The organism is Hyphobacterium sp. CCMP332 (assembly GCF_014323565.1).
In the GTDB taxonomy this organism is placed as follows: Bacteria; Pseudomonadota; Alphaproteobacteria; order Caulobacterales; family Maricaulaceae; genus Hyphobacterium.
Map to the genome: position 1 here is coordinate 875,769 of NZ_CP058669.1, position 452,485 is coordinate 1,328,253.

The 452,485-nt window shown below is 58.9% G+C and carries 440 protein-coding genes, 11 tRNA genes and 37 pseudogenes (2 of these 488 only partly in view); 202 read left to right on the plus strand and 286 right to left on the minus strand.

Going from position 1 to position 452,485, the window contains the following annotated elements:
* The 17 genes from dnaE (HXX25_RS13970) to HXX25_RS04525 all read left to right on the plus strand — a co-directional run.
* Positions 1 to 325, plus strand: the 3' end of a protein-coding gene (gene dnaE / locus HXX25_RS13970; RefSeq protein WP_255466970.1) for a DNA polymerase III subunit alpha. The gene continues 1,079 nt to the left of window position 1, outside the view; only the last 325 of its 1,404 coding nucleotides appear in the window; the start codon falls outside the window, past its left edge; it ends in the stop codon at positions 323 to 325.
* 137 nt (positions 326 to 462) lie between these two features.
* Positions 463 to 2,382, plus strand: coding sequence for a DNA polymerase III subunit alpha (gene dnaE, locus HXX25_RS13975; protein WP_255466971.1), 1,920 nt, complete (start codon positions 463 to 465; stop codon positions 2,380 to 2,382).
* A gap of 179 nt (positions 2,383 to 2,561) precedes the next feature.
* The gene (gene rpsB, locus HXX25_RS04455; protein WP_187167306.1) at positions 2,562 to 3,446 is read left to right on the plus strand and encodes a 30S ribosomal protein S2; all 885 of its coding nucleotides are present in this window, start codon (positions 2,562 to 2,564) and stop codon (positions 3,444 to 3,446) included.
* 40 nt (positions 3,447 to 3,486) lie between these two features.
* Entirely contained in the window at positions 3,487 to 4,365 is an 879-nt protein-coding gene (gene tsf / locus HXX25_RS04460; RefSeq protein ID WP_187167307.1) for a translation elongation factor Ts, read from the plus strand.
* A 59-nt stretch (positions 4,366 to 4,424) separates the two neighbouring features.
* Complete coding sequence (gene pyrH / locus HXX25_RS04465; RefSeq protein WP_187167308.1) at positions 4,425 to 5,195, plus strand: UMP kinase; 771 nt, start codon at positions 4,425 to 4,427, stop codon at positions 5,193 to 5,195.
* 10 nt (positions 5,196 to 5,205) lie between these two features.
* Entirely contained in the window at positions 5,206 to 5,766 is a 561-nt protein-coding gene (gene frr, locus HXX25_RS04470) for a ribosome recycling factor (RefSeq protein ID WP_187167309.1), read from the plus strand.
* A 24-nt stretch (positions 5,767 to 5,790) separates the two neighbouring features.
* On the plus strand, positions 5,791 to 6,519 hold the full coding sequence (locus tag HXX25_RS04475) for an isoprenyl transferase (RefSeq protein WP_187167310.1): 729 nt from the start codon (positions 5,791 to 5,793) through the stop codon (positions 6,517 to 6,519).
* Positions 6,509 to 7,327: a CDP-archaeol synthase gene (locus tag HXX25_RS04480; RefSeq protein ID WP_187167311.1), complete on the plus strand. Its 819-nt coding sequence runs from the start codon at positions 6,509 to 6,511 to the stop codon at positions 7,325 to 7,327. Before HXX25_RS04475 ends, HXX25_RS04480 begins: the two co-directional genes overlap by 11 nt.
* Complete coding sequence (dxr, locus tag HXX25_RS04485; protein WP_187167312.1) at positions 7,324 to 8,502, plus strand: 1-deoxy-D-xylulose-5-phosphate reductoisomerase; 1,179 nt, start codon at positions 7,324 to 7,326, stop codon at positions 8,500 to 8,502. The genes HXX25_RS04480 and dxr overlap by 4 nt, the downstream gene beginning before the upstream one ends.
* Before the next feature lie 18 nt (positions 8,503 to 8,520).
* Positions 8,521 to 9,696, plus strand: a complete 1,176-nt coding sequence (locus tag HXX25_RS04490; protein ID WP_187167313.1) for an RIP metalloprotease — start codon at positions 8,521 to 8,523, stop codon at positions 9,694 to 9,696.
* A 25-nt stretch (positions 9,697 to 9,721) separates the two neighbouring features.
* Entirely contained in the window at positions 9,722 to 12,094 is a 2,373-nt protein-coding gene (gene bamA, locus HXX25_RS04495) for an outer membrane protein assembly factor BamA (RefSeq protein ID WP_187167314.1), read from the plus strand.
* Position 12,095: 1 nt separating this feature from the next.
* The gene (locus HXX25_RS04500) at positions 12,096 to 12,695 is read left to right on the plus strand and encodes an OmpH family outer membrane protein (RefSeq protein ID WP_187167315.1); all 600 of its coding nucleotides are present in this window, start codon (positions 12,096 to 12,098) and stop codon (positions 12,693 to 12,695) included.
* An 18-nt stretch (positions 12,696 to 12,713) separates the two neighbouring features.
* Positions 12,714 to 13,721: a UDP-3-O-(3-hydroxymyristoyl)glucosamine N-acyltransferase gene (locus tag HXX25_RS04505; protein WP_187167316.1), complete on the plus strand. Its 1,008-nt coding sequence runs from the start codon at positions 12,714 to 12,716 to the stop codon at positions 13,719 to 13,721.
* A 2-nt stretch (positions 13,722 to 13,723) separates the two neighbouring features.
* Positions 13,724 to 14,179, plus strand: a complete 456-nt coding sequence (gene fabZ / locus HXX25_RS04510) for a 3-hydroxyacyl-ACP dehydratase FabZ (protein ID WP_187167317.1) — start codon at positions 13,724 to 13,726, stop codon at positions 14,177 to 14,179.
* Positions 14,176 to 14,967 carry an acyl-ACP--UDP-N-acetylglucosamine O-acyltransferase gene (lpxA, locus tag HXX25_RS04515; RefSeq protein WP_187167318.1) on the plus strand — a complete coding sequence of 264 codons (792 nt, stop codon included), beginning with the start codon at positions 14,176 to 14,178 and terminating at the stop codon, positions 14,965 to 14,967. Before fabZ ends, lpxA begins: the two co-directional genes overlap by 4 nt.
* Positions 14,960 to 15,823, plus strand: a complete 864-nt coding sequence (locus HXX25_RS04520; RefSeq protein ID WP_187167319.1) for an LpxI family protein — start codon at positions 14,960 to 14,962, stop codon at positions 15,821 to 15,823. Before lpxA ends, HXX25_RS04520 begins: the two co-directional genes overlap by 8 nt.
* Positions 15,816 to 16,991 carry a lipid-A-disaccharide synthase gene (locus HXX25_RS04525; protein ID WP_187167320.1) on the plus strand — a complete coding sequence of 392 codons (1,176 nt, stop codon included), beginning with the start codon at positions 15,816 to 15,818 and terminating at the stop codon, positions 16,989 to 16,991. The genes HXX25_RS04520 and HXX25_RS04525 overlap by 8 nt, the downstream gene beginning before the upstream one ends.
* Here HXX25_RS04525 and gltA read toward each other — a convergent pair.
* A complete protein-coding gene (gene gltA, locus HXX25_RS04530; RefSeq protein WP_187167747.1) occupies positions 16,988 to 18,292 on the minus strand; it encodes a citrate synthase in 1,305 nt (434 codons plus the stop codon). The genes HXX25_RS04525 and gltA overlap by 4 nt on opposite strands.
* A gap of 29 nt (positions 18,293 to 18,321) precedes the next feature.
* A complete protein-coding gene (gltX, locus tag HXX25_RS04535; protein ID WP_187167321.1) occupies positions 18,322 to 19,755 on the minus strand; it encodes a glutamate--tRNA ligase in 1,434 nt (477 codons plus the stop codon).
* Positions 19,756 to 19,917: 162 nt separating this feature from the next.
* Between gltX and HXX25_RS13480 the strand changes: the two are divergent.
* Positions 19,918 to 21,925: pseudogene (locus HXX25_RS13480) on the plus strand (ComEC/Rec2 family competence protein).
* On the opposite strand, the gene lexA reads toward HXX25_RS13480, so the two are convergent.
* The 4 genes from lexA to HXX25_RS04565 form a co-directional block, all read right to left on the minus strand.
* Positions 21,906 to 22,583: a transcriptional repressor LexA gene (lexA, locus tag HXX25_RS04550; RefSeq protein ID WP_187167324.1), complete on the minus strand. Its 678-nt coding sequence runs from the start codon at positions 22,581 to 22,583 to the stop codon at positions 21,906 to 21,908. The pseudogene HXX25_RS13480 and the gene lexA sit on opposite strands and share 20 nt — an antisense overlap.
* A gap of 66 nt (positions 22,584 to 22,649) precedes the next feature.
* Complete coding sequence (gene trpC, locus HXX25_RS04555; protein ID WP_187167325.1) at positions 22,650 to 23,450, minus strand: indole-3-glycerol phosphate synthase TrpC; 801 nt, start codon at positions 23,448 to 23,450, stop codon at positions 22,650 to 22,652.
* Entirely contained in the window at positions 23,447 to 24,466 is a 1,020-nt protein-coding gene (gene trpD / locus HXX25_RS04560) for an anthranilate phosphoribosyltransferase (RefSeq protein WP_187167326.1), read from the minus strand. Before trpD ends, trpC begins: the two co-directional genes overlap by 4 nt.
* The gene (locus HXX25_RS04565; RefSeq protein WP_187167327.1) at positions 24,466 to 25,056 is read right to left on the minus strand and encodes an aminodeoxychorismate/anthranilate synthase component II; all 591 of its coding nucleotides are present in this window, start codon (positions 25,054 to 25,056) and stop codon (positions 24,466 to 24,468) included. Before HXX25_RS04565 ends, trpD begins: the two co-directional genes overlap by 1 nt.
* Before the next feature lie 117 nt (positions 25,057 to 25,173).
* On the opposite strand from HXX25_RS04565, the gene HXX25_RS04570 reads away from it, so the two are divergent.
* Entirely contained in the window at positions 25,174 to 26,106 is a 933-nt protein-coding gene (locus HXX25_RS04570; RefSeq protein ID WP_187167328.1) for a divergent polysaccharide deacetylase family protein, read from the plus strand.
* On the opposite strand, the gene trpE is transcribed toward HXX25_RS04570, so the two are convergent.
* Positions 26,068 to 27,510 carry an anthranilate synthase component I gene (gene trpE / locus HXX25_RS04575; protein ID WP_187167329.1) on the minus strand — a complete coding sequence of 481 codons (1,443 nt, stop codon included), beginning with the start codon at positions 27,508 to 27,510 and terminating at the stop codon, positions 26,068 to 26,070. The two genes, HXX25_RS04570 and trpE, sit on opposite strands and share 39 nt — an antisense overlap.
* Positions 27,507 to 29,420, minus strand: a complete 1,914-nt coding sequence (locus HXX25_RS04580) for a peptidylprolyl isomerase (protein ID WP_187167330.1) — start codon at positions 29,418 to 29,420, stop codon at positions 27,507 to 27,509. The genes trpE and HXX25_RS04580 overlap by 4 nt, the downstream gene beginning before the upstream one ends.
* 112 nt (positions 29,421 to 29,532) lie before the next feature.
* On the opposite strand from HXX25_RS04580, the gene tpiA reads away from it, so the two are divergent.
* The 17 genes and pseudogenes from tpiA (at position 29,533) to HXX25_RS04665 (ending at position 42,417) form a co-directional block, all read left to right on the plus strand.
* Complete coding sequence (gene tpiA / locus HXX25_RS04585; protein WP_187167331.1) at positions 29,533 to 30,249, plus strand: triose-phosphate isomerase; 717 nt, start codon at positions 29,533 to 29,535, stop codon at positions 30,247 to 30,249.
* 84 nt (positions 30,250 to 30,333) lie between these two features.
* Positions 30,334 to 31,317, plus strand: a complete 984-nt coding sequence (locus HXX25_RS04590) for a PleD family two-component system response regulator (RefSeq protein ID WP_187167332.1) — start codon at positions 30,334 to 30,336, stop codon at positions 31,315 to 31,317.
* Between the two features lie 33 nt (positions 31,318 to 31,350).
* Positions 31,351 to 31,677 (plus strand): preprotein translocase subunit SecG, encoded by a 327-nt coding sequence (gene secG / locus HXX25_RS04595; RefSeq protein ID WP_187167333.1) that lies wholly within the window; start codon positions 31,351 to 31,353, stop codon positions 31,675 to 31,677.
* Positions 31,678 to 31,754: 77 nt separating this feature from the next.
* Positions 31,755 to 33,399, plus strand: a pseudogene (locus HXX25_RS04600) (CTP synthase).
* Between the two features lie 79 nt (positions 33,400 to 33,478).
* Positions 33,479 to 34,135 (plus strand): GIN domain-containing protein, encoded by a 657-nt coding sequence (locus HXX25_RS04605; protein WP_187167334.1) that lies wholly within the window; start codon positions 33,479 to 33,481, stop codon positions 34,133 to 34,135.
* Between the two features lie 112 nt (positions 34,136 to 34,247).
* Entirely contained in the window at positions 34,248 to 34,430 is a 183-nt protein-coding gene (rpmF, locus tag HXX25_RS04610) for a 50S ribosomal protein L32 (protein WP_187167335.1), read from the plus strand.
* Positions 34,431 to 34,537: 107 nt separating this feature from the next.
* Positions 34,538 to 35,812: a phosphopyruvate hydratase gene (eno, locus tag HXX25_RS04615; RefSeq protein ID WP_187167336.1), complete on the plus strand. Its 1,275-nt coding sequence runs from the start codon at positions 34,538 to 34,540 to the stop codon at positions 35,810 to 35,812.
* A 146-nt stretch (positions 35,813 to 35,958) separates the two neighbouring features.
* A complete protein-coding gene (locus tag HXX25_RS04620; protein ID WP_187167337.1) occupies positions 35,959 to 36,057 on the plus strand; it encodes an LPXTG cell wall anchor domain-containing protein in 99 nt (32 codons plus the stop codon).
* Positions 36,058 to 36,169: 112 nt separating this feature from the next.
* The gene (locus HXX25_RS04625; protein ID WP_187167338.1) at positions 36,170 to 36,475 is read left to right on the plus strand and encodes a septum formation initiator family protein; all 306 of its coding nucleotides are present in this window, start codon (positions 36,170 to 36,172) and stop codon (positions 36,473 to 36,475) included.
* A 104-nt stretch (positions 36,476 to 36,579) separates the two neighbouring features.
* Positions 36,580 to 37,614: a pyruvate dehydrogenase (acetyl-transferring) E1 component subunit alpha gene (gene pdhA, locus HXX25_RS04630; RefSeq protein WP_187167339.1), complete on the plus strand. Its 1,035-nt coding sequence runs from the start codon at positions 36,580 to 36,582 to the stop codon at positions 37,612 to 37,614.
* On the plus strand, positions 37,611 to 38,012 hold the full coding sequence (locus HXX25_RS04635) for a nuclear transport factor 2 family protein (protein WP_187167340.1): 402 nt from the start codon (positions 37,611 to 37,613) through the stop codon (positions 38,010 to 38,012). The genes pdhA and HXX25_RS04635 overlap by 4 nt, the downstream gene beginning before the upstream one ends.
* Positions 38,012 to 38,419, plus strand: a complete 408-nt coding sequence (locus HXX25_RS04640) for an MAPEG family protein (RefSeq protein ID WP_187167341.1) — start codon at positions 38,012 to 38,014, stop codon at positions 38,417 to 38,419. The genes HXX25_RS04635 and HXX25_RS04640 overlap by 1 nt, the downstream gene beginning before the upstream one ends.
* Positions 38,419 to 39,849 carry a pyruvate dehydrogenase complex E1 component subunit beta gene (locus tag HXX25_RS04645; RefSeq protein WP_187167342.1) on the plus strand — a complete coding sequence of 477 codons (1,431 nt, stop codon included), beginning with the start codon at positions 38,419 to 38,421 and terminating at the stop codon, positions 39,847 to 39,849. The genes HXX25_RS04640 and HXX25_RS04645 overlap by 1 nt, the downstream gene beginning before the upstream one ends.
* The gene (locus HXX25_RS04650) at positions 39,849 to 40,247 is read left to right on the plus strand and encodes a GFA family protein (protein WP_187167343.1); all 399 of its coding nucleotides are present in this window, start codon (positions 39,849 to 39,851) and stop codon (positions 40,245 to 40,247) included. The genes HXX25_RS04645 and HXX25_RS04650 overlap by 1 nt, the downstream gene beginning before the upstream one ends.
* Positions 40,244 to 40,558, plus strand: a complete 315-nt coding sequence (locus tag HXX25_RS04655) for a hypothetical protein (RefSeq protein ID WP_187167344.1) — start codon at positions 40,244 to 40,246, stop codon at positions 40,556 to 40,558. The genes HXX25_RS04650 and HXX25_RS04655 overlap by 4 nt, the downstream gene beginning before the upstream one ends.
* Position 40,559: 1 nt before the next feature.
* On the plus strand, positions 40,560 to 41,927 hold the full coding sequence (locus tag HXX25_RS04660; RefSeq protein ID WP_187167345.1) for a pyruvate dehydrogenase complex dihydrolipoamide acetyltransferase: 1,368 nt from the start codon (positions 40,560 to 40,562) through the stop codon (positions 41,925 to 41,927).
* 127 nt (positions 41,928 to 42,054) lie between these two features.
* Positions 42,055 to 42,417, plus strand: coding sequence for a cupin domain-containing protein (locus HXX25_RS04665; protein ID WP_187167346.1), 363 nt, complete (start codon positions 42,055 to 42,057; stop codon positions 42,415 to 42,417).
* Between the two features lie 91 nt (positions 42,418 to 42,508).
* Here the strand turns inward: HXX25_RS04665 and HXX25_RS04670 are convergent, their stop codons facing one another.
* Positions 42,509 to 43,405 carry a haloalkane dehalogenase gene (locus tag HXX25_RS04670; protein WP_187167347.1) on the minus strand — a complete coding sequence of 299 codons (897 nt, stop codon included), beginning with the start codon at positions 43,403 to 43,405 and terminating at the stop codon, positions 42,509 to 42,511.
* A 132-nt stretch (positions 43,406 to 43,537) separates the two neighbouring features.
* On the opposite strand from HXX25_RS04670, the gene lpdA reads away from it, so the two are divergent.
* The 4 genes from lpdA (at position 43,538) to HXX25_RS04690 (ending at position 46,892) form a co-directional block, all read left to right on the plus strand.
* Positions 43,538 to 44,950: a dihydrolipoyl dehydrogenase gene (gene lpdA, locus HXX25_RS04675; protein WP_187167348.1), complete on the plus strand. Its 1,413-nt coding sequence runs from the start codon at positions 43,538 to 43,540 to the stop codon at positions 44,948 to 44,950.
* Positions 44,951 to 44,971: 21 nt separating this feature from the next.
* Positions 44,972 to 45,322 carry a hypothetical protein gene (locus HXX25_RS04680; protein ID WP_187167349.1) on the plus strand — a complete coding sequence of 117 codons (351 nt, stop codon included), beginning with the start codon at positions 44,972 to 44,974 and terminating at the stop codon, positions 45,320 to 45,322.
* Positions 45,323 to 45,396: 74 nt separating this feature from the next.
* The gene (locus HXX25_RS04685) at positions 45,397 to 46,065 is read left to right on the plus strand and encodes a hypothetical protein (RefSeq protein ID WP_187167350.1); all 669 of its coding nucleotides are present in this window, start codon (positions 45,397 to 45,399) and stop codon (positions 46,063 to 46,065) included.
* A gap of 86 nt (positions 46,066 to 46,151) precedes the next feature.
* Positions 46,152 to 46,892: a hypothetical protein gene (locus HXX25_RS04690; RefSeq protein WP_187167351.1), complete on the plus strand. Its 741-nt coding sequence runs from the start codon at positions 46,152 to 46,154 to the stop codon at positions 46,890 to 46,892.
* Here HXX25_RS04690 and HXX25_RS04695 read toward each other — a convergent pair.
* Positions 46,889 to 48,652 carry an AMP-binding protein gene (locus tag HXX25_RS04695; RefSeq protein WP_187167352.1) on the minus strand — a complete coding sequence of 588 codons (1,764 nt, stop codon included), beginning with the start codon at positions 48,650 to 48,652 and terminating at the stop codon, positions 46,889 to 46,891. The genes HXX25_RS04690 and HXX25_RS04695 overlap by 4 nt on opposite strands.
* 248 nt (positions 48,653 to 48,900) lie before the next feature.
* Here HXX25_RS04695 and HXX25_RS04700 point away from each other — a divergent pair, with 248 nt between their 5' ends.
* The 4 genes from HXX25_RS04700 to HXX25_RS04715 are packed head-to-tail and all read left to right on the plus strand — an operon-like array spanning position 48,901 to position 52,571.
* Positions 48,901 to 49,779, plus strand: coding sequence for a hypothetical protein (locus tag HXX25_RS04700; protein ID WP_187167353.1), 879 nt, complete (start codon positions 48,901 to 48,903; stop codon positions 49,777 to 49,779).
* Positions 49,780 to 49,824: 45 nt separating this feature from the next.
* The gene (locus HXX25_RS04705) at positions 49,825 to 51,087 is read left to right on the plus strand and encodes a polymer-forming cytoskeletal protein (RefSeq protein WP_187167354.1); all 1,263 of its coding nucleotides are present in this window, start codon (positions 49,825 to 49,827) and stop codon (positions 51,085 to 51,087) included.
* Between the two features lie 57 nt (positions 51,088 to 51,144).
* A complete protein-coding gene (lipA, locus tag HXX25_RS04710) occupies positions 51,145 to 52,107 on the plus strand; it encodes a lipoyl synthase (protein WP_187167355.1) in 963 nt (320 codons plus the stop codon).
* Positions 52,104 to 52,571, plus strand: coding sequence for a type II toxin-antitoxin system RatA family toxin (locus HXX25_RS04715; protein ID WP_187167356.1), 468 nt, complete (start codon positions 52,104 to 52,106; stop codon positions 52,569 to 52,571). The genes lipA and HXX25_RS04715 overlap by 4 nt, the downstream gene beginning before the upstream one ends.
* A 6-nt stretch (positions 52,572 to 52,577) precedes the next feature.
* Here HXX25_RS04715 and HXX25_RS04720 read toward each other — a convergent pair whose 3' ends face one another.
* Together HXX25_RS04720 and HXX25_RS04725 are read right to left on the minus strand one after the other, a co-directional pair.
* Entirely contained in the window at positions 52,578 to 53,078 is a 501-nt protein-coding gene (locus tag HXX25_RS04720; RefSeq protein ID WP_187167357.1) for a CinA family protein, read from the minus strand.
* Positions 53,071 to 54,222, minus strand: a complete 1,152-nt coding sequence (locus HXX25_RS04725) for a bifunctional 2-C-methyl-D-erythritol 4-phosphate cytidylyltransferase/2-C-methyl-D-erythritol 2,4-cyclodiphosphate synthase (protein ID WP_233346885.1) — start codon at positions 54,220 to 54,222, stop codon at positions 53,071 to 53,073. Before HXX25_RS04725 ends, HXX25_RS04720 begins: the two co-directional genes overlap by 8 nt.
* 86 nt (positions 54,223 to 54,308) lie before the next feature.
* Here HXX25_RS04725 and dusB point away from each other — a divergent pair, with 86 nt between their 5' ends.
* The 8 genes from dusB (at position 54,309) to hflX (ending at position 64,373) form a co-directional block, all read left to right on the plus strand.
* Complete coding sequence (dusB, locus tag HXX25_RS04730; protein ID WP_187167358.1) at positions 54,309 to 55,283, plus strand: tRNA dihydrouridine synthase DusB; 975 nt, start codon at positions 54,309 to 54,311, stop codon at positions 55,281 to 55,283.
* A gap of 162 nt (positions 55,284 to 55,445) precedes the next feature.
* The gene (locus tag HXX25_RS04735; RefSeq protein WP_233346887.1) at positions 55,446 to 57,602 is read left to right on the plus strand and encodes a PAS domain-containing sensor histidine kinase; all 2,157 of its coding nucleotides are present in this window, start codon (positions 55,446 to 55,448) and stop codon (positions 57,600 to 57,602) included.
* A 3-nt stretch (positions 57,603 to 57,605) separates the two neighbouring features.
* Positions 57,606 to 59,009: a sigma-54 dependent transcriptional regulator gene (locus tag HXX25_RS04740; RefSeq protein WP_187167360.1), complete on the plus strand. Its 1,404-nt coding sequence runs from the start codon at positions 57,606 to 57,608 to the stop codon at positions 59,007 to 59,009.
* Between the two features lie 12 nt (positions 59,010 to 59,021).
* Positions 59,022 to 60,395: a Trk system potassium transporter TrkA gene (trkA, locus tag HXX25_RS04745; RefSeq protein WP_187167361.1), complete on the plus strand. Its 1,374-nt coding sequence runs from the start codon at positions 59,022 to 59,024 to the stop codon at positions 60,393 to 60,395.
* Between the two features lie 93 nt (positions 60,396 to 60,488).
* Positions 60,489 to 61,814: a TrkH family potassium uptake protein gene (locus HXX25_RS04750; RefSeq protein ID WP_187167362.1), complete on the plus strand. Its 1,326-nt coding sequence runs from the start codon at positions 60,489 to 60,491 to the stop codon at positions 61,812 to 61,814.
* A gap of 5 nt (positions 61,815 to 61,819) precedes the next feature.
* Complete coding sequence (locus tag HXX25_RS04755) at positions 61,820 to 62,743, plus strand: D-amino-acid transaminase (protein ID WP_187167363.1); 924 nt, start codon at positions 61,820 to 61,822, stop codon at positions 62,741 to 62,743.
* A 44-nt stretch (positions 62,744 to 62,787) separates the two neighbouring features.
* Positions 62,788 to 63,048, plus strand: coding sequence for an RNA chaperone Hfq (gene hfq / locus HXX25_RS04760; protein ID WP_109260329.1), 261 nt, complete (start codon positions 62,788 to 62,790; stop codon positions 63,046 to 63,048).
* A complete protein-coding gene (hflX, locus tag HXX25_RS04765) occupies positions 63,045 to 64,373 on the plus strand; it encodes a GTPase HflX (protein ID WP_187167364.1) in 1,329 nt (442 codons plus the stop codon). Before hfq ends, hflX begins: the two co-directional genes overlap by 4 nt.
* Here the strand turns inward: hflX and mazG are convergent.
* The 7 genes from mazG to HXX25_RS04800 form a co-directional block, all read right to left on the minus strand.
* On the minus strand, positions 64,370 to 65,167 hold the full coding sequence (gene mazG, locus HXX25_RS04770) for a nucleoside triphosphate pyrophosphohydrolase (protein WP_187167365.1): 798 nt from the start codon (positions 65,165 to 65,167) through the stop codon (positions 64,370 to 64,372). The genes hflX and mazG overlap by 4 nt on opposite strands.
* An 80-nt stretch (positions 65,168 to 65,247) precedes the next feature.
* Positions 65,248 to 66,090: an MBL fold metallo-hydrolase gene (locus HXX25_RS04775; protein ID WP_187167366.1), complete on the minus strand. Its 843-nt coding sequence runs from the start codon at positions 66,088 to 66,090 to the stop codon at positions 65,248 to 65,250.
* Positions 66,087 to 66,872, minus strand: a complete 786-nt coding sequence (locus tag HXX25_RS04780) for a TatD family hydrolase (RefSeq protein ID WP_187167367.1) — start codon at positions 66,870 to 66,872, stop codon at positions 66,087 to 66,089. Before HXX25_RS04780 ends, HXX25_RS04775 begins: the two co-directional genes overlap by 4 nt.
* 2 nt (positions 66,873 to 66,874) lie before the next feature.
* A complete protein-coding gene (locus HXX25_RS04785; RefSeq protein WP_187167368.1) occupies positions 66,875 to 67,882 on the minus strand; it encodes a DNA polymerase III subunit delta' in 1,008 nt (335 codons plus the stop codon).
* On the minus strand, positions 67,875 to 68,507 hold the full coding sequence (gene tmk, locus HXX25_RS04790) for a dTMP kinase (RefSeq protein ID WP_187167369.1): 633 nt from the start codon (positions 68,505 to 68,507) through the stop codon (positions 67,875 to 67,877). The genes HXX25_RS04785 and tmk overlap by 8 nt, the downstream gene beginning before the upstream one ends.
* On the minus strand, positions 68,507 to 69,646 hold the full coding sequence (locus HXX25_RS04795; RefSeq protein ID WP_187167370.1) for a D-alanyl-D-alanine carboxypeptidase family protein: 1,140 nt from the start codon (positions 69,644 to 69,646) through the stop codon (positions 68,507 to 68,509). Before HXX25_RS04795 ends, tmk begins: the two co-directional genes overlap by 1 nt.
* Before the next feature lie 76 nt (positions 69,647 to 69,722).
* Positions 69,723 to 70,568, minus strand: a complete 846-nt coding sequence (locus HXX25_RS04800) for a septal ring lytic transglycosylase RlpA family protein (RefSeq protein WP_187167371.1) — start codon at positions 70,566 to 70,568, stop codon at positions 69,723 to 69,725.
* 119 nt (positions 70,569 to 70,687) lie between these two features.
* On the opposite strand from HXX25_RS04800, the gene HXX25_RS04805 reads away from it, so the two are divergent.
* Both HXX25_RS04805 and HXX25_RS04810 read left to right on the plus strand, forming a co-directional pair.
* Positions 70,688 to 70,775, plus strand: a tRNA-Ser gene (locus tag HXX25_RS04805).
* Positions 70,776 to 71,295: 520 nt separating this feature from the next.
* Positions 71,296 to 72,647 (plus strand): IS3 family transposase gene (locus HXX25_RS04810; RefSeq protein WP_187167372.1). Its coding sequence is split into 2 segments (ribosomal slippage): positions 71,296 to 71,632 and positions 71,632 to 72,647, totalling 1,353 coding nucleotides; the frame shifts between segments, so codons are not numbered across the junction.
* Positions 72,648 to 72,795: 148 nt separating this feature from the next.
* Here HXX25_RS04810 and HXX25_RS04815 read toward each other — a convergent pair.
* Positions 72,796 to 74,991 carry a M12 family metallo-peptidase gene (locus HXX25_RS04815; RefSeq protein WP_187167373.1) on the minus strand — a complete coding sequence of 732 codons (2,196 nt, stop codon included), beginning with the start codon at positions 74,989 to 74,991 and terminating at the stop codon, positions 72,796 to 72,798.
* Between the two features lie 219 nt (positions 74,992 to 75,210).
* Between HXX25_RS04815 and HXX25_RS04820 the strand changes: the two genes are divergently transcribed.
* From HXX25_RS04820 to HXX25_RS04860, 9 genes are all read left to right on the plus strand, one after another.
* Complete coding sequence (locus tag HXX25_RS04820; protein WP_187167374.1) at positions 75,211 to 75,600, plus strand: hypothetical protein; 390 nt, start codon at positions 75,211 to 75,213, stop codon at positions 75,598 to 75,600.
* A gap of 249 nt (positions 75,601 to 75,849) precedes the next feature.
* On the plus strand, positions 75,850 to 77,778 hold the full coding sequence (locus HXX25_RS04825) for a M2 family metallopeptidase (RefSeq protein WP_187167375.1): 1,929 nt from the start codon (positions 75,850 to 75,852) through the stop codon (positions 77,776 to 77,778).
* Positions 77,779 to 77,923: 145 nt separating this feature from the next.
* A complete protein-coding gene (locus HXX25_RS04830) occupies positions 77,924 to 78,769 on the plus strand; it encodes a tryptophan 2,3-dioxygenase (RefSeq protein ID WP_187167376.1) in 846 nt (281 codons plus the stop codon).
* Positions 78,769 to 79,398 carry an arylformamidase gene (kynB, locus tag HXX25_RS04835; RefSeq protein ID WP_187167377.1) on the plus strand — a complete coding sequence of 210 codons (630 nt, stop codon included), beginning with the start codon at positions 78,769 to 78,771 and terminating at the stop codon, positions 79,396 to 79,398. The genes HXX25_RS04830 and kynB overlap by 1 nt, the downstream gene beginning before the upstream one ends.
* Entirely contained in the window at positions 79,399 to 80,640 is a 1,242-nt protein-coding gene (gene kynU / locus HXX25_RS04840; RefSeq protein ID WP_187167378.1) for a kynureninase, read from the plus strand.
* Positions 80,637 to 82,706 (plus strand): 3-hydroxyacyl-CoA dehydrogenase NAD-binding domain-containing protein, encoded by a 2,070-nt coding sequence (locus HXX25_RS04845; protein ID WP_187167379.1) that lies wholly within the window; start codon positions 80,637 to 80,639, stop codon positions 82,704 to 82,706. The genes kynU and HXX25_RS04845 overlap by 4 nt, the downstream gene beginning before the upstream one ends.
* Before the next feature lie 4 nt (positions 82,707 to 82,710).
* Positions 82,711 to 83,472, plus strand: coding sequence for an SDR family NAD(P)-dependent oxidoreductase (locus HXX25_RS04850; RefSeq protein WP_187167380.1), 762 nt, complete (start codon positions 82,711 to 82,713; stop codon positions 83,470 to 83,472).
* 51 nt (positions 83,473 to 83,523) lie between these two features.
* Positions 83,524 to 83,790: an Lrp/AsnC ligand binding domain-containing protein gene (locus tag HXX25_RS04855; RefSeq protein ID WP_187167381.1), complete on the plus strand. Its 267-nt coding sequence runs from the start codon at positions 83,524 to 83,526 to the stop codon at positions 83,788 to 83,790.
* Between the two features lie 3 nt (positions 83,791 to 83,793).
* Entirely contained in the window at positions 83,794 to 85,176 is a 1,383-nt protein-coding gene (locus tag HXX25_RS04860) for an L-serine ammonia-lyase (RefSeq protein ID WP_187167382.1), read from the plus strand.
* Between the two features lie 33 nt (positions 85,177 to 85,209).
* Here HXX25_RS04860 and HXX25_RS04865 read toward each other — a convergent pair whose 3' ends face one another.
* Both HXX25_RS04865 and HXX25_RS04870 read right to left on the minus strand, forming a co-directional pair.
* Positions 85,210 to 85,857 (minus strand): CoA transferase subunit B, encoded by a 648-nt coding sequence (locus HXX25_RS04865; RefSeq protein WP_187167383.1) that lies wholly within the window; start codon positions 85,855 to 85,857, stop codon positions 85,210 to 85,212.
* A 2-nt stretch (positions 85,858 to 85,859) separates the two neighbouring features.
* The gene (locus HXX25_RS04870) at positions 85,860 to 86,561 is read right to left on the minus strand and encodes a CoA transferase subunit A (protein WP_187167384.1); all 702 of its coding nucleotides are present in this window, start codon (positions 86,559 to 86,561) and stop codon (positions 85,860 to 85,862) included.
* A gap of 160 nt (positions 86,562 to 86,721) precedes the next feature.
* On the opposite strand from HXX25_RS04870, the gene HXX25_RS04875 reads away from it, so the two are divergent.
* Positions 86,722 to 87,762 carry a hypothetical protein gene (locus tag HXX25_RS04875; RefSeq protein WP_187167385.1) on the plus strand — a complete coding sequence of 347 codons (1,041 nt, stop codon included), beginning with the start codon at positions 86,722 to 86,724 and terminating at the stop codon, positions 87,760 to 87,762.
* Here HXX25_RS04875 and HXX25_RS04880 read toward each other — a convergent pair.
* Entirely contained in the window at positions 87,759 to 88,673 is a 915-nt protein-coding gene (locus HXX25_RS04880; RefSeq protein WP_187167386.1) for a YihY/virulence factor BrkB family protein, read from the minus strand. The two genes, HXX25_RS04875 and HXX25_RS04880, sit on opposite strands and share 4 nt — an antisense overlap.
* A 273-nt stretch (positions 88,674 to 88,946) precedes the next feature.
* Here HXX25_RS04880 and HXX25_RS04885 point away from each other — a divergent pair, with 273 nt between their 5' ends.
* Positions 88,947 to 90,233: a hypothetical protein gene (locus tag HXX25_RS04885; RefSeq protein ID WP_187167387.1), complete on the plus strand. Its 1,287-nt coding sequence runs from the start codon at positions 88,947 to 88,949 to the stop codon at positions 90,231 to 90,233.
* Here the strand turns inward: HXX25_RS04885 and mfd are convergent.
* Positions 90,230 to 93,700, minus strand: coding sequence for a transcription-repair coupling factor (mfd, locus tag HXX25_RS04890; RefSeq protein WP_187167388.1), 3,471 nt, complete (start codon positions 93,698 to 93,700; stop codon positions 90,230 to 90,232). The two genes, HXX25_RS04885 and mfd, sit on opposite strands and share 4 nt — an antisense overlap.
* Before the next feature lie 2 nt (positions 93,701 to 93,702).
* Positions 93,703 to 93,975, minus strand: a complete 273-nt coding sequence (locus HXX25_RS04895; RefSeq protein WP_187167389.1) for a succinate dehydrogenase assembly factor 2 — start codon at positions 93,973 to 93,975, stop codon at positions 93,703 to 93,705.
* Between the two features lie 64 nt (positions 93,976 to 94,039).
* Here HXX25_RS04895 and recG point away from each other — a divergent pair, with 64 nt between their 5' ends.
* The gene (gene recG, locus HXX25_RS04900; protein ID WP_187167390.1) at positions 94,040 to 96,127 is read left to right on the plus strand and encodes an ATP-dependent DNA helicase RecG; all 2,088 of its coding nucleotides are present in this window, start codon (positions 94,040 to 94,042) and stop codon (positions 96,125 to 96,127) included.
* Here the strand turns inward: recG and HXX25_RS04905 are convergent.
* On the minus strand, positions 96,124 to 96,792 hold the full coding sequence (locus HXX25_RS04905; RefSeq protein WP_187167391.1) for a DUF502 domain-containing protein: 669 nt from the start codon (positions 96,790 to 96,792) through the stop codon (positions 96,124 to 96,126). The genes recG and HXX25_RS04905 overlap by 4 nt on opposite strands.
* Positions 96,793 to 96,907: 115 nt before the next feature.
* Here HXX25_RS04905 and HXX25_RS04910 point away from each other — a divergent pair, with 115 nt between their 5' ends.
* The gene (locus HXX25_RS04910) at positions 96,908 to 98,125 is read left to right on the plus strand and encodes a DUF3089 domain-containing protein (protein ID WP_187167392.1); all 1,218 of its coding nucleotides are present in this window, start codon (positions 96,908 to 96,910) and stop codon (positions 98,123 to 98,125) included.
* Here HXX25_RS04910 and rfaE2 read toward each other — a convergent pair.
* Together rfaE2 and kdsA are read right to left on the minus strand one after the other, a co-directional pair.
* Positions 98,122 to 99,588, minus strand: coding sequence for a D-glycero-beta-D-manno-heptose 1-phosphate adenylyltransferase (gene rfaE2 / locus HXX25_RS04915; RefSeq protein WP_233346891.1), 1,467 nt, complete (start codon positions 99,586 to 99,588; stop codon positions 98,122 to 98,124). The two genes, HXX25_RS04910 and rfaE2, sit on opposite strands and share 4 nt — an antisense overlap.
* Positions 99,589 to 99,612: 24 nt before the next feature.
* The gene (gene kdsA, locus HXX25_RS04920) at positions 99,613 to 100,467 is read right to left on the minus strand and encodes a 3-deoxy-8-phosphooctulonate synthase (protein WP_187167393.1); all 855 of its coding nucleotides are present in this window, start codon (positions 100,465 to 100,467) and stop codon (positions 99,613 to 99,615) included.
* Positions 100,468 to 100,563: 96 nt separating this feature from the next.
* Between kdsA and HXX25_RS04925 the strand changes: the two genes are divergently transcribed.
* Genes HXX25_RS04925 through HXX25_RS04940 form a run of 4 tightly spaced genes read left to right on the plus strand, consistent with a single transcriptional unit; the run spans position 100,564 to position 105,397 of the window.
* Positions 100,564 to 102,015, plus strand: coding sequence for a deoxyribodipyrimidine photo-lyase (locus HXX25_RS04925; RefSeq protein WP_187167394.1), 1,452 nt, complete (start codon positions 100,564 to 100,566; stop codon positions 102,013 to 102,015).
* Positions 102,012 to 103,373 carry an NAD(P)/FAD-dependent oxidoreductase gene (locus HXX25_RS04930; protein WP_187167395.1) on the plus strand — a complete coding sequence of 454 codons (1,362 nt, stop codon included), beginning with the start codon at positions 102,012 to 102,014 and terminating at the stop codon, positions 103,371 to 103,373. The genes HXX25_RS04925 and HXX25_RS04930 overlap by 4 nt, the downstream gene beginning before the upstream one ends.
* A complete protein-coding gene (locus HXX25_RS04935; RefSeq protein WP_187167396.1) occupies positions 103,370 to 104,152 on the plus strand; it encodes a DUF1365 domain-containing protein in 783 nt (260 codons plus the stop codon). Before HXX25_RS04930 ends, HXX25_RS04935 begins: the two co-directional genes overlap by 4 nt.
* A 9-nt stretch (positions 104,153 to 104,161) precedes the next feature.
* Positions 104,162 to 105,397: a cyclopropane-fatty-acyl-phospholipid synthase family protein gene (locus tag HXX25_RS04940; RefSeq protein WP_187167397.1), complete on the plus strand. Its 1,236-nt coding sequence runs from the start codon at positions 104,162 to 104,164 to the stop codon at positions 105,395 to 105,397.
* Here the strand turns inward: HXX25_RS04940 and HXX25_RS04945 are convergent.
* From HXX25_RS04945 to HXX25_RS04955, 3 genes are read right to left on the minus strand one after another with little or no spacing between them, the layout of a single operon-like run.
* Positions 105,394 to 106,938 (minus strand): cryptochrome/photolyase family protein, encoded by a 1,545-nt coding sequence (locus HXX25_RS04945; protein WP_187167398.1) that lies wholly within the window; start codon positions 106,936 to 106,938, stop codon positions 105,394 to 105,396. The genes HXX25_RS04940 and HXX25_RS04945 overlap by 4 nt on opposite strands.
* Positions 106,935 to 107,603 carry a DUF6134 family protein gene (locus tag HXX25_RS04950; protein WP_187167399.1) on the minus strand — a complete coding sequence of 223 codons (669 nt, stop codon included), beginning with the start codon at positions 107,601 to 107,603 and terminating at the stop codon, positions 106,935 to 106,937. Before HXX25_RS04950 ends, HXX25_RS04945 begins: the two co-directional genes overlap by 4 nt.
* A complete protein-coding gene (locus HXX25_RS04955; RefSeq protein ID WP_187167400.1) occupies positions 107,600 to 108,205 on the minus strand; it encodes a cupin domain-containing protein in 606 nt (201 codons plus the stop codon). Before HXX25_RS04955 ends, HXX25_RS04950 begins: the two co-directional genes overlap by 4 nt.
* A gap of 137 nt (positions 108,206 to 108,342) precedes the next feature.
* Here HXX25_RS04955 and HXX25_RS04960 point away from each other — a divergent pair, with 137 nt between their 5' ends.
* Complete coding sequence (locus HXX25_RS04960) at positions 108,343 to 109,347, plus strand: cysteine synthase A (protein ID WP_187167401.1); 1,005 nt, start codon at positions 108,343 to 108,345, stop codon at positions 109,345 to 109,347.
* Here the strand turns inward: HXX25_RS04960 and HXX25_RS04965 are convergent.
* Positions 109,344 to 110,351: an amino acid ABC transporter substrate-binding protein gene (locus HXX25_RS04965; RefSeq protein WP_187167402.1), complete on the minus strand. Its 1,008-nt coding sequence runs from the start codon at positions 110,349 to 110,351 to the stop codon at positions 109,344 to 109,346. The two genes, HXX25_RS04960 and HXX25_RS04965, sit on opposite strands and share 4 nt — an antisense overlap.
* Before the next feature lie 112 nt (positions 110,352 to 110,463).
* Between HXX25_RS04965 and metC the strand changes: the two genes are divergently transcribed.
* The gene (gene metC / locus HXX25_RS04970) at positions 110,464 to 111,606 is read left to right on the plus strand and encodes a cystathionine beta-lyase (RefSeq protein ID WP_187167403.1); all 1,143 of its coding nucleotides are present in this window, start codon (positions 110,464 to 110,466) and stop codon (positions 111,604 to 111,606) included.
* Positions 111,607 to 111,609: 3 nt separating this feature from the next.
* Here metC and HXX25_RS04975 read toward each other — a convergent pair.
* From HXX25_RS04975 to HXX25_RS05015, 9 genes are all read right to left on the minus strand, one after another.
* A tRNA-Arg gene (locus HXX25_RS04975) sits at positions 111,610 to 111,686 on the minus strand.
* Between the two features lie 30 nt (positions 111,687 to 111,716).
* Entirely contained in the window at positions 111,717 to 112,022 is a 306-nt protein-coding gene (locus HXX25_RS04980; protein ID WP_187167404.1) for an ETC complex I subunit, read from the minus strand.
* A gap of 27 nt (positions 112,023 to 112,049) precedes the next feature.
* Positions 112,050 to 112,126, minus strand: a tRNA-Pro gene (locus HXX25_RS04985).
* A 62-nt stretch (positions 112,127 to 112,188) separates the two neighbouring features.
* On the minus strand, positions 112,189 to 112,782 hold the full coding sequence (locus HXX25_RS04990; protein ID WP_187167405.1) for a DUF192 domain-containing protein: 594 nt from the start codon (positions 112,780 to 112,782) through the stop codon (positions 112,189 to 112,191).
* Positions 112,783 to 112,836: 54 nt separating this feature from the next.
* Positions 112,837 to 113,358 carry a cold shock domain-containing protein gene (locus HXX25_RS04995; protein WP_187167406.1) on the minus strand — a complete coding sequence of 174 codons (522 nt, stop codon included), beginning with the start codon at positions 113,356 to 113,358 and terminating at the stop codon, positions 112,837 to 112,839.
* Positions 113,359 to 113,584: 226 nt separating this feature from the next.
* Positions 113,585 to 113,659: transfer RNA gene (locus tag HXX25_RS05000), tRNA-Glu, on the minus strand.
* A 66-nt stretch (positions 113,660 to 113,725) separates the two neighbouring features.
* Positions 113,726 to 115,492: a single-stranded-DNA-specific exonuclease RecJ gene (gene recJ, locus HXX25_RS05005; protein WP_187167407.1), complete on the minus strand. Its 1,767-nt coding sequence runs from the start codon at positions 115,490 to 115,492 to the stop codon at positions 113,726 to 113,728.
* Between the two features lie 8 nt (positions 115,493 to 115,500).
* Complete coding sequence (gene glpX, locus HXX25_RS05010) at positions 115,501 to 116,454, minus strand: class II fructose-bisphosphatase (RefSeq protein WP_187167408.1); 954 nt, start codon at positions 116,452 to 116,454, stop codon at positions 115,501 to 115,503.
* Between the two features lie 23 nt (positions 116,455 to 116,477).
* Entirely contained in the window at positions 116,478 to 116,801 is a 324-nt protein-coding gene (locus HXX25_RS05015; RefSeq protein WP_187167409.1) for a hypothetical protein, read from the minus strand.
* Positions 116,802 to 116,895: 94 nt separating this feature from the next.
* Here HXX25_RS05015 and phaC point away from each other — a divergent pair, with 94 nt between their 5' ends.
* Positions 116,896 to 118,827, plus strand: coding sequence for a class I poly(R)-hydroxyalkanoic acid synthase (gene phaC / locus HXX25_RS05020; RefSeq protein ID WP_187167410.1), 1,932 nt, complete (start codon positions 116,896 to 116,898; stop codon positions 118,825 to 118,827).
* Positions 118,827 to 119,186 (plus strand): hypothetical protein, encoded by a 360-nt coding sequence (locus HXX25_RS05025; RefSeq protein WP_187167411.1) that lies wholly within the window; start codon positions 118,827 to 118,829, stop codon positions 119,184 to 119,186. The genes phaC and HXX25_RS05025 overlap by 1 nt, the downstream gene beginning before the upstream one ends.
* Positions 119,187 to 119,211: 25 nt before the next feature.
* On the opposite strand, the gene HXX25_RS05030 is transcribed toward HXX25_RS05025, so the two are convergent.
* Both HXX25_RS05030 and HXX25_RS05035 read right to left on the minus strand, forming a co-directional pair.
* Positions 119,212 to 121,080 (minus strand): ABC transporter transmembrane domain-containing protein, encoded by a 1,869-nt coding sequence (locus HXX25_RS05030; protein ID WP_233346893.1) that lies wholly within the window; start codon positions 121,078 to 121,080, stop codon positions 119,212 to 119,214.
* Between the two features lie 24 nt (positions 121,081 to 121,104).
* Positions 121,105 to 121,728 (minus strand): class I SAM-dependent methyltransferase, encoded by a 624-nt coding sequence (locus HXX25_RS05035; RefSeq protein WP_187167412.1) that lies wholly within the window; start codon positions 121,726 to 121,728, stop codon positions 121,105 to 121,107.
* A gap of 126 nt (positions 121,729 to 121,854) precedes the next feature.
* Here HXX25_RS05035 and HXX25_RS05040 point away from each other — a divergent pair, with 126 nt between their 5' ends.
* Positions 121,855 to 122,760: a LysR family transcriptional regulator gene (locus tag HXX25_RS05040; RefSeq protein WP_187167413.1), complete on the plus strand. Its 906-nt coding sequence runs from the start codon at positions 121,855 to 121,857 to the stop codon at positions 122,758 to 122,760.
* 51 nt (positions 122,761 to 122,811) lie between these two features.
* Here the strand turns inward: HXX25_RS05040 and rpsI are convergent, their stop codons facing one another.
* Together rpsI and rplM are read right to left on the minus strand one after the other, a co-directional pair.
* Positions 122,812 to 123,309: a 30S ribosomal protein S9 gene (gene rpsI, locus HXX25_RS05045; protein ID WP_187167414.1), complete on the minus strand. Its 498-nt coding sequence runs from the start codon at positions 123,307 to 123,309 to the stop codon at positions 122,812 to 122,814.
* Positions 123,310 to 123,313: 4 nt separating this feature from the next.
* Positions 123,314 to 123,778: a 50S ribosomal protein L13 gene (gene rplM / locus HXX25_RS05050; RefSeq protein WP_187167415.1), complete on the minus strand. Its 465-nt coding sequence runs from the start codon at positions 123,776 to 123,778 to the stop codon at positions 123,314 to 123,316.
* Positions 123,779 to 123,995: 217 nt separating this feature from the next.
* On the opposite strand from rplM, the gene HXX25_RS05055 reads away from it, so the two are divergent.
* Entirely contained in the window at positions 123,996 to 125,384 is a 1,389-nt protein-coding gene (locus HXX25_RS05055) for an alkaline phosphatase PhoX (RefSeq protein WP_187167416.1), read from the plus strand.
* Entirely contained in the window at positions 125,366 to 126,385 is a 1,020-nt protein-coding gene (locus tag HXX25_RS05060; RefSeq protein WP_187167417.1) for a hypothetical protein, read from the plus strand. Before HXX25_RS05055 ends, HXX25_RS05060 begins: the two co-directional genes overlap by 19 nt.
* On the opposite strand, the gene HXX25_RS05065 is transcribed toward HXX25_RS05060, so the two are convergent.
* The gene (locus tag HXX25_RS05065; RefSeq protein WP_187167418.1) at positions 126,382 to 127,404 is read right to left on the minus strand and encodes a COX15/CtaA family protein; all 1,023 of its coding nucleotides are present in this window, start codon (positions 127,402 to 127,404) and stop codon (positions 126,382 to 126,384) included. The genes HXX25_RS05060 and HXX25_RS05065 overlap by 4 nt on opposite strands.
* 143 nt (positions 127,405 to 127,547) lie before the next feature.
* Between HXX25_RS05065 and HXX25_RS05070 the strand changes: the two genes are divergently transcribed.
* The 3 genes from HXX25_RS05070 (at position 127,548) to HXX25_RS05080 (ending at position 130,468) form a co-directional block, all read left to right on the plus strand.
* Positions 127,548 to 128,729, plus strand: a complete 1,182-nt coding sequence (locus HXX25_RS05070) for an acyl-CoA dehydrogenase family protein (protein ID WP_187167419.1) — start codon at positions 127,548 to 127,550, stop codon at positions 128,727 to 128,729.
* A gap of 14 nt (positions 128,730 to 128,743) precedes the next feature.
* Positions 128,744 to 129,868, plus strand: coding sequence for an acyl-CoA dehydrogenase family protein (locus tag HXX25_RS05075; protein ID WP_187167420.1), 1,125 nt, complete (start codon positions 128,744 to 128,746; stop codon positions 129,866 to 129,868).
* Between the two features lie 111 nt (positions 129,869 to 129,979).
* Entirely contained in the window at positions 129,980 to 130,468 is a 489-nt protein-coding gene (locus HXX25_RS05080; protein ID WP_187167421.1) for a paraquat-inducible protein A, read from the plus strand.
* On the opposite strand, the gene HXX25_RS05085 is transcribed toward HXX25_RS05080, so the two are convergent.
* From HXX25_RS05085 to HXX25_RS05115, 7 genes are all read right to left on the minus strand, one after another.
* Positions 130,465 to 133,290 (minus strand): reprolysin-like metallopeptidase, encoded by a 2,826-nt coding sequence (locus HXX25_RS05085; protein WP_187167422.1) that lies wholly within the window; start codon positions 133,288 to 133,290, stop codon positions 130,465 to 130,467. The genes HXX25_RS05080 and HXX25_RS05085 overlap by 4 nt on opposite strands.
* A 72-nt stretch (positions 133,291 to 133,362) precedes the next feature.
* Positions 133,363 to 133,440, minus strand: a tRNA-Pro gene (locus HXX25_RS05090).
* A gap of 83 nt (positions 133,441 to 133,523) precedes the next feature.
* Positions 133,524 to 133,961, minus strand: a complete 438-nt coding sequence (locus HXX25_RS05095) for a MerR family transcriptional regulator (protein ID WP_187167423.1) — start codon at positions 133,959 to 133,961, stop codon at positions 133,524 to 133,526.
* A gap of 4 nt (positions 133,962 to 133,965) precedes the next feature.
* The gene (locus tag HXX25_RS05100) at positions 133,966 to 134,271 is read right to left on the minus strand and encodes an integration host factor subunit alpha (RefSeq protein ID WP_187167424.1); all 306 of its coding nucleotides are present in this window, start codon (positions 134,269 to 134,271) and stop codon (positions 133,966 to 133,968) included.
* A 75-nt stretch (positions 134,272 to 134,346) separates the two neighbouring features.
* Positions 134,347 to 135,309 (minus strand): beta-ketoacyl-ACP synthase III, encoded by a 963-nt coding sequence (locus HXX25_RS05105; protein WP_304607835.1) that lies wholly within the window; start codon positions 135,307 to 135,309, stop codon positions 134,347 to 134,349.
* Entirely contained in the window at positions 135,306 to 136,367 is a 1,062-nt protein-coding gene (gene plsX / locus HXX25_RS05110; RefSeq protein ID WP_187167425.1) for a phosphate acyltransferase PlsX, read from the minus strand. Before plsX ends, HXX25_RS05105 begins: the two co-directional genes overlap by 4 nt.
* A gap of 108 nt (positions 136,368 to 136,475) precedes the next feature.
* Complete coding sequence (locus tag HXX25_RS05115; RefSeq protein ID WP_187167426.1) at positions 136,476 to 137,003, minus strand: ubiquinol-cytochrome C chaperone family protein; 528 nt, start codon at positions 137,001 to 137,003, stop codon at positions 136,476 to 136,478.
* A gap of 98 nt (positions 137,004 to 137,101) precedes the next feature.
* Here HXX25_RS05115 and HXX25_RS05120 point away from each other — a divergent pair, with 98 nt between their 5' ends.
* The gene (locus HXX25_RS05120; protein ID WP_187167427.1) at positions 137,102 to 137,590 is read left to right on the plus strand and encodes an outer membrane protein assembly factor BamE; all 489 of its coding nucleotides are present in this window, start codon (positions 137,102 to 137,104) and stop codon (positions 137,588 to 137,590) included.
* Positions 137,591 to 137,663: 73 nt separating this feature from the next.
* Here HXX25_RS05120 and HXX25_RS05125 read toward each other — a convergent pair whose 3' ends face one another.
* The 10 genes from HXX25_RS05125 to glyA form a co-directional block, all read right to left on the minus strand.
* Complete coding sequence (locus HXX25_RS05125) at positions 137,664 to 139,826, minus strand: sodium-translocating pyrophosphatase (protein ID WP_187167752.1); 2,163 nt, start codon at positions 139,824 to 139,826, stop codon at positions 137,664 to 137,666.
* Positions 139,827 to 140,002: 176 nt separating this feature from the next.
* Positions 140,003 to 140,509, minus strand: coding sequence for a hypothetical protein (locus tag HXX25_RS05130; RefSeq protein ID WP_187167428.1), 507 nt, complete (start codon positions 140,507 to 140,509; stop codon positions 140,003 to 140,005).
* 24 nt (positions 140,510 to 140,533) lie between these two features.
* Positions 140,534 to 141,502 (minus strand): thiamine-phosphate kinase, encoded by a 969-nt coding sequence (gene thiL / locus HXX25_RS05135; protein ID WP_187167429.1) that lies wholly within the window; start codon positions 141,500 to 141,502, stop codon positions 140,534 to 140,536.
* Positions 141,499 to 141,954, minus strand: coding sequence for a transcription antitermination factor NusB (gene nusB, locus HXX25_RS05140; protein ID WP_187167430.1), 456 nt, complete (start codon positions 141,952 to 141,954; stop codon positions 141,499 to 141,501). The genes thiL and nusB overlap by 4 nt, the downstream gene beginning before the upstream one ends.
* Positions 141,954 to 142,379, minus strand: a complete 426-nt coding sequence (gene ribH, locus HXX25_RS05145) for a 6,7-dimethyl-8-ribityllumazine synthase (RefSeq protein ID WP_187167431.1) — start codon at positions 142,377 to 142,379, stop codon at positions 141,954 to 141,956. The genes nusB and ribH overlap by 1 nt, the downstream gene beginning before the upstream one ends.
* Positions 142,376 to 143,500 (minus strand): 3,4-dihydroxy-2-butanone-4-phosphate synthase, encoded by a 1,125-nt coding sequence (ribB, locus tag HXX25_RS05150; protein WP_187167432.1) that lies wholly within the window; start codon positions 143,498 to 143,500, stop codon positions 142,376 to 142,378. The genes ribH and ribB overlap by 4 nt, the downstream gene beginning before the upstream one ends.
* A gap of 3 nt (positions 143,501 to 143,503) precedes the next feature.
* The gene (locus tag HXX25_RS05155) at positions 143,504 to 144,106 is read right to left on the minus strand and encodes a riboflavin synthase (protein WP_187167433.1); all 603 of its coding nucleotides are present in this window, start codon (positions 144,104 to 144,106) and stop codon (positions 143,504 to 143,506) included.
* On the minus strand, positions 144,107 to 144,781 hold the full coding sequence (locus HXX25_RS05160; protein WP_187167434.1) for a RibD family protein: 675 nt from the start codon (positions 144,779 to 144,781) through the stop codon (positions 144,107 to 144,109).
* Positions 144,778 to 145,263 (minus strand): transcriptional regulator NrdR, encoded by a 486-nt coding sequence (gene nrdR / locus HXX25_RS05165; protein ID WP_187167435.1) that lies wholly within the window; start codon positions 145,261 to 145,263, stop codon positions 144,778 to 144,780. The genes HXX25_RS05160 and nrdR overlap by 4 nt, the downstream gene beginning before the upstream one ends.
* Positions 145,264 to 145,272: 9 nt before the next feature.
* Positions 145,273 to 146,553 (minus strand): serine hydroxymethyltransferase, encoded by a 1,281-nt coding sequence (gene glyA / locus HXX25_RS05170; RefSeq protein WP_255466975.1) that lies wholly within the window; start codon positions 146,551 to 146,553, stop codon positions 145,273 to 145,275.
* Positions 146,554 to 146,773: 220 nt separating this feature from the next.
* On the opposite strand from glyA, the gene HXX25_RS05175 reads away from it, so the two are divergent.
* Positions 146,774 to 147,199, plus strand: a complete 426-nt coding sequence (locus HXX25_RS05175; RefSeq protein WP_187167436.1) for a MucR family transcriptional regulator — start codon at positions 146,774 to 146,776, stop codon at positions 147,197 to 147,199.
* A gap of 10 nt (positions 147,200 to 147,209) precedes the next feature.
* Here the strand turns inward: HXX25_RS05175 and HXX25_RS05180 are convergent, their stop codons facing one another.
* From HXX25_RS05180 to HXX25_RS05205, 6 genes are all read right to left on the minus strand, one after another.
* A complete protein-coding gene (locus HXX25_RS05180; protein ID WP_187167437.1) occupies positions 147,210 to 147,407 on the minus strand; it encodes a hypothetical protein in 198 nt (65 codons plus the stop codon).
* Between the two features lie 56 nt (positions 147,408 to 147,463).
* Complete coding sequence (gene hemA / locus HXX25_RS05185; RefSeq protein WP_187167438.1) at positions 147,464 to 148,681, minus strand: 5-aminolevulinate synthase; 1,218 nt, start codon at positions 148,679 to 148,681, stop codon at positions 147,464 to 147,466.
* Between the two features lie 94 nt (positions 148,682 to 148,775).
* Positions 148,776 to 149,267 (minus strand): winged helix DNA-binding protein, encoded by a 492-nt coding sequence (locus HXX25_RS05190; protein WP_187167439.1) that lies wholly within the window; start codon positions 149,265 to 149,267, stop codon positions 148,776 to 148,778.
* 74 nt (positions 149,268 to 149,341) lie between these two features.
* Positions 149,342 to 150,235 (minus strand): 3-hydroxyisobutyrate dehydrogenase, encoded by an 894-nt coding sequence (gene mmsB, locus HXX25_RS05195; RefSeq protein ID WP_187167440.1) that lies wholly within the window; start codon positions 150,233 to 150,235, stop codon positions 149,342 to 149,344.
* Positions 150,236 to 150,238: 3 nt separating this feature from the next.
* Entirely contained in the window at positions 150,239 to 151,297 is a 1,059-nt protein-coding gene (locus HXX25_RS05200; RefSeq protein WP_187167441.1) for an enoyl-CoA hydratase/isomerase family protein, read from the minus strand.
* On the minus strand, positions 151,294 to 152,430 hold the full coding sequence (locus HXX25_RS05205) for an isobutyryl-CoA dehydrogenase (protein WP_187167442.1): 1,137 nt from the start codon (positions 152,428 to 152,430) through the stop codon (positions 151,294 to 151,296). The genes HXX25_RS05200 and HXX25_RS05205 overlap by 4 nt, the downstream gene beginning before the upstream one ends.
* An 84-nt stretch (positions 152,431 to 152,514) precedes the next feature.
* On the opposite strand from HXX25_RS05205, the gene hemB reads away from it, so the two are divergent.
* The gene (hemB, locus tag HXX25_RS05210) at positions 152,515 to 153,498 is read left to right on the plus strand and encodes a porphobilinogen synthase (protein WP_187167443.1); all 984 of its coding nucleotides are present in this window, start codon (positions 152,515 to 152,517) and stop codon (positions 153,496 to 153,498) included.
* On the opposite strand, the gene HXX25_RS05215 is transcribed toward hemB, so the two are convergent.
* Entirely contained in the window at positions 153,495 to 154,124 is a 630-nt protein-coding gene (locus HXX25_RS05215) for a trimeric intracellular cation channel family protein (RefSeq protein WP_187167444.1), read from the minus strand. The two genes, hemB and HXX25_RS05215, sit on opposite strands and share 4 nt — an antisense overlap.
* 145 nt (positions 154,125 to 154,269) lie before the next feature.
* Between HXX25_RS05215 and HXX25_RS05220 the strand changes: the two genes are divergently transcribed.
* On the plus strand, positions 154,270 to 154,593 hold the full coding sequence (locus tag HXX25_RS05220) for a hypothetical protein (RefSeq protein WP_187167445.1): 324 nt from the start codon (positions 154,270 to 154,272) through the stop codon (positions 154,591 to 154,593).
* 52 nt (positions 154,594 to 154,645) lie between these two features.
* On the opposite strand, the gene HXX25_RS05225 is transcribed toward HXX25_RS05220, so the two are convergent.
* Genes HXX25_RS05225 through HXX25_RS05235 form a run of 3 tightly spaced genes read right to left on the minus strand, consistent with a single transcriptional unit; the run spans position 154,646 to position 157,021 of the window.
* The gene (locus HXX25_RS05225; protein ID WP_187167446.1) at positions 154,646 to 155,668 is read right to left on the minus strand and encodes a TIGR00341 family protein; all 1,023 of its coding nucleotides are present in this window, start codon (positions 155,666 to 155,668) and stop codon (positions 154,646 to 154,648) included.
* A 6-nt stretch (positions 155,669 to 155,674) separates the two neighbouring features.
* The gene (locus HXX25_RS05230) at positions 155,675 to 156,547 is read right to left on the minus strand and encodes an NAD(P)-dependent oxidoreductase (RefSeq protein ID WP_187167447.1); all 873 of its coding nucleotides are present in this window, start codon (positions 156,545 to 156,547) and stop codon (positions 155,675 to 155,677) included.
* A gap of 9 nt (positions 156,548 to 156,556) precedes the next feature.
* Positions 156,557 to 157,021, minus strand: coding sequence for a flavin reductase family protein (locus HXX25_RS05235; protein WP_187167448.1), 465 nt, complete (start codon positions 157,019 to 157,021; stop codon positions 156,557 to 156,559).
* A 90-nt stretch (positions 157,022 to 157,111) separates the two neighbouring features.
* Here HXX25_RS05235 and HXX25_RS05240 point away from each other — a divergent pair, with 90 nt between their 5' ends.
* The 7 genes from HXX25_RS05240 (at position 157,112) to HXX25_RS05270 (ending at position 164,768) form a co-directional block, all read left to right on the plus strand.
* Complete coding sequence (locus tag HXX25_RS05240; protein ID WP_187167449.1) at positions 157,112 to 158,014, plus strand: flagellar motor protein MotB; 903 nt, start codon at positions 157,112 to 157,114, stop codon at positions 158,012 to 158,014.
* Positions 158,015 to 158,114: 100 nt separating this feature from the next.
* A complete protein-coding gene (locus HXX25_RS05245; protein ID WP_187167450.1) occupies positions 158,115 to 159,944 on the plus strand; it encodes an SLC13 family permease in 1,830 nt (609 codons plus the stop codon).
* Positions 159,945 to 159,990: 46 nt separating this feature from the next.
* Positions 159,991 to 160,755, plus strand: coding sequence for an arginyltransferase (locus HXX25_RS05250; RefSeq protein ID WP_187167451.1), 765 nt, complete (start codon positions 159,991 to 159,993; stop codon positions 160,753 to 160,755).
* 1 nt (position 160,756) lies between these two features.
* Entirely contained in the window at positions 160,757 to 161,872 is a 1,116-nt protein-coding gene (locus HXX25_RS05255) for a TRAP transporter substrate-binding protein (protein WP_187167452.1), read from the plus strand.
* A gap of 3 nt (positions 161,873 to 161,875) precedes the next feature.
* The gene (locus HXX25_RS05260; RefSeq protein WP_187167453.1) at positions 161,876 to 162,655 is read left to right on the plus strand and encodes a TRAP transporter small permease subunit; all 780 of its coding nucleotides are present in this window, start codon (positions 161,876 to 161,878) and stop codon (positions 162,653 to 162,655) included.
* The gene (locus HXX25_RS05265) at positions 162,656 to 164,245 is read left to right on the plus strand and encodes a TRAP transporter large permease subunit (protein WP_187167454.1); all 1,590 of its coding nucleotides are present in this window, start codon (positions 162,656 to 162,658) and stop codon (positions 164,243 to 164,245) included.
* Positions 164,238 to 164,768, plus strand: coding sequence for a GNAT family N-acetyltransferase (locus HXX25_RS05270; protein ID WP_187167455.1), 531 nt, complete (start codon positions 164,238 to 164,240; stop codon positions 164,766 to 164,768). Before HXX25_RS05265 ends, HXX25_RS05270 begins: the two co-directional genes overlap by 8 nt.
* Here HXX25_RS05270 and HXX25_RS05275 read toward each other — a convergent pair.
* From HXX25_RS05275 to folK, 12 genes are all read right to left on the minus strand, one after another.
* Positions 164,765 to 165,775, minus strand: coding sequence for a M48 family metallopeptidase (locus HXX25_RS05275; RefSeq protein ID WP_187167456.1), 1,011 nt, complete (start codon positions 165,773 to 165,775; stop codon positions 164,765 to 164,767). The genes HXX25_RS05270 and HXX25_RS05275 overlap by 4 nt on opposite strands.
* A gap of 10 nt (positions 165,776 to 165,785) precedes the next feature.
* Positions 165,786 to 166,346, minus strand: coding sequence for a LemA family protein (locus HXX25_RS05280; protein WP_187167457.1), 561 nt, complete (start codon positions 166,344 to 166,346; stop codon positions 165,786 to 165,788).
* Between the two features lie 37 nt (positions 166,347 to 166,383).
* A complete protein-coding gene (parC, locus tag HXX25_RS05285; RefSeq protein WP_187167458.1) occupies positions 166,384 to 168,663 on the minus strand; it encodes a DNA topoisomerase IV subunit A in 2,280 nt (759 codons plus the stop codon).
* A gap of 35 nt (positions 168,664 to 168,698) precedes the next feature.
* Positions 168,699 to 169,430 carry a DNA repair protein RecO gene (recO, locus tag HXX25_RS05290; protein WP_187167459.1) on the minus strand — a complete coding sequence of 244 codons (732 nt, stop codon included), beginning with the start codon at positions 169,428 to 169,430 and terminating at the stop codon, positions 168,699 to 168,701.
* Positions 169,430 to 170,368 carry a GTPase Era gene (gene era, locus HXX25_RS05295; protein WP_187167460.1) on the minus strand — a complete coding sequence of 313 codons (939 nt, stop codon included), beginning with the start codon at positions 170,366 to 170,368 and terminating at the stop codon, positions 169,430 to 169,432. The genes recO and era overlap by 1 nt, the downstream gene beginning before the upstream one ends.
* Positions 170,361 to 171,047, minus strand: a complete 687-nt coding sequence (gene rnc, locus HXX25_RS05300) for a ribonuclease III (RefSeq protein WP_187167461.1) — start codon at positions 171,045 to 171,047, stop codon at positions 170,361 to 170,363. The genes era and rnc overlap by 8 nt, the downstream gene beginning before the upstream one ends.
* A complete protein-coding gene (gene acpS, locus HXX25_RS05305) occupies positions 171,044 to 171,451 on the minus strand; it encodes a holo-ACP synthase (protein WP_187167462.1) in 408 nt (135 codons plus the stop codon). Before acpS ends, rnc begins: the two co-directional genes overlap by 4 nt.
* The gene (locus tag HXX25_RS05310) at positions 171,448 to 172,203 is read right to left on the minus strand and encodes a pyridoxine 5'-phosphate synthase (RefSeq protein WP_187167463.1); all 756 of its coding nucleotides are present in this window, start codon (positions 172,201 to 172,203) and stop codon (positions 171,448 to 171,450) included. The genes acpS and HXX25_RS05310 overlap by 4 nt, the downstream gene beginning before the upstream one ends.
* Positions 172,200 to 172,787: an orotate phosphoribosyltransferase gene (gene pyrE / locus HXX25_RS05315; RefSeq protein ID WP_187167464.1), complete on the minus strand. Its 588-nt coding sequence runs from the start codon at positions 172,785 to 172,787 to the stop codon at positions 172,200 to 172,202. Before pyrE ends, HXX25_RS05310 begins: the two co-directional genes overlap by 4 nt.
* Positions 172,784 to 175,012, minus strand: a complete 2,229-nt coding sequence (locus HXX25_RS05320) for a bifunctional (p)ppGpp synthetase/guanosine-3',5'-bis(diphosphate) 3'-pyrophosphohydrolase (protein WP_187167465.1) — start codon at positions 175,010 to 175,012, stop codon at positions 172,784 to 172,786. The genes pyrE and HXX25_RS05320 overlap by 4 nt, the downstream gene beginning before the upstream one ends.
* Before the next feature lie 6 nt (positions 175,013 to 175,018).
* Entirely contained in the window at positions 175,019 to 175,393 is a 375-nt protein-coding gene (gene rpoZ, locus HXX25_RS05325; protein WP_187167754.1) for a DNA-directed RNA polymerase subunit omega, read from the minus strand.
* A 97-nt stretch (positions 175,394 to 175,490) separates the two neighbouring features.
* Entirely contained in the window at positions 175,491 to 176,000 is a 510-nt protein-coding gene (folK, locus tag HXX25_RS05330) for a 2-amino-4-hydroxy-6-hydroxymethyldihydropteridine diphosphokinase (protein WP_187167466.1), read from the minus strand.
* 30 nt (positions 176,001 to 176,030) lie between these two features.
* Here folK and HXX25_RS05335 point away from each other — a divergent pair, with 30 nt between their 5' ends.
* The gene (locus tag HXX25_RS05335; protein ID WP_187167467.1) at positions 176,031 to 176,585 is read left to right on the plus strand and encodes an NYN domain-containing protein; all 555 of its coding nucleotides are present in this window, start codon (positions 176,031 to 176,033) and stop codon (positions 176,583 to 176,585) included.
* Entirely contained in the window at positions 176,575 to 177,234 is a 660-nt protein-coding gene (locus HXX25_RS05340; protein WP_187167468.1) for a uracil-DNA glycosylase, read from the plus strand. Before HXX25_RS05335 ends, HXX25_RS05340 begins: the two co-directional genes overlap by 11 nt.
* Here HXX25_RS05340 and smpB read toward each other — a convergent pair.
* Together smpB and dapA are read right to left on the minus strand one after the other, a co-directional pair.
* Positions 177,231 to 177,695, minus strand: a complete 465-nt coding sequence (gene smpB, locus HXX25_RS05345; RefSeq protein WP_187167469.1) for an SsrA-binding protein SmpB — start codon at positions 177,693 to 177,695, stop codon at positions 177,231 to 177,233. The two genes, HXX25_RS05340 and smpB, sit on opposite strands and share 4 nt — an antisense overlap.
* Entirely contained in the window at positions 177,695 to 178,567 is an 873-nt protein-coding gene (gene dapA, locus HXX25_RS05350) for a 4-hydroxy-tetrahydrodipicolinate synthase (RefSeq protein ID WP_187167470.1), read from the minus strand. Before dapA ends, smpB begins: the two co-directional genes overlap by 1 nt.
* Positions 178,568 to 178,705: 138 nt before the next feature.
* Between dapA and HXX25_RS05355 the strand changes: the two genes are divergently transcribed.
* Positions 178,706 to 180,748, plus strand: coding sequence for a lytic transglycosylase domain-containing protein (locus HXX25_RS05355; protein ID WP_187167471.1), 2,043 nt, complete (start codon positions 178,706 to 178,708; stop codon positions 180,746 to 180,748).
* Here HXX25_RS05355 and HXX25_RS05360 read toward each other — a convergent pair.
* Entirely contained in the window at positions 180,745 to 181,725 is a 981-nt protein-coding gene (locus HXX25_RS05360; RefSeq protein WP_187167472.1) for a threonine/serine dehydratase, read from the minus strand. The two genes, HXX25_RS05355 and HXX25_RS05360, sit on opposite strands and share 4 nt — an antisense overlap.
* A gap of 133 nt (positions 181,726 to 181,858) precedes the next feature.
* Here HXX25_RS05360 and HXX25_RS05365 point away from each other — a divergent pair, with 133 nt between their 5' ends.
* Positions 181,859 to 183,511: a long-chain-fatty-acid--CoA ligase gene (locus HXX25_RS05365; protein WP_187167473.1), complete on the plus strand. Its 1,653-nt coding sequence runs from the start codon at positions 181,859 to 181,861 to the stop codon at positions 183,509 to 183,511.
* 232 nt (positions 183,512 to 183,743) lie between these two features.
* Positions 183,744 to 183,926, plus strand: a complete 183-nt coding sequence (locus HXX25_RS05370; RefSeq protein WP_187167474.1) for a superinfection immunity protein — start codon at positions 183,744 to 183,746, stop codon at positions 183,924 to 183,926.
* Here the strand turns inward: HXX25_RS05370 and HXX25_RS05375 are convergent, their stop codons facing one another.
* From HXX25_RS05375 to HXX25_RS05395, 5 genes are all read right to left on the minus strand, one after another.
* Positions 183,927 to 184,547 carry a nitroreductase family protein gene (locus HXX25_RS05375; protein ID WP_187167755.1) on the minus strand — a complete coding sequence of 207 codons (621 nt, stop codon included), beginning with the start codon at positions 184,545 to 184,547 and terminating at the stop codon, positions 183,927 to 183,929.
* 47 nt (positions 184,548 to 184,594) lie between these two features.
* Positions 184,595 to 185,632, minus strand: a complete 1,038-nt coding sequence (gene tdh / locus HXX25_RS05380; protein ID WP_187167475.1) for an L-threonine 3-dehydrogenase — start codon at positions 185,630 to 185,632, stop codon at positions 184,595 to 184,597.
* On the minus strand, positions 185,604 to 186,338 hold the full coding sequence (locus tag HXX25_RS05385) for a hypothetical protein (RefSeq protein WP_187167476.1): 735 nt from the start codon (positions 186,336 to 186,338) through the stop codon (positions 185,604 to 185,606). Before HXX25_RS05385 ends, tdh begins: the two co-directional genes overlap by 29 nt.
* A 261-nt stretch (positions 186,339 to 186,599) precedes the next feature.
* The gene (locus HXX25_RS05390) at positions 186,600 to 187,799 is read right to left on the minus strand and encodes a hypothetical protein (RefSeq protein WP_187167477.1); all 1,200 of its coding nucleotides are present in this window, start codon (positions 187,797 to 187,799) and stop codon (positions 186,600 to 186,602) included.
* Between the two features lie 209 nt (positions 187,800 to 188,008).
* Positions 188,009 to 189,211: a glycine C-acetyltransferase gene (locus HXX25_RS05395; protein ID WP_187167478.1), complete on the minus strand. Its 1,203-nt coding sequence runs from the start codon at positions 189,209 to 189,211 to the stop codon at positions 188,009 to 188,011.
* 190 nt (positions 189,212 to 189,401) lie between these two features.
* Here HXX25_RS05395 and HXX25_RS05400 point away from each other — a divergent pair, with 190 nt between their 5' ends.
* From HXX25_RS05400 to HXX25_RS05410, 3 genes are read left to right on the plus strand one after another with little or no spacing between them, the layout of a single operon-like run.
* Positions 189,402 to 191,207 (plus strand): FAD-dependent oxidoreductase, encoded by a 1,806-nt coding sequence (locus HXX25_RS05400; protein ID WP_187167756.1) that lies wholly within the window; start codon positions 189,402 to 189,404, stop codon positions 191,205 to 191,207.
* Positions 191,204 to 193,039, plus strand: coding sequence for a 2-oxoacid:acceptor oxidoreductase subunit alpha (locus HXX25_RS05405; protein ID WP_187167479.1), 1,836 nt, complete (start codon positions 191,204 to 191,206; stop codon positions 193,037 to 193,039). Before HXX25_RS05400 ends, HXX25_RS05405 begins: the two co-directional genes overlap by 4 nt.
* Positions 193,040 to 193,042: 3 nt before the next feature.
* Positions 193,043 to 194,092, plus strand: a complete 1,050-nt coding sequence (locus HXX25_RS05410; protein ID WP_187167480.1) for a 2-oxoacid:ferredoxin oxidoreductase subunit beta — start codon at positions 193,043 to 193,045, stop codon at positions 194,090 to 194,092.
* 104 nt (positions 194,093 to 194,196) lie between these two features.
* Here HXX25_RS05410 and HXX25_RS14250 read toward each other — a convergent pair.
* The 6 genes and pseudogenes from HXX25_RS14250 to hutI all read right to left on the minus strand — a co-directional run bounded on the left by HXX25_RS14250 (position 194,197) and on the right by hutI (position 199,382).
* A pseudogene (locus tag HXX25_RS14250) lies at positions 194,197 to 194,876 on the minus strand (hypothetical protein).
* Positions 194,855 to 195,484, minus strand: coding sequence for a hypothetical protein (locus HXX25_RS13500; protein WP_370543757.1), 630 nt, complete (start codon positions 195,482 to 195,484; stop codon positions 194,855 to 194,857). Before HXX25_RS13500 ends, HXX25_RS14250 begins: the two are co-directional and overlap by 22 nt.
* A 24-nt stretch (positions 195,485 to 195,508) precedes the next feature.
* Positions 195,509 to 195,860: pseudogene (locus tag HXX25_RS13505) on the minus strand (urocanate hydratase); the annotation flags it as partial.
* The gene (gene hutG / locus HXX25_RS05420; protein ID WP_187167481.1) at positions 195,860 to 196,666 is read right to left on the minus strand and encodes an N-formylglutamate deformylase; all 807 of its coding nucleotides are present in this window, start codon (positions 196,664 to 196,666) and stop codon (positions 195,860 to 195,862) included. The gene hutG and the pseudogene HXX25_RS13505, both read right to left, overlap by 1 nt.
* Complete coding sequence (hutH, locus tag HXX25_RS05425) at positions 196,666 to 198,189, minus strand: histidine ammonia-lyase (protein WP_187167757.1); 1,524 nt, start codon at positions 198,187 to 198,189, stop codon at positions 196,666 to 196,668. The genes hutG and hutH overlap by 1 nt, the downstream gene beginning before the upstream one ends.
* Entirely contained in the window at positions 198,180 to 199,382 is a 1,203-nt protein-coding gene (gene hutI / locus HXX25_RS05430) for an imidazolonepropionase (protein WP_187167482.1), read from the minus strand. The genes hutH and hutI overlap by 10 nt, the downstream gene beginning before the upstream one ends.
* 63 nt (positions 199,383 to 199,445) lie before the next feature.
* Between hutI and HXX25_RS05435 the strand changes: the two genes are divergently transcribed.
* Positions 199,446 to 200,801, plus strand: coding sequence for a formimidoylglutamate deiminase (locus tag HXX25_RS05435; protein ID WP_187167483.1), 1,356 nt, complete (start codon positions 199,446 to 199,448; stop codon positions 200,799 to 200,801).
* On the opposite strand, the gene hisIE is transcribed toward HXX25_RS05435, so the two are convergent.
* The 11 genes from hisIE to HXX25_RS05490 all read right to left on the minus strand — a co-directional run bounded on the left by hisIE (position 200,798) and on the right by HXX25_RS05490 (position 208,540).
* Positions 200,798 to 201,403, minus strand: a complete 606-nt coding sequence (gene hisIE, locus HXX25_RS05440; protein WP_187167484.1) for a bifunctional phosphoribosyl-AMP cyclohydrolase/phosphoribosyl-ATP diphosphatase HisIE — start codon at positions 201,401 to 201,403, stop codon at positions 200,798 to 200,800. The two genes, HXX25_RS05435 and hisIE, sit on opposite strands and share 4 nt — an antisense overlap.
* Entirely contained in the window at positions 201,400 to 202,167 is a 768-nt protein-coding gene (gene hisF / locus HXX25_RS05445) for an imidazole glycerol phosphate synthase subunit HisF (RefSeq protein WP_187167485.1), read from the minus strand. Before hisF ends, hisIE begins: the two co-directional genes overlap by 4 nt.
* A complete protein-coding gene (gene hisA, locus HXX25_RS05450; protein WP_187167486.1) occupies positions 202,149 to 202,883 on the minus strand; it encodes a 1-(5-phosphoribosyl)-5-[(5-phosphoribosylamino)methylideneamino]imidazole-4-carboxamide isomerase in 735 nt (244 codons plus the stop codon). Before hisA ends, hisF begins: the two co-directional genes overlap by 19 nt.
* On the minus strand, positions 202,880 to 203,479 hold the full coding sequence (hisH, locus tag HXX25_RS05455; RefSeq protein ID WP_187167487.1) for an imidazole glycerol phosphate synthase subunit HisH: 600 nt from the start codon (positions 203,477 to 203,479) through the stop codon (positions 202,880 to 202,882). The genes hisA and hisH overlap by 4 nt, the downstream gene beginning before the upstream one ends.
* Complete coding sequence (gene hisB, locus HXX25_RS05460; protein ID WP_233346909.1) at positions 203,476 to 204,603, minus strand: imidazoleglycerol-phosphate dehydratase HisB; 1,128 nt, start codon at positions 204,601 to 204,603, stop codon at positions 203,476 to 203,478. Before hisB ends, hisH begins: the two co-directional genes overlap by 4 nt.
* Entirely contained in the window at positions 204,596 to 205,891 is a 1,296-nt protein-coding gene (gene hisD, locus HXX25_RS05465; RefSeq protein WP_187167488.1) for a histidinol dehydrogenase, read from the minus strand. The genes hisB and hisD overlap by 8 nt, the downstream gene beginning before the upstream one ends.
* Positions 205,891 to 206,778 carry an ATP phosphoribosyltransferase gene (gene hisG, locus HXX25_RS05470; protein WP_187167489.1) on the minus strand — a complete coding sequence of 296 codons (888 nt, stop codon included), beginning with the start codon at positions 206,776 to 206,778 and terminating at the stop codon, positions 205,891 to 205,893. The genes hisD and hisG overlap by 1 nt, the downstream gene beginning before the upstream one ends.
* Entirely contained in the window at positions 206,771 to 207,085 is a 315-nt protein-coding gene (locus HXX25_RS05475; RefSeq protein WP_187167490.1) for a YerC/YecD family TrpR-related protein, read from the minus strand. The genes hisG and HXX25_RS05475 overlap by 8 nt, the downstream gene beginning before the upstream one ends.
* 228 nt (positions 207,086 to 207,313) lie before the next feature.
* On the minus strand, positions 207,314 to 207,469 hold the full coding sequence (locus tag HXX25_RS05480; RefSeq protein ID WP_187167491.1) for a hypothetical protein: 156 nt from the start codon (positions 207,467 to 207,469) through the stop codon (positions 207,314 to 207,316).
* Positions 207,470 to 207,494: 25 nt separating this feature from the next.
* Positions 207,495 to 207,944 carry a hypothetical protein gene (locus HXX25_RS05485; protein ID WP_187167492.1) on the minus strand — a complete coding sequence of 150 codons (450 nt, stop codon included), beginning with the start codon at positions 207,942 to 207,944 and terminating at the stop codon, positions 207,495 to 207,497.
* Between the two features lie 245 nt (positions 207,945 to 208,189).
* Positions 208,190 to 208,540: a rhodanese-like domain-containing protein gene (locus tag HXX25_RS05490; RefSeq protein WP_187167493.1), complete on the minus strand. Its 351-nt coding sequence runs from the start codon at positions 208,538 to 208,540 to the stop codon at positions 208,190 to 208,192.
* 85 nt (positions 208,541 to 208,625) lie between these two features.
* On the opposite strand from HXX25_RS05490, the gene HXX25_RS05495 reads away from it, so the two are divergent.
* The 3 genes from HXX25_RS05495 to HXX25_RS05505 all read left to right on the plus strand — a co-directional run bounded on the left by HXX25_RS05495 (position 208,626) and on the right by HXX25_RS05505 (position 211,929).
* On the plus strand, positions 208,626 to 209,489 hold the full coding sequence (locus HXX25_RS05495; protein ID WP_187167494.1) for an MBL fold metallo-hydrolase: 864 nt from the start codon (positions 208,626 to 208,628) through the stop codon (positions 209,487 to 209,489).
* Between the two features lie 111 nt (positions 209,490 to 209,600).
* Entirely contained in the window at positions 209,601 to 210,146 is a 546-nt protein-coding gene (locus tag HXX25_RS05500) for a hypothetical protein (RefSeq protein ID WP_187167495.1), read from the plus strand.
* Between the two features lie 22 nt (positions 210,147 to 210,168).
* Entirely contained in the window at positions 210,169 to 211,929 is a 1,761-nt protein-coding gene (locus HXX25_RS05505) for a M28 family metallopeptidase (RefSeq protein WP_187167496.1), read from the plus strand.
* On the opposite strand, the gene HXX25_RS05510 is transcribed toward HXX25_RS05505, so the two are convergent.
* From HXX25_RS05510 to HXX25_RS05520, 3 genes are all read right to left on the minus strand, one after another.
* Entirely contained in the window at positions 211,930 to 213,117 is a 1,188-nt protein-coding gene (locus tag HXX25_RS05510) for a hypothetical protein (RefSeq protein WP_187167497.1), read from the minus strand. It lies immediately after the preceding gene.
* Positions 213,118 to 213,375: 258 nt separating this feature from the next.
* Positions 213,376 to 215,205, minus strand: a complete 1,830-nt coding sequence (typA, locus tag HXX25_RS05515) for a translational GTPase TypA (RefSeq protein WP_187167498.1) — start codon at positions 215,203 to 215,205, stop codon at positions 213,376 to 213,378.
* An 87-nt stretch (positions 215,206 to 215,292) separates the two neighbouring features.
* Positions 215,293 to 216,492, minus strand: coding sequence for a cache domain-containing protein (locus HXX25_RS05520; protein WP_187167499.1), 1,200 nt, complete (start codon positions 216,490 to 216,492; stop codon positions 215,293 to 215,295).
* A gap of 128 nt (positions 216,493 to 216,620) precedes the next feature.
* Between HXX25_RS05520 and HXX25_RS05525 the strand changes: the two genes are divergently transcribed.
* Both HXX25_RS05525 and HXX25_RS05530 read left to right on the plus strand, forming a co-directional pair.
* Positions 216,621 to 216,710, plus strand: a tRNA-Ser gene (locus HXX25_RS05525).
* Between the two features lie 90 nt (positions 216,711 to 216,800).
* Entirely contained in the window at positions 216,801 to 218,546 is a 1,746-nt protein-coding gene (locus HXX25_RS05530; protein ID WP_187167500.1) for a site-specific integrase, read from the plus strand.
* Between the two features lie 588 nt (positions 218,547 to 219,134).
* On the opposite strand, the gene HXX25_RS05535 is transcribed toward HXX25_RS05530, so the two are convergent.
* Positions 219,135 to 220,499: a hypothetical protein gene (locus HXX25_RS05535; protein WP_187167501.1), complete on the minus strand. Its 1,365-nt coding sequence runs from the start codon at positions 220,497 to 220,499 to the stop codon at positions 219,135 to 219,137.
* A gap of 753 nt (positions 220,500 to 221,252) precedes the next feature.
* Here HXX25_RS05535 and HXX25_RS05540 point away from each other — a divergent pair.
* Both HXX25_RS05540 and HXX25_RS05545 read left to right on the plus strand, forming a co-directional pair.
* On the plus strand, positions 221,253 to 221,933 hold the full coding sequence (locus tag HXX25_RS05540) for a hypothetical protein (protein ID WP_187167502.1): 681 nt from the start codon (positions 221,253 to 221,255) through the stop codon (positions 221,931 to 221,933).
* 178 nt (positions 221,934 to 222,111) lie between these two features.
* Positions 222,112 to 222,600, plus strand: a complete 489-nt coding sequence (locus HXX25_RS05545) for a hypothetical protein (RefSeq protein WP_187167503.1) — start codon at positions 222,112 to 222,114, stop codon at positions 222,598 to 222,600.
* 142 nt (positions 222,601 to 222,742) lie between these two features.
* On the opposite strand, the gene HXX25_RS05550 is transcribed toward HXX25_RS05545, so the two are convergent.
* The 4 genes from HXX25_RS05550 to HXX25_RS05565 form a co-directional block, all read right to left on the minus strand.
* Positions 222,743 to 223,507, minus strand: coding sequence for an HNH endonuclease (locus HXX25_RS05550; protein ID WP_187167504.1), 765 nt, complete (start codon positions 223,505 to 223,507; stop codon positions 222,743 to 222,745).
* Positions 223,504 to 227,406, minus strand: a complete 3,903-nt coding sequence (locus HXX25_RS05555; RefSeq protein ID WP_233346910.1) for an N-6 DNA methylase — start codon at positions 227,404 to 227,406, stop codon at positions 223,504 to 223,506. Before HXX25_RS05555 ends, HXX25_RS05550 begins: the two co-directional genes overlap by 4 nt.
* 77 nt (positions 227,407 to 227,483) lie before the next feature.
* Entirely contained in the window at positions 227,484 to 230,237 is a 2,754-nt protein-coding gene (locus HXX25_RS05560; RefSeq protein WP_187167506.1) for a DEAD/DEAH box helicase, read from the minus strand.
* Positions 230,234 to 235,432 carry a DEAD/DEAH box helicase gene (locus tag HXX25_RS05565; protein WP_187167507.1) on the minus strand — a complete coding sequence of 1,733 codons (5,199 nt, stop codon included), beginning with the start codon at positions 235,430 to 235,432 and terminating at the stop codon, positions 230,234 to 230,236. Before HXX25_RS05565 ends, HXX25_RS05560 begins: the two co-directional genes overlap by 4 nt.
* Before the next feature lie 204 nt (positions 235,433 to 235,636).
* Here HXX25_RS05565 and HXX25_RS05570 point away from each other — a divergent pair, with 204 nt between their 5' ends.
* The 5 genes and pseudogenes from HXX25_RS05570 (at position 235,637) to HXX25_RS05590 (ending at position 240,495) form a co-directional block, all read left to right on the plus strand.
* Complete coding sequence (locus tag HXX25_RS05570) at positions 235,637 to 236,452, plus strand: HipA family kinase (RefSeq protein ID WP_187167508.1); 816 nt, start codon at positions 235,637 to 235,639, stop codon at positions 236,450 to 236,452.
* A 4-nt stretch (positions 236,453 to 236,456) separates the two neighbouring features.
* Positions 236,457 to 237,254 (plus strand): DUF3037 domain-containing protein, encoded by a 798-nt coding sequence (locus tag HXX25_RS05575; RefSeq protein WP_187167509.1) that lies wholly within the window; start codon positions 236,457 to 236,459, stop codon positions 237,252 to 237,254.
* A 475-nt stretch (positions 237,255 to 237,729) separates the two neighbouring features.
* Entirely contained in the window at positions 237,730 to 238,542 is an 813-nt protein-coding gene (locus HXX25_RS05580; RefSeq protein ID WP_233346912.1) for a DUF4268 domain-containing protein, read from the plus strand.
* Positions 238,543 to 238,546: 4 nt separating this feature from the next.
* Positions 238,547 to 239,422, plus strand: a complete 876-nt coding sequence (locus tag HXX25_RS05585) for an endonuclease NucS domain-containing protein (protein WP_187167510.1) — start codon at positions 238,547 to 238,549, stop codon at positions 239,420 to 239,422.
* A gap of 375 nt (positions 239,423 to 239,797) precedes the next feature.
* Positions 239,798 to 240,495: pseudogene (locus HXX25_RS05590) on the plus strand (IS6 family transposase).
* A gap of 114 nt (positions 240,496 to 240,609) precedes the next feature.
* Here HXX25_RS05590 and HXX25_RS05595 read toward each other — a convergent pair.
* Entirely contained in the window at positions 240,610 to 249,213 is an 8,604-nt protein-coding gene (locus tag HXX25_RS05595) for an Ig-like domain-containing protein (protein ID WP_187167511.1), read from the minus strand.
* 242 nt (positions 249,214 to 249,455) lie between these two features.
* Here HXX25_RS05595 and HXX25_RS05600 point away from each other — a divergent pair, with 242 nt between their 5' ends.
* Together HXX25_RS05600 and HXX25_RS05605 are read left to right on the plus strand one after the other, a co-directional pair.
* Positions 249,456 to 250,832, plus strand: a complete 1,377-nt coding sequence (locus tag HXX25_RS05600) for an MFS transporter (RefSeq protein ID WP_187167512.1) — start codon at positions 249,456 to 249,458, stop codon at positions 250,830 to 250,832.
* A gap of 86 nt (positions 250,833 to 250,918) precedes the next feature.
* Entirely contained in the window at positions 250,919 to 252,691 is a 1,773-nt protein-coding gene (locus tag HXX25_RS05605; RefSeq protein WP_187167513.1) for a hybrid sensor histidine kinase/response regulator, read from the plus strand.
* Here HXX25_RS05605 and HXX25_RS05610 read toward each other — a convergent pair.
* On the minus strand, positions 252,688 to 253,338 hold the full coding sequence (locus HXX25_RS05610; RefSeq protein WP_187167514.1) for a response regulator transcription factor: 651 nt from the start codon (positions 253,336 to 253,338) through the stop codon (positions 252,688 to 252,690). The genes HXX25_RS05605 and HXX25_RS05610 overlap by 4 nt on opposite strands.
* Positions 253,339 to 253,905: 567 nt before the next feature.
* Here HXX25_RS05610 and HXX25_RS05615 point away from each other — a divergent pair.
* The 3 genes from HXX25_RS05615 (at position 253,906) to msrB (ending at position 258,707) form a co-directional block, all read left to right on the plus strand.
* The gene (locus HXX25_RS05615) at positions 253,906 to 255,036 is read left to right on the plus strand and encodes an efflux RND transporter periplasmic adaptor subunit (protein WP_187167515.1); all 1,131 of its coding nucleotides are present in this window, start codon (positions 253,906 to 253,908) and stop codon (positions 255,034 to 255,036) included.
* Positions 255,033 to 258,155, plus strand: coding sequence for an efflux RND transporter permease subunit (locus HXX25_RS05620; RefSeq protein WP_187167516.1), 3,123 nt, complete (start codon positions 255,033 to 255,035; stop codon positions 258,153 to 258,155). Before HXX25_RS05615 ends, HXX25_RS05620 begins: the two co-directional genes overlap by 4 nt.
* Positions 258,156 to 258,260: 105 nt before the next feature.
* Positions 258,261 to 258,707, plus strand: coding sequence for a peptide-methionine (R)-S-oxide reductase MsrB (gene msrB / locus HXX25_RS05625; protein WP_187167517.1), 447 nt, complete (start codon positions 258,261 to 258,263; stop codon positions 258,705 to 258,707).
* Positions 258,708 to 258,900: 193 nt separating this feature from the next.
* Here msrB and HXX25_RS05630 read toward each other — a convergent pair whose 3' ends face one another.
* Positions 258,901 to 259,872 (minus strand): hypothetical protein, encoded by a 972-nt coding sequence (locus HXX25_RS05630; protein WP_187167518.1) that lies wholly within the window; start codon positions 259,870 to 259,872, stop codon positions 258,901 to 258,903.
* 156 nt (positions 259,873 to 260,028) lie between these two features.
* Between HXX25_RS05630 and HXX25_RS05635 the strand changes: the two genes are divergently transcribed.
* Positions 260,029 to 261,534 (plus strand): exopolysaccharide biosynthesis polyprenyl glycosylphosphotransferase, encoded by a 1,506-nt coding sequence (locus tag HXX25_RS05635; protein ID WP_187167519.1) that lies wholly within the window; start codon positions 260,029 to 260,031, stop codon positions 261,532 to 261,534.
* Here HXX25_RS05635 and HXX25_RS05640 read toward each other — a convergent pair.
* Together HXX25_RS05640 and HXX25_RS05645 are read right to left on the minus strand one after the other, a co-directional pair.
* Positions 261,531 to 262,511, minus strand: a complete 981-nt coding sequence (locus tag HXX25_RS05640) for a glycoside hydrolase family 5 protein (protein WP_187167520.1) — start codon at positions 262,509 to 262,511, stop codon at positions 261,531 to 261,533. The genes HXX25_RS05635 and HXX25_RS05640 overlap by 4 nt on opposite strands.
* A gap of 131 nt (positions 262,512 to 262,642) precedes the next feature.
* Entirely contained in the window at positions 262,643 to 263,734 is a 1,092-nt protein-coding gene (locus HXX25_RS05645; RefSeq protein ID WP_187167521.1) for a GNAT family N-acetyltransferase, read from the minus strand.
* Positions 263,735 to 263,980: 246 nt separating this feature from the next.
* Between HXX25_RS05645 and HXX25_RS05650 the strand changes: the two genes are divergently transcribed.
* Genes HXX25_RS05650 through HXX25_RS05660 form a run of 3 tightly spaced genes read left to right on the plus strand, consistent with a single transcriptional unit; the run spans position 263,981 to position 267,134 of the window.
* Positions 263,981 to 265,438, plus strand: a complete 1,458-nt coding sequence (locus HXX25_RS05650; RefSeq protein WP_187167522.1) for an oligosaccharide flippase family protein — start codon at positions 263,981 to 263,983, stop codon at positions 265,436 to 265,438.
* Entirely contained in the window at positions 265,435 to 266,364 is a 930-nt protein-coding gene (locus HXX25_RS05655) for a glycosyltransferase family 2 protein (protein WP_187167523.1), read from the plus strand. Before HXX25_RS05650 ends, HXX25_RS05655 begins: the two co-directional genes overlap by 4 nt.
* Entirely contained in the window at positions 266,364 to 267,134 is a 771-nt protein-coding gene (locus tag HXX25_RS05660) for a polysaccharide deacetylase family protein (protein ID WP_187167524.1), read from the plus strand. The genes HXX25_RS05655 and HXX25_RS05660 overlap by 1 nt, the downstream gene beginning before the upstream one ends.
* On the opposite strand, the gene HXX25_RS05665 is transcribed toward HXX25_RS05660, so the two are convergent.
* The 3 genes from HXX25_RS05665 to HXX25_RS05675 are packed head-to-tail and all read right to left on the minus strand — an operon-like array spanning position 267,110 to position 270,584.
* Complete coding sequence (locus tag HXX25_RS05665) at positions 267,110 to 268,378, minus strand: O-antigen ligase (RefSeq protein ID WP_187167525.1); 1,269 nt, start codon at positions 268,376 to 268,378, stop codon at positions 267,110 to 267,112. The genes HXX25_RS05660 and HXX25_RS05665 overlap by 25 nt on opposite strands.
* A complete protein-coding gene (locus tag HXX25_RS05670; protein WP_187167526.1) occupies positions 268,375 to 269,010 on the minus strand; it encodes a hypothetical protein in 636 nt (211 codons plus the stop codon). Before HXX25_RS05670 ends, HXX25_RS05665 begins: the two co-directional genes overlap by 4 nt.
* Before the next feature lie 47 nt (positions 269,011 to 269,057).
* Positions 269,058 to 270,584: a Wzz/FepE/Etk N-terminal domain-containing protein gene (locus tag HXX25_RS05675; RefSeq protein ID WP_187167527.1), complete on the minus strand. Its 1,527-nt coding sequence runs from the start codon at positions 270,582 to 270,584 to the stop codon at positions 269,058 to 269,060.
* Between the two features lie 95 nt (positions 270,585 to 270,679).
* On the opposite strand from HXX25_RS05675, the gene HXX25_RS05680 reads away from it, so the two are divergent.
* Positions 270,680 to 271,471: a polysaccharide biosynthesis/export family protein gene (locus tag HXX25_RS05680; protein ID WP_187167528.1), complete on the plus strand. Its 792-nt coding sequence runs from the start codon at positions 270,680 to 270,682 to the stop codon at positions 271,469 to 271,471.
* Between the two features lie 10 nt (positions 271,472 to 271,481).
* On the opposite strand, the gene HXX25_RS05685 is transcribed toward HXX25_RS05680, so the two are convergent.
* Positions 271,482 to 271,754: an SEL1-like repeat protein gene (locus tag HXX25_RS05685; protein ID WP_187167529.1), complete on the minus strand. Its 273-nt coding sequence runs from the start codon at positions 271,752 to 271,754 to the stop codon at positions 271,482 to 271,484.
* A gap of 382 nt (positions 271,755 to 272,136) precedes the next feature.
* Between HXX25_RS05685 and HXX25_RS05690 the strand changes: the two genes are divergently transcribed.
* The gene (locus tag HXX25_RS05690) at positions 272,137 to 273,081 is read left to right on the plus strand and encodes an isopenicillin N synthase family oxygenase (protein ID WP_187167530.1); all 945 of its coding nucleotides are present in this window, start codon (positions 272,137 to 272,139) and stop codon (positions 273,079 to 273,081) included.
* Positions 273,082 to 273,320: 239 nt separating this feature from the next.
* Here the strand turns inward: HXX25_RS05690 and HXX25_RS05695 are convergent, their stop codons facing one another.
* The 9 genes and pseudogenes from HXX25_RS05695 to gatC form a co-directional block, all read right to left on the minus strand.
* Entirely contained in the window at positions 273,321 to 273,458 is a 138-nt protein-coding gene (locus HXX25_RS05695) for a hypothetical protein (protein ID WP_187167531.1), read from the minus strand.
* Positions 273,459 to 273,564: 106 nt separating this feature from the next.
* Entirely contained in the window at positions 273,565 to 273,705 is a 141-nt protein-coding gene (locus HXX25_RS05700; protein ID WP_187167532.1) for a hypothetical protein, read from the minus strand.
* A 113-nt stretch (positions 273,706 to 273,818) separates the two neighbouring features.
* Positions 273,819 to 274,352 (minus strand): DUF4199 domain-containing protein, encoded by a 534-nt coding sequence (locus HXX25_RS05705; protein ID WP_187167533.1) that lies wholly within the window; start codon positions 274,350 to 274,352, stop codon positions 273,819 to 273,821.
* A gap of 109 nt (positions 274,353 to 274,461) precedes the next feature.
* Entirely contained in the window at positions 274,462 to 274,875 is a 414-nt protein-coding gene (locus HXX25_RS05710; protein ID WP_187167534.1) for a LuxR C-terminal-related transcriptional regulator, read from the minus strand.
* A gap of 42 nt (positions 274,876 to 274,917) precedes the next feature.
* Positions 274,918 to 276,408: pseudogene (gene gatB / locus HXX25_RS14255) on the minus strand (Asp-tRNA(Asn)/Glu-tRNA(Gln) amidotransferase subunit GatB).
* A complete protein-coding gene (locus tag HXX25_RS05720) occupies positions 276,405 to 276,650 on the minus strand; it encodes a hypothetical protein (RefSeq protein WP_187167535.1) in 246 nt (81 codons plus the stop codon). The pseudogene gatB and the gene HXX25_RS05720 overlap by 4 nt, the downstream one beginning before the upstream one ends.
* Positions 276,647 to 278,122, minus strand: coding sequence for an Asp-tRNA(Asn)/Glu-tRNA(Gln) amidotransferase subunit GatA (gatA, locus tag HXX25_RS05725; protein WP_187167536.1), 1,476 nt, complete (start codon positions 278,120 to 278,122; stop codon positions 276,647 to 276,649). The genes HXX25_RS05720 and gatA overlap by 4 nt, the downstream gene beginning before the upstream one ends.
* Positions 278,119 to 278,601 carry a GNAT family N-acetyltransferase gene (locus tag HXX25_RS05730; RefSeq protein ID WP_187167537.1) on the minus strand — a complete coding sequence of 161 codons (483 nt, stop codon included), beginning with the start codon at positions 278,599 to 278,601 and terminating at the stop codon, positions 278,119 to 278,121. Before HXX25_RS05730 ends, gatA begins: the two co-directional genes overlap by 4 nt.
* Positions 278,601 to 278,888, minus strand: coding sequence for an Asp-tRNA(Asn)/Glu-tRNA(Gln) amidotransferase subunit GatC (gene gatC / locus HXX25_RS05735; RefSeq protein WP_187167538.1), 288 nt, complete (start codon positions 278,886 to 278,888; stop codon positions 278,601 to 278,603). Before gatC ends, HXX25_RS05730 begins: the two co-directional genes overlap by 1 nt.
* A 111-nt stretch (positions 278,889 to 278,999) precedes the next feature.
* Between gatC and ruvX the strand changes: the two genes are divergently transcribed.
* Together ruvX and HXX25_RS05745 are read left to right on the plus strand one after the other, a co-directional pair.
* Positions 279,000 to 279,443 (plus strand): Holliday junction resolvase RuvX, encoded by a 444-nt coding sequence (ruvX, locus tag HXX25_RS05740; RefSeq protein ID WP_187167539.1) that lies wholly within the window; start codon positions 279,000 to 279,002, stop codon positions 279,441 to 279,443.
* Positions 279,440 to 280,366, plus strand: a complete 927-nt coding sequence (locus HXX25_RS05745) for an AEC family transporter (RefSeq protein WP_187167540.1) — start codon at positions 279,440 to 279,442, stop codon at positions 280,364 to 280,366. Before ruvX ends, HXX25_RS05745 begins: the two co-directional genes overlap by 4 nt.
* Before the next feature lie 103 nt (positions 280,367 to 280,469).
* Here HXX25_RS05745 and HXX25_RS05750 read toward each other — a convergent pair whose 3' ends face one another.
* Complete coding sequence (locus HXX25_RS05750) at positions 280,470 to 281,378, minus strand: MBL fold metallo-hydrolase (protein ID WP_233346914.1); 909 nt, start codon at positions 281,376 to 281,378, stop codon at positions 280,470 to 280,472.
* A gap of 125 nt (positions 281,379 to 281,503) precedes the next feature.
* Here HXX25_RS05750 and HXX25_RS05755 point away from each other — a divergent pair, with 125 nt between their 5' ends.
* The 4 genes from HXX25_RS05755 to dprA are packed head-to-tail and all read left to right on the plus strand — an operon-like array spanning position 281,504 to position 285,476.
* A complete protein-coding gene (locus tag HXX25_RS05755) occupies positions 281,504 to 282,472 on the plus strand; it encodes an aspartate carbamoyltransferase catalytic subunit (protein ID WP_187167541.1) in 969 nt (322 codons plus the stop codon).
* Complete coding sequence (locus HXX25_RS05760; RefSeq protein WP_187167542.1) at positions 282,469 to 283,746, plus strand: dihydroorotase family protein; 1,278 nt, start codon at positions 282,469 to 282,471, stop codon at positions 283,744 to 283,746. The genes HXX25_RS05755 and HXX25_RS05760 overlap by 4 nt, the downstream gene beginning before the upstream one ends.
* 6 nt (positions 283,747 to 283,752) lie before the next feature.
* Positions 283,753 to 284,358 carry a glycerol-3-phosphate 1-O-acyltransferase PlsY gene (gene plsY / locus HXX25_RS05765; protein WP_187167543.1) on the plus strand — a complete coding sequence of 202 codons (606 nt, stop codon included), beginning with the start codon at positions 283,753 to 283,755 and terminating at the stop codon, positions 284,356 to 284,358.
* Positions 284,355 to 285,476, plus strand: coding sequence for a DNA-processing protein DprA (gene dprA / locus HXX25_RS05770; protein WP_187167544.1), 1,122 nt, complete (start codon positions 284,355 to 284,357; stop codon positions 285,474 to 285,476). The genes plsY and dprA overlap by 4 nt, the downstream gene beginning before the upstream one ends.
* On the opposite strand, the gene HXX25_RS05775 is transcribed toward dprA, so the two are convergent.
* Positions 285,458 to 285,649 carry a hypothetical protein gene (locus HXX25_RS05775; RefSeq protein WP_187167545.1) on the minus strand — a complete coding sequence of 64 codons (192 nt, stop codon included), beginning with the start codon at positions 285,647 to 285,649 and terminating at the stop codon, positions 285,458 to 285,460. The genes dprA and HXX25_RS05775 overlap by 19 nt on opposite strands.
* 154 nt (positions 285,650 to 285,803) lie before the next feature.
* On the opposite strand from HXX25_RS05775, the gene topA reads away from it, so the two are divergent.
* The 5 genes from topA (at position 285,804) to rpmG (ending at position 292,742) form a co-directional block, all read left to right on the plus strand.
* Positions 285,804 to 288,377, plus strand: coding sequence for a type I DNA topoisomerase (gene topA, locus HXX25_RS05780; protein ID WP_187167546.1), 2,574 nt, complete (start codon positions 285,804 to 285,806; stop codon positions 288,375 to 288,377).
* Positions 288,374 to 290,638, plus strand: a complete 2,265-nt coding sequence (gene rnr / locus HXX25_RS05785) for a ribonuclease R (RefSeq protein WP_187167547.1) — start codon at positions 288,374 to 288,376, stop codon at positions 290,636 to 290,638. Before topA ends, rnr begins: the two co-directional genes overlap by 4 nt.
* On the plus strand, positions 290,635 to 291,303 hold the full coding sequence (locus HXX25_RS05790; RefSeq protein WP_187167548.1) for an NUDIX domain-containing protein: 669 nt from the start codon (positions 290,635 to 290,637) through the stop codon (positions 291,301 to 291,303). Before rnr ends, HXX25_RS05790 begins: the two co-directional genes overlap by 4 nt.
* Before the next feature lie 7 nt (positions 291,304 to 291,310).
* Entirely contained in the window at positions 291,311 to 292,489 is a 1,179-nt protein-coding gene (locus tag HXX25_RS05795) for an MFS transporter (protein ID WP_187167549.1), read from the plus strand.
* An 85-nt stretch (positions 292,490 to 292,574) separates the two neighbouring features.
* Complete coding sequence (gene rpmG, locus HXX25_RS05800; RefSeq protein ID WP_109260505.1) at positions 292,575 to 292,742, plus strand: 50S ribosomal protein L33; 168 nt, start codon at positions 292,575 to 292,577, stop codon at positions 292,740 to 292,742.
* Between the two features lie 19 nt (positions 292,743 to 292,761).
* Here rpmG and HXX25_RS05805 read toward each other — a convergent pair whose 3' ends face one another.
* The gene (locus tag HXX25_RS05805; protein WP_187167550.1) at positions 292,762 to 294,138 is read right to left on the minus strand and encodes a PleD family two-component system response regulator; all 1,377 of its coding nucleotides are present in this window, start codon (positions 294,136 to 294,138) and stop codon (positions 292,762 to 292,764) included.
* Complete coding sequence (locus HXX25_RS05810; RefSeq protein ID WP_187167551.1) at positions 294,135 to 294,512, minus strand: response regulator; 378 nt, start codon at positions 294,510 to 294,512, stop codon at positions 294,135 to 294,137. Before HXX25_RS05810 ends, HXX25_RS05805 begins: the two co-directional genes overlap by 4 nt.
* Before the next feature lie 183 nt (positions 294,513 to 294,695).
* On the opposite strand from HXX25_RS05810, the gene HXX25_RS05815 reads away from it, so the two are divergent.
* From HXX25_RS05815 to HXX25_RS05825, 3 genes are read left to right on the plus strand one after another with little or no spacing between them, the layout of a single operon-like run.
* Complete coding sequence (locus HXX25_RS05815) at positions 294,696 to 295,598, plus strand: ROK family protein (protein ID WP_187167552.1); 903 nt, start codon at positions 294,696 to 294,698, stop codon at positions 295,596 to 295,598.
* Entirely contained in the window at positions 295,595 to 296,857 is a 1,263-nt protein-coding gene (locus HXX25_RS05820) for a DNA polymerase IV (protein WP_187167761.1), read from the plus strand. Before HXX25_RS05815 ends, HXX25_RS05820 begins: the two co-directional genes overlap by 4 nt.
* A gap of 60 nt (positions 296,858 to 296,917) precedes the next feature.
* The gene (locus HXX25_RS05825) at positions 296,918 to 297,379 is read left to right on the plus strand and encodes a RidA family protein (protein ID WP_187167553.1); all 462 of its coding nucleotides are present in this window, start codon (positions 296,918 to 296,920) and stop codon (positions 297,377 to 297,379) included.
* Here the strand turns inward: HXX25_RS05825 and HXX25_RS05830 are convergent.
* Together HXX25_RS05830 and HXX25_RS05835 are read right to left on the minus strand one after the other, a co-directional pair.
* Complete coding sequence (locus HXX25_RS05830; RefSeq protein ID WP_187167554.1) at positions 297,376 to 297,996, minus strand: Pr6Pr family membrane protein; 621 nt, start codon at positions 297,994 to 297,996, stop codon at positions 297,376 to 297,378. The genes HXX25_RS05825 and HXX25_RS05830 overlap by 4 nt on opposite strands.
* The gene (locus HXX25_RS05835; RefSeq protein WP_187167555.1) at positions 297,993 to 298,736 is read right to left on the minus strand and encodes an SDR family NAD(P)-dependent oxidoreductase; all 744 of its coding nucleotides are present in this window, start codon (positions 298,734 to 298,736) and stop codon (positions 297,993 to 297,995) included. The genes HXX25_RS05830 and HXX25_RS05835 overlap by 4 nt, the downstream gene beginning before the upstream one ends.
* Before the next feature lie 83 nt (positions 298,737 to 298,819).
* Here HXX25_RS05835 and HXX25_RS05840 point away from each other — a divergent pair, with 83 nt between their 5' ends.
* The 4 genes and pseudogenes from HXX25_RS05840 to HXX25_RS05855 all read left to right on the plus strand — a co-directional run bounded on the left by HXX25_RS05840 (position 298,820) and on the right by HXX25_RS05855 (position 301,968).
* Entirely contained in the window at positions 298,820 to 299,965 is a 1,146-nt protein-coding gene (locus tag HXX25_RS05840) for a GNAT family N-acetyltransferase (RefSeq protein ID WP_187167556.1), read from the plus strand.
* Between the two features lie 25 nt (positions 299,966 to 299,990).
* Positions 299,991 to 300,491: a putative signal transducing protein gene (locus HXX25_RS05845; protein WP_187167557.1), complete on the plus strand. Its 501-nt coding sequence runs from the start codon at positions 299,991 to 299,993 to the stop codon at positions 300,489 to 300,491.
* 19 nt (positions 300,492 to 300,510) lie between these two features.
* Positions 300,511 to 300,942 (plus strand): HIT family protein, encoded by a 432-nt coding sequence (locus HXX25_RS05850; protein WP_187167558.1) that lies wholly within the window; start codon positions 300,511 to 300,513, stop codon positions 300,940 to 300,942.
* 85 nt (positions 300,943 to 301,027) lie between these two features.
* Positions 301,028 to 301,968: pseudogene (locus HXX25_RS05855) on the plus strand (IS630 family transposase).
* 950 nt (positions 301,969 to 302,918) lie between these two features.
* On the opposite strand, the gene HXX25_RS05860 reads toward HXX25_RS05855, so the two are convergent.
* Positions 302,919 to 303,941, minus strand: coding sequence for an IS110 family transposase (locus tag HXX25_RS05860; RefSeq protein ID WP_187166318.1), 1,023 nt, complete (start codon positions 303,939 to 303,941; stop codon positions 302,919 to 302,921).
* Between the two features lie 126 nt (positions 303,942 to 304,067).
* Here HXX25_RS05860 and HXX25_RS05865 point away from each other — a divergent pair.
* Both HXX25_RS05865 and HXX25_RS05870 read left to right on the plus strand, forming a co-directional pair.
* Positions 304,068 to 304,199 (plus strand): annotated as a pseudogene (locus tag HXX25_RS05865) (IS6 family transposase); the annotation flags it as partial.
* A 97-nt stretch (positions 304,200 to 304,296) separates the two neighbouring features.
* Positions 304,297 to 304,572, plus strand: a pseudogene (locus tag HXX25_RS05870) (transposase); the annotation flags it as partial.
* Positions 304,573 to 304,584: 12 nt separating this feature from the next.
* On the opposite strand, the gene recQ reads toward HXX25_RS05870, so the two are convergent.
* The gene (gene recQ, locus HXX25_RS05875; RefSeq protein WP_187167559.1) at positions 304,585 to 306,387 is read right to left on the minus strand and encodes a DNA helicase RecQ; all 1,803 of its coding nucleotides are present in this window, start codon (positions 306,385 to 306,387) and stop codon (positions 304,585 to 304,587) included.
* A 119-nt stretch (positions 306,388 to 306,506) separates the two neighbouring features.
* Positions 306,507 to 307,325: a DUF2306 domain-containing protein gene (locus tag HXX25_RS05880; protein WP_187167560.1), complete on the minus strand. Its 819-nt coding sequence runs from the start codon at positions 307,323 to 307,325 to the stop codon at positions 306,507 to 306,509.
* 166 nt (positions 307,326 to 307,491) lie between these two features.
* On the opposite strand from HXX25_RS05880, the gene HXX25_RS05885 reads away from it, so the two are divergent.
* Entirely contained in the window at positions 307,492 to 308,592 is a 1,101-nt protein-coding gene (locus HXX25_RS05885) for a helix-turn-helix domain-containing protein (RefSeq protein ID WP_187167561.1), read from the plus strand.
* 5 nt (positions 308,593 to 308,597) lie between these two features.
* Here HXX25_RS05885 and clpA read toward each other — a convergent pair whose 3' ends face one another.
* From clpA to HXX25_RS13520, 3 genes are all read right to left on the minus strand, one after another.
* The gene (gene clpA / locus HXX25_RS05890; protein ID WP_187167562.1) at positions 308,598 to 310,928 is read right to left on the minus strand and encodes an ATP-dependent Clp protease ATP-binding subunit ClpA; all 2,331 of its coding nucleotides are present in this window, start codon (positions 310,926 to 310,928) and stop codon (positions 308,598 to 308,600) included.
* 3 nt (positions 310,929 to 310,931) lie between these two features.
* Complete coding sequence (gene clpS / locus HXX25_RS05895; RefSeq protein WP_187167563.1) at positions 310,932 to 311,261, minus strand: ATP-dependent Clp protease adapter ClpS; 330 nt, start codon at positions 311,259 to 311,261, stop codon at positions 310,932 to 310,934.
* Between the two features lie 245 nt (positions 311,262 to 311,506).
* On the minus strand, positions 311,507 to 312,205 hold the full coding sequence (locus HXX25_RS13520; protein ID WP_233346916.1) for a phasin family protein: 699 nt from the start codon (positions 312,203 to 312,205) through the stop codon (positions 311,507 to 311,509).
* Between the two features lie 110 nt (positions 312,206 to 312,315).
* Here HXX25_RS13520 and HXX25_RS05905 point away from each other — a divergent pair, with 110 nt between their 5' ends.
* The gene (locus HXX25_RS05905) at positions 312,316 to 313,623 is read left to right on the plus strand and encodes a D-alanyl-D-alanine carboxypeptidase family protein (protein ID WP_187167564.1); all 1,308 of its coding nucleotides are present in this window, start codon (positions 312,316 to 312,318) and stop codon (positions 313,621 to 313,623) included.
* Here the strand turns inward: HXX25_RS05905 and HXX25_RS05910 are convergent.
* The 3 genes from HXX25_RS05910 to HXX25_RS05920 all read right to left on the minus strand — a co-directional run bounded on the left by HXX25_RS05910 (position 313,620) and on the right by HXX25_RS05920 (position 315,538).
* Positions 313,620 to 314,066, minus strand: coding sequence for a DnaJ domain-containing protein (locus HXX25_RS05910; RefSeq protein WP_187167565.1), 447 nt, complete (start codon positions 314,064 to 314,066; stop codon positions 313,620 to 313,622). The genes HXX25_RS05905 and HXX25_RS05910 overlap by 4 nt on opposite strands.
* On the minus strand, positions 314,066 to 314,878 hold the full coding sequence (locus HXX25_RS05915) for a division plane positioning ATPase MipZ (protein WP_304607841.1): 813 nt from the start codon (positions 314,876 to 314,878) through the stop codon (positions 314,066 to 314,068). Before HXX25_RS05915 ends, HXX25_RS05910 begins: the two co-directional genes overlap by 1 nt.
* 156 nt (positions 314,879 to 315,034) lie before the next feature.
* Positions 315,035 to 315,538 carry an SPOR domain-containing protein gene (locus HXX25_RS05920; protein WP_187167567.1) on the minus strand — a complete coding sequence of 168 codons (504 nt, stop codon included), beginning with the start codon at positions 315,536 to 315,538 and terminating at the stop codon, positions 315,035 to 315,037.
* A 114-nt stretch (positions 315,539 to 315,652) separates the two neighbouring features.
* Between HXX25_RS05920 and panC the strand changes: the two genes are divergently transcribed.
* Positions 315,653 to 316,519, plus strand: a complete 867-nt coding sequence (gene panC, locus HXX25_RS05925; RefSeq protein ID WP_187167568.1) for a pantoate--beta-alanine ligase — start codon at positions 315,653 to 315,655, stop codon at positions 316,517 to 316,519.
* A gap of 1 nt (position 316,520) precedes the next feature.
* Here panC and HXX25_RS05930 read toward each other — a convergent pair whose 3' ends face one another.
* The 9 genes from HXX25_RS05930 to HXX25_RS05970 all read right to left on the minus strand — a co-directional run bounded on the left by HXX25_RS05930 (position 316,521) and on the right by HXX25_RS05970 (position 325,578).
* Positions 316,521 to 316,958, minus strand: coding sequence for a DUF1489 family protein (locus HXX25_RS05930; protein ID WP_187167569.1), 438 nt, complete (start codon positions 316,956 to 316,958; stop codon positions 316,521 to 316,523).
* A gap of 37 nt (positions 316,959 to 316,995) precedes the next feature.
* Complete coding sequence (locus HXX25_RS05935) at positions 316,996 to 317,721, minus strand: hypothetical protein (protein WP_187167570.1); 726 nt, start codon at positions 317,719 to 317,721, stop codon at positions 316,996 to 316,998.
* A gap of 74 nt (positions 317,722 to 317,795) precedes the next feature.
* A complete protein-coding gene (locus tag HXX25_RS05940; RefSeq protein ID WP_187167571.1) occupies positions 317,796 to 318,746 on the minus strand; it encodes a hypothetical protein in 951 nt (316 codons plus the stop codon).
* A 146-nt stretch (positions 318,747 to 318,892) separates the two neighbouring features.
* Positions 318,893 to 320,848 (minus strand): acetyl/propionyl/methylcrotonyl-CoA carboxylase subunit alpha, encoded by a 1,956-nt coding sequence (locus HXX25_RS05945; protein ID WP_187167572.1) that lies wholly within the window; start codon positions 320,846 to 320,848, stop codon positions 318,893 to 318,895.
* Between the two features lie 3 nt (positions 320,849 to 320,851).
* A complete protein-coding gene (locus tag HXX25_RS05950; RefSeq protein WP_187167573.1) occupies positions 320,852 to 321,649 on the minus strand; it encodes a DUF817 domain-containing protein in 798 nt (265 codons plus the stop codon).
* A gap of 72 nt (positions 321,650 to 321,721) precedes the next feature.
* Positions 321,722 to 322,519 carry an enoyl-CoA hydratase-related protein gene (locus HXX25_RS05955; RefSeq protein WP_187167574.1) on the minus strand — a complete coding sequence of 266 codons (798 nt, stop codon included), beginning with the start codon at positions 322,517 to 322,519 and terminating at the stop codon, positions 321,722 to 321,724.
* A 233-nt stretch (positions 322,520 to 322,752) separates the two neighbouring features.
* Entirely contained in the window at positions 322,753 to 323,145 is a 393-nt protein-coding gene (locus HXX25_RS05960) for a hypothetical protein (protein ID WP_187167575.1), read from the minus strand.
* A gap of 153 nt (positions 323,146 to 323,298) precedes the next feature.
* Positions 323,299 to 323,859, minus strand: a complete 561-nt coding sequence (locus HXX25_RS05965) for a heme-binding protein (RefSeq protein ID WP_233346918.1) — start codon at positions 323,857 to 323,859, stop codon at positions 323,299 to 323,301.
* A 111-nt stretch (positions 323,860 to 323,970) separates the two neighbouring features.
* Positions 323,971 to 325,578, minus strand: coding sequence for a carboxyl transferase domain-containing protein (locus tag HXX25_RS05970; RefSeq protein WP_187167577.1), 1,608 nt, complete (start codon positions 325,576 to 325,578; stop codon positions 323,971 to 323,973).
* 122 nt (positions 325,579 to 325,700) lie between these two features.
* On the opposite strand from HXX25_RS05970, the gene HXX25_RS05975 reads away from it, so the two are divergent.
* From HXX25_RS05975 to HXX25_RS05990, 4 genes are all read left to right on the plus strand, one after another.
* On the plus strand, positions 325,701 to 326,504 hold the full coding sequence (locus tag HXX25_RS05975) for a DUF5694 domain-containing protein (RefSeq protein ID WP_187167578.1): 804 nt from the start codon (positions 325,701 to 325,703) through the stop codon (positions 326,502 to 326,504).
* A gap of 61 nt (positions 326,505 to 326,565) precedes the next feature.
* Positions 326,566 to 327,402 (plus strand): enoyl-CoA hydratase-related protein, encoded by an 837-nt coding sequence (locus tag HXX25_RS05980; protein ID WP_187167579.1) that lies wholly within the window; start codon positions 326,566 to 326,568, stop codon positions 327,400 to 327,402.
* A 104-nt stretch (positions 327,403 to 327,506) separates the two neighbouring features.
* The gene (locus HXX25_RS05985) at positions 327,507 to 327,761 is read left to right on the plus strand and encodes a hypothetical protein (RefSeq protein WP_187167580.1); all 255 of its coding nucleotides are present in this window, start codon (positions 327,507 to 327,509) and stop codon (positions 327,759 to 327,761) included.
* Positions 327,762 to 327,820: 59 nt separating this feature from the next.
* Positions 327,821 to 329,551 (plus strand): patatin-like phospholipase family protein, encoded by a 1,731-nt coding sequence (locus HXX25_RS05990; protein WP_187167581.1) that lies wholly within the window; start codon positions 327,821 to 327,823, stop codon positions 329,549 to 329,551.
* A gap of 2 nt (positions 329,552 to 329,553) precedes the next feature.
* On the opposite strand, the gene HXX25_RS05995 is transcribed toward HXX25_RS05990, so the two are convergent.
* The 10 genes and pseudogenes from HXX25_RS05995 to purT form a co-directional block, all read right to left on the minus strand.
* Positions 329,554 to 330,273, minus strand: coding sequence for a flavodoxin family protein (locus HXX25_RS05995; protein ID WP_187167582.1), 720 nt, complete (start codon positions 330,271 to 330,273; stop codon positions 329,554 to 329,556).
* Positions 330,270 to 330,734 (minus strand): hypothetical protein, encoded by a 465-nt coding sequence (locus tag HXX25_RS06000; RefSeq protein ID WP_187167583.1) that lies wholly within the window; start codon positions 330,732 to 330,734, stop codon positions 330,270 to 330,272. The genes HXX25_RS05995 and HXX25_RS06000 overlap by 4 nt, the downstream gene beginning before the upstream one ends.
* Before the next feature lie 81 nt (positions 330,735 to 330,815).
* On the minus strand, positions 330,816 to 331,184 hold the full coding sequence (locus HXX25_RS06005; RefSeq protein ID WP_187167584.1) for a VOC family protein: 369 nt from the start codon (positions 331,182 to 331,184) through the stop codon (positions 330,816 to 330,818).
* Between the two features lie 59 nt (positions 331,185 to 331,243).
* Positions 331,244 to 331,669 (minus strand): acyl-CoA dehydrogenase family protein, encoded by a 426-nt coding sequence (locus HXX25_RS14135; protein WP_304607842.1) that lies wholly within the window; start codon positions 331,667 to 331,669, stop codon positions 331,244 to 331,246.
* Positions 331,670 to 331,753: 84 nt separating this feature from the next.
* Positions 331,754 to 331,927 (minus strand): acyl-CoA dehydrogenase family protein, encoded by a 174-nt coding sequence (locus tag HXX25_RS14140; RefSeq protein WP_304607843.1) that lies wholly within the window; start codon positions 331,925 to 331,927, stop codon positions 331,754 to 331,756.
* Positions 331,928 to 331,981: 54 nt separating this feature from the next.
* A complete protein-coding gene (locus HXX25_RS14145; protein ID WP_304607844.1) occupies positions 331,982 to 332,392 on the minus strand; it encodes an acyl-CoA dehydrogenase family protein in 411 nt (136 codons plus the stop codon).
* A gap of 74 nt (positions 332,393 to 332,466) precedes the next feature.
* The gene (locus tag HXX25_RS06015; protein WP_187167585.1) at positions 332,467 to 333,762 is read right to left on the minus strand and encodes a lysozyme; all 1,296 of its coding nucleotides are present in this window, start codon (positions 333,760 to 333,762) and stop codon (positions 332,467 to 332,469) included.
* Between the two features lie 68 nt (positions 333,763 to 333,830).
* Positions 333,831 to 334,832, minus strand: coding sequence for a kelch repeat-containing protein (locus HXX25_RS06020; protein ID WP_187167586.1), 1,002 nt, complete (start codon positions 334,830 to 334,832; stop codon positions 333,831 to 333,833).
* 42 nt (positions 334,833 to 334,874) lie between these two features.
* Positions 334,875 to 336,266, minus strand: a complete 1,392-nt coding sequence (gene mgtE / locus HXX25_RS06025) for a magnesium transporter (RefSeq protein ID WP_187167587.1) — start codon at positions 336,264 to 336,266, stop codon at positions 334,875 to 334,877.
* A gap of 60 nt (positions 336,267 to 336,326) precedes the next feature.
* A pseudogene (purT, locus tag HXX25_RS14260) lies at positions 336,327 to 337,532 on the minus strand (formate-dependent phosphoribosylglycinamide formyltransferase).
* A gap of 103 nt (positions 337,533 to 337,635) precedes the next feature.
* On the opposite strand from purT, the gene HXX25_RS06035 reads away from it, so the two are divergent.
* Positions 337,636 to 338,538: a hypothetical protein gene (locus tag HXX25_RS06035; RefSeq protein WP_233346921.1), complete on the plus strand. Its 903-nt coding sequence runs from the start codon at positions 337,636 to 337,638 to the stop codon at positions 338,536 to 338,538.
* A 15-nt stretch (positions 338,539 to 338,553) separates the two neighbouring features.
* Here the strand turns inward: HXX25_RS06035 and HXX25_RS06040 are convergent.
* Both HXX25_RS06040 and HXX25_RS06045 read right to left on the minus strand, forming a co-directional pair.
* Positions 338,554 to 338,640: transfer RNA gene (locus tag HXX25_RS06040), tRNA-Leu, on the minus strand.
* Positions 338,641 to 338,705: 65 nt separating this feature from the next.
* Positions 338,706 to 338,957: a FliM/FliN family flagellar motor switch protein gene (locus HXX25_RS06045; protein ID WP_187167589.1), complete on the minus strand. Its 252-nt coding sequence runs from the start codon at positions 338,955 to 338,957 to the stop codon at positions 338,706 to 338,708.
* 90 nt (positions 338,958 to 339,047) lie between these two features.
* On the opposite strand from HXX25_RS06045, the gene lipB reads away from it, so the two are divergent.
* Positions 339,048 to 339,728 (plus strand): lipoyl(octanoyl) transferase LipB, encoded by a 681-nt coding sequence (lipB, locus tag HXX25_RS06050; protein WP_187167590.1) that lies wholly within the window; start codon positions 339,048 to 339,050, stop codon positions 339,726 to 339,728.
* Here the strand turns inward: lipB and HXX25_RS06055 are convergent.
* The 5 genes from HXX25_RS06055 to HXX25_RS06075 form a co-directional block, all read right to left on the minus strand.
* Entirely contained in the window at positions 339,725 to 340,273 is a 549-nt protein-coding gene (locus tag HXX25_RS06055) for a DUF805 domain-containing protein (RefSeq protein WP_187167591.1), read from the minus strand. The two genes, lipB and HXX25_RS06055, sit on opposite strands and share 4 nt — an antisense overlap.
* 23 nt (positions 340,274 to 340,296) lie before the next feature.
* Entirely contained in the window at positions 340,297 to 340,779 is a 483-nt protein-coding gene (locus HXX25_RS06060) for a DUF805 domain-containing protein (RefSeq protein ID WP_187167592.1), read from the minus strand.
* A 72-nt stretch (positions 340,780 to 340,851) separates the two neighbouring features.
* Positions 340,852 to 341,400 carry a hypothetical protein gene (locus tag HXX25_RS06065; RefSeq protein ID WP_187167593.1) on the minus strand — a complete coding sequence of 183 codons (549 nt, stop codon included), beginning with the start codon at positions 341,398 to 341,400 and terminating at the stop codon, positions 340,852 to 340,854.
* A gap of 93 nt (positions 341,401 to 341,493) precedes the next feature.
* Positions 341,494 to 343,518 (minus strand): acetyl/propionyl/methylcrotonyl-CoA carboxylase subunit alpha, encoded by a 2,025-nt coding sequence (locus HXX25_RS06070; protein ID WP_187167594.1) that lies wholly within the window; start codon positions 343,516 to 343,518, stop codon positions 341,494 to 341,496.
* 79 nt (positions 343,519 to 343,597) lie between these two features.
* Positions 343,598 to 344,053, minus strand: coding sequence for an ion channel (locus HXX25_RS06075; protein WP_187167595.1), 456 nt, complete (start codon positions 344,051 to 344,053; stop codon positions 343,598 to 343,600).
* 70 nt (positions 344,054 to 344,123) lie between these two features.
* Here HXX25_RS06075 and HXX25_RS06080 point away from each other — a divergent pair, with 70 nt between their 5' ends.
* The gene (locus HXX25_RS06080) at positions 344,124 to 344,981 is read left to right on the plus strand and encodes a hypothetical protein (RefSeq protein ID WP_187167596.1); all 858 of its coding nucleotides are present in this window, start codon (positions 344,124 to 344,126) and stop codon (positions 344,979 to 344,981) included.
* On the opposite strand, the gene HXX25_RS06085 is transcribed toward HXX25_RS06080, so the two are convergent.
* Positions 344,978 to 345,937: a YncE family protein gene (locus HXX25_RS06085; protein ID WP_187167597.1), complete on the minus strand. Its 960-nt coding sequence runs from the start codon at positions 345,935 to 345,937 to the stop codon at positions 344,978 to 344,980. The genes HXX25_RS06080 and HXX25_RS06085 overlap by 4 nt on opposite strands.
* A 113-nt stretch (positions 345,938 to 346,050) precedes the next feature.
* On the opposite strand from HXX25_RS06085, the gene HXX25_RS06090 reads away from it, so the two are divergent.
* Positions 346,051 to 346,932 carry a fatty acid desaturase family protein gene (locus HXX25_RS06090; RefSeq protein WP_187167598.1) on the plus strand — a complete coding sequence of 294 codons (882 nt, stop codon included), beginning with the start codon at positions 346,051 to 346,053 and terminating at the stop codon, positions 346,930 to 346,932.
* A gap of 349 nt (positions 346,933 to 347,281) precedes the next feature.
* Entirely contained in the window at positions 347,282 to 347,575 is a 294-nt protein-coding gene (locus HXX25_RS06095) for a GIY-YIG nuclease family protein (protein WP_187167599.1), read from the plus strand.
* Between the two features lie 211 nt (positions 347,576 to 347,786).
* Here the strand turns inward: HXX25_RS06095 and HXX25_RS06100 are convergent, their stop codons facing one another.
* From HXX25_RS06100 to HXX25_RS06135, 8 genes are all read right to left on the minus strand, one after another.
* Positions 347,787 to 349,319, minus strand: a complete 1,533-nt coding sequence (locus HXX25_RS06100) for an acyl-CoA carboxylase subunit beta (protein ID WP_187167600.1) — start codon at positions 349,317 to 349,319, stop codon at positions 347,787 to 347,789.
* A 285-nt stretch (positions 349,320 to 349,604) separates the two neighbouring features.
* Positions 349,605 to 350,351, minus strand: coding sequence for an ATP12 family chaperone protein (locus tag HXX25_RS06105; RefSeq protein ID WP_233346922.1), 747 nt, complete (start codon positions 350,349 to 350,351; stop codon positions 349,605 to 349,607).
* Positions 350,348 to 351,034, minus strand: coding sequence for an HAD-IA family hydrolase (locus HXX25_RS06110; protein ID WP_187167601.1), 687 nt, complete (start codon positions 351,032 to 351,034; stop codon positions 350,348 to 350,350). Before HXX25_RS06110 ends, HXX25_RS06105 begins: the two co-directional genes overlap by 4 nt.
* Positions 351,031 to 352,020 (minus strand): RluA family pseudouridine synthase, encoded by a 990-nt coding sequence (locus tag HXX25_RS06115; protein ID WP_187167602.1) that lies wholly within the window; start codon positions 352,018 to 352,020, stop codon positions 351,031 to 351,033. Before HXX25_RS06115 ends, HXX25_RS06110 begins: the two co-directional genes overlap by 4 nt.
* Complete coding sequence (gene crcB / locus HXX25_RS06120; RefSeq protein WP_187167603.1) at positions 352,017 to 352,400, minus strand: fluoride efflux transporter CrcB; 384 nt, start codon at positions 352,398 to 352,400, stop codon at positions 352,017 to 352,019. The genes HXX25_RS06115 and crcB overlap by 4 nt, the downstream gene beginning before the upstream one ends.
* 315 nt (positions 352,401 to 352,715) lie before the next feature.
* The gene (locus tag HXX25_RS06125) at positions 352,716 to 353,096 is read right to left on the minus strand and encodes a TonB-dependent receptor (RefSeq protein WP_187167604.1); all 381 of its coding nucleotides are present in this window, start codon (positions 353,094 to 353,096) and stop codon (positions 352,716 to 352,718) included.
* 61 nt (positions 353,097 to 353,157) lie between these two features.
* Positions 353,158 to 353,982 (minus strand): PIG-L deacetylase family protein, encoded by an 825-nt coding sequence (locus tag HXX25_RS06130; RefSeq protein ID WP_187167605.1) that lies wholly within the window; start codon positions 353,980 to 353,982, stop codon positions 353,158 to 353,160.
* Entirely contained in the window at positions 353,982 to 355,295 is a 1,314-nt protein-coding gene (locus HXX25_RS06135; protein ID WP_187167606.1) for a replication-associated recombination protein A, read from the minus strand. The genes HXX25_RS06130 and HXX25_RS06135 overlap by 1 nt, the downstream gene beginning before the upstream one ends.
* 36 nt (positions 355,296 to 355,331) lie before the next feature.
* On the opposite strand from HXX25_RS06135, the gene HXX25_RS06140 reads away from it, so the two are divergent.
* Positions 355,332 to 355,739 carry a VOC family protein gene (locus HXX25_RS06140; protein ID WP_187167607.1) on the plus strand — a complete coding sequence of 136 codons (408 nt, stop codon included), beginning with the start codon at positions 355,332 to 355,334 and terminating at the stop codon, positions 355,737 to 355,739.
* Here HXX25_RS06140 and HXX25_RS06145 read toward each other — a convergent pair.
* The 45 genes and pseudogenes from HXX25_RS06145 to HXX25_RS14275 form a co-directional block, all read right to left on the minus strand.
* Entirely contained in the window at positions 355,736 to 357,175 is a 1,440-nt protein-coding gene (locus HXX25_RS06145) for a Do family serine endopeptidase (protein WP_187167608.1), read from the minus strand. The genes HXX25_RS06140 and HXX25_RS06145 overlap by 4 nt on opposite strands.
* Before the next feature lie 101 nt (positions 357,176 to 357,276).
* Entirely contained in the window at positions 357,277 to 357,699 is a 423-nt protein-coding gene (rplQ, locus tag HXX25_RS06150; protein WP_233346923.1) for a 50S ribosomal protein L17, read from the minus strand.
* A gap of 49 nt (positions 357,700 to 357,748) precedes the next feature.
* On the minus strand, positions 357,749 to 358,768 hold the full coding sequence (locus HXX25_RS06155) for a DNA-directed RNA polymerase subunit alpha (protein ID WP_187167609.1): 1,020 nt from the start codon (positions 358,766 to 358,768) through the stop codon (positions 357,749 to 357,751).
* An 82-nt stretch (positions 358,769 to 358,850) separates the two neighbouring features.
* Positions 358,851 to 359,240, minus strand: coding sequence for a 30S ribosomal protein S11 (rpsK, locus tag HXX25_RS06160; RefSeq protein WP_187167610.1), 390 nt, complete (start codon positions 359,238 to 359,240; stop codon positions 358,851 to 358,853).
* Between the two features lie 12 nt (positions 359,241 to 359,252).
* Positions 359,253 to 359,621, minus strand: a complete 369-nt coding sequence (rpsM, locus tag HXX25_RS06165) for a 30S ribosomal protein S13 (RefSeq protein WP_187167611.1) — start codon at positions 359,619 to 359,621, stop codon at positions 359,253 to 359,255.
* A gap of 150 nt (positions 359,622 to 359,771) precedes the next feature.
* Positions 359,772 to 360,335 carry an adenylate kinase gene (locus HXX25_RS06170; protein ID WP_187167612.1) on the minus strand — a complete coding sequence of 188 codons (564 nt, stop codon included), beginning with the start codon at positions 360,333 to 360,335 and terminating at the stop codon, positions 359,772 to 359,774.
* Positions 360,332 to 361,684: a preprotein translocase subunit SecY gene (gene secY, locus HXX25_RS06175; protein ID WP_187167613.1), complete on the minus strand. Its 1,353-nt coding sequence runs from the start codon at positions 361,682 to 361,684 to the stop codon at positions 360,332 to 360,334. Before secY ends, HXX25_RS06170 begins: the two co-directional genes overlap by 4 nt.
* 23 nt (positions 361,685 to 361,707) lie before the next feature.
* On the minus strand, positions 361,708 to 362,199 hold the full coding sequence (gene rplO, locus HXX25_RS06180) for a 50S ribosomal protein L15 (RefSeq protein ID WP_187167614.1): 492 nt from the start codon (positions 362,197 to 362,199) through the stop codon (positions 361,708 to 361,710).
* A 33-nt stretch (positions 362,200 to 362,232) separates the two neighbouring features.
* A complete protein-coding gene (rpmD, locus tag HXX25_RS06185; RefSeq protein ID WP_187167615.1) occupies positions 362,233 to 362,421 on the minus strand; it encodes a 50S ribosomal protein L30 in 189 nt (62 codons plus the stop codon).
* Between the two features lie 9 nt (positions 362,422 to 362,430).
* The gene (gene rpsE / locus HXX25_RS06190) at positions 362,431 to 363,015 is read right to left on the minus strand and encodes a 30S ribosomal protein S5 (protein WP_187167616.1); all 585 of its coding nucleotides are present in this window, start codon (positions 363,013 to 363,015) and stop codon (positions 362,431 to 362,433) included.
* Positions 363,016 to 363,026: 11 nt separating this feature from the next.
* A complete protein-coding gene (rplR, locus tag HXX25_RS06195; protein ID WP_187167617.1) occupies positions 363,027 to 363,383 on the minus strand; it encodes a 50S ribosomal protein L18 in 357 nt (118 codons plus the stop codon).
* An 11-nt stretch (positions 363,384 to 363,394) separates the two neighbouring features.
* Positions 363,395 to 363,928 (minus strand): 50S ribosomal protein L6, encoded by a 534-nt coding sequence (gene rplF, locus HXX25_RS06200; protein ID WP_187167618.1) that lies wholly within the window; start codon positions 363,926 to 363,928, stop codon positions 363,395 to 363,397.
* A 12-nt stretch (positions 363,929 to 363,940) separates the two neighbouring features.
* Entirely contained in the window at positions 363,941 to 364,339 is a 399-nt protein-coding gene (rpsH, locus tag HXX25_RS06205; RefSeq protein ID WP_187167619.1) for a 30S ribosomal protein S8, read from the minus strand.
* 17 nt (positions 364,340 to 364,356) lie between these two features.
* Positions 364,357 to 364,662 (minus strand): 30S ribosomal protein S14, encoded by a 306-nt coding sequence (gene rpsN, locus HXX25_RS06210; protein ID WP_187167620.1) that lies wholly within the window; start codon positions 364,660 to 364,662, stop codon positions 364,357 to 364,359.
* A gap of 49 nt (positions 364,663 to 364,711) precedes the next feature.
* Positions 364,712 to 365,272 carry a 50S ribosomal protein L5 gene (gene rplE, locus HXX25_RS06215; protein ID WP_187167621.1) on the minus strand — a complete coding sequence of 187 codons (561 nt, stop codon included), beginning with the start codon at positions 365,270 to 365,272 and terminating at the stop codon, positions 364,712 to 364,714.
* A complete protein-coding gene (rplX, locus tag HXX25_RS06220; RefSeq protein ID WP_187167622.1) occupies positions 365,265 to 365,579 on the minus strand; it encodes a 50S ribosomal protein L24 in 315 nt (104 codons plus the stop codon). The genes rplE and rplX overlap by 8 nt, the downstream gene beginning before the upstream one ends.
* A 2-nt stretch (positions 365,580 to 365,581) precedes the next feature.
* The gene (rplN, locus tag HXX25_RS06225; protein ID WP_109260620.1) at positions 365,582 to 365,950 is read right to left on the minus strand and encodes a 50S ribosomal protein L14; all 369 of its coding nucleotides are present in this window, start codon (positions 365,948 to 365,950) and stop codon (positions 365,582 to 365,584) included.
* 34 nt (positions 365,951 to 365,984) lie between these two features.
* Positions 365,985 to 366,221, minus strand: a complete 237-nt coding sequence (rpsQ, locus tag HXX25_RS06230; RefSeq protein WP_187167623.1) for a 30S ribosomal protein S17 — start codon at positions 366,219 to 366,221, stop codon at positions 365,985 to 365,987.
* A gap of 3 nt (positions 366,222 to 366,224) precedes the next feature.
* Positions 366,225 to 366,431, minus strand: a complete 207-nt coding sequence (gene rpmC / locus HXX25_RS06235; RefSeq protein ID WP_187167624.1) for a 50S ribosomal protein L29 — start codon at positions 366,429 to 366,431, stop codon at positions 366,225 to 366,227.
* An 11-nt stretch (positions 366,432 to 366,442) separates the two neighbouring features.
* Complete coding sequence (rplP, locus tag HXX25_RS06240) at positions 366,443 to 366,856, minus strand: 50S ribosomal protein L16 (RefSeq protein WP_187167625.1); 414 nt, start codon at positions 366,854 to 366,856, stop codon at positions 366,443 to 366,445.
* 28 nt (positions 366,857 to 366,884) lie between these two features.
* Positions 366,885 to 367,595 (minus strand): 30S ribosomal protein S3, encoded by a 711-nt coding sequence (gene rpsC / locus HXX25_RS06245; protein ID WP_187167626.1) that lies wholly within the window; start codon positions 367,593 to 367,595, stop codon positions 366,885 to 366,887.
* Positions 367,595 to 367,996 carry a 50S ribosomal protein L22 gene (rplV, locus tag HXX25_RS06250; RefSeq protein ID WP_187167627.1) on the minus strand — a complete coding sequence of 134 codons (402 nt, stop codon included), beginning with the start codon at positions 367,994 to 367,996 and terminating at the stop codon, positions 367,595 to 367,597. The genes rpsC and rplV overlap by 1 nt, the downstream gene beginning before the upstream one ends.
* Positions 367,997 to 367,998: 2 nt before the next feature.
* Positions 367,999 to 368,277, minus strand: a complete 279-nt coding sequence (rpsS, locus tag HXX25_RS06255; protein ID WP_187167628.1) for a 30S ribosomal protein S19 — start codon at positions 368,275 to 368,277, stop codon at positions 367,999 to 368,001.
* 15 nt (positions 368,278 to 368,292) lie between these two features.
* On the minus strand, positions 368,293 to 369,129 hold the full coding sequence (rplB, locus tag HXX25_RS06260; protein ID WP_187167629.1) for a 50S ribosomal protein L2: 837 nt from the start codon (positions 369,127 to 369,129) through the stop codon (positions 368,293 to 368,295).
* A gap of 4 nt (positions 369,130 to 369,133) precedes the next feature.
* On the minus strand, positions 369,134 to 369,439 hold the full coding sequence (locus HXX25_RS06265; protein ID WP_187167630.1) for a 50S ribosomal protein L23: 306 nt from the start codon (positions 369,437 to 369,439) through the stop codon (positions 369,134 to 369,136).
* Positions 369,439 to 370,077: a 50S ribosomal protein L4 gene (gene rplD, locus HXX25_RS06270; protein WP_187167631.1), complete on the minus strand. Its 639-nt coding sequence runs from the start codon at positions 370,075 to 370,077 to the stop codon at positions 369,439 to 369,441. The genes HXX25_RS06265 and rplD overlap by 1 nt, the downstream gene beginning before the upstream one ends.
* Complete coding sequence (gene rplC, locus HXX25_RS06275) at positions 370,074 to 370,859, minus strand: 50S ribosomal protein L3 (protein ID WP_187167632.1); 786 nt, start codon at positions 370,857 to 370,859, stop codon at positions 370,074 to 370,076. Before rplC ends, rplD begins: the two co-directional genes overlap by 4 nt.
* Before the next feature lie 72 nt (positions 370,860 to 370,931).
* Positions 370,932 to 371,174 (minus strand): annotated as a pseudogene (locus tag HXX25_RS06280) (30S ribosomal protein S10); the annotation flags it as partial.
* A gap of 310 nt (positions 371,175 to 371,484) precedes the next feature.
* Positions 371,485 to 372,673: pseudogene (gene tuf, locus HXX25_RS06285) on the minus strand (elongation factor Tu).
* Positions 372,674 to 372,716: 43 nt separating this feature from the next.
* Positions 372,717 to 373,001, minus strand: a complete 285-nt coding sequence (locus HXX25_RS14265; protein WP_370543758.1) for a hypothetical protein — start codon at positions 372,999 to 373,001, stop codon at positions 372,717 to 372,719.
* 75 nt (positions 373,002 to 373,076) lie between these two features.
* Positions 373,077 to 374,789: pseudogene (fusA, locus tag HXX25_RS06290) on the minus strand (elongation factor G); the annotation flags it as partial.
* Positions 374,790 to 374,825: 36 nt separating this feature from the next.
* Positions 374,826 to 375,296 carry a 30S ribosomal protein S7 gene (gene rpsG / locus HXX25_RS06295; RefSeq protein ID WP_187167633.1) on the minus strand — a complete coding sequence of 157 codons (471 nt, stop codon included), beginning with the start codon at positions 375,294 to 375,296 and terminating at the stop codon, positions 374,826 to 374,828.
* Positions 375,297 to 375,308: 12 nt separating this feature from the next.
* Positions 375,309 to 375,676 (minus strand): annotated as a pseudogene (gene rpsL, locus HXX25_RS06300) (30S ribosomal protein S12).
* Positions 375,677 to 376,027: 351 nt separating this feature from the next.
* Positions 376,028 to 380,182: pseudogene (gene rpoC / locus HXX25_RS06305) on the minus strand (DNA-directed RNA polymerase subunit beta'); the annotation flags it as partial.
* A 59-nt stretch (positions 380,183 to 380,241) separates the two neighbouring features.
* Positions 380,242 to 384,302 (minus strand): annotated as a pseudogene (gene rpoB, locus HXX25_RS14270) (DNA-directed RNA polymerase subunit beta).
* Positions 384,303 to 384,520: 218 nt separating this feature from the next.
* Positions 384,521 to 384,887 (minus strand): annotated as a pseudogene (gene rplL / locus HXX25_RS14150) (50S ribosomal protein L7/L12).
* Positions 384,888 to 384,996: 109 nt separating this feature from the next.
* Positions 384,997 to 385,451 (minus strand): annotated as a pseudogene (rplJ, locus tag HXX25_RS06320) (50S ribosomal protein L10); the annotation flags it as partial.
* A gap of 329 nt (positions 385,452 to 385,780) precedes the next feature.
* A pseudogene (rplA, locus tag HXX25_RS06325) lies at positions 385,781 to 386,398 on the minus strand (50S ribosomal protein L1); the annotation flags it as partial.
* 58 nt (positions 386,399 to 386,456) lie between these two features.
* Positions 386,457 to 386,886 (minus strand): annotated as a pseudogene (gene rplK / locus HXX25_RS06330) (50S ribosomal protein L11).
* An 85-nt stretch (positions 386,887 to 386,971) separates the two neighbouring features.
* Positions 386,972 to 387,494, minus strand: a pseudogene (nusG, locus tag HXX25_RS14155) (transcription termination/antitermination protein NusG); the annotation flags it as partial.
* A gap of 12 nt (positions 387,495 to 387,506) precedes the next feature.
* Entirely contained in the window at positions 387,507 to 387,740 is a 234-nt protein-coding gene (gene secE / locus HXX25_RS13585; RefSeq protein WP_187167765.1) for a preprotein translocase subunit SecE, read from the minus strand.
* Positions 387,741 to 387,809: 69 nt separating this feature from the next.
* A tRNA-Trp gene (locus HXX25_RS06345) sits at positions 387,810 to 387,885 on the minus strand.
* A 111-nt stretch (positions 387,886 to 387,996) separates the two neighbouring features.
* On the minus strand, positions 387,997 to 388,794 hold the full coding sequence (locus HXX25_RS06350) for a class I SAM-dependent methyltransferase (RefSeq protein WP_187167634.1): 798 nt from the start codon (positions 388,792 to 388,794) through the stop codon (positions 387,997 to 387,999).
* A gap of 189 nt (positions 388,795 to 388,983) precedes the next feature.
* On the minus strand, positions 388,984 to 389,805 hold the full coding sequence (locus tag HXX25_RS06355) for a TonB-dependent receptor domain-containing protein (RefSeq protein ID WP_187167635.1): 822 nt from the start codon (positions 389,803 to 389,805) through the stop codon (positions 388,984 to 388,986).
* Positions 389,718 to 390,281, minus strand: coding sequence for a TonB-dependent receptor domain-containing protein (locus HXX25_RS14275; protein WP_370543747.1), 564 nt, complete (start codon positions 390,279 to 390,281; stop codon positions 389,718 to 389,720). The genes HXX25_RS06355 and HXX25_RS14275 overlap by 88 nt, the downstream gene beginning before the upstream one ends.
* 78 nt (positions 390,282 to 390,359) lie before the next feature.
* On the opposite strand from HXX25_RS14275, the gene HXX25_RS14280 reads away from it, so the two are divergent.
* Complete coding sequence (locus HXX25_RS14280; protein WP_187167637.1) at positions 390,360 to 390,563, plus strand: hypothetical protein; 204 nt, start codon at positions 390,360 to 390,362, stop codon at positions 390,561 to 390,563.
* A gap of 495 nt (positions 390,564 to 391,058) precedes the next feature.
* Here HXX25_RS14280 and HXX25_RS06370 read toward each other — a convergent pair whose 3' ends face one another.
* The 15 genes and pseudogenes from HXX25_RS06370 to HXX25_RS06435 form a co-directional block, all read right to left on the minus strand.
* The gene (locus HXX25_RS06370) at positions 391,059 to 391,616 is read right to left on the minus strand and encodes a TonB-dependent siderophore receptor (protein WP_187167638.1); all 558 of its coding nucleotides are present in this window, start codon (positions 391,614 to 391,616) and stop codon (positions 391,059 to 391,061) included.
* A gap of 522 nt (positions 391,617 to 392,138) precedes the next feature.
* On the minus strand, positions 392,139 to 393,176 hold the full coding sequence (locus HXX25_RS06375) for a 2OG-Fe(II) oxygenase family protein (protein ID WP_187167639.1): 1,038 nt from the start codon (positions 393,174 to 393,176) through the stop codon (positions 392,139 to 392,141).
* Positions 393,177 to 393,218: 42 nt separating this feature from the next.
* Positions 393,219 to 393,551 carry a tetratricopeptide repeat protein gene (locus tag HXX25_RS06380; protein ID WP_304607845.1) on the minus strand — a complete coding sequence of 111 codons (333 nt, stop codon included), beginning with the start codon at positions 393,549 to 393,551 and terminating at the stop codon, positions 393,219 to 393,221.
* Positions 393,552 to 393,562: 11 nt separating this feature from the next.
* Positions 393,563 to 393,652: pseudogene (locus HXX25_RS14285) on the minus strand (tetratricopeptide repeat protein); the annotation flags it as partial.
* 94 nt (positions 393,653 to 393,746) lie between these two features.
* Complete coding sequence (locus HXX25_RS06390; protein ID WP_187167641.1) at positions 393,747 to 393,929, minus strand: hypothetical protein; 183 nt, start codon at positions 393,927 to 393,929, stop codon at positions 393,747 to 393,749.
* A gap of 7 nt (positions 393,930 to 393,936) precedes the next feature.
* On the minus strand, positions 393,937 to 394,371 hold the full coding sequence (locus HXX25_RS06395) for a sulfotransferase (protein ID WP_187167766.1): 435 nt from the start codon (positions 394,369 to 394,371) through the stop codon (positions 393,937 to 393,939).
* A 1-nt stretch (position 394,372) separates the two neighbouring features.
* Positions 394,373 to 394,492, minus strand: coding sequence for a hypothetical protein (locus HXX25_RS14290; RefSeq protein WP_370543748.1), 120 nt, complete (start codon positions 394,490 to 394,492; stop codon positions 394,373 to 394,375).
* Entirely contained in the window at positions 394,483 to 394,896 is a 414-nt protein-coding gene (locus HXX25_RS06400; protein WP_233346933.1) for a sulfotransferase, read from the minus strand. Before HXX25_RS06400 ends, HXX25_RS14290 begins: the two co-directional genes overlap by 10 nt.
* 343 nt (positions 394,897 to 395,239) lie before the next feature.
* Complete coding sequence (locus HXX25_RS06405; protein WP_187167642.1) at positions 395,240 to 395,599, minus strand: hypothetical protein; 360 nt, start codon at positions 395,597 to 395,599, stop codon at positions 395,240 to 395,242.
* Positions 395,554 to 396,018, minus strand: a complete 465-nt coding sequence (locus HXX25_RS06410) for a M48 family metallopeptidase (RefSeq protein ID WP_187167643.1) — start codon at positions 396,016 to 396,018, stop codon at positions 395,554 to 395,556. Before HXX25_RS06410 ends, HXX25_RS06405 begins: the two co-directional genes overlap by 46 nt.
* Positions 396,019 to 396,039: 21 nt before the next feature.
* Positions 396,040 to 396,192, minus strand: coding sequence for a hypothetical protein (locus tag HXX25_RS06415; RefSeq protein ID WP_233346934.1), 153 nt, complete (start codon positions 396,190 to 396,192; stop codon positions 396,040 to 396,042).
* Positions 396,192 to 396,626, minus strand: a complete 435-nt coding sequence (locus tag HXX25_RS06420; protein ID WP_187167644.1) for a hypothetical protein — start codon at positions 396,624 to 396,626, stop codon at positions 396,192 to 396,194. The genes HXX25_RS06415 and HXX25_RS06420 overlap by 1 nt, the downstream gene beginning before the upstream one ends.
* A gap of 336 nt (positions 396,627 to 396,962) precedes the next feature.
* Positions 396,963 to 398,138, minus strand: a complete 1,176-nt coding sequence (tuf, locus tag HXX25_RS06425; protein ID WP_187167645.1) for an elongation factor Tu — start codon at positions 398,136 to 398,138, stop codon at positions 396,963 to 396,965.
* A 602-nt stretch (positions 398,139 to 398,740) separates the two neighbouring features.
* A tRNA-Gly gene (locus HXX25_RS06430) sits at positions 398,741 to 398,813 on the minus strand.
* A 21-nt stretch (positions 398,814 to 398,834) separates the two neighbouring features.
* A tRNA-Tyr gene (locus HXX25_RS06435) sits at positions 398,835 to 398,917 on the minus strand.
* Between the two features lie 271 nt (positions 398,918 to 399,188).
* Here HXX25_RS06435 and HXX25_RS06440 point away from each other — a divergent pair.
* The 4 genes from HXX25_RS06440 (at position 399,189) to HXX25_RS06450 (ending at position 400,990) form a co-directional block, all read left to right on the plus strand.
* Positions 399,189 to 399,758 (plus strand): RNA methyltransferase, encoded by a 570-nt coding sequence (locus HXX25_RS06440; RefSeq protein WP_233346935.1) that lies wholly within the window; start codon positions 399,189 to 399,191, stop codon positions 399,756 to 399,758.
* Between the two features lie 471 nt (positions 399,759 to 400,229).
* A complete protein-coding gene (locus HXX25_RS06445; protein WP_187167646.1) occupies positions 400,230 to 400,508 on the plus strand; it encodes a hypothetical protein in 279 nt (92 codons plus the stop codon).
* Entirely contained in the window at positions 400,508 to 400,633 is a 126-nt protein-coding gene (locus HXX25_RS13995) for a hypothetical protein (protein ID WP_255466980.1), read from the plus strand. The genes HXX25_RS06445 and HXX25_RS13995 overlap by 1 nt, the downstream gene beginning before the upstream one ends.
* Positions 400,634 to 400,720: 87 nt before the next feature.
* Positions 400,721 to 400,990 carry a hypothetical protein gene (locus HXX25_RS06450; RefSeq protein WP_187167647.1) on the plus strand — a complete coding sequence of 90 codons (270 nt, stop codon included), beginning with the start codon at positions 400,721 to 400,723 and terminating at the stop codon, positions 400,988 to 400,990.
* Positions 400,991 to 401,591: 601 nt separating this feature from the next.
* Here HXX25_RS06450 and HXX25_RS06455 read toward each other — a convergent pair.
* The 7 genes and pseudogenes from HXX25_RS06455 to HXX25_RS13605 all read right to left on the minus strand — a co-directional run bounded on the left by HXX25_RS06455 (position 401,592) and on the right by HXX25_RS13605 (position 405,267).
* Positions 401,592 to 401,969 carry a hypothetical protein gene (locus tag HXX25_RS06455; protein WP_187167648.1) on the minus strand — a complete coding sequence of 126 codons (378 nt, stop codon included), beginning with the start codon at positions 401,967 to 401,969 and terminating at the stop codon, positions 401,592 to 401,594.
* A 68-nt stretch (positions 401,970 to 402,037) separates the two neighbouring features.
* Positions 402,038 to 403,147: a DUF819 family protein gene (locus HXX25_RS06460; protein ID WP_233346936.1), complete on the minus strand. Its 1,110-nt coding sequence runs from the start codon at positions 403,145 to 403,147 to the stop codon at positions 402,038 to 402,040.
* 45 nt (positions 403,148 to 403,192) lie between these two features.
* Positions 403,193 to 403,537: a hypothetical protein gene (locus HXX25_RS06465; RefSeq protein WP_187167649.1), complete on the minus strand. Its 345-nt coding sequence runs from the start codon at positions 403,535 to 403,537 to the stop codon at positions 403,193 to 403,195.
* A gap of 157 nt (positions 403,538 to 403,694) precedes the next feature.
* Positions 403,695 to 404,033 (minus strand): Rid family hydrolase, encoded by a 339-nt coding sequence (locus tag HXX25_RS06470; protein ID WP_233346937.1) that lies wholly within the window; start codon positions 404,031 to 404,033, stop codon positions 403,695 to 403,697.
* A gap of 105 nt (positions 404,034 to 404,138) precedes the next feature.
* A complete protein-coding gene (locus HXX25_RS13595; protein WP_233347013.1) occupies positions 404,139 to 404,381 on the minus strand; it encodes a hypothetical protein in 243 nt (80 codons plus the stop codon).
* A 173-nt stretch (positions 404,382 to 404,554) separates the two neighbouring features.
* Positions 404,555 to 404,689 (minus strand): annotated as a pseudogene (locus HXX25_RS13600) (peptidase dimerization domain-containing protein); the annotation flags it as partial.
* On the minus strand, positions 404,629 to 405,267 hold the full coding sequence (locus tag HXX25_RS13605; protein ID WP_233346938.1) for a M20/M25/M40 family metallo-hydrolase: 639 nt from the start codon (positions 405,265 to 405,267) through the stop codon (positions 404,629 to 404,631). The gene HXX25_RS13605 and the pseudogene HXX25_RS13600, both read right to left, overlap by 61 nt.
* A gap of 428 nt (positions 405,268 to 405,695) precedes the next feature.
* Between HXX25_RS13605 and HXX25_RS06480 the strand changes: the two genes are divergently transcribed.
* The 3 genes from HXX25_RS06480 (at position 405,696) to HXX25_RS06490 (ending at position 408,184) form a co-directional block, all read left to right on the plus strand.
* Positions 405,696 to 406,601, plus strand: a complete 906-nt coding sequence (locus tag HXX25_RS06480; protein ID WP_187167650.1) for an ABC transporter ATP-binding protein — start codon at positions 405,696 to 405,698, stop codon at positions 406,599 to 406,601.
* Between the two features lie 10 nt (positions 406,602 to 406,611).
* Positions 406,612 to 407,319, plus strand: a complete 708-nt coding sequence (locus HXX25_RS06485; protein WP_187167651.1) for a hypothetical protein — start codon at positions 406,612 to 406,614, stop codon at positions 407,317 to 407,319.
* A 601-nt stretch (positions 407,320 to 407,920) separates the two neighbouring features.
* Positions 407,921 to 408,184, plus strand: coding sequence for a GlsB/YeaQ/YmgE family stress response membrane protein (locus HXX25_RS06490; RefSeq protein WP_187167652.1), 264 nt, complete (start codon positions 407,921 to 407,923; stop codon positions 408,182 to 408,184).
* On the opposite strand, the pseudogene metG reads toward HXX25_RS06490, so the two are convergent.
* Positions 408,181 to 409,894, minus strand: a pseudogene (gene metG / locus HXX25_RS14295) (methionine--tRNA ligase). The gene HXX25_RS06490 and the pseudogene metG overlap by 4 nt on opposite strands.
* Positions 409,895 to 410,010: 116 nt before the next feature.
* On the opposite strand from metG, the gene HXX25_RS14010 reads away from it, so the two are divergent.
* The 8 genes and pseudogenes from HXX25_RS14010 to HXX25_RS06530 all read left to right on the plus strand — a co-directional run bounded on the left by HXX25_RS14010 (position 410,011) and on the right by HXX25_RS06530 (position 416,217).
* Positions 410,011 to 410,226, plus strand: coding sequence for a DUF1761 domain-containing protein (locus HXX25_RS14010; protein ID WP_187167653.1), 216 nt, complete (start codon positions 410,011 to 410,013; stop codon positions 410,224 to 410,226).
* Entirely contained in the window at positions 410,223 to 410,486 is a 264-nt protein-coding gene (locus tag HXX25_RS14015) for a DUF1761 domain-containing protein (RefSeq protein WP_255466995.1), read from the plus strand. Before HXX25_RS14010 ends, HXX25_RS14015 begins: the two co-directional genes overlap by 4 nt.
* Positions 410,477 to 410,550, plus strand: a tRNA-Thr gene (locus tag HXX25_RS06510). The genes HXX25_RS14015 and HXX25_RS06510 overlap by 10 nt, the downstream gene beginning before the upstream one ends.
* A 3,099-nt stretch (positions 410,551 to 413,649) precedes the next feature.
* Entirely contained in the window at positions 413,650 to 413,919 is a 270-nt protein-coding gene (locus tag HXX25_RS14300; protein WP_370543759.1) for a hypothetical protein, read from the plus strand.
* A gap of 40 nt (positions 413,920 to 413,959) precedes the next feature.
* Positions 413,960 to 414,247 (plus strand): annotated as a pseudogene (locus HXX25_RS14305) (hypothetical protein); the annotation flags it as partial.
* Positions 414,138 to 414,587 (plus strand): Ig-like domain-containing protein, encoded by a 450-nt coding sequence (locus HXX25_RS06520; protein ID WP_233346939.1) that lies wholly within the window; start codon positions 414,138 to 414,140, stop codon positions 414,585 to 414,587. The pseudogene HXX25_RS14305 and the gene HXX25_RS06520, both read left to right, overlap by 110 nt.
* Before the next feature lie 411 nt (positions 414,588 to 414,998).
* The gene (locus tag HXX25_RS06525; protein ID WP_187167656.1) at positions 414,999 to 415,514 is read left to right on the plus strand and encodes a hypothetical protein; all 516 of its coding nucleotides are present in this window, start codon (positions 414,999 to 415,001) and stop codon (positions 415,512 to 415,514) included.
* Between the two features lie 286 nt (positions 415,515 to 415,800).
* Entirely contained in the window at positions 415,801 to 416,217 is a 417-nt protein-coding gene (locus HXX25_RS06530; protein ID WP_187167657.1) for a hypothetical protein, read from the plus strand.
* Between the two features lie 1,187 nt (positions 416,218 to 417,404).
* Here HXX25_RS06530 and HXX25_RS06535 read toward each other — a convergent pair.
* The 3 genes from HXX25_RS06535 to HXX25_RS06545 form a co-directional block, all read right to left on the minus strand.
* Positions 417,405 to 417,785, minus strand: a complete 381-nt coding sequence (locus HXX25_RS06535; protein WP_187167658.1) for a hypothetical protein — start codon at positions 417,783 to 417,785, stop codon at positions 417,405 to 417,407.
* Positions 417,786 to 418,827: 1,042 nt separating this feature from the next.
* Positions 418,828 to 419,226: a hypothetical protein gene (locus HXX25_RS14310; RefSeq protein ID WP_187167659.1), complete on the minus strand. Its 399-nt coding sequence runs from the start codon at positions 419,224 to 419,226 to the stop codon at positions 418,828 to 418,830.
* Positions 419,120 to 420,400: a S8 family serine peptidase gene (locus HXX25_RS06545; protein ID WP_233346940.1), complete on the minus strand. Its 1,281-nt coding sequence runs from the start codon at positions 420,398 to 420,400 to the stop codon at positions 419,120 to 419,122. The genes HXX25_RS14310 and HXX25_RS06545 overlap by 107 nt, the downstream gene beginning before the upstream one ends.
* 129 nt (positions 420,401 to 420,529) lie before the next feature.
* Here HXX25_RS06545 and HXX25_RS13615 point away from each other — a divergent pair, with 129 nt between their 5' ends.
* Together HXX25_RS13615 and HXX25_RS13620 are read left to right on the plus strand one after the other, a co-directional pair.
* Positions 420,530 to 420,889 (plus strand): recombinase family protein, encoded by a 360-nt coding sequence (locus tag HXX25_RS13615; protein WP_233346941.1) that lies wholly within the window; start codon positions 420,530 to 420,532, stop codon positions 420,887 to 420,889.
* A 19-nt stretch (positions 420,890 to 420,908) separates the two neighbouring features.
* On the plus strand, positions 420,909 to 421,124 hold the full coding sequence (locus HXX25_RS13620; RefSeq protein WP_233346942.1) for a helix-turn-helix domain-containing protein: 216 nt from the start codon (positions 420,909 to 420,911) through the stop codon (positions 421,122 to 421,124).
* Positions 421,125 to 421,481: 357 nt separating this feature from the next.
* Here HXX25_RS13620 and HXX25_RS06555 read toward each other — a convergent pair.
* Positions 421,482 to 422,828: pseudogene (locus HXX25_RS06555) on the minus strand (IS3 family transposase).
* A gap of 88 nt (positions 422,829 to 422,916) precedes the next feature.
* Here HXX25_RS06555 and HXX25_RS06560 point away from each other — a divergent pair.
* Positions 422,917 to 423,111 (plus strand): MFS transporter, encoded by a 195-nt coding sequence (locus HXX25_RS06560; RefSeq protein ID WP_187167661.1) that lies wholly within the window; start codon positions 422,917 to 422,919, stop codon positions 423,109 to 423,111.
* Positions 423,112 to 423,342: 231 nt separating this feature from the next.
* Here the strand turns inward: HXX25_RS06560 and HXX25_RS06565 are convergent, their stop codons facing one another.
* The 12 genes and pseudogenes from HXX25_RS06565 to HXX25_RS06600 form a co-directional block, all read right to left on the minus strand.
* Positions 423,343 to 423,513, minus strand: a complete 171-nt coding sequence (locus tag HXX25_RS06565; RefSeq protein WP_187167662.1) for a hypothetical protein — start codon at positions 423,511 to 423,513, stop codon at positions 423,343 to 423,345.
* A complete protein-coding gene (locus tag HXX25_RS06570; protein ID WP_187167663.1) occupies positions 423,510 to 423,845 on the minus strand; it encodes an alpha/beta hydrolase in 336 nt (111 codons plus the stop codon). Before HXX25_RS06570 ends, HXX25_RS06565 begins: the two co-directional genes overlap by 4 nt.
* Positions 423,846 to 424,455: 610 nt before the next feature.
* Positions 424,456 to 424,803: a putative glycoside hydrolase gene (locus HXX25_RS13625; RefSeq protein ID WP_233346943.1), complete on the minus strand. Its 348-nt coding sequence runs from the start codon at positions 424,801 to 424,803 to the stop codon at positions 424,456 to 424,458.
* Between the two features lie 272 nt (positions 424,804 to 425,075).
* Positions 425,076 to 425,405: pseudogene (locus tag HXX25_RS13630) on the minus strand (glycoside hydrolase family 3 C-terminal domain-containing protein); the annotation flags it as partial.
* A 190-nt stretch (positions 425,406 to 425,595) separates the two neighbouring features.
* Positions 425,596 to 426,009 (minus strand): glycoside hydrolase family 3 N-terminal domain-containing protein, encoded by a 414-nt coding sequence (locus HXX25_RS14020; protein ID WP_255466983.1) that lies wholly within the window; start codon positions 426,007 to 426,009, stop codon positions 425,596 to 425,598.
* 23 nt (positions 426,010 to 426,032) lie between these two features.
* Positions 426,033 to 426,745: pseudogene (locus tag HXX25_RS14315) on the minus strand (glycoside hydrolase family 3 protein).
* A 37-nt stretch (positions 426,746 to 426,782) separates the two neighbouring features.
* Positions 426,783 to 427,025: a hypothetical protein gene (locus HXX25_RS06580; RefSeq protein ID WP_187167664.1), complete on the minus strand. Its 243-nt coding sequence runs from the start codon at positions 427,023 to 427,025 to the stop codon at positions 426,783 to 426,785.
* Between the two features lie 49 nt (positions 427,026 to 427,074).
* A complete protein-coding gene (locus tag HXX25_RS06585; RefSeq protein ID WP_187167770.1) occupies positions 427,075 to 427,800 on the minus strand; it encodes a glycoside hydrolase family 9 protein in 726 nt (241 codons plus the stop codon).
* Positions 427,769 to 428,056: a glycoside hydrolase family 9 protein gene (locus HXX25_RS14320; RefSeq protein WP_187167665.1), complete on the minus strand. Its 288-nt coding sequence runs from the start codon at positions 428,054 to 428,056 to the stop codon at positions 427,769 to 427,771. Before HXX25_RS14320 ends, HXX25_RS06585 begins: the two co-directional genes overlap by 32 nt.
* On the minus strand, positions 427,981 to 428,286 hold the full coding sequence (locus HXX25_RS13645; RefSeq protein ID WP_233346944.1) for a hypothetical protein: 306 nt from the start codon (positions 428,284 to 428,286) through the stop codon (positions 427,981 to 427,983). The genes HXX25_RS14320 and HXX25_RS13645 overlap by 76 nt, the downstream gene beginning before the upstream one ends.
* 32 nt (positions 428,287 to 428,318) lie before the next feature.
* Positions 428,319 to 428,483, minus strand: a pseudogene (locus HXX25_RS14325) (glycoside hydrolase family 9 protein); the annotation flags it as partial.
* Positions 428,474 to 428,794, minus strand: a pseudogene (locus HXX25_RS06600) (cellulase N-terminal Ig-like domain-containing protein); the annotation flags it as partial. The pseudogenes HXX25_RS06600 and HXX25_RS14325, both read right to left, overlap by 10 nt.
* Before the next feature lie 652 nt (positions 428,795 to 429,446).
* Here HXX25_RS06600 and HXX25_RS06605 point away from each other — a divergent pair.
* The 10 genes from HXX25_RS06605 (at position 429,447) to HXX25_RS14330 (ending at position 435,050) form a co-directional block, all read left to right on the plus strand.
* On the plus strand, positions 429,447 to 429,851 hold the full coding sequence (locus HXX25_RS06605) for a peptidase S1 (RefSeq protein WP_187167667.1): 405 nt from the start codon (positions 429,447 to 429,449) through the stop codon (positions 429,849 to 429,851).
* Positions 429,852 to 429,951: 100 nt separating this feature from the next.
* Positions 429,952 to 430,350: a hypothetical protein gene (locus HXX25_RS13650; protein WP_233346946.1), complete on the plus strand. Its 399-nt coding sequence runs from the start codon at positions 429,952 to 429,954 to the stop codon at positions 430,348 to 430,350.
* Between the two features lies 1 nt (position 430,351).
* Complete coding sequence (locus HXX25_RS13655; RefSeq protein WP_233346947.1) at positions 430,352 to 430,513, plus strand: hypothetical protein; 162 nt, start codon at positions 430,352 to 430,354, stop codon at positions 430,511 to 430,513.
* Positions 430,514 to 431,037: 524 nt separating this feature from the next.
* Complete coding sequence (locus HXX25_RS06615; RefSeq protein ID WP_187167668.1) at positions 431,038 to 431,418, plus strand: hypothetical protein; 381 nt, start codon at positions 431,038 to 431,040, stop codon at positions 431,416 to 431,418.
* On the plus strand, positions 431,415 to 432,302 hold the full coding sequence (locus HXX25_RS06620) for a hypothetical protein (protein WP_187167669.1): 888 nt from the start codon (positions 431,415 to 431,417) through the stop codon (positions 432,300 to 432,302). The genes HXX25_RS06615 and HXX25_RS06620 overlap by 4 nt, the downstream gene beginning before the upstream one ends.
* Positions 432,218 to 432,634 (plus strand): DUF3604 domain-containing protein, encoded by a 417-nt coding sequence (locus HXX25_RS06625; RefSeq protein WP_187167670.1) that lies wholly within the window; start codon positions 432,218 to 432,220, stop codon positions 432,632 to 432,634. Before HXX25_RS06620 ends, HXX25_RS06625 begins: the two co-directional genes overlap by 85 nt.
* Positions 432,635 to 432,786: 152 nt before the next feature.
* Entirely contained in the window at positions 432,787 to 433,092 is a 306-nt protein-coding gene (locus HXX25_RS06630) for a hypothetical protein (protein WP_187167671.1), read from the plus strand.
* A complete protein-coding gene (locus HXX25_RS06635) occupies positions 433,089 to 433,868 on the plus strand; it encodes a peptidyl-prolyl cis-trans isomerase (protein WP_187167672.1) in 780 nt (259 codons plus the stop codon). Before HXX25_RS06630 ends, HXX25_RS06635 begins: the two co-directional genes overlap by 4 nt.
* 256 nt (positions 433,869 to 434,124) lie before the next feature.
* A complete protein-coding gene (locus HXX25_RS06640) occupies positions 434,125 to 434,916 on the plus strand; it encodes a HupE/UreJ family protein (RefSeq protein WP_187167673.1) in 792 nt (263 codons plus the stop codon).
* The gene (locus HXX25_RS14330; protein WP_370543760.1) at positions 434,820 to 435,050 is read left to right on the plus strand and encodes a HupE/UreJ family protein; all 231 of its coding nucleotides are present in this window, start codon (positions 434,820 to 434,822) and stop codon (positions 435,048 to 435,050) included. Before HXX25_RS06640 ends, HXX25_RS14330 begins: the two co-directional genes overlap by 97 nt.
* 225 nt (positions 435,051 to 435,275) lie before the next feature.
* On the opposite strand, the gene HXX25_RS06650 is transcribed toward HXX25_RS14330, so the two are convergent.
* The 4 genes from HXX25_RS06650 to HXX25_RS13665 form a co-directional block, all read right to left on the minus strand.
* A complete protein-coding gene (locus HXX25_RS06650) occupies positions 435,276 to 435,830 on the minus strand; it encodes a DsbA family protein (protein ID WP_187167674.1) in 555 nt (184 codons plus the stop codon).
* Between the two features lie 291 nt (positions 435,831 to 436,121).
* Positions 436,122 to 436,526: a DUF1330 domain-containing protein gene (locus HXX25_RS06655; RefSeq protein ID WP_187167675.1), complete on the minus strand. Its 405-nt coding sequence runs from the start codon at positions 436,524 to 436,526 to the stop codon at positions 436,122 to 436,124.
* Positions 436,527 to 436,841: 315 nt separating this feature from the next.
* A complete protein-coding gene (locus tag HXX25_RS13660; RefSeq protein WP_233346948.1) occupies positions 436,842 to 437,564 on the minus strand; it encodes a hypothetical protein in 723 nt (240 codons plus the stop codon).
* Positions 437,525 to 437,833 (minus strand): hypothetical protein, encoded by a 309-nt coding sequence (locus HXX25_RS13665; protein WP_233346949.1) that lies wholly within the window; start codon positions 437,831 to 437,833, stop codon positions 437,525 to 437,527. The genes HXX25_RS13660 and HXX25_RS13665 overlap by 40 nt, the downstream gene beginning before the upstream one ends.
* A gap of 564 nt (positions 437,834 to 438,397) precedes the next feature.
* On the opposite strand from HXX25_RS13665, the gene HXX25_RS06665 reads away from it, so the two are divergent.
* Positions 438,398 to 438,703 (plus strand): hypothetical protein, encoded by a 306-nt coding sequence (locus HXX25_RS06665; protein WP_187167676.1) that lies wholly within the window; start codon positions 438,398 to 438,400, stop codon positions 438,701 to 438,703.
* 69 nt (positions 438,704 to 438,772) lie between these two features.
* Positions 438,773 to 439,072 (plus strand): cytochrome c family protein, encoded by a 300-nt coding sequence (locus HXX25_RS06670; protein WP_187167677.1) that lies wholly within the window; start codon positions 438,773 to 438,775, stop codon positions 439,070 to 439,072.
* Here HXX25_RS06670 and HXX25_RS06675 read toward each other — a convergent pair.
* Together HXX25_RS06675 and HXX25_RS14335 are read right to left on the minus strand one after the other, a co-directional pair.
* Positions 439,069 to 439,272: a hypothetical protein gene (locus tag HXX25_RS06675; protein ID WP_187167678.1), complete on the minus strand. Its 204-nt coding sequence runs from the start codon at positions 439,270 to 439,272 to the stop codon at positions 439,069 to 439,071. The two genes, HXX25_RS06670 and HXX25_RS06675, sit on opposite strands and share 4 nt — an antisense overlap.
* A 555-nt stretch (positions 439,273 to 439,827) precedes the next feature.
* Positions 439,828 to 440,590: pseudogene (locus tag HXX25_RS14335) on the minus strand (class II aldolase/adducin family protein).
* Between the two features lie 361 nt (positions 440,591 to 440,951).
* On the opposite strand from HXX25_RS14335, the gene HXX25_RS06685 reads away from it, so the two are divergent.
* From HXX25_RS06685 to HXX25_RS13700, 5 genes and pseudogenes are all read left to right on the plus strand, one after another.
* On the plus strand, positions 440,952 to 441,305 hold the full coding sequence (locus HXX25_RS06685; protein WP_187167679.1) for a DUF2336 domain-containing protein: 354 nt from the start codon (positions 440,952 to 440,954) through the stop codon (positions 441,303 to 441,305).
* Entirely contained in the window at positions 441,302 to 441,793 is a 492-nt protein-coding gene (locus HXX25_RS06690; RefSeq protein WP_187167680.1) for a hypothetical protein, read from the plus strand. Before HXX25_RS06685 ends, HXX25_RS06690 begins: the two co-directional genes overlap by 4 nt.
* 28 nt (positions 441,794 to 441,821) lie before the next feature.
* Positions 441,822 to 442,599: pseudogene (locus HXX25_RS14340) on the plus strand (NAD kinase).
* Positions 442,600 to 442,704: 105 nt separating this feature from the next.
* Positions 442,705 to 443,049: a hypothetical protein gene (locus tag HXX25_RS06700; protein WP_187167681.1), complete on the plus strand. Its 345-nt coding sequence runs from the start codon at positions 442,705 to 442,707 to the stop codon at positions 443,047 to 443,049.
* A gap of 218 nt (positions 443,050 to 443,267) precedes the next feature.
* On the plus strand, positions 443,268 to 443,735 hold the full coding sequence (locus tag HXX25_RS13700) for a hypothetical protein (RefSeq protein WP_233346953.1): 468 nt from the start codon (positions 443,268 to 443,270) through the stop codon (positions 443,733 to 443,735).
* On the opposite strand, the pseudogene HXX25_RS14345 reads toward HXX25_RS13700, so the two are convergent.
* The 7 genes and pseudogenes from HXX25_RS14345 to HXX25_RS14355 all read right to left on the minus strand — a co-directional run.
* Positions 443,663 to 444,822 (minus strand): annotated as a pseudogene (locus HXX25_RS14345) (DUF2336 domain-containing protein). The gene HXX25_RS13700 and the pseudogene HXX25_RS14345 overlap by 73 nt on opposite strands.
* Positions 444,788 to 444,916 (minus strand): hypothetical protein, encoded by a 129-nt coding sequence (locus HXX25_RS14035; protein ID WP_255466984.1) that lies wholly within the window; start codon positions 444,914 to 444,916, stop codon positions 444,788 to 444,790. Before HXX25_RS14035 ends, HXX25_RS14345 begins: the two are co-directional and overlap by 35 nt.
* A gap of 241 nt (positions 444,917 to 445,157) precedes the next feature.
* A complete protein-coding gene (locus HXX25_RS06715) occupies positions 445,158 to 445,529 on the minus strand; it encodes a hypothetical protein (RefSeq protein ID WP_187167682.1) in 372 nt (123 codons plus the stop codon).
* Between the two features lie 134 nt (positions 445,530 to 445,663).
* On the minus strand, positions 445,664 to 446,038 hold the full coding sequence (locus HXX25_RS06720) for an FAD-dependent oxidoreductase (RefSeq protein WP_187167683.1): 375 nt from the start codon (positions 446,036 to 446,038) through the stop codon (positions 445,664 to 445,666).
* Positions 445,987 to 446,244 carry an FAD-dependent oxidoreductase gene (locus HXX25_RS14350; RefSeq protein WP_370543761.1) on the minus strand — a complete coding sequence of 86 codons (258 nt, stop codon included), beginning with the start codon at positions 446,242 to 446,244 and terminating at the stop codon, positions 445,987 to 445,989. The genes HXX25_RS06720 and HXX25_RS14350 overlap by 52 nt, the downstream gene beginning before the upstream one ends.
* Positions 446,245 to 446,258: 14 nt before the next feature.
* Entirely contained in the window at positions 446,259 to 446,462 is a 204-nt protein-coding gene (locus HXX25_RS13715) for a hypothetical protein (protein ID WP_233346955.1), read from the minus strand.
* A 41-nt stretch (positions 446,463 to 446,503) separates the two neighbouring features.
* A pseudogene (locus HXX25_RS14355) lies at positions 446,504 to 446,746 on the minus strand (FAD-dependent oxidoreductase); the annotation flags it as partial.
* Between the two features lie 53 nt (positions 446,747 to 446,799).
* Here HXX25_RS14355 and HXX25_RS06730 point away from each other — a divergent pair.
* The gene (locus HXX25_RS06730; RefSeq protein WP_187167685.1) at positions 446,800 to 447,213 is read left to right on the plus strand and encodes a DUF6491 family protein; all 414 of its coding nucleotides are present in this window, start codon (positions 446,800 to 446,802) and stop codon (positions 447,211 to 447,213) included.
* Here the strand turns inward: HXX25_RS06730 and HXX25_RS14045 are convergent.
* Positions 447,204 to 447,419, minus strand: a complete 216-nt coding sequence (locus HXX25_RS14045) for a M48 family metalloprotease (protein ID WP_255466986.1) — start codon at positions 447,417 to 447,419, stop codon at positions 447,204 to 447,206. The two genes, HXX25_RS06730 and HXX25_RS14045, sit on opposite strands and share 10 nt — an antisense overlap.
* A 130-nt stretch (positions 447,420 to 447,549) precedes the next feature.
* Positions 447,550 to 447,963 (minus strand): annotated as a pseudogene (locus HXX25_RS14360) (M48 family metalloprotease); the annotation flags it as partial.
* 114 nt (positions 447,964 to 448,077) lie between these two features.
* On the opposite strand from HXX25_RS14360, the pseudogene HXX25_RS14365 reads away from it, so the two are divergent.
* The 8 genes and pseudogenes from HXX25_RS14365 to HXX25_RS06770 form a co-directional block, all read left to right on the plus strand.
* A pseudogene (locus tag HXX25_RS14365) lies at positions 448,078 to 448,344 on the plus strand (AsmA family protein); the annotation flags it as partial.
* Between the two features lie 14 nt (positions 448,345 to 448,358).
* On the plus strand, positions 448,359 to 449,045 hold the full coding sequence (locus tag HXX25_RS13720) for a hypothetical protein (RefSeq protein ID WP_233346956.1): 687 nt from the start codon (positions 448,359 to 448,361) through the stop codon (positions 449,043 to 449,045).
* Entirely contained in the window at positions 449,042 to 450,064 is a 1,023-nt protein-coding gene (locus tag HXX25_RS06745; protein WP_187167687.1) for an AsmA family protein, read from the plus strand. The genes HXX25_RS13720 and HXX25_RS06745 overlap by 4 nt, the downstream gene beginning before the upstream one ends.
* Positions 450,065 to 450,357: 293 nt before the next feature.
* Positions 450,358 to 450,678 carry a beta/gamma crystallin-related protein gene (locus HXX25_RS06750; RefSeq protein ID WP_187167772.1) on the plus strand — a complete coding sequence of 107 codons (321 nt, stop codon included), beginning with the start codon at positions 450,358 to 450,360 and terminating at the stop codon, positions 450,676 to 450,678.
* The gene (locus tag HXX25_RS14370; protein WP_187167688.1) at positions 450,591 to 450,917 is read left to right on the plus strand and encodes a beta/gamma crystallin-related protein; all 327 of its coding nucleotides are present in this window, start codon (positions 450,591 to 450,593) and stop codon (positions 450,915 to 450,917) included. The genes HXX25_RS06750 and HXX25_RS14370 overlap by 88 nt, the downstream gene beginning before the upstream one ends.
* Complete coding sequence (locus tag HXX25_RS06760; RefSeq protein WP_187167689.1) at positions 450,892 to 451,122, plus strand: hypothetical protein; 231 nt, start codon at positions 450,892 to 450,894, stop codon at positions 451,120 to 451,122. The genes HXX25_RS14370 and HXX25_RS06760 overlap by 26 nt, the downstream gene beginning before the upstream one ends.
* A gap of 62 nt (positions 451,123 to 451,184) precedes the next feature.
* Positions 451,185 to 451,616, plus strand: a complete 432-nt coding sequence (locus HXX25_RS06765) for a beta/gamma crystallin-related protein (protein ID WP_187167690.1) — start codon at positions 451,185 to 451,187, stop codon at positions 451,614 to 451,616.
* Positions 451,617 to 451,620: 4 nt separating this feature from the next.
* A complete protein-coding gene (locus HXX25_RS06770; RefSeq protein WP_187167773.1) occupies positions 451,621 to 451,863 on the plus strand; it encodes a beta/gamma crystallin-related protein in 243 nt (80 codons plus the stop codon).
* On the opposite strand, the pseudogene astB reads toward HXX25_RS06770, so the two are convergent.
* Positions 451,857 to 452,485: pseudogene (gene astB / locus HXX25_RS14375) on the minus strand (N-succinylarginine dihydrolase) (it continues 709 nt past the right edge of the window). The gene HXX25_RS06770 and the pseudogene astB overlap by 7 nt on opposite strands.

Below are 452,485 nucleotides of genomic sequence, written 5' to 3' on the forward strand. Positions count from 1 at the left end.
TGATATTCCGGTCGGGCCGGGCCGGGGGTCGGGGGCGGGTTCGCTCGTGGCCTGGGCGCTGACCATCACCGATCTCGATCCCTTGCGGTTTGGTCTGCTGTTCGAGCGGTTTCTGAACCCCGAACGCGTCTCCATGCCCGACTTCGACGTGGACTTCTGTCAGGAACGCCGCGGCGAGGTGATCCGCTATGTGCAGGAACATTATGGCGCCGATCACGTTGCCCAGATCATCACTTTCGGAACGCTTCAGGCGCGCGCTGTCGTGCGCGATGTCGGGCGGGTCCTGCAGATGCCCTATGGGCAGGTGGACGCCTGCCAAGACTGATCCCCGTCGATCCCGTCAACCCGGTCACGCATGGCCGAAAGGCCATGGCGAGATCGAACCGCGACTTCGCGCGTTTGGCGCGAAGAGCCGGGCGTGGTGGATCGGCTGCTGGAATTGCGGCATGAAGGTCGAAGGGATTGCTGCGCAACGCCTCGACCCATGCCGCCGGGGTGGTGATCGGCGACCGGCCATTGGATGAGCTGGTGCCGCTCTATCAGGACCCGCGCTCCGACATGCCTGCCACGCAGTTCAACATGAAATGGGTGGAGCCAGCCGGTCTCGTCAAATTCGACTTTCTGGGGCTTAAAACCCTGACCGTGATCGCGCGCGCCCTCGGCTATATCGAAAAGGCCGGCGGCAAGATTCCCGATCTTGAAAATGCCTCCTTCGATGATCCGAAGGTCTATGAGCTCTTGTCGACAGGTGCGGGTATCGGCGTGTTCCAGATGGAATCCTCCGGCATGCGCGACACGCTCGCCAAGATGAAGCCGGACAAGATCGAGGATCTGATCGCCCTGATCTCGCTCTATCGTCCGGGGCCGATGAAGAATATCGATGTCTATGTCGACCGGAAATTCGGGCGGGCGGAAGTCGATTATCTCCACCCGGATTTGAAAACCGTTCTGGATGAGACCTATGGCGTCATCATCTATCAGGAACAGGTGATGCAGATTGCCCAGATCCTGTCGGGCTATTCACTCGGTGAAGCCGACCTATTGCGCCGGGCCATGGGCAAGAAGCAAAAGGACGAAATGGCGCGCCAGAAGGTGCGTTTCCTGGAGGGGGCCGAAGCCAAGGGCGTTTCGCGCGGCAAGGCGGAATACATCTTTGAACTGGTCAATGAATTTGCGGGTTATGGTTTCAACAAATCCCACGCCGCCGCATATGCGGCCATCGCCTACCGGACCGGCTATCTGAAGGCCAATCATCCGGTTGAATTCCTCGCAGCGCTGATGAGTCTGGATCGCAGCAATGTCGAGAAATTGGCCGTCTTCTTCCAGGAAGCGCGCCGGATGGATACACCCATTCGCCCGCCGGACATCAATCTGTCCGAGGCCGATTTTTCGGTAAAGGATGGCGCGGTCGTCTATGCCCTCGGCGCGGTGCGCAATGTCAGCCTGTCGGCGATGGAAGCTCTGGCCGAAGAGCGCAAGGCCAATGGCCCGTTCAGGGACCTGTTTGATTTTGCCGAACGCGTGGATCCCAAGCTCCTAAACAAGCGGACGCTGGAAAATCTGGCCCGTGCCGGGGCCTTCGACAGTATCGAGCCGGATCGTGCCCGCGCCTTTGCCGCTGCAGAAACCCTGTGCGCCATGGCCAACAAGGCACAGGAAGAACGCGACACCGCTCAGGTCAGCCTGTTTGGCGGAGCCGATCCGGATGCCGGTGGTCTGGCGCGCCCGAAATTGCCAGACGTTCCGCCCTGGACGGCGACACAGCGTCTGGACGAGGAATTGACGGCGATCGGCTATTATCTGTCCGGTCACCCGCTGGATGATCAGGCCGACATGCTGGCCCGTCGCGGCGTGGTTTTTGTGGCCGATGCGCCCGATCGCGTCGCCGACGGGGCGTCCGCGATTCGCATGGCCGGCGTGGTCCGCCGGCGTCAGGAGCGGGTTTCGCAGCGCACCGGCAAACGCTTTGCTTGGCTGACGCTCTCCGACCCGTCCGGCGAATTCGAGGTTCTGGTCAATCCGGACATGTTGCAATCATCCCGTGACGCGCTGGAAGTGGGCGCATCCGTCATGATAAGCGCCAGCATAGACGACAAGGAAGAGCAACTTCGCTTTTTTGCCGATAATATCGAGGCGCTCGAAGACGCGCCTGCCGCTGCAGGCTTGAAGGTCCGCCTCAATGTGGACGCGCTGGAAAGCGTGAAAGCCCGCCTTGATCGCGCGGCGGACAGCGCCAAGGGTGAGGGGGTGATTCACCTCATTCTCTCGGTTTCCGATGGCAGCGAGGCCGAATTGCGCCTGCCGGGCCGGCTGCCAACGACGCCACCGGTTCAGGCGGCGCTGCGCGGGGTCAAGGGCGTGGAAAGCGTCGAGCTGATCTAGCGTGCTTGATCTGCCCTGCCGGGCTTGCGCCATGCGCTTTTCCCGCCTATATGCGCGCCTGATCACGCACACGGGACTTCGGCTGAACCGAGTTGGGGACGTCGCTCCGGTGTTGCGATTGGCAAGGTGCTGATCGTGACTCCGTTCCGTGGAGGCCAACCGGAAAAGGAAAATGATCAATGGCACTGCCTGAATTCTCCATGCGTCAATTGCTTGAAGCTGGCGCACACTTTGGACACCAGACCCACCGCTGGAACCCCAAGATGAAGTCTTTCATCTTCGGCGAACGCGCAAACATCCACATCATCGATCTCTCGCAGACCGTTCCGCTGCTGCACCAGGCACTGGTTCAGGTTCGCGATGTTGCCGCCAAGGGTGGCCGGATCCTGTTTGTCGGCACCAAGCGTCAGGCGTCTGAAATCATTGCCCAGAACGCTCAGCGTTGCGCGCAATACTACATGAATAACCGCTGGCTCGGCGGCACGCTGACCAATTGGGCGACGATCTCCAATTCAATCGCCCGCCTGCGTGAGCTGGAAGGCCTTTTTGATGATGAGCAGGCATCGGCCGGCTTCACCAAGAAGGAGCTTCTGAATCTGACGCGTGAGCGCGACAAGCTGGAATTGTCACTCGGCGGCATCAAGGAAATGGGCGGTACGCCGGACCTGATGTTTGTGGTCGATACCAACAAGGAAGCGATTGCCATTCTGGAAGCCAAGAAACTCGGCATTCCGGTCATCGGCATCGTCGACACCAATTGCGACCCGGACCCGATCGATTTCCCGATCCCGGCCAATGATGACGCAGCCCGTGCGATCACGCTCTATTGCGAGCTGATTGCCGATGCGGCGCTCGATGGCATGACGCAAGGGCAGTCCAATCTGGGCGTGGATCTCGGCGCAGCGGAAAATCCGATTGTCGAACCGGTTCTAACGGAAACGGCGGAAGAGGCACCGGCGGAAGCTGCGGCTCCGGAAGCTGAAGCAGCTCCGGCGGCCGAAACTGTCGCGGAAACGTCAGACGAATCCGCTACCGAAGCAAAAGAAGAAAAGACCGAAGGCTGATCCCGGCCTTCACGTCGAACGAAAATCAGGAGCATTACCGATGGCTATTACAGCAGCCCTCGTCAAGGAACTGCGCGACATGACGGGCGCAGGCATGATGGATGCCAAGAAGGCATTGACGGAAAATGACGGCGATATGGACGCCGCAGTCGACTGGCTGCGCACCAAAGGCCTGTCGAAAGCCGCCAAGAAAGCCGATCGCGTCGCCGCCGAAGGTCTGGTCAGCATTGCCGTTGATGGTGGCAAAGGCGTCGCCGTTGAAGTCAATTCGGAAACCGACTTCGTTGCCAAGAACGCTGATTTCCAGGCCATGGTGAAAGACATCACCTCTGCGGCCATGGATGCTGCCGACGTCGATGCGCTGAAGGCAGCATCGGTCAATGGCAAGCCGGTTGCGGACATGATCACCGACCGCGTCGCCAAGATCGGCGAGAACATGTCGGTACGCCGTATGGCCAGGATCGAAGGCGAAAGCGTTGCAGCTTATGTGCACAATGCTGCTGCCGATGGCATGGGCAAGATTGGTGTTCTGGTCGCTCTGAAAGGCTCGAATGACGAATTTGGCCGTCAGGTCGCCATGCACATTGCCGCCATCAATCCGGCATCGCTGTCGGAAGCCGATCTGGATCAGGCACTTGTCGAGAAGGAACGCAATGTTCTGACCGAACAGGCCCGTGAAAGCGGCAAGCCGGAAAATGTCATCGAGAAGATGATTGACGGCCGGATGAAGAAATACTTCTCCGAAGTGACGCTTCTGAACCAGTCCTTCGTCATCAATCCTGACCTGACGGTCGGGGCGGCGGCAAAAGAGGCCGGTGTCGAAATCCTCGGCTTCATCCGCATGGAAGTCGGCGAGGGCGTCGAGAAGAAGACCGAAGACTTCGCCGCAGAAGTCGCTGCTACTGCCAAGGGCGGCTAGCATGAACAAACAGCGCCGGAGCCTTACCGCTCCGGCGCTTTTCTTTTAGGCTGCGCGACATGACTGATTCTGCCGGAGATGCCGCCCCACAGGGTACCCAGACGCTCTACAAACGGGTGCTGCTCAAGATTTCCGGCGAAGCCCTGATGGGCGACCAGCAATACGGCATAGATCTCAACGTGGCTGAACGCGTCGCCCGCGAAGTTTCCGACGCGGTCAATAGCGGTGTGGAAGTCTGCCTGGTGATTGGCGGCGGAAACATCTTCCGCGGACTATCCGTTGCCGCAAAAGGCATGGACCGCGCGGCCGCAGACTATATGGGCATGCTCGCGACCGTGATGAATGCGCTGGCAATGCAGAATTCTCTGGAACGTGTCGGTGTGCCGACCCGGGTCCAGTCCGCCATTCCCATGACCTCGATTGCCGAGCCCTATATCCGGCGGCGGGCCATCCGGCATATGGAAAAGGGCCGCGTTGTGATTTTTGCCGCCGGCACGGGAAATCCGTTTTTCACAACCGACACCGCCGCAGCCTTACGCGCCGCCGAAATGGGCTGCGAGGCCCTGTTCAAGGGCACGCAGGTCGATGGTGTCTATTCCGATGATCCACGCAAGAATCCGGACGCCAAAAGGTATGACAGCCTCGATTATCTCGAAGTGCTGTCGCGCGACCTGAAAGTCATGGACGCCGCAGCGGTGACATTGATGCGCGAGAATGCCGTGCCTATCGTTGTATTCAACATTCACAAGCCGGGCGAGTTTGCACGGGTGCTGAGAGGTGAGGGCACCTGCACCACGATTGGCGAGCCGCGCACGGCCCGATCACAATAAGGGTAATTCAATGAGCTCGAGAATTGATCTGAAAGACCTGCGCCGGCGGATGGATGGGGCGATTGACGCCTTGCACAAGGAATTCGGCAGCCTTCGCACCGGGCGCGCCTCTGCCAGCCTTCTGGACGCCGTTAAGGTCGAGGCCTATGGCTCACCCACGCCGATCAATCAGGTCGCGACCGTTTCGGTGCCGGAACCGCGCATGATCTCCGTACAGGTCTGGGACAAGTCCATGGTGGCGGCTGTCGACAAGGCGATCCGCAATGCCCCGCTTGGCGTCAATCCAGTCGTTGAAGGCACTTTGCTGCGTATCCCGATCCCGCCGCTCAACGAGGAACGCCGCGCCGAACTGGCCAAGGCCGCCAGCAATTATGCCGAGCATGCCCGTGTTGCCATCCGCAATATCCGCCGGGACGGGATGGATACACTGAAGAAAATGGAAAAAGACAACGAGATCAGCGAGGACGAGCTGAAAGGCCAGTCCGACGAGGTCCAGAAACTGACCGATGATTTTGTCGGCAAGGTGGACTCAGAGCTGAAATCCAAGCAGGACGAGATCATGCAGGTTTAGGCCTGTCCGTCTTGGGAGGTGTCCATGAGCAGTAGCGAGGAGAGGTGCCGGGACGTCCGGCATGTCGCTATCATCATGGACGGCAACGGGCGTTGGGCGCAGCAGCGTAACCGTCCGCGGGCCTTTGGACACAACAAGGGTGTGGACGCGGTCCGCGAAGCGGTTCGCGCGGCCGGGAATCTTGGCATCAAATATCTGACATTGTTCGGCTTCTCGACCGAGAACTGGCGCCGTCCAAGCGACGAAGTCGACGCCCTGTTCGAATTGATGAAGCGCTTCGTCGATGCCGACCTTGAGAAACTTCACAAGGAAGGCGTGAATATCCGGATCGCCGGCCGCCGCGAAGGGCTTTCCGGCGACCTTCTGGCAATCATCGACCGGGCCGAGGCGCAAACCGCCGGAAACGACAAATGCTTCTTGACGATTGCCTTCAATTACGGAGGCCGTGATGAAATCGTCCGGGCCGCCCGGCGTCTGGCGCGCGACGTGAAGAGCGGTGCGATCGACCCTGACGCAGTGGATGAGAATGCGTTTGCGGCCTATCTCGACACGGCAGGCATGCCGGACCCGGACCTGCTGATCCGCACAAGCGGCGAACATCGCACCAGTAATTTTCTGATCTGGCAGGCGGCTTACGCTGAACTGGTATTTCTGGATGTGCTGTGGCCCGATTTTTCAGCCGAACATTTCAAGGCCGCTCTGGATGAATATGCCTCGCGTGAGAGGCGGTTCGGAGGCGTGAATGCCGCCTGACATCAAAGCGGTTCGCCAGCGCGATCCGGCGCTCGTCACACGTATTGTCTCAGCTCTGATCCTTATTCCGGTGTCACTATTCCTGTTGTGGAATGGCGGCCTGGCCTTCACGGCCTATTGTGCCGCTTTTGCTGCGGCCATGGCGTGGGAATGGATGCGGATGGCGGACCGCGATGCTCCCACGCGCAGCTATGCCATTGCCTCGGCGGCGGCATCAGGTGCGGTCCTGTTTGCGGCTGACGGTGAGTTTTTCTGGATGCTGGCCTGGCCACTGGCCGGTGCGATCGGCATAAGTTTCACGGGCGATATGCCATTGTCGCGGCGATGGCGCGGGGCATTTGGTGTGCTCTATGTCGCGTTGGCTGTTTCGGCGCTGGCATCAATCCGGTCTTTGAACGGTTTCGATGCTGCAGCCTTCATCCTGTTAGTGGTCTGGGCGGCCGATAGTGCCGCCTATTTCGCCGGCACGTGGTTTCGCGGTCCCAAGCTGTGGCCACGCGCCAGCCCGAACAAGACCTGGGCCGGCTTCATCGCAGGCATTGCGGGTGGGACGGCGGCCGCATGGGGATTTGCTGCATGGCAGAGCGAGCCTCTGACCGATACGCTGATCGCCGGTGTGCTGTTGTCGTTCGCCGCGGTCGCAGGTGATCTGGCCATGTCCCTGTTCAAGCGCCTATTCGGTGTGAAGGACACCGGGGAAATCATCCCGGGGCATGGCGGTGTTCTCGATCGGGTCGATGCCCTGATGGCGGCCTGTCTCGCCGCCCTTGCCATCGCCTCGATAAATATGCTGGAAGGCCCGTTATGAGCCGCCGGATTTCCATACTGGGCGCCACGGGCTCGGTGGGGACAGCGACGCTGGATCTCGTCTCGCGGGCTGAGACCGGCAGTTTTGAACTTGTCGCATTGACCGCACATTCCAACGTCGCGGCGCTGGCCGGCCTCGCGCGTCGCTATCGGCCGGAAATCGCGGTGATTGGGGATGGCGCATTCGCGGACGAGCTGAAAGAGGCTCTGGCGGGTACGGGTATTGAAACTGCTGCAGGGCCCGAGGCACTCATCGACGCTGCGGCCCGGCCGGTTGACTACACCATGGCCGCCATTGTCGGTTCGGCGGGTCTGCGCCCGGCCGCGGCAGCGCTCCAGAACGGATCGATCCTCGCTCTGGCGAACAAGGAATGCCTCGTCTGCGCGGGGGATTATTTCATGGACCTGGCCCAACAGCGGGGTGCCCGCATCCTGCCGGTCGACAGCGAGCATAATGCCATTTTTCAGGCGATATATCCGGGGCATGACAAACATATCCGCCGCATCATTCTGACTGCGTCCGGCGGACCGTTTCGCGATTGGCCCGTAGAGAAAATGAAAGGCGTCTCGCGCGCTGACGCTCTGGCCCATCCGGTCTGGAGCATGGGCGACAAGATATCCATCGATTCCGCGACCCTGATGAACAAGGGACTGGAAGTCATCGAGGCTTGCCGTCTGTTCGGCCTGCCATCAGAACAGGTCGACATCGTGGTTCACCGGCAATCGGTTATCCACGGGCTGGTCGAATACATAGACGGCAGTGTGCTGGCGCAATTGGGCAGTCCGGATATGCGGATTCCCATTGCCTCCACGCTGGCATGGCCCGAACGCATGGAGACACCAGCACAGCCGCTCGACCTTGCCGCGCTCTCCCGGCTTGATTTTGAAGCGCCCGACGAAACCCGTTTTCCGGCGCTCCGGATTGCGCGGGATGCACTTTTGGCAGGAGAGGGGGCGACGGCTGGTCTGAATGCCGCGAATGAAGTCGCCGTCGGCGCGTTTCTGGCCGATCAGATCGGTTTTCTTGACATCCCCGGCCTTGTTGCGGACTGTCTGGAGGCCATGGACAGGAACGCAATGCTTCCCAAACGGTTTTCTGGCATAGAAGATGCTTTGGAGGTGGACCGTCTGGCGCGGGACATCGTTGCCCGCCGCATGAGCGGCATTCCTGCCTGATTTTTCAAGAGGCTTCTTTTGTTCGATTTTCTGACGTCCGGACTGCTCACCATTTTCGCGTTTGTCACGGTGATTTCGATCGTCGTGGTGATTCACGAACTCGGTCACTATTATGCGGGTCGCTGGTGCGGCGTGCATGCTGAAGTCTTTTCGTTCGGCTTTGGGCCCACACTCTTGGCTGTCAAAGACCGGCGCGGCACTATCTGGCGGATCGCGGCACTGCCGCTGGGCGGCTATGTCCGCTTCATGGGTGATGCCGGTGCCGCCAGCGAGCCGGACAATGCTAAGCTCGCCGAGATGCGTGCCAGGATGGGGCCGGATGCCGATCGCTGCTTTCATTTCAAACCGATCTGGCAGCGCGCCTTTATCGTTGTCGCAGGCCCATTGGCGAATTTCATTCTGGCGATCGCCATTTTCAGCGTGATCGCGGCATCCTTCGGCGAACGGGGTTATCTGCCGATTGTCGGAAATATTGCGGAAGACTCGCCGGCAGAGGAAGCCGGCTTTGAGACGGGTGATCTCGTTCTCGCCATTGCCGGGCAGGACATTGAACGGTTTTCAGACATCCGCATGGCGCTGATGTGGCGTCCGGGCGAAGCCGTGAACTTCGATATTGAGCGAGGCGGCCGGCAGATGCAGCTCACTGCGGCCCCGGAATTGCGCCGGCTGCCAGATGGTTTCGGCGGGTATCGCGAAGTTGCCGTTGTCGGATTCACCTCATCCGGTGAAATTTATCAGCGCGCCTATAATCCGGTTGAGGCCGTCGGGGTCGGCATCAACCGTGTGGCGGGTGTTGTTTCGACAACCGGCCAGTATGTCTGGCGTATTATTACAGGTCGCGCATCGGCCAATATGCTCAACGGACCTTTGGGAATCGTTACCGTTTCCGGGCAGATCGCGAATGGGACCGTCGACAATGCGGAGACAGCCGGGGCCGCAGCGGGTGGACTTGCATTAAATCTTATTCAGCTTGCGGGTTTTTTCAGTATTGGACTGGGTTTAGTCAACCTGCTGCCGATTCCCATACTCGACGGCGGGCATCTTGTGTATTACGCCTACGAGGCGGTTGCCGGACGTCCGCTCAGTGAAAAGGCTCAAGCTATCGGCTTCAGGGTCGGGCTTTTCCTTGTGCTGGGAATGATGTTAGTGGCAACCTGGAATGATTTGGTTTATCTGGGCGGATTAGGTTCCTGATCCGCAAACAAGAACGGCGGCCCGTATGTCGAGTATTCAGCGCGTCCTGACCGCGGCAATCTATTGCACCATTTTCCTGGCATTGCCGCTGGGCGTTTCTGCATCCGCACGAGCGCAGGAAATTTCCCCCGAAGCCCTTCAGCCCGCTCAGCAGGCCGCGCCCTTACGTCAGGTTCTGGTGGAAGGAAATCAGCGCGTTGAGGCCGATACGGTTCTCTCGTACCTGCTCTTGCAGCCCGGCGTCCCGGCCGACCCGCAATCGATCAACCTGTCTATCCAGACCCTGTTCGCCACAGGTCTGTTCTCTGATGTCCGGATCGAAAATCGCGGCGAAGTCGTTGTCGTCTATGTGCAGGAAAATCCGATCATCAACCGCGTGCTGCTCGAAGGTAACCGCGCCACGGACGATGATACCATCACTGAAGAAATTCAGGCCCAGCCGCGCGCGATCTTTACGCGCGCCCGGGTCCAGGCCGATGTACAGCGGATTATTGAAGTCTATCGCCGCACAGGCCGCTTCGCCGCGCAGGTGACACCGCGTATTGTTGAATTGCCGCAAAACCGTGTCGATCTGATTTTTGAAATTTCCGAAGGTCCGGTCACCGGCGTGCGCCGCGTAAACTTCATCGGCAATCAAAGCTTCTCCGATCGCGAGCTTCGCGGTGAGTTGGTCACGGTGGAAACCCAGTGGTGGCGATTCTTCTCGACCAATGACAATTACGACCCGGATCGCCTCGAATATGATCGCGAACTGATCCGCCAATTCTATCAGAACCGCGGCTATGCTGATTTTCGCGTTGTATCGGCCGTTGCCGAGCTGACGCCGGATCAGGAAGATTTCTACATCACCTTCACCCTGGATGAAGGCGACGTCTATAATTTCGGCGAGATCACCGTTGATAGCGAACTGCCGGACGTCGATTCGGACGTTCTCGAGGGCTTCCTGCCGATTCAGACGGGTCAGCTTTTCCAGGGTGAACAGATTGAAAATGCAGTCGACACGCTGAACTTTGCCGTTGGCGCGTCAGGCTATGCTTTCGTCAACATCATTCCGAATATCTCCCGCAATCGCGATGAGCGCACGGTAGATGTGACGTTTGAAATCGAAGAAGGTCCGCGCGTTTATATCGAACGCATTGATGTCGTTGGTAATACGCGGACACTGGACTATGTGATCCGCCGCGAAATGGAGCTGGTGGAAGGGGACGCCTTCAACCGGTCTCTCATCGACCGCTCTCAGGCCCGCGTTCGCCGACTTGGTTTCTTCGAGGAGGTCGAGATCACGGAAACGCAGGGGTCGACGCCGGATCGGGCGCGCCTTCAGGTTGCTGTGACCGAGCAGGCGACCGGCGAATTGGCATTTGGCGCCGGTTTCTCGTCAACGGATTCCTTCCTGGTCGATCTGTCGATCTCTGAAAGAAACCTGCGGGGGCGGGGACAATTCCTGCGCTTCCGGGTTGCCGCGAGCTCGCGCCGCGAACAGATCGACGTCCGGTTTACCGAGCCGCGCTTCCTTGATCGCAATCTTGCCGCCGGTATCGATCTTTTCTCGGTGCGTTCCGACTTCATTACAGAAGCCAGTTTCGAAACCCAGTCGACCGGTTTCAGCTTGCGGGCCGGGTTCCCGACGACACGATCCACCAATCTGGGTCTGCAATACACGCTCCGGAATGATGACGTGGTGGTGTTTGCCGGTGCAAACCAGGCTCTGCGCAATCAGGCCGGGTCACGTATCACGTCGGTTCTGAATTACTCGCTGCGTTGGGATCGCGTGGACAACCCGCAGGCGCCAAGCCGTGGCTTCCGTGCCGAACTGACCCAGTCCTTTGCCGGTATCGGCGGCGATGTCCGCTTTGTATCAACCGAGATGACCGCGGCGGTCTATCGTCCGCTCTTCTGGAACGTGGTGGGCAGCTTGAGCGTCAATTCCGGCTTCATCATGGGCTGGGGCGGCGACAATATCCGCATCAATGACCGCTTCTTCCGCGGCGGAAATTCATTCCGCGGCTTTGAAATAGCCGGCGTTGGACCGCGCGTTGTTGTACGCGATGCCGCATCGGGCCGTCTGCTGGGTGGCGATGCGCTCGGTGGCCGGGTCTATGCAATCGGAACAGCCGAGATGTCGTTCCCGCTGCCATTGCCGGAACAATATGGTATCCGTGGTAGCCTCTTCACCGACTTTGGTACGGTGGGCCTTCTGGATGATAATGACATTATTGCCGAGGTTGCCGGCCAATCCTTTACCACAGATGATCTGTCGCTTCGCGTATCCGCTGGCCTCAGCATTTTCTGGGATTCACCTTTCGGTCCGGTCCGCTTTGACCTGGCCGAGGCGCTGGTCAACGAATCTTATGACCGCACCGAATTCTTCCGCTTCAGCACACGAACAGGATTCTAACATGAAACCTTCCTCCCTTAATCCCTTTGCGATTTTCGCAGCCGCTGTCACGCTTATGGCGATCAGCGCTCCGGCGATGGCGCAACAAACCATTCTCGTCATCAACGAAGACCAGATCCTGCGCGAAAGCGCGGTAGGTCAGCACATCGCGACCCGGCTTCAGGCCATCTCCACAGAGCTGGACGGAGAGCTTCGCGCGCTTCGGACCCCGATTGATGAAGAAGCCGAGCGCCTCAATGCCGAAACCGCTGCTATTACCCAGGAGGCCATTCAGCAACGACCGGACCTCCTTCAGCGTATTCAGACCGTGAGCCAGCAGGCTCAGGAATTTGAAGCCCGCCGTCAGCAATACTCGAACGAGCTGGTGGCAACCGAACGTGCGGCCATGCGCCCGGTTCTGGAGGCGCTTCAGGCGGTCCTGCAGGAAGTCGTTGAAGACCGTAATGCCGATATCGTCATTGATCGCGGCGCTCTCGTTTATGCCGGTCAAAGCGTCGATGCGAGCGTTGATGTGATCGAGCGCCTCAACGCCCGCCTGCCAACTGTTCCGGTCAACCGTGTCCGTCTGCCGGAAGGCGACGCACAACAACCGCAACAATAATCCTGAAGGGGTAGCGCCGTGGCCGATCCGCGTTTTTACGAGTCGGCACGTCCGCTATCTATCCAGGACCTTGAAACCCTGTCGGGCGCGAGCTTTGAAGAGCTTGCGCCCGCTGGCGTTTCTGCTGTGGGCGTCGCCCCGGTCGAGGCCATGCAGTCCGGGCATCTCAGCTATGCCGAGCGCAAGGTCGAGACGCCGGTGGCCGGTGCCATTGTTTTTACCAAACCCGAGCTCGCTGAAGGACTGCGGGCAGCGGGATGCATTGTCGGCGTTACGGGCAATCCACGCGCCGCGTTCGCGCGGTCCGCGGGCGTAATTTATCGGCTTCGGGAACTGGATGCTGGCGATGCTGCAATCGATCCGAGCGCACGCGTGTTTCCAGGCGCGTTTATCAGCGCCGGCGCGAAAATTGGCGCGCACGCCATTATTGAGCCCAATGCGGTTATCGGACCCGGCGTCGAGATTGGCGAAGGCGCAATCATCCGCGCCAACGCCGTCATATCCTGCGCCACCATTGGCGCCCGCACCGAGATCGGATCCTGCACCGTTATCGGCAAGTCCGGCTTTGCCGTGGTGCTGGGCGCAGAAAATCGTATCAAGGTGCCGCATTTCGGACGCGCCCTGATCGGCGCGGATGTGTCCATTGGTGCTTCCTGTTCCATCGATCGCGGCCTGTTCGGCGACACCCGCATCGACGACAATTGCCAGATCGATAATTTCTGCCAGATCGCTCACAATGTGCAGATCGGCAGCGGTACGGTCATGGCGGCCTTTGCCGGCATTTCCGGCAGCACGCGCATCGGACGAAATTGCCTGTTTGCGGGCCGGTGTGCGACGACCGATAATATAACCATTGGCAATGACGTCGTGATGCTCGCCGATGCGGCAGCCATGTATGACATTCCCGATGGTGAACGGTGGGGCGGCAGCCCGGCCATGCCGGCTCGGAATTACCTGCGGCAATTGACGCAGCTGCGGAAGATGTCGGGGATCAAGGGCGCTCAGGGAAAGAAGGCGCGGAGATAGACATGACGGACGCGAATACGACGATTGAAATCCGGGAAATTCTGGATCGGCTTCCGCATCGCTATCCGTTTCTGCTCGTGGACCGGGCTGAGGATTACCGTGAAGGCGAGTCGATCGTCGGCTACAAGAACGTCACGGCCAATGAACCCTTTTTTCCGGGCCATTTCCCCGGCAATCCCGTCATGCCGGGTGTGTTGATCGTCGAGGCCGTGGCGCAAGCCGGTGCGCTCCTGATGTCCAAAACCCTGGATGCCGATGTGTCAAAGACGGCGATCTATTTCATGGGGGTCGACAAGGTTCGCTTTCGCCGTCCGGTGAAGCCGGGCGATGTCTTGCGGATGCCCGTGCGCGTTACCCATATCCGGGGCGATCTTTTCAAATTCAGCGGCCAGGCCTTTGTCGGTGATCAGCGCGTCACCGAGTTTGACTTCTCGGCCAAAGGGGTTGGCGTCGTATGAGTGCGAATATTCACCCCACGGCCATTGTCTCGGAGACGGCAAAGCTGGGCGAAAGTGTTGAAATCGGACCGTTCTGCATCGTTGATGGCGATGTGGAGCTGGGCGATGGCGTTCGTCTCATTTCCCACGTCACGATCTCGGGCTACACAAAAATCGGGGCCGACACGGTTATTTACCCGCACGCCTCACTTGGCCACCCGCCGCAGGACTTCAAATACAAGGGCGAGGAAACCTGGCTGAAGATCGGGGCCCGCAACACGATCCGGGAGTATGTCACCATGCATCCCGGCACCGGTGTCGGCCGCAAGGAAACCGTCATCGGTGATGATGGGTTCTTCATGGTCGGAACCCATGTGGCGCATGACTGCATTGTCGGAAACAAGGTCGTCCTGTCCAATCATGCCGTTCTCGGAGGCTACACCGTCGTCGAGGATCAGGTCATTCTCGGCGGCTATACCGGCGTTGTGCAATTCTGCCGGATTGGCCGCCAGGCCTTCGTCAACGCCATGTCGCTTCTGACCAAGGATGTCATTCCCTATGGGGCGGCGGGAGGCAATCACGCCCATCTGGAGGGCCTGAATCTGGTCGGCCTGCGCCGGCGGGGCCATTCGCGTGAAGCGATCAAGGAATTGCGGACTGCCTATCGCCTGATGTTTGCCGAAGAGGGCTCCTTCAATGAGCGCCTGGTCGATGTTGCGAGCCTTTATCCGGACAATCCGGCGGTAAAGGAAATCATCCAGTTCATTCGCGCCGAGCCGAAACGCTCGATCTGCATGCCGCATGACTGAGGTTGTGACCACCGGCTGGAACAGACTCGCCATCATTGCGGGCGGCGGTGAAGTGCCCTTGCTTATAGCGCAAGGCGAAAAGGGGGCTGGTCGATCGCCCTTCATCGTCGAAGTGACGGGCTTCGCCGATCAGGATTTCAGCGTTTACGACAGGTCAGCTTTTCCGGTCACGAAGATCGGCGGCATGCAAAAAGCCATGCGCGAGGCAGGTTGTGATGCTGTCTGTTTCATCGGACGCATCACACGGCCGGACTTCAAGTCTCTGATGGGACTGGACAGGGCCGCGATGGCACTTCTTCCCAAGATCACCCAGGCCGCGCGCTACGGCGATGATGCCCTCATGCGTGTGATCATAGATTCATTTGAAAACAAGGGCTTGCGGGCGATTGGAGCGGACCAGGCGTTGGCCAGCCTGGTGCCGCAGCCGGGCACGCTGGGGGCAATTAAACCGAATGCCACTGCCATGGCGGATATCGAAAAAGCGCTGACCGTCGCGCGGGCCATTGGCGCGCATGATATCGGGCAGGGCGCTGTTGTCGCCAATGGTTTGGTGCTCGCTGTTGAAGCGCAGGAAGGCACCGACAATATGCTGGCGCGCGTGGCGGAGTTACCCGGCGACATTCGCGGGTCGGCAGAAGGCCGCGTCGGCGTGCTGGCCAAAACGCCCAAGCCGCAACAGGAGCGCCGTATAGATCTGCCGACAATCGGCCTGCACACAATAGACGGCGTCAGCCGGGCCGGGCTGGCGGGAATCGCAATTTTCGCGGGCAACGCCTTGATTCCACGTATGGACGAAACCATCGCCGCAGCCGATGCGGCGGGTGTGTTTATCTATGCTGCCAAGGCCGATGAGTAATCCGAAACGAATATTTCTTGTAGCGGTCGAGCCGTCGGGAGATGCGCTCGGCGCGGATTTGATGGACGCCCTGCAAACAGCTTACGGCGCTGATGTGGAAATTGCCGGCGTCGGCGGAAAGAAAATGTCAGCGCTCGGCTTGGAAAGCGCGATTGATATTTCCGAACTTGCCATTCTTGGCTTGCTGGACGGCCTGAAATCTTACGGCACCATTCTCAAACGGGTGAATGAAACCGTCGATGCCGCGATGGATTTTGGTGCCGACGCCGTTGTGCTCATTGATTCCTGGGGGTTCATGATCCGGGTCGCGCAGCGGCTTCAGAAAAGGGATAATCCGCCCCTTCTGGTCAAATATGTCGGCCCGCAAATCTGGGCCGCGCGGCCCAAACGCGCCAATGTGCTGGCCCACTCAGTGGACCATCTCCTGACCATCCATGCCTTTGACGCACCGATGTTCGAGGCCGCCGGGCTGGCCACAACATTCGTTGGCAATCCGGCGCTGGAACGTCCGGTAACCGGCGACGGAGCCGCGTTCATGGCACGTCACGGCATATCGGCCGATGCGCCGGCAATCGGAGTGCTGTTCGGCAGCCGCCAGAGCGAACGGAGGCGGATCGGACCGATCCTTCGGGATGCCATCGCCCTGTTGGCCGGCCGCTACCCGGAGGCGGTGTTCATTTCACCAATGGCACCGGCGATTGCCGGCGATGTCGCCGCTGATCTAAGCGCTGATTCACGTCTGCCGACAATTATTCAGGTTGATGAGGACGCTAAATGCGATGCCACATCGGCCATGACCGTAGCCCTGGCGGTGTCCGGCACCGCGACAACCGAATTGGCTCTGGCGGGCGTGCCAACCGTGGCGACCTACAAACTCGGCTGGCTCAGCTGGTTCATTTACCGGTTCATCCTGTTCAAGGCGAAATATTTCAGCCTCGTCAATATCGCCGCCGATCAGGAATTGATCATCGAGCACGCGCAAACCGGTGCCAACGGTGAAACGCTGGCCGCATCTGTTGGCACATTGTTGTCGGAAATCGGGAGCGGGAAATCACGTGGCCCGGCATTGCAGGCTGCGGCCCTGGCGATGAAGGGCGACGGGCAATCCAGCGCCCGGGCGGCTAAGGCCGTGATCGATCTGACCACGGCCCGCCAAAGTCGCGACTAACGTTTGGTGATCGGTATGTAATTGCGTTCCGTTGCACCGGCAAACAGCTGCCGCGGACGGCCGATTTTCTGAACCGGATCTTCCAGCATCTCGGTCCATTGGGCGATCCAGCCCACAGTCCGGGCCAGAGCAAACAGGACGGTAAACATCGAGGTCGGGAAGCCCATCGCGCGCAGCGTGATGCCTGAATAGAAGTCGATATTCGGATAGAGCTTCTTCTCTACGAAATAGGGATCTTCAAGCGCGATCTTCTCCAGCTCCAGCGCCACCTGCAGCAGCGGCTCGTCGCGCACGCCCATCACGTCCAGCACTTCATGGCAGGTGTCGCGCATGACCTTGGCGCGTGGATCGTAATTCTTGTAGACCCGGTGACCAAAGCCCATAAGGCGGAATGGGTCATTCTTGTCTTTGGCGCGGGCAATGAATTCCGGAATCTTGTCTACCGTGCCGATCTCTTCCAGCATGTTGAGCGCAGCTTCATTGGCCCCGCCATGCGCCGGACCCCACAGGCTGGCAATGCCGGACGCAATGCAGGCGAATGGATTGGCACCGGAAGACCCGGCAAGACGCACGGTGGAAGTGGACGCATTCTGTTCGTGATCCGCGTGCAGGATAAAGATTTTATCCATCGCCTTGGCGAGCGTCTTGTTCAGCTCGAAGTCCTCGGCGGGAACGGCAAAGCACATACGCAGGAAATTACCGGCGAAGTCGAGATCATTGCGCGGGCTGATAAACGGCTGACCGATGGAGTATTTGTACGCGCGCGCCGCAATCGTCGGCATTTTGGCAATCATGCGATGACTGGCAATAATGCGCGCTTGCGGATCATTGATGTCGGTCGAGTCATGATAGAAGGCGGACAGGGCACCTACCGTGCCGACCATGACCGCCATCGGGTGAGCATCCCGGCGGAAGCCACGGAAGAACTGGTCAAACTGATCGTGCAACATGGTGTGCCGCCGGATCGTCATGTCGAAATTTTCCAGCTCTTTCGCCTCTGGCAATTCACCGTGCAGCAAAAGATAGCAAACTTCTATAAAGTTAGAGTTTTCAGCCAGTTGATCAATCGGATAGCCACGATAGAGCAGCGTGCCTTCATCGCCATCAATATAGGTGATGTGGCTTTCACATGAGCCTGTGGACGTGAAGCCCGGATCGTAGGTGAAAACGCCGGCCTTGCTGTAGAGGCTGCGGATGTCGATGACGTCGGGGCCAATGGATCCCTTCAGGACGGGAAATTCATAGGTCTGACCATCAATCGTAAGCGTGGCCGTGCCATTACGTTTCGCTTTGGTTTCCATCATGGTCTTCCTTCTCGTCTTCCTCGGGTCTATGCGCCCGTTTTGATTTGATCCGCCATTCGGCGCAAGACTTCATCGCGACCCAGCCATTCCATGACCAGTGAGAGGTCCGGTGCCGGCGCGCCGCCTGTGAGAGCCGCCCGTAACGGTGCCCCGATTTTTCCAAATCCGATTCCCTCGCTTTCAACAAAGGCTTCGAGTTCGGCATGCAAACGCTCTGAATCCCACTCCGGCAGTGCCTCGATACGGGGCCGGAAACGGGCTAACAGATCTGGCGCATCGCCGTTGAGAGGCTTTGCGGCCTTGCCCTCCAGTACAATAGGAGTCTTTCGGAAGAGGAAATAGGCCTGATCGGCCAGTTCGGCTAGGGTCGCGGCCCGCGTCTTCAGCACATCCATCGCTGCCAGAAGGCGCGCGCGGAAAGCCTGAGAGCCCGTATCGATGCCCTCTGCCAGCTTTTCGCACCAGGGCGAGACCAGCTCCAGCAGTCTGGCATTGTCTGCCAGCTTCATGTGATGCGCGTTGACGCTGGCCATCTTGTCAAAATCGAGCCGCCCCGGCGCCTTGTTCAGACCCGACAGGCTGAATACCGCCTGGGCTTCCGCATCGGTGAAATATTCCTGATCGCCATGCGCCCAGCCGAGGCGAAGCAGATAATTGCGCAGGCCTTCGGGCAAATAGCCCATATCCCGATACGCTTCGACACCAAGGGCACCATGCCGTTTTGACAGTTTCTTGCCATCCGGGCCATGGATCAGCGGTACATGCGCGAAGACCGGCCGATCCCAGTCCAGAGCATCATAGATTTGCGCCTGACGGCCGGCATTCACGAGATGATCATCGCCGCGCACAATATGAGTGACGCCCATATCGTGATCATCAACCACGACTGCAAGATTATAGGTTGGTGTGCCATCGCTGCGCAAAAGCACCAGATCATCGAATTCCTTGCCATTCCAGCGCACATCGCCCTGAACGGCATCCTTGACGATGACGTCGTCATCTCCGGCGCGAAAACGCACCACAAACGGCACACCGTCTGGCGCATCCGATGCTGGCCGGTCGCGCCAGGTGCTCCGAAGCGCGCGGCCTTCGGAAAAGGCAATCTGGCGCGCCGCCGCGGCGTCTTCCTCGGACATGTAGCAGCGAAAAGCGCGGCCCTTCGCCAGAAGGTCGTCGACAACAGCCGCGTGGCGCGGGCCATTGGCATTTTGCGAAACCGGTTCGCCGTCCCAGTCCAGACCCAGCCAGGTCAGACCTTCTAGGATGGCGCGCGTCGCCTCTTCTGTAGAGCGCACGCGGTCGGTATCTTCGATACGCAAGAGGAATTTGCCGCCAGCGCCACGTGCCAGCAGCCAGTTGAAAAGGGCTGTGCGCGCACCACCGATATGGAGAAAGCCTGTCGGTGAAGGCGCAAAGCGTGTAACGATGGGTTGTGTCGTGTTTTGCACTCGCGAAACCATGTTGCACTGCGGAAAGATGACCGCGTGGTAGCATGGCGGGCAGGGGGATGGAACAGTCGATTGCGCCTGAATGAAGCCTCACTTCTGAAATCCGCAAGGGTTCGGCTTGCCAGCTCTCGCGAGTGGTGGCTCGGGTCGCGGGATCTGACCCGCCCGGTTCGCATGGCGATCTGGGCACCAGTGGCACTGGGGGCAGGCGCGCTCGCCTATTTCGGACTGCCAGGCGAACCGCCAATAATTCTGATTTCAGCATTGGTTATTGCCGCAATTCTGGCCGCGCTTACGGCCTGGAAATACGCGGCGGAAAAGCCTGTTTTATGGTCGGTTTTGATGCTGGCGGCGTTCGCGGCTTTCGGCTTTTCGCGGGCGCAGCATCATACTCTGGGTCAGGAAACGGTTTTCGTCATAGAGTCACGCCGCGCGCTAACGGTAGAAGGCTGGATAGAGGCCGTTCAGAACAGCAATGGCCGTGAGCGGATTATCGTCCGGGTCAGTTCGCTTGAAGGAATGGAACGCCCGCCGGCGCGGGTGCGCTTTTATGCTCGACGCGGTGAATTGGGGCCCGGAGACGGTATTTCAGCCCGCATCGTCCTGACGCCACCCCGGCGCCCTGCCGTTCCCGGCGGTTATGATCCGGCTTTTGCGGCCTGGTTTTTCGGTCTGGGCGGCACTGGATATGCGATTGCGGCACTGGAAGCTGAAAATGTCGAGGGCGGTGCGGCTTTGCGCCAACTGGCCCGCTGGCGCTGGCGGATGGCCGAACACATTCGCGAGCGCGCCGATCCGGAGACTGCGGGCATTGCCGCCGCCTTGCTGACGGGCGACCGGTCCGGCATTCCACCGGATCAGGCCGAGGCCCTTCGCGCGACGGGGCTGGGGCATATCCTGGCCATATCCGGTCTGCATATGAGCCTGTTTGCGGGCGGATTATTTTTTGTGGTGAGGGCTTTCGGGGCTGCAATCCCCGCATTCGCCCGCCGTTATGATCCGCGCATACCCGCAGCGGTCATCGCGTTGATTGGCGCGACACTTTATCTTGTCCTTTCGGGCGCATCGGTGTCGACACAGCGCGCCTTTGTCATGGTGTCCGTCGTGCTTCTGGGAATATTGCTCAAGCGCCGCGATCTCGATGCAATCCATCGCATTGGCCGCCGCCATCATCCTTGCGCTGCAGCCGCAGAGCGTTCTGTCACCGGGCTTTCAGATGTCCTTTGCCGCAGCCTCGGCGCTTGTGGCGGCGTTCGATATCTGGCGGCGGCGGGATACGCATGATCGCCAGAAAGGTGCTATCGGCGGCTTTCTGGGGTTCTGGGGGACGCTCTCCTTCTCGTCTTTGGTGGCCGGCAGTGCGACGGCCGCTTTTGCAGCCTTCCATTTCAACCGGATTGCCGTTTATGGACTTGCGGCCAATCTTGCAGCCATGCCGGTATTTTCGCTGGTGGTCATGCCCGCCGGAGCTCTGGCTCTGGCGCTAGCCCCGTTCGGCATGGACGGGCCAGCACTCGCGGTAATGAGTTGGGGTCTGATCTGGGTCGTTCGCATTGCCGAATGGGTGGCGTCCTGGCCCGGCTCCCTGGCACCCATGGCGTCGGCCCCCGGTGTTGTCCTGACAGTTTATGCCCTTGGTTTTGTCCTGCTGGTGGCGGCGTCCGGCCTTGCCCGGCGGATTGGATTGCTCGTCATGCTGACCGCGTATGCAGGATGGGGATTCAGTCGGCCTCCCGATGTCTTCATCAGCGAGGAGGGCGTCGTATTGGCCCGGTTTGAGAACGAGGACGGACCGGCCTGGGCCAGCACAGACCGCCGCCGCGCCCGCTTTGCGACATCGGTGTTTCTCGAACAGGCGGGCGAAAGTGTGCGGCCCGGCCGGGATGGTGTGGCGTGTGATCCGCGCGGATGCTCCGGGCGAACGCAAGGCATGACTATCACCGTTGCGGAAAGCGATGAAACCCTGACGGAAGACTGCGCCCTGTCCGATCTGGTCGTTCTGAAGACCTATGCCTCACCGATACAGCGGGCCGCTTGCGCGACGCGCCTCATTGATCTGGGAGAACTGGAAGCGCGCGGCGCAAGAGCACTCTACTTGCAAAGAGATGAAATTCATCGCGAAACGGATGTCGAAACCCGCCGCGGTGACCGCGTCTGGACGACTAGTGATAGCGGCGGATAAGCCCCACCAGCTTGCCCTGAACGCGTACGCGATCCGGGCCGAAAATCCGGGTTTCATAAGCAGGGTTGGCTGCTTCCAGAGCCACGGAACCGCCTTTCTTGCGCAGACGTTTCAGCGTGGCTTCTTCCTCATCGACCAGCGCCACCACGATCTCGCCATTCATGGCGGTATCGCAGCGCTCGATAATGACGATATCGCCGTCGAGAATGCCGGCATCGATCATGGAATCACCCTCGATCTCTAGCGCGTAATGTTCGCCGCGCCCGCCCGCGAGGTCCGGCGGCAACATGATGCGCGATTGTTCATGCTGAATGGCCTCGATCGGCACGCCGGCGGCAATCTTGCCCAGCACCGCGATTTCAATACCGGCACCATGGTCCGGCTCGGCACCGAAATTGGGCCGGACAACATTTTCCGCATCAGACGAAACGGCAGGTGCGCCGGTATCCGGCATTTTCAGCACTTCCAGCGCCCGGGCGCGATGCGCGAGGCGTCGGATGAAGCCGCGCTCCTCCAGAGCGGTGATGAGGCGATGAACCCCCGATTTTGACGCCAGGTCCAGCGCATCCTTCATTTCTTCAAAGGACGGCGAGACACCATCTTCGCTCAAACGTTTGTTGATGAAGAGCAAAAGCTGTTGTTGTTTGCGCGTCAGCATGGGCTCACTCCATAAGGAACAAATCAGAAACTTCTCTGGATGTTCTATGAGTGTTCCGGGTAAACGTCAAGTAAACGCCAATCCGCCCAGAAGCTCACGCGTCGCTTGCGCCACATCGGCCTGCCGCATCAGGCTTTCTCCCACCAGCAGGCCTTTTGCGCCCGCAGTCTTCAACCGCGCCACATCCGCCGCCGTCGCGATACCGCTCTCGGCTATGGCGAATCGATCCGCCGGAATATCGGCCGCGAGCTTTTCGAAGGTCGAGAGAGACGTCTCGAATGTGGTGAGGTCGCGGTTATTCACGCCAATCAGGGGCGAGGGCAGGGCGAGGGCCCGTTCCAGCTCGACCGCGTCATGGGTTTCAATCAGGGCTGCCATGCCCAGATCGTGCGCGGCAGAGACGAGATCAAGCGCCAGCGCGTCATCGACGCTCGCCATGATCACCAGGATCGCATCCGCGCCCAGCGCGCGCGACTGCTTGACCTGCCAGACATCCAGCAGGAAATCCTTGCGAAGCGCGGGCAGGGGCACGGCGCCTCGCGCCTGCGCCAGATAATCCGGATGTCCCTGAAAACTTGGCTGATCGGTCAGCACGGACAGGCAGGCCGCGCCGCCTTCGGTATAGGCCTTGGCCAGAGATGCGGGATCAAAATCATCCCGTATCAGTCCCTTGGACGGGCTGGCTTTCTTGACCTCTGCAATCAGGGCGATGCCCGTGGTATTGGCCTTTGCGATCAATGCACCTTCAAAATCGCGCGCCGGACCGCAAGCTGCGATCATCTCGTCCAGGCGTGCGTTGCTGAAAGCCGCTTTCTCGGCGGCAATTTCATCGCGCTTGTAAGCTTCGATCTTGCGAAGCGCGTTCACGCTTCGCCTCGGGAAATCTGCGCCATCGTTTCCAGTGTCGCTTTTGCAGCGCCGCCATCAATGGCGGCGACGGCCATCTGCGCACCGTCTTTCAGATTGCTGGCGAGCCCGGCGACGATGAGCGCTGCGGCCGCGTTCATGACGACGATTCCGCGATAGGCTGACGGCTGACCGTCCAGAAGGGCGCGCAAGGCGGCTGCGTTTTCTTGCGGTGTCCCGCCGATCAGGTCCTCGATCACAGCCTGGGGCAGGCCGGCATCGGACGGCTGCAGCGTGAATTCGGTGATCTGGCCGTTATCAAGCTCGACCACACGGGTTTCGCCGGTCGTGGTGATTTCATCCAGACCATCCGATCCATGGACCACCCAGGCAAATTCACAGCCCAGCGTGTGCAAGGCTTGTGCGACCGGTTCCTGCCAGCGGGCATCAAACACGCCCAGCAATTGGCGTTTGGCTCCGGCGGGGTTCGCCATCGGCCCCAACAGGTTGAAAATCGTCCGCGACCGCAGCGCCTTGCGCGCGCCGCCGACATGGCGCACGGCGGAATGGTGCGCGGGCGCAAACAGGAAACCGGCACCGGCCTCCCTGACCGAGCGCTCCACCTGATCGGGCGTGGCTTCCAGATTGATGCCCAGTGCGGCCAGAACTTCCGATGAGCCCGATTGTGAAGATGCCGCACGGTTTCCGTGCTTGGCCACTTTTGCGCCGGCGCCCGCGGCGACAATCGCGGCAGCCGTGGAGATGTTGTAGGTGCCCTTCGCATCGCCGCCTGTCCCGCAGGTATCGATGGCGCCGGCGGGGGCGGTGATCCCCTTCATGCGCTTGCGCAGCGCTCTGGCACCGATGGCGAGATCGTCCGGTGTCTCGCCGACGGCGGCCAGCCCGATCAGAAAGCCGCCAATCTCGGCTTCTCCGGCTTCCCCTTCCATCAGGAGGTCGAAAGCCCCGGCAATGTCGTCCGCAGCAGGATGCTCACCGCGAGACAGCGATTGCAGGCAATTGTGAAGCGCGCTCATCAGGCGATCTCCTTCACCGGCAATCCCGCCAGTGTCATGAAATTGGCGAGCACGGCGTGCCCGTGCTGCGACGCAATGGATTCGGGATGAAATTGTGCGCCGTGAAGCGGGCGGGTCTCATGCCGCATGGCCATGTTTTCACCATCGGCGGTCCGGGCATTGATGATCATTTCGCTATTCCCGGGCAAATCCGCAACGGCCAGTGAGTGATAACGGGCCACGCCGAACGGGCTGGGTAATCCTGCAAAAATGCCGCTTCCGTCATGCGTGATATCGCTGGTTTTGCCATGCATGATCGCCTTGGCCTGAACGGTTTGCCCGCCAAATATCTCGCCCATGCATTGATGACCGAGGCAGACGCCCAGTATCGGCAGATGCTCCGGCGCGCTGCGCAGAATATCCATGCATATTCCGGCATTTTCCGGACGTCCCGGGCCGGGCGACAGGCATATTGCAGCCGGATTGAGAGCGAGCGCGTCAGCAGCTGACATCACATCATTCCGGATGACGCGCGTCTCCGCCCCCAATTCCTCGAAATAGTGGACGAGGTTGAAGGTGAAGCTGTCATAATTGTCGATGATCAGCAGCATGAAGGTGCGTCCCGTTGGCTGAACGGTAATCTAGGCGAGCGCCTGCTTGGTGCAATGCTGCAATACGGTAACAGCAGGTAAACGAGGCGTTAACCGAAGCGGTGTGTGCATCATGGCATGCGCACGCGCTCCATTCATCCATCGACGCCATTGGTGTCGGGTCTGATCGCCGCCCTGGCCTTCATGGCGGGGGCGACGGCGTTTGAATTCGGCCGCAGCACGGCCATTGCGGATGCCGGCACTCTTGATGTGCCGATTGACGCTGTCGCAGCGAATGCACCAGCGATTGCCGAAACGATTGCGGCGGCTCCAGACATTCATCCTGACCTTCGGCCCGTCGTCGCGCTTGTGATCGACGATGCGGGGGTTGATCCCCATCTGACCCGCCGGGCCATGGCGCTGGATATACCGCTGACCTTGTCGTTTCTGCCTTATGCCGAGGCGACACCGGAACTGGCCCTGGTGGCCGCAGCGGACGGGAATGCCGTTTTCCTGCACATGCCGATGGAACCCTTTGGCCTGGAAGACCCGGGGCCGGGGGCGCTGACCCGTTATCTGCCGCCGACCGAAATGGCCCGCCGTGTAAACGCGGCCTTGGCGCGGGTGCCCGGGGCGATCGGGTTGAACAACCATATGGGCAGCGCCTTCACCGCGGATGCCGCCGCAATGCGCGCAGCCTTGTCGCCGCTTGCCGGCCGCGATCTGATCTTTCTGGATTCCCTCACCTCCGGCCGCAGCCGCGCTGGCCGTATTGCCGATGAATTCGGCCTGACCGCCTATCGCCGCGATATCTTCATTGACCACGATGCCGGCACAGTCGCCGCCGCACTGGATTCACTGGTCGCGGCCGCCCATCGGGACGGGCAGGTCATCGCCATCGGTCATCCGCGCACCGCAACCCTCGACGCGCTGGAAAGCTGGCTAGAGAGCGAGGCCGCGCAATCCGTACGCTTTGTGACGATGTCGGACTATTCCACTGGCATTCAGGAAGCGGTGGAACTGGCCGAAATCTCAGACGAAGCGGTGGGCCTGTTCGGCGGCGCGGAATAGGGCCTGAGCCTTGTTGATACATTCCTGACGTTCGGATTCCGGATCGGAGTCCAGAACGACCCCGGCCCCCGCCTGCACATGCATTTGGCCGTCCTTGACCAGAGCGGTGCGAAGGGTGATCGCCATGTCCATATTGCCATCCGCGCTGAAATATCCCGCCGCGCCCGCATAATAGCCGCGTCTGTGGGGTTCGATTTCATCTAGGATCTGCATGGCCCGAACTTTGGGCGCACCGGACACCGTACCCGCTGGAAACCCGGCAAACAGCGCCGATATCGCGTCTTCCCCGCCGGCCAACTCGCCCTCGACATTGGAAACAATGTGCATGACGTGGCTGTATCGCTCGACGATCTCACGCTGCGTGATGCGGATCGTTCCCGCTTTAGCCACTCGGCCCACATCATTCCGGCCAAGGTCGAGCAACATCATATGCTCGGCGCGCTCCTTCGGATCCGCCAGAAGATCCACTTCCAGCGCCGCATCTTCGGCAGGATTGGCACCGCGAGGCCGTGTTCCGGCAATCGGTCGAACCGTGACCAGCCCGTCGCGCGCTCGCACCAGAATCTCCGGACTCGACCCGGTCACGGCATAGCCGTCAAACTGGAAGTGAAACAGGAAAGGTGAAGGGTTGAGCCGGCGCAATGCGCGGTAGAGCGCAAATGCGGGAAGATCAAACCCCGTTGAAAACCGCTGGCTGAGAACGCCCTGGAAAATATCGCCGGCTCTGATGTGCTGCTTGATACGATCGACGCTGGCGCGATAGGCCGCCGCATCAAACGTGGAGACCGGTGAAATCGCTTGCTCTGCGCCGGGCACAGAGGCCGCTAGCGGTGTATCGAGTTGATCCAGCAAGCCTTGCAGCCGGTTGCGAACGTCATCCGTGGACTTGCCTTCAGCGACCCGTCCAAAAGCCGTGATTTCCTGTTTCAGCGCATCAAACACAATCACGACACGCGGCCGGATCAGGCGGGCTTCCGGGATCCCCGCAGGATCATCCGCTTGCGTGTCCGGCAGGGGTTCAATCGCCCGGATGAGGTCATACCCGATATAGCCATAGAGGCCGGATGCGATTGACGGAATGTCCGCGAGTTCGTGAATTTGCGCGGCAGACACCAGTTTTCGGAGCGATGCAACAGGGTCATTGCCATCCGGTTCCGGCGCTTGTCCCGACGATAAATCCTGAAGGAAGGGCTGGCCTTTTTCGACCGTCCAGATCAGGTCCGGGTCCATTCCGATGGCCGAAAACCGGCCCCGGAAAGATCCGCCCTCGACAGATTCGAGCAGGAAGGCGTTTTCGGTGTCTTTCGCCAGTCTCAGGAAAGCCGCGACAGGCGTTGTCAGGTCATCAACGCGATTGACCGAGACCAGTCTGCCGGACGCAGGCGAATAGCCCGTTTGTGTCACTGGATTGCGTTAGGGTCGACCACGCCCAAAGCCTGATCCCGAAGCTGCACGTTGACCTCGGACCCGTCATAGTCGAATTCGCGATAGAGGGCCGACACGAGGCTGGAATCGATATCCCGGCGATAGCCCTGATTCAGGAAATCCTCGACCTGAGACAGAATCTCCGGCTGCGGGATCTCGCCATCCCTCGCAGCGTTGACGCGAAGCACCATGTGCGAACGCCCGGAACCCGTGCGGGTCGCTTCCATTTCACCGACATCAAGGCCGAAAGCCAGGGACACAACCTGGCGGCTGAAATTGTCAGCGGTCTGATCCCGGCGAAGGCTGGCCTGTTCAACCCGGAAGTCCGGATTGGCTGCCGCGATGGCATCCAGCGACTGGCCACTCTCGACCAGTTCAACAACCTCTTCGGCCAGAGCTTCAAGGCGGGAATCGATTTCCTGCAAGCGCCAGACGGTTTCGGCATCATCGCGGGCTTCTTCTAGTGTCCGCACGCGTGGCGCTTCAACAATATCGACGCGCGCGGCAAAAAAGTTGCCGTCGCCATATTCGGTCAATTCGCCATCAATCAGGGCCGGGCTGGCAAACACGGCTTCCAGCACGTCCTGTTCCTGGAAGAAGCCAAAGGCAAAGCGGCCATCATCGTCGCGGCCCTGATTGTCGATGGGCTGATAGACGGCGTACGGGATATTTGCGGCCAGTGCCGATTCCTCGATGTTGAAACCACTGCCACGGGCCTCTTCATAGGCACCAAGGTCCGCATAAAGGGCGTCCTCAGCCGCGGCCCGGGCCAGCTGTTCGCGTATTTCGACGCTCCGCTCTTCCAATGTTGGAATGTCATCGTCCTGCGCAGCCTCAACAACAATCGCAAACCAGCTGCCAAATCGTGTTTCAACGGCAATCGTATCGCCGGCTGCCATTTCAAACAGCGCGTCGCGTACCTGCTCGTCAGCTATCTGATAGGATTGGCGATCTTCCTGACGCGATGGCGGATTACCGCCCAGATCAGCCGCAATCGCAGCGGGGTCCTCGTCATTGCCAAGACGCTCGGCAGCTTCGCGGGCAGCGCTTTCATTATCAAACGAGATTTGCGTGTAGGTGCGGGTGGCCGGTGTGCCGATGGCACCCACTTCCAGCTCGTATTCATACTGTTCGGCGATCTGCGTTTCATCGACGGTGACGTTGCCGAGATAATCGTCAATCCGCAGACGCATGATGGTGAAGCCGCGCCGCGCAGGCGTCGTGAAGAATTGCGGATTGTCGTCAATCGTCGTCTGAAGTTGCGCGTCGGTCGGTTCACCGATTTCTCCCGCAGCAGATGGGGAAATGATCAGGGCTTCCAGATCCCGCGTTTCCGACAGATAGCGGGTCAGAATGGTGCGGTAGACGTCCGGCTGGCGAATCCCGTCGAACAGCCCTTCGGTCAGCTGACGCAGAACGATATCGTTGCGGATTTCTTCCTCGAACTGGTTTTCGCGCTGACCGGCGCTGGCCAGGTAGTTCTGGTATCCGAGGCGGTCAAAACCGCCGGTAATGGGGTCGACAAAGGCCTCGAACCCGATGATTTCGTCGCGAACAGCTGCGTTCGAAGCAGAGATGCCAAGGGAGCGGGCCTGAGAGCGCAGCATGGCATCCAGAACGAGTTGGTTCAGAACCGTATTACCAAGACCGTCTGCACGGCCCTGTTCCTGCGTATAGCCGGGGTTTTCTTCGCGCTCGCGCTGCAGGGCGCGTTCAAAATCCCGGGACAATTCGTAAACCGTCACTCGCTCATTGCCGACCGTCGTCACGGCCGTGCCGGGAGCTTGAAAGATGTCATTCACGCCCCAGAGCGCGAAGCTCACAATCATCAAGCCAATGATGACGACGAAAATGGGGTTTTTGATGGCATTGCGAACGACAGAAAGCATTGACGAGAGCCCGATATTCTTGCGTGAGTGCCGGAAACTAGCGGCGGCGTTTACAGGCCGCAAGCGTGCCGTCATTGTCCGGCGCAACGGAATCAGACCGGAGGAGGGGTGAATGGCGCGCCGTATGCTGATCGCAGGTAATTGGAAAATGAATGGCTTGCGCCAATCACTTGTATTTTTTGAAGAAATCTGCTCCATTGCCGGGTCTCGGAGCGATGTTGATGTTCTGCTCGCCCCCCCGGCTACATTGATATTCAGTGCTGCAGAAATCGCAGGACCGGTCAAAATCGGCGGACAGGATTGTCATAATCATCCGTCGGGCGCTCATACTGGCGACATATCGGCGGAAATGCTGCGCGATGCCGGCGCATCCTGCGTCATTGTCGGCCATTCCGAACGCCGCGCCGATCATGGCGAAAGCAGTGATCTGGTCCGGTCCAAGGCAGAAGCCGCTCAGGCCGCGGGGCTGATCCCCGTCATTTGTGTTGGCGAAAGTGAATCCGAGCGACGCGCGGGGAAGGCCGAGGCGGTCGTAGGCGCGCAGCTGGATCAATCGCTCCCGGAGAATACGGCCTATGTCATTGCCTACGAGCCCGTCTGGGCGATCGGCACGGGCCTGACAGCGTCGATCGAAGACATTGCGGCGATGCATGCCTTCATCCGGTCGAATCTGCCAGACGGGCCGAATACGCAAATCCTGTACGGTGGATCGGTAAAGCCGGACAATGCGGCGGACATCCTGTCATTGACCGATGTGGATGGCGCACTTGTTGGCGGCGCCAGCCTGAAAGCCGCGGATTTCACCGCAATAATTGCGGCAGCCCCGTAAGATTCGAAACGTCCTCGTAAGCCGATATCAATCATTTTCCGGCATGAATTGACGTCTATGACCTTTGTGGTTCGGGGTGGATTAATGGCCGAAATGGATCTTCAGCGCGCGTCAGTCCTGCTATTCGATCCCGTGCATGTAAATCTGCGGACGACGCGCTATGCGTTGAATGAAATCGGATTTCGCTCGATCGAAGCCATCAGTGCCGTTGAGGAATTCCAGCGCCAGTTGCGCGACAATAGCTGGGACATGATCGTTGCCGAATGTTCGGCGCCCAAGGTCGATATCTTCAAGTTTGTGCGGATGATCCGTCGTGGAGAAATCACGCCAAATCCCTATTCTGTAATCGCGCTGACCTCATGGATGCGCGATGGCGCGCACGTTCGCCTGGCCATTGAGTCAGGCGCTGACGACGTCATTGTCCGCCCGTTTTCGACGCAATTTGCCGAAGAGCGAATCCGCACGATGATTCGCAAGCGGAAAGCTTTTGTCGTCACCAGCGATTATGTCGGCCCGGATCGTAGGTCCGGCGATCGCGCAGCGGAAGCTAACGATTCGGTGATTGTGCCGAACACACTTCAGGCAAAAGCGGATGGCGATGAGGAACAATTGCGCGAAGCCTATATGGGAATTCGCGAAACCAAGAAGCAGATCGAAGGCGAACGGATCCGCCGTCTCGCCATGCGCATTGTTGTGACGACCGAGCTGCAATTCGATTCCAAGGCGGGGCCGGCAAAGGCTTTTGACCCTGCCGATATGATGAAAGCCGCCCGCGAATTGTGCGACCAGCTGGAGAAAAGCGGGCGGTATGATGCCGTTCAGGTGGCCGAAGCACTGATTGATCACGCCCGCAACTTTCGGAACCCGGACGAACGCAACGTCAAGAATTTCCGGCTGGCGAAAGAGCTGGCGATTGGCACATATGCCGCTTATGCCAATGGCCAATCGCTCGAAAAAGCCGAAAATGAAATTGCGTCAACGGTACAGGCTCTGCGAACGCGGCTGTCATCTGCCGCTCCGGGGAGTAGCGTTCAGGACTTGCCTGCGCTAAAAGCCGCCACCATGTAGACGGGGTTTCCCGAAGAAGGCGGCGATTTTGCCATGATGACAGTACTTTTGATCATTCAGCTTCTGGTTTCGGCCGGGCTGGTCGGTGTGGTTCTGATGCAGCGCTCCGATGGTGGCGCGCTCGGCATTGGCGGCGGTGGTGGCGGCATGATGTCGAGCCGCGGCGCAGCGACGGTTCTGACCCGTTCAACGACCTTTCTCGGTGCTGCTTTCTTTGCCCTGTCGATTGTGTTGGCGATTGTTGCAGGTGTGGACGCGCAGGGGCGCAGCGTTTTTGACGAAGTTGAAGACGACGCTCAAACGCTCGATCTGACGATCGAAGAGGACACGTCCACCCCGTCTCTGCCGGACGAACGCTAGCCTTCCACTGACATTTCCAATAAACTGACGGATGGTGCGCTTTCGCTGCGTCCGAATCTGGGTTATTCAGAATTCCCATGCCGCGATATATCTTCATCACTGGCGGCGTGGTCTCCTCGCTTGGAAAAGGCCTCGCCTCCGCCGCACTCGGTGCTTTGCTTCAGGCGCGTGGATATAAAGTCCGCCTGCGCAAGCTGGATCCCTATCTGAATGTCGACCCCGGCACGATGTCGCCCTACCAGCACGGTGAGGTGTATGTGACCGATGATGGTGCCGAGACAGATCTGGATCTCGGCCACTATGAGCGCTTCACCGGCGTGTCGGCCGCGCAAAGTCCGACAACATCACCACCGGCCGCATCTATTCGACGATCCTATTGAAGGAGCGGCGCGGCGACTATCTGGGCGCGACCGTTCAGGTCATTCCGCACGTCACCGACGCAGATCAAGGAATTCGCCTGACCCCCGCCCTGACGATGCCGGCAAGGAGGTCGATTTCGTACTGTGCGAAGTGGGCGGTACAGTCGGCGATATCGAGGGGCTGCCATTCTTTGAATCGCTGCGCCAGCTCGGCCAGGAATTGGGGCGCGACAACGCCATATTTCTGCATGTCACCTTGTTGCCCTACATCAAGGTGGCCGGCGAGATGAAGACCAAGCCGACCCAGCACTCCGTCAAGGAATTGCGGTCGATCGGTATTCAGCCGGATATTCTGCTTTGCCGGTGCGAACAGCCGCTCGATCCGGGTGATCGCCGCAAGATCGCGCTCTTCTGCAATGTGCCGGAATCGGCCGTGATCGAAGGCCAGGACGCATCATCATTGTACGATGTACCGCTGGAATATCATGGTCAGGGCCTCGACAGTGAAGTCCTGAAGCGCTTCCGAATCGAGGATGCACCGGAGCCGGACCTGTCACGCTGGGAAGCGATTTCCCGCACCATTCACGAGCCGGACGGCGAGGTCACAATCGGCGTTGTCGGCAAATATACCGGCCTGCTGGATGCCTACAAATCACTCAACGAAGCCCTCACGCATGGCGGTATTGCCAACAATGTGAAGGTGAAGCTCAAATGGCTGGATTCCGCCCAGTTTCAGGACGAGGACACTTTCGCGCCGCTCGAGAATGTGCATGGCATTCTGGTGCCGGGCGGATTTGGCGAGCGCGGTGCCGAGGGCAAGATTGCCGCGGTCCGTTTTGCGCGGGAACGCAAGATTCCGTATTTCGGGATCTGCTTTGGCATGCAGATGGCCGTCATCGAGGCCGCCCGGCATCTGGCGGGTCTGGAAAAGGCGAATTCCTCGGAGTTCGGTCCGACCGAAGAGCCATTGATTGGACTGCTGACGGAATGGACCCGTGGAAACGACATCGAGCGTCGCGGCAGCGAAGACGATCTCGGTGGCACGATGCGGCTGGGGGCTTACAAGGCGGCGCTGAAAGAAGGCAGCCGGATTCGCGAGATCTACGGCTCGTCCCAGATCGAGGAACGTCACCGGCATCGCTATGAGGTGAATATCGCCTATCGCGAACAGTTGGAAGCCGCCGGTCTCAAATTCTCCGGCCTGTCACCCGATGGCGTTCTACCGGAAACCGTCGAACTGGAAGACCACCCCTGGTTCATCGGCGTGCAGTATCATCCGGAGCTGAAATCCCGCCCGTTTGAACCGCATCCGCTCTTTGCCAGCTTCATCAAGGCCGCCGTCGAACAGAGCCGTCTGGTCTGATTTCTGCCGCCCGGTGCATCCATTCCGTGAGGCAGGTGCATCTCTGAACTGACGATCTGTGTCAGGACGGGAGATTACCATGATGAAATATGCTTTCAGTGCGCTGGTCGCGATCGGGCTGGCAGGCGCGGCCGCAGCGCAATCGGATAGCGCCAACCGCACGATTGATGTTTTCCGCCATCTGGATGCAGGCGGAAATTTCAACATCCGGTTTGAACCGTCTGATGTCCCCAGTCTGCGTATGGATGGCGATGCGGATGATATTGAAGATATCGAAGTCGATTATCACGGTGACACACTTGAAATTCGGCAGGATCGCGGGGCCCTGCGCTGGTTCGGCCGTCGGAGACGTCTGGATGTAACGATCTATGTGAGTGGTCCGAACGTCGCCTCCTTTGATTTATCTCAGGGGATTGATGCGAATATTACCTCGCTTGAGAGCGATGATGTTGCTATCCGCGTCTCGACCGGTGCCGATGCAGAGTTTTCGGGGACCTGCGGGACCGCGCGAATCAATGTGTCGACAGGCGCGGATCTCGATGGGCGGGATCTGGTATGTGCCAGCATTCGTGCGAATGCCTCAACCGGCGCGAACGCCACAATTGATGCCCGGGACGCATTGGTCGCCAATGCTTCGACCGGAGCGGATATCCGATCAATCTCGCGGCCACAAAGCCTGAGCATGCGGTCGAGTACGGGTGGCAATGTCCGTGCAGGGAGCCGTCGTTCGAATTAGCCGCAGTCCATGCACCAAAGGCGGTTGCGTTCGCCGGGGAGTGAGGCTATACGCGCCGGTCTTCGCAGGCATGGGTCTGCGTTATCTGTTCACTTAACGACCGGAGAGACCTATGGCGGTCCCCAAGAGAAAAACGACCCCGTCCAAGCGCGGGATGCGCCGCAGCCACGACAAGCTGGGCAACCCGACTTACGTGGAAGACAAGGACTCCGGCGAATTGCGCCGTCCGCATCACATTGACCTGAAGACCGGCATGTATCGCGGCAAGCAAATTCTGGAGCCGAAGGAAGACTAGGGTCTTCTCAGGTTTCAATTGAAATCCGGATGAACGCGTGGGCTTGCGCCCGCGCGTTTTTCTTTTATGACGCGCCCGGACACTGTCTTTGAACCCGGAGCGCTTCCATGACTGCAATCGTCGACATTATTGGCCGTGAAATTCTCGACAGCCGGGGCAATCCCACGGTCGAGGTTGATGTCGTCCTCGAAGATGGCAGCATGGGCCGCGCAGCTGTGCCGTCCGGTGCCTCGACCGGGGCGCATGAAGCCGTCGAGATGCGCGATGGCGGCGACCGCTACAATGGCAAGGGCGTTCAAAAAGCGGTTGAAGCCGTTGAAACGGAAATCTTCGACGCGATTGGCGGCATGGATGCCGAACAGCAGCGCGATATCGATGATACGCTGATTGCCCTCGACGGAACCGCCAACAAGAGCCGGCTGGGGGCCAACGCGCTTCTGGGCGTGTCCCTGGCGACCGCAAAGGCGGCGGCGAATTCGCTCGCACTCCCGCTCTATCGCTATATTGGCGGCATCAATGCCCGCGTCCTGCCGACCCCGATGATGAATATCGTCAATGGCGGCGCTCACGCGGACAATCCGATCGATTTCCAGGAATTCATGATCATGCCGATTGGCGCGCCAAGCTTTTCGGAAGGCCTGCGCCAGGGTGTCGAGATTTTCCATGCGCTGAAATTGCGCCTGAAAGCAGAAGGGCACAATACCAATGTCGGTGATGAAGGCGGTTTTGCGCCCAATCTGAAAAGCGCCGAAGAAGCCCTCGATTTCGTCATGGCGGCCATAGAGTCGGCCGGCTTCAAGCCGGGCGATGAAATCGGTCTGGCGCTGGATGTTGCCTCGACCGAATTCTACAAGGATGGCAAATATGTGCTGGAAGGCGCTGGCATCACCCATGACGCCGAAGCCTTTGCGGCCTATCTGGCCCGGCTGGCCAATGACTACCCCATTATTTCCATCGAGGACGGCATGGCCGAAGACGATTGGGAAGGCTGGGTCGCTTTGACCGAAGTGGTCAGCGGCAAGGCCCAGCTTGTGGGCGATGATCTCTTTGTAACCAATCCGGTGCGCCTCGCCAAGGGCATCGAGATGGGCGCGGCCTCGGCCGTGCTGGTGAAGGTCAATCAGATCGGCACTCTCACCGAAACACTGGAAACCGTCGAAATGGCATTGCGGTCCGGCTATGGCGCGGTCATGAGCCACCGGTCCGGCGAGACTGAAGACGCCACGATTGCCGATCTGGCTGTGGCGACCGGATGCGGTCAGATCAAGACCGGCTCGCTGGCCCGTTCAGACCGCACCGCAAAATACAATCAGCTTTTACGGATCGAAGCGCAGCTGGGCGCACAGGCGCTTTATGCCGGTGCAGATCCGATCGCCATGTAGGCGATTGTCTCCGGATTGTTCCTTTTCGTGTTTGCGGCCGGTGTGAAGTGCAGCGGTCGCAAACAACGGCAGGGGATGACGCGTGAGGCATTCCCGCTAGGAAGCGGGATGGGATTGTGTGAGCGTTCCAGAAACGGAGCCGGTGCATGATGGAATTCATATCAAATTACTGGTGGATATTTGTGCTGCTGATTCTCCTCGGCGGGTCCGGCGGCATCGCCATCAAACGCCGAAAAGACGACTAATTCTCGCCTGCGTAACCCTTGATTCACCCTGTTGAGGTTCAATGCCTCATCAGAGAATGAGCCGGGTTGAACTTGGCCAATTTCAGACTTGGTGAATGAGGTGGGTCGCCGAATGCAATCCGTAAAGCGTCTTTTCCCTTCCATGCTGTTTGCAGCGATGATCGCCTATTTCGGCTATCACGCACTCAATGGCGAACAGGGCGTGCTGAACTGGATTGTGGTCAAGAACCAGATCAGCGAGACCGAGATCGAACTGGCCGAAGCCCGCAGCGATCGCGAAGCTCTGGAAGTGCGCGCCGCCCGCCTGCGCTCGGACAGCCTGGATCTGGACTATGTCGAGGAACGCGCGACGGCACTCCTCAATATCGCCCATCCGCGCGATTTCGTCGTCGATATCGAGACACCTCGCGAGCGTTGAACGCGCGTTGAAATCACGAAATTGCAGCTTGCCGTATGCGGCAACTTCCTGTTATGGCGAAGCCAATGATCAGGGAGTGTGGACTTTAGTTCACATACGAAAGAATGGCTGCAAAGAAACCTGCTGACCGGACAACGGATACTGCTGCAAAACGGGCCAAGGGGCCCGCTGCCAAGGTCACCAAGAACGACCTGCTGACCTATTACCGTGATATGTTGATGATCCGCCGCTTCGAGGAGAAGGCAGGACAGCTCTATGGCATGGGGCTGATCGCCGGGTTCTGCCACCTCTATATCGGGCAGGAAGCCGTTGTGGTCGGCGTGCAGGCGGCGCTGGACGAGGGCGATCAGGTGATCACCGGCTATCGCGATCATGGCCACATGCTGGCTTGTGGCATGGACCCGAACGGCGTGATGGCCGAGCTGACCGGCCGCGAGGGTGGCTATTCGCGCGGCAAGGGTGGCTCCATGCACATGTTCAGCCGCGACAAGCAATTCTTCGGTGGACATGGCATTGTCGGTGCCCAGGTCTCCATCGGCACCGGGCTCGCCTTCGCCGATCTCTACAAGAAAAATGGCAAGGTCTGCGCCACGTATTTTGGCGATGGCGCGGCCAATCAGGGCCAGGTCTATGAAAGCTTCAACATGGCGAAGCTCTGGAATCTGCCCGTGATCTACATCATCGAGAACAACCAGTATGCCATGGGAACCAGCGTCAAGCGGTCCTCCTCCGAGACCCATCTTTACAAGCGCGGTGCTTCTTTCGGCATTCCGGGTGAGGAAGTGGATGGCATGGATGTCATCTCCGTGCGCGAAGCCGCCGCGAAAGCGCGCAAGCATTGCATGGACGGCAAGGGACCCTTCATTCTGGAAATGAAGACCTATCGCTATCGTGGGCATTCCATGTCCGATCCGGCGAAATACCGCACGCGCGAGGAAGTCGACGATATCCGCTCGCACCACGATCCGATCGAGGGGGCGAAAGAGCGCATCCTGAAGGAAAAATTCGCCACCGAGGACGATCTCAAGAAGATCGACAAGGAGGTGAAGGCCATCGTCAACGCCTCGGCCGATTTCGCCAAGGAAAGCCCCGAGCCCGATCCGTCCGAGCTCTGGACCGACGTTCTGGTGGAGAGATGATGACCCCCGCGGAATTCCTCCAGCACTGGCACAAGGCCGTCCTCAGCAAGGATGCGGCGCTGTTGTCGTCCATCATCGCGGAGGGCTGCGAATTGCATTCGCCGGTGGTGTGGAAGCCGACAAACGACAAGGCCTATCTCATCCACATCCTGCAGGGCGTCATCGATACCATTGATGATTTTGCCTATCGCGAGGAATGGGTGAAGGGAAACGGGATCATTCTCGAATTCACCGGCAATATTGCCGGGAAAGGCCTCGTCGGGATCGACAAGATCACCCTGAATGAGGACGGGCTCATGTCCCGCATTGAAGTCCTGATCCGCCCGATGAACACCTATATCGAATTTGCCACGCGCATGCGCGAACACGCGCTTGCCTTCAAGAAGGAAATCGCCTGATGCTGCCTCTGGAACTCTCCTATCTCGTCTCCGCGATCGCCCTCTATTTCGTGATGATTGCGGTACAGGCCTTCCTGTCCAACATCGAAAACAAGCCGGCCGCCATGGCTGGCAGCCGCGATGGGATTGCCGACAAGGGCGTTATGCTCGGCCGGGCGCGCCGCGCCAATGCCAACATGGTTGAATCCCTGATGATGTTTGTGCCGCTCGTACTGGTCGCTTACGTCACCGATAATCTGAACGGCATGACCGAGCTTGGGGCCGGCCTGTTTCTCGCAGCGCGTATCGTCTATGCCCCGATTTACTGGTTCGGTATTCCCTGGCTGCGCACGCTCGTCTGGGCGGCCGGCCTGACGGGTATTGTCCTCATCTTCCTGCAAGTCCTGCCCTTTACCGGAGCCGCCTGATGCCGATTGAAGTTCTGATGCCTGCCCTGTCTCCGACCATGGAGGAGGGCAATCTGGCGAAATGGCTGGTGAAGGAAGGCGATACCGTCTCCTCCGGCGATGTCATTGCCGAGATCGAGACCGACAAGGCGACGATGGAAGTCGAGGCCGTCGAGGAAGGTAGGGTCGGCAAGCTGCTGGTCGCGGAAGGCACGGAAGGCGTGAAGGTCAATGCACCCATCGCGCTTCTGCTGGAAGAGGGCGAGGATGAGAGCGATCTGGAGAATTATTCTCAGGACGGCTCGAGCGGTGACGATTCCGGTTCTGACTCTGACGAGGATGAAGAATCAGATGCACCGGACGAGAAAGCAGAGTCCGGCAAGGACGCTGCAGAAGAGAAAGCGCCCGAGCCGGTGCGACATACCAAACCCGCCGCCTCCGATCCCGAAATCCCGGACGGCACCGACATGGTGCCAACCACCGTTCGCGATGCCTTGCGTGATGCCATGGCGGAGGAAATGCGCCGCGATGATACCATCTTCGTGATGGGCGAAGAAGTTGCCGAATACCAGGGCGCCTACAAGGTCACACGCAATCTGTTGCAGGAATTCGGCTCCAAACGCGTTGTCGATACGCCGATCACCGAGCATGGCTTTGCCGGTCTGGGCGTTGGCGCGGCCTTCGGCGGACTGAAGCCCATCGTTGAATTCATGACGTTCAACTTCGCCATGCAGGCGATCGACCACATCATCAACTCGGCGGCCAAGACGCTTTACATGTCCGGCGGCCAGATGGGCTGTCCGATGGTCTTCCGCGGCCCCAATGGCGCGGCCAGCCGCGTGGGCGCTCAGCACAGCCAGGACTATTCCGCCTGGTATGCGCAGGTGCCGGGCCTGAAAGTCATCGCGCCCTATGATGCCGCCGATGCCAAGGGCCTGTTGAAAGCCGCAATCCGCGATCCGAACCCGGTCGTCTTCCTCGAACACGAGCTGATGTATGGCGAGACCTTCGATGTGCCCGACATCGAGGATTGGGTCCTGCCCATCGGCAAGGCGAAAATCCGCCGTAAAGGCTCGGACGTGACCATCGTGGCGCATTCCCGCATGGTCGGTTTTGCGCTGCAGGCCGCCGAAGAGCTGGCCGAGCAGGGCATTGAAGCCGAAGTGATCGATCTGCGCACCTTGCGTCCGCTCGATACCGAGACCGTCATCGAGAGCGTGAAGAAGACCAACCGCATCGTCTGCGCCGAAGAAGGCTGGGGTCAGCACGGTGTCGGCGCGGAAATCGCCGCCCGCGTTGTGGCCGAGGCCTTCGATTTTCTGGATGCGCCGCCCGCCCGCGTCTTCCAGAAAGACGTGCCGCTGCCCTATGCCGGCAATCTCGAAAAACTGTCCCTGCCGGGCAAGGACGATGTCGTGAAAGCGGCAAAACAAGTCTGTTACGTGGACTGATGAGTGCTCCCGTCAAACCCCGCAGCGGTGGCTGCCATTGCGGCGCGGTGCGCTTCACGGCCGATCTGCCGGATTCTGTCGTCGCCCTGTCGTGCAATTGCTCGAACTGCGCCATGACGGGCTTCATCCACGTCATCGTCGAACCCGAAAATTTTCATCTTGAAAAAGGTGAGGACGCGCAGAGCGAATACACCTTCAACACCCACACGGCCAAACACCTCTTCTGCAAGACGTGCGGCGTCAAAAGCTGGTATTATCCACGTTCCCATCCGGACAAGGTCTCGGTCAATCTGCGCTGTTTCGACAGTGATCAGGGCCTCTCCGGACGCATTGCCGATTTTGACGGGGCGAACTGGGAAAAGAATGTGAACGAAATCAATCCGGAGATGGGTGCATGATCGCCGCTTTCCTTCTGTCTCAGGCGTTGTCGCCCGCTCTGCCCGTTCTCGACCCGGACGCAGTCTGCCGTGGCGACATCACATGCTTGTCGCGTGAAGCCGGCGCTCATACCCGTCTGGCTGAGAGCTGGGCCGGGCAGCCGGCCGCGGCGCGCGCCCATTGCACCGCAAAAATCATCGCCGGTGATATCGACCAGTATGCCGGCCTTGAAGCCTGTCTCATTATTTACCGGGTGATGGGCGATCAGGGCGCGGATGAAATCACGCAAGCCGCGATCGACCTGACACCCGCTTCCGCCGAGAGGAATTAGAATGCCGATTGAAATCCTCATGCCCGCCCTGTCACCCACCATGGAAGAGGGCACACTCTCGAAATGGCTGGTGAAAGAGGGCGATACGGTCAGCTCCGGCGACCTGCTGGCGGAAATCGAAACCGACAAGGCTACGATGGAAGTCGAAGCCGTCGATGAAGGCGTGGTCGGCAAGATTCTCGTGTCCGACGGCACCGAAGGCGTGAAGGTCAATGCCGTCATCGCCCTGCTTCTGGAAGACGGCGAGGACAAGAGCGCCCTCAAGGATTATTCGCCCGAAGGCGGACCGGATGTGTCGTCTGACAAGGACGAGAACAATGAGGATTCCCCCCCTCCGTCTTCGGACAAGTCCTCAGACACCTCCCCCGCAAGCGGGGGAGGAAAAGCAAGCGCCGAACAGGTTTCCTCCCCCGTTCACGGGGGAGGTGGTCGCGTAGCGAGCGGAGGGGGGGATCGCATCAAGGCCTCCCCGCTGGCCAAACGCATGGCCGAACAGGCCGGCATTAATCTAAAGGACGTTGACGGCTCCGGACCCAATGGCCGTATCGTCAAGCGCGACATTGAAAGCTTTGAAGGCAAAGCCTCGCCAGCAAAGTCCGATGCGCCGAAGGCCGCCGCCCAGGCTGCGCCAAAGGACATCAGCGAGGACGCCCCACTGGCGCGCTATGGCATTTCCGAGGATCGCTACACGGTCGAAAAAGCCGATGGCATCACAAAGATTTCGGCCAAACGCCTGACCGACAGCTTCCGCGATGTCCCGCACTTCCCGCTGACCGTCGATTGCGAACTCGATGCGCTGCTGTCTTTCCGCAAGCAGGTGAATGACAAAGCGCCGGACGGCGTGAAAATCTCGGTCAATGACATATTGATCAAGGCGTCCGGTCTCGCCCTGAAACGTGTGCCGGAAGCCAATTCTTCGTGGATCGAGGATGGCCGTATCGCCCGCCACAAGCATGCCGATGTCTCGGTGGCCGTGGCCATTGAAGGTGGACTGATTACGCCGATCATTTTTGACGCGGACGCCAAGGGGCTCGCACAAATCTCGACCGAGATGAAGGACCTCGCCGCCCGGGCGAAAGAACGAAAGCTGAAACCGGAAGAGTTCCAGGGCGGAACCTTCTCGCTCTCCAATCTCGGCATGATGGGCATCAAATCCTTCGCCTCCATCCTCAACCCGCCACAGGGCATGATTCTGTCCATCGGCGCGGGCGAGGAACGCCCGGTGGTCAAGGATGGTGCGCTGGCCAAGGCGACCGTGATGACGGTCACGCTGACCTGCGATCACCGTGTCGTGGATGGCGCAACGGGCGCCCGCTGGATCGCGGCCTTCAAGGGCTTCATCGAAGATCCGATGACGATGCTGATGTAGTCTGTTTCATCCGGGTCACTCGGGCTTGCCTGCCCTCGCGAAAGCGGAGGACACGAGGGTCCTTCTTGTCTGAATTGATGGATGCCTGGGTCGGGCACCCCGGTTTGTGACGCAGAATGGAATTCAGATGAAAACCAAAGTCTCGATCACCGAAAAACACGCCCTGTTCGACGAACGATGGTCGCCGAAAATCATCGCCGGTCTGGACAATTATGATGTGAAGATTGCCAAGGTCGAAGGCGAGTTCGTCTGGCACAAACATGATGATGAAGATGAATTCTTCCTCGTCACCAAAGGCCGGTTGAGGTTGGAACTCGAAGCCCGGGACGATGTTGTCCTGGATGAGGGCGAGATCTATGTCGTTCCCGCCGGCCTGCAACACCGGCCTGTCGCCTTGCCCTATGCCGAGATCATGATGATCGAACGCAGGGGCGTCGTGAATACCGGAGATGCCGGGCATGAACGGGCGGTGATTGCGAAACGATTATGAGTGTTCCGTCATCCCCCGATTTATTCGGGGGATCTGAAACTATCGCAGATTGCCCGGACAAGTCGGGGAATGACGGAAGAAAAGTCAGCGGCTACAATCCGAATTTCTTCACCGCCGCTTTCGCGATCGGCTCGCCCCATTCCTGTACGAAATGCCCGCCATCCTCGATTTCCATCGGCTCCGGACAGCCCTTGATCAGTTTTTGCAGTGCGCGCATGGCGGGCGGGCCCAGCACCGGGTCCTGCATGCCGATGGCCATGAAGCTGTCGCCGGACCAGTCCTGATTCCAGAATTGGGCGGCTTTCAGATTCGTGTCCACGCCTTCCATGTCCGGCGAGATCTGCACCAGCATCGGGAAACGCCGTACGCCACCCATATAGGACGGATCGGGGAAGGGGGCCTGATAGGCCGCAACCTCGTCCTCATCAAGGATCGGCGTGGCCCGCATCATCAGATCACCGACATTGAACTCCGGATTGGTCGCAACATAGTCGCGCCAGGCCATGAAGCCCGGACCCGGATCCTTGCCGACGCCCAGTCCGGTATTCATGACCAGAAGGCGCGTAAAGCGGTCTGGATAATCCATCGGCACCGACAGGCCGAGCAGCCCGCCCCAGTCCTGACAGACCAGGCAGACATCTTTCAGGTCCATGTATTCGATGAAGGCTTTCAGGGAATTGCGGTGAAAGTGGAAGGTGTAGTCCTCATCCTTCGCCGGCTTGTCGGATCGGCCGAAGCCGAAGAAATCCGGCGCGACGACGCGGCAGCCGGCTTCGAGGAAAACCGGAATCATCTTGCGGTAGAGATAGGCCCAGCTCGGTTCGCCATGCAGGCACAGGAAGACGGGCGCATCCTTTGGCCCCTCATCGACATAATGCATGCGCAGGCCCTCATAGCCCGGCAGATCATCGATATAATTCGGTGCGTATTTCCAGTCTTTCAGATTGGCAAACCGCTCTTCCGGTGTGCGCAAGGCCTTGATCGTCATGTTGGTCTCCCTCTGTCTTGCGGCACCATGGCCTGACATTGCGGATCTGCAAACCCGGTTTGCGTTTGAAGCATTGATTTTTTCCAGGCCAGCCGTCAAACCAAAGCGTGTTGGTACAAGGAGTTATCCCGCATGGCCGAGCAATTTGACCTCATCGTGATTGGCAGTGGTCCGGGCGGCTATGTGACCGCCATTCGTGCGGCCCAGCTGGGCCTGAAAGCCGCTATTGTCGAACGTGATCAGCTGGGCGGTATCTGCCTCAACTGGGGCTGCATCCCGACCAAGGCGCTGCTGCGCACCTCCGAGATATATCACCTGATGCACCGCGCCGACGAGTTCGGCCTGTCGGCCAAGGATATCTCCTTTGACATCAAGAAGGTGGTCGAGCGCTCGCGGAAGGTTGCGGGACGCCTCTCCGGCGGTGTCGGTATGCTGATGAAAAAGAACAAGATCACCGTGATCGAAGGCACGGCGCGCCTGGAAAAGGGCAGCGCGGCACCGAAAGTCATCGTCACCGGCAAGGACAAGAAAGATACGTCCTACGAAGCCAAAAACGTCATCCTCGCCACCGGTGCTCGCGCCCGCACGGTGCCGCAGGCCGGCCTCGAGCGGGACGGCAAGCAGATCTGGACCTATCGCGAGGCCATGGTGCCGGAGGAGATGCCGAAATCTCTCCTCGTCATCGGATCGGGCGCGATCGGCATCGAGTTCGCCAGCTTCTACAAGACCATGGGCGCGGATGTAACGGTCGTCGAGATGATGGACCGCGTCCTGCCAGTCGAGGATGATGAAATCTCCGCCTTTGCCGCCAAGCAGTTCAAGAAGCAGGGGATGAAGCTCATTCCCGGCGCGCAGGTCGAAAAGCTCGACAAGGGCGCAAAGTCGGTCAAGGCGTCGATCAAGACCAGCGACGGCAAGAGCCAGACCATCGAAGTCGAGAAAGTCATCCTCGCCATCGGCATCACCGGTAATGTCGAAAATCTCGGCCTCGAGGATCTCGGTGTAAAAGTCGAGCGCGGCCATATCGTCATCGACGGTTATGGTGCGACCAATGTCAAAGGCCTCTACGCCATCGGTGATGTCGCCGGCCCGCCCTGGCTGGCTCACAAGGCCAGCCATGAAGGCATTATCTGCGTCGAAAAAATCGCGGGCAAAAATCCGCACGCCATGGACACCTCCAACATACCCGGCTGCACCTATTGCCATCCGCAAATCGCCTCCGTCGGCCTGACCGAGGCCAAGGCGAAAGAGGCGGGGCATGATGTCAAAGTCGGCCGCTTCCCCTTTGTCGGCAATGGCAAGGCGATTGCGCTGGGCGAGGATCAGGGCCTTATCAAGACCGTGTTCGACGCCAAAACCGGTGAATTGCTGGGCGCGCACATGGTCGGGGCCGAAGTCACCGAACTCATACAGGGCTTCATGGTCGGCAAGGTGCTCGAGACCACCGAGCAGGAATTGATGCACGCCATCTTCCCGCACCCGACGCTCTCCGAGATGATGCATGAGAGCGTGCTCGATGCCTATGACCGGGTCCTGCATATCTGACGGCTGACAGGGGGGACAAGAATGGCCTACGAAACAAATATCTCCGCGGGCGATCTCACATTCGGTTCGTTATTCAGGATTTTCTTCTGGACGTCTCTGGCGTTCTGGCTGCTCTTCGGTGCCGTGCTCGCGGTGCTCGCGCTATTGGGCATGGATACGGTAAACTGGAACGGACAACCGGTTCACGGCGTACAGGGTTTGATCACGGGATCGCTGATCAGCGCAGTTATCGGGGCGATTGTATCGTCGATTGGCGGGCTGATATCGGCCCTGGTGGTCAAGCTTTTTGGTCGTTTTCTGCCGCTCTCGAATCTTCGTTCCACCCGGCAAAGCTTCGCAAATGTCTCGACCGTATTCAGCGATTCTGACTGACCTGCATCCAATCGCGTTCTGACCTGCATCTCTTCAGCAAAGGCCCATGGCGGGCCGGTACAGGGAGACAGGTGATGAAGGCAATTCTGATGATGACGGCAGCGGCCACCGCGTTGGCGGGTTGCAGTTATTCCAGCCATGGTCCTGCTGAAAACCGGTCCTTTGACCGGGCCGGTCTGGTGGCCGCCGGCGATATCGATGCCACAGGCAGCGCCGAATATGCGGGCATGTTTGTCGATGCGGGCGGCGACATTGGGAACAATCTGTCGCTCGCCGGGGCCAATGTCGTCTCCGATGCGCGCGTGGGCGGCAATCTGAACATTGAAGGTGCCCAGATACGCTTTACCGGGAGCGTGGCGGGAGACACCGAGATAGCCGGTGCAACCATGTATCTGAATGGCCGTTTCGGCGGCCGGATGGAGGTGATGGGTGCACGGGCCACGATTGATGGCGAAGTGCTGGGCGAACTGGAAGCCCTGGGCGCGCGCTTCAATCTCGAGGGCCGGTTTACATCGCCCATATATGTCGTCGGCGGTGGCCGCGAAGGCCGCAATGGCCGTGTCGTTATTTCAGGTGTGCTGGAGCAGGGCGGTTATATCTGTGCCAGCCAGGTCGATATTCACCGAAATGCACGGATTACCGGGCCGCTCACCATCATCGCGCACGACCGCCCGGACTGGACGGGCAGCTATGACTTCGAGCCGCTGAACGGGCGTGATTGCGAACGCATTTCCCGCGGCTGAGGTAAATGCTGGTTGCACCCATCACCAAAAACAACAAGATTGCCCATTGGAAGGGGCTCTCTTTTTAATCCCAGAGGGAGCTTGAAATGCATAAATCAATCTATCTGTTGGCCGCATCTGCGGCCGTTCTCGCTGCATCTCCGGCGCTGGCGCAGAGCCAGAACGTCTCCATGTCCGGTATCACGGTGGACTATTCCGGCGATGTTTCCGGCGATGGCGACTTTTCCGGCGCGACCGTGGACGTCACGGGCTCATTCGGCGGCGATCTGGAAGTTTCGGGTGCGGCTGTCGAGGTCAATGCAGAAATCGGCGATGATCTGGAAATCAGCGGCGGCGCGGTCGATATTCGTGGCTCTGTGGGCGGCAATGCAGAAATCAGCGGCGGTGCGGTTGATATCAATCTCACCGTGACGGGCCGCAGCGATATTTCCGGCGGGGCCATTGATGTCTATTCCGCATCGGTCTTTACCGGTGATGTGGAGATAGCGGTCGGGGCCATGGATTTTGCCGGTCACGCCATGTCCGGCCTGTCTGTCCGTTTCGGCGACATGGAATTTTCCGGACGCGCCGACGAGGCGGTCGATTTTGAAGGCAATAACCGGGAAGGCATTTTCCGCCGCCGCGATCGCAGCGAAATCGAGATTTCCGGCATTCTGAATGCCGGCGGTACGATCTGCGCCCACGAAGTCCGCTTCCGAGACGGTGCCGAGGTTAATGGACCGCTGACCATCCATGCCGATGAAGAGCCCGACTACGCAGCCGGGTTCGACGCGTCCAACATCAGCTTTGTCATGCGCGAGCGCGAGCGTTGCCGCGACGACGACTAGTCGCCGCCTTTGGCAAGTTTCTCGACGGCAACATAGTTGATCTTGCCAGTGCCCAGGACGGGGATCTCGGAGACCGGGATCACCCGTTTTGGAATCGATAGCTCTGCAATGCCGTGACTGCGGGCAAAGGCGACCATATCGCTACGCTCAGCGTTGGCGTATTCGGTCACGATTACGACCTGTTCGCCTTTTCGGGGGTCGGGCAGGGTGACCGCAGCATGCAGACAATCCGGCCAGAGTGACGTGGCGATATTTTCAACGACCGCCAGTGACACCATTTCTCCGCCGATCTTGGCAAAGCGCTTCTGGCGTCCACGGATCTGGACACAATCCTCTTCATCAAAGCTGACAATGTCGCCGGTATCATGCCAGCCATCCTTTGGCGGATGAATCACGCCAGGCTGGTCCGCAAAAATATAGCCTTGCATCACATTCGGGCCCTTCACATGAAGGCGTCCACCTTCCTCGATTCCCTCAACCGGCTCCAGCCGGGCCGACATGCCGGGAATCATCCGTCCCACCGAGCCGGGCTTGTTTCTCTCGGGCTGATTGACGGCAATAACGGGCGAGGCCTCGGTGGCCCCATATCCTTCGAGGATCATCAGATCGAATTCGCGCCGGACCATTGTGCGCGTTTCGTCCTTTACGCGCTCGGCCCCGCAAAGAACAAAGCGAAGGCTGTCAAAATCACCTTTTTCCGCCACACGGGCATACTGGTTCAGGAAGGTGTCGGTCGCAAAAAGCACCGTCGCTCTGGTTTTACGAACCCGCTCCATAATGGTCTTGCCCTGCAAGGGGCTGGGATGCAGGACGGCCGGAATACCCACAAGCAGGGGCAATAGCAGTCCGCCGGTCAGGCCGAAACTGTGAAATGTCGGCAACGAGTTGAAGACGATGTCGGTGGGGTAAATATCGACATGCGCACGCGCCTGTTCGACATTGGCCACCAGGTTCTGATGGCTCAACGCCACGCCTTTCGGATCGCCCTCCGTGCCGGAAGTAAAGAGGATAACGGCCGTATCATCCGGACTGACACGGGTGGCGACCAGATCAGGGAAAACGGGTCCCAGAAGCGCACGCACCTTGTCACCCAGCCCGATCGTCTCGCGAACGTCCTCCAGGTAGATCATCTCGTGATCTTCGGCGAGATGGCGTTCCAGTTCTTCCAGTGCGCCCAGTTCAATGAATTTGTGCGCCGTTACAATTTTCGTCGCCTGAGCCGCGCGGCAGGCCGCTTTGATCGCCTTTGGCCCCGCCGTGAAGTTCAGCATGGCCGGAATGCGGCCATAGGCGTTCAGGGCAAAGAAGGCGATGCCGGCACCGGCGCCGGTCGGCAGGAGAACGGCGACTTTTTCGCCTTTTTCTGTTAGCCGCGAAAGGGCCGAACCCAACCCGAACGATGCCCGCAGAATTTCGTTGTAATCAAATTTGCGCCCGTCAGCGTCGATGATCGCAACCGACTTTCCGCCGACTTTCGCCTTGGCTCTCATCATCGCCTGCAGCACAGAGCGGCGGGCGCGCGAAAGCTTGAAGGGGGCACCCTCAAGCACCGGCCAGGACGATGTGTCGACCTCCGCGTCCTCATCACTGTCGGGGTTTGTCGGCGCTGTACTATCCGGAGCTATGCCGGTGGAAGTGAGATCGGCAGCATCGGCCCCGGTTTCCGTGACGGCATCAAGCGCGTCTGCAGCCGGAATATCAGACTCACGATTGTTATGATCAATCGCTGTATTTCCGTCCGCGGGTTTCCCGTCGGTCATTATATTCTCCCCGTGTCACGCGTTGGCGCGCTTGTCATATCGTTGACGCGGACGTTAGGGGCACAATGCGTTTCTGAAAAGCCCGAAATTCCGTTCACTTGCCGCATTGTCAGCTGTTGAAGTGTCAAAGATTTATCGATTAACGAAAAATCGCTTTCATATCGAATTTCGATATGCTAAGAGAATTCCATCGCTGGGGAGCGTGACGGGTCAAACAGTTCGGCCCTTCGAGTCTGGAGTTTTCGGGCATGAGAATTTTTCTTGCCGTGAGCGTGTCTTCTGGCGCTCTGATCATGGCAGGCTGCAGCAATAGCGCGGCCGCATCGATTCACGTGGATAGTGATCATCACGATCGTTCCAATGGCGTGCACCAGTTCGATCAGGATGGTGATGTCAGCCTGTTGGGGAGTGACATGACCATTCGCGGCCGCATTGGCGGCGGGCTCTCGGTTGTCGGCTCCGATCTGGATGTCTCGGCGGATATCGGCGAGGGCATGTCGCTCGTCGGGTCAGACATCTCATTTGACGGTAGTGTCGGACGGGATGCCAGTATCGCGGGCAGCGATGTCGAGTGGTTCGGTTCGGCCGGTGGAGATGTCGATATTGCCGGCAGCGACGTGGAATGGAGCGGCTCGGCGGTTGGCAATCTGTCGATTGCCGGAAGTGATGTCGAGGTGGATGGCCGTATTGGCGGTGACCTGGATGTTGCAGGCAGCGATATTGATATCGCGACAGACAGCCGCATTGCCGGCGATCTTTCGATTGCGGGCAGCGACCTGAATGTCTACGGCGAAATGGATGGCGACGCCGATCTTGTTGGCATCTCGATTGATATAGAGGGCCGGATCGAGGGCCGTCTAATTGCAATTGCTTATTCCCGCAGGGGGTGGAGCTGGTCGTCCGATAATAGTCATCAGCGTGTTCGCATTAATGGCGCGATTGGTGCCGGCAGTGCTGTTTGCGCCCGTCGGGTGGCAATTGGCCGGGACGCGGTCTTGGCCAATGGCCTGACTGTCTTCGCAGACGAAGCCCCGGTTTTCGAGAATGGTGCGCCGCAAACGGGCGTCACTTATGCAGAAATCAATGGTCGTGACTGCGACGATCTGTTGGAACCCTATAACCGCTAATCCCTATTCGCACCCAAACGTAACGCCGGGGGGCGAACGGAGGTAATGATGTTCATTCGATCACTTTTTCTTGCAGCAGGGCTGGCTGCATCACTTACGTCCGGCGCGATGGCGCAGACATTTGGCGGCCATGTCGAATTCCAGAACATAGATCGCGACGGCGACCTCAAGGTCATCGCCGGCTCGGCTGAAATTTCCGGCCGGATCGGTGAGGATTTTGCAGTCTACGGTGGCAGCATCGAGGTTGATGTTGAAGTCGGTGGCGATATCCGGATTGCTGGCGGCAGTGTGACGGCAGCGGGACGTGCGGCCGGAGACGGCGAGTTCGCAGGTGGATCCGTTGAGGTCGATATGGATATCGGCGGCGACGCAGAGTTTGCGGCTGGCTATGTGCGTTATGAAGGCGTGATCGAAGGCAATCTGGATACGGCTGTCGGTGCCCTTGAATTGCTGGAATCGTCCACCGTTAATGGATCGGCGGACCTGACGGGCCAGAACATCACGCTCAGAGGCCGAATTCTCGGCAATCTGGATGCGCTCGCCGAAGAGGTCATTATATCCGGACGCATTGACGGAAATATTGATATCGAAGCCGAGCATCTGGTCATTGAACCGGGTGCCATCATCAACGGTCGGATTGAATATTCCGGTCCAAATCCGGCAGAGATTTCGCCAGATGCCGTCATGGCAAACGACATTGAATACACTTTCCGCGAGCTCGATTTCGATTGGGACGGTGACCAGTTTGATGGCGTCAATATCGATTTTGATATTCTTCCGGGCGGCGAGTTTTTCGCCGTCGCCGGCGTCGGGTTTGCGCTTCTGCTCGGGCTGATTGCGCTTTTGTTGATGCCGCGTGGCGTTGCGCGCCTGAGCCGTAAATTCCGCCGCCAGCCACTGCTTGCACCATTGCTGGGCTTGCTGCTTCTCCCGATGGGATGGCTCATGCTGATGATGGCCGTCACGGTTCTGCTCACTGTCACGGTCGTGGGCATCGTGCTGATCCCGTTCTGGTGGGTCTTTGGTCTGTTCGTGATCATTCTGGCCTACCCGCTGGGTGCGATCGCTGTGGGCGATCTGATCCTTGCGCGCACCGGACGGAATGATCCTGGCCTTGGCCTCAGATTGCTGGGTATGTTCGTCATACTCATTCTGGCGTCGGCGCTCTGGATTGTACCGCCACTGGCCGTCATTTCCGGGGTGATCCTGTCCTGGATCGGTCTGGGTTCCTGGGTTCTGGCCGCGTTTGGCAGCAAGGATGAGCCAGTCGCGCCGGTCCGGCCTTCTCCTGAAGCTGATGCTGTGTGAAAACAAATTGCGGGCGGCGCTTGAAGCCGCCCGCAACTAGCGCCATGTTGCGCCGCAATGGCGAACCTTATTGATACTCTCGCGGGCGAACAGAAGCCCCGCCACCCCGAAAAGCAGCATCGCCCGGATAATCCGGTCCTGCGCAAGCCGGACTGGATTCGCGTGAAAGCGCCCGTGGGCGGCGACTACGCCGAAACCCGGAAAATCGTCAAAGACAACAACCTGATCACCGTCTGCGAGGAAGCCGGCTGTCCGAATATCGGGGAATGCTGGACGCAAAAACACGCCACGTTCATGATCCTCGGCGATACCTGCACCCGGGCTTGCGCGTTCTGCAATGTGAAGACCGGATTGCCGCAAGCCGTCGACCACGATGAAGCCAACCGTATCGGCGAAGCCGTCGTGAAGATGGGGCTCAAGCACGTCGTCATCACCTCGGTGGACCGCGATGACCTCGAGGATGGCGGTGCGCAGCACTTTGTTGATGTCATCAACGCCATTCGCAAGGCTTCGCCCGGGACGACAATCGAGATCCTGACACCGGACTTCCTCCGCAAGGATGGCGCTATCGACACGGTGATTGATGCGCAGCCGGACGTTTTTAATCATAATCTGGAAACCGTGCCGCGGCTCTATCTCTCGATACGCCCGGGCGCGCGCTATTATCACTCCTTGCGGCTGCTGGAGCGCGTCAAGGAACGTGATCCGGCACAATTCACCAAGTCCGGCCTGATGGTGGGCCTGGGTGAAAGCAAGGAAGAGGTGATGCAGGTGATGGACGATATGCGGTCCGCCGGCATCGATTTCCTCACCATCGGCCAGTATCTGCAACCAACGCGAAAACACGCGTCGGTTCAGCGCTTTGTGGAGCCGGCCGAATTCAAAGCCTATGAAACGATTGCCCGCGCCAAAGGCTTCCTGATGGTGTCGGCGACGCCGTTGACGCGGTCCAGCTATCACGCCGGAGGCGATTTCGTGCGCCTTCGGGCCGCGCGGGATGCTGCGCTTGCGGGCAGATGATTACCCGGCATTCGGAACGCTTGCGGGTGCGCCATGCGCCATCCGATGTCTTTGAGCTGGTCTCCGATGTCGAGCGATATCCTGAATTCATTCCCTATCTGACGACACTTCGCATTCTCGCGCAGGAAACACGGGGCGAAAGTCGTGTATTCGTCGCCGAAGCCGTTGCGCGATATAGAATTGCCCGGGAGCGTTTTGTGACGCGGGTTGTGGCGGACCCGACCGCACTGCGCGTGTCGGTCAATCTTGTGGAGGGGCCATTCCACGTTCTGCGCAATGTCTGGCAAATGTCTGAACGTGAAGATGGTTCGACCGCCATTGATTTTGAACTGGAGTTTCAGTTCAACAATATGGTGCTGGACATGCTGGTCCGGGCGAACAAGCAACGCGCCGTTCAAATGATGATCGGTCTGTTTGTGTCTGAAGCCGACCGCCGGTATCCAGTTGTGGGCAATGCCGGATAGGTCAGTCTAGCTCCGTTCAACGCCGGACAGAAGCAAGACCAGCGCCTGCCTGACCGCGGCCTGCCGCACATTATCCCGGCCAATATCGCCCAGATTTGTCTCCAGCGTTTCAATCAGACCGCGGGAGGTTGCCAAGCCAAACCAGACAAGGCCTGCGGGCTTGAAATCGCTGCCACCGGGCCCGGCAATGCCGGTGATCGATACCGCGATGTCCGCACCGGATTCTGACAAAGCGCCCAGCGCCATTTCCCGGGCCACGGATTCCGAAACCGCTCCAAATTCGGCGATTAGGTCGGGATCAACGCCCAGACTGTCGATTTTCGCGGCATTCGAATAGGAGATGTAGCCGCGATCAAAGGCATCAGAGGAGCCCGGCACGCGTGTGATCGCGCCGCCGACAAGTCCGCCCGTGCAGCTTTCAGCCGTCGCCAGACGAAGATTTCCCGATCTCGCGGCTTCGACCAGACGGATCGCAAGGGCTGAAATTTCGGCTTCAAGATCATTCATGACGTTTCACCGTGACAATGGCGTGTGCCGCAATGCCTTCACCGCGACCGGCAAACCCCAACCCTTCTGTAGTGGTTGCCTTGATATTCACCGATGTTTGGCACAGTCCCAGCAGGTCGGCGACACGGGCCTTCATGGCGTCGCGATGCGGGCCGATTTTGGGCTTTTCGCAGACAAGCGTGATGTCGGCATGAACCGGTACGGACCCGGCTTTGCGGGCCAATGAGACGGCGTGGTCGACAAATGCCGAGGACGCGGCACCTTTCCACTGGGGGTCCGAGGGTGGGAAATGCTGCCCGATATCCCCCGCACCAATGGCACCCAGCAGAGCATCGACCAGGGCATGAAGGCCAACATCGGCATCCGAATGGCCAATAAGATCAAACGGGCAGGGGATTTTAACCCCGCAAAGCCAGATACCATCGCCCGGTCCAAGCCGGTGCACATCATATCCGGTCCCGCTGACAGTGATCATCTGGCGATGGAAAACGGGCATCTGGAAATCCTCAGCGAAGGTCAGTTTGATATTGGCGGCGTCACCGTCAACGATCTGCACGGGGATACCGCCGGATCGCGCCAGACTGGCTTCATCCGGATAGGCTATACCCGCTTTGGACGCATCAAATGCAGACATCAGTTTCTCGAAATGAAAAGCTTGTGGTGTCTGCACGCGCACAAGGGTATCGCGATCAATGCCGGCAGCAATCTGGTCGCCACCCCGGCTGAACACCGCATCCGTGATCGGCAGCCCCGGCACAGCGGCCTCACCTTGATCCAGGGCCTGGCAAAGGCGGTCAATGAGATCGTCCGGGACAAAGGGGCGCGCAGCATCATGAACGAGCACATGATCCGGTTTTTCAGAGCGCAATGCTCGAAGGCCGTTGTGCACAGACTGACTGCGGGTATCGCCACCATAACAACAGGATGCAGCGAATTCCTGATTCACTTGATCGAATAATTCCTGATCGTCGGGGTGGATCACGACCCTGATCATATCAATCCGGGGGTGTTGATGAAAAGCGCGGAGGGTCCGGCTCAGAACCGGCTCGCCATCAAGATCACGATATTGTTTCGGCAAGCCACCTCCCGCCCGGTGTCCACGCCCGGCAGCAACAATCAAGGCAGCAGTCTTTGGATGTGACACGGTCGCTCCCGGTCCCGGCTTGCGATTCAGGAGCCTACTCTATAGGTTCCGCCAACTTTTTAGGCCAGCAGCGAAGCACCGGATAGATGATTCAGATTGGTTCCCACCAGATTGATGCAGGCGCCATGCTGGCGCCGATGTCTGGCGTGACGGATCTGCCGTTCAGAGCGCAGGCCCGCGCCTTTGGCGCATCGCTGGTCGTCAGCGAAATGGTGGCCAGCGAGGAATTGGTGACTGGCGGCAAGCAGGCCTGGGAAAAGGCGGCCATGGATGTTGGTTCGGGCCTGAAAATCCTACAGCTTGCCGGGCGGGAAGCCAGATGGATGTTCGAGGCCGCGAAGATTGCCGAGGGTGAGGGCGCTGATATCATCGACATCAATATGGGTTGCCCGGCCCGCAAGGTGACCAATGGCCTGTCCGGTTCCGCCCTGATGCGCGATCTGGATCATGCCATGAGCCTGATCGAAGCAACCCTGTCGGCCGTCAACGTGCCAGTGACGTTGAAAATGCGCCTTGGGTGGGATCATGACAGCCTGAACGCTGCGGAACTCGCGTCCCGGGCCGAGGCGGCTGGCGTCAAAATGGTGACGGTGCATGGCCGCACGCGGCAACAATTCTACAACGGTCAGGCCGACTGGGGACGCGTCCGCGACGTCACCTCTGCTGTTTCGATCCCGGTGGTTGTGAATGGTGACATCACCGATATTGAATCGGCTCGCTCTGCGCTCGCCCAATCCGGCGCAGACCTTGTCATGGTGGGGCGCGCGGCTGAAGGCCGGCCCTGGCTGATAGCGGAACTCGATGCGGCACTCGCTGGCCAGCCGCAGGCTATCTCCATCGCCGAGAAGTTGACGTCCATACAACATCAACTCGATCACTCCCTTTCTTTCTATGGCGACCATATCGGCCTGAGGATGATGCGAAAGCATCTCGCCGCCTTTGCCGGCATCGAATTTGGTGGTAGTCCCGGATTGCGCAAAATGCTGTGTCAGACAAATGACCCGGCTTGCGTCTTCGATCGCCTGTCGCGGCTTGGAAGTGAGGCGTGCGTCGCCGCCTGACCGAGCTGTGTCCGGAACGACACAAGGGCGTTGATTTTCAGCAACAACTCGACGAAACTCCGGCAAATGTCGGCTGAGAACAGCGATCCTTCTACTTCGGTTCTGCCTGAAACCGTCAACTTGCCGCGTGCGGTGGTCGCTGCGCTTTGGGCAGGCGTGGCAATGGCAACCGCCATCATCATCTTGGCCGCATTCGTTCTGATATTCGGAGATGATCAGACATTCCCCGGACGGCGTAATCTCGTTTACCTCCTGCTCGCAAACCTCATCCTTCTGGGCGGCCTGGCCGGGCTGGTGGGATTCCGGGTCGCGCGCCGTTTTGCCGGCCGCAGATACGGAGAACCCGCGCCGAGGCTGCATCTTCGCTTCATCGCCATGTTCTCGCTCGCAGCGGCTGCGCCCGCCATTCTGATGGCCTTGTTTCTGGGCGGCATCCTGACGCGCGGTGTGGAATACTGGTTCGGCGAACGGGTGAACACGCTGGTGGAATCTGCCGCGGACACGGCAGCCGTCATCGTGGAGCAGCAATCCCAGCAAGCCCTGAATGAAATCCAGCTCATGGCGTTTGACATCAGCGGCGCGGAGCCGGTGGCCGCTTTTTCCCAAGACCCTGAAACCTATACCTCCTACTTCCGGCGTCAGGCGATCGTTCGCGGATTTCAGTCAGCCTATCTCGTTGATAGCAATGGCGACATTCTAGTGCGGGCGGAGGATTCCGGCTCACCGGCCTATATCAGCCCGTCGGAGCGATTATACCAGCTGGCGCGGGACGGGGATCTGGGTGTTTCGGATCCGGAACAGACGTCCGGCACAGAGCCGGCCTTGCGAGGCCTCCTGCTGCTGCCGGCCTATGAGGACGCCTTTCTCTATGTAACGCTCGATGTCGACCTCTCCCTGTTGTTGAGAGCGCAGGGAGCGCTTGATGATTACCGGTCGGCGACACAAAGCGAAGCGGAAACGCGTCTGGTATTTGTGCTGGTCTATCTGGAGACAGCCTTCCTGATTTTGCTCGGGGCAATCTGGCTGGCGCTATCGGCCGCCACACGCGTTGTCCGGCCTGTGGCAGAACTGGTGCGAGCGGCCGAACAGGTGCGGCAGGGCAATCTTGATACCCGCGTCGACGTCAAACGCGAAGACGACGAAATCGCCACTCTGGGCCGGGCGTTCAACCGCATGACACGGCAGCTCCGCGGGCAACGCCGCGAACTGGTGATGGCACACAGCCAGTCCGAAAATCGCCGGGCCTTTACCGAAGCGGTTTTGTCCGGGATCAGCGCGGGCGTTATCCGGATTGACGATCAGGATCGCATTACACTCGCCAACCGGCCGGCCTGCGACCTGCTTGGCCGGAATGAAGACGCATTGGTGGGGCAAAAACTGGCTGTCGTTTCTCCGGAGCTGGAAAGCGTCGCCATTCAGGCGCGTCAGCGTCCCGGGGATATCGCCAGTTCGCAGATTGAATTGTCCGAGGACGAAGAACGCCCGATCAGCCTGAATGTCCGCGCAGGTCTGGATCCGGATGCCGGTCTGATTCTGACATTCGATGATGTCAGCCGGCTGGTTGCCGCCCAGCGTAGCGCCGCCTGGCGCGATGTCGCGCGCCGGATCGCGCATGAAATCAAGAACCCGCTCACGCCTATCCAGTTGTCCGCAGAGCGCTTGCAGCGCCGCTATCGCAAGCAGGTACCAGAAGAGGATGTCGAGACGTTCGATAAATGTGTGTCCACCATTGTGCGTCAGGTGAGCGATATCGGCCGCATGGTTGATGAGTTCTCGTCTTTCGCCCGCATGCCCCAGCCGAAAATCGAACCGGTCGGCATGACGGAACTGATCCAGAATGTTGTATTTGCTCAACGGGTTGCCAGCCCTTCGGTGGTCATCGAATTTACACATCCGGACAATGACGTGCGGGCGGATTGCGACGAGCGGCTGGCGGCACAGGCGCTCACCAATATCGTCAAGAACGCAGCCGAGAGCGTCACGGCCCGGATGGATTCCATGGCCGGCACCAAACAGACGGGGCGTATTCAACTGACCCTGAAGAAGGCGGATGGATTCGCTGAAATAACAATTCAGGACAATGGGCTGGGTTGGCCTTTGGCCAACCGGGAACGCCTGACCGAGCCGTATATGACGACCCGCGAAAAAGGAACCGGTCTCGGCCTCGCCATCGTCAAACGCGTAATGGAAGACCATCGCGGCCGTCTTGAACTTGACCAGCCGGGCGACGGTATCGGCGCCATCGTACGATTGAAATTTCCGGTTTCGGACCAGAATGGCCCGGATATCGCTTTGGAAACAGAAAATGCCCAGGTGTGAGACATGGCGAACGACATCCTCATCGTAGATGATGAAGAAGATATCCGCGATCTGGTTTCCGGATTGCTCGAAGATGAAGGCTATCAGGCCCGCGAGGCGGCAAATGCCGACGACGCGCTGGCGGCTATCCGCACCCGCAAACCATCACTGGTCATTCTTGACGTCTGGCTGCAAGGCAGCCGGCTCGACGGAATCGAATTGCTGGGCGAAATGAAGAAAGTCGACCCGGAATTGCCGGTCATCGTCATTTCGGGCCATGGCACGATCGAAACGGCTGTCGCGGCGATCCGCAAGGGAGCGTACGATTTCATCGAGAAGCCGTTCAAGAGCGATAAACTCATTCTGACAATCGAGCGGGCTATGGAAGCCAGCCAACTCCGCCGGGAAAACGCCGAACTCAGGGCGAGGGGGCCGGGTGAGCCTGAACTGGTTGGGAAATCCGGTCCGATTTCGCAACTGCGGCAAATGATCGATCGCGTTGGCCCCACCAATAGCCGGGTTCTGATTTCTGGTCCGGCCGGCAGCGGCAAGGAAGTCGTGGCCCGCCTGATCCATGCAAAGTCACCCCGGGCCAAAGCGCCATTCATTGCCGTCAATGCCGCGGGGATGGAGCCGGACCGTGTCGAGGAAGAATTGTTCGGCTCGGAAACAGATCAGGGTCTTGTTTCACAAATCGGTCTTCTGGAACGCGCGCACGGCGGCACGCTATTCTTCGACGAAATCGGCGATATGCCGGTGGCAACGCAGAACAAGCTTCTGAGAATGCTGGTCGATTCCAGCTTCCGCCGTCTGGGCGGCGGCGCAGACGTCAAGATCAATGTGCGCGTGATTTCATCCTCATCCCGAAACCTGCGCGATCACATATCTGCCGGTCTGTTCCGTGAGGATCTCTATCACCGCCTGGCAGTTGTCCCGGTCGATGTTCCCGGATTGTCGGAGCGGCGCGAGGACATTCCGCTTCTGGTGGAGCACTTCCTGTCCCGGATCACCAGCTATTCCGGCCTGACCAAGCGCGCGATCGGTGAAGATGCGATGGCCGCCCTGCAGGCGCATGACTGGCCGGGAAATGTCCGTCAGCTCCGCAATAATGTGGAACGCCTTTTAATTCTCAGTTCCGGAAATGAAGACGGGCCGATTACGCTTGATTCGTTACCATCCGAGGTTGCCGGACGTGAGACCGATGATAGTGGCTTTGATGCCGAGCGGATGATTGCTCTGCCGCTTCGTGATGCGCGCGAGAAATTCGAGCGCGAATACCTGAAATCACAGATAAACCGCTTTGGTGGCAACATTTCCAGGACCGCCGCCTTTATCGGCATGGAGCGCTCGGCCTTGCATCGCAAGCTGAAGTCTTTAGGGGTAAACACCTCTGAGGCCCGCTCTGATGGCGAGCTCACCGACGAATAAGGATTACAGGCCATGAAGGCTGTCGTTTGTGGGGCCGGGCGCGTTGGGTATGGCATAGCCAAAGCCCTTTCCCGTGAAGGTAATGCGGTCACCGTTGTCGACTGGTCGCAGGAATTGATTTCCCAGATCACGACGGATCTCGATGTGCGCGGCATTGTCGGGCATGGCTCGCACCCTGAAGCCCTTGAGCGGGCGGGGGCGGCAGATGCCGAGCTGATCGTCGCCGTGACGCATTCTGACGAAACCAACATGGTCGCCTGCCAGGTGGCGCACTCACTGTTCAAGACCCCGATGCGGATTGCCCGGGTGAGGGCGCAAGCCTATCTGGACCCGGCCTGGAGAGGCCTGTTTTCAACCGGCAATCTTCCGATTGACGTGGTGATTTCACCCGAACTGGAAGTGGGCCGAGCCATTCTCCAGCGAGTCGAAACACCGGGCGCCTTTTCAACGGCGCTTTTTGCCGGAGGCCGGGTGCAATTGCTCGGTATCCGTATGGATGAGGAGAGCCCGGTTGCCGGGTCCTCGATAGAACAGATTCGCGAGATTTTTCCTGATCTTCGCTTGTCGCTTTGCGGCGTCAATCGCGATGGCAAACTCTTTATTCCGACCGTAGCCGATCCATTGCTCGCGGAGGACGAAATTTACATTTCCATCGAGCCGTCCATGCTGGAGCGGGCTTTGCAGATCTTTGGTCAGAAGACCGACAAGGTGCGCCGTGTCGTCATCATCGGCGCGGGTAATATCGGGGTTTATGTCGCCCAGGCGCTGGAGCGTATCGGCCGGGTCAAGGTGCGCCTCATCGAAGCGGACAAGAAGCGCGCCGAGATTGCCGCAGATCAGCTCAAGAAAACGGTCGTTCTTCATGGTGATGGCCTGACACCGGATTTGCTGCGGGAGGCAGGAGCGGATCGCGCGGAACTCGTCGTTTGCGTGACCAATGATGACAAGGTGAACCTGTTGACGTCGGTCATGGCGAAGCGCGAAGGGACCGGCCGGTCTATCTGCCTGGTGAACGAGCAGGCCTTCGAATCCCTTCGTGAACCGCTGGAAGTTGATGCGTTTATCGACCCGCGAACGACAACGGTTTCAACGATCCTCCAGCATATCCGCCGGGGCCGGATTACCGGGCTTCAGTCCATTGCCGGCGGTCTGGCCGAAGCGCTGGAAGGCGTCATCCTCGCAACATCACCACTTCTGGGTAAGTCCATCGATGATCTGGAATTGCCGGACAATGTGACGATCGGTGCACTGGTGCAGGCCGGAAAAATCTACATGCCGGGGGAGGGGGCGATCGTGAAGGAAGGCGATCGGATGCTGTTGTTCGCGGAATCAGCAGCCGTCTCCAAGGTCGAACGCCTGTTCCGCGTCAGTCTGGATTATTTCTAGGCCACAATGCGCTCACTCGGATTCCTCAGGCCATTGGGTCAGACATGGACTGCGCTGGCGTTCGTTATTTTTCTCATAGCCTTAATGACGCTGATGACGCAGTCATGGCTGGCCGCCAGGGCGTTTATGATTACTGCGGCAATGCTGGGATTTGCCGGCGGCCTGATCTGGTCCGCATCGGCCGGTGTCAAGCTGGTGGCGCGGGCCGTCGAGGCCTCGGCCTATGTGATGGCGCTATGGATTCTCACGCCGGTCTTCCTGATCGTCCCCTTTTTGCTGCTGTCGCCGGAATTGAATTATCTCGAAGCGCTTTTTGAATCCTTCTCGGCGTTCACAACAACAGGCGCCATTCTGATCGCCCCGGAAAGCATTCCCGACACACTGATATTCTGGCGATGCCTGCTGAGCTTTATTGGTGGATATCTGACGCTTTTGACCGCGGCCGGCGTTCTGGCGGCCTTCGACAAGGCCGGGCTCGAATTGCGAAAATCGATATTGCTGACGGTGAGCAAGGAAAACATATTCTCCAACCTGCATGTTGCAGCACAACGAATTGCCCTGATTTATTGTGGCCTCACGGCGGTCGGTTTTCTTTGCCTTCTCGCCTCCGGCGTACCTGCATTCGAGGCCTTGTGTCTGGCCTTTTCCGGCATTTCAACCGGTGGGTATACCGTTTCTTCCGGTTCGCTGGACGGTCAGATCAGCGGACTGGCCATTCTGGTCATGGCAGGGCTGACCTTTATCGGCGCGACCAATATCGCCTATCTTCGCAATCTGATATCGCGCCGGGAGGCCCGGCTCGACGTTGAACCACTGGCCATGATCGCAACAATCGCGGCGTTGGCTCTGCTTTTCTATATCGGCACGCCCCATGATACCGGCGCGCATCACGTTGTCGCCGATGCCATATTCGTTGTCTCTACGGCCGGATTTACGGCATCCAATTCTGCCGGGCATGTTCCGCTTGCCGCGGTTCTCGCGGCAATGGTCGGCGGGGCCGTCGCCTCCACTGCAGGCGGGCTGAAAATATCAAGGCTGGTCATTCTATCGCGCACGGCATTGGTCGAGCTGGCCCGCATGGCGCATCCGTCAGGTATCGTTTCTGTCAAATACCGGGGGCGGACAACAGATAACCCGGCCATGCTGGCACTCTGGACGACTGTACTGGGCTATATCGGGCTGGTGGCCATCGGGGTCGTCCTTCTGGCGCTTTCGGGCGAACCCTTCGAAGGCGCATGGAGCGCCGCTGCCACGGCTATTGCCAATGCCGGCCCGTTGCATGATCAATTATCGCCTGACCACGCTTGGGCTGATTTATCGCCCGTATCACTCGGGATCACAGTTGTGCTCATGGTGCTGGGTCGTCTTGAAGTTCTGGCCGGCCTGGCGGCCATTGCGTCTCTCTTCCGAAGGTTCTGATTTCCATGTCACGCATCGCTTACGTCAACGGGCGCCTTGTACCCCACAGAAACGCCCGGATTCACATTGAAGACCGAGGAAATCAGTTTGCGGATGCAGTCTATGAAGTCTGGGGCGTAAGAGATGGTGCGCTCATGGATTTTGAAGGGCATTTGACCCGTCTGGCGCGGTCTCTCGGCGAGCTCCATATCCGCCCTCCCATGTCGGATGCGGCTTTGAGCGCGGTGGTCAGCCGCATGGTGGAGATCAATCATATCCGAAATGGCCTGATTTATTTGCAGATATCCCGAGGACAGGCCCGTCGGGATCATGTTTTTCCGCCTGCAAATACCCGTCCGGGAATCATGATCACTGCAAAAGCTCTGAATGCGCAAAAGGCCGAAGCCCGGGCGCAAAAAGGCATTGCTGTCATCACCCGGCCGGACATTCGTTGGGGGCGGCGCGATATCAAATCCGTCTCCCTTCTGCCGAACGTGCTCGCCAAACAGGCCGCCGCCGAAGCCGGAGCGGGCGAGTGCTGGCTCGTTGATCCGGATGGCTTCGTGACGGAGGCATCCTCCTCCAATGCCTGGATTGTGACCAAGGACGATGTTCTGGTAACGCGGGCGGCCAGTCAGGACATCCTGAATGGTATCACCCGGCGGACACTCTTTGCGCTGGCCGAAAACGCCGGCCTCAAAACCGAGGAACGTGCCTTTACGGTTGCGGAAGCTCAATCGGCGCGCGAAGCCTTTGTCACATCTGCCTCGGCATTTGTGACGCCGGTCGTCGAAATTGACGGAAAACCCGTTGGCAATGGTCATCCGGGAAGCTTTTCCTTGCAGCTTCGCGCAACTTATGTTGCAACTGCGAAAGAGCGAGCACGCAAGCCAGTGCGAAGACAATCCGTCTGGCTGGTTGCACCTCGGGGCGAACGCCTTGTAAATTAGACAATCGGTTCGAGAAAAAGAACAAGAATAATTGGAGCAGGCCAATGTCGGGCGAACGTAAAAGCAATAATCTGCAAGATGTCTTCCTTAATTCCGTACGGAAGACAAAAACGCCTCTGACCATTTTTCTGGTCAATGGCGTCAAACTCCAGGGCGTGGTGACCTGGTTTGACAATTTCTGCCTGCTCCTTCGCCGGGATGGCCAGTCCCAGCTTGTCTACAAGCATGCGATCTCGACCATCATGCCATCCGCACCGGTCAGCCTGTTTGAGGCAGAGCAGGACGATGAGGACAGCGAAGATTGATCGAAACCGAAACTCCCGCTGACAAGGCTATCGTTATTCGCGCCCGTCTGGGCGCCGAGGACCCGGAAGAAACAGCACGACTGGAAGAAGCTACAGGTCTGGCCGGGGCGCTGGGCCTCGATGTGATTGAATCGACGTTTGCGCCGGTCCGTAAGATTGATCCCGGCCGCTTCTTCGGACGCGGAAAGCTGGATGAAATCGGTACGCATATTCAGGAGATAGGCGCCAGTGTCGCCATTGTTGACGCCTCCCTGTCACCCGTTCAGCAGCGCAATCTCGAAAAAGCCTGGAAGGTCAAGGTTGTCGACCGGACGGGCTTGATCCTTGAAATATTCGGGCTGCGCGCGCGCACGAAGGAAGGCCGCTTGCAGGTCGAGCTGGCCAGACTGGCCTATGAACGCTCGCGACTGGTCCGGACCTGGACCCACCTGGAGCGTCAGCGCGGCGGGCAGGGTTTCATGGGCGGACCGGGGGAAACCCAGATTGAGGCGGACCGCCGAATTCTGGCCGACAAGATGGGGCGGTTGCGCCGCGAACTCGAGGAAGTGCGCCGGACACGGGCCCTGCATCGAAAATCACGACAGGTCGCGCCATATCCCATGGTGGCCATCGTCGGCTACACCAATGCCGGCAAATCCACCCTGTTCAACCGCATTACGGGGGCCAGTGTCTTTGCCAAGGACATGCCGTTTGCGACACTGGACACGACCATACGCGGCTTCAGGACGCCGGCCGGCACACAATTGCTCCTGTCCGATACGGTGGGCTTCATCACCGATCTGCCAACGGAACTGGTCGCGGCCTTCCGCGCCACCCTAGAAGAAGTCAGAGAGGCCGACATCATCATTCATGTGCTGGATGTTTCGGCGGTTGATTTCGAGACGCGCCGCCGTGAAGTGGAAGCCATCCTCGACGCGATTGATGCCGGCAGCGAACATGATCAACCGGTGATCGAGGTCTTCAACAAGATCGACCTCTGGCAAGCGGACCAGGATCTGGACCCGGACAGTCTCGCTGATCTGCCGCGCAAGAGTGACGACTCGCTCTGCGCCATTTCGCTTTCGGCGCAAACGGGTGAGGGCATAGATCGCCTTCTGCACGCCATTGATCGTGCGATGGCCGACAAATCCGTGGTTCTGGCCGTAAAGGCAGGCGTAAAGGACCAGCGCGCGCTCGCATGGTTACACCAGCACGGCGCTGTCCTGTCTGAAACTATAGACGATGAGGGTGTGACCACAGCCCATGCGCGGCTTTCACCGGAAGAAGCAGGGCGGTTTGCGTCCCAGTTTCCCGAACTGGCGCCGAATTTCGAGGACGCCAGCTAGCGGTTTTCCTCGTCCTTGGCCTCGACCCACAGGGCTTCCATATCATCAAGGCTGGTCTTGCGAATATCACGGGCCTGCGCTTTCAACGTCTTTTCAATATACCGGAAGCGCCGTTCGAATTTGGCGTTGGCACGGCGTAAAGCGGCTTCGCTATCGACTTTCAATTTACGCGCCAAATTTGTGCAAACAAACAATAAATCTCCGATCTCATCCTCGATTTTATCGGAATCGTTCAAATCAATGGCTTCGCGAACCTCGGCCAGCTCCTCATCGACTTTTTCCAGAACCCGGCTGGCATCCGGCCAGTCAAACCCGACGGTTGCAGCGCGTTTTTGAAGCTTCTGGGCGCGTTTCAATCCGGGCAGGGCGAGGGGAACATCATCCAGCAAACTATCCGATCCGGTCTTTTCCTTGCGCTCGGTCGCTTTCAGGCGCTCCCAATCCAGTGTTTGCGCTTCCTGATCGGCATAGGATTTATCACCGAAAACATGCGGATGACGGCTGATCATCTTGTCGGATATGGCGTTGGCGACGTCATCCAGATCAAATAATCCGGCTTCCTCGGCCATGCGGGCGTGAAATACGACCTGCAGCAGGAGATCACCCAGCTCGTTCTTCAGCTCCGCCATATCGCCGCGACGGATCGCGTCATCGACTTCATAGGCTTCTTCGATCGTATAGGGTGCGACTGTTTCGAACGTCTGTTCGAGATCCCAGGGGCATCCGCCATCGGGATCGCGAAGACGCTCCATGATACTGCGGAGACGCTCGAGGGGAGCTTCAGGTTCCGTCATTTGGTTTCCATTCCCTTATGGCCGTTAAACGCATAATGTATATTATGAGACATATTGTATCCCGTTTATATCATTGTGGTTTATCCGCATGAACCATCCAATCGCATGCAAAGCCCGTCATGGGCCGGCATAACCCCTTCTGGCAATTTTGACGCCAGGACATCATGGTCCAGATCAACATGCAGATTTGTCAGAATGCCCTGACCTGCATTCGCACGAGCGAGCCACGCCAACGCATCGTCGACACTGGCATGGGTCGGATGCGGCGTCTCACGCAAGGCATCGACAATCCAGACCGGCACGTCCTGCAGAACGTCGAATGCGGCGTCTGGCACAGCGCTGACATCCGGTGAATATGCAAAGGGTCCGAACCGGAAGCCGGCTGCGGTTATGCCGCCATGCTGAAGCCGCACCATACGCATCGGAAAAGGCCCGCCGGGTCCATCGATATGAAAGATCTCACCTTCAGCCGGAATCTCGCAGGCTTCGAGGATCGACGGATATGGTGAACCCGGCTTCGACTCGAAGACATATCTGAAGCGCGATGTCAGGCTGGCCGCTGTTTCCGGAATCATCCAGACCGGCAGGCGCTTCCGGGCGCGCAGCACATAAGGCCGCAAATCATCAATGCCGTGGGTCTGGTCGGCATGATCATGCGTATAGACGACGGCATCCAGCCGCTTCACGCCCGCAGATAACATCTGCTCGCGAAAGTCCGGCGATGTATCAATCACCGAAACCGTACGATCGCCGGATTCAAATAGCTTATGTGTTTCAGCATATTCTACCAGAATACTACAGCGCCGCCGCCGGTTTTTAGGGTTGGCGGGGTTGCACGCGCCCCAATCCCCGTCCGGACGCGGGACGCCGCCAGACGATCCACATCCCAGAATCGTCACCTGCCACACCGCCGCAAGGGTCATAGCGGACGTTCCACTTTGGAAAACAGCCGGAAAAATGCCTCTGTCGTGCGGGTTTCGCCTTCCTCTTTGGTCCAGCCAAGTGTTTCGCAGACGCCGGCGAGCACATCTGGCAGGAATGACGGCTCATTTCGGCGGCCGCGATGCGGCATCGGCGCGAGATACGGACAATCGGTCTCGATGATCAACCGGTCGACAGGAACATGATCGCGGAATACACGGCGCACATCCTCGGCCTTCTTAAATGTGATAATTCCGGAGGCCGCAAAGTAGGCCCCGAGCGCCGCGCCGCGGCGCGCCAGTTCGGGTCCTCCAGTATAGCAATGGAGCAAGGCCCGGAAAGCCCCCCTCCCCATTTCCTCCTCCAGCAGGTCCGCCATTTCCGCATCGGCCTCCCGTGTGTGCAGGATCAGGGGCAGATCCGTACGCCGCGCCGCATCAATATGAGCTCGTAGACTTTGAAACTGTTCCTCTCGCGGGCTGTAACCATAATGGAAATCCAGCCCCGTTTCGCCGATTCCGATCACTTTGGGATGCGAGGCGATCTCTATGAGCTCGTCGGCACATATATCGGGCCGGTCTTTCGCGTGATGCGGATGCGCCCCTATGGTGCACCAGATATCGTCATGGGCTTCCGCGATTGCAGAAACCGCTTCAAAATCAGCCAGTCGGCAGCAAATCGCGATCATGCCCCGCACACCGGCAGATCGGGCGCGATCCAGAACATCTGGCAGATCCTCGGCGAATGTCTCACCGTGCAGATTGGTGTGGCTATCAATCAGCATGTTCAAAGACGACTGGCGCGCGCGGCGCTTTCCATATGGGCGAAGGCCGCCAATGCCGCCTGCTTGGCGTCGAGATAGACGCCTTCCGCCTCTGATTCCAGACCCTGAATAGCCTTCCACGCATCAAGCCATGGCTCGGGCGCAACGCCATTCTGGGCAGCTTCCCTGGCCAGCCGCGCCGCATTACGGGTCAATGAGGCATAGAGATGCGGACGCAGGGATTCCCCTGCCTTTGTCGAGACTTTCGCCGCCAAACGCCGCGAAGCGCGTGTGTCCCAATTGGGAAGGCGCCCTAAAAGGTCGCGCACATCCTTTTCCAGACCGACAGCCCCGGATTGGAGCAGCGCCAGGGCGCGTCCCGGCGCGCCGGCCGCCAGTTCAGACGCCGCTTGGGCCTCTGCGACAGAAACACCATGCCCGTCGACCAGCCAGTCCCGCGTCGCTACCACCGACGGCGCACGCAGATCCAGTTGCCGGCAGCGCGACCGGATTGTCGGTAAAAGCCGTCCGGGTGAATGAGTCACCAGAAGTAGCAATCCGCGCTTTGGAGGCTCTTCCAGAGTCTTCAGCAAACCATTGGCCGCGTTGCGATTGAACTCATCCATGGAATCGACAATGACGATCCGCCAACCGTCTTCCCCACCGCTGCGGGAAAAGAAATCGGGGACACGGCGGACTTCATCAATGGTCACCTCGCCGCGCCAGCGCTTGCGCTTGTCGTCCCAGGGACGGCGAATGGTCAGAAGATTTGGGTGCGCCTGTGCCCTCACCTTTTGCCGGGCAGAGGCGGCATCGCTCGATCCGGCCAGAAGCGACATTGCCGCCTTGTAGGCGAAACTGGCTTTGCCCACCCCCTTTGGCCCTGTAATCATCCAGGCATGGTGAAGGCGGCCATATTGCTGGGCCGTATCAAACTGCGCCATCGCTGTGTCATGACCGAACAGATGTTCAATCTCTCGCGGCGGAGCGCATCCGGCTTCACAATCGGGCTCGAGATCGGGACTAGTCATCCTTCAACCGCTCCAGCAGGGCCTGTAATGCGGCATCGGCCACATCGCCGGGGTCGTTCTGACCATTCAGCGTCACAAAGCGATCCGGTTCTTCGGCGGCCAATCGATGAAAACAGGCCCGCAATCGCTCGTGGAAGGCCAGCGCCTTGGATTCAAACCGGACCTCCAGCCCCAGACGGTCACGCGTGCGATTCAGACCGGTCTCGGGCGGGATATCAACCAGCAAGGTCAGGGCCGGCTGAAAGTCGTTCAGGGCCAATCGGTGCAAGGCTTTCAATCGATCCAGCTCGATCCCGCCAGCGGCGCCCTGATACGCCATGGTGGAATCGGCAAACCGGTCCGAAATCACGATCGCGCCACGTGCGATGGCCGGTTGAATGACTTTCTCGACATGGTCGACGCGGGCCGCATAAAAGAGCAAGGCCTCGGTCATCGCTGACCAGCGCTCTGTGTCGCCCTTGACCAGCAAGGCGCGAATTTCCTCGGCACCTAGCGTGCCTCCGGGTTCCCGCGTCAGCACCACTTCACGGCCCCGTCTGATCAGCTCTGCTTGCAGGGCCCGCGCGAGTGTGGACTTTCCGGCCCCCTCACCGCCCTCCAGTGTGACGAACAGACCCTTTGGCATCAATTTCCGCCAAACAAACTGCCCAGCCCTGCGAGGGCACGACCGACCATGCCCTGCTTGGCAATGTCTTCAGCGGCTTCCAGATCATAGCTCCGCGTGTCGATGCCCGGGCCTGATACTTCCAGGCGGGCAACCACATCACCTTCCGCAATCGGGGCGGCAATGGGTCCGGGATAAACGACTTCGGCCCGCAAAACATCGCGTGACCGCGTATGAATTCCGACCTGAACATCGTCATTCAGGCGCAAAGAGACGGTTTCGGCCTGTCCCAGAAAAACGTCCGCTTCGCCTACAATCGCACCCGCCACGGCCAGGTCCACAACCTCGAAATCCGCCAGAGCTGCACGCATCAGGCGCTCGCCTTCATTGGCGCGGGCGCGTTCGCTTTCCATCCCGTTATAAACGACAATACGGCGGACGCCGTCGCGTTCTCCCGAGGCCACAAGGCCATATCCGCTATCCTGCGTATGGCCGGTTTTCAGGCCGTCGACCTCGTTCATGGTCGCCAGCAACGGGTTGCGATTGAACTGGCGGATACCGTTATATGTAAATTCCCGCTCGGAATAAATTTCGTAAAAATCTGCGTGGTCTCGTATAATGATGGCCGCCAGACGGGCCAGATCGGCAGCACTGATCACCTGATCAGGATGCGGCCAACCAGTCGAATTGGCAAAGCTCGCACTCGACAGGCCGAGCTCGTGCGCCCGCGCCGTCATATCAGCAGCAAAGGCCGCCTCGGAGCCCGAGATAGCCTCCGCAATGACGATGCACGCATCATTACCCGACTGGATAATAATACCCCGAAGCAAATCCTCGACGCGAACACGAGAATTGACTTCAAGAAACATGGTTGAAGATCCCGAAGCAGCGCCGCCCGTGCGCCAAGCATGCTCAGAGACCGGCAATTCGTCATCAAGCGATAATGCACCACGATCAATGGCTTCAAATGCCATCAATATTGTCATCAGCTTGGACATGGATGCCGGCGGCATCGGCTCTTCACCATTGTGATTGAAGAGGATTTCGCCGGTTTCGTAATCAAGGATCACGGCATGACTGGCAGTGGTCTGAAATTCCTGTGCCTGCGCCAGAGGCGTAAAGCAGATCAGGCAGAATAAAATGAATGCGCGCACGAGCATTTCTCCATCGCGGAATCAGACAGCCGGTCGATAGCCGTGATTGAAACGCGATGCCGCTCTGGCCGCAAGCCTGCTGTCAGTTCAATGCAACGACACGCGCATCGTAAACGCCAAAGCGTGTCAGGTCACGGCTCAGGGAATCAGCTTCCGACCGCGGCAGATCATCGCCCACAAATACACGATATATCCGCCGCCCGGCCGACCGGGCACCTTCAATCCGGACATCACCCGCCGCTGCCAGACGCCGGCGCATGGCTTCAGCATTCTCGCGTTCGGAGAACGCGCCTGCCTGAACGCGATAGCGCGCGCCGGGATCGTTTGCCGCATAAATTCGTGACTGGGCAACCGTTCCCGCCGGGGCAACGCCTTCGGGCGGACCCAGGTATCGAACCCGTACCCGGGTCAGTCCCTGCGACAGGAAGCCGAGCTCTATCGCAGCGGCCCGGCTGACATCCAGAATGCGATCATCCGCAAACGGCCCGCGATCATTCAGTCGCAATACCGCCGTGCGGCCATTTTCCAGATTGGTGACTTCGATCATGGCGGGAATCGGCAAGGTCGTATGCGCAGCAGAAAGCGCATTCTGATCAAATATTTCGCCATTGGCCGTCGGCAGGCCGTGAAAATTTGGCCCATACCAGGACGAAATGCCGATTTCGTCATAATCATCGTCGCGGGCAGGCACATAGGTGCGCCCGGCGATTGTGTAGGGACGTCCGATTTTCTGCTCGCCACTGCCGCTACTCCAGGCGCTGCCCCCTCCTCCGGAACTTGTATTCGCGGAGGATGTGGATCGGCTGGGCGGCGACGAAACATCTATGCCGCGCACGATGTAGGACGCCGGTGCAGACGAACACGCGCTCAGCACCAGCGAACAGAGCATGACCGCAATCACAACCGAAGACCTGGCTGAAAACACCACAGCACCTCTCCTGCGCCTGGAAAACCGGGGCAGTTTTTACCGGAAAGGAGTGAAACAAGTGTAAGCATAAGCAGGTTGCCATTTACCAGCCTCCCCAGCTAAGAGGAAACATCATCTGCGGAGGGGTGGCAGAGTGGTCGATTGCGGCGGTCTTGAAAACCGTTGAGCCGCGAGGTTCCGGGGGTTCGAATCCCTCCCCCTCCGCCAGATGATTTAAAATAAGTTATAAGATATAATGAGTTATAGGAAAGTGGGTTTGTTTTCTTTCGTTTTACCCACCAATACACCCACCAATTCTAATTGACGCCGTTCCAAATTAATTCTCAGAAGTAAGCGATGGTTGGTGGTACCGTCGGGCAGTGGCTACAAAAACAGGGTAAAAATGGCGCTAAAGCATTGTTTCTGCGTTAGGCGGTTGCTTGCGATATATTCTTACTTTCTACCTCGGTACTTACTGCAGTATCCCTTCACTGGAGCATCTTCCAGACATGGGCCGGTCGTAAAAGTTGCTCGCCCGGTTGCATTAAGCGGATAATTTTCACCAACTTCCGGGGACAATAGTGACATAAGCTCAAAGATTGAGATGTCGTCTAAGTTCCAAAAATCATCCAAACTCAATTTTAAGATCAATCAAATTGAATTTGTTCCCCGTCAGCACCTATGGCACAGAATTGGGGTTGTGATTTAAGGAGGATTTGGTTCTCGTCGTAATGACGAAGGAATGAAGATGAGACCCAAATCTACAAAGTCCAAAAAGCCTGCAGATCGTGTGGTAAAGGACATCCGCCGGGCAACGCGGCGACACTTCTCTGCAGAAGACAAGATCAGGATCGTGCTGGAAGGTCTGCGTGGTGACGACAGCGTTGCCGAGCTATGCCGCAAGGAAGGCATTGCGCAGAGCCTGTATTACACATGGTCGAAGGAGTTCATGGAGGCTGGCAAGCGCCGGCTTGCCGGTGACACGGCACGTGCCGCCACCAGCGATGAGGTCAAGGACCTGCGCCATCAGGCGCGTGATCTCAAAGAATGCGTGGCTGATCTGACGCTGGAGAACCGTCTACTCAAAAAAAGCATTCTCGCGGATGGGGGAGACGGCGCATGAGATATCCTGCAGCTGAGAAGCTCGAGATCATCAGGCTCGTCGAGCAGTCCCACTTGCCTGCCAAGGTCACGCTTGAGAGGCTGAGTATAGCGCGGCGAACTTTCTATCGCTGGTATGACCGGTATCTGGAAGGTGGGCCCGAAGCGTTGGCGGACCGGCCATCGACGCCGAGCAGGGTGTGGAACCGCATCCCCGCCGAGGTGCATGACCAGATTATCGAACTGGCGTTGGAGCAGACCGAGCTGAGCCCGCGCGAACTGGCCGTGCGGTTCACTGATGAGACGCGTTACTTCGTGTCTGAGGCCACGGTCTACCGCTTGCTGAAGGCCCATGATCTGATTACCAGCCCGGCCTATGTGGTGATCAAGGCTGCCGATAGCTTCCATACCCAGACGACCCGGGTGAACGAGATGTGGCAGACAGACTTTACCTACTTCAAGATCATCGGATGGGGTTGGATGTATCTGTCGACCGTACTCGACGATTACTCGCGCTACATCATCGCCTGGAAGCTGTGTTCGACCATGCGCGCCGAGGACGTCACCGACACGCTGGACATGGCGCTCGCTGCTTCAGGCTGCGATCATGCCAACGTGGTTCACAAGCCGCGCCTGCTCAGCGACAACGGCCCGAGCTACATCGCTGGTGAGCTGGCAGACTATATCGAGGCCCGGCGCATGAGCCATGTTCGCGGCGCACCCTTCCATCCCCAGACGCAAGGCAAGATCGAGCGTTGGCACCAGACCTTGAAGAACCGCATTCTACTGGAAAACTACTTCCTGCCCGGCGACCTCGAAGCCCAGATCGAAGCGTTCGTCGAACACTACAATCATCAACGCTACCACGAGAGCCTGAACAATGTGACACCTGCCGACGCCTACTTCGGCAGGGCTCCTGCCATCATCAAACAACGTGAAAGGATCAAGCGACAGACACTTGAACATCGGCGCTTGCAACACTGCAAGATCGCCGCCTAATATCAATCAACCAGACGAGGCCGATGCTCCACTAATCTACGATGCCATCTGTGCCAAATGTTCTGACGACGGACACGCCGTGAATTTTGAAAAAAAAAAGGCCGCTCCGAAGAGCGGCCTTGATAGGTCCGATCAAAAAGCGAAATGTTTATTCTGTACGCACCGCAACACTGGTGGCACCCACGGCATTTCCACCCTCTGCGAAGCGAACGAAGACGCGATTACGGGCCGGATCATTCGCGATTGCGGCACCCGTGCCTCGCACGAAGACACCGAACGTCGCTGTACCATTGGCACCAACCGCCACATTCTGCGTGGCAGCGCGAGGGGTGGTACAAAACCCACCGGCATCAGTCGGACATATCTCGATATTGTTGATCGCGAGAGTCCGCCCCCCGGTATCAGCAGAGACCACAAGATTTCCGGCATTCCCGACATTTGAAATCGCTACCGAGAATACGCCGACAAAATTTCCCGTCGTCGGGACGATCACCCAGCCCGGATTTGCCGGCAATGTCGCAGCCAGGGCGACAATATCCGCCGAACCGGCCGCTGTGGATCGGAAGGTCAGCGAATTCAGACCAAGCGTATATTCGGCCGATCGGCGATTTCCGCAGAAAGCCTCGATGAACAGGTCGCTTTCACTGTTGGCGGAGGGCCGGAAACCAGGCGTACCGACATTGTCGATGAACTCTGCTGCGCTGGTGACCGAGAACACAAAGTTCTGGGCCCCGCCGGCGACGATATCCGCTGGAGTATTGGCCGCGCCCGACAAGGCATTGGCCGGTGTGGTGGTCTGATAGGAAAACTGCGCTGGCGTTGCACCTGCCAGCCGCAGACCACAGCCCGTCGCCGTGGTACCCGTGGGCAACGGATTAATGATCGTCGCAAACGCCGTCGCGGCTGTTCCATTCTGGACCGAACGTGTAATCGGCAGAACCGCGGAAACAACCCGCGGCGCTTCGGCACGGAAATTGACTACATTCAGGCTCTCTTCGCGTGCGGCGCGAGCATTGTCCGCCGGATCATTCGTGTTGACTCCGTCAACCTCGGCGGAAGCTATCAATTCCTGCCCGGGAGGAGCCGCAATACCACAGGCCGCCCCATTCGGGCACAGATTGATATCGGGATTGGAGAAATACAGGGCCTCGGCTTCGCCGCCCGGACCGTTGGGTGCTCCTGGAGGACAGGTCACGCCGCCACCCGATGAATAGGCCATGATGGTTCCGAATGTGCAGTCTACGCGGTGGCCGTGCGCAAAGGTGCGAACACCGCCGGTTGGTGCACCGCCAGCATCTTCCACATTATGCGCAAAGCCGAGATTGTGCCCGATTTCATGCGCGAAGGTCACGTCGGAGCAAAGACTGAACTGGCCGACCGGATTATCCGTATCGGTAATCCAGTCTGCGGACACCGAGTATCCAAAATCGCGGCTGTTCTGGTTGATCACCCCATTGGAGGCCGGTTGCCCAATGCCCCAAGCGAGGCCACATGAACTCTGACCCGTCAGTGACCTTTGCAGAATGGCGACAAGATCGGCGCCATAGGTGACGCCGGCAGCGCGTAAAGCAGTAAGGTCCTGCGTCACCGGAGTGTCACCATTCGGATTGCCGGAGAGATTGTTGAGCGTCTCACTCTGATTGGCCGCGTCGTTGTTGAGCGTGACGGAATCCAGATGAACGAGCCGCGCACGCAGTCCGGTGTCGGAATCAATCAGCGCCTGATCGAGAACCGCCATCAGATACTGAACCCGACCGCCTGTTGCGAGGCCCCACCGGGCGGAAAAACTCTGGGAATAGAAAACAGCAATATCAACAATGCCGTTGGATCCGACCGGTACGGCCTCGGCAATGGTCTCACCGGCTTCAGCGACGCGTTCGCGGCCTTCCTGAACCACCAGATCATAATTCGGAATCAAAACGTCATTGGGGTTTTGAAGCCGCTCCCCGCCTTCCGGCATTTGCATGATCCGATGGCCGTTGGCTTCGGGAATAATCATCCAAAGACCGTCTTCAGTCTGGATGCGCCCGAACACGAAGCCGTTCGTCTGCGTGATCAGAACACGATTGTGAATGGTATGGTCCGCCAAGCGGCCGACCCAGACGCGCGATCCCAATGCCTGATCTTCGATCCGGTCAAGCTCGGCTTCATAGCCGGGCCCGAAATTGAGCGACACGCGGTCACCGACATTCATTCGCATGATTTCGGGATTCAGGGATTCAAACATGATCCGCGTATCACCACCGCTATCTGCGGTAACCGAGACGCCGCCAAACATGTTATCGGCAAAAGCCAGTGAAGGCATGGTCGCGATTGCAACCCCGGCAATTAATAAGCGGTGCATTGATATCTCCCCTAGAAAATTAGTGCGCTGCTCCCAAGCCAGAATTTCGATCCAGCCCGAAAAACTCGGAAGAATGTTACACCATATCGTCAACGGATGCCATTTATTCCGTTAACCGCCAGCCAGAATAAATCTCGCCGCCATCACCGGACGCCTGTCGCTTGTGTGGAGCCACCCGGAGATGTCGCTTCGTTCGCCGTCGCGGATGAGGAGGCCCCGATGGCCGTCGCATTGGTGGCAGTGCTGACAGTCAACCCGGTCCCGCATTCGAGTGAAGTGGCGCTGCCCGTACCATTATTCCCGATCGTACACGTCGACCCGGCTCCGTTGGGCGAATCTCCGACAGAGGCGCTCGCGATTGTCGCGCTGGATGTCATCAGCCAATGCGGATCGCGAACAACACCTGGCAGCCAACGCAGTGAAAAACCGGTTGGCGTTAATTCCGATATTGAGTCGGCCCGCGCCGGACTGGATCCAGTCGTTTGTGCGAGTGCGATCCCTGGCGCCAGAAAAGTCGAAAGAGCTGTTACAGACAGAATAAGCGCGCGAATCGACATTACGATTTTTCCCGATGCAGGCCCGCGTAATTGCGCGAGCGGCAGAACTTAAGGGGAAGTTCCAATTGATCCTGACCATCCCCGCCAGAAGGAAACATACGCAAATTGCAAACGCGGCGACAAGACAATTCGTTAATGAAAATTAAGGCACGTCCTTCGGCCGCAGCGATACGATGTCCCTGATCACAAGCGCAAAGCTCCGATATGCTCGCGAATTCAGAGCCTTGCATTTGTCGGGGTTACATTCATTGATATCGTGGCAATACTGGCGCCAAGAATTTAGTGTCTCAGGAGAGAAATCATGAAGACGTGGATGTATGGTGTCGCAGGCATGGCCCTGTTGTCCCTTGCCGCATGTGGCGAGAGCGAGGCGGTAGGCCAGGACACCTCAAATGCGGATGGGACCGCCAATGTCGAAATGGCAGCGGAAACCAGCGAACCGAATGTCGCGGATGCCGAAGCGTTTCTTGCCTCAACCGAGCAGGAACTCGCGGAATTCAACGAATATGCCAGCCGCGTTTTCTGGGTCTATTCCAACTTCATCACCGAGGACACGGAATTTCTGGTCAGCCGCGTCAGTGCCGAAGGCACCGAAATGGCCGTCCGCATGGCCCTCGGCACGGCTCCTTTCGCTGAGCTGGATCTGCCACTGGATCTGCGCCGCAAGATGACCAATCTGACAGCGGGCATCACCCTGCCCGCCCCGTCCCGGTCCGGAGCGGCCGAGGAATTGGCGGAACTGACCACGCGAATGAGCTCGGCCTATTCGACCGGCACGGTCTCCCTCGATCCTGAGCTCATCACCGCCGCCGAAATCACTGAAGCAACCGGACGCGAGGACGTTGATCTTGACGCGGTTCCCCTCGACACGATGGAAGTGCTCATGGGCACTGTGCGCGATCCGGAAGTCCTGACCGCAATGTGGAGCCAGTGGCGCAATGCCATCGATCCGGGGCAGATGAGTCAGGATTATGCCGCCATGGTCGATCTGGCCAATGAGGGCGCACGCGAGCTCGGCTTTTCCGATCTCGCCGAAATGTGGTTGTCGAATTACGACATGCCGGCCGATGAGATGGAAGCCGAGGTGGAACGCCTCTGGGGACAGGTCGAGCCGCTTTACGAACAGCTTCACTGCGCCGTGCGCGGTGAGTTGAGCGCCGAATACGGCACCGAGGTTCAGGCTGAAACCGGTATGATCCGCGCTGATTTGCTGGGTAATATGTGGGCCCAGGGCTGGGGACCGATCCGCGATATCGCCGGTGTCGAGGGCGGAGGCGAAAGCTATGACCTCACCCAGCTCCTGGTAGATGCTGATTATGACGCACGCGAAATGGTGGAAACCGGCGAACGCTTCTACACCTCGCTTGGCCTTGATCCGCTGCCGCAATCCTTCTGGGACCGGTCATTGATCACCCGCCCGCGTGACCGGGAAGTCGTCTGCCATCCTTCGGCATGGAATCTCGATTCCCGCGACGATATCCGCATCAAGATGTGTACAAACGTCAATGCCGAGGATTTCCGCACTGTCCACCATGAGCTGGGCCATAACTATTACCAACGGGCCTATCAGGATCAGGATACGCTGTTCCAGAATGGCGCTCATGACGGCTTCCACGAAGCTATCGGCGATTTTGTTGCGCTTTCGGTGACGCCTGAATACCTCGTCCAGATTGATCTGCTTGATCAGGATCAGGTGCCGGGCGAGGACGCCGACCTCGGCCTTCTGATGGACCTGGCGCTCGACAAGATCGCCTTCCTGCCCTTCGCCGTCATGATGGATCAATGGCGCTGGCGCGTCTTCCGGGGCGAGATCACGCCGGAAGATTACAACACGGCATGGTGGGAGCTTCGCAACCAGTATCAGGGCGTTTATCCGCCGGTCGAGCGGCCTGCGGACGCCTTTGACCCGGGCGCGAAATACCACATCGCCAATAATGTGCCTTATCTGCGCTATTTCCTGAGCTATATTCTGCAATTCCAGTTCCAGCAGGCCGCTTGCGAAATGGCCGGTTGGGACGGCCCGCTGCATCGTTGTACGGTCTATGGCAATGAGGAAGTCGGTGCCCGCTTCAATGAAATGTTGGAAATGGGCGCCTCCCAGCCATGGCCGGATGCGCTCGAAGCCTTCACTGGCACGCGCGAAATGGATGGCTCGGCCATCATTGCCTATTTCCAGCCGCTGATGACGTATCTGGAAGAAGAAAACGAAGGCCGCAATTGCGGCTGGTAAACCCTTTCAGCGCATGAATGAGGGCGGTCTTCCGGGGCCGCCCTTTTTATTTCCGGGGCTATTGAACGCAATACATCATGCCGCCTTCCGTCGTGGCAGCACTCGGACTAGGCTCTCCGCAATTCAAAACAAATGGAATCTGCAAATGCCTGAATCCATCTCGACTTCAGTCGATCTGTCCGGTGAAGACGTTCACTGGTCCCCCGAAGGCGGCCTCTCCTACGGTGCCTATCTGAAGCTGGACGGCGTCCTGAAAGCACAACAGCCGATGACCACCGAGCACGACGAGATGATGTTCATCATCATCCATCAGGCGTCCGAGTTATGGCTGAAACTGTGCCTGCACGAGCTGGATGCGGCTATCGAATGCATCATCGCCGGTGAGTTCGGACCCGCCTCGAAGATGTTGTCACGCATCGCCCGGATCCAGGAACAGCTGACCCAGTCATGGTCCATTCTCGCTACCATGACGCCGGCGGATTATCTGAAATTCCGCGACAAGCTGGGCCAGAGTTCCGGCTTTCAGAGCTATCAATACCGCATGCTGGAATACCGTTTGGGCAACAAGAATGCCGCCATGGCCCGGGTGCATGGCAAATCGCAGCAGGCCGATGCCGTCCGGGAATATCTCAACAAGCCGAGCATATATGATGAGGCGCTGCGCCAGCTTGCAAAAGCCGGATTTGATATTCCTGCGGATCGCCTCGACCGCGACTGGTCACAGCCATACAAACCCTCCCCAGCCGTGGAGACCGCATGGAAAGAGGTGTATTCCAACATTGAAGAACATTGGCAACTCTATGAAATGGCAGAGAAACTGGTAGATGTAGAGCATAAATTCCAGCTCTGGCGCTTCAACCATATGAAGACCGTCGAACGTATCATCGGTTATCGCCGCGGCACGGGCGGAACCGGCGGAGTCTCCTATCTCGTAAAGGCGCTGGAGCTGCGCTTTTTCCCGGAACTCTGGACGGTCAGGACTTCGCTCTGATGGCGAAACGCCTGATCGATATTTCCCAGACGCTGCGTCCGCAATTACCCGTCTGGCCGGGAGATACGCCCTTTTCCCTGGAACCCACCTGGACGATCGAGCCCGGCTGTCCGGTCAATGTATCCCGTCTCACCCTGTCGACCCATTCCGGCGCGCACGCAGATGCGCCTCTTCACTACGACCCGCAGGGCAAGACCATCGCCGAGGTCGATCCGGAAATCTATGTCGGAAGATGCCATGTTTTTGATGTCCGCAAGGCGATTGATCTGGTGCGGCCTTCGGACTTTGAATTGGCCGATGCCGCCGGCTGTGCACGCATTCTGTTCCGGACCTTCGATCATTTCCCACATGATCAATGGGTATCGGACTATGCTGCCATTGCCCCTGAAACCATTGAACTGCTCGCAAGTGCCGGCGTCAGGCTGGTCGGCATGGATGGACCGTCTCTGGACCCCGAAACCTCCAAGACGCTGGAAGCGCATAATGCAGTTCGCCGCGCCGGTATGGCCATTCTGGAGGGCCTGGTGCTCGATGATGTGAGCGAAGGTCCGTATGAATTGATCGCTGCGCCGCTGAAAATTGACGGGGCCGATGCCGCACCGGTCCGCGCTCTTTTGAGAGAGTTGTAGATGAACCGCAAAACGCTCGATGACGTCACGCTTCTGGACGAAAACGACCCACTCGCGCCTTTTCGCGAGCGTTTCGATATCCCGGACGATTTGATCTATCTCGATGGCAATTCTCTGGGCTGCCTGCCAAAAGCGGCAAAAGACCGGGTCAACGATGTTGTCGCACGCGAATGGGGACAGGATCTCATCCGGTCATGGAATTCGAATGACTGGATCAACGCCCCCGCGCGCATCGGCGACAAGATCGCAAGGCTGATCGGCGCAGACGACGGAGAGGTGATCGTTGGTGACAGCACATCCATAAATGTTTTCAAATGCCTGAACGCATGTCTTCAGATTGATTCTACACGCAAGACGCTGGTCACCGAGACCGGCAATTTTCCGACCGACGCCTATATGATCGAAGGGTTGGCGAGTATCGCCCCGGACCGCATCACGGCGCGGCTGGTCGAGCCCGGAAACGTCGTCGAAAGTCTGAACGAGACCACCGCGGCGCTTCTTTTAACCCACACGCATTACAAGACAGGCCGTCTGCGGGACATGAAGGCGATAACGGCCGCCGCCCATGCAAAAGGCGTCCCGGTGATCTGGGACCTCTCACATTCCTGCGGAGCAATGCCGGTTGATCTTAACGGCTGTAATGCTGATTTCGCCATCGGTTGCGGATACAAATACCTCAATGGTGGCCCCGGCGCACCGGCCTTTACCTTTGTGGCCAGACGACATCAGGAAAAAGTCTTCCCGGCTCTTTCCGGTTGGCTGGGCCACAAGCAGCCCTTTGCCTTCGACGATCGCTATACCCCCGCCCCCGGCATAAACCGCTTTCAATGCGGAACACCGGGAATTATCGGGTGCGCCGCGCTGGAGGTTGGCGTCGATCTGATGCTCGAAGCCGACATGCTGGCGCTGAGACAAAAATCGTCCGCCCTGGGTGATCTTTTCATTCAGCTCGTTCAGGAACAATGTGCCGACTTCGGCTTTGATCCTGCCTGCCCGACCAATGCCGCCGAGCGCGGCAGTCAGGTCAGTTTTCATCATCCGGATGGCTACGCCATCATGCAGGCACTTATAGCCCGCGGAGTGATTGGGGACTTCAGAGCGCCCGACATTCTCCGTTTCGGGTTTGCTCCCCTCTACATTTCCTACGTGGATGTCTGGAACGCTGTGGACATCCTGCGCGATGTCATGACATCGAACGAATGGGATCAGGCCCTGTTCAAACAGAAGGCTGCTGTAACATGAGCGATATCGTCAATACAGAACGCCGTGAAGAATGCCTGATCATCCGCGTCAATAACCCGCCCGTGAACGCGCTGGGCCATGCCGTGCGCGACGGCGTGGTCAAAGCATTGACGGAAGTTGGCGATGCAAGGTGCGTTGTTCTCCATTGCGAAGGACGCACTTTCTTTGCCGGTGCCGACATAACCGAATTTGGCAAGCCGCCGCTCTCACCGTCATTGCCCGACATGATAGCCGCGCTTGAGAATTGCCCCGTACCCGTTGTCGCTGCCATTCACGGCATGGCGCTCGGAGGCGGTCTCGAAACCGCTCTCGGTTGTGATTATCGCGTGATTGACCGCAAAGCACGGGTGGGATTTCCCGAGATAGACCTCGGCATTTTCCCGGGCGCGGGTGGGACGCAGCGCGCACCACGCCTTGCGGGGATCGCCGCAACGCTCGCCATGACTCTGGATGGCAAACCCGTCTCCGCGGCGCGGGCCGTCGAGATCGGGCTCTGCGATGAGATGTCAGACGGCGATATTCTGGAAGCCACCATCGCCTTCGCGCGGACGAAAACTGTCAAACGCCGCATCAGGGATTTACCGGCGCCCAGCATCGATCAGCCTGCAATCGATGCCGAACTGGCCAAGGCGGCAAAGGCGCGCCGCGGTCAGATTGCGGTCGGGAAAGCCACCGAGGCAGTCCTTGCTTCTGCCACACTGCCTTTTGAGGCGGGACTGGAAAAGGAACGCGAACTCTTTCTGGAACTGATTGGCGGATCTCAATCCCGCGCCATGCGACACCTTTTCTTTTCCGAACGCCTGTCGGCAAAAGTCGATGGCCTGAACGCCGCGCCAAAATCGCTGGGGCTGATTGGCGTGGTCGGCTCCGGAACGATGGGCGGCGGCATCGCCATGGCTTTCGCCAATGCCGGCTTCGCGGTCCGGCTGTATGATGCCAATGCCGAAGCATTGAAGGCAGGACTGGAAAAAATCCGCAGCCTCTACATGGCGTCGGCCGCAAAGGGGCGGACCAGCGAGGCCGAGGCTCTGGATCGATATGACCGGATACAGCCCGCGGATAATTGGGAGGCGTTTGCGGCCTGCGATCTGATTATTGAAGCGGTCTTCGAGCGGATGGACGTCAAGAAAGACGTTTTCGCCGAACTCGACCGTGTCGCCCGGCCCGATGCCATCCTCGCCACGAATACCTCCTATCTCGACGTCGATGCCATTGCCGCCGGAACGAAAGATCCGTCGCGCGTTCTGGGTATGCACTTCTTCTCGCCGGCCAATGTGATGCGCCTGCTCGAAATCGTGCGCGGAGACAAAACGTCAGACACTGCACTAGCGACCGCACTGGATGCCGCAAGAAAAATCAAGAAAGTGCCGGTTGTGTCCGGCGTCTGTCACGGCTTTATCGGCAATCGCATGCTGAAGGGATATGGCCGGGAAGCGGGCCTTTGCATGATGGAAGGGGCGGCTCCGGAAGACGTTGACAAGGCCCTTTATGGCTTTGGTATGCCGATGGGCCCCCTCGCCATGGCCGACCTTGCCGGGCTTGATATCGGCTATGACAATCGCCGTTCAATGACAGCCGGCGAAGACTATGAACCCCTCGCCTCCGTCCTTCAGGACCGCCTCGTCGAAATGGGCCGCAAAGGTCAGAAGACAGGGGCCGGAATATTCAATTACGCACCGGGAAGCCGTTCACCGGAGCCTGACCCCGACGTGATGGCCATGATCGAGACGCTGGCGGCCGAGTACGGCGTCAAGCGGCGCGACGTAGCGCCTGAGGAAATTGTCGAACGGTGCATGCTGGCGCTGATCAATGAAGGCGCCGCCATACTGTCAGAAGGCATTGCCCAGCGGGCCAGTGACATCGATGTCGTATACGCTAATGGCTATGGCTTTCCGCGCTATCGCGGCGGACCGATGTGCTATGCGGACGAACTGGGCGCAAAGCATATTCTCGAGCGCCTTGAATTTTATCAGGAAAAATACGGCCCGAAATGGTGGGCGCCCGCCCCTCTGATCCGGGAATTGGCGGAAACCGGCGGGACATTCGGACAATGGAAAAAGGGATAGACAGATGGGACATCTGAAGGGACAGACCGCCGTCATCACCGGTGGTGGAACGGGTATTGGCTTGGCCATTGCCAGGCGGTTGGCAGCGGATGGCGCAAATTGTGTGTTGATGGGGCGCAATCTGGAGCGTCTGGAAACGCAAGCGAAAACAGTTGAGCGCGCGCGCGCCATTCAGTGTGATGTAACCGACAGTGCCGCTGTCGAGGCCGCCTTCGAAGACGCGCGCCGCGATGGCCCGATCTCGATCCTCGTGAACAATGCCGGCATTGCCTCCTCTGCGCCCTTCCACCGGATGGGCGAAGATGAATTTCTCCGGATTCAGGATGTAAATGTCACCGGCGTATTCCGCTGCACCAAGGCGGTCGCGAATGACATGCGGACCGCAGAGTCCGGGCGGGTGATCAACATTTCATCCATCGCCGGCCTGTCAGGCGGCCCCTACATTACCCACTATTGCGCCTCCAAACACGCCGTGATCGGCATGACCCGCGCCCTCTCAGCGGAATGGGCGAAGACCAACACAACCGTCAATGCCATCTGTCCGGGCTATGTCCGCACCGAAATGGCCGAAGGCGCCATCCGGACAATCATCGAGAAAACCGGAGCGACACGCGAACAGGCCATCGCCGAGCTCGCCAAGAACAATCCGCAAGGCCGGCTTCTGGAGGTCGAGGAAGTCGCCGAGATCGCCGGCTGGCTCTGTCATCCGGACAGCCGCAGCATCAATGGTCAGGCCATTGCACTCAACGGCGGACATTCCATGTAGGAAGCAGAGGGTTTTCCGCCTAGAAAACCGGCAACAGTCTAAGAGGATGCAATGCGTCAATTCTACGTTTTCATCAAATGCGAGCTGGGCAAGACCTATGACGTCGCCAGCGATATCGTCGATCAGATCGACGAGGCCCGCCACGTCCATTCGGTATCCGGTGTCTATGACCTTCTGGCCCACTTCTCGGTGGAAGCCGATGAGGATATCGGCCGCTTCGTGAACCAGCGAATTCAGGTCCTTCCAGGCATCAAGGACACGCAGACAATTCTTTGCTTCAACGCATTCACCCCCGATCGCGGATTGGGCGAAGGATAGCAAATGCACCTCGGTGTCTTCGACCTCTTCAAGATTGGTGTCGGCCCCTCCAGTTCGCACACTGTCGGGCCTATGAAAGCTGCCGGGACATTTGTTTCGCGTGTCCGGGACGAACATGGCCTTGACCGGATTGCGCGCCTGCAAGCCGAGCTCTATGGCTCCCTCGCCTTCACCGGCGTCGGGCACGGCACCGACAACGCCGTATTGCTCGGACTGGAAGGCGAGGATCCCGCCAGAATCGATCCGGACACGATGGCCGGCAAGATCGAACGCATCCGAAAGGACGGCACGTTGAAGGCGGCGGGTCAGCACGACATCGGATTCAACGTGGACGAAGACCTGATTTTTGACGGCGGCACCCGACTACCGTTTCATTCAAATGCCATGAAATTCCGGGCCTTGGATAAATATGGCGAAGTCTTGCGCGAAGAGATTTGGTATTCGATCGGCGGCGGATTTGTCATCGATGAACAGGAAGCGGGCCGCAATTCTGCCGTCGGTGACCAGGACGGCGAACCCTACCCCTTCAATTCAGGCGATGAACTCATCGCGCTGGGCAAAGAGCACGGTTTGTCGATCCCCGAGATCATGCTGGCGAATGAAATGGCCTTCCGGTCGGAAGACGAAATCCGGGATGGCATCAGAACCATCTGGAAAGCCATGGAGGACTGCATTGATCGCGGCCTGAGACATGATGGCATCCTGCCCGGCGGGCTGAATGTGAAGCGGCGCGCCGCAAAAATGCATCGCTCCCTTCTGGAAAACCCGGACAAGGCCGAGGCTGATCCCCTCACCGCCATGGACTGGATCAATCTCTGGGCCATGGCCGTCAACGAGGAAAACGCCGCCGGGGGCCGGGTGGTGACAGCCCCGACCAATGGCGCCGCCGGTATCATTCCTTCCGTGGCCCGCTATTTCGACCGCCATCATCGCCGCACAGGCGATACCGAATGCATGTTGCGCTTCTTCCTGACCGCAGCCGCCATTGGCGCGCTTTACAAGAAGAATGCCTCCATTTCCGGCGCAGAAGCCGGATGCCAGGGTGAAGTCGGTGTCGCCTGCTCGATGGCCGCCGGTGGCCTTGCGGCGGCCCTTGGCGGCACCAACCAGCAGATCGAGAATGCCGCCGAAATCGGCATGGAGCATAATCTCGGCCTGACCTGCGATCCCGTCGCGGGCCTCGTTCAGATCCCCTGCATCGAGCGCAACGCCATCGGCGCCGTCAAAGCCATTGATGCCGCCCGCCTCGCCCTGTCCGGCGATGGCGAACACAAGGTTTCGCTGGATCAGGTCATCAAGACGATGAGCGACGTCGCCAAGGACATGTCAGACAAATACAAGGAGACCTCGCAGGGCGGTCTCGCGATCAATGTTCCGGTATGCTGACGCTACGGCGGCCGGCCCCCTGAAAATCGTCGGCTACGCCGCCAACCCCTCAGCCAACTTGAATTTGGCCTCGGTGTTTTTCTGAACCTCGTCCACCGTCACCTCCGGGGCGAGCTCAACCAGAACCAGCCCGTCGCCGGTCACGTCAAAAACGCCCAGATTGGTTATGATCCGATCGACAACGCCTGTGCCGGTCAGCGGCAGGGAGCATTGCTTCAACAGCTTCGGATCACCGGCTTTGGACGTATGATCCATGATCACCACAACCCGTTTGACCCCGGCAACCAGATCCATGGCGCCGCCCATACCCTTGACCATTTTGCCCGGGATCATCCAGTTGGCGATATCGCCGGCTTCCGAGACCTCCATGGCCCCGAGGATGGACAGGTCGATATGCCCGCCCCGGATCATGCCGAAGCTGTCGGCGGATGAAAAATAGCTGGTCCGCCGCAATTCGGTGATCGTTTGCTTGCCGGCATTGATCAGGTCCGGATCTTCTTCGCCCTCATAGGGAAAAGGTCCCATCCCCAGCATGCCGTTTTCGGATTGCAGCGTGACATCAATGCTCTCATCGATGAAATTTGCTACCAAAGTCGGGATACCGATACCCAGATTGACGTAGAATCCGTCTTCCATTTCCTGCGCCGAGCGGCGCGCCATGTCTTCGCGTGTCCAGGCCATGATCAAGCCTCCTTCGCGCGCGTAGTGCGCTGCTCGATGCGTTTCTCAAACTCGCCCTTGATCAGGCGCTGAACGAAAATGCCAGGTGTGTGGATGTTATCGGCATCGAGCTCGCCAACTTCCACAATCTCCTCAACCTCGGCCAATGTGACCTTACCGGCAGTGGCCATCATCGGATTGAAATTCCGTGCGGTTTTCCGGTAAATCAGATTGCCTTGCGTGTCGGCCTTCCAGGCTTTCACAATGGAGAGATCCGCCGTCAGCCCCGTCTCCATGATGTAGGTCTCGCCGTCAAAGTCGCGGTGATCCTTGCCCTCGGCGATCACCGTTCCAACGCCGGTCTTGACGTAGAATCCGGGAATACCGGCACCGCCCGCACGGATACGTTCGGCCAGTGTGCCTTGCGGATTGAACTCCAGCTCCAGCTCGCCCGACAGGAATTGCCGCTCGAATTCCTTGTTCTCGCCAACATAGGACGACACCATTTTCTTGATCCGCTTCGCATCCAGCAGCTTGCCAAGACCAAACCCGTCCACACCGCAATTATTGGATATGATCGTCAGGTCCTTGACGCCGGAATCGAGAATGGCCTGAATGGCATTCTCTGGAATACCGCACAGGCCAAATCCGCCAGCCATGATGGTCATGCCGTCAAACAGCACGCCGTCCAGTGCCGTGGCAGCATCCTTGTAAAGCTTACCCATTCACGGTCTCCGTTCAGATCATCGGGACGATTGACCGAGCCTGAACTGCCATGGCAGCCTTTCCAGACGCGCTCAATCATATCAGTTTGAGCTTCTCTTAGCGCCTTTGCGAAAGCGGGGCCAGCCAATGCCCGCCCTTGAATCAAGGTAATTGCAGCCGATGACAAATCCTGATGCGATACTCGTCGATCCGGCCTGGTTTCCCGAAGCCATCGACACTGGCAGGGATATCATCCGCTTCGCGCGTGTGACACGCGACGGGCTCGCCAAAACCGCCTTTCTTGATCAGCGCATGGCGCCGATTGTCACCGGACGCACCGATCTGCGCCTGTCCGAAGCAATGAAAGTCTGGAAATCGGACAAATCCCGAAAGCCTCGTATGCCGGCTTTTCTGTTTCACTCCGCTTTCTGCTGCTCGACCCTGCTGGCACGCGCACTCGACGCGCCGGGCACCTGCCTCGCACTGAAAGAACCGGACATTCTGATGCAGCTCGCCAATGCGCTGAGGGTCGATGAGGGCCTGAAGCGCAATCCGGAAGCCGCGCAGACGCTGTGCGAGTTTGTATTTGGCCTTCTGGCGCGGCCTTTTACAAAAGGGGGACGCGTCCTCGTCAAGCCCACCAATTCGGCCAACAATCTGATCGGCGCCGTTCGAAAAGCGGGTGCGCCCGCTCTCATACTTTATGGCGATTTACGCAGTTTTCTGGTGTCGGTGATCAAGAAAGGTGAGGCCTGCAAGGGTTTCGTGCGTTTGCAATACAATATTTTTTCTCTTGACCCTGGTGGCCTGTCGGCCATTCCACACCGGCAGGCAATGGGCTTGACCGATCTGCAGGTCGCGGCTTTGGTCTGGCGGCACCAGATGGAGGAGTTTTCAAGCCATCTCGATATGCAATCAGACCTCGCCTCTCTGGATTTCAAGGACCTTCTCGCCGATACCGCTCCGACACTGAAAGCGGTTGCGCGGCAACTAAAATTGCGCCTCACAAACGATCAGATCGACGCGGCCGTCTCGGGCCCGGTTTTCCGGCAGAATTCCAAGGAGTCCGGTGAGGCCTATGATCCCGAAACGCGCGGACAAGACGAAGCCGCGATCGAAGCGAGCCACCGCGAAACGCTCGATCTTATCGTGCCATGGGCCAATTCCCTGACTCTGAGGCGAGAGATCAGCCTGCCGCTCCCGCGAGCTCTTGGCGCTTAGTCTTCCGCAGGCGGCTTGGTGTGCCGCAATCGCCACTTGTCGATTTCCACAGCCATCGCTCCGCCGAAAAAGACCGTGTAGGAACCCCAATAAATCCAGAGCAGGAAGACGATCAAGGCGCCGATCGAACCATAGGCCGTTGGATTGACCCAGCCACTGACATAGTATGAAAAGCCGGCGGACAGCGAGAGCCAAAGCGCACACGCCGCCGAGGCCGCGATCAGAGATGCAACCCAGCTGATTTCCCCTGCCCTGCGCATCAGATAACGGTAAAGCAGCACCAGCGCTGAAATCATGGTAACGCTGACCGCCGTCCATTCATTGAACACCGAATTGACGATCGAGATTTCCCATCCCAGCCATCTTATGGCGGGCCGGACAATATTCGGTATCGTCAGCACAACGATGTTCGAGACAATCAGCAGCACGCCACCAACAACCACCGTCACGATAGCCAGAACATTGAATTTTATGATGTTCCGGAAGTCCCCCATACCGGCAATCTGGTTCAGACCGGCAATGAGCGCCTTCGCGCCTCTGGACGCCGCAAAAACAGTAATGGTCAGCGCCAGCAGGCCCTGCAATGACAATACCGCCCTGGAGGTTTCGGCCAGTGGCGAAATCTGGGTCTCGACAAAAGCCTGTGCAGTTTCCGGCATGATGCTGGACAATCGCGACAATTGCTGGCTGGCGTCGGTCGCATCAAAAATCAGGCCGTATGCGACGGCTGCTACGGCGATCAGTGGAAACACTGCAAGCAAGGTGAAGAAGGATACGCCTCCGGCAAACAGCATGACTTCCCGAGCCATCGTACGGCTGACCGAAGCGATCAGGATCGCCACTGGCGGCCAGTCGAGGACCGGTTTCACGACGTCCTGGTAGATACCTACAAAAATCTGCAATCGTTTCATGGAGGAGCCAATACCCTGAATTGGCAGATTCCGAAACAAAAACGCCAGCCTGTGGGTGCAGGCTGGCGCATCTGGGATAGATAGGACCGGTTTCCCGGCCAAGACAACGAACGTGCGAGGGACAAGAAGGTGTCCGTTGATCTCGGGAACAGGAATAACGAACCGCGCTTGAACGCTATATGAACGAAATTTCCGCTATCTGTTACGCTGTTTCCCCCATCGCATTTTTGTGACAACGTGGGGATTGTTGCCTCGGGGGAAGGCTTGCCTCGCATGCTGAATATCGCACTCATAGATGCAGACGGAAACCTGTCATTAAATCCTGCAGACCTCGAGGTTTACCGGATTGCAACGCGCGCCGTTTCCGTCGACCAGCCGGTTCCGGCTGACCGCCTCGATGCCATCGTCATCTGTACATCCGATCCGGATAAAGCCAGGGAATTGGCCAACCTGCACGGCGGTCAATCCAGGACCCGCCCGCCGGTCATTCTCATTTCTGACAGCGAAACACCGCCTGAGGGCTTTGATGGCTGGCTTCGCCGCCCCGTTTCAGCTGTTCAATTGGCAAATCGGGTGCAATCATTGCGGCGCCTCTGGGTCATGGAAGATGTGGCGCGCCGCCGCCGAGCCGCTGCTGAAGTGTTTGGTCATTCCGTCAACTCAGATGTGCTCAACGAGAAACGTCCAACGGTATTGTTCGTCGGAGATGCGACATCCCGCTTCATGGCCATTCGCCATGCGTTGAATTCTGCCGACACGGGTATGGTCGCCGCTTTTTCGTCTTTTTCGGCATTTGATTACTTGCATGAACGGCCCTTCGATGCCGTCATTCTGAACGCGATCAACAAGAAAGAGCTGGCTTTCACCATTTCATCGGCCATGCGGCGCAATGCCCGTCTGTATCACACTCCGGTGTTATTGCTCACACCGTCCGGAAGGTATGAATCCGCTGACGAAGCTTTCGCGCGGGGTGTCTCTGATATTCTTCCCGACAACGCCTCATCGGCCGAGATTAGCGCGCGCGTTTTACGCCTGGCAGATGAACGCCGCCGCCGGCGCGCGGCGAAAACCGTTCTGGAAAACTGCCGGGCGCGGTCCACAACGGATGCCGAACTCGGGCTTTACCGGCCAAAACTGGCATTGGCGCATTTGCAGGATCTGCTGAATACGGCAGCGAGGTCGCGAAAATCTACCGGTCTGGTGCTGATCTCGATCGAGGCACCGGAGACATCCGTCAGTCAGGAAAAATTGAGCGCAGCAAAGGTTCAGTTTGCCGCCATGTTGCGGCATCTCTTACGTGCAGAAGATTTCCCGGCACTCATCTCCCCCGATTTATACGCAGCCATTCTGCCGTATACGAGCAAGGACGGCGCGGCGTGCGTGGCCGAGCGCATTGCGGCTGTTGCCGATTGTACGGCCTTTGACGGTGATGATCCGCTCTATCCCTTCCGCCTGAACGTTCATTGCGTTTCGCTGGAAGCCGCGGGAGAAGAAACAGCCGAAGCGCTCATGGAGCGCGGCTCACGCCTTCTGGACAGGGAGCGGATGGAAGCGGTCTAGCTTCGCCGTGCGAGGTCTGCTAGCCGTGCCAGGGCGCGCTCCATACCCCTCAGGCGTTGTCTTGGCTCCGGCCAGTCGCCTGCGATAAGCAGTTTCTGATCCGGGCGCACGCGGAATTCACGCGGATTGTCCGTAATCAGTTTTACCAGACCAACGGGGTCGGCAAACTCGCCATTTCGGAACTGGATCGTCGCCCCCTTCGGGCCGGCATCGATTTTTTGAACACCCGCAATCTTGCAGAGCGTTTTGACCTGCATGACATGCATGAGCTGCTCAACCTCTTCCGGCAAGGGGCCGAAGCGGTCAATCAATTCAGCGGCAAAAGCCTCACGCTCGCCCTTGTTGGCGAGGTTCGATACCCGGCGATAGAGCTGCAGACGCAGATCCAGGTCGGCGACATAGCTCTCCGGGATCAGGACCGCTGCGCCCGCATTGATGGCCGGTGACCAGTCACGATCATCCTCTTCGCGGTCATTCTGAAGCGAGGAAACAGCCTCTTCCAGCATGGACTGGTAGAGTTCAACGCCAACATCGCGGATATGCCCGGACTGCTCTTCACCCAGCAGATTGCCGCCGCCTCTTATGTCGAGATCGTGACTCGCCAGAGAGAATCCGGCGCCAAGCGTATCGAGCGAATGAAGCACTTGCAGACGGCGTTCCGCCTGCGCCGTAATCTGCTGGTTCGGCGAGGTTGTGAGGTGGGCATAGGCCCGCGTTTTCGACCGTCCGACACGGCCCCGTAACTGATACAGCTGAGCCAGGCCAAAACGATCTGCACGATAGATAATCAGCGTGTTGGCCGTCGGTATGTCCAGTCCGGATTCAACGATGGATGTCGATACCAGAACGTCATATCGCCCCTCATAGAACGCCGTCATGATGTCTTCGAGACGCGTCGGCGCCATCTGACCATGCGCGACCATAAAGGAAACTTCCGGGACCTGCTCGCGCAAATAAACGGCCATCGAATCGAGATCGGTAATCCGCGGGGCAACGAAATAACTGAGTCCGCCCCGGTACTTTTCGCGAAGCAGGGCTTCGCGCACGGTCACCGGATCAAAGGGAGACACATAGGTCCGCACTGCCAACCGGTCGATTGGCGGCGTCGCGATAATGGAAAGATCGCGTATGCCTGTTAACGCGAGCTGCAGCGTCCGGGGGATCGGCGTCGCGGTCAGCGTCAGGACGTGAACGTTGGTCCGCAACGCTTTTAGCCGTTCCTTGTGCTTCACACCGAAATGCTGTTCTTCATCGACGATCAGCAGGCCAAGGTCCGAAAATTTCACTGAGTCTGACAACAGGGCATGCGTTCCGACGACGATCTCGGCCTTGCCGTCCTGTAATTCCTTTTTCGTCAGCGCGGCTTCCTTCGCCGGCACCAGTCGCGACAAATGCCGCACCTTCACCGGCCAGTTACGGAAGCGCTCGGAAAACGTCTTGAAATGCTGGCGGGCAAGCAGCGTCGTCGGGGCAACGACCGCGACCTGACGGCCTTCCATGGCGGTGATGAACGCCGCGCGCAGCGCCACCTCGGTCTTGCCAAAGCCGACATCGCCGCAAATGAGCCGGTCCATCGGCCGCCCGCTGGCGAGGTCTCCGAAGACATCTTCGATCGCAGAAAGCTGATCATCGGTTTCCACATAGGGAAAAGCTGCACTGAACTCGTCATAGGTCCCGCTAGGCGGCGTGATCACATCCGCTTTACGGGCATTGCGCTGCGCTGCGACGCGGATGAGCTCTTCGGCCATATCGCGCAGGCGCTTTTTGGCCTTGGCCTTGCGCGCCTGCCAGGCCACGCCCCCCAGCTTGTCGAGCTGAATTCCATCGCTTTCATTGCCGTATCGCGAAAGGAGTTCAATGTTTTCGACCGGCAAGAACAGCTTCGAACCGCCGGAATATTCAATTTCCAGGCAATCATGCGGCGCTTCATGAACGTCCAGTGTTTTCAGACCGAGATACCGGCCCAATCCGTGGTCACTGTGCACAACCAGATCACCAACACCCAGCGATCCTGCCTCCAGAATAACCTCGGCGCCCTTTTTCCGGCGCGGACGTGCCAGCCTGTCTCCCAACACATCCTGCTCGGACAGGACAACCAGATCAGCGGCTTCAAAGCCGTGTTCCAGCGGCAATACGGTGCGCAGAGCCGTATTTGCCGATGCTTTTTGAATATCCGCCCAGCTATTCGCAGGCAGCGGGGTTTTGAGACCATGATCGGCAAGCACGCTGCCCATCCGGTCCGACGCCCCTTCCGTCCAGGAGGCAATAACAACCCGCTTCCCGAAAGACAGTTGGGACTGGATGTATTTGGCGGTGACATCAAAGATATTGACACCTTCTGCCGCCCGTTCCGCAGCGAAACTGCGGCCCTGACGGCCGCCGGCATCAAACGCGTCAGGCTCATTGAAGGGTGTAAAGCGGCGAACGTCCATCCCGTTCAGGGCAGCAACAAAATTCTCGGAAGTCAGGTACAGCGCTGACGGGGCAAGCGCACGGTATGTCGGAGCCTTGATGCCACCCTTCACCGTCCCGGCTGCCGTTTTGCGGGCGTCATAATAATCCGACACCAGTTCATCGCGCTGGACGAGCGCGTCTGACGCCTGATGGTCGACGGCAATCAGGGCATCGGACCCGAGATAGTCAAAGGGGGTTTCCAGAGTTTCGTGAAACAGCGGTAACCAGTGCTCGATCCCCTGTGGTCTGTGCCCCGCACTCACACCCTCATAAACCGGATCGCCATCCGTTATCGCGCCGAATTCCCGCACATAGCCGGAGCGAAAACGCGAAATGCTGGCTTCATCGAGAAACAACTCGCTCACCGGCGAAAAGGTAATGACTTTCAGCTGCCGGGTGGAGCGCTGCGTTTCAGGATCAAAAGAGCGAACCGACTCCAGCGTATCCCCGAACATATCCAGACGGACCGGTTCTTCACGCCCCGGTGGAAATGCGTCCACAACGCCCCCGCGAATGGCGAAGTCACCCGGTTCCCGAACCGTAGTCGTCCGGGCATAGCCATTCGCCGTGAGGTAGGTTTTCAATTCCTCCAGATCGATGACCTCTCCGGGCTTGGCCTGAAAACCGCGGGCTGCCATCGTGGCCCGGGGGGCGCACTTCTGCGTGACCGCATTGATCGTTGCAATTATCAGGAGAGGCGATTTCTCGTTCAGTGAACGCGTCGCAAGCCAGGCCAGCGTCGCTGACCGCCGCGCCGCCACGCGCGGACTGGGTGATACCCTGTCATAGGGCTGACAATCCCATGACGGCAGCCGCAAGGCCGGAATTTTGGACGCAAAGAATTGCCAGGCGGACTCAAAGGCCGCAGCGCGTGAATCGTCCCGCGCGATAAACAGGGCCGTACCACCACGTTTGATGAGAGCCTGCGCAAGGACCAGCGCGTCATAGCCTTCCGGTGCGCCGCCGACCGTCAACCCGCCGGGCGACGAGGCAATGGGCTCAATCCAGTCCATGGTCAGGGTTTGGCAACGGCGATCGCAGAAGCCGCCAGCGAGTCAAAAACCGGACCCTGAAATTCCTCCGGAACCGGCTCGCGCCCGACAATCCATGCGTAGAGTTCCTGATCCGGTGTGTCGATCAGGGCTTCAAATTCATCCAGAGCCGCTTCACTCATATTCGGCAAATTCTTGCGTGCATAACCCCCGATCACCAGATCGGCTTCCTTGAAGCCCCGGTGTTCAGCGCGAAAGAGCAAGCGGCGGCGGCGTGTTTCAACATTTTCTGACATAGGACGGCCATATAGGCTGACCCGGCGCTGGCGTGAAGGCGTAACCTGTCGCAATCTGCACCTCATGCGGCCCGAGATTCTCTTCCCTCTCTTCAAGGAGGTCACCACTTTGCCCGGCATCGGCCCGAGACTGGCCGCGCTGGTCGTAAAAGTGGCCGGCGATCGGGTGCGGGATCTCGTGCTGTTCCGGCCGGTGTCGGTCGTGGACCGCAGCTTGCGCCCGACGATCTCCGAGGCACCGGAAGGTCAGATCGCCACCATCAAGTGTGAGGTAGAAGGTCATATCGAGCCGCCAAAAAGCCGCTTCACGCCCTACAAGGTCCGGATGAGCGACGAGACCGGCTTTCTGCACCTTGTTTATTTCAAACCACGCATTGATTACCTCAAACGCCTGCTTCCGGAGGGCGAAATCCGGATTGTATCCGGCAAGGTCGAGACCTTCGGTAGCGAAAAGCAGATCACCCACCCTGACCTCGTTCTGACCGAATCCGAAGCAGCGGAACTTGGCGGGCTGGAAACGGTATACCCCCTGACGCAAGGACTGAGCCTGAAAGTCCTGCGCAAGGCTATCCGGGCGGCGATGCAAAATCTGCCGCATCTGCCGGAATGGCATGACGGCTCGGTATTGCACGAACGAGGCTGGCCGGATTGGCACCATGCGCTGCAAAGCCTGCATTATCCGGAAACGCTTCCGGAAACAGACCCGGCCCATCCGGCGCGGCAGCGCCTGGCCTTCGATGAATTGTTCGCGCGTCAGCTGGCCTTGCAGATCGTGGCCCAACGCCGGCGCCGGCGCGCGGGTCAGCCGGTAGTCGGCGACAACTCCAGCATCAACAAAATCCTGACCGGCGCACCCTTTACCCCGACAAACGCACAAATGCGGTCCTTCGACGAAATTTCGGGTGATATGGCCTCTGACCGACGCATGATGCGCCTGCTTCACGGCGATGTCGGCTCCGGGAAGACCTTTGTCGCCGCCCTGGCGGCAGCGCGTGCCCATGAGGCCGGTCTGCAGACCGCCATAATGGCCCCCACCGAAATTCTGGCCCGGCAACTCGCACGCAATATGGAAATATTCCTGAAACCGGCGGGCATGAGCGTGGGCGTCATGACCGGGCGCGACAAGGGCAAGAAGCGCGGCGAGATACTGGAAAGACTGGCAACGGGTGGGATCAATGTGATTTGCGGCACTCATGCCCTGTTCCAGGAGGGCGTCGAGTTCGAGAAGCTGGGCCTTGTTATAATTGATGAGCAACACCGTTTTGGTGTGTCCGACAGATTGAAACTGTCGTCCAAGGGGCGGCGCCCGGAACTGCTGGTGATGACCGCGACCCCGATTCCGCGAACCCTGTCTTTGTCGGTTTACGGCCATATGGATATGTCGCGGCTGGACGAAAAGCCGGCGGGCCGCAAGCCGCCGGATACCCGCACGATTTCCATGGACCGTATTGACAGCGTCATCGATGGCGTCGGACGGGCCATCGAACGCCATGAACGTGCCTATTGGGTCTGTCCACTGGTCGAGGAATCCGATCTGTCAGATCTGTCAGCTGCAGAAGACCGGCATCGGCAACTCGCCGCCATATACGGCGCAGATCGCGTCGGACTTGTTCACGGACGCATGAACGCGAAAGACAAGGATGCCGAAGCGGTCCGATTCCGCAATGGCGAGATTGACATCCTGGTGGCGACAACCGTCATCGAGGTCGGAATCGACGCGCCAGATGCCACCATCATGATTATTGAACACGCCGAACGATTTGGCCTCGCCCAGCTCCATCAGCTGCGCGGCCGTGTCGGACGATCCGACAAGGCATCAACCTGTCTGCTTCTCTACCAGGCACCACTGGGCGAGATTGCCCGCAAACGCCTCGACATCATGAAACAGACCGATGACGGTTTTCTGATTGCCGAGGAAGACTGGAAACTGCGCGGCGCCGGCGATCCGCTCGGCGTTCGCCAGAGCGGACTGCCCGATTATCGGCTGGTCGATATCGAAGCCCATCTCGACTTGATCCCGCTCGCCAATGAGGCGGCAAAAAAGGCGGTCTATGAAGACCCGGATTTTACCGGCGAATACGCTGAGGCGCGCCGGGTTTTGCTTTATCTTTTCGAACAGGACGACGGCATTCGTCTGATTGAATCCGGCTAGTCGTTCTTCTTCAATCTGGCCGCTTTTTTCTTGATGTGTTCGGGCACGTTCGCGCGCGCCAGACCTTCTGGCGTAACCAACCCGAAGGATATGATCATCTTCGCGGCTTCTTCGACGGACATATCCAGCGGAGTCGTGCGCGAGCGCGGCGTGTAAAGCAGAAAGCCCGACGTCGGATTGGGCGTTGTCGGCACGAAAATACCAATCGAGTCCTCGCCGACATCCTCCTTGATTTCACCCTGAGCAGCCGCCGTGACAAACCCGATCGCGTAAGACCCCTGCGTCGGGAATTCAACGAGGACAACTTCCTGAAAGGATTGTTGGCGGCTCGAAAAGACCGTTTCGGCGATCTGTTTGACGGCCCCGTAGAGATTTCTCACAAGCGGGACCGAATTCAGCAAGCCTTCACCCATACTGATCAGCGTCCGCCCGAAGAAATTGGCCGCAAGCGCCCCCAGCAAGGTCAGCCCGACAACAGCCACAACCACGCCCAGCCCCGGCAGCGCAAATGGCAAATAGGTTTCCGGATTATACTGTGCCGGGATAAGTGGCTTGATGACCTGGTCCACGAAATTTACAAATGTATATATAATCCAGATGGTTACCGTCACCGGCAATGCAACGACGATCCCCGTCAGCAAACTATTTCTGAGCCAGCGAAACACGCTTGGTCTCCTTTGCAACAATTCAGACTGTCAATCCGGTTGATTCTGCGTCGAACTCGGCAACACTACGCGTCTGGCGGATCGACGCCAACACACAACGAGGTATCTGTCAGACATGGCTAATCTGTGGCAATCCGTATCCCGCGCCCGTATTGCGCTCTGGATGATCACAACGGCAATTGCCGGATTCCTGATGCTGGTGGCCCTGGCGGCCTGGGTGTTGCGCGACCAGATCTATCAATCGCTGCTGGATCCAGGTGAACCCTATCAGACCTACATCCTTCCGGAGGCACCCGATTACAATGATGTTGGCTCCTGGTATGCCCGTCCGGCAACGCTTTCGGATCAGCCGGCGGTGTTTTTCATTCATGGCACCACTTATCCCGGCGGATCGGACTGGAATGCAGCGATCAACGCCGAAGAACCCGCGAATCTGGTCATCGAGGAACAGCTCCCTAATTTCGCGGCACCCTTTTCGAGTGTGGGCGCGATATATGCCCCCCGTTATCGTCAGGCATCGCTCTACACATTCATGAACCTCCGCGAGGATGGCGTTGCCGCCCGCCTCACCGCTACAGCAGATGTGCGCACGGCTTTTGCCGCCTTCCTGACGACCATCGGCGAGGACCGGCCATTCATGATTGCCGGCGTCGGACAGGGCGGCCTGCACGGCCTCGCCGTCCTGACCGAGGATATCGCGCCCTACCCGGCCGTCCGCCGTCATCTGATAGCGGCCTATATTCTTGAATATCCGCTTCCGCTGGACCTCTTGCAGGGGCCACTGGCAGAGATTCCGGCCTGCGAACGTCCAGCGGACTATCGTTGCGCCTACAGCTATGTCTCCGCAATTTCGGAGAACGAAGACCGTATTCGTTATCTCACCGAACGGACCATGACCTGGGCGACAGGCGGGACGCTTGAACGTGTCGATGGCCGGGGGCTTCTGTGTATCAATCCCATTCTCGGGGCCCGCACGACTGACTACGCTCCTGCCCGCATGCATCGCGGCGGCGCCCAGGCATCCGGATTCCGCGAAGGCGCAAACCCGGCCGCCTTGCCGGCACAGACCGGCGCGCAATGCACGGATGGCGTGTTGATGACGGAGCCACCGCGCTCGCGCACCTTGCATCGTCCGGGGCGGCTCACAGAATATTTTCGCCTGCCGCCATTCAATCTTTTCTATGAAGATTTGCGTACGGATGCCGAGCAAAGACTGGCGGCTTTCCTTCCTGTTTTCGAAGCCGAAAATCAGTTGGCGCCGCCTCTGGAGCAGCCCGAAGAAATCGAAGATGTTCCGTTCCGACCCATTCCGGACCGCTCGGACGACAATTAATCCGGTTTGTCGGAAAGCCTTTGCAGAATACCCGTTGTGGACTTGCCTTCCACCAGCGGGATCAATCGAATTTCTCCGCCATAGGATCGCACGATATCGCCTCCAAGCGGCAACAAATCCTCCACCGAGTAGTCCGCCCCTTTCAGGTAGACATCCGGGCGCAGAGCCTCGATGAGATTTGCCGGGGTATCCTCTTCGAACACCACAATCTGATCCACAGCGGCGAGTGCTGACAGAACGCTGCCACGCGCATCGGCATCATTGACCGGACGCCCCTCACCTTTCAGAGCACGGACCGAAGCGTCTGAATTCAGACCGACGATCAAACGGTCGCAATGCGCACGCGCTTTCTCAAGGTAGCTGACATGCCCCGCATGAAGGATATCAAAGCAGCCATTGGTCAGACCGATTTTCAGGCCATGAAGCGCGCCAGCGGCGACGGTCTCAACCAGCTGGGCCAGTGACTGACCGCCCGACTTGGGACGGCCTGCACTCGCGACAGTCAGCAAGTCATCGGGCGAAACCGTTGCGGTTCCCACCTTGGTCACAACCTCACCCGAGGCATGGACCGCCGCTTCCATCGCGGTCCGCAAATCTGTCCCGGCGGCCAAAGCGATGGACAGCATCGAAATGGCCGTGTCACCCGCTCCGGAAACATCATAAACCTGACGGGGTCGAGCCCGGACATGCGTGGCGCCGCTCTGACCATAGAGGCTCATCCCCTTGGAACCGCGCGTCACAATGAGATGATCGACATCATCCAGCCGCTTGTAAACGTGCTCCAGGCCGTTGGTGGTGGCATCGTCGTCAACCGGATCAACGCCACATTCTTCAAACAATTCGAGCGCGTTGGGCTTGATCAGGAAAGCGCCATTATAGCGGGAAAAGTCCCGGCCACGCGGATCAACACAGACACGCTTCCCCGCCGCACGGGCGAGTTTCATGAGTTCAGCGCTGATGGCTGGTGACACGACGCCGCGGCCATAGTCCGACAGAATAACGATATCCGCGGTGTCCAGCTCGCTCTCGATCTTTGCCAGGACGGCTTTGGTGCTGGCCTCTGACAGACCCGATTTCGGATTGCGGTCCACGCAAAGCATCTGATGGCCATTTGATACAAAACGCGATTTCACCGGCGTCGGCCGATCCGTGTCGACAACAACAGCATCTCCAGCACCCTCACGGCGCAGCCTTTCCAGAACGTCGTGTCCTTCAGGATCATCGCCGACGACGCTGACCAGGGTCGCCTCCGCTCCGAGCGCACGCAGATTCCGGATCACATTTCCCGCACCCCCGAGCATCAGCTCAACGGCATCTTCATCCAGCACGGGCACCGGGGCTTCGCGCGATACACGATGGGTCGAGCCATAGACAAAACGGTCCAGAACGACATCGCCCACACACAGGATCCGCAATCCCTTTGCGCGCTCCAGAATGCCGGAGAGTGTGGTGATATCCATCATGACCTCGCAGGTTTTCGCGCCGGATTACCAGCCCTTGGTTAGCTGATCATACTCGAGCAGGCGCGAGACCATAGATTCAAATTGATCCAGTGGGACCATATTGGGGCCATCCGACGGTGCGCTGTCGGGATCCGGGTGGGTTTCCATGAAGACGGCCGCGACACCGATGGAAACGGCCGCGCGCGCCAGAACCGGCACAAACTCGCGTTGACCACCGCTGGTGCCGCCCTGGCCGCCGGGCTGTTGCACGGAGTGAGTGGCATCGAACACGACCGGACAGCCAATTTCGGCCAGAACCGGTAGAGATCGCATGTCAGAGACCAGTGTATTGTATCCGAAGCTGACACCGCGCTCGCAGGCCATGACATTGCCATTGCCCGCATCGGTCACCTTGGCGATGACGTTTTTCATATCCCAGGGCGCAAGGAATTGACCCTTTTTGACATTGATAACCTTGCCGGTCTTGGCGGCCGCGATCAGCAAATCGGTCTGGCGGCACAGGAAAGCCGGAATCTGCAGGACATCAACAGCTTGCGCCGCGATGGCACATTGCTCTGCGGTATGGACATCCGTCAGTACCGGAAGCCCGGTGGTATTCCGGATTTCCTCGAATATCGGCAAGGCCGATTCAAGGCCAATCCCGCGCGCACTGGAAATGCTGGTCCGGTTCGCCTTGTCAAAGGAGGTCTTGTAAACCAGCCCGATATCCAGCCGATCAGCGATTTCCTTGAGTTGGCCAGCGACATCAAGCGCATGCTCGCGGCTTTCGAGGGCACACGGCCCGGCCAGCATGACAAGCTTTTTTGTATTTGAAATCTGGATGGGCGCAGCGTTGGGACGCGGCACCTCGATAACGGCATTCGGTTGGCTGGTCGACATGATCTGTCTTTCTGCAACTTCGGTACGGACGGAACTGATCCGCTTTTCATCTGCTTACGTAGTTATGCAAGAAAAGAATAGAAGGCCGCTGAAGTTTTGTCCTCCAATTTGACTGCCCCGATCATCGTCTGGTTCCGTCAGGATTTGCGGCTTGCGGACAATCCGGCGCTGGAGGCAGCGGCCAATTCCGGTCACCCCGTCATCCCTGTCTACATACTCGATGATGAAACGCCCGGAGACTGGAAAATGGGAGGTGCCAGCCGTTGGTGGCTGCACCACAGCCTGAATGCACTTGCCGGCCAGCTGGAAGACCTCGGATCGCAATTGATCCTTCGCCGCGGCCCAGCCGACCAGGTTTTGGCGGAGCTTGTCGAGGACACCGGCACAAACGGTATTTTCTGGAACCGTTGCTACGAGCCCTTTCATCGCGAACGGGACGCAAAAATCAAATCCACTTTCTCAGACAAAGGCCTTACGGTCAGCTCGTTCAATGCCAATCTTCTGGCAGAGCCCTGGACGGTCAAAAACAAGTCCGGCGGACCCTTCAAGGTGTTCTCACCCTTCTGGCGTTCGGTGCGAAGCGAACTGCAACCGGATGCCCCGCTGAAAGCACCAGACGATCTGACGCCTCCGCAAAGCTGGCCGGCAAGCGATGAACTTAGAGGCTGGGCTTTGCTGCCAAAACATCCCGATTGGGCCAAAGGTTTCGAAAAAATATGGACTCCTGGCGAGGCCGGAGCGCTCGATCGCCTCAAGGAGTTCGTCGAAAACGGCGCGAAACATTATGCCGAAGGACGCGACCGCCCGGACAAAACCTTTACATCAGGACTGTCGCCGCATCTGCATTTTGGTGAAATCAGCCCTCGCCAGATCCTCGCCATCACCGAGAGCTGCCGCGAATCCATTGGCGATCGTAATGCCGAGAAATTCTTCAGCGAAATCGGCTGGAGGGAGTTCTCCTACAGCCTTCTCTTCAACTATCCGGATCTGCCACACGAAAACTATCAAAAGAAGTTTGATCACTTTCCCTGGCGCGAGGATCCGGAGGCCCTGACCGCATGGCAGCGTGGACAGACCGGCTACCCCATCGTCGACGCCGGCATGCGCGAGCTCTGGACCACGGGTGTCATGCACAACCGCGTCCGCATGATCGCGGCTTCCTTTCTGATCAAGCATTTGATGATTGACTGGCGCAAAGGCGAAAAATGGTTCTGGGATACGTTGGTCGATGCCGATCTCGCGAACAATTCCGCAAGTTGGCAATGGGTCGCGGGTTCAGGAGCCGATGCCGCACCCTATTTCAGAATTTTCAATCCCATCACCCAGGGCGAAAAATTCGACCCGGACGGAGATTATGTCCGGAAATGGGTGCCTGAAATCGCTCGCCTGCCCAACAAATATCTCAATCAGCCATGGGAGGCCGGCCCCCTCATTTTGAAGGAAGCCGGTATCCAACTCGGCAAAACCTACCCTGAACCGATTGTTGATCACAAAGCCGCTCGAGAGCGCGCGCTGGACGCATTCAAGAGCTTGAAGGAAACCGCATGAGCCCGATCATCACCCCCGATTTCGTCCAGCGAAAGAAAATTGCCATTATCGGTGCCGGGATTGCCGGCCTGGGAGCGGCCTGGGCGCTTCGCAAGGTGCATGATGTCACCTTGTTCGAGAAACGCGACCGCCTGGGCGGGCACGCAAATACCGTCGATATTGATTATGACGGGCAGGCAATCGCTGTCGATACCGGCTTTATTGTCTTCAATCCCCTCAACTACCCCAACATGGTCGCCTTTTTTGAAGAGCTCGGCGTCGAGTCAATCGATTCTGATATGAGTTTCAGTTTTGCCCTGGATGGCGATATTGAATGGTCGTCCAATGGGCTGGGTGGGCTCTTCGCCCAAAAGCGCAATGCGTTGCGCCCGTCATATCTCGGCATGCTGCGCGATGTGTTGCGATTCAACGCGGCAGCGCCGCGTGACCTGGAATCCGGCAAGTTGAACGGGCTCGGTCTCGGGCATTATCTCCTGCAGCTGGGCGTCGGCGAGCGCTTCATCCGGAATTACCTGCTGCCGATGGGGGCCGCCATCTGGTCTGCAAGCGAAGATGAAATGCGCGCCTATCCGGCCGATGCTTTTGTCCGATTTTTCCAGAACCATCGCCTGATGAATATGTCCCGCCCGCTCTGGCGCACGGTGAAAGGTGGCAGCCGGGAATACGTCAACAAAATTGCGGCGGATCTGGAGGGGCATATCCGCATGGCGGAGCCGGCAACCCGTATAGAACGTCAGGCACAGGGCGTCAGCATCCAAACTGATAGCGGCAGCCCCGAACACTTCGATGAAGTCATTCTGGCCTGTCATTCCAATCAGTCTCTGGCGCTCCTTGGTGATGCCGACACCTCGGAACAGGAATTGCTTGCGGCAATACCCTATTCTCCAAACCGGGCCGTATTGCACCGTGACCCGTCGCTTTGTCCCAAACGCGCGGGCGCAAGAGCCGCATGGAATTATTGCCGTGATGACGCAGACGGGCCTGCCTCGGTCACCTATGACATGAATCGCCTGCAGGGCATCGATCCCGCGAAGCCGCTATTTGTGACGCTCAATCCGCACCGCGCGCCGGATCCCGCCCTCACCTTTGGTGAATTCCAGTATGACCACCCGCAATTCAATACAGCGGGCCTCGCAGCACAGCGCATTTTCAACCAGGTCCAGGGCGTCCGCCACACCTGGTTTGCGGGCGCATGGCTCGGTTATGGATTCCATGAAGACGGGCTGAGGTCAGGCTTGCGAGTCGCACTTCGACTGGGCGGACAAATCCCCTGGGCTTTTGCCGAGGGCGATGTGAGCGGCGGCAGCTGGGGCAAACGCCCGTTCTTCACAGACCCGGCGCTTGTCGCAGCCGAATGACCAATCCCCTCCATATCTGGCGCGGATCGACGGCGCATACGCGCCTCAAGCCTTTTGAACACCGGTTCAGATATCCGGTGGCCATGATCGGAATTGATCTCGAGCGCCTGGATGAGGCGGGTCGTGTTACGCGGCTATTCGACGTCAACCGGGCCGGACTCTTCAGCTTTCACGAAAAAGACTTTGGCGCCCGTGACAATTCCTGCCTGCGGGATTGGTCCAAGCGGCAATTTACCGATGCCGGCATTCCGGACGTGAAGCGCATCGTCTTTATCTGCCAGCCGCGAATACTGGGCTATCAATTCAATCCGATTGCGCTGCATTTCGGCTATGACAGCGATAGTGCCCTTCTTGGCATTATCTATGAGGTCCACAATACTTTCGGCGATTCACACGCCTATGTCGCGCCCGTCAAAGGCCTCGCCGTGGAACAACACACCGCGAATAAGACGTTACACGTCTCGCCTTTTTTCGACGTCTCCGGCCAATATGAATTCGCCTTGCAGCCCCCGGATAACAATCTTTCACTGGCCATTCGAAAGATCGGCGAACAGGGACCGGATTTCCGCGCTTCCATGTCTCTTCAGCGCAAAGACGCAACCACCAGAGCGTTTCTCGCATGGTTTATCGGCTTTCCGTTCTCCACACTGACGACAATTACACTGATCCATTTCGAGGCCCTTCGCCTCTGGTTCAAGGGCGCGCGATACCATCGTCGCCCTTCTCCGCCCGCGCGGCCATCAACGCGGGTTCTGGAAACAAAGCCTCAAAACGAGTAAGGTCAAACAATGAACGCAGAGCCATCTTCGACACCCATGCTGGCGACACCGGACAGCATTCGCTCGCTTCGCGGCCTGCCCATGGGCATGAAGACGGCGCTGCGAATATTTTTGCGCCTGCCAAATGGCCAGCTCACTATCCGGTTTCCAAATGGTCAGCAGCTCACCTTCAAAGGCAAGTCACTCGGCCCCATAGCTGAGCTTCACGTACATGATTTCAAATTCGTGCGCCGGGCGCTTGCCGGCGGCGATATCGGCCTTGCCGAAGGCTTTATGGAGGGTGAATGGTCAACACCGGACCTGACCGCTCTGCTTTCTTTTTTCTCGGTCAATCTGGACTCAAAACCCGACATCGTTGCGGGCGGACCCGTCACACGGCTTTTCCACTGGGCCTATCACCTGCTCCGGGCGAATACCAAATCCGGCGCAAGGAAAAACATCGAAGCGCACTACGATCTGGGCAATGATTTCTATGAGAAATGGCTCGACCCGTCGATGACGTATTCGTCGGCGCGGTACACCAAGCCGGAACAGTCTCTGGAGGATGCCCAGCACGAGAAATATCGTGCCCTGGCCGATTCCATTGACTTGCAGGAAGGCGATCATGTCCTGGAAATCGGGTGTGGCTGGGGAGGCTTTGCCGAATACGCGGCCCGCGATCGCGGCGCGCGCGTCACCTGCCTCACCCTCTCAACCGAACAACGCGAATATGCCATCGAGCGTATGGACAAGCTGCAACTGGGCGACATGGTCGATATCAAATTGCAGGATTACCGGGACGAAACAGGCCTTTACGACAAGATCGCATCCATCGAGATGTTCGAAGCTGTCGGTCAGGAATACTGGCCGTCCTTTTTCAACAAGGTTCATGATTGCCTGAAACCGGGCGGTAAGGCGGGCCTTCAGATCATATCCATTCGCGATGATCTGTTCGAAACCTATGCCAAACGTGCCGACTTCATTCAGCGCTATATCTTCCCCGGCGGCGTTCTGCCCAGTCTCACACGCCTGAAGGAAGAGTTTGCCAGCGCCCAGTTGAAACTTGACCGGGTTGAGGCCTTCGCAACCGACTACGCGGATACGCTGGCAGATTGGATGAAACGTTTCACAGCCGCCTGGAGCGACATTCAGCCCCTCGGCTTTGACAATCGCTTCCGCCGGATGTGGGAATTCTATCTTGCGTATTGCGAAGCCGGTTTTCGCACAGGCCGGATTGATGTCGCGCAGTATGCGGTCAGCCGCTAGCTGATCCCGATTTCCCTGAAGAAGCGGCGGCTATCCTCACGGATGGCCGTTTTCTTTTCTTCATTCATTTTGGCAAGATTGCGAAACGGCATATTGAGGCGCGGATTGCCCTTCAGCCTGTCCTCATTTTCTATCAGGAAGTTCCAATAGAGATAATTGAAGGGGCAGGCTTTCGGGCCGTTTTTCTTGCTGACGGAATAATGACAATTCCCGCAATAATCCGACATGCGATTGATATAGGCGCCACTCGCCGCATAGGGCTTTGTCGCCATGACTCCGCCATCGGCAAAGAGCGACATACCGTGCGTATTGGGTAGCTCCACCCATTCATAGGCGTCCGCATATACGAGCAGATACCACTCCTCGACCTGTCGCGGATCGATGCCTGCCAACAGGGCGAAATTGCCCGTTATCATCAGTCTTTGAATGTGGTGCGCATAAGCGTGCTTGCGGGTGGTTTCGACCGTATCCCTCACGCAGGCCATGCGCGTATCCGCCGTCCAGTAGAAGTCTGGGAGAGATCGCGATGCGTCAAGAAAATTTGTGTTGGCATAGTCGGGCATTTTCATCCAGTAGAGCCCGCGCACATATTCCCGCCAGCCGATGATCTGCCGGATGAACCCCTCTACCGCATTGATCGGGGCGCGGCCATCCCGCCACTCCGCCTCAGCGCGACGGCAGACGTCCAGCGGATCGAGTAGCCCACAATTGAGGTAAAGCGCGATCACCGAGTGAAAGAGGAAGGATTCTCCCTGAACCATCGCGTCCTGATAATCGCCAAATTGAGCGAGGCAATGCCGGAAGAAATCGTCGAGATCCGCTTCCGCTGCCGCCCGCGTAACGCCGTAGGTAAAAGGCTCCAGATCACCAAAATGATCCGGAAAACGGTCTCGCACCAGAGCACAGACGTCCTCGGTGATGTGATCTTTCCTGTGTGCCCGGCGCTTCGGTAAAGAAACAGCCGCAGGAAGCCGCTTGCGATTATCCTGATCGAAATTCCACTGCCCCCCGGCCGGCAGATCGCCCTCCATCAGGAGACCGGTTTCCTTGCGCATCTCGCGATAGAAATATTCCATCGTCAGACGTTTGCGTCCCTCGGCCCATGTTGCGAAACGGTCGAGTGAGGCGATGAAGCGCGTATCCTCACGAATTTCGACGTCGATCCCCAGACGATCCGGCCAGCTTTTCATCTCTTCGAGAAGGCGCCACTCACCCGGCGCGGTGACAACGACACGGTCAAATATCCCGGTCGAAGTTTCAAGCGCACGCATTATTTCCCCGATCAGGGAACCCGAATTACCCGGATCATCGAGCGTGAAATAATGAACGGCCATACCCGCCGACCTTATCTCGTCGGCGAAATGGCGCATCGCCGAAAAGAGAAAGGCGATCTTCTTCTTGTGATGCCTGACATAGGTCGCCTCGGCATGGACTTCGGCCATGACGACAAGATCGCCATCCCGGTAATCGCTCAAGGATGAAATGGTGGGCGAAAGCTGATCGCCCAGCACCAGTCTCAGACTTCGCGGCGTTTCACTCACACGTCACGGCGCACATAGGTAATGTCCTGACCGCGAACCGAAAATTGGCTTCTGACCCATTCGCCATTGGCATCATACCAGAGATCAAGGGTGAGTGACCCTTCCATGCGAACGTGGCGGGCTTCGATTGTTCGCCCGCCCACCTCGATCATGGCCTGGCCCAATTCGGTAATGGTGACCGGCATTTCGGTGCCGGTCTCGGTATTCAGCACTGTGTCCAGTCCGACAGCATAACCGCCCCAGTGGCTCGATGGTGGCAATGATGACGGAAGGCTGACAGGCTGTGAATTTCCGTCTTCATCAGACCCCTGCCCCGCATAGACATCGCCATTTCTGGCAATATCGACGGACAGACGGTCTCCGTCTTTCAAAGTGGATGTCTGAAGGCTGACAAGCTCGCCATCACGATAGACCTCGACCGAGTCATGCTCATACCGGAAAGCGGTAATCGGGCCGATACGAACGCGAAGATCAACATCCGTCGTAACGCGCAACTCATCACCGTTTTCCTCAAACCGCAGAATGTGCGTACCGAAGGGGCTGTCGCCGCGAAAGACGTCGAAGGCAATTACGCCAGCATCCGGCACAGACTCCCGGTTTGCGGCCTCGCCAGAACTCATCATGGCCGACGTCAGAAGTATGCTCGCGAAGATCATGCGCATCATGTCAGTATCCTTGCTGCGATCGACATTAACGGATTTCGGAATCGATATCCGCCGAGAGAAACGGCAAAACAGATGCAAGGCTCGCCTTCAAGCCCGACCGGTGTGTGCGGCTCGCCGGCTTCGCCCGCGCAAACATCACCGCGATGATAGACACCTTTCTCGTCGGAAAAGCCCCCCTGAAGCACAAGCGTGAGCTCCTGGCCTCTGTGATCGTGGTGGGGGATGGCCGAACCCGGCTGTATTTTCAATAGCCGCGCATCGACACCCGGCTCGCACAAGCGATTGATTTTACGACCCTGAACACCCCCAAGCTTGCTGCGCCAGGGACTGTCCGACGCATTGAAACCGTAGCGATGGAGGGCCGTCGGATAAAGCGGGTCTGTCCGGATCGGGACAGACACCGGCTCATTGGACAGCGAAAGAGGTGTATTACTCTGTATGTCATCCCAGATGTCTTCGGTCATCAAGGCCGCGCCGATCCGGTCAGCGAGCTCCAGTTTCGCGCGGATCTCCGCATTGATCTCGGACGCGCAGTCCACCAGAACCCGCACCGCCAGAGGGGCCGCTCCGCTCGAATGATCAAGAATCCACTGGTCTTCCATCTTAAACTTCACCTGCCAAACATGGTTGTTCTAAGGAGTTTTACGCAATCGCGGCATTTCCGGATCACATTACGCAGGCAATCCTTGCAGCGTTATTGTGCCCCCCTTACTTTCAGTGCACCGAACAGGATGGCCCGATGACAAACGCCCGGAATATTATTGATCTCATTGGCAATACGCCTCTGCTTCGACTGGAAAAAGCCTCACGCGAAACCGGCTGCGAAATATGGGGAAAAGCCGAGTTCATGAACCCGGGAGGATCCATCAAGGATCGTGCCGCGCTCGGTATTATCCGCGAAGCCGCAAAGTCCGGTGCCTTGAAGCCCGGTGGCACGATTGTTGAGGGCACCGCCGGCAATACCGGCATTGGTTTGGCCATGGTCGGGGCGGCACTGGGATATCGCGTCGTGATCGTTTTTCCGCGCACTCAGTCGAGGGAAAAAAAGGACGCCATTCGCCTCATGGGTGCCGAACTCATCGAAGTCGATGCGGTGCCTTACGCCAATCCCAACCACTATGCGCGGTATTCCGGCCAGCTGGCCGAAGAACTGAACCGGACGGAGCCGAATGGCGCCATATGGGCCAATCAGTTCGACAATACAGACAATCGGAAAACTCATTACGACACAACGGCGCCGGAAATCTGGGATCAGCTTGATGGCAAGGTCGACGGGTTTATTTGCGCTGTGGGTTCGGGCGGCACGCTGGGCGGCGTTTCCATGGCATTCAAGGAACGAAACCCCGATATCCGGATCGGTCTGGCGGATCCAGGCGGAGCGGCGCTCTATGGCTTTTATGCGGAGGGCGAATTATGCGCCTCGGGCACATCCATCACCGAAGGCATCGGACAGAGCCGCATCACGAAGAATCTCGAGAATGTCATCGTCGATAAAGCCTACCGGATTTCGGATGAAGAAGCCCTGCCAATCCTGTTCGACCTCGTGCAGGACGAAGGGCTTTGCCTCGGCGGCTCGGCAGGCGTGAATATTGCTGGTGCTATTCGTCTCGCAAAAGACATGGGCCCGGGCCATACCATCGTGACCATCCTTTGCGATCACGGTTCCCGCTACCAGAGCAAGCTCTACAACCCAGATTTTCTACGCGAAAAGGGCCTGCCCGTGCCAGCCTGGCTGGACGGTTAGCGGAAGGGCGGCGAATACAGCAACCCGCCTTCCGTCCATTGGGAATTAAGCCCCCGCCTTAAACCCAACTCGGAACCCTGCCCCAGGTTTCGATCAAATATATCGCCATAATTGCCGGTGGCCCGCAGCATCACCGCCGCAAAATCCGGCTCCAGCCCGAGGCGTTCGCCAAAATCATCCTCGACGCCCAGCAATCGCCTGATTTCCCGGTTGGTGCTTGTTTCCGAAACGCTATCCACATTGGCAGACGTCACACCGAATTCCTCAGCCGCAATAAGCGAAAACAACACCCACCGCGAAATATCGAGAAATTGCGAGTCGCCCGAGCGGATGACCGGCCCGAGGGGCTCCTTGGAGATGACGTCCGGCAACAGGATATGATCCGATGGCGTCTCCAGGCTGACGCGAAGCCCGGCCAGTGACGACAGGTCATTTGTGTAGACATCACATTCGCCGCCAGCATAGCCATCGAGGCCGGCCTGCGCCGTCGGGTATTCAATGACCTCGACATTGAGCGTGTTGGCCGCAATGAAATCTTCCAGATTGAGCGCCGTTGTGGTGCTGCCCTGAACACATATCCGGGCCCCATTGATGTCGCGCGCACTCGAAATGCCCAGATCCGCAGGCACCATGAAGCCCTGCCCGTCAAAATAGGCAATTCCGGCAAAGTCGAACCCTTCCCCGACATCGCGCGCAAACGTCCAGCTGGTATTCCGCACGAGAATATCGATCTCGCCATCTGCAAGTGCGGTGAATCGTTCGGCGGTGGTGACGGGCACAAAACGCACATCATCCGCATCCCCGAGAATGGCCGCCGCATAGGCCCGGCAGATATCGGTATCAAAACCGGTCCAGCGTCCATCATCCTGCTGCTGGGCAAATCCGGTCAGCCCACCATCCACACCGCAGAGAAGTTCGCCTCTCGTCTCGATAACCCGCAATGTGGCACCGGACTGCGCGACCTCACCTGTGTCCAGCGCGAACCCCGCCAGACCGCCCAGCATAACGACAGCGGCTTCTCGCAGTCGGCGCGGAGACAAGAAGGATAGGGGCGACACCGGGACAAAACTCCTATTGAATAAGCGGAACCTGAGAATGTGTTTAACGGGGAATCGAATGAAGCGCGACACCCAATTATCGCGTGCCGGCCGCGCACACCACGGAACCCGATCCGTAAACGCTTCGGTCAACCGCGCTTCGACCATCCTCGCGGGCACGGCACACGAACTCTATAACCGGCCAGATGGTACGCCGCTTTACGGGCGATTTGGAACCGATAGTCAGAATGCATTGCGCCATGCACTTTGCGAAATGCAGAAGGCCGACTATTGCGCGCTGGCGCCATCCGGCTTGTCCGCCATGACACTGACGGCCATCGCAGAGGTGAAAGCCGGTGGGCATTTGCTGGCTTCAGACAGCCTGTATGGCCCGACGCGCATGTTTCTGTCGGATACCGTCACCCGCTGGGGCATCGACGTTGAATACTACGACCCCCGGATCGGTGCCGGGATCAGAGATCGGCTGAAACAGAACACGCAATTGGTATTCTGCGAGTCGCCCGGCTCGCTGACCTTCGAGGTTCAGGATATCCCCGCCATCACGAAGGCCGCCGCAAAAGTGGGGGCCCGCGTCATGGTCGATGACACCTGGTCAGCCGGTCTGAATGCCAACATGCTCGACCTGGGCGCAGATTATGCCGCCCAGTCCCTGACCAAATACATGGGTGGCCATTCAGATGTCATCATGGGCGCGGTTGTTGCGCGGGGCGATGCCGCCCGGCGTCTGAAGGACGCTGAATGGCGCATGGGGTTCAACGTCTCGCCGGATGATGCCTTCCTCGTACTCCGCGGTCTTCGAACGCTGGCACTTCGGTTCGAAAAAAGCGCTGCAACGTCTCTCGAAATCGCGCAACGCTTGGCGGAGCACTCCGCCGTTTCGGCCGTGATCCACCCTGCCCGGCCCGACCATCCCGATTACGCGATCTATCAGCGCGATTTCACGGCCCCGGCGGGCGTCTTCGCCATCGAATTTCCCGGATGGGATATCGCGCAAAGCGAGCGCTTTCTGGATGCCTTGAAAATTTTCGGTCTCGGATTTTCCTGGGGCGGGTATGAAAGCCTCGCCGTGCATTGCGATCCGCAATTGCGCCGCCAATTCCGGTCAAGAAGGGATGGCGCACTGATCCGCCTGGCGATCGGCCTGGAGGACGTCGAGGATTTGTGGGCAGATCTGGAACAGGCAATAAAAGCCAGCGCCTAAGCGTGGCGACCCCGGCAGGACTCGAACCTGCAACCGTCGGATTAGAAGTCCGGTGCTCTATCCAGTTGAGCTACGGGGCCGTGCGCGCGGCAGGCCGCACCCAACCGGCTTTAATGCGACCAGGGTTCTTTCCGGTCAGCAGAAAAATTCGATGCGTATGTTTTCGGCTTGCGGACAATGTCCGCTTTTTCGGTCACGCGATACGGAATTCCGTATTTCTTTGCGTAGGCGACCGCCTGATCCAGTTCGGCAAATTTCAGGCGAACCTGAGCCGACATATCGGTTGTCGAATTCCAGCCCATAAGCGGGTCCGGGCGTTTGGCCATGGACGGCTCGAACTCAAGAACCCAGTTCCGGGTCTTGGCCTGACCTGACTGCATGGCGGTCCGAGAAGGACGGTAAATCTTTGCAAACATGATAGCCCGCAAGGCCTCCAGAATTAATGGTCGGGGCGGCAAGATTCGAACTTGCGACCCCTCGGTCCCAAACCGAGTGCTCTACCAGACTGAGCCACGCCCCGACAAATGAATCCCGTTCTCGTGAGGCGGTGTTTAGTGATGTCCTGCCGGGCTGGCAAGCCAATCACTCTTCTTCAGGTGCAGCGGGCACATCTGCGTCGACATCGCCGTCGGGATTTGCATCCTCATCTGTAACTGAATCCTCTTCAGATACAGCGACTTCCGTATTGTCAAATATCGCATGACGCACGATATCACCCGGCCGGATTCCGGCATCGCGCGTCAGCCCGCCACGCACTTCCAATACGCCAAGAACCGGGAAATCCGAAGGCAGGGACCGCAAGGAATGGGGCCGGGCATTGGCAATGATCTTCAGAACTTCACCATTCGGGGCAATGTAAATCAGGTCGAGCGGGATCAGGGTATTCCGCATCCACATGGAAACGGTTTGCACTTCCTGATAATCAAACAGCATGCCTTCATTATCGGCCAGCGACTCGCGGAACATGAGGCCGCGCTGGCGCTCGGTATCGCTGTCGGCAATCAGGGCCTCGAAAACAACATCACCGTCCTGCGTCTCGACAATCACGGTTTCCGGCGCGCCGAATTCAATGACGGTTTCAGGATGAGCGGGATCGCCAACAGGTGCAGGTGGCAGCTGTGCGAAAGCGGCCGGCACAAAGAGTGCGAATACCGCGAAAATCAGAAAGCGTTTCATGCCGCGCAAGCTAGCCGGAGGCTGCGTCTTTCGCAATTGCCGATGGCTGTAATATCAGGCGTATTGTTTGGGGTAGACTTCCGCCGCGAGAATGCCTTTCGGGCCATCCGTACACCGGGCTTGCATGGTTTCGCCGGGATGGACTTCATCAATGCCCGCACGCCGCAATGTCGCCGCGTGCAAAAAGACATCTCCATCCACACCGTCAACGTCCAGGAACCCGAATCCGCGATCGGCATCAAACCACTTCACGACAGCGGCACTCACGCCTGCATCCGGCTCACGCCGGGGATGAAACCGTCGTGGACGCGGCTCCGCCGCGACCCCGCCTTCCAGTGACATGATTTCAACGGCCTGACGGCCCTTGTCTCCGCTGATCGCCAGGCATTTGACGTGAGCTCCTTCGGGCGCTGTCATTCGACCCGACATGCGTAGCCGACTGGCATGCAACAGCACGTCACCCAGGCCATCTTTTGTTTCGATAAACCCATAGCCACGCGTGGGATCAAACCATTTGACGCGGCCTTCTATGACTGAAGCCAGTTCTTCCGGACTGGTATCCGCTTCTATTGTCATGACGCTCCCCCACAACACAACTGTCAGGGGAATTAATGTAACCAATTCGTCATGAAAGGGAATACGAATCGTTCATAAATATGAACGCCAATGCGAGGGCATTGATATTGCTAAATTAATTTCCTTGGACGAATTTCCGTAGTAGATGCCACGGCATGGTGCACCACGGGAAAGGGCCGCGGGGCATCGTCGTGAACCGGAACCTCAGCTCTGTCTGGAAGCCCGATGGTAGTCCCTAGGGGAATCGAACCCCTCTTTCCAGGTTGAAAACCTAGCGTCCTAACCGATAGACGAAGGGACCACTCGATCGGAGGGCGTGATATATCGACTTCATCGCGGACACGCAAGCATCACTTTGCAGAGTTTTTCAGCTCGCCGCAGCCAGATCTTCCAGATGGAACTGAACCCGGCGATTTCCTCGCCATTCATCCAGTTTCAACCGCCCGGCTGCATGCCAGAGCCCTCCGGAATTGCCCAGCAGGGCATCGCCAATGGGCTGATCTGCCTGACGGAATACAATACCATTGATTCGCTGACCGTCATCATCGGCGAGGCTGAAACGGACATGATCCGCCCCCACACGCTCGGCATAGGCGATCCGGACAGCAGGCAGCACAAAGCGCGGCTCCGCAAACCCCTGTCCGAAAGGCGCAGCCGCCATGATTCGCGCTGCGAGGTCGAGTGTGGCCCCAGCAGGCGTCAGCACAGCATCGAGCATCAGGGCGCGCTCCGCATGGGTGGCGTCCCATTCCGGCTGCAGCCTTTCGCTCAGATAGGTCTGCAACTCATCAATCCGCTCTTCGGCAACCGACAGGCCCGCCGCCATCGGGTGACCACCACCCGCAATCAGCAATCCAATCGATTTGGCCGATGCGATCGCGCTGCCAAGGTCAACACCGTAAACCGACCTGCCAGAGCCCTTGCCGATACCGTTATCAGTGCCGATCACGATGGCGGGGCGGCCGAAACGCTCTTTCAGACGGCCGGCCACAATCCCGATGACACCGGCATGCCAGCCCTCGCCGCGCGCGATCAGTAAAGGCGCATCCGTTTCACCGGCGGCAATGATCTGCGCTTGCGCCGCCTCCAGAACATCCGCTTCAATCTGCTTGCGCTCGGCATTCAGGGCATCCAGCTCAACGGCAATTTCCATGCATTCCGCCGGATCATCACTCGAAAGCAACCGCGCTCCGAGATCGGCCCGGCCGACCCTGCCCCCGGCATTGATCCGGGGACCGAGAAGGAAACCGAGATGATAGGCAGACGGATCACCGGTCAGCCCGCTGACCTCGGCGAGCGCCTTCAATCCGGCATGCTGCCACTGCCCCATGACTTTCAGGCCTTGCGACACGAGCGCGCGATTGATGTCCTTAAGGGCGACAACGTCGCAAAGTGTTCCCAGAGCGGCAAGGTCGGCCAGCTTGAGAATATCGGGCTCGGCTTGATCCCCGAATTTGCCGCGCCGCCGGCCTTCCCGGTTCAGCGCGGCCAGCAGGACGAATGTCACGCCCGCAGCGGCCATATGCCCGCAGCCGGATGTATCATCAGGGCGATTGGGATTCACAATCGCCAGAGCGGGCGGCAAATCAGCCCCCATCAAGTGATGGTCAACCACCACGACATCGAGGCCCATTTCCGCCGCAGCCTTGAGCGGCTCATGCGCCGCCGCGCCGCAATCCACCGTTATGACGAGCTGTGCGCCCTGCGCCTTCAGCGTGGCGAATGCCTCCGCAGACGGGCCATAGCCCTCCTCGATCCGGTCCGGCACGTAGAGCAGCATGGCTTGTCCCATCTGCCGGAAATAGCGGATGAGCTGGGAAGCGGACGTGGCTCCGTCAACGTCATAGTCGGCAAATACCGCGAGCACTTTTCCCGCTTCGACCGCATCCCAGATGGCCGAGGCCGCCTTGTCCATATCCTGAAAACCGGACGGATCCGGAAAGAAGTGCCGCAAGGTCGGGCTGAGAACCGCCTCGGCTTCATCGGGCGTAATGCCGCGCGCCGCCAGCATTCTGGCGACGATTTCATCCACTCCGGCCTTCCGGCGGATGTCTGATATCACCTCATCATCAATGTCTCGCAGGCGCCAGGCCTTGCCGGAAAGCGATTGTTGAACCGAGAAGTTCTCGCCCATGCCGCCGCCTATTCCGGACGCGTCGTCTTGATATGCCGAACAATGGACCCGGCAGACTGCATGATCAGTGTTTCTGTGCTGACATGGCCGTTACTGCGGCGAACTCCATCGACAAGATCACCCGGCGTGACACCGGTCGCAACAAACAGACACTCCGATGAGGCCAGTTCGCTGAGATCATATTTGCGATCAAGGTCGGTGATGCCGGTCTTGGCTGCACGTGCCCGCTCGTCATCATTGCGGAAAAACAGGCGTGCTTCCATCTGGCCGCCAACACAACGCAGCGCCGTCGCCGCAAGCACACCTTCCGGCGCGCCGCCCTGACCCACATACATATCAATTCCGGTCTTGGGAATCGTCGTGGAGATTACGCCATTCACATCGCCATCCGGGATCATCATCACGCGGGCCCCGACAGAACGGATGTCGGCGACGATATGCTCATGGCGTTCGCGTTCCAGAACGCAGACGCAAATGTCTTCGGGTGAGACCCCCTTGGCCTTGGCGATGGCCCTGACATTCTCCGAAGGTGACAGGTCGAGATTGATCACGCCCGCTGGCAGGCCCGGCCCGACAGCAATCTTGTCCATATAGGTATCCGGCGCATAAAGCAGCCCGCCGCGCGGTGCGAACGAGACAACCGCCAGCGCGTTCGCCATGCCTTTGGCAGTCAGCGACGTTCCCTCCAGCGGATCAAGCGCAATGTCGATTTCAGGCCCCTCGCCTGAGCCGACTTCCTCGCCGATATAGAGCATGGGTGCTTCATCGCGCTCCCCCTCGCCGATCACAATCCGGCCTCTCATGGCCATGGCGTTCAGGCCGGTGCGCAGAGCGTCGACAGCTGCCTGGTCGGCCGCCTCCTTGTCACCGCGCCCGATCAGGACCGATGCCGCAATAGCAGCAGCTTCAGCGGCACTGACGGCGTCCAGCGCAAGGCGTTCAAGATTTCGGGCGTCGCTCATGTTTTCAGGCTCCGGAAAAATAATCAGTCGATAGGGGCTGGCGGTTCGGCGCGTTGACGCGCCTCTTCCGCATAGGATTCGGTATCGTCTACGGGTGGGCGTGTGGCGCGTTCGTCGGAAGAGACATCATCCCGCGCTTGCAAAACTTCGCGCGCAGATTCGTTGAGTTGCTCGGCACTAATAGACGGCGATTTATCCGGAATGCCGATGGGCGCACTATCGGCACTCGCGCCTTCTTCAACGCGGGCATCAAACCAGCTCTGCTCGCTCTCGAACCCGCCCGGCAGATCAGGCGTCGTACACGCCGCCAGTATCAGGGGGCAGAGAAAGAATATTTTTCGGTTCAAAGCCGTGCTCCGGTGCTGGACGCCGCTGTGGCTATCTATACGCTGTCAGTGATCGCTGTCACCCGCCCGTGCACAGATTAAAGGGACGCTTTTCATGGCCAATGACAAGAAACCTACGTCCAAGCCGAAAGCCCGCAAACCCGCGGCAAAGAAAAAGCCCACGGCCGCTGCCGCAAAAAAGGTTGAAACGGCACCAAAGCCGGACGCCAGCAAAACACCGGCCGACAACCCGTTCGGCACGCTCAATACCGCTGATGTCGAGGCGCTGGATCATATGTCCCGCAACCTGATGCAGGCCGCGCTCAAAAGCCAGAAACTGATGTCGGATTCCATGCGCAAGGCGCTGGAAGGCAAGGTGGAAATGCCCGACACGATGGCCGTGAACTCCACGCCGGAGCTGGGCGAAGTCTGGGCCAAAATCATCGCCGATCCGGAAAAGCTGATGAATGCACAGGCCAGCTTGATGACCGGCTATCTGGATCTGTGGAGTAATACAGCGCGCCACTTCGTCGATGGCGAAGACCATGAAACCGTCAAGGCCGATGCCGGTGACAAGCGCTGGCGCAGCGAAGACTGGTCGGAAAACCCGGTCTTCAACGCGATCAAGCAATCCTACCTGTTAAACCAGAATTTCCTCATGGGCCTCGTCCATGGCGTCGAAGGCGTTGATCCGGCCGTCAAGCGCAAGGTCGAATTTCTGACCAGGCAGATGGTCGATGCGCTTGCACCGACCAATTTCGCGCTGACCAATCCGGACGTCATTCGCGCCACCGTCCAGTCCAAGGGCGAAAATCTCACCCGGGGGCTCGCCAATCTGGCCAGTGACCTTGAAAAAGGCGGCGGCCGACTGGCCCTCACCCAGACCGATATGGAAGGTTTCAAGGTAGGCGAGGATCTCGCGGCCACTGAAGGCAAAGTCGTTTTCCGCAATGAAATTTTCGAACTGATCCAGTATGCGCCGACCACCGAGACCGTCAAAACCCGCCCGCTACTGATTGCCCCGCCCTGGATCAACAAATTCTACATCATGGATATGCGTCAGAAGAATTCCATGGTGCGCTGGCTCACCCAGCAGGGCTTCACCGTTTTCCTGATTTCATGGGTCAATCCGGGGCCGGAACTGAAAAACAAGACCTTTCAGGATTACATCGAGCAGGGCCTGTTCGTGGCCATCGATCAGGTCAAGGAAGCCACTGGCGAAGATAGCGTCAACACGGTGGGCTATTGCATCGGCGGAACCATGCTCGCTTCCGCTCTCGCTTTGCTCGAGGCGCGCGGAGAAAGCGACAAGATCGCGTCAGCGACCTTCTTTGCCGCCCAGACCGATTTCGAGCTCGCAGGGGACCTCCTCCTGTTTGTCGACGATGCCTGGTTCAACGAGATCAATCGCCTCATGGAAGCTCAGGGCGGTGTACTCGACGGCCGCACCATGTCCGACACCTTCAACCTTCTTCGGTCCAATGACCTCGTCTGGTCTTTCGTCGTTTCAAACTACCTGCTCGGCCGCCAGCCGCAGGCATTTGACCTGCTCTACTGGAATGCCGACCAGACCCGTATGCCGCAAACCCTGCATCTCTGGTATCTCGACAATATGTACCGCAAGAACCGGCTTGCGAAAAAAGAGATCGAGATGGACGGGAAGGTGCTCGATCTGACAAAGGTCACAACGCCGATCTTCATGCAGGCCAGCCGGGACGACCATATCGCGCCCTACCCGTCTGTTTATCGCGGCGCCAAACTCTTTGGCGGTCCGGTTCGCTACATGCTCGCGGGCTCAGGCCATATCGCCGGCGTGATCAACCATCCCGGCGCCAATAAATACCAGCACTGGGTCAACAAGGACCTGCCGGACACGGTCGAGCAATGGCTGGACGGCGCAACAGAAGTGCCGGGCTCCTGGTGGGAGGAGTGGCGCGACTGGCTATATGAACGCTCGGGCGATGATGTTCCCGCCCGTCAGCCCGGCGATGGCAATCTGAAACCGATCTGCGATGCTCCGGGCGAATATGTGCTTGTGAGGAGCTGATGCTCAAATTTTTGATACGCTGTTTTGGCAAGCCGGAGAAACTAAAAGTCCGGCTAAACAATCGAATTGTTTCAATTGAATACAGCGATGGAGAGAAAATCGTTCCGATTGAAGATATTATTCGAATCGATGCGTTCGCACGCGATGATATCACTTATGATACGATTGGCTTTCTGCTCGCTACGACTAGCGCAGAGTATCCGTTCACCGAAGAGTGGGACGGCTATCCGGACATCATGATCAAGCTTGGCACACGGCTCGGGTTTGATGGCGATAAAATGGTCCTCGACATCGTTACCCGGCAAAGTCGCAACGCATTTTCGGAGTGGAATTCAACCGTCTGGCAGCGCGAACAATAAACTCCGGATAGACTAACCAACCTCGTCACGCCTGTCCGAATTGCAGCTCAATATAGCGCTTGTAGACACCTTCCCGGCCCAGCAATTCATCATGCGTGCCCTGATCCGCGATCCGGCCATCCTCCAGCACAATGATCCGGTCGGCATTGCGGACCGTCGCCAGGCGATGCGCGATGATCAATGTCGTGCGATCCTTCGCAGCCGCCTCGAAGGCCGCCTGAATGACCTGCTCGCTTTCCGGATCGAGCGCGCTCGTCGCTTCATCCAGCAACAGGACCGGGGCATCCCGCAAGACCGCCCGCGCAATGGCAATGCGCTGCCGCTGTCCGCCCGACAGCGTGCCAGCACTTTCACCGAGCTGGGTGTCATAGCCCTCGGGTAGCGCCATGATGAAATCATGCGCATTCGCCGCGACGGCCGCCGCCCTGACATCCTCATCACTCGCATCGGGTCCGCCAAACCGGATATTCTCGGCAACCGAACCGCTGAAAAGCGGTGCATTCTGCTGCACAACCGCCAACTGACGGCGGAGCTCCTGCGGCTCGACAGATTTCGCATTTACGCCGTCCAGTGCGATTTCCCCGCTGGCCGGATCATACAAGCGCAGGAGTAACTGGAATATCGTCGATTTGCCGGCACCGGACGGCCCGACGAGCGCTACGGTCTCGCCAGCCTGAATATCGAAGCTGACATCGTTCAGCGCAATCGCCTCCGGCCGCGCCGGGTAGGCAAAGGTCACGCCTGAGAATTTCAGCTCTCCGCGCACTGGCGATGGAAAGGCCACAGGCTTGTCCGGAGCAGAAATATCCGTCCGGGCAGACAGCAATTCCATCAGGCGCTCCGTCGCGCCAGCCGCCCGCATGACTTCGGCATAGGTTTCGGTCAGCATGCCGACACCGCTGACGGCCACAAAGGCATACATGACAAATTGCGTCATCGCGCCGGGCGTAATCGCCTCGGCCTGGACCTGCACTGCACCAAACCAGAGCACCGCGATCAGGCCGGTCAGAATGACGGTAAAGATCACCGCCGTCATGACCGCGCGAACCCCGATGCGCTTCAGAGAGATTGCAAACGTCGATTCAACAACATCCCGAAAGCGATGACTTTCCTCGGGTTCCCGCGTGAACGCCTGCACGGTTTCAATCGCTTGCAGGCTTTCGCCGGCACGCGCGGACGCATTGGCCAGCTCGTCCTGCGACTCCCGGGACAATCGCTGCACCCGCCGTCCGAACAACAGGATTGGTAATAGAATAACAGGCCCCAGGGCCAGCACCATCAGGGCGAGTTGCCAGTTAACGAAGATCATCAGCGTCAAGGCCCCGACCGTCGTCGCGACTGTTCTTAGCGCCACCGAAACCGACGAGCCGACCACGGTCTGGATCAATGTTGTATCTGTTGTCAGCCGCGACAGCACCTCGCCGGTCCGCGTATCGACATAAAAGGACGGGCTGAGTGTGAGGAGGTGATCAAAGACCGCGCGACGCAGATCCGCGACAACCCGCTCGCCCAGCCGGCTGATGAAATAGAAGCGGAACGCGCTGGCAATCGCCAGGCAGAAGGCCACCGCCATGCCCGCCAGAAAGTAGGCTGACAGATCAGGACCGATGGAAAAGGTCTCGCAGGCGAGCGAATCCGGAGCTCCGCCAAATCCGCAATCGACCACAAGGCGGAAGGCCCCCGGTAAAATCAGTGTCAGGCCGGACGCCAGCACCAGAAACACGGCGAACGCCGCCAGCAGGGCCGGGTAACGCATGACATAGGGGATAAGACGCCGCAACGGCTTGGCGCTCCGGGCTTTCTCCCGGTGCGCGGCATCCCGCTCCATCTCGGCGGCAAATCCGGAACCGCGATCCTTGTCCGCCTGCTGGTGGCGTGTTTCTGTCGAGGACATGGTTGGCTCCTGAAGCGGGCCGGATCAGCCCAGGGGTTTTCTTGCAATTGTAAAAACGGCCTTGTGCCCCTCAGGTAGCCATTCTTCAACGATTTCGAAACCGGTTGAACGCAGGTCCGCGATCAATTGCCGCTGGTTGAAGAAGGCGACATAGGGCAAAGCTCCGAACCACCGCGCCACCGTAAGCGCGGGCTTCAGCAATCGCATGAAACCGGTAAGGCACGCTGTGCTGGCCACAAAATACCCGCCCGGCTTAAGCAAGTCATACGCGCGGCCAATCGCCGGCTCACGTTCCCTAAGGAGATGGAGCAGGCTGTGCATCATGACCATATCGAAGCTGTTGTCAGTCAATTCGGGCGCGTCCAGTCCGGCCACCTCGAACGTCACATTCTCTATCCCCGCCGACTGTGCTTTCGACCAGGCAATCTCGATCATCTTTTCCGAAATATCCGTCGCCAGAATGCTTTTGACGAAAGGCGCATGATAAAGCGCGGTCGTCCCGGTACCGCACCCGAATTCGATGACCCGGCTGTCGGGCGTCAAAAGCGCTTGGGTCTTTTCCAACTTGGCCTGATAGGCGGCCTCGTCACCAATCGGGCTGGCCGCGTATTTTTCCGCCGTGCGATTCCAGAATCCCGCATCCGTCATGATCTTTGTCCTGTCTTTCGTTATCTATCCCACAAACAGTATGTTGGGGCCCTCAGGAGCTCTGATTACACATACGAATTCATGGGATAAATTGCCTAATTCAGACTTTCAGGTATACATAAATGTATGAACTGGCAGGCTGTAGACTTTGACTGGAATCAAATTCGGGCCTTTCTCGCGACCGTCGAGGAAGGCTCGTTCTCGGCTGCAGCACGGGCGCTGGGCTCAACGCAGCCCACTTTAAGCCGTCAGATCACGGCCCTTGAATCGCAGTTGGAAATTACCCTCTTTCAACGCGGACGGCGCGGCATGGTGCTGACCGCGGCAGGCGCCGAGCTCATGGATCATGTGCGCGCCATGGCGGATGCGGCAACGCGGGTCTCGCTGGTGGCCTCCGGACAATCGCTTGCCGCTAAGGGGCTGGTGACAATCACAGCGACCAGTTTCACCGCGACCCGTTTCCTGCCCCGTATAGTGCAAGCTGTCGCCCTTGAGGCTCCCGGAATCGAGATCGAGATCAGTGCATCAAATGATGTGCGCGATCTCAACAAGCGTGAAGCCGATATCGCGTTACGGCATGCGCGCCCCGAACACCCGGACCTGATAGCCAGGCAGGTGCATGAAATGCCCGCCTTTCTTTATGCCCACAAGGCATGGCTGGATCATGTCGGGCGTCCGCAAAAGCTTGAGGACCTGGCGGGGCTCAGCTTTATCGGATTTGACCGGCCCGACCGGGTGGAAGCCGGGCTGGCCGAGCGCGGCCTGCCGATCCGGCGTCAGGACGTGCATTACCGCAGCGATTCCGGTGAAGTCATTCTGGAACTTGTCCGTGCCGGTCTCGGTATCAGCGTTTTGCCGACATTGATTGCGGAAGACTTTGACGAGCTGGAGCCTGTCTTGCCGGAGGCGTTTTCAGTCACCGTTCCGACCTGGCTAGTGACGCATAGCGAATTGCGTACCAGCAGCCGTGTCCGGATCGTCTTTGACCTGATCGCAAAAGCCTTTGCCCAAACGAAAACGGGCGGCCCGTAGGACCGCCCGCATTACACAGTATAAGCGTTGGATTAGCGTATAAGCGTTGGATTAGCGCTTGGAGAACTGGAAGCTCCGGCGCGCTTTCTTGCGGCCATACTTCTTGCGTTCAACCACGCGGCTGTCACGCGTCAGGAAGCCTGCAGCTTTCAGCGGACCGCGAAGCGCCGGCTCAAACAGGTTGAGGGCTTTCGAGATACCGTGACGAACCGCGCCAGCCTGACCCGACAGACCACCACCCTTGACGGTGCAGATCACGTCGAACTCATTTTTGCGCTCGGCAACTTCAAACGGCTGTTGCAGCATCATCCGCAGAACCGGACGCGCGAAGTAAACTTCCTGCTCACGGCCATTTACGACGATTTTTCCGGAACCGCGCTTGATCCAGACACGGGCAACCGCGTCCTTGCGCTTGCCGGTCGCATAGGCGCGACCCAGAGCGTCAATCTTCGGCTCGGGAAGGGCTTCTTTTTCATTCGCGACGACAGGCGCATCTGATTCTTTCAGAGCGTCCTTGAGGTCTTCCAGGGAACGGGCATTGTCAGACATGGGCTTAGCTCCGGACGTTCTTGGTGTTCATCGACTTGAAGTCGATCACTTCTGGCTGTTGCGCCTCATGCGGATGCTCGGTGCCGGCGTAAACGCGCAGCTTCGAGAACTGACCACGTGCCAGTGGGCTGTCTTTCGGCAGCATACGCTTCACGGCGAGCTCGACGACCCGTTCCGGATGCTTGCTTCCCAGAATTTTCTCTGGTGACGTTTCCTTGATACCGCCCGGGTGACCGGTGTGGCGGTAATAGCGTTTGTCACCCATTTTCTTGCCGGTGAAGCGGACCTTGTCGGCATTGATGACAATCACGTGGTCGCCCGTATCAACATGCGGCGTGAAGTCGGGGCGGTGCTTGCCGCGCAGGCGGGTGGCGACGAACGCAGCAAGGCGGCCAACAACGGCGTCCTGAGCGTCAACGACGATCCACTTGTTTACCACCTCCGCAGGCTTTGCGGTAAAGGTTTTCATATGAGTCTCTCGAACTTTCGACCGAGTGCCGGTCTGATGGAGCGCGCGGAATAGGCCTCTGTTCGATTTGCGTCAACATGTATTTCAGAATGCAATATTTTCAATGATTTATGGTTACGGTATCTAAATACCGTACCAAATGCGAAGTTTTTGTGAGCCCCTTTTCTCCTGAGCGCGATCTGGGTAGATAACCAGCGATCTCAAGAAGGCCGGTTTCATGTTCAATCGACGTCAATTTCTGCGCAACAGCGCCGCCGCAACGGCGGCATTTACAGGTCTCGCCACGCTGACGGGCTGCACAAGAGGTTCAAGCGTGACCGTCGACGTCGCACCAATCAACCTGGTGCCGGATGCCAATGGCCTGCTCGATCTACCGCCCGGATTTACGTATTCCGTCATTTCGACCGAGGGGGACGAGATGGATGACGGCCTGTTCACACCGGGTGATTTCGATGGCATGGCCGCTTTCGAAACGCCCGATGGTTTGACGCTGGTTCGCAATCACGAACTTCATCCATTCGAATTCGAAAAATCTCCTTTCGGCCCGGATGGAGAGCGAATTCGCCTGATCGATCAAACCCGCCTTTACGATCGTGCCGAGGACTTGTCTGGGCTTCCGGGAGGCACGACCACGCTTGTGCTGGACCCGGCCACATACGAGTTGAAGCGGCACTTTCTTTCACTTGCCGGCACACATAACAATTGTGCCGGCGGCCCGACGCCCTGGGGCAGCTGGTTGACCTGTGAAGAAACCACGGACCGTCGCGGCGAACACCTTGCCCGCGATCATGGCTATGTTTTCGAGGTGCCGGCCGCCTCGCGTGAACTGGTCGCGGCTGTGCCACTGACAGAAATGGGCCGCTTCCGTCACGAGGCCGTCGCCATCGATCCGGGCAATGGCATCGCCTATCTGACCGAAGATGCCTACGACATTGCCTGTTTCTATCGCTTCATACCCAACGTCCCCGGACAGCTGGCGGAAGGCGGGCGGTTGCAAGCCTTGAAGATTATTGGAGAAAACGGCTTCGACACCCGCAACTGGGACCGGACCTCCCTGCGCCCGGGCGACAGCTTGCCGGTGGAGTGGATCGATGTCGTCGACGGTCACAATCCGGATGAGGACCTGGCTGAGCGGCACGTAGCCATGGGCGCTGCCCATTTCACGCGCGGTGAAGGCATCTGGTTTGGCGAGGACGAGCTTTATTTCACCTGCACCGATGGTGGTGCCGCAAGGACCGGTCAGATTTTCCGCTATGTCCCCTCATCGCGCGAAGGTCTGTCAGGCGAAAGCGATCAACCGGCACGGCTGGAACTCTTTATCGAAAGTCCCGGCGAAGACGTCATGGGCAAATGTGATAATCTGACGATCGCGCAATGGGGGGATCTGATCGTCGCTGAAGATGGCGGCGGCGAGCAGTACATTCGCGGCGTGACGCCAGCTGGTCGTATCTATACCATCGCCCGGAACGCATTTAGCCAGAACAGCCGATACAGCGAGTTTTGTGGACCATGTTTTTCTCCGGACGGAAGCACTCTCTTCATCAACGTACAATCGAGCCCATCACGCACCTTCGCCATCCGCGGACCGTGGCGCGACTTGGGCTGATTGCCGGCAGCGCATTATTGGTGGCCGCCTGTGAGCCCGCGTCCGACACTGAAACGGTCACCGACCGAAGTCCCGGCCTTCAGGATGATGGTTATCTCCAGCTGGTTTCGACCGGCATCGTCGAAACGGTCGACAGCGAGGGCACGGCCGCAGTTACATTCCTACCGGATGGCGATGCGGCATGGACCGGATTGGTGGCCACGACGCCGCGAGAGGGCGGAATTGATCTCTATAACGTCGAGGGCCAGGCGGTTCATCGCATGACCGGACCGCGTCTGTGGGGCCTGGCGTCCGCGCCGGGCTTTCAGCTCCGCGGTGAAGCCTTGCCATTACTGTTTGGAGCGGATCGCGATACCAATCTCGTGCGGGCTTACGCTTTGTTGCGCAACGGGCCTGAGCTGGTTGAGGCACCGATCCAGCCGATTGGTCCGGAAGGTGATATCGCAGCGGTTTGCGGCCTTGGCGAAGGCATCGGCTTTGTCGATCTGATGGTCCTGTCACGCGGTACCACAGCGGAAATCTGGCGCGTTTCCGATACGGGTGGCGAATTGATCAGTGCAACCCGCAGAGCCCGGTTTGACTTGCCCTCACCTGTGCGAGCTTGCACTGCTGGAAACGGATTTATCTATGCCGCCGGTCCTGCAGGCGGAATTTTCCGGTTGAACACGGATGGCGCTGTAGAGCAGCAGCTGGATGGCTTGGCGGTCGATCTTGCTGCCGGTGAATTTTTTGGACGCCCGGTCCTGATCTTGACGGATGGCAATGCGACGACACTCGAAATTCGGGATGGCCGGACGCTGGAGATGATCGGCGATGTAATTATTCGCGATGGCTTCTCGATCGCCGGTGTTGACCAGCCCGGCGCGATAGCAACGACTGAATCATCTTACGGCGGGGCCGCTTATCAAAGCGGACTGGTCGCGGTTGTTGATGAAGCCGATGGAAGGGTCCGTCTGGTTGCACGGGAAACCTTTGCCCGCGGCATAACTGTCGTTGACTAGATACGCCGCGTTTTCCAGGCCAGAACAGCCGCGATTGAAAAAAGTGCAATCGCGCCAGCCTGATGAAGCAATGACAGGCTAAGCGGTGCCGCGTGAACAAGTGTCATGATCCCGAGCCCGACCTGAAACACGGTCGCCGCGCCCACCCAGATGGCCCCTGCCCGCAAGGACGAATCCCGACTGCGCCACAGCGCCATTGCGAAAAGCAAGGCGCAGACCGTCACCAGATAGGCCGTCCATCTGTGATGCAATTGAACCGCTGGGCGGCTTTCAAACGCAGCCTGCAACCAGCCCATCCCGCCCAGATATCCGTCCGGGATCAGCCGGCCTTCCATTAATGGCCATGTGGTGAAAATCCGTCCGGCATCCAGGCCCGCGACAAAGGCCCCCAGAATGACTTGCAGAAAGACCAGGGCCCAGAACCCGGCCGCCCATGGCGCCGTTCGGTCCGCGCTCCGGGAATTCACACCGTATCGCGCCTCTAGCGCGAGCCAGATGGTAAGACCAAGAATGACAAAGGCCATGCCCAGATGTGTGGCGAGCCTGTACTGGCTGACATCCAGCCGGTCCACGAGACCGCTGGATACCATCCACCAGCCGATCGCGCCTTGCAGCCCACCCAGCAAAAGCAGAACGATGAGCGGCGTCTTGAGCCGCCCCGGAATCATGCCCCGGACCCAGAAAATTACCAGCGGCACGGCAAACACCAGACCGATCATACGGCCGAGAAAGCGATGCCCCCACTCCCACCAGTAGATGAACTGGAATTCCTCCATGCTCATCCCGCGATTCTGCAGCTGGTACTCGGTTGTCGAGCGATAGAGCTCCAGCTCACTTTGCCAGCCCGCCTCCGTCAGCGGCGGCACAGCACCCGTCACCGGCCGCCATTCGGTGATCGATAGACCGGAATCGGTCAGGCGGGTGGCACCGCCGATCAGGATCATGGCCGACACCATCGCGGCAACAATCATCAACCAGATAAAAATCGCGTGGCTGGTTTGGGGGCGGGCAAATGGCATGACAATTCCTCCGCGATCCGACTTAACCGCCCTTCCCCGCTTGGCAAGTCCCGGTGATCATTCGTCGCAGGTGGAAATTGGGCTCGCCTCTCGGGATTCTCGCGCTAGTCTTTACCCAGACAAAGAGACCAATGGGGAGCATTATGAGTAATCTGGAATCCTTCCGCAACGAGACACGGGACTGGCTTGAAGCCAACTGCCCGGACTCCATGCGTACGCCGATCAAGTCGGAAAAAGACATTTGCTGGGGCGGGAAACGCTTCGAGTTTGCCAGCGACGATCAAAAGATCTGGCTGGAACGCATGTCATCCAGAGGCTGGACCTGTCCGACATGGCCAGAAGAGTATGGCGGCGGCGGCCTCTCCAAGGAAGAAGCCGAAATCCTGAAAGAGGAAATGAGCCGGATCAAGGCCCGGCCAGCACTGATTTCCTTCGGCATCTGGATGCTGGGACCGGCCCTTCTGAAATACGGAACGGAAGAGCAGAAGAAACATTATCTGCCCCAAATTACGCGCGGCGAAATCCGCTGGGCTCAAGGCTATTCCGAACCCGGTGCAGGCTCGGATCTGGCGGCTCTTCGCACGAAGGGCGACGACAAGGGCGATCACTGGGTCGTCAATGGTCAGAAGGTCTGGACGAGCTATGCCGATGAATGCGACTGGATTTTTGCGCTCGTGCGCACCGAGCCGGACGCACCAAAACACCTCGGAATCTCATTCCTGCTGATCGACATGACATGGGACGGTGTTTCAACCAAACCCATCAAGCTGATCTCCGGAAAATCGCCCTTTTGTGAAACCTTCTTCGACGACGTTGAAGTGCCGAAGGAAAACATTGTCCATGAGGCCGGCCGCGGCTGGGATGTTGCCAAATACCTCCTGTCGCACGAACGGGCGAATATTGCCGGCGGTGGCAGCGGCGCACAGATGAACCCGGCTTCCGCCGCACGTCAGTCAGGCGAAGTCGACGAGGACGGCCGTATCTCCGATCCGATCCTGCGCGCGGATATTGCTCGCCTGACGATCGACGCCCTGGCCTTTGAAACCACCCTTCAACGAATCAAGGATCAAGCCGATGGCGGGCAAGGCGTCGGTGCGAAAGCCTCAATGCTGAAATATTACGGGACCGAACTGAACAAGCGCCGCCATGAGCTGAACATGTCGGCCCTTGGATCGGACGGACTTCTCTGGGAGGGCGATAATCCGGAAGACGGCGATCCCGCGCGCAGCTGGTTGCGGTCGCGCGCAAATTCCATCGAGGGCGGTACGTCTGAAATCCAGTTGAACATTCTGGCCAAGCGCGTGCTTGAGCTGCCGGGCGGCTGATCGGAGATCATCAAATGACCTATATTTTATCCGAAGAAGAACAGATGCTGCGCGACAGTGCGCAGGCTTTTCTTGCTGAAAAATCGCCGGTCTCCGAACTTCGCCGCCTTCGCGACGAAGGCTGCAAGGATGGTTTCCGGCATGCCATCTGGAAAGACATGGCAGAAATGGGCTGGAACGGCATTGTCATCCCCGAAGAGTATGGCGGGGTTGATATGGGCTACACGGCCGCTGGCATCATCCTCCAGGAAATGGGCAAGACGCTTGCGGCAACACCGTTCCTGGCGTCGTCAATCCTGTGTGCAACAGCGCTGCGCTATGGCGGCACCGAGGCCCAGAAATCGGCGCATCTTCCCAAGATAGCGGAGGGTGAAAAAGTCTACGCCCTCGCGGTGGACGAAAAAGCCCGGCATGACGCAAAGCATATCGAAACCCGCGCCAAAAAAGATGGCAATGGCTTCCGCCTGAGTGGTCAGAAACGCTTCGTCGCCTGTGGCAACGGTGCAGATATGTTGATCGTCGCCGCACGCATGGACGATGAGTCTATCGGTCTTTTCCTGGTCGATCCGGAAGCCGACGGGGTCGAACGGACACTTCGCCGTTCGGTCGACAGCCACGCTCCGGCCAATATCGACTTCAACGATGTGAAACTGGATGGCGATGCCTTGTTGTCAGAAACCGACGATGGCGCCGCTTTGCTGGACGCTGTCCTTTATGCCGGTCGCGCCTGCCTTGCCGCCGAGCAACTTGGAGTTGCGGTCGAAGCCTTCTCGCGCACGATCGACTATATCAAGGAACGGGATCAATTCGGTCAGAAAATCGGCTCATTCCAGGCCCTGCAGCACCGCGCCGCAGACTTGCTGACGGAAGTCGAAATGACAGAGTCGCTGGTGGTGAAAGCGCTGCGACAGCTGGACGAATCGCCGTCGCAGGCACCGTTCTGGATTGCCGCTGCCAAGGGACGCGCGACGCGGGTCTCGCGCCTTTCCGCATCCGAAGCCATCCAGATGCATGGCGGTGTCGGGATGACCGATGAATACGAAATCGGTTTCTTCTACAAGCGAGCACAGGCCGCCGGAGAGTTTCTCGGAGATGATGCCTGGTGCACCGCCCGTGTGGCTGAAATGAGTGGAATCTGACGTCAATCCATGAATGAAAAAAGGGGTCACTCTTCCCGAGTGGCCCCATTTTTTTGCCCTAGTCCTGCCGCATTTGTTTCGCCTGATACGTGAAACACGGGGGAGACATCCATGACAGACGCAACCCTTGAACGCCCTCATGGACGTGGCGGCGTTATCGCCCGGCTCCTGATCCTGCTGTCTTCTGTTTGTCTGGCCGCCGGGCTCCTGACTCCGATGCTGGAAACGCGGCGATTGGTTTTCTTTTCGGATGCGCACTCCCTGATCGACGTCACGCGGGCGCTACTCGAAAATGAAAACTATCTTCTGGGGCTGGTGATTCTGATCTTCTCGATCCTGTTTCCAATCGCAAAAGCGATATACCTTGCCGCCATCAATGCCGGCTGGGCGCACGGACGAAGCGCCCTCGTCTGGACAGACCGCCTGGGCAAATGGTCGATGCTGGATGTGCTGATCGTCGGGCTGATCGTATTTGCACTGTCAGGCGACCGGGCGATCCGGATTACGGAACAGCCCGGCCTCTATTTTTTCACAGCCGCAATCTTTGGCCTGATGATCTCATCGGGACTCATCATGCGAGATACCAGAAGCCGGATTTAGCAAGGCGTCATCCGGCTTTGCCCCGGTGCTTTGCACATTGAGAAAATCGCTTCCCAATTCGTCGCACCGTCATTCGCCATATAGATATCGTATTCTGTGTTGTCCAAAGAGATCAGAACCTGAATACGGCGATCCGTGTTCCGGAACCTGATATATTGTCCCGCTTCACGCCCGGTTTCCGTCATGCAAAGCGTGGTTCCGAGAGATTCCGCCTCGGCCATCGTCACCGATCCGAAAGTGGTTACATCGATCTCGCCAAGACGCCTCTGCAAACGCGACCGGGTGATATTGGCCGGAGCACAGATGTCATATGCGACAACATTCACTTCGCCCGAGGCGGCAAGTCCCTGCCCTGACCGGTTTTCAGCTGCAAACTGGAAGGTCACGGAACCCGGATCCGACGGTAGATTGATACTCAGGACGCCGCTTAGCGGATCGAATGTATGCGTCGCAGAGGGAGGCGTGGTCAGCAAAAAGCGATCAATTTCAATATTGCTATCAGCATGATCGTCCAGATCGACCTGGAATGTTCCATCCGTGTCATCCGGGATCGTAAATGCACTGACAACCGGAAGCGGTAATCCGGTCACATTGACGGTTGCTGCCATTGCAGGCGACCAGCCACTCGAATTACCAACGCGGTAGGTGAAGCTGTCCGAGCCGCCCAAAGCGCCGGCAGTATAGGTGTAGCTACCAGTGCTCGCATTCAGTTCCACGCTACCCATAGCGGGCGGTGATACAATCTCGAAGCGGTCAAAATACCCGGTCGCGTGGCTTGCCAGGGTTCCAGTCTGCGTCCCGAAGGCCGTGACGGAAAAAGCATGCGCCGCAGCACCAGGAGGCACAATCGCCGCCGCATCCCGGACCGCAACAGATGTCGATCCGCGAATGACGCCGCCGACCTGCGTCTGGAACTGGAATCGCTGACGCGCACTGAAGGGTGTAGCATAGGTTGTTCGCACAAACACGCCAAATGTCGGCGTGTCATTCGGTCCGACATTCAGTGTCAGACTATCCGCCGGCGACGCAAGGCAGGCGCCCGCGGCATCTGTTTGGCAAACCTGCCCGGTGGCCGGTAAATCCGGATCGAGCGACCGGGCGCTGACCGTCACCTCGCCGGCGCCGCCCAGGTTGACCGTTGCCACCGAGAACACACCGCGCCGGCCATCGGGAACATCGACAATGCCGTTATTTCCAATTGTCGCGCTCAAGGCAATAATATCGGGTCCGCCGGCCGCATCGGCACCAAGGTCCACGGTGTTCAGCCCCGGAGACACCTCGGCCATCGGGACGTTGTCACACGATGCATAGGGCGCAAAACGAACGCCGGTAACATCGGCTGCGGGCGTGAGTGAAATCAGGAAAGTCTGTGCACCACCGGCCGGGATATTCACAGGGGTGTCTGCGGTACCGACGAGCGCATTGGTCGCCGGATCCGTCGGCTGGAAACTGAATCCCTCCCGATTGGGTCCATGGTGCTCGATAATACAATTTGTGCCTTCAACCTGATTGGGGTTGATCACGGTCATGAACGCCGTTGCAGCAGACCCGGTGGTTACAAAGCGGCTCGTGGGCAAGACCGAGGATCGCAAACGCCGGTTTGGAATGGCCTGAGCCGGGAAGCCGACCGCGTATCGCCGTAGTGCCTCGGCGGCAAAGGAACCCACGCTGTTATCGGCGGGGTCCAGCGGAATGCCGCAGACGCTGCCGCGTTCCGGACATCGAATTGTCGGGTCAGAAAATTGCGGCCGGCGGCCACTGCCATACGCCATCACAGACGTAAAAATACCACCTTCGGCATTTGCACTGTCTATCCGGAACCCCCGGGCCCAATCGACGGGACGGCCGGTTGATCCATCTGTTTCAATGCCATGGGCCAGACCCATATTGTGGCCTGTTTCATGCGCAAGCGTTAACCCGTTGTGACAAACATTGATGTGCGATCGTCCGGTGAAATCCGATGTCGGATTATGGACATAACCCAGACCGCAGAAATTCTCCCGGTCTGAATCATACACCCGGTTAAGCGAAATCACGTCAATCCCGAGCGCATCAACTCGCGCCTGCAAATTCGTGAAAATGCCATTGCGCCCGCCCGCATCGCTCAGCAAATCATCACTGGGATAATTCTGGGCAACATCCATGAACTGAAGCTGCGTCAGATCTGAAAACAGGGGCACGCCCGATGTCGTCAGCGCGGTCTGCAGATTGCCGATATCAGTCGCTGCAAGATCGGGCAGTCCCCAGCCATGCGTCGTAATCATATCCGCGTCGTAAAAATACAGAAAATCCAGCGTGTCAGATCCAGCCTGCACGCCGTCCACGTCGGCTTCCGCAATACCGGAAAAGGCATGAATCCTTTCATCGGTGATGCCGTCGTCAAACAGCGGCTCTTCAGGGGCTGTTCGCATTATTGAACCGCCCGTTGGGCCTGGCTCGATCACGAACTCGCCCCCAGCCGTCCAGATACGCCCGTAAGTCGCGTTCAATCCGACATGGATCAGGACGCCTTCCCCCGGCTGATCAAATTCGATCTGCAGATGGCGACCGCCAGAGGCAGTCGGCCGATTCATCGCGACCTGACCATTGAAGGACTGCCCGCCCGGCATCGGCACCAGAAGCGCCTCGCCTGTCATCATGGTGGTCAATCCGGATGATATCCGCACATCCCAAACGGGTTCCGCGACGACGTCCAGATTATCCACCTCCAGCTCACCGGGCATTTCGGCCGCGGCTGGCTGATCCAGCTCCCATGCTGGAAATTCCTGAGCCAAAGCAGCCGGCGAAACCGACAACAACAATCCGGATAAAAATAAACGCATCGATCACTCCTCTAGATGGAAGGAGCATGACTCAAATATGCACTCTCGCCAACCACAAAGAGAATGGGGAAATGGTCGGAGCGGCGAGATTCGAACTCGCGACCCCCGGTCCCCCAGACCGGTGCGCTAACCGGGCTGCGCCACGCTCCGAACCTTACTCGAGAACAGCCATCAAAACGGCTGTAGGGGACGCGTCTTATAGGAGCGCCGAGCGAGCTCGGCAACCGGATAAGTTAGTTGGACGATCGCGCCGACAGCGCGCTATCAATTTTCGTCTTCGCGGCTTCCAGCTTGGCGATGACAGACACCAATTCACCGCTCCCTGACACCTGGGTGGCGACAGGAATGTAGCGATCCGCCAAAGGGCTCGGTTTGGCTGATACGGTCGCTTGGACCCCGCTTTCAGCCAGCGAGGAAACGGCGGCAACACCATGTTCGCGCAAATACTTTTGTGCGCCTTTTATAGTGTAGCCCTGATCGTAAAGAAGGGTACGTATACCCCGAAGCAGCTGAATATCCCCGGGGCGATACAACCGACGCCCGCCGGCCCGTTTGACCGGTTTGATCTGCGAAAACCGACTCTCCCAAAACCGCAATACATGCGCTGGAAGGTCAAGCTCTTCTGCCGCCTCGCTGATGGTGCGGTAAGCGTCTGGCGCTTTATCCGTCACTGGCTCAGCCTTTCGAGTGACCTGCGTCCACTTTTTCCTTCAAAACCTGTGACGGCTTGAAAGTCAGAACACGACGCGGATCAATCGGCACTTCTTCACCTGTTTTCGGATTGCGGCCAACCCGGCCACTCTTGTCTCTCAGCAAAAAAGACCCGAATGAAGAGAGCTTCACCGAATCTCCATTTGCCAGTGAATCCGAAACCATGCCGAGCACAGATTGAACGAGATCAGATGATTCCTGTCGCGACAAACCAATGTTCTGATGCACTGCATCGGCAAGGTCAGCTCGCGTTACGGTTTTACCGGACATTCTATTCCCCCACTGGACGAAGACAGGCTAGTCCCAACAGGCCAGCCTCGTCAACGTGTTAGCCACCCATTTGGGCTATAAACGCACCAAGGCTGACCCCCACGTCAACCCACCGCCCAGAGCTTCAAGCAAACAAAGGTCTCCGGGCTTGATGCGTTCATCATCCACAGCTTGCGAAAAAGCGAGCGGAACCGAAGCTGCAGAGGTGTTTCCGTGCTTGGCGACGGTTGAAATCACCTTGTCACGGGAAATGCCCAGCTTGTCAGCGACGCCTTCCAATATTCGCTGATTGGCCTGATGCGGCACAAACCAGTCGATATCCGCGATTGCCACATTCTCGCGCTCGATCAGTCTTTCCATGGAATTCGAGATTTTCAGAATGGCATGTTTGAACACCGCCGGTCCTTCCATGGTCAACAGTCCGGATGATTGGGTCGATGAGACACCGCCGGTGGTCTTGAGCAGATCGGTGTATCGTCCCTCACATCTCAAATCATAGCCAATGATGCCCTTATCGCCTTCGGATCGCTCCAGCACCCAGGCACCTGCTCCGTCTCCAAAAAGAACACAGGTCGTACGATCCTCCCAATTGAGGATTCGCGACATGGTTTCCGCACCGATAACGAGCGCGCGCTGAAAGACGCCGCCCTTCAACAATCCGTCCGTTACGGCCAACGCGTAGATGAAGCCGGAACAAACCGCCTGAATATCAAAGGCGGCACCGTGCCGGATTCCCAACCGCGCCTGAATAAGTGCGGCGGTTGAGGGGAAAATCAGGTCTGCTGTCGTCGTTGCGACCACAATCAGGTCAATATCATCCGGCGTCAGACCGGCATCTTCAAGAGCGGCCAGTGCAGCCCTGTAGCCAAGATCGGACGTCGTTTCGCCCTCGGCAGCAATATGGCGCTCGCTAATGCCGGTGCGCGCTCGGATCCATTCATCATCCGTATCGACAAAGGTGGCGATTTCAGAATTCGTCAATACCCGCTCAGGCAGGTAACTCCCCTGCCCGGCCACGCGTGAAATCAATTGGGTCAAGAGTCCGTTTCGCTTTTTGCTTCTTCAGCACGGGTAAGACGTTCCAGATTGGCTTCGATTTCCGTGAGGAAATGACTGCCGGCAATATCGATCCCGAGACCGAGCGCTGTTGCGAAGCCCTCGCCGTCGGTTCCGCCATGGCTTTTGACGACCATGCCATTGAGGCCCAGCAACACGCCGCCATTGATCGAGCGCGGATCGAGCTTTGCCCGTAAGTGATCCAGACCGCCCATATTGAGAAAGAAGGCGCCAATCTTGGCGGTCAGCGAACTGGTGAACGATTCTCTCATCCAGTGGGCCACCAGCTTCACAGTGCCTTCCGCGGTCTTCAACGCAATATTTCCGGTGAAGCCGTCAGTGACCACGACATCTGTCAGACCGAGCGAGATATCATCGCCCTCCACAAAGCCATGATATTTGAAATCGATCTTCGCATCACGGATCAGGCGATCTGCGGCGCGGACAGTATCATTGCCCTTGAGCTCTTCCTGGCCAACATTCAGCAACCCGACCGTCGGGTGCGTCGAGCCATGCACTGCGCGGTGAAAAGCTTCACCCATAATTGCGAACTCGACCAATTGCTTCGGCCCGCATTCGACATTGGCACCCACGTCCAGCACCACGGTATGGCCGCGCGGAGTCGGCCAGCTGGCGGAAATAGCCGGGCGATGCACGCCCTTTTTCATCCGCAACACAACTTTTGAAATCGCCATGAGCGCGCCGGTATTACCGGCGGATACAACGACATCGGCCTCGCCATTTTTCACAGCGGCCAGAGCGTTCCACATGGATGAGCCGCGAGAGCGCCGCACGGCCTCGCTCGGCTTGTCCGTCATGCGAACTTCCGAATCGGTGTGTTGAAGCATGATGCGTTCGCGCGCGAGTGGCGAGGCTGCCGCGATCAATGGTGCGAGCTGGGCTTCATCACCATGAACCAGAAAGCGCGCTGGCGTCTCCGGCAAACGCTTCAGAATATGGCTGATCCCTTCAACCGCGACGGACGGGCCATTATCGGCCCCCATGGCATCAACGGATATTATCGGTGCGGTCTGGGTCATACCTTAGCGGAGCTGGCGCGGGACGTATCCGGCGCATTCATTGAACCGGCGCGACCATATCCAAAGCCCGAAACGATGCAAGACGCCTGAACGCGCCGAGGGCAGCCGTCAGAAATCTGCAAACCGCAATTCATCGGCTGAATTGGCGTTGAGCAGGGAAAGTGTCGCCAGCTCGTCGGTACTTTTTCGAAAATAGTCCGCAAAGCGCCCGGCCTGTTCGTGGTGCGGATCACCCAAAAGATTGCGGCCAATGGCTTCAACCAGAGCTGATCTGTCGCCAGAGTCCGAAGCGCCTGCATAACTCTTGAACCGGCCATAAAAAACTTCTGCCATCGCCCGGATTTTCTTACCGATGCTGGTATCGCCGATGCCCATCTCGCGCATCGCATAATCCATGTCCTTGAAGAAGTGATCAAACAGCGCCTGACCGGCCGCGCGGCCTGTCTCGCCCTCGGCATTGAGTCGGCTGATCGCCAGAATGACGTGGAGTGATATCAACTCGAAACGCCCCTCAGGCGTATCTGGCACCCCGCCAACTGCATAGAATTGCGGCTGCCGGGCGGTGACAACAATGCGGTCATAAAGCGCCTGTGTCTGCTCTCTGGACTGACGGCGGGCCTTCAGGAACGACAACATGTGATGAACACTCCCTCTTGTTGGGACTTGAAGCTATGATCAGCCTCAGCTAGGTCAACTCGGCATAGTATCCAGAACCGGGAATTAGGGTTTAGTCCATGAAGCGCGCATTGCTATTGGCTGTTGCAGCCGGATCCATTTTTGCTGTCGGTTGCACACCTGTCCTCCGGAATCACGGCTTTGTATACGTCAACGGCGAAGTGCCGGAGATCGTACCGGGCGAAGATAATCAGGCCAGCGTCCTTGAGCGCCTTGGCAGCCCGTCAACGCAAGGCGTGTTTGAATCGACGACCTGGTATTACATGTCCGACACACGTGAGTCTCTGGCCTATCAGCGGCCACAGACAAGCTACCGCCGGATTGTCGAAGTTCAGTTTGACGAGTCCGGAGTGGTATCGTCGGTCGATGAATATGGCCTTGAGGACGGGCGCCGGGTTGCGCTGGTCGATCGCGAGACGCCGACACCGGGCCGCGAAATGAATGTCTGGGAACAATTGTTCGGCAATATCGGCAGCCTGCCAACCGAGCAATTCGGTGGCGAGCAGAACCTGCCCGGCGGGGCCGGCGGTCCACGACGCGACGAGTAAATACTCCCAATATCTGAGTATAAAAAAGCCCCGGTCCGAAGACCGGGGCTTTTCTTTTGCCTTTGGCTGATCGCTACTGGTGAGCAATCACCGCAAGGAGCAAGAGCGCCACGATATTGGTGATCTTGATCATCGGGTTCACAGCCGGGCCAGCAGTGTCCTTGTAGGGATCGCCAACCGTATCGCCGGTAACCGCAGCCTTGTGAGCCTCGGAGCCCTTTTCATGAAGGACTCCATCGGAGTCGGTGAAGCCGTCTTCGATCGCCTTTTTGGCATTATCCCAGGCACCCCCACCGGAGGTCATCGAGATAGCCACAAAGAGGCCTGTCACGATCACGCCCAGCAGCATGGCACCCACTGCCGACAGAGCCGGGCCCGGTCCGGCGATCAGCATGATCACGAAGAACAGGATGATGGGTGACAGGACCGGCAGAAGCGACGGTACGATCATCTCACGGATCGCCGCCTTGGTCAGAAGATCCACCGCCCGGCCATAATCCGGCTTGACAGTGCCTTCCATGATGCCCGGGTTTTCGCGGAACTGGCGACGCACTTCCACAACAACCGACTGGGCCGCGCGGCCAACGGCCATCATCGACATGCCGCCGAAAAGGAATGGCAGAAGACCACCAAAGAGGAGACCGACGACGACATACGGATTGGACAGCGAGAAGTTGACGACATTCGCCGTAACTTCGGTTCCGCCATAGATCAGGTCCGCAAAGAAACCTTCTCCATTCGCAGTCTCGATAAAGTGCTGGATATCCGCCGTATAGGCAGCAAACAGCACCAAAGCACCAAGCCCTGCCGAACCAATGGCATAACCCTTGGTCACGGCTTTTGTGGTGTTACCCACGGCGTCCAGCGCGTCCGTCGTGTTCCGGACTTCCTCGGGAAGGCCCGCCATTTCTGCGATACCACCGGCGTTATCCGTCACCGGACCGAAGGCATCGAGGGCCACCACCATACCGGCCAGCGCCAGCATCGTCGTCACGGCAATGGCAATGCCGAAGAGACCTGCCAGGACATAGGTGCCGATAATGCCGGCAATAATCACCAGCGCCGGCAGCGCGGTGGATTCCAGCGAGACGGCCAGACCCTGGATGACGTTTGTGCCATGCCCGGAAACCGATGCCTGTGCCACCGAGCGTACCGGGCGCTTGTCAACGCCGGTATAGTATTCGGTGATCCAGATGATCAGACCCGTAACGGCCAATCCGATACCGCCACAAAGGAACAGGTTCAGGCCGGTAATCGCACTGCCTTCCATGATCGGACCGAAGCCGTTCGGCAGCACATAATAGATCGCGGCAGCAACAGCGGGCAATGACAGCACCGCCGACACCACGAAGCCCTTGTACAGCGCATTCATGATGTTGTTCGATTTGCCGAGCTTCACGAAGAAGGTCCCGATGATTGATGTCACGATACACACACCACCAATGGCCAGCGGCAGGAACATCATGGCCGGAGCAGCAGCACCTGCGAAGAAAATGGAGGCCAGAACCATGGTCGCGACAATCGTGACCGCATAGGTTTCGAACAGATCAGCCGCCATACCGGCACAGTCACCGACATTGTCACCGACATTGTCAGCAATGGTTGCCGGGTTGCGCGGATCATCTTCCGGGATACCAGCCTCGACCTTTCCGACCATGTCGCCGCCGACATCCGCACCCTTGGTGAAGATACCGCCGCCAAGACGGGCAAAGATCGAGATCAGGGACGCACCGAAGCCGAGCGCAACCAGAGCGTCGATAACGACGCGCGGGTTCTCCGGCGGGAAAACAGCGGTGAGCAGATAGTAGTAAACAGCCACACCCAGCAGAGCGAGGCCTGCGACCAGCATGCCCGTGACGGCACCCGAGCGGAACGCCATGGACAGGCCGCCAGCAAGGCTGATCGACGCGGCCTGGGTTGTCCGCACATTGGCGCGGACCGAAACCAGCATGCCGATGAATCCTGCCATGCCCGATAGCACGGCACCGATGACGAAGCCCACTGCTACGAGAAAGCCCAGCAAGAACCACACAAGTACGGTAACGGCGACGCCAACAATGGCGATGGTCATATACTGCCGTTTCAGATAGGCGTTCGCGCCTTCCTGGATCGCCGCAGCGATCTCTTTCATGCGGTCATTTCCGGCATCAGCTGCCAGAATCGCCCGGCTCTGCACGACGCCGTATACGACGGCAAGCAGGCCAGCCAGAATGACCAGTCCAAGTCCCAATTCCATATTCATGGCATTCAGCCTTTCGTCCCAATTCAAATTGATCGGGGAGGAAATGCTGTCAGGGCATGGCTCGCGAATCAGCGAACCTCCCATCCCCCCCAAGGAAAGTGGCGGGAATATGCCCAAAGCCATTGTCGGGCGCAACACGCCCGGATGCAATGGATTAATTTACTGAAATATCAGCGGATAAGGCGGATATCAGGTGTCGCGAGAGAAACTTGCTCAATCACACCTTCGCCAAAATACTCCGCAAGGGCTGCCAACCAGACTTCACGCACCCGATCCCGATCAATCGTTTCGCCGCTTTCATCGGTCAGATTCTCCCGATGGCTGGCGCGGATCAGACGGTCCAGGGCGAAGTGTGTATTGTCCTGCACTCTGCGCGATTGACTTCCACGCGCCACCAACAGACGCGGGTGAATATAGGCATAGCCGCGCAGGCGATGATCGGACACGAGCGGAACAACAATCGCGGGCATCGAAATAACGCGCGGATCACCTTCATTGACACCAAGCTCTTCCATGATGCTGTTATGAGCCGCGTCTGGCCCGTCTCCGGTATCATTCCAATCGAAATTGATTGTGGTACCGCTACTACCGGACCCACCGCCGCCTCCACCGCCGGCGAAAGCAGCGGGCGACAGGACAATGGAGCAGAGGGCGAGGCCAAGGAGAAGGTTTTTCATACGGCGGAGACTAGCAGTCCACGCTCAAAAATGCGTAAAACCGGTCCGTAAAATTTGAACGATCTTGCTGGAATCATCAGTGACCCGGACGCCCTCACCCTCGGCAATTTCGCCAATCTCGGTAACGGGAACGCCGCAGGCCTGCGCAGCCGTCAGCAAGGCATTCCGTTCCTTTTCCGGAACACAGAAGAGCATTTCATAGTCATCTCCACCGGTAAACAGTGAAGACCAAGCATCCACACCATTGTCCTGCCGGGAGAGCCAGAGACGAGCCGGGTCTGACAATGGTACGTCTTCCAGCCGGATATCGAGCGAAACGCCGCTGGCACGCGCCAGATGACCGGCATCCGACACAAGACCATCAGAGATATCGAGCCCGGCCGAAGCGATCTGCCTTAACGCTTCTATCAGTTCGACCCGCGGCTCAGGTAGAAGATATCTTGTATTGAGCTGCTCCACCTGGTGCTGTGGCAGACCGGTATCCGCGGCGCCAAGCCCCAGAAAACCGTCCCCTATTGTCCCGCTCACAAAAACACGATCGCCCGGCCGCGCGCCACTTCGGCGAAGGGGCGCGTCAACCTCTCCGAAAGCCGTAATGGTGATGACAAGCCGGTCACCGCCGCGCGTCGTATCGCCGCCAATCAAGGGGATGGAATACTGCGAGACATCAGCAGACAGGCCATCAACGAACAGATTTTGTTGATCTTGCCGAATGTCTTCAGGCCAGACGATGGACAGCAGAAAAGCATGGGGCTTGGCCGCCATGGCCACAAGATCGGAAATATTTACCCGCAACGCCTTACGGGCCACAAGGTCCAGCGGGTCATCACTTCGAAAATGCACGCCTTGAACGAGTGTATCTGTTGTAACGACCAGTCCCGCTTTTTGCGCCAGAAGCGCCGCGTCGTCCGTCAGGCCAAAAGCGCCCTCATAGCCAGACGAAAGAGGCGCCAGTGATTGCGCAATAAAATCGAATTCGCCGACCCGGCTCACCCCACCAGGCTTCCCGGCCGGATGTCACGCGTCAGACGGTCCAGAACCGCATTGATGAAAGCAACATCCTTGTCATCAAAGAAGGCCGCCGCCAGGTCAACATAGGCTTCAAGCAGAACCGGTGCGGGGGTTTCCGTGGCATCGATCATTTCAAACACACCGCAGCGCAATATCGCTCGAAGCGTCGCGTCAATCCGCTCGAGCTTCCATTTGGCGGTCAAAGCCGGTGCAATCGTCTGATCCAGTTTTGCGGTGGATACGGTTGTTCCCCGCACCAGTTTTTCAAACAATTCCGTATCCGCTGTTTCAGAAAGCCGGTATTCGGCAAACTGCCCCAGGACCCGCTCAATGGACATGCCGCCCTGCTCGATCTGAAATAGCGCCTGCACCGCGGCCAGGCGCGCTTCGGGCTTCGGTTTCATCACCGGCAGTATCTCTTCGGGAATGTCCATCAGGCGGCTCCAAATCGCTCGCGCAGGCGGATCATCGCAAGGCAGGCGCGCGCTGCATCTCCACCTTTATCCTTGTCACCTGCCCGCTTCATGGCCTGATCGCGGTTCTCAACGGTCAGAATACCGTTTCCGAGCGCGACACCTTCCAGCGTCAGGTCCATGAGTGCACGTGCCGACTCGCCAGCCACATAGTCATAATGACTGGTCTCGCCGCGGATCACACAACCGAGAGCGACATAGCCGTCAAACCGGGTCCGGCTCTTGACCGCCGAGGCAATGGCCCCGGGAATTTCCAGCGCCCCCGGAACCTCGGCGAATTCGAACTCGGCATCCGCCAGAGCCGCTGCGGCACCTTGCAACAAGGCATCGCTGACGTCCTTGTAATACGGCGCGACGACAACAAGAATTCGCGGTTGACCATTCATGCGTCAAAGTCTCCAAGCTGGATGGTATCATGGATGGAGAGGCCATAGCCTTCCAGTCCCACAATCGGTTGCGGTGCTGTTGTCAGGAGGTCCATTTTTCCAACCCCGAGATCTGTCAAAATCTGCGCGCCAATACCGTATTCGCGCAAGCGGCGCTCCTCCCGCTTTTCATCCGGCTCGGTCGGCTTGGCCCCAAACCGTTCGCGAATTGCATTGAGATTGCTTTCGCGAATGAAAACCATCACCGCCGGGCCGTCATGCTGCGCCAGTGTCTGCATGGCGATTTCGACAAGCCCGGACCGCGGCCCCGTTGCGGCGATCACGTCATCAACAAAGCTGACCTTGTGCATGCGCACCAGCGTTGGATGATCCGCCTCGGGTTGGCCTTTGAGCAGAGCGACATGCTCGAAACCATCCACAAGACTGCGATACACCACCAGCTTGAATATTCCGCCCCAGTAACTCTCGAACGGAACGTCAGCGCGGCGTTCGATAAACAGATCATTCCTGCGGCGGTAGGCGATCAGATCGGCGATCGTGCCAATCTTCAGCCCATGCAATTGCGCAAATGAAACCAGATCCGGCATGCGCGCCATCGTCCCGTCTTCATTCATGATTTCGCAAATCACGCCGGAGGGATTCAATCCGGCAAGACGCGCAACATCAACCGCTGCTTCCGTATGCCCGGCCCGGACCAGAACGCCCCCGTCCCGGGCAATCAGCGGGAAAACATGGCCTGGCGTGACGATGTCGTCCGACCCTTTTTCCGGATCAATCGCGGCGGCGATTGTAACGGCGCGATCATGAGCGGAAATCCCCGTTGTGACGCCTTCCCGCGCTTCAATGGAGACCGTGAACGCTGTCTGGTGACGCGTGCGGTTGTGCGAGGACATCATCTCCAGACCGAGCGCCTTTGCCCGTTCGTCGGAGACGGAAAGGCATATCAGGCCGCGCCCGTAGCGCGCCATGAAATTCACGGCATCCGGCGTCGCAAATTGGGCCGGGATGACAAGGTCGCCCTCATTCTCACGGTCATCTGCGTCAACAAGGATGAACATCCGCCCGTTACGGGCGTCTTCGATAATGTCTTCTATCGGGGAAAGCGGTGTATCTCTGGCCATGCCTCAATCTTCCGCCTGCATCAGGCGCGCGGCGTATCGCGCCATGAGATCAACTTCAAGATTGACGTGCGCGCCAATCTGCAGCTGACCAATCGTGGTGACCTGCGCCGTATGGGGAATGATCATCAGGCTAAAGACATCTTTTTCAACCGCATTGACTGTCAACGACACGCCATCAACCGCAATCGATCCCTTCTCCGCAACAAATCTCGCAACAGATGCGGGCGCCCGGATGTCGAGTTTCAGCCAATCGCCATCATCAACCCGGTTCACGATCTCTCCCAGACCGTCAATATGACCAGTCACAAGATGTCCACCCAGCTCATCGCCCATCCGGAGCGAACGCTCCAGATTCATCTGGCGTCCGACCGTCCATTCTCCAAGCGTCGTCCGGTCCAGCGTTTCTGGCGAAACCTCGACGACATGAAGCCCACCTGACGAACTGGCAGACTTTTCGACGACGGTCAGGCAGACGCCCGCATGACTGATCGATGCACCGATATCGATCGTGTCCGGATCATAGGAGCTTTCAATACTGAAGCGTCTGTCCGTTTCACCGGAAACGGCACGGACAACACCCTTGGCGGTAACAATTCCGGTAAACATTCAGGCCCGCTTTCGTGTGTAGGTCTCGTGCAAATCAGCGCCGCATTCCACGACGCCTGTGCGCTCGAAGATGGGCGCTTCATCCAGCCGCTCAAGGCCAAGCGCTGCCATTACCGGCAATCCGTCTCCGCCGAGGAGCATTGGGCCCCGGAACCATTCAATCTGATCGACAAGATCATGCTTGATTGCACTGGCCGCAATGCGCGCACCCGCCTCTATCATGATGGATTGACCGTCCAGATCGGCAATTTTCTCGATTGCCGCCTTCAGGCTGGTATGCGGCCCGTCATAGCGGTTGATTGAGACCACATTCGCGCCCCTGGCTTCAATCGCCGCGCGAGTGTGCACAGGCACATCCGCGCCGCATACAAAAAGCAACGGACCACCCCCTTCGAATAACCGCGCCGTATCAGGCGTTCGCAACCGCGTATCCAGCACCACTCTGCCTGGCTGGTTTCCCGTATAGCCGGGCAATCGGACAGTGAGCTGCGGATCATCGGCCAGCACGGTTCCGACCCCCGTCAAAATGACGTCATGCGCGCCGCGCAGTTGATGGACTGCCTGCCGAGAGGCTTCGCCGGTGATCCATCGGGACTGACCATTGGCCAGCGCAATTTTACCATCCAGCGAGGTGGCGAGCTTGAGCGTCACGCTCGGACGCACAGGGCCGGTCATGGCTCGGATGGGGAATCGTCACCATGGGGCGGCCCCAATTGCTCGCCCTTGATGAAGTCACGGAAATCATCGACTTCGCGGAAGTCCTTGTAAACAGAGGCGTAGCGAACATAGGCAACCGGATCGAGATTCTTGAGCGCATCCATGACAAGCTCGCCGATCGAATCCGACGTCACATCGGAATCTCCCGTGCTTTCTAGCCGTCGAACAATTCCCGACACCATTTGATCGAGACGATCAGGATCAATCGCCCGTTTCTGGCAGGCAAGCGAAACAGAACGCGCCAGCTTGTCCCGGTCGAATGGGACACGGCGATTACTGCGCTTGACGACCGTCAACTCGCGCAACTGGACCCGTTCAAACGTCGTAAAGCGTGCCGAACATTTCGGGCAGGACCGGCGGCGCCGAATAGAGGCCCCGTCTTCGGCAGGCCGGGAGTCCTTCACTTGGGTGTCGGGGTGACTGCAGAACGGACAGCGCATGTGTGGAGCCTAGCTCAATTCAGGATAAATCGGGAAGCGGCCGGTCAGTTCCAGCACTTTGGCTTTCACCGATTCCTCGACGGCCTTGTTGCCAGACCGGTTTTCTGCGAGCGCATCCAGCACCTCAACCATCATCTCGCCGACTTGTTTGAATTCCGCCTCGCCGAATCCGCGCGTTGTCGCAGCGGGCGAGCCGATGCGGAGACCGGAGGTGACCATCGGCTTTTCCGGATCAAACGGCACGCCGTTCTTGTTGCAGGTCATGAATGCCCGCTCCAGCGCCTTCTCGGAAATATCCCCTGTCAGGGATTTCGGACGCAAATCCACAAGCGCCAGATGCGTATCGGTGCCACCGGACACAATCTCGTAACCGCCCTCTTTCAGCGTCGCAGCCATGATCTGGCAATTCGCCACGACGGATTTGATATAATCCTTGAACTCCGGACGCAGCGCCTCGCCAAACGCCACCGCCTTGGCCGCGACGACATGCATCAGCGGGCCGCCCTGAAGTCCAGGGAAAATGGCGGAGTTGAATTTCTTCCCCAGATCCTCGTCGCGCGACAGGATCATGCCGCCCCGCGGCCCGCGCAGGGTTTTGTGCGTCGTGGTCGTGACAACATCGGCATGCGGGATCGGGTTGGGGTATTCTCCAGCGGCCACCAGTCCGGCGAAATGCGCCATATCGACCAGCAGATAGGCGCCGACAGAATCCGCAATGGCGCGAAACCGTTCGAAATCAATGATCCGCGGATAGGCCGAGCCCCCCGCAATGATCATTTGCGGTTGAACTTCCTTCGCCTTCTCTTCCAGCGCATCATAGTCGATCAGCGCATCGTCTTCGCGCACGCCGTAATGATGCGCGTCAAACCATTTGCCGGACATGTTCGGCTTGGCACCATGAGTCAGGTGGCCACCGGCATCCAGGCTCATACCGAGAATTTTATCGCCCGGTTTCAGGAGCGCCAGAAAGACGCCCTGATTGGCCTGACTGCCCGAGCTGGGCTGCACATTCACATAGGCCGCGCCGAATAATTCCTTCGCGCGATCACGGGCAAGGTCTTCGGCAATATCAACAAATTCACAACCGCCATAATAGCGCTTGCCGGGATATCCTTCGGCGTACTTATTCGTCAAAGGCGAGCCTTGCGCTTCCAGAACCGCCCGCGACACGATGTTCTCCGAGGCGATCAGCTCAATCTGCTGTTGCTGACGCCGTATTTCCTTGCCAACGGCCGCGGCAAGATCCGGATCGGCACTCGACAGCGACTGGCTGAAAAAATCGTCATTCACGGCATACTCTCCTGAAACGCTACGCGGGACATGATTGATAGGCCGCAACAGGCAGGCTGACAATCTTTGACTTTCGCAGCAGCCCGGCCTTGAGCAGCAAAAACCTCAAGTATTCGATGTAATTTTGATTATTCATGTGTTGCTATTTGTAGACGTGAATTTTAAATAGAGTTAGTCGACTTATCGAAGTCAAAGAATACACATGGCAAACGGAGCCCCTATGACAGACGAAACCCTCCCCCCGATCGATGAAGAAGAAGTTCTGCGCATGACAACGGATATCGTGGCGTCTTTTCTGACACACAATTCGGTACCGGCTGACAGCATTCCGGACCTCATCCGTTCGGTGCATTCCACAATGGGCGAAATCAGTGGATCTTCTGCCAAGCCGGAACCGAAGTCCAAGCCGGCAGTCTCGGTCTCCAAATCCGTTACCGACGACTACATCGTCTGTCTAGAAGACGGCAAGAAGCTGACAATGCTCAAGCGTTACCTGCGCTCGCAATATGACATGTCGCCAGATGAATATCGCCGCAAATGGGGTTTGCCATCCGACTACCCGATGGTCGCGCCGGCCTATTCCCGCAAGCGTTCGGCCTTCGCCAAGGACATCGGACTTGGACGCGGTGGCCGCAAAGGCAAATAAGCGGTCAACGTCAGACTTTTATACCGCGGCCGGGTGATCCATCATCCGGCCGTTGATTTTGAGATGACAATCCGAGTTTTCGGGCCAGTTTGGCGCCCGCAACCCGCTCCATATCCAGACGGCTGGCGGATTTTGGTGACTGGATAACCACTTCCGCGCCGGTCGCCACGTCGATGGCCGCCACACGAATGGCCGAAGCCGTTTCCACAAATTCATAGATGACCTCGCGGCCAGCGAGGGGGTAGCCCTTATGGGATGAACCGGTCAGGCGACACGCCGGGCTTTGAACCGGACCCAGACCTCTTGAAGCGAATCGATCAATTGATCGAACATTGCGTCTGAATGGGCCGGTGTCGGCGTAAAGCGAAGCCGCTCTGTTCCGCGCGGAACCGTCGGATAATTGATCGGCTGAACATAGATGCCATGATCTTCCAGCAACGCATCCGACAGCCGTTTGCACACTACGGGATCACCTACCCAGAGCGGCACGATATGGGTCGCGCTCTCCATCACCGGCAAATCCGCTTCACGCATACGTCGTTTGAGGGTTGCCGCGCGCTCCTGGTGGGCTTCGCGCAATTCATGGGCAGACTTCAGATATTCCACCGAGGCGCGCGCACCCGCCGCCAGTGCGGGAGCGAGTGACGTGGTAAAAATGAAGCCCGGTGCCCAGGACCGGATGGCATCCACAAGCGCGCCGTCAGCGGCAATATAGCCGCCCATAACGCCATAGGCTTTGCCGAGTGTGCCTTCGATAATGTCAACGCGGTCCATCAAACCTTCGCGCTCGGCGATACCACCGCCACGCAAACCATAAAGACCGACCGCATGGACTTCATCGAGATAGGTCAACGCATTGTATTTGTCGGCGAGATCACAGACCGCTTCTATCGGGCCGATATCCCCATCCATGGAATAGACCGACTCAAAGGCAATCAGCTTGGGCGCATCCAGCGGAGCGGCCCGCAGCAATTCTTCCAGATGCTCGACATCATTATGCCGCCAGACATGCTTTTCACACTTGGCGCCTTTGACCCCCTCGATCATCGAGGCGTGGTTCAGGGCATCTGAAAAAATGATCAGACCCGGCAGAATTTTGCCGAGCGTACCGATGGTTGCTGAATTGGAAATATAGCCCGAGGTGAAGAGCAGAGCCGCGTCCTTGCCGTGCAGGTCAGCGAGCGAGCGCTCCAGCTCGACATGGTAATTCGTGGTACCGGAGATGTTGCGGGTGCCGCCCGCCCCTGCACCGACATCGTCGATGGCCTGTTTCATCGTCTCGGTCACACAGGCGCGCTGGCCCATGCCGAGATAATCATTCGAGCACCAGACAACGACATCGCGGACATCGCCCTCATCCGTCCGCCAGCGCGCACGCGGGAATTCCCCCTTGTAGCGGCGCAAATTGGCAAAGACCCGATAACGCCCTTCAGCGCGCACGCGGGAAACAGCGGATTTGAAGGCGTCTTGGTAATTCGTCATGGGCCTGCTGCGTTAGTGCTCATTCCTGTTAACGGCACTAATGCAGCAATTCCGTCTGTTTGGCGAGTTGGACGAATGGACGCAGCCAAAAAAATTACAGCCGGAAGCGGATGTGATCTGCCCAGAAGCGTTCCAGACGGTCCAGAGCGATATTCGTAGCGTCGACCGTGTCGGTTGTCAGACCACCGGATGGCTCCAGGGCAATGGACTGACGTGCAAACAACGCTGACAAACGTTCACACACATCCTGCCCGGTCTGAGTCAGGCTGATACGAACCGTGCGGCGGTCATTATTGGACCGCTCCTGGTTAACGAAACCCAGATCGACCAGCTTCTTGAGATTATAGGAGACGTTCGAGCCGAGATAATGGCCCCGCGATTTCAGCTCGCCTGCGGTCAGAACCTGATCACCGATGTTGTAGATGAGCAGGGCCTGAACACTCGTCAGGTCGCGAAGACTCTCGCGGTCCAGTTCATCCTTGACCACATCGAGCAATTGCCGGTGAAGGCGTTCGACCCGCTGCAACAATTCGAGATAATCGGCGCGGGTTTCCGCAGCCGGAGCCAGTGTCTCGGCAAGAGCCATGACGGTTTCTCCATTCCACCCAATAACGTTTTGTTATTTTTATAGAACGCTACCCCAAACTCGTTAAAAACCGATTATTCGGCTTTCCAGCTGCCCTGGAGCAGTTTGTAGATGCCGGAAAAATCCGCATTCCGGCCGCCCAGATTATCAAACAGGGCATAGAGCGCTTCGGCCTGCGCCCCCATCGGCGTCGTTGCCCCGGAGGTCGCGGCCGCATCCATGGCCAGCTTGAGATCTTTCAGCATCATCGCCGTTGCAAAACCGGGCGTATAGCCGCGATTGGCCGGCGAAGCTTCCACCGGGCCCGGCACCGGGCAATAGCTGGTCATTGACCAGGACTGGCCTGAGGCTTTCGAGGCAATATCGAAAAACCGCTGCTGATCGAGCCCGAGCTTTTCCGCCAGCGCGAACGCTTCACACGTCCCGATCATGGTAATGCCCAGGAGCATATTATTGCAGATCTTGGCCGCCTGCCCCGTCCCGGCATCACCGGCATGTATAACTGCCTTGCCCATGATGGACAGGAATTCCTCGGCCTTTGAAAACGCGTCTTCCGGCCCGCCCACCATGAAGGTCAGCGTACCGGCTTCGGCCCCGGCGACGCCGCCCGAGACCGGGGCATCGACGAATGGAAACCCTTTTGCGGCCGCCGCTTCACCCACCGATCTTGCAGTCGCCACATCAATGGTCGAGCAGTCCATCATCAGCGCGCCCGGCTTGGCATTGGGAAAGACCTCGCCTTCATAGACGGCGCGGACATGCTTGCCCGCGGGCAACATGGTGACGATGGCATCTGCTCCCGCAACCGCATCTGCCGCACTCGCCGCTCCCTTGGCCCCCGCAGCCTCAGCGCGTTTGATGGCATCAGCGCTTAGATCGAAGGCGCGCACATCATGGCCGGCTTTTGCCAGATTTGCGCACATGCCCGAGCCCATATTGCCCAGTCCGATAAATGCGATAACGGCCATGATCTATTCTCCCAGAAACGTCAGTTCTTTATCACTCGAAAGGGGTTCGAAATACGCGGCAATCATCGCATCATCCACGCCATCCAGCGTCGCAGGCGACCAGTTCGGTGCATTGTCCTTGTCGATGATGACGGCACGTACGCCTTCGTAGAAATCAACCCCGCCCAGGCAATGCGTGGACAGGCGCAATTCCTGTCGCATGACATCCTCGAAGGATTTGTCGGCTCCGCTGCGAATGGCCGCGCAGGTCAGCTTCAGCGATGTGGGTGATTTCGTGGCAATGATCTTCGCCTGCTTTTCCGACCAGATGTCTCCGGCGTCGGTGATCCGCGAAACCATCGTTGCCACATCATCGCCGGCAAAAGCCGCATCAATCAGACCGCGCGTGACCGCCAGATCGGAATCACCCGGATCACCGGAATGTTCTTCCAGAATAACTTCCAGTGCGTCCTCATCCGACAGGTCCGCGCTATCCAGCGCAGCGATCAGAGCCGGAAGATCGGCGGACGGCGTGTAATGCGTGGCAATGCCGGTCGCGACACAATCAGCGGCTTTCAAACGCGCGCCGGTCAGTCCCATCCACATGCCGATCTCTCCGGCCAGCCGCGGCAGGAAATAGGTGCCACCGACATCGGGAAAGAACCCGATCCCCGTCTCCGGCATGGCCAGCATGGTGCGGTCCCCGGCCACGCGGTGCGAGCCATGCACGGAAATACCGACACCGCCGCCCATGGTAATGCCATCAATCAGGGCGACATAGGCTTTGGGATATTCCTTGATGAGCGTGTTGAGCTGGTATTCGTCATGCCAGAATCGCCAGGCGTCTTCGCCGCCCGCCTTGCCGCTATCATGCAACATGCGGATATCGCCGCCCGCACAAAAACCTTTCTCGCCCTCGCCATCGACCACCACTACCTTGACGCTGTCATCGTCTTTCCAGGCAAGCAACGCCTGGGTCATCGCATGGACCATATCCATGGACAGCGCGTTCAGCGCCTTGGGGCGGTTGAGCGTGATCCGGCCCAGCTGGCCAACTTTGCGGGCAATGATTTCGTCGGTCATTTCAATACATCCTTGGCGATGATGACGCGCATGATTTCGTTGGTGCCTTCCAGGATCTGATGGACGCGCAGATCGCGCAGGATGCGCTCGATCGGATAATCCTTCAGATAGCCATAGCCGCCATGCAGTTGCAGCGCCTGATTGACGATATCGAAGCAGGCATCGGTCGCGAACCGTTTGGCCATGGCGCAAAGCTTGGGCGTGGACGGGTCCTTGGCATCGATCGCGGCTGCCGCGCGGTAGAGCATCAGACGTGAAGCCTCGAGGTCGGTTGCCATGTCGGCGAGCTTGAATTGCGTGACCTGAAAACCGGCAATCGGCTTACCGAACTGTTTGCGGGATTGGACGTATTCGGCGGCGACATCCAGCGCCTCCGCCGCGCCACCGAGCGAACAGGCACCGATATTCACACGCCCGCCATTGAGGCCATTCATGGCAATCTTGAAGCCGATGCCTTCCTCTCCCAGCCGGTTGGCGGCGGGGATGCGGCAGTCTTCAAAATTCACAACCGCGGTCGGCTGGGAATTCCAGCCCAGCTTTTTCTCGTTCGCACCGAAGGACAGGCCCGGCGTGCCTTTCTCGACGACGAATGTGGAGATGCCGCCCGGCCCCTCGCCGCCCGTACGCGCCATCACGACATAGATGTCGGAGCGGCCCCCACCGGAGATAAAGGCTTTCGAGCCATTCAACACATAATCATCGCCATCCCTGACAGCCTTGGTCCGCAAGGAGGCGGCGTCCGATCCCGCACCCGGCTCGGTCAGGCAGTAGGAGGCGAAATGTTCCATCGACATCAGCCGCGGCAGGAATTTGGCGCGCTGTGCGTCATCGCCCCAGCTGTCGATCATCCAGGCGCACATATTGTGAATGGAGATATAGGCCGCTGTGGACACGCACCCACGCGACAATTGTTCGAAAATCAGGGCCGCATCCAGCCGGGTCATTCCCGATCCACCGAACTCGTCGCCGGTATAAATGCCGGCAAAGCCCATTTCGGCGGCTTCACGCAGAATATCCTCGGGGAAATGCTTGGTCTCATCCCACTCTGCCGCGAACGGCTTCATGCGGTCCTCGGCGAATTTTCGCGCAGCGTCCTGTATCAGGCTCTGGTCTTCATTGAGCTCAAAGTGCAAATCAGGCTCCATCCAGGTTTTGAAAAAGGCCGCGAAGCCCTAACGTGGACCACGCGTTTGGGCAAGCTGTGAGGGTAGACGACGATGAGCACATTTCCAGCCACACGCCTGCGCCGCCTCCGCCAGACGGACTGGTCGCGCCGCCTCGTGCAGGAAAACGTCCTGACGGTGAATGACCTGATCTGGGCGGTTGTCGTGTCAGATACCGCAGATCCGACCGAGCCTGTCGCCGCCATGCCGGGCGTCGAACGTCTGGGTCTGAACGCTCTCGCGGAAGCCGCCAAGCGGGCGGCACAACTGGGCATTCCGGCAATGGCGATCTTTCCGCACATTGATCCGGCGAAGAAAGACGAAAATGGCTCCGAAGCGCTCAATCCGAAAGGGCTCGTTCCGCAGGCCATCCGCACCATCAAGGAGGCCGCCCCCAATGTCGGCGTCATCTGCGATGTCGCGCTCGACCCGTTCACCACGCATGGCCATGACGGCATTCTGAAAGACGGCGTCATCCTGAATGATGACACCGTCGAACGTCTGATCCAGCAGGCTCTGGTTCAGGCGCGGGCGGGCTGTGATGTGATCGCCCCGTCCGACATGATGGATGGCCGCATCGGGGCGATCCGCGAAGCGTTGGAGCTGGAGGGCTTCACCGACACGATGATCCTGTCCTATGCCGCCAAATACGCCTCCGGCTTTTACGGCCCCTATCGTGAAGCCATCGGTTCGGGGACCGTGCTGCAGGGCGACAAGAAAACCTACCAGATGGACCCCGCCAACACCGAGGAGGCCTTGCGCGAAGTCGCCATGGACCTTGATGAAGGTGCCGACATGGTGATGGTCAAACCCGGCCTGCCCTATCTGGATATTGTCCAGCGCGTTTCCTCGACCTTCGGCGTGCCGACCTTTGCCTTCCAGGTCTCCGGCGAATACGCCATGATCCAGGCCGCCGCAGCCAATGGCTGGATTGATGGCGACCGCGTGATGATGGAAAGCCTGATGGCGTTCAAACGCGCCGGTGCGGCGGGAATTATAACTTACTTCGCGCCACGAGCGGCGGAACTGATGGCCTAGCCCACCCTCCCGATCGGCGGCAGGGTCCAGTTGAACTGGATGGCACAACCGCGAATGACAAAGGCCAGCAGCGCCGCGCCCACCGCAGCGATTCCGGCCCCGATGCCGAGCGTAATCGCCAGCACATAGCCCCCCGCCCCGGCCAGTGCCGCCAGCGCGTAGATCTCCGCGCGCAGGACCAGCGGCACATCATTGACAATGATATCCCGGATCAAACCACCAAAGGCCGCACTCATCACCCCGGTCAGCAGCGCAATCGACCAGTGTGCCCCAACCGCAAGCCCCGCTTTCGCGCCAAGCACGCAGAAAACCGACATACCGATGGCATCCGCCCAGGCCAGAGCCGCCCGGCGGGTCGCCAGTGATTGGGCCCAGGGAGAGGTGTAATATCCGATCAATGCCCCGATCAGTGCCAGCCAGAGATATTCCGGTGCTTCCACCCAATAAACCGGCAAGCGGCCCAGAATGACATCGCGCAGTGTGCCGCCGCCCATGCCCGTGACCGCGCCGAGAATGGCCGCCCCGAACGGATCCAGCTCCTTGCGGGCCGCCAGCATGCCGCCGGAATAGGCGAACAGAGTGACACCGCTATAGTCCAGAAAAAGAAAGAGTAAATCGACGGTCAAATCAGTCTGCCTTTTGCGTTATCCAAATATCGGAATCCGGCCATTTCGTTTTTGCACTTGCCCAAATAGTCGATTCACCAACTAATCTCGCCTTGCAGCGGGTGACGATTGCGTCATCTGACAAGCAAAACAAAGGGGGAGACTCATGTCACTCGACAAAATCATCTGGGCAGTCGCGTTTCTGGCAGCCATCGTGTTTGCGTTCGTAACCTTTGAGTATGGCGCACTTATCCTTGCGCTATTGGGGCTCGCAAGCGGTTTCTTCGTCAAGGGCGATCATCGCAAGGCCCTGATACTGGCCGCCATCTTCCTGATCGGAGGCGGTTCCATGGCGCTGGGCTCGATCCCGGCGGTTGGCGAGTATCTGAACGCCATCTTTGCCAATTACGGTGCCGTTCTCGGCGCCGCCTCGCTGATGGTCATCGTCATGGCCACGGTCGAGCGTCTTATCCCTGGTGCGAGCGAATAGCCAAACCGGGATCAGGTGAGAACCCCCGTCCGCATATTGCGGGCGGGGTTTTTCATGACCCGTCTATCGCGGCGGCCAGCGCCGCATCATGGACCGTCACTTGCCAGGCGGCGATCGTCAGAATGATGATCAGCGCGGCCCAGACCGCATAATTCACGAAGACGGATCGCTTGGCCGACTTGCGCTCCAGCCAGGTCCTCGGACGCACGCCCTTGACCCGGTAAGTGAACAACGCGGCCAGATTGACGCTCACCACATTGATCGACAGCAACAGCCCGGCCCGCGCCGCCATCATCCATTCGCCATCCCCGGCATAGAGCCCCATCGCAGCGGAAGGCGGCAGCAATGCTACCGCCACCATGACGCCAACGAGCGCGCTGGAGATGCCGGTGGAAATCGAAAGAGCCGCCGCCGCGCCGGAAACAAGCGCCAGAGCGGTCGTGTCCACGCCGACAATCGTCCGGGAGACCAGCTCGCCGCTCAGCGAATTGAACGGCAGGGCCATACCAAGTGCAAAGCTGACCGCGAGACCGAGCGCCAGCCCCGCAACCGCGGTCCGCGCCGACTTCGCCATCAGGTCCAGATCGCCCAGCGCAGACGCGAAGGAAAATGCCAGAATCGGACCCAGCAGCGGCGCAATCACCATTGCCCCGATCACCGCGGCAACATTATTGGCATTCAGCCCGAGCGCCGCCACGACCGCAGACAGGGCCGTCAAAACCAGGAAATCACGATTGAGCTTGGCTCCGGCGGCAATGTCCTCGAACAGCTCTTCACGCAGGGCCAGCGTACGCCGCTTGCGGCTTGTCTCGGCGTCTTCCTCCGCCTCGATCTTCGGCAGGGTGGCCTCGATCGGGATGACCACAAGCCGCCAGTCGTCGGTATCGGCCAGCAAGCCCTGGATCGCGTCAATCGCTTCCTGCCCCTCACCGGTCTTGAAGTAGAGACGCAAGACGCGGCGGCCACGATCATCTGCCGGCTCCAACCGGTGATCGACCGGATTGGCCCGCAGGCAGGATTTCAGGAGTGGCTTGGTATCAACCGTGTCCGGAAATGAGAGCTCGATCAGTCGCATTCAGGGTCAGGCCTGCTTGTCTGCGTTTTTCAACCGCGCAATCAGGCTGGAAGTGTCCCACCGCCCACCCCCCATGGCCTGAACTTCGGCGTAAAACTGGTCGACGGTGGCCGCAACTGGCAGACGCGCGCCATTATTGCGCGCCTCATCAAGTGCGATGCGAAGATCCTTGCGCATCCAATTCGTCGCAAAACCGTGCTCGAACTGCCCGGCAACCATCGTCTGCCAGCGGTTTTCCATCTGCCAGGATTGCGCTGCGCCCTTGGAGATCGCGCCGATGACTTTTTCTGCGTCCAGCCCCGCCTGCTCGGCAAAATGCAGCCCTTCCGACAGTCCCTGAACCACCCCGGCGATACAGATCTGGTTGACCATCTTGGTCAATTGTCCGGACCCCGCCTCGCCGATCAGCGTAATCGCCTTGGCATAAGCCTTCATGACAGGCTCGGCATAGGCGAAAACATCCGCCTCCCCACCGCACATGATGGCGAGCTGGCCATTCTCCGCCCCCGCCTGCCCGCCGGATACGGGCGCATCAATGAACCCGGCATCCACGGCCTTGCACTCCGCGTGCAAACCCCGGGCGAGCGTTGCCGACGCCGTGGTATGATCCACCAGCACCGAACCCCGCTTCATGACCGGAATAATCTTGTCGGCCACCGCGCGAACATCCGGATCATCGCCAAGACAAAGGAAAACGAAATCGGCATCGCGCACCGCATCTTCCGGCGTGACCGCAACCTTGCCGGTGTGCGCCTTGGCCCAGAGCCGGGCCTTTTCCGTGGTCCGGTTCCACACGGTTACCTGATGGCCCTTCGCGGCAAGATGCCCCGCCATGGGGAAACCCATCACACCGAGACCGAGAAATGCGCACTTTGCCATGGTCGCCTCCTAGTCCAGCCGGCCGTAATCACGGCGATGAAATGTCAGGGCCCCTGCCCCGTCATTCACTGTTATCCCCACGACCTCACCGACAATAATGTCATGATCGCCACCGGGATGGATGGCATGCTGGCGGCAGTCAAGGACAACGCATGCGCCATCAATCACAGGAAAGCCATAGCGGTTTTCAGACCATTGCCCCGCCGGAAGCCCGTCATTTTCCGCGCAATGTTGCGCGATATCCGCCTGGTCCTTGCTGAGAAAACAGATCGCAAAGCTCATGGCGTTCCGGAAAATATCGGCCCGCCCGGCTGCCCTCGACACCGACCACAACACCAGCGGCGGCTCCAGTGAAACGGACGCAAACGAGTTCGCTGTAATGCCATAGGCCTTGCCGTCATGATAGGCGGTGACCACCGTCACGCCAGTTGGATAAAGCGACATGGCATCGCGAAAAGACTGTGAAGACGACAATTTACATACTCCGAATCGCTTCGAAACCGGACTTTAACTGTGTTGGGACATACTCCGACCCCTGAGAAGAACAAACAAGGTGGTGCGGTGATGGCTTCGGATAGACCGATTATCATCAAGAAAATCAAAAAGGGCGGCGGCCATGGCCACCATGGCGGCGCCTGGAAAGTGGCCTATGCCGACTTCGTGACGGCAATGATGGCCTTCTTCCTTTTGATGTGGCTCATCAATACCACCACGCCCGAACAGCGTCAGGGCATTGCCGACTATTTCGCGCCCGCCAGTGTCAGCCCGACCAATTCCGGCGGCGGCGGCATTCTGGCCGGAACGGCACTTGGTGAAGGCGGTAGCGGCCGGGGCGCGTCATCCACCATCGAACGCCTTTCGCCCGACGCCCAGGACGATCCGGACACGCCCGAGGAATCTTCGGAACAATCCAGCCAGTCAGCCAGCGCTGAAGCTATGGCGGCCGCACGTGAACGCCGCGAACAGCAATCCCAGTTCGCGTCGGCAGAAATGTCCTTGCGTCAGTCCCTGCAGGAAATGCCGGAGCTCGCCGAACTTACCCGTCAGCTGATCATCGAGGAGACGCCGGAAGGCCTCCGCATCCAGCTGGTCGATGAAGAAGGCCGTCCGATGTTCAACCCGGGCTCGGTCCAGCCCAATGAGCGCGCCGTCGTGCTTCTCCGGGCCGTGGCCGAAATCGCGCAGCAATTGCCCAATCGTATCGCCGTCTCCGGCCATACCGATTCCGGCCCTGCGCCCGGCGACACCTATACCAATTGGGATTTGTCTGCCGATCGCGCGAATGCCGCTCGTTCGATCCTGCAAGGCGGTGGCATAACCGATGACCGTATTGCCGAAGTGACCGGCCGCGCGGGTTCCGAGCCACTTTATCCGGATGATCCCTACATGGCGGGCAATCGCCGGATTTCGATCCTGCTCCTGCGCGAAGCGCCTGTTATTGCGCCGGGACACGGCCTGAACAGGTAATCCACAGCTGACGGCAAAAAGGCCTCGCCTCACGCCGCCTTACTCATGCTAGTCTTTGCAGCCCGCCTTGATTGCGGGCGCAAAAGACAGGGCGTGAGGGATGCTCGAAACCATCGCAGAGACATGGCAAATGTGGGCCGCCATGGCCCTCGTGGCGATTTCGATTGTTTTCTATATCTGGGAAAAATTCGCGATCGAGATCGTATCCTCGGCCATCGTCGCCGTTGTCCTTGTTTTCTTCCAGTTCTTTCCCATTGCGACCAACAATCCCGGCGCCACAGAAATTCTCGCGGGCTTTGCGAATCCGGCGCTCCTGACCATCATGGCGCTCCTGGTGGTGGGTCAGGGCATATTCCAGACCGGTGCCATGGATGGCCCGACTCAGCGCCTGTTGACGTCCTACGACAAACGCCCACGCACTACGCTGGTATCCATGTTCTTCTTCCTGTTCGTGGTCAGCGCCTTCATCAACAATACGCCGGTCGTGGTGATGTTTATTCCCATCCTCGTGGCCATTGCGGGCCGGATGGGGGCATCCCCGTCGAAGATCATGATCCCACTCAGCTATGTCTGTATTCTTGCCGGGATGACGACGCTGATCGGCTCGTCCACCAATCTTCTTGTGTCCGACAGCTATGCCGCCTTCACCGGCGAGCATCTCAACTTCTTCGCGCCATCGGGATATGGTATCATCCTCGCCGCGATCGGCGTGATATATGTCGCCTTTATCCTGCCGCGTCTGTTGCCGGAACGCGCGACAATGGAGCGGGAAATTGCCGGCGGTGACGGCAAGCAATTCATTGCGCAACTGGAAGTCACTCGCTATCACCCCCTGCGCGGACAATCTCCGGTCGCCGGCATGTTTCCTGACCTCCCCGATATCACCGTCCGGATGATCCAGCGCGGCGAACACGCGATTTTGCCACCTTTTGATGACGTGAAATTGCGTACTGGCGATTTGTTGATTGTGGCCGCAACCCGCAAGACATTGTCCGACCTGTTGTCATCGCGGGCCGAGTATTTGCGCGGACTGCTGCAAAGCAGACCGGGGAGTGATGAGCCAACGCCGGGCGAACGCCTCGGCCTGTCAGAATCGGTTATCCCTCCGGGTTCCCGGCTCATTGGCCGCACTGTCGAGCAGATCGGTTTTCGCCACCTCACCGGTTGCGTTGTGCTGGGTGTGCAACGCCGGTCACGCATGATCCGCAAGAAGATGGGCGAAATCCGCATTGAAGCCGGCGACGTCCTGCTGCTCTTCGGCAAGGCCGAGGCGCTGCGGACCCTGAGAAATGACCGCGACCTCCTGTTGATGGCGTGGGCGACGACGGATTTGCCCGATCCGCGCCGTGCGAATTACGCCCTGATAATTTTTGCAGGCGTTATCGTCGCCGCCGCCACCAATCTGATGCCGATCGTTCACGCCTCGATTCTCGGCGCGGTCGCCATGATTGCCGCCGGGTGCCTGAATTCGCGGCAAGCCGCGCGGGCGATTGATATGCGGGTCTATCTCCTAGTCGGCTCGGCCTTTGCGCTCGGCACAGCCCTGCAAGCCACCGGTGCCGCCAACTTCATCGCAGGAACGGTCGTTGCAACATTTGAACCCTACGGTCCCGTTGCCCTGATCTCCGTGCTTTTCCTTCTGATCGCCTTGTTGACCAATGTTTTGTCTAACAATGCCACCGCCATTCTCTTCACGCCCATTGCCATCGCGGCAGCCAACCAGATGGGACAGGATCCAACGCTCTTTGCGCTGACGGTCCTGTTTGCTGCAAACACCTCATTTGCAACGCCGATCGGCTATCAGACCAATCTCCTGGTGATGGGGCCCGGCCACTATCGGTTTGCGGACTACATCAAGGCCGGAGCGCCGCTTGTATTTATTCTCTGGATCACCTTTACCGCCATCGCAGCATTCCATTTCGGCTTCTGACGATGCAAGGTGGATTTGAAATCGCAACAAGGATTCGAGCAGCGCTGTGACACATCCGTTCACAACCCGGCAAATCCCTTTCTACCTGACAGCGTCAGGACCGTGCCCCTATTTGCCCGGCAAGTTGGAACGCAAGCTGTTCACGCGGCTGGAGCCGGGCGACGGCCCCGCATTGAATGATGCGCTGACCCACGCCGGGTTTCGCCGCTCCCAGGCCGTGCTCTATCGACCCGCCTGCGAGGGCTGTGACGCCTGCCGTTCGGCGCGAATTCCTGTGGCCGAATACCGCTTCTCGCGCTCAAACCGTAAAGTCCTGAAAGCCAATGCGGATTTGGCCCGCAACGAGCAACCCGCCCACGCCACGATGGAGCAATTCCAGCTTTTGTCGCGCTATCTCGATACCCGGCATGGCGATGGCGACATGGCCGGCATGAGCTTTGCCGATTATGTCATGATGGTCGAAGATGGGGCCCAACGCACGGATGTCGTCGAATACCGCGATGAAGCCGGTGTGTTGCGGGCCGCTGCCCTGATTGACCGCCTCCGCGACGGCCCGTCTCTGCTCTATAGCTTCTTTGATCCCGAACAACCTGCCCGCAGTTTTGGGAAATTCGTCATTCTGGACGCGATAGCCTGGTCCCGGAGTGAGGGCCTGCCATTTGTCTATCTGGGTTATTGGGTGCCGGGCAGCGCCAAGATGGCTTACAAATCGCGATACCGGCCGCTGGAAATCCTGACGTCGTCGGGGTGGCGGCGTTTTGAAGACACTGAATTCGGCAGACAGACCGAAATGGATTTTGGGGGAGATTGATATGGATCGCCGGGACTTTTTGAGCGGGGCAAGTATTGCCGCCGCATCCGTTGCCACTGCCTGCAGTCAGGGCGAGGAAAGCAGCGTTGCATCGCCGAATGTCCAGACCCGCAGGGCACGCCGTTTGCGCATGGTGACAACCTGGCCCGCCAACTTTCCCGGACTTGGCACTGCTGCGGACAGGGTGGCAGAATTCTGCAACACGATGTCGTCCGGATCGCTTGAAATTCAGGTCCATGCGGCCGGAGAAATCGTCGGCGCATTTGAAGCCTTCGATGCGGTCGCAACCGGCACGGCCGACATGTATCACGCCGCAGAATACTACTGGCAGGGCAAGTCCCCGGCGTTCAACTTCTTCACGGCGGTGCCGATGGGCATGACTGCCACAGAGATCATGGCCTGGGTCGAGTTTGGCGGTGGTCAGGAACTTTGGGAGGAATTGGGCCGCGAATTTGGCGTCGTCGCTTTTCAGGCCGGCAATTCCGGCCACCAGATGGGCGGCTGGTTTAAACGCGAGATCAACACACTGGAAGATTTCCGCGGCCTGCGCATGCGTATTCCGGGGCTGGGTGGCAATGTGTTGCGCGAATTGGGCGGAGCGGCGGTTGCCCTCTCGGGCGGCGAAATCTATCCCGCCCTGCAGAACGGAACGATTGACGCCACCGAATGGGTGGGCCCCTGGAACGACCTCGCTTTCGGATTTTATCGCGAAGCGCCGTATTATTATGGCCCCGGCTTCCATGAGCCGGGCTCGGCATTGGGCCTCGGCATCAATGCCGGTGTCTGGGACAGCCTCGAGGCAGATCACCAGGCGATCATTCGCGCCGCCTGCCGCGCCTGCAACCACATGGCACTGGCGGAGTATGCACACCAGAATGCCATCGCGCTCAACGTGCTCCAGAATGAACATGGCGTGCAGTTGCGATCCTTCTCCGACGAAGCCTGGCTGCGGATCGGTGAAATTTCCGAACAGGTCGTCGCAGATGTGGCCAATACCGACGCCATGACCCGGCGTGTCTATGACAGCTATATCGCTGCCCGAAACCGGGGACGCGACTGGGGCCGGATTTCCGAATATCCCTATTTTGCGCAACGCGAACGCGTTCTGGGCGGCTAGACCATGCGCGGCGGAGACTGGCTGGTTGTCCTGATCATCATTGGCAGCGTCTTTCTGACGCTGCTGGATGGCATGACCGCAGGCGGCGTATCCGGCTGGATAAACACCAATCTCTACCAGACCGCCCGTCCGGTCGGTATCGCCCTTGGCTGGGTCGGGCTGGTGGCTTCCCCGCTCCTCGCCCTGCCCCTCCTCGGTGGATTTTGGGGCCGTTTTTCCGGACTGCCCGGACGTCTTGAAGCGGTGTTTCGAAAGCTGATTTCCATTTTCGATGGCGTCAGCACGGTTATCGGGGATGCGGCCCGCTGGCTCGCGCTCGGCCTGGTGATTGTCACTGCCACGGTCGTGATCCAGCGCTATGTCTTCGGCTTTGCGTCCACAAAGCTGCAGGAAAGCGTGGTCTACATGCACGCCTTGCTCTTCCTCCTGTCGGCCGGTTCGACCTTGCTGGCCGATGGCCATGTGCGGGTCGATATCGTGTACGCAAAACTGTCCGAGCGGGGTAAGGCCTGGACCGACATGATCGGCACCTATCTGGGCCTCTTTCCCATGGCGCTGCTCATCCTCTGGGTCTCAACACCCTATATCAATGCAAGCTGGCGTATTCTGGAACGCTCCCGCGAGAGCGACGGCCTGCCACTGGTTTTCATTCTGAAAACGGCGATCCCGGTTTTCGCCGTCTTGGTGATCTTGCAGGGCCTGGCTTCCGCCATGCGGGCCGCGCTGACGCTTTCGGGCAAGGCCGCGCCCGGCCACGTCAAAGCCGTCGATCAGGAACTCTAGATGAATATCCTCATCGACCTCCTGCCATTCCTCATGTTCGCAATAGCGTTCGCGGCACTGCTGCGCGGCTATCCCGTCGCCTTCACCCTCGCCGGTGTCGCCTTGCTCTTTGCCGGTATCGGTCTCGCGCTTAATGTGTTTGATCCCATACATTTGCGCGCCTTTCCGCAGCGCATCTACGGCAACATGATGGAGATGGACCGGTCCATTCTGGTCGCCGTCCCGCTTTTCGTCTTCATGGGCGTGATGCTCGAGAAATCGAAGGTCGCGGAAGAATTGCTGGAAGCCATGGGCGCCCTGTTCGGCACGCTTCGTGGCGGGCTGGGCATTTCGGTGGTCGTGGTCGGCGCCCTTTTGGCCGCGTCGACCGGCATTGTCGGGGCAACCGTCGTCACCATGGGCCTTCTGTCTTTGCCGACCATGCTGAAGCGAGGCTATGATCCCGGCCTCGCCGCAGGGTCGATCGCCGCAGCGGGAACACTCGGGCAAATCATTCCGCCTTCCATCGTGCTCGTTCTGCTCGGCGATCAGATTTCGAATGCCTATCAGGAAGCGCAACGTGCCCAGGGCATTTTCTCGCCGGACATCGTCTCGGTCGGGGACCTCTTCGCCGGGGCGCTCATTCCCGGACTGCTGCTGGTCGCAGCCTATATCGGCTATCAGATATTCGTCGCCATCACGCAGCCTTCGAAAGCGCCGCCAGCGCCACTCGAAAACAAGGTCTCGGTGTCCAGGCTCCTGCATGCTCTGATCCCGCCCCTCGGCCTGATTGTAGCGGTTCTGGGGTCTATTCTCACCGGGCTGGCAACACCGACGGAGGCCGCCGGGGTAGGCGCAGTAGGCGCGACCTTCCTGGCCGGGTTCCGCAATGCCGGCGCCGATACAAACCCGAAGGCCGGACAACTCCTTGCTGGCGTCGGCGCATTGTCCCTCTTCCTCCTTATCGCCATGACATTGATGTTCGATCTGCGAGTCGGACGCGAGAACATATCGGCCCCTGACCAATTCGGTCTTTATCTGGCCTATACCTTTGTTGCGATCACCATTGCCGGCGCGCTAGCCGCGCTATGGCGGCTGAAAAAGACCGGCGTGCTCGATGATGTCATGCGCGCAACCGCCCAGATTTCGGCAATGGTGTTTGTTATCCTGATCGGCGCAGCGCTCTTTTCCCTGATATTCCGGGAACTGGGCGGCGACGCGACGGTGCAGGCCGCGCTGGAAGCCGTCCCTGGCGGCAAATGGGGTGCGCTCGCCATCGTCATGCTGGTCATGTTCCTGCTCGGCTTCTTCCTCGACTTTATTGAAATCACCTTCGTCGTCGTGCCGATTGTTGCACCGATCCTGTTGATGATGGGCATTGATCCGGTCTGGCTGGGCGTCCTGATGGCGTTGAACCTGCAAACCAGCTTCCTGACGCCGCCATTCGGGTTTGCGCTTTTCTACCTTCGTGGCGTCGCCCCGCCGACCGTGACCACCGGCGCGATTTATCGCGGTGCCCTGCCGTTCGTCGGCATCCAGCTGATCGTCATCATTCTGGTCGCACTCCTGCCCTGGTTGGCGACCGGCCTGCCGGAATTGCTCTATGACTAGGCCTCTTATCGCTCCTGTCATCGAAACAGAACGATTGCGCTTGCGTCCTCTCAAAGCCGAGGACTTCGACCCTGTTTGCCGCATCTGGTCCGATCCAGAGAATGTACGTTTCGTTGGCGGAAAACCCTCACCACCATCCCGGTCCTGGTCGCGGGTCGTCTCCAGCGCGGGATATTGGCCCATACTTGGATACGGTTATTGGGCGTTGGAAGAGATCGCGTCGGGCGACTTTATCGGCCTTGTCGGCTTTGCGGATTTCAAACGCGACGAACCCGCCGGTTTCAGCGGCGACCCGGAAATAGGTTACGTCATCGACAAGGCGGTACACGGCAAGGGCTATGGCCGTGAAGCCATGACCGCCTGCATGAAGTGGATGGATGAAACGCACGGACGCAGCCGCACCATCTGCATGATCGAGCCGGGGAATACGGCCTCGATCAGAATCGCGCAGCACCTCGGCTATCAAACCTATGGCGAAGGCGAAATCGACGGCACAAAAGTTTTGCTGATGGAGCGTCTTTAGACCGACGGCACGCTGGTGCTTCGCACCCGTCTCTGGCCGCCCGCAAATTCAATCAATGCCTCGATCCGCTTTTCAATCGGCGGATGGGTGGCGAAGACACCTGCAAAACCGGCCTTCGGATTTTCAATCATCATTTCGCGGACACCATCCGGCGCATTGTCCATTTCGGCATGGCCAGAAATCTTCTCCAGCGCCGAAATCATGGCATCCGGATTTCGCGTCAGTTCGACCGCGCCGGCATCCGCCATGTATTCGCGTTTGCGCGACAGGGCAAAGCGAATGGCAATCGCCAGGAAATAGGCCACCGCCACGATGGCGATGGCGATAATCATCAACAGCGCCGCATTGCCGCGTCGTCCCGAAGACCGGCCGCCCAATCCGCCCCAGAAAAGCGAACGGAAGACGATCTGGGCGACGAATGAAAAGATACCGACAAAAATGACCGATATGACCAGCAGCCGGACATCCCGGTTCAGAATGTGGCTCAGTTCGTGGGCGAGAACAGCTTCCAGCTCGGCCTTGTTCAGCTTCGCCATCAGGCCGCGTGTCACCGTAACGGTGTATTGTTTATCCGTCAGGCCGCTCGCATAGGCATTCATCATGTCCGTTTCGATCACCTTCAGCTTCGGCATGGTGATACCGCGCGAAATACACAGATTTTCAAGCAGATTATAGAGTTCGGGTTCTTCCTGCCGGGTGACCGACTGCGCTCCGGTCGCCATGTCGATCATGGTTTGATGGCCGAACCAGGCAATCACGAACCAGATGCCGGCGATGATGATCGACCACAGCGCCATGGTAGGCCAGCTGTCGATCGCGGCGGAAAAATCTGCGCCAAGATCCATTACACCCTGCCCGGAAGAATAGGTGTCTCCACCCATACCGGTCAGAACGAGCGCGGCGGCAAACGCCAGCAACATCAACAGGAACGGAAATCCAGCCAGAAGCAGGATGGATTTCAGATTATTGTTCCAGATATGCGTGCGGAGGCCGACCGCGCCCATCATGCTGGCAGTCCTAGAATTTTACTTCAGGCGCATTTTCAACAGACGCGCGATCCGCAACTTCGAAAAATTCACGCTGGCTGAAGCCGAACATGCTGGCAAATACCACCGCCGGGAATTGCTCGACAGCCGTGTTGAATTCGCTCACGGCATTGTTGAAGAAGCGGCGGGCCGCAGCGATCTTGTTTTCAAGATCTGCAAGCTCGTTCTGGAGCGACAGGAAATTCTCGTTCGCTTTCAGGTCCGGATAGGCTTCGGACAGAGCAAAAATCTGCCGCAAGGCCCCTGTGAGCATGTTCTCGGCCTGCGCCTGATCTTTCACACTGCTGGCATCAACCGACGCCTGACGCGCCTTGATGACGTTTTCCAGCGTCTCTTTCTCATGGCTGGCATAGCCTTTGACCGTGTTGACCAGGTTCGGGATCAGGTCGACCCGCTGTTTCAACTGCACGTCGATATCGCCCCAAGCCTGATTTGTGGTCTGCCGCAAAGCGACCAGGCGGTTGTAAATGCCGATCACAAAGAAGGCGATCACGACCACAACGACCAACAAGATAATCCATTCCATAAGCATTCCCTCCGGATTCATTTGAATCGAAACTAGTGGCTGATTACGCCGAATCCATGGCGCGCGCTACTGCTACAGGATCCGACGGCATGAATTTTCCCGTCTTCGGGAAACCCCGGGGGCGCGCCGTGCCCGCTTGTGCGCGCTTGCCATCCCAATCCTTCCAGTCTTCAAAGACATGACGGCGACCGGCGCCATCAATCCAGGCCAGCCCTTCATCAGGATTGAAGGTCGCGACATCGATCAGTTCAGCACCCTTCCCCCCCATCAGGCGGACGCCCTTGCCGCGCGACATTTGCGGAAGATCAGCAATGTCAAAGATCAACAACCGCTTCTTGTCATTGGAAACGGCAATCTTGCTACCGATAACCGACACACAGGCAATCGCCTCGCCATCTCCGACATTCAAGGCCTGCTTGCCACCCTTTTTGGTCGCGAAGACGTCGGCTTCCTTGACACGGAATCCGTTTCCGGCCCGGGAGGCGATCAACAACTCCCGCTCGGGGTCGTGTTTGAATAATGCGATAGGCGCAGCGTCCTCTGGCAGGCCGGCATGAAGCCGCAACGGATCTCCATGACCGCGGCCGCCCGGCAGTTTCGAAGCATCTATCGCGTAGAATTTTCCGTCCGTGGCAAACAGGATCAGCTTGTCGATAGTCTCGCACTTCACGGTAAAGAGCGCGCTATCGCCCTCCTTGAAGGCAATCGTGCTGATGTCATGGGCGTGACCTTTCAGGGCGCGTATCCAGCCCTTCTGGGAGACCACAACCATGATCGTTTCGCGAATGATCAGCGATTCAGCGACCGCGTCTGCATCATATTCCACAATGCCGGCAAAATTGATTTCCGTCCGGCGTGCGCCGATAGCGGTTTTCGGACCGAAGGCCGTTTCAACCTCGGCAATTTCGCCGTCGACTTTTTCCCATTGAACGGATTCCGAACCAATCAGCGTCTTGAGCTCACCGCGCTCACTCTGCAGATTGCCTTCTTCCTTCCGGATCTCCAGCTCTTCCAGCTTCCGCAAGGCACGAAGGCGCATATTGAGAATCGCTTCGGCCTGCCGGTCGCTCAGCTGGAAATGCGCCATCAGCTTTGCCTTGGGCTCATCTTCAAAGCGGATGATCCGGATCACCTCATCCAGATCCGCATAGACGATGATGTAGCCGGCCAGCACCTCAAGCCTGTCTTCCACCTTGGCCAGTCGGGTTGTGGCACGTCGCACCACGACTTCGCGGCGATGGTCCAGCCAGATGCGCAAGACGTCCTTCAGGCTCATCACGCGGGGTGTGCCCGTCGGATCCAGAACATTCAGATTGAGCGAAATCCGGTTTTCCAGCTCGCTCATCTTGTAGAGCGCTGCCATCAGGAGTTCGGGCTCTACATTTTTGCTCTTGGGCACCAGCACAAGGCGAATATCCTCGGCGCTCTCATCGCGCACATCTTCCAGGAGCGGCAGTTTTTTCTGGTCCAGCAATTGGGCAATCCGCTCAACCAGCTTGGATTTCTGGACCTGATACGGAATCTCGGTGACAACAATCTGCCAGGTACCGCGGCCAAGGTCTTCGGTTTCCCATTTTGCGCGCAGACGGAAGCCGCCACGTCCGGTCTCATAGGCCTCGCGAATGGATTCCGGGGATTCCACACAAATCCCACCGGTCGGGAAATCGGGCCCTTTGACCGACCGCAGCAGCTGGGCCACCGAGGCATCCGGATTGGCAATCAGTGTGCGCGACGCCCGGCACAGCTCATAGGCATTGTGCGGCGGGATGGATGTTGCCATCCCCACCGCAATACCGGTGGCACCATTGGCCAGAAGATTGGGGAAAGCCGCGGGCAGAACAATCGGCTCTTCCTCTGAACCGTCATAGGTCTCGCGAAAATCAACCGTGCCCTGATCAATGTCCTGCAAGAGCAGCTCGGCCGCTTCGGTCAGGCGGGTCTCGGTGTACCGCATGGCGGCCGCACCATCACCGTCAATATTGCCGAAATTGCCCTGTCCCTCGACCAGCGGGTATCGCGAAGCAAAATCCTGCGCCAATCGGACCAGCGCGTCATAGACAGCCTGGTCACCGTGCGGGTGAAATTTACCGATCACGTCCCCGACGACCCGGGCAGATTTCTTGAAAGCATCCCGCGGATTCAGCTTGAGCACGCGCATGGCGTGAAGAATGCGTCGGTGCACGGGTTTCAGCCCGTCACGAGCGTCAGGCAAAGCCCGTTGGGTGATGGTCGAGAGCGCATAGGCCAGATAGCGCTTTGACAGCGCTTCATCGAAGGGTTCTTCAAAAATTTCCCCGCCCTCGGGGGTAAATACATCGCCCATGCCGCACTCCTGATTCGGACCCGGCCAGTATGCCGCTAAATCTGCCCGGCGTCCGTTAGTGCCTTGAGCAAACGCACACGTGATTCAGGCAAATCACGGTCGATGGGCCAGAGGACGCGCCTTTGTAGAAAGAAGCCCGTCAAGGCGAGCCCGTTGGCGATATCGCCCGGTTCAAAATCAGCTTCCGGGTCGCGCAGAAACCGCGGCAAGGCCAGCAATTTGTCGATATAGGGAGCTGCCGCTTCACGGCTGACGGCACGGCCTGTTCTCGGGCTGACATGAGTCAGGCCCGTCGTCGCGCCGGTAGCGGCACATTTCGACAGATCAATCCCGTAGCCGAGGTCCTTCAAGAGCCCGAGCTCCCAACGGATATAGAGCATCGGCCAGATGTCGATATTATCGAGTGCATCAAGAAAGACCTCCATGGCCCGGTAAACCGGTGCATGACCTTCCCGTTCCGGCAAGGCCTGACAGGCAATGGCGCAGGCCGCATTCAGACCTGCGAGTGAAAGCGAATTATCCATCACCAGGCCGGCGCGGGAGATATCCGCTTCAATCGCAAAATTTCCCAGATGATCGGCTAGACGGGCCCGCCAGTTCGCTGTCACCGTATTTCCGGGCTGGAGAACGGGCCTCATGGTCCGCGAACGCCCACCGCGTACAAGGCCGGCATGCCGACCCTGATCTTCAGTCAGCAATTCGACAATCGCGCTGGTTTCACCATGCGGTCGAACGGCCAGAACATGCCCTCTGCCGCTCCATTCCATCAGATATCGTAGTCCAGACCCATCGCCAGATAGCGGGCGCGATTTTCATCCCAGCCGGGTTGCACCTGTACCTGCAGGAAAAGGTGAATCTTGCAGCCGAAAGCCTGTTCCATCTCGGTGCGGGCGGCGGATCCGATGACCTTCACGGTTTTGCCGCCCTTGCCCAGAACGATCGGCCGCTGGCTGTCTCGTTCAACAAAAATCCGCTGCTCGATCCGCACAGAGCCATCCTGCAATCGCCGCCAGCTTTCGGTTTCAACCGCGGTTGAATAAGGCAATTCCTGATGCAAGCGGTCATATATCTGCTCGCGGGTAATCTCGGCCGCCAGAAGGCGCTGAGGGATATCAGCGGCCTGATCAGCCGGATAGAGATGCGGCGAAAGCGGCATCATCGACGCCAGCTTGGCTTTCAGATCCGCCACGCCATAGCCCTTGGTCGAACTGATCATGAAAACATCGGAATAGACGCCGGTCGCCGTGAGGGATTCCACCAGAGGCAGAAGTCGATCGCGCTCAATTGTGTCGATCTTGTTCAATGCCAGAATGGCCGTTTTCCCGGCCGCCTTCAGTCCTTCGGTGACGCTGTCATCATCCTTGACGGAAAGTTTTTCGGCACCGCCGCCCTTGCCGATAGCCACCAGATCGCGCGCTTCCGCATCGATGACATGGACAATGGCATCAGCATCATCCGCGCCCGTCCAGGCCGCTTTCACCATGGCGCGGTCCAGACGCCGGCGCGGCTCGAAAACGCCCGGCGTATCCACCAGAACAATCTGGTTTTCGCCGTCCATCGCGATCCCGCGAACCGGGAAACGCGTGGTCTGGACCTTCCGCGTGACGATGGAGACCTTTTCTCCCACCAACGCATTGACCAGCGTCGACTTGCCAGCGTTCGGTGCCCCGATAATGGCCGCAAAACCGGCACGTGAGTCAGTCATGACTTTTAATCCTTTGCAGCATGGCCGATGCGGCTTCACGCTGTGCTTCCTGTTTGGACCCGCCCTGACCTTCGCAGGGATCAAAGCCGTCAACCTCGACCCGAACGACAAATATCGGTCGATGGTCGGGCCCGGCCTGCTCCAGCAGATCATAATGCGGGACACCATAGCCTTTCTTGGCGGCCAGTTCCTGCAAATCCGACTTCGGATTGTGCGGTTTTTCAGTGAGCCGCGACACAGCTTCGCCCCATCCGCGCTCGAATACGGCACGAGCCGCCTCCAAACCGCCATCCAGATAGACGGCCGCCATCACGGACTCCGTCGCATCGGCAAGAATGGAAGCCTTGTTTCGTCCGCCGACATTTTCTTCGGACGGTGACATGCGCAAGGCCGGCCCCAGCTCGAACTGCCGCGCCACCCGCTCACAGGCCGTCTTGTCGACCAGGGAATTGAAAAGCGGTGCCAGGCGCCCTTCCCGGGCCATTTTGAACTTTGTGAACATGGCTTCGGCTGCAATCAGTCCCAAGACCCGGTCACCCAGAAATTCAAGGCGCTCGTAATTGCGAACCTGCTTGTTGCCGTCACCAAAACTGGCATGCGTCAACGCCCGCGTCAGCAGCTCTATATCCTTGAATTGATAACCGATATTGTCCTGAACCCGTTTGATTTCGACACTCATGCCCGATCCTCGGGCAAAGCTTCGATTATGACATTCGCCAGCGCATAGGGCGGTTCGTCAGTGATGCTGATATGGACCGACGCGGTCATTCCCTCCGGCGTGAGCATCGCCAGCCAGTCCAGTGCCCGGCCTTTCAGCTCAAGTGTGGGCTTGCCGCCCGGCAGGTTCACAACGCCGATTTCTTTCCACGACACACCCCGCGCTATGCCGGTCCCGAGCGCTTTGGCCCCGGCCTCCTTCGCCGCATAGCGCTTGGCATAGCTCGCAGCGCGTTCCTTGCGGCGGTCCGATTTGGCCTGTTCGATTTCCGTGAAGCAGCGCCGCGTAAAACGGTCCCCGAACCGCTCCAGAGTCTTCTCGATCCGACGGATATCGATCAGGTCTGTGCCTGTGCCAATGATCAAGCTGCTGCCTCACTGCGTGCATCCGAAATCAACCCGCGCATGGTTGTAACCGCTTCCCGCAAGCCGCGGAAAATCGCCTCTCCGATCAGGAAATGGCCGATATTCAATTCCCTGACCTGGGCGATGGCCGCCACCGGTTTCACGGTGTCGTAGGTCAGACCATGTCCGGCATGAACTTCCAGACCGCGTTCATCCGCCAGAGCGCAGGCCAGTTCAATGCGCTTCAATAGCTCGGCTGTCTTCGCCCGATCGCCCGCGATGTACGCATCGCAATAGGCTCCGGTATGAAACTCCACCACCGAGGCACCAATGGCTTCGGCGACAGCGATCTGGACCGGGTCCGGCTCGATAAACAGAGAGACGCGGATGCCCGCCACGTTCAGCCGATCAACAAACGGCGCGATATGCTGGTGGCCGCCCGCAACGTCCAGCCCGCCTTCGGTCGTTCGTTCTTCGCGCTTTTCCGGCACGATACAGCAGGCATGCGGTGTGTGTGAAAGCGCAATGGCCAGCATTTCCTCCGTCGCCGCCATTTCAAAATTCAAGGGCAGATCAATTTCGCGGGCAAGGCGTTCGATGTCCTTGTCGCCAATATGCCGGCGATCCTCGCGCAAGTGAGCCGTGATGCCATCTGCGCCCGCTTCTGCAGCCTGGCGCGCAGCTCTTACCGGATCGGGATGCAATCCACCGCGCGCATTCCGGATCGTCGCAACATGGTCGATATTGACGCCAAGACGGACAGGCCGGGTCATGTCTTGAGCCCCCGGCTTCCCGGCTTAATCGCCGGAATGGCCGCCAGTTCCGGTGGCAAATCGTCCGGCGCGTAGGCCGGGAATTCAATTGACGCGAGGGCAATCAGCGGCACGCCAACGTCTGCTTTGCCGCCAGAGCGGTCAATCAGGCACGCCTCCGCCAGCACGGTCGCGCCGGTCACCTTGAGCGAGTCGATACATTCCCGCGATGACAGACCAGTTGTCACAATGTCTTCGACTACCAGCACCTTCTGACCCGGCGACAGCTCAAATCCACGGCGCAGACGGAACTCGCCGTCTTCGCGTTCAACGTAGATCGCCGGCAAGCCCATTTGCCGACCCATCTCGTAACCGGGAACAATACCACCAACCGCTGGCGAAACGATAATATCGGGCGTCTCACCCAGCTCGGCCTTCACCTTCTCGGCCAAAGCCTTGCAAAGCTTTGCCGTCCGTTCGGCATCGGCAAAGACTTTTGCCTTCTGCAGGAATACCGGACTGCGCAGACCGGAGGACAGGATGAAATGCCCTTCCAGCAATGCGCCGGCAGCGCGGAACTCATTCAGAACGTCGTCGGTATTCATACTCCGGCCTCATCCATTTCACCGCGGGCCCGCTCCGCAGACACCACGCTGTTACACATTTTCAGAGCAGAGATAATGTTCGCGAGGTGCCGATTGTCGAACACTTCGATATCAAATTGCATTTCAAAAAAGTCCTTGGCGCGTTTCAGGGTTTTCAAATTGCCAATGTTTCCGCGGTTTTCTCCCACGGCCCTGGCAATTTCCGCCAGCGCGCCGGGCGTATTGTGCATGACCGCATGAACGCGCGCCGACGATACCGCGTTTTCCTCGGCCTCCGCCGTCCAGCCTAGATCAATCCAGCGATCCGGGTCGGCCTCGTCGTGCTCGGTCAGGGAGTCACAATCGATCGTATGAATGGTGACGCCCTTGTCCGGAACCATCACGCCGACAATGCGATCCCCCGGCAAGGGCGAGCAACATTCAGAGAAGTGAATGGAAACACCCGGAGTCAGACCGCGCCCGCGTACATATAACCGGGCCTTGTCATCGCGTATCAACTCTTTTTCGCTGGCATCATACTGGCGGCTATCACGCCGGCCGGGGAAAACCGCATCCAGGAAATGTCCAGACGTCAGGCGCCCGCGGCCGAGTGCCTGATACAGCTCATCCGTTGATTCAATATCGAGGCGCGCCAACGCATCCTCTAGGCCCTTTTCACGGAAGACTTTTCCTTCCCGTTCAAACGCATGTTCAGCGAGCATCTTGCCGATGCCTTCAAACTCGGCCCGTTCTGTCGTCCGGATCAATCGGCGGATGGCCGCCCGCGCTTTTCCGGTGACGGCCAGTTCTTCCCAGCCTGCCGGCGGCTGACGCAGGCCGCCACGAAGAATATTCACGACATCGCCGTTTTTCAGACGCGTGCGCAAGGGCCGGTCCCGCCCATTCACTTTGGCACCGATGCAGGTGTGCCCCAGCTCGGTGTGAACGGCATAGGCAAAATCCAGCGGCGTTGCGCCAGACGGCAATGCGATCAATTCACCCTTGGGGGTGAAGCAATAGACCTGATCGGCGAACATCTCGAGCTTGGCATGCTCGAGAAACTCGTCCGGGTCACCACCCTGTTCGAGAATTTCCAGGAAGGGCCGCAAGCGCTCGAGCGGATCACCGCCCGCCGATTTCGCCGCGTCGGCATCATAGCCATAGCTCTGACCCTTATAGCGCCAATGCGCGGCGACACCGCTCTCGGCAATCGCATCCATCTCCTCGGTCCGGATCTGGATCTCAACGCGGACACTCTCGGGCCCGACAATGGTGGTATGCAGGGATCTGTAATTATTGGGCTTGGGCGTCGAAATGAAATCGCGAAAACGCTCGGGCACACAGCGCCAGTTCTGATGAATGATGCCGAGCGCCCGATAGCAATCATCAACCTGATCGACGATAAGGCGGAAGGCATAGATGTCGGCGATTTCGCCAAAGCTCGTGCCCTTGCGTTCCAGCTTGCGCCAGATGGAATAAGGCCTTTTCTCCCGCCCGAAAACGCGCCCCTGGATGCCGGACGCTTCAAGCTTCGCCATAATAACCTGGGAGACTTCCGCGACAGCCTCGGAACGGGATTCCCGCATTTCAGCAAGGCGCATCGAGACGGATTCGAATGCCGCGGGGTTGATATGCCGGAAGGAAAGGTCTTCCAGCTCGACACACAGGCGGTTGATCCCGATCCGGCGCGCCAGTGGTGCATAGATTTCGAGGGTCTCGGTTGCGATCCGCTCGCGCTTGTCCGGCTTTGGCACGTGATAAAGCGTCCGCATGTTATGAAGCCGGTCGCACAATTTGACGATCAGGACACGGACATCGGACGAAATCGCCACGACCAGTTTCTGGAAGTTCTCGGCCTGCTTGGTTCGGTTGGAGCCCAGCTCCATCTGCCCCAGCTTGGTGACGCCATCCACCAGGGCGGCAATTTCGGGAGAAAAAAGTTCGCTCAGCTGTTTGAGCGTCGCCGGCGTATCTTCGACCGTGTCATGCAACAGGCCCGTGCAGATCGTGGCCGCGTCCATCTTCAAGTCTGCCAGAATCATGGCCACCGAAGCAACGTGGGCAAAATACGGCTCGCCGGAATAGCGCTTCTGCGGAGCATGCATTTCCCGCGCGAAATCGTAAGCGCGATGGATCAGATCGGCATCAACGGTCGGATAATATTTGGAAATACGCCCGACGAGATCGTCGGCGGTTGGGTAGGACTCAAACGCCGGATGATCAAGGTCTGGCGCGGCGAGGCTCACCCCGCCCTAGAACCGGTTGTCTGGTGCGCCGTCGCGATCACTTTGCAGCGCTTTGAGCATGTCGGCTTCATCAGGGTCAACAGGAGTCGGCTTGGACGCGATTTGCGGAAGATCATCTTGCGGCGATGCGCGCTCTTCTTCTTCCTCATCACTCGGAATGACGCGCTGCAGGCCGTTGATGAGGCTGTCTTTCAACGCGTTTAGGTCGAGATTACCATCAGCAATTTCGCGCAAGGACACGACAGGGTTTTTGTCGTTGTCGCGGTCGAGCGTCAGCTCGGAACCGGCCGAGATATTCCGGGCGCGGTGCGCAGCCAGCAGAACGAGATCAAAACGGTTCGGAACTTTCTGGATACAATCTTCAACGGTGACGCGGGCCATACGTGCGGCCTCCTGTAAATTCTCGTAAACGGATCGCAGTAAGTAACGCTGCTTTACCCTTACCGCAAGGGCTTTGCCGCAATGCAACACAGCGATTTCAGCGAATGGGGCGGGTTTCAGCCAAAACCTCGTCGGACAAGCAGGAAATCAGCTCGGAAATACCTCGCTTTGACACCGGATGGACCCAGCCAGGCGCGATCTCCTGCAAGGGCAAAAGGACAAAGGCCCGTTCCTGCGCTCTCGGATGTGGCAATGTCAGCTCGGCTTCGTCAACGACAAGCCCGCGATAATCCACAATATCAAGGTCCAGGGTGCGCGAATCCCATCGCATGTTGCGCTCCCGGCCAAGCCCGTCCTCGATATCCTGCAACACCCTCAAGAGCCGCCCGGCCGACAGGTCTGTTGCAATTTCCGCGACGGCATTGACATAGGCGGGCCTGGCAGGGTCTGGCCATGCCGGTGAAGTCCAGTATCCTGAAACCGAAACCGGCGTCACACTGCGGCCGGACATTCGCTGCAATGCCTCGGTCAGGGTCTCTTGCGGAGACAGGCCGTCGCAAGGCAGATTGGCGCCGAGCGCGACATATATTTTCGCGAGCTCCGTCATGTTTTTAACCTTGAACTGCGGGAGATCCCCATGACCTTTTACCCAAATGAACGTATTGGACTTTTTATTGATGGTGCCAATCTGTTTTCGACGTCAAAAGCGCTCGACTTCGATATTGATTACCGGAAGCTGCTCGACGAATTCCGTAAGCGGGGCCGCCTCACCCGCGCCAATTATTACACGGCTTTGCTGGAAAACGAGGACTTCACGCCGCTCAAACCGCTCGTCGACTGGCTCGATTATAACGGGTTCAACGTCATCACCAAGCCAGCCAAGGAGTTCACGGATGATTCCGGCCGCCGGCGCATCAAGGGCGATATGGATGTTGAGCTGGCTGTCGATATCATTTCGGCCGCAACCTATCTCGATCACATCATTCTGTTCACCGGAGACGGCGATTTCCGATATGCGGTCGAACACTGCCAGCGCAAGGGCGCGCGCGTGACCGTTGTGTCTTCATTGAAAGCCCGCCCGCCCATGATTTCAGACGATCTGCGGCGGCAAGCCGATGGTTTCATTGATCTCGCCGATCTGAAATCCATGATCGGGCGCGAGGGCGTACGACCGCAACACGATGACGATTGAACGATACGGCCCGGAAGCGCCGCTCGATTGTCCGCTCTGCCCGCGGCTGGTCGCCTTCCGGGAAACCAACAGCCGCCTTTTCCCGTCATTTCACAACGCACCTGTTCCTTCATTCGGGGATGAGCAGGCGCGCTTTCTGATTGTCGGGCTTGCCCCTGGCCTGAAAGGCGCCAACCAGACAGGACGGCCCTTCACCGGTGATTACGCCGGCGATCTGCTCTATGCCACGCTCGGAAAATTCGGCTTTGTTGATGGGCAGTATGGCGGTCATGCGGGCGATGGCCTGACACTGAAAGGTGTGATGATCACCAACGCAGTGAGGTGTGTGCCGCCTCAGAACAAGCCGGTCGGTGCGGAAATGAATGCTTGCCGCCCGTTTCTGACGGAGCGGCTCCGGGCCCTCCCCCGCCTGTCAGCCATATTGTGCCTTGGAAAGATTTCGCACGACAATACGCTCCGCGCGCTCGGCGAGCGGGTGTCGGCCATGAAGTTTGCGCACCAGGCGGCGCAGGATTTCGATGTGAATGGCCGGAGTGTCCGGCTCTTCGATAGCTATCATTGTTCCCGCTACAACACGAATACCGGCCGACTGACCGAGACCATGTTCGAAAACGTGTTTGCGGATATCCGGGCGTTTCTCGAACGCTAGCCGTAATTCTTGATCAGGCGGGACTTCTGCCGATTCCAGTCGCGCTGCTTCTGGGTCTCACGCTTGTCGACCGTCTTCTTGCCTTTTGCCAGGCCAATGAGAAGCTTGGCAAAACCGCGATCCGTAAAATAGAGTTTGAGCGGAATGATGGTCCGCCCTTCCCGTGCAACGGCGCCCTGAAGCTTGGCAATTTCCTTGCGCTTCAACAGCAGTTTCCGGCGGCGGCGGGGTTCATGATTGAACTGGTTTGCCCCCGCATACATCGGAATATCCGCATTGATCAGAAAAATCTCGTCGCCTTCGGGGCCGACATAAGCTTCAGCGATGTTGGCGCGGCCATTGCGCAGGGATTTGACCTCGCTGCCATGCAATTGCAGCCCGGCCTCGAATGTCTCCTCGATTTCATAGTCGAACCGCGCGCGGCGGTTCACAGCGACTGCGGCATTCGGGTCTTTGGCCATCAGATCAATCCGGCATGTTCCATCGCGGCCTGCACAGCTGCTTTGGCCGCATCGTCAGGCTCGGTCAGTGGCAGGCGGACATCAGGTAAGCACAATCCCAGCAAACTCAAGGCATACTTGGCCGGCCCCGGGCTCGGTGAGAGGAAGAGCGCCTTGTGCAGGGGCTGCAGCATATCGCCAACTTCCAGCGCCTCCTGATAATCTCCCGACAGGGTCGCATTCTGTAATTGCGCACATAGCGCTGGCGCGACATTGGAACTGACGGATATGCACCCCACCCCGCCCTCTGCATTATAACCAATCGCCGTCGGATCTTCTCCCGACAACTGGATGAATTTGTCGCCGATCAGACGGCGATGCGCACCGACACGCGTCAGATCGCCCGTCGCGTCCTTTACGCCGATCACGGCGGGCAGCGTTGCAATGCGCGCCATGGTTTCCGGCTGGATATCGACGATCGAGCGTCCCGGAATGTTGTAAACCACGACCGGCAGATCACAGCTGGCTGAAATGGCTTCGAAATGGCGGAACAAACCCTCCTGCGATGGCTTGTTGTAGAAGGGTGCCACGACCAGGGCGGCATCTGCGCCGGCCTCTTTCGCCCATTGCGTCATCTCGACCGAGGCAGCGGTATTGTTTGATCCCGTCCCGGCAATCACGGGCACACGTCCATTGGCCACCTCGATGGTGAGGGCAATCACCCGCTTTTTCTCATCCAGAGACAGGGTCGGGCTTTCGCCGGTTGTGCCAACAGGAACCAGTCCATGGGTGCCGCTGTCGATCTGGCGCTCGACAAGCGCCTGGAAGGCGGCTTCATCCACGGCATTATTCTTGAATGGGGTGACGAGTGCGGTAATGGATCCGGAGAGCATGAAAAGCCTGCCTGACAATATTGTTATCGGTTTCGAGCCTATCGGACGCCTGACACGCGGCCAAGAGCGCATGTCGGCTATGGACAGTACCATTGCTTACGTCATGATGCGGCCAATATTGCGAACATGATGAGTCCTATGAGAACCGTATCCCTGTTGATCGTCCTGGTTATCGGCTGGATCGCCATTCCGTTCGCGGACGCGCAAATTCCAGACCCCCGCTTGCGTCCGGAACGGCCCAATCCGTCCCGCTATCTGGATGATCAGGACTTCCTGATGCTCGAACGCGGGCTGGAAGCGGCAGAAGACGGCGACTGGCGAGACGTCCGCGATGCCCGCCGCCGGATATCCGATCCGGTCGCCAGCAGCATACTTCTCTGGCGCATTGCTACATCCGACGAAGACGCCACCTTCATGGAGCTCGACCTGGCGCTCGAGGAACTCGAGGGTTGGCCGCAATATGCGATGATCCGCTCGGAAGCCGAGTTCAAGATATCGACCTCCGGCCTGTCCTCCGAATTCATCGTCAGCTGGTTTGAAGGCCGCGAGCCGGTTTCCGGCGAAGGCAAGGTCGCGCTGGGCGCTGCCTTGCGTGACATGGGGCGTCTTGCAGAAGCTACGGCCTACATTCGCAATGCGTGGCGGCATCACACTTTCCGCCTCTATCGACAGCGCGAAATTCTCGCAGCCAATAATGACATCCTGACCTTGTCAGATCATGAAGCCCGGGTTGATTTTCTGCTGTGGCGCGACCAGCGCACCCTGGCGCGCGACCTGCGCAACGAGCTCAGCAATGGTCACCGGGCGCTCATGGATGCCCGCATTGCGCTGGCCAGCCGGTCTGGCGGCGTCAATGCGGCGGTCGCGCTGGTTCCGGCCGAATTGGCGAACGATCCCGGTCTCATTTACGAGCGTGCGCGCTGGCGCCGACGGGCCAATCTGGACGAAGGCGCTCTGGAAATGCTCCGCCTGCTTCCCGATACGCATCAAGATATCGAAGCGCTGGATGATATGTGGCTGGAACGCCGCCTGATGATCCTGAACCTGATCAGAGACCGCGACTATGCCACGGTCTACGAGCTGGCGGCAGCGAACGGCATGTCGTCCGGCGCCGATTTCGCGGATGCAGAGTTTCTGGCCGGCTGGATGGCGCTGCGCTATCTGAACCGGCCCGCAGTGGCTCTGGAGCACTTCACCCGCCTGGGGGAAGGTGTGTCTTATCCGGTTTCGGTCTCTCGAGGCCGGTACTGGCAGGGCCGCGCCGCCGCAGCACTGGGCCGAACGGACGACGCGGAAAATTACTACCGGCTGGCCGCTATTCATTCGACGGCCTTCTATGGCCAGATGGCGATTATCGAACTGGCCGGTGATGAAACGCCGATGCTTGACTTGCCGAACCCGCCAGTGCCGACGACCGCGACAGAGGTGACATTTGAATCCCGCCCGGTGACCCGTGCCCTGCGCCTGTTGGCAGAGCAGGGCGAAGACTATTTCTTCCGTGTGTTCATCTATCATCTGGACGATGAACTGGAGGATGCCGCCGAGAGCCTGCTCCTGGCTCGGCTGGCTCAGGAATACGGACAGCTGCGTCAGGGCGTCCGCGCCGCGAAGGCGGCCAGCTATCGCTGGAATATTCTGCCCGACGAGAGCTTCCCGGTCATCGATTTGCCACCGCCATCGGGCGTCAATGTCGAGCCGGAACCCGCTCTGATCCATTCCGTCATCCGGCAGGAAACCGAATTTGATCCGCGCGCGATCTCGAGCGCGGGAGCGCGCGGCATGATGCAGATGATGCCGGCAGTCGCCCGCGTGACAGCGCGCCGGGTGGGTCTGCCCTATCGATATGAATCGCTGACCTATGATCCGGAATACAATATGCGCCTTGGCCGCTATCACCTGCAGGAAGTGATCGACGAGTTTGACGGGTCATATGTTCTGGCCCTGGCCGCCTATAACGCCGGCGGTCATCGATCACGCCGCTGGATCGAGGATTATGGCGACCCGCGCACGAGCGAAATTGATCCGATTGACTGGCTGGAATCCATTCCATTCTCGGAAACCCGCAACTACGTCCAGCGGGTCATGGAGAATTTGCAGGTCTATCGCTACCGCCTTGGCGATGGACAACCGGTGCCGTTGGAGCTGGAGGCCGATCTGCGTCGCGGATCGGGATATTTCTAGACCCGGTCCAGCGCCTGTTTGAACACTGCAGAGTCAACATTGCCGCCGGTGATCAGAACGACAGTCGTCCTGTTCCGGGTATCGACCTGACCGTTGAGAAGGCTAGCAAACGCTGTGGCTCCACCCGGTTCTGCCACCAGCTTCAGATGCTTCCAGATGAAAGCCAGGGCGTCCAGCGTATCGCCATCAGAAGCGGTCACCGCGCCGGCCAATTGCTGCTGATTGAGCGGAAAAGTCATTGCGCCCGGCATCGGCGTGATGATGGCATCCTGCAAAGAGCCTGATCTGCGGTCATTTGCGACGCGCGCTCCGGCGGCCAACGACTTTTTGTGGTCGTCGAAGCCTTCCGGCTCGGCCGCCCAGATATCGCAAGCGGGGAAATATTCTTTCATCGCCAGACCGGTCCCGGCGATCAGTCCGCCGCCGCCTGCACAACAGACCAGTTGATCGGGCTTGATGCCTGCCGCCCGCAAATCGTCGGCAATTTCCAGCCCCGCCGTGCCCTGCCCGGCCATGATATAAAAATCATCATAGGACGGCACCAGAATCGCCCCGGACTTTGCGACCAATTCTGCGGATATGGCTTCGCGATCACCCGTTGCGCGATCGAATTCAACGACCTCTGCACCGAGCCGTCGAACACCTTCCGTTTTGATTTTCGGCGCATCAGACGGCATCACGATCGTGGCGGGAATACCGAGAAGTTTGGCTGCCAGCGCGACGCCCTGGGCGTGATTGCCGGACGAAAAGGCAACGACGCCCTTTTCCCGGGCCTCGATCGGAATACGTGAGAGGCGATTATAGGCACCCCGGAATTTAAAGGAGCCCGTGCGTTGGAGACATTCCGGTTTGATCAGGATGCGGCCGCAAAGGCGTTCGTTCAGAACGTCGTTTTCCAGCAGGGGCGTCCGCACCGCCTCGCCTGCTATCTGACGTGCAGCATCCTGAACATCGGCAAACTTCGGCAAACGGCTCATACCCTTACTCCTTGTCTGGGAACGCCTGTAATCGTTTTCGAAAAATCACGCAAAGACGTTGCGCTGTGGGCCCAATAAAGGCTTCAATGGGGCAAGCCTGACAACAGGCATTATTGACCGGGGAGAATATGACATGCTGCTGAAGGGCGAAATGATGGATGCCCCCCTGATGATTTCAGGGATTTTGAAACATGCCGACAATTGCCATGGCGATCAGGAGATCGTCAGCCGTTTGCCGGAAGACCTGTCGACACACCGCTACGGGTATTCGGATGCGCACAAACGTACCCGTCAGCTCGCCAATGCGCTGACCAGAAAGCTGGGCATCAAGGAATCAGATCGGGTGTCCACAATTGCCTGGAACACACACCGGCATTTCGAACTGTACTACGGTGTCTCCGGTATCGGCGCCGTCATTCACACCGTCAATCCGCGGCTCGACCCCGCCCAGATCATCTGGATCCTGAACCACGCGCAGTCCAGGGCCGTTTTCTTTGACAAGACATTCGCGCCCCTGATCGATGGCATCGCCAAGCATTGCAAGACGGTGAAGCACTGGGTGCTGATGGCGGATTCCTCGCACCTGAAAGACGTGCAGACCAAAGGCATCGCCTATGAAGACCTGATCGACGACCACAAGCCGGATTATGACTGGCCCGAGTTCGACGAATATGCCGCAGCGGGGCTTTGCTACACCTCCGGCACCACCGGCGATCCCAAGGGCGTCCTTTATTCACACCGCTCCACCTTGCTTCATGCCATGGCTTGCAGCGCAGCCGATGTGATCGGTGTGGGCGCACGCGGCGTCATGTTGCCGGTCGTGCCCATGTTCCACGTCAATGCCTGGGGAATCCCCTACGCTTCACCCATGGGCGGCGCCAAGCTCGTCATGCCGGGACCGCGCCTGGATGGCGCCGGCCTGCATGAAATGATCGAGGAAGAGAAGGTCAACTACGTCGCCGGCGTACCCACGGTTTGGCTCGGCCTGCTGCAATATCTGCGTGAAAACGACAAGCGGATCGATTCTGTCGAACGCGTCCTGATCGGCGGTTCCGCCCTGCCGGAAGCCCTCCTTCGCGCCTTCGAGGACAATTACGGCGTCACCATGCAACAGGGCTGGGGCATGACGGAGATGAGCCCACTGGGCACGGTCAACGTTCCGCTCGCCAAGCATGAAGATCTCAGCAAGGACGAAATGGTCAGGCTGAAGCTGAAACAGGGCCGCCTCGTCTATGGCGTGGAGATGCGCATCGTCGATGATGAAGGCACCGAACTGCCCTGGGATGGCAAATCCTCCGGCCATGTGCATGTGCGCGGGCCCTGGATCGCCTCCGGCTATTTCCGCGGTGCGGGCGCGGAAGCCTTTACCGATGATGGCTGGATGAAGACCGGCGATGTCGCCTACATGGACTCCGACGGCTACATGACGATCACCGACCGATCCAAGGACGTCATCAAGACCGGTGGTGAGTGGATTTCCTCCATCGATCTGGAAAACGAAGCCATGGGCCATCCCGATGTCGCCATGGCGGCGGTCATCGGCAAGTATCATCCGAAATGGCAGGAGCGTCCGCTGCTCATTGTCCAGCTCCAGGCCGGTGCCGAGCCGAATGCAGACTCCATTCTGGAATATCTGCGCGGCAAGGTGCCCAAGCTCTGGGTGCCGGACGGCGTCGAATTCATCGACGAAATGCCCATTGGCGCAACAGGCAAGATCCTGAAGACCAAGCTGCGGGATATCTATCGGGACTACCAATTTCCGGGAACCGAAGGCATGGAGCCTTAGGCATTTAACAGCTCGCACGCGCGCTCTTTCTCCCCCTGCTTGCGGGGGGAGTGTCGCGCAGCGACGAGGGGGGCCTGCCCCCTCCACCACTTCGTGGTCCCCCTCCCCCGTGAACGGGGGAGGAAACCGCGATGGCACGGGACAGCACATCACACAATCCCCCTCGCAGGCTCTTGCACTGCCCGCGAAACGGACTTACATTTTTATCGAAATTCGATAAGGAGCAAGTTCGATGGAAATTGCCATTCCCGGCATCGTCCTATTCTTCATCCCCAGCCTGATTGCGCTGGCACGAGGCCATCACAACACGTTCGCGATCTTCCTGACCAACTTCCTTCTGGGATGGACCGTGATTGGCTGGATCATCGCCCTGATCTGGTCGACGACCGCTGGCGAGCGCCGCGTCCGGTCCTGATCAGTCGATGAAGTCGCAGATGTCCGACAGCGACTTCTTGATCAGGGCATGTTCCGGCACGGTCGCGCCTTCCGCCGGATAACCCGCCACGATCAGCATGTAGGGCTTCTCGTCCTTCGGTCGCCCGCACAGCTCTGACATGAAGGTCATCGGGTTCGGCGTGTGGGTCAGCGTCACCAGACCTGCCCGATGTAGCGAAGTCAGCAGCATGCCGCAGGCAATGCCGACGCTCTCATTCACATAATAATTCTTGCGGTTTTCGCCGACGGTCACGCCGCCTCGGCGTTGCGCAAAGACGCAGATGATCCAGGGCGCAACCTCGATATAGGGCTTGTGATCGTCGGTCCCGAGCGGCTCCAGCGCCTCCAGCCATTCCGCGCTCGCCTTGCTTTCATAGAAGGCCTTTTCCTCGGCCTCGGCGGCCGCCCGCAATTTCGACCGCAAGCCCCCCTTGCCGATCACCGTGAAATGCCAGGGCTGGTGGTTCGCTCCCGACGGCGCCGTGCCGGCCGCCAGAATGGCATGCTCGATGATCTCGCGCGGCACATCCCGCCCGGAAAATTCGCGCACCGTGCGGCGCTTGCGAATGTCCTCGTAGAAGGCTTTGGCCTCCGCGGTCATTGCGTCGAGCGGTTTTTCGGTGAAATCGAGAGGGTGGCGGTTGGCCGTCACGCACGTCCCCAATCCAGCACCACCTTGCCGGACTGGCCGGAGCGCATGGCGTCAAACCCGGCCTGGAAATCATCGACCGGCAGGCGATGCGTGATCACACCCGACACATCGAGCCCGGATTGCAGCATGGCCAGCATTTTATACCAGGTCTCGAACATCTCCCGGCCATAAACGCCTTTGACGGTGATCGCCTTCAGGACCAGCTTGCCGAAATCCACCTCTATAGGCTTTGACGGCAGGCCGAGCATGGCAATTTTTCCACCCATCACCATAGTATCCAGCATCTGGCCAAAGGCCTGCGGCGCGCCCGACATTTCCAGCCCGACATCAAAACCTTCGCGCATTTTCAGGGATGCCATCACATCTTTCAGATCCTGCTTGGCGACATCCACCGGCGTCAGATGCGGCACAACCTTTTCCGCCAGCGCCAGCCGGTCCGGATTGATATCGGTCAGCACGACATGCCGCGCACCCACATGGCGAGCAATGGCGGCGGCCATGATACCAATCGGTCCCGCTCCGGTGACCAGAACATCCTCGCCGATCATGTCGAATTGCAGGGCGGTGTGCACGGCATTGCCTAGCGGATCGAGGATGGCCCCGATCTCGTCCGGCACATCATCCGGCAGCGGCACCACATTGAAGGCCGGCAATTTCATGTATTCCGCAAACGCGCCGGGAATATTGACGCCCACGCCCTTGGTATCCGGGTCGAGGTGAAATTTGCCCGCCCGCGCCGCGCGCGAACTGGCCCCGACGACATGGCCTTCGCCGGACACGCGCTGGCCGACAGAGACACGCGTCACGTCCGAGCCAATAGCCTCGATCACGCCGGAATATTCATGGCCGACCACCATGGGCGTCGGCACGTTCTGCTGTGCCCACTCATCCCAATTATAGATGTGGATGTCCGTGCCGCAGATCGCCGTTTTCCGGATCTTGATCAACACATCATCCGGTCCGATTTCGGGCAAGACGGCATCCTCGATCATCCAGATTCCGGTTTCAGGTTTCGACTTGGCGAGGGCTTTCATTTTCGGGCTCCGTCCGGCGGAAAGACTGAACGAGGAAATAAACTGCCAGCACCGGAATGGCGAGGAAGAAAACTGCAATCGCCTGCGCCATGAACTCGATCGCGGGGCCGGTAGAGTTGATCAGCGCGGCATAGAGGGTTGCAAGCACGGGAAGGAAGACCAGGCCGCCCAGAATTCGTTGCCTTGACGCAATCAGAAACAACGAAGCAAGGCCAATCATCAGGGCGATAAAGCTCCATTTGATCCAGGCATGCAAAGCAACCGAACTGGAAAGTGTATCAAACGTCGCGTGCAAGGCGACGGGATCGGAGAGGACCGCAGACAGCGCGCGGTCGATTGCAGAATTCTCGCGAAGATCACTTTGGATGACCGAGACGGTCAGTACCACCCATCCAATCAAGAGTGTGACGTGCAGCAGCTTTTGGCCTGAAAATCGCTTCATCACCCTGATCATGATTGAGCCGACAAAGCAGGCCAACAATCCTCCATACGCCCACGGGAAGTACTGATCGATATATTGCACGACAAAGATATGCCGCCGCATATCCTCGTTTTCGAGTCCACGGACAAATTCCAGATCTTCGGCATCTCGCGGAAATTCCATCGCGAGGATGGGCGTCTCGAACCCATTGGGCAGCGTGAATTGATCCGGCAAGGGCACGGACCGGATTTCCAGCGCCAGCCACACCGTCAGCCCGGCAAACACCAGCGTCAGAACCAGCAATCCACGTTGAATCCAGATCATGAAAGGCCTCCCCGTCTGACAAGGCTAGACCGCATTCACCGGAATGAGAAGCCGGATGATATTGGAGCGCGCGGCAAACAACGCCCACACCCTGTCATCCTCCGGCTTGACCTCCCCCGTCATCCTCCGGCCAGACCGGAGGATCTCGATCAAATGCACCGCCCGCTGCCACGAGGTGCTCCGGTCAAGCCGGAGCAAATCGCGGATTTGGGTTTTCTGGAACTATCCCTCAGCGGCACTGACCGGCGGGAAGATGCGCGCCAGCGGGCCCTCGCCCGGGATCGGCAGCAAAAGAAGACGGCGCACCGGATTCCAGGCCGCGCCGAGCAGAACCACAATCCCGCCCAACGTCAGCAGCGTGATCGCCACCACGGCCGGAGCCTCCAGCCCGGAGCCATTGACGATGACGCCGATGGAAATGCCCGCCGTCAGAAGACCGGACACGATCAGCGCCCGGCGATTGATCAACAGCGAGACCAGCGCAAACAGGGCAATCACGACGAGGGCAACGACGGCCAATTGCATGGCATTCGCGCTATCAGACGCCATCGCCGCCAGCAGATTTATCCGCTCAGGATCAACGAAATCAGCCTCCTCCAGCGTCCAGCCGATCTGAACGACATTCAGCACGGAGGTCAGCAGGATGGGCGCGGCAAAGAAGTGCAGCCAGAATGCCGTACCTGACAGGCGGGTCTGTCGCTCCGGGTCGCGGGCATCGAAGATGATCCCGGCCAGCAGAAGCGCACCACCCACCGCCACATTCACCGCAGGCGACCAGATGCCGACTGTATAGGGATCAATCGTGAACAGGGTCAGAGCAGCCAGCGTCACCAGCCCGACCCCCAGCAATCCGCCGGCAAAGGGAAGGCGGAAGCTGAAATAATACATCGCGACCGGCAGCAATGCGGCCAGCCCGGCAATGATCGGCAATATCCGGAGCGCCACGGGAATGTTGGCCAGAACATAATCGACAGCCTCACGGCCGAACTCCATGTCCTCCGGCGCATTGGCAAAGCGGGTCTCGAAATAGGCTTCGTTGAGCCCGAGGCCCTGCGTCACCATTTGTCCATAGGCCCAGACCAGCACGATGGTCACCGAAACGCTGAACGCGCCGCAGAGGACGATACCCGGCAGGATGCGGCGTTGCTGTCCGACCAGAAGCGCCGACAGGAACCAGACGATGACGGCAATGCCGCCAATCAGCCCCATCAGCGCCATCTGCCAGCGCAGACTGCCCTCTTCCAGGCCCATGCCCGACATCACCTGTCCGGCCCCGATGCCGAGCCCGCCCAGCAGGATCAGCACGCCGATCGTCGTGAAAATGTCGTGGAAATTGTTCAGAAAGGGCAGCATCTCGTCAGATGGACGTGCGCTGCTCGCGGACGGCGATTTCACCGCCAGTTCAGTGGATACTTCAGACATCAAAACCTCCTCGGCAAAGCCCTTGCCGTCTTGATGCCCCCCGGCTGTAATATGGATGCAAATTCGCTTCCCGGGCGAAATCTGCTTCGCGATTGGTACCGGATTATGGCGAAGGCGTCATCTGCTGTCTAACTCTGCGTCATCCTCCGACTTATTCGGAGGATCTCATCAGATCATCCGGACAAGCCGGATCATGACGCGGGGTGAGGCTAGATCACTCCCAATTCCTTCCCCACCTTCGTGAACGCCGCAATCGCGCGGTCGATCTGCTCCGGCGTATGCGCCGCACTCATCTGGGTGCGGATGCGCGCCTTGCCCTTGGGCACGACCGGATAGAAGAATCCGATCACATAGACGCCCTCCTCCATCAGCCGGTTGGCCATTTTCTGGCTCAGCGCCGCATCGCCCAGCATCACCGGAATAATCGGGTGCTCCCCCGGCAGCAGGTCGAAGCCCGCCTCGGTCATCCCCTTGCGGAAGCGTTTGGCATTCTCGAACAGGCGGGCGCGCAGATCATCGCCATCAGCCACCATTTCCAGTGCCTTCAGAGACGCCCCGGCAATGGATGGGGCTAGCGAATTCGAAAACAGATAGGGCCGCGAACGCTGGCGCAGGAGCGCGATCACTTCCTTGCGGGCCGCCGTAAATCCCCCCATCGCGCCGCCCAGCGCCTTGCCGAGCGTGCCGGTGATGATATCGACCCGGCCCATTACGCCACAATGCTCCGGCGTGCCCCGTCCCTTGGCACCCATGAAGCCGTGCGCATGGCAGTCATCGACCATGACCAGCGCGCCATATTTTTCGGCGAGGTCACAAATGCCTTTCAGATTGGCGATATAGCCATCCATGGAAAAAACGCCGTCCGTGACGATCAGCTTGTGGCGAGCCCCGGCCGCATCCGCCGCTTTCAGCTGGGTCTCCAGATCATCCATGTCGGAATTGGCATAGCGGAAGCGCTTGGCCTTACAGAGCCGCACGCCATCAATGATGGAGGCATGGTTCAGCGCATCGGAAATGATCGCGTCTTCCGCTTCCAGAAGCGGCTCGAACACGCCGCCATTGGCATCAAAGGCCGCCGCATAGAGGATGGCATCTTCCTGGCCGGTAAAGTCGGCGATCGCTTTTTCCAGCTCGCGGTGCACCGTCTGGGTGCCGCATATGAAGCGCACCGACGCAACGCCGAAGCCGTATTCGTCGAGCGCGTCCTTGGCCGCGTCGATCAGCTCCGGCCGATTCGCCAAGCCCAGATAGTTATTGGCGCAGAAATTGATGACATGATCCGTCTGACCGTCATGTTGCACATCGATTTCGGAGAATTGCTGCGACGCGATCACCCGCTCGCGCTTGAACAGGCCCTCGGCCTCGATTTCGTTCAGCGTTTCGCGGATATGCTTAAAAAAGGCGTCGGACATGTCGGTCTCCATCAGGGTTCGCGCGACACATAGCCGGATGCCCGCCGCGGTTCAATCTTTCCGCCACCGACAAAGGTTCTGAATTTCTGCCGGTTTTCCTTGGCAGTGCCGATAATCTGGTTTTAGCTGCGTACAGTATTTCGCCGGGAGGGATCAGGGCGCGTTATTCGCCTTGAAAAATTGCATGGCCATGAAGCCAACGGATACCAGTAATCCGGAATATTTCCATAAGGTCGTCGATTGTCAGCATGCGTGTCCGGCCCATACGCCGGTGCCGGATTATATCCGGCTGATCGCGCAAGGCCGCTATACCGATGCCTACATGATGAACCGGCGGTCGAATGTCTTTCCGGGCATTCTCGGCCGGGTCTGCGACCGCCCCTGCGAACCGGCCTGTCGCCGCACCCGCGTCGAGGACGAACCGGTGGCCATCTGCCGCCTGAAGCGGGTTGCTGCCGACCATCGCGACGAGGTCAAACACCTCATGCCCGATGTCATGCCGTCCAATGGCAAGAAAATCGCGCTCATCGGCGCCGGCCCGGCCTCGCTGACGGTCGCCAACGATCTTGCACCACTGGGATATGATTGCACGATATTCGAAGGGCTGAAAAAGCCCGGCGGACTGATGATCTCCAACATCCCCTCCTTCCGCCTGCCAGAAAAAGTGCTGGATGACGAGATCGGCTACATCCTCGACATGGGCGTCAAGCTGAAGACCGGTCACCGGATCGAGTCGATGAAAGCCCTGCTGGGCGAAGACTATGACGCCGTCTTCGTCGGTTCCGGCGCTCCCAAGGGCAAGGATCTGAACCTTCCAGGCCGCGAGGACGCCGCTGACAATATCCATATCGGCATTGAATGGCTGGAATCGGTGGCCTTCGATCATATCGAGGAGATCGGCAAGAAGGTGCTGATCATCGGCGTCGGCAATACCGCCATGGATTGCTGCCGCACCTCGCTGCGCCTCGGCGCGGACAGTGTGAAGGTCATGGCCCGCAAGCCGCGTCAATTCTTCAAGGCCTCCCCCTGGGAGCTGAAAGACGCCGAGCACGAGAATATCGAGATCATCGTCAATCATTCGCCCAAGGCCTTCGTCACCGAAAACGGCAAGCTGACCGGCATGACATTCGAGGTCATGGAATATGATGTCGATGACAAGGGAAACATCACCGACACCCGCAAGACCGGCGAAGTCACCCTCCCTTGCGATGATGTCATTCTCGCCATCGGTCAGGACAATGCCTTCCCGTGGATCGAGCGTGACATCGGCATGGAGTTCGACAAGTGGGAAACCCCGGTCGTCGACAAGACCACGTTTGAATCCACCCGAAAGGGGGTCTTCTTTGGCGGCGATGCGGCTTTTGGTCCTCTGAATATCATCTGGGCCGTCGAACATGGCCATCAGGCGGCGATCTCGATCCACAAGCATTGCATGGGCGAGGACGTGAATGACCGTCTGCCGCGCGGCCTCAATCTGGAAACCGCCAAGATGGGGCCGAATGAATGGTCCTACTCCAATGATTATGACCCGGATGCGCGCAGCGACATGCCGGAAGTCGATCTCGTTGAACGGTTCAAGACGCTGGATATCGAGGTCGAGCTGGGCTTCACGCCCGAACAGATCAAGACAGAAGTCGAGCGTTGCCTCAATTGCGATCTGCAGACCGTGTTTTCGGCACCCGCCTGCACGGAATGCGATGCCTGTATAGATATCTGCCCGGTCAATTGCCTGACGATTACCGCCAATGGCGAAGAAGCCGATCTGCGCACCCGCCTTTCGGCCCCGGCCAACAATCTCGATCAGGCGCTTTACGTCTCCGAAAGCCTGCCGAACACGGCCCGCGTCATGGTGAAGGATGAAGACCTTTGCCTGCATTGCGGTCTGTGTGCCGAGCGTTGCCCGACCGCCGCCTGGGACATGCAGAAATCCACCATCTTCCTGCCGCATGCCGATGACGAGCTTGCCGCAAGTGCCAGCCGGAGAGCGGCCGAATGAATGTTCAGACCCAACCCGATGCCGCCGGTTCAACCGAAGTGAAGGTCAACGACTTTGTCATCAAGATTGGCAATGTGAACGGCACCGGATCGGCGTCCGCGAACGGCCTGTTGATGAAATCCATCTTCCGCATGGGCGTGCCCGTCGTCGGCAAGAATCTGTTCCCGTCAAATATTCAGGGCCTGCCGACCTGGTATGAAATCCGGGTCTCGAAAGACGGCTGGACGGCACGTTCCGGAAATGTCGACCTGATGGTCGCCATGAATCTGGAAAGTTACGAGCAGGATCTCAAGACCGTCTCTCCCGGCGGGGCCCTTCTCTATGATTCGACGTGGCCACGACCGAAACTGCATGGCCGCGAGGACATCACCGTCATTGGTGTGCCGCTGGCAAAGATGACGAATACCGAATTCGCCAATGCCCGCACGCGGGTTCTGATGAAGAACATGGCCTATGTCGGCGCGGTCGCCGCCCTGACCGGCATTGATATGGATGTCATCCAGTCACTGGTGGAAGACACTTTCAAGGCCAAGCCCAAGCTGATCGAGCCCAATATGAAGGCGCTCATGCTGGGCCATGACTATATCACTCAGAATTATGACGCTCTGCCCCTGCGGGTGGAGCCGATGGACGAGACGAAAGACTGCATCCTGATCGAGGGCAATGATGCCGCCGCGCTGGGCTGCGTCTATGCCGGCGCGACATTCGGAGCCTGGTATCCGATCACGCCCTCCACCTCGCTGATGGACGGCTTCAAGAACCATTGCCAGAAGCTGCGGGTCGATCCCGAAACCGGCAAGAACAATTATTGCATCATCCAGGCCGAGGACGAGCTGTCCGCCATCGGCATGGTCATCGGGGCGAACTGGAATGGTGCCCGTTCCTTCACGCCGACCTCCGGGCCCGGCATTTCCCTGATGAGTGAGTTCATCGGCTTTGCCTATTATGCCGAAGTGCCCGCCGTTCTGTTTGATATCCAGCGCGTCGGCCCGTCGACCGGCATGCCGACGCGGACACAGCAGGGCGATATCCTGCTCGCCGCCTATGCCAGCCACGGCGATACCAAGCATATCGTGCTCTTTCCCGCCGACCCGAAGGAGTGCTTCGAGCTCTCCGTCGATGCCTTCGATGCGGCCGAGCGCTATCAGACGCCCGTCTTCGTCCTCTCCGATCTCGATATCGGCATGAATGAGTGGATGGTGCCGCGTTTTGACTGGGATGACAGCCGCCAGCCGGATCGCGGCAAGGTGCTCAATGCGGCAGACCTCGAAAATATCGAGAAATTCCATCGCTATTTCGATTACGATGGCGACGGCATTCCCTATCGTACCATTCCGGGCGAACACCCCAAGGGGGCCTTCTTCACCCGGGGTTCCGGCCATAACAAATTCGGCGGCTATACCGAAGATTCCGCCGCCTATCAGGAAGTCCTCGACCGAATTCTGCAAAAGTGGAAAAACGCCGCCGATCATCTGCCCGGCCCGGTCATCCAGAAGGCGACCGAGCCTACCAAACGCGCCATCCTCACCGTTGGTGGCTGCGATGCCGCCGTCCGCGAAGCTATTGCCCGCATGGCAGAAGAGGGCCTGCATTTCGATTATCTGCGCGTAAAGGCCTTCCCTTTCCATTCGGATATCGAGGCCTTTATCGCCGAGCACGACACGGTTTTCGTGGTTGAACAGAATCGCGACGGTCAGCTCCGCCAGCTTCTCATCAACGAGACGGCGGCAGAAAAGAAGCAACTCATCCCCATTCTCGATTATTCCGGCATGCCGGCCGATACCGGCCTGATTGCGCGCATGATCACCAGCCATTGTCAGGCGGAGTCGTAAACCATGACCTCGATCAAGAAACCGCTCGTCGACAAGCATCTGCGCAAGAACAAACAGGGCCTGACCCAGCGTGATTATGAAGGTGTGGCGTCTACGCTTTGCGCCGGTTGCGGCCATGACTCCATCACCGCCGCCTTTGTGCGCGCCTTCCACGAGCTCGATCTGGAGCCGCACCGCGCCGCCAAGATTTCCGGTATTGGCTGTTCATCCAAGACCACCGCTTACTTCCTGGGCCAGTCGAGCGGGATCAACACGGTGCATGGCCGCATGCCGTCGGTGGCCACCGGTGCCGCTGCGGTCAATCCCGACCTGCACTATATCGGCGTGTCCGGCGATGGAGATTCTCTCTCCATTGGCTTGGGGCAGTTTGCGCACGCCATTCGCCGCAATCTCAACATGCTCTATGTGATCGAGAATAATGGTGTCTACGGGCTCACCAAGGGCCAGTTCTCGGCCTCAGCGGATATCGGCACCCGCGCCAAATATGGAGAAGTCAACGAACAGACCCCGATTGATCCGGTGCGCCTCGCCCTCACCCTGGGTGCCAGCTTTGTGGCGCGCAGCTTCTCCGGCGACAAGGAACAGCTCGTGCCGCTGATCAAGGCCGGCCTCATGCATCGCGGCTTTGCGGTGATTGATGTTGTCAGCCCGTGCGTGACCTTCAATGACCACGCCGGCTCCACAAAGTCTTATGCCCATACCTATAAATACTATCACCCGGTCATCCACGCCGATTTCGTGCCGGAAGCCACCGAAATCACAGCGGACTATGCCGAGGGCGAGGCCATAACCATCCCCATGCACAATGGCGGCGATGTGGTCCTGCGCAAAACCGACAAGAGCCACGATCCGCGCGACCGCGATGCGGCCTTTGATCTGCTTAAAAACCTCGAAGGATCAGAAATCCCGACTGGCCTCATCTATATCGATGAAAGCCGCCCCGACATGGGCGAGATGAACCACATTCCTGACACACCGCTGAATGCGATAGACCATTCAAAGCTTTGCCCGGGATCGGCCAAGCTCAAAGAGCTTATGGACGGGTATAGTTAGCAGCCTTTTCCAATGCTATCGCCGCGTCCCTCGGACTTGATCCGAGGGTCCATCTCACTTGATTGATGGATACCCGGATCAAGCCCGGGCACCCCGGTTAGTGACTAGATCGACGGCAAATCCAGCCCCTGCTCTTTCGCGCAATCCTTGGCGATGTCATATCCCGCATCGGCATGGCGCATGACGCCGGTACCGGGATCATTCCACAGCACGCGTGCAATCCGCTTCGCCGCTTCCGGTGTGCCGTCGGCAGCAGATCACCACGCCCGAATGCTGCGAGAATAGCCCATGCCCACACCGCCGCCGTGATGCAGCGACACCCAGTCGCGCCCGACGCCGTGTTGACCAGCGCGTTCAGCGGCGGCCAGTCGCGACCGCGTCCGAGCCATCCTTCATCGCCTCGGTCTCCCGATTGGGGAGGCGACCGAGCCCGGATCCAGATGATCGCGGCCGATCACGACCGGCGCAGACAATTCGCCTGACGCCACCATCTCGTTGAAGGCCAGACCCGAGCTTGCCGGTCCCCCAGACCGACCCAGCAAATCCGCGCCGGCAGACCCTGAAACGCAATGCGTTCGCGTGCCATATCCAGCCAGTTGTGCAGGTGCTTGTCGTCCGGGATCAGCTCCTTCACCTTCGCGTCGGTCTTGTAGATATCCTCGGGATCGCCTGACAGCGCCGCCCAGCGGAAGGGACCCACACCCCGGCAGAAGAGCGGGCGGATATAGGCCGGCACAAAACCCGGAAAATCAAATGCATGTGTTACACCAACATCCATCGCCATTTGACGGATATTATTACCATAATCCAGTGTCGGCACCCCGCATGGAAAGCCAGCATCGCGGCTTGCACCTGCTCGGCCATCGACAATTTGGCTGCTTTTGAAACACCATCCGGATCGGTTTCGCGCTTGCTCTCCCACTCCTCCAGCGTCCATCCGGCCGGCAGATATCCATTGACCGGATCGTGCGCACTGGTCTGGTCGGTGACCACGTCCGGGCGGATACCGCGCTTCACCATTTCCGGGAAAATCTCGGCTGCATTGCCCAGCAGGCCAACGGATACCGCACGGCCTTCCTTGTGGGCGGTCTCGATGATTTCAATCGCCTCGTCCAGCGTATCGGCGCGCTTATCCAGATAGCGGGTGCGCAGACGCATCTCGATCCGCGACGGCTGGCATTCCACGGCCAGCATGGACGCGCCGGCCATCGTCGCGGCCAGCGGCTGGGCCCCGCCCATACCGCCCAAACCACCGGTCAAAATCCATTTGCCCTTCAGATCGCCACCGAAATGCTGACGCCCAACCTCGGCAAAAGTTTCGTATGTGCCCTGAACGATGCCCTGGCTGCCGATATAGATCCATGATCCGGCCGTCATCTGGCCGTACATCATCAGACCCTTCTTATCGAGCTCGCGGAAATGCTCCCACGTCGCCCAGGCCGGCACCAGGTTGGAGTTGGCGATGAGCACACGCGGCGCATCCGCATGGGTCTTGAACACGCCCACTGGCTTGCCCGATTGCACCAGCAGCGTCTCGTCATCTTCCATGCGCTTCAGCTCTCGACGATGCGGTCGAAAGCTCCGCCAGTCGCGCCGCCCGGCCGATGCCGCCATAGACGACCAGCTCTTCGGGTTTTTCCGCGACATCCGGGTCGAGATTATTCATCAGCATCCGCAAGGGCGCTTCGGTCAGCCAGGACTTCGCATCCAGCTCCGGGCCGGTTTTCGCGCGGATGATACGGGCATTATCGAGGCGGCTTGAGGACATCAGTCATGCTCCCAGTGCAGGTTTTCGGCGGCTGCGACGGCAGCAGTCAGGATATCTTTCAGGAGGTCTTGAAGTCTGGCCGCAGCGGCGTCGTCATAGGTCAGACTCGCCTCGTCCATATAGGCACGCTGGGCCAGCTCCATTTGCAAGGCGTGCAGATTGTGGCGCGGCAGGCCGAAAGTGCGCGTGATCCAGCCGCCCTTGAACCGGCCATTCGCGACGGTTTCATAATCGTCCTGATCCAGCATCACCTGCATGACCGCACGGGCGATCGCGGTATCGCAGGTCTCGCCATCATTCGTGCCCAGGTTCAACACCGGCAATTCGCCCGCGAACAGCCGCGGCACGTTCGAGGCAATGGAATGGGCATCATACAGGACCGCATAGCCATGGACGGCACGGATGCGGGCAATCTGTTCGCTCAATTCCTGATGATAGGGGTCAAAGTATTCCGCCCGGCGATTTTCGATTTCAGCCTCGTCCGGCGCATCGCCCTCATAAACCGGTCCGCCGTCAAACAATTCAGTGGGCACCAGCCCGGTCGTGGCCTGTCCGGGGTAAAGCGATTGCCCGGACGGGTCGCGGTTCAGGTCGATCACCATGCGCGACACATTCGCTTTCAGGATCGTCGCATCCATGTCGGCGGCAAACGCGTAAAGCCGGTCCACGAACCAGTCCGTATCCGGCAGGGTGCGCGCCTTCTGCGTCATCCGCGCCAGAATATCCTCCGGCACATGTGTTCCGGCATGCGGGATATTGATGATCAGCGGGCTTTGCCCGGCGCGCAGGTCAAACAGCGCGGTCATCACACCACTCCCGGAAGTTCGCAAAGGCCGGCCAGCGCGCCCTGCCCGATCATTTCGGTGGCGCGCGCAATATCCGGCGCAAAGAAGCGGTCATCTTCCAGCATGGGAATTTCGGCCCGCAGCTTGCCTTTGGCGGTTTCCAGCAAGGCTGAAGAGGTCATCGGCGCATGAAAGTCCATACCCTGCGCCGCCGTCAGCCATTCCAGCGCGATGATCGCGTCCAGATTGGCCGTCATATCCATCAGACGGCGCGCACCATGCGCGGCCATGGAAACATGATCTTCCTGATTGGCGGAGGTCGGGATTGAATCCACGCTGCACGGCGTTGCGCGTTGCTTGTTCTCGCTGACCAGCGCTGCAGCCGTTACCTGCGGAATCATGAAGCCGGAATTGAGCCCCGGTGCCGGCGACAGGAAAGCGGGCAGGCCGGAGAGGTTCGGATCCACCAGCATGGCCTGACGCCGTTCGGACATCGACCCGATCTCGCAAATCGCCAATGCAATCATGTCGGCGGCAAAAGCCACCGGTTCGGCATGAAAATTCCCGCCGGAGATCACATCCGGACCATCCGGGAAGATCAACGGATTATCCGTGACCGCATTGGCCTCGGTCGACAACGTCGCCGAAGCCTGACGCAAGACATTCAGGCAAGCGCCCATCACCTGAGGCTGACAGCGCAGGCAATACGGGTCCTGTACCTTGGAACAATTGATGTGGGACTCATTGATCTGACTTCCCGCCAGCAACGCCCGATACGCCGCCGCCGCATCAATCTGACCCTGGTGACCCCGGCAATCATGGATGCGGGCATCAAAAGGCGACATTGAGCCCTGAGCGGCATCCACACTCATCGCGCCGGTGATCAGAGCGGATTTGAACGCCTGCTCGGCATCAAACAGGCCCGCGAGCGCGTAAGCAGTTGAAAACTGTGTGCCGTTCAGCAGCGCCAGCCCTTCCTTGGGGCCGAGTTCGAGCGGCGAAAGCCCGATTTTCGCTAGCCCGTCCGCCGCAGACACCGTCTGATCGCCGACCCGAACGTCGCCGACGCCGATCAGAGCAGCTGCCAGCTGCGAAAGCGGGGCAAGGTCACCCGATGCCCCCACAGAGCCCTGAGACGGGATGACAGGCGTCAGATCGGCTTTCAGCATGGTTTCGAGGGCGACGATGACCTTCCAACGCACGCCGGACACACCGCGACCGAGCGACGACATCTTCAGCGCCATCATCAGCCGGACGATCTTGGCAGGCATGGGAGAGCCAACGCCCGCAGCATGCGACAGGACCAGTCGTTTTTGAAGCTCGGCCAGCTCGTCATTGGCGATGCGGCTCTGCGCGAGTTTCCCGAAGCCGGTGTTCACGCCATAAACGGCCCGGCCAGAAGCCAGCAATTCCTGAACTGCCGCCGCGCCGCGCGTTACATCGCCCTTGCAGCCCGGATCCAGGCTGACACCTGCCCCACGATAGATTGAGCGCCAGTCAGAAAGCGCCATCGCGCCCGGCCGCAGCGTCACCGTCATGCCCAGTCCCCGGATAGAATACGCCCGTGAAGCGGACGCGCGCCGATCCATTGGATCAATTGCGCCAGATTGTCGACATCCCAGACGGCCAGATCGCATCTCTTGCCGACCTCGATCGTGCCGATCTCGTTTTGCAGTCCCAGAGCGCGTGCGCCCTCTCGCGTAATGCCCGCCAGCGCTTCCTCCACCGTCATGCCGAAGAGCGTGCACCCCATATTGGCAATGGTCAGCAGCGAAAGGACAGGTGAAGAACCTGGATTGGCATCCGTCGCCAGTGCCATGGGAACGCCCGCCTTTCGCAGCGCGTCCATGGGCGGCTTCTGGGTCTCGCCCAGCATGTAGAAGGCTCCGGGCAACAACACGGCAACCGTTCCGGCTTTGGCCATCGCGGCAACACCGTCGCCGGATGTATACTCCAGATGGTCTGCGCTCAGGGCACCGAATTCGGCTGCGAGCGCGGCACCGTTTGAATCGCTGAACTGGTCCGCATGCAGTTTGATTTGCAGACCCGCTTCGCGAGCCGCCTCGAAAACGCGCCGTGTTTGTTCCGGTGTAAAGGCAATCTTTTCGCAATAGGCATCAACGGCATCCGCAAGTCCCTCGCGCGCCGCTTCGCGGATCAATGGCAGACAAATCTCATCGATGTAGTCGTCGGCCCGTCCGGCATATTCCGGCGGGATGGCGTGGGCGGCCAGCAGCGTCGACTGAACCCTGAGCCCAGTCACCAGACCCAGACTTCTTATGGCCTTCAGCATATTCAGTTCTGACATGAAGTTCAGGCCATAACCCGTTTTAATTTCTACGGTTCCAAGGCCTTCCTGAATCAGCGCATCGAGCCGGGGAAGCGTCGCGGCCGCAAGGTCTGTCGCGCTTGAACAACGCACAGCCTCGACGGTCGCGACAATGCCACCACCCGATTTTGCGATGGCCTCATAGCTTTCCCCGTTCAGCCGGCGCTCAAATTCTCCTGAACGGTCGCCTGCAAAAACGAGATGGGTGTGACAATCAACCAGGGCAGGCGTCACCCATCGACCGTCAAGATCGGTTGTGTCGTCGCAGTCAGGCGCATCGCTCGACCGCCCGACCCATACAATGCGACCGTCGCGTACGGCGATCGCGCCGTCCTCCAGCGCGCCATAGGGCGCATCCCCGGCCATCGTCGCCAGCCTGGCATTCGTGAAAGTGCGATCAACGCGCATGCGCTCTCCCCAACTCGTCGAGAATCCCTACACTAGGTGATGTCTTGTCAGAGGATAACCCGCATGCGCAAGCTTCAAGCGAAGTCCGCCCTTCTTCCCGACGGCTGGGCCGACAATGTCTGCATTGAAATCGATGCCGATGGCCAGCTGAAGAGCGTCACGGCGAATAGCCCGCTGGATCCGGCTGTTGAGACATACGAAACCTTGCTCGCCGCCCCTGCCAATCTCCACAGCCACGCCTTTCAACGCGCACTGGCCGGACTGACGGAAGTTCGCGGCCCCGGTGATGATGATTTCTGGAGCTGGCGCGAGCGCATGTACGCCTTTTTGCCGCGCCTGACGCCCGACGATGTTGAAACCATTGCCGCCCAACTCTTTGTCGAGCTGGCCGAGAGCGGCTTTGCTGCGATCGCGGAGTTTCACTACCTGCACCATCAGGCCGATGGCCAGCCCTATGACGATGTTGCCGAAATGGCAGGCCGGATATCCGCAGCCGCCGGGCAGACCGGGCTAGGCCTGACGCTTCTGCCCGTCGCCTATGCCCGCAGTGGTTTTGGCGGCGCCCCGACGCACAAAGGTCAAATCCGGTTTTCAAATTCTGCCGGGAATTTTCTGAAACTCTGGGAGGCCAGCTCAACACACCTGCGCCGCGCCGATGATCGCCTCGGTCTGGCACCGCATTCCCTGCGCGCCGTTACGCCGGAAGACCTCTCCACAGTTCTGCAGGCAAAGCATGATGGACCAATCCATATTCACGCCGCCGAACAGGTTAAGGAGGTGGACGATTGCCTTGCCTGGAGCGGTCAACGCCCCGTCGAATGGCTTCTGAATCATCATGATATCAATGAAAGATGGTGTTTCATTCACGCCACCCAGATGACGGAGGATGAAACAACAGCCCTTGCCCGCACTGGTGCCGTGGCCGGTTTGTGTCCGACGACGGAAGCTGATCTGGGCGACGGTATTTTCAATGGACGCCAATGGCATGCGGAAGGCGGAAATTGGGGCATTGGAACGGATTCGCATATCGGGACGGATATCGCGGTTGAACTGCGGCAACTGGAATGGAGCCAGAGGCTGCTCCACAAACAACGCACCGTTCTGGCCAATCCGATGCAATCGAACGCCAGAAGCCTTTACGAAGGAGCGCTTGCGGGCGGAGCGCAGGCATTGGGGCGGAAGTCCGGCAAACTCGCCCCGGGATATTGGGCAGACATGGTGTCACTGGAATCCGGCCATCCGGTATTGGCCGGAAAATCAGCGGATGCATTGCTCGACAGCTGGGTTTTTGCCGGCTCCCGCAACTGCGTCAGCGATGTCTGGTCGGCCGGCCGGCATATCGTCAAAGACGGCCAGCATATTGCGCGCGACAATATCGCGGGCCGCTATGCCGGCGTCATGAAAAAGCTTCTCGCCTAACGATGCCGGGCTTCCAGAGTCGAGACCACATCGGCCAGTGACAATCCGCGAGCCCGCAGAAGCATCATCAGGTGGAAAATCAGATCTGCGGCCTCGCCCTTCAGGGCGTCATCATCTTCCGACACCCCCGCCAAAGCTGTTTCCACGCCCTCTTCGCCAACCTTTTGCGCAAGCTTGTTCAGCCCCGCTGTGTTCAAGCGGGCAACGTAACTCTTCTCCGGGTCCGCCAGACGTCGCTCGTCAATGACGCGCTCGAGCGTGTTGAGAAAACCCGGCGAGGCAGGCGCATCATCGCCAAAGCAGGTTGGCGTTCCCGTGTGACAAACCGGGCCTGCAGGCAGCGCTTTGACCAGCAAGGTGTCGCGGTCACAATCGATATGGATCACCACAAGCGCCAGTGTATTGCCGCTGGTTTCGCCCTTTTTCCATAGTCTCTTTTTACTTCTGCTATAAAAGGTTACGACATTTTCTTTTATCGTCACATCCACTGCTTCCCGATTCATATAGCCCAGCATCAGAACCTGCGATGTCTCCGCATGCTGGACAATGGCCGGAACCAGCCCCTCACCTTTGGCAAAGTCGATATCGTCCGGATTGATCATGCGCGGACCTCTATGGATTGCTGTTTGAGATAGGCCTTCAGATCGCCAATCTCGATGACCTGCTTGTGGAAGACGCTGGCGGCGAGTGCGCCGTCGACCCCGGCTGTTTTGAACACATCGGAAAAATGTGCCAACGCGCCGGCACCGCCCGACGCGATCAGAGGCACACCGCAAATGTCCCGTGCGGCCGACAGCTGATCGACATCGTATCCCTCACGCACGCCGTCCTGGTCCATACAATTGAGGACGATCTCGCCCGCTCCCCGGTCAATCGCTTCGGCAATCCACTCCAGCGTCGATCGGGATTCAGTGCGTGTTTTTTCGGGATCACCGGTATTGGAGTGGACCCGCCAGTCACCCTCAATCTCGCGGCTATCGATCCCGACGACGATGCACTGGATACCAAACTCCGCGGCCAGACGGTCAATCAGTGCGGGATCTGCGAGCGCCGGTGAATTGACCGATATCTTGTCGGCGCCCGCAAATAGCCGGGCCCGGGCATCATCGACGCTGCGAATGCCGCCTGCCACGCAAAACGGGATATCAATCTCGCGGGCGACGCGTTTGACCCATTCCGGCTCGACCGATCGGGCCTCGGGACTGGCAGTAATGTCATAAAAGACAAGCTCGTCTGCGCCTTCGGCCGCATAGCGTGCAGCGAGCGCGACGATGTCACCGACGTCCTCGTGATTGCGAAACCTCACGCCCTTGACCACGCGGCCATCCTTGACGTCGAGACAGGGGATTATGCGCTTTGCAAGCATGCCAGCGCCTCCCCCAGTGAGAAGCGGTTTTCGAACAAAGCCTTGCCGACAATCGCGCCGTCCGCGCCAACGTTTTTCAGCGCCACGAGATCATCCAGCGAGGACACGCCCCCGGACGCCTGCCAGGCAATATCCGGCCAGAGCTCACAGAGCTCTGCGTACAAGGACGTATTCGGGCCCTGCAGTGCGCCATCCCGGTCTACATCGGTGACCAGCGCGTGACGAAGCCCCGACGACGTATATCGCTCAAGCAAGGCCGCCAGCGGTTCATCTCCCTTGCGGGTCCAGCCGGCAACCAGTGGCCAGATAATGCCGGCCTCGATACGCACATCGAATGCAGCGACAATCCGGTCCGGACCGAATTCGGATATCCATGCAGCGACGGTATCGGGCTCACGCACGGCCAGACTGCCGATAATGACCCGCTCGGCGCCGGCCTTGAGGATGGCGGCGATTTCCTCGCGCGTGCGTATGCCACCGCCGACCTGAAGCCGCAGACCGGTATTGGACAGGGACTGGACCGCCGCAGACTGCCGCCGCTCGCCATCACGGGCGCCGGACAGGTCAACGACGTGCAGATACTCGGCGCCCTGCGCCAGATAGGCCGCCGCCACCGCAGCCGGATCCCCGCCATAATCGGTCACGGCATCGAAATCGCCCTTATGGAGCCGGACTACGCGGCCATCGAGCAGGTCTATCGCCGGATAAAGCTTCATGACCGCATCTCCAGAAAATTCTTCAGAATGCGCGCACCCACCGGCCCTGACCGTTCGGGGTGAAACTGGCACCCCATGATGTTGTCCCGGCGCACAGCGGCGGAGAAGTTCGCGCCATAGATTGTTGTGGCAATGGTGAACTCACTCACCGGCGCGGCGAAACTGTGCACGAAATAGGCGCGATCGTTCTCGCCAAGTCCCGCCAGCAGCGGATCGGCCGGTGATCGCACATCCAGCGTGTTCCAGCCCATATGCGGCAGCACACCGCCCTCGAAGGGCGCTAGCGGCGCCACGCGTCCCGGAATGAGGCCCAGCCCGTCCACATCACCTTCGTCAGACCGGTCGAACAACAATTGCATGCCCAGACAAATGCCCAGCAAGGGCCGCGCTTCACGCTGCAGGGCCTCGGCCCAGCCTGACGCCCGCAATTGCGTCATCGCCGGCAAGGCCGAGCCCACGCCGGGCAGGATCAGACGATCCGCAACATCAGCATCCGCCGGCGTGGCGGCCAGAAGGTGATCCGCCCCCAACCGGTCGAGCGCCGCCTGAACCGAATAGATATTCGCGCAGCCTGTCTGGATGATGGCGATGGTCACAGCACGCCCTTTGTGGACGGGATGGCATCGCCCTCCACTTTCACCACCTGCCGCAGCGCGCGGCCAAACGCCTTGAAGCAGGCCTCGATCATGTGGTGCGCATTCTCACCCTCGACAGAGACATGGATTGCGGCTTTCAGGCTGTCGGCGATAGAGCGGAAGACGTGCGATGTCATCTCGACGGGGAATTCGCCGACGCGCTCACCCGGAATATCGCCGTCAAATTTCGAGAAGGGCCGCCCGGACAGATCAATCCAGACCCCGGCGCGGGTTTCATCCATCGGCAATTCAAAGCCGAAACGGCCAATCCCGCGGCGATCGCCGAGCGCTTTGGCCAGTGCATCACCGAAGGCCAGCGCGACATCCTCGATCGTGTGGTGGGCATCAATGCCGATATCGCCTTCGCAAGCCACTTCCAGCGCAAAGCCACCATGTTTGGCGATCTGCTCCAGCATGTGATCATAATACTCAACACCGGTGGATATCCGCACCGGCGCGCTTTGTTCGAGGTTCAGCGAAACCAGAATATCGGTCTCTTTTGTCGTTCTCCGGACGCTCGCCGCACGCACCGTTGGGGCGGCCAGCCGGTCCGCCAATGCCCGTGCATCTTCAACGCTCAGGACGCGGAATTGTCCGCTTTCTGGAAGGTCCAGTCCGATGGCGGCGAGCCGCGCCTTGGCCCCGGCTTCATCAGCCCAAGCCAAGGATATCCGGTCGCCGTCTGCGCGCGCTGATTCAATCTCATTCCACGCCTCAAATGTCCGAAGCACTACTTTAATTTTATCTTCTATTTCACTGTTTTGTTTTTTCTTTGAGGCTATTGAAACGGGCAGAATCGCAGTTAGTCCGGCATCGACCAGACCGTCGCTCAACAGCGCCTCCCAACGCGCGACATCCGGATTCGGAGATGCCACTCTGACCGCCGTGATCGGTGCCTCGATCGGGCCCAGTTGTTCGATGTCCGCTGCATCAATGCCGATGAGATCGACCGCCTCCGGGCTCGGAAGGAACACCACACCGGACGGCGCGCATCCCGCCTGTGCCGCATAACGCTGGCGCAGCATTTCGAGGCGCGATCTCCGCGCCAGCCCGACCCGTTCAAATGACAAAAGATCGCTATTCATCACCGCCTCCCGTCCGGCGCAGACGCATCGCCGTGGCGTGCGCGTCCAGCCCTTCCAGCGCCGCCAATCGCTCCACAACCGGCGCGATCTCGGATGCCCCTGCCCGGCTGGCCTCGATCAGTGTGGTCGTCCGCTGGAACGCCTCGACGGTGACGCCGCTATAGGCGCGGCCCGCCCCGCCCGTGGGCAGGGTGTGGTTCGGCCCCGCTGCATAATCGCCCATGGATTCCGGCGTCCACGCCCCGACGAAGATCGACCCGGCGGTCGTGATGTCGCGCGCCAGTTCACCTGGCGCATCTGTCTGGAGGATCAAATGCTCCGGACAGGCGCGTTCGGCGATGACCATGGCCTCGCTCCGGTCAGCGGCCTCGATGATCACGCCCTGCGATAGCGCCTGCTCGGCTATCGCCTTACGCGGCAGTACGGACAATTGGCGCGCCAACTCGGCCTTGATCCCGGGAATGTCCGCGCCCATCGAAACCAGACAGACCTGCGCCATCGGATCGTGCTCGGCCTGCGCCAACAGGTCCGCTGCGACAAAAGCCGCTCGCGCCTCGGCGTCGGCAATAACCATGACCTCGCTGGGCCCCGCCGGCAGATCAATCGCCGGGCCGCCGGGCAAAGTGCTGACATGGGATTTGGCCGCCGCGACCCAGGCATTTCCCGGCCCGAAAATCTTGGCGACCCGCGGCAAGCCCGCCGCCCCAAAGTCCAGCGCGGCAATCGCCTGTGCCCCGCCAATGGCAAAGATATCCGTAAGGCCCAGCAGGCTCGCCACCGCCAGCACGGACGCATTCACTTTGCCATCTGGCCCCGGCGGGACGGTGACGGCAATCTCCGGCACACCGGCAATCTGCGCGGGCACGGCCAGCATGATCAGCGTGGAGACCAACGGGGCCGACCCTGCGGGTACGTAAAGCCCCACCGAGCGGATCGGGTCGACGCGCCGTTGGCAGGTCACGCCCGGCCATGTCTCGATCTCATAGCCGCCCAGCCCCTGCGCGGCGTGAAAGGCGCGCACGGCGCCAATGGCGGCGTCCATGGCGGCGATATCCTCCGGATCAGCCGCCGCACGCGCGGCATCAATGTCGGCAGCCGGGACGCGGAAGTTCTCGCCGGTAAACCCGTCCAGACGGCGCGCATATTCAAACACGGCCCTGTCGCCCTCGCGGCGGATGGCCTCGACAATTTCGATGGCGGCCGCGCGCGCCGTATCCGACTCCGGCGAGGCCGAAAACAGAGCCGTGCGCGCACCCTCGTCCAGCTGGTTCCAGATCACCCGCTTCATCACGCCATCATCTTTTCGATCGGCAGCACCAGAATGGCCCGCGCACCGGCGCCGCGCAGCTTCTCCAGCGTCTCCCAGAACACCCGCTCGCGGCAGACGGCGTGAACGGCCACCACATCGTCGCGATCCGCGATCTGCGCGATGGTGGGCGCATCAGAGCCGGGCAGAAGCGCCTTGATCTCGGCCAGCCGGTCCTTGGGCGCATTCAAAAGGATGTATTTCGTCTGCGCCGACGCGATCACGCCCTCGGCGCGCTCGATCAGCGTCTCGGCCACCGCTTCCACCGCATCGCTGCGGCCCGTCTTGCGCCGGATCAGGACCGCCTGGCTCTCCAGCACGGTTTCAAACGCCGCCAGCCCGTTGGCTTCCAGCGTCGCCCCGGAGGAGACGAGGTCGCAGATCGCATCGGCAATCCCCATGCGCGGGGCCACCTCGACCGATCCGCGCATTTCGACGATTTCCGCCTCAATGCCGCGGTCGGCGAGATACTCGCGTGTCAGGCCCGGATAGGAGGTCGCCACGCTGCGCCCGGCCAGATCGGCCACGGTCGATATCTCCCCGCCCCTGGGCGCGGCGAGCTTTAGCGTACAGGACGCAAAGCCCAGCGGCAGGGCCACTTCCAGATTGGCATAGCGGCTGGAGCGCGCCTGCATTTCATAGAGCACATTCTCGCCGACAATGCCGTAATCGCACGCCCCGCCCGCGACAAAGCTGGGAATGTCATCATCGCGCACCAGCATCAGATCCAGCGGCATATTCTCCGCCCGGCGGTGCAATTGATCCCGCCCATAGGCAAGGCGCACACCGGCGCGCTTCAACAAATCCATACCGCCTTCGGAAAGGCGGCCCTTGGACTGCACGGCGAGTTTCAAACGGGCATCAGACATTGGCGTTTTTCTTCATCCGGTCGAGCACAAGGCGATAGCCTTGCGCGGGTTCCTGGGAGAGGAAGCGCGCCACGCGGGTGACTGTCGCCGTGGACGCGCCGGTTTTTTCAGAGATCTGGCGATAGGTCAGCTGGTTTTCATCCAGCAGACGCGCCACGCGCCAGCGCTCGGCCAGCGTCGACAATTCACCCGGCGTGCACAGATCGGTTAGAAACCGGTCCATCTCGCCCTCATCCTTCAAAGACAACAGCGCCTCGATCAGCTTGCTGCGCTCTTCCGGACCGTCATTTCGAACCGGTTTTCTCATGGCACTCACCTCCGTGAGCGCCGATATAACGTTTTAACATGCTAAAACAAGTGGGCAGAGTCAGTTGGCGTGCAGCCTTCAATCAGATCATTAATTTCAAGCCTGAACAGATACCGTTTGTGTTGACGGTGGAGGCGCAATCCCTGAGCGAGCTGGGCCACCGGTTCAAGCCGCGAGCGAAGGACGACCATCCGGATCATAGAGGAAGGCGGAAGAGTGAATGGCCGGCTATTGTGACGCTTGCAGCCAGCCATCCCACGGGCCGGTTCCTGTCGTCACACCCGCAATGGCCGTCATCCGGTTCATCGAGTCATGGAACATGTTCCGCCGCGTGACGATCTCAGAAAGATTGCCATTGGCATCACCACCCTGCAACCTCGTCAAGTCTCGCTAATAATCCCCAAGCTGATTAGTTCGTACTTCCTAACAATTCAGCTGAAATATCCGCCGATACCGGTATGATTACATAACTGCCATTAGACTGAAGAAATAACGCGTAAGAGCCATGCCCTTCAACGATAACGGAGTCGAAATCTCCATGATGCGACGCCGTGACTAACGGCAGTAGCTCCGAAATATCAGTACCTGACAAAATCGCCTGATTCACTGCATCCAAAAGCGTCGCAGCGAACTCGTCGTTATCCAATTCGACCGCATCGGTACACGCCTCTCGCCCGAGATCAAGCGACCAACATACCCGGTCTCCGACAAGCCTGATATTTTCGCCGTCGATGAGCTCAATAAACTCAAATGTAATCTGATCGTTTGCGACATCGCTGTCCGCGTGGGTTGATGACACCATATCTTGACAGTAGGACGGCACAATAAAAATTATTGTAAACAAAAACTTAAATATCATTGGTTCGGTCTCCTTCCGATGACAACAACAGGGTTCAAAAAACGGGGACACACACCGTTTTTCCGTGTTAAATTCTCGCAAGGGCTGTGTTTTGGCGCACGTCCCGCCACGCGGCAGGAATGCCCCGACAAACGCGCTTCGTCCTGCCCTCGAACCCGTGGCGCGCGAGCCTCAAGCATATCGCCCGCATAGGCATAACGCAGATTAGTCTCGCGCGTGGAGGTGCGGATGATCTGACTGCGCCCCTACCCGCCCTTGACCTGCCCGGTCAGGGGGTCGGTTTCAATCAGCGGCAGTTTCGCCTCTTTCCAAGCACCCAGCCCGCCCGCGAGATGGGCATCGACATTCACGCCTTCGTCCTGACAGCGCATGGCCGCCATGGCCGAGCGGCGGCCCGCCGCGCAATGGAAGACCACGCGCTTGGGCCCGCCCACCGGAATGGCTTTCGGATCCAGCGTTGACAAGGGATAGAGCAGCGCGCCGGGAATGCGTTCCAGCCCGTATTCATTGGCCTCGCGCACATCAATCAGCAGAATATCACCCACATTCAGGGCGTCCGCGACGGCTTTGGGCGACATGTCTTCCAGCTGGCTCATGAATTCGGTGTCCTCTGTGCTGTTTTGTCCACTTATCAAAGATGTAGTCTGTCGCCATATCTCTTGGCAATAACAGGAGCACATCATGACGACGCCGGACATTCTCGACTTCTTCCATGAAGACACCAACACCTTCACCTATGTCGTGATTGATCCGGCGACCCGGCATGCCGCCATCGTCGATTCCGTGCTGGATTATTGCGCCGCCTCGGGCCGGACGCATACCAAGGCCGCCGATGCCGTGATCGCGGCCGTGAGGGATCGCGGCTTGACCATTGACTGGATACTCGAAACCCATGTCCATGCCGATCACCTCTCTGCCGCGCCCTATCTGCAGGAAAAGCTCGGCGGACAGATCGCCATCGGCAGCCATGTCCGCGATGTGCAGAAGATTTTCACACAGCTTTTCAACGCCAATGGCGTCGCCACCGATGGCTCGCAATTCGGCGCGCTGTTCGACGATGGCACCGTCTTCAACATCGGCGAGCTGAAGGCCAAGGCCATCCACACGCCCGGCCACACGCCCGCCTGCATGTCCTATCTGATCGGTGATGCCGTCTTTGTCGGCGATACGCTGTTCAGCCCGGACTTTGGCACGGCGCGGTGTGATTTCCCCGGCGGCGATGCGCGCGCGCTCTATCAATCCATCCAGAAGCTGTTTGCCCTGCCGGATACCACCCGCGTTTTCCTCTGCCATGATTATCTGCCGGAAGGCCGCGATCAATACATTCACCAGACCACGATCGGCGAGGAAAAGGCCAACAATATCCATGTCGGACACGGTGCATCGGAAGATGAATTCGTGAAGATGCGCACCGAGCGTGATGCCACCCTCTCCATGCCGAAGCTCATCCTGCCATCGGTGCAGGTGAACATGCGCGCCGGTCGTCTGCCCGAACCGGAAGACAATGGTATTCGCTACGTCAAAATCCCGCTGGATGCGGTTTAGACCGCGTCCCGCATATTCGGCAGTTTACCTTTCCCCTTATTCCATAGCATGATGGCGGCAGACATGATCCGGCCGGGCCGTTGCCCGCCATCTGGATTTGCGGGGAGCAAAATGTTGAAAAAAATCCTGGCCGGTGCCGGCCTGACCGTAACTTTGGCCTTGTCGGCCTGCCAGACCGTCGCCGAGCCGACCACTCTGGCCTGCCGCGCCCCGACGGGGGAAGAATTTGAAATCTTCCGGGCCGTCATATCACGTGACACCAGCACGCTGACGCGCCTGTCGGCTATTGGCCCGGCCCGGTCGGCGCTGGAACGCAACGACCCCTACGTCGCGGGACATCTCTGGGGAAATCAGGGCTATACCGGCGGAACGCTGGTCGGCGTTTTGACCCAGCCCCCGCCCTGCGTTATCGATCTGCCGCGGCGGATTGATGCTGAAGGCAATGTCATCACCACACAGCGCTCGATCGCCGTCTATCAGGAAGACCGCTTCCGCGCCCTCACCGGCGGCAGCGTCACCTTTGCACCGGAACAGGCCGTGCGCCTGCCCGGCGTCAATCGCCAGGACTATTTCCGCTGTGATATGGTCCAGTCCGGAACCAGCTGGCGCATGACGGATCTGTGCTCGCTGCCGACCGTCGCCGGACGCGTCGGCTAATCAAACCCATAGGAGAAGAAAAATGAAGACGCTCTATTTCGCTCCTGCCCTCGCCGCGCTTGCGCTGGCGGCCTGCGGTCAACCGGTCACCGAACCGGAAACAGATACCGCAGACGTTGCCGAAGCCGGTGCGCCGGACGCCATGGAAGACACCGCGCCGGCAGAACGCATCGACCCGAATGCGCGGCCGGCCGATCGCGAAACCTCGACCGATATCACCGGCGACGACCTCGCCTGGCGGATACAGACTCTGGCCTCGGACGAATTTGAAGGCCGCGCCCCGTCCACACCGGGCGGCATTCTCGCCAGCCAGTGGATCGCAGACGAAATGGCCAGAGCCGGGCTCGAACCCGGCGGCGAAGCCGGCACATATTTCCAGCGTGTTCCGCTGGTCGAGGCGACTCTGCAAACCACGGCGTCCAGCTTTGATATCTCGGTCAATGGCGAGCCCATGGGGCTCGAATACCTGACCGACGTCGTTTACGGCACGCGCCGCGTCGATCCGCTGGTCGAGATCGAAAACTCCGATCTGGTCTTTGTCGGCTATGGCATCGTCGCGCCGGAATATGCCTGGAATGATTATGAGGGCCTCGACGTCGAAGGCCGCACGGTTGTGATGCTGATCAATGATCCGGGATTTGCCTCCGGCGATCCGGATCTCTTCAACGGCAATGCCATGACCTATTATGGCCGCTGGACCTACAAGTATGAAGAAGCGGCCCGCCAGGGCGCCGCCGGGGTCATTATTGTCCACGAGACGGAAGCCGCCAGCTATGGCTGGAATGTCGTATCCGGCTCGTGGTCAGGGCCGCAATTCGACCTGCAACGCCCGGAAGGATCAACGCCGTTTGTCGGGGCGGAAGCCTGGATCACCAATGACCGGGCGCGCGAATTGTTCAACGCGACCGGGCTCGATTTCGATGCTCTGGTCGAAGCCGCGCACCAGCCGGGCTTCGAACCGGTGGAGATGGCCGGTGCCGAGCTCAACGCCGCGCTTGTGACCGAGCATGAATTCCTCGATTCGCGGAATGTGGCCGGCATTGTCCGGGGCACGGAACGTCCCGACGAATACGTGCTCTACATGGCGCATTGGGACCATATCGGCACCCGCGTCAGCGACGATCCGGAGGCCGACGTGATCTATAACGGCGCTGTCGACAATGCGACCGGGACGAGCTCGATCCTCGAGATCGGACAGGCCTTTGCCGCCAACCCGGCGGAGCGTTCGGTGCTCATTGTAGCCGTCACCGCTGAAGAATCCGGCCTTCTGGGTTCGGAATACTATGCCACCGACCCACTGGTGCCCTTCTCCCAAACGGTGGGCGGTCTCAATATGGACGGCATGCTGCCGACCGGCCCCACCAGCGATATCGTCGTCATCGGCTATGGCGCATCCGAGCTGGAGGACCACCTCGCAGCAGTGGCCGCCACACAGGGCCGCACCCTTTCGGCCGACCCCAATCCGGAAGCCGGCTATTTCTACCGGTCGGATCACATCTCGCTCGCCAAGCGCGGCGTGCCGATGATCTATGCCGATACCGGATCCGTGAACACCGAACTCGGCGCAGGGCATGTGGAAGAGCTGGCCGCAGCCTATCGGGCCACGGCCTATCACGGCCCGGAAGACGAGTTTGATTATGAGTGGGACTTTGACGGGCTCGCCCGCGATGCCACCCTGCTCTACCTGCTCGGCGAGCGCATCGCCAATACCGATGAATGGCCAAACTGGTATGAAGGCAATGAATTCCGCGCCTTGCGGGATGCCCAACGGTCCGACGACTGATCAGGCCTTGAAGAGGCACCGGAAGATTGGTGCCTCTTCCATTGCCGCGAAGGCCTCGCCGACGAATTCGCAATGGACATCCAGCATCGGGGCGTCTTCGGCCCGGGTTCGCATGGCACCGATCGATGCGGTCATGTCGCCCGTCAGTGCGGCCTCTCCCAGAGCCTGCACCAGATAATCCGGCGGCAATTCACCGCTCTCGTCATCAACAATCAGGGCTGACAGCGCCCTCCCCGTGTCGATCACCGGATTTGTAAAACCGGCGATCTGAAGTGTCTCGTTCAACTCGCGGCGGCTTTCGCTGTGAAACAGCGCACAGATAAAGGCACGGATTTTCGGGTGATCATGTTCGCCCAATAATTCGCGTGTCTTGTCGCTCCGCTCGATATCGTCAAGCGATGCAAGGATACGCGCACCGTCCGGCAAATGATTGAGGGCGATTTCAACCACATTATCCGGAACCGGCAGGTTGTCGAAAGCGGCAGCATCCAGCAGGCGGATGAGCGCCGCTTCGCCCAGTCCTTCCGCAAGAGCTCCAAACCGCTCACGGTAAATGTCTTCGTCTATCTGTAGTGTCTGCGACAACAGATCGATCTGGGCGGCACTCGCCTCGCGTCGGCGATAGGACGGGCACCGCAATCCGGGGCGCAGATATTCGTACGCGCCTTTCGGCCCCTGCCCTGCAACCCGCAGGCTGATCGCCAGCCCGGGTTTTCCCGGATAGACCACGCTGTGGATGAGTGACGGGCCGTCCTGGACCGGCTGGATATGCCCGGCCTCGAAGACCTCGAAAGACCGCCGATGGAGCTGGCCAAGCGTGAACTCTCCCGCATCGCGTTCCGCTGCAAAATGGAAACGCGAATTGAAGGACTGCCCCTCGATGACCTGAAAAGCGCCGGTCCAGTCGTGCTGATGCAACCGGTCAGCGGCATCACTCCAGAGATGCGCGACAATCCGCACATGCTCTCCGGTGAATAACGGAATCAGGCCGGGCTTTGATTGATCACCAATATTGGCCGTACCGCCCCCGGACGCCGCAGACCAGAGCGCATCGATCGAGACCTGTTTATCGAGGGCGCATTCGGAAAGAAGGCTTTCGGCCAGGCCGGTAAAGGCCTGCGGCGAAGCCCCCAAACCGGCATAATGCCTCTCCGCCTCCTGGCCAAGACGTTCGAATAATGGACGCAAAACGGTTCCCCTCAAATGACAAACGCCCCGCAGCCGGGTGGAGGCTGCAGGGCGCTTGGAAGAATGCGCTTTGGAATCAGTTGTCCCAGTAAAGAACGCGCTTGGCCTTCGGGGCGGACTTCCGCAGAGTTTTGATCTTCAGCATACTCATCTCCTCCTGATTTCCCGGGACCGTTCTGGTCCCGCAAATTCTGTGTCGGATGAGTCGCCTATGGTTGTAAACCTTTTGTTAACCTTTCGTTCAGAATGATTAACAGCTCATGCAGCAGTCGCCCGGCTGGCCTTCTTGCGCTCGTGTTCTTTCAGCCAACGCTTGCGGATCCGGACCGAGTCGGGCGTGACCTCGACCAGCTCGTCATCGTTGATGAATTCCAGCGCAAATTCGAGGGTCGCTCTGATCGGCGTCGTCAGAACGACAGCTTCATCTGTGCCCGAAGCGCGGATATTGGTCAGCTGCTTTCCTTTGGTCGGATTCACCGGAAGGTCGTTATCCCGGCTATGAATGCCGATGATCATGCCTTCGTAGACGTCTGTGCCGTGGCCAATGAACAGCTTTCCGCGCTCCTGCAAATTCCACAACGCATAGGCAACAGCTTTGCCGTCAACCATCGACACCAATGAACCATTTCGGCGCTGGCCAATCTCTCCGGCGGCCCGCGGCGCATAGTGATCAAAAGTATGGAACATGAGGCCCGCGCCGGATGTCGCCGTCATGAAATCGGATCGAAAGCCAATCAGACCCCGGGTCGGGATTTCGTAATCGAGCCGGACCCGGCCCTGCCCGTCCGGCGTCATATTCTTCAGCTGGCCCTTGCGTTCGCCGAGCTTCTCCATGATGGCACCTTGTGCCTCTTCAGGCAGGTCGACCACCAGATTCTCGAACGGCTCACAAATTTCGCCGTCTATTTCCTTGGTCAGGACGTGTGGACGCGAAATCGCCAGTTCATAGCCTTCGCGGCGCATATTCTCGATCAGCACAGACAAGTGCAGCTCGCCGCGCCCGGACACCTTGAACTTGTCGGCATCATCCTGCTGCTCAACCCGCAGAGCGACATTGTGGATCAATTCGCGCTGCAGACGATCTGCAAGGTTCCGGCTGGTGACATATTTGCCTTCGCGGCCGGAGAACGGACTGTCATTGACCTGAAACGTCATCGCGATGGTCGGCTCATCCACCGTCAGCGGCGGCAACGCCTCGACTTTTTCCGGCGAACACACCGTGTCCGAGATGTTGAGCGGATCAATGCCCGTGAAGGTAATGATGTCACCGGCGCTCGCACTGTTCATTTCAACGCGCTCAAGCCCCTGGAACCCGAAAACCTGTTGAACCTTGCCGCGCCGGACTTTTCCATCCGCGCCAACAACTGAAACCTGCTGGTTCTTGGTCAGGGATCCGCGACGGATACGGCCAATGCCGATCACACCGGTATAGCTGGAATAATCCAGTGCGCTCACTTGCAACTGAAGCGGACCGGTCAGGTCGACCGGCGGCGGCGGCGTATGATCAACGATCATCTGGAACAGCGCCGTCATGTCCTCGTCGGGGTTTTCCGCATCCAGCCCGGCAAATCCGTTGAGAGCCGACGCAAACACAACCGGGAAATCCAGCTGTTCGTCATTCGCGCCAAGGCGATCAAAGAGATCAAACGTCTGATCCACAACCCAGTCAGGACGCGCGCCCGGGCGGTCGATCTTGTTGACGACGACAATCGGGTTCAGCCCGCGCTCAAGCGCTTTACGGGTCACGAAGGCCGTCTGTGGCATGGGCCCATCAACCGCATCGACCAGCAGCAGAACAGAATCCGCCATCGACAGCACGCGTTCGACTTCGCCGCCGAAATCCGCGTGACCGGGCGTATCAATGATGTTGATGCGCCAGTCACGCCAGGTCACGGCGGTGTTCTTGGCGAGGATGGTGATGCCGCGTTCTTTTTCGATATCGTTGGAGTCCATCATGCGCTCGGTCGTTTCGACCCGGTCGCCAAATGTGCCCGATTGCTTCAGAAGCTGATCAACAAGTGTGGTCTTGCCATGATCGACGTGAGCGACGATGGCAATATTGCGCAATTTTTCCGGTGCGACGGACATAGGCAGAACTCTAATAGCCAGAGGGATTTGGCGCCTCTTAGCCTTGTCCTGCCTGTCCGGCTACCCCAAAAAACGCAAAGCTGGTTTTCAGACCCGTGCCAAACCGCCCGATGCCGCGCTCGAGTTCCGGCGCCGGCGCTTCAGCCAACGATAGAAGGACAGCACGATTGCTTGTGTGAATATACCCAGAAAAGAAAACAGGAAGATCATTGCCGAAACGCCCGAAGCCCGGGAGTGAACCAGCCACACAGGCCTCGTGATGACGAAATACCAGCCCGGCGTTTCAATTCGGGCGAAGGCAAGAACACGACCGTCGTCTGTCAGCGTCACACCGGACACACGTCCATCGCGGCGGATGGCCTCCGTCAATGTCGCCGCTCCGGCCGACTGCCCGGCCTCAGCGACAAGGTTGGGAGTCAGAACGTCCTGGAACAAAAGGTCTCTATGGGCAACAATATCGCCGTCGCGTGTCAGAATCATGTTTTCCGAATTGGGTTCGGCGTCAACAATCGCATTCGCAAGGTAATTCTGCATGGAAATTGTCACACCAAAGGCACCAATATGGCGGCCATTCTGACGCATCGGGAAATGACACCCCGTCGTCAATGCAACGCCATCCCGAACATAAAGCAAACGTGAGAGCCGCGTGCATCGTGTCACGGCAATCGGATTATTGAAGGGAGACACAATCTGCGCCAGTTCTTCAGATTGGAAATCAAAGTCTGCCGGGGCATCACGCCGGTAAAATTCGAGGCGATCCTCGCGCCCCGGAGCGAAAATAATCAGATCATTGTTCGGAGTCACAAAATTCAGGTTATCGAAATGGCCGGAATTGGCTTCGCCGTGCTGACGGACCGTGTGATAGGCCGCAATCAGTTGTCTTTGGCGTTCGGGAGCAACATCGACATCAGAAATGAATGCCCCAACGCCATAGACGTAATCGCCATCTGCCGTTCGATAGCCATCAAACAACTCCGGCCGGGATCGGCGTGTGCCATCCCCGAACTCCGGAAATAGCCAGTTGAATTCAGCAGAAACATCAACGCCTTCCATGGCGGCCAACCGGCTCGTGAAGCCCCGTCCTGTCGCATATTCAATAGCAAGCACATCGGCAAAAAGCGCACTTTGACGATTGGCGCGCTCCTCGATGTGCAGGGCGCTCGCCTCCATCACTTTTCGCTCGAAATAGGGCTCCAGCGTCAGATACCCTGCAATCGCGGCAAATGATGCAACGCCCACGGCCACCAGGAATGTCATCCCGGCAGACTTCCAGTTCATCCGTTTCATCAGGCTTCCCGTTAGTTTTTGTTTTCCACCTGATTTGATAGATACACGATCAAGGTTAAATTCTCGCCAACACATCAACCGCCATCGCCGCTTGATCCCGGCATTGCACTCCGGCTAAACCCGCCAGTGGAGAGGTGGCCGAGTGGTCGAAGGCGCTCCCCTGCTAAGGGAGTATACCCTAACCGGTATCGAGGGTTCGAATCCCTTCCTCTCCGCCACCACCCCTCTAAGGGGCTGAAATACCTCTATTACGCTGTAATTGAAGCAGTATTTCTTGTGTTTTCGTACATTTTATGGTACAAAAATACATGAAGAAGGTTGAAGGCTTCCCACGATTATACGAACGAGCTGGTCGCTACGTTTTTCGTGCGGCAATTCCTATGCATCTGCGTGAAGCAGTCGGCTTGTCGGAATTCAAGCGCACTTTGGGCACGGACAGCCTGAAAGAGGCAAAGCGCGCATGGGCACAGATAGATGCAGAATTCGAGCAGGTGAAGGCCAACGCTCAATCGAGCCTTAAGGGCGTCTATGCCGCCAGGCCGAGCATAACCAAGCAGGCTCTTCATATTTCTGACATTGAGGCTCTGGTGAGCGATTGGCATGCTTTTCGTCGAGGGGCAGAGTTCGAAGTGCTGAGAGGCTTATCGCGGTCGGATCGCACGGGACAGCAGCGCCTTGATGCCATCCGGGAGGAAATGGAGGGTTATGCCGATTTAAGGCATTGGAAGCTTCGCCAATCGGCCAGTGATGTGATCGATCATCTTTGCGACAAGCATAACTTTGAGAAGCCCAAAGAAGGCGGGGCGATCTGGAACCGATTTGCTGATCGGATCATGGAGGCGCGTGTTGATGTCTCCCGGCGGGTCCTTGCTCGTATGAATGACGACTTTTCCAGCCATCCAGCAAATGCCGATGTCAGTTTCGTTGAAGAACAACCGGGTCACCCCCATTTGAACCCGGGTTCAAATGGGGGTGACGTTGCTGCTGATGCGCTTTTGTTAGGCGAACAAATTGCAAGCTATGTGAATGATCGAGGCCGGTCCGTCTCGGATGCGACGCGCAGAGCCAATCGAGGCCGACTAAGGGTGCTTGCTGAGTATTTTGGAAAAGGCACCGACATTCGCTCCATTACCCAGCGGCAAATGGAGGCCTTTCGTGACACGCTTTTGGACCTGCCCCGCGACCCGTTTCGGTCGCTGCCGGACACTCCTGTTGCCGAGATGCCCGCAGTTGCAAAAGCGCGCGGGCTGCCGATTGCTGATCGAAACAATGCTCGGATGACTATGGAGACGGCGTCGTCATTTTTGAGGCGGTTTGTTCAGCGTGGACTGTTAGCCAGAGACCCATGTGTTGGACTAACAATCAAGAAAGACCCACGAGCGCCGCGCAAACGCCGGTCATTCACTGCTGGTGAGCTTCAGTCGCTTTTTGATGCGACACCCTACTCTATCCAAAGCGATGCTGAGCAGCTGTTTGACGGAGCCTATTGGGTTCCGCTGATAGCGTTGTTGTCAGGTATGCGGCTGGCAGAGATCTGCCAGCTCTGGACCGACGATATCGCTGCCATAGACGGAATAATGGCCATCCGGGTGAAGCACGACCCCGATCGCGGGCAACGCCTAAAGACAAATGGTAGTGAGCGGATCATTCCAGTCCATAGCGAGCTTGCCCGTCTTGGACTTGATAGGTGGGCAACACATCGCACCGCCGATGGCCCTGAGCGGTTATTTCCCGATATTCCGATTAGTAAGTCTGGATCGGCATCAGACGTTTTCTCCAAACGCTTCTCCTATCGGATGAAGCGTTTGGGACTAACGGGCAGAGGGTTGGTCTTCCACAGCTTCAGACACACTTTCGTTGATGCGATGCGAAATTGCGGGCTGGACGATGCAACCCAAAAGACAATTGGTGGCTGGGCGGCGAAAGACGTTCATTCTCAGTACGGAAGCGGCCCTAACGTAGGGCATCTAAAGAAGGCTATCGATAAAGTGCGGTTTAAGGACGCCCACCACGATCTCACCCTTCAGAGCTTGCCGGTATTTGATCAAAACTGACTGGCACTCAATTTTGAACCGGGGTTCACTACGCGCTAAAAACTGACCATTGTGAGCCAAAAAAAGCCGGTATTGGGCACATTGTGAGCTTCAAACCGGCGAATTTTGGTTTTTCCCGCCATTTCGTGACCCATCGCGACATGCACTGAAGCTATTGTGTCGCCCCCCGCCCGCTCGCTGGCGCTCACGAGCGGGCGGGGGGCGACACTCTTCCAGTTCGCGCACCTCTCGATGGGTCAATAGGTAGCTCTGCAAGGCGGGAACTGGGACAATGTTTTCGCGCGGGCGCTGGGTTTCAAAAATCTCAAACGCGATGAGCGCATCTAGGAGCCGTTGGACGCCGGAATTCTCTGCACTCGTTGAAAGCCGCCATATTCCGCAGCGCGAGCAACAAAGTCTTGGTACTCGTTTATATCGGAGAGAGCACGGACAGCCAGGAACGAGGCCTTAAACCACAATTCTGATCCTGACGGCGGCGCAGATGAAAGTTGATAAAGGCGCTGATCAACGGGCACCATTGCTTGAGTTGAACCCGGGTTCAATTCAGAAGCAACCCACGCCGAAAAACGGCATATCTAGTTTGCATCATCAGTCTGTCGAGGTCCGGTCCGAAGCGCCCTGACTAGCCGCTTCGATCGAACCTCGAATTTCGGTCAGCAGGAGTTGGAGGCTAGGAACAGGCACTATGTTCTCGCGTCGGTCTAGCCGTTCGAACATCTGAAGACGTTCAAGCCGGTTTAGTACTTCCTTTCGGAAGTTGCTTTGTGACGCGTAATGCAATCCACCTAACTCGAGTATGTCTGAAAGAAATCTACCAAGAGCCCTGTCACTTCTAAGCGTCGATGCTGCGACCGCACAGACTTTAGTCCAGGAGCGAAAGTGATCAGGCGTGGTTTGAACCAATTGACCTAAACGATTGGCAACCGCTTGCACCACGCGCAGTGAACCTGGGTTCATGCCGCGGTCCCAGCGTATCAACCCTTCCGCCCCTAGTTCTTGATGTTCGGTGAAGGGTACCTCGGGTCGCCCATCCCCCCTTACCCACCTTCGTTCAACGCGCACGAGTTCGGGTGCCTTTGCATAAACCATAACATTTTCATTTGCGCTTTTTCTGTATGAGAAGGACAAGCCATTCTTTTGTCGGTCGAGCAGGGTGTTTGGTTCATAGATCTGGCTGGCTGGTGAAAGCCCGCGTGCTCGCGCATCGTAATAACCACGTCTAACAGCACTGATGCTGTCGTCCGCGTAAAGCTCTACGTAATGTTCGAGGCGATCGACGCGCCAATCCCGCCAGTTGATGAGCATGCTGTCAGGCTGATCGTAATTATAAAGCTGCCGAGCAGTGCGGGGATCCCAGCCAATTTCAATGATATCTAGACCTGACCGCAACAGGTTCTCGAGCAGAACTCGCCGGAAGTCGCGCAAGGCGAGCTGGAGCAGCAGCGGATGCCTTAGCATGGTATTTCTACGCATGCCGGGAGGGATAAAGTTTGTATTGCCGTCGAGGGTTTCGCGTCGAAGTCGCGCAGCCTTTTCAGCCGTCGGCATGTGATTGATCGTCTGTTCGGTGATGTTACCGCCGTTTTGAGCCGCCATCGCCGCCCAACGGGTGGGGTTGATGGTTAGATGAATAGATAAGCGTCCGCCTCGATCCAGCGGATAGTGCACCAATTCTGCATTCCAAGCAGCATGTCGCCAGTTTGAGCTCTGGCGCTTGCGGCGGATGTGATGCCCATATTTTACAAACGCATAGCCGTTGTCTGCTGGGTTACCAGACGGAGCGATCAGCTCTTGTATGCGTTCCCAATCTTGTTGCCGCTCATACGTGACGTGACATCTTGGGAAAGAAACAACCAGTAAATCCGTGAGAACATCAGCTTCGCAAAGTTCATGGGTTTCGCTTAGCGGGCGATACATCCCAGGCCGAACAAGGTTTGATGGGATGTCGGTCATTCCTCCATGTATAAACAGAAGTATTGGACGCTGATACTCCAAACGGGTATCATCTCTGATGAAACCCTTCGCCTCACCTCTAGACAATCGTGTTTCCGCATTCGGGGATATTATCGCCACTCCCCAGCGCGGAACTCTGATGGGCAATCGCGGATGCCTTCACGATGATGAGGAGAAAATCTGTCGCGAGTGGAGGGGGCTTCGCTGGATAATTTGCGAGCTTTCCTACTATGGCCAAAAAGAACATTTACGAAGACCCGGATCATACACCCCGCTATTCTTCGAAAACGAAGCGAGCGCGCTTGCCGCAGGCCACAGACCGTGCGCGCTATGCCGCCGAGGTGCTTACCGGCGCTTCAAGAGCAGCGTCGAAATGGCGAAGGGTTTGAGCCCGGGTTCACTGACGGCAAATTCGCTCGACGAGCTTTTGCATATCGATAGGCTGGTGCCGTTAGACCACAGGCGAACATTGGCCGAGGCCGAGGTATTTGGTCTGCCTGACGGGGCAGTGATCGCTAGAGGAAAGCGATCGTACTGGGTTCAGGACGGCAGGTTGAATGCAATGGCTTGGCCATCAAATCGGAAAACGAAAACACAGGATGGTTCCTTCGTTCTGCTGACCCCTGAGATCTCCACGGCGGCCCTGGCGACTGGTTATGACGCGAGAAATCATTTGGGCGGATTAGGCGGAAACTCCGCTCGCTGTTAGTGTCAGTCACATAAAGGCGAGCAGCTAGTTGGCGTGATTATCGGATGACCGGCCCAATCCACCGTTTCAGAAAACTAGTGCATGATGAGCTGGTTCCATATTACTGCACCAATCCAAGACTGAAATGCGAGCCTTGCGGGTTTGATGAAGGTCGAAAGACCGTTGATCCAGTTGACGTAGAGTATTTTCTTCGCGCTTGGGACTTGGGACTTCTTATCCCAGTAGGTGAGGGCCGGTATGTTTCGACACGCGGCAGTGTTTCCGAACCGCTGTTCTGGGAAGGGCCCAAAGCGGAAAGTCCTAGGCGATTTTGGTTTTGGCTTGAGCCAATAATCACTTTCGGCGGAATGGCCCGTCTTCACCATGACTTCGATTGGCCGCCCGAATTGATAGGCAACCAATCACCTGATTGGGCCTTCGATATTGTTGCTTATCCCAATCCTTCGGGCGCTGAGCGCATAGCCGGTGAGGTCAAGAAAACCAAGGGCGAAGTCGATCAACTAATTGAGCTCATGGCGAGGTTTTGTGCGAACCCAAAAGATATTGCCCTGTCAGGTGACAAAGGCCGGAACGCCTTCAAGAAGGTTGAAGGCTTGCGAGCAAGAAAAGCACCGATTTTCTGGGCTCTAGGACCGTCCGGTTATAGCAGACCATTCTCGGTGAATTATCTGCCGTCTGGCGTGATAGAACTTGAAGAGGCAGATCAATCAATTCTGAAAAATTAATCGTAACTTGGTTCGTTCTCAAAGGTGAGCACACCGTTTAAGAAGACTATAATGGATAAGTCCTTATCCAAGGCAGTTAGACCCGCCAGGACAGCCGGGAACGTTTATAGTTGATCTGTCGATCATATGCCACTTAAGGTGCGCAAGAGTTATTGCGGAATTCAAGTGCATAACGATTATGGCGCTCTCCAACGAACAACATAAATCTCTGATCGAGACCATTAAATCCATCACGGATCCCGAGCCCGTTTTTATTTTCTATCATTTTGATGTGGGCGACCGTGACGCAGAAATTCTCATCCGGCTCTTATTGCGTGAAGCAAAACCCTATGTTGACTTGGGAAAAGGGCGCGCCATCATGCATCACAAAGCTCACATACCAAATGGGCAGGATCATTTACACTTCAGAGTAAAGGGAAGCTGTATCGCAGCGATCAACAAGGATGGGTCCGCCCATGATCAAAGTCATGGGAAAACGCTGCAAAAGTGGGCAATGGACGGTGCTAGGGCGCACTACCCAGATTTTGTGGTCCCGCCTGATGGTCTCATAGAGCAGTTGTTTATGTTCACTGAAGATCAGGTTCTTCATGAAGCGATGAAGAGCAAAGCTATTTTAGCTTCCCCAGAACTGATGCAGTTAGCTGAACAAACGGTGGTTCAGCGCTGATCAATGCCTTCGGCACGACCCCTTTCATCGTGATAAAATCCACCGTGCCGACAGCTAGGTTATGCATGTTCTTGGCAGCAGCCCTAGTGCCAAGTTCGCTTTCTCGGACAAAAGCCTTGGCTTTCCTTCTCTGAACCCGGGTTCAATCCTCTTCTTGGAACACATGCTGGCGGTGATAGGCCAGCCGTTCTCGATGAGCGTCGCGAATGGGGATGCATTGTTGGACCTGGTGCTCGAGCGCGTCCCTCGCCTTTTCACTCAAATTCGGCCCGTAGATTGGTGCGCCGTCATCATCGAAGCTGACCAGACCTTTATCGAAAGCGGCATCCCAGAGCGAGGACAGCAACAAACCATTATAGGTGTTCAAACGCTCCGCATCGGTCTCGCAATCAGCCCAGGGGCGAATATGAGAGGCGCGGAGAAGCGCCGGATCGCTAATGCCGGTCAGCGGGCATGTACCATCCCAGTAGTCAATTAGGGCGCTTCGAAACTTCTCTTGTCCCACGCGCTGGACCAGGAGGCGTTCGGCCTCTGTATTGCGTGGCAAGTCGCGGATAGCACCTTCAAAGTCGTGTAAAGGGCCATCGGGTAGAGATGCTGAGAGCTGATAAATCCGCTCTAAAGCCTCGTAGTAAGTTTTTAGAGAGCTGAATTTGTATCGGGCGAGCCCAGGGCCGGAGATTGGATCTGGATCGACCTCCAGCTCGGGAACAACGCCAGCGTGGTCAAGGCCGACATACCATGGCCCCTGATCCCCAGCGCCGGTTAGGAAGAGTGTTCCGGAAGCGGAGCTAGATTTGAACTTCAGCCAGCCATCGGCCTCGCCATCAGTCACTCGAAACCCGTTTGCCGTGGCGGCTTTATTTAGTTCAGTTCTGACAACGAAACCAAGAGAAGCAGAGGTCAATTGCCTAGCTCTTCGATTGCCGAGGCATTATGACATAAGCTTGGATCGGCTGGAGGCGGCGCGAGAGGCGTCTCGTAGATCGTCCCAGATTTTCTAGCCTCCGCTATAGCGTCATAGGTTGTCATCACAAGCCGCTTGGTGAGGAATTCACCGTGGTCTCGCTCTTCGTACTTCCTAAGCACTTTAAATGAATTCAGCAGCCAATCTACCTGCTCTCTATTAAGCTCATACAAGTGCAGCAATGCTGCATCTATCTCTGCTTGGATAATTCTTCGGCGATCCGACAGCCATTTGAATGGGCCGCCTCGGTGCCCCAAGTCCCTTGCGAAGCTCGTAAGTTCAATTGAAGTGTAACATAACTCCAGAACACGGCTGGAAATCCAGTCGATAATCGATCCATTTATCCAAACTAGTTCGCCGGATAACTGATCCGGTGTAAGTGTTGGTACTTGCTCCAAAACATAAAATTTTACGTTACTAGCCTTTTGTCTAGTCGAGTAGTCCGCAACTAATGAACTCATTATTGCAACTAGTGTCGCATAATTCTTAGATGACTGCTTAGATAGCAGTAATGGTGATTTGTCATTAGCTGCTGTCTTTGGAAGGATGGTCCCAACTAAAGTTCGTTCAGATGGGCCAACGTCACGCCATACAAAAAACCACGAAAAGGAGTGATCATCACCCAATAACATATCAGTATTTTTTGCGTCGACCCAGTAACGTGGTTGAATTCTATATAGTGGGTCTTTGTGCTGAAGTTCGGAAACGCGGGGCAAAACACCTTTATTTGATTGTTTTATAGTTTGGTTTTCATATGTACCGTAGCGATGGTCGAAATGCCAAACCATCTTTCCCTCATATAATGGGTATAACCTTCTTCCGTCACCGAAGACTGCGCAAGCTCCATCGAACTCGCAATGGTCGTGATCTAGCGACCCATGGTCGATAAAATTTTCGGATGCTCCCGACATGTGAAAAAGAGTAGTTAACTTGACGGCCCAGGGATTAGAGAAAATTTTATCATCACGTCTTGCAAGTAACGGCGGTGCTCCGCTGTGTATTGTTGCCGAAACTTCGGCATCTTTGGACCATCGAAAAGTCGGCAGGTTTAGTGTGTTCGGATTGATAGCTCTGATTTCATCAATAGTAAGGATATAACGCTTCGCCGGATCGGCAATCTCACTCGGCTGCCGGATGTGCGCAGTAAACCAAGGTTGTTCGACGAGGAAATCGCGGCCCCCAAAAGTTAAAAGCCCAAATTTCGTTTCATTGTGCACATCTTTAAAAAGCTTGTCCTCATTCTCGAAACCGAAAAACGAGATCAGGCGCTTCTGAGACAGCAACTCTCTGAGAAACTCTCTGTAGGTGAAGCCGACAACAAGCCCGTTCGGAATTATTATTCCCGCGCGACCGCGTGCCGCAATTAGCTGCCAAGCTAGGTCGGTAAAGACGGCGTAAGTGTTTACATCTCCGACGCCGCCAAGCGGAAAGCGACCAGAATTTCGTAAGAAATGGCTTTCAACAGCGGCTTGTCTCAGTGCCTCTTGCCATTCTCGGGCGAGGCGAGGGTTAGTATCATTCAAGGCATCGATTAGCCTAGTTCTTGCTGCTTTGTTTTTGGCAGTCGCGATCAATTGATCACGTAGCGCGAAGAACTCCTGCTCTTGTAGCTTCACTCTTTCCCAGGGAGGGTTTCCAAGAACTACATCGAAGCCACCGGTAGCCATGATGTCTGGAAATTCCAGTGGCCAGTGGAACGCTCTTGCATTCGCAGCATAATCTATGGCGGCAGCCATCATCGGCTCAAAGACCTGAACGCCACGCAAATGCTCCCAGAGCGACCCTGACGTCGGTACCGTTTCTTTGCCGCGCTGGGGCAGGCCATGCCGATCAACGAAGCACTCATCGGTAGTCTTCGGCTTCAAAAACGCGGACACGTAGAGGTCGCAGGCTCGCGCAAGGGCCCACTGACCAGCACCCTCCTCCGTCAACGCTTTGAATTTCTCTGCTTTGGCTCGTATCTCTCGAAGCGTCGTCTCAGACATGGCCTTCACACGAGAGTAAGCTTTCATCAAATCCTGCTGACGGTTAAACCCAAACCCTTCCGCGATTTGGTCGCGCTCTACACGTTCTTTCCGGTTTTTCGTCGCATAGTACTTGGCAACGGCCGTGTCATCGCCGGTCAGAGATTTGTACGCCGCATCGGGAATGCCCTGCCTGAGAACATCGAGTTCGTAAACGCCAAGAAGCGCGTCACCGCAACGAATTTGAGTGTCTAAAAAGCCCAGCGGCATGCCCGGATCAATAGTTTCGATCCAAAGCGCGACCTTTGTGAGCTCTACCGCCATGGGGTTTCGGTCAACGCCATAAATACAACGACGCGCCACGTCCCTAAGTGCATGGCGAAACTCCGTTGCTCCGGCGGTCCCTCCCCCTCGCAGACGCGCAACACGCGTTGCAATTCGGCGCGCTGCAGCGAGCAAAAAATGCCCTGATCCACATGCGGGATCGATGACAGACAGGTTGAGAAGCCCTTCTACCGGGTCGTCAGCCTCCGCTTCGGTACGGTCCAACACTGGATTGAGCGCGCTATCGAGCAGCGCTTGCACAAGACTGTCTGGTGTATAGTAGGACCCGGTTGTTTTTCGCTGATTGCCTTTGGCTTCAGAGGCCTCAGATGCAAAGCGGAGCTCATTACCGCCGTCATTGAGTTGCGGCTGAAGTTCGAGCAGGCTTTCATAAACAGAGCCAAGCTCTTCAGTTTCCATCGCGCGCCAATTGACGCGAACGAGGCTTTTACCGTCGCTAAACCAGGCGAGCTTGTAGACCGCCTCCATCAGAGCCGTATTGTTGAGCCGCGTGGTCCCTAGAGACGGCAGGCCCTGGACGTCAAACAGCCCCCCCAGCGCTGGTAAGCCTAGCTTTTCCTCACCGTTCGCCAAAGCCATAAAGACAATTTTGAGCCCCTCCCACTTATCATGATGACGATCCCAGGCGGATCGCCGGATGCAAAGCTCCCGCAAATGGGCGAGACTGTAGCCCTGTGTGTAGAGCCTGCGTGCTGCCTGAGGCGCCCTCGGGTCATGAAGGAGCTCTCGGTCCTCTGCGACCATAAGGAAGATAAGTCGATAGACGAGACGGAGCAGCTCGTTGAACCAATCGGTCAGGTCGACTTCGCCCTCTGCAATTGCCTTTGCGAGGTCCGAATTGGATCGCAGGAAGCCAGTGCCCAGAACCTTGAGAGCCTCCTCTACCTGACCGGCAAGCCTATCGCGGGCTGTTTCCCCTTCTTTGGTTCCAGCTTCTCGCCAACGCTCCAGCGCGCAATCGGTGTCCGGTGTGCCTGCGGCCCCAAATCGCGATCGGTGTATGATGAGCCATATGGCAGCAAAGGACGCTATGTCCTCCGTCTCAAAAATTTGTGCGAGATTTGCCTCGATATAGGCGGGCCGTGTCAAAGACGCGTTATCCCGCATAAGGCGCAATAAGTGGCCGTTTGTCGCCAACCCCCAAAGCGCATCTTCGCGTTCATTGAGCCAGTCCTGAAGCGCAAATGCAGCCGACCGAGATCGATCGCCTGACAATGCCTCGCTTCGCTTGTCGAGCTCGTCCTGCGGCGGACAGACGGAAACTGGAACACGACCCTCACCGGCTGTCAGCGCGATCGGCAGCGTTGCGCTTGCTAGATCATCGAAACCAAAAGCCTCTTCAAGAAGGCCTTTGATGTAGCGTGACGTCGCATCGAGAGACGGGTTTTCGAGTTTCGAGAATGCATCGAAATGCGCTTGGGCGACCCGGAAAGCGGTCGAGACCTCGTCGCGGAGGGAGAGGCCTTTACGAAGCCCATAATCCTCGTCTGATTGCTCTGCCGCTTCTCGGCGGTCGATCGATGCAATCATCGCCGCCGAGATGATGCCCCCCTCGAGACTGAGCGAGGGCCAGGCAGACAGATCGGTAATTTGCTTTCTTGCCACGATCAGACCCCCGCCGGAACAAGCGTGAATAATCCTATGACATCAGGCGGTTGCACAGCTTCAACGCTGACACGGGAGGTTCCGCCGGCTGCAGCTCTCAGGCGTGCATGGTCATCGGATAGCGCAGCCTCACGATGGGCGATATGAGCCGACAAAGGACCGTCGATCATGCCTGGAAGGGCCTCGTGCGCTGAGGCAATCAACCTAGACTTTGCACCCGGGTTCAAATCGCTGGATGCCAAGGTCGCTAGCATGGCTCGGGCATCTTCACCTATGGCCAAAACCTTACCGTCCCTTATTGCAACGACTGAGGCTTCTTCAGCGAGCAATAGCCGTTCTTTGCGGGCGTGTACGGTCAATTTGTAGCGGAGGCGCAAAACAGCGATATGGGTGAGTGCGTCTACTGATGGCGTCGGCCAAGCACCAACTCGGCCGATATTCAGACCGGGCAAAGCCTCAGGATCTAGCGCACCTTCCACCAGCGCATCCGCGAGTGTGAATGTGAGAGGGTGTGTGCGCGATAATAACTGCATGCCAGCTGGTGCTGGCTCCGCCAGAGCAATTCTCAGCGTCCCCTGAAGCCCTTTTGCTTTAAGGCGCTCTCTCAGTGGTGCTGATGTAATTCCGTGGATAGGTGCCTTCACTAAGCGTTGGCTTTTTTCGAGCGGGGCGTCAAAAGCAGCCATAGCTTTGGAGACGAACTCGTAGGCTTCCACCGGCGTGCCCACAAGCTCCTTCGCTTTTTCCCATTCAGGAATGACTTCAGCGGGTTTCATTGCATTCTGAGCAAAGCGAGCACGCGACTTTTTTTCGTTCTCCTCAGCGTTTCTCCAACGTCGGTCCATATCCTCAAGAGCGTCCCTCCCGCCGAAGTCGAGCGCGTACTGTTGACGACTAGAACGTTTAAGCGACAGGGCAGACATTAGCGCATCGGTAACTGGTCCGCGCTCGTCCGGAAGCGGAACAGTCACGCCGGTTGCGCGTCGGATCGTTTCTGCCTTTCGCAAAATGACATCGAGCACCGCCCCATCAATGGCACTATCTGGCGAGAACATCAGCACAGATCTAACAACCTTTGCAGGCTGCCCAAATCGATCCACGCGGCCCTCTCTCTGCTGGTGGCGAGTGGGGTTCCAGGAAAGGTCGTAATGTATGACCGTGTCGAATAGCTGCTGGAGATTGATGCCTTCCGACAAGCAATCGGTGGCAACCAGCAGTCGCTGCTCGTCTTCCGCCATCTCAGCGACCCTATCGCGACGCTCGTCTGGCGTAAGTGTGCCTGTCACCGCCTCGATACGAATTTTCTTGAAATGGTTTTTCAACCGGTCGCGAACATGCTCCGCGGTCGCAATGTAGCGGCAGAAAACTACTGGGTTTGCGCCCTCTTTTAATAAGGGCTTGAGAACTTTTATGAGCCCATCGAGCTTTGGATCCTTATCATCAACAAGGTCGGAAGCGAGAGCAACGAGCCCTTCGAGCTCCTGATCGGCTGACATGGCTGCCGCGGGTTCGATATCGATAGCATCTTCATCATCGCCATCGTCATCATAAATTTGCGGCTCCAAGCGTTCGATCTGATTATCTACACGATTTCGAAGAGCGCTGAGTGCTGCTGCCGGTGATGACCCCACACACCGCATCAAGGCTAGTGTTCCCCAGAACGCCAATCTCTGCTCGCGCTTTCCTTCACCCGCTTTAGTTACCTGCCCAAAGCAGTAGTCCAACACGGCTTCCTGGAAATCGCGATGAGACGGTGACAAGTTATATGGAAGCTCCGCCGTTTTATGCTCAGGAAAGGTCTGGTCTTCCTTCCACTCGGCCGAGGTGATGTCGATCCGGCGGCGTTGTACGTAATGCCTAGCCAAGCGCTCTCGATATCGCTCGTCTTCAAATGCCAGACCGGCAAATTCCGGATGGATAAGAGAAAGCAGGCGAGAGAATGCCTCTTCATCGCCGCTGTGCGGTGTCGCAGTCAACATCACAAGCGCCCGGTCCTCGTCTTCCGCAAGACCGGACAATAGATCAAAGCGCTGCTGGCGCCCCTTGTGGGTACCAACACAGGTATGAGCCTCGTCAACGATTACAAATTTCGGGCATGCCCGCGCGAAAGCATCTCGCCTTCGCTCTGCCTTGATGTAGTCCAAACTGACCACGGTAAAAGGATGGGCGTCGAACAGCGTCTGAGAGACGGTGAGCCCACGCTCGAGTTTCGAAGCAGAGGATGCTGTTACGGCAGCGGCTTCGATGCCAAAGCGGTCTTTGAGTTCGTTAATCCACTGCTCGACAAGGTGCGGGGGACACAGCACCGCAAAAGCATCAACCTCACCCCGATCCATTAGCTCTCTGAGGATCAGGCCGGCTTCAATGGTTTTTCCGATACCCACATCATCGGCAATTACCAGCCGCGGAACCTGCAGGCGGAGCGCCATTAACAGCGGAACAAGTTGGTAGGCGCGGGGTTCAAATGCAAGTTGAGCCGCCGACCGAAACGGTCCGGCCCCTCTCCGCAAGGTGAGCTTCAAAGCGTCCGCTAGAAGCGTCGCCATAGATTGAACGGTTGTCTTGGCATCAATAGGTAAGTCGAACCGCGCAGGAGCAATCGGCTCCAACTCGAGATCAGGACGTAAAAGAACGCTATCTGCTTCAGCACCCGATAATGGACGGAGGAGCAGCCAATCTTCATCCGGAGACGGCAGGGTTACCCATTCCCGACCTCTCGCTCGGACGAGATCTCCTGGCGCGAATTGCGAGGTCATTGGGATGTCCTGAATAGCGCAGAAAGTGTCGCAACCACTTGTTCATTTGGTTCGCTCGGCAACTCCAATACGGTCCAGCCACTCGTGTCAGCGGCGGCGCGTTGTTCAGGCGAAAGCTCCCCTATGACCGCGGCTGTCAAATCTCCCCGCCATGTGAAATCGGCTGTTCTATCGACGAGTGTTGCCGGTTCACCGTGCGGCTCTGGAATTCCAGATTGGTTGAAAGCTTCAATCCAGTTGCTATTCCCAGCGGCCGTCGAAGTTGGTGTTGTTGCATTTAGCAAACTAGCGCAGGCAAGTCTGACCAGAAACGCTAGCGCATCCTCATCCCGCCTATCAATACTCTCGTGATCCGGCTGGTTGTAGTACGAGAGTAGGCAACGATAGCAGCCATTCACGCAGGGTTCGTTGTCTCCATCTTCCAGTTCGCTTGGATCACCGGACGTGATCGCCTTGTTGATGCTCGCTTTGGTATAATGCATGAGCTCCAGTGCGGTTCGGGCAAGCCGGCAGATCGCCGGCTCGTCTCTTGCCAATCTTCCGAGCACGCCGGCACCGCCTTCGGTAGCTTCATAAAAAAGAATGGCTTTACGGCTATCTCTGTCTGGAAGCGGCTCAGCCAAAACTTCTCCCTCTTCAAGTTCGAAGTTCAACTCGATAGCTCGTACGAATGCATGTTGAATAGTCGCACGACTTTCGACGTTCAGGTGCAGATTTGTCGCGAACCTCAGTAGAAGAGCGTTTTTCCGATCGCGAACTATCGGAACAATGCGAACAGGCACAGTTTGATCGGGGGGCGTGTCGTCAGCGAGCTCCTCATCCGTTTTGGTCCAACGTCCTGTTTGAGGGTCAATCCCAAACCCAGTAACAGTTTTGTCCCGTCGCCGCTTCAGCCCGAGATTGAGGCGGCTGATTTCAGCACCATCAGCGTACTGAAGATCGAAAAGCATTTTCCCGCCGTTGCTACATTTTGTGCTTAAGACGTCAATTCGCCCTTCACGCCTCGGCCAGGAGAAAACGGTCCGAATTTCGAAACCTTGCCGAACTCGCTCTTCGTCATTAGCGGTGATGCGTTCAGCCGGGGCGGTTTCAACATTGTCGATGCGCAAGGTTCTACGTACTGGTATCGCATCCACCATTGAAGCATCGCACGCGTGGCAGCGCTCGACGGCGGCCTCGTGCAGAGCACCACAGTCATTGCAAATGTATGCCTCATTAGTCGCTAGTGAGCTGCCGTCGCCACTTCGTGCCTCCGGTGGAAGTTTTGCCCGCATGACCCTATACGCACGCCCCTCATGGTACACGAGGCTTCTCGGCCCGAATTCTGAGATAGCCAGGAACCGGGCTCGCTGAAGAAAGGCACCTGCTCCGTAACCTGAATTGCGCTTTGCTGCTGGTACAAATGCATAAAGTGGAAGCCGCGGAAAGTTGTAACCCGGAAGGAACCCTTCTGTCGCAAGGTATCGATAGGAATAAAAATCCGACCCGGTAGTTGCTCTTCCCTGCTCAAGGAGAACCAGCTGATCTTTTGCCTGTGCTTGAGCAGCTGCCCATATATTGCGGTCCCTCCGAGAAAGATTTGGAAGCTCGGATTTCTCGTTCGCCTCCTTTAGTTGCACCATCGCAGCATCGTAGAGGTCGCGCCATCGGTTGAAAGCTTTGTCGAATTCCCTTGATGCGCCTTCCAATACCTCATCAACCACAGAACTTGGATCTGCGAGCCAATCTGGTCGCCCCAACAGTGGCAGTTGATCGAGCAAAGCATGCATTTGCGGCTCTGCCTTGGGCTTCAAAGCAGGATTGTATATCTGTTCGATAAATTCAGGCTTTAATGGATAACCAGCTTCCTCAAGGTTCAGCACCTCCGGAATGGCCGTTGGTAGAGCCAATCCTCCAGCAGCCATCCAAACCGCATGTAGATGGGAACGAACAAGCGCTTGGTTAAAAACATCCAAGGCTGGGGGCTTAACTTCTCCCGACACCATGTCGCTGCGTCGTTCGAAGTAATATTGATCATGGGGGCTTTGCGCAGCGCAATAAGTAAAAATGACCGCAGCCTGCCCCGAACGCCCAGCTCGCCCAGCGCGTTGAGCGTAATTAGCCGGCGTGGGCGGAACGTTTCTGAGATAAACCACATTAAGTGCAGAAATATCGACACCAAGCTCCATGGTGGGCGAACAGAAAAGTGTCGGTAAGAACTGTGAGGGCTCACCTTCCAAACGCATCTCCGCAGCATTTTCTTGCAGAGAAGTCTTATCATCATCTTCGAACCTAAAACGCCACTCTCTCCATTCACGCTGTTGCGAAGGCACCTGAGCGGTGTGTTCGCGCCCTTCCATTCCAAAAAGAGGTGACACACCAGTCCTCAAGCCTTCGGCAACCCGCCGGTAAAGACCAGTGAAATAAGCGTTATTTTTTCCTAAGGGTTGGGTTTGGTGAACGCCCGGCCCCGGACGGAGCAGCACTGCCGTCGGCTCCAGGCGCCATCCCGGCGTATTGTGAAGGGATGGAACTTGCACCACCAAACCCTCTTTTTCGAACAAGCAAAGGACCAGGTTTAGAAATTCAAGCCATTCGTCTTTGCTGAGCTTCTGGCCAAGCCGAGAGGGCTTATTAAGACTGCGCGCCAGCCGCGACTGAACACCGCCTCTAAGCAGCTGTTTTTCGTCAGCAAGCGACATCTTCCGGCGCGGAGGCGTCGCAAGAACGAGATCGGACGCTTGTCGAAGCTCTTCGTTTCGGTCCACGCTCCAGGGCTGCCTGAGAAGCGATCGCGACGATTGGGTGATTGTGTCGAGCTCTATTGGATCAAGGCTCTCGGTGTTGATTGCCAATCCTTCAAGCAAATACATAAGTATTTCTCTCAAGACGGCTGCTATTTCGCCTTCTGATAGCTCCTCAAAAAGCGGATGCACCGCACTGAGCCTTGCACGATCCTTAGCGATATCTATCAGCCCTTCGAATTCGACATGAACCAATTCGAGCTCGGTTAGATTGGGGTTGGTGAAGCGCCAACCTCGCCGCAAGTCTGTCCACAGTCTGTGGGCGATAACCTTATTGATCGATCTTTCAGCGTTCTTTCGTACCACTCCAGCAGCACTGGGATCAGCTCGCCAGTATTGATGGAGGTCGGTCTGGTTGGCTGAGAAACCCAGCGCTCTACTAACTTTTCGTCCGAAATCCTCATCGCGCAGCCCGTCTTCGTCGGCATCCAAAACAGCACGAAGAATTGCACCGCGTAGTAGTGAGACAAAAACGAAGTCGTTGAAATGACCAGCTTGAAGCGCAGCATCCTGGCGATTGTCGGTGAACCCAAGAAGTTTCTGTTTGTCTGGCGGCACGTCAAAATCGTCGTTCTTTAGACATTCAAGCATCGCTGATACGAGTTGCGTAGATGCAGAACTTCTACCCTCTGACGACAACCCCGCGAGTTTGGTTCGTTCGCTTGCATTGGCACTCGCAACATGGAGGCAACGAGGACAAAACCCTAGACGTCCAGGAAGAAACCAAAATGTTCTACCGTCGGTTTGAGTTTGCCCCGACGGAATGACACGAACTTTACGAGGGGCGCGATTGCGTCTGTTCGCTTTGAGACGCACTGTGTTCCCGGCAAGCTCCAGCCAATCCTCCGGATAGGTCTCGACGTTGCCATCAAACTGGAATTCTTCATCGGACGACCTTATCGGACACAGGTATCCGCCTTGTTCATCACTGTCCGGGTTAGGGATAGGGATGTCATCCATTCGTCGTGCGACAAAAACATCCCCCGCGCCTTCAGAGCGAAGTGAAACAACATGATGTTCTTGGCCGCATTCGCGGCAGAAATAGGTCGGGTACAGGCGCGCATTCGGATCTCTTGGGTCTCGGACCTGCCCTTCCAAATAGACGTTTCGAGGAGATGGGTTGAGCGTGGTGTAAACTTCGGCTGCCCCGGATATCCATCGATGCAGCTTGAAGGCCATAAAAGCATCTGCACTCTCGCCTCCCCGTTGGGTCTCAGGGAGGCTGGTAATCGACAAAAATCGTTCAAGAACCTGCTTACATTTCTCAATTGTTTCGCCGGTCAAGGACGAGAGTTCCATCACCGCGTCCTGTACCGACCTTGGTTTGCGTCGAGTGAGTTTAAGGTCGTCTTTGAGCCCCAGCGCGAGTTCCACCCAAATCGCTAATGGATGATCGTGTAGCTCGTCGTCTAAAAGCATTTCACTGCTGAATTCGCGAATAGCTTTGCCTAAATCGTCGCGAATATCATCAATTGACCTTCGATCGTCGGTAGCCCTTCGAAGCTCTTCTTCAATGACCGCATCAGCTCCAATTTCCTGGCCGAAAAGCTTCGAGGCAACCTCTGCCACCGCTCGCGTGCGGCTGGTTTCATCTCCCTCGCTGACCATTGTGGCTGATGTGCCAATGCAAAGAAGACCATTCTCATCGGCGCATCGGTCCCTCAGCCGGCGCACAAGTAGTGCTACGTCGGCCCCTTGCCGCCCCCGATAGGTATGGAGCTCGTCGAGTACGATATACTTCAACCCCTCACAATTTGCGATGACCTTTCGATCCAATTCCTCCTGCCGCGTGAGCAGAAGTTCCAGCATCATGAAGTTAGTGAGTAGGATGTCTGGAGGATTGGCGGCAACGGCGTGTCTGCTTGCTTCGTCGTCCTGACCGGTATATCGCCGTACCGTCGGGCGGTATTCCTCTGGCACGCCAGATTGGCTAATAAACTTCTCGATCTCTTTAATCTGACTATTCGCTAAAGCATTCATTGGGTAGACAATTATGGCTTGAGTGTGCCGCGCAGCACCTTGCCTTCGCGCCTTCATCACGGCCTCGACAATCGGGACGAAAAAACAAAGCGATTTACCCGAACCCGTGCCGGTGGTGACAACGAAGCTCTGATTGGATTTGGCTTTGGCGATCGCCTGTGCCTGGTGCGCATGAAATTGTATTGATGCGCCGTTCGCCCGAAATATTTCGGCCGTAAATGGGTCTAAATCCCCTGACGCCGCTAAGACATCAGCGCTCGGTCCTTTCTTGTATTTTGGATTGAGCGAAAGCAGTGCTTCTGGCCAGAAGCGTCCATTGGCGTAATGCTCATCAACCGCTTGCTTGATATCCTCGGCTGCGATCTTGGAAAAAGATCGCGAAAAGCGTTCGTATTCCTCGACTACGAATTCATCGAATGCGAACGCCTTCATTTCTATCCCCTTTTGCTATCTCAAGAATTGTTAGTTAGCTTTGCCGGGAAAATCTATAGCGCTGCAACCCTAATTGGTTTGACGCGTAGGGTGTGCACCTGGAGGGGTGGTTCATCCGTTTTAGAATTGCGGCGCAGGCCCAGTCGCCCTTAGTGAGATATCGATGGTAAAAAGAGCAATTCATCCAAGCCGAACTGAGCAATTATGACAGTGTGCGGATCGTCATGGCAGCCGATTGAAATCAATCGCTCAATTCAGGCAATCCACTCCAGCACAAAAGTCGTCAAGGTGATGACAGATGCGGGAATTGGTTACCTAAAGGGGATGGGGAACCCGCAGGGCGATCAAGCTCTTTCTTGCGAGCTTGTCGGCACAGAATTGGCACACATGGTGGGTTTAAACACCGCGCCGTGCGCAATACTTGATGTTTGCGATATCGAATTGGTACGGGCAGACAATGGAACCGTAGGTTTTGGCCCTGCTTTCATCTCGAAGGAACTAATTGGCTTTCCCGGAAGCGGAGAGCAGAGCTTCTTTAAGAGCTGGGCCCGCCCTGACGATGCAGCACTACTAGCCGTGTTAGACACTTTGATCTGTAACGAAGATCGCTGTCCGCCTCCGGATGCGTTAGATCCGCGTCCAAATTGGGATAACCTGTTCTTTACCCAATCCGGGCAAAAATTTGATTTGATCGCGATAGACCACACGCATTGTTTCTCAGAAGGAGAAATTGAAGAAGCCGACCTTGGTCCTGCCTACATTGAAAACCCTCGGGTGTTTGGGGCGTTTCCGGAGCATCGCTCTCTCATTACCGACGAGGCTGTTGATAGAGCAATATCTGCGCTCGAAATCATTGACGCCAGGCGGGTTGAGGAGATAGTTGGCTCCGTGCCTCGCGAGTGGGGGCCAACAAAAGCGAAGCGGGATGAATGGGCGCGTGCTATTGTCATGAGGGCGAGTTGGCTTCAAGGCAACCTTTATGCAGCGCTTACCCGCCAATTCCGACTAGGATTAGATTGAGAGTATGGACCGGCAACAAGGCAAATACGCATTAATTCAATTCAGTGGCGCTCCCGAGCGCCATGAATACGTGAATATCGGCGTGATTGTAGCCACCAAAAACTTTGAAAAGTTTATCGTTCGTTTCGGGGACAGCCGAAGAAGGATAAGCCGACTTTTCGGTCCGCAGTCCAAAATGTTACTTGATGCGGTTCAGATGAATTTTGAGCACCGTATCCACTCCGAAATGCGTTTTACGTCTGAAGTTAACGGGTTTGAAGAGTTCGTCCGCCGGCGATCGAATTCGGTCCGCGTTTCAGCTTTCATGCCGCTTGCGTTTACCGATTTCGAGCGGGAAGCCGAGGCGTTGGTGGCCGAGCTTGTCGATGACCGCCCAAAAAAAACGCGCAAACCTCGTATTCAGAGCGAACTGAAACAGAAATTTGCAACATTGGGCGTTGCGCATCTCCTAGAAGACCCAGAGCCGGTGAAACTTCCTGAGTTCGATATTACTCTCGATGCAAAGTTCGGGTACCAAAACGGGCACTACAATTTAATCGACGGCGCCCGGCTTTCCGGCGAACCCAGCGACCGCTTGCAGGCTGCCGGAAAGCTCGCTTTCGAGGGCAACCTGCTTTGGAAACACTACGGGCAAGGTCCCAGAGCAAAACGACTAGTCGTTGTGGGTGACTTTGAAGGGCAGACCCGCAGCTTTTACGAAGAAGTACGCGATCAGATGGAGCGCTCGAACGTCGTGTTATATAGACTGGATGATATGCACCCGCTGCAAGCGGATATAGAGCGCAGCGTTCTCCCACACTGAGCGAAGTAGGCTGAATTAGGCGATACAGTCACGCTTATTCCGATGACTTTCCGCACCCTCGAATTGGTACAATTATTGGTACAAAACTGGACAAGACGATTTTTATATTTCTTTGTTTTTATTAGAAAAAAGGGCAACAACGGAGTTTCCCTCTCGCTCCACCAATTCTTCCTCAAGCGCCAGAATAATCGCAACAAATATCCGAGCAACTAAAATGCCGCGCCGCTACTTGCTGATCGCATGTAGTGAGAATTTAGTGAGCGAGCGCCTATTAGTTGCACCCCCTACCCTCTACGATTGTTTTTGCGAGACACGATGGTTGCACGAGGTGCGGGCGCACGCATAACCGGGAGGCAGGACAATATCTATTGGGAAGATAAAGCGATTATCGCTTCGTGAAGTCTGGGCACACGAGGCCTTGGATTTTACTACGTGGCTGGAGGAAAACATTGACGTACTAGGCGAAGAGCTCGGTTTGACACTGACAAATGTCGAACGTGAGAGATCGGTTGGAACTTTCAATGTTGATCTCACCGCTGAAGAGGAGCTTAGCGGCGCGTTAGTTACAATCGAGAACCAACTCGGACGATCTGATCATGACCATCTGGGAAAGCTACTTACGTACCTATCGTTCCTCGATGCAAAGATCGCGGTCTGGATCGTTGGTGACGCACGCCCCGAACATACACAGGCAATCGCTTGGCTAAATGAGAGTGAGTTAGCTTCGTTTTATCTAGTAAAGCTCGAAGCCATTCAGATTGATGGTTCAGTTCCAGCACCACTCTTCACCCTCGTCTCGGGACCGAGTGAAGAAGCTGTAGGTGCGGGAAGGGTCAAGAAAGATCTTGCTGAACGTCATGACATTCGACTGCGGTTCTGGACCCAACTCCTCGACTACGCAAAAAGCCAAACGCGGCTTCACACCAACATCTCTCCCGGAAGCTATAGCTGGGTCGGCACGAGTGCCGGTCTTCCGGCAGGTGTTGGCTTGAACTACTCGGTTACTCAGCACTCTGCTCGCGCGGAAGTCTACATTGATACAAAGGATGCAGAAGAAAACGCCCGAATTTTCAATTCACTGTATGCCGCGAAGGCTGAGATCGATGGCGAGTATGGTGATGGGCTTGAATGGCAACCGCTAGAAGGCAAGCGAGCATGCCGCATTAAGCAGGAATTTGACCTCGGAGGGTGGCGCACTGAAGAAGCTTGGCCGACCGTGTTTGAAGCAGTAGTGGGCGCGATGATCAAAATCGATCGAGTATTTCGAGCACGTTTGAAGGCGATATAATTGATTGGCTCGCATTGTTTTAGATAACCACGTGGAGCTTTCTGAAGTCGATCACGGAATTCTAGTTCGGCAACAAGCAGAAGCTTATGTGGCAAGGAACTGGCGCATAACGCCCGCGGTCGTAAAGCTTCTTAAAGACACCAGCGCTTCGGGGTTGGAGTGCATGATCCGAGACAATCATCCGCTTCGAAAGGCAAGGTGGCCCAATCCTCGCGGTGTTGTTTATCTAGCGTTCTCAGTTTCGCCAAAACATCAGTGGTCGATAGCCATCGATACATTCAAGTCGTCCACTGGCGATTTTGGCCACGCTGTATTCAACGGGAAATATCACAGTCAGTTTATCACTCGTGGTCTTCCCTTTAAGTTTGAGGGTCGAAACAAGACATCAGGCCACCTGGTTGTTAAGCGGCAACATTTCGAAGGAACGCTTAAAGAGGTCGCCGACTTTGATCATTCAGTTCTGAGCCTAAAGCCGCGAACAAGGGCTGCGTCAGGGTTCGCGACTGAATATGACATCCAGCACGCTATCATCTCACGATGGCAGGACACGCCATGGGGCGATGAATACGAAATCGTTCAAGACGAATACCCGGTTGATGGTGGCCTAACTTCGCGGCGGATTGATATCCTTGCGAGACACCCCACGAATGGCGACTGGCTTGTTATTGAACTAAAGCGCGCTGAGGCTTCAGATGCAGCGGTCCGCCAAGTCGTCGATTATCTTCGGGCGCTTGGCCAGCAAGACCAGTTTGCAGTTGGGGCATTACAAGGGGTTCTGGTTGGAGAAAGGATATCTGCGAACGCTCAGACGCTTGCACTATCTGAGGGCGTGGCAGCATTTGAGCTGTCCTGGCCCTTTCATTTCAATCGCATTGTATGAGCTAAGATTTTATGATCAGATCAAACGTATTAGCCATCGCCCCCTGCCTAGGCACTCCTTCAAAACTTATGGATTGGAGCGCGCAGGTCAGACCACGTTCAAGCTCGCGCTTTTCTATCTCACGTCAGGCAAAATGCCGCTAGCTAATAGGAAGGCTTAATGTAGCCCTGCTCGGCATTGAAATAGGCGCTGAGAGTGGTACAAATTGTCGTACAAACACTCAGCTTCTACGACTTCTAAGCTATTGATACAATGACACTAAAAGGCCGCACCGGAGTTTCCCTTCCTCTCCGCCACCTACCCCGCAGATTTTACGCGGCTCGGGCAGTGTCAGATCAAACCGGGCGTTATCGGTTCGCCGGCAAATTTGTCTGGATGAAAAATCCATTTCGCTACTTCAAAACATCGCCTGAGGTCATCCGCCTTGCGGTGATGATGTACGTTCGGTTTCCGCTGTCGCTTCGGAATGTCGAGGATCTGCTGCACGAACGCGGGATCGATCTGAGTCATGAGGCGGTGCGGTTCTGGTGGAACCGGTTCGGGCCCATGTTTGCCGCGGAAATCCGCAGAAAGCGCGCCGACAGGATGCGTGCCTGGACCCAGCGGCAGTGGCATTTGGACGAGGTTTTCGTGAAGATAAATGGGGTGACGCACTACCTATGGCGCGCTGTCGATCACGAAGGTGAAGTTCTGGAAGCTTATGTCACAAAGCGCCGAGATCGCCATGCTGCATTGAAGTTTCTACGCAAAGCGATGAAGCGATATGGCAATCCAAAAGTCATCGTGACCGACCGGATGCGGTCGTACCGGGCAGCGATGAAGGTCATCGGAAACGAAGACAAACAGGACGTAGGGAGGTGGCTCAACAACAGAGCCGAGAACAGCCACTTACCGCTACGAAGACGCGAGCGAGCCATGCTCAGATCAGGCGAATGCGAAGCCTTCAAAAGTTCGCCGCCGTCCATTCTTCCGTCCACAATCACTTCAACCTCGAGCGCCACATCAACGATAGAAACTGCTTCAAGGAGAACCGGGAAAATGCGCTGGCTGAGTGGCGGCAACTTGCCGCCTAATTTACCGAAAGTCTGGCAATCAGAGACCAGTTCGCTTTTGCCTGACAGCACCCGCTTAACCCTTGCTAAACAGGGGGCGCCCACACATGGCAGCACCCCCTGGAGCATTCGAGCCTATCTTTCCACCCGCCACCCTCTGGTGCCACTCGCGATAAGCAGTACCGGAGCGTCGTTCTCATTCGCGGGCAGGTCGATCAGAGCAAGATAGGGACCAGACTGTGCACACCCTGAGAGGCTCAATGTCACGCCCTGTGTGGCGAGGCCTGAGGCCTGGCCATAGACAGCGCAGCCATCGATCGTGCCGCGGAACTCGCCGGTCTCGGAGAGGATGAGGCTGTTCCCGAAGGGACCTGCCAGGTCGGTCCAGTTGGTGGCGGCGTCGGAGCGCGTATCGCGTACCCCCCAGAACTCGCCCGTCGTGTCGGCCCAGGGAGCGCCCAGACGGATGGCGCCAGCATTGGTCCATAGACCGTCATGGCCCAGAGCCATGAAGCGCGCTTGGGTGGCGTCTGCGTCATTGTCAGCCGCCATTGCCTCGATCGTGGTCAGGCGAGGCGTGATGCCATCATCGACCAGAACTTGTCCTGTCTCTGTGACGTAGAGCGAGGTGCGCGCCAGGCCCGGCCAGACGCCTTCGGGTTGACGCATCAGCACACTCCAGCGGCCTTGTGGCAAGCTGGAGACGATCTCCGGGGCCGCTTCCGGTGCCGGTGCTGTCACCGCGGCACTGGTGGCAGAGCGGATTGTGCCGGTGGCGTCGGCAAAGCGCAGGAAGACACGGGAATTGGCCGGATCGAACGGGATACCGCCTGTGGAGGTGTCACGCACGAAGACCGCAAAGAAGAGCGGATCACTGCCCGTCATGGTGGAGGTGATGCTGCTGCTACGCGGTGTGATGCAGACCGAGGCGGCATTGATCTGGCAGATCTCCAGGTTAAGCGGCAGGGACGCCGCGCCGGTATCCACCGTGGTGGTGAGTGTGACTTCACCGGCCGCGCCAGAACCATCCCCGATGCCGACATTGACGGCAGCGGCCGTCATGAACTGGACACGGCCCGGAGCCGGGATGCGGATCACGCCGTCACCCGATGGGGTGGCGGCAATGGACAGGATATCCGGAGCTGGAGCCGCCCCAATGGTGAGGAAGACCGAGTTGACGCCAACAATGGGATCCAGGCTGGCATTCTCACAGGTGATGACCGGCAGGAAGTTATAGCCCCCGGCCGCTGTCTGCGCGGTGGGTGTCATCCCAATGACGAAGTTCAATGCCCCGCCCGGAACAATATCAAAGAGCGGACTGTCCGGACCGGTTGGATCCCCGTTGGTATCCAGCTGGTTATAGCCAAGTGTGACCGGGGCTCCGGCAGGCGCAGTCACCTGACACGATTGGGCCGGGCTGGACGTACGAGAGACCACAGACAGGAAGGCCGAGATCACCGGACCGCCAACATAGCCAGACCGAGCCGCTGGAAGCGTGGCGGCCACGATGCGGCCGGCTGGTGGGTTATCGAGCGTGAAGCGGGCTGAGACGGATGTATCAGCATTCATCGTCACCGCGCAGGTCGCGGTTGTGGTGCCGATACAAGGTCCTGCTGTCCATCCCGCGAATGTGGAGCCGGTATCTGCTGCAGCAGTCAGGGTGACAGATGTACCAAGCGTGTAGTCCTGCGAACATTCAGTTCCGCAATCAATGCCCGCTGGCGCGCTTGAGACCGTGCCGGACCCCACACCCGGCAAGCTCACCGTCAGCGTGCGGTCCGGATCATGCGTGATGGAGAACTGCGTGGCGGCCGTGTTGTCATTGCCTGCAGGGTCGGTTGCTGCTGCGGATGCCACATCTACCGTCGTTGATGACCCGGCTCCCGGTGTGATGGTTGCGGTATAAATGGTTGCGCTGGTGGCAGCGAAGTTCGACGCCGTGCCATTGCCAACACTCAGATCACTCACATCAAAGCCTGTGACATCTTCAGAGAAGGTCGCGGTGAGCGTGAATGGACCGGAAACCGGTGCCGTCGCTGTCGTCGAGAGCGATACCGTCGGGGCGGTATTATCCAGCGTATAGCTGTTCTCATTGGCACCGGTCGGTGTGGTGTTGGTCAGCGCATTGCCCGCCTCATCGGTGATGTCCTGGCCTTGTGCAAAGGACAAGGTGACCACGCCATTATAGCTGGCCAGGTCTCCGCCCGAAGCGGTGACTGTGAAGGCGGAGGAGGACACAACCATGGGAGCGCTATAGCCATTGCCCGTTACACTTGGCGGAAGGTTGACCGCCTGAGGCGAGACGGATGTCACCGTGCCGGTTGTGCCGGAGACCACAAAGTCACCCATATCAATGTCGGTTACATTTTCAGAAAAACGCACGACCCACGTCAGGCTGTCGGCATTGGTCAGTTCTGTAGACGGGGTGTCCCGGGTGATCGAGGCCACCGTCGGCGCATCCGCATCGTTGATGACAGACCAGGCGCGTTCATCGGTACCTGTGGGTGTCGTGTCGCTCAGCGTATTGCCGGCTTCATCCGCGATATCCTGACCTGCGGCAAAACCCAGTGTGACCGTGCCGTTGAGGTTGGCCAGATCTCCGCCTGATGCCGTCACGTCATAGGTGGCCCCATCAATAGCCGTCACATCCGAGACCGTACCCGTCGTGCCGCTAACGGAGAAATCTGCGACCCCCGCATTGACCACCGTCTCGGAGAAGGTCACCCGCCAAACCAGGCTGTCTGCATCGGTCGGAGAGACAGTTGGTGTCTGGCGCACGATGGAAGCCACTGTTGGAGCTGTCTCGTCATTGGTGATGGAGAACTGCGTCGCCGCCGTGTTGTCATTGCCAGCCGCGTCTGTTGCGACAGAGCCGGCGACATCGATAGTGACCGCGCCATCCGCTGCCGGTGTGATCGTGGCCGTGTAGATCGGGGCCGCAGCGTCATCGAAAGCCGATGCTGCGCCATTACCCACACTGATGTCGCCCGCCACGAAGTCCGTCACATCCTCATCGAAGGTGAAGGTCGCCGTGAAGGCCCCACTGACAGGGCCGGTTGGACCGGTGATGGCCACCGTCGGCGCCGTCTCGTCATTCGTCACAGAGAACTGGGTAGCGGCGGTGTTGTCATTACCGGCGGCGTCTGTTGCGACCGCACCGGCCACGTCGACGGTCACAGGTCCGTCAGCGGCAGGCGTGATGGTGGCTGTGAAGACTGGAGCCGCACTGTCATCAAAGGCAGAGGCTGCGCCATTGCCCACGACGATGTCGCCGACCACAAAGTCAGAGACATCCTCGGAGAAGGTGAAGGTCGCGGTGAACGCGCCACTCACAGGACCGGTTGGACTCGTAATCGCCACCGTCGGAGCGGTCTGGTCATTGTTGACCGAGAACTGCGTGGCCGCCGTGTTGTTATTGCCCGCAGCATCGGTGGCGACAGAGCCGGCAACGTCTACCGTCACGGCGCCATCGGCTGTCGGGGTGATGGTGGCCGTGTAAGTGTATTCGGACCGTGCAGAGGCAATAGACGTCAAGCCATCACCGGCAGGCACAACGGCAGCGAAATTTGAGGCCACCGCGTTGTTGAGATCAATGTCTCCCAACGCAAAGCCCGTCACTGCATCAGAGAATGTAAAGGTTGCAGTAAATGCACCACTCACGGGCCCTGTCGGCCCCGAAATCGCCAGCGTCGGGGCGCGGTTGTCGATAACGACGCTACGGTCATCCTCGCTACTGGTCGGGGCCAGGGACGCCAATGCGTTTCCGGCTTCATCGGTCACGTCATGGCCCCGTGCCAGGCCGATCGTGACCGTCCCGTTCAGATCCGCGAGATCACCGCCCGAAGCCGTAAAGGCATACAGGGTGGGCTGGGGATTGGTGATCTGCGTGATCGTCGCTGTCGTGCCCGTCAGCTGGATATCCGCCAGATCCAGGTTCGACAGACCCTCGCTCATGAAGATCGCCCAGATCAGCGTGTCGGCATTCGTCGGAGACGTGCCGGGCTGGACATTGTCAACGCTCGTCGCCGTCGGCCCGGTATTGTCGACCGTATAGGTCGGTGCATGGGTGCTGAGCGGAGTCGTGTCGGCAAAGGTGTTGCCGCCAAAGTCGGTAATGTTCTGACCGGGAGCCAGGCTCAGGGTGACATCACCGTTCAAGCCGGCCAGATCCCCGCCGGAGACAGTGATTTCATAGCGCGTTCCGCCCGCGTCAGAAGTCACATCGGTGATCGTGGCGCTGGTGCCGGTCACGGTGAAATCCGCCGCATCCACACCGATTGTGTTCTCATTGGTCTGGAACAGCCAAACCAGGACATCCGCGGACGTCCGGGCATCGGCGGGCGTCAGGCGTTGAAAATTGAACACGCGCGGCGGGGTTTGATCATCATCCACTTCTAGCTGGGCCCCGATGCCGAGATTGCCGGCCGGGTCGCTGAAAGCATTTCCCTCAAGCAGGATCTCCATCTGGGCATTGGGCGTCGGCGTGATCAGAACCGAATAAGTCGTGCCACTGCCACTGAAATTGGACGCGGTAGCATTGGTCAGGCTGAGATCGCCGATCACGAAGTCCTCCACAGTTTCGGAGAACTCGATATCCAGCGTAAACGGGCCGGACACGGTCCGGCGGCCGAATGTCACGATGCCGGCCGTGGTCGAGAGCGTCACTGACGGGCGCGTGGAATCAACCGTGCCGACAAACTGGGCGGCCGCCGTGTTGCCATTGCCGGCAGCATCCTGTGCAACGCCGGCGGGAATATCAAACGTGAACGGATTGCTGCTTGGTGCAGCCGTGAAGGTGTAGGTCGTCCCCGAGCCCGAAAAGCCGTAATAGCCGGAATTCGACCGGACGATATCATTGCCATCAAACCCGGTGACCGGTTCCGAGAAGGTGACCGTGACCTCGAAATCGCCATTGACCAGCGTCCCTGACGCCGATGTGATTTCGACGGTGGGCACGACGTTATCGAGCGTATAGGTCAGCTCTGCTCCGGCCGGGATCGTCCGGTCCATGATATTGCCGTAGTCGTCCGCAAAGTCGGAATCGGCCAGGCCCAGCGTTACATCGCCGTTCAAGCCTGCCAGATCGCCGCCGGAAACGGTGACATCGAAGCCGATGGAGAAACGCGAGACATTGGTCACTGTCCCCGTCGTGCCTAAAGCCGTGAACGCACTGGTCGGCAGATCAAGATAGGGGTCGATCTGCGCAAAGGTCAGCCGCCAGGTCAGGCTGTCCGCATTTGTCAGCGAAGCAGAGGGCGTCAAGCGGGCGACTGAGGCAATCGCCGACGGGGTATTCCGCACGTCATAGGTCTCGTCTGTTGCCGGCTCGCTGTTCGCGACAGTATTGCCTGCAAAGTCGGTTATGTCCTGACCTGCCGCCAGGTTGAGCCCGACAGCTGCATCCAGGCCCGCGAGATCGCCTCCGGACACGGTCACGAGGTATTGGGCCGAAACCGGGTTGGACAGCGGCGCGTCAACGCCGGGAGGGGCATCGCCGGAAATCACGGGCGAAATATCTGTGACGCTGGCCGTGCTGCCGGAAACCTCGAAATCGCTAGAATCCACGTTGTAAGCCGTATCATTAAATGTCGCGAGCCAGACGAGCGAATCGGCATTGGTCTGCTCATCGGCCGGCGTTTGCCGCGCGAACGAGTTGAGCACTGGCGCCGTATTGTCCATCGTATAGCCCTCGGCCGGGGTCTGCGGGCTACCGGCCGTCATAACATTATTGGCCGCATCCCGAATGTTGCCGTCCGTCCGGCCATGGAGCGTGATCGACGTAAAGCTGAGGCTGGCTAGGTTTCCGCCGGACACGGTGACCCGGTAAACCGACGCACTGACCGGTGTGACATCGGTGATCGTCGCCGTTGTGTTCGCGGGTGCGACATCCAGCGTATAGATATCGAAATCCCCGGCATCGACATTGGTGACATCCTCACTGAACGTCACCGTGAAGGTCAGAGAATCCGCGTTGGTCGTCGCCGCAGCCGGGCTGAACCGTTCAATCGAGGCAATACGCGGATTGGCCGCGTCATATGCAATCGAGAACTGGGTCGGCGCGACAACGCCATTGCCGGCGGCATCCGAGAAACCATTCTCGGCCAGATCCAGTGTCAGCGTGCCCTGCGAAGCGAGAGGGCGGGCGCGCATGACATAGTTTGCGCCGCTTCCGGTCACCGAAAGCCGCGATCCATTCGTCAGGGTCCAGGCGCTGGTATTACCGATATTCGTCATCGGCTCGGAGAAGGTGATATCGATATCGAACTCTCCGGTGACCGGAGCGACCGCCGCTGTCGTCAGCGTGACCGTCGGCCGTGTGGTATCAAAGTCCGCCGAAAACAGGTTTGATTCGAGGTTGCCGAAACCATCCGGGTCGGTCATGGACCCCGCTGGAATTTGCAGCGTCATGGTGCCGTCAGCCGTTGGCGTCAGCGTGACTGACCCTGAATTGACAAAGCTGAAATTCGACAGCGTTCCGCCGGTAACGACGAGATCATTTATGTCGAAACCTGTAATACCACCTTCCGAGAAGGACATGGTGACGGTAATCGGCCCGTTGCACGGACAGGGCGCGCCGGGCTTGAAGATGTTGATCGTCGGCACGGTGACGTCGGCATTGATCGAGAATTGGGTGGCGGCCGGATTCTGGTTTTCGGCTTCATCAAACACGCTGTTCTCGGGCAGGTCGAGCGTCACCGCACCGTCTGCCGTCGGGCGCACGACAATGTCGGCACCGGTCGTTACGCCGCCGCCGGTCGTCAGGGTGAAGGACTCGATCGTGCCATTGCCAACGACGATATCCGACTGCGTCAGGGCAAGAATATTGTCCGCAAATCCGGCTTGCGGCGTGAAGGCAAGATTGACGGTGAAAGGCTGTGAAACCGGCGCAACTGCGGCGGATGTGAAGGTGCCAACCGGCAGCGTATTGTTCACGAATATCGAGTCGATATAACCTGTTGGCGACGTATCTGTGAGCGCATTCCCAGAGACATCAGCAATATCCTGACTGCCTGACAATGCAATGGTCACGGTCGTATCAGCAATATCAGCAAGATCACCACCAGAGACTGTCAGGGAATAATCAGAGCTGGAATTAGCCACGACATTCGTCACAGTCGCGGTGGTGCCACCGATCGAGAAGTCCGCCGCGCTGACATTCACAACCGGGCCATCAAACGTGGCTCGGAAGCTGAGACTGTCGAGATTGGTGTAGGTTGACCCGCCGGCAATCGTGTCGAGGCGCGGCGCGGTGTTGTCGATCACATACGTGTTGTCATTCGTGCCGGTCGGCGTGGTATTGACGAGCGTATTTCCGGCGAGATCTGTAAAGGTCTGCCCGGCGGCAAAGCCGAGCGTGACAGTGGCATTCAGATTGGCGAGATCGCCGCCGGATGCGGTGGCATCGACCTGCGTTCCCGACACGGTGGCTTCTGCCAATGTCGCCGTTGATCCGGCAAGGGTGAAATTGGCGACCGCCGCCGCTGGCGGCGTGATCGAAAACACGCTGACGCCGTTATCTTCAAATCCCGCGGCGAACAGATAGGTCGTGCCATCCACCACCGCCGTCGTGACGGAAATGGGAACTTTCAGTTCCAGCGTGGCGTCATCGGTCACATTGGCGACATTGGTCAGCGCGCCATTATCGGCGACCGAAAAGACACTCACCCCGTCATCAAGATATCCCGCGGTGAACAGATAGGTCGTGCCATTCACCACCGCCGTCGTGACGGAATAGGCACCATTCAGTTCCAGCGTGGTGGCGTCATCGGTCACATTGGCGACATTGGTCAGCGCGCCATTATCGGCGACCGAAAACACGCTGACGCCGTGATCGCGATATCCCGCCGCGAACAGATAGGTCGTGCCATTCACCACCGCCGTCGTGACGGAAGAGGCATTATCCAGTTCCAGCGTGGCGTCATCACTCACATTGAAGACATTGGTCAGCGCGCCATTGTCGGCAACGGAAAAGACGCTCACCCCGTCATCAAAAAATCCCGCGGCGAACAGATAGGTCGTGCCATCCACCACCGCCGTCGTGACGGACCAGACACCATCCAGTTCCAGCGTGGCGTCATCACTCACATTGGCGACATTGGTCAGCGCGCCATTATCGGCGACCGAAAAGACACTAACGCCGTTATCAGCATTCCCCGCGGCGAACAGATAGGTCGTGCCATTCACCACCGCCGTTGTGAGGGAAAAGGCACCCGCCAGTTCCAGCGTGGCGTCATCACTCACATTGAAGACATTGGTCAGCGCGCCATTATCGGCGACCGAAAAGACGCTGACGCTTCCAGTCGGCGCCGCGACGAACAGATAGGTCGTGCCATCCACCACCGCCGTCGTGACGGAAGAGGCATCATCCAGTTCCAGCGTGGCGTCATCACTCACATTGGCGACATTGGTCAGCGCGCCATTATCGGCGACCGAAAACACGCTGACGCCGAAATCATAAAATCCTGCCGCGAACAGATAAGTCGTGCCATTCACCACCGCCGTCGTGACGGAAGAGGCACCATCCAGTTGCAGAGTGGCGTCATCGAGCACGTTCGCGACATTGGTCAGCCCGAAGACCGTTGGCGGCACCACCGCCTCGTCAAACGTCACCCTCCAGGTCACGCTGTCTGCATTGGTTGGCGATGTGGCTGGCGTCTGGCGCTCGATCGAGGTGATGCGCGGTGCGGTGAGGTCTTGAGCGATTGCCAATGACGGCATGAAGGCGACAAGCGCCAACATGAGTAACGACGTAAATCCGTTGGTGGGGTTGTGCGCGCCTCCCCTGAAGAGCGAAAGTCCAATCTGACGCAACAAACAAAAACCGAAAGAAATAGACATACTCTTCTCCAAACGAGCCATGACGTTCAGCAACGAAGTTACAAGTCGGCGTCTACCAACTCGCCATGGTCTGCCGCGCAAAACAATCGCCCAAACGGGTGGGTCTGCTCTATAAAGTCCGGAAGTGTGGCGGGAGGGCTCAGGTGAAGAGACGGACGGATACGGCCGAAACAACCGGTTTGAGCTTGGCCAGCAAAGCAGGCTATGGGCTTGGCGATCTCGGCTTTCTGCTCGTCTGGCACGGCAGCGCACTATTTCTTTTGTATTTCTATACCGACGTCCTCGGCCTGCCGCCCGGACTGGCCGGAGCAATCTATCTGATCTCGATGATCTGGGATGCCATCTCGGACCCGATCGTGGCCGCATGGGCCGAGCAACGGGCCGCCCGCACGGGCCGCTATGCGCCCATCATCGCATTTGCGGCCTTGCCGGTCGGGCTGGCCTATGGATTGATGTTCATCGCACCGCCCCTGTCCGGCCTCGCACTCGCGGCATGGGCACTGATCACACACCTAGTATTCCGCACCGCCTATACAATCGCCAGCATGCCCTACAATACACTGCCCGTACGTCTGACAACGGATGGCCATGCGCGCAGCACCCTCTCCGGCTTTCGCGTGTCCGGTGCCGCAACCGGCGCCGTGGTCACGGCGATTCTCACACCCATCATCGTGCAAGCCAATCAGGCGGGCGGTCAGACGGAAGCCTTCGGATATATGATCGCCGCCATTCTGGTCGGGCTGATGGCCGCCGCCCTGCTCTTCGCGTGCAGCCGGATTGTGCAGGAGCCGGAAATGGCGCCGCGGGAGACTGGCAGCCCGGACTATGTTTCGGCCCTGACCGGCCTGTTTCGCGCCGCGAAGGGCAATACACCCCTCCTCCGCCTGCTCGCCATCATGGTCGGCGGCACCATCGCCCAGGGCCTGTTTCTGCAAAACATGCTGTATTTTCTGACCCATGTAATCGGACGGCCCGACCTCATAACCCCCGTTCTGGCGGCCTCGGCATTCGCGGTCATTCTCGCGGCACCTGTATGGGTCATTCTGGCCGCCCGCACCTCCAAACGCGTCAGCCTGATCACCGGTCTCGTCGTCGCCGTGACCGGCTATGCGACCATGGCATTTGCACCGCCGGGTGGTGCAATCGTGCCGCTGGTCGCTGTGACCGTTGCGGGCATTGGCGGCGCCGCGATTCCGGTGATGCTGTGGTCCATGGTCCCCGACGCAATCGAACATGGCGAGCTGGTGACCGGCTTGCGCGTCGAAGCCCGAACATTCGGGCTGGCAACCTTTGCGCAGAAATCAGCAGTCGGAATTACGGCCGTGATCATCGGTTTCATTCTGGCCGGTTTGGGCTATTCCGGAGATATTGTTCCGCCGCAAACCGCGTTGACCGCCATCCGCATCATGGTCTCCTTCGCGCCCGCACTCTTTATGGCCAGTCTGATTGCAATCATCTGGACCTATCCCATCACCCAGGCGCGCCATCAGCAGATTCTGGCTGCGCTTGAACTGAAATAGGCAAACCGCCCACCCTTTCAGGTGATTGCGCCCGGAGCAAAGAGAGGGACAATCCGCCCGTGGAACGCAGACACACAGGAAGGTAAATGGCCGCAAAAGACGCCGCCTCTGACACGAACGATCTCAAAACCCAGATTCAGCACGATCTGGACGAGGTACGTCTGGGACAGGCGCGTTTATTGCTGAAGCGAACGCGCACGTCATGCCTGATTGTCGAAGGCGTCATTCTCTATTTCACCGCCCTGATTGCCTTTTCCGGCCATCCCGTTTTTGCCGGGATCTGGCTGGTGCTGACCAGTCTGATGGTTCTGATTGTCTTTCTTTACGGGCAGGCCTTCAGGAGCGGCATCACAGCAGAAAACCACAAGCGCTATTTGCGTGGCCATACGCTCATCTCTGCTATGACCGGGCTCGTATGGTCCGGCCTCGCCATAGCCTACCTGGATCCGTCTTCAACGCTGAACCTGTTCATTGCCGTTAATATCGTGGTCTCGATCGCCTTGGGCGGCATGCTGCCCAGTGCCGAATACCGGCCCACCTTCGTCAGCCTTTCAACCGGCATGTTTCTGCCCTTCTCCCTGTTTTGGCTCGCAACCGTTGACGGGCCCGCCCGATTGATCGGCGTCGGATTGCTGATCCTCTATGGGTTCGGTCTGCTGGTCAGCGCGCGCTCGGAACTACAGACGATCGAAACGCTGGCAGCCGAACGCAATCGGCGCCTGAATCAGAAACTTCAGGAACAGAACCGCAAGATTGAAAAGGTCAGCGCCGAAAAGTCCCGTTTTCTGGCCGCGACCAGCCACGACATGTCCCAGCCCTTGCAGGCTCAGGGTTTTTTCATTCGCGCGCTGAAAGAAGAAGTCACCACAAAGGAGCAGGCCGACCTTCTGGCGAAAATCGAAGCGGCCTGGCGCAGCCAGAAAGACATGCTGCAAGCCCTTGTGGAAACCGCCCGGCTCAGTAGCGGTGCGATCACGGCCAGGACCAGTGCTTTTGACCTGGCCGATATCCTGTCTGAACTCGAAGCCGCATTCGCCGAACCTGCCCGCCAGAAATCGCTTTCACTGAGCATTGAGAAAACCAGCATTGCCGTCGAGACCGACCGGGTTCTCTTCGGACGTATCTTGCGCAACCTCGTCGCAAATGCGGTTAAATTCACCCCGCACAATGGCCGCATCACGATTGATTGCCATGAAGGCCGGGATGGTGTGCTGATTGAAGTGTCCGATAACGGACCCGGCATAAGCGAGGCCGATCAGGCCCGCATCTTCGATGAATTTGTCCAGCTGGATAATGGGCCCGATCCCCAGGGCCTCGGTCTCGGATTGCCTATTGTTCGGCAACTGGCCGAAAAACTCGACCTGCCGCTGGAGTTCAAGAGCCAGCCGGGATGGGGCACGCGCGTTGGTATCAGGTTGCCTGCGGCCCAACGCGCGCCGGAGCGGAAAGCAACCCCCTTTCCCGAAAAAGCCATCGACGGGTCACCGCTCATTCTTGTGATCGACGATGAAGCCACCGTGCGCGAAAGCCTCGCCATGCTTCTGACCCAGTGGGGATGCCGGGTCATTGCAGCGGCTTCCGGCAATGAGGCCAAGCGAATTCTGTCCTGGGCCAATGAGGCCCCCGGCTTCATTATAGCAGACAAGCGCTTGGCGAACGGCGAAGACGGCATTGATGTCATCGCGGCCCTTCGCGACGAGGTGCTGGACGATATTCCCGCGGCCCTCCTGACTGGCGAAGTCTATGATTTTGCCAGGCTCGCTGATCTGGAAGATGTCACCATCATTCCAAAACCGGCGGAAAGCGAAACGCTGCGTGCGGCGCTCGATCAGGCACTCGAAGGCCGCACAGCGAACTAGATCAATCCCAGCAATACCGCCTTGTGGACACAAGCCGTTCGGGTTCGAACACCAAGGCCTTCGAAAATCGAACGCAAATGCGATTTCACGGTGTTCTCGCTGATATTCAGGGCTTCGGCGATCGCCTTGTTAGTCGCGCCTTCACCCAGCATTTTCAGAACCGCGAGTTGACGCGGAGCAAGATTGGGGGGCTCTGCAGCCGTAGTCCAGACCTCCTCGCCCGCATCGTCGGCGACCGCTTGAGTGGCCTCAATCGATTGAAAGACCTTACCCCCGTCCAGAATACGCGTCACCGCATGCTGCAGGACGCTGATTTCCGAGGATTTTGACACAAACCCGCTCGCGCCGAGGCGCTGCATTTCACTGACCGGCGGAGGGGTCGCGATGCCGGATAACATCAGAACGGGCGGCGCGTCTTTGATCTTCGGGATCGCCGACAACAACGCCAAGCCATTCATCCCTTTCATAACCAGATCCAGAATGATCAGATCAAAACGGGTGTCGCTCGATAACGCTTCGAGAAACACCACCGGATCTTCAAAGGTCGAGACCTCATACCCGTGACCGGATCCGGTCAGCAATGCGCTGAAACCTTCGGTAAACAACCGATGATCATCCACCAGAGCGATGCGAACGGTTGAATTCATTGATTTACCGGCAGTTAGGTTTGGTGGTCGGTCCAATCCATTCGTAGCAAGATAATGCAACACAAGTAAACGGGAAAAAGGTGTTGTGACCCGAGCTCCGTTTGGTCCCGCATTTGAATTGAGAGTCTGTCGTATGTTTGCGCCGTTCCCCAGCGCTAAACCGCATTATGCTCTCAAACAGCAGCCGCCAGCCAACTGAACAACGTCTTGAGAAGCGACACATTGGAACATCCCATCTCCTGTTCCAATTTTCTATTGTCACCGCTGATGCATGTTCAATTGTATCAATAACTTAATTGGAGCGACGCAATGACATCCTCTTCTCTTCCTCTCCGCCACTATCCTTTTTCATGCCGGCGTTGACTGCTGATCATTCAGCCGGACAACCAAATGCAGCATCCGGGATTCCGGGCGCTCATTCCCGAATAGAATGGCTCTTACTGCTGATTTTTAGCGGCAATATTGAAATGATCGCTAAAAATCGCAACCTTAAGAGGTATATTGATCAACTGTATTTCGCCTTGAAGTCTATGGCTTTTGGGGCATCTTTCCGCGCGGAGGCTTTTCATGAAACGTGCTGCAACTCTCATCATTGTACTCGGCGTCTTTCTCGTCATGACGGCCATCGTCCTTTTCCGTTCCATCGGCGGTGAAGAGACGAGTGCAGGCGGTTGGGGGAGCGGTGCGACACCTGTTGCAGCGTATGAAGTGGGATCGCATGAATTCGCGGACATCGTCGAGGCCCTGGGAACGGCGCGGGCGAATGAAACCGTTACGGTGACCGCGCAGGTGGCGGATACGATTTCCATAATGAATTTTGACTCAGGCCAGCGCGTGGCGGAAGGCGACATTCTCGTAGAGCTGACAGAAACAGAAGAAGCTGCGGATCTGGCCGAAGCGCGCGCAACCCAGCGCGAAGCCCGCCGCGAACTGGACCGGGTCGAAGACCTGATCGATCGCGGCATCGCGCCGCGCCAACGCCTCGATGAAGCCAATGCGGCCGTCGAACGTGCCGCCGCCCGCGTAAATTCGATCGAAGCGCGGCTGGCCGACCGGATCGTCCGGGCCCCCTTCGCCGGCATGGTCGGCCTTCGTGAAGTAAGCGTCGGAAGTCTGGTGCGCCCGGGTGATCCCATCATCACGCTGGACGATACATCCATCATCAAACTGGATTTCTCTGTGCCGGAACGCTTTCTGGCCGCACTGGAACCCGGCATTTCAATTGCGGCGCGGACATCGGCCTATCCGGATGAAATTTTTGTCGGGGAAATTGCCCAGATCAGCAGCCGCATCGACCCGGTCACCCGCACGATTACCGTCCGGGCCGAAATCGACAACGCATCGGGTCATCTCAGGCCCGGCCAGCTCATGACGGTCGAAATCCGGCGCGATATCCGCAACACTCCCGCCGTCCCAGGCTCAGCGATCACCCGATATCTGGACGAGAGTTTTGTCTTTGTTATCGGCGAACGCGACGGCGGCAGTTTTGTCCAGCGGCGCACGGTCGAGCTCGGTCAGCGCGACGGCAATCTGGTTGAAATCACCGATGGCCTTGCGTCCGGTGACCTGATCGTTGCTGAAGGGGTTCATCGCATCCGAAGTCAAATGCCGGTGACCGTGACCGAAACGCGTTCGGCCGCTGTGGAACGGGCCGCCATGTTGACGCCCCCGGCCAGCAATCTGACGAGCCAGCCATGACACTTTCCGATATTGCCGTTCGGCGCCCGGTACTGGCCTTTGTGGCAAGCGCTCTGATTATTGTTTTCGGCATTCTCGGCCTGCGCGAATTGCCATTACGCGAACTGCCGGATGTCGATCAGCCCGTCGTTTCGGTTCAGGCCGAATACCCGGGCGCCAATGCCGAAGTCGTCGAAAACCGGGTGACGCAGGTGATCGAGGATCAACTGTCTGGCATTGACGGCATCGAACTGATCCAGTCGTCTTCGCGCGACGGCAATTCCAGTATTTCCATTACATTCGATCTGAGCCGCGACATCGAAGCGGCTGCAAACGATGTTCGCGACGCCGTCTCCCGGATTGCGGACCGGTTGCCGCCGGAAATCGAACAGATCGAAGTGCAAAAGCAGGATTCCGACGCGCGCCCCTTCATGTGGTATGCGCTGATGTCGGACCGCATGACATCAGAAGAATTATCTGACTATGCCGAGCGATCCATGATTGACCGGTTCAGCGTCATTGATGGCGTCGCGCGCGTCAGGATTGGCGGCCAGCGCCGGTATGCGATCCGGATCTGGCTGGATCCGCAAGCCATGGCAGCGCGCGGGATAACCGTTTCGGATATTGATACCGCGCTGAGAACGCAGAATGTCGAGGTGCCCGGAGGGTCCATCGAAACGCCCGACACCCAGATCGTGGTTCGGGTCGAGCGCATGTTTACCGAACCGGAGAGTTTTGAGCGCTTGCCGATCGGCCGCGGCGAAGGTGGTCACATTATCCGGCTTGCGGAAGTCGCGGACATCTCTCTGGAAGCGGAAGAACAACGCACACTCTTCCGCGGCAACGCCAACAACATGATTGGCTTGGGATTTGTCCGGCAAAGTCAGGCCAACTCTGTTCAGGTTGCAAGCGATGTCAACGCTGAAGCCGAACGCATCCGGCCCAACCTGCCCGAAGGCATGACGCTGATCGTCGCATCCGATGATACGGTCTTCATCGAAGAATCCATCCGCGAGGTCTGGCGCACATTATTAGTTGCCGCCACGCTGGTTGTGCTGGTGATCTACCTGTTTCTCGGCAGTTTCCGCGCTGCGATCATTCCCGCCGCTGTTGTGCCGGTCTGCCTGATCGGTGTCTTTGCAGGTCTGGCAATTGCCGGGTTTTCCATCAACATTCTCACCTTGCTGGCACTGGTGCTCGTAATCGGGCTGGTGGTCGACGATTCCATTGTGGTGCTGGAAAATATTCAACGCCGCGTCGATATGGGTGAGGGCCCTGCCCTCGCCTCCCTGCGTGGCGGTCGACAGGTCTTCTTCGCGGTGATTGCTACCACAGCTGTTCTGGTCGCCGTCTTCGTTCCGCTGGTTTTCCTGCCCGGATTCATTGGCCGGATATTCAATGAGCTTGCCCTCACCATTGCGGTCGCCGTGATCCTGTCCAGCTTCGTTGCGCTGACCCTCTCGCCGATGATGGCATCCAAACTCATCAAGCCGTCAACAGAAGCACGCGGCCCGGCTCGATGGGTCAATGAAATCGTGAACCGTGTGCGCGGCAATTACCGGTCCAGTCTGGAGATTGCAGTCAAGACACCGTGGATGATCATTCCTGTTATTCTCGTGGCGCTGGGCGGCTCTGCCTACCTGCTCAACAAGCTCCCGGGCGAACTCACCCCACCGGAAGATCGCGGGGGCTTCTTCGGATTCTTCTCCGGACCTGAAGGTGCCAGCTTTGATTATATGACCCAGCAGGCAACCGAAGTTGAAAACATCGTCATGGAATATGTGGAGGCTGGAGAGTTGCGCCGCGTGCTTGTCGTGGCGCCCGGCTGGGGCGGCTCGGGTTACAATTCCGGAATTGTCATCGGCAGTATGGTGCACTGGGATGACCGCCGGGATGGCAGCGAAATACTGGGTGAGATCAATGAACGTTTCGGCCAGCTGACCGGTGTGCGCGCCTTTGCCTCCATGCGCTCGGCCATTCGGGGCGGCGGGGGTGGCGATGATATTCAATTCGTGCTTCAGGGGCCTGACTACCAAAGTCTTGATGCAGAAGCGGAGCGGCTTCTGGCCGCCATCCGCGAAGGCAACCCAAATCTGATGCGCGCCCGCAAGAATTACGAACCCACAAGCCCGCGTCTGGTCGTCGATATTGATCGCGAGAGAGCGGCCGACCTTGGCGTATCCGTGGCGGATATCGGGCAGACATTGCAAACCCATCTTGGATCCCGCCGGGTCGGTCAATTCATTGAGCAGGGCGAAGCCTACAACGTCATCATGGAAAACCGGCGCGATCAGCGCTCCAGCGCACAGGATCTGGAAACGCTCTACGTTTCCGGCCGCGAAGGCCGCCTGATCCCCTTGTCCAACCTAGTCTCGATCACAGAAATCGGTGAAGCTTCATCGCGCAACCGGGTGGATCGTCAACGCGCCATCACGGTCTCCGCCACACTGGCGGATGGATATACACTGGGTGAAGCGGTCGAATGGCTCGACGACTGGGCGGGGCGCGAACTCGCACCGGGTTTTTCGACAACCTATCTCGGTGGAGCCAAGGAATTCCTTGAAGCCAACAGCGCGCTCCTCTTCGCATTCGGAATGGCGTTGTTGATCGTGTTTCTGGTTCTGGCCGCGCAGTTTGAAAGCTTTATCCAGCCTTTCGTGATCATGTTGACGGTGCCTCTCGCCGTAACGGGCGGGTTATTCGGCCTCGAGGTTATTGGCTCGAGCCTGAATATCTATTCCCAGATCGGGCTGGTAATCCTGATTGGACTGGCAGCCAAGAATGGCATTCTGATTGTCGAATTTGCCAACCAGCTGCGCGAAGAAGGCCGGGATGTCATGACCGCGACACTGGATGCCGCTGAAATACGTTTCCGTCCGATCCTGATGACGGGCTTGTCCACTGCTATCGGAGCAGCGCCACTCATGTTGGCGAGCGGTCCGGGGGCCGAGAGCCGGATCACGATCGGCGTTGTGATCTTCACCGGGGTGACGGTCGCGACCCTGTTTACGCTCTTCGTGATCCCGGTCGCCTACAGCGTTCTCGGCCGGTTCACGAAAACGCCGAACTGGATGTCAAAGCAATTGGAGTCACAAGCTGAGGATGCCGGTGGAGAGCCGGTCGTAGGGGCGCAGAACTAGCCGGTTTCACGCCGTCATCACAATCCGGACATGACCGTGGAAATCCGGTTGCCGAATGCCCATATCGGATGAACCAAATTCTGGCCAGCGAGAACGGAGCGCCCCATGCCCGAAAACTATAAAAAAGATGCGGACGCCATCGCCAGGCTGACACCCGAACAATATCGGGTAACCCAGGAAAACGGCACAGAGCGCCCGTTCACTGGCGAATATGATGGCCACAAGGAAGCAGGGCTTTACGTCGACATCGTTTCTGGCGAACCCCTTTTCACTTCGATGGACAAATTCGATAGCGGCTGTGGATGGCCAAGCTTCACCAAGCCGGTTGAAGGCGAAAACGTAAATGAATTGCGGGATATATCACACGGCATGATCCGCACAGAGGTGCGCTCGAAACATGGTGACAGCCATTTGGGCCATGTCTTCCCGGATGGCCCAAAGGATCAGGGCGGCTTGCGCTACTGTATCAACTCGGCTTCGCTTCGCTTCGTCCCGGTCGCTGACCTCGAAGCCGAAGGTTATGGCGATTACGCCAGTCTCTTTGCAGACTGATACCGCAAGCGGCATGCAGGCGATTGCTTTCATGCCGGACCGGCCCGCGGCGTTATCGGGCGATGCGAAACCCGACCTGCCACGTCTTCTGAAAAAAGCGCTTCGCCCGCCGCCAAAATTATCGGCCGCAGGGAATTTCGGTATGGTCGAGCATCGCGAATGTGCTCCCCGAGCTTGAAAACCTTCGAAAAAGTCAGCTTTCGCCGCTTTCAAGCGGGCCTTCGACATGAAGCCGGGGATTCTGGCAAAGGTCGTGAACCAATGCGCCCATCAATGCGCCGTCCGGGCGGCGAATCTGCTCGACGGCCTGACATTCATTGGCCTCCGGCACGTCCGGCAGGAAGACCGTCCGTCCTTCATTCAGGTGCACTTCTGTTACATCCAGTTCTCGCAGCGAAGCCAGGCGCTGGCCGGAATTGACGATCATGCATTCAAACCGGCGCTGGTCGCCGGCTATGACACGCACCGCCGTACGGTCTTCGCTCGGCGAATACGCATCAATCGCACCAACCGCATCCGGCACTTCATCAAGACACATCCGGACCTCTTCAAAACGGGTGAGAATGTCACGGCTCCAGTCCCATTGGCCGCCGTCTTCGCGGGCACAACCATTATAGACCGCGTCATTCACCCGTATGGAGGCAAAAAACGAGCGCTCAATTCCGTCTGCATCCATACACGGCCCGGCCTGGAATGCCGCCGATACCTGGACGTCTTCGGCGTCGGCCGAGACATAACGCCGAAAGCCGTTCACCATATGGTCCGGCCCCGGGCGCAAACGGGTCAACACCGGATCATGCTCCGCCATCACCATCTGAAGGTCTGCAAACAGCTCACCGGCAAGCTCGTAGAATTCGAGGTTTGCCCGCCAGTATGGTGCCGCCCCGAGCGCGCTCATGGCATAGGGTGTGTCCGGACGGGTGCCGGCGAAAGCCGTTCCGACGGGCACATATCGAAATCCTGCAAAGGGTGCCGCATCGGCAGCGCTACCGTCATCACCGGGCATGTTTTCCGGCGCTACTTCCTCAACAACACTCGGGGCTGACGGCGGCGCGGGAGCCACCGCAGACGCCCTCATATCCCCGGGTTCAAGATCAGTGGGCACGGTCGCGCAACCGGCCAGCAGCGCCCCCATCATAGCCGATATCGCGATCAGTCGAACCATTTGCCCTCCCCCGGAAATCGGGATCCCATCATATCGCGAAAACGGTGCAAGACGAAATCGTCCGGCTTCAGATTTTGCTAACCACGTCTGACAACTGAATCTTTTCGTTATTCGGGCATTATTCCGATGTGATCAATTTGATCGGGAATGGTGACGATGAGCAAGCGGCATTACGAAACGCAGCCTTTTTCTCCGGCGAATGACGTCTCTCCGGGCTTTGCAGGCCTGGAAAGTGGCCGCGGACGCACGGCAACGCTTGAAACGATGCGCGAAAAGATTGACCCGCCCACCAACCGGATCGACCGCGCAACGCTCAGCCGCGCGCTTCAGCTGATCGACTCCGGCATTATGGGCAGTCTGGCCGTTGCTGCTTTCCTGTCGTTTTCGGCCGATTTCTGGCCAATCCTTGTCTTTCTTGGCGTCACAATGTGTGCATTCCGGATGTCTCACCTCTATGTGATCCGCGCGCGCAAGCCGGCCTGGAGACACATGGCAACAAGCATTATCGGCCTGGGCCTGGCGGGCATTGCGACGATTATACTCGTGCGGTTGTCAGACCCGGCGCTCACGCTCGCAGCCACACAACAGGCGAGCGTATCCGCCGCTGCCCTGTTGGTGGTCCACACGGTATATGCCTTCTTCATGGAATATTGGGCGCGCAGCGGGCGACTGGCCGCGAATGTTGTCATCGTTGGCGCGACGGCAAATGCCCGCCGCCTGATCGATTCCAATGACCGAAACAAGGCGGTCAATATCCTCGGTATTTTTGACGATCGCAAAGCGCGCAGTCCGTCTATTCTGGCGGGTGCCCCCTATCTGGGCACTCTGGCGGATCTGACAAGCTGGCCGCATCTGCAGGAAGTCGATCGCATCATCGTCACCGTGACGCCGCACGCCGTAGACCGTGTTCAGAACCTGATTACAAAATTGTCCGGATTGCCGCAGCCCGTCTGCCTCCTGCTGGACTTCGAGCATTTCAATCCGAAAAAGCAATCGCTGGAAGACATCGCAAATGCACCGGCCGCCCGCTTGTCTGGCAGCCCCGCCACGCCGGGCTGGATCATTGCCAAGCGGCTGGAAGATCTGGTGATCGGGTCTCTGATGTTTGTGGCAGCGCTTCCCGTCATGGCTGTCCTGGCCGTTCTGATCAAACTGGACTCGCCGGGCCCTGTCCTGTTCCGCCAGAAGCGGGAAGGCTTTAATGGCCGCCTGATTGAGGTGTTGAAATTCCGTTCCATGCGCGACGAGCCCGCTCCCAGGGACGGAGCCGTCCGCCAGGTTGAACGCGACGATCCGCGCGTGACCCGTCTCGGCCGTTTCATTCGCTCAACCAGTCTGGACGAGTTGCCGCAACTCTGGAACGTTCTGAAGGGTGAAATGTCGCTGGTTGGTCCCCGGCCGCATGCGCCGGGTATGAAAACCGGCGCAGCGCTGACATCCAGTCTTGTGGGCGAGTATGCCCATCGGCATCGCGTAAAGCCGGGCCTGACCGGATGGGCGCAGGTCAACGGCTCCCGCGGTCCCCTGCACTCGCCCGAATCCGCCCGTGAGCGCATTCGCTATGACGTGGAATATATCAGCAAGGCCAGCCTATGGTTTGATCTCTGGATCATGCTGAAAACCGGTCCGGCGCTCCTCGGTGACAAGATCAACGTGCGTTAGGGGCGAACGGTATTCCGCGACCAGTACCGGCGTAATTCCTCTGCCAAAGGGGCATTGTTGACGCGCCGGGTCGCCGCCGGATCGTGGCCGAAAAACGGATTCCAGCCATTCTCAACCTGTTCGTAATGGCCCCAACCCGAGGGCCAGTTGAACCAGGCTGAATTGGCACCCTGCTCTTCCATGGATTGAAGGCGCAAACGCGCGAATTCCGGGGCACTGAACGCCCAACGGCGGACACCCCATTCCCCGACCATCCAGCGGTCTGCGGCAGGCGGAGAAACTTGCGCCGATTCAGTCGAAAAAGAAGCAGCGCTATGGTGGGCGGAATGCGTGTAGGCAAAGGGCGAATAATCATGGATGGCCAGCACGGTATGGCCCAACCCTGACAGGTCGAGCTCGGCCTCATAGGCGGCATTGGCATATCCGTCCGGGCTGATCAGCAAGGGCGTTTCAATATCAATCTCGCGGACAGCACGGGCGATTGCGCGCGCCATCCGGGGCCACGGTGAGCGGCGCACAACATGGCTGCCATTCGGCTCTACCATCAAGAGGTAACCGGCAACCGCAGGGTTTGCGCGAAACTGCCGGGCGGTCTGCTGCCACATATCCGCCCAGGCAAGCTGGGCCTCGTCCTCCCGCCAGAGCCGCTCGTCAATCATCGATGACGGGAACCAGCTATCGCCATCGTCGCGATGGAACGTGAATTCGGAGCGCTCCGGCCCGGATCGAAAGCCGATGACGGAAAACAGACCGTGACGGGCACACCGCTCAACCAGCTGGGCGAGATGATCGGCAATCTGATGGTCGATCCGGTAGGGCGCGGTTTCGGTAAAGATGCCGGGGTGCGATAACAGGGCGAGATTGCCGCCATTTACCGCCAGACTGGCAAGCGCGGCGTCCGTCACCGGGGTTCCGACCGGTCCCGGTCCCAGGAAAGTATCACCGTCAATGTCCGGATAGACCCGCCGCTGCGGCAACACCGCTCCCCGAAGATGCGGGCCCGTCCTATTGTCCCAGAGATCTATTTTTCGGCGGGTGACAGATCTTTGTCCGCCCATCAATAAGGAGGCTCCACCCGCCAGGAGAACAGAGCGGCGGTCGGGCCGGATCACCATGCGTAATAGGACGCCAGCTTGTCGGCTTTTCGCAAAGCCCGTCTGGGTAGACGGCCGACATTTCCGAGCGGCGCTTTCTCGAAGGCGTCGGCGAGCGATCGCGCGGCCGCCCGCAAGGTTGCCGGCGCTGACGCCGTCAGGATGCATCCTTGAGCCAGAGGAATTTGCGAGCTGCTCAGATTGCGCTTGAAATCATAGTCACCGGGACCGAGTTCGACACTGTTTCTCCCTTCCGAAGCCGCAACGCGCACCTTCTCCAGAAGCAGCAGCAAGCCCGGGCTCAACTTGTTGAAAGCCGGATCATAGGCCGGAAACCAGTAATGGCTGCGGGATTCACTCCCCATGCCGACATGAACGGCTGCAATCTCGCCTCCCACATTGAGTGTGGAACATATGCCCCGGAACCGGTCCGTCCGCTTCCTGAGCAGAGCTTTGAGCAAGTCTGCGGTCCAGCCAACTGAAAAGACGTCAAAAACACCGGTGCGTTGATATTGCTGACTTTTCCACTCGATCATGGTGGCAAAAGCCTCCGGGCGATCATCATCCATCCGGAATTCAAAACCACCGTCCGCCTCCTCCAGTTTGCGCCGGCGTGACCGGATATTGCGAAAGGCTTTTGGCTCCAGTTCCGCGCGCGATTGTTCGAACGCGTCGAAACCATTGGAGATATCAATGATCCACGACCCGTCCTGCACGGCGGAATGGCCGCCCCAGCAGGATTGAAGACCGAGCGCGCTGTGGAATTCAAACAGCGGCACGCTGCCAGCCTTCAGCCAGGCCTTCAGATCAACATCCCGACCTGGCTCGCTGATCACACCATGTACATCGGATAACGGGCCCGCCAGGGGCCGCGCATAACCCACCTTCCCCATTTGCAGGGGCAGGAAGCCGGCGATCTGGCCATTTTCGCGGACGACAAGCACTCGCGTATCCGATCGCGCTTCTTCACAGCATTCCGCAAATTCCAGACGAAAATAGGGACTGGCCAACGAAGGATCAGCGTCAGTGAAGGCCGTCCATGCCTGGCGCTCGGCTGAGGACAGCTCGCTGGGCTTCTTTAATTCGGCTTTGATTGAATTCGCCATGGGCACCCCGGTTTCTGATGCGACATTAGCGAAACAGGGTTTCGTTTTGGTTTCCGGAAATGATGAACGTTGGGCGCCTTCCGCTTTCGCAATAAATCCGGAGCCTCATACCGCATCGAAAAAGGGTCGAAGTCATAACCTCATCCTAAGGTGAATGGCTTCGACCCTTTTTATGTCCGGATGTTCACGCGATTTTAGGTGCTTGTGTGCAGACTGCACCGCTCGATTAGGGAGCTGCGCGCAAGAATGCTCGGCAAGCACATTCTCGGATACCTGCCCGTGCAGATTGCGCGCGCCGTCGTCGGCTTCGGTGGCGTCGCCATTTTGACGCGCCTGATGCCCGCCGAAATGTATGGCCAGTATGCCCTTGCCCTGGCGGCCATGCACATAACGGCGATGGCCTTTCATACCTGGCTAGATGCAGCCGTCGCGCGTTTTCACGCCCGGGCGGACGAACGCGGTCAACTCGCCTCCCATCTAGCGACCATCTATGCCAGTTTTGCGCTCGTCGGCGCCGGCGTTCTGATCATCGGTGGAATGGCGCTCTGGCTCGCCCCGTTCAGCGTTGCCCTCAAATCAGCCCTTGGATTTGGCCTCGCGGCCCTCACGCTTCGCTCGCTGCTGGCAATCGGCATTGAATCGCGTCGCGCGGCCGGCGAGATCGCCTCCTATTCAATCTTTGAAACCGCCAACATTCTGGGCGGATTCGCGCTCGGCATTGCCATTCTGATGGCGACGCCTTTGGGCGCAGCCGGTCCGATTGCCGGCCTGGCACTGGCCAGTCTGATCACATTATTCTTCGAATTTCCGACCCAGGCGCGCAAATCCACAAGCGGCAAGCTGCGCAAACGCCGGGCGATGGTCTATTTCGCCTATGGCCTGCCGGTGTCGATTTCGCTGGTCTTCGAGCATCTCCTCTCCGCAGGCGATCGCTTCCTGATCGCCGGATTGATGAATGAGGCCGCGGTCGGCATTTATTCGGCCGGCTATGGCCTCGCGGATAGAACCATCGACATCCTCTTTATCTGGCTGGGCACAGCCGCAACCCCGCTCATGATCCGGGCGCTTGAAAAGGATGGGCCTGAAGCCGCTCGTAAAGTCGCCGGGCAGTCCGCCCGCGTCATGGGCTTGATCGGTTTTCCCGCAGCGGCCGGACTGGCGCTGGTGGCCGCCCCGCTCTCAACGGTCATGGTTGGCGAGGAATATCGCGCCGGGGCCACGCTGATCCTGCCGTGGATCGCGCTGGCTGGCCTGATGAAAGGGCTGATGACCTATTATTTCCACGAAAGCTTCATACTGAAGCGCAAGACACGCTGGATGGCGGCCATCATGGGCGTCGCCGCTGTAGCCAATATCGGGCTCAATCTCGCCTTGATACCGGTCTTCGGCATTGCCGGTGCGGCGGCGGCGACGCTGATATCCTATGCCTTGAGCCTTGTTGCCTGTGCTGCGCTCGGACGGTCGCTCTTCCCGCTGCCCCTACCCTGGCTGGACTGGGGGCGCGCCGCTTGTGCGACCGCCATCATGGCTGGCGTTGTCTACTGGCTACCCGTCTCGGGGCCGGCGCTCCTTGTTCTGCTGGCAAAGGGCGTCTGTGGCGGCGGCGTATACATCGCCGCGGCACTGGCACTGAACATTGCCGATTGTCGCAGCTGGCTGGGAATTGCCCAGGGCTGGCTGCGCCCTGTGGAGGCATCATCATGAGTGAATATGCGGACTATTCCAATCGTGCCGCGACAATGGCTTCCGGCATTCAAATGTCGGTCCTGATACCGTTTTACCGCGACGACCCCACACCTCTGGTGAGTGCGCTTGCTGCCGAAATATCCGCGCATGAGTTGCCGATCGAAATCGTCCTGTTCGACGATGGTGAGCCGGACCCGGACCTAAATACGCGCATTGCCCGGGCGGTCGACGCGCTGCCCGCCCCTGCCCGCTTGCTCACCGCCCGCCGGAATGTCGGACGCGCGGCAGGGCGCAACCGGCTGGCCTCCGCCGCCATCGGCGAGTGGGAACTTTTCCTTGATGCCGACATGACGGTCGCTGAACACTTTTTGCGGACATGGCTTGAGCAAATAGAAACTGACGGGTTTGACGCCGCATTTGGCGGATACACTGCCGATCCGGTTCAGGACAAGTCGCATCAACTGCATGCCGCACTCGCCCGAAGCAGCGATGAAAACTCTGCGCAATGCCGGAATGAAATCGGCGCAACGGCGTTTTGCACGAGCAATCTTCTCGCGCGCGCAGACCTGATGCGAAAAGTCGGATTTGATGAGCACTTCACCGGCTGGGGCTGGGAAGATGTCGATTGGGCCGTACGCGCTGATCAGATCGGTAAACTGATGCATATCGATAATCCGGCAGGCCATGCCGGTTGGCAATCACCCGACATTCTGCTTGGCAAATTCCGTGATGCCGCGCGCAATTATGCAAGGCTTCTGGAAAAGCACCCGGAACTCGCGGCCCTTCCGGGGGCGAGAGCCGCGCGCATCCTGAAAGCCATTCCTGGCCAGGCCCTGTTGCGCGGCGTCTGGGCCCTGATGGCGCAATCACCCATCGCGCCGATGAAGGCGCGGACAACCGCCCTCAAACTCTGGCGTGCCAGCTGGGCCGCGGACGCGATCTGATGATGACAGAAAACGCTTATATCCCTTCGTCTGGCCTGTCCGGAAAACTCAAGCGTTTTCGGGCCCGCCTGTTTGAGCGGGATCCGATCCACATCGCGCCTGATCGGCTCGTTGTGTCGATAACGTTCGATGATTTTCCGAAATCCGCCGTCGAATGCGGCGCTGCGGAGCTGGAAAAACGCGGTTGGCGCGGCACCTGGTACGCTGCGGCCGGTTTTGCCGGAACCGACACGCATCATGGACCCATGTTTGACGGCAGCGATATCCGGCGGCTCGCAGATAGCGGGCATGAAATTGCCTGCCATACGCTCAATCATATTGACCTCGGGCAAACCTCGGCCAGCGAAACATTGGCGGACGTCAAAGCCAATCGCGATGCGCTGACTGCGCTCGGATATCATTCCGGGCTTCCGGCCTTCGCCTATCCATTTGGCGAAGCTTCCCCGGCCAGCAAGCGCGTGCTCGCCCGGAACTTCGAGACCCTTCGCGGTGTGCGCCCCGGCATCAACCGGGCGGGCGATGACCGAAATCTCCTGAAAGCGGTCGGCATTGATGGCGGCGAAAGCGGACTTGCCACGGCAAAAGCCTATGTCGATGAAGGTGCATCCCGGCCCGGCTGGCTGATTTTCTATGCCCACGATATTCAGGAAAACCCGACCGAATGGGGTTGCACTGCGGATCAGTTCCGGGATCTGCTCGATCATGTTTCGAAAAGCGGTGCGAACGTCCTGCCAGTGACCGAGGCCTATCGGACACTGACATCGTCATAGCGCCGCGGCAGGGCGAGACGCGCAGCGGTTGCCACGAACAACACCCAGGTAATCGCATTTCGCTGCAACAGATTACTCTCTGAAATACTGATCAGCGCGACCAGAATCAGAAAAATCAGCGCCCAGAACACCTCCGGCCCGCGAAACAGCCGCCCGGCGGCCCGGACGATGGAAATCAGGAGCGACATCGCCATCAGGATGATGCCCGGAAGCCCAATGCCGAGAGCAATCTCCAGCCAGCCATTATGCGCAGTCGGTACGGGCCATTGCGTGCGCTGACGAACCCAGTAGGCCGGCCCATAAACCCCGTCCCAGAAGGCACCATAGCCATATCCCGTCCAGGGACGCGCCTGGATCTGGTCCGCCAGAACCAGCCAGATATCTGTTCGGCCCGTCAGCGTGGCGTCGCGGCCAAGCGCCTCCAGAATGGCGACGGGCGCGATCGAAAACATCAGAACGACGATAAAGACGACAAGCCCGCCGCCTATGAGAATGAGCGAGGAAAAGCCAAATCCCCGGCGGATCAGATGAATGGCCGCAATGCCCGCCAGGGCCAGCATCAGCGCCAGCAAAGCCGTCTTGGATGTCGACATCAGGACCAGCCCCGCCTGAAACGCCGCAAGTCCCCACCAGATCATCTTGTGCCGCGGCTGGCAGACAGATGCCGCCAGCGCCGCCGTCGTACCGAACGCCATCATGGCGCCGAGCGTGTTCTTCTCCCACCAGATACCCTTCCACGCGCCGACGTGAATGTCGTGGTGAACGGCAATGCCGGGAAAAGCGAGCGACATGACGGCGCTCATCACGCCAAGCACCACGAAAACGACCGCAAAAAGCGTGATCAATTCCCGCCAGTTAAAGCGCGACGCCAGAAGCAGGCCGAACAGCGTTGTCATGACCAGCGCAAAGCCCCGGCGCTGCGTTAGACCCGCATCCACCGACCACATGAAGGACACAAAACAGAGTATGGAGAGTGTGAGGATCAGCGGCGTCCGCCACAGCACTTCCAGAGTGCGTGCAGGCGTAATAACCATCCAGCCGATCGTCAGGGCGTAAACAGGCAACCACATCACGCGAAGAATGTCCGCCCCTTCCGGATCGGGGGTATCCGCCAGTAATGGGCCCAGCAAGCCCTGCGACACCAGAAACAGGATCAGACCGGCTAGAAAGAATTCCAGCGGGCGAAGTACATTCATCCGCGGCGCGGATCGCAAATTCCGGATATGGATGCTGACGTCGGTCAAGCGACGCGTCGCGACATATCCCGCGACCGGTTGCAGACAATTCCGGCCACGACACCGCCCCGCCTTTCAATGGCATCCCGGCGCGCCGCGATGGATCGCTCATTCCAGCTACCTTCGTCCGCCACCAAAATCACACCGTCCGCATCGGCAGCGACAGGCAGTGTTGCCCGGCTGGCGGCAGGGGCATCGATCACAGCAAGATCAATACTGCCGCGCACCGCATTCCAGTATTCCCGGGCAGTACCGAATTCGAGCCGCTCGACGCCTGAGCGGGCGCGCTGGAATTCCGTGACATAGAGATGATCGGCACAGGCTTTGGCGACAAGACGCGCCTGGGCGCCGTGAGGTTCGGCGCGCCAGAAGGCATTGCGGCCGAAAGAGGCATCGAAGACTTGCGCTTCGGGCCCCGCCAGGGCGCGGGCATGCGAATTGCGGGCGAAATCCAAGTCGAACAGCCACACACCGCGTCGAGAACGCTCGGCGGCGGCGCGGGCAAATTCCCGCGCAATTGTCGACGTTCCGGCGTGCTTGCTCGCGCCCAGGAACATGAGCACACGGCCTTTCCCGCCCGGGCGCGCAATCGGCTCCAGCTGGTCGACCAGCGCCTGCATTTCAAATGAAAGATCAACCATCGAATCGCCGCGAATCATTTCCAGATACACAGCATTGATTGCATCGGTTAACGCCGACCCAACGCACTGCCTCTATCCGGCATTCGCGCCAGCACCGGAACCCCCGCCACGCGGGACGGCATCGGGCCGAAGCCCTCTGTGGTGTCAGCCGTCCTGACCGGGCGAGCAACACGCTGCCGCTGACTTGTCGGCCCCACATGCTGGGTCCAGTAGCCCCGGATCAATCCGATGAGAACCGCTGTACCGGCCGCAAAAATGAAGGCCGCCGCCACGCCCAGCTTCTTCAGTGAGGTTCCTTCCGGCGCGGCAAAAGCACGCTCGACAATTCGGACCGCATCCGCACTGCCCGGCGACAGGGATTGACGCGCCTCGGCTTCCGCCTGTTGCGTCGCGAGCACGGTCGCAGCCGCCGCCGTGGCTTCGACATTCTGGGCAAGACGCCGGTATTCCGGCTCCACACCGCGCAATCGTGAAATTTCATTCTGGACGGTCTGGAGTTGCCCCGAAATTGTGCGGGCCCGCGTCGCCTCTGCCGCCGCCACGGATTCAAGCCGCAATTGCTCCTGTACAAGACCCTGACGGACTTCGTTCACCCCGGTTCGGGTCTGGCCGAGACCTGCCACACCGCCGCCCTCGAGAAACTCCTCCAGCTCTGCGATTTCGCGATCAATGGCCACGACGGGCGGCGCGGTTTCCAGATATCGTGCAAGCAGGCTTTCGCGTTCGAGACGCTTCTCGATCAACAAATTCTCTGCGCTGCTCTCGACATAGAGTTCGATATTCACTGGCATGTCTGCAACCCGCGCCGCTATAGCAGCCGCCGCAGCAGAAGAAGCCTGACGTTCGGACTGGGCGGTCGCCAGCGTGGTCTGAAGCGCCGCATTCTGGGTACGCAGCGCCGCAACATCAGAATCGTAGTCGGTAATATTGTTCGCGGTCAGAAACGCGTCCAGTTCATCCAGTGCCGCCGAATAGGCGGCATTGGCCTGCAGGCGGCGGTCAGCCACCCCCGTGGCACCATCTCCCGTCAGGACAACCTGGCGATATTCCAGATAGGCATCGACGATCGCATTCAGGATGGTTTCAGCCCGTTCGGGGCTATCGCTTTCGATCACCGGGATCAAAACCGAGGCACTCGGTGCCCTCACCACGGAAAAACTCTGCCGCATGGCCCGCAGGGCCAACTCCTCCGAACCGCCTTCTGCAAGAACAGCAGCCGGGCCGATATTTTCCAGAGCGATGCGGCGTACGGTTTCCGAATTCATGATCTCGGATTCCGACTGCATGACCTGCTCGATGATGAATCCGTCACCCGATCCGGCCGCACCGGGAGTCAGATCTTCATCGTCCAGGAGCACGAGCAGGCGAGCGCGGGCCTCATATGTTTTGTTCAACAACAAATAGGCAGCAGCACCGCCTGCTATGAACAATACAAGGAAAACAGCAATAATGACGGCACGCTGCGACCAGACCATTTCGATCAGGTCATAAAGGTCCAGCTCCCGCCTTTCGTCCTCGGGACGAGCGGGCTCATGCGGCGGCCTGGAACCGGTTCCGGATTGCATACGACTCATGGAGACGAGAAAAACGCTGCCCGGTTTAATTTTTCATTATCCGAACCGCGAAAGGTTGTTGTTCAGGTAAGAATTCTTCAAGCGAGACTCCGCCCATGCGCACTTCCGTTCTGATACTGGCCTTTTGTCTGGCAGGGTGTGGCACCGCCCGAACGGTCACAAATGCTGTCACATCGCCCTTTGGCGGCGATCGCGAGCCGGACTACTGGAGCTATTCAGGCGCGCGGCCGGAAGGTTCCGTCGCACCGACAAGCTGGAGCAGTCTTGAATTCGTCGAGTGGCGGTCGGCGGACCCGGCATTCCGCCTCTATCCGGGCGATGCGATCGATGTCACGGTCCATACGGCGAGCGAATTGAACCGGACCGTCACCGTCGGGCCGGATGGCCGGGTCAATCTGCCGCTCGCGGGTCGTGTGATGGTGGCCGGCAGAACGGATTCCGAGGCGGCAAGCTCGATTGCCGACGCCTATACGTCCATGCTGCGCAATCCGATTGTAGAAGTCACTGCCACCAGCTTCGCACCGCAAAACATTATTGTCGGGGGCCAGGTCGCGACGCCGGGCATGTTTGAAATGCCGTCGCGTATCGGAGCGCTCGAAGCCATTATGCTGGCAGGCGGCTTTCGCGACTCGGCAGCGCGTGGCGATGTCGTCATACTCAGACGCGCGCCCGGCGGCGACGGGCTGATGATGCGCACCGTGAATTTGCACCGGGCCCTTCGCGGCGACGGACAGGCCGACCCCTTCCCGCTGCAACGATATGACATTGTCTTCGTGCCGCGCTCGACCGTCGCCGAAGTCACATTGTTCGTCGAACAATATGTCTACGGTATCCTGCCGCTCGATCAGGCGTTTTCATTCGCCATTGCGGATGCGATCAACAATTAGAGAAATCAGCCTAGTGGCGAGTGGCCAACCAGTTGCGAGCCGCACGCTGAGCAGCCGAGATCTGCATCGTGTCCATCTGGTCAGAGATTTCCTGACGATAGTATTTTGCAGCATCACAGCCCATCAGGGTCGCGAGATTGAACCATTTGTGGGCTTCGACATAATCCACCGTGCCGCCCTGGCCGGTTGAATAGAGAAGTCCGAGCTTGCAGAGATCTTCGCCCGTCGGATCCGTGTTGACCACGTCGTGCGCTTGCGCCGTTTCCACATCAGTGAAAGCCATTTTGGCCCCCGTTATCTGGCCCTCATGCCCGGCTTGATGCCGGATTAGCTATGAGAGCGTTCCACCCAATGCCCTGAGCCTTCTGGCCTCGGACAATCAGGAGAATCACCTCAGGGGTTTGCTATAAGGTTAAGAAAAATCAGGGTTAATCGATTTATTTGGTTTATTTCCGTTAGGGATTCTTGATATCGGTTAAGGGGTCTGAATCCGGTCTGAATCACCCATCGGACTCCTTACCAGACCGCCCGCTTTCGTTAGGAGAGATCGCCAAAACCTTTCGATCCGCGAATTTTGCCGGATGCGGCAATCCGTTCCATCGTCAGCCGGGTCTTGCGTTGCTTTGTTCACAGGGTATGACAACGCAAACGATTTCAGGTGCCGCATGACCGACCAGATAATTCCCCCGGTATCGCTCACACTGGACGATACGAACCCGGATGTTTTTGCCGCCGAACTGGGCGAGGAATTCCGGCGTTTCGGATTTGCCGTCATTTCCGACCACGGTCTGGATCAGTCCCTCATCGATCAGGCGCTGAACAAGGCCAAGGCCTTCTTCGCCCTGCCAACCGAGATCAAGAACAAGTATTATAAAGACGGCGGCGGCGGTCAGCGCGGCTATACGCCTTTTGGACGCGAAGCAGCCAAAGGCGTGGCACAGATCGATCTGAAGGAATTCTGGCATGTCGGCCGCGACCTTCCGGTCGGACATCCGTTCCGGAAAATCATGCCCGACAACATCACACCGGCCGAAGTGGACGGCTGGCACGCCGTGACGCGGCTGTTTGACGCGCTGGACCAGCTGGGCAATCGCCTCTTGCGCGCTGTCGCCCGCGATCTCGGCCTGCAAGAGACCTTTTTCGACGGCACCGTCGAGGACGGAAACTCCATCCTGAGACTATTGCACTATCCGGCGCAGGAAAGTGCACTGCCCGAAGGATCCATTCGGGCAGCCGCTCATGAGGATATCAACGTCATCACGCTCTTGCTCGGCGCTGAAGAAGCCGGGCTCCAGGTCATTGACCGGCGCAGCGGCGACTGGATCGACGTCAACCCCCCCGCCGGCTGCCTCGTGATCAATGTCGGCGATATGCTGCAGCGGCTGACCAATAATGTGTTGCCGTCGACAACGCACAGGGTTGTGAATCCGGCGCCGGAACGCCAGAGATTCGCACGCTATTCCCTGCCCTTCTTCCTGCACTTCCGGCCGGACTATGAAATCCGCTCACTAAAAAATTGCGTCAGCGCCGAAAACCCGGACCGCTATCCTCAGCCGATCACAGCTCAGGACTATCTTCTGGAGCGCCTCAAGGAAATTCGCCTGATTTGAACATCCCCCCGACCGGTGACGAACAAAATCTAGCAGCGATCAACAGCCCGTCCATGACGCGATACTCGAAAGCGTCAGAACATGGCTTCAGCAGCGATCATCGCGATCAGCTGGTCGCCAAATCAATGGCGGAAAAATCGGTCGCTATCAAAAAATGACATGGAGCGGGCAATTCGCCTTGCAGATCGCAACATGCTTCTGTCCGGGACACTGGAAGAACCGCTCGAGCAAAAAAAAAGCTAGAGCGTCGTCGACCAGATCAGCAGACCAAGGCTCAAGGAGGAACCAGCACCGACCAGCGTCAGGGCCAGTCCGTTGTCTTTCCAGCTTTGTCCCTTGCGGAGGCGGCGCGCGGACTCTTTGGTTTTCTTGATCATGGGGAGGCTCCTTTTTGGATTTTATTACGGGGAAATGGTGTTTTCCTCATCCCGTTCAAGGAGCGAAATCAAGTTAATGAACCCCATTTTTCAAAGGGTTATTCCGTCAGCTAATGGCCGCAAAAACCAGATATCCGGCACCGAGAATAACCACGGCAGCAAGGAGTGATATCACCAGCGTATGCTCCTGCCAGCGCTTCCGCTCGCCCTGCCGGGCTTCGGTTTTTTCGATTTTCTGTTCCATCATCAAAACTCCTTTCACGCTTTGACGTGGCGCTATCGACGCAGACTTCAACCCCCTGAAGCCGGAAAACCGACTCCAGGATCCATAAAAATATTCGTATATATAATGCGTTAGGCTTAAACTGCGCGCTTTGGCAAGACTTTCGGATTGCGCAGAATGGCCGCGGAAATCAGCGACACCAGCAGCCCGACCGGCAGAATTTCGGTGAAAGTAAGCGGGATCCGGAACCACCAGTTGGAATATAGCGCGGCCATGGCCTGACTTTCCTCGACGAAAGCCGCCAGCTCCGCCTCGCTGGCACCGTTGGCCTCGCGCAAGGCAATCTGCGCCTCCAGGTAATCGCTCATCCAGGCATCGCCATTGGAGGCGAAGAAAACCTCCCACGCCGCGACATAGATGGCGCCGGCCACGATCGAGACCTGCACACCCAGCCAGAAGGCCGGCAGGAATTTGATGACCCCGCCCTTTTCTTGATCGCGGTAGCGCTTGATCGCCACAAAGACCATCGACAGCCCGACCAGCATGGTCAGATAGCCGACCATTTGCGATCCGGCGCTGCCCTGTTGCGCCAGAAGCGTGAAGCCAACGAGCATGGCCCCGCCAATGAACACACCGCCGATGGCGCCGAAAATCAATCCATATCTCAACATGTCTCATCCCCTTCCGGATCGTTTCAGATATCCGGTATCAGCCACGAATTCACGCCGTGCGCATCACCCGAACGGGTGGAATCGACATCATCAAACGTTTTTCCAGTCATTACGGCACGAGCGAGAGAAAACGCGCTTTCTCGATCGCTGACACGCGGCCGGAGACCTCGAGTTTCGAAAACAGGCTGGCGATGTGGCTTTTCACCGTATTGGGAGACAGGCCCAGTTTTTGCGCAATGTCCTTGTTCGAACCGCCACTACAGAGCGCCTGCAAGACTTCCAGCTCCCGCCGCGTAATGCCCAGAGATGTCTGGGCCGCGACATTGACCTCGAAGCCTTTGACGGGCTTCCGGCATGAGAGGATAATCCCGACCCATGCGCCCAGCGCAGCAAAGGCGACGGCAATGATCATGAACATGATTTCCAGCCCGAACCGGCGGGCGAGAAACTGGTACTGCACCCATTCCAGCGCAAAGACGCTAACGGCCAGCAGGCCCGCATAGATCAATATGGTTCGCCCCATGGCGCCATATTGGCGGTCAGGCAAGCAGAAGGGAAGAGGTGATCAGAGCCCCAGCTTCGCCTTCAAAATCTCGTTCACCGCCTTGGGATTGGCTTTGCCCTGCATGGCTTTCATGACCTGTCCGACAAACCAGCCCAGCGCACGCGGATTTTTCTCTATCGAGGCCACCTGATCGGGATTGTCGGCAATCAGCTGATCGACCACCGCTTCAATCGCGCCGGTATCGGTGACCTGTTTCAGCCCGCGTTTCTCGACGATTTCGGCCGGATATCCGCCCTCATCCCACAGGATTTCGAACACGTCCTTGCCGATCTTGCCGGAGATAACGTCGGTCGAGATCAACTCCACGAGCTGGCCCAGTTGCTCCGCCGAAACCGGGCTGTCTGTAATGCCCATGCCTTCGCGGTTGAGACGGCCGAACAATTCATTATTCACCCAGTTGGCAGCAATCTTCGCGTCCCGGCCATCGGCGACGGCCTCGAAATAATCGGCGCGGTCCTTGTCGGCGGCCAGAACCGATGCGTCATACTCCGACAGCCCCATCTCGCTGACAAAGCGCTTGCGCTTGTCAGCCGGTAATTCGGGCAATTCGGCCTTGATCTCGTCGATCCGGGCTTGCGGGATTTCCAGTGGCAACAGGTCGGGCCACGGGAAGTAGCGGTAATCGTGCGCTTCTTCCTTGGACCGCATCGACCGCGTCACGCCCTTATTGGCATCGAACAGCCGGGTCTGTTGCTGCACTGTGCCACCCTCTTCCACCAAATCGATCTGGCGGCGCGCTCGTAATCAATCGCCATCTGGATGAAACGCATGGAGTTCATGTTCTTGATCTCGCAGCGGGTGCCGAGATGTTTGAAATCCTGCGTTTCCATGTATTTCTCATACTGTCCCGGACGGCAGACCGAGACGTTGACGTCGGCGCGCAGGTTGCCGTTCTGCATGTTGCCGTCGCAGGTGCCCGGTAGCGCAGGATCTGGCGCAGCTTCTTCACGCAGGCCGCGGCCTCCTCGGGGCCACGAATGTCGGGGCGACTGACGATCTCCATCAGGCAGACGCCGGTGCGGTTCAGGTCCACGAAAGACATGTTCGGGTCCATGTCGTGGATGGATTTACCGGCGTCCTGTTCCATGTGGATACGCTCGATCCGGACCTTGCGGGCGATGCCCGGCTCCATATCCACAAGGATTTCACCCTCACCCACCAGCGGATGATAAAGCTGGCTGATCTGGTAGCCCTGCGGCAGGTCGGGATAGAAATAGTTCTTGCGGTCGAAGGCCGACCAGAGGTTGATCTGGGCCTTGAGGCCAAGCCCGGTGCGCACCGCTTGTTCAACACAGAATTGGTTGATCACCGGCAGCATGCCGGGCATGGCGGCATCGACAAAGGCGACGTTGGAATTGGGCTCGGCACCAAATCGGGTGGACGCCCGGAGAAGAGCTTGGCGTTGGAGGCCACCTGCGCGTGCACCTCCATCCCGATGACAAGTTCCCAATCGCCCGTGGCACCTTGCAATACATAACTATGGTCGCTCATTCCTGTTCCTCAGTTTGAGCCGGAGGTGTATCCGTGTTCGCAGCCACAACAATGCGCCAGGCTGCGCGTGTCATTATTCCGAAAATCACCAGTCCAATGCCGAGGCAGAGGCTGATAATCCCGATCAGCAGGCCATTCGGCAATGTCACGGCATCCGTGATCAAAAGCGCGCCAAACAGCGTTGCCGCGGCACCGATCAGCAAGGCCGGGCCGGTAAAACGAAGGACGGGGTGTGGGCTCACCACCACTTCCCCGGCTTGTGGCTGAAGGCGGCCGCATCTTCCAGAGCAGCGCCGACCGAGAACAGGGTCTCTTCATCCAGCGCCGGCGTGATCACTTGCAGTCCCAGCGGCAGGCCGGACGCGTCCAGCCCGGCCGGAACCGACATGGCCGGCACCCCGGCGATATTGGCCGTCACCGTGAAAATGTCATTGAGATACATGGAAATCGGATCGCCCGACTTTGATCCCAGTTCGAAGGCCCCGGACGGTGTGGATGGCGTCAGCAGCGCATCGCAGGTCTCGAACACCTTGTCGAAGTCTTCCAGAATACGACGGCGGACTTTCAGGGCCTTGAGATAATAGGCGTCATAATAGCCGGCTGACAGCACATAGGTGCCCATCAGGATCCGGCGCTGGACTTCATGGCCAAAGCCTTCAGCGCGTGATTTTTCGTACGTCTCGGTCAGGTCCTGCCCTTCCACCCGCAGGCCATAGCGCATGCCGTCATAGCGCGCGAGGTTGGACGAGGCTTCGGCCGGATTGATGATGTAATAGGTCGGCAGCGCATATTTCGTATGCGGCAGGGAGACATCGACAATTTCGCAACCGGCGGCCTTCAGCCAGTCCACGCCCTGTTGCCACAGCGTCTCGATCTCCGCTGGCATACCGTCCATGCGGTATTCCTTCGGCACACCAATGCGCTTGCCTTTCACCGACGCGGCCGCAGCGGCCACGAAATCCGGCACGTCCAGCGGCAGTGAGGTCGATTCTTTCGGATCATGGCCGGACATGGCCTGCATCAGGATGGCCGCATCCTTGACCGTCTTGGCAAACGGGCCCGGATGATCCAGCGAAGAGGCAAACGCCACAGCGCCCCAGCGGGAGGCCCGACCGTAGGTCGCTTTTACGCCGACCGTACCGGTAAACGCCGCCGGCTGACGGATAGAGCCACCCGTATCGGTGCCGGTTGCACCAAAGCAGAGATCGGCCGCGACCGCTGTCGCGGAGCCCCCGGACGAACCGCCAGGTGTCAGTTTGGCCTCGGACCCCTTGGCCCGCCATGGATTGATGACATTGCCATAATAGGACGTCTCGTTTGACGACCCCATGGCGAACTCGTCCATATTGGTCTTACCGAGGAAGACGCCGCCTTCCGCCCACAGCTTCGACGTAACGGTCGATTCATAGGGCGGCTTGAAGCCATCGAGTATGTGCGAACAGGCCGTCGTCGAGACGCCTTCAACCGCGAACAAGTCTTTTACCGCGATGGGGGCGCCTTCGATCAGACCGCCTTCGCCCTTTGCCAGGCGCTCATCGGACGCCTTGGCCATGGCCAGCGTCTTGTCGCGGTCAAACACCGTGAAGGCATTCAACGCGCCCTGCGAGGCTTCAGCCGCATCCAGCGCCGCTGTCGCAACGTCCGTCGCGGACAGTTCGCGGGCTTTCAGTTTTGCGGTGATATCCGCAAGCGAAAGGGAAAGAAAATCAGTCATGACCCGACGGCCTCTTTAACGGGGATAGCAAGTTCGAAATAGATATTCTGGTCGCTCTCCGGCGGATAATCGCCAAAGGCGGGGCGGCGCACATATCCGGCGGATTCATACAGCGCTATGGCGGCATGCTGCAGCGATCCGGTCTCAAGCCGCACACGGTCATACCCCTTTGCGCGGGCGCACTCGTGCGCGGTCTCCAGCAATTGCCGGGCAATGCCCTGGCCACGTGCTGACGGCGTCACGAACATGCGCTTGATCTCGGCATAATCCGGATAGCGGCGCAGCGCGATCGTGCCGACCTTTTTCCCGGAACCGGTTTCGGCCATGAAGAAATCAATGTCATCACTGAGAAGTTCTTCGGGCAGGAGCGGAAAATTATTCTCCGCATCATAATGGCCCGACAAGCCGGCATCGAGCGCTGCGATAAGCTCGCGCGCTTCGGTGCTGAGCGGATCAGCCGGCTTGACGGTTATCGCCACTATTCCACGCTCTTGGGCACGACGAAGAAGCCCTCTTCAGAGCTTGGCGCATTCGCCAGCACCTTGTCGCGGATGCCACCGTCAGAGACGACATCCTCGCGCTGTGGCAGCGGAAATTTCACCGGCGTGGTCATCGGTTCAACGCCGTCGACATCGACCTCGTTGAGTTGCTCGATCCAGTCGAGAATGCCGTTCAACTCGCCGGTCAGGGTCGCCAGGCGGTCGCTGGGTTCGGCAATGCGGGCCAGCCGCGCAATGCGGCGGACATCGTCTTCTGTGACGGACATGAAAATCGCCCTCTTTCGTGGAGTTCATCCAGATCGGCTTCTGACTAGCAACGCCTATGCTGCAGCGCAAGAAAGCTTGACTGAAAACCGCCACAAGCGCACCCAAGAAAAATGAATGATACGCCCGATCTGCCGCCAACCGGCCCCCTCCTCGCCCTTGATCCGGGCGAAAAGACCATCGGCGTGGCGGTCTGCAACGGCGACCGCACGGTGATCACACCGGTCGAAACCATTCGCCGAACAAAATTTACCGCCGATGCCATGCGTGTCTTCGAGCTGTTTGACGAGTTTTCCTGTGTCGGTCTGGTCATCGGCCTGCCCATCAATATGGATGGCTCCATCGGCCCGAGGGCCCAGTCTGCGCGCGCGCTCGGCAATAATCTGAAACGCCTTCGTGATTTGCCGATCCGCTTTCAGGATGAACGATTATCCTCCGACAAGGCCGAAGACCGCTTGCGGGCGGCCGGCAAACGCCGCGAGGAGATTGAAAGAGTGATCGACGCCCACGCTGCCGCCGTGATTCTTGAAGACGCCATCGGAGCTCTGACAGCATGACGGTCATTCTGGGCGCCCTTTTGCCGATTTTCGCAGTGATCGGCGTAGGCTGGGGTCTGCGCCGGTCCAATCTGATGCCCTCGGAAATGTGGCCGGCGGTTTCACGCCTCGCCTATGTCGGTCTCTCACCGGCACTGCTTTTCTCGGTCATTTCCCGCGCCGACTTCCAGAATATCACCGTTGCACCCGCCATTCTGGCCGCCGTGCTCGGTTTCCTATCCATGGGCGGGCTCGTGATCGCGCTGAAGCCGCTGATCAAGACCGATGGCCCCGCCTTTACCAGTGTCTTCCAGGGATCTGTGCGCTGGAACGGCCTCGTGATTCTGGCCCTCGCTACCTTGTCTTACGGACTGGATGGCGAAGTGCTCGTCTCGCTCATCATGGTGGCCACCATTCCTGTCGTGAACGTCATGGCCGTGACCGTGCTGACGGTCTGGGGCGCACACGAGAAAACGCCGGACATCAAGGCTGTTCTCTGGCGGATCATCTCCAACCCGCTTATCCTCGGGTGCATCGCCGGCGCGATCGCCAATCTACTGAACCTGTTTCAGACCGGACCGATCGCGGATGTGCTCGCTCTCATGGGACGCGCAGCGCTGCCGCTCATTCTCCTGGCCGTCGGCGCGGGACTGGATTTTACCGCGCTCAATGCCCGGCGGGGCCTCCTCGCCCTGACCGCCTTCAACAAGCTGATCATTGCCCCGCTGGTTTTCGGCGGGATCGCCTGGGCTCTGGGTGTCCGCGGCGAAGCGCTGGCCATCGTTGTCCTCGTCGGCGCCTCGCCGGGCGCCGCGTCGGCCTATGTGCTGGCGCAGCAGCTTGGCGGCGATCGCCGCCTTTCCGCCGGAGATGTGACCGCGACAACGCTCTTGTCCTTCGTGACGCTGCCGGTTGCCGTCTGGATTGCCACGCAGATCGGTTGACAAAAATGCGTCTTCCTCCGGCTTGCCTGCCCTCGCGAAAGCGGGGGACCGGAGGACCTCTGAGATCCTCCGATTAAATCGGAGGATGACGGAATTACGGAACTTATAAGCAAAGCCGCTCGCCCTCGCGGGCGATGCGATATCCACGATCCAGCACTTCCTGCGTTTCCGCACTGTCCTCATACCGGATCGGATTGGTGTGATTGTAGTGGATGAAGCGGATACGCTGGCGGATATCGTCGGGATAATCCTGGAACAGATCCATGGTTTCGGTAACGCGCGGATGCGGAATCGCGCTCATATCCCGGCCGGGCAGCTCATTGTTGTCGAAAAAAGTCGCATCAATATAGATGAGGTCGTCTTCCATAACGACGTCCTCGATGCGAATTCCCTGATCCGCCCATTCCTCCCAGCTATCGATATCCGGAATGAAGACCACGGAGAGTTCGGGCCCCTGAATTCGAAACCCGGCGGTCTCGGCATACTCGCGGCGGTGCGGCACATCCCAGGCCGATACCGCGAGGCGCGGCGTCAACTCCACCGGCTGCCCCGCCGTCATGACCTGCAAATCGATATTCCCGTATCCGGCCAGCTGGTCCCACGGACCATTGGTCGACAGAAATTCCGCCATGATTGGCAGGGTATGAACCGGCACGTCAGATGCGCTCATCGATTCAAAGCCGAGGAACATCAGGCCCGTATAATGGCCGATATGCGCATGGGTCAGAAAGACACCGTCAGGCGCGCCCTCTGTGCCCGCAAGCGCGTTCAAATCGTGCATCTGCTCACGAAAATCCGGCGTCGCTTCAAAAATGAAACGTTCGCCCGCTTCATGATCCACGATGCCCAGCGAGACCACCCGCCGCCGCAGACTTTCATCTTCCCAGGCAGGGTCGGCCTGAACATTGACCTGTGGAACGCCGCCGTCTTGCGACACGCCCAGGACAACCAGCTCAACGGTGCACCGGGCAGGTGAAGCCGCCTGAAGCGCTGCAGCCAGTATTGTGAGCATAATCTCTCTCCCGAAATCTGCCAAAGGCGCGGATTCCAAACCCTTGATTTTCATGGCAGTCAGGTCAATGACTTGCCGTTGATCGAGTCTCACCCTATACCGCCCGAAATCAGCTGGGAATTCACATGGGTCGCGCTGACTTCAGTTATGACTTTCCTCATGACCGTCTGATCACGGTCGATGACCTCAATCCTCTGGATATCCAGATTCTGTTTGAACGCGCGGAGCACTGGCTCGCCATCAATCAGTCCCCCGACAAAAAGCACGATGCGCTCAAGGGCCTGACCCAGATCAATCTGTTTTTCGAGCCGTCGACGCGCACGCTGGCCTCCTTCGAACTCGCCGGCAAACGGCTGGGCGCGGACGTCGTCAATTTCTCCGCTGCCAATTCTTCCACCAAGAAAGGCGAGACTCTCGCCGATACAGCCCGCACACTGGCGGCCATGCACCCGGATCTGATCGTCGTGCGCCATAACACGTCCGGCGCAGCCGACTTCATCCACCGCGAAACCGGCATCGCCACGATCAATGCCGGTGACGGCATGCATTCGCACCCGACACAGGGCCTGCTGGACCTCTTTGCTCTGTCCCGGCGGATTGGCGATGTTGGCGGCAAGCGGGTGTTGATTGTCGGCGACATTCTGCACAGCCGCGTCGCCCGGTCAGATGTCGGCATGCTCAATCTGCTCGGCGCGGAAATTCGCCTCTGCGCCCCGCCAACCCTGCTGCCGACAGATGTCGACCGTTGGGGTGCCGAAATTTTCCATGATCTGGATGATGCGCTCGATGGCTGCGATGCGGTCATCACGCTGCGCCTGCAAAAGGAACGGATGTCAGGCGCCCTGATCCCGTCGTCTCGCGAATATTACCATTTCTGGGGCGTCACTGCCCGGCGGCTCGAGTTTGCCAACCCCGACTGTGTTGTCATGCATCCCGGCCCCATGAACCGCAATGTCGAGATAGAGAGCACGCTGGCCGATGATGACGAGCGCAGCCTGATCCTCGATCAGGTCGAGGCCGGTGTCGCCATTCGCATGGCCGTACTCGAACAACTGGGACAGCGCGCCCGCAAGAATGCGAGGCCCGGACAATGACGGCGATCACCATCCGCAATGCCCGTATCGTCGACCCCGCAACCGGCCGTGACGAGTTGGCCAGCCTGCGCGTTGAAAACGGCCTGATTGCCGATATCGGTGACGGCATCGCACAGGACGATGATAACATCATTGATGCCAACGGCGCTATTCTCGCCCCGGCGCTGATTGATCTGCGGGCCGCCATCGAACCGGCTTTCACGCCCGGCGGCGAAACGCTCGACAGCCTCGCGCGCGCTGCGGTTGCAAGCGGGGTCGGAACCATTGTGATTTCGCCAACACGGCAAATGCCCATCGATCATCCTGAAACCGTCATGGGGCTTCGATCTGCGACCCTTCCCCTGCCGGTTCGAACGCTGATTTGCGCCGGTGCCACGCTTGGTCTGCGCGGCGACGCCTTGTCCGAACTCGGCCTCATGGCGACGAGCGGCGCCGCCATGGTGTCTCAGGGCGACGATCCCGTTGCCGACACGGCCACGCTTCGGAATGTTCTCAGCTACGCTTCCGGATTCGAGCTCTGGGTGGCGAGCCCGCCGCGTGACGCGGGTCTGTCCCGGCAGACGGTCGCGACGGAAAGCGAAGCCGCAGCCCGCTTTGGTCTGAACGTCGAGCCCACCGTTTCCGAACGCATGGCGATTGATCGCGACGCTTCACTTGCAGAGCTGACCGGTGCGCGTTTGATGATTGACCGTGTCTCCACCCGCGATGGCGTCGAAGCCATCTCCCGCGCCCGAAAGCGCGGTATTGAAATCTCCGCGACGGTGGCCATTGCCAATCTCACACTCAACGCTGTGGATGCCGACGGGCTCGATCCGGCTTACCGCCTGACACCACCGCTTCGCAGCGAAGACGACCGCCGGGCACTGGTCGCGGCGATTGAAGCTGGTCTCATCGACGCGGTGGTGTCCGATCACCGCCCAATGGATCTGGATCAGAAGGCCCAGCCTTTCGCAGACGCAGCCACCGGCTCCATCTCCATCGAAACCCTGCTCGCGGCCATGCTCGGACTGGTTCACGAGGAAGAGCTGGATCTGGTCTCCGCCTTGCGTCCCCTGACCAGCGGTCCGGCGGAATTGCTGGGCCTGCCCCAGGGCCGCCTCGAAGCAGGCGCGCCGGCCGATCTGGTCTTGATTGATGGTGACGCGCCCTGGGTCTTCGACACAAGAAACAGTGCGTCCGCGCGGCGAAATTCAGCCTGGCAAAACAGGCGCTTTCAGGGCCGGGTCTTGATGACCATGGTCGATGGGGGCATTGTATACAACCTGAAGGGGTGACGCGATATGTCAGGCTGGGAAATCATTTCAACAATACTGGCCGCCACGGGCGGTTATCTGTTCGGATCCATCCCTTTTGGTCTGGTCCTGACGCGGATGGCGGGGCTCGGCGATATCCGCGAGATCGGCTCGAAGAATATCGGCGCCACCAACGTCTTGCGGACCGGCCGGAAAGATCTGGCCGCCGCGACGCTTGTTCTGGACGCGGCCAAGGCCGGTATGGCCGCCCTCCTCTTCACATTCCTGTTCGGCACGACCGCTGGTCTCGTCGCCGGCGGGGCGGCCTTTCTCGGTCACTGCTTCCCGGTCTGGCTCGGTTTCAAGGGCGGCAAGGGTGTCGCCACATTCTACGGCACCCTGTTTGCCGTCGCCTGGCCGGTCGGTTTGCTCGCAGCACTGACATGGATCGGCATGGCGCTGATGCTGCGTATTTCCTCGCTCAGCGCCCTCGTAGCCGCAGCGGCAGCGCCGCTGATTGCCTATGCCTTTGACCGGCCCGGCGTTGCTGTGCTGTGCATCTTTCTCGCCATCCTTATCTACTGGCGGCACCGCGCCAATATTTCCCGACTGCTCGCCGGTGATGAACCTTCAATCGGCGCAAAGAAGGCGTGATCCGGCAGGAACTGACCCACGCCGAGCGCGTCGACTGGCTGCGGCTGGCGCGCACGCCACAAGTCGGACCCGTTGCGTTTGCAAAATTGATCGCCCGTTATGGCAATGCCGGTGACGCACTCGAAGCCCTCCCCGCCCTCGCCGCGAAAGGCGGCCGCATCAACGCCCTGAAAATCGTCAGCCGCGAAGAGGCCGAGGCAGAGCTTGCTGCCACTGACAACTTCGGCGCACGCATTCTGATGGCGTGTGAGCCGGAATACCCGGACTTGCTGGCGGTTCTGGATCCGCCGCCACCGGTGATCAGTGTGCAAGGCAGACTCGATCCGGATGCGGCCCCGTGCTGCGCCATTGTCGGCTCCCGCAATTCCTCTGCGATCGGCATCCGCTTTGCGCGCGATGTTGCAAGAGAGCTCGGTCAGGCAGGTATCACCATCGTATCCGGGCTGGCACGCGGCATTGACGGCGCCGCCCACACGGGTGCCCTGGACACCGGCACGATTGCCGTCCTCGCCAGCGGACTGGACCATATTTACCCGCCGGAACATGCCGACCTCCATCAGGCGATCGCACAACAAGGATTGCTGGTCACGGAATCTCCGCTCGGCGCCGTGCCGACGGCGCGCGATTTTCCGCGTCGCAACCGGCTGATATCGGGTCTGTCGCTCGGAACGGTCGTCATCGAAGCGGCCATGCGATCCGGGTCGTTGATTACGGCGCGTCTGGCGGCCGAACAGGGCCGCGAAGTCATGGCGACACCGGGATCGCCTCTGGATCCGCGAGCCAAAGGCACCAATAAGCTGATCCGCGATGGCGCGGCGTTGATCGAGAGCGCTGATGATATCCTCGACATTTTACGTCAGGCCAAACGGCCCGTCGCCGCCGAATCCGACACGCCAGACTATATGGCGGACACAGATGACGAAGCTGATGCCACGGTCCGGACCCGTATCGCGGAGCTTCTGTCGCCCTCACCGGTCTCTATAGATGAGCTCGTGAGGCAGTCAGGTGCCAGCGCCGGCGAAGTCCATAGCGTATTGATCGAACTGGAACTCGCAGGCCGCGCAAGTGTTCTGCCCGGCGGTCTCGTCCAGATGGCGCTTCAGGATGACCCGGATTGATGCCGTTCGGATTCCAGCGCCAGAAGTGGAATGGCCGACTTTATGAGGTCACTTGATCGCTCAAGACCTGCCTGCCGCGAAAGCGCCGCCAGCTCTCCCAACATTTCAGCAACAAAGTCAGCCGCCTGTTCCGGCAGTATGGTCTCGATCTCACCGGCTGTTTGAATATCCATGAACTCCCCCGCTCGCGCATAAGGTGAATACATTACGTAAGCGACTTATAATTGCAAGCAGGAGTGGTGTGTTGACACGCCTGTTAGGCTACATCAGTTTCCGCCGCCATTTACCGGGCTTTTTTCCCGGCCAGAATTATCCGGAAGTTATTGAATGAACGTCGTTGTCGTCGAATCGCCTGCCAAAGCCAAAACCATCGAAAAGTATCTGGGAAAAGACTTTCAGGTCTTTGCCAGCTTCGGTCATGTCCGCGATTTGCCTGCAAAGGACGGGTCCGTAAAACCCGACGAAGATTTCGAAATGACGTGGGAAGTTGATGCGCAATCCCAAAAACGCGTCAAGGCCATAGCGGATGCTGTCAAAGGCGCGGATCGCCTCGTTCTGGCGACTGACCCGGATCGCGAAGGCGAAGCCATTTCATGGCACTTGCTGGAGGCGCTGACCAAGCGCCGCGTCCTGAAAGATGTCGAAGTCCAGCGCGTGGCGTTCAACGCCATTACCAAGACGGCCATTCTGGAGGCCATGAAGCATCCCCGTGCCGTGGATATGGAATTGGTGGAAGCCTATCTCGCGCGGCGGGCGCTGGATTATCTGGTGGGCTTCACCTTGTCGCCCGTGCTCTGGCGCAAACTGCCCGGCGCGCGGTCCGCCGGTCGCGTGCAATCGGTGGCACTGCGCATTGTTTGTGATCGCGAACTGGAAATCGAAAAATTCCGCTCTGAAGAATACTGGACCGTAGATGCGGATATGGTCTCCGGCGGCAGCCAGCCCTTCCGTGCAAGGATGGTCCAGTTCGACGGCCAGAAGCTGGGCAAACTGTCGATCAAGGATCGCGCCATGGCGACTGCGGCAGCCGAAGCCATCAAGGCCGCTGACCTGACAATCGGAGCCGTGGAAGCCAAACCGGCCAAGCGAAATCCCGGACCACCATTCACGACATCGACCCTGCAGCAGGAAGCCTCGCGTAAGCTTGGCTTCAATGCGCAACGCACCATGCGAACAGCGCAAAAGCTCTATGAGGGCGTTAATATTGGCGGCGAGACCGTAGGCCTCATCACCTATATGCGGACGGACGGCGTCGATATGGCGCCCGAAGCCATTTCTCAGGTTCGCGACGTGATCAGCAGCCGCTATGGCAGCCTCTATTCCCCCTCTTCGCCGCGTATCTACAAGTCCAAGCAGCGCAATGCCCAGGAAGCGCACGAGGCGATCCGCCCGACAAGTTTTTCGCGGGCACCGGAAGATTTGCACCTCGATGAGGATCAGCGCCGCCTGTACGAACTCATCTGGAAGCGCGCGGTCGCCAGTCAGATGGAAAGCGCCCGTTTCGAGCGCACCACGATCGACATCCAGGACAGCAACAAGACGCTGGCGCTCAGAGCGACCGGTTCGGTCTTGTTGTTTGACGGCTTCCTGACCCTGTATCAGGAAGGCCGCGATGATGAAGACGAGGAAGGCGAAACCCGGCTACCCAAAGTCTCCAGCGGTGCCGCTGCGGAAGCGAAAAAGACCCACGCAGACCAGCACTTCACCCAGCCGCCACCGCGCTACACCGAAGCGTCTCTGGTCAAACGGCTGGAAGAGCTCGGCATTGGCCGCCCGTCGACCTATGCCTCCACCCTGTCTGTTCTGCGAGAGCGGGAATATGTCCGCATGGACAAGAACCGCTTCATTCCCGAAGACAAGGGCCGCGTAGTCACCGCCTTCCTCGAAAAATTCTTCGAGCGCTATGTCGAATATGATTTTACCGCCAGTCTCGAAGACCAACTCGACCGCGTGTCGCGCGGCGATCTCGACTGGAAGGCTTTGCTCCGCGATTTCTGGACGGGCTTCTCCGGCGATGTCGAAAAAATCGGTGATTTGCGCATCGGCGAGGTACTGGAAGCGCTCAACGAAGCATTGGCGCCCCACATCTTCCCGGAAAAGGAAGACGGTTCGGATCCGCGTCTTTGCCCGTCCTGCAACAAGGGACGGCTGTCGATTCGGTTGGGCAAATTCGGTGCCTTCCTCGGCTGCGACAATTACCCGGACTGCAAATTCACCCGCCCCCTTGGCGCAACGGAAGACAACGGCATGGCCGAGGGCGATGGCGCGCTCGGTGAGGATCCGGCCAGCGGAGAAACCGTTTATCTGAAGGACGGTCGCTTTGGCCCCTATGTCGAACTGGCTTTGCCAGGGGAGGAAAAGCCCAAGCGTTCCTCCATCCCGAAAGGCTGGTCGAAAGACGAACTCGATCTGGAAAAGGCGCTGAAGCTTCTGTCACTCCCGCGCACTGTGGGCGCGCACCCGGAAGATGGCGAGATCATCGAAGCCGGACTGGGCCGCTACGGACCTTTTGTGAAGCATGGCCGCCTCTATGCAAACCTGCCCAATATCGAAGAAGTCTTTGAAATCGGCCTCAATCGCGCGGTAACGGTTCTGGCCGAGAAAAAGGCCACGCGCGGCGCACCGCAAGCCCTGAAGGAGCTGGGTGAGCATGAGGGTGAGCCGGTTCGCGTGATGAGCGGCCGTTATGGCCCCTACATCAAGTACAAGAAAATCAACGCCACACTGCCGAAAGGTACCGATCCGGAAACAATCGATCTGGAAACAGCGATGAAGCTGGTGGCAGAAAAAGAAGCCAAGGGCGGCAAGAAACCGGCTCGCAAAAAGGCCCCGGCCAAGAAAAAACCGGCCGCCAAAAAGAAGGCTCCGGCAAAGAAAAAGGCGGCACCGAAGAAAGCGTGAGTGGCAAAAACAAATCCGACCCATCCGGATTCACGCGCGAAGCGCTGATTGAAGCCATTCGGCTGGGCCGCGGCGAGTTTGGCAAACGCGAAATTGTCCGCGCCTTGCGGCTGAAGGGCGACGACAAGATTGCCCTCAAATTCGCGCTCCGGGAAATGCTCGATGAAGGCGTGATCCGGAAGGAAGGCCGAAGCGGTTTTGCTCTTACCGAAGCCCTGCCCAGCGTCATGGTGGTTGTCATTCATGACCGGGACACAGATGGCGAACTGCTGGCCCGCCCCGAAAAATCCCGCGATGATCCGCCCCTGATCCGCCTCGCACCCGGCGAAGGTGCCGGCGGGGCGGGCAGCAGCGCACTTGGCATAGGTGATCGCGCGCTTGTCCGCATCGAGCCAGAGGGGGACGGCAGCTACGAAGCCCGTCTGATCCGCAAGCTCGGACAAAGTGCGCATAAAATCCTGTGTGTTCTGTCCAAGGGCAAGGGTGCGCCCCGCCTCAAGCCCGTGGATCGCCGCAGCCGCCATGAACTGGTTCCGGCCAAGGGCGAAGCGGCCAAGGCAAAGGATGGCGATCTCGTTATCTGCCGGATCGGCCGCGAACATCATCATGGCTTGAAAAGCGGCATTATCGAGGAGGTCGTTGGCGATGTGAATTCGCCCGGCGCGGGCAGTCTGATCGCCCTCCACTCGCACGGGATCGAAACCGGTTTCAAGGATGAAGAGCTCGCTGAAGTCGAAAAGCTGAAACCCGTCACAATGGGTGATCGCACGGACCTGCGCGATACGCCGCTGATTACAATCGACCCGGAAGACGCGCGCGACCATGACGATGCCGTCTGGGCGGCTCCGGACACCGACCCGAAGAATGAAGGCGGATGGATTGTTCTCGTCGCGATTGCGGACGTATCCGCCTATGTGACATCAGGCTCGGCGCTGGACCAGGGTGCCCTGCGCCGCGGCAATTCCACCTATTTGCCAGACCGTGTCGTCCCGATGTTGCCCGAACGGCTGTCGAACGATTTGTGCTCTTTGCGGGAGAAAGAGGAGCGCCCCTGCCTCGCGGTGCGCATGATCTTCGACAAGGATGGCAACAAGCGCGGGCACACCTTTATCCGAGGATGGATGCGCTCCGCCGCCAAGCTCGCCTATGGCGAGGCACAGGACGCCATTGACGGGCGCAGCAGCCCGAAGGGTGAGCCCCTCCTCGAAAACGTGCTGAAGCCACTCTGGGGCGCTTACAGGGCGCTAGCTGCGGCGCGCAAGCGCCGCGGTGCGCTCGAAATCGACGCCCCGGAACGCCGCGTCCGGATTGGTGAAGACGGCAAGATAAAGGAGATCGAGACGCGTGAGCGCTTTGATGCCCACAAGCTGATCGAAGAATGCATGATCCAGGCGAATGTCTGCGCGGCAGAAACGCTGGAGCAAAAAGGCCGGCCTTTGATCTACCGGGCGCACGAACCACCCAGCCTCGAGAAAATGGATGCGCTGGCCGACTTTCTGCAAACCATTGATATGAAATGGTCGCGCGGCGAGCCCCCCCGCCCGGACCGCTTCAACCGTCTGTTGGAGCAGGCCAAAGGCGGCGAACATTATGAAACCGTCAACGAGGTGGTTCTGCGCTCTCAGTCGCAAGCCGTCTATTCGACGGAGAACCCCGGACACTACGGGCTCAATCTGCGTAAATATGCGCATTTCACCTCTCCCATCCGCCGATATGCGGACCTGACCGTTCACCGCGCCCTGATCCGGGGCTGCAAGCTCGGCAAGGACGGCCAGACTGAAGGCGAGGCCAGCCAGCTGGAAGCCATCGCCGAGGACATTACCGCGCTGGAACGCCGATCAATGGCCGCAGAGCGCGATGCCACGGACCGGTATATCGCGCTCTATCTTGCCGAACGTGTCGGCAACGAATTTGAAGGCCGGATTACCGGCGTCACCCGCTTTGGTCTCTTTGTAAGGCTGCATGAAACAGGCGCGGACGGGCTCGTCCCGATCAGCCGCCTCGGCGATGAACGTTTTCATCATGATGAAGCCCTTCATGCGCTGATTGGCCAGTATTCCCGCGATATGTACCGGCTCGGTCGCTCCGTGACGGTGCGGCTGGATGAAGCCACGCCCGTCACCGGAGGTCTGCTGTTCGATATGCTGACGCCGCCGGAAAAAGGTCCGCGCCAGTCTCCGCGCGGCCGTGGCAAGCCTCAAGGGGGACGGCCGCAATCCTCCTTCAAACGCCAGCCCCGAAAAAAGGGGCGCCGCAGATGACGGCGCCGAAAGGCAAAGCCCTGCGGCCAAAACTGGCAGGCACCCTGATCCTAACCCGGCAGTCAGCGCGCGGCCAGGAAATCCTGATGGGCAAGCGCTCGACCCGACACGTCTTCATGCCCGAGCAATACGTCTTCCCGGGCGGGCGCGTCGATCGTGCTGACAGCTATGCGCCGCTGGCCGGCATGTTCGAGGGCGAGGATCTGGACTGCATGTGCCGGGTCCTGACCGAGCGGCGCGCGCGGGCGGCCGCAGCAGCCGCCATTCGCGAGACCGCCGAGGAAGCCGGTTATCTGGTCGGAAGTGAAGGCAAGGTCTCGTCCCGGCATCGCAACTGGGCCCCGTTCCGCAAATCCAACATCCAGCCGGACGCGTCCGCCTTGCGCGTGATTGCGCGCGCGATAACGCCTCCGGGCCGGGTCCGCCGGTTCGATGCCTGGTTCTTTCAGGCCGATGCCGAAAGCGCTGTCGCGGGCAGGGTCAAACGCGAGACCGACGAGCTGATTGATATCCGCTGGGTCACGCGCGCAGAAGCCGAAACCCTGCCGCTTCCCCATGTCACGCGGTTTGTACTGGGCGAGCTGGATCGCCGTCAGGCGGACCCTGCAAAACGTCCAAGGCACATCAGAGAATTGGCAAGACGGATGCAGATCGATCCGTTATAGCGCGCCCATGCTTGCCCGCCTCTTCCATGTTCACGACGCCGGACGTCAACGATCCCTGATCGCCGCCATATTGTGCGCGACACTTTGCGGCTGCGGGTTTTCACTTCTGATGCCGGTTATGTCGCTCAATCTTGAAGCCATGACGGGTTCGGGAAAACTGATTGGCCTTTTCGGGGCCGCCGCCGCCTTGTCGACGGTAATCGCCAGCCCGTTCGCGCCGCGGCTCATGTCGCTGATTTCTGGCCGCAAGCTGATCATTATCGCCCTGCTTCTCACGGCAATTTCGCACCCCATCTTCCCGCTGGTGCCCGATGTCGGCGTCTGGTTTCTCGTCCGCTTCCTGTCGGGCATGGCGATCACCATCGTCTTCGTGGCGTCCGAGACCTGGATCAATCAGATCGCTCCGCCCGAACGGCGGGCGACCATCCTCGGCCTGTATGCGACCGCACTGGCGGCGGGTTTCGGGACGGGCGGATTACTGCTGGCTGCCGTCGGCTCGGAAGGCTGGTCGCCCTGGGTGGCAGGCAGCCTGCTTTTTGCCATAGGTGCCCTGCCGATTGCCTTTCTCCGGGGTCCGGATATCGCACCGCCGGATCTGGAGCACACGACTGCAAGATCCATGTTGCGAGCCGCCTGGATGGCACCGGCCGCCATTGGCGCCGGCCTTTTGTTCGGCGCAACCGAGCAGAGCTTCTTTGCGGTGTTTCCAGTTTACGCTGAACGCGTCGGACTGATGGATGCCCAAATCGGCTTCATGATGGCGGCGGGTGCAATGGGCGGGATTGCCCTACAGGCCCTGCTGGGACGCATTGCCGACCGTGTCGGGCGCCTGCGGGTGGCCTTTTTCGCCACATTGGTTTGCCTGACCGGCCCGCTCTTTATCTATTTCGCCAGTGATTATGCCCTGGCGCTATATGGCGTGATGTTCTTTTACGTCGGCGTCGCGACAGGGCTATATACGCTGGGCCTGGCGCTGATCGGCGAGCGTTTCGACGGGGGCTCGCTGGCCGCAGCAAACGCGACCTTCATCATGGCTTACGGGGTTGGTTCGCTGGCAGGACCTGCGCTGGGCGGTGCGGCTATGGATATAATCGATCCCCATGGCCTGTTGATCGTGACCAGCGGTTTTGCGCTCATCTATCTGGTCTTTCTGGGCTACCGCCATTTCACGCGCACAACCAGTTGACACCTGCGTTCCTGTGCGTATGTTCCGCGCCTCTTGCGACCGGAATATTCCGGCGTGATCGTCATGTGCATCAGGGAATTTCGTCATGGCTAAGCCGACAACCATCAAAATCCGTCTGAACTCCACGGCGGGGACCGGCTATTTCTACGTGACCAAGAAAAACGCCCGTACCATGACCGAGAAAATGGTCGTCCGGAAATATGACCCGGTCGTCAAAAAGCACGTCGAATTCAAAGAAGGCAAAATCAAGTAGTCTGACGACTCTTGAGCTTTCAGGCCGCTCGGCTGGGCTTTTGATCTGACATCACACAATTCCGGCCTGCCGCCTTTGCGCGGTAGAGGGCCTCATCGGCGCGCCGCATAACGGTGTCCACATCGTCGCCTGGCCGGATTTCCGCGACCCCGATCGAGACCGTGACGTCCAGCATTTCTGCGGCGCCCGGCAAGCGGAATGGGGCTTCAGCGACACCGGCGCGCAGGCGCTCTGCCCCGGCTTGCGCCTCGGACATGGGGGCGTCCGGCATGAGAACCACAAATTCCTCTCCGCCATAGCGGGCCGCAAGGTCCACCGCGCGCAACCGCGACCTCAACCGGGTCGCAAATTCGATCAGAACGCCGTCACCCGCCTCATGCCCGTAAGTGTCGTTCACCCGTTTGAAATGGTCGAGATCGGCAATCACCACAGACGCTGATGTCTCGCCGGACGCCACCATTTCAGCGACCTGCTGCAAACGCGACGAGATATACCGCCGGTTATGAAGCTGGGTCAGAGGGTCAGTAATCGCCATTTCCAGGCTGTCTTCCAGACGCTCCCGGAGCGTGTCAGCATAGCGTTTCCGGCGTAGCTGGGTCCAGATTCGCGCATTCAGCTCACCGCGATCGACCGGACGGTGAACAATATCATTCACGCCAAGATCCAGTGCGCGAACAGACCGGCTCACCTCGTCCGGATCAACAATCGCCAGAATTGGCATTTGCCGCGTTTCGGAATTCGCCCTTATGCGCGCGCAAACGCGCAAGGCATCGTACGCTTTTGTCGTGAGGTCGATCAGCGCCAGATCATAACCATTGGCCGACCGGGCAATCGCTTCCGCCGGATCCGTTTCCGTATCGACTATCGCCTGCGTCGGCAATTTGCTGCTCAGGTGCGTGGCGATGCGTTCCTCACCGGCGATCAGCAAGATGCGGGCATCCTGCAAAGCGTCCGGTTCGCTATCCACCGGAGAGAGGCCGCGCTCCTCGACCTTTTCTTCACGCAGGCGCAATTCATCCAGCAGCACCTTCAGTCGCAACAGCGAGCGGATGCGCGCAAAGAGCGGCAGATTATCGACGGGCTTTGTCAGGAAGTCGTCAGCGCCAGCCTCCAGTCCACGAACGCGGTCCTCTGGCTGGTCCAGTGCCGTCACCATAACAACCGGAATATGGCGTGTCCGGCGATCGGCCTTGAGGCGGCGGCAGGTTTCAAATCCATCCAGCCCCGGCATCATGACATCCAGCAGGATCACATCGGGCTGTTCCGCGAGGGCGCACTCAATGGCGGCCTGGCCGCTGGTTGCCGTCACGACGTCGAAATACTCGGCTCTCAGTTTGGCTTCAAGCAGGCGGACATTGGCTTCCTGGTCATCAACAACAAGGACGCGCGCACTCATGCCGCCTCCTCACCAAGAAAACCCCGAATCGTCTCTATGAAAACCGAAATACTGATGGGCTTGGACATATAGGCTTCGCACCCGCCCTCGCGGATGCGTTCTTCATCGCCCTTCATCGCAAAAGCGGTGACGGCAATGACCGGAATCGATGACAGATCATCGTCATCTTTCAGCCACTTGGTGACTTCCAGACCGGAAACTTCCGGCAATTGAATGTCCATGAGAATGAGATCAGGAGAATGTTCCCGCGCCAGATCCAGCGCGTTCAGACCATTATTCGTACCAACAGTCTCGTAGCCATGAGCTTCGAGCAAGTCGGAAAAGAGCTTCATATTGAGCTCGTTGTCCTCGACTATGAGAACCTTTTTGGGCATGACCTGAAGCATGACACCGCCGCATTCCCGTTGCTAGGGCACGTCATTGCGCACCCTGTTTCACCCCGTAAGCACTTAAGCAGATGATCCTTAATCAAGGATGAGTCGGCGCCGAACTTTTCTCCTTTCCCGGAACAAGATAAGAACGGCAATATTAATCATAACCCGGGCAAGGGCGAAAGCATGATTCGAATCGGCGTGGATCTGGGCGGCACAAAAACCGAAGTTGCCGCAATCGATTCGAATGGCCAGACACGCTATTCCGTGCGGGAGGCCACGCCCGATCAATATGAATCCAAAATCCGCCTGATCGCGAAGCTGGTGCGATCGACTGAAGAATCCCTGCAAAGTGATTCGCTTTCGGTCGGCATCGGCCATCCCGGCTCCATCAATCCGGCCACCGGTCTGATCCGGAATTCCAACTCCGCGGCGCTCAATGGCCGCGCGCTCGACAAGGATCTTGCGACGGCACTGAACCGTCCCGTGCGCTGCGCCAACGACGCCAATTGCTTTGCCCTGTCAGAGGCGGTCGACGGGGCCGGGCAAGGCGCAAAATCCGTGTTCGGCGTGATTCTCGGCACCGGTGTCGGCGGCGGTCTGGTTCTGAATAATTGTCTGCACGAAGGTCATGGCCTGCTGGGCGGGGAATGGGGTCATACCTCCCTGCCCTGGCCATCGGTCGACGAAGCACCGGGACCGCCCTGCAAGTGCGGATTGCGAGGCTGTATCGAAAGCTGGATTTCCGGCCCGGCCCTGACTGCAGATCATCAGCGGCGCAGCGGCGAAGCCCTCACCGGCGAACAAATCCTCGACAGGGCGCGCGCCGGTGATCCGGCTGCTGAGGCGTCGCTGGATCGCTTTCAGGACCGCCTCGCACGCGGCCTCGCCACCATTGTCAACATCGTTGACCCCGAAGTGATCGTTCTGGGTGGCGGGTTGTCCAACATTCCGGGCCTGGCAGAAAAAACAGGCCAGCGTCTGCCCGGCTATGTCTTCAGCGATCAGGTCACAACGCGAATCGTCAGGAATACGCACGGAGACAGCTCCGGCGTCCGGGGTGCAGCATGGCTCTGGCCCCTGACATGAGCCGCCCTCCAGGCTATTGCCGCGCCTGCCTTGCACCGCTGGGTGAAAGCGACACCTGCGCATCATGCGGCCGGCAGAAAGCCCTGCGCCATCCGGAACTGAACGAATTGTCCATAGCGCACATTGATTGCGATGCCTTCTACGCCGCGATCGAGAAACGCGATGACCCGTCACTGGAAGACAGGCCGGTCATTATTGGTGGCGGCAAACGCGGCGTTGTCTCGACGGCCTGCTATGTAGCGCGGCTCTATGGTGTGAAATCCGCCATGCCCATGTTCAAGGCCCTCAAAGCCTGCCCGGACGCGGTGGTCATCCGCCCCCGAATGGACGTCTATGCCGAGGAAGGCCGCCGCATCCGCAAGATGATGCAGGATGTCACGCCCATCGTGGAACCGCTCTCGATTGACGAGGCATTTCTGGACCTGACCGGCACACAGCGCCTGCACCACGCCCCGCCAGCCCTCACCCTCTTGCGGCTGCAAAAGCAGATCCATCAGGAGGTCGGCATCACGGTTTCGGTCGGCCTGGCCTATAACAAATTCCTCGCCAAGACCGCATCCGACATGGACAAGCCGAACGGTTTTTTTTTCCTCGGCCGGGCCGATGCACCCGATTTCCTCAAAGTCCAGTCGACGCGCGCCGTCTATGGCGTCGGACCGGTCTTCGCCGCCCGCCTGGAACGCGATGGCATCAGGACACTGGCCGATGTCATTCGCGTCGGTGAAAAGACAATGGCGTCGCGCTATGGCGATGGCGGCTATCGCCTGGCGAAGCTGGCCACAGGCGAGGATTACCGCACGGTCGCGCCTGACCGCGAACGCAAAAGCGTGTCCTCTGAAACCACCTTCTTCGACGATATCGGCGATTTGCCAGAGCTTGAATCGAAGCTCTGGAAGCAATGCGTGCGCGTCGCCGACATGGCCAAGGCGAAGAATGTGTCCGGCTATGTGGTCACGTTGAAACTGCGCACGCAGGACTTCAGGATCATCACGCGCCGGCGCACCCTGTCCGATGCCACACAGCTGGCCGACACCCTGTTCCGGGTCGGGCAGGAACTCCTGAAGCCGGAGGCCGATGGCCGGAAATTCCGCCTGATCGGAATTGGGATTTCAAATCTCGTGGATGGCAGTATGGATGCCATGGACCTTCTGGATCCCGGAGCCCCCCGCCGCGCCGCCGCAGAGCGCGCCATGGACAAGGCCCGGGCCAAATTCGGTGAATCAGCGATCATGAAGGGCCGCGGTTTCAAACCGAAATGACGTCCCGCTTGCGAGGGCGCGCGCGCCGCGCTAGGCGAAGATAAAGAACAGGAGACTGACATGTCCGATGCCGAAAAACGCCTGTCTGATCTGGGACTGACACTGCCGGAAGCCGCCGCCCCCGTGGCCAATTACGTGCCCTATGTGCGCACCGGCAATCATCTCTATGTCTCCGGCCAGATATCCTTCGGGCCGGATGGTCTCGTGAAAGGCCGGCTCGGCGAAACCATGAATGTTGAACAGGGCCAGTCTGCCGCGCGGCTCTGTGCTCTCAATCTGATCGCCCAGCTGAAAGCCGCGCTCGATGGCGATCTGTCCCGCCTCGTTCGCGTGGTGAAACTCGGCGGATTTGTCTGTGCCACGCCGGAATTTGAAGCTATTCCGAAAGTCATCAATGGCGCCTCCGACCTGATGGTCGAGGCCTTTGGAGACGCCGGGCGCCATGCCCGCTCCGCCGTCTCCTGCCCGGTTTTGCCGCTCGGCGCCGCCGTGGAAATTGATGCCGTTTTCGAGATTGCCTAACGCATCAACCGAACCTGCAGTTTTCCGATACCGACAAAGATCGCACTGGTGATGACGAATGTGAGGATCAGCCCGACCAGCTGTATCGCCACCCCGCCATATCCCAGCGCATTCACATCGAGGAAGGGATAGGGATAGAAGCTCGTAATCGCTCCTTTGATCAGCGTATAGGCCGTGTAGACGACCGGATAGACCTGCCACGAAATGATGTGCCCGAAACGGGTCAACCGCTCGCCCGACAGGAAAAGCCACTCGAGAAAAACCGCCAGTGGCACGATGGTGTGCAGGAGATGATTGGCATACCATTCAATGCCTTGCGGATCATGGATCGCGGCCAGCAGGACATGATAGATCACCCCGACCAGCACGATATAGCTCGTCACGGCCGTGCGGATGGTGTCTTTCAGGAAGAAGCGGCCAAGTCTGGTCTCTGGCGCGAACGCCGCCGCGCCCCAGCCCACGGCCACAAGGCAATTCGTGGTAATGGTGAAATAGCTGAAATAGCGCAGCGTCGCGATGGCGAAGCCGTCATTCGTGCCCGATATGAAGGTCGTATACTGGATCAGCACCGCGGCAAGGGCCGTGAGGGCGATGCCGCCCCGCACCAGCCGGCTCATGCTGTCATCCCGCCGCAGACTTTCAGCGTCGTACCATTGATGTAGGAGGCTTCATCACTGGCAAGGAAGGCCACCGCATTGGCCACTTCGTCGGCTTCACCATAGCGGCCCAGCGGCACCATCATTTTCTGAAGCTCGGCCGTCTGGCCATCAGCCGGATTCATATCCGTATCAATCGGCCCTGGCTGGATAACATTGGCGCGAATACCCTTGCGGCCGAATTCGCGGCCTGCCGCGCGGGTAATCAGTTCGGCAGCCGCCTTGGAGGACGAATATACGCCCACACCGGCCATCTGCGCCGAGTCCCCGGCCACCGACCCGATGGTCACAACGGACGAGCCCGGCTTCATCACCTGATAGGCGGCGCGCATGCCTTCGAACACGGCCGTCACATTGATCGCCAGCATTTCGTCCCACACCTCGTCGGAACATTTCGACAGTGACGTCAGCGGATAAACACCGGAATTGTTGACCAATACGTCCAGCTTGCCATGGCGCGCGGCAACATCCGCGACCAGTTTTGCGGTTTCGCCGCGCTTTGACGCGTCGCAATGCACGGCTTCCGCCTTGCGGCCCATGCCGCGAATTTCTTCGGCCACCGCCTCGGCCTTGTCTTTCGATCCGCCATAGGTCAGCACAATGTCTGCGCCTTCCGATGCCAGCCGTCTGGCAATGGCTGCGCCAATACCGCGCGACCCGCCCGTCACAAGCGCAATTTTTCCCTCAAAACGTGATGTCATGTCTTTTGTCCTCCCGATTTTGAACAGACATAGCGCGGGCGGCGCCTTTCCCCAATGACAAAACGCGCCTATCTCCTGAAGCCATGACCGGGATCAGATTTCGCACGCTGTCCAGCCTGTCCGATGTGGAGAAATCTGCCTGGGATGCCGTCGCGAATCCGCCCGGCGATGCATACGATCCCTTCCTGTCCTGGGACTTCCTGCAGGCACTGGAAGAAAGCGGCAGCGCCACGACGCAGACGGGCTGGCAGAGTGTTCACCTGATCGCCGAGGATGAGGCTGGCGCACTTGTGGGGGCCCTGCCCGGCTATGCCAAATCCCATTCCTATGGCGAATATGTTTTCGACCATGCCTGGGCTGATGCCTGGGAGCGGGCCGGCGGACGATATTATCCCAAACTGCTGAGCGCCGTGCCGTTCACGCCGGTCACCGGCCGGCGCCTGTTATCGCCGGACGCCAGTATCCGCGAGGGGCTGGTGAAGGCTGCCATGTCGATTACGGAGCAGAACGGCCTGCCGGTCTGGTCGATGAATTTCCCGGCGGCAGACGACCGGGAAATGACTGAAGGTCTCGGTCTCCTGCATCGCGTGGACCGGCAGTACATCTGGGAAAATGCCGGCTATCAGACCTACGATGATTTCCTCGGCGACCTGGCCTCGCGAAAGCGAAAGGCGCTGAAAAAGGAACGCGCCGCCGCCAATGCCGATATCGAGATTGTCGGCCTGACCGGCGATGATCTCCGGCCCGAGCACTGGGACGTTTTTTTCGCCTGCTATCAGGACACCGGCGTCCGAAAATGGGGCGCGCCCTATCTCAACCGGGCCTTTTTCGATCTGATCCATCAGCGTATGGCCGACAGGGTCTGGCTGGTGTTGGCCAAACAGGACGGCCGCTATATCGCTGCGGCGCTGAACTTCATCGGTTCGGATGCGCTTTATGGCCGCTATTGGGGCCGCTTGGCGGACACGCCCTTTCTGCACTTCGAGCTCTGCTATCATCAGGCCATCGACTTTGCGATTGAACACGGCCTCTCGCGCGTCGAAGCCGGGGCGCAGGGCGAGCACAAGCTGGCGCGGGGCTATCGCCCGCGCGCGGTCCATTCGGTGCATTACATTCCGGATGAAGGTTTCCGCCGCGCAGTCGCCGATTACCTCGATTACGAGCGCGGGGCCGTGCTGGCCGATATCGAGGCGCAACAGGCCGAATTGCCCTTTAAAACTTCATCCTGATTGTTAGACTGCGATCATGGGTCGAATGATACAGCTCACAGAATTCTGGTCGGCAGGTGAAGCGGCAACAGCCGTCTCAGCGCTGCAGGCGGCGGGTATTCCGGCCATCTGCCCCGATCATCATACCAGCCATTACTTGCTCTATCTGGGCATGGGGGCCACAGCTTGCCGCGTTCTGGCGCCCGCATCCTCGGTCGATGACGCTAAAACCATTCTGAACGTCATGCCGGATCAGGGCTCGCGGCTTCATGCCTGCCCGGAGTGCGCTGGTGCCAGCCTGCAAAAGCGCAAATGGTGGATCACCCTGCCCCATATGCTCTGGATGCTGGCAACGGGAGCCTATGGCTATGGCCACCAATTCTGGCTGAAGCGCGACCGGAAATGTATGGAGTGTCGCCATGATTGGACGCCGGAACCGGCGCTCCCCATGACGGAGGCTGAAATCGGGTATGCGCCCGACACACCGCCGCTGGGTGATTTGGCACAGAGATACTTCGAACGCTTCATGGCCTTGCGAAAACTCTAACAATCAATGGGATACCAGCATGAGCCTGTCCGGAACATATGACGACCAGAACATCTTTGCGAAAATCATCGCGGGTGACGCCCCGGCGATCAAGATATTCGAGGACGATGTCGCCGTCGCCTTCATGGACATTTTTCCGCAATCGCCGGGCCATTGCCTCGTTGTACCGAAGGAGCCCGCGCGTAACCTGCTCGACCTGTCTGAAGACATGGCCGCAAAAGCGATCCAGCGTGTCCAGAAGCTGGCACGGGCGGTGGAGGCCGCGCTTCAGCCCGACGGCATTGTGGTCACCCAATTCAATGGCGCGCCGGCCGGGCAGACCGTCTTTCACATCCATTTCCACATCATCCCGCGCTGGGAGGATGTGCCGCTTGGCCGCCATGGCGGCAAACAGGCGGATATGGATGAATTGGCGGCACAGGCCAGGAAAATTGCCTCATTTCTGGACTAGAGCATGACCCGATTTCATGGAATCGGGATTCCCAAGGGCCTTGGGATGTGATTCAAGCTTCATGCTGGATGGGAGGCCAGCATGAATGACGGCTCCTTATTCGATGGATCTTCGTGAGCGCGCGATGGCGCGCAAGGCGCGGGGCGAGACGCATCGCGAGATTGCCGCGGCGCTTGAGATCAGCCCGTCATGCGTGTCGAAGTGGGTCAAGCGCGAGCGCGAGACGGGGTCTTTGGCGTGGGGCCGGATCGGCGGCCACAAGCGGCGAACCCTGTCCGGGGAGGTCGCCGAGTGGCTTCGCGATCGGGTCGCGTCGGGGCCGGTGACCTTGAGGGGCCTGACTGCGGAGCTGGCGGAGCGCGGGATCAAGACCCAGCCGCGTGCGGTCTGGGTGTTCCTGCATGACGAGGGCCTGAGCTTCAAAAAAAACTCTGCTGGCCGAGGAGCAGACGCGTCCTGACGTGGCGCGCAAGCGGGCGCGCTGGATGAGCCGGCAGGGGCGGATCGATCCGCGGCGGCTGATCTTCCTCGATGAAACCTGGGTGAAGACCAATATGGCGCCGCTGCGCGCTGGGGGCCGAGGGGCGGCGCTTGAAGGGGTATGCGCCCCACGGCCGCTGGAAGACCCTGACCTTCATCGCCGCCCTGCGCCATGACCGGATCGAGGCGCCCTTCGTGATCGACGGCCCGATCAACGGCGCGTTCTTCCAGGCCTATGTCGAGCAGATCCTGGCTCCCACCCTGTCACCCGGCGATGTGGTGATCCTGGACAATCTCGGCAGCCACAAGGGCAAGGCCGCCAGGGCCGCCGTCAGGGCCAGAGGCGCCCATCTGATCTTCCTGCCGCCCTACAGCCCGGACCTGAACCCCATCGAGCAGGTCTTCTCCAAGCTCAAGCATCTGATGCGCAAAGCCCAGCCCAGAACCCCCGAGGACACATGGCGAAAAGCCGGCCAGCTCCTCGACCTCATCAGCCCGGACGAATGCGCCAACTACCTGACTAACTCAGGATATGGTTCCGTCTAATGGAGCCCCGCTCTAAGTCAAAGGCCGTCTAGCGGAAGCCCCGACCGATAGAAATGGCGCGCCAACACTCACCATAGGTGCCTGTCTCAAAGCTCGGCCCCATAACAATGGCACACTGGTCGCGGGTGGCGCGCGTAGCCGGGCGGACGACAATGCCGAACTGGACCGACTCAGGGAAACCGCTGGTGGTCATCCCCGGCGAAAGGATCTGGCCGAGCACCGCACCAATTCCTGACCCTTCACCGGGAGTGAAAACGGCGCTGTAATGGCTTGGATTGCCATTCCTGAAGCATGACAGGACAACGGCCGTTTCGGTGACGTGGGCACCCTGAATTATGCAGCTGAGCTGTCCGCCGGCATCCACTGGTTGGGCGGTAAGCCCCGGGCGTTGCGGCTGAGCAGGCTGGGACCGGCTTTGCGCCTCAGTCACTGACCCAAGCATATTCACCACTAGAACTGCTACAATCAATCCTGTTCTTGACATGTGCATCTCCAAAGCCTGACAGGCAAGAAGGTTAACACAACTGTCAGAAGCCGTGAATATGATTCAGCGCTCAGGGCCGACGGACAAGAAAAGTTTATGCAATCTCCAACCAGCTCTACCGTGACCTGAGCCCCATATTGGAGCCAAACCTAATGACGGGGCGATTAATCTGACAGAACTCCGGAGCGGGCGCTGTCATGTGTGGACGGCCCCCGTTTAGCAAGGGTTGATTTGGGTGACTTTTGATCATTGCGGGTTGCGGTCATGTGTCCGGCCTATTGACGCGGTAGCGATGACCGCTGGCCCTGATGAAGTCCGCGTGCTGAGATCCCTCTCAGAGGATCGAGCTCTTACGCCCTGACAACGCCTCGGGTTTTCCTCAGCTGCGGCCCCGTTTGATCATCATCACTTACATCTGCCCTCGCATCTCTTCAGCGGTGCCGTGTGGGCTACCGCATGCTCTGTTTCACACCATTGCAGGTGCCCGATAGGTCTCGCCGCGTGCCAGCACCGCCCAGGCGATGCGCGCGGTCTTGTTGGCCATCGCCACAGTGGCTACGCGTGCCGGCTTGCGCTCCAGCAGACGCCTGACCCAGTTGCCCGTTGCCGACGTGTTGGTGCCAACGCGCCGGATGACCGAGGTCGCCCCCACCACAAGAAGCCTGCGCAGATATCCATCGCCCATCTTTGATATGCACCCCAGACGGTCCTTACCACCCGACGAGTTCTGGCGTGGCACCAGCCCAAGGAAGGCGGCGAACTGGCGTCCGGACTTGAACACCGATGGGTCGGGTATGCTCGCGGACAGTGCGGTCGCCGTGATCAGGCCTACGCCAGGTATGGTCTCCAGTCGCTGACTGGTTTCATCTTCGCGGTGCCAGGCCATGAGCCGACGCTCCAGTGCACGGATCTCAGCCGCCAGATTATCGAGCTGGGCCATCAGGCTGCTCAGGGCCGAGCGAGCGATGTCTGGCAAGCCGGGCATCTCCTCATCGCGCATCGCTTCGAGCAGAGCGGCCAGCTTGTGTGGACCCTGCGCTGTGATGATGCCGAACTCGGCCAGATGGCCGCGGATCGCATTGAGCACCATGGTGCGTTGGCGCATCAGGAGATCGCGCGTCCGGTGCAGCATCATCACACCCTGGCGCTGCGCACTCTTGACCGGAACAAATCGCATGGTGGGCCGCGTCACCGCCTCGCAGATCGCCTCAGCATCAGCCACATCATTCTTCTGACGCTTGACGTAGGGCTTCACATAGGCCGGCGGGATCATCTTCACCTTATGGCCCAATGCGCCGATCTCGCGGGCCCAGAAATGGGCTGTGGCGCAAGCTTCCAGCCCGACCAGGCAGGGTGGCAGGTCGCGCAGGAAATCCAGAACGCCATTCCGGCGCAGTTTCTTGCGGAACAGGACTTCACCATGCGCGTCAACGCCGTGAAGCTGAAAAACAGATTTGGCCAGATCAATGCCGATTGTTGTAAGAGTCATCGTGGACGGTTCCTTCCGTTGCTGCTGTCTAACAGCTCCAGCATGGCACATTGCGATGCCGTAGGTCGGGGCCGTCCACCCCATCAGAGAAACAGCCCGTTAGACGTGGCCGGGCATCCTGCCCGTATGACCAACCCATTTCGCTACTTCAAGACTTGGCCCGAGATCATCCGCCTGGCAGTAGTGATGTATATCCGCTTTCCGCTCTCGCTGCGGAATGTGGAGGATCTGCTTCATGAGCGCGGGATCTACTGCTCTGCTCCGCAAAAAGGTAGGGCGACGCGGTCTCGGTGGAAGCGATATGGGCTGATCCGCTCGGACGTATCCCGCGAAGCGCCCCGGCTGAGCTTCCGCTGGAGCGGTGGTGATCCTGGACAATCTCGGCAGCCACAAGGGCAAGGCCGCCAGGGCCGCCGTCAGGGCCAGAGGCGCCCATCTGATCTTCCTGCCGCCCTACAGCCCGGACCTGAACCCCATCGAGCAGGTCTTCTCCAAGCTCAAGCATCTGATGCGCAAAGCCCAGCCTAGAACCCCCGAGGACACATGGCGAAAAGCCGGCCAGCTCCTCGACCTCATCAGCCCGGACGAATGCGCCAACTACCTGACTAACTCAGGATATGGTTCCGTCTAATGGAGTCCCGCTCTAGGTCTGCGCGCGCAGCGCCGCCAGAAAGACTTCGCCAAGATCGGCCAGCTTCTTCGGTCCGACCCCGTTGACCGCGGCCATCTGCTCCAGATTTTCAGGCCGCAAATGGCACATATCAATCAGGGTCGCATCGGAAAATATGACATAGGCGGGCACATTGCGTTCCGCAGCCAGCTCGCGGCGTAAATTCTTGAGTGCGGCCAGCAATCCGGAATCAACGTCGCTCTCGCCCGCCTTGCTCGCGCGGGTACGGCGGGGCTTCCGCTCGCCTTTGCCAATGACGATCTCTCGCAGCTCAAACGTCTCGCGGCCGCGCAACACAGCATCGCCACGATCCGTGAGCTTGAGGACACCAAACTGATCGATATCGGATTTCAGATATCCGCCGGCGACCGCTTGCCGGATCAAGCCTTGCCAGAAGGCCTTCGGCCGATCCTTGCCAATGCCATAAGTTGGTAAAGCATCATGCCCGCGCGCCCGGACCTTGTCCGTATCTCCGCCCCTCAGCACATCGACAACATGGCCAGATCCGAAGGACTGGCCGGTCCGGAGAATGGCGGAAAACAGCATTTGCGCTTCGCGTGTCCCATCCAGAAGAACCGGCGGGTCGAGGCAAATATCGCAATTTCCACATGCCTTCGCACCCGGCTCGCCGAAATAGGATAACAGCGTGATGCGCCGACACTGGGTTGCTTCGCAATAGGCCAGAAGCGCATCAAGGCGCTGATGCTCGCGCCGCTTATGCCCCTCATCCTCACCGTCGCCATCAATGAAACGCCGGCGCAGCCCGGCATCGCCCATGCCGTACAGCAGCATCGCGTCGGCGGGCGCACCGTCGCGGCCGGCCCGGCCAATCTCCTGATAATAGGCCTCCATGGAGCCGGGCATGTTCAGATGGAAGACATAGCGGATATCCGGCTTGTCGATCCCCATCCCGAACGCGATCGTCGCCACCATAACAACCGCGTCCTCGGCCATGAAAACTTCCTGATTCTCACGCCGCATTTCTGGCGACATCCCGGCATGATAGGGCAGTGCCCGGTAGCCTTCGGCCTTGAGCAGGTCCACAACCTCTCCCGTCAGTTTGCGCGACAGGCAATAGACAATGCCGGACTGTTCCCTGCGCTCCGCCAGAAATTCGAGAATTTGAGACTTCCACTGGAGTTTCGGCGTAACGGAGAGGTTGAGATTGGGGCGGTCGAAGCCGCGCACGATGGTTTCGCCTTCACCGTTGAACAGTTTTTCGGTGATGTCAGCGCGCGTGGCACTATCAGCTGTGGCCGTAAATGCCGCCAGTGTCGCATTGGGGAAATGATGTTTGAGTTGCGAAAGCTGCTCGTATTCACGCCGGAAACTGGCACCCCACTTGGAAATACAATGGGCTTCATCGACGACAAACAGGCCCGGCTCGACCGATTTGAGCGCATCCAGCATACGTGGCGTCATCAATCGCTCCGGCGAAAGATAAAGGAGCTTTGCCTCTCCCGACTGAAACGCCCGCCAGGCAGCGACATTTTCCTCGCGGCTGCGCCCGGAATGGATCGCCACCGCGGCCACTCCGTTTGCCACCAGCCCGGCAACCTGATCATCCATCAACGCCACCAGCGGCGAGATAATGATCGAGGGGTGGTCCCGCATCAGGGCGGGCACCTGATAGCAGAGCGATTTACCCGCCCCGGTCGGCATGACGCACAGCGTATGCTTGCCTTCCAGCAATCGCTCCACGATCTGTATCTGGCCGGGCCGGAATTCGGGAAACCCGAACACGGACTTCAGGACAGAATGAGCGGACACAGTCATGGGCGGCGCGGTTTCCGGCGAGCAATGGTCAGAAAGCCCGACACTACCGCGCGCTGGAGACGCCGGCCATCGCTGCAACGCATTCAAAGACAGCAGTCGGTGAGCCCCCTCACCTGATGTCAGATATGCGGGCTCCACATCATTGTCCACGCCCCGAACACGCCGAGCGCGGTGGTGGCGGTTGCCCCGAGCATCAGCCCGGACACTGCAAGTTTGACAGCGGATGACCGGCTTTCGATGGCCAGAAAATAGACTTCCAGAATGGCCAGCGGCAAGAGATAGCTGCCAAACGCGATAAACATGTCGAACGGCCCGTTCAGCGAGCGGCTCATGCCCACACCGCCTGTCGCTATCGCCCACGACATATAGCCAAGACGCGTAAACCAGACCCCGCTGAGCAGAATAAAGGTCCGCATCGCCCAGCGCCGATGCTGATCCACCTTGCGCTGCCGGATGAAGTAGAAGGCGGTGGCGGCCGTAATCAGCACCAGCACGCCATTGATCGTCGTACCCCATCCGCCAAGGTCCGTCAGGCGCGAGTCACGGCCCCAGATCATCCAGATTCCGCCAACAGACATCACAACCGCTACTAGAAGATAGGTGCGGCCGGTCCAGCGATGGATCGCCGGAAAGCGGTTCCGGATGGGCGGCATCAGCTGCATTGTGCCGCCAATACAGATTACCGCTGTCAGCAAGGCGTGGGACACAAAGGCGAGATTGCCGATCAGATCACCCGCCGTATAGCCCTGGATTAGCCCGACTTCGTCCCAGCTGGCCCAGTTGCCGCTGGCTGTGCGCGGGCCATAGGCGGCGATCACATAATAGGCAAACAGCCATTGCCCGATAACGGCCACGAGGAACCAGAGCAGTCCGGTGGTTTTGAGAACAGTGTGCGCATTCAGTGCGCGGCGCGCGGGAGACGCCAGTGTATCGACCATGATGAATATTCCTTCTTGTCGTGCCGGCCTTGGTTGGCCGGTCATGGAAAAGGAATGAACGATCGGGCGGGCACCGGCTCGCCGATTCAGAAATCGGCGAGAGAAAATCACAAACTTGCATATCGGTCGGGATCAGGCGCATCATGGCACACGAATGGAGGCCACCGTGTTTGCACTGGGCGCAGGATTGAAAATATTCGCAATATCTGCGGCGGCGGTCTGGCTTGGATGGATCGCCCTTCGGCGCGCCTTCTCGCAACTTCACCTGATCTGGGCCGGCTTTTGCGTCGGATTGATCGCCATCATGCTGATCGAAGTTCTGGGTCGGGAAACGATCGGTGTTGCCTACCCCGTCATGGCGATTGCCAGTTGCGCCTCCTGTTCCTTTTTTTGGCTCACATCCCGTGCCCTGTTTCGTCATGACGCCGCGATTGACTGGCCCGAAATGGCCATTGTTGCCGGGATTTTCCTTCCGACAATTTTTGACCAGTTCGCGCTGGCCCTGAATTTTGGCGGGATGGTCGGCGAGGCAGGCCTCGCGCAGTGGATGGAGCGACTGGACGGCATGCAGGCCTTCTTCAGCTCGGCCGCCCTCCTTCTGGCGTTTGGCGAGGGGCTGAATGGCTGGTCGGGGATTTCCGATAGCGAAAATCGCATTCGCTACATTTTCCTGTCCAGCTTCGGGGCCGGCGTTGTCATCTGCGTCATGCTGTTCGACCATGGACGACTGACATTCATATCCCCCGGACTGACGGTGCTCATTCAGGGCTTTTGTGCCGCGATGATCATGTGCAGCGTCAGCCTCGCCATCATTTTCCGTCAGACAAACCCCCTGCCCTCAGGCGCTGCACGAAAAACGCCGCCGGCGACAGACGATGAAATCGCATTGGCGCGGCGCGCTGAAGCCCTCGTGGCCGAAGGCGCCTATCTGGATCCGGAGCTCAAGGTATCGACCCTCGCCCGGCGCCTGCACGAAAAAGACTACAAGGTCTCACGCGCCATCGTCTCGGCGCTCGGACACCCGAATTTCAACCGCTTTATCAATAAATACCGAATTCGCCATGCCGAAGACCTACTGGCGGATACGGCATCCAGCGCCAGCATTCTCGATATTGCACTGGATAGTGGCTTTGCATCTCTGGGGCCGTTCAATCGCGCTTTCAAGGAAGCCAACGGCCTGACGCCGCGCGAATATCGCCGCGAAAAGGAAAAGACCGCCACCGGGATCGGTGACGGCCTGTCCTCATCTGAAGTCTTTGCCGAGTAGGCTGTCTAGCGAACCGGCTCTTTGGCTTTCTTCTTGCCACTGCCCTTGGGCTTTTTCGGCTTGAGCCGGTCGCCCGGCGTAATGTCGAAATCGAGACGATCCTTGTCCGCCGCATCCACATCCACCTTCACAAGGCCACCGGATTTGAGTTGGCCAAAGAGAATTTCATCGGCGAGCGGCTTCTTGATGTGCTCCTGGATAATGCGGGACAATGGCCGCGCACCGAACTTCTGATCATAGCCGCGGGTGGCGAGCCATTCCGTCGCCGCATCACTCAATTCGAACGTGATGCCGCGATCTGCCAGTTGGGCTTCAAGCTGCAACACGAATTTCTCGACCACGCGGCTGACAATCGGCTGAGACAGGCCGGCAAACGGAATGATCGCATCCAGACGGTTGCGGAATTCCGGCGTGAACAGCTTTTCGATCGCCGCCACATCATCGCCTTCGCGCTTGTCACGGCCAAAGCCGATGGCTTCCTTCGCCGCATCCGATGCGCCCGCATTCGTTGTCATGATCAGGACCACATTACGGAAATCGACCTTCTTGCCATTGGCATCGGTCAGGCTGCCATGATCCATGACCTGCAGGAGGATATTGAACAGGTCCGGGTGGGCCTTCTCGATTTCGTCCAGCAGCAGAACCGCATGCCGGTGCTGGTCAACCGCATCCGTCAGAAGGCCGCCCTGGTCATGACCGACATAGCCAGGAGGCGCACCGATCAGGCGTGAAACGGTGTGGCGCTCCATGTATTCGGACATGTCGAAGCGCAGGAGCTCGACACCCAGGATAGACGCCAATTGCTTGGCCACTTCGGTCTTGCCGACGCCGGTCGGCCCGGAAAAGAGATAGTTGCCGATCGGCTTTTCCGGCTCGCGCAGTCCGGCGCGCGACAGTTTGATCGCCGAGGAGAGTTTCTCGATCGCTTCATCCTGGCCAAAGACGACATGGCGCAAGTCCGACGGCAGGGATTTCAGCGCGACTTCATCATCCTTGGAAACAGATTTTTCCGGGATGCGGGCAATTTTCGCGACAACCGTCTCGACTTCTTTCACACCAATCGTTTTCTTGCGCTTCGAGGGCGGCAGAAGCCGCATGCGGGCCCCGGCCTCGTCGATCACATCGATGGCCTTGTCCGGCAGTTTCCGGTCGGTGATATAGCGCGAGGCGAGGTCTACAGCCGTTTTCACCGCTTCATTGGTGAAGCGCACATCGTGGAATTCCTCGAAATAGGGCTTCAGCCCCTGAAGGATTTTCACCGTGTCATCCCGGCTGGGCTCGGTCACATCAATCTTCTGGAAACGGCGGGCCAGCGCCCGGTCCTTCTCAAAATGCTGGCGGAACTCCTTGTAGGTCGTGGAACCCATGCAGCGCAGGCTTCCCGATTGCAGCGCCGGTTTGAGGAGGTTGGATGCATCCATCGCGCCACCAGACGTCGCGCCGGCCCCGATAACGGTGTGAATTTCGTCAATGAAGAGAATGGCACCGTCGCGCGCTTCCAATTCCTTGACGACCTGTTTCACGCGCTCTTCGAAGTCACCGCGATAACGGGTGCCCGCGAGCAGTGTCCCCATATCCAGCGAATAGATCGTGGCGTCCTGAAGCACTTCAGGAACATCTTTCTCGATGATCTTGCGGGCGAGGCCCTCGGCAATCGCCGTCTTGCCCACGCCCGGATCGCCGACGAGGAGCGGATTATTCTTGCGGCGGCGGCACAACACCTGAATGCAGCGTTCGACCTCAGCCTCGCGGCCGATGAGCGGATCCACACCGCCTTCGCGCGCCTTGGCATTCAGATCGACGCAGTAGGCCGAGAGCGCATCGCCCTCTTTCTCGTCATCCTCATCCAGATCGTCTTCCATGGCGCCACGCACCGGCCGGGCTTCGCTTTCGCCCGGACGTTTGGCAATGCCATGGGAAATGTAGTTCACCGCGTCATAGCGCGTCATATCGCGCTCGGCGAGGAAATGGGCGGCATGGCTCTCGCGCTCGGCAAAGATCGCGACCAGCACATTGGCGCCGGTCACCTCTTCGCGGCCGGCATTCTGGACGTGGATGACGGCGCGCTGGATGACGCGCTGGAAACCGGTTGTCGGCTTGGCATCTTCATTGTCATCAACCGCCAGATCGCCCAGCTCGGCGTCCACAAAAGCGGTCAGCGTCGACTTCAACTCCCCCAGATCGACATCGCACGCTTTCATCACTCCGGCGGCATCCTCGTCATCAACAAGGGCCAGCAACAAGTGTTCCAGCGTGGCGTATTCATGACCACGTTCATTCGCAAACCCGAGGGCGCGGTGAAGCGTGTCTTCGAGAGAGGTTGAAAATGAGGGCAACGTCTATTCCTTTTCCATCGTGCATTGCAGCGGGTGCTGCGCTCGCCGGGCCAGATCCATCACTTGGGCGACCTTCGTCTCGGCGATCTCGAAGGTAAACACGCCGCAAACGCCGACGCCATTCTGATGGACATGAAGCATGATCTGCGTCGCTTCTTCTGGCGACTTGTTGAAGATCCGCATCAGGACCTCAATGACGAACTCCATCGGCGTGAAATCGTCATTCAGCATGACCACCCGGTACAAAGACGGTTTTTTCGTCTTCGGGCGGGTGCGTGTGGCAACTCCTGTCTGGCGATCAGGGTTGCCGGGTTTATCGCGGCGCTCGGTCATCGATTCGGCTCGTCGCTGTCTGCCTATTAGATAAGCAAGCTTTGTGCCCTGGGAAGGGCTGAAACGCGATACTCAACAGCTTCCCTCCAATCTGGAACCAAATTGTGACATCCGATCGTTCAAAACGTGACCGGATTCTCGTTACCAAAGGGCAAAAGAAAAAGGCCCGGCGGAAAAGACCGCCGGGCCAGTTAGGGAGAATGTATCGGGCAGTTCGGGGGAGAACGACCTGCCCGAAATCAGCTCTAGCGAGCCGACTGAACCATTTCGACCGACGCCGCGACGCGGTCATTGATCGGCTTGGTTACTTCTTTGACCGCTCCGGCATAAAGCTCGGAGGTCTTGGTCATTTCAGACATGAACATGTCCATGGACGATTTCACGAAATCGGTTTGAACCTCGATCATGTCCTGAACGGATTTGGCGGTGGTCAGCGCCTTGGTGGCGGCAACCGCAGATTCCATCGACGTCTTGGCATAGGCCACGGCGTTGGTGTTCAGTACTTCGGCGTTCTTGCCGGCGGCTGTTGCAGACGCGATGACGGCTTCGACGTTTTCTTTCTGGAAAGCGTTCAGCTCGTTGACCGACTTCAGCGACTTTTCGAAACCTTCCTTGAAGGCCTGATTGCCGGCAGTGGTCATTTGCTCGATCGTCTCATTGGCAGCGGTTTGTGCGTTTTTCATAACTTTGGTGTCCTTTTTCGGGGAGGATTTGGTTTTCGCCTTGGCAGGCTTACGAGTAACGGTCTTTTTTGCCGTCGCTTTCTTGGCCGGTGCCTTCGGGGCAGCTTTCCTGGCGGCGCGATCGGTCCGGGCCTTTTTGGCGGCCGGTGCTTTCACCGTTTCCGTCTTGGCTTCGGTTTGCGCTGTCTCGGCAGCAGGTTGTGCGGTCGTATCAGTCATTTTCAATCTCTTCAGCGACTCGTTTGTTCGCAGTTGCAGCATTTGTATGCCAAACCTTCGCAGCTGCGTCAACAAAAATGTTGCGCTGCACCATAAATAATTTGCGACGGTCTTAACGTGACAGAAACGGGTCTGGGGTTGGATCGTTCCCTATGAATGCTCTGCGCAGCCTCTTTCTCTCGGTCGTCATCATCCTGTCGTGGGGGCTGGCACCCGACGGGTATGCCGATACACGCCGCTATGCGGCTTTTGTTGCGGATGCGAATTCCGGTGACGTCCTGCACAGCCGCCTGGCCGATGCCCAGCGTTATCCGGCCTCCCTGACCAAGATGATGACACTTTATCTTCTGTTCGAAGCGATCGAGGCGGGTGAACTCTCCCTGTCAGATACCCTCACCGTCTCTCGCATTGCGGCCAGCCAGCAACCATCCAATCTAAATCTCTCCCAGGGCGATACGATTACCGTCGAAACGGCCATCCGGGCTCTGGTGATCAAGAGCGCCAATGATGTCGCGGTCGTTGTGGCCGAACAACTGGCCACGACCGAACGCGCCTTTGCCGTTGAGATGACGGCCCGGGCCCGCGAGCTGGGCCTGTCCAACACGACATTCCGGAATGCGTCCGGCCTTCCCAATTCGCGGCAGGTCACCACGGCACGCGACATGGCGCGGCTGACCGTGGCCCTGCGCCGCGACTTTCCGCAATACATGCCGTATTTTTCAGAGCGCAGCTTCACCTATAACGGCCGCACCTATCGCTCCCACAACAATCTGATTGGCCGCGTCGATGGCGTCGACGGGATGAAAACCGGATATATCCGGGCATCCGGCTTTAATATCGCCACAACCGCAGAACGCGATGGCCGCCGTCTGGTAGCTGTCGTGATGGGCGGTCCGACGGCGTCCTACCGGGATGCCCATGCCGAGCAATTGATTAACGCCGCTTACCGCTCACTTGAGAACCGCGAAGCGCTGATTGTGGCCGTGCAGGATCTGACACCCCGCCTCAACCCCATCCGCGAGCATGACATTATCGCAACCCAGATTGCCGCCCTGGACTTGTCACCGCCGGTGGCGCAGGGCGATGGTGACGCCTTGCCGCCCCTTCGCATCGAGATGACGGACGATATGGGCGCGGCGCCCACAACCACGCATGCATCGGTGGACGCAGAACCCACCCTGATCACCTTTCCGGACGAGCCCTCGCCCCCGCCGTCCGGCTGGGCCATTCAGGTCGGTGCCTATGCCGATGAAGCGGCCGCAAGGGCGCGTCTCGAAACCGTACAGACTCTGGCCGGCGAGCTGGGCGATGCCGAGATGTACACGCCGCGTTTCGAAGCCAATGGCCGAACCCTCTTCCGGGCGCGGTTTACCGGCATAAATGCCACAACCGCCCGCGCGGCCTGCGCCCGGCTCGCCGCCCGCGACGAGCCCTGCTTTGCCGTGGCACCTGGCAGCTAGTTTTTCAAAAGAACATCACGCGCTTCTGTCAGGCGGCGCGACAGGCCATCCGTGCCGCCGGAATCCGGGTGAACGCGTTTCATCAGGGTGCGATAGGCCGTCCGGATTTCCTCATTGGATGGATTGCCCTCAAGGCCCAGAATATCGAGTGCTTCTTCGCGGCTGATGGCTTGAATTGTGGGAGTAGTCGTTTGCTGGCCATTCCGGCCTGGCTTGGGACGAAACCCCGCCCCGACGGCCATCATGCCAATCCCGAATGTCGCCAGCGGCGCGCCCAGAATGGCCAGACCCCGCAATGTCAGAAGGCCGCCGAAAATCGCTGCCGCGAGGCCGAGCGTGATCCGTGACCAGCGCGCAGCTTCTGCCGTTTCCATGCGGGCAAAGGCGCGGGAGACCAGCACCAGAATGACAAGGGCAGCAAAACCCAGAAGCAGAAATGGCATCAGAAGGGAATCTTTGTATCCACCAGTTCGGGCAACTTAAGGACCGTCAGCAGATCGCGCAATTCCTGACGCGCGGCAACATGGCTCATCGAGAAGGCCACAGCCGAACCGTCCTCTGTCAGATCCAGCAAGGTCAGGCCCAGCGGAAACAATTCGCGATAGATGACACGTTCGGCAAATCCCGGTGCCATGCGGAACCCGATCCGTTCGGACAATTTCTTCAGGCCATCCCCGACGCGGCGCTTGTTGCGCGCATCCAGCTGGGACATGCGATTGCGCATCACAACCCAGTCAATCGAGGTCTTGTCGCGGCCAGCGCGCTTCTTGCGGCAGTCCCAGACCATCTCCGAATAGACGCTTGGCCGACCGACTTCAAAAGTCTGTGCGTCGATCTCCGCGAGCAGATCGAAATCGATGAAACTGTCATTCACCGGCGTGATGATCGTATCGGCCACGGCATGCGCCAGCCGCGAATAATAGGTGTCCGATCCCGGTGCATCGACGATGATGAAGTCATGCTCGGCCTTCAGCTCGCTGAAAACGGCCTGAAAGCGGGCATCTTCCTCGGCTTCCGCTTCGTCGAGATGCCGCAATGCACTGGCTTCAAGGCGGACTTCCTTTGGTATTGGCAGGTCGACGCCATAGCGTTCGGCCCAGTCACGGCGGTTTTGCAGGTAACGGCCAAATGTGCGCTGTCTCAAATCGAGATCAATGACGCCGACCGATTTTCCCATCCGCATGAGGGCGATCGACAAATGCATGGCAACCGTCGATTTGCCGGCCCCGCCTTTTTCATTGCCCACAATAATCACATGGGGCCCCTTGTTTCGCCGTATCAGACGAAAGCGGCCAGGACGGTCAGTCTGCGTCGAAAAATTCATGTGACACCGGATGTAGGGACAAACTCATGGCTCTTATAGAGCAAGTCCGGTGCCAAGACTAACAACGGATTCCAATTGTGAGAATTATTACCGGCCCAGCGTTTGGCCCGTGAAATCGGTCACAGCGCACCATCCGCCGGCCGCCTCTACCTCCCGGCAAGCCGCGCGCGCATCGGCTTCGGTGTCAAATGGCCCGGCCTTGAGGCGAAGATACTGGCCGCGCGAGCCGAGATCGGCCGCCTCCAGGCGCGCGGTTCGTGATGCCAGAAGGTCCGGGAAAAGCGCTTGCAGCGATTGCCAACCCGAAACTGCATTTTCCTCCACGCGGTAGGAGGCCAGATGAATGGCATGAAACAGGCTCTGCCCGCCTTCAGGGTCGGGCGCAACCGGGTCGGGTTCCGGAAGGGGCTCGGGCGGGGCTGCCAATCGCAAGGCCAATGTCCGCATCTCGTCTTCGACCGCATCCAGCGCAGCCGGGTCGTATCGCGAACGGTGGTCCAGGTCGGCGGCGAGCCGGGCGGCCATCTGCGCACTGGACGATTGCGCAACCGGCGCGGCCGGCTGCAACGGCAGGTCTTCCCGCGTTGTCATGCAGGCACCGAGTGAAAATCCCAGCAGAATTATGAGGCCATTGCGGATCATGTTTCGTGTGTAGCGCGAGTCGCATGGCTTGCGTCCAGAGCCAAGCCGCATTATCCGCCAATTATGAGTGATTTATCCGCCCTTCCCCTGCCGTCTACGGCTGATCTCGCCCACTTGCGCCGCATCGTAGCGGAATGGCGGCACGATGGCCTTCGTATCGGCTTTGTGCCGACAATGGGCGCATTGCATGACGGGCATCTGTCGCTGATCGCAAGGGCTAAGGAAAAGGCCGACCGGGTCGTGGCCAGCATATTCGTCAATCCCACCCAGTTTGCGCCGGGCGAAGATTTCGACGCCTATCCACGCACGATGGACGCTGACGCCGCCAAACTCGCCCATGCCGGATGCGATCTGCTGTACGCGCCCGTGGCATCAGACATGTATCCGGATGGTTTTTCGGCGACCCTGACCGTTGGCGGTCCCTCACAGGGGCTGGAGACAGATTTCCGCCCGCATTTCTTCAACGGCGTCGCCATTGTCGTGGCCAAGCTCTTCAACCGGGTTCAGCCGGATATCGCCGTTTTCGGCGAAAAGGATTATCAGCAATTGCTGGTGATCCGGCACATGGTGCGGGATCTGGACTTGCCGATAGAGATCATTCCGGGTGAAACCTTGCGCGAACGCGATGGTCTCGCCCTGTCCTCACGCAACGCCTACCTGTCGACAGACGAGCGGCGCGTAGCCGCAAGCCTCAATGAAATCCTCGCCGCCTTCGCGCATGATCTCTCGACCGGAATTGACTGGGAAACAGCGCAGGGCAAGGCGTTGGCGAAAGCCGCCAATGCCTTTGAGCGGGTCGATTACATTGAAGCACGATGCGCTGAGACGCTCGCCCCGCTGCCGCCCGGCCCGGTTCACCAGCCCGCGCGGGTTCTGGCGGCGGTCTGGCTCGACAAAACACGGCTCATCGACAATATGCCGGCGGTCTAGCCTACCAGGCGCCGATCTCGATCAGCTTGCGGCGCAAATCCGGTGGCAGGCTTTCTCCCCCCGCCGCCGGATCACTGATGTCCATAGGCGCTTCCTCGGCCTTCAGATAACGCCAGCCCTGAAACGGGCGCCGTGCGGCCGGAGCGGTGCGAATGATCTCCGGATCCATCACGATGGCGCAGCGGCGAATACCATCCTCGCCCATCACCTCATCCAGCGACACAATGCGCTGGCGGCACTGGATGACCCGTTTGATCACCCAGTAAAGCGACCCGCCATCCAGCAGCTTCCCGGCCTGTTTGGGAAACATCCGCGTGACATGCACAGAATGGAGCGGCTCGCCCCGCGCAGCCTGCTCTTTCGAGCGGCGGGCACGATAGGCTTCCAGATCTTCGACGCTGTCGATGCCCACGCAGAATTTGAGGAGATGCAAGGTCATGGCATGAGAGCTAGGACGTTTCTCCTAACCCGCCAAGTCACGGCTCGACATATTCCACATCGGAGAAGTCAAAGCGCACATTTTGCTGCTGCCGCTGGAACAGAGCGCTGACATCGACAACGGTCGACATGGAGGTCATCACCGGCGCCGGAAGCCCTTCAAAGCGCTGAAAATCCATGACCATTTCAAATTCATGGACGCGCGCCGCCGGATTGGGCTTGAAGCTCACCGGGGCGAAAATGCGAATGCGCTCAATATGACCCGCCGTCGCCACTGATAATTCGCCCGACAAATGTTCTGCCATGGAATCGGCCTCGTCCGAGTCGGGGTCGAGATCGGGGCTGAACGAGTATCCACCACCGGATGTCCGCTCCACACTTCCGGTAATCATGCGCGCGGTTTCCGCCGTAAAGAACAGGCCCCCGCCACTGCCTAACGAGATCGACCGGCCATTGTCCCCGTCGTCGTCATCATCCGGCGTATTCATATCGACCCACATATCGGCCAGCTCTCCGGAAAGGGAATCCGGACTCGCAGGCGATATCAGCGTCCATTCCTCACCATCGGCCTGCGCGCCATCGAAACGCAATTCCATGGCGTCGTCATTCATCGAGACGCGCATATTGAACCGCCAGACGGCATCATCCGGGGCGTCATACCCCAGCGTCAGCGCGTCGGCCAAAGGCTGTGGATAGGTGGAAGTGTCGGAAAACGCGGTGGCGGATACGATCAGCGCAGCCGCAGCGGCAGCAATAATTCTCATGCAAAAATCCCTTTGCCCGTCAGATGCCCCGCCGCGCAAAGGGATAGCCTTGCCATGATCATTTCGCCAGAATTTTATGCCGCGCGATCGCGAAACCCGGTCGGCGAACCGGCATCGATGTCGAATGTGGTTTCACTCTTGGGCATGGGCTTGGTGTGCCGCCAGATTTTCTTGGCCATCTTGGAAAAGACCAGCTTCATATAGGCGCCGGGCCCGGCCGCTTCGGTCGATTTCGGGTCCATGCCGAACCGGCGGCGCAATACGCCATTGGCGTGAAGCACACCGTTCTTCAGCAGGGATTCCGGCGTCACGATTTCCATCGTCACCGAAACATTCATGCCCGACAGATTCTGAACCCGGTGCGGACCGTGAAGCGGCCAGCTGGTAAACATGCCCGGCACCAGATCAACGGCTTCACACTCATCATCCCAGCTGGATTCAAACGGAAGATCCTCGGTCTGCTCCAGGTGCAGGATGGCTTCCATGCGCTCATCCGTCAGGAAGGGAGCGGCCGCCGGATAGATGCGAATGCGCTTCTTGCCGCGGACATGCCAGAGAATGGTTTCGGAGACATCGGAGTGGATGAAGACCTGCGCGGTCGGCGAGGAAATCAGGATTCCGCTCTCGGCGTTCAACGTCTTGTAGCCCGGATTGAGGCGCTTCATATCGGCCATCATCTGGTCGAAAAGCGGCCGATAGACCGGATCCACACACATCGCTTCACGAAGATTGATCCAGAGCTTTCCGGCGCGGACCGCTTCCAGCATTTCCATGCCGGACAGATCGCCCGGATCTCCCGCACGCCAGCTATCGGCGCCCTCGTCCAGATCCCCCATCGTGCAGAAATCCGTCAGCTCGCGGGGGTGCCGCTCGATCAGCGCCGCCAGCGCCTCATCGGAAAATTCGTCGCGTGTGTGCAAATCGTGCTGACCCACGACAACCTTTTTGCGGAATCCGGATCGGGCATCATTGCCCCAATCCGTGACAACATGCTGCGTTTTCCGGGTTTCGCCTGTACCGTTCATGGCCATCTCCATCATTCCCCTCTGACGAGAGCAAGGATCGGGCCAGCTTGCCCATATTAGACATCGTCACCCTCCGACTTGATCGGAGGGCCTCTTCTAGGGCGAGGTCGTCCGGTCAAGCCGGACGATGACGCATCGATTGAAAATCAGGCCGCCGCTTCGTCTTCCTCGGCCATCGTCACCAGCGCATCGCCCTCACCGACCTGATCGCCGGCGGCAATGGACACGCTCGCAATCACACCGTCGCGCGGCGCGGCCAGTGCGTGCTCCATCTTCATGGCTTCCAGAACGAGCAGCTTCTGCCCCTTGGTGACGGTATCGCCCTCGGCAACGTTTAGCGACAACACCTTGCCGGGCATGGGCGCTTTCACAAGGCCCCCGGCATCGGCACCATCGGCGGCGGCATCGGGGCGCGGCAGGCTGAACCGGCTCGCGCGGCCATCAGAAAAGACGATGACGCTTTCGGCTTCTGTCACGATCCGGCCTGACGTCGCCATGCCATCGAGGATAAAGGTATCTTCGCCCAGCCGGGCGCTGAGGGTTCGCCCTTTGACAGGGGCTGCGCTCAAAGCGACATCGAGGGTATCGCCTTCATATTCCAGGCGTATCCGGATTTTCGTATCGGCATTCGCGCGAAATCCGTCTTTCAAAGCCCAGGGATCATTGGAATTGGCTACCTGATCGCGTTCCAGAAAGGCGCGCGCCGCAAGGGCGGCATCACGCTTCGGCGCGCCGGCAGGAATAAGCGTTTCTGCCTTCTCCGCAATCAGGCCGGTCGAGAGCCGTGCCGCCTGAAAATCATCATCGCGCAGACAATTGCCGAGAAATCCGCCATTGGTTTTCACCGGATAGACCCGCGTGGCGGCCAATGCGGCCAATGACCGCTCGATGGCTGCATCCCTGTTGGCGCCGAATGCGATGATTTTTGCGATCATCGGGTCGTAATGCATCGAGACCTCGCCGCCCTGCTCGACCCCGCTATCGACGCGCACACCGTCTATGCCGCGCGGCAGATCGAGAATATCCAGACGCCCGATGCTCGGCAGGAAACCGTTCGATGGATCCTCGGCATAGAGCCGCGCCTCGATGGCATGGCCCTTCAGGCGGATTTCATCCTGTTCCGGCACCGAGCCGCCCGCGGCGACCCGTAGCTGAAGCTCGACCAGATCCAGCCCCGTCACCAATTCGGTGACCGGATGCTCCACCTGAAGCCGCGTATTCATTTCCATGAAGAAAAAGCCGTCTTCGCGCAGCGCGCCGGACCCGTCGACGATAAACTCCACCGTTCCCGCGCCCTCATAATTGACGGCCTTGGCGGCCTGCACGGCCGCGGAACACATGGCGGCGCGGACATTCGGCGTCATGCCGGGTGCTGGCGCTTCCTCGATCACTTTCTGGTGACGGCGTTGCAGCGAGCAATCCCGCTCGAACAGATGGATAACGCGGCCCCGGCTGTCGCCAAAAACCTGCACCTCGATATGACGCGGATTCTCGATGAATTTCTCGATCAGCACTTCATCATTGCCAAAAGAGGATTTCGCCTCCCGCTTGCAGCTATCCAGCAAATCCAGAAAGTCAGTGGAGGCCTCGACCTTGCGCATCCCCTTGCCGCCCCCCCCGGCCACGGCCTTGATCAGGACCGGATAGCCAATCGCATCAGCAGCATTTTTCAAATGCTCGGGATCCTGATTATCGCCGTGATAGCCGGGCGTCACCGGCACGCCAGCGTCTTCCATCAGCTTCTTGGCCCGATCCTTCAAGCCCATGGCGCGGATCGAGTCCGGCGACGGGCCGACGAATTTGATGCCCGCATCGGTGCAGGCCTGCGCAAATTCGGCATTCTCCGACAGAAAGCCATAGCCGGGATGGATGGCGTCCGCCCCGATCTGCCTGGCCGCTTCGAGGATCTTGTCCGCCCGCAGATAGCTTTCCGAACTGGGGGCCGGCCCCAGCAGAACCGCCGCGTCGGCCTCTTTGACGTGCGGTGCCTCGGCATCGGCTTCCGAATAGACAGCCACCGTGCGGATACCCATGCGCTTGGCCGTGCGCATGACCCGGCGGGCGATTTCCCCGCGATTGGCAATCAGAAGCGTTTCAAACATGTGTCAGGCCTTTCCCGCTTTTGGCGGTCCCGCGCGGTGCACCGCCGCCACGAGCACAAAACTGATGATCATCAGGAGATACCACGATCCGAGCTTTTGAATCGACACCGGGCTCCAGTCGACCCCGTCCTGATGCGGATAGGACCAGGCGCGGGCATAGGTGCCGATATTCTCGGCAAACCAGATAAACAGCGCGACCAGCAACAGCCCCACGACCATCGGCATGAAGCGGTGTTTTTCATCCGGCCGGAACCAGATGACGCACGGACCGTAAATGGCCAGCGTCGCGGCATAAAGCGCCAACCGGATATCGATCGTGAAATGATGGGTGAAGAAGTTGATATAAATCGCCAGCGCCAGAAGGCCTTGCAGCCAGAGCGGCGGGAAGCGGTCAAACCGGAATTCGAAAATGCGCCAGACCCGCGCGATATAACTGCCGACGGCGGCATACATGAAGCCGGAAAACAGCGGCACACCCAGAATCCGCAAATAAGCCTCCTCCGGATAGATCCATGAACCGGCCGAGGTTTTGAAAATCTCCATCACCGTGCCGACGATATGGAAGACGAGGATCACCCGCGCCTCCTCCCAGGTTTCCAGCCGCGTGATCAGAAACCCCGCCTGAATGGCAATCGCGGAGAGCGTCAGGAAGTCGTAACGCGGCAGAAACGCGTCATCAGGATAGAACAGGAATGTCCCGAGCAATAGCGCCACCATCGCACCGCCGAACAGGCAGGCCCACGCCTGCTTGATGCCGAAGGAAATGAATTCAAACAGGAATTGCGTGACCGGCCCGCGCACATAAGCCGTCCGCCACGCCTCCCGGCGCGCGTGCAGCCAGGCCCGCGGATTGCGAAAGACCTCCAGCGCGGATTACTCCATCCAGCTCGGCTTGCGCTTTTCAAGGAAGGCGGCAAGGCCTTCCTGCCCCTCATCGCTGGCGCGGCGATGGGCAATCCGCTTGGCCAGATCATGCATCAGGCCGTGATCGATCTTGTGCCCGGCGACATCATCGACGAGTTCCTTCGCATCGGCGACGGCGCCCGGAGCGGCGCTGAAACCCAGCTTGGCGACATATTCCGCCATATCATCCAGCTCATCGGCGGTATCGACGACATATTGAACCAGCCCGATCATATGGGCGAATTGCGCATCAAAGCCTTCGGCTGTCGCAAACAGCGCCTTTGCCCATTTCGGCCCGATAGCCCGCACGACAAAAGGTGAAATCGTCGCCGGGGTAAGGCCCAGCTTCACTTCCGAGAAGCTGAATTTTGTATCCTTGACTGCAATGGCCACATCACACGCGGCCACCAGTCCGGATCCGCCTCCCATGGCGGCACCCTTGACCAAGGCAATTGTCAGCTGCGGCAGATGGAACAGCTTGTAGAGCATGCCGGCCAGCGCCTCGGCATCCTCGATATTCTGCTCGCGGGTATAACCTGCGGCATTCTTCATCCAGTTCAGATCCCCACCGGCACAGAACGTATCGCCAGCCCCGCGCAGCATGACAATGCGGACTTCATCGGTGTTCCTGGACAGAAGGTCGAACATCTCGCTGAGCGCATTGATCGTTTCGCGGTCGAACGCATTTTTCTTGTCAGGCCGGTTGATCGTGATAACCGCCAGCTCACCGGGGGTGACATCCAGCAGTACGGGTTGTGGGTCGGACATGCGCAAACTCCAATTCAGCTTCGTCTTCGTCTAGCGCGTCTCGCGATAAAAGAAAAACGGCGAATTGTCCGGATCATAGAGGCCGGATTGGCAAATACCGCACGCTTTTATCCAGAGACGCAGTTGGCGTCTTGGGCGTGACCGGCAAAACTGGATCGGATGATGAAGCCCCCGCAAAGAAAAAGCCGCCGACCCGGAGGTCAGCGGCTTTCCATTCCGGTTTTTCCGCGATGTCAGTCGCCGCGGAAAATCATACCCTTGATCCCACCCAGGATCAGGATGCCAATGAAATAGGCGATGGCGAGTGCGCCCGCATACAGCCAGTAATTCATTTCCGTCAGATTGGCCGTGACCATTCCGAAATCGAAACCGTCCATCCCGCCCCCGCGGACCATCGGCATGACAATGTCCACAATCAGGTGGATGATGGTCGCGACGATTGTGAAGATCAGAATGGCACCGGCCGACCGGAGCAGAATCGCCATGACCAGGGCGATAACGCCGAACTGGATCGCCAGAGGCATCCAGTTCACCACTTCACCATTGCCGGCATAGGTCAGAAGGCCAGGCTCAAAAAACGCGTAACCCTGGTCAAACCAGCCGCGTGCAGTGTCCAAAAATTCCATGGCGTTATTCCCCTCGGTTTCGCCCACGCGCCCATATACTACCCCAGAAAGAGCGCATTGTTAAAACATTCTTAGGAAAAACCGGCCGCTGGCAACCCCACTCGCGTGACAGGCGAAGGAATTCTGCTCAACCACCGGGGCCTGATTCCTCGATTATCGGGCAGAAACGGGTATCTGGACTTCATGCCGGCGGAACGGAATCGGCGTCCAGGGCGGGCTGTAGGACGCATAAACCGGCTCGCCCGTCACTTCATAGCCATTGGCAGCAATCCAGGATGTCAGCTCGGCTTCATGCTGACCGATTGTTTCACTGTTGCGGCGCCCGCGGAATTTGATCACCGCCATTTGATGTGTTGGGACTTCGCGGATATTCACGGCCGGATTGTTTGGCCGGGGCAGTGTTTCCATGGTCCATTCCGCCGGCATGATAAATGCCACTGTCCAGCGATCATCGCCCGATGGTGTGGACGTCACCGGCGCGGTCATATCGATCGATTGCCCCCGGCGGGTCGTCACCGGTGCCGTCATATCAATGGACTGCCGCGGCGCATTATTGCCGAAGATGTAATCCGCAAGCGGCCGGAATCCGCGGCTCCCCGCCTCCTCGCGCGAACCACTCACCTCGACTTCAGCGACGATCATCGACGCATATTCGCGGATCTCGATATCGCCCTCGCTGCGCAGGACGGTGTGGCTCGGCTCATCAGCGGCCATGGCTTGGCCTCCCCAGAGGGAAAATATGGCAGACAGGAAAGCAAGAATGCGCATGGCGGCCTCGTATCTTTTTCATACAAGGTCGTACGCAAACGCGATCCGATTGGATGACTACATCCTGAAGACGCCGAACCTGGTATCCGGGAAGGGCGCATTCAACGCGGCGGAAAGCGATAGCGCCAGAACCCGGCGCGTATCCGCCGGCGCGATGATGCCGTCATCCCACAGCCGCGCCGTCGAGAAATAGGGCGAGCCCTCTTTTTCATAGAGGTGGCGGATCGGTTGTTTGAAGCTGTCCTCCTCCTCGGCCGACCAGTCTTCCCCCCTCGCCTCCATCCCGTCGCGCTTGACGGTGGCCAGAACGCTGGCCGCCTGCTCTCCGCCCATCACCGAGATGCGCGCATTGGGCCACATGAAGAGGAAGCGTGGGCTGTAAGCCCGTCCACACATGCCGTAATTCCCGGCCCCGTAGGACCCGCCAATAATGATCGTGACCTTTGGTCCGGCAAAACAGGACACCGCTGTCACCAGCTTGGCCCCGTCCTTGGCGATGCCGCCGGCCTCGTATTTGGACCCGACCATGAAGCCGGTGATATTCTGCAGGAAAATCAGTGGAATTTTCCGCTGCGCGCACAACTCGATGAAATGCGCGCCTTTCTGGGCGCTTTCGGAAAACAATATGCCGTTATTGGCAATGATGCCGACGGGCATGCCGTGCAGGCGCGCAAAACCGCAGACCAGCGTCTCGCCATAAAGTTTCTTGAACTCGTCAAATTCCGAGCCATCGACGATACGGGCGATCACTTCGCGCGCATCATAGGGCGTTCGAAGGTCGGTCGGCACGACGCCGTTCAACTCGTCCGGATCATAGGCCGGCTCGACAGGCTCGGACACATCCTGCGCCGAGGTCTTGGTCGTATTCAGCGTGCCAACGATCCGCCGCGCCAGGAACAGCGCATGCTCGTCATCCATGGCGTAATGATCGGCCACGCCGGACTGACGCGCATGCACATCCGCACCGCCGAGATCCTCTGCCGAGATCACCTCGCCCGTCGCTGCCTTCACCAGCGGCGGGCCGCCGAGAAAAATCGTGCCCTGCTTGCGAACAATGATGGTCTCGTCCGACATGGCCGGTACATAGGCGCCGCCCGCCGTACACGAACCCATCACCGAAGCGATCTGCGGAATACCCGCCGCCGACATCTGCGCCTGATTGTAGAAAATCCGGCCAAAATGCTCGCGATCGGGAAAGACTTCTGACTGGTGCGGCAGATTCGCACCGCCACTATCGACCAGATAGACGCACGGCAGGCGGTTCTGCATCGCGATTTCCTGCGCCCGCAAATGCTTCTTCACCGTCATCGGATAATAGGCACCGCCCTTGATGGTCGGATCATTGCAGACAATCATCACCTCGCGGCCCGACACGCGGCCGATACCGGCAATTATCCCGGCCCCGTGCACATTGCCCTCATACATGCCGTTAGCCGCCAGAGCACCAACTTCCAGAAACGGCGAGCCCGGATCGAGCAACCTTTCCACACGGTCACGCGGAAGCAGTTTGCCACGCGACAAATGCTTTGCGCGAGCGCGCTCCGAACCGCCTTCCGCGGCCTCGGCGGTTTTCCCGCGTAATTCCGCGACAAGGCCGAGCATGGCTTCGCGATTGGCCCTGAAGGCTTCTGAATTCGGATCGGCTGAAGATGTCAGTCGGCTCATGAAGACGCCCCGCATTGATTGACGCCAATTAAGCCGGGCGCGGGCCCGGGCGCAATGCCGGGCCTGCATCCGATCAGGGATGCAGATGCATCACACGCCCTGACGCAACACGGAGAAGACCAATGAAACGCCTTTTCATCACCGCACTGATGGCCGCGGCCCTCCCCTTTGCCGCACTCGCACAGGATGAGCGCCCGCAAGTCATGGTGCTAGGCATGTTCCACTTCACGGGCGGGGGCTCGGACTACGTCAATTCCGCGGTGGACGACTATTTCTCGCCTCAAAGACAGGCAGAAATTGACGCCCTTGTCGTACAACTGGCAGAGTTCAATCCGACCAAGATTGTCGTGGAACTCACACCGGACGGCGAAGACCATTTCAACGAAAGCTATCAAGCCTATCTTGGTGGAAACCACGAACTCACCGTGAATGAGCGCCAGCAGATCGGCATGCGACTGGCAGCCCGCCTCGGGCATGAACGGCTCTATGCCGCTGACTATTCCATTGGCATGGATTTTGACGCCATGATGGGAGCTGCTGCGGAAAACGGCCAAACTCATCTCTCAGATCGCCTTCCGCAGTTGATGGGGGAAATACAGACGCTCGATGAAAGCCTGAATCAGGCCGGCATTTCAATCGGCGAACGCTTGCGGGTCTATAACACAGCTGAATTCCTAGCGGCACATAATGTCTATCTGACGCTGGCCCAGATGGGATCCGTCGAAAACCCGGCGGGTGCCAACGAAATGGCGGGCTGGTGGGGCCGCAACCTCCATACCTTTGCGCAAATCGCCCAGCTCTCCGAGCCCGGCGACCGGATCCTAGTCATCTACGGCTCCGGCCACAAATTTCTGCTGGATCAGTTCTTCCAGGATGCCGCCGAATTTGAATGGGTCGATGCTCTGAATTATCTGCCGACGGAATAAGCCCCTTGCGCTTCACGCCGCTTGGCGAAAGGCTCCCGGTGAAACATCGGGAGCCTTTTTCATGACCTATTCCAGCTTTGCCGTCACACAGGACGGGCCGATCGCAAGAATCACCCTGAACCGGCCGGACAAGCGCAACTCCATGACACCGGAATTCTGGGCAGAACTGCCCGATGCCGTAGGGAAACTGTCCGATGAGGGACAAACCCGCGTCCTGATTCTGGAGGCTGAAGGCCCGGTCTTTACCGCCGGCATGGATATTTCGGTCTTCACCAACCCCAACGCGCTAGCGACCGGCACCTCTTCGCATCGCGAAGCCTTCATGACGGCAGCGTTGGCCTTGCAGGACAGTTTTACCGCTTTCGAGACCGCACGCTTCCCGGTGATCGCCAGTATGCAGGGCCCTTGCGTCGGCGGCGGCGTTGACATGATCTGCGCCTGTGATCTGCGTTTTGGCACAAGGGACGCCTGGCTCCGGATCGAGGAAACCAATATCGGCATGTTTGCCGATGTCGGCACATTGCAGCGCCTGCCCAAGCTGATCCCGGAAGGTGTGGCCCGGGAACTGGCCTATACCGGCGAGAATCTGACGCCCGAGCGCGCCGAAAAACTCGGCCTTTACAATGCGGTGCTGGAGGATGCGGAATCGCTTCGCAACCACGTGGACCGGATCGCTTCAAGTATCGCATCAAAAGCCCCGCTCACCATTTCCGGCACAAAGCGGTCCTTCCTCTATGCGCGCGATCATTCCGTCGCCGACAGCCTGCAACATGCCATGACGCTGCAGGCGGCCATGTGGAGCACCGACGATATTCGCGAAGCGATGACGGCCCGGGGCGAAAAGCGCGAAGGGAATTTCACGCCGCTGACGCCTGTCAAACGCATGGGGCGATCATGAGTTGTCAGGGCAGTTGCCATTGCGGGAATATCCAGTGGAAAACAGCGAGCCTTCCCGAATGGCTGACGAAATGTACGTGCAGTTTTTGCCGGAAAAGCGCGGCCATGTGGGGTCGCACAGATCACGAACATACCGATATCGAATACGGCACCGGAAATGTGACCCGCTATGTTCACGGCGACAAGACTCTGGCGTTCATCTCCTGTGGCGTCTGCGGCTGTACCACTCATTGGGAGAGTCTGGACCACATCAGGCCCCGCCAGCTGAAGCTGAATTTCGCAACAGCTGACGCCGCAATCCCTGATTCGATTCCGGTGCGCCTGTTCGACGGTGCCGATAGCTGGGACTATCTCGATTGACCTGCCAGCAAAAGCGAATTCATCTTGTGCGACAGGCAGGCTCCGCGCAATAAGGAGCGATGGATCTGAATCTGTCCTTTCTCGGTTTTTTTGACGACGTGGGCAAAGCCACGCTAAAAGCGGTTGAGCACGAGGTCGAATGGTTCTGCCTGCCGGCCGGGCACATGCTTTTCGCGGAGGGCGAGCCCTCGGACGCCTTCTACCTGTTGAGGTCCGGCGCTCTGGCAGCCTTCCGTGACGGCGCCATGGGGCGTCCGAATCTGCTGGGTTATATTCGCGCCGGCGAACCGGTCGGCGAAATGTCCATGCTCGAAGAGCGCCCGCATTCGGCCAGCGTTTATGCCATGCGGGACAGCGAAATAGTTCGCCTGCCAACGGCGTCATTTGAACGCCTGGCGGACAAGCACCCGTCACTGATGCGGGAATTGTCCAAAATGATGTTGCGACGGCTCAGATCCGGCCCGCAACGGGATGGGTCCGAACCCAGGGTCTTCGCACTGGTGTCGTGCTCGCCGACCATCGACCTCGATTACCGGGCGAAGGAGCTCCAGACTGCCCTCGCCCGCATCGGCGTCACCTGCGCCATTGTCGGGGATGAGGCCGCAGACTGGCAGGGCCCGAAACTGGATGCGTTCGAGCGCGATCACCACGTTGTGCTTCTGGCGGCGAAGCTGGGCGATAGCAATTGGGCCCGGCGCGCCATGGGGCGTGCGGACCGGGTCTGGCTGCTCGCGAGGGGCGATGCCCGACCCTCAACGCCGCTCTTGCCCGACGACCCCTCTCCTGCCGCGCGATTGAAACTGCTGGATGTTGTGCTGGTGCATGATGGCGGTAAAAGCCCGGCATCCCGTCCGCAGGAATGGGCAGATGCCGCAGAAGCGGCCCGGGTGTTTCACTGGCGGCAGGAACGCAATGATGACCTCGCCCGGCTTGCCCGGACGCTGGCCGGAAAATCCGTCGGTCTGGTCCTGTCGGGCGGCGGCGCGCGGGCTTATGCGCACATCGGCGCGATTGATGCCTTCCGCAAAGCCGGGATGGAATTTGATTTTATTGGCGGCGCATCCATGGGCGCCATTATTGCCGCAGGCGTGGCCCTCGAATGGAGTCAGGAGGAACTGGTCGAACGCGTGAGCGCGGCATTCGTTGCGTCCAACCCGCTGGGCGACTGGCAATTGCCGGTGATCTCCCTGTCGCGCGGGCGTCGGGTCGACGAGCGGCTGGAAGAACATTTCGGCGATGTCGAGATCTCCGACATGTCCCGGCCCTTCTTCTGTGTGTCGTCCAACCTGTCCAACGGCCGGCCCTTCATTCACCGCCGCGGGCGCTTGCGGGATGCCTTGCGTGCCTCCATTGCCATTCCCGGCATCCTTCCGCCGGTCATCGATGGCGAGAATGTGCTGGTCGACGGGGCGGTTTTCACAAACTTTCCATCCGAACAGATGAAAGCCTTCCATCGCGGCGTCAGTGCCGGCAGCGATGTGACCCGGGCCAAGGGGGTGAACCCCTCCGACTTCCGGAATCCGCCGGGCTTTTTTGGATGGGTGCGCCAGCACGGATTGAATGAATTGCCCCCGATCGCTTCGCTTCTGATGCGTTCGGCGACAGCCGGCGTGATGGTCGGCCAACATCAGGCATTCCGCGAGGCCGTCGACCTCCTGGTGCTGCCGGAGACCGAAACCGATTTGCGGCAATGGAAGCTGTTTGAGGACACCGTCGATTCCGGACGGCGTGCCGCTGAATTCGCGATGTCGGAACTCAGCCGCGACGAACTCGACGCCTTTGGGCTCTAGGGCTAGCGATATTCCGGATTGGGGTGATCGAAGCGCGCGCCATCGTCCCAGGCCTTGCGCGAATTACCGGTCGCCGGCAGGCCGCCAGCCTGTTTCAGCATTGAAGCCATGTGCATGAGATTCCAGGCCATGACGGTGGTGTTGCGCTTTGTGAACTCATTGTCGAAGCCGACATGGCCCTCGCCTTCATCCATTTCATCGCCATAGCTCGGCCCCGGCCCGGCCTCTCCGATCCAGCCGCAATCCGCCTGTGGCGGGATGGTGTAGCCGATATGTTGGAGCGCATAGAGCACACTCATGGAGACGTGCTTGATGCCATCCTCGTTTCCGGTCACAACGCAGCCGCCCGCCTTGCCGTAGAAGACATACTGGCCTTTGTCATTGGTCTGGCCGGATTGGGCGTAGAGACGCTCGATCAGCATCCGGCAGACCGAACTTTCCTCGCCGAGCCAGATCGGCGTGCCGACGACGAGGATGTCCGCAGCACTCACACGCTCCCAGAGTGCCGGCCAGTCATCGTGCTTCCAGCCCTTCTTCGTCATGTCGGGATAGACGCCAAAGGCGACATCATGATCGACAAGACGGATCAGATCCGTCGAGACGCCCTGCTTGTCCATGATGGCCTGGGCATTGGCCATCAGGATTTCGGTATGGGATGTTTCAGGTGATTTTTTCAGCGTGCAGCCGATAAACAGCGCTTTCAGCCCGGAATAATCGGTCAATTCATGCCTCCGCTATCACAGGCCACATAGTCTTCAACCCGGTCAAATTGGCGATTATCCCAACGCAGGACGCCATCCTGAGGCGTCGAAAAATGAAAGGTCCGCTCATAAGGGGCATCCATGCCGTCGCACATGCCATTCAGCTGATAAACGCCATCCGTCTCTGTCACGCCTGCAATGGTGCAGGCATCCATGCCCATAATGATGTCATAGCGGGAAATCACGATCAGCCCGTCGCCGCTGAGATTGTCTTCGCTGCAGGCTTCGATCTGTATACCCCAGCGGCCATCTATGGATCGGCCCTCCATGGCCTCTTCATCCATCGCCTCATTCGCCATTTCGTCTTGTTCGGCGGGCATGGCGGAGTCCGCATCCGCGAGCTCGACATTACCGCCCGGATCGTCGCCGGCAGAACACGCCACCAGCAGTGTGGATGCAGCGGCCAATAGGATCGCTTTCATGGTTTGCCTCCGTGACTAAACCCTCAGTCTAGCAGACAGAAGAGGATCGGCCAGTTTCCCCCGGTGAGCGGCGGCGCAAGATCAGGGCGCCTCGACCTGTTGCCACAGCTCCAGCTTCACGCCATCGCAATCGATTATCCAGGCAAATTTGCCATATCCCTCATCGGAATAGTCGAGAATGTCGAGGCCCTTGGCTTTGAGCTCTGCGATAAATGCATCGAGATCATCGACGCGGAAATTGACCATGAAAGGCTTGTCGCTGGGCTTGAAATATTCGCCTGACCCGAAGGCACCGATCAGACTGTAGGGCGCATCGCCCGTCTCTTCAGACCAGCGCAGCATCGGCCCGTATTCGCCCTCGAGGCCGAGATATTCCTTGTACCAGGCGCGCGTTACCGCCGGATCTTTCACCACATGGAATACGCCGCCCAGCCCTGTGATCTTCGCCATGATCGTCCTCCCTTCTGGGAGTAGGTTATCAAATGATCAGGGCAATGGGCAGTTCAGAATTACGCGCTCTCGTCAAACAGCTCACGGCCAATCAACCAGCGGCGGATCTCGCTTGTGCCGGCGCCAATCTCGTAGAGTTTGGCATCGCGCAACAGGCGGCCCGTCGGATATTCGTTGATATAGCCATTTCCGCCGAGAAGCTGAATCGCATCCAGCGCGCTCTGGGTGGCGGCTTCCGCAGCGAACAGAATGGCACCAGCGGCATCCTTGCGCGCTTTCTCGCCCCGGTCGCATATCTTGGCGACTTCATAGACATAGGCGCGCGACGCATTCATGCGCACATACATGTCGGCCAGCTTGCCCTGAACCAGCTGGAAGGACCCGATCTCGCGATTGAACTGCTTGCGCTCGTGCACATAGGGCAGAACGACATCCATACAGGCGGCCATGATGCCGACCGGTCCCCGCCAGCACGACGCGCTCATAATCCAGCCCGGACATCAGCACGGCACGCCCTTGCCCTCTTCGGACCCAACACATTCTCGAACGGCACTTCGCATCGTCAAAGATCAGCTCGGCGGTGTTGCTGCCGCGCATCCCCAGCTTGTCGAAATGCGGGACGTGGAGAACCCGGCCATCGCCCTTTCGATCAGGAACGCGGTGATGCCGCGTGAATTCGCGCCCGGATCGGTCTTGGCATAGACCACCAGCGTGTCGGCATCCGGCCCGTTGGTGATCCACACTTGTTCGACCCGTTCAGACGTAGTGATCGCCCTTGCGCTTCTCGGCGCGCAGCTTCATCCGACCACGTCCGATCCGGCACCCGGCTCCGACATGGCCAGCGCGCCGACATGTTCGCCGGACACCAGTTTGGGAAGATATTTTGCCTTTTGCGTTTCATTGGCCCAACGGCGCACCTGATTGACGCAAAGGTTGGAATGAGCCCCGTAAGACAGGCCTACAGATGCGGACGCGCGGGAGATTTCCTCCATCGCGATGCAGTGCTCGACATAGCCAAGGCCGCTGCCGCCCCATTCTTCCTCGACCGTGATGCCCAGAAGGCCCAGATCGCCCATCTTCTTCCACATGTCGGCGGGGAAGGTGTCCGTGGCATCGATCTCGGCGGCGCGCGGCGCCAGCTCGTCCGAAGCAAAGCTGCGGACGGTGTCGCGGATCATTTCGGCCGTGTCGCCAAGGTCGAATTTCATGGAAGGATATTGGTTCGGGATCATGGACGGGGATTTGGATCAAACCCCCGCGAAGGTCAAGCAAAGGTGGTGTGCTATTTTTTCCGTGAACCCAGCAACCAGATGCCGGCGCCGACGGCAAAAATGAAGCCGACCACAAGCGCAACAAGGCCTATGAACAGATTGGGCCGGGGCTCACCCGAGCCCAGTTGCGAGACCAGCTCCCAGACACCACCGGCCAGCAGGGCCAGACCGAGGAACAGCAGGATCATCTCTCCCAGATGACCGCCATTTTTGCCCGGCGCAGGGGCAGCGTCGCCATTGGACCAGCCATTCATGGCCGGGCTCGCCCGGCCCTCTTCGGCAAATTCTGCATCGATATCGGACGGGGCCAGCATGTCCTCGACTTCATCTTCCGAGCCGGTTTCGTCCGAAGCCTCTCCCGCTCCCGAGACTTCACCGGCAATGCCATCTGTAGACGCCGTGGCCACGCCAACAATGGGCGGCAGATCGCCCGCATCGGCTTCGGCAGGCGCTTCATCCTCATCATCAATCGCCACGGATTGCGTAAAGGCAAATCCAAGCACACCCGGCGGCACATCCGCCGCCTGTTCAGGCTCAGATACCGCCTCTTCGGGCTCGGCCGGCATTTCCTCGGCCGTTTGCGGCGCGGCATAGCCGCTTTCGCGCACCGGTCCGGACAATTGCGTGCGCATGCGCAAGATCACGCGCTCTGCCAGTTCTGACCGACCGGGCATCATCCGGACCGGCGCAGGCTCTGCGGGTTCAGCGGACGCGTCTTCGACGGATTGGTTTACCGGCTCGGCTTCGGGTTCTGCCGGGCTGGTGACTTCCGGTTCAACGACCGGCTCGGCCTCGGCATCCGCCAGCGGACTGACCTCGTCATCCTCATCGGACGGATGATCAAACTCGATCACCAGTTCGACCGGAGCCCGGCCGGAATCTGCGGGCATGTCCTTCAGGAAAAGTTCGCGTTCCGCCTCATGCCGCGCCACGCCGCCGCCATTCCAGGCTGCTATTGCCTCAGCGGCGTCCTGCCAGCGTTCTTTCCGGATCAGGCGAACCACAGCACTCCGCCGAAAAGCCGGCAGGCCGACACCCAGCGCAAACGAAACGAGTGCGTCACGCTGCGCCTCTCCCAGATCTCCCCCCAGAGATTCGTCAATCGCCTGCTCGGCTTGAAGCACATCATAAACCAGCAAAAGCTCGGCTTCGTCCTGCGTTACCGACGCGCCGGCCCTGGCGGCCGCGTGATGGCCATATCCGATGACCCAGCTGCCATCGCTCTGTTGATGAGCATTTGCAGCAAAGGCCTCGTGAGCCTTGATCAGTTCACGCGCAGCAGGCGTGGATTTCAAACGCGGCTTCATGAGTGTTCCATTCCGAGACGGTCCGCCAATGTTTCAGCGAACGCTCTGCAAATGCAGCGCCGAACGGATTAATTGTTTTCCGGCGTGAAGATATCTGTCGCGCCAATGGCCGTGAAGGGCGCAAAGAAACCGCCACCTGCACCGCCGCCCATGATCATCAATTCACCATTGATCGACACCATGGCCGCGTCCGTGCGTGGCGATTCCAGCGCCGGCTCTTCAACCCAGCTACCTGTCGCCATCTCCAGCCGGACATGGCTGGACAGCGTTGTGGAAAGGCTTTCGCTTCGGCCACCGGCAACGTGAATCGCGCCGTCGACAACGGCCGCAGCATGTCCCGCGCGCGGTTCGGGCAGAGCCGGGCCGATGGTCCAGCTTTCCGTCGCCGGATCGAAAATATCCACGCGCCCGGTGACAACGCCTTCATCCACCCCGCCGATAAAATAGATCCGGTCATTCAGGGCGACCGCAGCCGCACCCCGGCGTGTGATTTCGGACGGGGCCGCCAGAATGGCCCAGCTCCGCGCCTCGGGGTCAAAGACAAACACGCCATCCGTGCCGTCCTCGCCACCGATGGCATAGAGCAGACCATTCAGCGCGATGAGCTGGAAAGACGCCTTGGGCCCCGGCATGCTCGTCTCGCGTTGCCAGATGCCCTCAAGGGGATTCAGCGACCACATATCCGCGCTCGGGCGCAGAGGTTCGAACTCGGGCCGGCGAAATTCGCCGAAAGCCCCCGTGTCATTCACCGCCCGGTCCGATGCCGCATATCCGCCCGCAGCATAGAGGCGGCCATTCACGGCCGCAAAACCGAACCGCTCCAGACCGCGCGGCAAGGCAGTGTCATCAACCCATTGCATCGTCGACGGATCATAGACTTCAACCGTACTGTTCGGCTCGGTCAGGCCGGAGCCGCCGGCAGCATAAACGCGGCCATTCATTTCAACCGCGGCCAGACCGGCACGCGCATCCGGCAATTCCGGGGCACGGCGCCAATATCCATCCGCAAGGGCGGACCCCGCTGTCACAAGGCTCAGGGAAAGCACAGCCAGAACACGCAAAGCACTCATTTCAATATCGCTCCTTCCCCCGCAACACTCATTGAACCCGATTTACAGCAGGATGATGGCAGCCAATCCGAGAAACGCAAAGAAGCCGATCACATCCGTTACAGTTGTGACAAAAACAGACGAGGCCACAGCCGGGTCAGCGCCAAACCGGCGCAGCACCAGAGGCACGCCAATTCCGGCGAGACCGGCAAAGGCCAGATTGATCACCATCGCCATCGCAATCACACCTGCCAGCGGCACATTCTGGAACCAGATGGCGGCGACCAGCCCCATGACAATGGCGAAGATCACGCCGTTGACGATACCGGTGAGCAGCTCGCGGATGATCACACGGCGGGCATTCGCCGAGGTCAGGTCACGCGAGGCAATGGCGCGCACCGCCACGGCCAGAGACTGCGTACCGGCATTGCCGCCCATGGACGCCACAATCGGCATGAGAACAGCCAGCGCCACGATGGTCGCCAGAGCATCCTCGAACAGGGCGATCACGCCCGACGCCAGAATCGCGGTGGCCAGATTGACCAGCAGCCATGGCGCACGCGAGCGCACCGAATCGAACACGCTGTCCGACAGGCCGGCATCATTAACGCCCGCCAGTGCCAGCATGTCTTCCTTGTTCTCTTCCTGGATGACATCGACCATGTCGTCGATCGTCAGCATGCCGGTCAAACGACCGTCCTCATCGACCACAGGTGCGGAGAAGAGGTGATATTTCTCGAACAGATACGCCGCCTCTTCCTGATCGACATCCGGCGCGATGCGGATCCGCAGCTCGTCCATCAGCTCCGTCAGCTTCTTTTCACGCGGCGACCGCATGATCTGACTGACCGGCACAGCGCCCATCGGATGGAAGGCGGCATCAACGATATAGACGTCGAAGAATATGTCCGGCAGGTCTTCACCGGCCGCACGCATATGGTCGATGGCATCGCCCACCGACCAGAATTCCGGCGCCGCGACGAAGTCGCGCTGCATGAGGCGGCCGGCGGTCTCTTCCTCGTGCTCGAAATGGGATTCGAGCATCGTCCGGTCTTCGTCCGAAACTTCCAGAAGGACCCGCTCGCGAACGTCATCGTCCAGCTCTTCGAGAACATGGGCGGCGTCATCGGAATCCAGATCCTTGATCGCATCCGCAATCTGTCCGGGCTCCAGCAGCCCGGTGACATCGTCGCGCAAATCCCATTGCAGTTCGGACAGCAACTCACCGGTGAAGGCATCCGGCGCCAGCCGGGCCGCATGACGCACCTGATCCGCCGACAACTGTTCGAGAACGTCAGCGGCATCAGCCGGGTGCAATTCGGACAATATATCGCGAATGGCCCCGCCATCGCGGTCGCCAATGGCAGCCGCCAGCCGGGCAACAACGGCGATATCGGTATCGGCCGCGTTCTGGGCTTCGTCTTCCGCCTCGATTTCTGGTGCTAGCTCACTCATAACGGCCCCGACAGACTGGTCCGCACAGCATAGACACTGACAGGGCGGAAGCCACCCGTATTAGCCGGTAAATTCAGACACTTTTATGGCGGACGCACACGCCTTCGCGCGATTGCGCGCCTCTTCGACATCTGCGCCATAGGCAATCGCCACGCCCATACGACGTTTTTCGTATGACACCGGCTTGCCGAACAGGCGCAGCTGGCTGCCGGGCACCTTCAGAGCATCATCGACGCCTGCAAACGTCACCCCCTCGGCATCGACACCGCCATAGATGACCGAGCTGGCACCGGGGCGCAGCAGACTGGCATCGACCGGCAGGCCGAGGATGGCGCGCGCATGAAGCGCGAACTCGCTCTGATCCTGCGTGGACAGCGTCACCAGCCCGGTGTCATGCGGACGCGGGCTGACTTCGGAAAACCAGACCTCATCGCCCTTGATGAACAGCTCGACGCCGAACACGCCGCGCCCGCCCAGCGCATCGGTGACCTTGCGCGCCATGTCCTGCGACGTTGCGAGCGCCGCATCGCTCATCTTCTGGGGCTGCCAGCTTTCGATATAGTCGCCGCTTTCCTGACGATGGCCGATCGGCGCACAGAAGTCGGTGACGACCTTCCCGTTCTCCATAGACCGGACGGTCAGCAGGGTGATTTCATAGTCAAAATCCACCGCGCCTTCGACAATCACGCGGTATCGACCCGCCCGCCGGCGACTGGGCATATCCCAGGCATTGGCGGCGATCCTCGATTGGCCTCGACTTCATCGAAACTGGCCCTTGCCCGAGGACGACATGACCGGTTTTACAAACACCGGATAGCCGATGCGGGCGGCTTCGCGTGCGAGGGTTTCGCCATCACTGGCAAAAGCGAACGGGCTGGTTTGCAGACCCAATTCATCTGCGGCGAGGCAGCGAATGCCTTCGCGGTCCATGGTCAGCCGCGTGGCGCGCGCGGTCGGGATGACCGTTGCCAACCCCTCTGCCTCGATCCGGGCCAGCTCATCGGTCGCAATAGCCTCGATCTCCGGCACGATCAGGTGAGGTTGCTCCTGTTCTATGATTGCGCGGATGGCCGCTGCATCCGTCATGTCGACGACATGGCTGCGATGCGCCACCTGCATGCCCGGCGCGTTCGCATAGCGGTCACAGGCGATCACTTCGACGCCCAGCCTCTGGAGCTCGATCACGACCTCCTTGCCCAATTCACCCGCGCCCAGAAACATTACGCGCGTCGCAGAAGCGGAAAGCGGGGTGCCGAGTGTGGTCATGACAATGTTTCCATTCAGCCCTGATGACGCATAACGCCGCCGGGATTGTCTTATCTACAAATCCCGCCACTATCTCCGGATGAGTCCCATCTGGTTCGAGATAATGGCGCTATTCATTCCGATCAGCGTAATCGCATTGGCGCTTCGTTTTCTCGCACGTCAAAATCTGAAAATCCATTCGCCCATCGGCATCGGGACCATACTTTCCACAACTCTGTCCATGCTGGGCAAACGGTGGTGGTTACTGGTCGCCGGTATTCCGGCTCTGGCGGGGCTTCAGATCGGATATATCCTGTTGCGGCAGCAGATTTACGCGAATGGGTATTCTGCGGTGGACGAGTGGCAGCACTGGGCCCTCAATGCCATGTTCTGGCTGCCACCGGCTCTATGGGTGGTCCTGGCATTTTTCTGGTTGCGATCTCTGGCCATTGCGCCCGGCCGATCCCGCCTGATGGGCTTTCTCAACGTCTTCTGGCGCATGGCGGCCATTGTCGCGATATGCGGAATAGCGATGGGTCTGGCCCTCTTCGGAGCGCTGGAATTGCTGCGTGGGCTGTCCTACGAATTTTTTCTGCGGGTTCCGCAAGAAACATTGGGCCGGGCAACCATGGCTTTGCAGTACTCGATTGTGCTGACGATCATAGCGCCATTTTTTCTGTCGCTTCCCGCCGCCAATGAGGCTGACCCCAATGCCGAGCTCAGGGAAAAGCGCCCCGTGACCTATCGCGGACTATTGCTGCCGGGGCTTCTGGCGGGAATTCTTGTCTTCATGCTAGCCGATATGGTGCTGCAGCAGACGGTCTTTGGGTCGAACGGGGCTCTGTCTTATGCCACAACGGCGCAAAGGCCACAGGATCTCGGCCTGATGAGGGAAATTGCCGGCCGGGGGATTCTGTCCAGCATCTACGCATCCTGCGCGATTGCCTGGACGTGCACTTATGCCACCGCCGTCTATCAGGCATTGGTTGATCAACGCGCCAGGGTCGATCCGAAAGTCTTTTCCTGAAACCTCCTCCAGGGATGGTGCGGCCGAGAAGACTCGAACTTCCACGGGTTTTACCCCACAGCGACCTCAACGCTGCGCGTCTACCAGTTCCGCCACGGCCGCATCCCCAGAAGGCGCGCGGGATAGCAGGCCCCGATCGAATTGTGAAGCGTCATTATGCGCAAATATCAGGCGGCTACCGGCTGGAAGTCATTTGCATCGGCCGGACCCAGGATTTGCACCGTCACCCGGTCGCCCTGGATGATGATTTCGCCGCGCGCAATCGGGTGGCCATTCGCCAGAATCCACACCGGTTCGTCCTCGTCACAGTCCATGGGAATCACGGCGCCGCGACCCATGCGCAGAAATTGCGCAATCGGCATCGCCGATTGCCCGAGGACAACCGATATTTCGACTTTGACGGACCCCAACTGACTCAAGGCGTTACTCCTGTTCGCGCTTGAAATATTCAAGCTGCGTCGCGATGTTGAGTCATGCGCCTTTCCGGCGGGTTAAGGAAAACCGGATCAATGAGTGAAAATCACACAGAATGGGCAGTTTCCACAGGCTATGTGCCCTATCCGGAGGCCGTCGCCTTCATGGAAGCCCGCGCCGCGGCCATCGCCGCCGGTGACGCGCCCGAACTGGTGTGGATGCTGGAACATCCGCCTCTCTATACTGGGGGCACCAGCGCCAAGATCGAGGATCTGAAAGATCCGGACAAATTCCCCGTTTTCGAGACCGGACGCGGCGGGGAATATACCTATCACGGGCCAGGACAGCGCGTCGGCTATGTCATGCTCGACCTGACAAGGCGCGGTCGCGATGCGCGCAAATTCGTTCAGGGGCTGGAAGACTGGATCATCGGCACGCTGGCCCAATTTGATGTCGAGGCGGACCGGCGGTGTGGCCGCGTCGGGGTCTGGGTCCATCGCCCGGACAAGGGCGTAGGCCATGAAGACAAGATCGCCGCCATCGGCGTGCGCTTGCGCCGCTGGGTGTCCTTCCACGGCATCGCGTTCAACGTCGCGCCCGATCTCTCGCATTTCGACGGGATCACGCCCTGCGGCATCGCCGATCCGCGCTATGGCGTCACCAGTCTCGCCGACCTCGGGATAGAAAAAAGCCTCGCCGAAACCGACGAGGCTTTCAGGAAATCATTCGAGACCGTCTTTGGTCCCGTCAGACGCGTTAACGCGCCTGAATTTTAGTTTCTGGTCGTCTCCTCATTTGCCGGCGGCTGAACCGTAGGCTCCGGAGAAGGAGCCGGCTGGGTCGGCGCAGGAGCTGGCGACGGCGCGCGAGCCGGTGGAGGCCCAAACCGGTTCTCTCCGGCATCACCGGCCGAAACGCCAACCCAGATCGTGTAAATAATCCAGATCAGAAACCCGAGACCGCCGACCAGAAAAAGACTGCCTGAAGCGCCCAGAATAGCCGCGACATTCGCCTCGTCACTTCCGCCGCCATTGGCCATGGCCGCCATGATCGCCCCGCCCGCCAGCGCGAAGCCGACGATACCGAGCAAGATTTGGACGGCCCACACCCCGCCATGTATCCAGGCCGTTTTACCCGCGTCATGAAGCCGTTTGCCGTAAACACAGACGCCGACATAGATCAGAAAAAGACTGATCAGGAAGCCGAGAAAAGGAATGAATGTGGCAACGATATTGGACGCGATCAGAATGAGAATTCCGATCCAGTATTCCTGTTGCCCGATGCGCCCGTTCGGGCTGAACAATACGTGAGACAAATTCATCTGCCAAAGTCCTCGTATTCTGGTTAGCTCAAGGGATTCATGGAGGTCGCATCAACCGGCGGCTCTCCATAGGCATTTGGCGCCGGATCACCCTTGACGAACTGATTCACAATGAACGCTGCGCCGAATTGAACGATGGCGGCGGAAATAATTCCCATAATCACCATGCCGAGAGTTGCGCCCCCTACACCGCCGGTTGTTACGGCAGAAGAGATAAACATCGTCGCGATCAATCCGCCAATAACAATATTGGCAACGATCATCCCGCCCAAAACCGCGAGGGTCCAGACGGCTGGCTTCCCTCCATCGTGAAAGCGTTTCGCGTAAATACAAAACATCGGATACAGGAGCACTATCGCCAGAAGTCCGATGAAAGAAATGACCATCGAAAGAATTTGGAGGATGAAATTGACTGCGAAAATCACGACTGTCCCCTGCATGAGGGACATGGGCCCGATGCGACCTTCGAAGGTCAGTAAAAGATTCTGTAATTTGGCGGTATCCATAGGATTGGCCTCCCCAGCCGGCTACTAAAGGCCCTACCCTGCGAGGGGAGACCTCGCCTTGTCAATCGCTTATCAGGCGTTTTCGGCTTCGTCCTCGGACTTCATCGACATAAACCATAACCCGAACAGGAATGTCGTGCCCCAAAAGGCCGCAAATCCAGCCCAGGCGGCAGGTTGAACCATACCGAGCGCCATTTCGGGGCGCTCCTCTATCCAGGCCTGAAACTCCGCCTGAAACGCCGGATCCTGCGCGACCGTTTGCAAATCCCGGCCGACGGATTCGGCGTATTCGCCCATCATGCCGAACGACGCGACCGCCACCATGATGCCGGCTCCGATCAGGCTGATAACGGCGGCGAGAATGACCGGCAGCAAAAACAGCATCACGCCCTCACCGGCATCCCGGCGGCGATTGATGAAGAGAAAAGAAACAAAAACCAGCATCAAAACGGACAGACCCAAGGAGATTCTTCCGAAACCCTCTCCGCCGCCGTCAGCGCCGATCAACGACAATCCATACCAGGTTTTCGCACCGTCCAGCACGGCCAGAATGATCAGCCCGATCAGAAACGCCATCGGCGCTGCGCGCTGGGTCGGTGTTACAATTGCGAGTGGATTCATGATCTCTATCCCTGTCTAGTCTGTTAAATCCCGGCATTCAGCTAGCCGCCAATCAAAGGCGTTGCTAGCGGGACGCTTGTTTCAGCGGTCCCGCTATTCAAATTCGACCAGCAATTCATCGGCCGACACCGACTGGCCTGCCTCAACCTCGATGGACTTGATGATTCCGTCCATTTCGGCGCGGATGACATTTTCCATTTTCATGGCCTCGACCACCAGAAGCGGTTCGCCCACCTTCACATCCTGCCCCACTTCCGCTTCCAGTTTCACCACAAGCCCGGGCATCGGGCTGGTGATCTGCTTGGCTGAGGCGCCGACATCCTTGATTGGAAGCAGGGCGTGCAGATCCGCCGAGCGGTGCGTGGCCACGATAGCGGTCGTTGAATACCCGCGGTGGCGCAAGCGTAGGCCTTCCGTCAGATTCTTGAACTCGACGGCGAAATGCTCGCCATCAAGCGTGCCGTCAAAGACATGCTCGCCCGGCAACCACGCGCTTTCAAACTCGATCGGCTTGCCGCCCAGCTCGGGCAGCCAGACCTTGGCCGGTGTGCCGCCGCCAATCGCCTCGTCCGGCAGATCGATCTCGACCAGAATCCGCTCGCCATCGACCAGCACTTCCCACTCCTCGGCATGGATGCGCGGCGGCGGTGTCATCCGGCCCGACGTCCGGGCGGCGCGGCGCGCATAGACAGTGTGGATGAAGGCGGCCGTTCCGGCGATCATCCGCGTTTGCAGCTCGGAGGGCTCTGTCCCGGCAAAACCGTCCGGGAATTTCTGGGCGATATAGCCGGTATGGATATCACCGGCGCGGAAATCCTCTTCCTCGAGGCAAGCGGCCAGGAAGGGCGCATTCGATTGCAGGCCTTCCACATGATAGCGATCAAGGCCTTCCAGCAAGGTATCGATCGCGATCTCGCGGGTTTTTCCGTGGGCCACGACCTTAGCAATCATCGGATCATAGAAGAGCGAGATTTCATCGCCCTCGCGCACACCCGAATCGATGCGCAGCGTGCCCTCGCCCAGCGCGCCTTCGGCCGGTTCGGAATAGCGTTTCAGGCGGCCAATGGACGGCAGGAAGCCGCGATAGGGATCTTCGGCATAGAGCCGCGCTTCAACGGCCCAGCCATTGATCTTGACGTCCTTCTGGCGCAGCTGGAGTTTTTCACCCGCCGCAACGCGGATCATCTGCTCGACCAGGTCGATCCCGTGGGTCATCTCGGTAACCGGGTGCTCCACCTGCAGGCGGGTATTCATCTCGAGAAAATAGAAATTCCGGTCTTCATCGACGATGAACTCCACCGTCCCGGCACTGTCATAATTGACCGCTTTCGACAGCGCGATGGCCTGCGCGCCCATGGCTTCGCGCGTGGCCTTGTCGAGGAAGGGCGATGGTGCCTCCTCCAGAACTTTCTGATTGCGGCGCTGTACCGAACATTCGCGCTCGTCCAGATGGATCACATTGCCATGACGATCGCCCAGTACCTGGATCTCGATATGGCGCGGGCGCTCGATGAATTTCTCGATGAAAATCCGCTCATCCCCGAAAGAGGACTTCGCCTCATTGCGGGCGGACTGGAAGCCTTCGCGCGCTTCGCTGTCGGAATAGGCAATGCGCATACCCTTGCCACCACCGCCCGCTGACGCCTTGATCATCACCGGATAGCCGATTTCCGCTGAAATCCGCGCGGCCTCTTCGGCGTCCTCGATCAGGCCCATATGCCCGGGCACGGTGCTGACATCGGCCTCGGCGGCGAATTTCTTGGACGTGATCTTGTCGCCCATCGCCTCGATGGCGTGCACATTCGGGCCGATCCACTCAATCCCGGCCTCTTTCAGCGCAATGGCGAATTTGGGATTCTCGGACAGAAAGCCGAAACCGGGATGGACCGCATCCGCGCCGGTCTGACGGGCGACCTCGATGATCTTGTCGATCAACAAATAGCTTTCGCCGGGCGCAGAGGGGCCAATGAAAACAGCCTCATCGGCCATGTCCACCGCTTTCGAACCCGCATCAGCTTCGGAATAGACGGCGACCGTCCGGATCCCCATACGCCGACAGGTCTTGATAACGCGCACAGCAATTTCGCCGCGATTGGCGATCAGAATTTTCTCGAACATGAAAGCCCTTTTTTGTCGCCCCGGATGAAGTGTTTGGAACGGTTTACCGTGCTTGTCGCGCAAGGGGCAAGTGAGGAGGCTAGTCCGGGCTGTTTCGTAACCGGTCCAGCCAGTCCATTTCCATGGTCCGGATCCGGCTGATGACCGACACCATAAAGGCCGTGGACCAGCCGATCAAAAGGAAACCATTAAAGCTTTCCAGCGCGCCCAGAATCCGCCAGCGGCCCTCGATCACCAATTCTCCGAACCCGACGGTCGTGAAGGTGGAGATGGAAAAATAGAGTGCCTCTTCCATGTCGTTGAAAACGCCCAGAACCAAATAGAGCGCCGCATAGAGCCACATCTCCAGACCGTGTATCGCCACCAGGCCCAGAACCGTCAGGATAATGAATCCCGCCTGCCCCAGACGCGAATGAAAGGGCCGCAAGCGTGGTGACCGCGCCTGCAGAAACGCCATCAGGCCGAGCAGGCCCACCATATGGATCACCACGGTCAGCGTGATCATGGCGGCGGAGACGATGAGAGACGACAACATGGATCGCAGCTTACCCCGCTTCCCATTATGACCGATAGCGATAAGTTGACGCGCCAGTCAGGGAAGATCAATGAGCCATCCGATTCACAAATACTCCGCCCTCGCCCGCCCCGTTGAACCGCAATACCCCACCAATCTGGCGGTCATCATTCTTTTGCCGCTTGTCGCCATCGGTCTGTTTGCGTGGCTGGCGTTTGACGGCTCGGGCATGGGCGAGGCTGGCAAGGCCGGACTATTCGGTGCGCTCGCGGCCTTCCTCGCCTGGGCGCTCGGCCGCGAAATGGACCCGGATCACAATGCCACCGCCTTCATTGCCATGGCGCTGACGGTCTTGCTCGCAGGCCTTGGTTACGGGTTTGACCTTCTGACCCTGGGCGCGCTGATGTTCGCCGTACGGCTGGTGAACCGGACCGTCGGGCCGCAAGCCAAAGTCGGCGATCTCATCACGCTGGTCCTGTTGAATCTCGGCGCGGTATTTGTCGAGGGCGCCTGGTGGATGCCCTTCCTCTCCGTCATTGCGCTGGCCGTTGACGAGTTTTTCGAGCGCAGCAATCTGACCCAGAGACTGGCCATTCCGGCGCTTCTGGTGATGGGCTTGTCGGCCTTCTTAGTCGGCGATGGCGTTGATTTCTCGGTGATGGAATCGCTGGTTCGCGGCTGGATCGTGACCGTTGTGGTCGTCGCCCTCATGGTCGGCGGCACGATTTTCAATACCGAAGAAATCCTGGCGCCCATGGACGTGCTGGGAAGCCCGTGCAATTGCCGCCGGGTTCAGGCCGGCATGGCGCTGATCCTTCTGGCTGCGATTTGCAGCCTGCTGGGCGGACAGGAAAGCCTTGCCGCCAATCTTGCCATCCTTGCCGTGCTCGCGGCCAGCCTTGTCGGCCGGAATATCGAGCTCGGCAAGGGCGACAAAGAGGCCGCCTAGCGCACCGCCCAGGCCAGACCGTCCGGCTCGTCGCCGGTCGGGATCTGGTCAATCACCTCGCGCGACGCCGTATCGATCACGGTGACGAAATCGTCCTGCGTGTTGGCGATAAACACGCGTTCGCCATCTGGCGACATCAGCAGGCCGATCGGGACCGCGCCGACATCAATCGTCGCCAGCAATTCGCGGCTTTCAGCGTGGAAGACGGCAACCTGATTGGACGTGCCGTTCGAAACCCAGACCTCCCCGCCATCGGGCGTGAATTTCGCCCGGATCGGAAGGGTTCCGCCCGAGGAAAAACTCTCCAGAACCGTGTCCGTGGCCACATCAATCACCGAAATGGTATTCGCCGCCCGGTTGGTCACCCAGACCTCCCTGCCGTCCGGAGAAACATCAATGCCCTCCGCTCCGGCGCCGGTCGGTATGGTCCTCACCTCACCGGAATTGCGATCAATAACCGTCACTGATCCCGAGCCGATATTGGCAATGTAGAGCTTTGAGCCGTCCGGCGTCGGCACCAGCTGGTGCGAGACGCGTTGCCCCGTTTCCCAGACATTCGTCAGCTCGCCAGTCTCGGTCGACAATTCGACCACCGTGCCGCTGGTCTCCGTCGTGGCCCAGACAAGGGCGCCGTCAGGCGAGACCCAGATGCCGTGCGGACCGCGATTGCCGCCCAGATCCCAGACATCGGTCCGCATCGCGGTGTCGAGATCCACAACAGAGATGGTCGTGCCTTGAGCGCCGCCATAATCCGACACATAGGCCGTTCGGCCATCCGGAGAGACATAGACTTCATGCGGATTGGCCCCGACGCTGACCTGTCCGTCCGGCTCATAACTGGCCGCATCAAGAATGGAGATGGTGTCTTCGCCCTTGTTGACGACGACGATCTGGTCAGCCGCCATTGCGCCGGTGGCGGAAAGAATGGCGGCAAGTCCGGCATAGGTCAGTTTCATTTCAATACTCCCCGTGAATCATCTTCGTTCGAAATGTTGATCGGCGGGCTGATTTGCAAGAGGCACCGGGATCACGGCTTTGCGATCCCGCTGTAGCGGTGTAATTTGGTCACATGAACACCATGACCCTCTCCGACGCCCTCACCCGCGACGAATTGCGGGACATGTCCCGTGCCTCCGACTGGCGCGGCGCGCTGATGCTGGCCGGCGATTTCGCACTGGTGGCCGTCGCCTTTGCGCTGGCCATCTGGTCGCCCTGGCTGGCGCCGGTCTCGATCGCTCTTCTGGCCGGGCGGCAACTGGCGTTCGCCATTGTCATGCATGATTGCGCGCATCGTTCGCTGTTCCGGACCAAATGGCTGAACGAATTCGCTGGCAAGTGGATTGGGGGCGCGGCGATTGATGCGCCCTTCCTCGCCTATCGCGATTATCACATGAAGCACCACAAATATGCCGGCACGCCGGACGATCCCGATCATGTCCTGGTCGAGGGCTATCCCGTCACCAAAGACAGCCTGCGCCGGAAATTCATTCGCGATTTTACCGGCCAGACCTTTGTGAAAGAGCTCGCCTTCTCCTGGAAAGACGCGACCTTTGCCGGCAAATTGCCCTTCCTCGTATTCCAGGCAGTGATGATCGGCGCGCTCGCTCTGGCCGGAGCCGTCTGGGCGATTGCGCTGTGGTGGGCGGCGCGGATTTTCGTCTTCCCGGCCATCCTGCGCCTGCGCAATATCGGCGAGCATGGCGTCGCCCTGGACCGCTATGATCCGGAGCCGCGCCGCAACACCCACACGACGAAGGCGAACTGGCTGGAGCGGGTCCTCGTGGCCCCCAACCACGTCCATTATCACCTCGAACACCACATGTTCGCCGCCGTCCCTCCCTATCACCTGCCGCGCCTGCACCGCACACTGGCCAACCGCGGCTATTTCGAAGGGTTTGATTGCATCAGCCCGGGCTATGGCACAGTGATCCGCAAGGCGGTGCGAAGATAATTATCTGAACCACCACACTCCGGGGGCCTTCGGGCTTGCCTGTCCTCGACCCTGATCGGGGAAGCAGGAGGTCCATCTTTTCACAATCGATGGATGCCCGGATCAAGTCCGGGCACCCCGGGAAAGAGGTGAATTAAGAGGGAAGAATACAACACCGGGGCCCTCGGGCTCGATCCGGGGGTCCATCTTTCCATAATCGATGGATGCCCGGGTCAGGCCCGGGCACCCCGGGGTGAAGTGTATTTACTGGGAAAAGACAACTCCGGGGCCTTCGGACTTGATCCGGAGGTCCATCTGAAAAAATCTACAACACCTTGACGTGCGCGACACGGCAACAACTAATAATTGCATGCCCGCCTATACCTACATCCTGGCCTCGAAACCCTATGGCACGCTCTTTGTCGGCTCGACCGGTGATCTCGCCCAACGGATATGGGAACACAGAACCGGCGAAGGCTCGATCTTCTGCCAGAAATACAAGGTGTTCACACTCGTCTATTTCGAGCAATTCGACCGGACGCAGGAGGCCATTGCCTGCGAGCGCCGCTGGAAGAAATGGAAGCGGGACTGGAAAATCGACCTCGTCAACGCGCACAATCCGGACTGGTCAGACTGGTATGATGAATTGCAAAACTGGCTCTAATTCCGGCTGTCGCGCGCCTGACATTCAATTCGAGTCAAAACCCGGGGCCTTCGGGCTCGCCCTGAGGGGCCATCTATTCAAGCTTGATGGATACCCGGGTCAAGCCCGGGCACCCCGGGGAGTTCATTTCACTTCAATTCCAATAATTCCGGGTCCCTCGGGCTCGACCCGAGGGTCCATCTACTCAATATCAATGGATACCCGGGCACTTCTACAACGGAATATTATCGTGCTTCTTCCAGGGGTTTTCGCACTTCTTGTTTTTCAGCGTCCGTAGCGCCTTGATCAGACGGCGGCGCGTATTGCGGGGCTGGATGACATCATCGATATAGCCCCGGCCCGCCGCCACGAACGGGTTGGCGAAGCGGTCTTCATATTCTTCGGTATGCGGCGATCGCCTCGGGGTCGTTCCAGATCCGAGCGGATAGATGATCTCGGTCGCGCCCTTGGCGCCCATCACCGCGATTTCCGCTGTCGGCCAGGCGTAATTGACGTCGCCGCGCAAATGCTTGGAGCTCATCACGTCATACGCCCCGCCATAGGCCTTGCGTGTGATGACGGTGAGTTTCGGCACGGTCGCCTCGGCATAGGCGAACAAGAGCTTTGCGCCATGCTTGATCAGGCCGCCATATTCCTGCTTTGTGCCGGGCAGGAAGCCGGGCACGTCGACAAAGGTGACGATCGGGATATTGAAGGCATCGCAGAAGCGCACAAAACGCGCGGCCTTGCGGCTGGCATCAATGTCCAGCACCCCGGCGAGTGACATCGGCTGGTTGGCGACAAAGCCGACGGACTGCCCGTCCAGACGGCCAAAACCGATGATGATATTCTTGGCATAATCCGGCGCGATCTCGAAGAAATCACCCTCGTCCGCCGTCTTCTCGATCAGCTCGACAATGTCATAGGGCTTGTTCGGGTTGGGCGGCACCAGCGTATCGAGGCTGGGCTCTGACCGGTCGGCCCGGTCATAGGACGGGCGCGTCGGCGCCGCCTCCCGGTTGGACAGCGGCAGGAAATCGATCAGCCGGCGCATCTGGACCAGCGCTTCCAGATCATTATTGAAAGCCCCGTCCGCCACGCCGGATTTTTTGGCGTGAATCGACGCGCCGCCCAGTTCCTCATGGGTGACGACCTCGTTGGTGACGGTCCTCACCACATCCGGCCCGGTCACATACATGTAGGAGGTGTCGCGCACCATAAAGATGAAATCGGTGATCGCCGGGGAGTAGACATCGCCGCCCGCGCACGGCCCCATTATCACGGAAATCTGCGGCACGACGCCCGAGGCCAGCGTGTTCTGCAGGAAGATGTCGGCATATCCGGCCAGAGAGGCGACGCCTTCCTGGATGCGGGCACCACCGGCATCGAATATGCCGATCACCGGCGCGCCATTCTGGATCGCGGCTTTCTGGATCTTGACGATCTTCTCGGCATGCGTGGACGAGAGCGACCCGCCGAAGACGGTGAAATCCTTGGAAAAGACATAGATCAGGCGGCCATTGATCGTGCCATGGCCGGTCACCACGCCATCGCCGGGAATTTTCTTCTCGGCCATGCCGAAATCGGTGCAGCGATGCTCGACAAACATGTCCCATTCTTCAAACGAGCCTTCGTCCAGCAAAAGTTCGATCCGCTCGCGGGCCGATAATTTGCCCTTTTCATGCTGCTTGGCGATGCGCTCCGCGCCGCCACCCTGACGGGCGCGCTCGCGCCGGTTTTCCAGCTCTTCAAGAATGTCCTGCATGGATGCCCCTCTTGGCGTGTTTCGTTTGACTGTCAGTTAGCACTGTCCGCACGGGAAGGGCAATTTATGAGGGCGGTTCGATTGCCTTGGGTGCTTCGAGGCTATTGTTTTCCTCCCCCGTTCACGGGGGAGGTGTCAGCGAAGCTGACGGAGGGGGCAGGAACACACCCGCCATTCGCCCCCCTCGTCCTGGAGCCTGTCCTCGGGCCGACCAAAGGTCGGACCCGTGGAGGACACTCCCCCCGCAAGCAGGGGGAGAAAGGAGAGGTAAACCTCGAAGGAGGGTCAGGAGGCCAACGCCCCCAGCATGGCGCCAATGGCGAGGCATTCGCCTTTCAGATGATCGGCGCGCTTTCTGGCCTCGAAATCCTCGCCCCAATGCTCGGTCTGGAAGTCTTCATCAATCCGGCTGTGCGCGAATAACTCATCCGCCGTAATCCGGCCTTCCACCAGAGCAAATCCCAGCACCGCCGAAGTCGACAGCGCCGTGGCCTGCATCAACCCCGTCAATCGCCAGTCATCATATGACGCGGCACGGTCGCGCAGCGCGTCCAGCGCCTGTGGCGAGGCCTCCGCCGGCATGATACCCGTCACCACCGGCAGGCGCGCGCCCAGCGTCTCTTCCGCCCAGCGCAGATGATCATCCCACACGTCGGCCTGACGGCGCGCCAGTGCCGATTCCTCGGCGCGGTGACGCAACAGATCGGTGCCAGCGTATTTCACCACTTCGGCCAGCACGGCCTCCCGGTTGTGGGCAGTGGCATCGATGGCACCGTGCGCCAAACGCGTCAGCGGCATGGTCGAGGGATCAATCCGCTCGCCCTGCGCGGCCCATTCATCGGCCATCAGGCGCGCCAGAGCTTCTGTCGGCACAGCCAGAGCAGATTTCATCGGCGTGCGGATGCTGCGCCCGTCCAGCTGCACCGCCCAGCCGTCGGGCCCGTGGGTGACGTCCACCGCCTTGTAGAAGCGTTTGGGCAGAGTGTTTTCGCGGCTGGGAAGCCGGACGCCGTCTTTCATCTCGCCTTTCATGCCGCACTCCGCCCCTGACCGAAGGCCGTCAGCCCGCGTTGCAGGCAGGCAAAATCCTCATGCACGGAATGGGCCCCCGCACCGGTCAGTTCTTCAGCGGTATGAAAGCCCCATGCCACGCCCGCGGCCCTCACCTTCGCGTTCAGTGCCATCAAAATGTCGTGCGAGCTGTCGCCGATCATGATGGTCCGGGCCGCCTCCACTCCGGTCGCATTCATCGCTTCTATCACCATGCGTGGATTGGGCTTGCCCGGTCCGGTGCAAGAGGTGTGCAGCGTCACAAACAGCCCCGTCAGATCATGGGTTTTCAATATGTGATCCAGGCCCCGGCGCGGCTTGCCTGTCGCCACGCCCAGCAGCCAGCCTTCCGCATCGAGCGTTTCCAGAATCTCCCGCGCCCCGGGATAAAGACTCTCGGTATGCGTGCCGTCGGAACGATTGCGCACGAATATCTCGCGAAAATCATTGCCGATCTTCACCGCGCCCTCGGCGGGATAGTCCTCGGGCAGCAACATCGGAATGGCTTCGAACAATTCGATGCCGACAATCTGGCGCACCTGATCATAGGTACAACCGGACAGGCCATTCCTGCGGAAGGCCTCATCCATGGATTCGGCAATCAGGGCGCGGGAATCGACCAGCGTGCCATCCAGATCAAACAAAGCGAGCTTCAATTCCGTCATGCCAGCAATTCCGCAATCGCGTCCTCATCCACATGCTTCAGCACAAAGCCCAGCGCCTTGAAGGTCTTCGCCATGTGCGGCGGCAGGTCGGCTTCCAGCACCAGCGGCTTGCCGCCGATATTCAACACCAGACGCCGCGCATGCAGGTGCAGGCCCTTGCCGATATTCTCCGGATCCTCGCGGTGGGATGTGTATTTATGATCGCCGACAATGGCATGGCCCATCATCGAGGCATGCACCCGCAGCTGGTGGGTCCGCCCTGTGATCGGCCGCATCACTAGCCAGCTCGCCGTATGTCCGGCTTCGGCGGCGACGGTATAGCGCGTGAGCGAGTGCTGCGCGCCTTCCTCGCCATGTTCGGCCGACATCATCATCTCGCGGCCATGGGCGCCGCCCGTATCCTTTTTGAGGAACCCCTTGATCTCGCCGGTCTTGGGCTTGGGCACGCCGGGCACGACGGCCCAGTAGGTCTTTTTCGATTCCCGCGCCTGAAACGCCTTGGCGAGCTTTGCAGCTGCGCCCACCGTCTTGGCCGTCACCAGCACGCCGGACGTATCCCGGTCGAGACGGTGCACCAGACGCGGCTTCTGATCGCCCTTGCCGAACGCATTCAAGAGGCCATCCAGATGGCGCGTCGTCTTGGAGCCACCCTGCACGGCCAGCCCCGCCGGCTTGTTGAAGACCAGAATCTCCTTGTCCTCATAAATCACCAGCGAACGGATATAGGCGGCGTCCTCGCGGCTGATGGAGGGCTCCGGTGCCTGATCCATCGGATCGGCATCCGGCAGCGGCGGAATGCGGATGGACTGTCCGGCCTCAACGCGCGTATCCGCCTTGGCCCGGCCGCCATCGACGCGGATTTCGCCCTTGCGCAGCGCCTTTTGCAAACGGCCTTGCGGGATATGCGGGAAGCGCCGCCGGAACCAGCGGTCCAGCCGCGCACCGGCTTCCGCCTGCTCGACCACAATTGTCTGAACACCGCTCATGCAAATACCCGCCGCGCAATCAACAGCCCCACAAACAGGGCCAGAATGGAAAGAATAACCGAACCCGCGACATAACCGATCGCATCGCCATAGGCACGGCGCTCGATCATCACCACCACATCCAGCGAGAATGCGGAAAACGTCGTGAACCCGCCCAGCACGCCGACGGCAAAGAAGGCGCGCAGCTCATTGGCATCGGCGCGGCCCGCCTGCGCCAGCCAGCCGATGAATCCGCCCATGATCAGCCCGCCGATCACATTCACCGCAAATGTGCCATAGGGCCAGTCCGGCCCGATGGCGCGCAGGAACCATTGCCCGGTCAGATGCCGGCTGACCGCGCCCAGCGCGCCCCCTGCAGCAATGAGAAGGATATTGTTCATGGGGCCGGGAGATATGGGAGATAGCCCGCCGGTGCAAGCGGCGCTCATCCATGCATTTTTGCATAGCGGGCATGGCGCGCACGCAATTGTGCATCCAAACAAAGGGCTTATGTCATCTCCTGTCTGACGGACACGCTGTCCGGACAATAAAAACAAGGAAAAAGACAATGGATCGATTGAGCACAACCCTCGCCGCAGTCCTGCAGGTCGGCTTCGTGATCGCCGTTTTCGGTGGCGTTTTCGTCGCGATTGTACCGACACTCGCATGATCGTTAAGTGAAACGGGGAGCCATGGCTCCCCGTTTTGATTCCAGCCTATGCCGCATCCGGTCTTGCGCGGATCGCCAGAAACAGCATCAACACTGTCGCCAGCATGACCAGCAGCGCGCTGACGCCCAGAACCGGCCCCAGCGTCTCGCCATTGCCGCCACCATAGAGCTTGTAGAGGCCGACGATCATGATCGTCGCCCCGGCGTGGTGCAGAACCAGCTGCGCCCAGGCCAGCAGTCCTGACCCCATTTTCCAGACCCGGTTGAGGATCGCCCACAAGACGGGCAGGACGCCGCCCACCAGCATGATATGCGCATGTGTGGGCATTTGCCCGTGATCCTGTGTGCGGCCCATATGCTCGCCCAGCGCCATGCCGGCAATCAGCCACAGCAAGCCCAATACCAGATGTATCCGGTCAACCTTCATTGAAACCTCCCCTGTTCCCGCGGCGAGACTAGCCGCGCGGGGCGCATTCCCAAAACAGATTCTAGGGCTCGATAATCCGCACGGCATAATATTCCTGCGTCCACAACTGGTAGAGCAGCCAGTCCGGCACGCCAGTCGTTTCCCGCAAATAGTCGGCCTGGGAGGCATGAATACGCCAGGCGCGGGTCTTGAGCGAAGCGTCAATATCCAGCGCAAAGGTCGGATCGGGCTGCAGGTCAGCCACGCGCGCATAGCGCTCGCCGCCAAAGCGCCGCGTGCCGGGACGGGAGACCAGCGTATAGGCCAATGTCACCGCTTCGCCGCGCTGGCGGGCATATCGCTGTGTCGCCGCCAGAGCCGCCCGCCCCATCGCCATATGATCTTCATGCAGGGAGACCCCGCTCGGCGGATGGAAGGTCACGACCGCATCCGGCTGAAGACGCACCAGCTCTTCGAGCACACGCGCGGTCAGTTGCGCCTCGCTCATCGCCTCCGGCACACCGCCATCAGGCAGGCCCAGCACCACTTGCTCATCCAGCCCCAGCGCAAAACCGTGCCGACGCAATTCGCCCTCTCGCACCACGCCCAGATGTTCCTGCGCCACGATTGGCGGGAATTGCGTGCCCGCCTCGCCGCGCGTGGCGGTGACCGTCGCCACAAACGCACCTTCTGCCACCGCCCGGCTGATCAGCTCGGTCGCAGTGATTTCATCATCGGGATGGGCGAAGACCAGGACAATCCGCTGCGCGTTCAGCGCCTCGGTGACGCTGTGCGCCAGCTCGACATCCGGTTCGGCAAAGATGGACCGCCCATACCAGAGCGCGGCCTGAACCAGCACCAGCCCGATCAGGCCGGCCACAGCAAATCCGATCAATAGGCGTCGCATCAGCGCCCTCCCTGCTTCTTCGCCCGTATCTCCCGCCACCTTGCCAGCCGCTCGCCAATGGCGGCTTCGCGGCCCCGGTCCGTCGGTTCATAAAAGGTGGGGCGGTCCTTCATCTCGTCCGGGAAATAGTCCTGTCCGGAAAACCCGCTTTCGGCATTATGGTCATATTCATATCCCGCCCCATAGCCCTCGGCCTTCATAAGCTTCGTGGGCGCGTTGAGGATGTGTTTAGGTGGTGGAAGTGACCCGGTATCGCTCGCGGCCCGTCTGGCGGCCTTGTAGGCGTTATAAACCGCATTTGACTTCGGCGCGCAGGCGAGATGGACGACCGCCTGCGCCAGAGCCAGCTCACCTTCCGGCGATCCGAGAAAATCATAGGTCTCTTTCGCCGCCAGTGCCGCATGGATGGCGGTCGGATCGGCCAGTCCGATATCTTCATTCGCCATCCGCACCAGACGCCGCGCCAGAAACAGCGGGTCTTCGCCGCCCTCCAGCATTCGCGCCAGCCAGTAGAGCGCGGCATCCGGATGGGAGCCGCGAATGGATTTGTGCAAGGCCGAAATCAGATTGTAGTGCTCGTCGCGATCGCGGTCATAGACCGGCGCGCGCCGCTGCAGATAGGTGGCCAGATCCTCCCGCTCCAGAGGCGTGTCCCTGTTCAGGGAAAACAATTCCTCGGCGAGGTTGAGCAGATAGCGCCCGTCGCCATTCGCCAGTTCCAGAACCGCAGACCGGGCCTCCGGCGTCACCGGCAGTTTGCGCCCGGTTTCGGCCTCGGCCCGCTGGATCAGCAAATCGAGACTGTCTGCCTCCAGACGCTTCAGAACCAGCACCTGTGCGCGCGACAACAAAGCGGCATTCAATTCGAAACTCGGATTTTCGGTCGTGGCCCCGACCAGCGTGATGACGCCCTCTTCCACCACCGGCAGGAAACCATCCTGCTGGGCCCGGTTGAAGCGGTGAATTTCATCGACGAAGAGCAGCGTGCCGCGGCCTGCCTGCCGCCGCGCGCGTGCGCGGTCAAATGCCTTCTTCAGATCCGCCACGCCGGAAAATACGGCCGACAGGGGCTCGAATTCCAGACCGGATTCCTCCGCCAGCAGCCGCGCAATCGTGGTTTTGCCAACTCCCGGCGGGCCCCACAGAATGATGGAGGCAAAGCGCTTCTGCGCCCGCATCCGCGCAATCGGCCCCTCGCCTTTCAGAAGATGATCCTGCCCGACGACCTCATCCAGCGTTTTCGGGCGCAGCCGGTCGGCCAGCGGACGCGGCGCATCATCTTCCAGACCGGCGGCTTCAAAAAGTGAGCTCATGAGAGTAGTCTATCCTGCAACGGGAAGGGACGCACCATGAAGAAAACGGTCGCACCATATCTGAGTGTCCGTGACGGTAATGCCGCCATCGCCTTCTATAAAACGGCTTTCGGGGCGGAGGAACTCGAACGCTTCGATTATGAGGGCAAGCTGGGCCACGCCACATTGCGCATCAATGACCATCTCCTGATGCTCGCTGATGAGTTCCCTGAAATGGAAGACATGACCGGCAATGTCGCCCCGCCCACACTGGGCGGACGCACCACCTTCACCATCAATCTCACCGTCGATGATGCCGATCAATGGTTCGACCGCGCCATCGCGGCGGGCGCCACGGCTTTACGCCCGGTGACGGATGAATTCTTCGGGCGGCATGGAAAGCTACGCGACCCGTTCGGCCATGTCTGGAGCGTGGTGACGCTTAATCAAGAGCGGCAGAGCTAGAGCTCCAGATTGGCATCCTGACGGCGGCCCCGGCGTTCAATCGCAATCGGCCAGGATTTAAGCCCGTCCTGCCCGTCCAGCAAGCCTTCAATGTCGTCGATCTCTTCAACGCGGGTGCCCAGCAATTCCAGCACGCGATCCCCCGGCCGGAAGCCGAAATAGTCGGCCGCGGATCCGCGTTGAATCGACATCACCACCACACCGCGGGCAAACGGGTCAAATCCGACTTCCTGGTTGAAGGCCGGCGAAAGCTCGACCAGCTCCAGCCCGGCCAGCGGATTGCGGCCCTCGATCAGCCGGCGGGCGGGTTCGGCCTCACCCGGCGCCACCTCGACCGGCACATCGAGGACAATGCGCTCACCATCGCGCAGGATCGCAAAGCGGGAGGCTTCGCCGATGGCCCGCGTGGCATAGCGGAAGCGCGCGCCCGGCTCGTCATTCACATCGACATCATCAATGGCGAGGACAATATCGCCCTGCCGCAATCCGGCCGCTGCTGCTGCCGCACCGGGATAGATATCTGCCACCAGCGCACCGCGCGGGCGATCCAGCCCGAGTGAGTTGGCGATATCGCCGGTGACCGTCTGCAGGCGCGCCCCCAGCCAGGGCTGGACCAGCTCACCCTCGGTCAGGGCGGCATCGACGACCCGGCGCACCATTTCGACCGGAATCGCGAAACCGATCCCGTTGGAGCCACCCGAGCGCGAATAAATCGCCGAATTCACGCCAATCAGCGATCCGTCCATATTGATCAGCGCACCACCGGAATTACCCGGATTGATGGCGGCATCCGTCTGGATGAAGAAGGCAAAGTCGGACACACCCACTTCGGTCCGCGCCAGCGCGGAAACGATTCCCGATGTCACCGTCTGGCCGACGCCAAACGGATTTCCGATGGCCAGCACCAGATCGCCGATCTCGGCGGTACCAGGCTGCGCAAACGGCATGGCGGGCAGCGGTTCATCGGTGATGATGCGCAGCACGGCCAGATCGGTCTGTTCGTCCGCGAGCAGGATTTCAGCTTCAAACTCGCGCCGGTCGTTCAGAACCACGCGCAACTCATCAGCGCCGTCGACGACATGATTATTGGTCACCACGACACCGGTGGAATCGACGATCACGCCGGAGCCGAGCGATCCCTGCTGACGCGGGCCCTGCTGGCCGAAAAACCGGTTGAAGAAGGGGTCCATCTGCCGCTGCACGGTGCGGGTGGAATAGACATTCACCACAGCAGGCGCGGCCTCCCGGACGATCGGCGCAAAGGACAATTGCATCTGGGCCCGATTGTCCGGCACTTCGCGGAAGCTGTCATCCGCCAGCGTCTCGGCCACCGTCGGCGTGTCGGCATCTGTCAGATCAACCCGGTCATCCTGAGCCTGGCAGGCCGAAGTGAACAGGGCTGCGGCTGTCAGGACTGAAAGCGCAAATCGTGTCATCTCGACTCTCCGATTGTTCGTGTTCATTAGGCCACTAGATAGGAAAAAGGCGGCTCCCGTAAAGAAGCCGCCTTCATCATGAATTCCGCATGAAGTGAAGATTACTCTTCAGAAAAGTCTTCCATCGCCGCAACGCGGGCACGATCGCCTGCACCGCGCGCTGACGTATCGCGGTCAACCAGTTCGATAACGGCCATCGGCGCATTGTCACCATGGCGGTAACCGGCTTTCAGAACGCGCGTATAGCCGCCATTGCGCTCGGTATAGCGCGGGCCAAGGGTCGCAAACAACTTGCCGACCTGCTCGATATTGCGAACCTTGGAGATGGCCTGACGACGGGCATGCAGATCACCACGCTTTGCGAGCGTGATCAGCTTGTCCATGAAGGGCTTCATTTCCTTGGCTTTAGGAAGCGTGGTGACGATCTGCTCATGTTCAATGAGCGAGGCCGCCATGTTGGCAAACATGGCCTTGCGGTGCGAAGTGGTGCGACCGAGTTTGCGATGAGCGATGCCGTGACGCATGGCGGTTTCTCCAAAAGTGTCGGGTCAGGGGATTTCACAATCGCCGTGACTAGACGTTTTCCTCATATTTCTTGGCAAGATCTTCGATATTCTCCGGCGGCCAGTTTGGCGCTTCCATACCCAGGTGCAGACCCATCTGGGCGAGAACTTCCTTGATCTCGTTGAGCGATTTGCGGCCGAAATTCGGGGTCCGCAGCATTTCCGCTTCGGACTTCTGAATCAGGTCGCCGATATAGACGATGTTGTCGTTCTTCAGGCAGTTCGCCGAGCGGACGGACAATTCCAGCTCGTCCACCTTCTTGAGAAGCGCCGGGTTGAAGTCCAGCTCGGGACGATCGTCCTCTGCCGGGCGGGCCTCAACGGCTTCCTCGAAGTTGATGAAGATCTGGAACTGGTCCTGAAGAATGCGCGCTGCAAATGCGACCGCATCTTCCGGCGTCACAGTGCCATCGGTTTCGATGTCGAGAACCAGCTTGTCATAGTCAAGAACCTGGCCTTCGCGAGTGTTTTCCACGCGATAGGCGACGCGCTTGACCGGGCTGTAGAGCGAATCGATGGCAATCAGGCCGATCGGCGCATCTTCCGGACGGTTACGTTCGGCCGGGACATAGCCCTTGCCGCTGTCGACGGTCAGCGTGAAACGGATTTCAGCGCCTTCGTCCAGCGTACAGATGACGTGGTCCTTGTTGACGATCTCGACGTCAGCGGTTTCCTCGATGTCGGCGGCGGTGACTTCACCCGGGCCGGACTTGCGAAGAACAACGCGCTTCTCACCTTCATTGTGAACACGAAGCGCAACGCCCTTCAGGTTCAGAACGATATCGGTGACGTCTTCACGCACACCCGGAATGGAAGAAAACTCGTGCACAACGCCATCGATCTGCAGAGAGGTAATCGCAGCACCTTGCAACGACGACAGCAGCACACGGCGCAGCGCATTGCCCAGAGTCATACCGAAGCCGCGTTCCAGCGGTTCGGCGATGATGGCGGCACTGCGTTCCGGATTATGCCCAGGCTTCACCTCGGGCTTCATCGGACGAATGAGTTCTTGCCAGTTCTTCTCGATCACGGGTTAAACCCCTTCTTTCGCGCGCCAGACCGGTCAACCGGTGGCGCGAATTCTCAAATGCTCTGATACCCCCGGCGGGAGATCAGACCCGACGACGTTTCGGCGGACGGCAACCATTGTGCGGAATGGACGTCACATCACGGATGGAGGTGATGGTCAGACCGGCCGCTTGCAGAGCGCGAAGTGCCGATTCACGGCCCGAACCCGGACCGGAAACATTCACTTCCAGCGTCTTCATTCCATGTTCCATCGCCTTCTTGGCAGCTTCTTCGCCGGCAATCTGGGCTGCATAAGGGGTCGATTTGCGCGATCCCTTGAAGCCGTTGGCGCCAGCAGTGGACCAGGAAATGGCGTTGCCTTGCGCGTCGGTGATGGTGATCTTCGTATTGTTGAAGCTCGCATTGACGTGAGCGACACCCGACGTGATGTTCTTGCGCTCGCGGCGTTTAATGCGTTCTGGTGCTTTAGCCATAACTTAGCCGCCCTATTTCTTCTTGCCGGCAATCGGCTTGGCCGGACCTTTGCGGGTCCGGGCATTGGTGTGCGTGCGCTGGCCGCGAACAGGCAGGCCACGGCGATGCCGCAGGCCCCGGTAATTACCAAGGTCCATGAGACGCTTGATATTCACAGCCACTTCACGGCGAAGGTCACCCTCCACCGTATAGTCGCGGTCAATGGTTTCGCGGATCTGGATGACTTCCGCGTCCGAGAGTTGGTTGACACGCCGTTCGGAGGCAATGCCGACTTTCTCGCAAATTTCTTTCGCCATCGCGGGACCTATCCCGTGAATATAGCGAAGCGCGATTTCAACGCGCTTGTTCGTCGGAATGTTGACGCCGGCTATACGGGCCACAATGCTCTCCTTAACCAAAAATCGCGCCAATCACAGACGGTGAAACCACTCCGGCAGATCGCCGGACGAAGCAACGCCGCCCTTTTCGCGAAGGGCGCTATCTATATTGTCCGCATACCCTCCGTCAACCGGAGAGATTACGGGATTTCATCAATCGCCGAGGGCCGTTGCAATCGCAGCGGAAACCGCCTCGATTGATCCCATTCCATCGACTTCCACAACCTTGCCCGATGCCGTGTAATACGGAATCAACGGCGCAGTCTGCGTTTCATAGGCTTCAAGGCGCACCTTGAAGGCTTCCACCGTATCGTCAGCGCGGCCTTCTTCAGCGGCGCGCTTTGCCATACGGCGGACCAATTCCTCATTGTCGACCACCAGGCGGATGACCCGGTCGACCTGCGTCCCGCGTGCAGCGAGCGCTTTATCTAGCGCTTCAGCCTGCGCCACGGTGCGCGGAAATCCGTCAAAAATCGCACCGCCGGCTTTTTCAGCTTCCGGCAGGCGCTCTTCTATCAACTCGATGACAATCTCGTCCGAGACAAGATTGCCGCCATCCATGACAGCCGCCACGCGATTACCCAGTTCGGTCCCAGCAGAACGCGCAGCCCGCAGCATGTCGCCCGTCGACAGCTGCACCCAGCCGCGCTGCTCGACCAGACGCTTGGCCTGGGTACCCTTGCCGCATCCGGGAGGTCCGAACAGAACCAGATTCATCGGTTACGGCCCCGGAGCTTTTGCTTCTTGATCAGGCCTTCATACTGGTGCGCCAGAAGATGGGACTGGATCTGCGTCACGGTATCCATGGCCACGGACACGATAATCAGAATGGACGTCCCACCCAGAGCGAAGGTCACTGCGCCAGCGGCACCGGCGGTCAGAAGTTCGGGGATCAACACGACGATGGCCAGGTAAATGGCACCGATCATGGTCAGGCGCGTCAGAACGTAATCCAGATACTCGGCCGTCCGCTTGCCCGGGCGGATGCCCGGCAGGAAACCACCATACTTGCGAAGGTTCTCGGCCACTTCTTCCGGATTGAAGACAATCGACGTGTAGAAGAAAGCAAAGAACATCACCATCGCGCCGTAAAGGATGATGAAAAGCGGCTGTCCGCGGCCCAGCTGTGCGGCAATCATCTGCAGCCAGTCCGGCCCGGTCGTCGCCCACATATTGGCAACGGTCGTCGGCAGAAGCAGGAGCGAGGTTGCGAAAATCGCCGGGATCACCCCTGCGGTATTGAGCTTCAGCGGCAGGAAGGACGTATCACCGCCCACCATGCGCTGGCCTTGCTGGCGCTTCGGATACTGCACCAGAAGCCGGCGCTGGGAGCGCTCGATGAACACAACAAAGGCGAAAGTCGCCAGCATCAGGGCCACAATGCCCAGAAGGGCTCCACCGGAGACCTGCCCCTGACGGCCCTGCTCGAACAGGCTGAAAATCAGCCCCGGCACAACGGCCACGATACCGGTGAAGATGATCAGCGATATACCGTTACCGACCCCGCGGGAGGTGATTTGCTCACCCATCCACATCAAAAGCATCGTGCCGCCAACAAAGGTCAGCGTCGTCGAAACCAGGAAGAAGATGCCCGGATTCAGCGCAACCGTCTGCCCGTTCACGCCCGGCGTCATCATCGACATGGCAATGGCACCGCCCTGAACCGCGGCCAGAAGCACCGTCAGATAGCGGGAATACTGGTTGATCTGCTGACGGCCCTGCTCGCCGCCTTCCTTCTTCAACTTCTCCAGCGACGGCACGGTAGCGGCCATCAGCTGCATGATGATCGAAGCGGAAATATACGGCATCACATTCAGCGCGAAGATCGCCATCCGCTCGACGGCACCGCCGGAGAAGATGTTGAACACGCCGATCACACCGCCAGCCTGGCTATCAAACAGAGCCGCATACTGTACAGGATCGATACCGGGTACCGGAATGTAAGTGCCCAGCCGATAGGCCACGAGGACGGCCAGCGTGAAGAATATCCGTTGCTGCAGCTCTTTAGCCTTCGCGAAGGACGCGAAGTTGATGTTCGATGCAAGCTGTTCAGCAGCAGAAGCCATGGCTTATCCTCGCGATCCCCTGATTACTCAGCGGCTTTGTCAGAAACCTTGGCCTTCGGCGCAATGACGGTGACTTTCCCGCCAGCTTTCTCGACGGCATCAATCGCCGCCTTGGTCGCGCCTGCGACCGTGATCTCTACTTTGGACTTCAGCTCGCCTTTCGCAAGGAGGCGCACGCCATCCTTTACACGGCGAACGAGGCCGGCCGCGATCAATGCGTCCGCATCAATCGGCTTCTTGGCATCGATCTTCTTCTCGGCAATCGCCTTTTCAAGACGGCCGATATTGACTTCGGCGAAGGCCAGACGGTTCGGCTTGTTGAAGCCCCGCTTCGGCAAACGCATGTGAAGCGGCATCTGACCGCCTTCAAAGCCCTTGATCGCCACGCCCGAGCGCGACTTCTGACCCTTGACGCCACGGCCGCCGGTCTTGCCTTTGCCGGAACCGATACCGCGACCAACACGGGTGCGGGTCTTGGTCGAGCCGGCATTATCGCGCAATTCATTGAGACGCATGTCTAACTCTCCTGCGATGGAGCGGCCAAAGGCCTACTCCTCGACGATTTCCACCATATGGGCCACTTTGCGGATCATGCCGCGGACCGATGGCGTATCTTCCAGTTCGCGCACGCGGCCGATCTTGTTCAGACCAAGGCCAACGAGCGTTCTATGTTGATCCTGCGGGCGGCGAATGGCGCTACCCGTCTGCCGGACCTTGAGGGTTTTCTTGGCAGCCATGTGACGCCCCTATCCTTCCAGAGATTCCGGAGCCGAAGCGCCATCATTCCGGCGGTTGACCAGGTCAGCCACCTTCATGCCACGCTTGGCCGCAATCGAACGCGGGCTTTTCTGATGCTTGAGGGCATCAAAGGTCGCGCGGATCATGTTGTACGGGTTCGAGGTGCCCGTGGACTTGGCCACAACATCCTGAACACCGAGCGTTTCCAGCACTGCGCGCATCGGACCACCGGCAATAACGCCGGTTCCCGGAGGCGCAGCGCGCAGGATCACCTTGCCGGCGCCATGGCGTCCCGGCGAATCGTGGTGGAGCGTGCGGCCTTCGCGCAGCGGAATACGAACCATGGTCTTCTTGGCTTCTTCCGTTGCCTTGCGGATCGCTTCGGGAACTTCGCGGGCCTTGCCCTGACCGAAACCGACGCGACCTTTCTGGTCGCCGACGACGACGAGTGCGGCAAACTGGAAATTCCGGCCACCTTTCACCGTCTTGGCGACGCGATTGATGTGGACCAGCTTGTCGACGATTTCGTCCTGCTGCTCTTCATCCCGGTCGCGACGGCGACCGCGGCCGCGGTTTTCTTCATTACGAGCCATCAGCCGCTCCCTTAAAAGTTCAATCCACCTTCACGAGCCGCTTCGGCCAAGGCCTTGATGCGTCCGTGAAAGATGAATCCGCCGCGATCAAAGACGACGTCCTTGATTCCGGCTTTGGTGGCGCGTTCCGCCAGGCGCTTGCCTACGCTGGCAGCGGCTTCGACATTCGCACCGGACTCTTTGGAATCCGCTTCGGCCGTGGAGGCCGCTGCGAGTGTGACGCCCTGCTGATCGTCGATCAGTTGCGCATAGATATGCTTCGACGAGCGGAAAACCGACAGACGCGGCCGACCGTTCGAGACTTTCTTGCGCAGCTTGCTGCGATTGCGCAGCGCGCGGCGCTTCATTTTTTCGCGTGAGCTCAACATGGTTCTTGCGCCTACTTCTTCTTGCCTTCTTTGCGGCGGATGTATTCGCCCTGATAGCGAACGCCCTTGCCCTTGTAGGGCTCCGGCGGACGGTATCCGCGAATTTCCGCTGCAACCTGACCAACTTGCTGCCGGTCAGCGCCCGTGACGATAACTTCCGTCGGCTTCGGTGCCTGGATCTGAATGCCTTGCGGCGGCTCGTAAACCACATCGTGGCTGAAACCGAGCGCCAGCTTCAGGTTGGAACCCTGCATCTGCGCACGATAGCCAACGCCTTCCAGTTCCAACGTCTTGTTGAAGCCTTCGGTGACGCCGGTCATCATGTTGGCGATCAATGCGCGGGTCATACCCCACATAGAGCGCGACCGCTTGCTTTGATCCACCGGCTTGACCTCGATACCCTCATCGCCTTGCGACAGGGTAACGTCTTCAACCGCGGTGAGGCTCAGCTCGCCCTTGGGGCCCTTCAGCGTCAGCTCACGGCCGTTGAGACGAACCTCAACACCCGAAGCGACGGCGATTGGGAGTTTTCCGATACGTGACATGGATCGTTCTCCCTAGCTGACTTTGCAGAGGATTTCGCCACCGACATTCTGCTCGCGAGCGGACGCATCGGACATCACACCCATCGGGGTAGAGACAATCGCGATACCAAGACCGTTCGAGATCAGCGGGAGATCCTTCACTTTGGAATACACACGACGGCCTGGCGTCGAGATCCGGCGGATCTCGGCGATGACAGGCTCGCCATCGAAATACTTCAGTTCAATTTCGAACTCGCGCTTGCCATCGGCATGCTCGATCTCGGAATAGCCACGAATAAAGCCTTCCGACTGGAGCACATCCAGCACGCGCTTGCGAAGATTTGAAGCCGGCGTTGCGACAGTCGTCCGGCCACGCATCAACGCGTTCCGGATACGTGTCAGCATATCACCGAGGGGATCGTTCATAGACATTGTTCAATCTCTCCCGATCACCAGCTCGACTTGACCATGCCGGGGATGAACCCGTTCGAGGCCAGGTCGCGCAAAGCGATCCGTGACATTTTGAGCTTGCGGTAAAAACCACGCGGACGGCCCGAAATCTCGCAACGATTGCGATAGCGGGTCGGCGCGGAATTCCGCGGCAATTCGGCCAGCTTCAGCTGAGCAGCAAAACGCTCCTCAACCGGCTTGGACTTATCACGGGCAACCGCCTTGAGCTCGGCGCGTTTGGCCGCATACCGTTGCGCCAGTTTCTGACGTTTCAGGTTACGCTCGACAGCACTTGTCTTCGCCATTTACTTCCTCCTGCGTGCGAGACCCTGACGGTCCCGCCCTCCTGATGCGTCAGTTCGAAAACGGGAAATCGAACTCGGCCAACAGGGCTTTCGCTTCTTCATTGGTTCGCGCGGTCGTACAGACCACTATGTCCATTCCCCGGATCTTCTCGACCTTGTCATAGTCGATCTCGGGAAACACGATGTGCTCCTTCAGGCCCATGGCGTAGTTGCCACGGCCGTCAAAGCTCTTTCCGTTCAGGCCGCGGAAGTCGCGAACGCGCGGCAGCGCAATCGTGATCAAACGGTCCAGAAATTCATACATGCGGTCCTGGCGCAGCGTGACTTTCACGCCCACATCCTGGCCTTCGCGCAGCTTGAAGCCGGCGATCGACAGGCGGGACTTCGTCTTGACCGGCTTTTGACCGGCAATCCGCATCAGATCCTCATATGCGCCGTTGATCTTCTTGGAGTCCTGGGCCGCTTCGCCCACGCCCATATTGATCACGACCTTCTCGATCCGCGGGATCTGCATCGGATTCGTGTAGCCGAATTTCTCTTTCAGCCGGTCACGAATCTCGTCGCGATACTTCGCGCGCAGACGCGGTTGGTATTCTTTTACATCAGCCATCGATGACCTCACCGGATTTCTTGGCCACGCGGACCTTGCGGTCGCCTTCCATCTTGAAACCGACGCGGGTGGCTTCACCCGTTTTCGGATCGGCCAGGGCGACGTTCGATACGTGGATCGGCGCTTCCTTGGTCTCGATACCGCCAGCAGACGATTGCGTGGGGCGCTGGTGGCGCTTCACGATATTGACGCCGCGAACGAAAAGACGGTCTTCGGACGGAACGACGCGAATGACTTCGCCCGTTTTGCCCTTGTCCCGGCCCGCGAGGACAACGACCTTGTCGCCCTTTTTAATCTTGGCAGCCATGGCTACAGCACCTCCGGAGCCAGCGACACGATCTTCATGTGGTTCTTGGCGCGGAGTTCGCGCGGAACCGGTCCGAAGATACGGGTGCCGATCGGCTCTTCATTATTGTTCACGAGGACAGCCGCATTGGAGTCGAAGCGGATAACCGATCCGTCCTTGCGTTTGATGTCCTTGGCCACACGCACCACAACGGCACGGCGGACTTCACCTTTTTTGACGCGGCCGCGCGGGATCGCTTCCTTGACCGACACCACAATGATGTCGCCCACATGAGCGTAACGCCGCTTGGCACCACCGAGTACCTTGATGCACTGCACACGGCGGGCACCGGAATTATCGGCAACGTCCAGATTAGTTTGCATCTGGATCATAACGATCCTCCTTCAGGGTCATCCCCCGGAACGCTTATGCGTCCGCGGATACGACCTCCCACCGTTTCAGTTTCGACTTGGGTGCACATTCCTGAATAAAGGTCTGTTCACCCACTTTGAGGCTGTTGGCCTCATCGTGTGCGTGGTAACGCTTCGAGCGGCGAACCGTCTTCCGGAGCAGTGGGTGCAGGAATGTCCGCTCCACCTTCACGACGACAGTCTTGTCACCCTTGTCGCTCACCACGACGCCTTGCAATACGCGCTTGGGCATCGCCTAGCTCCCTTGTCCGGCCTGAGCCACCCGCTGGGCCTGGATCGTCTTGAGACGCGCAATCGTGCGGCGTACCTGACGAACACGGGCCGTGTTTTGCAACTGACCCGAGGCCTGCTGGAAGCGCAGGTTGAATTGTTCTTTTTTCAGCTTCAGGAGCTCATCCTTCAGCTGATCGTCGCTCAATGCGCGAACATCAACAGCGTCCATGACACTCACTCCTATTCACCAATCCGGGCGACGATTTTCGTCTTCACCGGCAGTTTGGCTGCGCCCAGAGACAGCGCTTCACGCGCAACATTCTCCGGCACACCGTCAATCTCGAACATGATCCGGCCGGGCTTGACTTTGGCGGCCCAGAATTCTGGCGACCCCTTACCCTTACCCATCCGGACTTCCGTCGGTTTCTTCGACACAGGCACATCCGGGAAAATCCGGATCCAGACCCGGCCGGCCCGCTTCATGTGGCGAGTAATCGCCCGGCGGGTGGCTTCGATCTGGCGTGCCGTGACGCGCTCGGGTTCCATCGCCTTGAGGCCATAGGAACCGAAATTCAGCGAAAAGCCGCCTTTGGCCGCGCCTTTGATGCGGCCTTTGTGCGCCTTCCGGAACTTGGTGCGTTTTGGTTGAAGCATCTGTTTCTCGCTCCGTCGTTCCTACTGCCTAAGCCGCCCGGTTGCCGCTGCCCTGACGGGCACGCTGCTCACCGGATTCCTGAAGACGGCGCTCGGATGCCATCGGATCATGTTCCAGAATCTCACCTTTGTAGATCCAGACCTTGATGCCGATAATGCCCATAGCCGTCGAAGCTTCAGCGGTTCCATAATCAATGTCGGCGCGCAGCGTATGCAGCGGCACAGACCCTTCCTGATACTGCTCGACGCGCGCAATCTCGGCACCGCCGAGACGGCCGCCGCAGATGACCTTGCAGCCCTTGGCGCCCATGCGCATCGCCGTTTGCAGCGAGCGTTTCATGGCGCGGCGGAAAGCCACACGGCGCTCCAGCTGCTGAGCAATGGACTCGGCAACCAGCATTGCGTCGATCTCCGGCTTGCGCACTTCAACCAGGTTGAGGAAGACCTCACCCTTGACGATCTGCTGCAAGGCACGGCGCAGAACTTCGATATCGGCACCCTTCTTCCCGATCACCACACCCGGACGCGCGGTATAGACGGTCACGGTGCACTTCTTGTGCGGGCGCTCGATCACGATCTTGGAAACGCTGGCATTCTTCAAACGCTTGCGCAGCATGTCGCGGATCTTGATGTCCTCATGGAGGAGTTGGGCATACTCACCGGTATTGGCATACCAGCGGGATTCCCAGGTGCGATTAATACCGAGCCGAAGCCCGATCGGATTGACCTTCTGACCCATCAGGCGGCCTCCTCAACTTCACGAACAATGATCGTCAGCTCGGAAAACGGCTTCATCACTTTCGCTGCACGGCCACGGGCACGCGCGCGGAAACGTTTCATCACCAGATTCTTCCCGACATAGGCTTCCGAAACGATCAGGCTGTCGATATCGAGGCCATGATTGTTCTCGGCGTTTGCAATCGCACTGTCGAGGACCTTCAAAACGTCCTTGGCAATACGCTTGCGCGAAAATTCGAGCGTGGCCCGTGCGCTTTCCACCTTCTTGCCGCGGATCGCCTGGGCAACAAGATTCAGCTTCTGACCGCTGATACGGATCATCGTCTGCTTCGCACGCGCTTCATTGTCAGCGACGCGACGCAGATTTTTGCCGTTCTCATCTCTTTGACGTGTCTGGGTCATGATCAGCCCCTTTTCGCCTTCTTGTCCGCCGCGTGACCATGATAGGTCCGGGACGGAGAGAACTCACCGAGCTTGTGGCCCACCATGTCCTCGGTCACGAGCACCGGGATGAACTTGCTGCCATTGTGCACCTGAAAAGTCAGGCCCACGAATTGCGGCATGATCGTCGAGCGGCGCGACCAGGTCTTGATCGGCTTCTTGCGGCCTTCAGCGTGGGACGCATCGGCCTTCTTGAGGAGGTATCCGTCTACAAACGGACCTTTCCAGACTGAACGCGGCATATCTAACGCGCTCCCTTAGCGTGACTTGCGCTGGTGGCGCGAGCGGAGGATGAATTTATCGGTAGCCTTGTTACTGCGGGTCTTGCGGCCTTTGGTAGGCTTACCCCAAGGTGTTACCGGGTGACGACCGCCGGACGTGCGGCCTTCGCCGCCGCCATGCGGGTGATCGATCGGGTTCATGGCGACGCCACGAACCGCCGGACGCTTGCCCATATAGCGCTTGCGACCGGCTTTACCGAGATTCTGGTTCATGTGATCCGGGTTGGAGACAGCTCCGACCGTCGCCACACACATTTCAGGAATGGCACGAAGCTCACCTGAATTGAGACGAACCTGAGCGTAACCACCATCGCGGCCAACCAGCTGGGCATAGCCCCCGGCCGAACGCGCAATCTGTCCACCCTTGCCCGGCTTCATCTCCACATTGTGGATGATGGTGCCGACCGGCATGGATTTCAGCGGCATGCAATTACCCGGCTTCACGTCAACGCGGATGCCGGAAACGATGACATCGCCAACCGACAGACGCTGCGGCGCCAGGATGTAGGACTTCTCGCCATCGGCATATTCGATCAGCGCGATGAAAGCGGTCCGGTTCGGGTCATATTCCAGACGCACGACCGTCGCTTCGACATCAAGCTTGTTCCGCTTGAAGTCGACTTTACGGTAAAGCGTCTTGGCTCCACCGCCCTGACGGCGAGCGGTGATGCGGCCCGTATTGTTGCGGCCACCCTTCTTGGTCTTGCCTTCAACGAGGCTTTTTTCCGGACGACCCTTGTGGAGGCCTTCGCGGTCAACCAGCACCAGAGCGCGACGGCCCGGCGAGGTGGGATTGTATGTTTTAAGCGCCATGGTCCTAGAGCCCCGTGGTCACGTCAATCGAGTCGCCCTCAGCGAGCGTCACGATTGCTTTTTTCATGTCCGAGCGCCGGCCGACTTGACCGCGAAAACGCTTCGTTTTGCCTTTCAGGCGCAGCGTATTGACCGCCGTCACCTTCACCTTGAACAGAGCTTCCACCGCTTCAGCGATTTCCGTCTTGGTCGCGGTCAGCGGAACGCGGAACACCACCTTGCCGTCTTCCGACAACAGCGTGGACTTCTCCGTGATCACCGGACCCAGGATCGCGTCATAGTGGCGGGCTTCAACTGCAACCTTGGCCATTATGCTGTCTCCTTGGCGGCAAAGCGCGCATGGATTTTTTCAACCGCTGCCTTGGTCAGAACCAGCTGATCATGACGCAGAACGTCATAAACATTCAGGCCCTGCGCCGGCAGAACGTCGATATGCGGGATGTTGCCGGCCGCTTTCGCGAAATTCGCATCGACCGCATCACCATCAATAATCAGTGCATTGCTGAGGTTCAGCTTGGTGAAAGCCTCGCGAACCTGCTTCGTCTTGGCATCCTTCATCACCGCCTCATCAACGATGATCAGCGAGTCGGAACCGGCCTTCGACGAAAGCGCATGCTTGAGCGCCAGAGCGCGAACCTTTTTCGGCAGATCGTGCGCATGGCTGCGGACGCGCGGTCCGTGCGCCTTGCCACCACCGACAAAGATCGGCGCACGACGGTTACCGTGACGAGCGCCACCGCCACCTTTTTGCTTGCCGTACTTCTTGCCGGTGCGCGACACTTCGTTGCGCTCCTGGGCCTTGTGCGTACCAGCCTGGCGAGCCGCCAGCTGCCACTTCACAACACGCTGCAAAAGGTCGGCACGGATCTCGTCAATGCCGAAAACGGCATCGTCCAGATCAACTGCGCCTGCAGCCTTTGCGGCGAGGGTCTTTACCTCAACCTTCATGATTGGGACTCCTCATCGCCTGCACCACCCTCAGCCGGGGCACCTTCAGCGGTCATCTCTGCTTCGGGAGACGCGGGCTCTTCATTGGCAGGAGCCGCCTCTTCCATTGCCTTGCGAATTGCGCCCGGCATCGGCAGGTCAGCATCGCCAGCACCCTTGATGGCGTCGCGAATTTCGACCCAGGAACCGGCAGAACCCGGAACCGCGCCGCGCACCAGGATGTAACCATCCTCGGCATCCACACGGACAACGTCGAGATTCTGGACGGTGATGCGCGCATCACCCATGTGTCCAGCCATCTTCTTGCCCTTGAAAACCTTGCCCGGATCCTGACACTGGCCGGTCGAACCGTGCGAACGGTGTGAGATCGACACACCGTGCGTGGCCCGCAGACCGCCAAAATTCCAGCGCTTCATGGCACCGGCAAAACCCTTACCGATGCTCTTGCCGGCGACGTCGACCTTCTGGCCCGGCACAAAGTGCTCGGCCGTCAGCTCGGAACCCGGCTCAATCAGATTGTCTTCGGAAACGCGGAATTCAATCACGCGCTTCTTCGGTTCGACTTCTGCCTTGGCAAAGTGGCCACGCATGGCTTTGGATGTGCGCTTGGCTTTCGCCTTGCCCGCACCCAGCTGCAGCGCCACATAGCCGTCACGCTCAGCAGTCCGCTGAGCCACGACCTGGCAATTCTCGAGTTGCAGAACGGTCACCGGAATGTGTGCGCCATCCTCGGCGAACACCCGGGTCATCCCGACCTTTTTGGCAATCAGCCCCGTGCGCATCACCTAGGCTCCCAGTTTGATCTCAACGTCCACACCGGCCGAGAGGTCGAGCTTCATCAGCGCGTCAACCGTCTGCGGGTGGGATCTACAATGTCGAGGAGGCGTTTGTGAGTCCGGATTTCGAACTGCTCGCGCGATTTCTTGTCGACGTGCGGCCACGCAGAACCGTAGAACGCTCCATCGCGTCGGCAGAGGGATCGGTCCGCGCACATTGGCGCCGGTACGTTTCGCCGTCGATACGATCTCGCGCGCGGACGTGTCCAGGACGCGGTGATCGAATGCCTTGAGGCGAATGCGGATATTCTGCTGTGCCATCGTAGTTCGTCCACACAATTAAAGGCGCACAGAAAGGTGACTCAACCCGGTCACCCGTCGGCGCGCTAAAAACCAATTTGTTCGCTTCATGGGACTGCGTCTGCTGTAAAGCACCGCCAGTCCATTCACGAAGGGCGGGGTCTACCGGCATGAGTCGCTTCCGTCAACTCCTCTAAGCGCTATTCGAACACGAAATCACGCTTTTGATGACAGTTTCTGCAAACGCTCCGGAGAAACCCCTTCCCCCACGAAAAAAGGGGCGCTGCCGGTGTGGCAACGCCCTGAATCGGGTTTGACTGGGGCTGAGGCCCTAGTCGGTGATTTTGGAGACCACGCCGGCGCCGACTGTGCGGCCACCTTCGCGGATCGCGAAGCGCAGCCCGTCTTCCATGGCGATCGCGATCAGCAATCGACCGTGATCATTTCAGCTCGGCATTGTCGCCCGGCATCACCATTTCCGTACCCTCTTTCAGGGTCACAACACCCGTCACATCCGTCGTCCGGAAGTAGAATTGCGGGCGGTAATTGGTGAAGAACGGGGTGTGACGTCCACCCTCTTCCTTCGTCAGGATATAGGCTTCCGCCTCGAACTTCGCATGCGGCGTGATCGAACCCGGCTTGGCCAGAACCTGACCGCGCTCGACACCTTCACGATCAATACCGCGCAGCAGCACACCGACATTGTCGCCGGCCTGGCCCTGATCGAGCAGCTTGCGGAACATCTCAACGCCGGTGCAGGTCGTCTTCTTGGTGTCACGCACGGACCGACGATCTCGAAGCTCGTCGCCCACCTTGACGACGCCGCGCTCGATACGGCCGGTCACCACGGTGCCACGGCCGGAAATCGAGAACACGTCCTCGATCGGCATCAGGAACGGCTGGTCCATCGGACGCTCCGGCGTCGGGATGTAGTCGTCCACAGCCGCCATCAGCTTCACGGATCTTGGCCTCGCCGATCTCGGCATCGCTTGCCTTCAAGCGCCGCCAGCGCCGAACCAGTGCCATGATCGGAATGTCGTCGCCCGGGAAGTCATACGGCTCAGCAGCTCGCGCACTTCCATCTCGACCAGCTCCAGCAGCTCCTCGTCGTCGACCATGGTCGACCTTGTTCAGGAACACCACCAGCGCCGGAACGCCCACCTGGCGCGCCAGCAGGATGTGCTCGCGGGTCTGCGGCATCGGGCCGTCGGCGGCGTTCACCACCAGGATCGCGCCGTCCATCTGCGCCGCACCGGTGATCATGTTCTTGACGTAGTCGGCGTGGCCGGGGCAGTCGACGTGGCGTAGTGACGCGCGTCGGTCTCGTACTCCACGTGCGCGGTCGAGATGGTGATCCCGCGCGCCTTCTCTTCCGGCGCAGCATCGATCTGATCATGCGCCCGGAAGTCGCCCAAATACTTCGTGATCGCCGCCGTCAGCGTCGTCTTGCCGTGGTCAACGTGACCAATCGTGCCAATGTTCGCGTGCGGCTTCGTACGCTCAAACTTTTCCTTGGCCATATCTCTGCTCCAAGTCCTGATTTAATTCCAAACGAAAATCGCGTCAGGCGATCTTCGCAATGACTTCGTCGGCCACAGCCTGCGGAACAGGCTCATAGTGGTCGAATTGCATGGTGAACTGCGCACGTCCCTGTGTAGAGGACCGCAGCGCATTGATGTAGCCGAACATATTTGCCAGCGGCACCATTGCGTTCACAACTGTTGCGTTTCCGCGCATCTCCTGGTCGCGGATCTGACCGCGGCGGGAGTTGAGGTCGCCAATCACCGAACCGGTATATTCGTCCGGGGTCACAACCTCGACCTTCATCATCGGCTCCAGCAGCTTCATCTTCGCCGGCCCCTTGATTTCACGGAACGCTGCACGTGCCGCAATTTCAAACGCCAGAACACTCGAGTCGACGTCGTGATATTTCCCGTCGAGCAGCGTGGCCTTGAAATCGATGACCGGGAAACCGGCCAGCAGACCGCCGTCCATGACAGAACGAATGCCCTTTTCAACGCCCGGAATGTATTCCGCGGAACGTTACCGCCGACGATTTTCGATCTGAACTCGAAGCCTTCACCCGGTTCGCGCGGTTCGAACATGATTTTCACTTCAGCGAACTGACCCGAACCACCCGACTGCTTCTTGTGGGTGTAGGTGATTTCCGCTGCCTGACCGAGTGTCTCGCGATAGGCCACCTGCGGCGCACCGATATTGGCTTCCACCTTGAATTCACGTCTCAGGCGGTCAACCAGAATATCGAGGTGCAACTCGCCCATACCCGCCATACGAGTCTGTCCGGATTCCTCGTCGGTGGACACGCGGAAGGACGGATCCTCGGCGGCCAGCTTCTGAAGGCCGATGCCCAGCTTTTCCTGGTCGGCTTTCGACTTCGGCTCGACCGCAATCTCGATCACCGGATCCGGGAATTCCATCCGTTCCAGAATGACCTGATTCATCGGATCACACAGCGTGTCACCGGTGGTCGTGTCCTTCAGGCCTGCAATGGCGACGATGTCGCCGGCAAACGCTTCCTTGATGTCCTCACGGGAGTTAGAGTGCATCTGCAGCATGCGGCCGATACGCTCTTTCTTTTCTTTCACCGTGTTCTGAAGCGAAATGCCGGTTTCCAGCTTGCCGGAATAGATGCGGCAGAAGGTCAGCGTGCCCACAAACGGATCGTTCATGATCTTGAACGCCAGCATCGACACTGGCTCTTCATCGGACGACTTGCGGACCACTTCAGCTTCCGTCTTCGCATCGATACCCTTGATCGACGGCACTTCAACCGGGCTCGGCAGGAAGTCGACCACTGCATCCAGAAGCGGCTGAACGCCCTTATTCTTGAACGCCGTGCCACACAGAACCGGGTGGAAGTCGAGATTGATCGTGCCCTTGCGGATCAGCTTCTTCAGCGTCTCGATCGAAGGCTCTTCGCCTTCGAGATACGCTTCCAGAGCCGTCTCGTCGAGCTCAACAGCCGTCTCGATCATCTTCTCGCGCCATTGGGCGGCTTTCTCGGCCATGTCGGCCGGAATATCGACTTCCTCGAAAGACGCGCCCAGGCTTTCATCATTCCAGATGATGCCCTTCATCTTGATCAGATCGATCACGCCGGCAAAATCGTTTTCCGCACCGATCGGCAGCTGAACCACCAGCGGCACGCAGCCCAGACGCTCGACCATCATCTCGACGGAGCGGTAGAAATCGGCACCGATCTTGTCCATCTTGTTGACGAAGAACATCCGCGGCACTTTGTACTTTCGGCCTGACGCCAGACGGTTTCCGTTTGCGGCTCGACGCCCGCATTGGCATCCAGAAGCGCCACGGCACCATCCAGCACGCGCAGCGAACGCTCGACTTCAATCGTGAAGTCCACGTGTCCGGGCGTATCGATGATGTTCAGGCGCTTGTCTTTCCAGAAAGCGGTCGTGGCAGCCGACGTAATCGTGATGCCCCGCTCCTGCTCTTGCTCCATCCAGTCCATCGTGGCTGCGCCATCATGAACTTCACCGATCTTGTGGCTTTTGCCGGTGTAAAGAGGATACGCTCGGTCGTCGTCGTCTTGCCGGCGTCGATATGCGCCATGATACCGAAGTTACGATAGTCTTCGATCTTGTGGGTGCGGGCCATTGAAGTCGTCCTTGGGGAGGTCGGCGATTGGAGGGTTTACCAGCGATAGTGCGAGAAGGCGCGGTTGGCTTCCGCCATCCGGTGCGTGTCTTCCCGCTTCTTCACGGCAGTGCCGCGATTGGACGACGCGTCCATCAGCTCTGCCGCGAGACGCTCGCGCATTGTGTTTTCGTTGCGTGACCGCGCAGCTGCCACCAGCCAACGGATAGCCAGGGCCTTCTTGCGATCGGCACGCACTTCAACCGGCACCTGATAGGTCGCACCACCGACGCGGCGGGAGCGAACTTCAACGTCCGGAGAAACATTTTCCAGCGCTTCGTGGAAGATCGAGACAGGTTGGCGCTTGGCCTTTTCCTCGATCATTTCGAATGCGCCATAAACGATGGATTCGGCGACAGACTTCTTGCCGTCGAGCATCAGGTAATTCATGAACTTGGTCAGATCCTTATCACCGAATTTCGGGTCGGGAAGAATCTCGCGTTTTTCTGCGCGGTGACGACGTGACATTTGAGGTCTCTCCTACTTCGGCCGCTTCGCGCCGTATTTCGAACGGCGTTGACGACGATCCTTGACGCCCTGGGTATCCAGAACACCGCGCAGGATGTGATAACGGACACCCGGAAGGTCTTTCACCCGGCCACGGATCAGGACCACGGAGTGCTCCTGCAGGTTATGGCCTTCGCCCGGAATGTAGCTCACGACCTCGTGACCATTGGTCAGACGCACCTTCGCCACTTTCCGCAAAGCCGAGTTCGGCTTTTCGGCGTGGTGGTGTAGACGCGCGTGCAAACGCCACGGCGCTGAGGGCAAGCCTGAAGGGCCGGCACCTTGTTGCGTTTCGGTTTGTCTTTCCGCGGCTTGCGGATAAGCTGGTTAATCGTCGGCATACGCCTCTGTCCGTTATCTGCGCGTTCGTCCAAAAGCCGGTGAACGCATAAAAGCCGACGTGCCAAGCGCTAGCGCTTCGCCCGTCGATCCGTTGAACTAATTCCGTATTTCCGGACGACGTATAGGCCGGTAAATGCCTACTGCTCGCCCCGAAAATCAGGCGCGGAACCTATGCGCGGTATTTGCAAAGGTCAAGCGCCTGTTACGGATTTTGCGGGACTGCATTTTCGCAGTAAAAGGGCTGCCACAAAGCGCGGCAGCCCCGGTTTCCGGCGGAAAGCGGCCCTAGTCTTCAGTATTTTCGGCCACGTCTTCCGCCTTTCCGCTTCCGCGGCTTCAGCGATTTCAGTCGGCAGAGCCTCGGCCGTAGCAGCGGCCGCTTTCTTGCGCTCTTCCAGCATGTCCGAATCAAGATCATCAGCAACAGCCTGATAGCGGCGCATGCCACCACCGGACCCGGCCGGGATAAGACGGCCCACAATGACGTTCTCTTCAGGCCTTCCAGCGTATCCACCTTGCCCTGAACAGCCGCTTCGGTCAGCACCCGTGTCGTCTCCTGGAAAGACGCCGCGGAGATGAAGGAGCGGGTCTGCAGGGACGCCTTGGTGATACCCAGAAGCACCGGCTTGCCTTCGGCGACCTTTTTCTTCTTCTTGGCCAGTACGTCATTGGTTTCGAGGAACTCGATCTTGTCGACCTGCTCGCCGACGAGCCATGACGTATCGCCCGGATCAGAGATCTCGATCTTCTGCAGCATCTGACGGACAATCGTCTCGATGTGCTTGTCATTGATCGGCACGCCCTGCAGGCGATAGACCTCCTGGATTTCCGTCACCAGATATTTGGCCAGCGCTTCGGTTCCAAGCGTTGCCAGAATATCGTGCGGCGCCGGGTGACCATCGAGCAGGTATTCGCCCTTCTGGATCACATCGCCTTCCTGAACCGTCAGGTGTTTGCCTTTCGGGACGAGGTAGTCGACCTTGTCTTCCGGATTCTCTTCCGACACGATCGAGATGCGGCGCTTGTTCTTGTAGTCACGGCCGAACTCGACACGGCCGGTAATGTCCGCGATCACGGCGTGATCCTTCGGACGGCGGGCTTCGAAGAGCTCCGCAACCCGCGGCAGACCACCGGTAATATCGCGCGTCTTGGCCCCTTCGGTCGGGATACGCGCAATCACGTCACCCGGCTTCACCGTGTCACCGTCCTGGACCGAGAGAATGGCGCCCACGGCCAGCATGTAGCTGGCGGTTGAACCATTCTCGAATTTGACCGGTTCGCCATTCTTGTCCTGAACGACCACCATCGGCTGGAGGCCCGCCCTTTCGGAGCCGAACGCCAGTCAATGATGACGCGCGAGGAGATACCCGTCGCTTCGTCGGCTTCATCCTTGACGGACACACCGTCGATGATGTCGATCAGCTTGGCCGTACCACCGGTCTCGGTCACGATCGGCGTGGTATAGGGATCCCATTCTGCCATACGCTCGCCGCGCTTGATGGCCTTGCCTTCGTCGAAGTGAACCTTGGCACCGTAGGTCAGCTTGTGCGACTCGAGCACCTTGCCGTCCTTGTCGACGATTTTCATCATCATGTTACGGGCCATGACAATGAAGAAGCCATCGGCATTCTTCACCGTCGCGCGGTTGTCGAACGACACCTTGCCTTCGTGCGTGGCTTCGATGAAGGACTGCTCCGACACCTGCGCCGTACCGCCGATGTGGAAGGTCCGCATGGTCAGCTGGGTACCCGGCTCACCAATGGACTGGGCCGCGATCACACCGACCGCCTCACCCATATTCACCGGCGTACCGCGTGCCAGGTCGCGGCCATAACACGTGCCACAGATACCGACGCGGGTTTCACAGGTCAAAGGTGACCGGACCCGGATTGACTGAACGCCAGCCGCTTCCAGTTCCAGCACTTTTTCCTCGTCGAAGAACTCGCCGGCCTTGATGGCGACCTTGCCGTCTTCGCCCTTGGCATCTTCCGCCGCATAGCGGCCGAGCACGCGCTCGCCAAGCGAGACAACAATGTCACCACCGTCGACGACGGCTTCCATGTTGATGCCTTCGCTGGTGCCGCAATCCTGTTCGGACACGATGCAGTCCTGCGCCACGTCGACCAGACGGCGGGTCAGATAACCCGAATTGGCCGTTTTCAGCGCGGTATCTGCCAGACCCTTACGGGCACCGTGGGTCGAGTTGAAGTATTCAAGAACGGTCAGGCCTTCCTTGAAGTTCGACACGATCGGCGTTTCGATGATCTCGCCGGACGGCTTGGCCATGAGGCCGCGCATACCTGCCAGCTGCTTCATCTGGTTCTTGGAGCCACGCGCGCCGGAGTGCGCCATCATGTAGACCGAGTTCACTTCCTTGCCGCCTTCAAAGTCGTAAGGCTGTGCAATCTCGTCCATCATGGCGTCAGCAACGCGGTCGGTACATTTCGCCCAGGCGTCGACGACCTTGTTGTATTTCTCACCACGGGTGATGAGGCCATCAACATATTGCTGCTCGTATTCGCCCACCAGCGTGCGGGTCTCATTGACCAGCGTTGCCTTAGCGGCCGGGATCAGCATGTCGTCCTTGCCGAAGGAAATACCGGCCTTACAGGCTTCACGGAAACCGAGGCCCATGATCTGGTCGGCAAAGATGACCGTCGCCTTCTGGCCGCAGTGACGATAGACCTCGTCGATCATCGTGCCGATCGCCTTCTTGGTCATCAGCTCGTCAGCAATCTTCCATGACACGCGGGCGTGCTTGGGCAGACGGTCAATGATCATCATCCGGCCCGGCGTGGTATCCACGCGCAGACGGACAGGCGCGTTATTCTCGTCGACCGTGTCATACCGCATCTTGATTTTCGAGTGCAGCGAAACGACGCCGGCTTCCAGCGCGGCTTCCATTTCGGCCATCGTCGCGAAGGTCGTGCCCTCACCCGGCTCGCCATCCTTGTCGACGGACAGATAATAGAGGCCCAGCACGATATCCTGCGACGGCACGATGATCGGCTTGCCATTGGCCGGTGAGAGGATGTTGTTGGTCGACATCATCAGCACGCGGGCTTCCAGCTGGGCTTCCAGCGAAAGCGGAACGTGCACAGCCATCTGGTCGCCGTCAAAGTCGGCGTTGAAAGCCGCACAGACCAACGGGTGAAGCTGGATGGCCTTGCCTTCAATCAGCTTGGGCTCGAACGCCTGAATGCCGAGACGGTGAAGCGTTGGCGCACGGTTCAGGAGAACCGGGTGCTCGCGGATCACCTCGTCGAGCACGTCCCAGACTTCCGGCCGTTCTTTTTCGACCAGCTTCTTGGATTGCTTGACGGTGCCCGACAGGCCCTTGGCGTCCAGCCGCGCATAAATGAACGGCTTGAACAGCTCGAGCGCCATTTTCTTCGGCAGGCCGCATTCGTGCAGTTTGAGCTCCGGACCCACCACGATGACCGAGCGGCCGGAATAGTCGACGCGCTTGCCGAGCAGGTTCTGACGGAACCGGCCCTGCTTGCCCTTCAGCATGTCGGACAGGGATTTCAGCGGACGCTTGTTGGTGCCCGTGATGACCCGGCCACGACGGCCATTATCGAACAGGGCATCGACCGATTCCGCAGCATCCGCTTTTCGTTGCGGATGATGATGTCCGGTGCGCGCAGCTCGATCAGGCGCTTCAGGCGGTTATTCCGGTTGATGACCCGGCGATAGAGATCGTTGAGGTCGGATGTCGCAAAGCGGCCGCCATCCAGCGGCACCAGCGGACGCAGTTCCGGCGGAATGACCGGCACAACCGTCAGGATCATCCATTCCGGACGATTGCCCGACGCGATGAAGTTTTCCAGGAGCTTCAGACGTTTCGCATACTTCTTCAGCTTCAGCTCGGAACCGGTTTCCTTGATGTCCTCGCGGACCTGCTGGGCCACCGCTTCCATGTCCATATTCATCAGGACATCGCGAATAGCTTCAGCGCCGATGCCGGCGGTGAAGGCGTCTTCGCCATACTCGTCCTGCGCATCCATGTATTCTTCTTCGGTGAGAAGCTGGAAGGGCTGGAGCGGCGTCAGGCCCGGCTCGGTGACGAGGAATTGCTCGAAATAGAGCACGCGCTCGACATCCTTCAGCGCCATGTCGAGGATCATCGAAATCCGGGACGGAAGCGATTTCAGGAACCAGATGTGTGCGACCGGCGCGGCCAGCTCGATGTGGCCCATGCGCTCACGGCGCACGCGGGCCAGCGTCACTTCAACGCCGCATTTTTCGCAGGTAATACCCTTGAACTTGATGCGCTTGTATTTGCCGCAAAGGCATTCGTAATCCTTGGTCGGACCAAAGATACGGGCACAGAACAGACCATCGCGCTCGGGCTTGAAAGTCCGGTAATTGATCGTCTCGGGCTTCTTCACCTCGCCGAACGACCAGGACCGGATCTTCTCCGGGCTGGCAAGCGAAATCCGGATGCGGTCGAAGGACGGGCCTTCGGCAGCCGGGTTGAAGATGTTCATGACCTCATGGTTCATGTTGCCGTCTCCTAAGGGAGTGACGGCGGAGCCAGGCAAGCTCCGCCGGAATTTAAAAACTACTCGTTCTTCAGCTCGACATTCAGGCCCAGCGAACGCATCTCTTGACCAGCACGTTGAAGCTTTCCGGTACGCCGGCTTCAAACGTGTCGTCACCGCGAACAATCGCTTCATAGACCTTGGTCCGTCCGGCCACGTCATCCGACTTCACCGTCAGCATTTCCTGCAGGGTGTAGGCGGCGCCGTAGGCTTCCAGAGCCCAGACTTCCATCTCGCCGAAACGCTGACCACCGAACTGCGCCTTACCGCCCAACGGCTGTTGGGTGACGAGGCTGTACGGTCCGATCGAACGCGCGTGGATCTTGTCGTCGACCAGGTGGTGCAGCTTCAGAAGGTGCTTGATGCCAACCGTCACGCGGCGGTGGAACATCTCGCCCGTCCGGCCGTCATAAAGACGCGACTGACCGGACTCATTGAGACCCGCCATTTTCAGATGCTCGACAATGTCCGGCTCGCGGGCACCATCAAAGACCGGCGTCGCAATCGGCACACCATTGGTGAGGTTCCGGCCCAGCTCGGCCAGATCTTCATCCGACTCCGGCAGTTCCTGATCCTTGCCATAAACTTCAGCCAGTTTGGCTTTCAGTTCCTGGGTTTTACCGTCGCGCTTGTAGCCTTCATAGAGCTCGCCGATCTGACGGCCGAGCCCCTTGCAGGCAAAGCCCAGATGGGTTTCGAGAATCTGACCGACATTCATCCGCGATGGCACGCCAAGCGGGTTCAGCACCAGATCAACCGGCGTACCATCTTCCAGATACGGCATGTCTTCCAGCGGCGCGATCTTGAGATCACACCCTTGTTGCCGTGACGGCCGGCCATTTTGTCACCCGGCTGAAGCTTGCGCTTCACAGCCACGAAGACCTTGACCATTTTCATCACGCCCGGTGGCATTTCGTCACCACGCTGAAGCTTGTCGACCTTGTCCTCGAAACGGCGATCCAGCCGCGCCTTGGAATCGTCATACTGCTTCTTCAGCGCTTCGACTTCGCCCATCGCCTTTTCGTCGTCGATGGCAATTTTCCACCACTGGCTGCGCGGCTCGTTATCAAGGGCTTCCTGGGTAACTTCACCCTTTTAAAGCCCTTCGGACCCGATGTCGCTTTCTTGCCCAGCAGCAGATCACCCAGACGCGAATAGATGTTGCGTTCCAGAATGTTCAGCTCGTCATCGCGGTCCTTGCCGAGACGTTCGATTTCCTCACGCTCGATCGAGATCGCGCGCTGGTCCTTGTCGACACCGTGACGGTTGAAGACGCGGACTTCGACGACGGTGCCGGTGGTGCCCGGCGGCAGACGTAGTGATGTGTCACGCACATCGGAGGCTTTTTCACCGAAGATGGCGCGCGAAGCTTTTCTTCCGGCGTCATCGGGCTTTCACCCTTCGGGGTCACCTTGCCCACGAGAATATCGCCGGACTCAAGCTCTGCGCCCACCGATACGATACCGGCTTCGTCGAGATTGCGGAGCGCTTCCTCGCCGACATTCGGGATGTCGCGCGTGATTTCTTCCGGTCCCAGCTTCGTGTCACGTGCCATGACCTCGAACTCTTCGAGGTGGATCGACGTGAACACGTCATCCCGCACGATGCGTTCGGAAATGAGGATGGAGTCCTCGAAGTTATAACCATTCCACGGCATGAAGGCGACGAGCACATTCTTGCCGAGCGCGAGCTCACCCAGATCGGTCGACGGGCCATCGGCAATGATGTCCCCGGCCTGCACCTCATCGCCAACCTTCACGATCGGACGCTGATTGATACAGGTCGACTGGTTCGAACGCTGGAACTTGGCGAGACGATAAATGTCCACGCCGGATTGCGCCGCATCGACGTCGCCCGTGGCCCGGACAACGATACGCGTGGCATCCACCTGCTCGATCACACCATCCCGGCGTGCGGCAATCGCCGCACCGAATCGCGCGCCACAACCTCTTCCATGCCGGTGCCGACCAGCGGCGCCTCGGCTTGCAGAAGCGGAACGGCCTGACGCTGCATGTTCGAGCCCATGAGGGCCCGATTGGCGTCATCGTTTTCAAGGAAGGATCAGGGCCGCCGCAACCGAAACCACCTGTTTCGGCGAGACGTCGATATAGTCCACATCCTCGCGCGGGGTCAGGGTCGCATCGCGGCCCGGTCCAACACGGCAGTTGACGAATTCATTGTCCAGCACGCCCTTGTCGCTCACCGTCGCATTCGCCTGAGCGATGCTGTAGCGCGCCTCTTCCATCGCGGAGAGATAATGCACCTCATCGGTCAGCTTGCCGTTTTCAACCTTGCGGTACGGGCTCTCGATGAAGCCGTACTTGTTGACGCGGGCATAGGTCGACAGCGAGTTGATCAGGCCGATATTCGGGCCTTCCGGCGTTTCAATCGGACAGATCCGGCCATAGTGGGTCGGGTGCACGTCGCGGACTTCAAACCCGGCCCGCTCGCGTGTCAGACCACCCGGTCCTAGCGCCGAAAGGCGGCGTTTGTGGGTCACTTCCGACAACGGATTGGTCTGATCCATGAATTGCGACAGCTGCGAGGAACCGAAGAATTCGCGGACCGCGGCCGCAGCCGGCTTCGCATTGACCAGATCGTGCGGCATGACGGTTTCGATATCGACCGAGCTCATCCGCTCCTTGATGGCGCGTTCCATCCGCAGAAGACCGATGCGATACTGATTTTCCATCAGCTCACCGACCGAACGCAGACGGCGATTGCCGAGATTGTCGATGTCGTCGATCTCGCCACGGCCATCGCGCAGGCCCACAAGGGTCTGAAGCACGGCCAGAATGTCTTCCTTGCGCAGGACACGCATATCGTCCGGTGCATCCAGATCGAGGCGCATATTCATTTTCACACGGCCAACCGCAGAAAGGTCATAACGCTCGGAATCGAAGAACAGACCCTGGAACATGGCTTCCGCCGTCTCCGTGGAGGCTCGCCGGGGCGCATGACACGATAAATGTCGACCAGAGCCTGATCGCGCGTGTCATTCTTGTCGGCCGCCAGCGTCTGCTGCATGTACGGGCCGCGGACTGATTATCGATGTCCAGAATGTCGAGCGCCTTGAATTTCTGCTCGCGCAGCGCCTCGATCACCTCTTCTGTGATCTCGTCACCGGCTTCGGCATAGATCCGCCGGTCTTGGTGTTCACCAGATCCTCGGCCACGAACCGGCCCATCAGGCCTTCATCGCTGAGCAGAATGTCTTTCGCCGTCTTCCGCCAGCTTGTTGGCCGCACGGGCGGCAATCTTCGCCGGCCGGCGCCACAACTTCACCGGACTTGGCGTCAATCAGATCGAATGACGGCTTCATGCCGCGCCAGCGTTCCTTCACGAATGGAACCGCCCATCCGCCCTTGATCAGCTTCACGGTGATCCGCTCGTAGAAGTCGCGAGAATTTCCTCGCGGTCCATACCGAGCGCATACATCAGGGTCGTCGCAGGAAGTTTCCGGCGGCGGTCAAGACGCATGTGAACCACGTCCTTGGCATCGAACTCGAAGTCCAGCCAGGAACCGCGATAGGGAATGATGCGTGCGGCGAACAGGAATTTGCCGGAAGCATGGGTCTTGCCCCGGTCGTGATCGAAGAACACGCCTGGCGAACGGTGCATCTGGGAGACGATCACGCGCTCTGTACCGTTGATAACGAAGGTGCCCTTGTCCGTCATGAGCGGAATGTCGCCCATATAGACGTCCTGCTCCTTGATATCCTTGACGGATTTCGCGCCAGTTTCTTCGTCCACATCAAACACGACGAGACGCATTTTCACCTTCAGCGGCGCCGCGTAAGTCAGATCGCGCTGCTCGCATTCATCGACATCAAATTTCGGCGGCTCGAACTCATAGGATACGAAGTCGAGAACCGACTTCTCGGAAAATCCTTGATCGGAAAAACAGATTTGAAAACGGCCTGAAGACCTTCATCGCCGCGCTCGGCAGCGGGAACATCTTTCATCAGGAACTGATCATAGGAGCTTTTCTGCACCTCGATCAGATTTGGCATCGGGACGGTTTCGGGAATAACTCCGAAAGATTTGCGAATGCGCTTTTTGCCGGTGAACGACAGACCCATGTCGGCTCCCTTTGCAGCCTTGGCTGCACTTTGTGTTCCAGTTCCGCACCGAATGATGCGGCTGCTGCCTAACGCCCCGGATCACCGGGCGGAAAGCGTCAGGCCAATCTCGGCGCAGGCTGGCTGAGATCGGCGAATTCCGTTTCAGAGACGGGTCGACGGACGCATGGAAAACCCCATGCGTCCGTCAATGTCCCTGTCGATTCTGCAAGCAGAACCTATTTCAGCTCGACAGTTGCGCCTGCTATTCGAGCTTCTTCTTGATCTCTTCAGCTTCAGCTCGGGCGGCTTCCTTGAGCGGCCTTGCCGCCAGCTTCAACCAGATCCTTGGCTTCTTTCAGGCCGAGACCCGTGATCGCACGTACTTCTTTGATCACGTTGATTTTCTTGTCACCTGCAGCAACGAGAATGACGTCGAAATCGTCCTTCTCTTCAGCAGCCGGGCCAGCATCGGCGCCCGGGGCGGCAACAGCCACGGCAGCAGCCGCAGGCTTGATGCCTTTTTCTTCAGGATGTCATTGAGTTCTTGGCTTCCAGAATGGTAAGGCCCAGGAGTTCGTCTGCGAGTTTAGCTACATCAGCCATTTGTTTTCAGTCCTTGATAAGTCGAGTTGGTTCGAAAGCGGAGAATGACGCACCTCAGGCTTCGGCTTTTCGCCGATAACCTGTATCTGTCCGGCCAGTGTCTGGCCCGAGAGGTGATACGCGAGACAACTTCGCCAGCCTGACCCAGAAGACGGGCCGCAACCATTCCGATAAGTTCTTCACGCGACGGCATTTTCGACAGAGCCGCAACGCCATTGGCGTCAAAGACTTCTGCTTCCATGAAACCGCCGAGAATTTCGAACTTCTCGTTATTCTTGGCATAGGCACTGCAGCCTTGGGCGCAGCGGTGAAGTCTTCAGAGAAGGCGATCCCGACGGGACCGTTGAAATACTCTGAAGCAGCCTCAGCGCTGTTACCCTGAAGTGCAATCTTGGCGAGACGATTGCGCACCACTTTGAAAGTGCCGCCGGTTTCCCGGAGCTTGGTACGCAAGTCCGTCATTTCCGCAACGGTCATGCCCGAATAGTGGGCAATGACCACGGAGCCGCTCGAGAAGATACCCTTGAGCTCTTCGACGGAGGCTTCCTTGGTCAAACGATCCATTTGCGGTCTCCTGTTAGACACTTCCCCATGAAGTGCCCGGTGAAGACGCCCCGAATGCGCCTGTTGCCGTGAGGCCCAGGACGCGCCCGAAGCGCATTCCTGTCCCAGGGCTCGAACCAACACCCCCGCCATAGCGGGCCTGTCAAATTCTTGCTCTGTCTCACTCAGGGCCCTTGCGGAATTAAGACAGACCGGACGGTCTGCCCCTGCGATCTCGGACAGGTTGGCCGAATCGGCAAAATGCCGCTTCCGACCGGACCGGCGGTGTTAACCACCAGAATACCTTCTTGACAAGCCCTATGCGGACGGCGCTGCAGCCGAAGCTTCGAAATGTCAACTTTCACGCCCGGCCCCATGGTGGAGCTGAGTGCGATTTTCTTCAGATACGTGCCTTTGGCGCCCGACGGCTTTGCTTTCACAATCGCGTCGAGGAAGGCCTTGATATTCTCGTGCAGAGCCTGCTCGGTGAAGCTGGCCTTGCCGATACCGGCATGGATGACACCGGCTTTTCGGCGCGGAATTCAACAGCACCACCCTTGAGGCTTCAATCGCCTTGGTCACGTCCATGGTGACGGTACCGACCTTCGGGTTGGGCATCAGGCCGCGCGGACCCAGCACCTACCGAGACGGCCGACGAGCGGCATCATGTCCGGCGTTGCGCGATAACCTTGTCGAAACTGAGCGGCCGCCCTGGATTTCTTCCATCAGGTCTTCCGCACCAACGATTTCGGCACCGGCCTTCGTGGCTTCTTCGGCTTTTGCACCTTTGGCAAAACCGCAACGCGGACCGACCGGCCCGTGCCATTCGGCAGGCTGCAAACGCCGCGAACCATCTGGTCAGCGTGGCGCGGGTCGACATTCAGATTGATCGCGACCTCGATGGTCTCGTCAAACTTTGCCGTGGCGTTGGCTTTCACGAAGGCAACGGCTTCGGCGACCGTATGCATTTTTCGCGATCAAGCCCGGCGCGTGCCGCGCCAATTCTTTGCTACTTTGCCATGGGACTTACTCCACCACATCCAGGCCCATCGAACGGGCAGAACCCGCGATGATTTTCGTGGCCTGATCAAGATCATTTGCGTTCAAATCGGCCATTTTCGCCTCGGCGATCTCGCGGCATTGCGACATCGTCACCTTGGCGATCGGCGACGTCGAACCCGGCGCGCCGGATCCCTTTGAACCTTCGCGGCCTTCTTCAGATAGAAGCTGGCCGGCGGTGTCTTGGTCTCGAACGTGAAGGATTTGTCCTGGAAGACGGTGATGACGGTCGGGATCGGCATCCCTTTTTCCATCTCTTGCGTCTTTGCGTTGAACGCCTTGCAGAACTCCATGATGTTGACCCCGCGCTGACCCAGCGCAGGACCGATTGGCGGGGACGGATTGGCCGCCCGGCCGGAACTTGCAGCTTGATATAGCCGCTGATCTTCTTCGCCATTTCCTATACTCCAGTCAGGAGAGCGCGGTGCGGTCACGGCATGGTCTTGCCCGCAACCTCCGCACTCAGTGTGATAATCAGGCCGCTTTTCGACCTGACCGTAGTCCAGCTCAACCGGCGTGGCCCGGCCAAAGATATTGATTGCCACTTTCAGGCGGGCATTCTCCTCGTCCACTTCCTCCACGACGCCGTTAAAGCTCTGGAAGTGACCATCGGTGACACGAACCGTCTCACCGATATCATAATGGACCGTCGGCATCGGACGCTCGGCGTCCTCCTCCATCTGACCCAGAATACGCTTCACCTCATTCTCGGATACCGGCATCGGCTTCGTGCCGGACCCCAGGAAACCCGTGACTTTCGGTGTATTTTTCACGAGGTGGTAGGCAGCATCCGTCATGTCCATCTTCACCAGCACATAGCCGGGGAAGTATTTGCGTTCGGACTGGACCTTGCGCCCCTTGCGCACCTCGACGACCTCTTCGGTCGGAACAGAATCTCTTCAAAGCAGTCTTCCAGTCCCTTCTGGACGGCATCTGCCTTGATCGCCTCCGCCACCTTCTTTCGAAGTTGGAGTAGGCCTGAACGATATACCATCTGGAAGCCATGCGTTCGGACCCTTAAGAACCAAGCTGAAGAATGGCGGTGACCGCGGCGGAAATGCCGGAATCTACCGCAAAGAAAAACAGTGCCGCCAGCCCGGCCATGATCAGGACCATGATCGTCGAGACCAGTGTCTCCTGACGCGTCGTCCAGGTCACCTTGCGGCCCTCCTGGCGAACCTGTTGGAAGAACTGGAAGGATTCACACCTTCTTCTTCGGCGCAGGCGCGTCGTCTTTCTTGACAGGCGTATTTTTACCGATCGTCTTGGCCATTATACCTATTTAATCCGTCACCAGCGTTTTGCCAGTCCCTGTTCGAATGGCAGGGGCGGAGGGACTCGAACCCCCGGCCCTCGGTTTTGGAGACCGATGCTCTACCAGCTGAGCTACACCCCTACGGCCATCCACACAAAGAACCGTCTGCTCATAAATGAGCAGTCCGGCCACTTGGCAATAGCCGCGCCTCTTACTCGCAATTTGCTGACAATAGAAGCCCGAAACTGCATTTTACCGGTTATTTTCCGCTTTGATGAGCCAGGCCATCGGCCGGTCGCCGGAAAGGCCGGATTGCAGCTTGCAGGATTTATTGGAAAGACCGGCCCCCTCCAGGCGTCCGAACACGGCCTTGATGTCCTCTTCCGACAGCGCGGCATCCATCATGGAGACCATGCGATCCCTGAAAGACGTCACTTTCTGACGCTGGGCTGTCAGCCATGATGTGATCTGGATACGGTCATAGGCGGCCCGCCTAACATAAAGGCGAAGGAGATCGGGCAGTAATTGCGTCACATAGTCCACCCCGCCACCATTCTGACCCTCAATCTGGCGCTGGATGTTGCCCAGCTGGTCTGCAAGCTCCTGCTCGCCAGCCATCCGGCGGTCCGGATCAACTTCATCGACAAGCCGGTCAACCCGTTCGAGAATGTCCGGCTCCAGCACCGCATCGAGGGCCAGGCGATCACTGGCGCATTCATCCCAGACGGCGCCATTCTTTACATGCGACATGACAATCAGATGGCCGCCGGGCCGGACGAGCTCGGCCGCAACGGAAAAAGCCTCCAGCCCCGCATATTCAAGCCCGAACTGGCTGACCACAATATCCTGACTGGATGGAGCCAGAGACAGATCCAGCAGGCTGGCCTCGACAAACGTATCGCCATGCTCCCGCCAGAGAGCGCACTTTTTCGAGCGCGCAGCGCCACATCGACAAATGTAAGCTTTGCGCTTCCGCCCGATCCTGCAATCCGCCTCGCAATTCGACCGACACGCCGCCGCCGCAGGCCAGGTCAGCAATCGCAACGTCACGTCTCTGCAAGAAGGGGCCGCAGCTCTGCTTCCCAATGCGATTGCATCAATTCTGCCGCACCGGTGCAAACATCTCCGGACTCATCGAGATGATTCCAGAAATTCTTCCATTCGCGAGCCATAATATCCTCCGAAAACAAATGGCGGGGCCGAAGCCCCGCCATCCAGTCTGTTGGAGTATTCGCTGTACTAGAAGCGCAGCGAACCACCCACGAAGAGACGACGACCCAGGGTCTCGTACGTCGCCGGCCAGGTGTTACCCTGTTCGGAGGCGGTCGAGCCGAGAACCGGAACGTCTGTATCGGTCACATTGGTGATACCAATCGTCGTCGAGAAATTCTCGGTGACGTCATATTGGAAGGTCACGTCAAAATAGTTCGTGCCACCAATATCGTCCGACAGGCTGCTGACCAGCGGAAGCGTTGTGTCATCCGCATCGACAGCACCGACATGACGCCAGCGCAGCGACGTCGTGAACGGACCGGTATACCAGGACGCCTGCATGGCGTGCTTGTATTCCGGCGTCGGCTCACCACAATCCAGACCGTACTCACCAGCACAGGTGATGACCGGCGAGGTCGCAGAATTCTGCGTGTCGGCAGTCATTGTGTAACCAGCATAGTAGCTCAGGCCCACTTCACCCGGCATGCCGATGACGTCAGCCGCAAAAGCGTAATCAATCCGCAGATCGATACCCTCGGCATCGAGCGTCGCAGCATTGATTGCCGTCAGGCGTGGCAGGAAGCCATTGGCACCCATCTCACCCGTTGCCGGGTTACGAGAACCACCGACAGCCAGGATCGCACAGGAGGCAGCGATATTGCTGACGTGGCACTCGTTCAGCAGGGTCTGCAGCGGAACAGTGGTGATCGCATCTTCGATCGAGATGTTGTAGTAATCGAGCTGAACCGTCAGGCCTTCGATCATGTTCGGCGTTGCCACCACACCAACGGTGTAGGTGTCAGCCGTTTCAGCACCGAGGTTCGGGTTACCACCGAACAGAGCTTCCATCTGGGCATTGCCCTGAAGTTGGCACCCACCACTGGCACGCCAGCAGCCGTACAGGTAGCAGCAACCGTCGCTGCGCTGAACGAACCGTTAGGACCAGAAGAACACGGGTCAGATGCACCCGGGAAACCGTTGACCAGAGGCTGGAACAGGTCACCCACATTCGGGGCCCGGACAGCACGGTTGAAGTTACCACGGACACGGAACTGATCGTCGATCTGCCAGCCGAGGCCAACAGCAAACGTTTCCGTATTACCAACCGTGTTGTATTCCGAAGAACGGAAGGCAACGTTCAGAGCAAGGCTTTCCATGCCGGGACGGTTTTCAACGAGCGGCACTTCCGCTTCCAAGAAGAACTCGGATACATCAACCACACCGCCAACAGGCAGAGACTGGTTGAAACCGCGAACGTCCGGTCCGAGAACCGAGTCAGGGTTGGCCTGAGCTTCAGCTTCACGATATTCCACACCCAGAACCACCGAAGGGCTGTTTCTGCCATTGGAATCGTCAAAGCCTCGAGACGACCAGCAACGGTCGCCACGGCCTGGAAGGTCTCGATGTTCGAAACGATCGCAGCCCGACGGCTGATGAAAGCCGCACCGGCAGCAGAGATCGAACCCGCACCGCCAAAGATGTTGACGGTCGGAGCCGTACAACCGCTGGCCAGTGCTGTCGGACCACCATCACAGAGGATACCCGCCTGGAAGGCAGACGAAGACAGATTGCCCGTCTGGAAGTTGGCAACGGAAGAGCGCGAATAGTTACCCGCAATGTCATACGACCAGTTCGGGCTCAGATCGCCACGCGCACCCAGAACCATCTGGAAGGAGTTCGTCTCACGGAGATTGTTCCGCGGGCCAAGCTCTTCAAAACGGCGGGAGATACGGATCGTGGCAGTACCATCGCCATTGTTCGAGCCGGCATCATTCGTCATCAGGTTCCGAAGCGTCGCATTGAGGTTTGGGCTGTCCAGATTGACCCGGATCGTCAGCCCGGCCGGCGTCGGAGCCAACTGGGAGTCGACGACGTTCGAAGCGAAGATACCACGACCATACAGCCCAGAGCGGGATTCACTTCATAGGTCGCGAAGGCACCAATGTTGTAACGCCTGCGGCAGCTGCAGGTAGCTGGTCGGTGCATAGTTGTAGAGATCGGTGACCGGATCAGCTGCAGATCCGAAACGCAGACCGCGAAGCGTGCCGCCATCCATGCGGAAACCGGAACAGAAATTGGTCGCACAAGCCGGATCGATAGCGTTAACGCCCGCACCATTCAAACCGAAGTTCGAGCTGGTCGCACCACGGAACGGGTTCCCGGAATGTTGGACGAACCACCAAGAATGAACTGGGTGCCACCGGACCCGGATCAAAGAAGGTGTTGGAAGAGAAGTCGCGATCACCCTGAAGCACGGAGCCGCGGAGCGTGTAGCCCACAGTCACGGCATTACCGCGACCATCAGCAAAGTTGCCACCCATCGTCGCATTGATGTTGGTGATTTCGCCGTCAAGGTCGCCAAGCGAAGTTTCGTAGGACGTGTTGATCTGAACGCCTTCGAAATCATCGCGCAGGATGAAGTTCACAACGCCAGCAACAGCATCAGAACCGTAAACAGCGGAAGCACCACCGGTCACGATATCGATCTGGCTGATCATGGCGGCCGGAATGTTGTTCAGGTCGACGACCTGAGTCACACCGGAACCCACGAAGCGCATGCCGTCCACGAGGACGAGCGTACGGGTCGTGCCGAGGCCACGAAGGCTGACCGTCGCGGTGCTGTTACCCGGGCTGTTCGACGGAGTCGAACGCCGGAACAACCTGCGGCAGCGTATTGATGTAGTCTTCGGTGTTGACGGTGTTGACGATCTCCAGCTGCTCGGCCGTCACATTCGTGATCGGGCTCGGTGCAACTGTGTCCGTCCGCTGAATACGAGAACCGGTGACGGTTACGACGTCTGGCGTCGCTTCCGCATCGGCGTTCTTGAGCCATCACCGGTGCCGATGCCATCAGGCCGCCGATGATAGTTCCTGCCATGAGGCAGGTCTTGAATGAAGTCGATTTCACTTCAGAATCCCTCCGAGTTTTAAACATTGAGCCGGAACCCTGACCCGATCTGGTCGAGGCCCCCTCGTGCGGACGGTACAAACGCCCGCCTCTGGGCCAAAACTAGCCGGAGATTTTATGACAGGTCAATGACGCGAGGTGCGGACTCACCAATGCCACAAGCATTTGACCGGAAGTGTGGCGGAATTGCCGCAATTTCCTTATCGCCACGCTTGCCGGCCATTTATATCAATTCTTGCAAGAATTTAATGTCGGTAGCCAGGTTTTGAGGCCATCACTCGCCTTCTCTGCGGGAGATAAGATCGAAGGGGGCCGTAACGCGAGGCGTGTCGCTCTCGAACGGCTCGACGCCATGCCACATATAGGACGGAAAGAAGATGACCCGGCCCGGCTCCGGCCGGATATAGCGCTCCGCCGGCAGGTCCAGCCCCGCCACACCGGATGCGCCGAGGCGCAGCCAGCCGGCGCGCTCTCCCGCCATCACAGATCCTGGAACATCAACGTAATAACAGGCGCTTATCCATCCGGCGGGGTGAACATGGTCAACATGGCCGCCGCCCGACGCGAGCCTGACCGACCACGCCCCGGCCAATTCCAGCTTTCCCGTCTTGCGGCGCAGAAAGGGATGGTCTGAATCGTCCGGCAGGCCGGACACGAAACGCTGTGCCGCCTCCATCAGGGAATCAGAAAGCGCCGCAATCACCGGATCGTTCTCATTCCACAACCGCCCCGGAGACTGGGTTCCGCCGAACAGGGTTTGTTCCAGCGGCTGAACGCGGGTGGTGTGCAATCGTGCGATCGAGGCACCGAGAGCGGCATTGAACGCCTCGTGATTCGTACCCGTCAGGCGTCCGGATCGTCCCGGCCCAGGTAAACCGGTCATAGTCGTAGAAGTCACGATAGGTCGGGTCCCCGAGTCCACGCCACGCCAGGGCTTTAAGAGCGACGTGCTTTGCAGATGCGGCGCTGCCGGCTCTTCATCGAGCAATGCCAGCGCATCCGCAAATTGCCGGTCCGCGAGCAACGCCTCCACCAGCTGGTGGCGGATGGCGCAATCGCTGCCGGCAGAGGCTTCGAACGCCGCGCGCAAATCCGCAAGCCCGGCAACATGACCACCCAGTTGGCGTTGAACCGCGCCGCGGAGCGCCAATGCAGGGGCCAGACCGGGGTCCTGACTGACGGCCAGTTCAGCCGCTTCGAGGGCCGCCGCCAGCTCGCCCGCACGATAGAGGAGGCGCGCCTTGGCCAGCGCCAGCCCGCATCCGGGCGCGCGCCAGCTGCGCATCCATGGCCGCAGTGGAATCGCGGCCACCGCCGGATTCCCAGGCCAGCGAGGCCAGGTCCGCGTGAATGTCTACCCGTTCAGGTGCCAGCCGCAAAGCCTCGGCAAAGCCGCCCGGGCCGCTTCTGTCCGGCCCAGCGTGCGAAGCGTATTGGCGCGCTGGTAATGTGCCTCTGCCAGTGCAGGCGCCTCGCGGCAGGCCGCGTCAAGATCCGCGAGTGCTCCGCTCAGATCGCCCGCCGCCCGCCGGAGCGCGCCCCGGTTGACCCGGACGAGAACCGCATCCGGCCGGGCCGCCAGCGCCGCATCGAAGGCCTCCATGGCTTCGGCCTTGCGATCGAGCGCCACAAGCGCATTGCCCAGACCGTTGAGTGCACCAACATGCCCCGGCATACGGCGGTTGATCTCGAGAACAGCTCAATGGCCTGTTCGTAGTCGCCATTTCCGGCGCGCAGGACCGCAAGATTGAATCGCGCATCAACAAAGTCCGGCGCATGTTGCAGGGCCTCTTCATAGGCGAGGCCGCGGCCTCGGCGTTACCCGCCCGTCGCTCGAGATTTCCCAGATTGCTCAACACGGCATGGGGCTGCGGATGTTTGTTCACCAGCGAAGCAAAGGCCGCGCGGCCGTCATGGAAGCGCCCCATTCGCCCCAGCGCGATCGCGCGCAAATGAAGGCTTCAACATCGCCGGGGTCTTGCGCGAGCCGTTGCGCCAGCAGACGCTCGGCATCCGCTGCCCCCGCCTGAAGCAGCTGTGCCGCCGATTGCAGGAGCTGGGTCATTGCCGCCCTACCCGCTGCCCGTCAGACGGGACCAGAAGCCCGCCTTGCGGGACACATCCCGCGTTTCCGGTCCCGGCTCGTCATCCGGTTGCTCGGCCACGCCCCACGCCCCGGTCACCGGATCGACCCCGAGCCCGGCGATGCGTTTATCGAAATCGCCGAGTTCACCGGCATAGGGGCTGGTTGAATCGAGATGATCTGCCGATGGCGGCTTGCGGACCTGCACGGCGCTGAACGTCATTACCGATCGGTCAGACTTATAGAATTCGAGGCATTTGCGGTCCCAGCTGATTCCGCAGCGGGCGAGGACAAATCGCAACCGGGCTTCGAAATCGCCCACCAGATCCTCATACTGAAGCAAGGTGAAAGACTTCGGCAAAGCCGCTTCCCAATGCGCGCAGAGCCGGGCGTGTTCGGCATAATAGTGGGCAATATCATCCAGGTCATGGGCAAAGGGCCACTGGCGGAGAAATTGCGCCGGAAGATCGAGAACGCCGTTTCACCGGGCGGCGGCGGATATGAATGACCGGCGACGCCGGAAAAAGCTGACGGATCAAGCCCACAGCAAGAAAATTCGAAGGTTGCTTGTCGGTGACATAGCGCGCGCCATCGAGCCCGAATTCGCGATGCTGGGCGCGGTAGCGCTCGCGCCAGACGGCAAGCCGGTCTTCGGAATGGGACCGCCGCTCCAGCCACTTTCCGTGGCCCACGTCATGAATTCCTCGAACACGAAGGGCAAGGCGCTGAGCTCACCGCCCGGCAGCACGTCATCATGGGCCGCAATCGCGGCTTCGATCAGCGTTGTACCGGACCGTGGCATGCCCACAATAAAGAGCGGGATGGCCATATCCCGGTTCGCGGGCGTTTCACCTGCCAGATCGGTCGGGAAATTCCTGATCAGCCAATCCGTTCGTGCCGTCTGCGCCGCGCGGTCATACGCCGAGACGACGGCACCATTATGCTGCAATTTCTTGGTGTCATTCGCGCGAGACCAGACGGCAAACGCCCGGGCCGCTGCTTGCGGCGATGCAGCGCATCGCCCAGCGCGAACAAACCGATCGCGAGTTGATCGGCCGGCAGGCCCGGCTGCGCGACAGCCGCTTCCAGCGCGCCCACTTCCTCGTCTGTGAGCCGGCCACCCGATACTTCGCAGAGCTGGCCGTAGGCCCGAGATTGCCGGGATCAAGCGCCAGACTTTCCGGCAGGCCCGCTCGGCCTGTTCTATCTTGCCAGCGAATGTAAACCCGGGCCAGGCCGAAACCGCCGCGGCACATTGCGGATCGATGGCCTGGGCTTTCCGGAAACAGCCTTCAGCCCGGCTGATATCTCTGGCGCCCAGAATGAGACGCCCCTGAGCGGCCCAGTTGGCGGCGCTCGGCTCGGCCTCGACAACCGACTTGAAGACGTTTGCCGCCTTTGTAATAACCCAGCTGGCTCAATGCGTGTGCGTAGGCGCTCCGCGCTTCGACATCATCGCCGGCCGCGGCCAGCCAGCGCTCTGCAAAATCCCTCATCGCCGCCCAGTCGCCGCGATGCCGCGCCAGACCTGCTCGCAGGCGAAGCACATCTTCATGGTCCGACAGTCCGCTCGCTTCCGCTTTGTCGAGGGCCTCACCCACCCCGTTCAGATCGCCGCCTTCGGAACGGGCCGCGGCAAGGCGCAGGGCCACTGGTCCGACGGCCGGATGATGCGGCTCGGCCTCAAGGGCACGGGCAAGGCCTCTGCCGCGGTTTCGAAATCCCCGGCCTGTCCGGACAAATCCCCAGCCGGCCCCAGACATCGAACCGGCCCGGCGCAAGTTCCGTGGCGCCGCGCGGCCGCGATGGCCCTGTCTACATCTCCCGATGCGGCGCGCTCGATCGAACGGTAGAGATGCAGGACGGCCAGATCCGGGTCAGCAGCTTCGGCACGGTCAAGCCAGTCACGCCCCGCCGTTACATCCCCGTTCAAGGGCGCATATCCCCAATATGGCCATGGCCTCGGCATGGCGGGATTGCCCGCCAGAACCTCATGGCAGAGTGCCTCGGCCCGGTCGAACGCCTCCGCCAGCCGAAGCTGCGCCGCTTCCTGAAGCCGTGGATCCGTCATTGCGGTTTTTCCGGTGCGGGATCATCCCTGTACCAGCCCGTAATCTGAAACGGCCATCTCCGGCAAAAGGCGAAACCGCGCTGACAGAATGGATGCGTCGGCCGTCAAAATCGACAACACATTGAAACGTGGCAGGAAGGCCCGCTCGATATCGCGATTGCCATCCAGCAGCATCAGAAGCCCGCCCCAGTCCGGCTCCCAACGCCGGGTAAATCCGAGTGTGTAGCCGCCCGGCGCTCGTTTTCGTGTCCGTCATCTATGTGGCGGGTCAGAAAATTGCCGCGCGCATAATACGTCGCCTGCGCATCCGCCTTTGTAATCGTATCTGCGCCGATCACGCGGCGGCCGAATTCGAGAAACTCCGGCGCATTCAGAAATTCCGTAATCGCATGGATCGGATGATCGGGTTCCCATCCCGAGGTGTAGGCCTCGATCATGGGATAGGCATTGTAGAGATAGCCGTAATTGTCGCGCGCCCGTTCGAGAACTTTTGAAAGGCGCGCCGAGATGGCCTCGCGCCCCATCGCCGCAACGTCGGCCTGTGTCAGGCGAGCGACACTTTCGCCGCCGGGCGCGGACGGATCGGCTTCGGCAAAACAAGCCGCCACTGCAACTGGCCGCGCAACACGAACTCGATTTCATCGGCGAGCGCCGGTTCGAAGATGTCCGAATCTGGACAAGCCGATCGCGGGCATAGGCTTTTGCCCATTTTTCCGGGTCAATGGACGGGTTGAGACGAAGGTCCAGCGGCTGTGACATGTTCGGATCGGGGCTCGCTGTCAGCTATGTTTCGGATCAGGAGAATGATGATGCAGTAGTAGTCACCGCCTTGTCCGCTGTCCAGATTACCGGCTGCGGCTGGCCGCCGCATACATACGGAACGACAACGGCGGGCCCGACATCAGGACCCGCCGCCATAGTGTTTCATCCGGCAGGAGCTAACCCTAGTCGGTGATTTTGGAGACCACGCCGGCGCCGACTGTGCGGCCACCTTCGCGGATCGCGAAGCGCAGGCCCTGATCCATCGCAATCGGCGTGATCAGTTCAACGCTCAGCTCGGCATTGTCGCCCGGCATCACCATTTCCGTACCCTCTTTCAGGGTCACAACACCCGTCACATCCGTCGTCCGGAAGTAGAATTGCGGGCGGTAATTGGTGAAGAACGGGGTGTGACGTCCACCCTCTTCCTTCGTCAGGATATAGGCTTCCGCCTCGAACTTCGCATGCGGCGTGATCGAACCCGGCTTGGCCAGAACCTGACCGCGCTCGACACCTTCACGATCAATACCGCGCAGCAGCACACCGACATTGTCGCCGGCCTGGCCCTGATCGAGCAGCTTGCGGAACATCTCAACGCCCGTGCAGGTCGTCGTCTTGGTGTCACGCACACCGACGATCGCAATCTCTTCGCCCACCTTGACGATGCCGCGTTCGATACGGCCGGTCACAACCGTTCCCCGGCCCGAAATCGAGAACACGTCCTCGATCGGCATCAGGAAAGGCAGGTCCACCGGACGCTCCGGCGTCGGGATGTATTCATCCACAGCCGCCATCAGTTCACGGATCTTGTTCTCGCCAATCTCGGCATCGCGGCCCTCAAGGGCTGCCAGAGCCGAACCGGCAATGATCGGAATATCGTCGCCCGGGAAATCATAGGACGACAGAAGCTCGCGCACTTCCATCTCGACGAGCTCCAGGAGCTCCTCGTCATCCACCTGGTCAACCTTGTTCAGGAACACCACCAGAGCCGGAACGCCAACCTGACGCGCCAGAAGGATGTGCTCGCGCGTCTGCGGCATCGGGCCGTCCGCCGCGTTCACAACCAGGATCGCGCCGTCCATCTGCGCCGCACCCGTGATCATGTTCTTCACATAGTCAGCGTGTCCCGGGCAGTCGACGTGCGCATAGTGACGCGCATCCGTCTCATACTCGACGTGCGCCGTCGAAATCGTGATCCCGCGCGCCTTCTCTTCCGGCGCAGCATCAATCTGATCATACGCCTTGAAGTCACCAAAATACTTCGTGATCGCCGCCGTCAGCGTCGTCTTGCCGTGGTCAACGTGACCAATCGTGCCAATGTTCGCGTGCGGCTTCGTACGCTCAAACTTTTCCTTGGCCATTGCTTTCATCCTTGTGATGTAACCGACCAACGGCGCTGTCCCCAGCGCACGTCCAAAACTGAGCGCGGGGATAGCGTCCACTTGCCATAAACGCAAGAGGGTTGCGGCAATGGATGTGTAAACGCGGCGGAACTGTGCTCGGTGCGCTTTATACGGACGGCATGACGGACTTCGGCCGACGCCAGATTCCGGCCAGCCCCAAACCGCCGATAATGCCGAAGGCAAACGGCGCCGGCGTTCGCCACGCGAATCGCTGCCCATGATCGCGGTCGCCAGGCCGAGTGCACCAAAACCTGCCATCATCGCAGTAGCAAAACGGCCAGAACAATCTCGTTCGGACGCATCGCCACGAACGCAAAAGCTGCCGAACACACGAGAAGCGCCACAGTCCCGTCATGCCAGGTGAAATAGCTGAGCCAGATAACCACCTCGGCAAACCGGGCGCATTGCGAATGGCGTCCACGACCAGCGGTCCGCCCAGGATAACGTGCGCGAAAGCCATGACCAGAGCGGCTATGGCCGCCAGTATGAAGGCAAAGTCTCGACATGCACGCTTCCGGGAAAAGAAGGAGCGTGGCACGTCAGCCAGTGAATGAGAAGACTGGAGCGGGTAGACGGATCGAACCGACATATTCAGCTTGGAAGGCTGCTGCTCTACCATTGAGCTATACCCGCACTCAGACGTGACGAATGCGATGGTGGAGGGGCTGATTCTGAACCAGCGTACGCTCGCGGCCAGATTTACAGTCTGGTGCCTTTAACCACTCGACCACCCCTCCATACGCATTCGACGCGCGACAAACGTCTTATCGCCAGATAAAACGCCGATGCAACACATCGTCTCCGTCAATCCGGTCCGGATTGCAGTGCGCGGCGGCTAAACAGGAGGCCCCGATCAACGGAGCGCGGACTATAGTGATGAAGAACCAAGGGCGCAACCGCCCCAATTCAGCATATAAAACAAGACCTTCACGCGATTCCGAGACCGATAGTATCGGTTGGGTCTGGGGCGGCATGCCGTTCTCGCCGCGCTTGCGAATCGCGCCGCGAGTGAAGCGTTTACTGCTGACGCTGAATGCCCAGCGCGAAGTGCCCGAAGGCACGGCGTTCGAGGACATGAAGCCGGACGCGATATTCGCCCATCTGCCCGATGGCGCGGTGCATCAGGGTTTTGCCATGCGCGCGACAGCGCCCGAACCTGAATCCGTCAATGCCGTCGTGGATCCGACCCATGGCATTCTGGTCGTACTGGATTCAGTCACCGACCCGCACAATGTCGGCGCCGTCTTCCGCTCGGCGGCCGCGTTTGGCGCGCGCGCGGTGGTCATGCAGGACCGCAAGGCTCCGCCACTCTTCGGCGCGGTCGCCAAGGCGTCTGTGGGCGCGACCGAGACCGTGCGCCATGTGCGCGTCACCAATATTGCCGATACGCTGATCGGGTTTCGCGAGGCCGGACGATCTGTCATCGGACTGGATGGCGAGGCCGAAACGCATCTGCCCGAAGCCATAGCAAACACGGCGGCCCCGGACTGGTCATCGTCATGGGGGCCGAAGATAAAGGCTTGCGTCCGCGCATCGCGGAAAACTGCGACCTGCTGGTTTCGATTCCACCACCGGTAAAATCGAAAGCCTGAACATCTCCAACGCGGCGGCGATTGCGCTTTATGCCGCCTACGCTGCGCGGGCCTGACAGAAATGGTTGCGGCGGCCGTTTTCGGCTATGTGATCCTGCAACTGGCGATCGCGGCCTGGGCGTCGCGGCGCACCTCCTCCGATACCGACTATCTCATTGCGGGCCGCCGCCTCGCGCGTTGTCGCGGTCGGCCTCTCGGTCTTCGCCACCTGGTTTGGCGGCGAGACGGTTCTGGGATCAACCGCGACCATTGCACGGAAGGACTGGCGGGCGCACGCGCCGAACCTTTGGCTATGCCATCACGCTTCTCCTGATGGCGCTGCTGATTGCCGGCCAGTTCCGCAAGCGCGGCTATGTCACCCTGGCCGATTTTTCCGCGACCGCTTCGGGCCACGCGCGGAGACGCTGGCTGTACTGGTGGCCATTCCCACTTCGGTGATCTGGGCGCAATGCTGGCCATGGCAACACTGATGGCCGTTGTCACCGGCATGGGTGTCGTCCCGATGTTGCTCGCGGCAACGGTGCTGGTCATCGTCTATACGTCGCTCGGCGGTCTGCTGGGTGATGTGATCACCGACATGATGCAAGGCGCGATTCTGCTGGTCGGACTGGTCCTGCTGCTGGCCCTGATGCTCGCCGCTGCAGGCGGCCCCGGCGCGGCACTGGCGACGATTGATCCGGAACGCCTGCGTCTGGTCGGGCCAGGCGAGAGCTGGGTGGAGCGGCTGGATGTCTGATGATCCCGATCCTGGGCAGTCTCGTCGCGCAGGAACCGATCGCCCGCTTTCTCGGCGCGCGCTCTGCCGCGGTCGCGCGGACCGGCGGACTGGTTGCTGCCGGGCTTTATCTTCTTGTGGGCTGATCCCGCTGGCATTCGGGCTTATCGCTCCGGGGCTCGAATCGAAACCGGCGAAGGCGACCCTTCCTGCCCGTTCTGGCCCGCGAGCTGATGCCCTCCCTTTCTGTTCGTCATCTTTGCCGGCGCGCTGTTTTCCGCCGTGCTCTCGACCGTGGATCGGCACTGCTGGCGATCTCGGCACTGGCGACGGAAAATATCTATGTTCGCATCCGGCCGGCTTCAGGCCAGCGGGAGCGGCTGAGAATTGCCCGTATTCTGACGGTCACGGCCGGTCTCGCCGCATTGCTCATCGCGCTCTCGGGCGAAACCATTTACGGCTCGTCGAACTGGCCTCTTCGCTCGGAAGCGCCGGCCTGCTGATTTGCGTACTCGCAGGCCTGCACCACCGCGCCGGCGGCGAGATCTCGGCCATCGCGGCCATTCTGTGCGGACTGGCTGGGATGTTGCTGGCCGAATGGGTCTTCGCCCTACCGGGGGCCTTCATGCTGTCGATCGCCGCTGCAGCAATAGCCTATTTCACCACTGCGCTGACGTTCCGAAATCGATAAACATCGATAAACACGGCGGGTCGGTCGCATTCCGGATTGTCGGTTTCGGGCTTTCCAGAGGTGCAGGGCAATTCTACCCCTCTAACACCTATCACGAGTCAGACCCGTCACCAAGGGCGAGCGTATCGTCGCCATTGCCTTAATTGAAAGCCTGATCAAGGACGCAGGGAAACGCAATCTGCTCTAAGAGCTGGGCGGGCTGATTGCCGAAGACGGCCTCAACGTCGCGGTGGAAAATCGCACGCGTATCGAAATCCTTAGCAACAAACTGCACCGCATGCAGGATGGACAATAGTCAAGGCGGTGTCACGCCAAAGGAGGGCGTCGCAAAAGACGACGCCCTGCCCTTTCTTGTTCAGCAAAACCGGCCTATTCGGTCGCTTCCTGACAGGTACAGCCGTAATCATTGCAGCCTATCGTGCCCTCGACACAGATCGGTGCCATGGCCACACAGTCCGATGCCCCGCACAGGCGCAATTGCCACTATTGCAGGTATAGTCAGCGGTCTCCGGCGGCGGTGTATTGGCGGCCAGGCTGGTGGCAGCCGACGACGAAGTGGATGGCGTCATGGCGCGATGCTGACGATGTCCCGTCGCCCGGCCCGAACTGACAAGTGCGGCCGCCTGCGCATAGTCACCACTTTCCATCGCGGTCTGGAATGCCGGACTGAAACTGGTATCGGTCTGCGTCTGGCGCAAGACGGCGCGTTGCTGGGCATCGGCCAGTGACAGCTCGCCAATGCCAACGAGACCGACTGCCAGAGCCGAGATGATGAGAATGAGTCGAAGCATGGAATATCTCCCCTGAAAACCCTCGCAGAAGACAGAATACTCCAGATTCCTTTGCGGCGAGTCTGTTGCTAGCCGGGCCAGAACTGATAGACCGCCGTGGCGATCAGAGTGCCCAGCGCATAGCCGAACACGCCGACCAGAACGCCCGGCGTCACCAGATCCTTCCAGCCTTTCGCCGCGGCCAGCGCCGGGGCCGTCGTTGCGCCCAGAATGGCGGCATTGGAGGCGGTGATCAGCTCCGGCACGGACAGGCGCAAGAGCGATCCCAGCCCGAACAATACGATCAGATGCACGCCCAGCAGGATCAGCACCAGCACCATCAGGAGCGGCGCTTGCTGGATCAGGGACGGAATGTCGGCCCCCGCCGCAATCGCGGCAAAGAAGACAAAGGCGAGGCCAATGCCCAGCTCATACCCGCCGTGGAGTCTGGCCATGGTCTTGGGCATCAGCGTCGCCGGAATCAGCGTCAGCACGGTGATGATGGCATAGCGCCAGTTTCCCGCCTGCCGCGCCGCATCTTCAACGCCCAGATTGCCGAACAGCCCGCCGAGCAGGCCGGTGAGCATGTCGCCCAGCGCCACAATGGTCAGCGCAAAGGCAATGGTGATGGTCAGGGTGGCCGCCGTCGCCTTGCCGTCTTCTTCGGCCTCGACCTCGCCCTTTGTGTGGTCCCGGGCCGGAAATTTCGTCGCCAGCCATTTCCAGCCCGGCAGGATGGCCAGCAGGGCGAGAAAGAGCCCGGAGGCCAGATTATCAACCGCGGTCGCCGCCGAAACAAAGGCGCCATCGGCACGCAATCCGGTAATATCCAGCAGCGCGGCATAATTCACCGAGCCGCCAATATAGGTGGCGGTGAACACGCCGGCGATCCCCGCCTCGTCCGCCCCGAAATCCAGCACCGAGACCGCGGCAATCGCGCCCAGCACCGTGCCCAGCGCCGCCACGCCAAAGGCCAGCGTCATGCGCCCGGTTTCAAAGAAGATTTTCTTCAGATCCGCCTTCATCAAAAAGAGCGGGATCAGCACCGGCACAAAATAGGAAAAGACAAAGGAATAGGCGGGCGCGCTTTGCGGGATGATCCGCAGATTGGCCGCAAAATCGCCAGGAAGATCGCGACCACGGCCCCGGTCAGACCGCGCCGATGCGGGTCTTCTCGGCCAGAAAGCCGATGGCGGCAATCACGAACAGTCCCGCCATGACGGCGAAATGATTGTCGGCGGGAATCAGCGTGTCCATGAAATCGGCCCCTTATGTGTCGGACGGCAGTAAAGCAGGCTGCGCGAAAGCGCAAATCGCAAGCGCCTCACATCTGCGCGATCACTCCCGGCGTTCAAACCGGCTGACCCCGTCAAACCGGCCCAGACCTCCAGCTCCGGTCTCCGGTCGGGATCGGACCAGCGCACCAGCGACCATTGCGTTTCGATGACATCGCCCTCGATGGTCCCGGTCCAGCTGGTGATGGAGTGGCAGGTTTCCGCCTCTGCGCGCCAGACCACATTGAAGGTGATCAGCGGATCAAAGACCCGGCCCTCCACGGCGTATTCAATGCCCTGACAGGCATAACCCACCGCGCCATTGATATAGCGGCCGGTAAACCGCCCTCGCCGTCAATGGCGTCGATTTGGAGCATCGAACCGCTCTGGTTTTCCCAGACCGATGGCGCGGGCAGATCATCCGCAAGCACCGGTGCAGCGATCAGGGCGAGAAGGACTGCCAGCACGCGCATTACGCATCGGCCGCCAGATAGGCATCGGCTTCCACCTCGACGAGAAAGTCCGGTCCCGCCAGAGCCGAGATGCCATAGAGCGCCGAGGCAGGCGGACAATCACCGAACACCGCCGAATGCGCGCGGGCAAAGGCCGCCTGCGCCTCCGCGCTCATATCGGTGACGAAGACGCGGGTGCGGCGCACATGGCGCATATCCGCGCCGAGTTTCTTCAAGGCCGCCTCGATGATCTCCAGACAACGCCGCGTCTGGGCTTCCATATCGCCGGGAGCAAAGGGCTGGCCATCTTCTCCCACCGCCACAGTGCCGGAAACCCAGATATGCGGGCCCTCCTTCACGGCGCGGCGATAGCCGACGCGGTCCTCCCCACCGCGCCGCTGGAGACGCGTTCCACCATGCCTATTCGGCGCCGCTGGCCGACAGGTAATCCAGCGCAATCGCGGTCAGGCCTCGGTCGCCATGGTGATGGAGGTTTCCGCATCCGGCGCAAACAGGGCCGAGTGATTGCCGGGCGCCGACTGGCCACGCGACTGATACTCGATCAGCGTGTCCTGCGGAGTGCCGCCCACCCAGAACATGAAGATCGGAATGTCTTCCTCGGTGCGGCCATAGCGGGAGAAATCCTCGCCGCCCATGACGGGATCGAGCTGGCGCACGGCGAGGCTGCCAAAGCGCTCCTGCAGCACGGCCACGCCGGAGGCGTCAGGTCCGGATCATTATAGGTGGCCGGCGTATAGGGCTCTTCCACCTCGACAATCGGCAGACGGTCTTCGGGAATACCGGCAGAAATCGCCTGCCCGCGGGCAATGCGCTCAATGCCCGACAGCAACAATTCGCGATTGGCATCGGAATAGGAGCGCACCGTGATCTGCAGATGCACCTCGTCCGGGATGATGTTGTGCTTGGTGCCGCCATTGATCGCGCCCACCGTCACTACGCCGGATTCCAGCGGATTGACCTCGCGGCTGACGAGTGTCTGCAGCGCGGTGATGATCTGCGCCGACAACAGCACCGGATCGCGTCCGACATGCGGGTAGAGCCATGCGCGCCAATGCCGCGCACCGTGATGTCGACCGAATCGACATTCGCCATGGCAAAGCCCGGCACATAGCCGATCATGCCCGCCGGAATGGCACCGAATGTGTGAAACGACACCACCGCATCGGGCAGAGGGAAGCGCTCATACAGGCCATCATCCAGCATCATCTGCGCGCCCAGGCCCAGCTCCTCGGCCGGCTGGCCGATCAGCACCAGCGTACCCGACCAGTCCGCGCGGCGTTCCGCCAGCTGGCGCGCCGCGCCGACGAGAGCCGTCATGTGCGTATCATGCGCGCAGGCATGCATGACATGGCTTTCCTGCCCGCGCCGGTCCGTGCCCAGAACGGTAGAGGCATAGTCCAGCCCGGTATTTTCCTCGATCGGCAGGCCATCCATGTCGGCGCGCAGCATCAGGGTCGGCCCCTCGCCATTCTCCATCACCGCCACAATGCCCGTGCCGCCAACATTCTCCGTCACCTCGAAGCCCAGCGCCCGGATCTCGGACGCCAGACGCGCCGCGGTTTCCACCTCCATCAGGAGAGTTCCGGATTGGCGTGAAAGTGCTGGTAAAGGCTTTCCAGGTTGGCCGAATAATCCGACTGGATGGCGGTACGCAGATCGTCCTGCGCAAAACGCCGGCGGACAGCGCAATGGCAGCCGCAGAAGCAAGTAACAGACGCATGGTGTTCCCCTGGAATCTCTGCCGCGCATAGGACGTCGCACAGCGATTGCGGTCAAGGGTGTACGCTTGTTCGAGACGCTGTTGACGAGCCATCGCGCAACAGACGCCCCAACTCGCCATAACTGTAATCACACCCATCCGATCTGTTCCCCGCCCATCCCCGGCTCTTTTGTATCATTGTATTAAAACAATAAATCGCCAAACCCTGGACCGCCATCCCAAGCAATGGGACCAACATGCCCCTTGCGGAATATAGGCGAGTCCGGCTTAAACTCATGCCATGCATGAGGCGATCATCGAAACCGAGGGACTCATCCGCCATTATGGCGATCTGGCCGCCGTGGAGGATTTGAGTCTGCGGGTCGAGCGCGGTCAGATTTTCGGCTTTCTGGGGCCGAATGGTGCGGGCAAGACCACCACGATCCGCATGCTGCTGGGCCTGATCCGCCGCGATGCCGGACGTATCCGGATTGCCGGGCATGACCTCGCTTCAAACCGCCGCGCAGCGCTCGCCCGCGTCGGCTCCATCGTCGAAACCCCGGCGCTCTATCTCAACCTGACCGGCCGGCAGAATCTCGCCGTGACCTGTCATACGCGCGGCATCGGCAAAACCGATATCGACCGCGTGCTCGACATTGTCGATCTGGCAAAGGATGCGGGCCGCAAGGCGGGAGTATTCCTCGGCATGCGCCAGAGGCTGGGCATTGCCCGCGCCCTTCTGGGCGAGCCGGAGCTTCTGGTCCTCGACGAACCGACCAACGGGCTGGACCCGGCGGGCATACGCGAAATTCGGCAATTGATCGCCGACGCTCCGGCGCGCTTTGGCACGACGATCCTGGTCTCCAGCCACATGCTCGGCGAGGTGGAACAGATGGCCAGCCATGTCGGCGTGATGAATCAGGGCCGCCTGTTGTTTCAGGGCACGCTGCCCGATCTCATCCGCACCGCCCCGCACAGACTGGAAATCCGGCTCGATAACTCGGCCAGAGCCCGAACCGCACTCGCCGATAACTGGCCGGACGCCGAGATTTCCGGGGCCGGTCTGGTCCTGCCCGGCGTGAACGAGGCAGAGGCCGCCGCCATCAACCGGCAACTGGTCGAGGCCGGGTTTGCCGTGACCGGACTGGCCATCCGCCCGCCCGCGCTGGAAGACATTTTCCTCTCCCTGACAGGAGAAAACGCATGATCGGCGTGCTTTGGCGGATCTGATCAAACTGCGCGGCTCGCTGGTTTTGATGGTGATGGCTGTCCCGCCGGTGATGATGGCCGTGCTCGGCGTGCTGGTAATCATTTCCGGCAATGCCGCCGGCGACTGGCCGCGCACAGCGATATCCGGCACGGCGATCTGGGCCTATTTCCTCTTGCCGATGACGGCGACGGGCCTGACCGCCCTCCTCGCCCAGCTGGAACATTCCACCGGCGTCTGGTCGCACATTCTCGCCACCGGCACGCCGCGCTGGCAGATCTTTCTGTCCAAGGGGCTGATCGCCTTTGCCCTGATGGGCGCGACCAGCCTGCTGGTGGGCCTGGCGATTTTCACGTCGGGCCATGTCGGCGGCCTCGTCATGCCGGCCGAAGCGCTGGAGGCATTCCACCCTATGGCCAGATCGTTTCCATCCTTGCGAAAATGTGGGTGGCGAGCCTGCTCGTCACGGCGTTTCAGCTCGCCATCGCCTTGCGCTTTTCCAGCTTCGCCCTGCCGGTCTCGGTGGGCATTGGCGGCACCTTCGTGGCGGTCGCCGCCACCTCCTCGCAATGGGGCTGGTCTTTCCTGGCTGATGCCGGTGAATGTACTGGCCAGCGAACCGGACCGCGCCGAGACGGCCATTGCCATCGGCGGCATGGGCGGCCTTGTTGCCCTTACCGCCATGATCCTCTGGCTCAGCCGCCGGGACTGGGATTAGCGGTGCGCGAAGCGGCGCGGTCCCGTCCTCACCCTGCGGCCTCTCTCTACCGATTTTCTGCCCCGGCACTCGCCCCCACACTCTTCCGCTCCTGCTCTCCGGCTTTCCCGCCTAAGTGCATCACTGTGCTAAAACGCTAATTCGCTTCAGCAGCCCTGGTCAGGCGAGCCTTCTACGCGCGCGGACGAATGCGGACCAGGATGCCGGGGCCCTTCACTTTGGCGCGCGGCGGATAAGGCCGCCTTATCCGCGCCATCCCGTCCCCGCTTACGCTTACCGCCAGCCCCGAAGCGGCTCTGCGTCGAGCGGCGCGAGCCTATCCCCGCAAAACAGTGGGAGACTGTAGGAGAGAATTGGAGAAACCGGAGATGAACTGGAGACGGGTCGGAGACCACCGGAGGTATGCCGTTGACCGGCAACGCCTTCCCCGGCAAGGATTTGTGCCCGAACAGACCGGATTTGCCGCAAAATCGTAGTAGGAGACGAAAACGCCTATCCCCGCAAAATTATCCACGCCCTGTCCGCGGATTGATCTCTGCGCAGCAACAGCAGAAACCGGGTAAGCTTGCCATGAGATCCGAAAATCACGAGGGCATTGGTCATGGGATCCGAAATCATCTTCCTGATTGTCTTTTTGCCGATTGGCTTGGCCGCTGGATACCTCGCCGGGCCGATAACGAAGGGCAAACGCCCGTTCGAGCTCATTGGCGACCTGACCTTGGGCATGATTGGCGGTTTTATGGGCGTTTGGTTGCCTGCAGCTTTCGGCGTCATTATTTCAGGCGGGTTCATTGGCGCGTCTGTGACCGCCCTGATCGGCGCGGTGACGATCCTCATTATCGCGCGGCTGATCAAGCGGGCCTAGCGGCCATCACCGCCGAAACGCGCGGTCCATTCGGCAACGGTATCGTCGTCAATCTTGGCAAACAACACATCCGGCGGCGTCACGGCGAGGCCGTGCGGCAGGACATCCAGCAGGTCCGCCGCCGGTTCATTCGGCCAGCTGCGATTGGCCTCCGGCACACCAAGGCAATCAAGAATGATCTTCGCCGAATTGGGAATGATCGGCTGGGCGGCAATGCCCATCAAGGCCGCCAGATTCAGCGCCGTGCGCACACCAACAGCGGCTTTTTCCGGGTCGGTCTTGAAATGCGTCCACGGTTCGGCGCGGGTCAGGTATTCATTGCCCGCCGCCCACAGGGCGCGGGTTTCCGCTGCGGCCGGACGGAACCGCATCGCGTCATAATTGTCGGCAATCGCGGCCAGGCGCTCATCGACTTCGCGCGCCAGCCAGGCTTCATGCTCCCGGTTTCGCCACCCGCCGGCACCGCCCCGTCAAAGCGCGACGCCGTGAAGCGCAAAATCCGGTTGATGAAATTGCCGAGCACATCGGCGAGATCCTTGTTCACCGATCCCTGGAAATGCTCCCAGGTAAATTGCGTGTCCGAGCCTTCCGGCGCGTTCGCCGTCAGATACCAGCGCCAGTAATCGGCCGGTAACAGCTCCAGCGCCGTATCCATGAAAACGCCGCGCTTTTCCGAGGTCGAGAATTTGCCGCCATACCAGTTGAGCCAGTTGAACGCCTTCAGCCGGTCGACCGTCTTCCACGGCTCTTCCGAACCGAGGATCGTCGCCGGGAAAGAGACTGTGTGGAAAGCCACATTGTCCTTGCCCATGAACTGGACATAGGTGACATCGTCCGCGCCCTTGTCGGTGCGCCACCAGCTTTCCCAGTCGCCGCCATTGGCCTGCGCCCATTCCTCGGTCGCGCCGATATAGCCAATGGGGGCATCAAACCAGACGTAGAAAACCTTGTTTTCAAACCCTCGCGCACCACTCCGTCGCGCGCCACCGGCACACCCCAGGCAAGGTCGCGCGTGATCGAACGATCGCGCAAGCCCTCTTCCAGCCACTTGTTCGCGATCGACACCGCCAGAGACGGCCATTTGTCCGCTGCGTTATCGACCCAGGCGCGCAGCTTCGGCTCCATCTTCGTCTGCAGCAGATAAAGGTGCCGGGTTTCCCGGACCTCGATATTCTTGGATCCGGAAATCTTCGAATACGGTTCCTTCAGATCGGTGGGCTCCAGAAGGCGCCCGCAATTATCGCACTGGTCGCCGCGGGCCCGCTCGAAATCGCAATGCGGGCAAATGCCCTCCACATACCGGTCCGGCAGAAAGCGCGCATCATCAACTGAATAGACCTGGCTGTCCGTGCGCTCATCGATCAGACCCTTGTCTTCCAGAACGCCCGCAAAATGCTGGGTCAGGCGATAGCTCGGCTCATGAGACGTCCGCCCGAAATGATCATAGCTGAGCGCAAACCCTTCGCCCGCCGCGCGCTGGATATCGTGTTCCCGGTCGCAATAGGCGCGCACATCCATGCCCTCTGCCGCCGCCGCCAGTTCCGCCGGCGTGCCATGCTCATCGGTGGCACAGATATACAAAACGTCATGGCCGCGAAGGCGTTGAAAACGCGCATAGACATCCGCCGGCAACATGGAACCGGCCAGATTGCCCAGATGCTTCACCCCGTTGATATAGGGTAGCGCGCTTGTGATCAGATACCGGGCCATTTTTGCTTCGCCTCAATTACAGTTTGTGTTTAGGGTTTCCGCGTGCCGCGCGCCCCTGATCGGGGCGGGCCTGATTCCAGCGCGAGACATACGCGCGAAAGACTGGGGAAAAGAGCATGGACGTTTACGGAATCAATATCATCGCAGTTTTACTGGCAACGCTCGGCTTCATGGTCGTGGGCTTCCTCTGGTACGGGCCGCTCCTCGGCAAGCGCTGGATGGCGCTCAATGGCTTCACGCCCGAGGCAATGGGCAGCGTCAACATGCCCTTGATGATGGCTAAGGGCTCACCAATTCGCTCATTGCCGCGATCGGCATTTCGCTGGTCCTGAACTGGAAAGGTGCAGAAGGTCTGCTGGCTTCGATGAAGACCGCCTTCTTCGTATGGCTGTTCTTCTCGGCCACAACAGCACTGTTGGCTCACATCTACGAAAAGCAGAAGCTCGAACTGGCGCTGATCCATTTCGGAAACCAACTGACGGCCTATCTGCTGGCCGGCGCGATTATCAGCTTTTCTGAACCAAATCAGCGATGCCTGCTTGCAGGCAGGCATCGCTTCGCTATAGCATCGCCCAACAGCGGGCCGGCTTAGCTCGCTGGTAGAGCACCTGATTTGTAATCAGGGGTCGGGAGTTCGAGTCCCTCAGCCGGCACCATTATTTGGGCCTAAGCCCTAAATTGTGAAACAATTATCGAGATACCCTTTGGTCGAAACCAACGATCCGACCAACAAATGAATTCGTAACAGGCAGGAGCCCTGCTGAAATGTGCTCCTTGAATTCTCCGGCTATTTAGCGATTCAAATTGATTCACCGGTACATTTTGATCCGATCCTACACGCGTCGAATATCAACTGCGACAGCAAGTCTTAAGCAGGAAGCTTCTGCTCTACCATTTGCGATAACCCTGAATACAAGCCGTATTGCACGCTATTGTGGGTAATCGGGCATTTGTGAAACGGAATGAACCGGAATAATTCGGTCTAAAACGGATGAAACGTGATCAAGAGTCCGGAATAGTCCGGAGCCCTGTGGTCTTTTCATCCCCAGTTTCACCAGTACACCGTCGCGGGATCGCTTCTGGCCCCACTATCGTTATCGACAGCTGTTTCAAACGGACCAGCGCCCACGCCTGACTGCGCCCTTGGCTCCCTCGTTTATTGAGAGCCAACCCGTTCCACGGCCGTCGACAACGCAATCCGCAGCTTCAACTCAATCACGCCGAATATCCACCGCGATTGGACAATGGTCTGACGGATGACGATCCGGTTCCTCTGCGAATGTGGTCTCGTTAAAGCTGCCCACCACATAGGCATCGTATGCCTCATCGTTGAACACGAAGAAGTCGATGAACTAGCGATATCGTGGATTACAGCGTGGGCCAGTCCAGCGCCGGCAATGTAAGCGGTGATGGATTGCCATCATTCAGATCATCCAAAATTCATCACCGGGCATTTCCAGACGACGATTGAAATCCTGCCATGATCACTGGATGACCCTCGGCAGATTGTTCATCGATCCACGCTTCCAATACGCCCAGCTGTTCAAACAGAGTGGGACAAGCATCCCGGTCTTGCCCGGTAAAACAACCTGATTTCAGATGAAGGCTGATGAGCTCAATTGGGTGTCACCTTCAAGGGTAACACGCACCCGGGCGAAGCCCTCCATACCCTTCCACATCCAAAGTGTTCAGGTCGGGTAGCCGTCGATGCTCGATACCATTGCGAACAACAATGGCGGTCCTTTGCATTCCAAGACGTTGATCAGGATTGTGGTAGCAGGCGGGCCAATTGGTATCCGGTACCGCTCGCTCATCGACGTGAATTGCCCATCCATCATCGAACACACGTGCAACTGCCGCCTCGTTCTCGACCTCTTAGAAGCCAGATATCGGCATCCACTTGATCGATGTAGGTCGCATCACCGCATAATCGCCGTCGGTTCGTGCTCGACACCCTTCGCCATTGTCATCGGCCAAGTGTTCAACATTCCATGCCGCCAGACGAACTGTGTCGTTGGGTGATGATGAGGGTGGAACAGGTTGATCCGCAAAGGGCCAACGCAGCCTGAAACCAGAACACCCAGCAGGGCGACAAAACTAGCGCTGCTTTGCGGGGCATTATTGGTTCCCTCTCAATTTGATTGTGGGCCAAGCCGGGCGGATCAGTGACATTATCGTTCTTGAATCGTGCCGCTCATTCCCACTCACGATCCTGCATCATCGACACCGCCGCCATATACACATCCGATGCCGCCGTCATTACGTTGGAAATCCTAGTTCCGGATATTATCGGGTCTGTTTGCAGACACTCGTCATCAGGTCTGCTAACGTCTGATAGCATCGGCTCGGATTTCCGAACACCTGCTGTTGCACGGTCATCGTCTTATAGCGCCGGAATGATCGGGAACACGGTATGGTGATAATCGCATCTGTTTTGCTCAAACCCTGCTCGCAGTTTTCGCGGGATTGATCTCACCAGCACGGCATTTAGCCAAGGTAATTCAGCGCCTGATGCGGTGGATGATTTTATTAGCGAAAATCCGGATGTCTTCACGGCTCTAGCCAGTGATTTTCTTGTAAACACAACAATCATTAGCACTCAAACGAACCCAGTATCGCTGCGCTTGATGACGGCGGGTTCGTCATTGCTTGGACCGACGACAGCGATACCGCCGACGATACGTCGGGGTCGATTCGTGCACAGCGTTACAATGCCGATGGTGTTTCCGTCTGGGGCTGAATTCATCGTTAACACCACCACAAATGACTATCAACGCGACCCCAGCGTCGCTGGGCTTCGCGGTGGTGGGCTTCGTCATAGCTTGGAGTGACTACAGTCAGTCTGGCGGGGACACATCAGCTATGCAGTCCGTGCTCAGCGATACGATGCGATTGGTAATTCAGTTGGCGTGGAATTCCTTGTCAACACTACCATAGCGCGGTCAACGAAACCGAGCGTTGCTGCTCTAGATGGTGGCGGTTTCGTTATTGCAGGAAGACAACAGCCAAACCGGCGGCGATACATCTTTTCGGGTATCCGTGTGCCCAAATGTATGCCGCAAATGGGGTAACGGTTGGATCAGAGTTTCTCGTCAACACCACAACAGATAGTATTCAAAGACACCCCCAGCGTCGGCGCTCTGTCCGGCGGCGGTTTCGTTATCGTTTGGCAAGATAATAGTAAGATCGGCGGTGACCTATTCGGCTATGGTATTCGCGCCCAGATGTTTGACGCGTCGGGAACGGCGGTTGGATCAGAGTTTCGTCAACACCACAACCGTCAGCGATCAATATCAAGCATTACAGCACTAGCAGATGGCGGTTTTGTGATCGCATGGGCTGATAATAGTGAATCGGCGGAGACTTCTCTAGTTGGGATGTTCGCGTCCAACTTTACGATGCGGCCGGCACGCCTGCGGGGCCGGAATTTATCGGTAATATGACGACAACCAGCACCCAACTACAGCACGGAATAGCCGCATTACCTACCAGCGGTTTCGTTATCGTTTGGGAAGATTTCAGCCAGATTGGCGGAGATACATCTGAATTTGGGATTCGATCATTACGTTACGATGCGTCTGGTCAGGCAATCGGGCGGAACTCGTTGCCAATACCACAACAGCCAACAATCAACGAAACCCCAGCGTTGCTGCATTGAATGGCGGCGGTTTTGCGATTGTATGGGAGGACAACAGCCAAATTGGTGGCGACCCATCCAGTAGCGGCATCCGCGCTAGATTATACTCTACTCAATCATAGCGGATTCTTCTACTCTTCTTGGTGTTCTCGCAAATGACAGCGATCCAAATGGGGATGAACTGACGATCACTCATGTCGAGTCTATTGCCATCGTTCAGAGTGGGGTTGTTGGGTTGTCGTCAGGTGCAAATGTGGCAATGGACGGCGGCAGATTGGAATACGATCAAGGTCCGCGCCGTTCGCCATTGCGCTGCCGAATGGAGCCACAGCTGATGACACTTTTGCCTACGATCAGTGACGGCTCGTTGTCGATTCAGCAAACGTAACGGTAACCGTGACGGGCGTGAATAACTCCCCACTGCTAATGCCGACACAATTGCCATGGGTGAAGATTCGGAAGCATTGGATGTGACAGCAACTCTTCTCGCTGGCGACGGTGACCCAGACACCGGCGAAAACGTTTTGCTGACGATTTCCGGCATCGAAACAACCGGTACTCTGGGACAGGTCATATTCAACGTTGGCAACGTCACCTACAGCCCGAATGGCGCGTTCGAGTCTTCCGCTGGGGCAAAATGGCAACGACATGTTCAGCTATACGATTGCCGATCCCGGCGGGCTGACCTCAACGGCGACGGTCACGGTGACGATTAACGGAGCCAATGATGCACCTTCGGCGGCAGCTGATGCGCTGATCTTTGCCGAAGAAGAAGGCGCACGCGATGTGACAGCGAACCTTCTTGCCAATGATACCGATGTGGATTCGGGTGAGACGGCGCAACTGGCCATAACGGGTGTGGACACAACGCTGTCATTGGGACGCATCACGCTGACAAACGGCATCGTGACCTATGATCCAAACGGCGCATTCAATGCTCTTTCAGAAGGCCAATCGGTCACCGATCGCTTCAATTACACCATCAGCGATCCGCACGGGCGACAGCAACCGCTACCGCTGAGGTCACGATCAATGGCTTTAACGGCTATGCTCTGACTGTTATTAGAACTGGGCTCGGCGCGGGGGCGATCACCAGCGCCCGGTCGGACTAAATTGCGGTGGCGGCGGAGCTTGCGAGGCCTTGTTCACCCAGAACAATCTGGTTTCGCTATCACGTTTCGTTGCCCCAATCCCGCTTTGTTGGGTGGGGTGGTGATTGTGAGAGTGCCGGGACCGGAGCATGCATCGTCAACATGACCGGGGATCGTGCAGTAAGCGGCCGCTTTGAACTGAAAACCCGCCCGCAGGACGCATCGTCGCCGCCACATCCCGGTGCCCGTTCCGGCTATGTCGGCGGCGGACATAACTGTCTTCATGACGGTTCTGAGCCGACAGTCTACGCCCGCGCAATCTTGCCGGATTACGGCTCCCATGATCCACCATTCACCATCTCCTATCGTCAGGTGAATGCGCAAAACCAAGTCATTGGTGATGCCAACCCACTCTTCGATCTTGGCAATGGTGGCGCCATTAACTTCGTGGTGGCACTCACCGACACGTGTGACAGATCAATCTGGCTACACCTTCTTGCAAATCCAGTGCGAGAATGCAAACCTGTCGCCAATTGAAGGTGTGAATTCGGTTCTGGTGTCGATTGGTTCTGCGCCTGTGCCGGATATTCTTTCCATTGGTGCAACGCCGTCAGCCGATGGCGTGGTTCGTATTCCCGAAACTGGTAACCGGATCAGCTTCCTGTCTGCCGCAGCGGTCAACATTGGTGCTGGTGATGGATCAGCGGGCGCTGGTGAAGCCACGGTGACAGCCAGCGTTGATACAGGGGCGGCTTCTTTGCCGCTGACATTGAGGTCTGTGAAACAGCCAGCACTGGCGGCTGCATCACCCCAAGAGGCGTCGACAACGTCACTACCGTCTTTAATCCAATGTCGCGAAGTATTTTGCCGTCTTCGTTCGGGCCAATGGTGAGTCCACGATTCCATTCGATCCCGCGAATGCCCGTGTCTTCCTGAGATTTGCGGATGCCAATGGCACGATCCGGTCTGCCACGAGTGCTGCAGTTTCAGCTCCGCTCCGGCAGGCGATCAACCCGCACTTCAATCTGCAATGCCGGTAGGACGTTGGAGTGTGTTGGTTCGGCAAGGTGACGGAGAATGGCCAAGCTTGTGCGGGCATCCCTCTTCGTTCTGGAAGATGGGACAGCCATTCTTGATGACGGAACAGATGTCACACAATTGAACTCGAAGGCTTTTTTGTGGATGACGATATTGGTCGTTTTGAATCGGAGGTTTCAAGCGGGCTTTGGACAGAGGCTGGCAGCATACAGGCAGGTCCCATGCTTAGTGATTACCCCGGCGATCTTTGGGGTGTCAGGGATGACAGAAGCGATTTCGCACCCGGTTGGGACGCTCTGGCAGGTCAGTATGGCGACGGCATCCATATCGCGTCTGACGGATCAATCAACGGGACATTTGGTGGCTGTATTGTTTCAGGCCAGCCTATCACCGGAACCGATGGTGCATCAGGATTGCGGGTAGCAACTGTGACCCTGATGAGTTGCGATGCTTCTGGCGAATATCACGCTGTGATGGATATTCCCGCGAATGATCAAGAGCCGACTTTGCTCATATCCGGAACGGGCGGTGGATGGCGGATCGGTCGCGTTCAATAGGCCAAGCCCTTGTGACGCTTCACCGGCACCCCATATCCCGGCTTCACTGAAATTGGATCAGAACTTTTGACGCCTGTGCTTCACAGGGTCATGCGTTCAGTGACGCCAGAAATCCGTGAAATTTGAATTTCGCGTATATGGCGATCGCATTCCCATAACGGGTGAATGAGCTGGCATTTTTCCATAAAGGCAGAGCCTGCCCTTTATCATGGGGAGATAGCCATGTTTGAATTACCACTTGTTGCCGTCTTAATGGGCACTGTCTTGGTGTGCATCGCTCTGTATTCAATCATTCTCAAAAACCGAGGCTAATTCGCGGATCACGTTCGGCAAGATGAAACTCTGCGATTTCGGCGAGGATATGAGGATCGTCAGATGCCACGGAACGCGCATGGGTGCCGTGCTCTATCGTATTCGTTACCATTACAAATCCAGTTACTCGACCCGCGCCTCCGCAAGCCGAAGTGTAACGGCTAAATGCTGATCGAATGCCTTAGCGACATTCTCGTCAGTGAAACTGAATTTCATGGAATACACGCTTCTCCCCAAGAAGACGAAAAGTAGCAGGCGATCTGGGTCGCCCTGCTACCATGGGCGGTACTACGAACCAAAGGACTCCCGTTAGTTGAATAATCTCACAATACTTTTGCGAGCATATCAACCTCGTTCACGTAAAGAGGAATTTTTGGCGCAATAGAAGCCAGAGAACGGTGAATAGCGTCGCCACAACAGATCAATGCCAGTGTTGCAAATTGCATGTGTCAGCCCTAATTGGATCGAAGACGCAGAATATACAAGCCTTATCAGCTAACGTATTGGTCCTTCAAATACCTGCACAAGGATGATGGAACAGACCTTTTGATGCCTGTGCTTCATTGGGTCACGGGTCCAAGGTAACCGTATTCTCATTGGGAAGTCACAGCGACACCTGTTGCCCGCGCACGGCCGACAGGTCTCGAACGTCAAAAATTCCAAGTGAACTCGATTATGCGCCGGAGCCAATCGTATGTCAGCATCATTGAATCGAACGAAAACGGTGTAGGTTCGGACGTCGCCATTGAGAAAATCAGATACGATATGCGCTGACCGCGAAGTTAGACATTGGCCGGTCGCCGGATTCGTCTCACAAACTTCCAAAGTCACAATATCATTAGATGTCGTAATCGAGGGTGACACTCGGACTTGGCTCAAACTACAATATTGATTGCTGCGACCGAGAACGCACCAACCCCATTCGGAGACCGCCTGACTATCCCGTCGCCGGTCGTTGTCAGAGCTATTGAAATAATATCTGAAACCGGTTCGTCTTCTACAGAAAGTGCCAAGCTGGAAACGCTGGACGATCTTCCATCATACCAATATCGATCGCACGTAAAGATAGGCCCTACGACGATATCGCTAACTTCGGGCAATGAAGTGGCAAAAACAAAGCTTTGGGCGGCACCTGATGCGATATCAACCGGTTCGTTTTCTTTCTCCGACCGAGACGTTCGTCGCAGGATTAGTCTGCCAGAACGAAAAAGTGCCTTGAAAGTTGGAAGGCGGCAAAAGGCGGCAATTTCGAGCATCGGAATTTGATCCGGGATTTATGATCGTCGCAAATGCCGTAGCCTGTTCGCCGAGATAGATTGACCGCGTGCTTGGCAAACCGCAGCTCTGAGACTTGTTATTGGGAGTGATTGTCGGCGCCAAGCAAGGTCTGTCTCAAACTCCTCGGATGATCCCGTCGAATAATAGGTCGCGATGTAATAGGTCGTTCCGCCTCAGCATGAATGCTCCCACCAAAATATGGTTCGTCGAGGACACCATAATCCATGATCATGTTTTCTTGGGTCGGCGTCGTCGACGTAAACCCATAGACCGGTGCATCCATGTTTACGGAATAAAAATGTAAGATTCTGTTTGCGGTGCCGTCCAACGATACCAAACGGGACTATGGGCGGAATTGAAGAAATCTTCTTCAACTTCGCTTCGCGTAGCTCCCCAAGGGCTCACTCGAACTATTCCGGACTCGCCAACCAGTTCAATCGCATTTGATATCTCGTCATTCGCAGGTGGCGATGATGGCATGAAGCGAAAGCGAAATTGTCCGCTGCCACCTGATGACGACTGCGGGTTCATAATTGCAATGCGAAAAGGCGTTTCTGCCGTCGCCTGAAATACTACCGGGTCGCCATAGGTCGAACCTCGTTCTCGACGCTACTACCAATCAATGTGAGGCCATCAATGGCATTTCCGGAGTAAACCGCGACAACCACCCCACTCTCACCGAGCGCCTCAATAGAAAGCGTGCCAGTGACATCGGGCTGATACACCCACCAAAGCGAGCGACCAGCTCCTTGCATTCCATGTTCGGGTTCGCCGAGCTCGAAGGTCGCCAAGCTGTTGCGAAAGAAAGAATGCCGGCTCGACCATGGAACGGTATTGGATGGTTGAAGTCATCATTTGCCGGTGCTGGATCAGTAAACCGGCCGACAACGGAGATCGGTATTTCCAATCCACCACCGCTATGGCCGACCCATATTGCACCACGATAGACGCCGGGCGACAAACCCCTATCTAATATCCTTGGGTCGAGTTGAACTGTTTGTCCCGGTTCAAGAGCCGCCTCTATACTTGGTGCATCCAAGATATTTGTTGAAATTGCCTCCCGGCGGACTGTTGTTGAAAAACCAGCCACGGAACCGAAGAGCGGACCCGCCATTCGATTGGATCAGAGCCAATATTCTCGATTGAAATTGGGGCATCTAACGACGCATTCGAGAACAATCGCTGCTCGAATGTGATGGGTTGAAGCGTACTCACACGAAGATCGCCAATTCGACCGCCGCTCGTTGGTTCGAGATTGGTCGCTGCCAGATCACCACGTACCATTGGTGGAAGGCTGCTGTGGAATGCGCCATCACCCGTAACAATGCCAGCCAATGTGGACTCGATCTGATCTACACTGGCGGATGGAAACGCTGCTCTCAATACTGCCAACACCCCACTGACGTGAGGCGCAGCCATGGAAGTCCACTGCTTGTCGCAGTTTGCGTCTCGGTGTTGGTTGCAGACTGCGGGAAAGCAGCCGTGATGCTGACGCCCGGTGCCGATAAATCAACCAGATGGCTTTGATTGGCAAAGAAGCATCGGTCGTTACCGCGATTGCTTCGGAAATGCAGGCTGGCGCTGAGACCGCGTCGGAAAATCCATCATTTCCAGCAGAAACCACGACAAAAACACCGGCGTCTCGCAACATCTCAATGATATGGGCGCGAGGGTCCGACGGACATTCGCTTTCAAAACGGCCGGACCCAAGGCTCATATTGATCACAGAAAGCGAAAACGCTTCGCGGTTTTCGAATAGCCATTCCAAAGCAGCGATCTGATCGCTTTGGTAGCTCAACACACACGGGCGGGCTGAACCACAGTTATCGCTCGCATTAAATCGAGAGAACACCTGCACAGGGATAACGCCTGCGTCGGCGGCGACTCCAACGAGCATGACCTCATCGTCGGAAGGGTCAGGTATCTCAGCGCCGGCTGCTATCGAAGCGACGTGAGTGCCGTGGGCACACCCTCTTGCACCATTTGCCGACACCGAAAGCGGGGAAGAACAATTTCTGCCCGCATCAGATGATGCCGTGTCCTCGTCCAAATTATTCGGGCAAAGTGTCTCCGAAACACCTTCATCTTCCGTCGAGAAACAGGCAGACGAAACGATCCGTCCCGCCAACATAGGGTGATCGACATCAATGCCAGTATCTAGGATCGCAATTGATGTTCCTTGCCCTCTCATTCCAAGCGCGTGCAATCGATCTGCGCCGATAGATGGAATGCTTTGATCAAGCATTGGCTGATCTAACCCATCTGGAAATACAGAAATCACACCAATATCTTGGCGCAACTGGCTGGCTTCTGTCGCGCTCAATTCAATTACTATAGCTGGCGTGTAATCGAACTCGCGGACTAGCCGTGGCTGATCGTCTGCTGGGGTTTCATTTTCCGAAATTTGACTTTCAAATTGGATCACCCTCTCCCAGACACGTTGGCTCGTTTGTCGAACGATTTCTCGTCGATCCTCGACGGCTAGGTCATCGAGGCTGCTTGGCACTGAAAATTGCACGATCATGCGGGTTCGCTGTTCCTCATGGGATTGAGCAGAAACCGTCGCAAAAGCCCCATGGAAATTCGCAATCATAAAGGGCCACAAAAATTCTTATCATCAGTTTCCCTTCTCACACGCAAAGATAGGTTGCCTAGCCGTCTATGCCCTTCAATCCGCCAATCGCAGGAACTAGTTTGCCGAACGATATGCCACGTTGAAATCGTGGTTGAAATTCCCATTTGTCAACAACCACAGCGATGGAGACAAGCCATAATCATTGGATACGCACGTACCTCAACAGCTGACCAACAAGCAGGCCTCGAAGCCCAGATTGAAGAGCTGACCAAAGCCGGCGCCGACCGAATCTTTCAGGAACAAGTGTCCAGCGTCACCCAACGTGATGAACTAGATGCGGCCCTCGATTATCTTCGTGACGATGATGTGCTGATGGTGACCAAGCTTGATCGTCTGGCACGGTCCGTTGCCGACCTCTTGGCCATTCTAGGTCGGATCAAAGAACGGAACGCTTCTCTCCGCATTTTGGCAATGAACCTCGATACGAATCCGCCACCGGGAAACTGATGATCTCCATCCTGGATCAGTGGCAGAATTCGAACGCGAGATCATGCTGGAACGTCAGCGTGAAGGTATTGCCAAGGCCAAATCTGCTGGGAAATACAGGCCGGGCCCCACTGCCCGTCAGAAGGCTGATCAAGTTATGGAGCTGATCGGTCAGGGATTGAAGCAGGCAGGTGTTGCGGCCGAGTTGGGAATTTCGCGGTCAAGCGTTCAGCGGATTGTTCGCCAATCGAATTAGTGACGCGCCTTGAAAGGGTTGGGTCCCAGATAGAACGCGGGCGCCAGATGGCATGGGTTGCGCGCCAGTCAATCAGTAGAAGCTAAAGCCTGAGCCTAGTGAAAATCATGGCATTCGAGCCTCCTTGGCGTTTATACTCCACCACTTGCGCGGGTTAAACCGGAATGAAAAGACGTTGTGAATTGGTGGTTTCCGACGAATTCGTCAGTAAAGCCTCGATTTGTCGGGAAACACGGTATTGAAACCGGCCGCCTGATGCTTTCACCCGTCTGCGAAGCTGATTGTCCGTCGTCAGAACATTTGGCACAGATGGCATCGTAGATTAGTGGAGCATCGGCCTCGTCTGGTTGGTTGATATTAGGCGGCGTGCTTTTGGTGTTGCAAGCGCCGATGTTCGAAGGTCTCTCGCTTGATCCTTTCACGTTGTTTGATGATGGCAGGAGCCCTGCCGAAGTAGGCGTCTGCAGGCGTCACATTGTTCAGGCTCTCGTGATGGCGCTGATGATTGTAGTGTTCGACGAACGCTTCGATCTGGGCTTCGAGGTCGCCGGGCAGGAAGTAGTTCTCCAGCAGTATCCGGTTCTTCAAGGTCTGGTGCCAGCGCTCGATCTTGCCTTGCGTCTGCGGATGGAACGGTGCGCCGCGAATATGGCTCATGCGCCGGGCCTCGATATAGTCTGCCAGCTCCCCAGCGATGTAGCTGGGGCCATTGTCGCTGAGCAGCCTGGGTTTGTGCATCACCGTAGCCTGGTCGCAGCCTGAGACTTCCAGCGCCATATCCAGCGTGTCGGTGACGTCCTCGGCCTTCATGGTCGAACACAGCTTCCAGGCGATGATGTAGCGCGAGTAATCGTCGAGCACGGTCGACAGATACATCCAGCCCCATCCGATGATCTTGAAGTAGGTAAAGTCCGTCTGCCACATCTCGTTCACCCGGGTCGTCTGGGTATGGAAGCTATCGGCAGCCTTGATCACCACATAGGCCGGGCTGGTGATCAGATCATGGGCCTTCAGCAAGCGATAGACCGTCGCCTCAGACACGAAGTAACGCGTCTCATCAGTGAACCGCACGGCCAGTTCGCGCGGGCTCAGCTCGGACTGTTCCAGCGCCAGTTCGATAATCTGGTCATGCACCTCGGCGGGGATGCGGTTCCAGACCCGGCTCGGGGCAGATGGCCGGTCCGCCAACGCTTCAGGACCTCCCTCTAGATACCGGTCATACCAGCGATAAAATGTCCGGCGCGCAACGCCGAGCCGGTCAAGGGTTTGTTTTGCAGGCAAGTGCGCTTGCTCGACGGTCCTGATGATCTCCAGCTTCTCGGATGCGGGATACCTCATGCGTCGTCTCCCCATCCGCGATCATGCTTTTGAGCAGACGGTTCTCCAGCGTCAGATCGGCCACGCATTCCTTCAGATCGCGCGACTCGCGTCGTAACTCTTTGACCTCGTCACTGGTTGCTGCCCGCACGGTGTCACCGGCAAGCCGACGTTTGCCAGCCTCCATGAACTCCTTCGACCATGTATAATACAGGCTCTGCGCAATGCCTTCCTTGCGGCACAGCTCGGCAATGCTGTCGTCCCCGCGCAGGCCTTCCAGAACGATCCTGATCTTGTCTTCTGCGGAGAAGTGCCGCCGCGTCGCCCGGCGGATGTCCTTACCACCCTCTCGGCGGTCGCCTTGGGCTTTGTAGATTTGGGTCTCATCTTCATTCCTTCGTCATTACGACGAGAGCCAAATCCTCCTTAAATCACAACCCCAATTCTGTGCCATAGGTGCTGACGGGAAACAGCAGTGACTTTCGTGAATGCCGGTGTGAGCGCGGCGGTTCAGGTCTTCTTCCCCGTTCAACTGGCCGAGCTTGGAGCCGGTCTCACATTTTATACCTACGCCGCATTCGGCCTGTTCTTTGTTGTTCTCGTGGCGCGCTTTGTGCCTGAGACGAAAGGCCTGACACTCGAAGCGCTTGAAGAGTCCGCCAGTCGGTAAAGTGGGTGAGCGGGAAGTCTTGGGGCCCGAGTGCCAAAGTGTTTTTGAACCTGTCGATCCAGGGGTTCGGAAAAGAGGCCGTGCAAACGAAGCTTGTCGGCGAATTCAGGGTTTTGCGCCAGCTTGAGGGACGTCATGGCTTCCCGAACGCCATCATCGGGCGACGCATAATGCCGGACGTGCACAATCCGCGCATCTGGAATAGCCAGTGCTGACTCCACAACTCGAAATTCAATCCTGTTCGGATTGTTCCGCAAGGTCGCGATGGCCGAGCCAGGCTGTAAAGTGAGCCAGCCAGTCATCCGCATGTGTTCCGCGGCGGTAGCTGGCGAAACCGTGGCCGCCATTTTCATAGTAATGGAACTGAACGGGCGCACCTGTGCTTTGCCAGTCCTCGATCAACGCAAAGCCCTGCCCGGCATATAACGGATCGTCGGCGGCGAGAGCCGAAACAAGGGCGGTGGAGAGGCCGGCAAAACGCCTGTGCCCATAGGCCCGTAGATATAACCAAGAAAGGCTGGCGGGATATCCTGCACGTCGCGGGCCAGACCCAGAGCCGTAACGGCGCCCGCTGAAAAACCGAGAACCCCCACGCGTCTAGGGTTGATGTCAAAGGCCTGCGCCTGATCCTGGATCAGCTGCCATGCATCTATTGCATCGGCCACTGCCAGCGCCTCACCCACAGATCGATCGATCTCTCCGTAGGGCGGCTCGCCGGCGAAAACTTGCCGCATGTGATCGGAGAATTCGGACTCGGATTCCGGCGTTGGCATTGTCCTGTATTTCAGGACGAAGACCGTATACCCCAACGCCACGAGCGGCTCGGCAATTCGATAACCTTCATTATCGATCGAAACAAACTGGAAGCCGCCCCCGGTATCAGCAAAATACCGGCACCGTTTGCGACGTCCGGCTCGGGCAGAACCGGCAGCAAGGTTGGCTGATTGACATTGCGGACCCAGCGCTCTCCTTCGAAAGCCGACCACAATTCGCGGGAGACCTCCTCGTCAGCCCCGGATCGAGGCGGATAAGGTTCTGGTCAATCTGGGCAGGTACACGGCGGGTCATCGGGGCCTCGGCGGCCTCAGACTGCGCCAAAGCCGTCGTAACCCCGAACGGGCTGGCCGGCAGGAATAAACAGAGTGCGGCGACAAGCCCTCTCGATAAAAACGGCCTCCGCGGGGTTTTCGGAATATTGACGGGCGTCGCCATGCGCCGATTCCTTTCCGTAAAATCTGGATCTGCACGCTGCTCCAGTGCTTCTGCTCGCGAGCCAGGGACAGCTGTCGAAGACTGGGCGGCACAAATTGATCAGGAAATCCTTATACCGTTTGGAGATCACACCTATTCCGTTCCACAGGTCCGGATCGCGTCGACATCCGATCCCAATCCGATTTCGCTGAGACCGATTTCGCCTGCCACATCAACCGTGCGCAACATGAAAGGGCGATTGATGGTTGTCATATCGACACCTGCATCACCGAAACAACTCAGCCCGATGCGGAATTCCGACCAATTACCTTGCCGGATACGAATGGGCATCCAGGCTTCACACGCTTCAGCGCCATCACATCCCAGACCGATCTCGACATTATGGGGTTCCGCATTGAAGGCGCGGGCGCGGAAAACCAACTCCATCGCGCCATTGCTTTCGCGCGAAAGGTCGATCGGATTTCCCGTGATTTGCACCACATCGCCAGCAGATCTCCAGACCAGATGAAGGCTGTCTTCCTGTGCGACACGATCAGTTTGGCCCAGCTCCGACCATCACCCGATGCCGGTAGCACCTCTACCTGCCAGGGCGGCACAGCCCGCCCCTGCACATAATACTGGCCGGTCGCCGATTGTGCATTTTCATCGAGGCCGGAATCTTCCGGCAATTGGTCGAGGTTTCCGTCGTCTGCATAGGAAAGGCCAAAACCGAAAGCGAACAGCGGATCATAGTCCGCATCGCCTGTATTCAGCGGGCCCTGATTGGCCAATCTCGGCCACGAAAAGGACAGGCGACCGGTGAACTCGTAGCTGGGGTCGGTCTGGAACAGCATGTCCGCAATACCCCCGCCTTCCGTTCCGGGCAACCAGGCTGCCACGAACGCATCGGACGCATTGATTTCCGGATTCGTCCACATCGGGCGGCCGGACAGGAAAACACTGACGACGGGAATGCCCGCTTCACCGAAAGCGGCGAGACGGTTCGTGTCGAAATTCGTCGGAACAAAGTCCAGATGATCGCGATCACCCTGGAATTCCGCATACGGATTTTCGCCATAGACCGCAATCACGACATCCGCCATCTCGCCGGATGTGCCTTCCGGATCGTAAATGACTTCGCCGCCGGCGACAGAGACGGCTTCACGAATCCGTCAAGAATGGTCTGACTGGCCGGGAATTCCTCATTGCCGAATCCACCGCCCTGCCAGGATAGCGTCCATCCGCCGGCGGCCTGAGCAATATCATCAGCGCCCGGGCCGACAACCAGAACTCTTATTCCCGGATCGAGTGGCAATAACTGATCAGTATTTTCAGGAGCACCAGGGATTGCCGAACTGCGCGGCGGGCAACATCGCGATGTTCCGGTGCAGCAAGAACGGATATGTCATTGGCCAACGGGCGCTGACTCGGCGCCACCTGTTCAAACAGTCCTGCTGTCACCTTAACCCGGAGAATGCGGCGTACAGCGTCATTCAGTCTGTCCTCGGAAATACGGCCCGACCGGACATGTTCCAGTGTCGAGTGATAGAGTTCTCGCCAACTGTCCGGCGCCATGTACATGTCGACACCGGCCATGAAGGCTTCGGGACAGTCGGTAGAGGTGCAGCCGTCTATCAATCCATGGCCATTCCAGTCACCCACCACGAAACCATTAAATCCCATCCGGTCTTTCAGGACGTCGGTCAACAGGCTCTCATTGCCATGCATACTCACACCGTTCCAGAAGAGAATGATGCCATCACGGTCTGAACACCCGCAGGAACGGCCGTCATGTAACCCGCAGCATGTACATCCCTCAGCTCTTCTTCGGAGATGGATGCATTGCCCTGGTCACGCCCATCGTCAGTTCCGCCATCCGCGAGAAAATGTTTGGCGCTTGCAATCACACGGCCCGTGGACATGAAGCTTTCTGTCCCGGGGCGGCCCTGAAGCCCGTAGACGATCCGGTCAGCATAGCTGGACACGAGGTCCGGTGATTCCGAAAACCCTTCATATGTCCGGCCCCAACGGTCATTGCGCGGAACCGCAAGCGTCGGCGCAAAGTCCAGTCATGGCCGGAAACTGACAGCTCCCGGGCTGTGATCTCGTAGATGTCCTCGATAAGGTCGGGATCATTGGCAGCGCCCAGACCGATATTATGCGGGAAGACAACAGCGCCGCGCAGATTAGCATGGCCATGGACAGCATCGATTCCCCAAATGATGGGAATAGCGATCTCGACCCCTTCCGGGTCAATGGACGCATTGAAATAGGAGTCGGCGGCCTCCAGCCATGTTTCGGCATCGGCATAGGGCAGCGGCCCCGGTGCGGAATTTCCTCCGCTCAGAACTGACCCCAGACGGTATTCGCGAACCTCATCCGCCGTAATTGCACCGCTGTCGGCCTGAATGATCTGGCCCACCTTCTGTTCCAACGTCATCATCGCCAGAATTTCGTCGACGCGTGCTTCCACGTCCGGGTCAGAGAGAGCGGCTCAGTCTTGGCCATTCATCAGGGTTTGCAATGGCCGAAAGATTTTCCTCCGCGGCGGCGATCATTGCGCCAGGCGTTTCATTGTCGGACGTGTTCGCACCGGCAACCGCCGCATCACCAAGGGATTCGTCTCCCTGTCTTTCCGGGCTGCACGCTGTCACTGTCACCATCACCCCCAGCGTCAGAGCAAGAATGGATGTGCGCGAACGCGGGTGGAAATTGGCCAACATGATCGTCTCCCCATTGATCTTGTTTCATGTCTTTTCGTTCTGTTCCGGATCAATCCGGTTCAGGGCGAACGGGCTGTATGGCGGTTGAATGCAGATATACGAGCATCCAGACGAATGGCGCATTCCAGTTGATCGCGACTTCATTGAGCGCATAGGCATCGACATGGTCAACCCAACATCTCTGCGCGGCGCACTGCCCCTGTATTTCCCGGGCGACGGAGTCCGCCATATTGCGATTATTGGCGCCACCAGAAAGGGCGCCGGGCGGAGCGACCGGGTATTCCTCGTCTGCTCCGGCGGCCCAGAACCGGTGATGGGCATTTTGCATGGCTCGTTCGCCATGACCGGCCACGTATGACTGATCCAGCGCATTGCGACCGGTAAGATAATCCAGAATATCAATCATGGCATTGCGATAGTCATGGCGCCCGGTGAGGTCATGGGCGGCCCCGAGGACGATTGCCCGATTGGCAAAATTGCCGTTGGAGCCCCAGGAATAGATGTCCGGCGTCGTTGGCAGGCGATATCCATTCGTCTGCCGCATAGCGAGATAGCTATCGGCAAGGGTCACGAGGACCTGCCGGGCCCTGTCCGCCAGCCCATCACTTTCCAGCGCCATCGGCACCGACAAGCCAAGCGCAGGCAAGGTCCCGACACCACCCCAATATAAGTTCAGGGTCGGATTTTCGGCCAGCGATTCTATCCATCGTTCCGCTTCATCGCGGTAGGCTTCCTCCCCGTCGTCAGATAAAGTTCTGTCGCGGCCCAGGCAAATTCGTCAGAAACATCTGGATCGCCGTACGGGCCGCCGCCGTCAAAATTATTGTGGGCATAGAGGTCGGAAATCGCAGAGCTGCCTCATAGGCTCGTACAGCCGCACTGCGACAAACCTCGGAAAAAGCCTGATCGAGGTGCCTCCAGAGCCGGGCGCATTGCGCGGCAACGGCGGCCAGATTCAAGGTGCCGGCTGTTGAAGGAGGAAACAGATAGCGATCGGCTTCAGCGTCTTCCGGCAATTGCGGTAATGGCAACCATGCCCGCTCGTGTGTCTTGTGGTGAACCAGCCCGCCAGCGTCCTCAATCTCAAAACCGCAAGCGGTACACCGGACTCCGGCGCCTCGCCCTGATGCGCAACAGCCCAGACACGCGCGCCATCCGGGATCTGCATGGCCAGCATGAATTCAAGGTGGATACGGGCTTCATCAAGCAGGTCGCTGACGCCGTTTCCGCTTTCCGGATCGTCGTGGGACCTTCTTGCCACCCGGCAGTTTCCAGTTCGCCACGATCGGCCAGCCGCTCATAGGCATGCTGGAGAGTCCAGACCGAAATTCCACCATTCACCGTGTATTGGCCATAATCGCCTGCATCGGCCCAGCCGCCGGTCACATCCAGCGCGTAATCACATCCCGGCCAGTCCGTTCCCCAGCGATCCTCTCCCGAAAAACAGGTCAGCACCATTTGGGTGAACCCCGCAGCGCGCTGATATTCGGGGCTGGCAGATAGGCGGGTTCCTGCGGCTCGGCCAACCGGTTCATATAGAAATACTGAAAGGCATCCGCCATCATCTGGCCGTAGGGATTGTCCTCGATGACAAAGCGGCGACTTTGCTGACCGCAGGCTTCAATTCTGAACCCCGTACCAACATCGCTAACGCCACTGAAATCGATCCAGTGAACCGGGTCTCCAGAATCTGCATCCGGGCCGAATACCTCGCTCTGACCTGACATTACGACCCGACCGGCTTCATCCAGCAGACGCCAGTCAATGGCGTCAGAGCGCGCGTGCGAACAATTGCGATCATACGCTCGTCCGCCTCGAACGCCGTCTGACTCATCACAATGGCCGGTTCATCACCATTTATCGTGCAGACGTCCTCCCCGCACGCAAAGCGGCTCCGGAGAACAATGAAAGCAGGAGGAAAGCTGAATGTCTGATTAGTCTCACTTCCATTTCAATACAGGCGCGGTCCGACGGCGGCTGGTCTGAATCGTTACGGTCACACTAAGGCCAAGGGCCTCACTTTACCAGCGCTACCGGTGCGAGCCGAAAATGGCTCAACCCTTGGGGGACACAACGGCCGAACTGAAACCGATACCGGGGGGGGTCGGTCATTGGCGCAGGAGAATGAAAAAGAACCACGCCAAAGTCATCACGCACCCAGCCGCCGCGACTCTCGGCGTTCAACGTCGTAGCCGACCTGCACGACTGCCCGAGAAACAATCTTATTTACATTGCTAATTGTTAAATTGAGTTCATACTCCCGGCGCGAGTGAATAGTAATTTCGGGGAGTTTTATATGCAGAAACATCATGTTGCGCTTGGCGCGGCACTCTTGTCGGTCGCGTGCCTCACGGCGCCGGCCCAAGCTCAGAATTACAATCTGAATCCAACCTACGGGACTTACAATCTCCGTTCAGGGTTTTGCCCGATCCGCAAACCATCAACGTAGTGGCCGGCGGACCCAATAATGTATCGGCTGCAACCGGTGGCCAATGCGCCGGCTATGCCGCCGAAGCCCCGGATGTCCGCATCAACTTCTCCGGTGGATCCTTTGACCGGATCAATTTCTCGGCGCTTTCCAACGCCGACACGACATTGATCGTCAACGATCCCAACGGTACCTGGTGGTGTGACGATGACAGCGGCAATGGCCTGAACCCATTGATCGAACTGACCCCCATGAGCGGCCAGTACGACATCTGGGTCGGAACCTACAGCCCGAATACTGCACCCGCCACGCTGGCGATTTCAGAGCTTCCTATGGCAGCGCGCCGATTCAGCCTCCGGCACCCGTTATGCCCGCGCCTGTTTCGGGCCAAACTATAATCTGAACCCGACTTACGGGACCTATAATCTGCGCTCGGGCTTCCTGCCCGATCCGCAGACCTTCCAGGTCATTGCGGGCGGCAATAGTAATGTCAGCTCGATGACGAACAACCAGTGCCGGGGTTATGCGGCGTCCGCACCGGATATCCGGATCAACTTCACCGGCGGCGCTTTCAACCGGATCAACTTCTCGGCGCTGTCGAATGCCGACACCACGCTGATCGTCAATGATCCGAACGGCACCTGGTGGTGTGATGACGACAGCGGCAATGGCCTCAACCCGTTGATCGAACTGACCCCTATCAGCGGTCAGTATGACATCTGGGTCGGCACATACGGACGCAATACGGCGCCGGCCACTCTGGCTGTTTCGAACTTCCTACGGCAGCGCGCCAGTCACGACCACGCCGCCAGCCCGTTCGTCCGGCCCGGATTATTCCCTGCCGCCGGCCTATGGGACCTACACGCTGCGGTCCGGCTTCACACCGGATCCGTTTGAAGTGCGGGTCGTTGCAGGTGGCCGGAACAATGCATCGAGCTGGAGCAATGGCCAGTGCGCCGGTTTCGTCGCCGACGCGCCGGATGTCCGCCTGATGTTCCAGGGTGGATCCTTCCCGGAGCTCTATTTCTCCGTGGGCTCAATTCCGACACGACGCTGGTGATCAATGATCCCAACGGCAACTGGCATTGCGATGATGATAGCGGCAATGAGGACTCAATCCCTTGCTCCGCATGGCACCGATTAGCGGCCAGTATGACATCTGGGTTGGCACCTATGGCCAATCCACAGCGAATGCCACGCTCGATTTCCGAGCTCTATTCGCGCTAGCCATCATGTCTGGATGACAGACGCCGCCGGGAATTTCCGGCGGCGTTTTTCTTTGGCGCAATGCCCAGACAAAATGATCACCACCGGCAATTATTGTTTTGGTCAAACGCCGGTCGCGTATAATCTTCCGACCTCAAGGGGGAGATTTCATGCGTTATATTCTGATCGGCGGCGGTATTGTCGTTGCAATCGCTCTGGCCATTGGCCTCACATCACCGGGGTCATGCAGGGCTGGTACGGGCAGCCGCGCGGGCCCGGCGAAATCACCGGCGATGCACCTCCCGAAGCCATCGAGGAACGCATTGCACGCATACAAACGGCGGCAGCAGCGCTCGGCGAATCAGATGACACGGAAATTTGTTCGGCGATTTGCATGTTCACTCCACTTTTTCGACCGATGCCTTTGTATGGGCCTTGCCACTGCTTCGTGGGGAAGGTGCCAACCCCATCGCCGATGCCTGCGATTTCGCCCGCTATTGCTCGGCGCTTGATTTCTGGGCCGCGACCGATCACGCAGAAGCCCTCACCCCGACGCGCTGGTCGCAGATCATCGATACCGTGCAGCAATGTGCAGCACGGTCCGATGCCGACGGCATTCCGGACGTTATCCCCTTTGTCGGCTTTGAATGGACCCAGGTTGGCGCCCTGCCCGAGGACCATTACGGCCACAAGAATGTTATCTTCCGCACCCTGATCCTGATGAAATTGCCGCCCGGCCCATCGCGGCTGCAGGCGTGACCGTCCGCGCCCTGCGCGACAATGCCCAGGCCATGTTGCCACCGGAAATCGCTTTTCTGGATCTGGCCAACCGGCAGAATTACTATGATTTCGGCCGCTTCGTGCAGGACGTCCGCGATGTTCCGTTATGCGACGAAGACACGCCTTCCGGCGAGCTTCCATCGGATTGCTACGAGATCGCCGCCACACCTGGCCAACTGGTCGCACGACTGGAAAGCCAGGGCCTCGACCCCCTGATTATCCCGCACGGCAGCGCGGGGTTTCTATACGCCACCCGGAACGAGCTGGGACAAGCAGCTGGAACCCGAGCAGCGCCCGGAAATCATGAGCCTGATCGAGGTTTTTCCGGCCATGGCAATTCGGAAGAATATCGCCCCTGGCGCCGCATTGCCGGTGATATGGGCAATCCCGTCTGTCCGGAACCGACAGCGGATTACCTTCCATCCTGTTGGCAGGCGGGCACCATCATCGAACGCCGTTGTCTCGCAGCGGGCCTCTCGGATGAAATATGTACCGACCGCGCGTTTGAAGCGCGCGAAAACGCAGCGTTTGTCGGACTGGCGGGGCATCTGACCATTCAGGGCGAAAGCATTGAGGACTGGCTCGACGCCGGTCAGTGCCGCGACTGCTTCATGCCGGCTTTCAACCATACGCCAATGACCAGCGTGCAATACGGACTGGCCATCACCAACTTTGATGAAGATGGTGAGGCGTATCGCTTCCGTTGGGGCTTTATCGGTTCCTCCGACACCCATACCGCTCGCCCTGGACTGGCTACAAGCCTTTCGGACGTCATTACATGTCCGATGCCGGTGGTGCGGAGACCCAGAATGTCGCCGAACGCATCCTGCCGCCGGACGGCGAGGCCCCTGCACAGTCCTTGAGGATTACCCGCGAGGATTTGATTGCCAATGCCGGCTTCCAGATGACCGAGGTCGAACGTCAGGCGAGCTACTTCACGTCCGGCGGGCTGGTGGCAGCGCATGTCAGCGAACGCTCTCGTGACGGTGTCTGGAATGCGCTTGAGAACCGGCAAGTCTATGCCACGTCCGGTCTGCGCCAGTTGTTGTGGTTTGATCTGGTGGATGAGAATGGCGACAGCCTTGCCGGAATGGGCGCCGAAACCGAGCGGATGGACAATCCGGTCTTCCGGGCCGGGCCGCCGGTTCCCTGCGCCAGAATGAAGGCTGCCCGGATTATTCCGTCCGGGGTCTGACGCCCGACCGCCTGCAACAACTTTGCCGCGGCGAATGCTATAATCCCGGCAATGAACGCTATCTTATCACCCGCATCGAAGTAGTTCGCATCCGCCCGCAAATCTTTGAGGGCGAGTCGGTCGATAATCTGATCGAGGACGTCTGGCGCACCTTGCCTTGCAACGATCTGGGCGAAGGCTGCGAAGTCGAGTTCACGGACCCGGATTTCGCTGCCGGTGGCCGGGATGCGCTTTACTATGTGCGCGCCATCCAGGAGCCATCCGGTCAGGTCAACGGCAATAATCTTCGCTGCACCTATGACGAGAACGGACAATGCATCGAGGTCAATCCCTGCTACGGCGATTATCGTACGGATATGGAGGAGGAGTGCGTTGCAGACGTCGAACACCGTGCCTGGTCCTCGCCCATCTATCTGACCCATTTGCAGCCGCCGGCCATCGTCGAGGAGGCTGAATGAGCCTGCCGAAATGGGCGCTGGCAGCCGGTGCGTTAACCGGCGGCGCGATGGTTCTGATGAGTGCTCTGGACCGGCGCCGGCACTCTGATCGAAACAATTCGGCCGCCGCAATCGTCAATGGCGAGCCCATCCCGGTTGAAGATGTCGAGATCGCGCTGGAAGCCATGGCGCGCGACAGCCGCAATGCCCTGCCGGAAGAGTCGGCCCGGCGGGCACTGGACCGACTCATCGACGAGGAATTGCTGTTTCAACACGCGCTGGCGCTCGATCTGCCCCGCAATGCGTCAACAGTCCGGCGCACGATCGTGATGACGATGATTGATCTGGCGCAGACCAGTGTCGACTCCACGCCAAGCGAGGCGGAATTGAGAACCCTGTTTGAAAACAGTCCGGAATATTTTGCGGCCGAGAACCGCTACCGTATTCGCTGGGAATCGGCGGCGGGTGCGCAAGGCGTGCGCGCCCGGCCCGCGGCGCATCCGCCCAATCGAATGCTCACGCCTACCGATCTGCGGCGCTATCTGGGCGAAGACCTGACGGCCGCCGTGCTCGGCCTTGAAGGCGGACAGGCCATCGGCCCTGTCGAGAATAACGGCCGGTATCACTGGATTTCCGTGATCGAGTTTCGGCCGGCAGGCCAGCCCGATTTCGACGATCACCGCGAACGCGTCGAAGCGCTCTGGCAGGAACAGGCCGCCGAAGCTGCGCTGGAAGCCTATATCGCGGACCTGAGACGGCAGGCGGATATCCAGATCCAGCCCTTCGCCGGCGAATGATGCGCTTTCTGCTCAGCCTGCTTCGCTGGTGTTACCGCCAGCGCAGCACACGCCCATGAGCGCAGCCGCTCCAATTCCGTCTGGATCGAGACAGAAACAGGTGTCGTCGGACAGATCTTTCTGGATGCACGGCAAGCCACGCTCCTTCTCCTGTCTGAAGACGGCACGAGCTTAGAAACCGTTTATCAGCAGCGCCTGATGGACGGTCTGCGCGTCAGCCGCGGTCAGGCTGCTTGCACGCTGAGCAGCCCGCCGCTTGTTCATTTGCGCGCTGACGGCCGGCGAAGGCCGGGGCAATTGGGAGTGCCCGGAAGCCGGACCACTCGAGATCGATGTCCAGGTCTTCTCGCCCCTCTCGGCCAATCATGTGCATTTCATCCGGCTTCAGTCCGAAAACGGCGTTCAGGAGCGTATTCTGGCGCGCGGGCAGACAACGGCAGACTTTTCAAACGATGCCCATGCCGGCCCGGCGGGCTGGGCCGGCTTTCTGGTTCTGGGTTTTGAACATATTCTTGGCGGGCCGGATCATGTCGCCTTTGTGCTGGGTCTGATGCTGATCGTGACGGGCTGGAAGCGGCTGGCCCTGGTCACGCTGGGCTTCACCCTGGGCCACTCGGTAACACTGGCACTCGCCGTATTGGGCTGGGTGTCTCCGCCGGGTGCAGCGATTGAATCGCTGATCGGATTTTCCATTCTCTTCATCGCGGCGGAAGCTGCCTTCTCGAAACCCTCCGAATTCCGTCAGGCCGGATGGGGCGGCGCCGGCGTTTTGCTGGCGCTGGCGGCCTTATCCGCGCTGACAGGCGGATTGCTGGCCTGGCCGGTCTGGCTCGGCCTCATCATTCTGACGGTGTTTTACTATCACTGGATGGGACAGGGTGGCCGGGTCGAGCTCGCCGCCCGCTTCTCAGCGGCGGGTTCGGTCTGGTCCATGGTGTCGGGTTCGCGGGCATCCTGCTGGAGATCGACATTGCCGGGGACCAGATTCTGCCGGCCCTCCTCAGCTTCAATGTCGGTGTGGAGCTCGGGCAGATCGCCATCGTGGTGACGGTTCTGGCCCTGCTCGCTGGATTAAGGCTGTTTGCCCCGGAACGCGCGTTTTATTGGGGCCGCTCCATGATGATTGCCGCGCTGGCGGGCGTCGGCACCTTCTGGTTTATCGGCCGCGCTTTCGGCGCCTAGTCGGCGTCCAGCCATTCGCCGACCTGCCACAACCGGTCCTGCCCGAAAGTGGATTGATCGCCGACGCGGAAAGACGGCACGCCCCACAGACCCAGATCGAACATCTCCTGCCGGTTGGCTTCCACCGCCTCGCGCCAGCTTTCATCCGCGATAGCATTCTGCGCATGGACCCAGTCAGCCCGGCGCGTTCGACCATCGTCCTCAAGCCCTTATCCGTCGCCGCTTTCAGGCCCTCGGCCCAGACACCGCGATAGAAGCTCTGTGCAAAATCAACGCCTTTCCCTCCGAAATGGCGTGGTGCAATATGGCCAGTCCGCGCTCGACACCGGCTCCGACCGGGTCTTCGATCTTGCCGAAGGGAATACCCAGCCATTCCGCCTCCCGCTTGCAATCGCGGACAATGTAGAGCCGCTTTTCCGACGGTACAGGCAAGGATCGCATCACCATCGGCAGGATCGGCTTCAACACCAGTTCCGCTTTCCACAATCGCGCCAGGTCCGGCGCACGCATCATCGCCAGATAGCTGTAGGGACTGCGCAAGGAGAAATACATGTCGAACGAGCCGCCTGTGGCATGGGTCGGCTCGGCGCGCGGCGGAAAGAGCAGCGCATCCTCGTTCGCCCCGAGACGGCGCTCCAGATGGTGCAGCCGGTCAATGCCCCAATACCATTCGCCCTCGAACCAGATCATGCCACTGCCATAATGGCCCAGCTTCCGGCGCAGGCTGGCATTCGCGGCCTGATCCTCCGGTGAGACGGGTATCCGCCGTCGGGATGCCATAAGCTGCGCGCAGGCTCTGCATCGCGCCTTGAATAGGCGGCCAGCATGTCCGGTTCGGGCGCCGCAGATTTTTCCGGCGCGGGCACAGACAGCGCTGTCAGCTCCAGCCCGTAATGCTGCGCAAAACCGGGCAGAATATCGGCGAGTAATTCCGAATACGGCTCCCCGGTTCAAGGAAGACCAGCAAGGTCCGCGCCTGCCCTGTCAGCAGACGCTTGGCCCCATGCCATCCCCTCACCGCCGCGCGGATACGGCGGCTCGTGATCAATTGTGTGGCAATCGTTCGCGCGCTCACGCCGACGGCATCCGGCAGGGAATGAGAAGCTGGCCTTCAAGGCCCGCCTTTCGATGGACAGCGATCTCCTGGAATTCCGGAGTCAGGCTGATCTCGGCCAAAGTCTTCGGCGATGGATAGGTCATGATCGCCACCATATCCCACGCCTCGTCCAGCTCACCGATCAGCAGCGGAAGGGCGTCGCCAGAAAAATCCAGCGTCCCGCCGGCATCCATGACCAGCTTGGTCATCGGGATGGCATAGCGAAAATACGCCTCCTTGCCGGAGATGTCCGCATCGCGCCCGTCCGGATAGGCAGCAGTTTTGCGAAATTTCAGCAGGTTCAACATGGAGACCGGCGCATCGCCCAGCTCCATAAACCCCTGCATCTGTGCCTCATTCGGCTCTACGGCATTCTTCATATTCGTCCCTCCCTTGGGCCGCAGGAGGCCGGATCATCGGTGCGCCGTCAACCGTTTTGGCGGATCAGGCCTGCACCTCATCCAGCCCCACCGCCAGAATGGCGGCCAGAACCGCCATGCCGGACATCAGGAACAAGACGGCGATGACGCCTGCAAAGGCAGCGAGCACACTGAACAATCCGCCGGCCAGCAGGACGATTCCGACAATCGTGTTGGAGAGCGCCGTAGGCCGCGCGGGTCTCGGCCGTGGCCATGTCGGTCAGATGGGTCGAGCGCCCCAGGCGAACGCCTGATAGGCAATCATGATGACGAAAATCATCGCCGGAAGCGCATAGAGCGGTGCAGCAGCCCCGTCAGGCTCAGCGCGGCGCTGATCGTCAGGGCGAGCCCGCCGGCCAGTCCGGCAAAAGCCAGCACCTTGCGGCTCGACCGGTCGGAGAACCGCCCCCAGACATAGGCGCTGAGCAAACCGGCCAGCGCCGAGGCGAGCACCAGCGCGCCCAGCGGCAGAATATCCTGCGCACCCGAGGCAGCCGCGATCATGAAGGGAGGCGCCAGCGCCGTTGCCGTCAGCAGCGACCGCACCAGAATGAAGCGCCGCAGCTGGGCATCCCGCCGGAGCCAGACAAGGTTTTCCATGGCGGCGGCAAAGGCGGCCTTGCCGCCCTCTGTCGCGCCGGGCGCTTCCTTCAGAGCGGTAAACAGCGCGGCAGCCAGCATCCATGCGGCCCCGGCCAGCATGATGGCGATCACTACAAGCTGGAACCGGTCGACAAGGCCAGACGCCAGTAATCCCGCGAACACAATGACGCCACCCGACGCGATGGAGCCCGCCAGCCCGGTCGCCGTGCCGCGCCGCGATTTATCCACCGTCTTGCCCAACACATCCTTGTAGCAGACCGAGCAGACACTGCGCGCAAGGGCGAGCACGGCCAGTGCGGTGAGAATGGCGAGGCCCGCCGCCTGCCCGTCCAGAAACAGCGCAATAGCCGCTATGATCAGCGCTGCCGCGCCTGAACGGCGGAGCCAGAAGCCCACGCCCATTTTCGCCGCGGCAACCGCCGCAGCGCGCCCGCAGTGAAGAGCTGCGGCAGAAGCGCCGCCGCCTCGCGGATCGGGACCAGCAGGCCGACCAGCGCGGCCGGTGCGCCCAGCGACAGCATCAGCCAGCTCAAAACCAGTTTCGGATCAATCAGCCCGTCCGCAATCTTGCTCAGCGACAGCGAGCCGACATGACGGAAGAAATTCCCGGCCTCTTCATGGCAGGCACTTCGGGGATATCGCGGCAGGCCCGCCCTCATCATCAATCGCGATCGCTTTTAGGGCCGACCTCAGCCGGTCGCTGGATGCCGATCTGCCATGACGAAATCAGTCTTCCGTGTCCTCTGGGGCCAACACGACGCGCCCGCTCCAGCGCGGCGTGTCATTCTCCGCCTCGGCCTCCTGCGCGGCGTCGCGTGCCGCATCGTGTCTATTTCGCACCCTGTGCGCTCAATGCCCATGGAATCAGCCGCGGTCCGGCGGCGGCGATATTCCTCCGGCGTGCAATTACCGAATTCCTGCCCCCAGTTTGAAAGGCGGTCATATCGCCTGCCGGAACCTTCGTTCGAACCGGCGTTCTGCTGGAAATCAAAGTCGCCGAGTCCCCGTCACCTTCTTCGAATCCGCGGGCTCAGGCGCTCGAAATTCATAGACACCCGGAGTTGTTTCCACCCAGCCCGCAGGGCGGGCCGGCCGGTCCTCATTGGCGCGCTCGATCTCCGAACGTGTCTCCTCCTCGGAGCGGCTCTCGCTGGTCCAGCTCCACTCGACTTCGATCTGTCGGTACGCGTCGTCTCTTCGGTTTGCGACGTCGCCGGCGGCAAGGCCGATTGAAGCAGGACGAGCAGCAGGATCATGACATTCTCCTTGTCGCGCGCAGCTTAGCCCTCATCTTCATCCTCGCCAATATCGCCAAGCGTGCGGCAATAATTCACGATCAGCATGCTAGATTTGCCGGAGATATCCGTTACCTTCCGGTCAGATCATCAAACGGAGTCGATGCCATGCGTTGGATAGTTCTGATAACTGCAACCGGAATGCTGGCAGCCTGCAGTGGTGGATCCGGACCTGACGATTCCGGTGGCAGCGTAACCTCGAACACGGACTCGATCGTCGCCATCCAGTTCAGCCGTTGAAGTCCAGACCGTGGATCTGTCCTACCTGCCGACACCTACGCTGAAGCCGACTACGACACCGGTCGCCGGTTGTTTCGCCGCTGCGGCTCCTGCCACACCGTCACGGCTGATGGCGGTAACCGCGTTGGCCCGAATCTGCATGGCATATTCGGCAGCGAAGCCGGCACAGTGGAAGGCTTCGACTATTCGATGGCGCTGGAAAACGCGGGCTTTGTCTGGACCCCGGAGCAGCTTGATGGCTGGCTCGCCAATCCGCGCGATTTCCTGCCCGGTAACCGCATGTCCTTTGTCGGCTTGCGCGAAGAGACCGACCGGCGCAATGTCATCGCCTATATCATGCACGAAACCGGTTATTCGCCCGACAACTAGAAAGACCGCCACCAGCTCGCCACGAGCCCGGTTTCATCAATGGCATTCCGGCCAGCGAGAGTTGTGAAAGCCCCGATCATCAGACGGCCCCGGCCAAAATTCCGCCCTGCTGAAAACTGGATCTTGTGTTGCGAAAATTCACGCCCCGTGCGCGCAATATCGGGGTCTGCCGTAATGTAGAAAGACTGTGCGAGGAGCATGTATTGCTCCCGAATGCGCCAGCCCAGCGTCGTATCCAGCCGCGTCTCCGAGGGATAGTCATTATCGCGCCAGGTGCGCGCAATCTGTAAATCCAGAAACCCGTTCGTCCCGATGGGGCGGCCGGCCAGCGCCCTGAACTCGAGCCCGTTGGCCCCATCCCCGAGCGGACGATCGGCGACATCTCGCCGCCGCCCGGAATAACCGCAGCGGCCTGTGCGGCGAAGACCCAGCGCCCTGCATCGAAGGCATGCACCTGAATGCCCGCCCGGCTTGCCGCCAGCCCTCGGCGGTGTCGGTAATGCCGTTATTGTCCTGGCTGACCCGTTGCCCGGCGAGTTGCAGAACCAGCGTCAGGCGATCACTCAAACCGTATTCGGCGTAAAATGACGACTCGTATTTTGAAAAATAGAGACCGGGTTCGCGATTGCCATCACGGTCAAGACTGCTGCTGGCCTCTGACAGCAGCAATCCTGAAATGAGGATGCCCTGCCCCTTGTCCTGAACCCAGGCCCCGCTGTGGGCGGGCGAAGCGGCCACCAGACCGCAAAGGAATGCTATTGATCGTAGCCAGGAGATTCCCGATCGACGCGTGAACGCAAGGCCGCCCAAGCGATTTCGGCGAAAAATTCGTTGGTCACGCCTTCGTTCGCTTGAGAAAACACCAGATCCTGCTTCGCTTGGTCCCATTCGATCAACTCGGCCCCGCCAGATAGCGCCATGATCTGCATGTTACACGCCCCAGATTGAAAATCCTTAAATAGGCCTGAAACGGGTTTGCACCCACAGATAGGGTTCCGTGATTGCGCAGGATCATCAGGTTTTGTTTCCGAGATCTGCCACCAACCGCGCCTTCTCATCTTCAATCAGGGCAATCCCCTCATAGTCGTGGTAGGAGACGTCATTCATGATGGTCATGGCCGTTTGGGAAATCGGCAGAAGTCCACGTTTTTGCGCCGATACAGCCACGCCTTGATCGGTGTGCAAATGCAGGGCGACTTTACGTCGGACGCGCCGCATGAATGGCCGAGTGAATGGTGAAGCCCGCCGGATTGATGCCGAACATTGAGGGCGGCAGGACATTTCCGTCCAGATCCACTTTCACCAGATTGGATGCCGTCACATCCTCATAGAGCAATCCGAAAGGGTTGAGCAGGAAATGCTCGTCAGGCCCGGGAACGCGCATGGAAATGTGGGTAAAAACAAGTCATCCCAGCCATGCATACGCACTAGACGATAGAGCGCGGCCAGATCGCAACGCGCTTTCCATTCATCCTCACCCACCTGATCCCTGACGCTTGGTGTTGATTGATCGTCCATATCGGCCTCCCGTGAATCCTGCCCCAAGATTGAACGGCGCACGCCTGTCGTCAATCGCAGACATGAGGGTCAAATTTAACGCCGGATAAACCAGAACTGGAATCCATTGAAGACTCAGGCTTTTATAAGCACCGGTAATTCTGGCGACGTTATGAGCAATATCGCATCAGCCTTGACCCAACTGGCCCGCGTCCGCGACCCGCAAAGCCGCGGCTTGCTGGCCCTCGGTGTCACAGATATCTGCGTTGCTGCCGCTCACAAATCGCACTCAGCCTCTGGCCAATGACATTCTCCTGTCGCTGGCTCACAAGGTGGAAGAGGCCGTGCGAATACAAATGGCCTCCCGCCTCGCCGATTGCGAGTGGCGCCGCGCGGTATCGTCCGCTATCTCGCCTTTGACGCACCAAGCGTCGCCAAAGCCATCATTGAAAAGAGCCTCGTTCTTGAAGCCGAGGATCTCGTCGAACTCGCCGAAACGGGCTCCGAGGAACATCGAAAGCTGATTGCAGGCAGATGCCATATCGGCATGGCCGTCAGTGACGCCGTGGCCCGTCGATCGGAGGCGTCCGTTATTGAACGCCTGATCCGCAACACAACGGCGCGAATTTCGGATCTGACGATGGCCATCTGTATCGAGAGCGCACTCGAAAATGAAGACATATCGCGTCTCATGCTGAGCGGGACGATATCCCGCCTGTTTTCGTGGAACGATTGACCTCACAGATTTCCAACAGTGTCCGCCAGCAAGTCGAACAGCATTTCGATCTCGAACAGGGACAACTCGACGACATCGGCATCAATGCCGGAAGCACGCCCGTTGTCGAAGACACGGAAGCCGAGGCGAGAAAGCTCGTTGAACGCATGGCCGCGGCGGGAGAATTGAATGGGACCGTCGCAGTGCGTGCGCTGACAGATGGCAAGAGCCTTTGTTCGACTTTGCCATTGCGACCTTTGCGGACTGACCGTGGATCAATGGCGGGCGGCCCTTGGCATGTCGAGCATGCGCGCAACAGCCCTCGCTTGCCGCGCCGCACGAATAGATACATCACTCTTCCGTCCGTCGTGCGCGGCATGCAGAAGGCAGGTCGTATCCAGGAAAACCTTCCTTCGGATGCCATGGTGAATGCCGCCAACGTATTTCAGAAATTCACCCCGGCAGCGCGCATGACGCCTTGCGCCGTCTGGCGGCGCGGGTTTGAATAAACCGGCCCGATCAAGGAGACCGGTGTGAATGCTCTTTGCCTTGTCAGATTCGCCATCACTGAGCTTCATCGCCAGCAAACGGCCAGACGCGCAGGATGTCTGCAAGCGCCTCCAGGACCGTTATGGAAATGTGCCGGTCAAGGACGCGGAAATACTTGTCGCCATAGGCGGCGACGGCATGATGCTGGAAGCGCTGCACGCTGTCATGAATTATGGAATTCCGGTCTACGGCATCAATTACGGATCGGTCGGCTTCCTGATGAATGACCCCGCCGCGATCTCATCAGCCATCTGCGCCGTTCGGAAAAGACATCCATCCACCCGCTTCGCGCCACGGGAACGGACATCAACGGTCAGTCATTTTCGGCCCTGGCCATCAATGAAGTGTCGCTGCTGCGCGAAACCCGCCAGACCGCAAAGATACAGATATCGGTCGATGGCCGGGTCAGGTTGCCCGAGCTTGCCGCCGACGGCGTCATGGTTTCCACACCGGCAGGGTCAACCGCGTATAATGCGTCCGCCCACGGCCCCATTCTCCCACTGGGGTCGCGAACGCTGGCTTTAACCCCGATCAGCGCCTTTCGCCCCCGCCGTTGGCGCGGCGCACTCCTGAGCCACGACAGCAAAGTCCGTTTTGATGTGCTCAGTCCCGAAAAACGGCCTGTATCCGCCGTCGCGGATAATCAGAATTCCGCGACGTGGTTTCGGTCGATATCGAGGAAGCGGCTGAGGTCAGCCTGCACATGTTGTTTGATGAGGGCCGCGCGCTGGGTGAGCGCATTCTCATTGAACAATTTCAGGCCTGACGCTTAGTCCGTCGTTAAGCATCATCTGATAGGAAATTCCTCAATCCGCCAATGAGATGCGGAACAAGGATGGTGATGATGCAACAGCTTTCCGGCGGTCGGGGAATGACAGTTCTGATTTACAGCCAATCGCGCCCGCTTCAGCAAGCGCTTCAATCCAGCCTGAATGCCATGGGCTGCAAAGCTGTCGTGACCATCAGCACAGCGAGTGAAGCCGAAACGATTCTGGCCGTTCAAAACGTCGAAGTCGCGCTGGTCACCGACGCCGGCATGATCACGGCGCTCAGAAATATTTCACCTGATCTGCCAATCGTGTCTCTGTCGAGCAACGCATCGGATGTGTCCGCCCGGCATTTGAGAAAGCCATTCCGGGTACAGGAACTCGAACAATGCCTGATGGCATCTGCTTGTGAAAACTCCGGCCAGCAGCCTTCCGCGATGACCCTTTAAACTTACGGCTTTGAGGAAAACCCAGATGTCCAAAAAGAACAACCCATCGAGATGATCACGCCGCCGAACATGCTGCGCGTGAAAGTGGGCGGGCGGATCGGCCCTATTGATGAAGCCGCGATTGCACGCGCCGAAGCTGCGCTGGATGACATGAAGGAGGTTTTCGCCGACTGGCTGGAGACTGAAGTTCAAAACTGGAAGCCGCAGCAAAGCGCGTCATGGCCGAAGGTCTTGAAGGTGAAGCCGGTGTGGAGCTGTTTTCCCGTGCGCACGATCTGCGCGGCATGGGAACGACCTATAAATTTCCGATCATCACCCGCATGGCCGGCTCACTGTCGAAACTGATTGAGTCGGAAGAAAAGCGCGCCATTGCACCCGCGAAACTTGCGCTGGCACATACCAGCGCTATTCGCGCAGCCTTGCGTCAGGACATTCGCGACGAAAAGAACCCGGTCGGCCGCGCATTGGCGACAGAGCTGGAAACCCAGGTTCTTGATCTGGTCGCCGAGTTTGAATCAGCCGGTCGCGCGCGCAGGCTGATCGTCGCTTTCATCCTGATCCAGTCGCGACAGGATGTATTCCAGATCCTCTTCCGGTACACCCTGAAACTGGGTCAGCGACCGCTCAACCAGCCGGCGGCGGAACAATATCCGGCCGGCCTCGCCCGACCCATTTCGATGGAATGAAGCGTATCGATCGCCGATCGGACCGCCGGCAAAAGACGCGGCGGCAGCCCTGTCCGCTCGAAGACCGCTTTCAGTCCCAGCGGTCCGGCATCATGAATGAGAAGCCATGCCTTTGAATGCGGAATCCCGGCCAAACGGGCCACCGCATGTTCAAAGAACTCCACATGCCCGCGTAACAGGCCCCGCAAAATCAGTGACGGAGTCAGGCGGCCAGCGGACTGCATCTGTTCGATAAAGCGCGGCATGTCCGGAGCCACACCAGCCTGGTCCACCAGATCGATAGTTGCACGTTCGCGCGCGCCTTCCGCAATATCAACGGCGATCTGTGGCGGCAATGCGTGGCGCCGCACCAGACGCTGCAAGGCATCATCACTGACACGCGCAATGATTTTTCCGTGAAGCTGATCGGCAGGACCGAGCGCGACACGAAGGAATCCATCACGGAACGGGAATCCGCAAAGCGCGCGATGGTTTTATCGAACGCCTCATCGTCGAATTCGGCACCGTCATTGGCGGCAGCAATGCCCATTGCGGCTTCGTCCGCATAATCGATTAGCGTCATGACCACAGGCTTGGAAACGCTCTGGCGAGCGGCAATGGCGGCGAGTTTTGCAGCGGGTTGAGTGCGGATCAACTCGATCAACTCTGCATCATCAAAGACTGGGCTGCCGGCGATGACGGGAACAGCGATGGATTCAATGTCCATCGCCAGCTTCATCGCGACATTTTTGGGAAGGTACGGCGACTGGCGAAGCGTCACCGCCAGAGAGCGCCGGACAAGCGCCGCACTGTCTTCGGCAATCATGGCAATAATCGCATTCGCCGCTTCACGTTCTTCGGACGTCAATTCCGGCGTATCGATGCGCTGGCAAATCTTGCGGGCGGCCATCGCCCGGTCTTCCGCGTTTTCACCTTTGACCAGGCGGCGAATGTCTTCGTCGGTCAAGCGCGAACGCATCGCTACGATGGTCATTGGCGTGATCCTGTTGCTCGGGAATCGCCCCATGGCGATCTGTCCTTGTGAACAGGCTCCGACTCGCGTTAACGAATCCTTAGACCCGCCGGTCACGAGTTGAATCGCGTTCATTTCGGCCGCCGGGAGGCTCCAGCGAGGCCAGAATGGCGACAACCGCAGGCGATAACGTCCCTCCGCCCTGCGCCAGACCAATCCGGCGGGACATGAAGGCGACGCCCTGGTCAGAGGTCGGCGACTGAAATCGCAGAGGCGAGATGGCCTCGGCATTACCGACGGCATTTCCGTGCGCGAGGGCACAGAAACAGCCTCTTCCCGGGTCAGCCCGGCGAGCACATCACGAACATTGCGCGCCTGTCCGCCATCATAGAACACATTGCGATTGGCAGCCGCTGCCGCCGGAAACAAAAGGTCGGCCCGCGCCGTGGGTGTATCGCTTGCCGCATTGATCAATTCGGACGCACCGCCTGCCCCGAGAAAATGCGCCGCGTACAATTCCCGGACGTTGGCTGACGCCCGATGCGGGATTCAAGAATGGACGCATTCTCGGCGGCAAGCTCACCTGCCATCCGCGCGGCAATGCCGGCATCAAATCGCATATCCAGAATGCGCTGGCGTTCCGCGGGATCAGATACGGTGAAGCGGCCGCTTTCCGATTGCTCGATCATGCCGGCTTCGCGGGCAAGACCATGCTCACCGCCATGGCGGCTCATCATCGCCAGCCAGGTCTGATCCAGAAACTGGTACATGCCTGAGGCCGACGACGTTGTGGCGCGGGCATTCGGATCGAAATTGCTTTCGCGAGCAGCGGTCCGCACCATGAAATCGAAATTCGCGCCCGTCTCGCGGACGCGCGCGCGATCAGGGCGTGGGTGGCTTCACCCGGAGAAATTGTACTCATCGGGCCGACTCAGATTGCATGAGCGCAGTCTTGTCCTCAGCCGCTAACTTGGCGTTAACGCTGTTGGAAGCGATTGGCCGAAAATTCTGCCGGGACATCCCGGGCTGACAGCACTGCGTCCGCCATCATTTCCGCCACAGCCGGGGCCAGCAACACCCCGTTGCGGTATAGCCCCAGCGCGAGAAATATACTTGGTAGTGTTCCGCCGCCCAGTATCGGCGCTCCATCCACAGTCCCGGGACGTATCCCCGCCCAGCTTTCGACCGCGCCCAGGCTCGCAAGCGCTGGCAGCCAGGCTTCCGCACGGCGCCGCAATTCATCGACCACCACCTGATCAACCACCGCATCGCTCTGCCCCGGCTCGCTGCTGGCTCCGGTCACAAACCGGCCATCGCGCTTTTGAGAGACATAGGCATTCCGGGCCCGCAAACAAAAGCCCAACCGGGCGGCATCACCCTTAACGCCAACATCTGGCCTTTGACCGGGCGAATCCGGTTCAAAAGCGGTTCTACGCCTACCAGTGCATGACCTTCAGCGCCCGTTGCGATAATCGCGGCATCAAAGCCTTGGTCATTGATACGCACACCATCACACCCGGAAGAGAAATCGGATACGGCTTGGTGTTCATGGATGATGCCGCCGGCTTCCCTTACAAAGCGACAAGGCGCGGCCCGAGCAGGCGATTATCCAACTCGCCATCATCCGGAAAGCAGACCGCTCTTTTTGCTTCGAGACCTTCCGGGAGATCGGGAACGTCATGACAGACAATGCCCAACGCCACCGCGCGAGCAGCCATGGCCTCCAGCCATTCCAGATCATCTTCGCTGACTGCGGGCGAGACAACGCCGCCCACCCTGTATCAATATCCGCTTCGCCCAGATCCCTGGTCCAGTCAGACCACAGCGCCATACCGCGGTGCGCCAACGAGACAAAGGCTGGAGATGCATTGGATTCCGCGCATTCAAATCCGCCGGCCAGCATGCCGCCTGACGCCCATAGGGCACCTTGCCCGGCAGTCCCCGCTTCATAAACCGTAACCTCGGCGCCGCGCTCCAGGAGCGCTTTAGCGCATGCCAGTCCGGCGATACCACCGCCAATCACGGCCACACCAACACGGGATTTTGACTTGAAATCCATTCAGCTCGGCTTCATGTCCGTAAATGTATTCTGCCCGACCGAAGGAGGACGAGATGAAATACCTGACTATCGCATCTTTGGCATTATGTGCATCGGCTGCCGCACCTGCCATGGCAATCGATCATCACGGCAATGAAGAAGAGGGCACGCCGCGTTGCGTCCGCCTCGTGCAAATTAACGGCTATAGCGTCATTGACCGGGAGCATGTCGTCTTTCGCGGCGGCGCCAGCCGTCATTATCTCGCGACATTGCGGCACCGCTGCCCCGACCTCAATTTCGGCGTCCAATTGGCAACGTCATTTGGTGAAAACGCAACCTTGTGCCCGCCCGTGGTGGAATACATCACGCCGGATAACGGCTTTCGCTGCGCCATTGACACGGTCGAGGAAGTCGACAGCGTCGAGGCCGCCCGTGCCTTGATCGAAGCCCGCGCTGAAATTGAAGCCCAGTCAGACGATCACGAATAGCTGCGCGCGGCGATGTGGGCCCGCATGGCGTCCAGCCGGGCTTCATCCGACGGGTGCGTCGACATGAAATCAAAGCTGGAATCCTGGTGCAGTGATGACATGGCGAGCCAGAAATCCGTTGCGTGATACGGCTGATATCCCGCTGATACCATGTAATCCACGCCCAGCCGGTCGGCCTCGAATTCGTGCTGGCGCGAATAGGGCATGATGATACCATATGTGACACCGGCCCCAGCGCTGCGGCCATATCCCGATTGAAATCAACCCCTGCTGCTGAAGCAGCGCTCCGGCGATCTGCATGCCGATCTGGCTGGCGCGTTGCTGGCTGGCCCGCTCGGCTGAATGGCGCGCCGCGACATGGCCCATTTCATGCCCCATCACGGTGGCGATATGGCCGTCTTCTTCCATGATATCGAGAATGCCGCGATAGAAAGCGACCTTGCCATTCGGCAGAACCCAGGCATTCACCTGATCGGAATCGATCACTACGAACTCCCAGTCGAGGTTCGACATTCCGGTCGCGCTGACCATATTCGAGCCGACGCGCTGCAAACGGCGATTATAGCCGGGGTCGCGCAAGATCCGCTCGCGTTGCAACGCGTCTTGCCATGCGGCCTGAGAGAGCGCCATGATCTGGTTTTCCGAAACCAGTTGAAGCTGGCTGCGGCCAAGCGCATCATTCTGGGCGCAACCGGCCACAGGCAGGATCGTGCCTGCAGCCAGCCCCATCAGGATATCCCGTCGGCTCATAGAAATTTTTGAATTTTCATGCTGTCCCCCTGAACGGCTGTCATTCTGTGCGCTATACTAACGCCAAAATCCCGTTCGGGACCAGACGCCATTTTCGGCCGCAGGGAGTAAATAATGATCCGCCGCCTTCTCACATTCATCTTTGGACTGGTCGTTATTCTGGTGCTGGCCGCCATTATCATTCCCTTTCTGGTGCCGGAATCATTCTATCGGGAACGGGCGCAAATCGCAGCCAGCGAAAATCTTGGGCGCGAGGTGATTCTGGCCGGCGACGTCAGTCTTCGCCTCTTGCCCAGTGTTCAGGTCCAGGCGCGCAACGTCTCGATCGCGAATGAAGAAGGGTTTGGCGATACGCCATTTGCGGAAATGGCCGAGATGCGGGTGGGCGTTCAGCTTTGCCGCTCCTGTCCCGCACGATTGTCATTGATGAATTTGTCCTGGTGGACCCGACCATCCGTCTGGAACAACGTGGCAGTAGAAACAACTGGTCGCTCGGCCCGGGCACGCCTGACACAGAGCCGGTGCCGTCATCCGGCGGCTTCGTCCGCCGCCCCGGCGCCCTGCCCTTTGATGCCTCGCTCGGAGATATTCAGATCGAGAATGGTGCGATCAGCTATGCCAGCGGTACCGACCGGCGCGAAGTCAACGGGCTGGATCTGAATATCCGCATGCCGGGCCTCGATCAGCCGCTTGATGTCACCGGAGAACTGACGGCTGACGGCGAGAATATGACACTGTCTTTGCATCTGGGCTCTGTCCGCAGCTTCTTTGAAGGTGAAGCGGTCGCCGCCCGACTCGATCTCGGTGGGAATCTCATTGATCTGGGCTTCAATGGAAACATTCTGGAAGGCGAGGATCTGCGCTATTCCGGCCGTTTCTCGACCGACATTCCCTCCATCCGGGCGCTCGCAGATTTTGCGGGATCGCCCCTGCCTCCCGGCGAAGGGTTGGAAAACTTCCAACTCTCCGGAGTTCTGTTCGGGGTCCGGACTCCATATCTCTCGACGCGTCTGATATTAGCCGCAATGACCATATCCGGCTTGACGATCTGGCCGGAACCGGCCGGCTTGGCGTGTCATTGAGTGGCGCACGTCCCTCCATTGACGGTGCCCTCACCCTGCCACAGCTGGATGTGACGCCCTACATGCCCGTTGCACCTGAAGCCGCGACGAGCACGGCGGGCGTGCCCGCCTGGTCGACCGAACGGATTGATCTGTCCGCGCTGAGCCTGGTCGATGCCAGCTTCGCCCTCGATGTAGGTGAATTGACGCTTCAGGATATCGAGATTTCAGATGCTGCCATGACCGTTGAGCTGGTGAATTCCCGGCTGGAAGCCAATCTGACCGGATCTCTGTATGAAGGCACGGGCAATGCGATCTTCGTAGCCAATGCCCGCACGGCAACACCTTCTTTCCGCATTTTTGCCGATCTACAATCCATCGCCGCCCTTCCCCTGTTGGAAGCCGCCGCGGGATTTGATCGCTTGTCAGGTACGGGCCGCCTGAATATCGACCTTCTAACCTCGGGGAACTCGCAGGCCGAATTGATGAATGGCCTGGGTGGCGCTGGCAGTTTCGCCTTTGCCGACGGTGCCATTCGCGGTGTCAATCTTGCTCAGGCCATACGCGGGATTGAATCAGCCCTGACCAATCGCCGTCTGCCGGAAGGTTTCGGCGACCAAGAGGAAACGGACTTTTCCGCCCTTGAAGGCACATTCACGGTCGCCAATGGCGTGGCCACAAATAACGATCTGATCATGCTCAGCCCTCTGGTCCGCGTCGACGGGGCTGGCACGGTGGGCATCGGCCAGCAGACTCTGATTACCGCTTGCGCCCTCGCGCTGTTGCCAGCATCCAGGGTCAGGGCGGAGAGCGTGATCTGCAAGGAGTCGTTGTCCCGATCGGAATCAGCGGAACCTTCAATGACCCACGCATCGGCATTGACTGGGATGTCGTCGGCCGCGCGCTGGTTCAGGAACTGTGTCCAGCATTATTGCGGGCGAAGACCCCGAAAATGCTATTCGCAACGCGCTGGGCAATGCGTTGGGTCTGGGTGGTTCCGGGGACGATACAGGCGACGCCACCGATGGCGAAGCCGGTGACGCTGGCGAGGAAGCAATCGATCCGGCCGAACGTCTGTTGCAGGATCTGTTTGGCAATCGCCGGTCCGGGCAACAGGAACCTGACGATGGCGACGGTGGCGAATAAAGCGCGACTGACGTTTTCGTTGCCGTAGGTTCAGAATATACTGAACATAAATGACGGAGTTGAGCCGGGCCCGGGGTCCGTCAGAACGGGAGACTGCCATGAATATCAAACTTTTGATCTGCACCCTTGCCAGCACACTGGCTCTGGGCGCGACTGCTGAAGCACAGAGAGGCGGGGCGGCCGCGCGCTGACGCTTTATTCCGGGCCAGACTTTTCCGGGCAGTCCGTCACGATCAACAATGACGTGACCAACTTCACGACCATCAATTTCAACGACCGGGCGCTGTCAATCCGGATTCAGGGCAGCGGTAGCTGGACGGTTTGCCAGCACTCTGATTTTCGTGGCGTCTGCCGCGAAATCACCACGGACGTACCCAATCTGGCGACAATCGTCTGGATGGACATATCAGTTCAGCCCGCATGGAATACGGAGCCGGCGGTCGCCCGGGTGGTGGACTTTCGGGTGGCGGAGGCTGGACAGGACGCCCGCGTGGCGACGGGTCCCTGACACTCTATGCGGGTCCGAATTTCACGGGTCAGTCCATCAATATCGATCGGGAAAACAGCAATCTCACCAGCTTGCGCTTCAATGACCGCGCCATGTCGGCCGAAGTTGAAGGCCGCGGCAGCTGGACCGTTTGCGAAGATGCGAATTTTGGCACCCTTGCCGGACCCTTTCAGGACGCGTGGCCAACCTCAACAGCTATGGCTCGGCAATCGCGTGTCATCGGCCCGTCCCGACTATAATGATGGCGGAGGCTATGGCGGACCCGGTGGTGGCTATGGCGGTCCGGGCGGCGGTTATAACAGCCGCGCCGGTACGCTGGTTCTGTTCACCGGTCCGAATTTCACCGGTCAGTCCATCGAACTGGATCGCGAGGAAAGCAATTTCGTCCGCATTCGTTTCAACGATCAGGCCATGTCGGCAATCGCCTATGGAAATGAAAGCTGACCGTTTGCGAAGACACGAATTTCGGCACGCCCTGCCGCACTATCTCCGGACAGGTCCGCAATTTGAATTCACTCGGGCTTGGCAACCGCATCTCCTCTGCCCGCCCGGACTATGGGTATGGCGGTAATGATGGCGGTTACGCCGGGCCGGGCAATAATTACGGCAGTGGCTTTCAGGGCCGCGACGGCACGCTGGTCCTGTTTGCTGGTCCGAACTTCACCGGCCGCTCTGTCGAGCTCACCGATCAGGAATACAATCTGACCGGACGCCGCTTCAACGATCAGGCCATGTCGGCGATCGTTTACGGCAATGGCAGCTGGACGGTCTGCGAAGACGCCAATTTCGGAACACCCTGCCGCGAAATTTCCGGCCGGATCCCAAATTTGAATGTCTATCGTCTGGGCAATCTGATCACGTCGGCCCGACCAATCCGCTTTATGGCCAGCCGGGTGGTGGCTATGGCGGGCCTGGCGGGGTGGATACAATCAGTATGATTCCATCACGCTCTATGCCGGCCCGAATTTCACAGGTCCGTCGGTCACTCTGGATGCCGATACCTACAATCTGGAAGCGGTCCGCTTCAATGACCGCGCCATGTCGATGACAGTCAATGGCCGCAATGGCTGGGTGTTGTGCGAACATGCGTCATTTGGCGGTCGTTGCCAGCAGTTTGATCGCAATGTCAGCAATCTCAATCAATGGGGTCTCGGTAACCGGGTCAGCTCGGCCCGACGTTACTGATCCCGCTGGAACGGATAGAAATCGGTTCCCAAACCAAGAAGGCCGGTAAGCGCATCCAGCGCTTGCCGACTTTCGTCCATCAGGGCCGGGTCGGACAGATCTTCCACGCTCAGCGTTTCCCGATAATGCTTTCCCGCCCATCCACATAATCTCGCGTAGATGTCATCCGTCAGAAGGCAGGCCGGATTCACCGCTGAAAGCTCTTCCTCTGTCAGCACAACCCGCAGACGAAGACAGGCGGGACCTCCGCCATTGCGCATGGACTGGCGCACATCAACGAAATTCACGGCCCTATCGGTCCGTTTCCGGACGTCAGGTGCGCGCAGTAATCGCGTGTTGATGTCGTCTCTTCGCTTTCCATCGGCGCGTTCAGCATCAGACGATCTTCGCCCGGCATGGCCAGAAGTTGCGAATTGAACAGATAGCTGGAAATCGCATCGCTGATGGGTACATCGTTTTCCGGCACTTCAACGAAAACCGGATCAAACAACCCGTCCGCAGTGCTACGGATAGCCGCCAGAGCACCCGCTTTGTCGTCAAAGGCCAATTCGTGGAAGAACAGGGTTTGCAATGTTCCGACGCAGACGACATCGTTGTGGAAGGCACCTGCATCGATGGCCGC

What these genes read in the sequence shown, in the direction of transcription:
- rpsB (WP_187167306.1), top strand. Translation starts at nt 2,562, where the DNA reads ATGGCACTGCCTGAATTCTCCATGCGTCAATTGCTTGAAGCTGGCGCA.
- tsf (WP_187167307.1), top strand. Translation starts at nt 3,487, where the DNA reads ATGGCTATTACAGCAGCCCTCGTCAAGGAACTGCGCGACATGACGGGC.
- pyrH (WP_187167308.1), top strand. Translation starts at nt 4,425, where the DNA reads ATGACTGATTCTGCCGGAGATGCCGCCCCACAGGGTACCCAGACGCTC.
- frr (WP_187167309.1), top strand. Translation starts at nt 5,206, where the DNA reads ATGAGCTCGAGAATTGATCTGAAAGACCTGCGCCGGCGGATGGATGGG.
- HXX25_RS04475 (WP_187167310.1), top strand. Translation starts at nt 5,791, where the DNA reads ATGAGCAGTAGCGAGGAGAGGTGCCGGGACGTCCGGCATGTCGCTATC.
- HXX25_RS04480 (WP_187167311.1), top strand. Translation starts at nt 6,509, where the DNA reads ATGCCGCCTGACATCAAAGCGGTTCGCCAGCGCGATCCGGCGCTCGTC.
- dxr (WP_187167312.1), top strand. Translation starts at nt 7,324, where the DNA reads ATGAGCCGCCGGATTTCCATACTGGGCGCCACGGGCTCGGTGGGGACA.
- bamA (WP_187167314.1), top strand. Translation starts at nt 9,722, where the DNA reads ATGTCGAGTATTCAGCGCGTCCTGACCGCGGCAATCTATTGCACCATT.
- HXX25_RS04500 (WP_187167315.1), top strand. Translation starts at nt 12,096, where the DNA reads ATGAAACCTTCCTCCCTTAATCCCTTTGCGATTTTCGCAGCCGCTGTC.
- fabZ (WP_187167317.1), top strand. Translation starts at nt 13,724, where the DNA reads ATGACGGACGCGAATACGACGATTGAAATCCGGGAAATTCTGGATCGG.
- lpxA (WP_187167318.1), top strand. Translation starts at nt 14,176, where the DNA reads ATGAGTGCGAATATTCACCCCACGGCCATTGTCTCGGAGACGGCAAAG.
- HXX25_RS04520 (WP_187167319.1), top strand. Translation starts at nt 14,960, where the DNA reads ATGACTGAGGTTGTGACCACCGGCTGGAACAGACTCGCCATCATTGCG.
- HXX25_RS04525 (WP_187167320.1), top strand. Translation starts at nt 15,816, where the DNA reads ATGAGTAATCCGAAACGAATATTTCTTGTAGCGGTCGAGCCGTCGGGA.
- gltA (WP_187167747.1), bottom strand. Translation starts at nt 18,292, where the DNA reads ATGGAAACCAAAGCGAAACGTAATGGCACGGCCACGCTTACGATTGAT.
- gltX (WP_187167321.1), bottom strand. Translation starts at nt 19,755, where the DNA reads ATGGTTTCGCGAGTGCAAAACACGACACAACCCATCGTTACACGCTTT.
- lexA (WP_187167324.1), bottom strand. Translation starts at nt 22,583, where the DNA reads ATGCTGACGCGCAAACAACAACAGCTTTTGCTCTTCATCAACAAACGT.
- trpD (WP_187167326.1), bottom strand. Translation starts at nt 24,466, where the DNA reads ATGAGCGCGCTTCACAATTGCCTGCAATCGCTGTCTCGCGGTGAGCAT.
- HXX25_RS04565 (WP_187167327.1), bottom strand. Translation starts at nt 25,056, where the DNA reads ATGCTGCTGATCATCGACAATTATGACAGCTTCACCTTCAACCTCGTC.
- HXX25_RS04570 (WP_187167328.1), top strand. Translation starts at nt 25,174, where the DNA reads ATGCGCACGCGCTCCATTCATCCATCGACGCCATTGGTGTCGGGTCTG.
- HXX25_RS04580 (WP_187167330.1), bottom strand. Translation starts at nt 29,420, where the DNA reads ATGCTTTCTGTCGTTCGCAATGCCATCAAAAACCCCATTTTCGTCGTC.
- tpiA (WP_187167331.1), top strand. Translation starts at nt 29,533, where the DNA reads ATGGCGCGCCGTATGCTGATCGCAGGTAATTGGAAAATGAATGGCTTG.
- HXX25_RS04590 (WP_187167332.1), top strand. Translation starts at nt 30,334, where the DNA reads ATGGCCGAAATGGATCTTCAGCGCGCGTCAGTCCTGCTATTCGATCCC.
- secG (WP_187167333.1), top strand. Translation starts at nt 31,351, where the DNA reads ATGATGACAGTACTTTTGATCATTCAGCTTCTGGTTTCGGCCGGGCTG.
- HXX25_RS04605 (WP_187167334.1), top strand. Translation starts at nt 33,479, where the DNA reads ATGATGAAATATGCTTTCAGTGCGCTGGTCGCGATCGGGCTGGCAGGC.
- rpmF (WP_187167335.1), top strand. Translation starts at nt 34,248, where the DNA reads ATGGCGGTCCCCAAGAGAAAAACGACCCCGTCCAAGCGCGGGATGCGC.
- eno (WP_187167336.1), top strand. Translation starts at nt 34,538, where the DNA reads ATGACTGCAATCGTCGACATTATTGGCCGTGAAATTCTCGACAGCCGG.
- HXX25_RS04620 (WP_187167337.1), top strand. Translation starts at nt 35,959, where the DNA reads ATGATGGAATTCATATCAAATTACTGGTGGATATTTGTGCTGCTGATT.
- HXX25_RS04625 (WP_187167338.1), top strand. Translation starts at nt 36,170, where the DNA reads ATGCAATCCGTAAAGCGTCTTTTCCCTTCCATGCTGTTTGCAGCGATG.
- pdhA (WP_187167339.1), top strand. Translation starts at nt 36,580, where the DNA reads ATGGCTGCAAAGAAACCTGCTGACCGGACAACGGATACTGCTGCAAAA.
- HXX25_RS04635 (WP_187167340.1), top strand. Translation starts at nt 37,611, where the DNA reads ATGATGACCCCCGCGGAATTCCTCCAGCACTGGCACAAGGCCGTCCTC.
- HXX25_RS04640 (WP_187167341.1), top strand. Translation starts at nt 38,012, where the DNA reads ATGCTGCCTCTGGAACTCTCCTATCTCGTCTCCGCGATCGCCCTCTAT.
- HXX25_RS04645 (WP_187167342.1), top strand. Translation starts at nt 38,419, where the DNA reads ATGCCGATTGAAGTTCTGATGCCTGCCCTGTCTCCGACCATGGAGGAG.
- HXX25_RS04650 (WP_187167343.1), top strand. Translation starts at nt 39,849, where the DNA reads ATGAGTGCTCCCGTCAAACCCCGCAGCGGTGGCTGCCATTGCGGCGCG.
- HXX25_RS04655 (WP_187167344.1), top strand. Translation starts at nt 40,244, where the DNA reads ATGATCGCCGCTTTCCTTCTGTCTCAGGCGTTGTCGCCCGCTCTGCCC.
- HXX25_RS04660 (WP_187167345.1), top strand. Translation starts at nt 40,560, where the DNA reads ATGCCGATTGAAATCCTCATGCCCGCCCTGTCACCCACCATGGAAGAG.
- HXX25_RS04665 (WP_187167346.1), top strand. Translation starts at nt 42,055, where the DNA reads ATGAAAACCAAAGTCTCGATCACCGAAAAACACGCCCTGTTCGACGAA.
- HXX25_RS04670 (WP_187167347.1), bottom strand. Translation starts at nt 43,405, where the DNA reads ATGACGATCAAGGCCTTGCGCACACCGGAAGAGCGGTTTGCCAATCTG.
- lpdA (WP_187167348.1), top strand. Translation starts at nt 43,538, where the DNA reads ATGGCCGAGCAATTTGACCTCATCGTGATTGGCAGTGGTCCGGGCGGC.
- HXX25_RS04680 (WP_187167349.1), top strand. Translation starts at nt 44,972, where the DNA reads ATGGCCTACGAAACAAATATCTCCGCGGGCGATCTCACATTCGGTTCG.
- HXX25_RS04685 (WP_187167350.1), top strand. Translation starts at nt 45,397, where the DNA reads ATGAAGGCAATTCTGATGATGACGGCAGCGGCCACCGCGTTGGCGGGT.
- HXX25_RS04690 (WP_187167351.1), top strand. Translation starts at nt 46,152, where the DNA reads ATGCATAAATCAATCTATCTGTTGGCCGCATCTGCGGCCGTTCTCGCT.
- HXX25_RS04695 (WP_187167352.1), bottom strand. Translation starts at nt 48,652, where the DNA reads ATGACCGACGGGAAACCCGCGGACGGAAATACAGCGATTGATCATAAC.
- HXX25_RS04700 (WP_187167353.1), top strand. Translation starts at nt 48,901, where the DNA reads ATGAGAATTTTTCTTGCCGTGAGCGTGTCTTCTGGCGCTCTGATCATG.
- HXX25_RS04705 (WP_187167354.1), top strand. Translation starts at nt 49,825, where the DNA reads ATGATGTTCATTCGATCACTTTTTCTTGCAGCAGGGCTGGCTGCATCA.
- lipA (WP_187167355.1), top strand. Translation starts at nt 51,145, where the DNA reads ATGGCGAACCTTATTGATACTCTCGCGGGCGAACAGAAGCCCCGCCAC.
- HXX25_RS04715 (WP_187167356.1), top strand. Translation starts at nt 52,104, where the DNA reads ATGATTACCCGGCATTCGGAACGCTTGCGGGTGCGCCATGCGCCATCC.
- HXX25_RS04720 (WP_187167357.1), bottom strand. Translation starts at nt 53,078, where the DNA reads ATGAATGATCTTGAAGCCGAAATTTCAGCCCTTGCGATCCGTCTGGTC.
- dusB (WP_187167358.1), top strand. Translation starts at nt 54,309, where the DNA reads ATGATTCAGATTGGTTCCCACCAGATTGATGCAGGCGCCATGCTGGCG.
- HXX25_RS04735 (WP_233346887.1), top strand. Translation starts at nt 55,446, where the DNA reads ATGGCAACCGCCATCATCATCTTGGCCGCATTCGTTCTGATATTCGGA.
- HXX25_RS04740 (WP_187167360.1), top strand. Translation starts at nt 57,606, where the DNA reads ATGGCGAACGACATCCTCATCGTAGATGATGAAGAAGATATCCGCGAT.
- trkA (WP_187167361.1), top strand. Translation starts at nt 59,022, where the DNA reads ATGAAGGCTGTCGTTTGTGGGGCCGGGCGCGTTGGGTATGGCATAGCC.
- HXX25_RS04750 (WP_187167362.1), top strand. Translation starts at nt 60,489, where the DNA reads ATGACGCAGTCATGGCTGGCCGCCAGGGCGTTTATGATTACTGCGGCA.
- HXX25_RS04755 (WP_187167363.1), top strand. Translation starts at nt 61,820, where the DNA reads ATGTCACGCATCGCTTACGTCAACGGGCGCCTTGTACCCCACAGAAAC.
- hfq (WP_109260329.1), top strand. Translation starts at nt 62,788, where the DNA reads ATGTCGGGCGAACGTAAAAGCAATAATCTGCAAGATGTCTTCCTTAAT.
- mazG (WP_187167365.1), bottom strand. Translation starts at nt 65,167, where the DNA reads ATGACGGAACCTGAAGCTCCCCTCGAGCGTCTCCGCAGTATCATGGAG.
- HXX25_RS04775 (WP_187167366.1), bottom strand. Translation starts at nt 66,090, where the DNA reads ATGACCCTTGCGGCGGTGTGGCAGGTGACGATTCTGGGATGTGGATCG.
- HXX25_RS04780 (WP_187167367.1), bottom strand. Translation starts at nt 66,872, where the DNA reads ATGCTGATTGATAGCCACACCAATCTGCACGGTGAGACATTCGCCGAG.
- HXX25_RS04785 (WP_187167368.1), bottom strand. Translation starts at nt 67,882, where the DNA reads ATGACTAGTCCCGATCTCGAGCCCGATTGTGAAGCCGGATGCGCTCCG.
- tmk (WP_187167369.1), bottom strand. Translation starts at nt 68,507, where the DNA reads ATGCCAAAGGGTCTGTTCGTCACACTGGAGGGCGGTGAGGGGGCCGGA.
- HXX25_RS04795 (WP_187167370.1), bottom strand. Translation starts at nt 69,646, where the DNA reads ATGCTCGTGCGCGCATTCATTTTATTCTGCCTGATCTGCTTTACGCCT.
- HXX25_RS04815 (WP_187167373.1), bottom strand. Translation starts at nt 74,991, where the DNA reads ATGCACCGCTTATTAATTGCCGGGGTTGCAATCGCGACCATGCCTTCA.
- HXX25_RS04820 (WP_187167374.1), top strand. Translation starts at nt 75,211, where the DNA reads ATGGCCGTCGCATTGGTGGCAGTGCTGACAGTCAACCCGGTCCCGCAT.
- HXX25_RS04825 (WP_187167375.1), top strand. Translation starts at nt 75,850, where the DNA reads ATGAAGACGTGGATGTATGGTGTCGCAGGCATGGCCCTGTTGTCCCTT.
- HXX25_RS04830 (WP_187167376.1), top strand. Translation starts at nt 77,924, where the DNA reads ATGCCTGAATCCATCTCGACTTCAGTCGATCTGTCCGGTGAAGACGTT.
- kynB (WP_187167377.1), top strand. Translation starts at nt 78,769, where the DNA reads ATGGCGAAACGCCTGATCGATATTTCCCAGACGCTGCGTCCGCAATTA.
- kynU (WP_187167378.1), top strand. Translation starts at nt 79,399, where the DNA reads ATGAACCGCAAAACGCTCGATGACGTCACGCTTCTGGACGAAAACGAC.
- HXX25_RS04845 (WP_187167379.1), top strand. Translation starts at nt 80,637, where the DNA reads ATGAGCGATATCGTCAATACAGAACGCCGTGAAGAATGCCTGATCATC.
- HXX25_RS04850 (WP_187167380.1), top strand. Translation starts at nt 82,711, where the DNA reads ATGGGACATCTGAAGGGACAGACCGCCGTCATCACCGGTGGTGGAACG.
- HXX25_RS04855 (WP_187167381.1), top strand. Translation starts at nt 83,524, where the DNA reads ATGCGTCAATTCTACGTTTTCATCAAATGCGAGCTGGGCAAGACCTAT.
- HXX25_RS04860 (WP_187167382.1), top strand. Translation starts at nt 83,794, where the DNA reads ATGCACCTCGGTGTCTTCGACCTCTTCAAGATTGGTGTCGGCCCCTCC.
- HXX25_RS04865 (WP_187167383.1), bottom strand. Translation starts at nt 85,857, where the DNA reads ATGGCCTGGACACGCGAAGACATGGCGCGCCGCTCGGCGCAGGAAATG.
- HXX25_RS04870 (WP_187167384.1), bottom strand. Translation starts at nt 86,561, where the DNA reads ATGGGTAAGCTTTACAAGGATGCTGCCACGGCACTGGACGGCGTGCTG.
- HXX25_RS04875 (WP_187167385.1), top strand. Translation starts at nt 86,722, where the DNA reads ATGACAAATCCTGATGCGATACTCGTCGATCCGGCCTGGTTTCCCGAA.
- HXX25_RS04880 (WP_187167386.1), bottom strand. Translation starts at nt 88,673, where the DNA reads ATGAAACGATTGCAGATTTTTGTAGGTATCTACCAGGACGTCGTGAAA.
- HXX25_RS04885 (WP_187167387.1), top strand. Translation starts at nt 88,947, where the DNA reads ATGCTGAATATCGCACTCATAGATGCAGACGGAAACCTGTCATTAAAT.
- mfd (WP_187167388.1), bottom strand. Translation starts at nt 93,700, where the DNA reads ATGGACTGGATTGAGCCCATTGCCTCGTCGCCCGGCGGGTTGACGGTC.
- HXX25_RS04895 (WP_187167389.1), bottom strand. Translation starts at nt 93,975, where the DNA reads ATGTCAGAAAATGTTGAAACACGCCGCCGCCGCTTGCTCTTTCGCGCT.
- recG (WP_187167390.1), top strand. Translation starts at nt 94,040, where the DNA reads ATGCGGCCCGAGATTCTCTTCCCTCTCTTCAAGGAGGTCACCACTTTG.
- HXX25_RS04910 (WP_187167392.1), top strand. Translation starts at nt 96,908, where the DNA reads ATGGCTAATCTGTGGCAATCCGTATCCCGCGCCCGTATTGCGCTCTGG.
- rfaE2 (WP_233346891.1), bottom strand. Translation starts at nt 99,588, where the DNA reads ATGATGGATATCACCACACTCTCCGGCATTCTGGAGCGCGCAAAGGGA.
- kdsA (WP_187167393.1), bottom strand. Translation starts at nt 100,467, where the DNA reads ATGTCGACCAGCCAACCGAATGCCGTTATCGAGGTGCCGCGTCCCAAC.
- HXX25_RS04930 (WP_187167395.1), top strand. Translation starts at nt 102,012, where the DNA reads ATGAGCCCGATCATCACCCCCGATTTCGTCCAGCGAAAGAAAATTGCC.
- HXX25_RS04935 (WP_187167396.1), top strand. Translation starts at nt 103,370, where the DNA reads ATGACCAATCCCCTCCATATCTGGCGCGGATCGACGGCGCATACGCGC.
- HXX25_RS04940 (WP_187167397.1), top strand. Translation starts at nt 104,162, where the DNA reads ATGAACGCAGAGCCATCTTCGACACCCATGCTGGCGACACCGGACAGC.
- HXX25_RS04950 (WP_187167399.1), bottom strand. Translation starts at nt 107,603, where the DNA reads ATGATGCGCATGATCTTCGCGAGCATACTTCTGACGTCGGCCATGATG.
- HXX25_RS04955 (WP_187167400.1), bottom strand. Translation starts at nt 108,205, where the DNA reads ATGGAAGACCAGTGGATTCTTGATCATTCGAGCGGAGCGGCCCCTCTG.
- HXX25_RS04960 (WP_187167401.1), top strand. Translation starts at nt 108,343, where the DNA reads ATGACAAACGCCCGGAATATTATTGATCTCATTGGCAATACGCCTCTG.
- HXX25_RS04965 (WP_187167402.1), bottom strand. Translation starts at nt 110,351, where the DNA reads ATGCTGGGCGGTCTGGCGGGGTTCGCGCTGGACACAGGTGAGGTCGCG.
- metC (WP_187167403.1), top strand. Translation starts at nt 110,464, where the DNA reads ATGAAGCGCGACACCCAATTATCGCGTGCCGGCCGCGCACACCACGGA.
- HXX25_RS04980 (WP_187167404.1), bottom strand. Translation starts at nt 112,022, where the DNA reads ATGTTTGCAAAGATTTACCGTCCTTCTCGGACCGCCATGCAGTCAGGT.
- HXX25_RS04990 (WP_187167405.1), bottom strand. Translation starts at nt 112,782, where the DNA reads ATGAAACGCTTTCTGATTTTCGCGGTATTCGCACTCTTTGTGCCGGCC.
- HXX25_RS04995 (WP_187167406.1), bottom strand. Translation starts at nt 113,358, where the DNA reads ATGACAATAGAAGCGGATACCAGTCCGGAAGAACTGGCTTCAGTCATA.
- recJ (WP_187167407.1), bottom strand. Translation starts at nt 115,492, where the DNA reads ATGGGCGAGAACTTCTCGGTTCAACAATCGCTTTCCGGCAAGGCCTGG.
- glpX (WP_187167408.1), bottom strand. Translation starts at nt 116,454, where the DNA reads ATGAGCGACGCCCGAAATCTTGAACGCCTTGCGCTGGACGCCGTCAGT.
- phaC (WP_187167410.1), top strand. Translation starts at nt 116,896, where the DNA reads ATGGCCAATGACAAGAAACCTACGTCCAAGCCGAAAGCCCGCAAACCC.
- HXX25_RS05025 (WP_187167411.1), top strand. Translation starts at nt 118,827, where the DNA reads ATGCTCAAATTTTTGATACGCTGTTTTGGCAAGCCGGAGAAACTAAAA.
- HXX25_RS05030 (WP_233346893.1), bottom strand. Translation starts at nt 121,080, where the DNA reads ATGTCCTCGACAGAAACACGCCACCAGCAGGCGGACAAGGATCGCGGT.
- HXX25_RS05035 (WP_187167412.1), bottom strand. Translation starts at nt 121,728, where the DNA reads ATGACGGATGCGGGATTCTGGAATCGCACGGCGGAAAAATACGCGGCC.
- HXX25_RS05040 (WP_187167413.1), top strand. Translation starts at nt 121,855, where the DNA reads ATGAACTGGCAGGCTGTAGACTTTGACTGGAATCAAATTCGGGCCTTT.
- rpsI (WP_187167414.1), bottom strand. Translation starts at nt 123,309, where the DNA reads ATGTCTGACAATGCCCGTTCCCTGGAAGACCTCAAGGACGCTCTGAAA.
- rplM (WP_187167415.1), bottom strand. Translation starts at nt 123,778, where the DNA reads ATGAAAACCTTTACCGCAAAGCCTGCGGAGGTGGTAAACAAGTGGATC.
- HXX25_RS05055 (WP_187167416.1), top strand. Translation starts at nt 123,996, where the DNA reads ATGTTCAATCGACGTCAATTTCTGCGCAACAGCGCCGCCGCAACGGCG.
- HXX25_RS05065 (WP_187167418.1), bottom strand. Translation starts at nt 127,404, where the DNA reads ATGCCATTTGCCCGCCCCCAAACCAGCCACGCGATTTTTATCTGGTTG.
- HXX25_RS05070 (WP_187167419.1), top strand. Translation starts at nt 127,548, where the DNA reads ATGAGTAATCTGGAATCCTTCCGCAACGAGACACGGGACTGGCTTGAA.
- HXX25_RS05075 (WP_187167420.1), top strand. Translation starts at nt 128,744, where the DNA reads ATGACCTATATTTTATCCGAAGAAGAACAGATGCTGCGCGACAGTGCG.
- HXX25_RS05080 (WP_187167421.1), top strand. Translation starts at nt 129,980, where the DNA reads ATGACAGACGCAACCCTTGAACGCCCTCATGGACGTGGCGGCGTTATC.
- HXX25_RS05085 (WP_187167422.1), bottom strand. Translation starts at nt 133,290, where the DNA reads ATGCGTTTATTTTTATCCGGATTGTTGTTGTCGGTTTCGCCGGCTGCT.
- HXX25_RS05100 (WP_187167424.1), bottom strand. Translation starts at nt 134,271, where the DNA reads ATGTCCGGTAAAACCGTAACGCGAGCTGACCTTGCCGATGCAGTGCAT.
- plsX (WP_187167425.1), bottom strand. Translation starts at nt 136,367, where the DNA reads ATGACCCAGACCGCACCGATAATATCCGTTGATGCCATGGGGGCCGAT.
- HXX25_RS05115 (WP_187167426.1), bottom strand. Translation starts at nt 137,003, where the DNA reads ATGTTGTCGTTCCTGAAGGCCCGCCGTCAGTCCAGAGAGCAGACACAG.
- HXX25_RS05120 (WP_187167427.1), top strand. Translation starts at nt 137,102, where the DNA reads ATGAAGCGCGCATTGCTATTGGCTGTTGCAGCCGGATCCATTTTTGCT.
- HXX25_RS05125 (WP_187167752.1), bottom strand. Translation starts at nt 139,826, where the DNA reads ATGGAATTGGGACTTGGACTGGTCATTCTGGCTGGCCTGCTTGCCGTC.
- HXX25_RS05130 (WP_187167428.1), bottom strand. Translation starts at nt 140,509, where the DNA reads ATGAAAAACCTTCTCCTTGGCCTCGCCCTCTGCTCCATTGTCCTGTCG.
- nusB (WP_187167430.1), bottom strand. Translation starts at nt 141,954, where the DNA reads ATGGACATTCCCGAAGAGATACTGCCGGTGATGAAACCGAAGCCCGAA.
- ribH (WP_187167431.1), bottom strand. Translation starts at nt 142,379, where the DNA reads ATGAATGGTCAACCGCGAATTCTTGTTGTCGTCGCGCCGTATTACAAG.
- ribB (WP_187167432.1), bottom strand. Translation starts at nt 143,500, where the DNA reads ATGGCCAGAGATACACCGCTTTCCCCGATAGAAGACATTATCGAAGAC.
- HXX25_RS05155 (WP_187167433.1), bottom strand. Translation starts at nt 144,106, where the DNA reads ATGTTTACCGGAATTGTTACCGCCAAGGGTGTTGTCCGTGCCGTTTCC.
- HXX25_RS05160 (WP_187167434.1), bottom strand. Translation starts at nt 144,781, where the DNA reads ATGACCGGCCCTGTGCGTCCGAGCGTGACGCTCAAGCTCGCCACCTCG.
- nrdR (WP_187167435.1), bottom strand. Translation starts at nt 145,263, where the DNA reads ATGCGCTGTCCGTTCTGCAGTCACCCCGACACCCAAGTGAAGGACTCC.
- HXX25_RS05175 (WP_187167436.1), top strand. Translation starts at nt 146,774, where the DNA reads ATGACAGACGAAACCCTCCCCCCGATCGATGAAGAAGAAGTTCTGCGC.
- hemA (WP_187167438.1), bottom strand. Translation starts at nt 148,681, where the DNA reads ATGACGAATTACCAAGACGCCTTCAAATCCGCTGTTTCCCGCGTGCGC.
- HXX25_RS05190 (WP_187167439.1), bottom strand. Translation starts at nt 149,267, where the DNA reads ATGGCTCTTGCCGAGACACTGGCTCCGGCTGCGGAAACCCGCGCCGAT.
- mmsB (WP_187167440.1), bottom strand. Translation starts at nt 150,235, where the DNA reads ATGGCCGTTATCGCATTTATCGGACTGGGCAATATGGGCTCGGGCATG.
- HXX25_RS05200 (WP_187167441.1), bottom strand. Translation starts at nt 151,297, where the DNA reads ATGACCGACGAAATCATTGCCCGCAAAGTTGGCCAGCTGGGCCGGATC.
- hemB (WP_187167443.1), top strand. Translation starts at nt 152,515, where the DNA reads ATGAGCACATTTCCAGCCACACGCCTGCGCCGCCTCCGCCAGACGGAC.
- HXX25_RS05220 (WP_187167445.1), top strand. Translation starts at nt 154,270, where the DNA reads ATGTCACTCGACAAAATCATCTGGGCAGTCGCGTTTCTGGCAGCCATC.
- HXX25_RS05225 (WP_187167446.1), bottom strand. Translation starts at nt 155,668, where the DNA reads ATGCGACTGATCGAGCTCTCATTTCCGGACACGGTTGATACCAAGCCA.
- HXX25_RS05230 (WP_187167447.1), bottom strand. Translation starts at nt 156,547, where the DNA reads ATGGCAAAGTGCGCATTTCTCGGTCTCGGTGTGATGGGTTTCCCCATG.
- HXX25_RS05240 (WP_187167449.1), top strand. Translation starts at nt 157,112, where the DNA reads ATGGCTTCGGATAGACCGATTATCATCAAGAAAATCAAAAAGGGCGGC.
- HXX25_RS05245 (WP_187167450.1), top strand. Translation starts at nt 158,115, where the DNA reads ATGCTCGAAACCATCGCAGAGACATGGCAAATGTGGGCCGCCATGGCC.
- HXX25_RS05255 (WP_187167452.1), top strand. Translation starts at nt 160,757, where the DNA reads ATGGATCGCCGGGACTTTTTGAGCGGGGCAAGTATTGCCGCCGCATCC.
- HXX25_RS05260 (WP_187167453.1), top strand. Translation starts at nt 161,876, where the DNA reads ATGCGCGGCGGAGACTGGCTGGTTGTCCTGATCATCATTGGCAGCGTC.
- HXX25_RS05265 (WP_187167454.1), top strand. Translation starts at nt 162,656, where the DNA reads ATGAATATCCTCATCGACCTCCTGCCATTCCTCATGTTCGCAATAGCG.
- HXX25_RS05270 (WP_187167455.1), top strand. Translation starts at nt 164,238, where the DNA reads ATGACTAGGCCTCTTATCGCTCCTGTCATCGAAACAGAACGATTGCGC.
- HXX25_RS05275 (WP_187167456.1), bottom strand. Translation starts at nt 165,775, where the DNA reads ATGATGGGCGCGGTCGGCCTCCGCACGCATATCTGGAACAATAATCTG.
- HXX25_RS05280 (WP_187167457.1), bottom strand. Translation starts at nt 166,346, where the DNA reads ATGCTTATGGAATGGATTATCTTGTTGGTCGTTGTGGTCGTGATCGCC.
- parC (WP_187167458.1), bottom strand. Translation starts at nt 168,663, where the DNA reads ATGGGCGATGTATTTACCCCCGAGGGCGGGGAAATTTTTGAAGAACCC.
- recO (WP_187167459.1), bottom strand. Translation starts at nt 169,430, where the DNA reads ATGGAATGGAGCGGCAGAGGGCATGTTCTGGCCGTTCGACCGCATGGT.
- era (WP_187167460.1), bottom strand. Translation starts at nt 170,368, where the DNA reads ATGACTGACTCACGTGCCGGTTTTGCGGCCATTATCGGGGCACCGAAC.
- rnc (WP_187167461.1), bottom strand. Translation starts at nt 171,047, where the DNA reads ATGAGTGTCGAAATCAAACGGGTTCAGGACAATATCGGTTATCAATTC.
- HXX25_RS05310 (WP_187167463.1), bottom strand. Translation starts at nt 172,203, where the DNA reads ATGACCCGGCCTGTCCGTCTTGGCGTCAATATCGACCATGTTGCGACG.
- pyrE (WP_187167464.1), bottom strand. Translation starts at nt 172,787, where the DNA reads ATGAATACCGACGACGTTCTGAATGAGTTCCGCGCTGCCGGCGCATTG.
- rpoZ (WP_187167754.1), bottom strand. Translation starts at nt 175,393, where the DNA reads ATGGCCCGCGTCACCGTTGAAGATTGTATCCAGAAAGTTCCGAACCGT.
- folK (WP_187167466.1), bottom strand. Translation starts at nt 176,000, where the DNA reads ATGACGGAGCTCGCGAAAATATATGTCGCGCTCGGCGCCAATCTGCCT.
- HXX25_RS05335 (WP_187167467.1), top strand. Translation starts at nt 176,031, where the DNA reads ATGACCTTTTACCCAAATGAACGTATTGGACTTTTTATTGATGGTGCC.
- HXX25_RS05340 (WP_187167468.1), top strand. Translation starts at nt 176,575, where the DNA reads ATGACGATTGAACGATACGGCCCGGAAGCGCCGCTCGATTGTCCGCTC.
- smpB (WP_187167469.1), bottom strand. Translation starts at nt 177,695, where the DNA reads ATGGCCAAAGACCCGAATGCCGCAGTCGCTGTGAACCGCCGCGCGCGG.
- dapA (WP_187167470.1), bottom strand. Translation starts at nt 178,567, where the DNA reads ATGCTCTCCGGATCCATTACCGCACTCGTCACCCCATTCAAGAATAAT.
- HXX25_RS05355 (WP_187167471.1), top strand. Translation starts at nt 178,706, where the DNA reads ATGAGAACCGTATCCCTGTTGATCGTCCTGGTTATCGGCTGGATCGCC.
- HXX25_RS05360 (WP_187167472.1), bottom strand. Translation starts at nt 181,725, where the DNA reads ATGAGCCGTTTGCCGAAGTTTGCCGATGTTCAGGATGCTGCACGTCAG.
- HXX25_RS05365 (WP_187167473.1), top strand. Translation starts at nt 181,859, where the DNA reads ATGCTGCTGAAGGGCGAAATGATGGATGCCCCCCTGATGATTTCAGGG.
- HXX25_RS05370 (WP_187167474.1), top strand. Translation starts at nt 183,744, where the DNA reads ATGGAAATTGCCATTCCCGGCATCGTCCTATTCTTCATCCCCAGCCTG.
- HXX25_RS05375 (WP_187167755.1), bottom strand. Translation starts at nt 184,547, where the DNA reads ATGACCGCGGAGGCCAAAGCCTTCTACGAGGACATTCGCAAGCGCCGC.
- tdh (WP_187167475.1), bottom strand. Translation starts at nt 185,632, where the DNA reads ATGAAAGCCCTCGCCAAGTCGAAACCTGAAACCGGAATCTGGATGATC.
- HXX25_RS05390 (WP_187167477.1), bottom strand. Translation starts at nt 187,799, where the DNA reads ATGTCTGAAGTATCCACTGAACTGGCGGTGAAATCGCCGTCCGCGAGC.
- HXX25_RS05395 (WP_187167478.1), bottom strand. Translation starts at nt 189,211, where the DNA reads ATGTCCGACGCCTTTTTTAAGCATATCCGCGAAACGCTGAACGAAATC.
- HXX25_RS05400 (WP_187167756.1), top strand. Translation starts at nt 189,402, where the DNA reads ATGAAGCCAACGGATACCAGTAATCCGGAATATTTCCATAAGGTCGTC.
- HXX25_RS05405 (WP_187167479.1), top strand. Translation starts at nt 191,204, where the DNA reads ATGAATGTTCAGACCCAACCCGATGCCGCCGGTTCAACCGAAGTGAAG.
- HXX25_RS05410 (WP_187167480.1), top strand. Translation starts at nt 193,043, where the DNA reads ATGACCTCGATCAAGAAACCGCTCGTCGACAAGCATCTGCGCAAGAAC.
- HXX25_RS13500 (WP_370543757.1), bottom strand. Translation starts at nt 195,484, where the DNA reads ATGATGTACGGCCAGATGACGGCCGGATCATGGATCTATATCGGCAGC.
- hutG (WP_187167481.1), bottom strand. Translation starts at nt 196,666, where the DNA reads ATGACCGCGCTGTTTGACCTGCGCGCCGGGCAAAGCCCGCTGATCATC.
- hutI (WP_187167482.1), bottom strand. Translation starts at nt 199,382, where the DNA reads ATGCGCGTTGATCGCACTTTCACGAATGCCAGGCTGGCGACGATGGCC.
- HXX25_RS05435 (WP_187167483.1), top strand. Translation starts at nt 199,446, where the DNA reads ATGCGCAAGCTTCAAGCGAAGTCCGCCCTTCTTCCCGACGGCTGGGCC.
- hisIE (WP_187167484.1), bottom strand. Translation starts at nt 201,403, where the DNA reads ATGATCAATCCGGACGATATCGACTTTGCCAAAGGTGAGGGGCTGGTT.
- hisF (WP_187167485.1), bottom strand. Translation starts at nt 202,167, where the DNA reads ATGCTTGCAAAGCGCATAATCCCCTGTCTCGACGTCAAGGATGGCCGC.
- hisA (WP_187167486.1), bottom strand. Translation starts at nt 202,883, where the DNA reads ATGAAGCTTTATCCGGCGATAGACCTGCTCGATGGCCGCGTAGTCCGG.
- hisB (WP_233346909.1), bottom strand. Translation starts at nt 204,603, where the DNA reads ATGAATAGCGATCTTTTGTCATTTGAACGGGTCGGGCTGGCGCGGAGA.
- hisD (WP_187167488.1), bottom strand. Translation starts at nt 205,891, where the DNA reads ATGAAGCGGGTGATCTGGAACCAGCTGGACGAGGGTGCGCGCACGGCT.
- hisG (WP_187167489.1), bottom strand. Translation starts at nt 206,778, where the DNA reads ATGTCTGATGCCCGTTTGAAACTCGCCGTGCAGTCCAAGGGCCGCCTT.
- HXX25_RS05475 (WP_187167490.1), bottom strand. Translation starts at nt 207,085, where the DNA reads ATGAGAAAACCGGTTCGAAATGACGGTCCGGAAGAGCGCAGCAAGCTG.
- HXX25_RS05485 (WP_187167492.1), bottom strand. Translation starts at nt 207,944, where the DNA reads ATGATATTTAAGTTTTTGTTTACAATAATTTTTATTGTGCCGTCCTAC.
- HXX25_RS05490 (WP_187167493.1), bottom strand. Translation starts at nt 208,540, where the DNA reads ATGAGCCAGCTGGAAGACATGTCGCCCAAAGCCGTCGCGGACGCCCTG.
- HXX25_RS05495 (WP_187167494.1), top strand. Translation starts at nt 208,626, where the DNA reads ATGACGACGCCGGACATTCTCGACTTCTTCCATGAAGACACCAACACC.
- HXX25_RS05500 (WP_187167495.1), top strand. Translation starts at nt 209,601, where the DNA reads ATGTTGAAAAAAATCCTGGCCGGTGCCGGCCTGACCGTAACTTTGGCC.
- HXX25_RS05505 (WP_187167496.1), top strand. Translation starts at nt 210,169, where the DNA reads ATGAAGACGCTCTATTTCGCTCCTGCCCTCGCCGCGCTTGCGCTGGCG.
- typA (WP_187167498.1), bottom strand. Translation starts at nt 215,205, where the DNA reads ATGTCCGTCGCACCGGAAAAATTGCGCAATATTGCCATCGTCGCTCAC.
- HXX25_RS05520 (WP_187167499.1), bottom strand. Translation starts at nt 216,492, where the DNA reads ATGAAACGGATGAACTGGAAGTCTGCCGGGATGACATTCCTGGTGGCC.
- HXX25_RS05530 (WP_187167500.1), top strand. Translation starts at nt 216,801, where the DNA reads ATGAAGAAGGTTGAAGGCTTCCCACGATTATACGAACGAGCTGGTCGC.
- HXX25_RS05535 (WP_187167501.1), bottom strand. Translation starts at nt 220,499, where the DNA reads ATGACCGACATCCCATCAAACCTTGTTCGGCCTGGGATGTATCGCCCG.
- HXX25_RS05540 (WP_187167502.1), top strand. Translation starts at nt 221,253, where the DNA reads ATGACCGGCCCAATCCACCGTTTCAGAAAACTAGTGCATGATGAGCTG.
- HXX25_RS05545 (WP_187167503.1), top strand. Translation starts at nt 222,112, where the DNA reads ATGGCGCTCTCCAACGAACAACATAAATCTCTGATCGAGACCATTAAA.
- HXX25_RS05555 (WP_233346910.1), bottom strand. Translation starts at nt 227,406, where the DNA reads ATGATTGCATCGATCGACCGCCGAGAAGCGGCAGAGCAATCAGACGAG.
- HXX25_RS05560 (WP_187167506.1), bottom strand. Translation starts at nt 230,237, where the DNA reads ATGACCTCGCAATTCGCGCCAGGAGATCTCGTCCGAGCGAGAGGTCGG.
- HXX25_RS05565 (WP_187167507.1), bottom strand. Translation starts at nt 235,432, where the DNA reads ATGAAGGCGTTCGCATTCGATGAATTCGTAGTCGAGGAATACGAACGC.
- HXX25_RS05570 (WP_187167508.1), top strand. Translation starts at nt 235,637, where the DNA reads ATGACAGTGTGCGGATCGTCATGGCAGCCGATTGAAATCAATCGCTCA.
- HXX25_RS05575 (WP_187167509.1), top strand. Translation starts at nt 236,457, where the DNA reads ATGGACCGGCAACAAGGCAAATACGCATTAATTCAATTCAGTGGCGCT.
- HXX25_RS05595 (WP_187167511.1), bottom strand. Translation starts at nt 249,213, where the DNA reads ATGTTGGCGCTTGTCGCCTTCATGCCGTCATTGGCAATCGCTCAAGAC.
- HXX25_RS05605 (WP_187167513.1), top strand. Translation starts at nt 250,919, where the DNA reads ATGGCCGCAAAAGACGCCGCCTCTGACACGAACGATCTCAAAACCCAG.
- HXX25_RS05610 (WP_187167514.1), bottom strand. Translation starts at nt 253,338, where the DNA reads ATGAATTCAACCGTTCGCATCGCTCTGGTGGATGATCATCGGTTGTTT.
- HXX25_RS05615 (WP_187167515.1), top strand. Translation starts at nt 253,906, where the DNA reads ATGAAACGTGCTGCAACTCTCATCATTGTACTCGGCGTCTTTCTCGTC.
- HXX25_RS05620 (WP_187167516.1), top strand. Translation starts at nt 255,033, where the DNA reads ATGACACTTTCCGATATTGCCGTTCGGCGCCCGGTACTGGCCTTTGTG.
- msrB (WP_187167517.1), top strand. Translation starts at nt 258,261, where the DNA reads ATGCCCGAAAACTATAAAAAAGATGCGGACGCCATCGCCAGGCTGACA.
- HXX25_RS05630 (WP_187167518.1), bottom strand. Translation starts at nt 259,872, where the DNA reads ATGGTTCGACTGATCGCGATATCGGCTATGATGGGGGCGCTGCTGGCC.
- HXX25_RS05635 (WP_187167519.1), top strand. Translation starts at nt 260,029, where the DNA reads ATGAGCAAGCGGCATTACGAAACGCAGCCTTTTTCTCCGGCGAATGAC.
- HXX25_RS05645 (WP_187167521.1), bottom strand. Translation starts at nt 263,734, where the DNA reads ATGGCGAATTCAATCAAAGCCGAATTAAAGAAGCCCAGCGAGCTGTCC.
- HXX25_RS05650 (WP_187167522.1), top strand. Translation starts at nt 263,981, where the DNA reads ATGCTCGGCAAGCACATTCTCGGATACCTGCCCGTGCAGATTGCGCGC.
- HXX25_RS05655 (WP_187167523.1), top strand. Translation starts at nt 265,435, where the DNA reads ATGAGTGAATATGCGGACTATTCCAATCGTGCCGCGACAATGGCTTCC.
- HXX25_RS05660 (WP_187167524.1), top strand. Translation starts at nt 266,364, where the DNA reads ATGATGACAGAAAACGCTTATATCCCTTCGTCTGGCCTGTCCGGAAAA.
- HXX25_RS05670 (WP_187167526.1), bottom strand. Translation starts at nt 269,010, where the DNA reads ATGGTTGATCTTTCATTTGAAATGCAGGCGCTGGTCGACCAGCTGGAG.
- HXX25_RS05675 (WP_187167527.1), bottom strand. Translation starts at nt 270,584, where the DNA reads ATGAGTCGTATGCAATCCGGAACCGGTTCCAGGCCGCCGCATGAGCCC.
- HXX25_RS05680 (WP_187167528.1), top strand. Translation starts at nt 270,680, where the DNA reads ATGCGCACTTCCGTTCTGATACTGGCCTTTTGTCTGGCAGGGTGTGGC.
- HXX25_RS05685 (WP_187167529.1), bottom strand. Translation starts at nt 271,754, where the DNA reads ATGGCTTTCACTGATGTGGAAACGGCGCAAGCGCACGACGTGGTCAAC.
- HXX25_RS05690 (WP_187167530.1), top strand. Translation starts at nt 272,137, where the DNA reads ATGACCGACCAGATAATTCCCCCGGTATCGCTCACACTGGACGATACG.
- HXX25_RS05695 (WP_187167531.1), bottom strand. Translation starts at nt 273,458, where the DNA reads ATGATCAAGAAAACCAAAGAGTCCGCGCGCCGCCTCCGCAAGGGACAA.
- HXX25_RS05700 (WP_187167532.1), bottom strand. Translation starts at nt 273,705, where the DNA reads ATGATGGAACAGAAAATCGAAAAAACCGAAGCCCGGCAGGGCGAGCGG.
- HXX25_RS05705 (WP_187167533.1), bottom strand. Translation starts at nt 274,352, where the DNA reads ATGTTGAGATATGGATTGATTTTCGGCGCCATCGGCGGTGTGTTCATT.
- HXX25_RS05710 (WP_187167534.1), bottom strand. Translation starts at nt 274,875, where the DNA reads ATGGGGCGAACCATATTGATCTATGCGGGCCTGCTGGCCGTTAGCGTC.
- gatA (WP_187167536.1), bottom strand. Translation starts at nt 278,122, where the DNA reads ATGACTGATTTTCTTTCCCTTTCGCTTGCGGATATCACCGCAAAACTG.
- gatC (WP_187167538.1), bottom strand. Translation starts at nt 278,888, where the DNA reads ATGTCCGTCACAGAAGACGATGTCCGCCGCATTGCGCGGCTGGCCCGC.
- ruvX (WP_187167539.1), top strand. Translation starts at nt 279,000, where the DNA reads ATGAATGATACGCCCGATCTGCCGCCAACCGGCCCCCTCCTCGCCCTT.
- HXX25_RS05745 (WP_187167540.1), top strand. Translation starts at nt 279,440, where the DNA reads ATGACGGTCATTCTGGGCGCCCTTTTGCCGATTTTCGCAGTGATCGGC.
- HXX25_RS05750 (WP_233346914.1), bottom strand. Translation starts at nt 281,378, where the DNA reads ATGCTCACAATACTGGCTGCAGCGCTTCAGGCGGCTTCACCTGCCCGG.
- HXX25_RS05755 (WP_187167541.1), top strand. Translation starts at nt 281,504, where the DNA reads ATGGGTCGCGCTGACTTCAGTTATGACTTTCCTCATGACCGTCTGATC.
- HXX25_RS05760 (WP_187167542.1), top strand. Translation starts at nt 282,469, where the DNA reads ATGACGGCGATCACCATCCGCAATGCCCGTATCGTCGACCCCGCAACC.
- plsY (WP_187167543.1), top strand. Translation starts at nt 283,753, where the DNA reads ATGTCAGGCTGGGAAATCATTTCAACAATACTGGCCGCCACGGGCGGT.
- HXX25_RS05775 (WP_187167545.1), bottom strand. Translation starts at nt 285,649, where the DNA reads ATGGATATTCAAACAGCCGGTGAGATCGAGACCATACTGCCGGAACAG.
- topA (WP_187167546.1), top strand. Translation starts at nt 285,804, where the DNA reads ATGAACGTCGTTGTCGTCGAATCGCCTGCCAAAGCCAAAACCATCGAA.
- HXX25_RS05790 (WP_187167548.1), top strand. Translation starts at nt 290,635, where the DNA reads ATGACGGCGCCGAAAGGCAAAGCCCTGCGGCCAAAACTGGCAGGCACC.
- HXX25_RS05795 (WP_187167549.1), top strand. Translation starts at nt 291,311, where the DNA reads ATGCTTGCCCGCCTCTTCCATGTTCACGACGCCGGACGTCAACGATCC.
- rpmG (WP_109260505.1), top strand. Translation starts at nt 292,575, where the DNA reads ATGGCTAAGCCGACAACCATCAAAATCCGTCTGAACTCCACGGCGGGG.
- HXX25_RS05805 (WP_187167550.1), bottom strand. Translation starts at nt 294,138, where the DNA reads ATGAGTGCGCGCGTCCTTGTTGTTGATGACCAGGAAGCCAATGTCCGC.
- HXX25_RS05810 (WP_187167551.1), bottom strand. Translation starts at nt 294,512, where the DNA reads ATGCCCAAAAAGGTTCTCATAGTCGAGGACAACGAGCTCAATATGAAG.
- HXX25_RS05815 (WP_187167552.1), top strand. Translation starts at nt 294,696, where the DNA reads ATGATTCGAATCGGCGTGGATCTGGGCGGCACAAAAACCGAAGTTGCC.
- HXX25_RS05820 (WP_187167761.1), top strand. Translation starts at nt 295,595, where the DNA reads ATGAGCCGCCCTCCAGGCTATTGCCGCGCCTGCCTTGCACCGCTGGGT.
- HXX25_RS05825 (WP_187167553.1), top strand. Translation starts at nt 296,918, where the DNA reads ATGTCCGATGCCGAAAAACGCCTGTCTGATCTGGGACTGACACTGCCG.
- HXX25_RS05830 (WP_187167554.1), bottom strand. Translation starts at nt 297,996, where the DNA reads ATGAGCCGGCTGGTGCGGGGCGGCATCGCCCTCACGGCCCTTGCCGCG.
- HXX25_RS05835 (WP_187167555.1), bottom strand. Translation starts at nt 298,736, where the DNA reads ATGACATCACGTTTTGAGGGAAAAATTGCGCTTGTGACGGGCGGGTCG.
- HXX25_RS05840 (WP_187167556.1), top strand. Translation starts at nt 298,820, where the DNA reads ATGACCGGGATCAGATTTCGCACGCTGTCCAGCCTGTCCGATGTGGAG.
- HXX25_RS05845 (WP_187167557.1), top strand. Translation starts at nt 299,991, where the DNA reads ATGATACAGCTCACAGAATTCTGGTCGGCAGGTGAAGCGGCAACAGCC.
- HXX25_RS05850 (WP_187167558.1), top strand. Translation starts at nt 300,511, where the DNA reads ATGAGCCTGTCCGGAACATATGACGACCAGAACATCTTTGCGAAAATC.
- HXX25_RS05860 (WP_187166318.1), bottom strand. Translation starts at nt 303,941, where the DNA reads ATGACTCTTACAACAATCGGCATTGATCTGGCCAAATCTGTTTTTCAG.
- recQ (WP_187167559.1), bottom strand. Translation starts at nt 306,387, where the DNA reads ATGACTGTGTCCGCTCATTCTGTCCTGAAGTCCGTGTTCGGGTTTCCC.
- HXX25_RS05880 (WP_187167560.1), bottom strand. Translation starts at nt 307,325, where the DNA reads ATGGTCGATACACTGGCGTCTCCCGCGCGCCGCGCACTGAATGCGCAC.
- clpS (WP_187167563.1), bottom strand. Translation starts at nt 311,261, where the DNA reads ATGACCGAGCGCCGCGATAAACCCGGCAACCCTGATCGCCAGACAGGA.
- HXX25_RS13520 (WP_233346916.1), bottom strand. Translation starts at nt 312,205, where the DNA reads ATGCTGCAACTGCGAACAAACGAGTCGCTGAAGAGATTGAAAATGACT.
- HXX25_RS05905 (WP_187167564.1), top strand. Translation starts at nt 312,316, where the DNA reads ATGAATGCTCTGCGCAGCCTCTTTCTCTCGGTCGTCATCATCCTGTCG.
- HXX25_RS05910 (WP_187167565.1), bottom strand. Translation starts at nt 314,066, where the DNA reads ATGCCATTTCTGCTTCTGGGTTTTGCTGCCCTTGTCATTCTGGTGCTG.
- HXX25_RS05920 (WP_187167567.1), bottom strand. Translation starts at nt 315,538, where the DNA reads ATGACAACGCGGGAAGACCTGCCGTTGCAGCCGGCCGCGCCGGTTGCG.
- panC (WP_187167568.1), top strand. Translation starts at nt 315,653, where the DNA reads ATGAGTGATTTATCCGCCCTTCCCCTGCCGTCTACGGCTGATCTCGCC.
- HXX25_RS05930 (WP_187167569.1), bottom strand. Translation starts at nt 316,958, where the DNA reads ATGACCTTGCATCTCCTCAAATTCTGCGTGGGCATCGACAGCGTCGAA.
- HXX25_RS05935 (WP_187167570.1), bottom strand. Translation starts at nt 317,721, where the DNA reads ATGAGAATTATTGCTGCCGCTGCGGCTGCGCTGATCGTATCCGCCACC.
- HXX25_RS05940 (WP_187167571.1), bottom strand. Translation starts at nt 318,746, where the DNA reads ATGAACGGTACAGGCGAAACCCGGAAAACGCAGCATGTTGTCACGGAT.
- HXX25_RS05945 (WP_187167572.1), bottom strand. Translation starts at nt 320,848, where the DNA reads ATGTTTGAAACGCTTCTGATTGCCAATCGCGGGGAAATCGCCCGCCGG.
- HXX25_RS05955 (WP_187167574.1), bottom strand. Translation starts at nt 322,519, where the DNA reads ATGTCCGACCCACAACCCGTACTGCTGGATGTCACCCCCGGTGAGCTG.
- HXX25_RS05960 (WP_187167575.1), bottom strand. Translation starts at nt 323,145, where the DNA reads ATGGAATTTTTGGACACTGCACGCGGCTGGTTTGACCAGGGTTACGCG.
- HXX25_RS05965 (WP_233346918.1), bottom strand. Translation starts at nt 323,859, where the DNA reads ATGGCCGCTGATGAGCCGAGCCACACCGTCCTGCGCAGCGAGGGCGAT.
- HXX25_RS05970 (WP_187167577.1), bottom strand. Translation starts at nt 325,578, where the DNA reads ATGAGCCGACTGACATCTTCAGCCGATCCGAATTCAGAAGCCTTCAGG.
- HXX25_RS05975 (WP_187167578.1), top strand. Translation starts at nt 325,701, where the DNA reads ATGAAACGCCTTTTCATCACCGCACTGATGGCCGCGGCCCTCCCCTTT.
- HXX25_RS05980 (WP_187167579.1), top strand. Translation starts at nt 326,566, where the DNA reads ATGACCTATTCCAGCTTTGCCGTCACACAGGACGGGCCGATCGCAAGA.
- HXX25_RS05985 (WP_187167580.1), top strand. Translation starts at nt 327,507, where the DNA reads ATGTGGGGTCGCACAGATCACGAACATACCGATATCGAATACGGCACC.
- HXX25_RS05990 (WP_187167581.1), top strand. Translation starts at nt 327,821, where the DNA reads ATGGATCTGAATCTGTCCTTTCTCGGTTTTTTTGACGACGTGGGCAAA.
- HXX25_RS06000 (WP_187167583.1), bottom strand. Translation starts at nt 330,734, where the DNA reads ATGAAAGCGATCCTATTGGCCGCTGCATCCACACTGCTGGTGGCGTGT.
- HXX25_RS06005 (WP_187167584.1), bottom strand. Translation starts at nt 331,184, where the DNA reads ATGGCGAAGATCACAGGGCTGGGCGGCGTATTCCATGTGGTGAAAGAT.
- HXX25_RS14135 (WP_304607842.1), bottom strand. Translation starts at nt 331,669, where the DNA reads ATGAGCGCGTCGTGCTGGCGGGGACCGGTCGGCATCATGGCCGCCTGT.
- HXX25_RS14145 (WP_304607844.1), bottom strand. Translation starts at nt 332,392, where the DNA reads ATGAAATTCGACCTTGGCGACACGGCCGAAATGATCCGCGACACCGTC.
- HXX25_RS06015 (WP_187167585.1), bottom strand. Translation starts at nt 333,762, where the DNA reads ATGAAGCCGCGTTTGAAATCCACGCCTGCTGCGCGTGAACTGATCAAG.
- HXX25_RS06020 (WP_187167586.1), bottom strand. Translation starts at nt 334,832, where the DNA reads ATGAGTGCTTTGCGTGTTCTGGCTGTGCTTTCCCTGAGCCTTGTGACA.
- mgtE (WP_187167587.1), bottom strand. Translation starts at nt 336,266, where the DNA reads ATGAGTGAGCTAGCACCAGAAATCGAGGCGGAAGACGAAGCCCAGAAC.
- HXX25_RS06035 (WP_233346921.1), top strand. Translation starts at nt 337,636, where the DNA reads ATGGCGCTATTCATTCCGATCAGCGTAATCGCATTGGCGCTTCGTTTT.
- lipB (WP_187167590.1), top strand. Translation starts at nt 339,048, where the DNA reads ATGAGTGAAAATCACACAGAATGGGCAGTTTCCACAGGCTATGTGCCC.
- HXX25_RS06055 (WP_187167591.1), bottom strand. Translation starts at nt 340,273, where the DNA reads ATGAATTTGTCTCACGTATTGTTCAGCCCGAACGGGCGCATCGGGCAA.
- HXX25_RS06060 (WP_187167592.1), bottom strand. Translation starts at nt 340,779, where the DNA reads ATGGATACCGCCAAATTACAGAATCTTTTACTGACCTTCGAAGGTCGC.
- HXX25_RS06065 (WP_187167593.1), bottom strand. Translation starts at nt 341,400, where the DNA reads ATGAATCCACTCGCAATTGTAACACCGACCCAGCGCGCAGCGCCGATG.
- HXX25_RS06070 (WP_187167594.1), bottom strand. Translation starts at nt 343,518, where the DNA reads ATGTTCGAGAAAATTCTGATCGCCAATCGCGGCGAAATTGCTGTGCGC.
- HXX25_RS06075 (WP_187167595.1), bottom strand. Translation starts at nt 344,053, where the DNA reads ATGTTGTCGTCTCTCATCGTCTCCGCCGCCATGATCACGCTGACCGTG.
- HXX25_RS06080 (WP_187167596.1), top strand. Translation starts at nt 344,124, where the DNA reads ATGAGCCATCCGATTCACAAATACTCCGCCCTCGCCCGCCCCGTTGAA.
- HXX25_RS06085 (WP_187167597.1), bottom strand. Translation starts at nt 345,937, where the DNA reads ATGAAACTGACCTATGCCGGACTTGCCGCCATTCTTTCCGCCACCGGC.
- HXX25_RS06090 (WP_187167598.1), top strand. Translation starts at nt 346,051, where the DNA reads ATGAACACCATGACCCTCTCCGACGCCCTCACCCGCGACGAATTGCGG.
- HXX25_RS06095 (WP_187167599.1), top strand. Translation starts at nt 347,282, where the DNA reads ATGCCCGCCTATACCTACATCCTGGCCTCGAAACCCTATGGCACGCTC.
- HXX25_RS06100 (WP_187167600.1), bottom strand. Translation starts at nt 349,319, where the DNA reads ATGCAGGACATTCTTGAAGAGCTGGAAAACCGGCGCGAGCGCGCCCGT.
- HXX25_RS06105 (WP_233346922.1), bottom strand. Translation starts at nt 350,351, where the DNA reads ATGAAAGGCGAGATGAAAGACGGCGTCCGGCTTCCCAGCCGCGAAAAC.
- HXX25_RS06110 (WP_187167601.1), bottom strand. Translation starts at nt 351,034, where the DNA reads ATGACGGAATTGAAGCTCGCTTTGTTTGATCTGGATGGCACGCTGGTC.
- HXX25_RS06115 (WP_187167602.1), bottom strand. Translation starts at nt 352,020, where the DNA reads ATGAGCGGTGTTCAGACAATTGTGGTCGAGCAGGCGGAAGCCGGTGCG.
- crcB (WP_187167603.1), bottom strand. Translation starts at nt 352,400, where the DNA reads ATGAACAATATCCTTCTCATTGCTGCAGGGGGCGCGCTGGGCGCGGTC.
- HXX25_RS06125 (WP_187167604.1), bottom strand. Translation starts at nt 353,096, where the DNA reads ATGAAGGTTGACCGGATACATCTGGTATTGGGCTTGCTGTGGCTGATT.
- HXX25_RS06130 (WP_187167605.1), bottom strand. Translation starts at nt 353,982, where the DNA reads ATGCGACGCCTATTGATCGGATTTGCTGTGGCCGGCCTGATCGGGCTG.
- HXX25_RS06135 (WP_187167606.1), bottom strand. Translation starts at nt 355,295, where the DNA reads ATGAGCTCACTTTTTGAAGCCGCCGGTCTGGAAGATGATGCGCCGCGT.
- HXX25_RS06140 (WP_187167607.1), top strand. Translation starts at nt 355,332, where the DNA reads ATGAAGAAAACGGTCGCACCATATCTGAGTGTCCGTGACGGTAATGCC.
- HXX25_RS06145 (WP_187167608.1), bottom strand. Translation starts at nt 357,175, where the DNA reads ATGACACGATTTGCGCTTTCAGTCCTGACAGCCGCAGCCCTGTTCACT.
- rplQ (WP_233346923.1), bottom strand. Translation starts at nt 357,699, where the DNA reads ATGCGTCACGGCATCGCTCATCGCAAACTCGGTCGCACCACTTCGCAC.
- rpsK (WP_187167610.1), bottom strand. Translation starts at nt 359,240, where the DNA reads ATGGCTAAAGCACCAGAACGCATTAAACGCCGCGAGCGCAAGAACATC.
- HXX25_RS06170 (WP_187167612.1), bottom strand. Translation starts at nt 360,335, where the DNA reads ATGAATCTGGTTCTGTTCGGACCTCCCGGATGCGGCAAGGGTACCCAG.
- secY (WP_187167613.1), bottom strand. Translation starts at nt 361,684, where the DNA reads ATGGCTTCTGCTGCTGAACAGCTTGCATCGAACATCAACTTCGCGTCC.
- rplO (WP_187167614.1), bottom strand. Translation starts at nt 362,199, where the DNA reads ATGCGTCTCAATGAATTGCGCGATAATGCCGGCTCGACCAAGACCCGC.
- rpmD (WP_187167615.1), bottom strand. Translation starts at nt 362,421, where the DNA reads ATGGCTGCCAAGAAAACCCTCAAGGTCCGGCAGACGGGTAGCGCCATT.
- rpsE (WP_187167616.1), bottom strand. Translation starts at nt 363,015, where the DNA reads ATGGCTCGTAATGAAGAAAACCGCGGCCGCGGTCGCCGTCGCGACCGG.
- rplR (WP_187167617.1), bottom strand. Translation starts at nt 363,383, where the DNA reads ATGTTGAGCTCACGCGAAAAAATGAAGCGCCGCGCGCTGCGCAATCGC.
- rplF (WP_187167618.1), bottom strand. Translation starts at nt 363,928, where the DNA reads ATGTCACGTATCGGAAAACTCCCAATCGCCGTCGCTTCGGGTGTTGAG.
- rpsH (WP_187167619.1), bottom strand. Translation starts at nt 364,339, where the DNA reads ATGTCTATGAACGATCCCCTCGGTGATATGCTGACACGTATCCGGAAC.
- rpsN (WP_187167620.1), bottom strand. Translation starts at nt 364,662, where the DNA reads ATGGCGAAGACAAGTGCTGTCGAGCGTAACCTGAAACGTCAGAAACTG.
- rplE (WP_187167621.1), bottom strand. Translation starts at nt 365,272, where the DNA reads ATGGCTGATGTAAAAGAATACCAACCGCGTCTGCGCGCGAAGTATCGC.
- rplX (WP_187167622.1), bottom strand. Translation starts at nt 365,579, where the DNA reads ATGGCTGCCAAGATTAAAAAGGGCGACAAGGTCGTTGTCCTCGCGGGC.
- rplN (WP_109260620.1), bottom strand. Translation starts at nt 365,950, where the DNA reads ATGATCCAGATGCAAACTAATCTGGACGTTGCCGATAATTCCGGTGCC.
- rpsQ (WP_187167623.1), bottom strand. Translation starts at nt 366,221, where the DNA reads ATGCCCAAGCGCGTATTGCAAGGCGTCGTGGTGAGCGACAAGGGTGAC.
- rpmC (WP_187167624.1), bottom strand. Translation starts at nt 366,431, where the DNA reads ATGGACGCTGTTGATGTTCGCGCATTGAGCGACGATCAGCTGAAGGAT.
- rplP (WP_187167625.1), bottom strand. Translation starts at nt 366,856, where the DNA reads ATGCTTCAACCAAAACGCACCAAGTTCCGGAAGGCGCACAAAGGCCGC.
- rpsC (WP_187167626.1), bottom strand. Translation starts at nt 367,595, where the DNA reads ATGGGTCAGAAGGTCAATCCGATCGGGCTTCGGCTCGGTATTAATCGC.
- rplV (WP_187167627.1), bottom strand. Translation starts at nt 367,996, where the DNA reads ATGACCCAGACACGTCAAAGAGATGAGAACGGCAAAAATCTGCGTCGC.
- rpsS (WP_187167628.1), bottom strand. Translation starts at nt 368,277, where the DNA reads ATGCCGCGTTCAGTCTGGAAAGGTCCGTTTGTAGACGGATACCTCCTC.
- rplB (WP_187167629.1), bottom strand. Translation starts at nt 369,129, where the DNA reads ATGGCGCTTAAAACATACAATCCCACCTCGCCGGGCCGTCGCGCTCTG.
- HXX25_RS06265 (WP_187167630.1), bottom strand. Translation starts at nt 369,439, where the DNA reads ATGGCCAAGGTTGCAGTTGAAGCCCGCCACTATGACGCGATCCTGGGT.
- rplD (WP_187167631.1), bottom strand. Translation starts at nt 370,077, where the DNA reads ATGAAGGTTGAGGTAAAGACCCTCGCCGCAAAGGCTGCAGGCGCAGTT.
- rplC (WP_187167632.1), bottom strand. Translation starts at nt 370,859, where the DNA reads ATGCGCACGGGGCTGATTGCCAAAAAGGTCGGGATGACCCGGGTGTTC.
- HXX25_RS14265 (WP_370543758.1), bottom strand. Translation starts at nt 373,001, where the DNA reads ATGAAGCTGCTGGAGCCGATGATGAAGGTCGAGGTTGTGACCCCGGAC.
- rpsG (WP_187167633.1), bottom strand. Translation starts at nt 375,296, where the DNA reads ATGTCACGTCGTCACCGCGCAGAAAAACGCGAGATTCTTCCCGACCCG.
- HXX25_RS06355 (WP_187167635.1), bottom strand. Translation starts at nt 389,805, where the DNA reads ATGGAAGCTCTGTTCGGTGGTAACCCGAACCTCGGTGCTGAAACGGCT.
- HXX25_RS14280 (WP_187167637.1), top strand. Translation starts at nt 390,360, where the DNA reads ATGTTCGAAACGATCGCAGCCCGACGGCTGATGAAAGCCGCACCGGCA.
- HXX25_RS06390 (WP_187167641.1), bottom strand. Translation starts at nt 393,929, where the DNA reads ATGACCCAGCTCCTGCAATCGGCGGCACAGCTGCTTCAGGCGGGGGCA.
- HXX25_RS06410 (WP_187167643.1), bottom strand. Translation starts at nt 396,018, where the DNA reads ATGACGGATCCACGGCTTCAGGAAGCGGCGCAGCTTCGGCTGGCGGAG.
- HXX25_RS06415 (WP_233346934.1), bottom strand. Translation starts at nt 396,192, where the DNA reads ATGCTGCTGGATGGCAATCGCGATATCGAGCGGGCCTTCCTGCCACGT.
- tuf (WP_187167645.1), bottom strand. Translation starts at nt 398,138, where the DNA reads ATGGCCAAGGAAAAGTTTGAGCGTACGAAGCCGCACGCGAACATTGGC.
- HXX25_RS06445 (WP_187167646.1), top strand. Translation starts at nt 400,230, where the DNA reads ATGGCAACACTGATGGCCGTTGTCACCGGCATGGGTGTCGTCCCGATG.
- HXX25_RS13995 (WP_255466980.1), top strand. Translation starts at nt 400,508, where the DNA reads ATGATCCCGATCCTGGGCAGTCTCGTCGCGCAGGAACCGATCGCCCGC.
- HXX25_RS06450 (WP_187167647.1), top strand. Translation starts at nt 400,721, where the DNA reads ATGCCCTCCCTTTCTGTTCGTCATCTTTGCCGGCGCGCTGTTTTCCGC.
- HXX25_RS06455 (WP_187167648.1), bottom strand. Translation starts at nt 401,969, where the DNA reads ATGCTTCGACTCATTCTCATCATCTCGGCTCTGGCAGTCGGTCTCGTT.
- HXX25_RS13605 (WP_233346938.1), bottom strand. Translation starts at nt 405,267, where the DNA reads ATGGAGGTGGAAACCGCGGCGCGTCTGGCGTCCGAGATCCGGGCGCTG.
- HXX25_RS06480 (WP_187167650.1), top strand. Translation starts at nt 405,696, where the DNA reads ATGCATGAGGCGATCATCGAAACCGAGGGACTCATCCGCCATTATGGC.
- HXX25_RS06490 (WP_187167652.1), top strand. Translation starts at nt 407,921, where the DNA reads ATGGGATCCGAAATCATCTTCCTGATTGTCTTTTTGCCGATTGGCTTG.
- HXX25_RS14010 (WP_187167653.1), top strand. Translation starts at nt 410,011, where the DNA reads ATGGACGTTTACGGAATCAATATCATCGCAGTTTTACTGGCAACGCTC.
- HXX25_RS06520 (WP_233346939.1), top strand. Translation starts at nt 414,138, where the DNA reads ATGGCGCGTTCGAGTCTTCCGCTGGGGCAAAATGGCAACGACATGTTC.
- HXX25_RS06525 (WP_187167656.1), top strand. Translation starts at nt 414,999, where the DNA reads ATGCGCAAAACCAAGTCATTGGTGATGCCAACCCACTCTTCGATCTTG.
- HXX25_RS06535 (WP_187167658.1), bottom strand. Translation starts at nt 417,785, where the DNA reads ATGCTCGAAATTGCCGCCTTTTGCCGCCTTCCAACTTTCAAGGCACTT.
- HXX25_RS14310 (WP_187167659.1), bottom strand. Translation starts at nt 419,226, where the DNA reads ATGGCTGCGCCTCACGTCAGTGGGGTGTTGGCAGTATTGAGAGCAGCG.
- HXX25_RS06545 (WP_233346940.1), bottom strand. Translation starts at nt 420,400, where the DNA reads ATGATTGCGAATTTCCATGGGGCTTTTGCGACGGTTTCTGCTCAATCC.
- HXX25_RS06570 (WP_187167663.1), bottom strand. Translation starts at nt 423,845, where the DNA reads ATGCGGCAAGTTTTCGCCGGCGAGCCGCCCTACGGAGAGATCGATCGA.
- HXX25_RS06580 (WP_187167664.1), bottom strand. Translation starts at nt 427,025, where the DNA reads ATGTTGGCCAATTTCCACCCGCGTTCGCGCACATCCATTCTTGCTCTG.
- HXX25_RS13650 (WP_233346946.1), top strand. Translation starts at nt 429,952, where the DNA reads ATGACGAACAACCAGTGCCGGGGTTATGCGGCGTCCGCACCGGATATC.
- HXX25_RS06625 (WP_187167670.1), top strand. Translation starts at nt 432,218, where the DNA reads ATGTCCGATGCCGGTGGTGCGGAGACCCAGAATGTCGCCGAACGCATC.
- HXX25_RS06635 (WP_187167672.1), top strand. Translation starts at nt 433,089, where the DNA reads ATGAGCCTGCCGAAATGGGCGCTGGCAGCCGGTGCGTTAACCGGCGGC.
- HXX25_RS06650 (WP_187167674.1), bottom strand. Translation starts at nt 435,830, where the DNA reads ATGGCATCCCGACGGCGGATACCCGTCTCACCGGAGGATCAGGCCGCG.
- HXX25_RS06655 (WP_187167675.1), bottom strand. Translation starts at nt 436,526, where the DNA reads ATGAAGAATGCCGTAGAGCCGAATGAGGCACAGATGCAGGGGTTTATG.
- HXX25_RS06675 (WP_187167678.1), bottom strand. Translation starts at nt 439,272, where the DNA reads ATGCTCCTCGCACAGTCTTTCTACATTACGGCAGACCCCGATATTGCG.
- HXX25_RS06700 (WP_187167681.1), top strand. Translation starts at nt 442,705, where the DNA reads ATGACAGTTCTGATTTACAGCCAATCGCGCCCGCTTCAGCAAGCGCTT.
- HXX25_RS13700 (WP_233346953.1), top strand. Translation starts at nt 443,268, where the DNA reads ATGGCCGAAGGTCTTGAAGGTGAAGCCGGTGTGGAGCTGTTTTCCCGT.
- HXX25_RS14035 (WP_255466984.1), bottom strand. Translation starts at nt 444,916, where the DNA reads ATGTCCCGCCGGATTGGTCTGGCGCAGGGCGGAGGGACGTTATCGCCT.
- HXX25_RS06715 (WP_187167682.1), bottom strand. Translation starts at nt 445,529, where the DNA reads ATGGTGCGGACCGCTGCTCGCGAAAGCAATTTCGATCCGAATGCCCGC.
- HXX25_RS06730 (WP_187167685.1), top strand. Translation starts at nt 446,800, where the DNA reads ATGAAATACCTGACTATCGCATCTTTGGCATTATGTGCATCGGCTGCC.
- HXX25_RS14045 (WP_255466986.1), bottom strand. Translation starts at nt 447,419, where the DNA reads ATGCCCTATTCGCGCCAGCACGAATTCGAGGCCGACCGGCTGGGCGTG.
- HXX25_RS14370 (WP_187167688.1), top strand. Translation starts at nt 450,591, where the DNA reads ATGGAATACGGAGCCGGCGGTCGCCCGGGTGGTGGACTTTCGGGTGGC.